This is a genomic window from Flavobacterium sp. 28YEA47A (assembly GCF_041262125.1).
Lineage (GTDB): Bacteria > Bacteroidota > Bacteroidia > Flavobacteriales > Flavobacteriaceae > Flavobacterium.
On record NZ_JBGCCI010000004.1, the window covers coordinates 1 to 427,263 of the forward strand.

General features: G+C 36.8%; 354 protein-coding genes, 7 tRNA genes, 1 pseudogene and 1 riboswitch. Of the genes and pseudogenes, 184 read left to right on the forward strand and 178 right to left on the reverse strand.

Annotation, left to right across the window (positions count from 1 at the left end):
• Positions 1 to 272: 272 nt before the first annotated feature.
• The gene (locus ABH942_RS06370; RefSeq protein ID WP_370030277.1) at positions 273 to 1,526 is read right to left on the reverse strand and encodes an ABC transporter permease; all 1,254 of its coding nucleotides are present in this window, start codon (positions 1,524 to 1,526) and stop codon (positions 273 to 275) included.
• 6 nt (positions 1,527 to 1,532) lie between these two features.
• Here ABH942_RS06370 and ABH942_RS06375 point away from each other — a divergent pair, with 6 nt between their 5' ends.
• On the forward strand, positions 1,533 to 2,819 hold the full coding sequence (locus ABH942_RS06375) for an exo-beta-N-acetylmuramidase NamZ domain-containing protein (protein ID WP_370030279.1): 1,287 nt from the start codon (positions 1,533 to 1,535) through the stop codon (positions 2,817 to 2,819).
• A gap of 82 nt (positions 2,820 to 2,901) precedes the next feature.
• Entirely contained in the window at positions 2,902 to 3,126 is a 225-nt protein-coding gene (locus ABH942_RS06380) for a hypothetical protein (RefSeq protein WP_370030280.1), read from the forward strand.
• A gap of 10 nt (positions 3,127 to 3,136) precedes the next feature.
• Here the strand turns inward: ABH942_RS06380 and ABH942_RS06385 are convergent, their stop codons facing one another.
• Both ABH942_RS06385 and ABH942_RS06390 read right to left on the reverse strand, forming a co-directional pair.
• On the reverse strand, positions 3,137 to 3,373 hold the full coding sequence (locus ABH942_RS06385) for a hypothetical protein (protein WP_370030282.1): 237 nt from the start codon (positions 3,371 to 3,373) through the stop codon (positions 3,137 to 3,139).
• An 11-nt stretch (positions 3,374 to 3,384) separates the two neighbouring features.
• Positions 3,385 to 3,879, reverse strand: a complete 495-nt coding sequence (locus ABH942_RS06390; RefSeq protein WP_370030284.1) for a YkgJ family cysteine cluster protein — start codon at positions 3,877 to 3,879, stop codon at positions 3,385 to 3,387.
• 63 nt (positions 3,880 to 3,942) lie between these two features.
• On the opposite strand from ABH942_RS06390, the gene ABH942_RS06395 reads away from it, so the two are divergent.
• Complete coding sequence (locus ABH942_RS06395) at positions 3,943 to 4,662, forward strand: class I SAM-dependent methyltransferase (RefSeq protein WP_370030286.1); 720 nt, start codon at positions 3,943 to 3,945, stop codon at positions 4,660 to 4,662.
• Here ABH942_RS06395 and ABH942_RS06400 read toward each other — a convergent pair.
• The 9 genes from ABH942_RS06400 to ABH942_RS06440 all read right to left on the reverse strand — a co-directional run bounded on the left by ABH942_RS06400 (position 4,659) and on the right by ABH942_RS06440 (position 12,974).
• On the reverse strand, positions 4,659 to 5,816 hold the full coding sequence (locus ABH942_RS06400; RefSeq protein ID WP_370030288.1) for an aminotransferase class V-fold PLP-dependent enzyme: 1,158 nt from the start codon (positions 5,814 to 5,816) through the stop codon (positions 4,659 to 4,661). The two genes, ABH942_RS06395 and ABH942_RS06400, sit on opposite strands and share 4 nt — an antisense overlap.
• A gap of 63 nt (positions 5,817 to 5,879) precedes the next feature.
• Positions 5,880 to 6,284 carry a DUF2059 domain-containing protein gene (locus ABH942_RS06405; protein ID WP_370030290.1) on the reverse strand — a complete coding sequence of 135 codons (405 nt, stop codon included), beginning with the start codon at positions 6,282 to 6,284 and terminating at the stop codon, positions 5,880 to 5,882.
• A 54-nt stretch (positions 6,285 to 6,338) separates the two neighbouring features.
• Entirely contained in the window at positions 6,339 to 6,971 is a 633-nt protein-coding gene (locus tag ABH942_RS06410) for a 7-carboxy-7-deazaguanine synthase QueE (protein ID WP_370030903.1), read from the reverse strand.
• 144 nt (positions 6,972 to 7,115) lie between these two features.
• A complete protein-coding gene (locus ABH942_RS06415; protein ID WP_370030292.1) occupies positions 7,116 to 8,819 on the reverse strand; it encodes a hypothetical protein in 1,704 nt (567 codons plus the stop codon).
• 20 nt (positions 8,820 to 8,839) lie between these two features.
• Positions 8,840 to 9,757, reverse strand: a complete 918-nt coding sequence (locus ABH942_RS06420) for a PstS family phosphate ABC transporter substrate-binding protein (protein ID WP_370030293.1) — start codon at positions 9,755 to 9,757, stop codon at positions 8,840 to 8,842.
• A gap of 246 nt (positions 9,758 to 10,003) precedes the next feature.
• Complete coding sequence (locus tag ABH942_RS06425; RefSeq protein WP_370030295.1) at positions 10,004 to 10,822, reverse strand: energy transducer TonB; 819 nt, start codon at positions 10,820 to 10,822, stop codon at positions 10,004 to 10,006.
• A gap of 33 nt (positions 10,823 to 10,855) precedes the next feature.
• Complete coding sequence (locus ABH942_RS06430) at positions 10,856 to 11,425, reverse strand: ExbD/TolR family protein (protein ID WP_370030297.1); 570 nt, start codon at positions 11,423 to 11,425, stop codon at positions 10,856 to 10,858.
• A gap of 22 nt (positions 11,426 to 11,447) precedes the next feature.
• Positions 11,448 to 12,062 (reverse strand): ExbD/TolR family protein, encoded by a 615-nt coding sequence (locus ABH942_RS06435; protein ID WP_370030299.1) that lies wholly within the window; start codon positions 12,060 to 12,062, stop codon positions 11,448 to 11,450.
• Positions 12,063 to 12,143: 81 nt separating this feature from the next.
• Positions 12,144 to 12,974: a MotA/TolQ/ExbB proton channel family protein gene (locus tag ABH942_RS06440; protein WP_370030301.1), complete on the reverse strand. Its 831-nt coding sequence runs from the start codon at positions 12,972 to 12,974 to the stop codon at positions 12,144 to 12,146.
• Between the two features lie 452 nt (positions 12,975 to 13,426).
• Between ABH942_RS06440 and ABH942_RS06445 the strand changes: the two genes are divergently transcribed.
• The 4 genes from ABH942_RS06445 to ABH942_RS06460 are packed head-to-tail and all read left to right on the forward strand — an operon-like array spanning position 13,427 to position 16,991.
• The gene (locus tag ABH942_RS06445; protein ID WP_370030303.1) at positions 13,427 to 14,950 is read left to right on the forward strand and encodes a helicase HerA-like domain-containing protein; all 1,524 of its coding nucleotides are present in this window, start codon (positions 13,427 to 13,429) and stop codon (positions 14,948 to 14,950) included.
• Positions 14,951 to 15,319 carry a DMT family protein gene (locus ABH942_RS06450; RefSeq protein ID WP_370030304.1) on the forward strand — a complete coding sequence of 123 codons (369 nt, stop codon included), beginning with the start codon at positions 14,951 to 14,953 and terminating at the stop codon, positions 15,317 to 15,319.
• Positions 15,319 to 15,681: a cupin domain-containing protein gene (locus tag ABH942_RS06455; protein ID WP_370030306.1), complete on the forward strand. Its 363-nt coding sequence runs from the start codon at positions 15,319 to 15,321 to the stop codon at positions 15,679 to 15,681. The genes ABH942_RS06450 and ABH942_RS06455 overlap by 1 nt, the downstream gene beginning before the upstream one ends.
• A gap of 41 nt (positions 15,682 to 15,722) precedes the next feature.
• Positions 15,723 to 16,991, forward strand: coding sequence for an NAD(P)/FAD-dependent oxidoreductase (locus ABH942_RS06460; protein WP_370030308.1), 1,269 nt, complete (start codon positions 15,723 to 15,725; stop codon positions 16,989 to 16,991).
• 84 nt (positions 16,992 to 17,075) lie between these two features.
• Here the strand turns inward: ABH942_RS06460 and ABH942_RS06465 are convergent, their stop codons facing one another.
• Positions 17,076 to 18,425, reverse strand: coding sequence for an FAD-dependent oxidoreductase (locus ABH942_RS06465; RefSeq protein WP_370030310.1), 1,350 nt, complete (start codon positions 18,423 to 18,425; stop codon positions 17,076 to 17,078).
• Between the two features lie 303 nt (positions 18,426 to 18,728).
• On the opposite strand from ABH942_RS06465, the gene ABH942_RS06470 reads away from it, so the two are divergent.
• Complete coding sequence (locus ABH942_RS06470; protein ID WP_370030312.1) at positions 18,729 to 19,607, forward strand: proprotein convertase P-domain-containing protein; 879 nt, start codon at positions 18,729 to 18,731, stop codon at positions 19,605 to 19,607.
• 55 nt (positions 19,608 to 19,662) lie between these two features.
• Here the strand turns inward: ABH942_RS06470 and ABH942_RS06475 are convergent, their stop codons facing one another.
• From ABH942_RS06475 to ABH942_RS06520, 10 genes are all read right to left on the reverse strand, one after another.
• Entirely contained in the window at positions 19,663 to 19,845 is a 183-nt protein-coding gene (locus ABH942_RS06475; RefSeq protein WP_370030314.1) for a hypothetical protein, read from the reverse strand.
• Between the two features lie 102 nt (positions 19,846 to 19,947).
• Positions 19,948 to 20,328 (reverse strand): hypothetical protein, encoded by a 381-nt coding sequence (locus tag ABH942_RS06480; protein ID WP_370030316.1) that lies wholly within the window; start codon positions 20,326 to 20,328, stop codon positions 19,948 to 19,950.
• Positions 20,329 to 20,415: 87 nt separating this feature from the next.
• The gene (locus tag ABH942_RS06485; RefSeq protein WP_370030317.1) at positions 20,416 to 21,915 is read right to left on the reverse strand and encodes a serine hydrolase domain-containing protein; all 1,500 of its coding nucleotides are present in this window, start codon (positions 21,913 to 21,915) and stop codon (positions 20,416 to 20,418) included.
• Positions 21,916 to 22,004: 89 nt separating this feature from the next.
• On the reverse strand, positions 22,005 to 22,574 hold the full coding sequence (locus tag ABH942_RS06490; RefSeq protein WP_370030319.1) for a helix-turn-helix domain-containing protein: 570 nt from the start codon (positions 22,572 to 22,574) through the stop codon (positions 22,005 to 22,007).
• Positions 22,575 to 22,696: 122 nt separating this feature from the next.
• Entirely contained in the window at positions 22,697 to 23,134 is a 438-nt protein-coding gene (locus tag ABH942_RS06495) for a hypothetical protein (RefSeq protein WP_370030321.1), read from the reverse strand.
• An 82-nt stretch (positions 23,135 to 23,216) separates the two neighbouring features.
• Positions 23,217 to 23,903 (reverse strand): nuclease-related domain-containing protein, encoded by a 687-nt coding sequence (locus ABH942_RS06500; RefSeq protein WP_370030323.1) that lies wholly within the window; start codon positions 23,901 to 23,903, stop codon positions 23,217 to 23,219.
• A gap of 229 nt (positions 23,904 to 24,132) precedes the next feature.
• Entirely contained in the window at positions 24,133 to 24,825 is a 693-nt protein-coding gene (locus ABH942_RS06505) for a DUF4377 domain-containing protein (RefSeq protein ID WP_370030325.1), read from the reverse strand.
• Positions 24,826 to 24,974: 149 nt separating this feature from the next.
• Positions 24,975 to 25,529 (reverse strand): DinB family protein, encoded by a 555-nt coding sequence (locus tag ABH942_RS06510; protein ID WP_370030327.1) that lies wholly within the window; start codon positions 25,527 to 25,529, stop codon positions 24,975 to 24,977.
• Positions 25,530 to 25,579: 50 nt separating this feature from the next.
• Positions 25,580 to 26,113 carry a Crp/Fnr family transcriptional regulator gene (locus ABH942_RS06515; protein ID WP_370030329.1) on the reverse strand — a complete coding sequence of 178 codons (534 nt, stop codon included), beginning with the start codon at positions 26,111 to 26,113 and terminating at the stop codon, positions 25,580 to 25,582.
• A gap of 23 nt (positions 26,114 to 26,136) precedes the next feature.
• On the reverse strand, positions 26,137 to 26,538 hold the full coding sequence (locus ABH942_RS06520) for a GNAT family N-acetyltransferase (RefSeq protein ID WP_370030331.1): 402 nt from the start codon (positions 26,536 to 26,538) through the stop codon (positions 26,137 to 26,139).
• Positions 26,539 to 26,732: 194 nt separating this feature from the next.
• Between ABH942_RS06520 and ABH942_RS06525 the strand changes: the two genes are divergently transcribed.
• Positions 26,733 to 27,380: an NAD(P)-dependent oxidoreductase gene (locus tag ABH942_RS06525; protein ID WP_370030333.1), complete on the forward strand. Its 648-nt coding sequence runs from the start codon at positions 26,733 to 26,735 to the stop codon at positions 27,378 to 27,380.
• Positions 27,381 to 27,416: 36 nt separating this feature from the next.
• On the opposite strand, the gene ABH942_RS06530 is transcribed toward ABH942_RS06525, so the two are convergent.
• From ABH942_RS06530 to ABH942_RS06585, 12 genes are all read right to left on the reverse strand, one after another.
• Positions 27,417 to 28,505, reverse strand: a complete 1,089-nt coding sequence (locus ABH942_RS06530) for an agmatinase family protein (protein WP_370030335.1) — start codon at positions 28,503 to 28,505, stop codon at positions 27,417 to 27,419.
• A gap of 43 nt (positions 28,506 to 28,548) precedes the next feature.
• Positions 28,549 to 29,829 carry a kynureninase gene (gene kynU / locus ABH942_RS06535; protein WP_370030337.1) on the reverse strand — a complete coding sequence of 427 codons (1,281 nt, stop codon included), beginning with the start codon at positions 29,827 to 29,829 and terminating at the stop codon, positions 28,549 to 28,551.
• 312 nt (positions 29,830 to 30,141) lie between these two features.
• Positions 30,142 to 31,191 carry a tRNA preQ1(34) S-adenosylmethionine ribosyltransferase-isomerase QueA gene (gene queA, locus ABH942_RS06540; protein WP_140000678.1) on the reverse strand — a complete coding sequence of 350 codons (1,050 nt, stop codon included), beginning with the start codon at positions 31,189 to 31,191 and terminating at the stop codon, positions 30,142 to 30,144.
• Positions 31,192 to 31,365: 174 nt separating this feature from the next.
• The gene (gene aroA / locus ABH942_RS06545; protein WP_370030339.1) at positions 31,366 to 32,592 is read right to left on the reverse strand and encodes a 3-phosphoshikimate 1-carboxyvinyltransferase; all 1,227 of its coding nucleotides are present in this window, start codon (positions 32,590 to 32,592) and stop codon (positions 31,366 to 31,368) included.
• A 9-nt stretch (positions 32,593 to 32,601) separates the two neighbouring features.
• On the reverse strand, positions 32,602 to 32,928 hold the full coding sequence (locus ABH942_RS06550) for a nucleotide pyrophosphohydrolase (RefSeq protein ID WP_056072385.1): 327 nt from the start codon (positions 32,926 to 32,928) through the stop codon (positions 32,602 to 32,604).
• Between the two features lie 3 nt (positions 32,929 to 32,931).
• A complete protein-coding gene (locus ABH942_RS06555) occupies positions 32,932 to 34,881 on the reverse strand; it encodes a DUF3858 domain-containing protein (protein ID WP_370030341.1) in 1,950 nt (649 codons plus the stop codon).
• 13 nt (positions 34,882 to 34,894) lie between these two features.
• Entirely contained in the window at positions 34,895 to 36,802 is a 1,908-nt protein-coding gene (locus ABH942_RS06560; protein ID WP_370030343.1) for a DUF3857 domain-containing protein, read from the reverse strand.
• 49 nt (positions 36,803 to 36,851) lie between these two features.
• Positions 36,852 to 37,304 carry a D-aminoacyl-tRNA deacylase gene (gene dtd / locus ABH942_RS06565; RefSeq protein WP_370030345.1) on the reverse strand — a complete coding sequence of 151 codons (453 nt, stop codon included), beginning with the start codon at positions 37,302 to 37,304 and terminating at the stop codon, positions 36,852 to 36,854.
• A 324-nt stretch (positions 37,305 to 37,628) separates the two neighbouring features.
• Positions 37,629 to 38,591: a ribosome small subunit-dependent GTPase A gene (gene rsgA / locus ABH942_RS06570; RefSeq protein ID WP_370030347.1), complete on the reverse strand. Its 963-nt coding sequence runs from the start codon at positions 38,589 to 38,591 to the stop codon at positions 37,629 to 37,631.
• Positions 38,592 to 38,688: 97 nt separating this feature from the next.
• Entirely contained in the window at positions 38,689 to 39,771 is a 1,083-nt protein-coding gene (locus ABH942_RS06575) for a chorismate mutase (protein ID WP_370030349.1), read from the reverse strand.
• Positions 39,772 to 39,825: 54 nt separating this feature from the next.
• A complete protein-coding gene (locus tag ABH942_RS06580) occupies positions 39,826 to 41,010 on the reverse strand; it encodes a pyridoxal phosphate-dependent aminotransferase (RefSeq protein WP_370030351.1) in 1,185 nt (394 codons plus the stop codon).
• A gap of 11 nt (positions 41,011 to 41,021) precedes the next feature.
• Positions 41,022 to 41,852 (reverse strand): prephenate dehydratase, encoded by an 831-nt coding sequence (locus tag ABH942_RS06585; protein ID WP_370030353.1) that lies wholly within the window; start codon positions 41,850 to 41,852, stop codon positions 41,022 to 41,024.
• A 344-nt stretch (positions 41,853 to 42,196) separates the two neighbouring features.
• Here ABH942_RS06585 and gldA point away from each other — a divergent pair, with 344 nt between their 5' ends.
• Complete coding sequence (gldA, locus tag ABH942_RS06590) at positions 42,197 to 43,093, forward strand: gliding motility-associated ABC transporter ATP-binding subunit GldA (protein ID WP_370030355.1); 897 nt, start codon at positions 42,197 to 42,199, stop codon at positions 43,091 to 43,093.
• Positions 43,094 to 43,098: 5 nt separating this feature from the next.
• On the opposite strand, the gene ABH942_RS06595 is transcribed toward gldA, so the two are convergent.
• From ABH942_RS06595 to ABH942_RS06640, 10 genes are all read right to left on the reverse strand, one after another.
• Positions 43,099 to 43,851, reverse strand: a complete 753-nt coding sequence (locus ABH942_RS06595) for a head GIN domain-containing protein (RefSeq protein WP_370030357.1) — start codon at positions 43,849 to 43,851, stop codon at positions 43,099 to 43,101.
• Between the two features lie 20 nt (positions 43,852 to 43,871).
• The gene (locus tag ABH942_RS06600; protein WP_370030359.1) at positions 43,872 to 44,963 is read right to left on the reverse strand and encodes an acyloxyacyl hydrolase; all 1,092 of its coding nucleotides are present in this window, start codon (positions 44,961 to 44,963) and stop codon (positions 43,872 to 43,874) included.
• A 17-nt stretch (positions 44,964 to 44,980) separates the two neighbouring features.
• Positions 44,981 to 46,081, reverse strand: coding sequence for an acyloxyacyl hydrolase (locus ABH942_RS06605; protein WP_370030361.1), 1,101 nt, complete (start codon positions 46,079 to 46,081; stop codon positions 44,981 to 44,983).
• A complete protein-coding gene (locus ABH942_RS06610) occupies positions 46,082 to 47,863 on the reverse strand; it encodes an RDD family protein (protein ID WP_370030363.1) in 1,782 nt (593 codons plus the stop codon).
• Positions 47,864 to 47,921: 58 nt separating this feature from the next.
• Positions 47,922 to 48,878 (reverse strand): methylenetetrahydrofolate reductase [NAD(P)H], encoded by a 957-nt coding sequence (metF, locus tag ABH942_RS06615; RefSeq protein WP_370030365.1) that lies wholly within the window; start codon positions 48,876 to 48,878, stop codon positions 47,922 to 47,924.
• A 103-nt stretch (positions 48,879 to 48,981) separates the two neighbouring features.
• Entirely contained in the window at positions 48,982 to 51,666 is a 2,685-nt protein-coding gene (metH, locus tag ABH942_RS06620; protein WP_370030367.1) for a methionine synthase, read from the reverse strand.
• A 20-nt stretch (positions 51,667 to 51,686) separates the two neighbouring features.
• Complete coding sequence (locus ABH942_RS06625) at positions 51,687 to 52,685, reverse strand: homocysteine S-methyltransferase family protein (RefSeq protein ID WP_370030369.1); 999 nt, start codon at positions 52,683 to 52,685, stop codon at positions 51,687 to 51,689.
• A 164-nt stretch (positions 52,686 to 52,849) separates the two neighbouring features.
• Positions 52,850 to 52,953, reverse strand: a riboswitch (SAM riboswitch).
• 65 nt (positions 52,954 to 53,018) lie between these two features.
• On the reverse strand, positions 53,019 to 53,543 hold the full coding sequence (locus ABH942_RS06630) for a hypothetical protein (protein WP_370030371.1): 525 nt from the start codon (positions 53,541 to 53,543) through the stop codon (positions 53,019 to 53,021).
• Between the two features lie 99 nt (positions 53,544 to 53,642).
• Positions 53,643 to 54,065 carry an OsmC family protein gene (locus ABH942_RS06635; protein WP_370030373.1) on the reverse strand — a complete coding sequence of 141 codons (423 nt, stop codon included), beginning with the start codon at positions 54,063 to 54,065 and terminating at the stop codon, positions 53,643 to 53,645.
• 492 nt (positions 54,066 to 54,557) lie between these two features.
• Entirely contained in the window at positions 54,558 to 55,475 is a 918-nt protein-coding gene (locus tag ABH942_RS06640) for a choice-of-anchor J domain-containing protein (protein ID WP_370030375.1), read from the reverse strand.
• A gap of 451 nt (positions 55,476 to 55,926) precedes the next feature.
• Here ABH942_RS06640 and metK point away from each other — a divergent pair, with 451 nt between their 5' ends.
• Positions 55,927 to 57,177 carry a methionine adenosyltransferase gene (metK, locus tag ABH942_RS06645; RefSeq protein WP_370030377.1) on the forward strand — a complete coding sequence of 417 codons (1,251 nt, stop codon included), beginning with the start codon at positions 55,927 to 55,929 and terminating at the stop codon, positions 57,175 to 57,177.
• A 51-nt stretch (positions 57,178 to 57,228) separates the two neighbouring features.
• Here metK and ABH942_RS06650 read toward each other — a convergent pair whose 3' ends face one another.
• The 3 genes from ABH942_RS06650 to ABH942_RS06660 all read right to left on the reverse strand — a co-directional run bounded on the left by ABH942_RS06650 (position 57,229) and on the right by ABH942_RS06660 (position 63,221).
• A complete protein-coding gene (locus tag ABH942_RS06650; protein WP_370030379.1) occupies positions 57,229 to 59,481 on the reverse strand; it encodes a hypothetical protein in 2,253 nt (750 codons plus the stop codon).
• Between the two features lie 172 nt (positions 59,482 to 59,653).
• The gene (locus tag ABH942_RS06655) at positions 59,654 to 62,338 is read right to left on the reverse strand and encodes a carboxypeptidase-like regulatory domain-containing protein (protein WP_370030381.1); all 2,685 of its coding nucleotides are present in this window, start codon (positions 62,336 to 62,338) and stop codon (positions 59,654 to 59,656) included.
• A gap of 34 nt (positions 62,339 to 62,372) precedes the next feature.
• Positions 62,373 to 63,221: a GLPGLI family protein gene (locus ABH942_RS06660; RefSeq protein WP_370030383.1), complete on the reverse strand. Its 849-nt coding sequence runs from the start codon at positions 63,219 to 63,221 to the stop codon at positions 62,373 to 62,375.
• 121 nt (positions 63,222 to 63,342) lie between these two features.
• Between ABH942_RS06660 and ABH942_RS06665 the strand changes: the two genes are divergently transcribed.
• Positions 63,343 to 64,935, forward strand: coding sequence for a sensor histidine kinase (locus ABH942_RS06665; protein ID WP_370030385.1), 1,593 nt, complete (start codon positions 63,343 to 63,345; stop codon positions 64,933 to 64,935).
• A complete protein-coding gene (locus tag ABH942_RS06670) occupies positions 64,928 to 65,608 on the forward strand; it encodes a response regulator transcription factor (RefSeq protein WP_370030387.1) in 681 nt (226 codons plus the stop codon). Before ABH942_RS06665 ends, ABH942_RS06670 begins: the two co-directional genes overlap by 8 nt.
• A gap of 65 nt (positions 65,609 to 65,673) precedes the next feature.
• Here the strand turns inward: ABH942_RS06670 and ABH942_RS06675 are convergent, their stop codons facing one another.
• On the reverse strand, positions 65,674 to 66,603 hold the full coding sequence (locus ABH942_RS06675; protein WP_370030389.1) for a GLPGLI family protein: 930 nt from the start codon (positions 66,601 to 66,603) through the stop codon (positions 65,674 to 65,676).
• Between the two features lie 333 nt (positions 66,604 to 66,936).
• Between ABH942_RS06675 and ABH942_RS06680 the strand changes: the two genes are divergently transcribed.
• Together ABH942_RS06680 and ABH942_RS06685 are read left to right on the forward strand one after the other, a co-directional pair.
• Positions 66,937 to 67,728: a hypothetical protein gene (locus tag ABH942_RS06680; protein WP_370030391.1), complete on the forward strand. Its 792-nt coding sequence runs from the start codon at positions 66,937 to 66,939 to the stop codon at positions 67,726 to 67,728.
• A complete protein-coding gene (locus ABH942_RS06685; RefSeq protein ID WP_140000708.1) occupies positions 67,728 to 68,342 on the forward strand; it encodes a deoxynucleoside kinase in 615 nt (204 codons plus the stop codon). The genes ABH942_RS06680 and ABH942_RS06685 overlap by 1 nt, the downstream gene beginning before the upstream one ends.
• Before the next feature lie 54 nt (positions 68,343 to 68,396).
• On the opposite strand, the gene ABH942_RS06690 is transcribed toward ABH942_RS06685, so the two are convergent.
• The 5 genes from ABH942_RS06690 to ABH942_RS06710 form a co-directional block, all read right to left on the reverse strand.
• Positions 68,397 to 70,841 carry a sodium-translocating pyrophosphatase gene (locus ABH942_RS06690; RefSeq protein ID WP_370030394.1) on the reverse strand — a complete coding sequence of 815 codons (2,445 nt, stop codon included), beginning with the start codon at positions 70,839 to 70,841 and terminating at the stop codon, positions 68,397 to 68,399.
• A 113-nt stretch (positions 70,842 to 70,954) separates the two neighbouring features.
• Complete coding sequence (locus tag ABH942_RS06695) at positions 70,955 to 71,485, reverse strand: inorganic diphosphatase (protein ID WP_370030396.1); 531 nt, start codon at positions 71,483 to 71,485, stop codon at positions 70,955 to 70,957.
• A gap of 104 nt (positions 71,486 to 71,589) precedes the next feature.
• Entirely contained in the window at positions 71,590 to 74,097 is a 2,508-nt protein-coding gene (locus ABH942_RS06700; protein WP_370030398.1) for a DUF5686 family protein, read from the reverse strand.
• 135 nt (positions 74,098 to 74,232) lie between these two features.
• Positions 74,233 to 75,210: a pyruvate dehydrogenase complex E1 component subunit beta gene (locus ABH942_RS06705; RefSeq protein WP_370030400.1), complete on the reverse strand. Its 978-nt coding sequence runs from the start codon at positions 75,208 to 75,210 to the stop codon at positions 74,233 to 74,235.
• 142 nt (positions 75,211 to 75,352) lie between these two features.
• Positions 75,353 to 76,549, reverse strand: coding sequence for an MFS transporter (locus tag ABH942_RS06710; protein ID WP_370030402.1), 1,197 nt, complete (start codon positions 76,547 to 76,549; stop codon positions 75,353 to 75,355).
• 209 nt (positions 76,550 to 76,758) lie between these two features.
• Here ABH942_RS06710 and ABH942_RS06715 point away from each other — a divergent pair, with 209 nt between their 5' ends.
• The 9 genes from ABH942_RS06715 to ABH942_RS06755 all read left to right on the forward strand — a co-directional run bounded on the left by ABH942_RS06715 (position 76,759) and on the right by ABH942_RS06755 (position 84,103).
• A complete protein-coding gene (locus ABH942_RS06715; RefSeq protein WP_370030404.1) occupies positions 76,759 to 77,505 on the forward strand; it encodes an electron transfer flavoprotein beta subunit/FixA family protein in 747 nt (248 codons plus the stop codon).
• A gap of 93 nt (positions 77,506 to 77,598) precedes the next feature.
• Positions 77,599 to 78,567: an electron transfer flavoprotein subunit alpha/FixB family protein gene (locus ABH942_RS06720; RefSeq protein ID WP_370030406.1), complete on the forward strand. Its 969-nt coding sequence runs from the start codon at positions 77,599 to 77,601 to the stop codon at positions 78,565 to 78,567.
• A 157-nt stretch (positions 78,568 to 78,724) separates the two neighbouring features.
• A complete protein-coding gene (locus ABH942_RS06725) occupies positions 78,725 to 79,348 on the forward strand; it encodes a bifunctional nuclease domain-containing protein (RefSeq protein ID WP_370030408.1) in 624 nt (207 codons plus the stop codon).
• A gap of 45 nt (positions 79,349 to 79,393) precedes the next feature.
• Positions 79,394 to 80,218: a thymidylate synthase gene (locus tag ABH942_RS06730; protein ID WP_370030410.1), complete on the forward strand. Its 825-nt coding sequence runs from the start codon at positions 79,394 to 79,396 to the stop codon at positions 80,216 to 80,218.
• 15 nt (positions 80,219 to 80,233) lie between these two features.
• Entirely contained in the window at positions 80,234 to 81,172 is a 939-nt protein-coding gene (locus ABH942_RS06735) for an energy transducer TonB (protein WP_370030412.1), read from the forward strand.
• Between the two features lie 72 nt (positions 81,173 to 81,244).
• Entirely contained in the window at positions 81,245 to 81,583 is a 339-nt protein-coding gene (locus ABH942_RS06740; RefSeq protein ID WP_370030413.1) for a 2TM domain-containing protein, read from the forward strand.
• 13 nt (positions 81,584 to 81,596) lie between these two features.
• The gene (locus ABH942_RS06745; protein ID WP_370030415.1) at positions 81,597 to 82,079 is read left to right on the forward strand and encodes a dihydrofolate reductase; all 483 of its coding nucleotides are present in this window, start codon (positions 81,597 to 81,599) and stop codon (positions 82,077 to 82,079) included.
• A gap of 585 nt (positions 82,080 to 82,664) precedes the next feature.
• Positions 82,665 to 83,396 (forward strand): bifunctional demethylmenaquinone methyltransferase/2-methoxy-6-polyprenyl-1,4-benzoquinol methylase UbiE, encoded by a 732-nt coding sequence (ubiE, locus tag ABH942_RS06750; protein WP_370030417.1) that lies wholly within the window; start codon positions 82,665 to 82,667, stop codon positions 83,394 to 83,396.
• 2 nt (positions 83,397 to 83,398) lie between these two features.
• On the forward strand, positions 83,399 to 84,103 hold the full coding sequence (locus tag ABH942_RS06755; protein WP_370030419.1) for a porin family protein: 705 nt from the start codon (positions 83,399 to 83,401) through the stop codon (positions 84,101 to 84,103).
• Between the two features lie 2 nt (positions 84,104 to 84,105).
• On the opposite strand, the gene ABH942_RS06760 is transcribed toward ABH942_RS06755, so the two are convergent.
• Positions 84,106 to 84,831: a TrmH family RNA methyltransferase gene (locus tag ABH942_RS06760; protein ID WP_370030421.1), complete on the reverse strand. Its 726-nt coding sequence runs from the start codon at positions 84,829 to 84,831 to the stop codon at positions 84,106 to 84,108.
• A gap of 35 nt (positions 84,832 to 84,866) precedes the next feature.
• On the opposite strand from ABH942_RS06760, the gene ABH942_RS06765 reads away from it, so the two are divergent.
• From ABH942_RS06765 to accD, 3 genes are all read left to right on the forward strand, one after another.
• The gene (locus ABH942_RS06765; protein ID WP_370030423.1) at positions 84,867 to 87,434 is read left to right on the forward strand and encodes a BamA/TamA family outer membrane protein; all 2,568 of its coding nucleotides are present in this window, start codon (positions 84,867 to 84,869) and stop codon (positions 87,432 to 87,434) included.
• A gap of 48 nt (positions 87,435 to 87,482) precedes the next feature.
• Positions 87,483 to 88,550: a class II fructose-bisphosphate aldolase gene (fbaA, locus tag ABH942_RS06770; protein WP_370030425.1), complete on the forward strand. Its 1,068-nt coding sequence runs from the start codon at positions 87,483 to 87,485 to the stop codon at positions 88,548 to 88,550.
• A 70-nt stretch (positions 88,551 to 88,620) separates the two neighbouring features.
• Positions 88,621 to 89,475, forward strand: a complete 855-nt coding sequence (gene accD / locus ABH942_RS06775) for an acetyl-CoA carboxylase, carboxyltransferase subunit beta (RefSeq protein ID WP_140000728.1) — start codon at positions 88,621 to 88,623, stop codon at positions 89,473 to 89,475.
• 62 nt (positions 89,476 to 89,537) lie between these two features.
• Here the strand turns inward: accD and ABH942_RS06780 are convergent, their stop codons facing one another.
• Entirely contained in the window at positions 89,538 to 90,788 is a 1,251-nt protein-coding gene (locus ABH942_RS06780) for an ABC transporter permease (RefSeq protein ID WP_370030427.1), read from the reverse strand.
• Between the two features lie 276 nt (positions 90,789 to 91,064).
• Between ABH942_RS06780 and purH the strand changes: the two genes are divergently transcribed.
• The 6 genes from purH to rodA are packed head-to-tail and all read left to right on the forward strand — an operon-like array spanning position 91,065 to position 98,136.
• Positions 91,065 to 92,591, forward strand: a complete 1,527-nt coding sequence (gene purH / locus ABH942_RS06785) for a bifunctional phosphoribosylaminoimidazolecarboxamide formyltransferase/IMP cyclohydrolase (RefSeq protein ID WP_370030429.1) — start codon at positions 91,065 to 91,067, stop codon at positions 92,589 to 92,591.
• A gap of 57 nt (positions 92,592 to 92,648) precedes the next feature.
• The gene (locus ABH942_RS06790; protein ID WP_056072239.1) at positions 92,649 to 93,677 is read left to right on the forward strand and encodes a rod shape-determining protein; all 1,029 of its coding nucleotides are present in this window, start codon (positions 92,649 to 92,651) and stop codon (positions 93,675 to 93,677) included.
• Between the two features lie 12 nt (positions 93,678 to 93,689).
• Positions 93,690 to 94,520 (forward strand): rod shape-determining protein MreC, encoded by an 831-nt coding sequence (gene mreC, locus ABH942_RS06795; protein WP_370030431.1) that lies wholly within the window; start codon positions 93,690 to 93,692, stop codon positions 94,518 to 94,520.
• Positions 94,513 to 95,022 (forward strand): rod shape-determining protein MreD, encoded by a 510-nt coding sequence (locus ABH942_RS06800; protein ID WP_370030433.1) that lies wholly within the window; start codon positions 94,513 to 94,515, stop codon positions 95,020 to 95,022. Before mreC ends, ABH942_RS06800 begins: the two co-directional genes overlap by 8 nt.
• Entirely contained in the window at positions 95,019 to 96,875 is a 1,857-nt protein-coding gene (gene mrdA, locus ABH942_RS06805) for a penicillin-binding protein 2 (protein ID WP_370030435.1), read from the forward strand. The genes ABH942_RS06800 and mrdA overlap by 4 nt, the downstream gene beginning before the upstream one ends.
• Positions 96,876 to 96,882: 7 nt before the next feature.
• The gene (rodA, locus tag ABH942_RS06810; RefSeq protein ID WP_370030437.1) at positions 96,883 to 98,136 is read left to right on the forward strand and encodes a rod shape-determining protein RodA; all 1,254 of its coding nucleotides are present in this window, start codon (positions 96,883 to 96,885) and stop codon (positions 98,134 to 98,136) included.
• A gap of 3 nt (positions 98,137 to 98,139) precedes the next feature.
• On the opposite strand, the gene ABH942_RS06815 is transcribed toward rodA, so the two are convergent.
• A complete protein-coding gene (locus ABH942_RS06815; RefSeq protein WP_370030439.1) occupies positions 98,140 to 98,976 on the reverse strand; it encodes a DNA/RNA non-specific endonuclease in 837 nt (278 codons plus the stop codon).
• Between the two features lie 91 nt (positions 98,977 to 99,067).
• Here ABH942_RS06815 and ABH942_RS06820 point away from each other — a divergent pair, with 91 nt between their 5' ends.
• The gene (locus ABH942_RS06820) at positions 99,068 to 99,589 is read left to right on the forward strand and encodes a hypothetical protein (protein ID WP_370030441.1); all 522 of its coding nucleotides are present in this window, start codon (positions 99,068 to 99,070) and stop codon (positions 99,587 to 99,589) included.
• Positions 99,590 to 99,619: 30 nt separating this feature from the next.
• Here the strand turns inward: ABH942_RS06820 and ABH942_RS06825 are convergent, their stop codons facing one another.
• From ABH942_RS06825 to ABH942_RS06845, 5 genes are all read right to left on the reverse strand, one after another.
• On the reverse strand, positions 99,620 to 101,668 hold the full coding sequence (locus ABH942_RS06825) for an OmpA family protein (protein WP_370030443.1): 2,049 nt from the start codon (positions 101,666 to 101,668) through the stop codon (positions 99,620 to 99,622).
• A 10-nt stretch (positions 101,669 to 101,678) separates the two neighbouring features.
• Complete coding sequence (locus ABH942_RS06830; RefSeq protein ID WP_370030444.1) at positions 101,679 to 102,614, reverse strand: type IX secretion system membrane protein PorP/SprF; 936 nt, start codon at positions 102,612 to 102,614, stop codon at positions 101,679 to 101,681.
• 29 nt (positions 102,615 to 102,643) lie between these two features.
• Positions 102,644 to 105,202 carry a gliding motility-associated C-terminal domain-containing protein gene (locus ABH942_RS06835; RefSeq protein WP_370030446.1) on the reverse strand — a complete coding sequence of 853 codons (2,559 nt, stop codon included), beginning with the start codon at positions 105,200 to 105,202 and terminating at the stop codon, positions 102,644 to 102,646.
• 178 nt (positions 105,203 to 105,380) lie between these two features.
• Complete coding sequence (locus tag ABH942_RS06840) at positions 105,381 to 106,487, reverse strand: ABC transporter permease (protein WP_370030448.1); 1,107 nt, start codon at positions 106,485 to 106,487, stop codon at positions 105,381 to 105,383.
• Positions 106,488 to 106,506: 19 nt separating this feature from the next.
• Positions 106,507 to 108,747, reverse strand: coding sequence for a carboxy terminal-processing peptidase (locus ABH942_RS06845; RefSeq protein WP_370030450.1), 2,241 nt, complete (start codon positions 108,745 to 108,747; stop codon positions 106,507 to 106,509).
• A 271-nt stretch (positions 108,748 to 109,018) separates the two neighbouring features.
• Here ABH942_RS06845 and surE point away from each other — a divergent pair, with 271 nt between their 5' ends.
• The 4 genes from surE (at position 109,019) to ABH942_RS06865 (ending at position 113,980) form a co-directional block, all read left to right on the forward strand.
• On the forward strand, positions 109,019 to 109,801 hold the full coding sequence (gene surE, locus ABH942_RS06850; RefSeq protein ID WP_370030452.1) for a 5'/3'-nucleotidase SurE: 783 nt from the start codon (positions 109,019 to 109,021) through the stop codon (positions 109,799 to 109,801).
• A gap of 27 nt (positions 109,802 to 109,828) precedes the next feature.
• On the forward strand, positions 109,829 to 110,944 hold the full coding sequence (gene lpxB / locus ABH942_RS06855; RefSeq protein ID WP_370030454.1) for a lipid-A-disaccharide synthase: 1,116 nt from the start codon (positions 109,829 to 109,831) through the stop codon (positions 110,942 to 110,944).
• A 282-nt stretch (positions 110,945 to 111,226) separates the two neighbouring features.
• Positions 111,227 to 111,913, forward strand: a complete 687-nt coding sequence (locus tag ABH942_RS06860) for a C40 family peptidase (RefSeq protein ID WP_370030456.1) — start codon at positions 111,227 to 111,229, stop codon at positions 111,911 to 111,913.
• A 36-nt stretch (positions 111,914 to 111,949) separates the two neighbouring features.
• Positions 111,950 to 113,980, forward strand: a complete 2,031-nt coding sequence (locus ABH942_RS06865) for a ComEC/Rec2 family competence protein (RefSeq protein ID WP_370030459.1) — start codon at positions 111,950 to 111,952, stop codon at positions 113,978 to 113,980.
• Between the two features lies 1 nt (position 113,981).
• On the opposite strand, the gene ABH942_RS06870 is transcribed toward ABH942_RS06865, so the two are convergent.
• Genes ABH942_RS06870 through ABH942_RS06890 form a run of 5 tightly spaced genes read right to left on the reverse strand, consistent with a single transcriptional unit; the run spans position 113,982 to position 122,279 of the window.
• Positions 113,982 to 114,443, reverse strand: a complete 462-nt coding sequence (locus ABH942_RS06870; protein WP_370030461.1) for a thioredoxin family protein — start codon at positions 114,441 to 114,443, stop codon at positions 113,982 to 113,984.
• A gap of 43 nt (positions 114,444 to 114,486) precedes the next feature.
• The gene (locus ABH942_RS06875) at positions 114,487 to 116,202 is read right to left on the reverse strand and encodes a peptide MFS transporter (RefSeq protein WP_370030463.1); all 1,716 of its coding nucleotides are present in this window, start codon (positions 116,200 to 116,202) and stop codon (positions 114,487 to 114,489) included.
• A 28-nt stretch (positions 116,203 to 116,230) separates the two neighbouring features.
• Positions 116,231 to 118,375 carry a peptide MFS transporter gene (locus ABH942_RS06880; RefSeq protein WP_370030465.1) on the reverse strand — a complete coding sequence of 715 codons (2,145 nt, stop codon included), beginning with the start codon at positions 118,373 to 118,375 and terminating at the stop codon, positions 116,231 to 116,233.
• A 24-nt stretch (positions 118,376 to 118,399) separates the two neighbouring features.
• A complete protein-coding gene (locus ABH942_RS06885; RefSeq protein ID WP_370030467.1) occupies positions 118,400 to 120,100 on the reverse strand; it encodes a peptide MFS transporter in 1,701 nt (566 codons plus the stop codon).
• 7 nt (positions 120,101 to 120,107) lie between these two features.
• Positions 120,108 to 122,279 carry a S9 family peptidase gene (locus ABH942_RS06890; protein ID WP_370030469.1) on the reverse strand — a complete coding sequence of 724 codons (2,172 nt, stop codon included), beginning with the start codon at positions 122,277 to 122,279 and terminating at the stop codon, positions 120,108 to 120,110.
• Between the two features lie 198 nt (positions 122,280 to 122,477).
• Between ABH942_RS06890 and ABH942_RS06895 the strand changes: the two genes are divergently transcribed.
• The 3 genes from ABH942_RS06895 (at position 122,478) to ABH942_RS06905 (ending at position 125,882) form a co-directional block, all read left to right on the forward strand.
• Positions 122,478 to 123,431 carry a YARHG domain-containing protein gene (locus ABH942_RS06895; protein WP_370030471.1) on the forward strand — a complete coding sequence of 318 codons (954 nt, stop codon included), beginning with the start codon at positions 122,478 to 122,480 and terminating at the stop codon, positions 123,429 to 123,431.
• A 207-nt stretch (positions 123,432 to 123,638) separates the two neighbouring features.
• Positions 123,639 to 124,961, forward strand: a complete 1,323-nt coding sequence (locus ABH942_RS06900; RefSeq protein WP_370030473.1) for a hydroxymethylglutaryl-CoA reductase, degradative — start codon at positions 123,639 to 123,641, stop codon at positions 124,959 to 124,961.
• A gap of 6 nt (positions 124,962 to 124,967) precedes the next feature.
• Complete coding sequence (locus ABH942_RS06905) at positions 124,968 to 125,882, forward strand: GYDIA family GHMP kinase (protein WP_370030475.1); 915 nt, start codon at positions 124,968 to 124,970, stop codon at positions 125,880 to 125,882.
• A gap of 47 nt (positions 125,883 to 125,929) precedes the next feature.
• On the opposite strand, the gene ABH942_RS06910 is transcribed toward ABH942_RS06905, so the two are convergent.
• The 6 genes from ABH942_RS06910 to ABH942_RS06935 all read right to left on the reverse strand — a co-directional run bounded on the left by ABH942_RS06910 (position 125,930) and on the right by ABH942_RS06935 (position 132,300).
• Complete coding sequence (locus ABH942_RS06910; RefSeq protein ID WP_370030476.1) at positions 125,930 to 128,023, reverse strand: peptidylprolyl isomerase; 2,094 nt, start codon at positions 128,021 to 128,023, stop codon at positions 125,930 to 125,932.
• Positions 128,024 to 128,176: 153 nt separating this feature from the next.
• Positions 128,177 to 128,371, reverse strand: a complete 195-nt coding sequence (locus ABH942_RS06915; protein WP_370030479.1) for a hypothetical protein — start codon at positions 128,369 to 128,371, stop codon at positions 128,177 to 128,179.
• A gap of 17 nt (positions 128,372 to 128,388) precedes the next feature.
• On the reverse strand, positions 128,389 to 128,946 hold the full coding sequence (gene lptC, locus ABH942_RS06920) for an LPS export ABC transporter periplasmic protein LptC (protein WP_370030481.1): 558 nt from the start codon (positions 128,944 to 128,946) through the stop codon (positions 128,389 to 128,391).
• A gap of 1 nt (position 128,947) precedes the next feature.
• Entirely contained in the window at positions 128,948 to 130,339 is a 1,392-nt protein-coding gene (locus tag ABH942_RS06925) for a hypothetical protein (RefSeq protein ID WP_370030484.1), read from the reverse strand.
• Complete coding sequence (locus ABH942_RS06930) at positions 130,332 to 131,573, reverse strand: hypothetical protein (protein ID WP_370030486.1); 1,242 nt, start codon at positions 131,571 to 131,573, stop codon at positions 130,332 to 130,334. The genes ABH942_RS06925 and ABH942_RS06930 overlap by 8 nt, the downstream gene beginning before the upstream one ends.
• Complete coding sequence (locus tag ABH942_RS06935; RefSeq protein ID WP_370030488.1) at positions 131,566 to 132,300, reverse strand: type III pantothenate kinase; 735 nt, start codon at positions 132,298 to 132,300, stop codon at positions 131,566 to 131,568. The genes ABH942_RS06930 and ABH942_RS06935 overlap by 8 nt, the downstream gene beginning before the upstream one ends.
• 99 nt (positions 132,301 to 132,399) lie before the next feature.
• Here ABH942_RS06935 and ABH942_RS06940 point away from each other — a divergent pair.
• The 4 genes from ABH942_RS06940 to ABH942_RS06955 all read left to right on the forward strand — a co-directional run bounded on the left by ABH942_RS06940 (position 132,400) and on the right by ABH942_RS06955 (position 133,921).
• Positions 132,400 to 132,472, forward strand: a tRNA-Phe gene (locus tag ABH942_RS06940).
• A 183-nt stretch (positions 132,473 to 132,655) separates the two neighbouring features.
• The gene (locus ABH942_RS06945; RefSeq protein WP_370030490.1) at positions 132,656 to 132,886 is read left to right on the forward strand and encodes a thioredoxin family protein; all 231 of its coding nucleotides are present in this window, start codon (positions 132,656 to 132,658) and stop codon (positions 132,884 to 132,886) included.
• Between the two features lie 11 nt (positions 132,887 to 132,897).
• Positions 132,898 to 133,158 (forward strand): DUF2024 family protein, encoded by a 261-nt coding sequence (locus ABH942_RS06950; protein ID WP_370030492.1) that lies wholly within the window; start codon positions 132,898 to 132,900, stop codon positions 133,156 to 133,158.
• 214 nt (positions 133,159 to 133,372) lie between these two features.
• Positions 133,373 to 133,921 (forward strand): MarR family winged helix-turn-helix transcriptional regulator, encoded by a 549-nt coding sequence (locus tag ABH942_RS06955; protein WP_370030494.1) that lies wholly within the window; start codon positions 133,373 to 133,375, stop codon positions 133,919 to 133,921.
• 105 nt (positions 133,922 to 134,026) lie between these two features.
• Here ABH942_RS06955 and ABH942_RS06960 read toward each other — a convergent pair whose 3' ends face one another.
• On the reverse strand, positions 134,027 to 134,758 hold the full coding sequence (locus ABH942_RS06960; protein ID WP_370030496.1) for a hypothetical protein: 732 nt from the start codon (positions 134,756 to 134,758) through the stop codon (positions 134,027 to 134,029).
• A gap of 266 nt (positions 134,759 to 135,024) precedes the next feature.
• Here ABH942_RS06960 and ABH942_RS06965 point away from each other — a divergent pair, with 266 nt between their 5' ends.
• The 4 genes from ABH942_RS06965 to ABH942_RS06980 all read left to right on the forward strand — a co-directional run bounded on the left by ABH942_RS06965 (position 135,025) and on the right by ABH942_RS06980 (position 139,723).
• Positions 135,025 to 136,029, forward strand: coding sequence for a hypothetical protein (locus ABH942_RS06965; RefSeq protein WP_370030498.1), 1,005 nt, complete (start codon positions 135,025 to 135,027; stop codon positions 136,027 to 136,029).
• Positions 136,030 to 136,032: 3 nt separating this feature from the next.
• Positions 136,033 to 137,133, forward strand: a complete 1,101-nt coding sequence (locus ABH942_RS06970) for an RNA polymerase sigma factor (RefSeq protein ID WP_370030500.1) — start codon at positions 136,033 to 136,035, stop codon at positions 137,131 to 137,133.
• On the forward strand, positions 137,120 to 138,025 hold the full coding sequence (locus ABH942_RS06975; protein ID WP_370030502.1) for a hypothetical protein: 906 nt from the start codon (positions 137,120 to 137,122) through the stop codon (positions 138,023 to 138,025). Before ABH942_RS06970 ends, ABH942_RS06975 begins: the two co-directional genes overlap by 14 nt.
• 135 nt (positions 138,026 to 138,160) lie before the next feature.
• Positions 138,161 to 139,723, forward strand: a complete 1,563-nt coding sequence (locus ABH942_RS06980; protein WP_370030504.1) for a hypothetical protein — start codon at positions 138,161 to 138,163, stop codon at positions 139,721 to 139,723.
• A 113-nt stretch (positions 139,724 to 139,836) separates the two neighbouring features.
• Here ABH942_RS06980 and ABH942_RS06985 read toward each other — a convergent pair whose 3' ends face one another.
• From ABH942_RS06985 to ABH942_RS07005, 5 genes are all read right to left on the reverse strand, one after another.
• Positions 139,837 to 142,593 (reverse strand): AsmA-like C-terminal region-containing protein, encoded by a 2,757-nt coding sequence (locus tag ABH942_RS06985; RefSeq protein ID WP_370030505.1) that lies wholly within the window; start codon positions 142,591 to 142,593, stop codon positions 139,837 to 139,839.
• A gap of 126 nt (positions 142,594 to 142,719) precedes the next feature.
• Entirely contained in the window at positions 142,720 to 145,623 is a 2,904-nt protein-coding gene (locus ABH942_RS06990; RefSeq protein ID WP_370030507.1) for an alpha-amylase family glycosyl hydrolase, read from the reverse strand.
• Positions 145,624 to 145,679: 56 nt separating this feature from the next.
• A complete protein-coding gene (locus tag ABH942_RS06995) occupies positions 145,680 to 146,798 on the reverse strand; it encodes a SusE domain-containing protein (protein ID WP_370030509.1) in 1,119 nt (372 codons plus the stop codon).
• A 23-nt stretch (positions 146,799 to 146,821) separates the two neighbouring features.
• The gene (locus tag ABH942_RS07000; protein WP_370030511.1) at positions 146,822 to 148,423 is read right to left on the reverse strand and encodes a RagB/SusD family nutrient uptake outer membrane protein; all 1,602 of its coding nucleotides are present in this window, start codon (positions 148,421 to 148,423) and stop codon (positions 146,822 to 146,824) included.
• Between the two features lie 13 nt (positions 148,424 to 148,436).
• Entirely contained in the window at positions 148,437 to 151,385 is a 2,949-nt protein-coding gene (locus ABH942_RS07005) for a SusC/RagA family TonB-linked outer membrane protein (protein ID WP_370030513.1), read from the reverse strand.
• A gap of 226 nt (positions 151,386 to 151,611) precedes the next feature.
• Between ABH942_RS07005 and ABH942_RS07010 the strand changes: the two genes are divergently transcribed.
• The 10 genes from ABH942_RS07010 (at position 151,612) to ABH942_RS07055 (ending at position 164,221) form a co-directional block, all read left to right on the forward strand.
• Positions 151,612 to 152,637 (forward strand): LacI family DNA-binding transcriptional regulator, encoded by a 1,026-nt coding sequence (locus ABH942_RS07010; RefSeq protein ID WP_370030515.1) that lies wholly within the window; start codon positions 151,612 to 151,614, stop codon positions 152,635 to 152,637.
• A gap of 204 nt (positions 152,638 to 152,841) precedes the next feature.
• Positions 152,842 to 154,188: an MFS transporter gene (locus tag ABH942_RS07015; RefSeq protein WP_370030517.1), complete on the forward strand. Its 1,347-nt coding sequence runs from the start codon at positions 152,842 to 152,844 to the stop codon at positions 154,186 to 154,188.
• Between the two features lie 4 nt (positions 154,189 to 154,192).
• Positions 154,193 to 154,849, forward strand: coding sequence for a beta-phosphoglucomutase (pgmB, locus tag ABH942_RS07020; protein WP_370030519.1), 657 nt, complete (start codon positions 154,193 to 154,195; stop codon positions 154,847 to 154,849).
• 1 nt (position 154,850) lies between these two features.
• Complete coding sequence (locus ABH942_RS07025) at positions 154,851 to 157,160, forward strand: glycoside hydrolase family 65 protein (RefSeq protein ID WP_370030521.1); 2,310 nt, start codon at positions 154,851 to 154,853, stop codon at positions 157,158 to 157,160.
• A 60-nt stretch (positions 157,161 to 157,220) separates the two neighbouring features.
• Positions 157,221 to 159,065, forward strand: a complete 1,845-nt coding sequence (locus ABH942_RS07030; RefSeq protein ID WP_370030523.1) for a glycoside hydrolase family 13 protein — start codon at positions 157,221 to 157,223, stop codon at positions 159,063 to 159,065.
• A gap of 184 nt (positions 159,066 to 159,249) precedes the next feature.
• Positions 159,250 to 159,627 (forward strand): GxxExxY protein, encoded by a 378-nt coding sequence (locus tag ABH942_RS07035; RefSeq protein ID WP_370030525.1) that lies wholly within the window; start codon positions 159,250 to 159,252, stop codon positions 159,625 to 159,627.
• Positions 159,628 to 159,670: 43 nt separating this feature from the next.
• The gene (locus ABH942_RS07040; protein ID WP_370030527.1) at positions 159,671 to 161,107 is read left to right on the forward strand and encodes an alpha-amylase family glycosyl hydrolase; all 1,437 of its coding nucleotides are present in this window, start codon (positions 159,671 to 159,673) and stop codon (positions 161,105 to 161,107) included.
• A 78-nt stretch (positions 161,108 to 161,185) separates the two neighbouring features.
• Positions 161,186 to 162,052, forward strand: a complete 867-nt coding sequence (locus ABH942_RS07045) for a cupin-like domain-containing protein (protein WP_370030529.1) — start codon at positions 161,186 to 161,188, stop codon at positions 162,050 to 162,052.
• 259 nt (positions 162,053 to 162,311) lie between these two features.
• A complete protein-coding gene (locus ABH942_RS07050) occupies positions 162,312 to 162,998 on the forward strand; it encodes a glycerophosphodiester phosphodiesterase (RefSeq protein ID WP_370030531.1) in 687 nt (228 codons plus the stop codon).
• Positions 162,995 to 164,221: an NAD(P)/FAD-dependent oxidoreductase gene (locus ABH942_RS07055; RefSeq protein ID WP_370030533.1), complete on the forward strand. Its 1,227-nt coding sequence runs from the start codon at positions 162,995 to 162,997 to the stop codon at positions 164,219 to 164,221. Before ABH942_RS07050 ends, ABH942_RS07055 begins: the two co-directional genes overlap by 4 nt.
• Positions 164,222 to 164,237: 16 nt before the next feature.
• Here ABH942_RS07055 and ABH942_RS07060 read toward each other — a convergent pair whose 3' ends face one another.
• A complete protein-coding gene (locus tag ABH942_RS07060; protein ID WP_370030535.1) occupies positions 164,238 to 164,717 on the reverse strand; it encodes a TspO/MBR family protein in 480 nt (159 codons plus the stop codon).
• A 97-nt stretch (positions 164,718 to 164,814) separates the two neighbouring features.
• Here ABH942_RS07060 and ABH942_RS07065 point away from each other — a divergent pair, with 97 nt between their 5' ends.
• The 5 genes from ABH942_RS07065 (at position 164,815) to ABH942_RS07085 (ending at position 169,302) form a co-directional block, all read left to right on the forward strand.
• Positions 164,815 to 165,897 (forward strand): diphosphomevalonate/mevalonate 3,5-bisphosphate decarboxylase family protein, encoded by a 1,083-nt coding sequence (locus ABH942_RS07065; protein WP_370030537.1) that lies wholly within the window; start codon positions 164,815 to 164,817, stop codon positions 165,895 to 165,897.
• A 24-nt stretch (positions 165,898 to 165,921) separates the two neighbouring features.
• Positions 165,922 to 166,860, forward strand: a complete 939-nt coding sequence (locus ABH942_RS07070; RefSeq protein ID WP_370030539.1) for a mevalonate kinase — start codon at positions 165,922 to 165,924, stop codon at positions 166,858 to 166,860.
• An 86-nt stretch (positions 166,861 to 166,946) separates the two neighbouring features.
• On the forward strand, positions 166,947 to 167,906 hold the full coding sequence (locus ABH942_RS07075) for a geranylgeranylglycerol-phosphate geranylgeranyltransferase (protein WP_370030542.1): 960 nt from the start codon (positions 166,947 to 166,949) through the stop codon (positions 167,904 to 167,906).
• 62 nt (positions 167,907 to 167,968) lie between these two features.
• A complete protein-coding gene (locus ABH942_RS07080) occupies positions 167,969 to 168,868 on the forward strand; it encodes a pseudouridine synthase (protein WP_370030544.1) in 900 nt (299 codons plus the stop codon).
• 71 nt (positions 168,869 to 168,939) lie between these two features.
• On the forward strand, positions 168,940 to 169,302 hold the full coding sequence (locus tag ABH942_RS07085; RefSeq protein ID WP_140000784.1) for a nuclear transport factor 2 family protein: 363 nt from the start codon (positions 168,940 to 168,942) through the stop codon (positions 169,300 to 169,302).
• A 37-nt stretch (positions 169,303 to 169,339) separates the two neighbouring features.
• On the opposite strand, the gene ABH942_RS07090 is transcribed toward ABH942_RS07085, so the two are convergent.
• Positions 169,340 to 171,481 (reverse strand): M3 family metallopeptidase, encoded by a 2,142-nt coding sequence (locus tag ABH942_RS07090; RefSeq protein ID WP_370030546.1) that lies wholly within the window; start codon positions 171,479 to 171,481, stop codon positions 169,340 to 169,342.
• 193 nt (positions 171,482 to 171,674) lie between these two features.
• Positions 171,675 to 171,756: transfer RNA gene (locus ABH942_RS07095), tRNA-Leu, on the reverse strand.
• A gap of 139 nt (positions 171,757 to 171,895) precedes the next feature.
• On the opposite strand from ABH942_RS07095, the gene ABH942_RS07100 reads away from it, so the two are divergent.
• The 6 genes from ABH942_RS07100 to ABH942_RS07125 all read left to right on the forward strand — a co-directional run bounded on the left by ABH942_RS07100 (position 171,896) and on the right by ABH942_RS07125 (position 177,761).
• On the forward strand, positions 171,896 to 173,284 hold the full coding sequence (locus tag ABH942_RS07100; RefSeq protein WP_370030548.1) for a dipeptidase: 1,389 nt from the start codon (positions 171,896 to 171,898) through the stop codon (positions 173,282 to 173,284).
• A 4-nt stretch (positions 173,285 to 173,288) separates the two neighbouring features.
• A complete protein-coding gene (locus ABH942_RS07105; protein ID WP_370030550.1) occupies positions 173,289 to 173,699 on the forward strand; it encodes an energy transducer TonB in 411 nt (136 codons plus the stop codon).
• A gap of 203 nt (positions 173,700 to 173,902) precedes the next feature.
• Positions 173,903 to 174,280, forward strand: a complete 378-nt coding sequence (locus ABH942_RS07110; RefSeq protein WP_370030553.1) for a hypothetical protein — start codon at positions 173,903 to 173,905, stop codon at positions 174,278 to 174,280.
• A 5-nt stretch (positions 174,281 to 174,285) separates the two neighbouring features.
• Positions 174,286 to 174,657: a BlaI/MecI/CopY family transcriptional regulator gene (locus ABH942_RS07115; protein WP_370030555.1), complete on the forward strand. Its 372-nt coding sequence runs from the start codon at positions 174,286 to 174,288 to the stop codon at positions 174,655 to 174,657.
• Positions 174,654 to 176,360, forward strand: a complete 1,707-nt coding sequence (locus ABH942_RS07120; RefSeq protein ID WP_370030557.1) for a M56 family metallopeptidase — start codon at positions 174,654 to 174,656, stop codon at positions 176,358 to 176,360. Before ABH942_RS07115 ends, ABH942_RS07120 begins: the two co-directional genes overlap by 4 nt.
• Before the next feature lie 300 nt (positions 176,361 to 176,660).
• Complete coding sequence (locus ABH942_RS07125) at positions 176,661 to 177,761, forward strand: DUF4407 domain-containing protein (protein WP_370030559.1); 1,101 nt, start codon at positions 176,661 to 176,663, stop codon at positions 177,759 to 177,761.
• 75 nt (positions 177,762 to 177,836) lie between these two features.
• Here the strand turns inward: ABH942_RS07125 and ABH942_RS07130 are convergent, their stop codons facing one another.
• Genes ABH942_RS07130 through ruvC form a run of 7 tightly spaced genes read right to left on the reverse strand, consistent with a single transcriptional unit; the run spans position 177,837 to position 182,356 of the window.
• Positions 177,837 to 178,259 carry a 3-hydroxyacyl-ACP dehydratase FabZ family protein gene (locus tag ABH942_RS07130; RefSeq protein WP_370030560.1) on the reverse strand — a complete coding sequence of 141 codons (423 nt, stop codon included), beginning with the start codon at positions 178,257 to 178,259 and terminating at the stop codon, positions 177,837 to 177,839.
• A gap of 6 nt (positions 178,260 to 178,265) precedes the next feature.
• Positions 178,266 to 179,012 carry a PH domain-containing protein gene (locus ABH942_RS07135; protein WP_370030562.1) on the reverse strand — a complete coding sequence of 249 codons (747 nt, stop codon included), beginning with the start codon at positions 179,010 to 179,012 and terminating at the stop codon, positions 178,266 to 178,268.
• A 45-nt stretch (positions 179,013 to 179,057) separates the two neighbouring features.
• Positions 179,058 to 179,429: an MmcQ/YjbR family DNA-binding protein gene (locus ABH942_RS07140; RefSeq protein ID WP_056072056.1), complete on the reverse strand. Its 372-nt coding sequence runs from the start codon at positions 179,427 to 179,429 to the stop codon at positions 179,058 to 179,060.
• Positions 179,426 to 179,830: a GNAT family N-acetyltransferase gene (locus tag ABH942_RS07145; RefSeq protein ID WP_370030565.1), complete on the reverse strand. Its 405-nt coding sequence runs from the start codon at positions 179,828 to 179,830 to the stop codon at positions 179,426 to 179,428. Before ABH942_RS07145 ends, ABH942_RS07140 begins: the two co-directional genes overlap by 4 nt.
• On the reverse strand, positions 179,827 to 180,591 hold the full coding sequence (locus ABH942_RS07150; protein WP_370030567.1) for a cyclase family protein: 765 nt from the start codon (positions 180,589 to 180,591) through the stop codon (positions 179,827 to 179,829). Before ABH942_RS07150 ends, ABH942_RS07145 begins: the two co-directional genes overlap by 4 nt.
• A 48-nt stretch (positions 180,592 to 180,639) precedes the next feature.
• Entirely contained in the window at positions 180,640 to 181,776 is a 1,137-nt protein-coding gene (gene hemW, locus ABH942_RS07155) for a radical SAM family heme chaperone HemW (RefSeq protein WP_370030569.1), read from the reverse strand.
• A 25-nt stretch (positions 181,777 to 181,801) separates the two neighbouring features.
• On the reverse strand, positions 181,802 to 182,356 hold the full coding sequence (gene ruvC / locus ABH942_RS07160; RefSeq protein WP_370030571.1) for a crossover junction endodeoxyribonuclease RuvC: 555 nt from the start codon (positions 182,354 to 182,356) through the stop codon (positions 181,802 to 181,804).
• A 22-nt stretch (positions 182,357 to 182,378) separates the two neighbouring features.
• Between ruvC and ABH942_RS07165 the strand changes: the two genes are divergently transcribed.
• Both ABH942_RS07165 and ABH942_RS07170 read left to right on the forward strand, forming a co-directional pair.
• Positions 182,379 to 183,323: a lysylphosphatidylglycerol synthase domain-containing protein gene (locus ABH942_RS07165; protein WP_370030573.1), complete on the forward strand. Its 945-nt coding sequence runs from the start codon at positions 182,379 to 182,381 to the stop codon at positions 183,321 to 183,323.
• A complete protein-coding gene (locus tag ABH942_RS07170; protein ID WP_370030575.1) occupies positions 183,311 to 184,432 on the forward strand; it encodes a glycosyltransferase in 1,122 nt (373 codons plus the stop codon). The genes ABH942_RS07165 and ABH942_RS07170 overlap by 13 nt, the downstream gene beginning before the upstream one ends.
• Positions 184,433 to 184,437: 5 nt before the next feature.
• Here the strand turns inward: ABH942_RS07170 and ABH942_RS07175 are convergent, their stop codons facing one another.
• Positions 184,438 to 184,914 (reverse strand): hypothetical protein, encoded by a 477-nt coding sequence (locus tag ABH942_RS07175; protein WP_056072527.1) that lies wholly within the window; start codon positions 184,912 to 184,914, stop codon positions 184,438 to 184,440.
• A 58-nt stretch (positions 184,915 to 184,972) separates the two neighbouring features.
• Between ABH942_RS07175 and ABH942_RS07180 the strand changes: the two genes are divergently transcribed.
• Positions 184,973 to 185,473, forward strand: a complete 501-nt coding sequence (locus tag ABH942_RS07180; RefSeq protein WP_370030577.1) for a DUF456 domain-containing protein — start codon at positions 184,973 to 184,975, stop codon at positions 185,471 to 185,473.
• Between the two features lie 168 nt (positions 185,474 to 185,641).
• Here ABH942_RS07180 and ABH942_RS07185 read toward each other — a convergent pair.
• The 4 genes from ABH942_RS07185 to ABH942_RS07200 form a co-directional block, all read right to left on the reverse strand.
• Positions 185,642 to 185,715 (reverse strand) — tRNA-Asp (locus ABH942_RS07185).
• Between the two features lie 86 nt (positions 185,716 to 185,801).
• The gene (locus ABH942_RS07190) at positions 185,802 to 186,728 is read right to left on the reverse strand and encodes a DUF58 domain-containing protein (RefSeq protein ID WP_370030579.1); all 927 of its coding nucleotides are present in this window, start codon (positions 186,726 to 186,728) and stop codon (positions 185,802 to 185,804) included.
• 125 nt (positions 186,729 to 186,853) lie between these two features.
• A complete protein-coding gene (locus ABH942_RS07195; RefSeq protein WP_370030581.1) occupies positions 186,854 to 187,528 on the reverse strand; it encodes a proprotein convertase P-domain-containing protein in 675 nt (224 codons plus the stop codon).
• A 226-nt stretch (positions 187,529 to 187,754) separates the two neighbouring features.
• The gene (locus tag ABH942_RS07200) at positions 187,755 to 188,327 is read right to left on the reverse strand and encodes a hypothetical protein (RefSeq protein WP_370030583.1); all 573 of its coding nucleotides are present in this window, start codon (positions 188,325 to 188,327) and stop codon (positions 187,755 to 187,757) included.
• Positions 188,328 to 188,499: 172 nt separating this feature from the next.
• Here ABH942_RS07200 and ABH942_RS07205 point away from each other — a divergent pair, with 172 nt between their 5' ends.
• A complete protein-coding gene (locus ABH942_RS07205) occupies positions 188,500 to 189,207 on the forward strand; it encodes a LytR/AlgR family response regulator transcription factor (RefSeq protein WP_370030585.1) in 708 nt (235 codons plus the stop codon).
• Positions 189,204 to 191,192 (forward strand): tetratricopeptide repeat protein, encoded by a 1,989-nt coding sequence (locus ABH942_RS07210; RefSeq protein WP_370030587.1) that lies wholly within the window; start codon positions 189,204 to 189,206, stop codon positions 191,190 to 191,192. The genes ABH942_RS07205 and ABH942_RS07210 overlap by 4 nt, the downstream gene beginning before the upstream one ends.
• Positions 191,193 to 191,248: 56 nt before the next feature.
• On the opposite strand, the gene trxA is transcribed toward ABH942_RS07210, so the two are convergent.
• From trxA to ABH942_RS07225, 3 genes are all read right to left on the reverse strand, one after another.
• Complete coding sequence (gene trxA / locus ABH942_RS07215; RefSeq protein WP_056072021.1) at positions 191,249 to 191,566, reverse strand: thioredoxin; 318 nt, start codon at positions 191,564 to 191,566, stop codon at positions 191,249 to 191,251.
• A gap of 115 nt (positions 191,567 to 191,681) precedes the next feature.
• On the reverse strand, positions 191,682 to 196,181 hold the full coding sequence (dnaE, locus tag ABH942_RS07220) for a DNA polymerase III subunit alpha (RefSeq protein WP_370030589.1): 4,500 nt from the start codon (positions 196,179 to 196,181) through the stop codon (positions 191,682 to 191,684).
• Between the two features lie 171 nt (positions 196,182 to 196,352).
• The gene (locus tag ABH942_RS07225; protein WP_370030590.1) at positions 196,353 to 196,820 is read right to left on the reverse strand and encodes a DUF6252 family protein; all 468 of its coding nucleotides are present in this window, start codon (positions 196,818 to 196,820) and stop codon (positions 196,353 to 196,355) included.
• Between the two features lie 229 nt (positions 196,821 to 197,049).
• On the opposite strand from ABH942_RS07225, the gene ABH942_RS07230 reads away from it, so the two are divergent.
• The 3 genes from ABH942_RS07230 (at position 197,050) to ABH942_RS07240 (ending at position 198,907) form a co-directional block, all read left to right on the forward strand.
• Entirely contained in the window at positions 197,050 to 197,622 is a 573-nt protein-coding gene (locus ABH942_RS07230) for a 30S ribosomal protein S16 (protein ID WP_140000817.1), read from the forward strand.
• 13 nt (positions 197,623 to 197,635) lie between these two features.
• Positions 197,636 to 198,160, forward strand: a complete 525-nt coding sequence (rimM, locus tag ABH942_RS07235) for a ribosome maturation factor RimM (protein ID WP_370030592.1) — start codon at positions 197,636 to 197,638, stop codon at positions 198,158 to 198,160.
• Positions 198,161 to 198,244: 84 nt separating this feature from the next.
• On the forward strand, positions 198,245 to 198,907 hold the full coding sequence (locus tag ABH942_RS07240; protein ID WP_370030594.1) for a tRNA1(Val) (adenine(37)-N6)-methyltransferase: 663 nt from the start codon (positions 198,245 to 198,247) through the stop codon (positions 198,905 to 198,907).
• Between the two features lie 89 nt (positions 198,908 to 198,996).
• Here ABH942_RS07240 and ABH942_RS07245 read toward each other — a convergent pair whose 3' ends face one another.
• Positions 198,997 to 199,197, reverse strand: a complete 201-nt coding sequence (locus ABH942_RS07245) for a hypothetical protein (RefSeq protein WP_370030595.1) — start codon at positions 199,195 to 199,197, stop codon at positions 198,997 to 198,999.
• A 339-nt stretch (positions 199,198 to 199,536) separates the two neighbouring features.
• Here ABH942_RS07245 and ABH942_RS07250 point away from each other — a divergent pair, with 339 nt between their 5' ends.
• The 3 genes from ABH942_RS07250 to ABH942_RS07260 all read left to right on the forward strand — a co-directional run bounded on the left by ABH942_RS07250 (position 199,537) and on the right by ABH942_RS07260 (position 203,194).
• Positions 199,537 to 200,715, forward strand: a complete 1,179-nt coding sequence (locus tag ABH942_RS07250) for an acyl-CoA dehydrogenase family protein (protein ID WP_370030596.1) — start codon at positions 199,537 to 199,539, stop codon at positions 200,713 to 200,715.
• Between the two features lie 75 nt (positions 200,716 to 200,790).
• Positions 200,791 to 201,573, forward strand: a complete 783-nt coding sequence (locus tag ABH942_RS07255) for a DUF3050 domain-containing protein (RefSeq protein ID WP_370030597.1) — start codon at positions 200,791 to 200,793, stop codon at positions 201,571 to 201,573.
• Positions 201,574 to 201,808: 235 nt separating this feature from the next.
• Entirely contained in the window at positions 201,809 to 203,194 is a 1,386-nt protein-coding gene (locus ABH942_RS07260; RefSeq protein WP_370030598.1) for a T9SS type A sorting domain-containing protein, read from the forward strand.
• A gap of 51 nt (positions 203,195 to 203,245) precedes the next feature.
• Here the strand turns inward: ABH942_RS07260 and ABH942_RS07265 are convergent, their stop codons facing one another.
• The 10 genes from ABH942_RS07265 to ABH942_RS07310 all read right to left on the reverse strand — a co-directional run bounded on the left by ABH942_RS07265 (position 203,246) and on the right by ABH942_RS07310 (position 215,117).
• The gene (locus ABH942_RS07265; protein WP_370030599.1) at positions 203,246 to 203,572 is read right to left on the reverse strand and encodes a ferredoxin; all 327 of its coding nucleotides are present in this window, start codon (positions 203,570 to 203,572) and stop codon (positions 203,246 to 203,248) included.
• 23 nt (positions 203,573 to 203,595) lie between these two features.
• On the reverse strand, positions 203,596 to 204,648 hold the full coding sequence (locus ABH942_RS07270; protein WP_370030601.1) for an NAD(P)/FAD-dependent oxidoreductase: 1,053 nt from the start codon (positions 204,646 to 204,648) through the stop codon (positions 203,596 to 203,598).
• 203 nt (positions 204,649 to 204,851) lie between these two features.
• Positions 204,852 to 205,091, reverse strand: coding sequence for a NifU family protein (locus ABH942_RS07275; RefSeq protein WP_056071984.1), 240 nt, complete (start codon positions 205,089 to 205,091; stop codon positions 204,852 to 204,854).
• Between the two features lie 78 nt (positions 205,092 to 205,169).
• Positions 205,170 to 206,297 (reverse strand): Mrp/NBP35 family ATP-binding protein, encoded by a 1,128-nt coding sequence (locus tag ABH942_RS07280; protein WP_140000827.1) that lies wholly within the window; start codon positions 206,295 to 206,297, stop codon positions 205,170 to 205,172.
• Positions 206,298 to 206,451: 154 nt separating this feature from the next.
• A complete protein-coding gene (locus ABH942_RS07285; protein ID WP_370030603.1) occupies positions 206,452 to 207,756 on the reverse strand; it encodes a TolC family protein in 1,305 nt (434 codons plus the stop codon).
• Positions 207,749 to 210,181 carry an ABC transporter permease gene (locus ABH942_RS07290; protein ID WP_370030605.1) on the reverse strand — a complete coding sequence of 811 codons (2,433 nt, stop codon included), beginning with the start codon at positions 210,179 to 210,181 and terminating at the stop codon, positions 207,749 to 207,751. Before ABH942_RS07290 ends, ABH942_RS07285 begins: the two co-directional genes overlap by 8 nt.
• A gap of 34 nt (positions 210,182 to 210,215) precedes the next feature.
• Positions 210,216 to 212,639 carry an ABC transporter permease gene (locus tag ABH942_RS07295; protein WP_370030607.1) on the reverse strand — a complete coding sequence of 808 codons (2,424 nt, stop codon included), beginning with the start codon at positions 212,637 to 212,639 and terminating at the stop codon, positions 210,216 to 210,218.
• Between the two features lie 38 nt (positions 212,640 to 212,677).
• Entirely contained in the window at positions 212,678 to 213,376 is a 699-nt protein-coding gene (locus tag ABH942_RS07300) for an ABC transporter ATP-binding protein (RefSeq protein ID WP_370030609.1), read from the reverse strand.
• A 56-nt stretch (positions 213,377 to 213,432) separates the two neighbouring features.
• Complete coding sequence (locus ABH942_RS07305) at positions 213,433 to 213,876, reverse strand: hypothetical protein (protein ID WP_370030611.1); 444 nt, start codon at positions 213,874 to 213,876, stop codon at positions 213,433 to 213,435.
• A gap of 5 nt (positions 213,877 to 213,881) precedes the next feature.
• The gene (locus tag ABH942_RS07310) at positions 213,882 to 215,117 is read right to left on the reverse strand and encodes an efflux RND transporter periplasmic adaptor subunit (protein ID WP_370030613.1); all 1,236 of its coding nucleotides are present in this window, start codon (positions 215,115 to 215,117) and stop codon (positions 213,882 to 213,884) included.
• Between the two features lie 143 nt (positions 215,118 to 215,260).
• Between ABH942_RS07310 and ABH942_RS07315 the strand changes: the two genes are divergently transcribed.
• The 3 genes from ABH942_RS07315 to aqpZ all read left to right on the forward strand — a co-directional run bounded on the left by ABH942_RS07315 (position 215,261) and on the right by aqpZ (position 218,733).
• The gene (locus tag ABH942_RS07315; protein ID WP_370030615.1) at positions 215,261 to 216,619 is read left to right on the forward strand and encodes a sigma-54-dependent transcriptional regulator; all 1,359 of its coding nucleotides are present in this window, start codon (positions 215,261 to 215,263) and stop codon (positions 216,617 to 216,619) included.
• The gene (locus ABH942_RS07320; RefSeq protein ID WP_370030617.1) at positions 216,606 to 217,928 is read left to right on the forward strand and encodes a PAS domain-containing sensor histidine kinase; all 1,323 of its coding nucleotides are present in this window, start codon (positions 216,606 to 216,608) and stop codon (positions 217,926 to 217,928) included. The genes ABH942_RS07315 and ABH942_RS07320 overlap by 14 nt, the downstream gene beginning before the upstream one ends.
• Before the next feature lie 97 nt (positions 217,929 to 218,025).
• Positions 218,026 to 218,733 carry an aquaporin Z gene (gene aqpZ / locus ABH942_RS07325; protein WP_370030619.1) on the forward strand — a complete coding sequence of 236 codons (708 nt, stop codon included), beginning with the start codon at positions 218,026 to 218,028 and terminating at the stop codon, positions 218,731 to 218,733.
• Between the two features lie 35 nt (positions 218,734 to 218,768).
• Here the strand turns inward: aqpZ and ABH942_RS07330 are convergent, their stop codons facing one another.
• The 3 genes from ABH942_RS07330 to trmB are packed head-to-tail and all read right to left on the reverse strand — an operon-like array spanning position 218,769 to position 220,411.
• A complete protein-coding gene (locus ABH942_RS07330) occupies positions 218,769 to 219,098 on the reverse strand; it encodes an MGMT family protein (protein WP_140000837.1) in 330 nt (109 codons plus the stop codon).
• A 10-nt stretch (positions 219,099 to 219,108) separates the two neighbouring features.
• Positions 219,109 to 219,735: a LysE family transporter gene (locus ABH942_RS07335; RefSeq protein ID WP_370030621.1), complete on the reverse strand. Its 627-nt coding sequence runs from the start codon at positions 219,733 to 219,735 to the stop codon at positions 219,109 to 219,111.
• Between the two features lies 1 nt (position 219,736).
• Positions 219,737 to 220,411, reverse strand: a complete 675-nt coding sequence (gene trmB / locus ABH942_RS07340; protein WP_370030623.1) for a tRNA (guanosine(46)-N7)-methyltransferase TrmB — start codon at positions 220,409 to 220,411, stop codon at positions 219,737 to 219,739.
• A gap of 225 nt (positions 220,412 to 220,636) precedes the next feature.
• On the opposite strand from trmB, the gene ABH942_RS07345 reads away from it, so the two are divergent.
• Positions 220,637 to 221,695 (forward strand): glycosyltransferase, encoded by a 1,059-nt coding sequence (locus ABH942_RS07345; RefSeq protein WP_370030625.1) that lies wholly within the window; start codon positions 220,637 to 220,639, stop codon positions 221,693 to 221,695.
• Here ABH942_RS07345 and ABH942_RS07350 read toward each other — a convergent pair.
• Entirely contained in the window at positions 221,669 to 222,712 is a 1,044-nt protein-coding gene (locus ABH942_RS07350) for a sensor histidine kinase (RefSeq protein ID WP_370030626.1), read from the reverse strand. The genes ABH942_RS07345 and ABH942_RS07350 overlap by 27 nt on opposite strands.
• Positions 222,712 to 223,395, reverse strand: coding sequence for a response regulator transcription factor (locus ABH942_RS07355; RefSeq protein ID WP_121375988.1), 684 nt, complete (start codon positions 223,393 to 223,395; stop codon positions 222,712 to 222,714). The genes ABH942_RS07350 and ABH942_RS07355 overlap by 1 nt, the downstream gene beginning before the upstream one ends.
• 184 nt (positions 223,396 to 223,579) lie before the next feature.
• On the opposite strand from ABH942_RS07355, the gene ABH942_RS07360 reads away from it, so the two are divergent.
• The 11 genes from ABH942_RS07360 to ABH942_RS07410 all read left to right on the forward strand — a co-directional run bounded on the left by ABH942_RS07360 (position 223,580) and on the right by ABH942_RS07410 (position 239,081).
• Complete coding sequence (locus ABH942_RS07360; protein ID WP_370030628.1) at positions 223,580 to 226,324, forward strand: TonB-dependent receptor domain-containing protein; 2,745 nt, start codon at positions 223,580 to 223,582, stop codon at positions 226,322 to 226,324.
• A gap of 205 nt (positions 226,325 to 226,529) precedes the next feature.
• Positions 226,530 to 227,663, forward strand: a complete 1,134-nt coding sequence (locus ABH942_RS07365; RefSeq protein ID WP_370030630.1) for a hypothetical protein — start codon at positions 226,530 to 226,532, stop codon at positions 227,661 to 227,663.
• Between the two features lie 105 nt (positions 227,664 to 227,768).
• A complete protein-coding gene (locus ABH942_RS07370) occupies positions 227,769 to 228,110 on the forward strand; it encodes a T9SS type A sorting domain-containing protein (protein ID WP_370030631.1) in 342 nt (113 codons plus the stop codon).
• A 145-nt stretch (positions 228,111 to 228,255) separates the two neighbouring features.
• Positions 228,256 to 229,146: a T9SS type A sorting domain-containing protein gene (locus ABH942_RS07375; RefSeq protein ID WP_370030633.1), complete on the forward strand. Its 891-nt coding sequence runs from the start codon at positions 228,256 to 228,258 to the stop codon at positions 229,144 to 229,146.
• Between the two features lie 88 nt (positions 229,147 to 229,234).
• Entirely contained in the window at positions 229,235 to 230,044 is an 810-nt protein-coding gene (locus ABH942_RS07380; protein WP_370030635.1) for a T9SS type A sorting domain-containing protein, read from the forward strand.
• Positions 230,045 to 230,184: 140 nt separating this feature from the next.
• The gene (locus tag ABH942_RS07385) at positions 230,185 to 231,072 is read left to right on the forward strand and encodes a hypothetical protein (RefSeq protein WP_370030637.1); all 888 of its coding nucleotides are present in this window, start codon (positions 230,185 to 230,187) and stop codon (positions 231,070 to 231,072) included.
• A 32-nt stretch (positions 231,073 to 231,104) separates the two neighbouring features.
• Entirely contained in the window at positions 231,105 to 232,055 is a 951-nt protein-coding gene (locus ABH942_RS07390) for a hypothetical protein (RefSeq protein WP_370030639.1), read from the forward strand.
• 1 nt (position 232,056) lies between these two features.
• On the forward strand, positions 232,057 to 235,518 hold the full coding sequence (locus tag ABH942_RS07395) for a M43 family zinc metalloprotease (RefSeq protein WP_370030640.1): 3,462 nt from the start codon (positions 232,057 to 232,059) through the stop codon (positions 235,516 to 235,518).
• Between the two features lie 265 nt (positions 235,519 to 235,783).
• Positions 235,784 to 236,713, forward strand: a complete 930-nt coding sequence (locus tag ABH942_RS07400; RefSeq protein ID WP_370030641.1) for a hypothetical protein — start codon at positions 235,784 to 235,786, stop codon at positions 236,711 to 236,713.
• Between the two features lie 2 nt (positions 236,714 to 236,715).
• Entirely contained in the window at positions 236,716 to 238,008 is a 1,293-nt protein-coding gene (locus ABH942_RS07405; protein WP_370030642.1) for a T9SS type A sorting domain-containing protein, read from the forward strand.
• Positions 238,009 to 238,100: 92 nt separating this feature from the next.
• Positions 238,101 to 239,081 carry an acyl transferase gene (locus tag ABH942_RS07410; protein WP_370030644.1) on the forward strand — a complete coding sequence of 327 codons (981 nt, stop codon included), beginning with the start codon at positions 238,101 to 238,103 and terminating at the stop codon, positions 239,079 to 239,081.
• A gap of 4 nt (positions 239,082 to 239,085) precedes the next feature.
• Here ABH942_RS07410 and ABH942_RS07415 read toward each other — a convergent pair whose 3' ends face one another.
• The 3 genes from ABH942_RS07415 to tyrS form a co-directional block, all read right to left on the reverse strand.
• Positions 239,086 to 240,516: an anion permease gene (locus ABH942_RS07415; RefSeq protein WP_370030646.1), complete on the reverse strand. Its 1,431-nt coding sequence runs from the start codon at positions 240,514 to 240,516 to the stop codon at positions 239,086 to 239,088.
• 16 nt (positions 240,517 to 240,532) lie between these two features.
• Complete coding sequence (locus ABH942_RS07420; RefSeq protein ID WP_370030647.1) at positions 240,533 to 241,699, reverse strand: porin; 1,167 nt, start codon at positions 241,697 to 241,699, stop codon at positions 240,533 to 240,535.
• A 186-nt stretch (positions 241,700 to 241,885) separates the two neighbouring features.
• A complete protein-coding gene (gene tyrS, locus ABH942_RS07425) occupies positions 241,886 to 243,181 on the reverse strand; it encodes a tyrosine--tRNA ligase (protein WP_370030648.1) in 1,296 nt (431 codons plus the stop codon).
• 150 nt (positions 243,182 to 243,331) lie between these two features.
• On the opposite strand from tyrS, the gene ABH942_RS07430 reads away from it, so the two are divergent.
• Positions 243,332 to 244,324: an NAD-dependent epimerase/dehydratase family protein gene (locus ABH942_RS07430; protein ID WP_370030650.1), complete on the forward strand. Its 993-nt coding sequence runs from the start codon at positions 243,332 to 243,334 to the stop codon at positions 244,322 to 244,324.
• On the opposite strand, the gene ABH942_RS07435 is transcribed toward ABH942_RS07430, so the two are convergent.
• From ABH942_RS07435 to ABH942_RS07445, 3 genes are read right to left on the reverse strand one after another with little or no spacing between them, the layout of a single operon-like run.
• Positions 244,314 to 244,730 (reverse strand): DUF4296 domain-containing protein, encoded by a 417-nt coding sequence (locus ABH942_RS07435; protein WP_370030651.1) that lies wholly within the window; start codon positions 244,728 to 244,730, stop codon positions 244,314 to 244,316. The two genes, ABH942_RS07430 and ABH942_RS07435, sit on opposite strands and share 11 nt — an antisense overlap.
• A 9-nt stretch (positions 244,731 to 244,739) precedes the next feature.
• Positions 244,740 to 246,080: a dihydroorotase gene (locus ABH942_RS07440; RefSeq protein WP_370030653.1), complete on the reverse strand. Its 1,341-nt coding sequence runs from the start codon at positions 246,078 to 246,080 to the stop codon at positions 244,740 to 244,742.
• Between the two features lie 48 nt (positions 246,081 to 246,128).
• On the reverse strand, positions 246,129 to 246,854 hold the full coding sequence (locus ABH942_RS07445; RefSeq protein WP_370030654.1) for a polyprenol monophosphomannose synthase: 726 nt from the start codon (positions 246,852 to 246,854) through the stop codon (positions 246,129 to 246,131).
• Positions 246,855 to 247,070: 216 nt separating this feature from the next.
• Here ABH942_RS07445 and ABH942_RS07450 point away from each other — a divergent pair, with 216 nt between their 5' ends.
• A complete protein-coding gene (locus tag ABH942_RS07450; RefSeq protein ID WP_370030655.1) occupies positions 247,071 to 247,736 on the forward strand; it encodes a DUF4271 domain-containing protein in 666 nt (221 codons plus the stop codon).
• 20 nt (positions 247,737 to 247,756) lie between these two features.
• Positions 247,757 to 248,515, forward strand: a complete 759-nt coding sequence (locus ABH942_RS07455) for a uroporphyrinogen-III synthase (RefSeq protein ID WP_101470806.1) — start codon at positions 247,757 to 247,759, stop codon at positions 248,513 to 248,515.
• A 69-nt stretch (positions 248,516 to 248,584) separates the two neighbouring features.
• On the opposite strand, the gene pckA is transcribed toward ABH942_RS07455, so the two are convergent.
• Both pckA and ABH942_RS07465 read right to left on the reverse strand, forming a co-directional pair.
• Positions 248,585 to 250,213 (reverse strand): phosphoenolpyruvate carboxykinase (ATP), encoded by a 1,629-nt coding sequence (gene pckA, locus ABH942_RS07460; RefSeq protein ID WP_370030657.1) that lies wholly within the window; start codon positions 250,211 to 250,213, stop codon positions 248,585 to 248,587.
• 80 nt (positions 250,214 to 250,293) lie between these two features.
• Entirely contained in the window at positions 250,294 to 250,680 is a 387-nt protein-coding gene (locus ABH942_RS07465; RefSeq protein ID WP_370030659.1) for a DUF423 domain-containing protein, read from the reverse strand.
• 125 nt (positions 250,681 to 250,805) lie between these two features.
• On the opposite strand from ABH942_RS07465, the gene ABH942_RS07470 reads away from it, so the two are divergent.
• On the forward strand, positions 250,806 to 252,176 hold the full coding sequence (locus ABH942_RS07470) for a saccharopine dehydrogenase family protein (protein WP_370030661.1): 1,371 nt from the start codon (positions 250,806 to 250,808) through the stop codon (positions 252,174 to 252,176).
• A 159-nt stretch (positions 252,177 to 252,335) separates the two neighbouring features.
• Positions 252,336 to 252,806: an Lrp/AsnC ligand binding domain-containing protein gene (locus tag ABH942_RS07475; protein ID WP_140000862.1), complete on the forward strand. Its 471-nt coding sequence runs from the start codon at positions 252,336 to 252,338 to the stop codon at positions 252,804 to 252,806.
• A 222-nt stretch (positions 252,807 to 253,028) separates the two neighbouring features.
• Here the strand turns inward: ABH942_RS07475 and ABH942_RS07480 are convergent, their stop codons facing one another.
• Positions 253,029 to 253,727 carry a zinc metallopeptidase gene (locus ABH942_RS07480; protein ID WP_370030663.1) on the reverse strand — a complete coding sequence of 233 codons (699 nt, stop codon included), beginning with the start codon at positions 253,725 to 253,727 and terminating at the stop codon, positions 253,029 to 253,031.
• A 101-nt stretch (positions 253,728 to 253,828) separates the two neighbouring features.
• Positions 253,829 to 256,693 carry a leucine--tRNA ligase gene (leuS, locus tag ABH942_RS07485; protein ID WP_370030665.1) on the reverse strand — a complete coding sequence of 955 codons (2,865 nt, stop codon included), beginning with the start codon at positions 256,691 to 256,693 and terminating at the stop codon, positions 253,829 to 253,831.
• A 188-nt stretch (positions 256,694 to 256,881) separates the two neighbouring features.
• Between leuS and ABH942_RS07490 the strand changes: the two genes are divergently transcribed.
• The 5 genes from ABH942_RS07490 (at position 256,882) to ABH942_RS07510 (ending at position 260,316) form a co-directional block, all read left to right on the forward strand.
• On the forward strand, positions 256,882 to 257,757 hold the full coding sequence (locus ABH942_RS07490; RefSeq protein ID WP_370030667.1) for a cell division protein FtsX: 876 nt from the start codon (positions 256,882 to 256,884) through the stop codon (positions 257,755 to 257,757).
• Positions 257,758 to 257,852: 95 nt separating this feature from the next.
• On the forward strand, positions 257,853 to 258,101 hold the full coding sequence (locus ABH942_RS07495; protein ID WP_140000866.1) for a DUF3098 domain-containing protein: 249 nt from the start codon (positions 257,853 to 257,855) through the stop codon (positions 258,099 to 258,101).
• A 62-nt stretch (positions 258,102 to 258,163) separates the two neighbouring features.
• Positions 258,164 to 258,973 (forward strand): undecaprenyl-diphosphate phosphatase, encoded by an 810-nt coding sequence (locus ABH942_RS07500; RefSeq protein ID WP_370030670.1) that lies wholly within the window; start codon positions 258,164 to 258,166, stop codon positions 258,971 to 258,973.
• A 6-nt stretch (positions 258,974 to 258,979) separates the two neighbouring features.
• Positions 258,980 to 259,678 (forward strand): tRNA pseudouridine(55) synthase TruB, encoded by a 699-nt coding sequence (truB, locus tag ABH942_RS07505; RefSeq protein WP_370030672.1) that lies wholly within the window; start codon positions 258,980 to 258,982, stop codon positions 259,676 to 259,678.
• A 2-nt stretch (positions 259,679 to 259,680) separates the two neighbouring features.
• Complete coding sequence (locus ABH942_RS07510) at positions 259,681 to 260,316, forward strand: YiiX/YebB-like N1pC/P60 family cysteine hydrolase (protein ID WP_370030674.1); 636 nt, start codon at positions 259,681 to 259,683, stop codon at positions 260,314 to 260,316.
• Here the strand turns inward: ABH942_RS07510 and ABH942_RS07515 are convergent.
• On the reverse strand, positions 260,313 to 261,050 hold the full coding sequence (locus ABH942_RS07515) for a phytanoyl-CoA dioxygenase family protein (RefSeq protein WP_370030676.1): 738 nt from the start codon (positions 261,048 to 261,050) through the stop codon (positions 260,313 to 260,315). The genes ABH942_RS07510 and ABH942_RS07515 overlap by 4 nt on opposite strands.
• Positions 261,050 to 261,661, reverse strand: coding sequence for a thioredoxin family protein (locus tag ABH942_RS07520; RefSeq protein ID WP_370030678.1), 612 nt, complete (start codon positions 261,659 to 261,661; stop codon positions 261,050 to 261,052). The genes ABH942_RS07515 and ABH942_RS07520 overlap by 1 nt, the downstream gene beginning before the upstream one ends.
• Before the next feature lie 123 nt (positions 261,662 to 261,784).
• On the opposite strand from ABH942_RS07520, the gene pyrH reads away from it, so the two are divergent.
• The 3 genes from pyrH to ABH942_RS07535 all read left to right on the forward strand — a co-directional run bounded on the left by pyrH (position 261,785) and on the right by ABH942_RS07535 (position 265,751).
• Positions 261,785 to 262,492, forward strand: coding sequence for a UMP kinase (gene pyrH / locus ABH942_RS07525; protein ID WP_370030680.1), 708 nt, complete (start codon positions 261,785 to 261,787; stop codon positions 262,490 to 262,492).
• A gap of 70 nt (positions 262,493 to 262,562) precedes the next feature.
• Positions 262,563 to 263,126, forward strand: coding sequence for a ribosome recycling factor (frr, locus tag ABH942_RS07530; protein ID WP_370030682.1), 564 nt, complete (start codon positions 262,563 to 262,565; stop codon positions 263,124 to 263,126).
• 126 nt (positions 263,127 to 263,252) lie between these two features.
• On the forward strand, positions 263,253 to 265,751 hold the full coding sequence (locus ABH942_RS07535) for a DUF5686 family protein (protein WP_370030684.1): 2,499 nt from the start codon (positions 263,253 to 263,255) through the stop codon (positions 265,749 to 265,751).
• Positions 265,752 to 265,865: 114 nt separating this feature from the next.
• On the opposite strand, the gene ABH942_RS07540 is transcribed toward ABH942_RS07535, so the two are convergent.
• The 3 genes from ABH942_RS07540 to ABH942_RS07550 form a co-directional block, all read right to left on the reverse strand.
• On the reverse strand, positions 265,866 to 268,136 hold the full coding sequence (locus ABH942_RS07540; protein ID WP_370030686.1) for a cation:proton antiporter: 2,271 nt from the start codon (positions 268,134 to 268,136) through the stop codon (positions 265,866 to 265,868).
• 111 nt (positions 268,137 to 268,247) lie between these two features.
• Positions 268,248 to 268,967: a LytR/AlgR family response regulator transcription factor gene (locus ABH942_RS07545; protein WP_370030688.1), complete on the reverse strand. Its 720-nt coding sequence runs from the start codon at positions 268,965 to 268,967 to the stop codon at positions 268,248 to 268,250.
• Positions 268,930 to 269,703, reverse strand: a complete 774-nt coding sequence (locus ABH942_RS07550) for a sensor histidine kinase (protein WP_370030690.1) — start codon at positions 269,701 to 269,703, stop codon at positions 268,930 to 268,932. The genes ABH942_RS07545 and ABH942_RS07550 overlap by 38 nt, the downstream gene beginning before the upstream one ends.
• A gap of 165 nt (positions 269,704 to 269,868) precedes the next feature.
• Between ABH942_RS07550 and asnS the strand changes: the two genes are divergently transcribed.
• The 3 genes from asnS (at position 269,869) to ABH942_RS07565 (ending at position 273,491) form a co-directional block, all read left to right on the forward strand.
• On the forward strand, positions 269,869 to 271,302 hold the full coding sequence (gene asnS, locus ABH942_RS07555) for an asparagine--tRNA ligase (protein ID WP_370030692.1): 1,434 nt from the start codon (positions 269,869 to 269,871) through the stop codon (positions 271,300 to 271,302).
• Positions 271,303 to 271,415: 113 nt separating this feature from the next.
• Positions 271,416 to 272,882 (forward strand): RNA polymerase factor sigma-54, encoded by a 1,467-nt coding sequence (gene rpoN / locus ABH942_RS07560; RefSeq protein WP_370030694.1) that lies wholly within the window; start codon positions 271,416 to 271,418, stop codon positions 272,880 to 272,882.
• A 3-nt stretch (positions 272,883 to 272,885) separates the two neighbouring features.
• Positions 272,886 to 273,491 carry a hypothetical protein gene (locus ABH942_RS07565; RefSeq protein ID WP_370030696.1) on the forward strand — a complete coding sequence of 202 codons (606 nt, stop codon included), beginning with the start codon at positions 272,886 to 272,888 and terminating at the stop codon, positions 273,489 to 273,491.
• Here the strand turns inward: ABH942_RS07565 and ABH942_RS07570 are convergent.
• Both ABH942_RS07570 and ABH942_RS07575 read right to left on the reverse strand, forming a co-directional pair.
• Positions 273,486 to 274,310, reverse strand: coding sequence for a porin family protein (locus tag ABH942_RS07570; protein ID WP_370030698.1), 825 nt, complete (start codon positions 274,308 to 274,310; stop codon positions 273,486 to 273,488). The genes ABH942_RS07565 and ABH942_RS07570 overlap by 6 nt on opposite strands.
• A 180-nt stretch (positions 274,311 to 274,490) precedes the next feature.
• Entirely contained in the window at positions 274,491 to 275,807 is a 1,317-nt protein-coding gene (locus ABH942_RS07575) for a DUF389 domain-containing protein (protein WP_370030699.1), read from the reverse strand.
• A 195-nt stretch (positions 275,808 to 276,002) separates the two neighbouring features.
• Between ABH942_RS07575 and ABH942_RS07580 the strand changes: the two genes are divergently transcribed.
• Both ABH942_RS07580 and ABH942_RS07585 read left to right on the forward strand, forming a co-directional pair.
• A complete protein-coding gene (locus ABH942_RS07580) occupies positions 276,003 to 276,536 on the forward strand; it encodes a hypothetical protein (RefSeq protein WP_370030701.1) in 534 nt (177 codons plus the stop codon).
• A gap of 187 nt (positions 276,537 to 276,723) precedes the next feature.
• Positions 276,724 to 277,389 carry a hypothetical protein gene (locus tag ABH942_RS07585; protein WP_370030703.1) on the forward strand — a complete coding sequence of 222 codons (666 nt, stop codon included), beginning with the start codon at positions 276,724 to 276,726 and terminating at the stop codon, positions 277,387 to 277,389.
• A gap of 264 nt (positions 277,390 to 277,653) precedes the next feature.
• On the opposite strand, the gene ABH942_RS07590 is transcribed toward ABH942_RS07585, so the two are convergent.
• From ABH942_RS07590 to ABH942_RS07610, 5 genes are all read right to left on the reverse strand, one after another.
• Positions 277,654 to 278,079, reverse strand: a complete 426-nt coding sequence (locus ABH942_RS07590) for a lipocalin family protein (protein WP_370030705.1) — start codon at positions 278,077 to 278,079, stop codon at positions 277,654 to 277,656.
• A gap of 179 nt (positions 278,080 to 278,258) precedes the next feature.
• Positions 278,259 to 278,345: transfer RNA gene (locus ABH942_RS07595), tRNA-Ser, on the reverse strand.
• Positions 278,346 to 278,407: 62 nt separating this feature from the next.
• A complete protein-coding gene (locus ABH942_RS07600) occupies positions 278,408 to 279,436 on the reverse strand; it encodes an asparaginase (protein WP_370030707.1) in 1,029 nt (342 codons plus the stop codon).
• Positions 279,426 to 280,562 carry a 1-acyl-sn-glycerol-3-phosphate acyltransferase gene (locus ABH942_RS07605; RefSeq protein ID WP_370030709.1) on the reverse strand — a complete coding sequence of 379 codons (1,137 nt, stop codon included), beginning with the start codon at positions 280,560 to 280,562 and terminating at the stop codon, positions 279,426 to 279,428. The genes ABH942_RS07600 and ABH942_RS07605 overlap by 11 nt, the downstream gene beginning before the upstream one ends.
• A 65-nt stretch (positions 280,563 to 280,627) precedes the next feature.
• On the reverse strand, positions 280,628 to 281,395 hold the full coding sequence (locus ABH942_RS07610; RefSeq protein WP_370030711.1) for a TatD family hydrolase: 768 nt from the start codon (positions 281,393 to 281,395) through the stop codon (positions 280,628 to 280,630).
• Between the two features lie 123 nt (positions 281,396 to 281,518).
• On the opposite strand from ABH942_RS07610, the gene ABH942_RS07615 reads away from it, so the two are divergent.
• Positions 281,519 to 281,959 carry a retropepsin-like aspartic protease gene (locus tag ABH942_RS07615; RefSeq protein ID WP_370030713.1) on the forward strand — a complete coding sequence of 147 codons (441 nt, stop codon included), beginning with the start codon at positions 281,519 to 281,521 and terminating at the stop codon, positions 281,957 to 281,959.
• A 66-nt stretch (positions 281,960 to 282,025) separates the two neighbouring features.
• Here ABH942_RS07615 and odhB read toward each other — a convergent pair whose 3' ends face one another.
• Positions 282,026 to 283,264, reverse strand: coding sequence for a 2-oxoglutarate dehydrogenase complex dihydrolipoyllysine-residue succinyltransferase (gene odhB, locus ABH942_RS07620; RefSeq protein WP_370030715.1), 1,239 nt, complete (start codon positions 283,262 to 283,264; stop codon positions 282,026 to 282,028).
• Between the two features lie 89 nt (positions 283,265 to 283,353).
• Positions 283,354 to 286,137 carry a 2-oxoglutarate dehydrogenase E1 component gene (locus tag ABH942_RS07625; RefSeq protein WP_370030718.1) on the reverse strand — a complete coding sequence of 928 codons (2,784 nt, stop codon included), beginning with the start codon at positions 286,135 to 286,137 and terminating at the stop codon, positions 283,354 to 283,356.
• A 114-nt stretch (positions 286,138 to 286,251) separates the two neighbouring features.
• On the opposite strand from ABH942_RS07625, the gene ABH942_RS07630 reads away from it, so the two are divergent.
• Positions 286,252 to 286,785, forward strand: coding sequence for a hypothetical protein (locus ABH942_RS07630; RefSeq protein WP_370030719.1), 534 nt, complete (start codon positions 286,252 to 286,254; stop codon positions 286,783 to 286,785).
• Positions 286,786 to 286,972: 187 nt separating this feature from the next.
• Here ABH942_RS07630 and ABH942_RS07635 read toward each other — a convergent pair whose 3' ends face one another.
• Complete coding sequence (locus ABH942_RS07635) at positions 286,973 to 287,326, reverse strand: hypothetical protein (protein ID WP_370030721.1); 354 nt, start codon at positions 287,324 to 287,326, stop codon at positions 286,973 to 286,975.
• Positions 287,327 to 287,334: 8 nt separating this feature from the next.
• Positions 287,335 to 288,309: a polyprenyl synthetase family protein gene (locus ABH942_RS07640; protein WP_370030723.1), complete on the reverse strand. Its 975-nt coding sequence runs from the start codon at positions 288,307 to 288,309 to the stop codon at positions 287,335 to 287,337.
• Between the two features lie 172 nt (positions 288,310 to 288,481).
• On the opposite strand from ABH942_RS07640, the gene ABH942_RS07645 reads away from it, so the two are divergent.
• The 5 genes from ABH942_RS07645 to ABH942_RS07665 all read left to right on the forward strand — a co-directional run bounded on the left by ABH942_RS07645 (position 288,482) and on the right by ABH942_RS07665 (position 295,578).
• Positions 288,482 to 289,102: a TetR/AcrR family transcriptional regulator gene (locus tag ABH942_RS07645; RefSeq protein WP_370030725.1), complete on the forward strand. Its 621-nt coding sequence runs from the start codon at positions 288,482 to 288,484 to the stop codon at positions 289,100 to 289,102.
• Between the two features lie 9 nt (positions 289,103 to 289,111).
• Positions 289,112 to 290,458 (forward strand): TolC family protein, encoded by a 1,347-nt coding sequence (locus tag ABH942_RS07650; protein ID WP_370030726.1) that lies wholly within the window; start codon positions 289,112 to 289,114, stop codon positions 290,456 to 290,458.
• 18 nt (positions 290,459 to 290,476) lie between these two features.
• Positions 290,477 to 291,538, forward strand: a complete 1,062-nt coding sequence (locus tag ABH942_RS07655; RefSeq protein ID WP_370030728.1) for an efflux RND transporter periplasmic adaptor subunit — start codon at positions 290,477 to 290,479, stop codon at positions 291,536 to 291,538.
• A gap of 160 nt (positions 291,539 to 291,698) precedes the next feature.
• Positions 291,699 to 294,872: an efflux RND transporter permease subunit gene (locus tag ABH942_RS07660; protein ID WP_370030730.1), complete on the forward strand. Its 3,174-nt coding sequence runs from the start codon at positions 291,699 to 291,701 to the stop codon at positions 294,870 to 294,872.
• Positions 294,873 to 295,020: 148 nt separating this feature from the next.
• Positions 295,021 to 295,578 carry a hypothetical protein gene (locus ABH942_RS07665; RefSeq protein ID WP_370030732.1) on the forward strand — a complete coding sequence of 186 codons (558 nt, stop codon included), beginning with the start codon at positions 295,021 to 295,023 and terminating at the stop codon, positions 295,576 to 295,578.
• Between the two features lie 58 nt (positions 295,579 to 295,636).
• On the opposite strand, the gene ABH942_RS07670 is transcribed toward ABH942_RS07665, so the two are convergent.
• Positions 295,637 to 295,984, reverse strand: a complete 348-nt coding sequence (locus ABH942_RS07670; RefSeq protein WP_370030734.1) for a toxin-antitoxin system YwqK family antitoxin — start codon at positions 295,982 to 295,984, stop codon at positions 295,637 to 295,639.
• 317 nt (positions 295,985 to 296,301) lie between these two features.
• Between ABH942_RS07670 and aspS the strand changes: the two genes are divergently transcribed.
• The 18 genes from aspS (at position 296,302) to ABH942_RS07760 (ending at position 314,048) form a co-directional block, all read left to right on the forward strand.
• Entirely contained in the window at positions 296,302 to 298,047 is a 1,746-nt protein-coding gene (gene aspS, locus ABH942_RS07675) for an aspartate--tRNA ligase (protein WP_370030736.1), read from the forward strand.
• Positions 298,048 to 298,499: 452 nt separating this feature from the next.
• Entirely contained in the window at positions 298,500 to 298,700 is a 201-nt protein-coding gene (locus ABH942_RS07680; RefSeq protein ID WP_056071739.1) for a cold-shock protein, read from the forward strand.
• 304 nt (positions 298,701 to 299,004) lie between these two features.
• Positions 299,005 to 299,370: an NADH-quinone oxidoreductase subunit A gene (locus ABH942_RS07685; RefSeq protein ID WP_140000909.1), complete on the forward strand. Its 366-nt coding sequence runs from the start codon at positions 299,005 to 299,007 to the stop codon at positions 299,368 to 299,370.
• Positions 299,371 to 299,490: 120 nt separating this feature from the next.
• Positions 299,491 to 300,039: an NADH-quinone oxidoreductase subunit B gene (locus tag ABH942_RS07690; RefSeq protein ID WP_140000910.1), complete on the forward strand. Its 549-nt coding sequence runs from the start codon at positions 299,491 to 299,493 to the stop codon at positions 300,037 to 300,039.
• A 2-nt stretch (positions 300,040 to 300,041) separates the two neighbouring features.
• Positions 300,042 to 300,563: an NADH-quinone oxidoreductase subunit C gene (locus ABH942_RS07695; RefSeq protein WP_370030739.1), complete on the forward strand. Its 522-nt coding sequence runs from the start codon at positions 300,042 to 300,044 to the stop codon at positions 300,561 to 300,563.
• A gap of 22 nt (positions 300,564 to 300,585) precedes the next feature.
• Positions 300,586 to 301,821: an NADH-quinone oxidoreductase subunit D gene (locus ABH942_RS07700; protein WP_140000912.1), complete on the forward strand. Its 1,236-nt coding sequence runs from the start codon at positions 300,586 to 300,588 to the stop codon at positions 301,819 to 301,821.
• A 140-nt stretch (positions 301,822 to 301,961) separates the two neighbouring features.
• Entirely contained in the window at positions 301,962 to 302,492 is a 531-nt protein-coding gene (locus tag ABH942_RS07705) for an NAD(P)H-dependent oxidoreductase subunit E (RefSeq protein WP_370030741.1), read from the forward strand.
• Between the two features lies 1 nt (position 302,493).
• A complete protein-coding gene (gene nuoF, locus ABH942_RS07710; protein ID WP_370030743.1) occupies positions 302,494 to 303,861 on the forward strand; it encodes an NADH-quinone oxidoreductase subunit NuoF in 1,368 nt (455 codons plus the stop codon).
• Positions 303,862 to 303,938: 77 nt separating this feature from the next.
• Positions 303,939 to 304,982 carry a 2Fe-2S iron-sulfur cluster-binding protein gene (locus tag ABH942_RS07715; RefSeq protein WP_140000915.1) on the forward strand — a complete coding sequence of 348 codons (1,044 nt, stop codon included), beginning with the start codon at positions 303,939 to 303,941 and terminating at the stop codon, positions 304,980 to 304,982.
• Between the two features lie 5 nt (positions 304,983 to 304,987).
• On the forward strand, positions 304,988 to 306,019 hold the full coding sequence (gene nuoH / locus ABH942_RS07720) for an NADH-quinone oxidoreductase subunit NuoH (RefSeq protein WP_370030745.1): 1,032 nt from the start codon (positions 304,988 to 304,990) through the stop codon (positions 306,017 to 306,019).
• 64 nt (positions 306,020 to 306,083) lie between these two features.
• Positions 306,084 to 306,629, forward strand: coding sequence for an NADH-quinone oxidoreductase subunit NuoI (nuoI, locus tag ABH942_RS07725; protein ID WP_199758380.1), 546 nt, complete (start codon positions 306,084 to 306,086; stop codon positions 306,627 to 306,629).
• A gap of 1 nt (position 306,630) precedes the next feature.
• Positions 306,631 to 307,155, forward strand: coding sequence for an NADH-quinone oxidoreductase subunit J (locus tag ABH942_RS07730; RefSeq protein WP_140000918.1), 525 nt, complete (start codon positions 306,631 to 306,633; stop codon positions 307,153 to 307,155).
• Positions 307,156 to 307,157: 2 nt separating this feature from the next.
• Entirely contained in the window at positions 307,158 to 307,478 is a 321-nt protein-coding gene (nuoK, locus tag ABH942_RS07735) for an NADH-quinone oxidoreductase subunit NuoK (protein WP_140000919.1), read from the forward strand.
• A 6-nt stretch (positions 307,479 to 307,484) separates the two neighbouring features.
• On the forward strand, positions 307,485 to 309,365 hold the full coding sequence (gene nuoL, locus ABH942_RS07740; RefSeq protein ID WP_370030748.1) for an NADH-quinone oxidoreductase subunit L: 1,881 nt from the start codon (positions 307,485 to 307,487) through the stop codon (positions 309,363 to 309,365).
• 10 nt (positions 309,366 to 309,375) lie between these two features.
• Positions 309,376 to 310,815: a NuoM family protein gene (locus ABH942_RS07745; RefSeq protein WP_370030750.1), complete on the forward strand. Its 1,440-nt coding sequence runs from the start codon at positions 309,376 to 309,378 to the stop codon at positions 310,813 to 310,815.
• 16 nt (positions 310,816 to 310,831) lie between these two features.
• Positions 310,832 to 312,202, forward strand: coding sequence for an NADH-quinone oxidoreductase subunit N (locus ABH942_RS07750; RefSeq protein ID WP_370030752.1), 1,371 nt, complete (start codon positions 310,832 to 310,834; stop codon positions 312,200 to 312,202).
• Positions 312,203 to 312,339: 137 nt separating this feature from the next.
• Positions 312,340 to 313,608: a Y-family DNA polymerase gene (locus tag ABH942_RS07755; protein WP_370030754.1), complete on the forward strand. Its 1,269-nt coding sequence runs from the start codon at positions 312,340 to 312,342 to the stop codon at positions 313,606 to 313,608.
• Entirely contained in the window at positions 313,599 to 314,048 is a 450-nt protein-coding gene (locus tag ABH942_RS07760) for a LexA family protein (RefSeq protein WP_370030756.1), read from the forward strand. Before ABH942_RS07755 ends, ABH942_RS07760 begins: the two co-directional genes overlap by 10 nt.
• A gap of 50 nt (positions 314,049 to 314,098) precedes the next feature.
• On the opposite strand, the gene ABH942_RS07765 is transcribed toward ABH942_RS07760, so the two are convergent.
• Positions 314,099 to 314,178: transfer RNA gene (locus tag ABH942_RS07765), tRNA-Leu, on the reverse strand.
• Positions 314,179 to 314,336: 158 nt separating this feature from the next.
• Here ABH942_RS07765 and ABH942_RS07770 point away from each other — a divergent pair.
• The 4 genes from ABH942_RS07770 to ABH942_RS07785 all read left to right on the forward strand — a co-directional run bounded on the left by ABH942_RS07770 (position 314,337) and on the right by ABH942_RS07785 (position 317,228).
• Entirely contained in the window at positions 314,337 to 315,278 is a 942-nt protein-coding gene (locus ABH942_RS07770; protein ID WP_370030758.1) for a ribose-phosphate pyrophosphokinase, read from the forward strand.
• 29 nt (positions 315,279 to 315,307) lie between these two features.
• Positions 315,308 to 315,919: a 50S ribosomal protein L25/general stress protein Ctc gene (locus ABH942_RS07775; protein ID WP_370030760.1), complete on the forward strand. Its 612-nt coding sequence runs from the start codon at positions 315,308 to 315,310 to the stop codon at positions 315,917 to 315,919.
• Between the two features lie 121 nt (positions 315,920 to 316,040).
• Positions 316,041 to 316,667 (forward strand): aminoacyl-tRNA hydrolase, encoded by a 627-nt coding sequence (gene pth / locus ABH942_RS07780; protein WP_370030761.1) that lies wholly within the window; start codon positions 316,041 to 316,043, stop codon positions 316,665 to 316,667.
• A gap of 45 nt (positions 316,668 to 316,712) precedes the next feature.
• The gene (locus tag ABH942_RS07785; RefSeq protein ID WP_370030763.1) at positions 316,713 to 317,228 is read left to right on the forward strand and encodes a hypothetical protein; all 516 of its coding nucleotides are present in this window, start codon (positions 316,713 to 316,715) and stop codon (positions 317,226 to 317,228) included.
• A gap of 52 nt (positions 317,229 to 317,280) precedes the next feature.
• On the opposite strand, the gene ABH942_RS07790 is transcribed toward ABH942_RS07785, so the two are convergent.
• A complete protein-coding gene (locus ABH942_RS07790; RefSeq protein WP_370030765.1) occupies positions 317,281 to 319,965 on the reverse strand; it encodes a reprolysin-like metallopeptidase in 2,685 nt (894 codons plus the stop codon).
• 220 nt (positions 319,966 to 320,185) lie between these two features.
• Between ABH942_RS07790 and ABH942_RS07795 the strand changes: the two genes are divergently transcribed.
• The 7 genes from ABH942_RS07795 (at position 320,186) to ABH942_RS07825 (ending at position 329,528) form a co-directional block, all read left to right on the forward strand.
• A complete protein-coding gene (locus tag ABH942_RS07795; protein WP_370030767.1) occupies positions 320,186 to 321,118 on the forward strand; it encodes a bifunctional riboflavin kinase/FAD synthetase in 933 nt (310 codons plus the stop codon).
• Positions 321,115 to 322,437, forward strand: a complete 1,323-nt coding sequence (locus ABH942_RS07800) for an HTTM domain-containing protein (protein ID WP_370030769.1) — start codon at positions 321,115 to 321,117, stop codon at positions 322,435 to 322,437. Before ABH942_RS07795 ends, ABH942_RS07800 begins: the two co-directional genes overlap by 4 nt.
• A 179-nt stretch (positions 322,438 to 322,616) precedes the next feature.
• Positions 322,617 to 323,069 carry a hypothetical protein gene (locus tag ABH942_RS07805; protein WP_370030771.1) on the forward strand — a complete coding sequence of 151 codons (453 nt, stop codon included), beginning with the start codon at positions 322,617 to 322,619 and terminating at the stop codon, positions 323,067 to 323,069.
• A gap of 155 nt (positions 323,070 to 323,224) precedes the next feature.
• On the forward strand, positions 323,225 to 324,310 hold the full coding sequence (gene bioB / locus ABH942_RS07810) for a biotin synthase BioB (RefSeq protein WP_370030773.1): 1,086 nt from the start codon (positions 323,225 to 323,227) through the stop codon (positions 324,308 to 324,310).
• A gap of 124 nt (positions 324,311 to 324,434) precedes the next feature.
• The gene (locus ABH942_RS07815) at positions 324,435 to 326,099 is read left to right on the forward strand and encodes a tetratricopeptide repeat protein (protein ID WP_370030775.1); all 1,665 of its coding nucleotides are present in this window, start codon (positions 324,435 to 324,437) and stop codon (positions 326,097 to 326,099) included.
• 106 nt (positions 326,100 to 326,205) lie between these two features.
• On the forward strand, positions 326,206 to 328,509 hold the full coding sequence (locus ABH942_RS07820; protein ID WP_370030777.1) for a T9SS type A sorting domain-containing protein: 2,304 nt from the start codon (positions 326,206 to 326,208) through the stop codon (positions 328,507 to 328,509).
• Between the two features lie 146 nt (positions 328,510 to 328,655).
• Entirely contained in the window at positions 328,656 to 329,528 is an 873-nt protein-coding gene (locus ABH942_RS07825; protein ID WP_370030779.1) for a cupin-like domain-containing protein, read from the forward strand.
• 102 nt (positions 329,529 to 329,630) lie between these two features.
• On the opposite strand, the gene ABH942_RS07830 is transcribed toward ABH942_RS07825, so the two are convergent.
• Together ABH942_RS07830 and ABH942_RS07835 are read right to left on the reverse strand one after the other, a co-directional pair.
• Positions 329,631 to 330,020, reverse strand: a complete 390-nt coding sequence (locus tag ABH942_RS07830) for a hypothetical protein (RefSeq protein WP_370030781.1) — start codon at positions 330,018 to 330,020, stop codon at positions 329,631 to 329,633.
• A gap of 93 nt (positions 330,021 to 330,113) precedes the next feature.
• Entirely contained in the window at positions 330,114 to 331,673 is a 1,560-nt protein-coding gene (locus ABH942_RS07835; protein WP_370030782.1) for a T9SS type A sorting domain-containing protein, read from the reverse strand.
• A gap of 224 nt (positions 331,674 to 331,897) precedes the next feature.
• Between ABH942_RS07835 and ABH942_RS07840 the strand changes: the two genes are divergently transcribed.
• Both ABH942_RS07840 and ABH942_RS07845 read left to right on the forward strand, forming a co-directional pair.
• Complete coding sequence (locus ABH942_RS07840; protein WP_370030784.1) at positions 331,898 to 332,383, forward strand: regulatory protein RecX; 486 nt, start codon at positions 331,898 to 331,900, stop codon at positions 332,381 to 332,383.
• A gap of 210 nt (positions 332,384 to 332,593) precedes the next feature.
• Positions 332,594 to 336,346 (forward strand): hypothetical protein, encoded by a 3,753-nt coding sequence (locus ABH942_RS07845; protein WP_370030786.1) that lies wholly within the window; start codon positions 332,594 to 332,596, stop codon positions 336,344 to 336,346.
• Positions 336,347 to 336,406: 60 nt separating this feature from the next.
• Here ABH942_RS07845 and ABH942_RS07850 read toward each other — a convergent pair whose 3' ends face one another.
• From ABH942_RS07850 to bioD, 3 genes are read right to left on the reverse strand one after another with little or no spacing between them, the layout of a single operon-like run.
• Complete coding sequence (locus ABH942_RS07850) at positions 336,407 to 337,564, reverse strand: beta-ketoacyl synthase N-terminal-like domain-containing protein (RefSeq protein ID WP_370030788.1); 1,158 nt, start codon at positions 337,562 to 337,564, stop codon at positions 336,407 to 336,409.
• 60 nt (positions 337,565 to 337,624) lie between these two features.
• Entirely contained in the window at positions 337,625 to 338,896 is a 1,272-nt protein-coding gene (bioA, locus tag ABH942_RS07855) for an adenosylmethionine--8-amino-7-oxononanoate transaminase (RefSeq protein ID WP_370030790.1), read from the reverse strand.
• An 11-nt stretch (positions 338,897 to 338,907) separates the two neighbouring features.
• Positions 338,908 to 339,525: a dethiobiotin synthase gene (gene bioD / locus ABH942_RS07860; RefSeq protein WP_370030792.1), complete on the reverse strand. Its 618-nt coding sequence runs from the start codon at positions 339,523 to 339,525 to the stop codon at positions 338,908 to 338,910.
• Between the two features lie 206 nt (positions 339,526 to 339,731).
• On the opposite strand from bioD, the gene ABH942_RS07865 reads away from it, so the two are divergent.
• The gene (locus tag ABH942_RS07865) at positions 339,732 to 340,823 is read left to right on the forward strand and encodes an AI-2E family transporter (protein WP_370030794.1); all 1,092 of its coding nucleotides are present in this window, start codon (positions 339,732 to 339,734) and stop codon (positions 340,821 to 340,823) included.
• Here ABH942_RS07865 and ABH942_RS07870 read toward each other — a convergent pair.
• The 8 genes from ABH942_RS07870 to ABH942_RS07905 form a co-directional block, all read right to left on the reverse strand.
• Positions 340,807 to 341,952 (reverse strand): aminotransferase class I/II-fold pyridoxal phosphate-dependent enzyme, encoded by a 1,146-nt coding sequence (locus tag ABH942_RS07870; RefSeq protein WP_370030796.1) that lies wholly within the window; start codon positions 341,950 to 341,952, stop codon positions 340,807 to 340,809. The two genes, ABH942_RS07865 and ABH942_RS07870, sit on opposite strands and share 17 nt — an antisense overlap.
• A 225-nt stretch (positions 341,953 to 342,177) precedes the next feature.
• Positions 342,178 to 342,459, reverse strand: coding sequence for a F0F1 ATP synthase subunit epsilon (locus tag ABH942_RS07875; RefSeq protein WP_370030798.1), 282 nt, complete (start codon positions 342,457 to 342,459; stop codon positions 342,178 to 342,180).
• Positions 342,460 to 342,541: 82 nt separating this feature from the next.
• The gene (atpD, locus tag ABH942_RS07880; RefSeq protein WP_370030800.1) at positions 342,542 to 344,053 is read right to left on the reverse strand and encodes a F0F1 ATP synthase subunit beta; all 1,512 of its coding nucleotides are present in this window, start codon (positions 344,051 to 344,053) and stop codon (positions 342,542 to 342,544) included.
• A 229-nt stretch (positions 344,054 to 344,282) separates the two neighbouring features.
• Positions 344,283 to 345,887 carry a G-D-S-L family lipolytic protein gene (locus ABH942_RS07885; RefSeq protein WP_370030802.1) on the reverse strand — a complete coding sequence of 535 codons (1,605 nt, stop codon included), beginning with the start codon at positions 345,885 to 345,887 and terminating at the stop codon, positions 344,283 to 344,285.
• Between the two features lie 33 nt (positions 345,888 to 345,920).
• Positions 345,921 to 348,725 carry a carboxypeptidase-like regulatory domain-containing protein gene (locus ABH942_RS07890; RefSeq protein WP_370030804.1) on the reverse strand — a complete coding sequence of 935 codons (2,805 nt, stop codon included), beginning with the start codon at positions 348,723 to 348,725 and terminating at the stop codon, positions 345,921 to 345,923.
• A gap of 119 nt (positions 348,726 to 348,844) precedes the next feature.
• Entirely contained in the window at positions 348,845 to 350,689 is a 1,845-nt protein-coding gene (gene glmS / locus ABH942_RS07895) for a glutamine--fructose-6-phosphate transaminase (isomerizing) (protein WP_370030806.1), read from the reverse strand.
• 12 nt (positions 350,690 to 350,701) lie between these two features.
• Positions 350,702 to 352,309, reverse strand: coding sequence for a DUF4270 domain-containing protein (locus ABH942_RS07900; RefSeq protein ID WP_370030808.1), 1,608 nt, complete (start codon positions 352,307 to 352,309; stop codon positions 350,702 to 350,704).
• Between the two features lie 19 nt (positions 352,310 to 352,328).
• Entirely contained in the window at positions 352,329 to 353,135 is an 807-nt protein-coding gene (locus ABH942_RS07905) for a glycogen/starch synthase (protein WP_370030810.1), read from the reverse strand.
• A 107-nt stretch (positions 353,136 to 353,242) separates the two neighbouring features.
• Between ABH942_RS07905 and panC the strand changes: the two genes are divergently transcribed.
• The 8 genes from panC (at position 353,243) to ABH942_RS07945 (ending at position 363,646) form a co-directional block, all read left to right on the forward strand.
• The gene (gene panC, locus ABH942_RS07910; protein ID WP_370030812.1) at positions 353,243 to 354,091 is read left to right on the forward strand and encodes a pantoate--beta-alanine ligase; all 849 of its coding nucleotides are present in this window, start codon (positions 353,243 to 353,245) and stop codon (positions 354,089 to 354,091) included.
• 20 nt (positions 354,092 to 354,111) lie between these two features.
• Positions 354,112 to 354,462: an aspartate 1-decarboxylase gene (gene panD / locus ABH942_RS07915; RefSeq protein ID WP_370030814.1), complete on the forward strand. Its 351-nt coding sequence runs from the start codon at positions 354,112 to 354,114 to the stop codon at positions 354,460 to 354,462.
• 7 nt (positions 354,463 to 354,469) lie between these two features.
• Entirely contained in the window at positions 354,470 to 355,432 is a 963-nt protein-coding gene (locus ABH942_RS07920) for a YbhN family protein (protein WP_370030816.1), read from the forward strand.
• A gap of 67 nt (positions 355,433 to 355,499) precedes the next feature.
• Positions 355,500 to 356,642, forward strand: a complete 1,143-nt coding sequence (locus tag ABH942_RS07925; protein WP_370030818.1) for an alpha/beta hydrolase — start codon at positions 355,500 to 355,502, stop codon at positions 356,640 to 356,642.
• 4 nt (positions 356,643 to 356,646) lie between these two features.
• Positions 356,647 to 358,011, forward strand: coding sequence for a DNA repair protein RadA (radA, locus tag ABH942_RS07930; protein ID WP_140000961.1), 1,365 nt, complete (start codon positions 356,647 to 356,649; stop codon positions 358,009 to 358,011).
• Positions 358,012 to 358,064: 53 nt separating this feature from the next.
• A complete protein-coding gene (locus tag ABH942_RS07935; protein ID WP_370030820.1) occupies positions 358,065 to 360,356 on the forward strand; it encodes a DUF2339 domain-containing protein in 2,292 nt (763 codons plus the stop codon).
• Positions 360,340 to 361,557: a DUF3999 family protein gene (locus ABH942_RS07940; RefSeq protein WP_370030821.1), complete on the forward strand. Its 1,218-nt coding sequence runs from the start codon at positions 360,340 to 360,342 to the stop codon at positions 361,555 to 361,557. Before ABH942_RS07935 ends, ABH942_RS07940 begins: the two co-directional genes overlap by 17 nt.
• Positions 361,558 to 361,675: 118 nt before the next feature.
• Positions 361,676 to 363,646 (forward strand): transglycosylase domain-containing protein, encoded by a 1,971-nt coding sequence (locus ABH942_RS07945; protein ID WP_370030823.1) that lies wholly within the window; start codon positions 361,676 to 361,678, stop codon positions 363,644 to 363,646.
• Between the two features lie 42 nt (positions 363,647 to 363,688).
• Here the strand turns inward: ABH942_RS07945 and ABH942_RS07950 are convergent, their stop codons facing one another.
• Both ABH942_RS07950 and ABH942_RS07955 read right to left on the reverse strand, forming a co-directional pair.
• Positions 363,689 to 364,441 carry a LytR/AlgR family response regulator transcription factor gene (locus tag ABH942_RS07950; protein WP_370030825.1) on the reverse strand — a complete coding sequence of 251 codons (753 nt, stop codon included), beginning with the start codon at positions 364,439 to 364,441 and terminating at the stop codon, positions 363,689 to 363,691.
• On the reverse strand, positions 364,441 to 366,258 hold the full coding sequence (locus ABH942_RS07955; protein ID WP_370030826.1) for a histidine kinase: 1,818 nt from the start codon (positions 366,256 to 366,258) through the stop codon (positions 364,441 to 364,443). Before ABH942_RS07955 ends, ABH942_RS07950 begins: the two co-directional genes overlap by 1 nt.
• Before the next feature lie 186 nt (positions 366,259 to 366,444).
• Between ABH942_RS07955 and ABH942_RS07960 the strand changes: the two genes are divergently transcribed.
• The 4 genes from ABH942_RS07960 to ABH942_RS07975 all read left to right on the forward strand — a co-directional run bounded on the left by ABH942_RS07960 (position 366,445) and on the right by ABH942_RS07975 (position 372,223).
• Positions 366,445 to 367,776: a hypothetical protein gene (locus ABH942_RS07960; protein ID WP_370030828.1), complete on the forward strand. Its 1,332-nt coding sequence runs from the start codon at positions 366,445 to 366,447 to the stop codon at positions 367,774 to 367,776.
• Positions 367,777 to 367,793: 17 nt separating this feature from the next.
• Positions 367,794 to 368,987 (forward strand): VWA domain-containing protein, encoded by a 1,194-nt coding sequence (locus tag ABH942_RS07965; protein ID WP_370030829.1) that lies wholly within the window; start codon positions 367,794 to 367,796, stop codon positions 368,985 to 368,987.
• Between the two features lie 120 nt (positions 368,988 to 369,107).
• Positions 369,108 to 370,718, forward strand: a complete 1,611-nt coding sequence (locus ABH942_RS07970) for a DUF4139 domain-containing protein (RefSeq protein WP_370030830.1) — start codon at positions 369,108 to 369,110, stop codon at positions 370,716 to 370,718.
• Between the two features lie 134 nt (positions 370,719 to 370,852).
• Positions 370,853 to 372,223 (forward strand): PQQ-dependent sugar dehydrogenase, encoded by a 1,371-nt coding sequence (locus ABH942_RS07975; RefSeq protein WP_370030831.1) that lies wholly within the window; start codon positions 370,853 to 370,855, stop codon positions 372,221 to 372,223.
• A gap of 49 nt (positions 372,224 to 372,272) precedes the next feature.
• Here the strand turns inward: ABH942_RS07975 and ABH942_RS07980 are convergent, their stop codons facing one another.
• The 3 genes from ABH942_RS07980 to ABH942_RS07990 all read right to left on the reverse strand — a co-directional run bounded on the left by ABH942_RS07980 (position 372,273) and on the right by ABH942_RS07990 (position 375,311).
• A complete protein-coding gene (locus ABH942_RS07980; RefSeq protein ID WP_370030833.1) occupies positions 372,273 to 373,310 on the reverse strand; it encodes an NADP(H)-dependent aldo-keto reductase in 1,038 nt (345 codons plus the stop codon).
• A 246-nt stretch (positions 373,311 to 373,556) separates the two neighbouring features.
• Positions 373,557 to 374,516, reverse strand: coding sequence for an OmpA family protein (locus ABH942_RS07985; protein ID WP_370030835.1), 960 nt, complete (start codon positions 374,514 to 374,516; stop codon positions 373,557 to 373,559).
• A 30-nt stretch (positions 374,517 to 374,546) separates the two neighbouring features.
• On the reverse strand, positions 374,547 to 375,311 hold the full coding sequence (locus ABH942_RS07990; RefSeq protein ID WP_370030837.1) for an exodeoxyribonuclease III: 765 nt from the start codon (positions 375,309 to 375,311) through the stop codon (positions 374,547 to 374,549).
• A 145-nt stretch (positions 375,312 to 375,456) separates the two neighbouring features.
• Between ABH942_RS07990 and ABH942_RS07995 the strand changes: the two genes are divergently transcribed.
• On the forward strand, positions 375,457 to 377,265 hold the full coding sequence (locus tag ABH942_RS07995) for a GNAT family N-acyltransferase (protein WP_370030839.1): 1,809 nt from the start codon (positions 375,457 to 375,459) through the stop codon (positions 377,263 to 377,265).
• Positions 377,266 to 377,397: 132 nt separating this feature from the next.
• Here the strand turns inward: ABH942_RS07995 and ABH942_RS08000 are convergent, their stop codons facing one another.
• From ABH942_RS08000 to serS, 8 genes and pseudogenes are all read right to left on the reverse strand, one after another.
• Positions 377,398 to 377,766 (reverse strand): DUF2752 domain-containing protein, encoded by a 369-nt coding sequence (locus ABH942_RS08000; RefSeq protein ID WP_370030841.1) that lies wholly within the window; start codon positions 377,764 to 377,766, stop codon positions 377,398 to 377,400.
• A gap of 70 nt (positions 377,767 to 377,836) precedes the next feature.
• A complete protein-coding gene (locus tag ABH942_RS08005; protein WP_370030843.1) occupies positions 377,837 to 378,208 on the reverse strand; it encodes a DUF4234 domain-containing protein in 372 nt (123 codons plus the stop codon).
• 485 nt (positions 378,209 to 378,693) lie between these two features.
• A pseudogene (locus tag ABH942_RS08010) lies at positions 378,694 to 379,653 on the reverse strand (2-hydroxyacid dehydrogenase); the annotation flags it as partial.
• A 59-nt stretch (positions 379,654 to 379,712) separates the two neighbouring features.
• Positions 379,713 to 381,065, reverse strand: coding sequence for a magnesium transporter (gene mgtE / locus ABH942_RS08015; RefSeq protein ID WP_370030845.1), 1,353 nt, complete (start codon positions 381,063 to 381,065; stop codon positions 379,713 to 379,715).
• A complete protein-coding gene (gene rsmA, locus ABH942_RS08020) occupies positions 381,055 to 381,834 on the reverse strand; it encodes a 16S rRNA (adenine(1518)-N(6)/adenine(1519)-N(6))-dimethyltransferase RsmA (protein ID WP_370030847.1) in 780 nt (259 codons plus the stop codon). The genes mgtE and rsmA overlap by 11 nt, the downstream gene beginning before the upstream one ends.
• Positions 381,835 to 382,034: 200 nt before the next feature.
• Entirely contained in the window at positions 382,035 to 382,352 is a 318-nt protein-coding gene (locus ABH942_RS08025) for a DUF4286 family protein (RefSeq protein ID WP_370030849.1), read from the reverse strand.
• Between the two features lie 106 nt (positions 382,353 to 382,458).
• Complete coding sequence (locus tag ABH942_RS08030; protein ID WP_370030851.1) at positions 382,459 to 384,237, reverse strand: tetratricopeptide repeat protein; 1,779 nt, start codon at positions 384,235 to 384,237, stop codon at positions 382,459 to 382,461.
• An 87-nt stretch (positions 384,238 to 384,324) separates the two neighbouring features.
• On the reverse strand, positions 384,325 to 385,596 hold the full coding sequence (gene serS, locus ABH942_RS08035; protein WP_370030853.1) for a serine--tRNA ligase: 1,272 nt from the start codon (positions 385,594 to 385,596) through the stop codon (positions 384,325 to 384,327).
• A 158-nt stretch (positions 385,597 to 385,754) separates the two neighbouring features.
• Here serS and ABH942_RS08040 point away from each other — a divergent pair, with 158 nt between their 5' ends.
• Complete coding sequence (locus tag ABH942_RS08040) at positions 385,755 to 387,674, forward strand: M1 family aminopeptidase (protein ID WP_370030855.1); 1,920 nt, start codon at positions 385,755 to 385,757, stop codon at positions 387,672 to 387,674.
• 64 nt (positions 387,675 to 387,738) lie between these two features.
• Here the strand turns inward: ABH942_RS08040 and ABH942_RS08045 are convergent, their stop codons facing one another.
• Together ABH942_RS08045 and ABH942_RS08050 are read right to left on the reverse strand one after the other, a co-directional pair.
• Positions 387,739 to 388,947, reverse strand: a complete 1,209-nt coding sequence (locus tag ABH942_RS08045) for an MFS transporter (protein ID WP_370030857.1) — start codon at positions 388,945 to 388,947, stop codon at positions 387,739 to 387,741.
• A gap of 34 nt (positions 388,948 to 388,981) precedes the next feature.
• Positions 388,982 to 389,938: an aldo/keto reductase gene (locus ABH942_RS08050; RefSeq protein WP_370030859.1), complete on the reverse strand. Its 957-nt coding sequence runs from the start codon at positions 389,936 to 389,938 to the stop codon at positions 388,982 to 388,984.
• A 232-nt stretch (positions 389,939 to 390,170) separates the two neighbouring features.
• Between ABH942_RS08050 and rseP the strand changes: the two genes are divergently transcribed.
• From rseP to ABH942_RS08070, 4 genes are all read left to right on the forward strand, one after another.
• On the forward strand, positions 390,171 to 391,508 hold the full coding sequence (rseP, locus tag ABH942_RS08055) for an RIP metalloprotease RseP (RefSeq protein ID WP_370030861.1): 1,338 nt from the start codon (positions 390,171 to 390,173) through the stop codon (positions 391,506 to 391,508).
• A gap of 86 nt (positions 391,509 to 391,594) precedes the next feature.
• Positions 391,595 to 391,668, forward strand: a tRNA-Asn gene (locus ABH942_RS08060).
• A gap of 228 nt (positions 391,669 to 391,896) precedes the next feature.
• A complete protein-coding gene (locus ABH942_RS08065; RefSeq protein WP_370030863.1) occupies positions 391,897 to 394,569 on the forward strand; it encodes a T9SS type A sorting domain-containing protein in 2,673 nt (890 codons plus the stop codon).
• 267 nt (positions 394,570 to 394,836) lie between these two features.
• Positions 394,837 to 394,977: a hypothetical protein gene (locus tag ABH942_RS08070; RefSeq protein ID WP_370030865.1), complete on the forward strand. Its 141-nt coding sequence runs from the start codon at positions 394,837 to 394,839 to the stop codon at positions 394,975 to 394,977.
• Positions 394,978 to 395,043: 66 nt separating this feature from the next.
• Here the strand turns inward: ABH942_RS08070 and ABH942_RS08075 are convergent, their stop codons facing one another.
• The 4 genes from ABH942_RS08075 to ABH942_RS08090 all read right to left on the reverse strand — a co-directional run bounded on the left by ABH942_RS08075 (position 395,044) and on the right by ABH942_RS08090 (position 397,874).
• A complete protein-coding gene (locus ABH942_RS08075) occupies positions 395,044 to 395,955 on the reverse strand; it encodes a hypothetical protein (RefSeq protein WP_370030867.1) in 912 nt (303 codons plus the stop codon).
• Positions 395,956 to 396,112: 157 nt separating this feature from the next.
• Positions 396,113 to 396,484 carry a hypothetical protein gene (locus ABH942_RS08080; protein WP_370030869.1) on the reverse strand — a complete coding sequence of 124 codons (372 nt, stop codon included), beginning with the start codon at positions 396,482 to 396,484 and terminating at the stop codon, positions 396,113 to 396,115.
• Between the two features lie 470 nt (positions 396,485 to 396,954).
• Positions 396,955 to 397,662, reverse strand: a complete 708-nt coding sequence (locus tag ABH942_RS08085; protein WP_370030871.1) for a hypothetical protein — start codon at positions 397,660 to 397,662, stop codon at positions 396,955 to 396,957.
• A gap of 17 nt (positions 397,663 to 397,679) precedes the next feature.
• Positions 397,680 to 397,874 (reverse strand): hypothetical protein, encoded by a 195-nt coding sequence (locus ABH942_RS08090; protein WP_370030872.1) that lies wholly within the window; start codon positions 397,872 to 397,874, stop codon positions 397,680 to 397,682.
• 101 nt (positions 397,875 to 397,975) lie between these two features.
• On the opposite strand from ABH942_RS08090, the gene ABH942_RS08095 reads away from it, so the two are divergent.
• The 5 genes from ABH942_RS08095 (at position 397,976) to ABH942_RS08115 (ending at position 400,510) form a co-directional block, all read left to right on the forward strand.
• Complete coding sequence (locus ABH942_RS08095) at positions 397,976 to 398,209, forward strand: helix-turn-helix domain-containing protein (protein WP_370030874.1); 234 nt, start codon at positions 397,976 to 397,978, stop codon at positions 398,207 to 398,209.
• Positions 398,210 to 398,328: 119 nt separating this feature from the next.
• Positions 398,329 to 398,688, forward strand: a complete 360-nt coding sequence (locus ABH942_RS08100; protein ID WP_370030876.1) for a hypothetical protein — start codon at positions 398,329 to 398,331, stop codon at positions 398,686 to 398,688.
• A gap of 232 nt (positions 398,689 to 398,920) precedes the next feature.
• A complete protein-coding gene (locus ABH942_RS08105) occupies positions 398,921 to 399,652 on the forward strand; it encodes a TIGR04255 family protein (RefSeq protein WP_370030878.1) in 732 nt (243 codons plus the stop codon).
• A gap of 10 nt (positions 399,653 to 399,662) precedes the next feature.
• Positions 399,663 to 400,079 carry a hypothetical protein gene (locus ABH942_RS08110; protein WP_370030880.1) on the forward strand — a complete coding sequence of 139 codons (417 nt, stop codon included), beginning with the start codon at positions 399,663 to 399,665 and terminating at the stop codon, positions 400,077 to 400,079.
• Positions 400,079 to 400,510 carry a hypothetical protein gene (locus tag ABH942_RS08115; RefSeq protein WP_370030881.1) on the forward strand — a complete coding sequence of 144 codons (432 nt, stop codon included), beginning with the start codon at positions 400,079 to 400,081 and terminating at the stop codon, positions 400,508 to 400,510. The genes ABH942_RS08110 and ABH942_RS08115 overlap by 1 nt, the downstream gene beginning before the upstream one ends.
• Before the next feature lie 97 nt (positions 400,511 to 400,607).
• Here ABH942_RS08115 and ABH942_RS08120 read toward each other — a convergent pair whose 3' ends face one another.
• On the reverse strand, positions 400,608 to 401,843 hold the full coding sequence (locus ABH942_RS08120; RefSeq protein ID WP_370030883.1) for an IS1595 family transposase: 1,236 nt from the start codon (positions 401,841 to 401,843) through the stop codon (positions 400,608 to 400,610).
• A gap of 508 nt (positions 401,844 to 402,351) precedes the next feature.
• Between ABH942_RS08120 and ABH942_RS08125 the strand changes: the two genes are divergently transcribed.
• From ABH942_RS08125 to ABH942_RS08140, 4 genes are all read left to right on the forward strand, one after another.
• The gene (locus ABH942_RS08125) at positions 402,352 to 403,053 is read left to right on the forward strand and encodes a hypothetical protein (protein WP_370030885.1); all 702 of its coding nucleotides are present in this window, start codon (positions 402,352 to 402,354) and stop codon (positions 403,051 to 403,053) included.
• A gap of 55 nt (positions 403,054 to 403,108) precedes the next feature.
• Positions 403,109 to 403,819: a hypothetical protein gene (locus ABH942_RS08130; RefSeq protein WP_370030887.1), complete on the forward strand. Its 711-nt coding sequence runs from the start codon at positions 403,109 to 403,111 to the stop codon at positions 403,817 to 403,819.
• Complete coding sequence (locus ABH942_RS08135; RefSeq protein WP_370030888.1) at positions 403,819 to 404,316, forward strand: hypothetical protein; 498 nt, start codon at positions 403,819 to 403,821, stop codon at positions 404,314 to 404,316. Before ABH942_RS08130 ends, ABH942_RS08135 begins: the two co-directional genes overlap by 1 nt.
• Positions 404,317 to 404,392: 76 nt before the next feature.
• The gene (locus ABH942_RS08140; protein WP_370030890.1) at positions 404,393 to 404,617 is read left to right on the forward strand and encodes a hypothetical protein; all 225 of its coding nucleotides are present in this window, start codon (positions 404,393 to 404,395) and stop codon (positions 404,615 to 404,617) included.
• 221 nt (positions 404,618 to 404,838) lie between these two features.
• Here the strand turns inward: ABH942_RS08140 and ABH942_RS08145 are convergent, their stop codons facing one another.
• The 3 genes from ABH942_RS08145 to ABH942_RS08155 form a co-directional block, all read right to left on the reverse strand.
• Positions 404,839 to 406,815: a histidine kinase gene (locus tag ABH942_RS08145; RefSeq protein ID WP_370030892.1), complete on the reverse strand. Its 1,977-nt coding sequence runs from the start codon at positions 406,813 to 406,815 to the stop codon at positions 404,839 to 404,841.
• A 222-nt stretch (positions 406,816 to 407,037) separates the two neighbouring features.
• Complete coding sequence (locus ABH942_RS08150; protein ID WP_370030894.1) at positions 407,038 to 407,490, reverse strand: response regulator; 453 nt, start codon at positions 407,488 to 407,490, stop codon at positions 407,038 to 407,040.
• 14 nt (positions 407,491 to 407,504) lie between these two features.
• Positions 407,505 to 408,062 (reverse strand): helix-turn-helix domain-containing protein, encoded by a 558-nt coding sequence (locus ABH942_RS08155; RefSeq protein ID WP_370030895.1) that lies wholly within the window; start codon positions 408,060 to 408,062, stop codon positions 407,505 to 407,507.
• 172 nt (positions 408,063 to 408,234) lie between these two features.
• Between ABH942_RS08155 and ABH942_RS08160 the strand changes: the two genes are divergently transcribed.
• From ABH942_RS08160 to ABH942_RS08175, 4 genes are all read left to right on the forward strand, one after another.
• Positions 408,235 to 408,306: transfer RNA gene (locus ABH942_RS08160), tRNA-Arg, on the forward strand.
• A 1,105-nt stretch (positions 408,307 to 409,411) separates the two neighbouring features.
• Entirely contained in the window at positions 409,412 to 415,447 is a 6,036-nt protein-coding gene (locus ABH942_RS08165; RefSeq protein WP_370030897.1) for a gliding motility-associated C-terminal domain-containing protein, read from the forward strand.
• A 4-nt stretch (positions 415,448 to 415,451) separates the two neighbouring features.
• Positions 415,452 to 417,368: a PorP/SprF family type IX secretion system membrane protein gene (locus ABH942_RS08170; RefSeq protein ID WP_370030899.1), complete on the forward strand. Its 1,917-nt coding sequence runs from the start codon at positions 415,452 to 415,454 to the stop codon at positions 417,366 to 417,368.
• 29 nt (positions 417,369 to 417,397) lie between these two features.
• Positions 417,398 to 427,263: hypothetical protein (locus ABH942_RS08175; RefSeq protein ID WP_370030901.1), on the forward strand; the 9,866-nt coding region annotated here is incomplete at its 3' end.

Genomic DNA, 427,263 nt, shown 5'->3' on the forward strand with positions numbered 1-427,263 from the left:
TAGCACCTTTTTCCGCTTTCGCAAACTTTATCCTAACTTTTTTTAAACTTTTTCGCAACACTCTGGTAAACAGAACTCTGCAAAATCGCTTTTTTTGATCCCTTTGCAAGCACAAAGCATAAACCCTCAAAAAATAAAGGAAGTGAATTGTAAAGTGTATGAAATAACTGCTAAAGTATCTTAGAAACACAGCTAGAAAAAGACATTATATAAGGTAGGAGGCAGAAAATCTTTCAGAAACCTACCGAAAAACACCTTCTGCTTATATAAACCTATTCGAAACGGATCGCTTTTACCGGAGAAATCTTCGTTATTATATAGGAAGGAATCAAAAGAACAACCAAACAGATAACCAATGTTCCAATGTTTAGCAATAAAATATACAACCAGTCCAAATGAGCAGGCGCCACATTTACATAATAACTATCCGGATTTAGTTTTATAATACCAAATTGCTGTTGAATAATAATAAGACCAATCCCAATACAATTCCCCCAAAGCAATCCACGAACTATTAAATAGAAGGCATTGTATAAAAATATCTTGCGTACTGACCAATTGTTTGCTCCTATTGCTTTGAGTATTCCTATCATTTGAGTTCTCTCCAGGATTAGAACCAGCAATGCAACTACCATATTAATGGTGGCCACGATAATCATTATTACTATAATGACTATTATATTAAAGTCGAACAGCTGTAACCATTCAAATATATTATAGTACTTTTCTGAAATTGTTTGGGTATCGAGCGTTTTTGATGCGTCTTCCTTATTCTGGGTATTGTTATAAACCTGTTGGCCTTTCTGTTCAATCTGATTAAAGTCATCAATAAAAACTTCAAAGGCACCCACCTGATCCGGTTTCCATTTATTGATTCGTTGTAAATGTCGAATGTCTCCTATTATATAGGTAGCATCAAATTCCTGAAATCCGGAATTGTAAATACCTGCCACAACAAATACTCTCAGATTAGGCAATTGATTACTATTATCTTTCATAAAGAAAGTATTGAACTTATCGCCCACTTTCAAATTGAGTCTGTCCGCAAGATATTTTGATATCAAAACATCCGGAGTCAATTTATGTTCTACATCCGGCAGTTTCCCCTGGACAAGATATTCTTCCAGATTCTTCCATTGGTAATCCTTTCCTACTCCTTTATATATAATACCTTCAAAAGAAGTTTCTGTTCTGATGATTCCTGCTTTTGTGGCTACAGCCTGAATATGACTTATGCCCTCTACATTTTTAAACTTTGGATAAAAATCCTGATTGGTAGAAATAGGACTGATGCTTACTTGCGATTGGTTATCATCATAATTGGTTATAATAATATGTCCGTTAAAAGCCGCAACCTTTTCACGTATTTTTTGTTGCAAACCGATTCCTGTCGCTACAGACACAATCATCATGATCATACCTATTGCAATGGCAGCGATGGCAATTTTTATAATTGGTGCAGATATACTACTTTTATGATTTTTAGCAGCAATCAGTCTTTTGGCTATAAAATATTCTAAATTCAATTTTGTATGATATCAAATATGGTTTTCAAAAATACAGCTTTATTCTTTGTTTTGTCAATTCTTTCCTGTGGAAATTCATTTAATACAAAAGCAAGAACCGAAAAACCGAAAGCTCAGGATACTGTCAGAAGTTCTAAATCTTCTACGGCGATTGCTGAAATAAAAACTGGCGCAGATGATTGGATAACTTATTTGCCCGTTCTAAAAAAATATAAAAACATTGGCGTTGTTGCGAACCAAACCAGTATTGTTAATTACAACCCTGATGCAAAAAACAGAGATGAACTTCGTACGGGACCTGCAACTAAATCGATGCATTTGGTAGATTGGTTAATCGAGTACAAGCTAAATGTTACAAAAATCTACGCTCCTGAGCATGGATTCAGGGGAACAGCTGATGCAGGAGAACTAATAAAAGATGGAAAAGACACCAAAACCGGAATTCCTATAATCTCTCTTTATGGTGATAATAAAAAACCAAAACCGGAACAATTGGCTGGCATAGACATTTTGGTTTTTGACCTTCAGGATGTAGGTGCTCGTTTTTATACCTACATATCTTCTCTACATTATATAATGGAGGCTTGTGCCGAAAACAAAATAAAGCTATTGATTTTAGATCGACCAAATCCAAAGGGCAGTACTGTGGATGGTCCTGTCCTGGAAAAAGAAAATTCAAGTTTTATAGGAATGCATCCTATTCCGGTACTCCACGGTATGACTATTGGCGAATATGGAAAAATGATCAATGGCGAAAAATGGCTTAAAAACGGCATTCAATGTGAATTGAGCGTAGTTCCTTGCGTAAATTACAATAAGGACATGAGCTATTCACTTCCTGTAAGACCTTCACCCAACTTGCCGAATGACCAATCCATAAATCTATATGCCAGTTTGTGTTTTTTTGAAGGTACAAATGTGAGCCTGGGAAGAGGAACAGATAAACAATTTCAGATATATGGCTCTCCTTTTTTACCCAAAACTGATTTCAGTTTTATTCCTAAACCAAATCTAGGTTCAAAAGATCCGCTACACAATGGTAAAGTCTGTTATGGTGAAGATCTTTCGGATGCTCCAAAAGTAAAGGGTATTGAACTAAAATGGCTTTTGAAAGCCTATGCAACCACAACCGACAAATCGAAGTTTTTTATTCCGTTCTTTACAAAATTGGCGGGAACTAAAAAGCTACAGGAACAGATTGAGGCCGGAATGTCTGAAGCAGACATTAAAAAAAGCTGGGAAAAAGGAATTGAAGATTTCAAAAAAATAAGAAAAAAATATGAAATTTATTAATTGGAATTTTCCTGAAAATATGTATTTTTAGGTGCGGCTATTTTTTAACGGTCGTATTTAAATCTTAATAAAATAGCTACAAATGGATACATCGCAACTACTTTTGGATTATATGGACAAACTACAGGAATTTTTCGAATGGATTGATTCTTATGTAGAGAAAGCAATTGAATTATTTCATAACGCAAAGGAATGGGTTGAGAAAATATTAGAATATATCAAAAGAGGGATTGATTATGTTGTTGATGCCATAGGCGGCCGATTCGATGAATCAATCGAACTCCCGGAAGATTATATCTTTGTTTAATAAAACGGCCTTACTTTGTAAGGTCTTTTTTTTGCTTTCTTGCCATTTTATTGGCACCAGACTTTGCAATAAACATCAAAAAATAAAGCACTACCAAAACGATATAGAAAAGAGCTGTCATAATCACAGCTTCCATGACTTTATCGAAAAGGCTCCTGACAACTATATCCTGGTTGACAAAAACCAACAAAACTGAGATAATGGCAGACGCCAAGAAGATGTACAATAAGTTTCTTTTATGTTTCATACAGCAATTGTTTATAATGGCATTCTTTTTTTCATTTCTTCTACAATATTATAAGCAGCCGGACAAATTGCTACATTCTGTAACGTCAGATTAGAAATTTGCTGGAATTTTTTTCGATCTGTATGCGGATATTCTCTACACGCTTTAGGTCTCACATCATAAATCATACAATAATTTTCTGCATCAAGAAAAGTACACGGAACACTTTGCAGTACATAATCATTTTCTTCATCGATTCGAAGGTATTGGTCAATGAATTGTTGTGGCTTTTGACGAAAATGTTTGGAAATTCTCTCAATGTCTGCAAGAGTAAAAAGCGGTCCTGTTGTCTTACAACAATTGGCACATTTCAGGCAATCCGTTCTTTTAAATTCCTGATCGTGCAATTCCTGCATGACATAATCGATATTCTTCGGCGCTTTCTTTTTAAGCTTATCGAAATACTTCTTGTTTTCGTTATGCTTATCTTTGGCCAGTTTTGGAAGATTTTTGATTACTTGTTCCAACTTTATTTATTTGCGGACAAAGTTACACTTTCTTCTTTATCTTTTTAAAATATACCATAAATCATGAAAGACCTTTTTGGAAAAGCCATATTGGATTATCAGACAAACAATTCGTCGGAAAACCTCATTACCGAAACTTCAATTTCCGAAGCCGATGAAATGAGCGTTGCTTATTTGTTCCGTAACTATTCAGCCATGCCTAAAATTGAAAAAAAAGCAATGGCTCTGGCAAAAGGAAAGGTTCTGGATGTAGGCTGCGGAGCTGGAAGCCATAGCTTATACCTTCGGGATGTAAAAAAATTAGAGGTTGTTCCTATTGATATTTCTTCAAATGCTATTGAAGCCTGCCAATTAAGAGGTCTTGACAATGCAAAAGTTCAGGATGTAATGGAGTTGGATTCCACTAATGCTGAAAACAAATTTGATACACTATTGCTTCTGATGAATGGCACCGGTATTTGTGGTAAGTTGAAAAATCTTTCTTCTTTCCTGCAACAGCTTAAATCTTTGCTGACACCAACAGGCCAAATCCTTATTGATTCTTCCGATATCATTTATATGTTTGACGAAGATGAAGATGGCGGAAAATGGATTCCAACGGATAGGGACTATTATGGAGAGATTACCTTTACGATCTATTATAAAAACGAAGAAGAAGAACCGTTTGATTGGCTGTATGTTGATTATAATACATTACAAAATGCGGCTATAGCCAATGGTTTGCAATGCAAACTGGTTTCAGAAGGCGACCATTATGACTATCTCGCCAGATTGACTCTTTAGATTTTGATCAAATTGGTTGTAGCTATGATTTCTTTCAGGACTTCATAAAGCCTGTCCAATTCCTTTTGAGAATTATAGGCGTTGATGGAATATCGTATATAAAAGTTCCCATTTAGAGGCATAACCGGTATTTCTATCTGATATTTTTCAAAAAGCAATTCTTTTAATTTTTGTGGTTCGTCCGTTCTTACCGGAATACTTGCCATTTGTCCTAAAAATTCCTTTGTAACCGGGCATATAGGTGTTGTATTTAGCAAATCGCAAAAACGCTGGTAATTGTCCAAAACTATCTGTTTGCAATTTTCTGCTATTTCGCTCCAATTATTTTCTTCCAGAAAATCAATAACTTTTGGTGTACATAAAAAAGACGAAATATCTCTTGTGCCCTGGTATTCGTGATAATCCAAGAATTGTGTTTGGGCAATAGTCTCGTTGTCGTAGCCCCAACTTACAACAAGCGGGTCCAAGTCTTCCTGAAATTCTTTTTTAACATATAAGAAAGAACTCCCTTTTGGTGCTAGCATCCATTTATGTAAGGTTCCTGTATAAAAATCAGCATTCATTTCTTCAATGTTTAAAGAAATATGTCCGGGAACGTGTGCTCCATCAACAATTGTTACTAATCCTAGCTCCTGTGCTTTCTTGCAAATTTCTTTAACCGGAAATATCAATGCCGTTGCGCTCGAAATTTGGTTTATAAAAACAACTTTGGTGTTTGAGTTATAGCCTTTCCAAAAATCTTCGAGTATCTGTTCTTTTGAAATTACAGGTAAAGAGATTGTCTGTCTGATATATTTTACACCTGTTTTTCTACAGAAATAAGCCCATGTTTTATCCATCGCTCCATATTCATGATTTGTTGACAGGATTTCATCGCCCGGCTGAAGGTTCAGACTTCTCATAACGGTATTAATGGCAACCGTAGGATTAGGTGTAAAAAAGAAGTCTTCCGGTTGGCAACCTATATATTTTGACAGCTTTTCTTTTGCCTCTTTCAAATAGACCGCTGCTTTTTTCTGGATAAAATAGACCGGTTCATTTTCCAATTCCAATTGGAGTCTTTGATATTCGTCAAATATTGGTTTTGGGCATGCACCAAAGGAACCATGGTTTAAAAAAGTTATGGATGTATCCAGAAGGAAAAGCTCTTTCATGATTAAAAGGTATAAAAAAACCCAAATTTACAATTTGGGTTTCGTATTATAAAAGATAATTTATTATTGCATGTATTTCATCATGATACCTTGCAATTCTGCTCCCCAAGCCTGAGCTGCTTCCATTGTTTTTTCAGTCAGAACTCCTGCTTTAGAAGTTATTTTTTTACCTACCGGACTTTCGTAGAATTTAATCATTTCTTTGATGTCGGCATGTGTATATTCTTTCATATAAACATCAGCAACTTTATCAAAATAAGAAGGCATTGTTGCTTCAAAATCTTTTAAGAATGCTGCTTGCTTTGCTTCAGGAATCATCCCTATGATTTGTTTTTTTGCAACATCAATCTGAGCCGAGGCACCGGTCATTTCAATTACTTTTTTTACATCATTTTTGAAAGCCGCATCTTGTGCAAATCCAATTTGAGTTGCTAATACGAATGCGAATGTTACTATTAACTTTTTCATTTGTTATATTGGTTTTTATGTTGATTTTAATTATTAGCAAATATAATTCCAAATTTATGGAATATTTAAATATTTATGAGTTTGTAACGATACTCTCCATTTTGGATTGTTCATCACATAATCAACGATCAGCGGAGTCATTGCTTCTTTTTTACTCCATTCCGGCTGTAAAAACAGTATCGCATCTTTATTGACTTTTTCTGCCTGTTCTTCTGCAAAGATAAAATCGTGCTTATTGTAGACAATTACCTTTAATTCATTTGCATTGTCATAAACTGTTTGGGTAGGAAGCTTATTCTTTTTTGGCGAAAGCGTAATCCAATCCCAGGTTCCGGAAAGCGGATAGGCTCCAGAAGTTTCAATATGTACTTTTAAATCTTTTTCTTTTAGTTTTTGCGTAAGCGGCCCCATATCCCAAGTCAACGGTTCGCCACCAGTCACAACAACCGTATTGGCATTTTTTTTTGCATTTTCTACTATTGCCTCGATTGCTGTTGGCGGATGCAATTCTGCATTCCAACTTTCTTTGACATCACACCAATGGCATCCTACATCGCATCCGCCTACACGGATAAAGTACGCTGCTGTTCCTGTGTGATATCCTTCACCCTGAATAGTATAAAATTCTTCCATCAACGGAAGCATTATTCCTTTTTCAACAGCGATTTGTAATTCTTTCTTCAACATCATCTTTAAAAATAGTCTGCAAAGATAAGGATTTGATTTTGGATTGCGGTTTTTTAAAATAAGGCTTTAAATAAAGTTTATGATTATTCCAATTAGGGTATAAAAAAACCGGCATATAATGCCGGTTTATAAAACTTTTGTTTTTTATTTTTTCAATACATCAAGAGATTCTTTAATGTATTGGCTAGTTGGATCTAACACCAACGCTTTTTCAAAATATTCTCTTGCTTTTACTTTGTCAGATATTGCATAGTGTGAACCAATGTAAGAATAAGCTCCAATCAATCCTGATTTCACGTTTTCTTTAGCTAATTCTGCCTCACCTTTTGCATGTACAACATCAATATATTTTTGGTAGGCTGCTACAGCAGCTTCTTTAGCTTCTGGCCCAAGGATAAATCTGTTGATTTTTGCTCTGTTTAAATGTGCGTCTTGAGTTGTTGGCGAACCTGTTACAACAGCTTCAAAAGCTGCATCTGCTTTTTTAAGCAATTCCTGTACTTCAGGCTTGTTTCTTTCCGCATCCGTTTTTAGGTCGTTTGCCACATAAAACAAGACTGCATTTCCAAGATAGAAATTATCAAGAAGCGCATTTTTAGAGTTTGGTGCCTTTGTTGCAGCTTCAAAAACTTTAGTTGACTCCAAATACAGCTTTTGCTTATATAATGATACTCCCAAGTCGCTAAATTCTGATCCGATTGTCGGGTCAATTTCTGTAGCCTTTGTTAAGTCAGTCATTGCACTGTCAAATTGAGCTTTATCAGTAATTGCTCCTTCAGCAGAAATCGCTTTACCTAATTTTGCTTTTGCCAAGAAAAGATAATCTCTTGCGCTGATTCTTTTTGGATCTACTTTTACTAAGAAGTCATTTAATGCTTTGATACTTTCATCATAGTTTTTGTTCTCATAAGCCGCATATCCTAAATATCTGAAGATTCTAGGATTTACTTTATCCAATTGTTGCATTGCCTGTGCTTCTTTTTGCAAAGCCTCATAGTCTTTAGCAAGAATCAAGAAGTCAGCATGGCGCATTCTCGAATCAAGAGAATAATCAGTCAGGCTCATGTATTTTTCATAATACTCTAACGCTTTCTTGATATATTCTGCACGTTTTGATGTGTCGCTTGTACTCCAGAAATAATACGTTTCTGCCAACTCACGATAAACAGGACCATAGTTTGCATTTAATTTGATTACTTCGTTAAAAGCTGAAATCGCCTCAGGGAAAGCTTTTGCATTTTTGGTAATAACTCCTAATTGCATTTTTGCACGCAATAATGAGTTATCTAAATCATAAGCTGTTCTGTAAGAACTGTAAGCGCTGTTAACATCAGCATCACCAAATTGAGCATCACCCAAGCTCAAAAAAGCCTGTGCATATTTTGCATCAACAGCGATTGCTTTTTTAATAGAAGTTATCGCTTTTTTATAATCATGCTTTTCTGAATTTATATAGGCTCTACCTATGTACAGGAATTCTTCTGCATCTTTCTTTTTCAGATTGGCAATCGCTTTGTTGAAATTAGCTTCTGCCTCTGATGTGTTCCCATTATCCAGGCTAATTTCACCTAATCCTATATAATTGAAATTGCCATTGTCTTTGGCAACAATTCCTTTGTCAAAATAAATCTTCGCAGAATCTGCATTATCCAAAGCAAGATAAACCTCTCCTAAATGAAAATAATTCTTCCCTTTATCAGGACTTGATGCAATTAATGATTTAAGGATTGTTTTGGCTTTTTGATATTGTTCGGCATCGATTGCTTTTTTGGCCTGCTCTAGGTCTTGGGCAAAAACAGCAGTTCCAAAAAACAATAGCGACAAACTGATAAACTTAATTTTTTTCATTTCTTCGTTATTTATAATTTCTATTTATTTTCGATGTCTTTCCTAACTTTTACTTCTCGTAAAGATAGCCTAACTGGAGCAAGTCCGGATTTTAAAACTATTCTCTGTCCAACGTCTCCTGCTACAAAAGTGGCAAAACCCATACCCAAACCAACAGATCCTTCATAATTTAACATATAGATTTTACGTGTTAAAGGATATAAGCCCTCTGCCAGATTGGTTTGACTAGGTTTATAATATTCGGTTGAATTAGGTTCACTTTTAACATTTTTGACAGCCAAAACCTTGACCTTACTTGTGGAATTCAACATGTCTGGCATAGGTTGTGTCATCCAATTGACCCCAACTACACCAATATAACCGTCGTTTTCACTAATGTATTTGATAACGTCATTGCTTGATTTCAAAGCAAAGATATTTTTGCTATCGACTTTTGTTACGGATGCTTTTTTGCTTATAAAATCAATTGTACTTGAGCTAGCGTTATCGAAAACCAGTCCTTTGATGGTTGCTACAGATTTTTCGTTCATAAAATCAATTATGTCCTGTAAGTCAATAACCGTATCCCTTGCTTTAGTATTTGCAACAAGAGCAACGCCATCAATGGCAATTTGGGTTATTCTTGGGACAATACCTTTATCTGTAAAACTTTTCTCTTCACTTTTTGACAAAGTTCTTGACATTACGACCAATCTTGTCGAATCATTTTTTAACATATCCAGAATAGCACCTTCGGTTTTAGGAACCAAATTTACTTTTTCCGGTCTTTGGCTATGGAAAACGGCAAGCTGATCTTCCATCATAGGCATGACCGTTTCATCTACATAAAACGTTGCCGTTTCGTCTTCCTTTTTCTTTTTGTCTGCACAAGAATCAACAAAGAAAATTGTCATGACAAAGGCAAAAGAGAATAATAAGAATCTTAGGTATTTTGGCATTTCTCTAATAATTTTATTGTTAGTCCTTTTTTAAAAAGCGTATGAATCTAAAAAAAGAATATACGATAAGCAGCAATCCGAAAGCTATTCTGTATGATTGAGGCATTTCGATTGGTATGTCTTTCCAAAAGATAATAGCCATACCCAAAACAAAATACATCAAAAAAAACAACATTCCTAAAATAAGAAGAAATCGCCCGAGGAGCGATTTCTGATCTTTATTGGTCCTATACTTACTACCGTTCATTAATTAGATTTAATCACTAATTTGATTGGAAGGTTGTATGAAACACGTACAGCTTTACCATTTTGAATACCAGGCTTCCACTTTGGAGCTGATTTTAACATCCTGATTGCTTCCTTACCTGTTCCGTAACCTAAGTCTCTTACAACTTTGATATCGGTAAGACTTCCATCTTTTTCAACAACGAAGTTTACGATTACGTTACCGCTCACGTCGTCATCTACTTCAGGGATTCTATAATTCTTTTTTACATAAGCGTAGAAACCAGCGATTCCTCCAGGAAATTCCGGTAAAACTTGTACAGATGTATAAATTTTATTTGGATCTTCTTCAATTACTTGAGAATCAACTTTGATTTCACTTTGCGTTCCGTCAAGAACTACTTCCCCACCTTCTTTAGCCTTTACTGTTTCAGAACCTGTTTTTTTAAGTTCTTCTACAACGGCAACTTCTTCTCTTACGACTTGCTTGTCTACAATAACCGGCGGTACGTATTTTTGAATATCTACATTACTCTGAGTCTGTTTTTGAACAACCGGCTCAACAATAATCTCTTCCTTCTTCAAAGGCTCCTGTACATTTACCAGAGTAACCTGCTGATCCAATTTTTCCACTTCTTTGGACATATTATCCGAGATGAATTTGGAGATTATTGGAATGCAAACCAGGAACAAAAATATAACTGCACCAATAGCTAATGCTTTTAAGGTTCTCTTTCCGCTGTTGGTACGTAATTCATAAGCACCGTAGCTTTTGTTTCTACCTTCAAAAACATTTTCAATCCAGCTTTGTTCGAATAAGTCTAATTTTGAATTTGACATATTTTAATATTTTATAAATTTTAATGAATCAGACTAATAAATTTTATTGTCTTCTAAAAACTTAATGTCTGCATCTGTTATGTCAACAATTGCGTATTTTTTCACCTTCGTGATAGCCATCTCATCCAAAATATCAACCAAATTTTTATAATTTGATTTCTTACTTGGCTTTATGATAACGGTAATACCGCTTTTTTCAAGATCGGCGCCTTCTGCTTTGTTTCTTGCATCAACACCTGCCTTTTTGTTAAGGATCAAATCTCTTACACCAGTTTTTCCATATGTGGTTACAACTGGCCCGTCCAATGGCGGTCCGTCAGCTCTTCCGCTATACCAAACTAATTTATCACCTGTCCCTAAAACCAGAGTTAAAGTTCTCCATGCTGGTGTTTCAGTTGGAGTATCTTCGATTTTTTGTTTATCTGGCATTGCCAAATTCATCGATTGAGGCTTTGACAACGTAGTCGTTAATATAAAGAAGGTAATCAATAAGAATGCCAAATCCACCATGGCTGTTAAGTCAACCGAAGGATTTGATTTTTTACTTCTTACTTTGCCACCGCCTTTTTTACCACCGCCGTCGCCAGTATTTAATTCTGCCATTTCTTACGAATATATTATTTTATTAAAAATCATCACTTCTTAGACCAGTAACCAAGAAAAAGTTATTCTTATTTTGCTTTTGCAGAATATCTAAAACTTTCTTTACTGTAGGGTATTCTTCTTTAGCATCACCTTTAATAGCGATATCTAAATCTTTACCATCCATGTCCTTAGCTACTTCTCTTGCTGTTTTTACCCAGTCAGCTAATTGATTGTTGATAGAATCGTAAGGAATTCCTGGTTGAACTCCTTCTTTCATTCTCTGCTCATTTGGCATTTCAATCAGTTTTTTCATATTTCTGATATCTACACCGAAGCCATCAATAAGAGAGAATTTCTTTTGTTCAGCATCAGAGAATTCGATTTTGTATTTTTCTCCCATCCTTTTTAGAGTTTCTGCTCTAGCTTCTCTTCCAGTCACACCAAAAAACACTTTTTCTTTACCAATTGTTAGGGTGGCAAGATTTTCTTCTGGCAATTTTGTCTGAACCGTTGAGGCTGGAGTATCTACTGGCAAAGCTTCAGGGACTTTTGCTGTAGCTGTCATAATGAAAAAGGACAGAAGAAGGAATGCCATGTCACACATCGCAGTCATGTCAATTCTGGAACTTTTCTTTGACAATTTTATTTTAGCCATTGTTTTTATTTTTTTAATCAAAGCCGAGAAGGAGAAACATTCCTTCTCATAGCTTTAATATATTTATGAAACTTATTTTAATTAGTCACGGTTTGTAGCTCTTCTGTAAGCCTGAGTGATAGTAAAACCAGCCTCATCAATAAAATAAGTCAATGTATCAATCTTAGAAGTAAAGTAGTTGTAAACAACAACCGCAAGAGCTGAAGTTGTAATACCTGTCAACGTGTTGATAAGTGCTTCAGAGATACCGTTTGCCAATTCAGCCTGATCCGGAGTTCCAGAAGTTGCTAATCCAGCGAACGCTTTAATCATCCCCGATACAGTTCCCATCAATCCTAATAATGTACCTAAAGATACCAATGTAGAAAGGATAGTTAAGTTTTTCTCAAGCATTGGCATTTCTAATGAAGTAGCCTGCTCTATTTCTTTTTGGATTACTTCAGATGCTTTTTCAGTATCGAAGTTCTCTCTTTTAACCTCTTGGTATTTAATCAAACCTGCTTTCACAACGTTTGCAACAGAACCTTGTTGTTTATCACATGCGTCTAATGCACCTTGGATATCTCCAGATGAAATCTGACCTTGAACGCTTTTTACAAATTTCTCAACATCCCCTTTTCCTGCAGCCTTAGAAATAACAAAAAATCTTTCGAATGAGAATACGATTGTCATTAATAGCAATCCCATCAATACAGGAACGATATATCCTCCTTTGTAAACCATTCCTAGGTAGTTTCCTTGTAAAGGTTGACCTGCTGGGTTATCATGTTGGAAGTTTGATGGAGATCCCATTACGAATTCCCATACAAGGTATCCGATAAGGATACAAATTAAAATCGTCAATCCTGCAAATACGTTAGAGCTTTTGCTTCCTCCATTGTTTTGAACCTTTGCGTTTGATGCCTGTGCCATTTTTTTTAATTTTAGTTTTTTAATTTTTAGAATTTAATTTTGGTAATAGATAATATTTATTTACCCTAGATATTTTATAAGAACGACAAATTTATATTTTTAGTGGATAAAAAAAAATAAATTGCAGTTTTTTATTCCGCATTAACTATATATTATTACAATCTTAACGAATAAATAATAAGAAATTTAAAATAATTAGTTTCAAAAAAGAAGATATTTCTCTGGTTTAAAACTACTTAAGTTGATTTCATTAAAAAAACACCGTGTTTTATCTATAACAAAGTCTATTTTATCGAGCTGAATTATAACTCAATAATGATAATTTTATTACACTCCCTAATATTAAAATTATATGCCAATTATTTAAGGTATAATTTGTGTCAATAAATAAAAACAATCCTAAATTTGTAAATATATGTTCATTTCTAATCATCCTAAACATTTTTTTGCTCATGGCTTCTAAAGAAGACTTCGTCAATCATATTAACACGGGTTATGCTACAAAAGGAGAAAGCATCACGCTAGGTGGCGCTATTTTTAACGGTGAAGCGCTTCCGGATGCGCACATTAAAATTCCTTTAAAAACCTTGAATCGCCATGGTCTTATTGCCGGGGCAACAGGAACAGGAAAGACAAAAACCATACAGGTTTTTTCTGAACAGCTTTCTTTATTAGGCATACCGGTATTGATGATGGATATCAAAGGAGATTTTAGTGGTATCGCCAAACCAGGTGTGGAACAACCTTTTATTACAGAGCGCCAGGCCAAGATAAATATTCCTTATCAGGTATCAGGGTTTCCTGTTGAATTAATGACGTTATCAAAACAGAATGGTGTTCGTTTACGCGCGACTGTTTCTGAATTCGGGCCAGTACTCTTTTCAAGGATATTGGACCTGAACGATACACAGGCCAGTGTGGTTTCCGTAATCTTTAAATATTGCGACGATAAACAGATGCCACTTCTTGACCTAAAAGACATCAAAAAGGTAATCAATTATATCACTGAGGAAGGCAAAGCCGAAATCGAAGAGCATTATGGCAAGATTTCAACTGCAACCACCGGTACTATTCTTAGAAAAATCATCGAGCTTGAGCAACAAGGAGCCGATATCTTTTTTGGTGAAATATCGTTTGATGTAAACGACCTGATGCGAATTGATGAAAATGGGAAAGGTTATGTAAACATAATCCGCTTAACAGATATTCAGGACAAGCCGAAGCTTTTCTCAACTTTTATGCTGAGTCTTTTGGCCGAAATTTACAATGTCATGCCAGAACAAGGCGATTCCGGACAGCCAGAGCTGGTTATTTTTATTGATGAAGCTCACTTAATTTTTAATCAGGCTAGCAAAGCTCTGCTTGACCAGATTGAAACCATCGTAAAATTGATACGTTCCAAAGGGATTGGGATTTACTTTGTTACTCAGAATCCAATGGATGTTCCAAGTTCTGTTTTGGCACAACTTGGATTGAAAATTCAACATGCTTTGAGAGCTTTTACTGCTAATGACAGAAAGGCGATTAAAATGACATCTGAAAACTATCCTATTTCTGAATATTACAAAACCGACGAATTATTGACTTCTCTTGGAACTGGAGAGGCTCTGGTTACAGCATTAAATGAAAAGGGAATTCCGACACCGCTGGCAGCTACTATGATGAGAGCGCCTATGAGTAGGATGGATGTGTTGACAGACAGCGAAATTGGAGAAATCAACAGCAATTCTAAACTAGTCAGGAAATATGACGAAGTGGTTGACCGAGAAAGTGCTTATGAAATCCTGACTAAAAAGATACAGGACATTCAACAGGAAACAGCTGATAATGAACAAAAAGCGCAAGAGGCTAAACAAGAAAAGAAAGCAGCAAATGAACCGATGAGCCAGACGACAAAAAGCATTATTAAAGTAGTAACCAGCGCAACTTTTATCAGAGGTTTCTTTGGCGTACTGACCAAAATATTTAAAAAATAAATGAAAAGCTTTATCACGATAGGACTGTTGGTTCTATCTAACATTTTTATGACTTTAGCCTGGTATGGGCATTTAAAATTTAAGGAATTGAAATGGTTCGAGAACGCAGGGCTGATTACAATCGTATTGGTGAGCTGGGGATTGGCTTTTTTTGAGTATTGCTTTCAGGTTCCCGCCAACAAAATAGGCTTTAATGGAAATGGCGGTCCATTTTCTTTAATGCAGCTCAAAGTCATACAGGAAGTTATTACTTTGGTAATTTTTGTGATTTTCTCACTACTGTTTTTCAAAAACGAGACTTTCAGATGGAATCATGCCATAGGTTTTGTTTTTCTGATTCTGGCTGTTTATTTTATATTTAAGAAATAATGAAAAGATACACTTTACAAAAAACTCCTTTTGTTGTCCCTACAACAGACGGCAAACTGATTGAAGAGCATTTTGGGAATGCTACCAATAACAATTCTGATGTTTCAATCGCACATATGGTTGCACCGCCAAAATGGAGCGAACCGTTTCAGGTTCCAGAATTTGATGAGTATACCTATATAATAAAAGGTAAAAAACAATTTATCATTGAAGGAGAAACTATAATTCTGGAAGCAGGACAATCGATCAAGATCGAAAAAAAGGCAAGAGTGCAGTATTCCAATCCTTTTGACGAGGCTTGTGAATATCTCTCGGTTTGTCTGCCTGCTTTTTCTTTAGAAAAAGTTAATAGAGAGGACTAGACCCTTTAAATTTGGTAACTTTACATACAAATGAAACCTGTATGGAAACCCAAAAAAGAATCATTATTGTAGGAGCCGGATTTGCAGGACTTACCCTTGCAGAAGACCTTGAAAATACCGGCTACGAAGTTTACCTAATCGATCGAAATAATTATCACCAATTCCAGCCATTGTTATATCAGGTGGCTACAGCAAGGCTTGAGCCGGCAAGTATTTCTTTCCCGCTCCGAAAAGTTTTCCAGCGTTCTAAAAACGTAAAAATCAGAATTGCAGATGTTTTATCTGTTGAGGCCGATAAAAAGTGTTTAAAAACTTCTATTGGAGACTTTTCTTATGATTATCTGGTATTGGCTTATGGTTGCCGAACCAATTATTTTGGAAATAAAGATTTAGAGCACTGTGCTTTTCCAATGAAGTCAGTTCCTGAAGCTATCCAGCTCCGAAACCGCATACTTCAGACATTTGAAGATGCTGTTATCACAAAAAATCCTGAAGAACTCCAATACATACTCAATTTTGTAATTGTTGGCGGTGGACCAACAGGAGTTGAATTGTCCGGAGCTTTGGCAGAGATGAAAAAGAATATTTTACCAAAAGATTATCCTGATAAGGATTTTTCAAAACTTACGGTATATCTATTGGAAGGTTCTCCCAATGTTTTAAATGCCATGAGTGACGATTCTAAAAAAGCATCCCGAAAATATCTGGAACAGCTTGGCGTCATCGTGAAAACCGGAACCGTTGTTGAAAATTATGACGGACGAACCGTTCGATTGAAAAATGGTGAAACAATAGAGGCTAAAAACGTCATCTGGGCAGCAGGAGTAACCGGCAACCAGATTGAAGGTATTCCGGAAACCTGTATTACGAGAGGCAACCGACTTATCGTAAATCGTTTTAATGAAATAGAAAACCTCAAAGATGTTTTTGCTATTGGAGATATCGCTTATATGACTACTCCTAAATATGTAAATGGTCATCCGCAATTGGCTGCCGTAGCAAACGAACAGGCAAAAGTCCTCGCGAAAAATTTCAAGCTCCTGGCAAAAAACAAACCTTTAAAAGAATATGAATATCATGATAAAGGCTCTATGGCCACTATTGGAAAAAGAAAAGCGGTAGTCGATCTGCCAAGTTTTAGCTTCCAAGGCCGATTCGCCTGGTTTACATGGATGTTTGTACACCTTATGTTGATATTGAGCGTTAAAAACAAGCTGACAATTTTTGTGAATTGGGCTTTTAGTTATTTCAACAACGATTCGACACTTAGGGTACTTATTAAGCCCGTTACTAAAAAAGTAGACAATTGATTTATTTGTTATGTATAAAACAAAACAGGGATTAATCATTACGACTTAATCCCTGTTTTTTATTTATAGTAAGATACTAACGTATTATTTTCTTTTTCTGTTTAGTAGTTCTAAAATTTTTTCATCGATTTCTGGGCTGTCCCATTTTGTCTCGATATTGTCCATTTTCAAAATTTCTTCCATAATCTGATTTTGAAAATCACCCACATCCAAGGCTTGAGAATAAGGGTCCAGACTAAATGTTACTCTGCTATACAATGGCAGCCATTTTTCAGGGTATTTATCTGAAAATCTTTTTTCTATTTTTTTCTGAAGCAGGAATTTTTCGTCAGCAGTTTTAGAACTCATTTCCATGAAATTCCTATAAGACAATTCGGCTATAGCATCTGCATTAGGTTTTCTGCTTTTTTCATATTCTTTAAAAATTCGCTCCCAATCATTTCCAAATTGCTCCATAAAATCATTCAATACGGTAATATCTTCAAAACCTGCATTCATTCCTTGTCCGTAAAACGGAACAATGGCATGGCAGGCATCTCCAATCAGCGCTACTTTGTCATCATAAGTCCACGGATAACATTTCATAGTTACCAGCGTACTCGTCGGATTCTTGAAAAAATCTTCTGCCAGATTAGGTATTACATCAACAGTATCCGGCAAATGCTTTTCAAAAAAGTCTTCTACTTTTTTCCTGTCCGTAAGCGATGCAAAAGAATTTTCTCCTTCAAACGGCATAAAAAGCGTACAGGTAAAGCTTCCATCTAAATTAGGAAGTGCTATAAGCATATAATCGCCTCGTGGCCAAATATGAAAAGAGTTTTTATCCAATCTATGTGTGCCATCAGGATTTGCCGGTATGTTTAATTCTTTATATCCCGTCTGAAGAAATTCCTGAGAATAATCAAACATACTTTGACGTTGCATTCTGTGACGGATTCTGGAAAAAGCACCATCAGCACCAAAAACCACATCATATTTTATAGCTTCCCACTCACCTCTTTCAGTTTCTCCAATGTGCAATGTGGCATCTGCAAGCGTAACGTCCCAGATTTTCTTTTCAAAGAAAAATTCTGTACCAGCTTCTTCAGCCAGATCGATCATTTTCCTGTTCAGGGTTCCTCTTGAAATGGAATAAATACTTTCGCCTTCTTTTCCATAAGGTTGAAAATTGAGCTTGTCCGTTAAATGAATCGCTCTTTTATCCATTGGAATTGAGATAGCTCGTACAGCATCTCCAACACCAACTCTATCGAGAGCATTCCATCCTCTATGAGACATGGCAAGATTTATGGAACGTCCGGAAAATTGGATTTTTCTGATATCGGGACTTCTGTCATATACATGAACAGAATGACCTGCTTTTTTAAGGTATATTGCCAAAAGCGAACCCACAAGACCAGAGCCTACAATTGCAATATTTAAAGGATTTTGCATTAAGTGTAGAATGAATTTAAAGATTTCAAATTTAAGGAAATAAGATCATTATTATCATAAAAGCAGGCATTTATTTCCAACTTGCAAATTATATTGAATAAAATGCACTAAATATATAATAATCAAACACTTAGATTATTTAATTTGTTAATTAACAGCAAATTGAGTTATCTTTGCCTTAATTTCCTAAAAACAAATATTTAAACACAGAAAATACCACCTATCTGTGGGATACTAAGATTCTCCCTATTATTACATAACTACCGATGTGATGAGTTTTATTATTAATTAAATATTCTATCTATGAAAACAAAACTACTTCTTTTCTTTCTGATGTTATGCGGGCTAACCAACGCACAGACCTATTCCTTTAACACAGTAACGCCCATCCCCGATGGAGTTGGGACAAGCTGTGCTGCCGGTGCAACCAGCATTGGTATGGTAGTAACAACTATCAACGTTCCTATTACTGCAACAATTACTGATCCTACAAAAGTGACAATCAATTTGGATTTGGTACATACTTGGCTTGGCGACGTTGTGGCAAAATTAGGCACTCCGGGCGGCACTTCTTGTGCATTGATTAAAAGAATGGGTGCCACTAGCGATACTAGCTGTGGAGATAGTTCAGATTTTGCCTCAGGAAATATCCTGAGCTTTAATGCTGCCAATACGACAACTATCAACTTTGCCACTCCTGGTTCTACTCAAAGTATTCCTGCAGGCTCTTATGCTCCAACAGGCGGCACCGCCTCCTCTTTTCCAACTGACATTCCTTTATGCAACCTCACTACTTTTTTGAATGGTGCAGCTGTGAATGGCAACTGGACAATGACCTTATATGACAATGGTGAAGAAGATACGGGGAGTTTGAATTCCTGGCAGATTATTTTTAGCACAGGCTTTGATCTTGACACCAAAGATTTCCTTTTTACTAAAAGAATTTCTGTGCTAGGAAATCCGTTTACAGAGACTTTGACTTTAAAACTGAACGAACCGGGCGATACTGTATTGCATATTTATTCTATTGATGGCAGGGAAGTTTTCACAAAATCGTATGTAGCCAATGATGTTTCCCAAAATATCACTATCGATGCTTCTTCATGGCAGCAAGGGATTTATCTTTTAGTTCCTGAAGTTGAAGGACGTAAATTAAACGCAATCAAATTAGCAAAAAAATAACACCCTGTTTTTCCCTAAAAAAGAAATCCTGCAGCACAAATTGCTGCAGGATTTCTCATTTTTTAATTTCTATTTTTTTTGATTGGGTTGAATCGTCTTTTACATCAACCATTTCAATGTCTATTTCGTTGTGTTCTTCTCTTCTACCTCTTATTGGAACTGGAGCTCCGCCAATTCCTGCTGCCAGGGAGGCTAAAACTATCAATATGACATAACCGAGAAGTTTCAACTTTTTCATGAAACTTTTCATAATTTACTGCATGTTTTACGCCATTGGATATAAAAACAACGGCTTAATAAATTAAATCTTTAAGAAATACAGGCGGTAAAGCCCGGCAGTTTATGAAATAGGAATGTCTTCTGCGTGGGCAGAAATTGTTTTTGTTCTAAAAAATTGAATGTCTGATTTGAAGGAACAGTATTCTTTGTGTTTTTGAGTAGTTTTTACTTTGGCTTGGATAGTATGGGCTATACTAAAGTTTGTGGTGAGACCATTTGTCACGGATTTGGCATCTAAAAAACCAAATTGTACAGCTCTTTTATAAGAAATTATCTTACGCCCGGAATTTTTGTTACTTTTCGAATAGAGCGTTTCAGATTGGAAGGTCTGGCTAACTGTGTTTGTATAGCTATGACTAAAGGAAACCGTAAACAATAACAGTATTGCCAATGTGGTTCTCAGCAGCCTATTCTTTTGATATTTAATTTGTTTCCGTTTCATTTCAAAACAAAGATATATTTTACCGGAGATTATTATTGTCTTTTCTCTCAAAAACAATATCTTTTTTTCTAATCTCCTCTATCATTCTTACTTCGTCTCAATATCTACAATTTTTTCTCCATCTTTGCCCAGATAATGTTTTATCAAAGCTTCATAAAGATTACCACCTATATCGGAATTGGTAAAAATTAAAAGTCCTTGTTTTGTTTTTGGAAGAATGAATACCATAGCCCGAACACCAACATCTGATCCACCATGTGACAAAGCATATTTTTCATTTTCCAAAGTATAGATTTCAAATCCCAGTCCAAAATGCTTGCCTCTTACGCTTGCTATTTGCGGTCTAGTCATTTCTTTAAAAACTGATTCCTGTAGTAATTCACCATTCATTATAGCTACCAGAAATTTTCCATAATCTTCAATAGTCGTCAGCAAATTATCTGCTGCATTGGGTGTGTTGTTCTTTTCAACTTCGTAGGGTTTTAAATCCTTATCATAGCCTATAGCATATCTTGAAACATCAATATTTTTATTCCAGACATAGCTAGTCTCGTTCATCTTCAGCGGTTGGAAAATCAATTCAGAGGCAAGCTGCTGTAAACTTTTATGGAACTTATTTTCTAAGGCTTTTCTCAGGTATTCAAATCCTTCGCCAGAATACTCATAAGCAGTTCCCGGATCAAACTGAAAGCTAAGTTTTTTATCTGCATTCATCCATCTCCAGTTCGGGAAACCTGTTTGGTGGCTTAAAATCTGCCGGGTCGTGATTTTTTTATTTCTTGGATCTTTAGCAATATCAGGGTCTGTCCAATAATTGTAAACAGGCTTATCCATATCCCATTTTCCTAAACTGACCAATTTTAATGCTACCATTGCTGTTATCGGCTTAGTTAATGACGCAACATTAAAAATCGTATTGTAAGGCGCTGAAACACCCGGTTTGATTTCTCCAAAAACCTTTACTTGTTGTAGCTTCCCGTTTTCGATTATTCCGACACCGAGTGCCGGCACTTTGTTTTCTTTTAACCATTTTTCAATAGCCATATCATTGTCGAATACCGGAGCAGTAACCAATTCCAATTGCTTATTGACATGTTCATAGCTATAGGATTTTACCAACTTCCATTTCCCTTTTTCCAAAAGCCAGAGGTGGCTAAATCGGGCGGAGCTGCCAAACTTTTCAGGTTGTCCGGTTTGTTTTTCAAAAAACTGATGTATTCCTATCTGAAGCGCCCCATATAGTTTTTCTCCGTTAGATTTGTCATACAGGGCGTAAATTTCTGTACTCTCCGGAAGCAGCTCTCTTCTCGCCTGATAATTTTTTGAATCGCGGCATAAGCCGCCTTTAAAATCTTTTAGGAATTTCTTTTTGTCGGACACGCCATCGATATCGTGAAAGAATTCGAGGTTTTCACTCATTAGGTTTTCAAATTGCGAAATATCGCAAGTATTAAACCCTACATTAAACAGCAGACTGTCTTTCGACATGATAGTCTTATACAGCTCATTGTTTTTTTCAACCTGCGCCTGTCCTTTTTGCAAAAAGACACATAGAAATAAGAATACAAAATAAATGGATCTGGTCATTGGGAAAATTTTTTGACAAAGATTGGGTTTTGTTGCTTTACGCTTCTAAAAAACAACCCGTCAAAAACCCGACAATGTACCTGACAGAATTATATTATACTGAATTTCAGATGATAGAAAAGTTTTTTATTCCTGTCAATTTCCGCTGCATTGCGTAGTATGATAAATACATTTGACAACACGATGAATATCATCAGCACGAAAGTAAACTTGCCGCCGAGTTTTAGAAATACGCCAAGCATAAAAACGATAGGCGCCAAAATAGTCCAAAGAATCTGGACGGAAACGATTTGTTTAACAAGTGGATTTTTCTGCTTTAAAAGACCTGATAAAATTAAAGGCACCAAAATATTCAAAGGCGGGAGTACAACAAACAGTATGGAAGAAAGATTTATTAATTTGATTTTGGAGTAGTCAATAGTAAGTTCTTCCTGAACTGTTGTTTTTTCATTTTCTCCTGTTATCTCTGTTTTTATGTTTTTATCTGCTAGTTGGCTTTCCCTGACATCTAAAACTTTTGCCAGCGTTTTAAGCGTATAACCTTTAGGTGAAGTTCCTGCTTCAATACGTTGTATGGTTCTGACTGAGATTCCCGACTTTCCAGAAAGTTCTTCCTGGGTTAGGTTTTGCTGTTCTCGTATGAGTTTTAGGTTTGGCATATCATTTAGTAATTATATAAGCGCTGATAAATATAATTAACTTTCAGACATGACAAGCGATCAGAGAAATTGAAAATAGGAGATTTGGGATTTCACGGAAAGTTTTTTCTAATAAAATTTCTTTAATCTTCTTTTTTACGTTTTTCTATTTCGTCATACATTTTATTCAAAAATTTATTTAGGCTCCTCTCATCCATTTTAGACAATGAAAACTCTATTTCACCAAAATAACTAACAATTTTTAAATATCTATTTTGAATCACAAATAACAAACAAGCCGAAATCACACTTAAAGCTATCAGAATAAGCACCACAATAAACACTTTTTCATCATATCTCGGATCTAAATTTTGATAGGTTATAAATGTCATTATTAGAAAAAAAACGGTAAGAAGTTTGTAGTATAATTTTCTACGCTTAATAACCTGATGAGTAATAATATGTTTAAGAAGTAAATCTTTATTTGCATCCGCATTTCTTTGAAATATTCGATGCGTAGTAAGCGTAATGGAATTATCATCTGAAGTCATCAGGATCTCTTCACTTGGAAATGTTTGCATAGTAGGTTTTTTAATCAATGGTTAGACAAACTTATATGTAATCTATAATTCTTTACGGTTTACCATAAAGAGAAGTCTCCTTTTACTCAAATACCCTATCCTTACCCAACATGTCCCTGAGATTTTCAATATGCTGCCATTGAACTTCCGGGCTTTCTCCATTTTGTACCGCTTCTTGCAATGCTCTTACAACTTCGTGTTTATCGGTATAGCATGCCGGCTCATTGTTTGCAATGATAATTCTCATGGCTTCGATTACCCGTTCTGGCTTTACTAAAAATGTTCCTTTGGGTACAAAATTGATATCTTTTAATTCACAGTCACCGTAAAATACAATTATGGAATAAAAGGGAATATTTTCAAATTGCCTGAGCGTTTTTCTTAAATCGGAAATATGTTTATTGTTTTGCAGGATAGGATTATAGAATCGATATTTCCGTTGCCCGTAAGCCAATACCTGAGTCCATTGTGACTGGTAACCCGTGCCGAAAATCCAGCCACTGTAGTCTTTTACTTCAAAGACAATAATTCCCGCTTTGGTCGCCACAACCAAATCAATCTGAGAAAAATTGCCATTGTATTTTTTTACATATAAATCATGAAAAATAGTTTGTTCCGGTATTCCCGAGTGTTTGAGTATGGAGACTAAATTTCTTTCTGCTCTTGTACCTCTTTTGGGTTCCGACCTGATTTCAAATGTGTTACTGCTTTTTCTTATAAAAGCGATAAAAAAGACAATGATGAAAAATACAACTATAAGAATTTCCATAAAGCATTCCATTTCCACTTACAAACATTTATAATCATTTGTAAGCATTTGTTTCATAACAAACATATAAGTAATTCATTCCAGTTCATTACGGCTTTCCACAAAAGCAATTAATTCTAGAATTTAGGATAGATGTACAGGATCATACAATAAAATTTTCCAACAAAAAACCTCCTAGAACTGTTGTAAGCTCTAGGAGGTTTTGTTGTATTTGTGCAAAAAGGGTATGTTATTCTAGCGGTGACAATCCAAACATCAATACCAGTTTATCACCTTGGTATAAGTTTAGGGTTTGGTCTGCTATATCGTATCTGAAAGTACCATCCGTCAGCATATTCAGCAAAGTTCCTTCTAATTTGTTTTTGTTTTCATCCGGGCATGCCATCAATGTGCTTACAATTTTTGAGAAAGAGATTTTGTCTTTGGTCAATTCAAATCCGCCTCCTATTCGGTTACAACCTCCAGAACCACTCATTCTTTTACCATCTGCCTGAAAAATAAGGTAGGCTGACGAAGCTGGTGGCATAGTTCCGTTCATTTGGATCAGATTCCACTTGTATTTTGTGATAAAAGCCAATTCAGTAGCTGCTTCGTTAGCTATTTTTTCTTTTTTGATGATTCTTTTTAGTTTGTAGGTATAGGCACTGGCATCAGCCGGAATATTTTTTCTTTTGGTTCTTTTAACGTCAATTACATATCGGTAACCAGGAATATATTCAAATCCCTCAATCTGACTGTAGAAAAATTCCCAGTCTTTACTCTTTTTATATTTTACCTGATAGCAATTTTGTGGGGCAACACCTGTACAGCTAGCCAACTCTTCTTTTATCGTCATTCGTACCGTGTCTGCGTTCGCTTGCACTGAAAAGAAAGTAAATCCTAGTAATAGCATAAGTGCTTTTAGAGAAAAAATTTGTTTCATTTTGTTTGAGCTTTTAAATGTTTTCATAACTGTTTATATTATTTTGCAACACAATAGACAAACTTCATGCCGTAATTTCACAACAAGGTAAAAAATATTGTTTTTAACTTTTCTTTATACTTTTTTATAACTTTTCCAAAAATCAAAACTTAGAACCATACTTCTTTTAAAACTCTTTGCGCCTGTTGGATATGTCTTTCGTTATGATAAATAAGGAATCGAAACGTATCACCTAATTTTAACTTAATCAAAGTCGAGATACTGATACTGGTTTTAGTTTTGTTAAGGCTAACTTTTTCCGCATTTTCAAGCAATGTAAGCAGTTTCTTTTGTTGGCTGATAAACGTTTGGATCACACTCTTGTCTAACTTACTATAAATGGGATTCATGTTTTTAAAAGTCTTCATCTTGTTCAGTTTGGTTTTTGGGAGCATGCTTTCTGCAAAATAATTACCTAGCAGACCGCTTTTAAATTGCGCTTCAGGTTTAGAATGAGATGAATTGATTTGTTTTTCAATTTCAGGCAGGTAGAAATTGCCATAACGATTAAGATGTTCGATGCATTCTAAGATGCTCCAACTATCTGGTGTTATTCTGGCATTAAGCGGTTTTTCCGTTTGTTTTTCAAGTGATATTGCATATTCAATATGACTTTTTACTTGTGTGGTAAGTTCTTGCAGTAACCGATGTGTTCCAGTCTTCATTTTTTTCTTGCAAAGTTCTTACGAATCAGAGAAAAAATCCTTGATTGAACTCAAGATTTTTTGAGTCGGGATAAAGTCTCAGGTGTCATGCGGAGGTAGTTTGCGATATGCTTATTGGGAATTTCCTGAAAGAGTTGCGGACTTCTTTTAAGAACCCTTTCATAGCGTTCTCGTGGTGATTGAATCAAAAGATCTTTTTCCCTTTCGATTTGCTGCAGCACCAAATCTTCCAATATCTCAAGCCAGATTTTAAGGTTTTCCTGACTGCTATTAATATAGGCCATGAACGTTTCTTTAGAAATAACTTTGACTGTGGATTTTTTAATCGCCTGTATGTAAAAATCTGATGGCTTTTGCGTAAAGAAGGAATCGAGGGCAACGATAATATTATTTTGGTATCCGAAACGAATAATTCGTTCTTCGTGACCATCTGTGATAAAAATTCTTAGGCTTCCGTTTTCGACAAAGTAGATGTTGCTATCAATACTATCGCCTGTTTTTAAAAATTGATTTCTTTCTACTGTTACCGTTTTTTCAAACAGGCTGCCTATATCGAACTTATGTATTATTATTGCTTTACTCACGCTATACTGCAAAAAAGGTATTACTACACAACTTTTAGAGCCATGCCTCTGGAATGTGGCAAGGTATCCTTAAAACCAAATTTTTCATACAAATGGTTGGCATCACCATCGGCTAATAGACTTACATAGCATGATTTTGGCAATTGGGTTTGTATGAAATTGGATATCTGCTGCATGATTACTTTTCCGATGCCCTGTCCCTGATTTTCCGGAAGTACGCAAATGTCAACAACCTGGCAGAAGCATCCTCCATCGCCAATAATGCGCCCCATCCCTACAATTACTTCTCCTTTTTTTATCATTACTGAATAAACCGAATTTTTGAGCCCTATTGTGGCGGCTTCTATGTCTTTACTGGAAAGGCCGGATTTTGTACGAAGTTCTCGGTAAATTTCTAATGGGATATTGTTCTCTATGATTTCCATTTTATTGAGTATTAGGGCAAAAGTTTTTAATTTACTTGTATAAGTTATCGCTACCTTCTATATTTGACTTATTAAAATCTCTTTATAAAAATATTGATTTTTTGCAAAAGCCTCGAGCTTCTGCCGGTTCTATTTGCTTGCATCAAGTAAATCAGGACTAAGATACTATTTTCAATAATTTTATAAAGAACAAAATGAAACAAGATATAAAAATTGCCGTCATTGGCGGTACCGGAAAATCTGGCCAATACCTCGTCAGAGAATTAATCAACCAAGGTTTTACATTCAAGCTTTTGGTAAGAAATCCTAAAAATTTCCAATCGGATTATCCAAACGTAGAAGTTATTATTGGCGATGCTTCTGATTATGGTTCAATAGCAAAACTAGTAGAAGGTTGCCATGCAGTAATCAGCACTTTGGGCTTGGGTATTCCTCCCAGCGAACCCACATTGTTCAGTAAAGCGGCGACTAACATCCTCCAAGCTATGCAACAATGGAATGTGCAACGCTATATTGTAACGACCGGACTTAATGTCAACACTCCTCAAGATCAAAAAGGACCAAAAGCGATTTTTGCTACCAATTGGATGTATGAAAACTTCCCGGTCTCGACAGCAAACCAGCAACTGGAGCATGATATTTTAACCCAAAGCACCGCCGACTGGACTTTGGTACGGCTTCCTCTGATTGAACTCGTTGATGAAAAATGTCCTATTGCTATAAGCCTTGAAGATTGTCCGGGTGACAAAATCAGCGCTACGAGTCTGGCACATTTTCTTATCAAACAGCTTAACGACCAGTCGTTTATTAAAAAATCACCTTTTATTGCGAATTTATCTTAAATAAAAAAGCGGGCTTAATAGCCCGCTTTTCAATTATTATCTGTTGAATTTAATCTTTTCTCCTACCGGAAGACCATTATTTTTTGCCAAAACTCCACACATGTGGAAAAGCATTCTGGCTCCTACGTTTCCGTCCCAATCATCATCACCGGGAGCTACTTCTACTAAATCAAATCCGATGATTTCCTTGCCGCTTTCACCTAACTTACTTAAAAGATAAGCCGCCTGTTCAAAAGAGAATCCGCCAGGAACCGGTGTACCCGTATTTGGGCAATACCAAGGATACATGCCGTCAATATCAAAACTGATGGCTACTTTTTGTGGAAGTGCCGCAATAATCGTTTCACATTGCTGTTCCCATGTTTTTCCTGTATAGGTTTCTGCTTTTAAATCCATATCTGTATGTACCAACACGCGATTTCCGTGTTCAAAAGCAGTTTCGACTTCCTGCTGGCAGAAGTCACGAATTCCTACCTGTACGATTTTTGTAATTTGAGGAATCTGTAACGCATTGTACATAATTGAGGCATGAGAATAGGTAAAACCTTCATACGCAATTCTCAAATCCATGTGAGCATCCAGATGCAACAAACCAAATTCGTTATGTTGTGAAGCCAATGCTTCATAATATCCTAACGGTGTAGAGTGGTCGCCACCTAAAAGGGCAACTTTTTTGCCTTTTTTAGCCCAGTACAATACTCTTTCTTTTACTTCTTCTTTTAGGTTTTTGCAAACTTTGTTGATTTTGTCCAAATCAGATTGCAATCCCGGAAGGCTTTCAATAACTTCTCCATTTTCCAAAGCCTCAATAATAGGCTGTGCCAAGCTCTTATATTTTTCGCTTTCTTTTGCCCATTTTTCAGTCTGCTCGTTATTGTCGAGATAGATTCCTAACTTCCACAATTCCGGAAATTCCTGATGGTGCAAATCTACCTGGAACGAAGCATCTAAAATGGCATCAGGGCCTTCTGAAGCTCCAGAACCATAACTTACGGTTACTTCCCAAGGTACAGGAATGATAATGATTTCGCTGTCTTCGGCAGAAAAAGGAAGTCCAAAGATGCTGGCATCTGCCAAACCTGGCTGGCTTGGATCAAAGTTTTTTATAATTTGTTCTTTTGTCATAATTTATTTTTTAGAACCGAAACAAATCGATTTCTTTTCTTTATTATTTGTGTGATAGTATTCCTTGTTTCAATATCTGCCCGAATTCATACATATCTTCAAAAGAGCAATATAACGGAACCGGAGCTAGTCGGATTACGTTTGGCTCTCTCCAATCGGTTATAACACCATTTTTCATAAGATATTCAAACAAAGTACGTCCTTCACCATGTAGGAACACCGATAATTGCGAGGCTCTTTCTTCCGGGTTTTCCGGAGTGATTATTTCAAATGTACTGTCGACTTCTTTGTCTATTTCGTGTAAGATAAATTCCAAATAGGAAGTAATTTTATCTCGTTTTTCAATCAGGGCATCCATTCCAACTTCGGCAAACATTTCTACTGAAGCCAAATAGGGTGCTAGAGACAATATAGGAAGGTTGCTTATCTGCCAACCGTTTGCTCCTGTTTCCGGAGAAAATTTTGGTTCCATCAGGAAACGTCTTTCTTTGTTATGTCCCCACCATCCTGCAAAACGATTCAGCTCATAATTATCATGATGCATTTCATGTACAAAACATCCGGAAGCATTTCCAGGTCCTGAGTTCATGTATTTATAGCTACACCAGGCAGCAAAATCTACATCCCAGTCGTGCAATTCCAGTTTTATGTTTCCGGCTGCATGGGCTAAGTCCCAGCCTACATAGGCTCCAACTTTATGCCCAGCTTCGGTTATGGTCTTGATATCGAAAACTTGTCCGGTATAGTAGTTTACACCACCAATCAATACCAAGGCAATTTCATCACCCAATTCTTCAATTTTAGCAAGCACGTCTTCCAAACGGATGTTGTGTTCTCCTTCTCTTCTTTGCAATTCTACAATAGCGTCCTCTGGATCATATCCGTGAAAGCGTACCTGGCTTTGCAGCATGTATTGGTCACTTGGAAAGGCTTTTGCTTCACAAAGAATTTTATATTTTTTTTCGGTTGGACGATAGAAAGAAACCATCAATAAGTGAAGGTTTACCGTCAAGGTATTCATTACGGATATTTCAGACGGGAGTGCTCCTACAATTTTGCTTAGAGGCGCGGCAAATCTTTCATGGTAATCCCACCAAGGTTTTTCTGCATAGAAATGGCCTTCGACAGCCAGCTTAGCCCAATCATCCATCACTTCATCTACATAGGCTTTGGTTCTTTTAGGCTGCAACCCTAACGAGTTTCCTGTAAAATAAATTACTTTTCTTCCATTTACTTGTGGGAAAAGAAATTCATTTCTATAGTGGTGCAGCTTGTCTTGTGAATCCAGTTCTTGCGCAAATTCGCGGGTATTTTGAAAGGTCATTGGTTGTTTTTTAGATGGCCGTAAAAATAGGAAAAAAGATTGATTTTGGAAAGAGCTTGGAGAGAACGTGGATTTCTTTGGATGTGAATTGAAGTGTTTTTTTAACCGCAGATTAGGGTGATTATGCGGATTTATTGAACATGGATTTATTTGAACATGGATTGGAATGGATTTCGCGGGTTAACGCGGATTTTGAGAAAACTTGTGTGGAGCAGTTTTTAGTCACAGACTGGAATGATTGTGCTGATTTGTTGAAAATAAAAAATCTCGCCATTGCTGACGAGATTTTGATTTGTTATGATATAACTCTGATTACAAAATCAGCATGGCATCACCATAAGAATAGAATTTGTATCCTTCTTTGATAGCTTCTTCGTATGCTTTTTTCATAAGGTCGTGTCCTGTAAAGGCCGAAATCATCATCAACAGTGTTGATTTTGGTGTATGGAAGTTTGTAATCATGCAATCTGCAATACTAAAATCATGTGGTGGGAAGATGAATTTATTCGTCCAGCCATCGTATGGGTTTAATGTTTTTGCAGAAGAAACTGAACTTTCGATGGCACGCATAGAAGTAGTTCCAACAGCACATATTTTTTTCTTGTTTACTTTTGCCTTATTAACAATATCGCAAGCTTCCTGAGTAATTTTCAATTCTTCAGAATCCATTTTGTGCTTGGATAAATCTTCTACCTCAACCGGGTTGAAAGTTCCTAATCCAACATGCAATGTTACTTCAGCAAAATCGATTCCTTTAATTTCTAATCTTTTCAATAGATGTCTTGAAAAGTGCAAACCTGCTGTTGGTGCAGCTACTGCTCCTTCTTCTTTAGCATAAATTGTCTGGTAACGTTCTGCATCTTCCGGAGTTACCTCACGGTTGATGTATTTCGGGATTGGAGTTTCTCCAAGTTCTGTCAGTTTGTTTCTGAATTCTTCGTAAGAACCATCATAAAGGAAACGTAACGTTCTTCCACGTGATGTTGTATTATCGATAACCTCAGCAACTAATGAGTCATCGTCACCAAAATATAGTTTATTTCCAATTCTTATCTTACGTGCTGGATCAACCAAAACATCCCATAATCTTTGCTCTGCATTTAGTTCTCTTAATAAGAAAACCTCAATTCTGGCTCCTGTTTTTTCTTTATTTCCATATAGTCTTGCAGGAAAAACCTTGGTATTGTTCAACACCATTACGTCACCTTCTTCGAAATAATCGATTATGTCTTTGAACATCTTGTGTTCAATAGTTTTAGTCTTTCTGTTTACAACCATCAGACGAGATTCGTCTCTATTTTCTGCTGGATATTCCGCTAGAAGCTCTTTCGGTAAATTGAAATTGAAGTGTGATAATTTCATAATAGAATTTTGATTTGAGGTAAAAACCCGGCTTTCCGGTAAGCCCTAAATTTTAAACCGGCTGCAAATATACGATGGTGCGATAGGCGTTGTCAAGTGTTTTGGCTTTTATTTAGTCAGAAATTTTTATGTTGGCTATAACGCAAAGTGTTGAAGCCTATAAACATTGGGTTTTTAGATTTTGTCTATCTGGAAACCGATGCTCTTTATGTCTTCCCAAAAATCAGGATAGGATTTTGATACAACTCCAGCATCTTTTATGATTATTGGAACTTTCAAAGCTAAAGGAGCAAAAGCCATCGCCATTCTATGATCGTCATAAGTGGCTATTGAAATGTCTGGTTTTATTTCTTCTGACACTCCTAATTCTAAGGTGTCTCCGGTTACTTTTATTGCTGCTCCCAGTTTTTCGAGTTCGGTCTTTAGAGCTTCCAAACGGTCTGTTTCCTTGATTTTAAGCGTATGCAGTCCCGATAAATGACATGCTATTCCCAATCCAAAACAGGTTACCGCAATTGTCTGGGCAATATCTGGCGAATCATTCAAATTCAAGACTAAATTTCCATTAATCGTGTCTGAGTTTTTTCTAAGAATGATAGCGTTTCCGTCAAAAATTGTGACTACACCCAATGCTTTATAAATTTCAGCCAATATTGAATCGCCCTGAAGGCTGTGCTGTTTATAACTGGAAAGCTTTATTTCGGTTCCAGTTTTTGACAAAGCAGTTATCGAATAAAAATAAGATGCTGAACTCCAATCAGACTCTACAGTGAGTTGGTGTGACTGAACTTCTTGCTTTGGCTGAATATTGATTGTGTTTTCTTTAAAGTCTGTTTTAACTCCAATCTCCTCCAGCAGTGCCAAAGTCATTTTGATATAGGGCACTGATGTTATTTTTCCTTGCAATTGTATCTCCAGTCCATTTTGAAGTTTTGGAGCGATTAACAGCAAAGCCGAAATATATTGACTGCTGATAGTAGCCGGAAGTGAGACTTTATTTTTGGAAAGTTGTTGTCCCTTGATTTTTATTGGCGGAAACCCTTCTTTTTCTTCATAGGTAATGGAAGCTCCCAGTTGGTTTAAGGCGTCAACCAAAATCTTAATGGGACGTTCTTTCATTCTTGATGAACCCGTCAGGACAACTTCTCTGCCTTCTCTCGTTGCAAAATAGGCTGTAAGAAATCGCATTGCCGTTCCGGCATGATGTACATCTATTACTGAATCTTTAGCCTTGAGTGCTTTGTCCATTACTTCAGAGTCATCAGAATTTGAAGTGTTTTTGAGGACAATGTCCGGATATAAAGCCTGTAGCAGCAGTAACCTATTGGTTTCTGATTTAGATCCTGTTATCGAAATTTCAGATTTGACATTGCAGGTTGCAGGCTTTAAACTTAGATTCATTTTATTTTGCTATTTGAGTTTTTCGTTATTCTTGTGTCGGTCCTTATCTCTGTTTGATTTTAGATCCATTTTTTTATCAAAGGCTTCCTGAAGATTGATTCCTGTTTGGTTTGCCAAACACAAAACCACAAAAACCACATCGGCTAATTCTTCGCCCAGGTCTTTGTTCTTGTCTGATTCTTTTTCTGATTGTTCACCATAGCGACGAGCTATGATACGGGCTACTTCTCCAACTTCTTCCGTAAGCTGTGCCATATTTGTAAGTTCGTTGAAATAACGAACTCCGTGTTCTTTTATCCAGTTGTCAACCTGAAGCTGTGCGTTTTTTATTTCCATAGGTTATACTTTTTTAAGTACTACTTTTTCATTTTGCTTGTCTAACATTTTTTTGTAGAAATCTCTCAGCGTATGGTAAAAATCTGGTGGTATAATAGGATAATTCATATCCAACTGTGTTGTCACCTGAATCTGGTTTGCCGATTTCACGATATTATATTTGAAAGTTCCGATATTGCCTTCCATAGCAACCGCAACAGGCTCAGGCATCGATTCTACTTCATATCCTTTAGGAATTGTAATGGTATAAGAATATTTATCCTGATAAGGATACATAAAGTCTACCGGATATTCTCTTACTTCATCCTTAAACGGGTTTTCATGTTTTGCATACTGAAGCATTGGTGAAAAATAGATTTTATTGCCTATACGCTCTATGACATTATTATTGACAAAACTAAAAGTTTCTACAATTGGTTTTGATAAATCATTGTCATTAGTGGTAGTATACTCTCCTACTTCAACTCCGCTGTATCTCTTTTCCATTTCTTCAAGATACTTGTCTTTTGATTTTTTTAAGTGAACTTCTCTAAAACCATACGCATTATAGTCGAAATATTGGGCTCTGATTTTTCCGTCAACTTTGCCTTCTTCATCAATAGATGCTATTACATTGACTATTTCTTTAGAATTGCTTTTAGGCATCAGGTCTATTTCTACAGACGTTTTATCGTTCCTAATCATCCTACCTATCCAATTCAGTGTTCGGAATGGCAAAATATTAGGCAAAGCATTTTTTGAAGTAGCATCTAACAAAAGTATTTGTTTGTTATCGAGTTCAACTCCTGCAATAACATAATTATAGGCTGTTCTATTTGGAGATACGGCAATACCATTTGAGCGTGTACTGACTAAAACAGGATTGGCTTTTAGTTCTGCATATCTCAACATAGCAACCAGCATCAGGTTAATTTCAGCTACATTTCCTACTTTTTCAGCATATGCTTTTTTAACTCCTGTTTTACAATAGTAGCCATACTTTTCATTCCAATTCATTCGGGTTTTTACGTAGTCGAAAATCAATTTAATCTTTTCTTCTCTTGATGTAACACCTTTTATTAGTGGCTCAATATCTTTTTCAAAATACGATTTATAGTTTAGCTCGTCGCCAAAATCTTTATCTTCATAAATAGTTTTTACTACCGATTCCCAGTCTGCGGCATAATGCTTCACTCCTTGATTTGGAAAATCTGTAGAGGCAAGTTCAATTTGCAACATGGAAGTATAGTTTTCCATATTATTGACATATGATTCTTCTTTTAATGCTTTTACATTTTCAACAGAATAAAGCGTTACCAGCTCATTGAACTTCTTCGATGGTCCGGCTAAGATTGTTGACGGCTTCCTTGAAACTGCCAGATTACCTTTCATAAAAACGTTATAGTTAAAGTATTGCGGTATTGCAATTTTATATTCTACAAAATTTGCAGGAATACGATATTGGAAATACCAGTCATTAAGAGAAGTCAGGTAAGGAGTCCTGATTGTATACTTATATTCTATTATACTTCCTTCCTTGACATTCGGCATCACTATTTTTTTCAAACTGAAGTTTTCATTGACTTTTTCTGTAAACTCTCCTTCACTCTTGAGTTTTGTCTTTTCGATTTTATCTCCAACCAGATTATAGGTTACGGCATCATCAAAAAACAGTTTTATTTGCTTACCTCCAGTATAGTATGGTATTTGCTCGGTTGCAAAGCCGTCACCTTCTTTTTTATATATCTTGATTTTTGTTACAACTTCTGTGATAACCGCCCAACTTCCATCTGAATCATAATCAAAATAGGTGTTCCCTTTTTTAAACAGGATCGCTGCTACTGCTGATGAATCTTTTGGATGTACTTTCTCTTTTAATTCTTCTATAGTTACTTTTCCTAATTCGTATTTTTTTTGAGCATATAGGCTTAACGCAAAGAGGAAGAAATAAATGGTTAAAAGGTTTTTTTTCATGGCTGAAGGTCTATTATTTTTTTACTAGTGCTATTTTTGAGTTATCGTTTTTTGCTATTTGTTCTTTAAATTTTCGGAAATTTTCATAATCTTTTTTGTCATACGAACCTGGGTTTGACTGGAATGTTCTTTTATAAACAATCTGACTTTCATTAATCACAACCAATTCTGTTTTATATTCACCAAAATCGGTTTTGATAGTTGCGTTTTCAGGTTTTGCTTCAACAACAAATCCTTTTGGAAGGTCGATTGTAATTTCGTCATAATCATAAATTCCTCTTGAAATTTCAAATGGGTTCGTTCTGTTTCGATAACGTTGCGGAATATAAGAGGACGGATTGTATGCATTTAATGCAAAAATCAACCTTCCATTGGCCAACTTAGCATATTCTGATGCTTCTATGGCAATATCTTCAGAAAACTCAATATCTTCTTTATTATTAAGCATATTGATTTTCTTTATTTTAAGATTGTTGATATTCCAGAAATATTTTTTGTAAAATTTAATGAGATCATCATTTGAACTTCCTTCATAGATATATTTATTATCATATTGGATGCCTTTTGACTTAATCTGAATGTTTCCCGAAATATTCCCGTTTTCATCTATGGCATAATTCCCTTTTGATATTTGAGTATTTTCTTGGGCTACATATTCTTTTGTTTTTATAATTTCTCCACCTTCCGGTTTTATGGCAAGAGCTAGTCTGTTATCCGTAAAATCACCTTGAAAACCAAAAGGTGACTTTTGACTTGTACATTCAAGCCAATACATTTTATTATCTACAGGTAATCCTAAAATGACATGATTTCCCTGGATAGAAACGAAGTCCTGATTAAGATTTCTTTTCTGTGTATCTCCATATATGACAGTATAATAGGAAGGTACATTTACAACTTCTAATAACGCTTTTGTATAATTAGTTAGTGCTTTACAATCACCATAGCCTAAACGGTCAACATCTTTTGCCAGCATAGGCTTCCATCCACCAATACCTAATTGAATACTGATATATCTGGTTTTGTCCTGAACATACTTATAGACAATTTTTGCTTTTTTTATCGGATCTTTTTCATCTCCAACCAATGCTTTGATTTTATTTTGTGTTTCCAGCGGAATCTCTTCCGTTCCTTTTAAAAGATTGGTATACATCCATCCACCAAAATCTTTCCAATTAGTCGCGACACCATCAACTCCTTCCAAATTGAAAAAATCTAATCCCATCATTACATTAGGCGCATACGAATCAAATGAAGGTGAATAATCTTCTGCTTTGTAACTCCCCAAGTTATTCGCTGTGAAAGAAACTCCATCTGCCTTAACTTCCTTTGTAATATTTGGATTATCAAGTATATTGAACTCTTTGTATTTGAAACCTAAATCGGAGGGTACTTTTATAGTTATATTTGATTTTTCTACACTTACAGAAAAACCCGGCATTGGAAACCATCTAGGTATAAAAGCGGTATTAGAGGTTTCTATTTCACTTGAAAAAACAACAGTGAAAGGGTATTCTGTAGGAGTATAATCATAATAAAGTACTTTACCTTCTGAAACAATTGAATTTCCGGAAACTGAGTTCTCCTTAAAATCTTTTCTTTTGACTTTTTTTATTTCTTTTCCAAAAGCGTTGTAGAATTGGGCCTCAATAGATTTGATACGCGTTTTACCAGAAAAATACTCGGAAAGATCCATATAGGACAATCCGTTTTCATTAAGGACCGTTACTATGCTTTTAGTCGTTGTTATCATTGACTTTCTGGAAGCAACCACAATGTTTTTTTGATCTAAACGTACAACTGCGTTTGCGTTTTCTTTAAGTTCAGCAGGAATGTTTGCAACAGTATACTCGATGTCCTGTGCAGTAGCTATTGTTGAGAAGAATAAAACAACAACCAGGGGGAACAACAAATTTTTCATCAAATGTTAAATTTTTCCAAAAATAAAATAATAAAACTGATTTTCTAGCTTATTCTTTATTTTTTGTGTCAATCATAATAGTTACCGGGCCATCGTTCAATAATGCGACTTTCATGTCTGCGCCAAATCTTCCGGTCTGGACTTTTTTGCCCAAATCTATTTCCATCTGACTTATAAAATTCTCATATAAAGGAATAGCTATATCCGGTTTGGATGCCTTTATATAAGAAGGTCGATTTCCTTTTTTAGTTGAGGCATGAAGTGTGAATTGGCTAACAACAATAACATCTCCATCCACATCTTTTACAGAAAGATTCATGACGTCATTCTCATCTCCAAAAATCCGAAGGTTGGCAATTTTAGCCGAAAGCCATTGAATATCTTCTTGAGTATCGGAATCCTCAAACCCAACCAAGATCAGCAATCCTGATTGTATTTCGCTTATTTTTTCTCCCTCAATAGTTACTGAGGCATGGGAAACTCTTTGAATAACAGACTTCATTATAGTTTATAGTTGATAATGGATAGTTTATATAGTTGAAAGTTGATAATGGGTAGTTTATAGTTGGAAGTAGATAGCTTGTATAGTTGAAAGTTGATAGTGGGTAGTTTATAGTTTTTAGTAGATAGCTTATATGGTTGAAATTTTACCTTCATGACAAGTAACTCTTTGAATTTTTATGACTTATGTTCAATCAATGTCATAACTATCGACTATCCACTACTAACTATCCACTAATTTAGTAAATGTGCTTTTTTGACTTCATGACTTATGTTCAATCAACGTCATAACTATCGACTAAAAACTATCAACTATCCACTAATTTTAGTTTCCTGTTTTCTCGTCGGCGTAGTCATCAGTGCGATAATGCTCGTCATCGCCCTCTAATATTTGAAGGTAGCTTCTATAACGCGACCAGGCAATTTCATCTTTTTCCAGAGCTTCTTTGACAGCACAATGTGGTTCTTCTTTATGCAGGCAATTATTGAATTTGCATTGATCCTGCAACGCAAAAAACTCAGGAAAGTAGCCACTTACTTCCGATTTCTCCATATCTACAATTCCAAAGCCTTTGATTCCCGGCGTATCGATAATCCTGGCTCCAAACGACAAATCATACATTTCTGCAAATGTGGTGGTATGTTGCCCTTGCCTGCTCTGTTCCGAAATTATAGATATCTTAAGATGTAGCGATGGTTCTAAGGCATTGGCAAGAGTCGATTTTCCAACTCCTGAATGTCCTGAAAACATCGAAACCTTGCCTATCATCATCTCTTTCAGTTTTTCGACTCCTTTTCCTTCTGTTGAAGATACTCTCAGACACTGATATCCTATATTTGAATATACATATTGCAGATACAATTGCTCATCAAGCATGGCATCGTCATAGGTGTCAATTTTATTAAAAACTAAAACCGTTTCTATACCATAGGCTTCTGCAGTGACTAAAAACCGGTCTATAAAACTTGTTGTCGTTGGAGGATTATTTATCGTTATCAGCAAAAAAACCTGGTCGATATTGGATGCGATAATATGAACTTGCTTTGAAAGGTTAACCGATTTTCGGACTATATAATTCTTTCGTTCCCGTATAGTGTGAATCGTTCCTGTAATTTTATCTGAACTTTTATCGAGTTCATAATCTACAATATCGCCTACTGCAATAGGATTGGTGCTTTTGATTCCTTTCATGCGGAATTTGCCCTTGATCCTGCATTCGATAAACTCTCCGCTTTCGGATTTTACGGTGTACCAACTTCCAGTAGATTTATAAACGGTTCCTGTCATTCACTTCAGATTTCCTGATTTTATTAAATTTAGATGACAAAATTACTGTTTTACAACGGAACAATGTAATTTCCTCATCTAAATTTAGAGCTCTCACTTATCCGTTAATAATTTTTTCCTGATGGCTGATACTTTCCTGGTGGATTGCCTTGAATATCTTTAAAATAAACTCTTCGCTCAATCCTTTTTCTTCACCTTCCAATATCATTTTGCCCAAAATCTCATTCCATCTTTTGTTCTGCAACACGGCCACGTTTTTTTCTTTTTTCAATACGCCAATCTTATCGGCAACTTTCATTCTCTTTCCTAAAATCTCGATGATTTTTGCATCATATTCGTCTATTTCTACACGAAGCCTGTCTAGTTTCTGGTTATAATCTGAGCCGTCTTCTGTTTCTTTCCTTACTTTTAAGTTCTTGAAAATTTCCTTTAACTGTTCTGGAGTTACTTGTTGTGCGGCATCACTCCATGCATTGTCGGGATCTGTATGAGTTTCAATAATCAGCCCATCATAATTTAAATCTAATGCTTGCTGTGAAACTTCCTGAATCATTTCACGTTTGCCCGTGATATGAGAAGGATCGCAGATTAAAGGCAAATCCGGAAAACGATTCTGCAATTCGATTGCCAGCTGCCATTCCGGTATGTTTCTATATTTTGTTTTTTCGTAAGTAGAAAAACCTCTGTGAATAACTCCCAGTTTTTTAATTCCTGCATTGTAAAGGCGTTCAATTCCTCCAAGCCACAAGGCCAAATCTGGGTTTACTGGATTTTTCACCAAAACAATCTTGTCAGTATCTTTTAAAGCATCTGCTATTTCTTGTACGGCAAAAGGATTTACGGTGGTTCTTGCTCCAATCCATAAAACATCTATATCGTGTTCTAAAGCTAATTGGACATGAGCTGCATTTGCCACTTCAGTCGCCATCAAAAGCCCTGTTTCAGCCTTGGCTTTCTGCATCCATTTTAAACCTATTGTACCCACACCTTCAAAACTTCCCGGACGTGTTCTGGGTTTCCATATTCCTGCTCTATAAATACTGACATCAGAATCTTTTAATTCATGAGCTATTTTCAACACCTGTTCTTCCGTTTCTGCACTACAAGGCCCAGCAATTACTAATGGATGTGACAATTTTAAATCATCCAACCACGTCCTTAATTCTTTTGAATTTTTCATTTTTATTGAGTTTTTCGGCTCATGCCAAAATTAGTTATTTTATTTTTTAAGCTATCAGTCCAGCCTATCAATTGCTTCCTGAATTTTTTCTTCTTTGATACATAATGAAAATCGTATGTAGCCTTCTCCATTTCTTCCAAAGATGGTTCCTGGTGTAAGGAAAATGTTTTTTTCAATTAAAAACGCATCGATAAATTCTTCAGATGATACAATTTCAAATGGCAATTTTGCCCATACAAACATTCCGACAGCATCTTTATTAAATGTACAGTTTAGCTTTTCAGCCAATTGGAAAATCAGTTCTCTTCTTCTTTTGTATATCTTATTTTGAGAATCAAACCATTCCTGCCCCATTTGTAAGGCTTCTATTGCTCCTTTCTGTATTCCATAAAACATACCGCTATCCATATTGCTTTTTATTTTCAAAATGGCTTCGATGAATTCCTGTTTTCCGGAAACCATTCCTATTCGCCAGCCAGACATATTAAAAGTTTTGCTTAAAGAGTTTAGTTCTAAAGCAATCTCTTTGGCTCCTTCTATCTGGAAAATTGAAATCGGGTTATCATTCAGCACAAAACTGTATGGATTATCATTAACCAAAATAATCTGGTGTCTTTTTGCAAAAGCAACCAATCTTTCAAACAGCTCCAGATTTCCATTCGTTCCTGTAGGCATATGAGGATAGTTAATCCACATCAGCTTGACTTTAGACAAGTCTTTTTTTTCTAATGCTTCAAAATCCGGCATCCATTCATTCTTTTCCTTAAGGTTATAAAAAACAGGTTGCGCTCCAACCAGATTTGTAACCGAAACATAAGTTGGATAGCCTGGGTCCGGTATCAATACCTCATCTCCTTCATTTAAAAAAGCTAACGAGATATGCATTATTCCTTCCTTTGAACCCATTAAAGGCAAGATTTCAGAATTTATGTCCAGTGCAACATCAAACTGAGATTTATAAAAATCCGCAATTCCTTTTCTTAATTCCGGCAATCCCTGATAGCTTTGATATTCGTGTGCTTTTTCATCTCCAAGGGCTTGCACCATTGCTTCGATTGCTCTTTTAGGAGGTGCTAAATCCGGGCTGCCAATTCCCATATTGAGTACCGGTTTTCCTTCAGAAATCATCTGGCGGACTTGTCGCAATTTTGTAGAAAAATAATATTCTTCAACCGTTGTCAATCGGTTAGCGAATCCTTTATTTTCTACTTTCTCTAAGGTTAAAATCTCTTCTATCATTTTTTTGCGATTTAAATTGTATCTCCTCTCCTATATTCTCCTAGAACTTTAAAATCTGTGGTCATCAATTCTACAATCGATTTTGCTTTTTCATAATGTTTGTACTTTTCAAAGGTTACATCAACAAAAAAGGAGTATTGAAATGGCGTTTCTATAATGGGCATCGATTGGATTTTTGTCAGGTTCAATTTGCAATTATTCATTACGTTTAAAATTGTTGCCAGACTGCCTGGCGTATCGTCCAGTTCAAATTTTATCGAGGCTTTATTGATTTCTGATTTTGGCAAAACTTTGTTCTGTGTTTTTAAGATCACAAATCGGGTCTTATTACTTTTTATGGTATGGATCCCCGAAGCCAAAATATCCAGTCCAAACATTTCTGCGGCAATCGGACTTGCTACAGCAGCAATTTTCTTCAATTGATTTTCTTGAATTCGATGTGCAGTTTCTGCCGTATCTGCACTTTCTACTAACTTTATATGAGGATATTTTTTAAAAAATTCTCTACACTGCAACAAAGCGATTGGGTGCGAATGAACTTCTTTTATATCTTCTATTTTCTGGCCTTTTAATACCATCAGATTCATATTGATATTCAGATAGTGTTCACCTATAATGTGAAGATCATTTCTGTCAATCAAAGCATAATTAGGTATGATTGAGCCTGCAATCGAGTTTTCTAAAGCCATGACGGCTTGCTGGGTTTTGTTTTCTACCAGGCTGTTTACCAAAGCATCAAACGACATACATTCATCCAGTTCGAAATTTTCACTGAAATATTCTTTAGCCACTTGATGGTGGAATGAGCCACGGATTCCCTGGATTGCAATTTTTGTTTCCATAAGTTTAGGCAAAAAAAAATCCCGATTTGCATCGGGATTACTATATATTGATTTTAAATAATTTCTATTTACATAACAACACAACAATCCCGTTTCTGTTTCCAGAAATAAAAAGAATTGCTAAAATAAAAACGGTTGTTTTGCATTTTTTTTGTTTTGCTATTCGGCTAAAGTAGAAAATTTTGTCTTACGATTTTATAAACCGATACTTTTTTTAAGAAAAATTTCAGCTATAACGTTTTCGTAATCCGATAATAGGAGATTAATTTTCTTGTTATGCAATTCGAATACCATATATGCGTTTTAATTATTCATTTTATTACTTTTGTTCAAAATCAAGAACCATGTCAATCGAAGTCACTTCCATTTCAAAAAATTACGGAGATCAAAAAGCTTTGGATAGTATTTCCTTTTCTATCCAAAAAGGTGAGATTGTAGGCTTTCTGGGACCAAACGGTGCCGGAAAATCAACATTGATGAAAATCCTTACCACTTTTATTACTGCCGATGAAGGCAAAGCTTCCGTAAATGGAAATGATGTTGCTACAGCTCAAAAGGAAGTACAAAAATCTGTGGGTTACCTTCCGGAGCACAATCCTTTGTATCTTGATTTATATGTTAGGGAATACCTGGCTTTTAACGCTGATGTATATAAAGTAGCCAAATCAAGAATTGAAGAGGTTATTACGATGACCGGACTGACTCCTGAAAGCCACAAAAAAATAGGACAGCTGTCAAAAGGATACCGCCAACGTGTTGGACTGGCCACAGCCTTGCTTCACAATCCCGATGTTTTGATTTTAGACGAACCAACTACAGGACTTGATCCAAACCAATTGGTAGAAATCAGGGAGCTGATTAAAAACATAGGAAAAGACAAAACTGTTTTCTTGTCTACACATATTATGCAGGAAGTGGAAGCAATCTGCGACCGCGTGATAATCATCAACCACGGAAAAATTGTTACCGATAAAAAACTGACGAATCTTAAAAATGAAGAAGAGCAGGTTATTGAGGTTGAATTTGACCATCCGGTAGAAGAGCTGCTTTTGAAATCGTTGCCAAACTTAACCGCTTTAACCAATACGCACGATACTACCTGGGAACTTACATTTTCGACTTCAAAAGATATGCGTCCAGCAATTTTTGATTTCGCTCATGATAACGGATTAAAAACGTTACAACTTAACCTAAAGAGCAAAAATCTGGAAACTATTTTCAGAGACGTTACTAAGAAATAATATTCTTACGGATATACTAAACGCCCTCGATAGAGTTGCGTAACTTCAATTACAGATGGTACATTTTTTAAAACGACATTGCCAGTACTGTATATTGTGCCTGAAATTTTATCTGTAGGTTTTACGATGATGTCGTTGGAGCTTCGCTGGAACACATTGACTTCTTTTATCGTCAGATTTGAACCTTCAAACCTGGCATTGCCATTATAAAAGCCAACATATAAAGCCTGAGCGGTCCCTGAAACAGCAAAATAGGAAGCCTTATTGTCTTCTATTGTTAGTTGGTTACAATTTACCTGAAGCTCAAAAGTGCCGGAAGCCGTATCATTAAACATTCCGGATTGCAAACTGAGGGAAGGAAAATTCAAAACACCATCGGATTTTACTCCAAACTGTGACGAAGAATATACATTTATCAATGTGGGTGTTGTCACATAGACCTGAGTCGTATTATAATCGCGAATCCAATTACAGCCGTTGGAATTTCGAAGGAAAAGTTCTCCTCCCTGTACGTCAGCCGTAATTCCATCAATGAGATTTTTTCCTGTTTTTACAACTATTTTTTTTTCAGAGCCTTGTTTTATAATTAATTCAATCCCTTCAGATATGTTGATTTTCTTAAAATCATCAACACTAAATTCTTTGGTAGTTGGAGTGCCAGAAGTCTGAAAACAATCATTTGCATTTTCTGAATCGCATGACAATAAAGCTATCGAAAACAGGATAATTATTCTTTTGATCATTTTTGCTTCCATCATGATTGTATTTGTTTTTCATTTTACAAGCGAACTCCGAGTGCAAATTCCAACGCTTCTGCTTTTGCAGCATGTGTTTTTAAAGCGACACCCATGAAAATTTCATCTGCAAAATAGTATTTAAGTCCCAATCTCTGATAAATTGGAGGTAAATAATCCAACGGAGCATAGGCATAATATCCAAACTGCGTTTCAAGAGAGAGCCTGTTGACAAAAAGTTCATGTCCTACAAATATTCCTGCCTTTTTATAATCTGTATCGGGGCTAACGTTCTGATTTGGATCTGCAGCAATCCGTTTTACAGTTTCTTTTAAATATTTATAGATAAAAAGTTCCGCTCCTATATGGATGGCACTTTTTCTGTTTAGTCTCTTATCAGCGTAGGCAGAAAACACATAAAACGGATATTGGCCGCTTCCTACCAGATCGCTTTCATTAAAACCGGTTCTGAAAACCAAATTATAGCGTATGGGTTCCGTGAATCTGACAGAATCTTTATGTTCAATATAGTGAAGTGGTTCTTTACTTTCAAAATCATAAATCGCGCCAACGTTAAAAGCCAAGGTATTCGTACTCTTATTGGGACTTCGCAAATTTGCATTGGAATGGTGAAAAAAAGACATACCTGCCTGGACACCAAATCCATTCCAGATATTTTCCTTTTTGTAGTTCAGCATAAGATAGGTGGCAGGCATCCAGTGCGTTCCGTAAGCCTGATTTTCAGGATTGGTCTTTGCATCAAACGGATTCGTATTATAAGCAACACCCTGTGCAATTCTGAACATCAGATTTCTTTTAAAAAAATAGAAATTATAATGACCATACAAACCATAAAAGTGTCCCAAAGCATCATATTTCATATTTTGATATTGGAACGTAAGACCATAATCCGGATAATTATAGAGCGATTGCCATTGTTTTTCTCCATAGGTTTTCCTGTTAAGACTTAAAAAAATACCATCCGGATTTCTGTGTGTGAATTGCGAGATTTCTTCTGAATGTTTTAAAATTCTGCCATAAAAACTATTGACATCAAGTGAATATCTGCTGTTTTGCTCTTGTGAGAAACATAGTATTGGCAATAGGCAAAGCAGGTAAAAAAAATTGTTCTTCATGTAGTTGTAAAAATGTATCATAGCCTTATACCGACACCTATTTCCATAGCTTCTGCCTTTGCAGCGTGAGTTTTTAATGTCAATGACGTAAAAATAGTTTTGCTAAAATAATATTTCATACCGATTCTTTGGTAAAACGGACCTAAAAAACCAAACGGAGCATATACATAATATCCTGCCTGTGCTTCGAGAGAAAGTTTATTGATAAAAAGTTCGTGTCCTATAAAAACACCTATTCTTCGATAATCTGTATCAGGATCAACATGTTCGTTTGGATAGGCAACAGATTTATATCTGATATATTCTTCGAGGTATTTCATCATAAAAAAATCGGCTCCAAACTGGACCGCACTTTTTCTTGAAAGGCGTTTGTCAGCATATGCCGATACAACATAAAACGGAAACTTCCCGCTTCCAATAATATCACTTTCATTGAATCCGGAACGAAACGCAATATTATATCGGATAGGCTCTTTATAATTTGGAATCGTATCAAATATTTTGGCCTGTCGCTGCAATTTTTCGCTTTTTTCAAAAGAATAATTAACACCAAGGTTTACTGCCAATGTATTTGTACTGGTATTTGGCGAGGCCATGTTGGAGTTGGAATGATGAAAAAAACTGATACCCGCCTGCAAACCTATGTTTTTATAAATATTTTCTTTGTGGTAATTCAGCATCAGATAAGTAGACGTCATCCATCGGGTTCCATAAGCCAGGTTCCTGAAATTGGTCTCCTTATCATAGGGATTAGTAATATAGGCAATTCCTTCTCCAACTCGAAACATCAGGTTCCTATTCAAAAAATAAAAATTGTAGTGTGCATATAGCCCATACAAATCTCCTAAAATGGGATTTTTTGTGTTTTCATAATGAAAAGAAGCTCCATAATCCGGGAAATTATATTCCGACTCCCATTCTTTATCGCCAAATGTCTTTCTGTTAAAGCTTATCAGAATACCTTCGGGATGTTCCGTAATCAGGTGTTTAATAGTATTATTATGTGGTAAAATGTTTCCATAAAAATAATTGGCGTCAACAGTGTATTTTCCATTTATTTCCTGGGAAAAAACGGCGACAGGAATAAAAAGAATAAAAAAATATAATCTCTTAAGCACTTACTCTGTTCTTTTAATTATGGCTTCTAGTTCTTTTTCTTTGGATATTTCATAAGAAAACATTCTGCCTAAGGTATCTTTTATTTTGACCTGAAATTTAAAATTTTCATTTGGAACACTAATCATGGCCTGTGCCTGTTTGTATAAAGGCATTGGCAATTGCTGTCCGGAATATAATTGTGCGTTTGTAACCTTTATCAATTCTGCTTTCCAGCCATCGTTTGCCAATATAACATTTTTCATTTTGTCGTCGGTTGAATAGCCGTCAAGGACAACTAATCGTGGCATAAAATAGGTCTCAATATCTTTTATAGAATATTTTTGCCAATCGCCAATATTTAAAGCACCAGTTGTATCCTGATTGGAATAGTTATATGTTGAATTTAATTCCATTGCCTTTTGGAGCCGGCTTCTGGAAATTGTAACTCTTTTTGCACTTTCTTTTTCAATAGCGTATATCTTTTCCAGAAAGTTTGGCACGTTATATTCATTGAGAATTTTGCCATTTATTTTTATATGCGAATAATCTTTTTTGGCATCCAAAATAGCGAATACTATCCCGTCTGGTTTTATTTCTTCCGTTTTCAAGTAAATATCTGAATACGAATATTCCAACGATTCCAGATGTATAAAATCATTTGTGGATAGGTTTTTCAGCTTGTCAGCAAAAATCTCTTTATTTTGTTGGGCAACAGCTTGCGCTTTTCTTTCGGCCTGTATGGAATCATATTTATAAATTCCAAAGGCTATCAGCAATCCTACTATAATTGTAATAGGAACGATTAAGAGATACCATGCTCCGTTAACTCCTGTTCTCTTTTCTTTAATCACATAGGTTTCCGACCATCTGTCATGAAGTCCTAAAGACGTAAAAAAAGTAAGTGCTTCAAATGGAACCAATCTTAAAAATGTTCTTTTTAGTATTGAACTCACTGGTGGTTTATTTCCTTCTTCATCTGTAACTCTGGTTTCTGAAAGTGTTTTTGCAACTGTCACTCCTAAAACTGACTCAAAAATGGCATAATAGAATACCCTAAAAACAGCAACGATTACAATAAAGGCTCCTCTCTCACCCAATCCATTCTCTAAAGCAGCTACAAAAGGTTGTATTTTTGCAGTTCTTGCAATGAATTCGAATGAGGCTGAAAAGACAAGAATCATGATAAAATCATCCATAATCAGGTGGAAAAATCTTCTCCAACGTCCTGACTCAACCAAATTAACACTGGTATGCGTTTCATAGGTTCTTTCAATGGTTTCTAGTGTTTTTCCCTTTTCAATGTATTTGAGTATAGAAAAAGAAAGATAGATATATAATGCCAAAAAAACATAATTCAAGAACCATAATATATATAAGAAAACGCCCACAGGATACCCATCACTTTTCATAAAAATGATAGAAAAAACACCAATGATAAAAGTAGTGACTTTCAATATGAATATTATGGAATAAACAAAACGGAGGAGTCGTGTTTCTTTCTTTTTGCTTCTCAGATAGAATACTGCTCCTAAAATCAGCAGAACATAAAAAAATGAATTCAGTACATTGTAATATGTATACATGTTTCCTCCGGTTCCTAGACGGAACGTATACCAATCTTCCAGATTAAAAACTGTAAGATGTATTGACTGAAAAATATGTTGTATAAAACCTATTGTATATACAGCTTCTTTTGGCAAGGTATGAATATCAACTGTAAGCAGTGGAAGAAGAATTCCCAAGAGAGCAATTACAATAGAAAAATAAGCAATTTTTGTTTCTGATAGGTATTTTTGTAGCATACAATACTTTTTATAAGACTCAAAAATAACCAATTAAAACAATCTTGCAAGACCTGGCTTAGAATACTTCTCTTGCAATTGCTTTGATATTTTCAGATTTTCCCATAGAATAATAGTGTAAGACCGGTATGCCTTGTTTGATTAATTCTTTGCTTTGACTGATGCACCACTCTATCCCGATTTGTTTTACGGCTTCTGTATCTTTAGCGCGAACGATAGCCATAATAAGCTCATCAGGAATATCCACTTTAAAACGATGTGGTACCAGATTCAATTGTTTTTTTGTTGAAATGGGTTTTAGTCCCGGAATGATCGGAACCGTGATTCCTTCTTTTCTGCATTTGGCAACAAAGTCGAAGAATTTTTTGTTGTCAAAAAACATCTGGGTAATAATATAAGAAGCTCCGTTTTTTATTTTCTGTTTCAGGAAATAGATATCACTATCCAAACTTGGCGCTTCCATATGTTTTTCAGGATAACCGGCTACACCTATGCAAAAATTTGTAGCCGCAGAATTTTGCAATTCGTCATCCAGATAAATACCTTTATTGAGGTTCGTAATCTGTGTTACAAGTTCTGAAGCATAGTGGTTCCCTTCTTTTTCCGGCTTGAAATAGGTTTCATTTTTTACAGCATCACCACGTAAGGCTACCACATTTTGGATTCCGAGGAAATCCAAATCAATTAAGAAATTTTCCGTATCTTCTTTTGTAAATCCGCCACAAAGAATATGAGGAATTGCATCAACCTGATATTTGTTTTGTATCGCCGAACAAATACCGACTGTTCCCGGACGTTTCTTTACGATCTTTTTTTCCAGTAGGCCGCTAGGCAATTCTTTGTATTCATATTCTTCGCGATGATACGTCACGTCAATAAAAGGCGGCTTGAATTCCATTAGCGGATCGATACTATCAAAAATTGACTGTATGTTTTGTCCTTTTAACGGTGGCAATATTTCAAAGGAAAAAAGCGATTTGCCATTGGCTTTTTCTATATGTTCGGTTACTTTCATTTGTTTTTGATTTTTGATTTCCGATCTATGATTTATGATCTTGGATTTCAGATTTTTGACTTGACGACTTTGCGACTTGATGACTTGATGACTTTACGACTAATTAATCTGCAATGTTTGGGTTCAACCATTTTTCGGCATATTCGTATGGGACATTCCTGCGTTTTGCATAGTCTTCGACCTGATCTTTTTTAATTTTTCCCAGTCCGAAATATTTACTTTCAGGGTGTCCGAAATAATATCCGGAAACAGAAGAAGCCGGCCACATCGCCATACTTTCCGTTAAGGTTACGCCTATATTTTGCTCTACATTTAATAATTTCCAGATTGTCGGTTTTTCCAAATGATCCGGGCAAGCAGGGTAACCAGGTGCCGGGCGGATTCCTTTATATTCTTCTTTAATCAGGGCTTCATTGCTTAACACTTCATCAGAAGCATATCCCCAGATTTCTTTTCTGATTTTTTCATGTAAATATTCGGCAAACGCTTCAGCAAAACGATCACCCAGAGCTTTAACCATAATGGAATTATAATCATCGAGATTTTTTTCAAATTCAGCTGCTTTTTCATCCACTCCAAAACCAGTTGTTACGCAAAAAGCACCCATATAATCTATAATTCCCGAATCTTTTGGAGCTATAAAATCAGACAACGCAATATTTGGCGCTCCTTTTGTCTTGGCAGACTGTTGCCTCAAAGTCAGGAAAGTTTGCAGATATTCACCGTTTTCATTTCGCAATTCAATATCATCGTCATTGATTTGGTTCGCTGGAAAAATTCCATAAATTCCTTTTGCTTCCAGCCAGTTTTCCTGTATAATCTGCCGTAGCATGTCCTGAGCATCGGCAAATAAGACTTTCGCCTGTTCGCCAACAATTTCATCTTTTAGTATGTCGGGAAATTTGCCATGCAAGTCCCATGTTCTGAAAAATGGCGTCCAATCGATATAATCGACCAATTCATTTAGTTTTACGTTGATAACTTTTGTTCCAATCCTATTTGGCTTTTTCGGATTAAAATTAGTCCAGTCCAGTTGCAGTTTGTTTTTTCTCGCTTCTGTTATGTTTAAGAAATTTTTATCTCGGCTTCTGCTCAGATAACCTTCACGAAGCTCGTCATATTCTGTCCGAAGACTTTTGAAATATTCCTGGTTGGTATTTTTATTTATAAGATTTCCTGCAACGGTAACAGCACGCGAAGCATCGTTTACATGCACGACTGTTTCACTGTATTCTGGGGCAATCTTAACAGCTGTATGTGCTCTTGAAGTTGTTGCTCCACCAATCATTATCGGAATTTTGACATTTTGCTTATCCATCTGTTTTGCCAGATAGACCATTTCATCAAGAGAAGGCGTAATCAATCCGCTTAGCCCGATAATGTCTACTTTTTCCTCAATTGCTGTTTGAATAATTTTTTCAGGCGGAACCATAACGCCCAAGTCGATAATCTCGTAATTATTGCAAGCCAAAACTACTGCCACGATATTTTTACCAATATCATGTACATCGCCTTTCACGGTTGCCATCAAAACTTTTCCGGCAGAACTGGAAGCTCCATCTTTTTCGGCTTCAATATATGGCAGCAGATAGGCAACTGCTTTTTTCATGACACGCGCTGATTTTACTACTTGTGGCAGAAACATTTTTCCGCTTCCAAATAAATCTCCTACTACATTCATTCCTGTCATCAGGTTGATTTCTATAACCTCAATAGGCTTTGTTGCCAATTGTCTGGCTTCTTCTATATCAGCATCGATAAATTCATCTACTCCTCTCACTAAAGCATGTGTCAGCCTATCTTGAAGCGGAAGCAAACGCCATTCTTGTGATTGTTTTTCTGAGACTTCTTTGGTATCTCCTTTTATATTTTCAGCAAATGCCAAAAGTCTTTCTGTGGCATCTTCTCTTCTATCAAGCAGCACGTCTTCAACATGCTCCAGCAAATCTTTAGGAATCTGGTCGTAGATTTCCAGCATTTCCGGATTTACAATTCCCATAGTCATACCATGATTGACAGCATGGTATAAAAATGCGGAATGCATAGCTTCACGAACCCTGTCGTTACCTCGGAAAGAGAACGAAACATTGCTTACACCACCGCTGACACTTGCGTATGGAAGATTTTCCTTAATCCATTTAGTAGCCCTGAAGAAATCAACTGCATTTTGACGATGTTCTTCCATTCCTGTCGCAACGGGAAAAATATTCGGGTCAAAAATGATATCCTCTGCCGGAAAACCAACCTTATCGACTAAAACATCATAGGAACGTTTGCAGATTTCTATTCTTCTTTCATAAGTATCTGCCTGCCCTATTTCATCAAAAGCCATGACAATAATCGCAGCGCCATATTTCTTTATCAGTTTTGCCTGGCGGATAAAATTCTCTTCTCCTTCTTTTAAGCTGATGGAATTGACAACACTTTTTCCTTGTGCTACTTTTAAGCCAGCTTCAATAATTTCCCATTTTGAGCTGTCAATCATAACCGGAACTCGAGAAATATCAGGTTCGGAAGCGATCAAATTCAGAAAAATGGTCATCGCACGAACGCCGTCAAGCATTCCTTCGTCCATATTAATATCAATGATCTGCGCTCCTCCTTCTACCTGTGCTCTGGCGATATCCAGTGCTTCTTCATATTTTTCTTCTTTTATAAGGCGTAGAAATTTTCGGGAACCGGTAACATTGGTGCGTTCTCCTACATTTACAAAAATGCTTTCGGGCGTTATAATTAAAGGTTCAAGACCTGATAATTTTAAATATTTTTTACAATCGACATCTGCCATTTTTCTCTTTTTACTACAGTCTAAACCGGTTCTACAATTCTGGGTGAATACTCTTTTGCCACTTCTGCAATGAGGCGAATATGTTCAGGTGTTGTTCCGCAACATCCTCCAATTATATTAATAAGATTATCTTCAAGATATTCCCGAATCAGATTCTGCATCTCTCCCGCAGTCTGGTCATATTGTCCAAAAGCGTTTGGCAGGCCTGCATTAGGATGTGCTGAAACATTAAATGTGGTATTATGTGAAAGTCGTTGCAGATAAGGCTTCAATTGGTCTGCTCCCAAAGCACAATTAAATCCTACGCTCAACAACGGAATATGAGAAATCGAGATAAGGAATGCTTCCACAGTCTGCCCAGACAGCGTTCTGCCCGAAGCATCTGTTATAGTACCCGAAACCATGACCGGAATATCCAATTTTCTTTCTTCTTTGACTTCTTCGATTGCAAACAATGCTGCTTTTGCATTCAGTGTGTCAAATATGGTCTCAACCAATAGTATATCCGAACCGCCATCAATCAGGGCTTCGACCTGCTGCTTATAGGCAATGCGCAATTCATCAAAGGTTACTGCACGGAAACCAGGATCATTAACATCTGGCGACATGCTTGCAGTTCTGTTCGTCGGGCCTATAGAACCTGCTACAAAACGTGGCTTATCAGGATTTTTTGCTGTGAATTCATCTGCAACTTCCTTAGCCAGCCTAGCCGATTCAAAGTTTAATTCATAAACCAGTTCTTCCAGATGATAATCGGACATACCAATTGTAGTTCCTGAAAATGTATTGGTTTCAACAATATCAGCACCGGCTTCAAAATATTGGCGGTGGACTTCTTGTATTGCTTTTGGCTGTGTTAATGAAAGGAGATCATTATTTCCTTTTAATGGATGAGGAAAATCTTTAAATCTTTCACCTCGGAAATCTTCTTCTGAAAAATTATACCGTTGGAGCATGGTTCCCATTGCTCCGTCAAGGATGAGAATTCTTTCTTTGATAGCTTTGTGTATGCCTGACATTTTTTAATACTATTAGATTGTTCAAGATTCTGATGAATCTAAAAGTCCAGAGTATTTTTCAAAAATGCATGGTATAGGAAAAACAATTCCTGGCCATGAATGGTTGAAAAATACTATCGAGATGTTGTCAGAGGAAAAGAGAGGAAAAATTGAGGTTTTTCCGTGTGTTATCTATCCATTTATATGGTAGAATGTAGCACCTTCTTTAAATTTTAAAGGGTTGCTAAGGCTTCGCCGGGTCTAATCCCTCCGCCTTTCGTGATAACAATCAATATTTTTAAGAACACTGCAAAGTAATGCAATATGTTTGGTTTTTGCAATAGCTTATGGAAATTATACCGCTATGCGGAAATTTTGCTTGGCTGCAATCCTTAGGATTTGTTCAACTAATTTTTGGGAAAGGTTCTTCTCATTTGAGTTTATAAAGACAAAATCTTTTTCGGTTTTTTTTATGCTATTATTTAGCGCCATTTTGAAATCTGCCGAAAACTCTTGCACTCCCGGATTGGCACTAATGATGTCAAAATCGTTCTGGAGCAGATCGAAATAGTCTGGAAGAATATCTTCTGTGTTTGACGTATCAACAGCGATAAGATTTTCGAATTCATTTTCCTGGACAAAACTGATGATGTCTTCCACTCTGAAAGGAACAGCAAATTGAATGAAATTGGCCTCCCAGGAATTTCTTACTGTTGGCTTTTCAAAAAAAGCGACAGTGGCGTTTGTAATTACGGGCAATCTCAAATCGAGATTCCTGTTTTCAAGAAGCTGTTCCTGATTGGAAAGTATTTCATTTATCAGGGAACTTCCTATCTCTTCTATTCCAAAGAGTATGATATTTATTTTTTTAACGGACATGGTTCTGAAGATTTTTAATTAAAAGAACTGCTTTTGACTGGCAATCAAAAGCAGTCTTTCAACAAACAAACAAATAAAACAAACTAAACAAATATGGCTTTATGCCGCATAATTATATTCTTTGTATAAAATCAGCTCGACCGGCGTGGAATTGACCAGATTGTCATAAACCGGACTTTTTTGCTGTACTAATTGTAACCATTTCTGCAGCACTTGAAGTGAAGCATCTGTTGTGGGCTTCAGTACGATTTCGATTTTATTGAAACCTACTCTTTCTTCAAGGCTTGCTTCTCCTGTTATTTCTACTTGTAACGATTTCAGGTTTATGCCTAATTCAGCAGCTACTTGTTGGCTGACAGCATTTACGCATCCTGCAAATCCTGCAAGGATATATTCGAATGGGCTTGGCCCTTCCAATTCAGGAAATTTTTCGTTCCTGCTTATTCTGACATCAGAATTCTGTGTCTTTACTACGAATTGCTCATTATTTCTTGAGTATCCTAAAACATTTATTGCTTTCATATTTTTATTTTTTTTTGATTTATAATTGAGATTTAAATAAAAAAGTCCTTTTGGACGGCTTACCAAAAGGACTTATCACTTGAATATATAAAGAGATTATGTCGTTCGCTTTTGGCAATGGAGTTTAAGGCGGCAATACATCCACATATGCTTTTTACAGAAAATCGTTGTTATTGTATTCATTTTTTTATTTTGTATTTCTCGAAAGATTTTTTTTCAAAAAAAAAGCCCCTGTATTCAACAGAGGCTTTTTGCTATATATTTTAAATAAACTTAAAATTTGGCAATGGTACCCTCTGCGGAAATTTTCCACATCTTACAGTACGTATGACAAATAATAGTTCTCATTTTTATTTCTTTTTGATGGTACAAACTTCAGAACTATTTTTGAATTGACAATACCTAAAATAAAAATTTAACATTTATTTTATTTTGGAACAAAAAAAATCCGCTTTTAAAAGCGGATTTTTTAACAATATAAACTACTGTAAATTAGTTTTTTATAATTTTAGAAGATCCAGAACCGGAATCTGTCTGAACATTTAAGAAATACATTCCGGTTGTTAGGTCAGCAATATTAACCTGAGTTTCAAGAGCACCATCCGTAGCCAGAGTTTTTACTACTCTTCCATTTAAATCGGTAACTTGAATCGAATTGATAGCTGTATTATTCTTGCTAGTCACATTAACAATTCCTGTTGTTGGATTTGGATAGATTGAGAAGTTATTTGCTAAGAAGTCATTTGTTGACAATGTTGTTGCAGTAACCTTGTAATCATCTATCAATAAAGCGAACTGGTCGTTGGATATACAATTAATCGATAGATATACATTCTGTCCTGCATATGCATCCAAATTATAAGTGTATTGTGTCCATGTTGCAGTAGTTTGCACATAGTTTCCTGTTGAAATAACCGTGAAATTTGCAGCAGCTGTTCCTGTTGTTGAAACTCCTACTTTGAAACGTTCATTTGGATAATTTGCAGCAGCTGATTTTGCCCAAAAAGTCAAAATATTTCCTGTAGCTCCAAGTTGAATTCGTGGAGAAATCAACCAATCATTATTAGGTCCCTGGAATTCTAACTGAGGATCGACTATAGCATTAAAACAGGCTATTACTTTTTCACCGGTACGAGCTGCCCATGCTTCATTAACAACAGGATTTGTAGCATTTCTATTAAAAATAATAAAAGAACCTGTGTATCCGGAATTGGCAAATTCTACAGAAACTGGAGGTGTACCTACTTCAATCCCATAGGTTGGAGCCTGATCAACATCTATCTGTGTCCAGGAACCAATATTTGCAATGGCAAAGTTAGTATAAGATTCAAAACCATCTTCAAAAATTGTGACTTGGGCACTTAAACCCATTGAAGATAAAAACAAAAAAGAAAGTAACGTTTTTTTCATAAATGTATTAATTAAAATTAAATTAAAGTTCACTTTAAGCATTGGAAATAAAAAAGCCCACTTAAAAAAGCAGACTTTTTTTAAGTATAAATTTCCATTGTTTAGCCTCTTGCAAGCAAAAGATTCTCTATAAAAGTTTAGTTAATACCTGTGCAATATAACAAAAAAATGTTCATTTCACAACATTTAGTTATTATACACAAAAATAAATTCCTGTATTAAACTCAGAGATTTAAATCATTATGAAAAAATTAGCTTATTGTTTACTGCTTAACTGTTTTGTCAATTAAATATGCTTTTATACCTTTGCAATCAAAATCGAGAAGAGGAAAAATTTGTACTGATTGCAACCTCTGATGCTTAACGATTAAGCATCATAAAAATGCTAAAGCAGAAGCCCTTCTTTAGCCTTTCCCTGCAATTTTTCCGATTCCTAAAAACATAAAAAAATATGGCTTATTTATTTACGTCAGAATCTGTGAGTGAGGGACATCCAGATAAAATTGCTGACCAAATTTCAGACGCACTAATCGATAATTTTTTGGCTTTTGATGCCGATTCAAAAGTTGCTTGTGAAACTTTGGTTACTACTGGACAGGTTATTCTGGCGGGAGAAGTTAAATCAAAAACATACTTAGATGTACAGCAAATAGCCCGTGATGTCATCAAAAAAATTGGATACACAAAAAGCGAGTATATGTTTGAAGCAAATTCTTGCGGTGTATTGTCTGCTATTCACGAGCAATCTCAAGATATTAATCAAGGTGTTGACCGCGCCAGCAAAGAAGATCAAGGTGCTGGTGATCAAGGAATGATGTTTGGTTATGCAACAAATGAAACAGATGATTTTATGCCTCTGGCCTTGAATCTTTCTCACAAATTATTGCAAGAACTAGCCGTTCTGCGTCGCGAAAATAACGAAATCAAATACCTTCGCCCGGATGCCAAGTCGCAAGTTACTTTGGAATATGATGACAACAACAAGCCTGTCCGTATTGATGCTATTGTAATTTCTACTCAGCATGATGATTTTGATAACGAGGCAAATATGCTTGCTAAAATCAAAAAAGACCTGATCGAAATCTTAATCCCAAGAATTATCAAAAACAACCCGCATTATGCGCATTTGTTCAATGATACAATTCAATACCATATCAATCCAACCGGAAAGTTTGTGATTGGTGGTCCACACGGTGATACAGGATTGACAGGAAGAAAAATTATTGTTGATACTTACGGTGGAAAAGGCGCTCACGGTGGTGGTGCTTTTTCTGGAAAAGACCCGAGTAAAGTAGACCGAAGTGCTGCTTATGCAACACGTCATATTGCTAAAAACTTAGTAGCGGCAGGAGTGGCAGAAGAAATTTTAGTACAAGTTTCTTATGCTATTGGTGTAGCTAAGCCAATGGGTATCTATATCAATACTTACGGCACTTCAAAGCTAAATCTTTCAGATGGAGAGATTGCTAAAAAAGTAGAAGAGCTTTTTGACATGAGACCATATTTCATCGAACAAAGATTAAAGTTGAGAAATCCTATTTATAGTGAAACTGCCGCTTACGGACACATGGGAAGAAAACCAGAAACCGTAACTAAAACTTTCAAAACTCCAAACGGAGAAGAGAAAACAGTTACAGTGGAACTATTTACATGGGAAAAACTTGACTTTGTTGATAAAGTAAAAGCCGCTTTTGGAATATAACCATTAGCCCAGGTATAAAAAAACCATCCTTTTCAGGATGGTTTTTTATTTTTAATAGGTTCCGTTTTTCATTTTTTCAAGAACAGCTTCCATTTCGGCTTTGGATTCTTCTCCTGTTATATCAGAAAATTTCAGTGCCTGTTCCTGTGTTTTTATTGCTTTTTGCTTCTCGCCATTTTTATAATATAACTGCGCCAGAGTGTCTAAGTAATACGGACTGTTTTTTTCAATCCTTAAACTGGATTCAGACCATTGGATTGCCTTTTTAATGGATTCCGGATCTTTCCCTTTTTGAACCACAAACCAAGCTGCTTCGTTAGAAGCATTAGAAAAAGAATTTTTAAAAGACGTCCAATCGTTATACGAATAATCCGTTTTAATCTGGGCAGTATATAGATCATCTAAAATTTCAATTTCGTTTTTACCTCCTTTAAATGCTTCCTTGAAGAAGACATCATATTCAGCCACAAATGGATTTTCTTTATCTTGAGCTTCAGCAATACCTTGTAAAATTCTTAAATATTCGATGTTAGTAGTATAATCCTGAGGTTTTTTCGCCATTACTTTTTTATAAATATCCATTATCCTGTTTCTGTATCTCTCATCGGTATTTTCTCCAATCTGAGAAATACCACTGGAAATAGCTAATGGTAATTGGCTTTCTATGGTTGGGATATAATCACCATACGCAGTATCACCTTGTTCAGATGTCTTTTTTTGCTCTTCGAGAATCGCGTCATAATGTTTCAACAGATAATCAATCGCTTTAAAGTTGGCTTCATCAAATGGCCTCCCCTCGTTATAAATTTTATAATAAAACCCTCTGTTTTGTACTTCGGCCAATGCAATTTTTACAAAATCCATATCTGGTGTTTTATCTTTTGCATGACTATTGACAATCCTATCCCAAACAGAAAGCAGTTTCTTTTTATCAAAATTTACTTTGGTATAGGCTGTTTGATTTTCGTAATTCGGATATTCCTGTATTGTATCTGCCTCTACCTGCTCAACCATAGATGATTCCGCTAAACTAACAGCCACTTTTACCGGCGGTTCAATAGACCAGCTATACAGATTATCATCTGAAAGCGGCAACAATTTCTTTACGATTTCAGAATCTTTCGTTTTTTTGGAGCTCAAAGCCTTGTTCAGATCTACCATTGCTTTTACATACTGCAGCCTTTCCCCGATTGAGCTATAATAGACATCAAACATACCCGCATTTTCCGACAAATTCCTTTCGGTCTGGCTCAAGATGTTTCCATCCCCATCCATAACTATGGTTGCTGATTTAAACATTACATTTTTTGTAGCCCAGGACTCATCTTTTGCAGTTGCTAAATAATAATTATACTTGTCATAATCCGCAATCTGTCCATAAGAACTATAGCTTCCTATATTGTATTCCTGATTTTGTATGAATACATCAAAAAAGTTCTTCGCACTTTTATTATCCGGGTCATACGAAACCACCAAGTATTTCTGAGGCGTTTTTTTAGTTGCCTCTAATGCTTTTTGCATATTATCATGCACTACTAATTTAAAGTCAGATGCTGGCGCAACAGCTGCACTGTCTGCCACTCCATAACCAAACATATCCGTTTTGCCAGGATAAGTCCAGTTTTTTTTCTTTGTAGTCTCTATTGGGTTTTCTTTAACGTCAACTACTTTTGATTTTTGGTTTTCACGCACAAAAGTCAACGGATTTTTTTTATTCTCAGAAATTACCAATTCATTTTTTTCATTGTAATAACCCTGAAGATCCATTTTTCCTAAGTAATTAGGAGTGTATTCAATTTTGATTTCATTAGCACTTCTTGGCAGAGCATATTTGTATAGTGTTGTTTCTCCGTTATAATCTTCTCTTGCCAGATAAAGATATTCTGCCCGATTGATTTCAAAATTTGCTTCTGTCTCGTCAAGACCCAATTCTCCTGTCAAATCATAAACAGCCTTATAATCAGGTTCTGACTTGCCTGACTGAGTTCCGATATATATACCTGAAAAATAACCTGAAGTCCCTTTTATATTTACCCTGATTTTCCCTGCACCTGGATTGGCATCATAAGAAAAAGCAACAGCAAAATCAGATTCTCTGGAATAATTGTTATTGAAAAATAAGGTATCATTCTTAACTTCATAATCTCCATACAGGAGAACAAGTTCGTATTTGTTATTATCAAGAAGGTTCAGTTTGACATCCTGTCCTAAGGAGTTGGAGATATAGGTCCCTTTTTCATTTTTATTCTGTGAATAGCAAACCGCAGAAAGGAACAATAATAATCCCAGAGTGTAATTCTTCATATTTGGCTTTTTAGTGATTTGTCCTACAAATTTAATTTATTTTTTCAGCAAAAATAAATCTTATCCAAAATAGAAGGTTATATTTCAGTCGGGCTATATATATGGAATAGGAGCAACTAACTCAAAACTCCCTACTCTATCTTAAGCCAATAGCCTGACTGAAATTATATTTTTATAAATTATATTTTAATGTCAATATCAAATACCTTGGCTGAACCCTATACTGTGATGTAGTTGTACGGTATTGGTTAAAGCTGTCATCGTTCAGCGTTTTCGTGTTCAACAAGTTTGTCGCTCCAATTTTATATTCAAACTTGCTGTTTTTCTTTTGATAAATCAAGCTGGCATTTAAAAAATCATATTCATTTTCCACTGTCTTGCTACTGTTATAATAATGATAGAATTCATATTCTGCCACAAAAGAAAAACTATCCAAGAAATAATAATCTAATTTGGCAAACGGCTTGTCAGTAAAAAATTTTGACCCTGCATAATCATTAACTACAAAATTATACCCTACTTCAAGGTTAGGCAGGTCTCTATAGTTTGTTGAAGCTCTCATGGTATAATTCTGTATGAAACTTTCCTGTGTCGTTACATTCCCATTCTGGATATTATTGAATTTCGACCAGTTCAATCCAATACTTGCCGATACTTTATAAAATCTTAGAAAAGATCGCCCATAAGCACCATTAGCACTAATCGTTTCGTCTGCCAGATTTGAATTGTAAGGAGTCAGGGTCTGATTTACATTATCGAAAACAATTCTGCTTTTAACGGCATCAGTCACTTTGCTGTATGAGATATTGGCAAATATATTTTCCAGATTATACATACTGTATTTGAAATATCTCAAAGAGTGCAATTGCGTTGTTGAATTTTCAAGGTATCTGTTTCCATTATATAAGCTACTGTATCCGGAAAGCACATTTCCCATTACCAGGTTGTTGATATCTGTAAAATTATTGTTCAGCGCAAAAGTATATGTCAGCGTTTCTGATTTCTTAATCTGATACAGGGCGTAGAAATCCGGCAATAGCTTAGAAAAGTTTTGTTTATAGTTTGTTCCTAACTGTGCATTATCCATGTTGTAATAGTGTGCGCTGAATCCCGGAGTGAAAGTAAATTTCCCTGTCAGGAATTTATAATGCAATCCAACAAAAACATCATTAAAATCATAGCTTACTTTATTGTTATTTTCCGGTGCTACAAGATCATTCCTGTTACCATTGTCTAAAATCTGGAAAATGCTTGAGTTGAAATTCTGATGCGAATTGGTATTTCCTAAAGTCACATTGATATTACTTTTTGGTGTAACCATATAGTAATAATCCAGCTTAGCATCGAGCTTATTGGTTTTTACAAAACGACTTTGGTTCAAATTATTTCGGTTCTGATTTTCTACATAACCCGACAAAGCAAAAGGTTGTGTCATTAAATTGGCATTATAAAAAGGATCTTCATCCTGATAAAGATGCTGCATTTCAAAAGCAAAAACATTTTTATCGTTAGCCGTATAATACAGGCTTGCATTTTGATTTATTGATGTCGGATTCTGTTTTTTGGTAGTATAGATGTCTTCTGCAGAAGTAACATTATTGACAGTAAATTCTCTTAGCAAGTTATTATTTTCATCCTGCTTCGATTGTTTCATCAATACGTCATAATCAAATTGCAATTTTGTATTGGGCTTATAGCTGGAACTAAACTTGAACAGTCCTAGATTACTTTTCTGGTGCGTGATTTCTTCGTTTTTCTGTCTTACTCCGGTTTCAAGAATGGTACTTCTTGAACGGGTTTCCAAATCAGTTTCAGAGGAAGAAAGAATTGCAAAGCCGCTTAAACTCCATTTTTTTGTGACATTATAAGAAAAGTTTGTCGCTCCAAATTTGGTTTCAATTTCTTTGGCTCTGTTATTTCTAAGCATGGCAATGCCCAAATCATTTGAGGAAACATTAAAAGAGCTTCCTCCTTTTTGCATCATACCTCTAAAACCACCAGTAAATTTAAAATAATCCTGTATGGTTAGTGGCAGCTCTCCTATATTATTGAAATTTGAGATAAGATTGATACTGTATTTTGGATTATAGTAAAACAGTTTAGGGTTTACTATATAACGACTGTCTTTATGCCCAATACCTATTCCTGCACTCATGTCACCAAACCAAAAATTCTTTTTGCCATCTTTTAGCTTGATGTTCATTGCCACATTTTCCTCATTATTTTCAAGACCTTTCAGCGCTCCAATTTCATTGTAATTTCGCAATACCTGAACCTTATCTATAGCATCGGCAGGAATATTTTTCACTCCTAACTTCGTATCGCCATCAAAAAAGTCTTTGCCTTCCACCATTAGTTTCTGAACTTTTTTCCCTTCTACTTCAATCTGCCCATCTGCATTTACTTCAACTCCAGGGAGTTTTTTCAAAACATCTTCTAGCTTCCTTTCCGTTCCTGTTTTAAAAGAATCAGCATTATAAACAATAGTGTCTCCTTTTATGGAAACCGGCATTTCCTGTACAATTTCTACCTGATCCAAATCAACTCCCTGTTCCAGTACAAGTGTCTGAACCATGTTTTCTGCTTGTGTCTGGACATCAATTTCTTTAGCTTGATAACCGATATAACTCACCTTTATCTTGTAGGCGGTATTGGCTTTGAGCGATAATTGGAACCTTCCCTTATCATCTGTAATGGCATAGGAATCCATGGCTTTTGTAGACTGGTTTACAGCCATGACATTAGCCATTTCCAAACCAACAGCATTCGCATCAGCTACAATACCTGAAAAACGTATGTTCTGGGAATATCCTGAAATGGAAAGGAATAGAAATGTAAGGAAAAGTACTTTTTTCATTTTGTAAGAGAAATTGGATGTGTAAAACTAATGATTAATTGCCTAAATTAATATGGATGTTGCCCTTCGAATCCTTCATACTTTCCATCTGCTTTTCAATTAGTGCTTCATATTCCTTTTTTGTTACTTTTTTTCCTTTTTTTGGCATTTTAATAACCACCTTATCTTTTGGATTCAATACAATTTTAGAGCATAGTATTACTGTTTTCGCATCGTTTACTTCCATGATTAGGCCAGGCAATCCCCAATATTCTCCGGGACCATGGCTCACTGGAATTTCCGGCGTATACCAAACTGTTATCGTTCTATCTTTAGGTTCACTTGGAGTAAACAACACTGTCTTTTTTTCGCTTTTTTTATTTTTCATTTTTTCAAAATTCTCTATATCTTCTTTAGAAACAGGAATTACGCCAATGGCCTTATAGCAGGTAAAGTTCCCTATTTTTTTAGTCTCGTCCACCAACTTCCAATCCCATTTTCGTAAAGAATCTGACACTAGAAATTCTTTTCCGAAAAAGTCCTCCTCGGAAAGCATGGTCTTATCTTTTATATTTTTATACGATTTACCATCACCTGATGAAGTAGTATTAAAGACTATGGTTTTGGCTCCTGACGAACCGCTCGGAGATTCCAGTTTTGGTGGCTCTTCGTAAACGGATTCCGTTTTATTAAAACTCAATTCATAGGTTTTTTCAAAACCTTTTTTCATTTTTTCTTCAATTGATGCTTGCAAATCAGGAGTCATATTTGAGCCACTTATCTGTATATCATTCATTATTGTTTTTGTCTGATATGTTGCGCGTCCGGTAAACTCCTGTGCCTGCATCAGTTGGAAAGAAAAAAGAGTTGCTACTATTGCTGCGGTAACTGCTGATTTTATCATGTTTGTTGGTTTTTTAAATTAATGACACAAAGTAAACCACATGAAATATCATTTTCAGTTAACCAACGTTAACGATTGTTAACGGCATTTTTTCAATGCTTTTTGTTTATACTTTTGAAAAATGAAATCCAAGAATTATAAATACATCTTATTTTTTATTTCCGTAACTATCATTGCAACAATCAGTTTGCAGATTTACTGGAATATAAAAAACTATGCAGAAAACAAGCAGCGGCTAATCAATGACGTACAGATTGCTTTTGACAACAGCATAGAGCATTATTATGCAGAAGATGTAAAAACTGATTTCATGACATTTATCGGAAATGACACTATCAAAGACCCTAATTTTGTGCAGAATATCATTTCCGACTCCGTTTTTATCAATGCAATTACAAAAAGAAAAGTAAAAGCAGCGAAAAAATATATGGCAACAAGCACTTTCACTGAAGATAATTCACCAAAGACAACTACAGTCATAAAAATCAACAATTCTAAAAATACTCCCAAACAAGTAATTGACTTTATAGATTCTCCAAAACCTGAAAGCCCTAAAACTATAAAAGGCAAAAGCGCTGAAATACATGGGAAAACTTATGCGATAGCGCCTGCAAAAATTTCTGAAGTAAAGGTTCTTACCGGGAAACGCGCCATGGATAGCGTCTCTAAAATCCAAACCTTTACCAATAAAATCCTTATTTCGCTGACCCGAGATTCTATCGAATTTGAAAAAGTAAGTATAACCCTGGACAAAGAATTGGCACGAAAGGACATTACTATCCAATACGGAATGCGGCTTTTTAAAATGGATTCGGTACTTCAAAATTACCATCTGGATAAAAACATCCATTTCCCTTTAAGCACAACCTCTAATTCTACATTTCTTCCCCCGGGACAGAAGTTGAAGCTACTATTTTCAAATCCGGTAGTAGTGATTTTAAAACGAAGTATGGTAGAGATCATTCTATCTTTTCTTCTTTCGCTGTCCATAATTGGCTGCTTGTTTTATTTACTAAAAACAATTAATAAGCAGAAAAAGGTAGATGAAATCAAAAATGATCTTATCAGCAATATCACTCATGAATTCAAAACACCAATTACAACGGTTGCTACAGCTATTGAGGGTATCCGAAATTTTAATGCAGTAAACGATACTGAAAAGACCAACCGCTATCTTGACATTTCCAACCAGCAGCTAAAAAAGCTGGAAATTATGGTCGAAAAACTTTTAGAAACTGCCACTTTAGATACAGATAAACTTTTGCTTCATAAAGAGCCAACAAACATCGTTTCAACGATACGGAATCTTGTAGAAAAGCATAAGGTAATTGATCCTGAAAAAAATATTTTCTTCCACTCTAATATGGAACAGCTTATTGCCGAGATTGATCCTTTCTATTTTGAAAATACGCTTTCCAATCTGATTGATAATGCCATCAAATATGGTGGTAACATCATCGATATTTATTTAAAATATGCTGCCAATACTCTTGAAATTACCGTACAGGACAATGGTTCAGGAATCGAAAAAGACCAAAGAGAAAAGATTTTTGACAAGTTTTACCGAATTCCTAAAGGGAACAGGCATGATGTAAAAGGATTTGGAATAGGGCTATATTATTCTAAAAGGATCATAGAAAAACATGGTGGCACACTGGAATTGCTTCCTAGCCAGGAACTGACTATTTTTAAAATAAAATTATCTGATGTCTAGCAAAATAAAAATCATACTGGCAGAAGATGAACCTGCCCTTGCCCAAATTATAAAGGAGAGCCTGGAAACACGGAATTTCGAGGTCTTTTCATGTAAAAATGGAGAAGAAGCCTTTGAAACTTTTTCAAAAGAGAAACCGGAACTTTTGGTACTGGATGTTATGATGCCCAAAAAAGATGGTTTTACGTTGGCAAAGGAAATCCGAAAACTGGACAAAAAAACACCTATTATTTTTCTTACTGCAAAATCGCAGACACAGGATGTTGTTGATGGTTTTCAGCTAGGAGGTAACGATTATTTGAAAAAACCGTTTAGTATGGAGGAATTAATTGTCCGTATCCATGCCCTTTTAGGTCGAATCCAACTGGAAAAAAATGATGAAAGTATCATTATAGGCAATTATATTTTTAACCTGACCAAACAAACACTTGATTATTCAGGAAGCATACAATTTCTCACACATCGGGAAGCTTCACTGCTTCATCTTTTAATCGAAAACAGGAACGACATATTAGACCGTTCTCTTGTTTTAAAAAAAATCTGGGGAGATGATGATTTTTTTAATGGCAGGAGTATGGATGTTTTTATCACAAAATTGAGAAAAAAACTTAGCCTTGACCCAAACATCCAAATTATAAATGTCCGAAGCCAAGGCTATAAATTGATTACATAATTTCTATCCATAAAAAACGACATAGAGTGCAAGCAACCTATGTCGTTTTAATCTTTTTTATATAATTAATTCCCCATTCTGATTCCTGGTCTGCCGCCGCCTCTCTTGAACTGCTCTTGCATTTCTTCCATTTTTGTGGTTACAATTTCATCATATTCTTTTTGTGTAACGACTTTGCCTTTTGAAGGTGCTTTAATGGCTGCTTTTTCTTTTGAATTGAGTACAATTTTCGAGCATAAGATTACCGTTTTGTCATCGCTGACTTCGAGAATCAATCCAGGCAATCCCCAATAGCCTTCCGGCCCTTGGTTTACAGGAATTTCTGGCGCATACCAAGCCGTAACGTTCACTTCGCTCGGCATTTCAAAGTCATCCATGAAATTGGTTTTCTTTTCTTCGGTTTTTTCCTGCTTTTTGTCTTTTGCTTCTTTTGTCTCCTCTTGTTTTTTCGGTCTGAAATTTCTAAAATCCGAACGGGCTACTTTTTTTACCGCTGTAGCTTTATAACAGGTATAACCTCCAATCTGTTTGGTTTCTCCTTCTAGTTTCCATTGCAGTTTTGGTAATGTATCTTTTACCAGAAATTCTTTGCCCATAAATTCCTTATCAACGGCAAATGTTCTTTCTTTTACATTTTTATAGTAAGTGCCTCCGCCTCCCATCATGGAAGACATCATTCGGAATCCTCCATTATTTTGGCCTGGTGCATCTAGTTTTTCATCTTCCTTATAGATTGAAGCAGCCTTATCAAAATTGAGAATAAAAGTTTTCTCCAGCATTTTTTTCATCCTTTCTTCAATAGACTTCTGCATTTCCGGTGTTATTTCTCTATTCCCAGAAAATCTTGATTTCATATCAGGCGTGCTCGTTTTAGATTCATAGACCGCCATTCCTTGAAATTCCTGGGTTCCCATAGCAGAAGTTCCTTGCTGTTTTTGAGCATATGAGTTGGAAATCGAAACCAACATCATTAAAAAAATCAGGTGTTTTTTCATAAAACAAAATTTAGTATACAAATATGACGGATTTGGACAATATTTGCTACAAAGCTTTTGTTAAATAATTTTAACCTTGCCATTTGAACACAATATTAAATGATTATCAGAAAGTTTGTACCTGACAGTTGACGTTCAATAGTTCTATTATTAGGAGCTTTGCGGCTCTGCGCCTTTGCGTGAAATGATTGCTCGCAAAGGCGCAGAGCCACAAAGCAAGAAAAATATAAGCTTACTTGGAATTTGTTTTTGGTATATGGTTTCAGATATTCAATATTAAATATTTGCTTTGCTTCCAACATCTGAAAGGATATTCGTAAATTGGCACCTACTATGAGAAAAATCATTTTTATAGCCCTGAGTCTTATTCCCGTATTGGCATTCTCACAACAGCCAAGCATTATTCCTTTTTTTTCCAACGCAGAAAAATGGGAAACAGGACAGTATATCGGGAAAGATAATTTTGGAAATTTCTATTCTATCAACCAGAATGAATTTAGGAAAACAAGTCCGAATCAGGTCTATTTTTACAAAAATGTTTCCTTAGGCAAAATTCATCAGGTCGATCTGCAAAATCCTTTACAGCTGGTTCTGTTTTACAAACAGTTCACAACAGTTGTTTTACTGGACAATCAGCTGAATGAAACTGCAAGGATTAATTTTTCGGAACTACAAACACCTTTAAACCCAGAAGCTGTAAGCCTGGCGTCACAAAACAGATTATGGGTATATGATATGCTGAGCCAGAAATTAGGATTGTTTGATATTCAGAAAAGCACTTTTCAACCCATAACGCCTTCTTTTAAAGAAAACGTAAAATTTTACCAATCTGATTACAATTATTTTTACTGGATCGACACCAAACAAAATTTATATGTTTCGAATCTGTTCGGGAAAGTTAATTTTCTTGGGCATGTTCCTGATTACAATCAATTGCAGGTTGTTTCTCCAAAACAAATTTTGATGAAAATCGATAATGGATTGTTTCTCTATAATTTAGAAGACGAGTCGTTATCACCTATCCAATTAAAAGAAAAAAGCTTCGGTCATTTTTCTTTTAAAGACCAAATTTTATCTATTTTTACCGAAAACGAAATCAGTCAATATAAAATCACATTACCGTAATGCACATAGCAGTAGCAGGAAATATTGGAGCCGGAAAAACAACACTAACACGATTGTTAGCAAAACATTTTAAATGGGAACCGCACTTTGAAGACGTAGTAGACAATCCTTATCTTGATGATTTTTACCATCAGATGGAACGTTGGTCGTTCAACCTTCAGATTTATTTCTTGAATAGCCGTTTCAGACAAGTCCTTCAGATACGCGAAAGTGGCAAAAATATCATTCAGGACAGAACGATTTATGAAGACGCACATATTTTCGCTCCCAACCTGCATGCCATGGGATTGATGACCAATCGTGATTTTAATAATTATAAATCGCTTTTTGAATTGATGGAATCATTGGTAGAAGGACCAGATTTACTAATCTATTTGAGAAGTTCTATTCCGAATCTGGTTAATCAAATCCATAAGCGAGGAAGAGAATACGAAAACTCTATTTCTATCGATTATCTTAGCCGCCTGAATGAAAGATACGAAGCCTGGATACAAAGCTATACCAATGGAAAACTCCTGATTATCGATGTTGATAATATCAATTTTGTAGACAACCCGGAAGACTTAGGAGGTATCATTAACCGAATCAATGCAGAAATTAACGGATTGTTTTAATCTTGAAAATATAAAAAAAGCCTTCCAATTGGAAGGCTTTTTTATTTTAAATGCTTATTTGTTTCTATAGGCTTCAATCTTTGCAGCCACTTCTGCTTCGGTTCCTTCAAAAACCTCAACGGCTTCTGCCGAATCAGTAACAGTCGTGACAGTAGCTTTTACTTTTCCGTCAGCGTCTTTTACGGATTCAATCCTGATTTCCTTTGTCGATTGTTTTACTTCAGGTGCTGGTGTTGTTTCATCAAGAACGATTTCAATTCCTTCAAGATTGTCGATTACAGGTTTTGCATCATGGCTACCCAAAATAGGAGCAATTACCAAACCGATCAAACACGTAAGCTTAATCAGGATGTTCATAGAAGGTCCGGATGTATCTTTAAACGGATCTCCAACCGTATCACCAGTTACCGCTGCTTTATGGGCATCAGACCCTTTGTATGTCATTTCTCCGTTAATCATTACGCCAGCCTCAAACGATTTTTTAGCATTATCCCAGGCACCTCCTGCATTGTTTTGGAAAACAGCCCATAGTACTCCTGAAACGGTAACTCCCGCCATATAACCTCCAAGCATTTCTGCAATTAGTTGATTGTTTTCAGGATAAACCAATTTTCCTAAAAGGACAATCGCAATTGGAAATCCTATAGTCAATATTCCCGGAAGCATCATTTCTCTTAAGGCAGCCTTTGTCGAAATGTCCACACATTTTGCATATTCCGGTTTTCCTGTTCCTTCCATAATTCCCGGAATCTCACGAAACTGTCTTCTTACTTCATATACCATATCCATCGCCGCTTTTCCAACTGAGTTCATTGCCAATGCTGAGAACACAACCGGAATCATTCCTCCAACAAAAAGCATTGCCAGAACCGGCGCTTTAAAGATGTTGATACCGTCAATTCCTGTAAAGGTTACGTAAGCTGCAAATAAAGCCAATGATGTCAGGGCTGCCGATGCAATGGCAAAACCTTTTCCGGTAGCCGCAGTCGTATTTCCTACTGAGTCCAAAATATCGGTACGCTGACGCACTTCTTTTGGCAATTCGCTCATTTCTGCTATTCCTCCGGCGTTATCTGAAATTGGACCGAAAGCATCAATTGCCAGCTGCATTGCTGTTGTTGCCATCATAGCAGAAGCCGCCAAAGCAACTCCGTAGAATCCTGCAAAAGCATAAGAAGCCCAAATTGCAGAAGCAAACAACAATACGGTTGGGAATGTAGAAACCATACCTGTTGCCAAACCGGCAATAATATTGGTTCCTGCTCCTGTACTTGATTTTTGTACGATAGCCAAGATTGGTTTTTTACCCAATCCAGTATAATATTCCGTAACGGAAGAAATTACTGCTCCTACAAACAATCCAACCAAAGTCGCATAAAAAACTCTCATGGAAGAAATTTCATGGTAACCTTCACCATAGAATTTCATTTTCATTGTTGCTGGAAGCATCCATGTAACCAAAAAGAAACATGCTACTGCAATCAATCCAATAGAAACCCAGTTGCCGACGTTTAGTGCCCCTTGAACCTGAGCTTCTTTTGCATCATTGCTTTTAATCTTAACCAGCATTGTACCGATGATTGAGATAATGATTCCCACACCGGCTATTGCCATTGGCAGAAGTATAGGGCCTATTCCTCCGAATTTATCACCCGTAATGATTCCGCCCATATCTTTGATTACGTAATTTCCTAAAACCATTGCCGCCAAAACGGTTGCTACATACGACCCGAACAAGTCGGCTCCCATACCCGCAACGTCTCCTACGTTATCTCCTACGTTATCGGCAATTGTGGCTGGATTTCTTGGATCATCTTCCGGAATTCCGGCTTCTACCTTTCCTACCAAATCAGCTCCAACGTCGGCAGCTTTTGTATAGATTCCACCGCCCACACGAGCAAATAAGGCAATCGATTCTGCTCCAAGAGAGAATCCTGCCAACGTTTCGAGCAAGACAGTCATTAATTCATTTGCAGTTCTTGTTTCTCCTTCATAGATTCCCTCAACCCATTGACCATTCATAAAGAAATGGAAAAAGAAAATGAAAAAAGCGGTAAGACCTAAAACAGCAAGACCTGCAACCCCAAGTCCCATTACCGTTCCACCGCCAAAAGATATTTTTAATGCTTGTGGCAAACTCGTACGAGCTGCCTGTGTCGTTCTGACATTTGTTTTTGTAGCAATCTTCATTCCCATATTACCTGCCAAAGCAGAAAATACTGCCCCGAAGACAAAAGCTATCACTATTGATAAGTGCGTAGTAGCTCCAGGTAAAAAAGTGATTGCTGCTAATGCGATACTAGCGCCAATAACGAAAAAAGTTAATAATTTGTATTCTGCTTTAAGAAAGGCTAAAGCTCCCTCGTAGATGTATTCTGAAATTTCTTTCATCTTTCCATCTCCAGGATCTTGTTTTAAAACCCAAGATCTTTTAATCGCCATAAAAAGAAGTCCGACTACAGCGAGTATTGCCGGCACATAAATCATTATTGACTCCATATTAAAGTTTGTTGGTTTTGGTTAATAAGTGTAAATGTAACGAAACCAACATAAATAAAAAAGCAATATTCTTTATTGAATATTGCTTTTTTAATAATTTTTTAGGATTTCAATTATCTAATGCTAAATAATTCTTCCGGTCTGTTTTCTATAGATTCAAAACGATCAACGCATTTTTCGATGATTTCTTTTGCTTCATTTACATCACCCCATCCTTCTACATCAACTTTTTTCTGTTCCAAATCTTTATATACCTGGAAGAAATGTTCGATTTCTTTCAACATATGCGGATTCATATCGCTTAAGTCATTCAATTTATTCCAAATCGGATCAGAAATTGGAACACAGATAATTTTTTCGTCTGGTCCTTTTTCATCTGCCATGTGGAAAACACCGATTGGCTTTACTTCCATTACACAACCAGGAAAAGTAGGCTCTGTAACCAACACTAATACATCAAGTGGATCTCCATCTAATGCTAAAGTTTCTGGAATAAATCCGTAATCTGCCGGATACATCATCGAAGAAAATAGCATTCTGTCGTAACGTATTTTTTTCAGTTTGAAATCGTATTCGTATTTATTTCTGCTTCCTTTTGGTATTTCGATCAATACATCAAAAGATTTTTGCTTAGCTGCACTCATATTCTAAATTTGTTTCTCTATATATTTTAGCGGGTGCAAAAATAAGCATTAAGATACATTGAAACAATAAAAACGCATACAAACAATTTAAAAATAAGGATTTCTTAAAAATAGAATCCAAAAGATGCCTTTACGGTAAATTTATTGGCATCTGGTAGGTTCAAATAGTTTCCTCTCCAAGCAAAATCAACACGTAACACTTTGAAAATGTTTCCGATTCCTGCATGGTATTCCCAATACACATCTTCCGGCGCTCTGTAAGGTATAGCTGTCTGAGCATTTATTGCCCTGTTTTCATCTGAAATCGTTCCATAAACACCTTTGACTCCGATAATTTCTCTCCAATTCAATTTGCGAAGGAAAGGAACTCTGGCAAATAGTCTTCCATTAAAATTATGTTCAAAATGGAGCGAAACATATTCATCGGCCATAAACTCATAATAATTCATAAGATTATAGGTATTGTCAATTATAAAGAACGACTGGTTACCTGGCACAACACCCATCAATCCAAGAGGAACTGTTCCAAAAATCTTTCCTGCCTCCAAAGTGGTAAAAAGTCTTCCAAAACCTCCTACCAATAACGGCTGTCTGTAATAAAACTGCACTTTTTCATAATCGAAATCACTTCCGAAAATCCCTTTTATCCCCTGACTGAAACTCAGATACAGTCTCGCGAAATTTGAATCCACGTTAGTACGTTCCACACCAAACCCTATAGGTCTTCTGCCCGGCATATAATCAATCGAGGCATTGAATTCGTATTGCTTGACTTCACTTTCTATGACGCCCTGCGGATTTTGTAAATCCGGCATAACTTTATAATAATCCAAGCTGAATGTGCTTGGCGAAGCCGATTTTAAGGTTCTATAAGACATTCCTGCCTGGAACACCAGGTTTTTCAACGGTTCTACTTCCGCAGAAAAATTAGTCAGGTTCACCGAAGTCAGCTTGCTGTTATCTCCAGTTGCAAATAAAGAAGACGAGGCAAAACTCCTGCCTAAAAGATCGTTAGAAGTCGTAAGGCTAACGCCAATCTGTTCTATATCACGCCGGTTTCCTCCTGAAATTATAAATCGGTTTTGCTTATCTAGCAACACTTTTCCGGAAATACCATATTTGAACTGATTGTCTTTAAATCCATAAGCTGTATATCCCTGAATACGCCATCTATCGTTTGGCCCAAAATAGGTCCTACCACCTGTCCTGACGCGAATTCCTTCTACGTCATTATATCCAAATGTGGAGAAAATAGGCCCATAATCAAAATGATCCATTTCGATATAACCACTTCCGAGTATGGAGACGAGATTGTAAAGCCGCTTGAATTTCTTGACGGTCTTAAGCGTATCTAACATCTTATAGACACCTTTTTCATCCTTATTCAGGCTTTCAAAACGGTTTTCATTCCAGAAATCATCTGATTTGGCATAGATTTCAGGGTCGTAGAAGTTGACATCTTCTTTATAGAATTTGTCCTCTTTTTTGATATCGAATTTATGATTTCTGAAAAGCGTGGTTCTTTTTCCATATACTCCTCTGGATTTATCTTTCTTAGAGAAAGCAAAATCAGACATCATATGGTCTCTTGTCAGTAAGAAAACTGAGTCATTCAGTACTTCGAACTCCTGTTCGATATAGATTTCCTTAACCCAGTTGATATTGGCGCCGCGGCTTGCCGTAAGGTTAATTTTCTTGATGGCAAATGTCGTATCATTTACCCAGAAATCACCTTTAAATGTAAGTTCGTTTTTTCTTCTAGGATAAAATACGATGTTATAGCACCATTTGTTATCGATGTAGGTACTGTCATGCAGTACATAATTGTAGACATTGATTCCGGTTCTTGACAGCGGACTCACGAAATCTTTATCAAAAAATTTCAGGTAGTTATCATAGATATCGTATTCCGCATACAAATCTTTTATAAAAGCGATCAGCTGCTGATTGTTGCTAAATCCGGAGTTTTTATTGGCTTTAGTAATTTCTTTTAGCTTTCCGTTAGTATTGTCGCCATATACCTGGCTTAAGGCTTCATTAATAAAAATAGGCAGATATGATTTTCCTGTCACATCAGAAGTATCGACCTGTTCAAAAACAAACTCCATTCCTCTAAACAGTTTGCTTTTCATCAAGGCGCTGTCAATTGTATTCAGGTCAAATTCAACTTTTTCGTATTTATCATACTGATATTGTTTGAATTGGCGCAATCCGTTTTTTTTCTTGCGTGCCCATATTTTCCTCAGGATATCGATAGCCGGATTATTCTTTTTTGAAGTTTTTCCGGTATAAATAACAACTTCATTCAGCATTTTCCCTGCACCCAGATTGATTTCCAAATTGTAGGTTACCGCTTTTTCAATCGGAACTTCTTTCGGTTCCATCCCAACAAAAGTTACCACTATGGCACTTTGAGTTGATTTGGATTCCAAATAGAACTTTCCTTCCTCATTAGTAATAATTCCTTCTGTGGTTCCTTTGAAAACTACGTTCGCATAAGGAAGCGGTTGCTTGAACTCGTCATAAACAACACCGCTTACTTTTGTTTGGGCGGTCAGAAAGTTTATACAGAAAAAGAAAAAGCTTAGGCTTACAAATATTTTATTCGTCATATTGTGTTGCAAAAAAAAACTTCATCAGAATCAGTCTGATGAAGTTCCAAATATAATCAATTTGATTATTTGATTTCTTGATATTCCTATTTTTTGATTATTCGGAAAATCCGGTATCAAAAAGGATACTAAAATCTATCTATACATTACTTTTTTTACCGCTTTAACAACATCGTCTGCATTTGGCAACCATTCTTTAAGCAATGTTGGAGAATATGGAGCCGGCGTATCCGCAGTTGTGATTCTCTGGATTGGTGCATCCAGGTAATCAAAAGCTCTTTCCTGAACGATATAAGTAATTTCAGAAGCCACACTTGCAAAAGGCCAGGCTTCTTCCAACACTACCAATCTGTTTGTTTTTTTAACCGATTTTAAAATCGTATCGTGATCCATTGGACGAACGGTTCTTAAGTCGATGATTTCGCAAGAGATTCCATCTTTCTGCAATTCTTCTGCAGCAGCATAAGCTTCTTTGATGATTTTTCCGAAAGAAACGATAGTTACATCCGTTCCTTCTCTTTTAATCTCAGCAACACCTAGCGGAATTGTGTATTCTCCTTCTGGAACTTCTCCTTTATCACCGTACATCTGCTCAGACTCCATGAAAATTACCGGGTCATTATCACGAATTGCCGATTTCAACAATCCTTTAGCATCATACGGGTTTGATGGAACTACCACTTTCAATCCCGGAGTGTTTGCAAACCAGTTTTCAAAAGCCTGTGAGTGCGTTGCAGCCAACTGTCCGGCAGAAGCCGTAGGCCCTCTGAAAACCATCGGCATTGGAAATTGTCCTGCAGACATCTGACGCATTTTCGCTGCATTATTGATGATCTGGTCAATTCCAACCAACGAAAAGTTAAATGTCATGAACTCTACAATCGGACGGTTACCATTCATTGCAGAACCTACTGCAATACCTGCAAAACCAAGCTCAGCAATCGGAGTGTCGATTACTCTTTTTGGTCCAAACTCGTCCAACATTCCTTTTGAGGCCTTGTAAGCACCGTTGTATTCGGCAACTTCTTCACCCATTAAATATATAGATTCATCACGACGCATTTCTTCACTCATCGCCTCGCAGATTGCTTCTCTAAACTGGATTGTTCTCATATTATGTTTTATTATCTTCTTAAAATTGAAAGGCAAAAATAATTATTTTAAACTACTAAATCGAATAATTTATAATAATCAATTACTAATTGTTCTTTTCTTGGTAGACGATTTTTCCACGAAAACGATATAGTCTTCTTCATTAATGGCTACCTTTAAGCAGTAGCTTCATCTTTTTAACCCGAAATGCAACGTAAACCAACGCCAAAAACGTCATTCCACCACTCAAATACATAATAAGCGGAATTTTAGCAATCACATCCTGATAAATCCATCCTGCAAACAAAGCTCCTAAACCAATACCGGCTTCAAGAGCGATATACATAGTAGCCATTGCTTTACCTCGATGTTCCGGAAAACTCATATCGACAGTCCAGGCATTTAGCGCCGGAGAAACAATTCCTGTTGCGATTCCGTATAATGCAGCCCCTACAAGCAGTCCGGTAACTGACTCCGTAAAAGCGATAACACCTAAAGAAACAATCAGTATTGCTAAACCAATCCCCATAGGTTTTAGACGTCCGTATTTATCCGAGGCCTTTCCAGCACCAAAACGGATCAGCAACGAAGTGATTGTAAAAACCATAAAAAACAAGCCTTTATTGGCAATTCCTAAATGATGGCTCCAATCCGGAATCAGCGTTAGAATTACTCCATAGGCCATATAGGAAAGAAAAGTCACTACCGCTGCCGGCAGTACTTCTATTGCAATGATATCTTTTCTGGAGATTTTCAAAATGTGCAGGCTGAAACGATGCTTGTGTTTCAAGGTCTCTTTCATGTTCATCAAGATAACAATAGACAAAAGCGCAAATACTGAAGACGCATAAAAGAGCATATCCATTGAAAAATGCAGCTTGATCGTACTTCCAATCGCCGGTCCTATCGCCATACCCGTACTGAAACATAATCCGTGAATTCCAAGCGCTTCTCCCCAACGTTCTCTCGGAATAATATCAGCCACATAAGCAGCAGTTGCCGTAGGCTTAAACCCTGTAGAAAAGCCATGGATCAGACGTAAAAACAAAAAACCGGAAACCGTTGTCAAAACTGGATATAAAATACCACAAACGAAACAAACTATCGAGCCTACTGCCATTACAGGAACTCTACCTAATGTATCTGTTAGCCTACCGCTAAACGGACGGGAAATACCGGCAGTCAGTGTAAAAAGCGCAACGATAAGTCCTTTGTATTCAGCGCCTCCCATACTGCTCAGATAGTCCGGTAATTCCGGAATCAGCATATTAAAACTTGCCGAAAACAGCAAAGAACTCAGGCAGACTAATCCAAAATGAACATTATATATAGAATTGGGCTTATTTACAGAAGTATCCATCAGGCATTTTTAAGGATGCAAAGATACCAAACATAACGGGAGCTATCTGTTAAAGATTTTCTCAATTTTTCATTAAAATCACCCAAACTGCAACGAAAACGAAATAGTTGAGGAAAAATTATTAAAATATTATGCGTGCATAGTTTTTTATTTGAATTATAATCCTTAATTTCGGAGCCTTAAATATCAACACTATAATTTTACATAAAATGAAAATATTAGTTTGCATCAGTCACGTTCCTGATACTACTTCAAAAATCAACTTTACGAATGGCGATTCAGAATTTGACACAAACGGAGTACAATTTGTAATCAACCCAAATGATGAATTTGGTTTGACAAGAGCTATATGGTTCCAAGAACAGCAAGGTGCTAACGTTACCGTAGTAAACGTTGGCGGACCTGAAACCGAAGCAACCCTTAGAAAAGCATTAGCAATCGGAGCAAACGAAGCTATCCGAGTAAATGCAAATCCAACAGACGGTTTCTTCGTAGCAAAACAATTGGCAGAAGTAATTAAAAACGGAGGCTATGACCTGGTAATCGCTGGAAGAGAATCTTTGGATTTCAACGGAGGTATGGTTCCGGGAATGATTGCCGGATTGACAAACTCAAATTTTGTAAACTCTTGCATCGGCTTAACAGTTGAAGGAAACAATGCAAAAGCTGTACGTGAAATTGATGGCGGTAAAGAAACTGTGGCGACTACATTGCCATTGATTATTGGTGCACAAAAAGGACTTGTTGAAGAAAAAGACCTTCGTATTCCTAACATGAGAGGAATTATGACAGCCAGAACAAAGGCATTGACAATACTTGAGCCAGTTGCAGCTGATTCTACTACTAAAGCAGTAAAATTTGAAAAGCCAGCTCCAAAATCAGCGGTAAAACTAATCAGCCCTGACAATTTGGACGAATTGATCAACCTATTACACAACGAAGCAAAAGTTATATAATTTGAGATTTTAGATTTCAGATTTTAATAAAATTAAAAATAACGTTTTAGGATTTGTCTTTCACAAATCATAAATCACAAATCATAAATTATCATGTCAATATTAATATACGCAGAATCTGCAGAAGGAAAATTCAAGAAAGTAGCTTTCGAATTAGCTTCTTACGGTAAAAAAGTTGCAGAATCTTTAGGCACAACCGTTACAGCTGTAACTATCAATGCCGGAGACGTTTCCGAATTATCAAAATACGGAGTCGACAAGGTACTGAAAGTAAACGACGATAAATTATCAAAATTCACAGCTAAGGCCTACGCTGATGTTATCAAACAGGCTGCTCAAAAAGAAAGCACAAAAGTAATTTTGCTTTCTTCTACAACAGACAGCCTATACTTGGCTCCTCTTGTTGCTGTTTCTCTAAACGCAGGATATGCTTCAAATGTAGTAGGATTGCCAGTTAGCACTTCTCCTTTCCAGGTTAGAAGAAATGCATTCTCTAACAAAGCCTTCAACATCACAGAAATCAATACGGACGTAAAAGTTCTAGGATTGGCTAAAAACTCTTATGGAGTTTTCGAAAATGCTGTTTCTCTTGCTCAGGAAGATTTCGCTCCATCAATAGGTGATGCAGATTTTGGAGTAAAAGTGGAAAATGTAGAAAAAGTAACCGGAAAAGTAACTATTGCTGATGCAGAAGTTGTTGTTTCTGGAGGTAGAGGATTAAAAGGTCCTGAAAACTGGGGAATGATCGAAGATTTGGCTGCCGTTTTGGGAGCTGCTACAGCTTGTTCAAAACCAGTTTCAGATTTAGGCTGGAGACCTCACAGTGAACACGTTGGACAAACAGGAAAACCTGTTGCCACGAACTTATATATTGCAATTGGTATCTCTGGAGCTATCCAGCATATTGCGGGAATCAACTCTTCTAAAGTGAAAGTTGTTATCAACCAGGATCCAGATGCACCATTCTTCAAGGTAGCCGATTACGGTGTAGTTGGAGATGCTTTTGAAATAGTTCCGAAACTCACGGAAAAATTAAAAGAATTCAAGGCAAATAATTCGTAAATAATTTTTTAAATTGTGCCCATATTAGGGCTATCTAAATTTAGATAGGAATATCCAAATTTAGATAGCCCTTTTTTTTATTATTTTTGCCCTTTGAATATCGAAAGATTTAGTTCAAGCCTTTTTAAAAAACAACAAACAAACATAGACCTTATAAATGAGTTTAGTAAAACTAACCATAAAAGGAATTTCATACAGCCAAACACAAAATGGCGCCTATGCGCTGATTTTAAATGAAGTGGACGGAGAGCGAAAATTGCCAATTGTAATTGGCGCTTTTGAGGCTCAATCAATTGCTATTGCTTTAGAAAAAGAGATAAAGCCGCCAAGGCCGTTAACTCATGACTTGTTTAAAAATTTCGCCGAGAGGTTCGATATTATAGTAAAACAGGTCATTATCCATAAGCTTGTCGATGGTGTTTTTTATTCAAGTATTATCTGCGAAAGAGATAAAATTGAGGAAATTATAGACGCAAGAACATCCGATGCCATCGCATTGGCACTACGTTTTAGCGCTCCTATATTTACGTATAAAAACATTTTAGACAAAGCCGGGATATTCTTAAAAACAAATCCGCAAGAAAGCGAAAACCAAGACACAATAGAAGATGTCCTTTCCAATCCAGAAACATTTGGTATGGAAGAATCTAACGAAGCAAGTGACACTTATACTAAACTCAGTCTGTCTGAATTGCACGAACAGCTGGAAACAGCAGTCCAGAACGAAGATTATGAAAAAGCCGCTAAGATTCGAGATGAAATCAGCAAAAGAGAATCATAATTGAGTTTCGTTACAACGTATTAAAACCGCCTAAAGCCTAGAAAGATGCAACAATATTTAGATTTAGTAAAGCATGTTCTTGAAACAGGGACGCAAAAAGGAGATAGAACCGGAACCGGAACAAAAAGTGTTTTTGGTTATCAGATGCGCTTTGACCTGTCTGAAGGTTTTCCTATGGTCACCACCAAAAAACTGCACCTTAAATCTATCATCTACGAACTATTATGGTTCCTGAAAGGCGACACCAATATTGGCTATTTAAACGAAAATGGCGTAAAAATCTGGGATGAATGGGCCGATGAAAATGGCGAACTTGGTCCGGTTTACGGTCATCAATGGAGAAACTGGAACAGTGAGGAAATTGACCAGATTACAGAACTGATTGAGATTTTAAAAACCAACCCGAACAGCAGAAGGATGCTGGTTTCTGCATGGAATCCATCCGTTTTGCCAGACACTTCAAAGTCTTTTGCTGAAAATGTTGCCAATGGAAAAGTAGCACTTCCACCCTGTCATGCTTTCTTCCAATTTTATGTAGCAGACGGTAAATTATCCTGCCAACTCTACCAAAGGAGCGCCGATATCTTTTTAGGAGTACCTTTTAACATTGCTTCTTATGCGCTATTGACACTGATGATTGCTCAGGTCTGTGACTTAAAACCGGGAGATTTTATCCATACTTTTGGTGACGCACATATCTACAACAATCACATGGAACAATTGGAATTGCAACTTTCCCGCGATCCAAAACCGTTACCAAAAATGATCCTGAATCCGGAAGTCAAAAACATTTTCGATTTCAAATTCGAGGACTTTACTTTAGAAGGCTATGAGCCACATCCTCATATTAAAGGAGCGGTTGCAGTTTAAATTAATTTGCACTTTATGAAATCAGTTCTACTTTCGGCGTTATTTTTAATGATGCCTATATTTCTATTGGCTCAAGACGCAAAAGACAAAAAGACATTTTTAGATTCACTGGAAAACCCAACGGTTAAGGATGATTATAAATACTACAGGATTGTAAAAAACTATACTATTCCGAGCAAGTCCTATGAAATAAGAAATTATTATCGATCCGGAAAGTTATATGGAGAAGGAACAACTACCGATAGCCTTGGCTTTAACCTAACCGGAAAACTTATAACATACCACGAAAACGGCAATAAAAAGAGTGAAGGAAACTATATGGATTCAAACCCCGTAGGTCCTCACAAAACATGGTATGAAAATGGAAAACTTCAAATGGATGCCCTGTATTTTGAAAAAGAAAAAACAGTCGGGAATTTAAAAATCAATCAGTTTTATGATGCCGCAGGAAAACAGACTGTCAAGAACGGAAATGGCACCTATGAAGAGGAAATGTATGGCGGAAAATCGAGTGGAAAAATAAAAAACGGCCTCAAGGAAGGCGAATGGAAAGGCAGCAACATTAAAACCAAAGCTACTTTTATAGAAATTTATAAAGAAGGAACTCTTGTCTCTGGCGAAAGTACAGATTCTGATTCCCAAAAATACACATATAGTGAAATCTTTGAAGATCCGGAACCCAATAAAGGAATGGCAAACTTCTATAAATTTGTGTCAACAAATTTTCATATCGAGGATGACATCACCCCTATCAACGACAGAATCATAGTGAGTTTTATCGTTGAAAAAGACGGATCGGTTACCAGCATAAAAATACTAAAAGGTTTAGGCGGACAATTAGATAGGGAAGCCAAACGAATTATAAAAAAGTATAACGAATGGAAACCGGGGAAAATTAGAGGCATGTTCACCAGAGCCTCTTTAGCACTCCCGATAGCTATTCACGTTGAGTAATAAAAACATTCTCCTGCAGCTTTTTTTAAATTTTAAAAATAAATCTTATCTTTAAAATCAAATTTCTATCGTATGGAAAATAACCAACACGAACTCTACGAATATGCCCGTCGCAGGATGAAACAGAAAAAACGTCTGTATTTCCACTTTATCCTGTTCTTTGTTGGAAGTATTTTTTTCCTCATCATTCACAGAGTATTAGACCTTGATATTTATCCTGGCTCCAATTGGGATTTATGGGCCATAATTATTTGGGCATTTATCTTTGTTCTTCATTTTATACGGGTATTTATTACCGATAGCTTCATGAACAAAAATTGGGAAAGATCCCAAATCGACAAGCTGGTCGCAAAACAAGAACGAAAAATACAGCAATTGCAGTCAAAAGTCGACAACAATCCACAATCTTAAAAAACACTCCCTGATGATTACCCTAATTGCTGCAGCTGCAGAAAATAATGCCCTTGGAAAAGATAATGCAATGCTTTGGCACTTACCGGATGACTTTAAACGGTTTAAGGAAATCACTACCGGACATCATATCATTATGGGAAGAAAAACATTTGAAAGCTTTCCAAAGCCTTTACCTAAGCGTACTCATGTAATTATTACCCGCCAGAAAGAATACGCCCCGGAAGGATGTATTGTTGTTGACAGCATGGAGAATGCTATCGCTGCTTGTCCAAAAGAAGAAGATATTTTTATTATTGGCGGAGGCGAGATCTACAAGCTCGGAATGCCGTTTGCAGATGTAATCGAACTCACAAGAGTTCATGAGTCATTCGAAGCTGATGCTTTTTTTCCCGAAATAGACCGTAACGAATGGGAATTGATTTCTGAGGAATACCATCCGACAGATGAAAAACACAAGGTTGATTTCAGTTTTCAGACTTTCGCAAGGAAATAAAAAAAACATCCTGAAAAATTTCAGGATGTTCATAGTTAAACTTTTCAATACTATTTTCTCAGAAAACAACTACTCTATAGACAGTATCTGATAACTTAAAATAAATATTAGTGCCGCCATCAAGACTCCAGAGATGAAGATAATGACATTGGCAAATTTTCGAGAATACATCTCAAAAAAGCCTTTAATACCAAATACCACAAAGGTACTAAAAACGAAAAAAACTAAAATTTCCAAAAACAAATTTAACCCTAAGAACGTTTGTGGCACCCCAATTTCAGCGTCGCTTCGAAAAACGCCGCCGTCGATACTGTTCACAAGAAAAAATGAGATAGCTAGTGCCAGTAGTACCCATTTCAGTTCTGCTATTAATAACCTTGAAAACATGTGATTGAACTATTTTGTTTAACAATGTAAAATTGCACAATATACAAATGCAGCGCAATCGCCTAATTTTGGTAAATTTTTTTCTAACCTAATTTAGTGACCTTTTGTTTACCTCTACCTAAAATAACTTGAACGCATATTAAATTGATGTTTTTTGTTATCAACTATAATAGCTTATCTTTGCGCAAACTATTGAAAATGTCAGAGAATGTCACTCCATATAAAGGTTCGTCTTTAGGAAAGAAAGAGCAGGTTGAACAAATGTTTGATACTATTTCCGGAAAATACGACGGATTAAATCGCATCATCTCATTTGGTATCGATATCAAATGGAGAAAAAAAGTACTGAAGATTGTAGCCTCAAAAAAACCTGAAACTATTTTAGATATTGCTACCGGAACAGGAGATTTAGCTATATTGATGTCGCAAACCAATGCTTCAAAAATAATCGGTCTTGATATTTCTGCAGGAATGCTTGAAGTTGGAAGAAAAAAAATTGAAGCCAAAAACCTTTCAGACCGAATCGAAATGATTCAGGCAGATTCAGAAAATATGCCTTTTGAGGACAATTCTTTTGATGCTATCACCGTTGCCTTTGGCGTCCGAAATTTTGAGCATCTGGAAAAAGGACTTTCCGAAATTCTTCGCGTTCTTAAACCGGGTGGTGTTTTTGTCATTTTAGAAACCTCCAACCCAACAAAATCACCTTACAAACAATTCTATAGTTTTTACACAAAAAACATTCTTCCACTTATAGGAAAGGTGTTTTCAAAAGACAATGCCGCGTATGGCTATCTATCCGAATCGGCTTCAGTTTTCCCTTTTGGCGAAGCGTTAAACAATATTTTGAGAAAAATTGGGTTTATAGAAGTTGCAGATCAACCACAAACTTTTGGAGTTGCAACAATTTATTCTGCATCTAAGAAATAAATATGAAAAAAATATTTGCGATTCTTCTTTTAGCTTTTTCTCTGAATAGTCAGGCGCAATTTGGCACCAACCTATTCAGCAAAGACCCTATTATCAATTTAGAAAACTGGGACAAACAGCGCGTTTATTGGGGCTACTTCCTTGGATTTAACGCCTATGATTTTAGATTGGACTACAAGCAGCCCGGCAAAGACATTCAGGTAAAAGGAACCACCGGATTTAACGTAGGACTTATTGGAAATTTAAGACTGCATGAATATATTGACCTTCGTTTTGAACCGGGACTATATTACACGCAGAGAGACCTGCGATTTACTGGTTTTGAGGATGAGAGCGATGCATTAAGACAGGTAAAGTCAACTTATATTCACTTCCCTTTATTATTAAAGTTTTCTTCTTTGAGAACCGGAAACATCCGTCCTTTTTTGGTTGGAGGTGTTTCAACTTCCTTAAACCTGGGAAGTAATTCAAAATCGAAAGAAGATAACTTAAACAACCGTTTCAGAATGAAACAATGGACGAATAACTACGAATTAGGATTTGGTGTCGATTTATATTTAGAATATTTCAAATTTTCTCCTTCAATTCGAGGCGTATTTGGATTGGACGATGAGTTAATCCGTGATAACGATCCAAACAGTCCGTGGACAGGCAATGTCTCCTCAATGAAAACACGAGGAGTCTTTATCAATTTTACTTTCCAATAAATTTAACCTCTTTTAAATTCGCTTAGGATAATAGCGGTAGCGGTAGCCACATTTAGGCTTTCTGTCTGTTGCAGATTTCCGAATCTTGGAATAGCAATCCTATGATTGACCGTTTTTTCAATTTGAGATGAAATTCCATTAGCTTCATTACCCATAACAATAATACCTTCTTTTGGAAGATCGGACTTATAAATGTTATCACCATCCATAAACGTACCAAAAACAGGCAAAGTGGTTTCAGATATAAACTTTTCAAGATTTACATACGTAACGTTAACTCTTGCAATTGAACCCATAGTAGCCTGCACGACTTTAGGATTATAAATATCAACCGTTTCCTCAGAACAGACCAATTCGGAAATGCCAAACCAATCACATAAACGTATAATAGTCCCTAAATTTCCAGGGTCACGAATATCATCCAACGCCACAATTAATCCCGTTTCATTTATACTTTTAGCTTCTGGCATCCTAAAAACAGCAAGGCAGTCATTAGGTGTAGTAAGGGCACTAATCTTTTTCAGTTCGCTTTCAGAAACGGGTAGTATCTTTTTTGGATTTACCTCCGGAAAGACTGCAGTAGTTGAAAATAAATTTTCCAGAAAAAAATCAGAATGGATCAGTTCTTGAATCACTTTTTTCCCTTCGGCAAAAAATAACTGATGTTCTTTTCTAAATTTTTTCTGCTGTAAGCTCGTTATTAATTTTATTTGGTTTTTGCTAACCATAAAAAATGTATTTTTGAATTAAATATGCCCGACACTTGAAAAAGATAAGTACAAAAATATCACTATTTATTCTAATAGGAATCATATTTGCCGCCTGTAACACTGTAAAAAGAGTTCCGGAAGGAAAAAGACTTTTAACAAAGAATGAAATTCTTGTAAATGACCAGATCACAAAAGATGAGGCCATCAACAATCTTCTGTATCAAAAACCCAACAGTACCATTTTGGGATATAATTTACGATTGAATTTATACAATCTTGCAAAACAAAATCCGGATTCTTCTTTTAAGGCAAAAATGAAAGCCAACCCTAAAAAGTACGAACGCCTCTCTAAATTGCTCTCCAAGAAACAAGTAGAACGTTTAGGAAACTCCTTTTTTTATTCCGGCATTCACAACTTTTTAAAAAGAACCGGCGAACCTCCTGTGATTATTGATGAAGCTAGAGCCAAGAAATCAACTGCCCGATTACGCGCCTATTATTTCAATAACGGTTTTTTTAATGCAAAGACATCATATAAAATCGATACACTTCCTAATAAAAAAGGACAGATACACTATACCGTAACCACTGGACATCCCTACATTATTGATTCCCTTTCCAGAGAAATAGGAACACCTGCATTGGATTCGCTATATGAAAAAAACAAAAACAAAACGCTTATCATACCCGGACAACAGTTCAAATCGGTAAACTTTGAGGCCGAACGTGAACGTATTACTACAAACTTCAGAAATAATGGAGCTTATTATTTTCAGCCTACAAATATTAATTTTATTTGCGACTCCATTGACACGAATCATAAAACCAATGTAAACCTGAAGATATCTGACCGAAATGTACGTGTTGGAGATACAACCATTACAAAACCTTTCAAGCTTTATAAAATAAGCGAAGTAAATATTTTTACAGATAGTCCTTCCAACAGCAATAGAATTAAAGTTGCTGACAGTGCTACTTACAATAATTTCAATATTTACAGCAAAGACAAGTTACGTTACAGACCAAAAGCATTGACCGATGCTATTTTTATTTCGAAAGGAAGTACTTATGCCGATTTCCGAAGAACAGCAACTTCAAGGTCATTAAACAACCTACGCGTTTTCAATTACCCAAACATTCAATTCGTAGAAGATTCGACAGATGTTAATGAATCTTCGCTTATCGCAAATATCTACCTGACGCCCCGAAAGAAATTTAGCTTTGGTGCATCTGCCGACGTGACGCATTCCAATATCCAGAACTTTGGTATTTCAGGCAGTATGACAGGAACATTCCGTAATCTTTTCCGAGGTGCGGAAACATTGGAACTTTCGCTTAGGGGAAATATTGGTTCGTCAACAGATTTAGGAATTGCAAATCCCAACAATGTATTTTTCAACTTATCAGAATATGGTGCCGATGTTAAGTTAAATATTCCGCGATTCTTTTCTCCTTTTAATACGGACAAGATTATTGCAAAAAACATGATTCCCAACACTATTTTCAGCCTTGGTTTTGCAAAACAGCAGAACATAGGTCTGGACAAGGAGAATCTGACTGCTTCGATGTATTATACCTGGACTCCAAAACGAAACACAACTTCCCGTTTTGACCTGTTCAACATCCAATATGTAAAAAACATCAATAAGGCGAACTACTTTAATGTGTATCGTTCCTCTTACGGAAGATTGAATGATGTAGCAAAAGATTATGCAAGCCAGGTCAATCCTCTATATTTCAATACTAGCGGAAACCTGATTATTGAATCCGGAACAAATGGATTCCTTCAAGATGTCATTGGCCCAAACCCTACTATCACAACAAGTCCGGAAGACTTAAGAGTTATTGAAAGTATTTCTGAAAGAAAAGACCGATTGACCGAAAACAACCTGATTTTTGCTTCCAGTTATACGTTTACCAAAAACACAAAAACTGACCTTCTTGACAATAATTTCTGGATTTTCAAGACAAAAATAGAGTCGGCAGGAAACTTTTTAGGACTAATTTCAGATATTGCCAAGCAGCCAAAAAACGCGTTGGGCAATAAAACCATACTCGAAATTGAATATTCGCAATATATTAAAGGAGAACTCGATTTTATAAAACACTGGGGATTGTCCGGCAACAGAGTATTGGCGATGAGAGCCTTTTTCGGAATAGCCATTCCTTACGGAAATTCAGATAACATTCCTTTTTCCCGAAGTTATTTTGCCGGTGGCTCCAATGACAACAGAGCTTGGCAATCTTATGGTTTAGGGCCGGGCAGCAGTGGAAGTATAAACGACTTTAACGAAGCCAACTTAAAGATTTTATATAGTGCCGAACTCCGATTCAAAATGCTAGGAAAGCTAAACGGAGCTATTTTTGGTGATGCCGGAAACATCTGGAACGTGCTGGACAATGTGAAAGATCCAAAATCTACTTTCACAGGAATACGCTCTTTAGAAAATATTGCGGTAGGTTCCGGCTTTGGATTCCGATATGATTTTAACTTCTTCGTCATCCGTCTGGACATAGGCTTCAAGACCTACGACCCTGCCAAAGAAGTTGGAAACCGATGGTTTAAAGATTACAATTTAGGACACTCCGTATTAAATATTGGAATTAATTACCCATTCTAATTTCAGAAATTATTATTTTTGTATCCTTTAACTATAAACAAAAACACAATGGCTCATAATATAAAACCAGGAGTTGCAACCGGTGATCAGGTACAAGAGATTTTTAAATACGCAAAAGAAAAAGGTTTTGCATTGCCTGCCGTTAACGTAACTGGCTCAAGCACAATCAATGGCGTTTTAGAAACTGCTGCAAAGTTAAAGGCTCCGGTTATCATTCAGTTCTCTAATGGAGGTGCTATTTTCAATGCTGGAAAAGGCTTATCTAACGAAAACGAAAAAGCAGCCATTGCAGGTGCCATTGCAGGTGCAAAACACATTCATACTTTAGCAGAAGCATATGGAGCAACTGTTATTTTGCATACAGATCACTGCGCAAAAAAATTATTGCCATGGATCGACGGACTTTTGGATGCTTCTGAAAAACATTTTGCCGAAACAGGAAAATCCCTTTTCAGCTCTCACATGATTGATTTATCAGAAGAACCGATTGAAGAAAACATCGAAATCTGCAAAGAATACCTAAAAAGAATGTCTAAATTAGGAATGACTCTTGAAATCGAGCTTGGAATCACAGGTGGAGAAGAAGACGGAGTTGACAATTCTGACGTAGACAGTTCAAAACTATATACACAGCCTGAGGAAGTAGCTTATGCTTATGAAGAACTTCTAAAAATCAGCCCACGTTTTACCATAGCAGCTGCTTTCGGAAACGTACACGGCGTTTACAAGCCAGGAAATGTAAAGCTTACACCAAAAATTCTTAGAAATTCACAAGAATACGTACAAAACAAATTCAATACAGGACACAATCCTGTAGATTTCGTATTCCACGGAGGTTCAGGATCAACTTTGGAAGAAATTAGAGAAGCTATCGGGTATGGCGTTATCAAGATGAATATCGATACAGATCTACAGTTTGCTTTTACAGAAGGAATCAGAGATTATATCGTTAAACATATTGACTATTTAAAAACTCAAATCGGAAATCCGGAAGGACCTGAAGCTCCAAATAAGAAATATTATGATCCAAGAAAATGGATTCGTGAAGGAGAAGTTACTTTCAATACCCGTTTAGAGCAGGCTTTTAAAGACCTGAACAACGTAAATACATTATAAATTCAAAATTACAAATTACGAATTGCATTATCCCTAATTCATAATTTATAATTCATAATTAAAAAATATTATGGCTTGGTTTAAAAGAACAGAAAAAGGAATTACAACCGCTACAGAAGACAAGAAAGATGTTCCTAAGGGACTTTGGTATAAGTCGCCTACAGGAAAAATCGTAGATGCAGATGAATTAGCACGAAATTTATATGTGAGCCCGGAAGATGGTTTTCACGTTAGAATCGGAAGCAAGGAATATTTCGAGATTTTGTTCGACAATAACGAATTCAAAGAACTGGATGCTAAGATGACATCAAAAGATCCGCTACATTTCGTGGATACTAAAAAATATTCAGACCGACTAAAAGACGCTATGGAGAAAACCAAGCTCAAAGACGCGGTAAGAACAGCAGTAGGAAAATCAAAAGGAAAAGACCTGGTAGTTTGCTGTATGGATTTTGCTTTTATTGGTGGTTCTATGGGAGCTGTAGTTGGTGAAAAAATCGCAAGAGGAATTGACCATTCTATCAAAAACAACATTCCTTTCCTAATGATTTCAAAATCAGGAGGAGCCAGAATGATGGAAGCTGCTTATTCTTTGATGCAGCTGGCAAAAACTTCTGCTAAATTGGCTCAATTGGCCGAAGCTAAAATTCCATACATCTCGTTATGTACAGATCCTACTACAGGAGGAACAACAGCTTCTTATGCCATGTTGGGTGACGTGAACATTTCTGAACCTGGAGCATTAATTGGATTTGCCGGACCTCGTGTTGTAAAAGACACTACCGGAAAAGATCTTCCTGAAGGTTTCCAAACAGCAGAATTCGTATTAGAGCACGGATTCCTGGATTTTATCACGCCAAGAAAAGAGCTGAAAAACAAGATAAACCTCTATTTGGATTTGATTCTTAACAATCCTATCCGATAAGAAATAAAACAAAAAAATCCCGATGAAAACATCGGGATTTTTTTATATCTATTTTTTTGTTTTTACATTCCTGTCCTGATGGCTTCAACCGGATCCAATCGGGAAGCTGAAATAGCCGGTAATATTCCGGATACCAAACCTATAAAGGCCGCCAAACCCGTCCCCAGCATGATATTCCTAAATCCAAGTACAAACTTGAATTCCAATATATTAGTCAAGAGAGCCGCAATTCCCCAAACCATCAACAAACCTATTACTCCACCAATAAGACACAATATAATAGCCTCAAACAAGAATTGCAATAAGATAAATCTATTTTTTGCCCCTAAAGATTTCTGAATCCCAATCAGGTTGGTACGTTCCTTTACCGATACAAACATAATGTTGGCAACACCAAATCCTCCTACTAAAAGAGAAAAGAAACTTATAGCCCATCCAATCAGGTTCATTGTCCCTACAATTCCATCAATCAGATCCGTAAAACCCGACAAGACGTCAATGAAAAAGTTATCGTCGTCACCAACTTTCAATCCTCTCTTGTTTCGTAACTTTTGAATAATTTCACCTTTAAACGCATCCATATCAACACCCGGATTAGGTTTGATAATAATAATAGGCGTCATGGAATCATTATGGTCACCAAACTTATTTCTTAAAAAATTAACCGGAATAAAGGCAGAAACATCATTGTTCGCGCCAAACATTCCCTGCCCTTGTTTTTCCAACACTCCTATTACGGTAAACCGCTGGCCGTAAAGTCTGATTTTCTTTCCTATAGGGTCACTATTTCCAAAAAGGCTATTCGCAACCTCATAACCAACCAAAACGACTGCTGTTCCGGAATTGGATTCGGATTCATTAAAAAAACGGCCTTCTTTTATTTTCTGTGGCTGGATTTCAACAAATTCATAGGTAGCAGGAACTATATTGACATCACTAACCGTCTTGTCTTCATATTTTATAATCTCGCGTTTTGTAAACAGCTGATAAGTAGATTTATCCATCCCATTGACTGCGTTCTTGAGATACTCAAATTCTTCATAAGTAACATTCGGATATTGCTCTCTTTTCCAACGGGGCACATCAGAAGGTCCAAAAGAAAAACGTTTCAGATACATAGTGTTTTTATCCAACGTACTCATATCCTCTTTAATTTTCCTATCCAAAGAATCAACTGCCGTCAGTACGGCAATGATTGAAAAAATCCCTATGGTTACACCAAGAAGCGAAAGAATGGTTCGCAATTTATTATTGCGTAACGCATTCAGGGCAAAGCCAAAACTTTCTCGCAACAAGCGCAGATATAGAACCATAAAGCTGAATTTGAGTCTCTGTAAAATTCAGTAATTTTAATACAATTTCCTAAAAAACTTCCATATTTCTTGTTAAAAGAAAAACAGTAACGGGGATGTTCCCAAACAACATCTTAAACAAAACTCTCCAAACATAAATTGAAGCATCAAAACGGCTTCAAAAAACCTAAACTGCCACTCGAAATAAATCTTGAAAAAAACCTAAAAAACATGTATTTATTGTTTTATAGTTAAAGTTACAATAGCTACTTTTGCACCTTTAAACACAACAACACAATGAGTACTTCAAAAACTATCAAATCTGCCTTGATTTCAGTCTTTTCGAAAGACGGACTGGAACCAATCGTAAGAAAACTGCATGAGCAAAATGTAACCTTTTATTCTACCGGCGGAACAGAAGATTTTATCAAAAATCTTGGAATTCCTGTAGTTCCTGTAGAAGATGTAACTTCTTATCCTTCAATCCTAGGAGGTAGGGTAAAAACATTACATCCGAAAATTTTTGGCGGTATCTTAAATCGTCAGGATCATGAAGGTGATGTTCAGCAGATGGAAGAATACCAGATTCCACAAATCGATTTAGTAATTGTTGACTTATATCCTTTTGAAAAAACTGTAGCTTCAGGAGCTTCGGAAGCCGATATCATCGAGAAAATTGACATTGGTGGTATTTCCTTAATCCGTGCTGCAGCAAAAAACTTCAAAGACACTGTAATTGTAGCTTCAGTAGATCAATATGGCGATTTCCTTGATGTAATCACTAAACAAAATGGTACACTGACATTAGAAGACAGAAAACTTTTCGCTACAAAGGCATTCCACGTTTCGTCTCATTACGATACTGCTATTTTTAATTATTTCAATACAGACGATACGGTTTATAAAGAAAGCGTTGCAAACGGCCAGATCTTGCGTTACGGAGAAAACCCACACCAGAAAGGATTTTTCTTTGGAGATTTTGACGCCATATTTAAAAAATTGCACGGAAAAGAATTATCATACAACAACCTTTTAGATGTTGATGCAGCCGTAAACCTTATCCTGGAATTTAAAAATGACAATCCAACTTTTGCTATCTTAAAGCATAACAATGCTTGCGGATTGGCAACAAGAAATACGATGAAAGAAGCATATCTTGATGCATTGGCAGGAGATCCTACTTCTGCATTTGGTGGTGTTCTTATTGCCAATGGAAAAATCGATACGGATACGGCAAAAGAAATCAACCAACTTTTCTGCGAAGTTGTCATTGCTCCAGGCTATGATGAAGCTGCGATTGAAATATTATCTGAAAAGAAAAACCGAATTATTTTAGTCCAAAACGACATCGAACTACCACAGAAACAGGTTCGTACCTGTCTGAACGGATTATTAGTTCAAGATAAAGACAATGTAACAGACAATAAAGAGCACTTAAAGACCGTTACTACAACTCCCCCATCTTCTGGAGAGACTGAAGATTTGTTGTTTGCGTCAAAAATCTGCAAAAACACAAAGTCGAATACAATCGTATTGGCAAAAAACAAACAGCTTATCGCATCAGGAACAGGACAAACGTCACGTATTGATGCTTTAAAACAAGCAATAGAAAAAGCAAATAGTTTTAATTTTGATTTGAAAGGTGCCGTAATGGCAAGTGATGCATTTTTCCCTTTCCCGGATTGTGTGGAAATTGCTCATAACGCCGGAATTACAGCTGTAATTCAGCCAGGAGGCTCCATAAAAGACGAGTTAAGTATCAATTATTGTAACGAAAATAAAGTTGCAATGGTATTTACAGGAACTCGTCATTTCAAACATTAAATTATGTAACTTTGCATGTTAAAATTTTATAAACATTTTTAAACCCTAAAATTACTTATGGGATTTTTTGATTTCATGACCGAGGACATCGCAATAGACCTTGGTACAGCCAACACCCTGATTATTCACAACGACAAAGTTGTGATAGACAGCCCATCAATTGTAGCTCGCGACAGAGTATCCGGCAAAATTATTGCCGTTGGTAAAGAAGCGAGTATGATGCAAGGTAAAACCCATGAAAACATAAAAACGATAAGGCCCTTGAAAGATGGGGTTATTGCTGATTTTGATGCATCTGAAAAGATGATCAGTATGTTTATAAAAAGCATTCCTGCATTAAAGAAAAGATTATTTACGCCTGCTTTGAGAATGGTAATCTGTATTCCATCCGGAATTACAGAAGTGGAAATGAGAGCAGTAAAAGAATCGGCAGAACGTGTTAACGGTAAAGAAGTCTATCTGATTCACGAACCAATGGCTGCGGCTATCGGTATTGGAGTAGACATCATGCAACCAAAAGGAAACATGATTGTTGATATAGGTGGTGGTACAACCGAAATTGCGGTTATTGCTCTTGGAGGAATCGTCTGTGATAAATCGGTAAAAATTGCGGGTGACGTTTTCACAAATGACATCGTTTATTACATGAGAACTCAGCACAACCTTTTCGTTGGAGAAAGTACCGCTGAAAAAATCAAAATTGAAATCGGTGCTGCCATTGAAGATTTGGAAAGCCCGCCAGACGATATGTCGGTTCAAGGTCGTGATTTGCTGACCGGAAAACCAAAACAGGTAGAGGTTTCTTTCAGAGAAATTGCCAAAGCCTTAGACAAATCCATTCAAAGAATTGAGGATGCCGTTATGGAGACTTTGTCCCAGACACCGCCGGAATTGGCAGCCGATATTTACAACACAGGGATTTATCTTGCAGGAGGAGGTTCAATGCTGAGAGGATTAGACAAGCGAATTTCGCAAAAAACCGACCTTCCGGTATACATCGCAGAAGATCCATTGAGAGCGGTAGTCCGAGGAACGGGAATGGCACTTAAAAACATCCCAAAATTCAGAAGCATATTAATAAAATAACAAGCATAGTTCATGCAGCAAATATTTAATTTTATACTTAAAAACAGCAACAGGTTGCTGTTTTTGCTGCTTTTGGGCATTTCGTTAGTGCTTACCATTCAATCTCATTCCTATCATCGAAGCAAGGCGGTAACTTCTGCTAATTTTATCACCGGTGGAGTTTATGAAAGAATCCATAATGTTCAGGAATATCTGAATCTGAAAACACAGAACGAACAGCTTGCCAAAGAGAATGCTATTCTCAAAAAAATGCTTTTTAATGCTAAGGATTCTTCTGGAATAGTAGTCAGAGATAGCTTAAAAGGTTACGGAAAAATCAATATCGTACAGGCCAAAGTCATTAAAAATTCCTATAACGTAAAAGAGAACTACCTGACATTGGATGCCGGTACCAAAGCCGGGATCAAACCTGACATGGGAGTAGTCAACAGTTTAGGAATTATTGGAATTGTAGAGCATACCTCAAAAAATTACGCTACGGTTATCAGCATTTTGAATGTCAAATCAGAAATTAATGCGCGTATCAAAAAATCCAACCATTTTGGAACCTTGCGTTGGGATGGAAAAAGTACCGGTTATGTGCAGTTGATTGATGTGCCTCGATTGGCCAATGTCAGAAAAGGCGATACGATTGTAACCGGAAATGAATCTGTGACTTTCCCTCCAAATATAAATATTGGTGTAATCGACAAGATATATACCGATAAGGAGACGAATTATTTTACCTTGAACATACGACTTTTCAACGACATGACTAATCTTGGCCATGTGTATGTTCTTGAAAACTATGAGCGAAAAGAAATTGAAGAACTAGAGGCAAAAACGCAGGCAGAAAATGAATAGTACTTTATTAATAAATATTGCTCGGTTTATACTTTTGCTTGCCGCACAGGTGTTGGTTTTTAATGAAATTGACTTCTGGGGTTATGTAAATCCATATCCATATATCTTATTTATTCTTCTTTATCCTGTAAATGGAAACAGGGCTGGATTGTTGCTAGCAAGTTTTTTACTGGGTATTATTATGGATATGTTTTGCGATTCCGGAGGCGTGCATGCAACCGCCTGCGTCATCCTGGCGTACGTAAGGCCAACTTTCTTCAAGTTTTCTTTTGGAGTGAGTTATGAGTACCAAACCGTAAAGATTAACGACAAGCTGACTCCTGAACGTTTTTCATTCCTTTTGATTTCGGTATTTACGCACCATATTATACTGTTCTTATTAGAAATTTTTAAACTGAGCTTTATATTCAATATTTTATTGCGAACCCTATTCAGTTCAATTTTCACATTAATACTCTGTATAGTAATTATTTATATATTTAAGCCTAACGCCAAGAGATGAGAAAAATTCTTCTTCCTACTTTAATAATTGTATCTGCAGTTGTCATTGTGGCCAGGCTTTTTTATCTTCAAATTATTGACGACTCCTTTATCAAAAAGTCTGATAACAATGCGATTAAGATAAAATACGACTATCCTGAACGCGGCTATATGTTTGACAGGAATGGTGTTCTTTTGGTTGCCAACCAACCATCCTATGACGTCATGGTCATTCCAAAAGATGTCAAGGAAATTGATACTTTAGAGTTCTGCAAGCTTTTAAAGATTACAAAAGAAGAATTCATTACCAAAATGAATAAAGCGACTGTCTATAGTCCAAGACTTCCTTCTGTATTCTTACCTCAGCTAAACAAAAAAGAATATGCCGGATTTCAGGAAAAAATCAGGAAATATCAGGGATTTTATATACAGAAACGTTCGCTTAGGGACTATCAGGTCAATGCAGCCGCTAATGTTTTTGGGTATATCGCACAAGTAAACGATGCCATTATCAAGAAGAATCCGTACTACAAAAGCGGCGATTTGATTGGAAAACAAGGTGTTGAAGAAGTTTATGAAGAATTTCTTCGTGGAACCAAAGGAGTAAAATACATCCAAAAAGACCGTTTCAATCGTGATATCGGTTCGTATAAAGAAGGTATTTATGACACTATTGCCGTTCAAGGCGAAGATGTTACGCTCTCATTAGACATTGAGCTTCAAAAATACGGCGAGTCGCTGATGATAAACAAACGTGGAGGAATTGTTGCCCTGGAGCCAAAAACAGGAGAGATTCTTGCCTTGGTTTCAGCACCATCTTACGACCCTGCTATTTTGGTTGGAAGAGACCGTTCTAAAAATTATTTAAAACTTAGTCAGGATTCAATTGCCAAACCTCTGTATGACAGAGGACTTTTAGCAGAGTATCCTCCCGGATCTCCTTTTAAAATCATGACCGGATTGATTGGTTTACAAGAAGAAGTGATTGACGAAAACACAAAATTCCACTGCAGTCATGGATTTTCTTATGGCCGTGGTGCCTTTATGAAATGCCACGATGTAGGTGATAATAATCTACATACCGGAATCGCTCATTCCTGCAACACTTATTTTGCGAATGTTTTCATGAGAACGATTAACAAATATCCAAAACCTACTTATGGTGTTGATGCATGGAGTAACCACCTCAAAAGTTTCGGACTAGGAAGTTTTATGGGCTATGACCTGCCGGCTGGAAGAAAAGGACATATTCCTGATTCAAGATATTATAAACGATGGTATCCAAACGGTGGCTGGAGAAGCACGACCATTATTTCAAATTCTATCGGTCAGGGAGAAGTTACTACTACTCCGATACAATTAGCGAATATGATGGCTGCCGTGGCGAATGAAGGCTATTACTATACGCCTCATATCATCAAGAAGATCAAGAACCATACGATTGACAAGAAATATACGACCAAGCATGTCACTACGGTAGACAAGCAGTATTTCAAGCCTGTAATCGAAGGTCTTTTTGCTGTTTACAATGAAGGAACCGCACGTTCTCTAAGAGTAGAAGGAATCGATATTTGTGGAAAAACGGGTACAGCAGAAAATAAAACAAAAATTAATGGTGTAACGACACAGCTTACTGACCACTCTATTTTTGTTGCCTTTGCACCAAAAGACGATCCAAAAATTGCCATTGCAGTATTCGTAGAAAACGGATATTGGGGTGCACGTTGGGCCGGGCCAATTGCCAGTTTAATGTTGGAAAAATACCTTCGTGGGAAAATTACGCGTACTGACTTAGAGAAACGAATGTTGGAAGGAAGCCTTCAAAGTGAATATGCAAAAGTAACCAGCGGCCAGCCATTCCGAATAAATCAATAGATAGTAAATGAAAAACCAAAGCGTAACAAGTAATATCGACTGGATTACCATACTCCTGTTTATCACCTTGGTGATCATGGGGTGGCTTAACATTTACTCTGCTTCGTTGCCATTGGAGCAGACTTCTATTTTTGATATCAGTCAGATTTACGGAAAGCAGATTCTTTTTATCTGCCTAACCATTCCTTTGGTTTTGGTCGTCCTGACGGTAGATGCCAAGATTTATGAGAAATACGCTTTTGTATTTTATATCATAGGATTAGTGTCCTTGCTTGGGCTTTTTGTTTTTGGAAAAACCATCAAAGGACAGACCAACTGGTATAGTATTGGCGGTTTTACTTTACAGCCTTCAGAATTCGTCAAGACTTCTACAGCATTGCTTTTAGCAAAATACTTAAGTGACGTTCAGGTTAACCTGAAAAATTTTAACGACCAGATAAAGGCTTTTGCAATTATGGGTGTTCCGTTATTGCTTATTTTGCTTCATGATACAGGAACAGCAATGATTTTCGTTGCCCTGATTTTTGTACTGTACCGCGAAGGACTGCCTGCTTGGTATTTATGGACAGGGTTTCTAGCCGTACTTCTGTTTTTTATGTCATTGCTTATTGAGCCGCACTTTGTCTTGCTTATCGCTTTGGTCGTTATATTCATCCAATTTATACTCTCGAAAAGGATTAACCGTAATCCATTAGCGTCGGCAGTTATTTTTGTGCTGATTGCCGGTTTTACCTACTCCGTAGATTTTGTATACGACAATGTGCTCGAAGCGCACCAGAAAGACAGGATTAATGTATTATTCGGGCAAAATGTAGATTTGAAAAATGAGGGATATAACCTCAACCAATCTATGATTGCTATTGGTTCAGGCGGATGGTTTGGAAAAGGCTTTTTAGAAGGTACTCAAACCAAAGGTGGCTTTGTTCCTGAACAGCACACTGATTATATTTTTACAACGGTTGGAGAAGAATGGGGATTTATAGGTGCTGTTACCGTAATAACCCTGTTTGTATTTCTTTTCTTGCGGATTATTTATTTAGCCGAAAATCAAAAGACTAAATTCAGTCGGGTTTATGGCTATTGTGTGGCTACTTTTCTGTTTGCGCACTTCTTTGTAAATATTACGATGTTGATTCGATTATTCCCAACAATTGGAGTGCCATTACCTTTCTTTTCCTATGGTGGATCCAGCCTTTTTGCCTTCAGTATCCTGTTATTTATTTTTATTAAGATGGATGCTAATAAGGTAAATGAATGGTAAGAATTAGAAGCTCCAGGCTTTGTAATCGCTGCTTTTCTCTAATTTATCTTCTATAGCATCAGGCAATACCGGAAAGAAATCAATACCTGTCATACGTTCAATTTCATCAACAGGTACGACAAACTCATATAATGGTTTTGAACTGTTTTCATGCGGTACTAAAAACCCAATCATTCGGTATTGCCCGTTATCAACATCCAGCAGGACTTTATAAAAATAGTTTGGCACGGCTACTTTTTCATTTCCAATAGTTTTTAATCCATCAGAGAGTACACCTCCGGTTACTACATAAATCCCGTCGTATTTATCAGCCCAGTAACGTACCTTCTGTTCCAACCTATTCCAGACTCCGGCATTAAAATCTTTTTTCTGCGGAGAGATATTAGAGGTATAAAAAGTATCATCAAAAGCCTGCTTTGAAAATTTCATATCGCCAGCCGGACATAAATGTCCTTTATCATAACCTGAATTCTTATAGTTTTTCCAATCTGCAGAACCCGTTTTTACCAAAGGGTCTTGTATAAAAAAGGGTCTTTTGTAATCGGATTTTCTTGCATTAAAGGCTTTGGCTTCATAGAATACCCATTCTGCCTGTTCATATTTTTCATAATATGACAATGTAAAATTGGGATGTACTACCAGTTGCTTCGTAGTGGATGTGGGCAAGTATTCATCTTTTACTGCCTGATCTTCAGCTACGGTTATATCTTCTTTTGGTTGAGGAATTGGAATTTCTGTTGGCTGCTTTTCATTTGTTGCATTAAAATTGCTTTTTCTCAAAAAGTATGCAATCGCAACAACCACTGATAATATTGTATATAAAACGGTTTTTTTAGTCATTTATCGAAATCTGTGTTATATTTTTATTTTTAGGAATGGTGTTTGTTATATTTACCAGCAAACGTAATCGTTAACTAAAATACAACTATTTATGAAAGCCAAAATTATTTTAACTTCAATTTTATGTGCGGCAATTCAATCATTATCTGCCCAAGAAAATCACGAAACTCCAGCGGTATCAAAAGATTCTGCAACTATAATGGCAACGACGCAAGAGCCAATAGTAACACAAGCTCAACTTGAAGAAAAGGCAAAAGCTGAAGAAGCAGCAAGAGAAGCTGAAAAGAAAGCCAAAGAATTCGAGAAAGAACAGCGCAAGCTTGAAAAAGCCAAAAAAGAAATGGAGCGCGAAAAGAATGAGTTTGAAAAAAGACAGAAAAAAATCCTTTCGGCAGAAAAAGACGTTTTAAAAGCAAAGACAAAACTTGCCAATGAAAAAAAATCCTTAGAAAAAAACAAAAACAAATTGGATAAAAAGAAAGGCAAAGGCAAACTTACTTCTATTGAAATCCAGGAAGAAGAAATCAAGATCAGCAAACAGGAAGTAAAAATCAAAGAACTGGAACTAAAAGTTCAGAATGAAGAAGCTGACCTCATCAAAGTAAGATCCTAAAAATAAAAAAACCGCCAATTGGCGGTTTTTTTATATCCCTTTAATGACAAACTCACTGCGTCTATTTAATTCGTGCTGTTCTTCCGTACAGGATTCTTCAGGTACGCATTTTACTATCTGCACTGTTTCGCCATAGCCGCGTGAAAAAATCCTGCTATTTGGTATGCCCTGCTCGATAAAATATAGTCTTGTAGAAGCAGCCCTCTTTTCGGATAAATCAAGGTTGTATTTATTGTTACCACGCACATCGGTATGCGAACCTATTTCTACAACCATATCCGGATATTTTTTCATCAGGGCGATTACTTTATTTAATATCGGCTTGGACTCTTTTCGGATATACCATAAGTCATAATCAAAATAAATAGGTTCTGTTTTGATCAGCAGCCTATCTTTATCTCTTACTACGTCTTTCTCATCAGCCAGGAGCTTTTCGATGCGTTTCTTTTTATCGGCTTCAGCCAATTCCTTTTCTTTCTGTTTTGCTATTTCATCTTCTTTTTTCTTTTGCAGCAAGGCAATTTCCTGTTCCTGCCTGATTGTTGCTACCGACTTTAAAGCCATAGAAGCATCATTGTTTTTATTTCTTTCTTTAGACAATTTCAAGCTTCTGGAATTATCGGTATACTTTTCTTTTGATGCCAAAACCGTATAAGCGGACTCACAAGCAGCATCAAAAAGAAACTTACCATCTGCGGCAGTAATTTTTCTTTGGATTTCTGCTTTTTCTGAATTTTGCAGAACAACCAAAGCTCCTTCTAAAGGCAATTTTGTAATTTCATCGGTAATAACTCCTGATATCAGCTGTTTGCAATCTTCAATAACCAATGGTTTAATTTCATTGATTTGGTATATATCGTCATTTCCTTTTCCTCCTATTCGGTTTGAAGAAAAATAACCTTCTTTTGTCTCCGGGTCTATGGTATAGGCAAAATCATCATATTCTGAATTGACCGGAAAACCAATATTTATCGCTTTGGAAAATTGCCCATTATCATTAGTCGAAACAAATACATCCAAAGATCCAAATCCTAAAAGGCCATCAGACGAAAAATAAAGCTGCCCGTCTTTTGAAATAAAAGGAAATTGTTCTTTGTGTATCGTATTTATATTAGAACCTAGATTTATAGGCTTGCCAAATTTCCCTTCATTAATATCTACAGAAAAGATATCAAAAGAACCCATACTTCCCGGCATATCCGAAGCAAAATAAAGTGTCTGTTCGTCCGGACTTAAAGCCGGATGTTCTGTGGAATAATCATCGCTGTTGAATGGTAATGATTTGATATTTTTCCATTCCCCATCTTCAAAATCGGCGCTGAAAATCTGCAGGTGTGAAACCTTTTTCTTATCCTTTCCTTTTTTTCCGTTATTAAAATTGTTCCTGGTGAAATACATTTTCTTACCATCTTTAGTAAAGACAGCATTTGATTCATGCATTTTGGTATTTATCGAATTGGAAAAGTCTTTTGCTATCGAATCACCCTTTTTGACATTCTCAATTGGAATTACATATAAATCCAGATAGTTTTCATTATTCCATTTATAGACTTTGCTATTTTTTCTAGGCGAAGCATAAATCAAATCCGCACCTCTTTTTACTGCTCCAAAATCTGAGCTTTTGGTATTGATTTCCAGATTTCTGATTTCAAAACGGTTACCCAATGCTGCAATATTTTCCAGAATGGCAACCTGCTTATCAAATGCTGCGACATCCTCCGTTTTCCCATTAAATTCCATTCTGCTTCTTGATAAAGCATTAGCTTCTTCATGCTTCCCTATTGCTTTTAGCGAATGCATGTATCGGAAATAATAGTCGTCTCCAAAATCTGCACTATAGTTTTTCAAAAGAAAACGGTACCATCTTTCCGCATTTTTAAGATCGTTGGTATAATAATAGGCATTTGCCAGATTGCTCACGACTTCAAAACTATGATTGTCCTTAATGATGTTTTCATACAACGGAATAGCTTCGCTATAGAAAGTCCGTTCAAAATAAGCATTTGCTTTTTTTAAATCCTGCGCATTCCCGTTCTGAAGACTAAGAATGACAATGAGCGTATACACTATTTTTTTCATGGTTCCCATTTTAAAAAAATCTTGGAGACTTGTCATATCCTTTTTTCATAAAATTCAGGTCAAATAACAAAAACACTTCATGAGTTCCTGAATTGAATTGCCCTAAATTGGTTGTGGTATAATCATACGCATATCCGATTCTTAAATCTGGCGTGACTTTTATATTAAGCAATCCACAGACAGCATCATCAAGCCTGTAGGAAACACCTAGTTCAAATTTATCATACAATAAAACATTTGCAGAAACATCAACCACACCCGGAGCTCCTTTAACTGCTTTTGCCATAAAAGACGGTTTTAATTTCAAATCCTGATTGATCTGAAAAACATAACCTCCGGTAAAAAAAACATGTACATTTTCAGACCCAAAACGATTTATTCCCTGTCGTTCTTCAAGATGTTTTGTATTCAGAAGGTTGGGTGCTGATAATCCGATATAGCAATTATCTGTAAAATAAAACGCGCCCACTCCAAGATTTGGGAAAACGCTATTGATATTTTGGGCAAAAGCCGGATCGGTCCCATTCGAACCGCTTTCCAATACAAAACCATTAAAGTTGGTTTCAAAAATGGTTACTCCTGCTTTTAGTCCTAAGGAAAGTCTGTGATTGTTATTCAATTGCAGCACATAGGCAAAATCCCCGAATATGTTGTTTTCTTTCTTTGCTCCGTCACCAATATCATCTGAAATAAAAGAAAGCCCGAGTTCAACGTTTTTACTTGCCGGCATATGTCCAAAAAAGGTAAATGTTTTGGGAGCTCCAACAGCACCTACCCATTGCGTTCTGTATAATCCGCCTAAATTCAACACCTCTGGCGTTGCTGTTGCATAGGCCGGATTCACTACACTTAAATTATACATATAATGAGTGTATTGAGGGTCCTGCTGGGCTACTGCTTTATTTAAAAAGCCTGTAAAAAGTATAAGGAGTAGTATTTTTTTCATCTGGTTCCGATTAAATATTGATTGGACTATTATCGATTCAAATAAAGCCTTCCCTGTTTTGCAGGTTTTTTGCCTTTATTGAAATTAACGATATAGAAGTAGACTCCATTTGGAGCTACCCCATCAATTATAGTCGACTGATTACTTCTTCCGTCCCAATCAGGCGTATTGCGGTTTCCTTTATACATCACGTTTCCATAACGGTTGTATATTTCGAGTGTAAAATCCGGAAATAAAAATTCAATATTTGGAATATTAAACGTGTCATTGATACCGTCACCGTTGGGTGAAAACCCATCCGGAATCATCAGTTCATATTCATCTTCGCCACAATGAGACAAAGAAACCGTTACCACCAGCGCATTTTCTGAAATACAGCCGGAAACAGCTGAAGAATCAAATCCATAATAGGTCATGCTGTCTTGCAAAACCTGCGAATTTGGCAATAGATTTCCATTGTGCAAGGCATCATACCAAACTATAGTCCCTGTTCCATTCACATTGGCTGAAAGATCAGCAAGTGTTGGAGCGGGCGAATCCAAACCGCAGAAATTCTGTCCATCAGTTTCTAATGTAGGTGCCGGCAAATTAGTAATCGTGACCGCAACCCTTCCCTTTTGCGACACACAGCCAAATGGAGAAACGGCCGCAACATAATAATTGCCCGACACCAGTGCCGTATCGTTACTTAAAGGCGAAGTGCCGCTTTCTGTCGCATACCATATATAGGATGCTCCGTTTGGCAATAAGTCTGCAACGGTAGCATTTTCGCTTTGGCAAAATTCCATATTGTTTACGATAGGAATCTCAGGAAGTTTATGGATTGTAAAACTGTCGGTTATGGACAGATTTGATACTCCGCAAGAAGTTTCATTATTGACAATTTCTGAAACCGTAAAAGTTGTAGTTCCGGTATTCAAAAGCTGGTTTGCAGGTATCGTAAATGTAGCCAAACCATTAACTGCTGCTATAGTCACAATTCCTGAAGCTGTATTTGCTCCGGTTAGCGAATAAGTGATCTGTATGCTAGTCAGAATTCCAAATCCTGAGAAATTTGCAATTACAGGCTGGTTTTCACAAACATCATTAATAGTTACTCTCACATTGGACACGTCAGGTTTTGGAAATATAGTAAAGGATTGTGATAAGGAAGCCAAATTCTCACATAGTGTCTGCAAGTTAATAATATGCGTTATGACAATCGTTGTGCTGCCTTGATTATGGAGAAGATTCCCCGGAATAATAAAAGTACCTATGCCACCCACAACAGTCATAACGACTTGACGGGATGGTGCGGTATTGCTACCGCTTAAATTGTACGTAATCCTGTAATCTCCATCAGTTAGGTTTGTATTTCCCGACAATCGTACTTCAACATCAGTATCCTGGCAGGCATTATCTATTGTCAGGGTTCCGGCATTAATCTTTGGCAAAGGATATACATTCAGGACATCTGAAATATCACCAATAATATGTTCGCAGGCATTATATCCTGTAGTTTCGTGAATATTTATGATACGCACGGTATAAGCTCCAACCAAAGGAAAGGAAATTGCCGGAATTGGAAAAGTTGTAACTCCGTTTTCAAACCGAACTACTATAGTATTCCCGGAAGGAATCGGGCCAGTAATCTGGTATTGCAAATTGTAGCTCCCGTTAGGTATATTTTCTAAACCCTGGGTGAGCGTTGCAACAAAAGTCGCCCTTCCTATCTCATCTTCGCAAATATCTGACGCTACTACCAATGTAGAACCGGTGAAATCCAACTGCTTTTCGATGATTACTTTGATTGTTGCCGATTTTTGATTGCATACCGGATGGGATGGTTGAACGGTGTATGTAAATCCGTATTCTCCCGGGCCAAAAGTATTGTAGATATTCTGTACGTTAATAAAAGTATCTTGCGGGCTCGATAATTCAGAGGTACCGGATTCTGACCATTTTCCACCTGGGTCCTGACCGAAAAGATAGTCCAGTAAATTTACATTTGTATAGATAGACATATCATCTGAATCACATAAAATCAGATCTGATGGTTCTCCAGGCTCCGGAGCCGGATGCACAGTTACATCAACAGTTGCAGAAACTGCAGAGCACGAACCAATGGCCGGCATGGTATATGTAAACGAAAAAGTTCCCAATCCGGAAACTGTAGCGTCAAGGAAATTACCTCTCAAAGCACCACTACCACTATCATCGTTCCAGGAACCATTCAATTGCGGATTTGGAAAGTTCCCTAAAAACTGGAAAAGATTGACACTGCTATTATCGTCGCAGGCAGAAGCGTTTGGGTTGCTTATCCCGGCATAACCGCCAATAGTAACTGTAACCGTTGCCACATTATCTGCACAGGACGCGTTATTTACTGTGTATATAAAAACATAGGTATCGCTTTCGTTAACACCCCAAACGTTAAGAACTCCTGTTGAGAGATTTAGTGCGCGGGATTCCTGAAGGTCTGTCCAGGTCCCACCGGGCGTAGGCGTGCCTCCAAGCAGATTAAAAAGATTGATATTTCGATTGGCCGGATCTGGAATATTGCATATTGTAATGGATGCATCTTCACCGGCACATTGGGCATTGGCCAAATTAGAGGATAAGAGTAAAAATATAAAAAGGAGTAACTGAAAAAATCCAGCCTTTCGGGGGAGGCAAGTAATTTTTAAGTACATATGATCAAGTTTAGTTAAAGTAAAAATATACTATTTTTTTTCACTAAGACCTAATAACATGAAAAAACCGACGAACGGTCAGGTTAAGTTTTCTTTAATTCTTAACATCGAGGGCATCTCGCAAGGCATTACCCATCATCATAAATGCTAAGGTCAGCAACATTATCGCCGTTCCGGGAACCATAGCCAAATAAGGCTTATCGAGAATAATATCGCCGTAGTAATCTTTTATCATTCCTCCCCAACTAGGAACCGGTGGCTGTGCTCCCAAGCCTAAAAAACTGAGTCCACTTTCTACCAAAATAGCTGAAGCAAAGTTTGCCGCAGAAATAACAATAACAGGTGCCATAATATTAGGAAGGATATGGTGAAGTATTATTCTCCAGTTAGTATATCCCAAAGCTCTGGCAGCCGTAACATATTGCATTTCTTTTACAGAAATAATCTGTCCGCGAACGACTCTGGCTACTTCAACCCACATGGTAAGTCCAACAGCTACAAAGACCTGCCAAAATCCTTTTCCAAGACTTAAAGTAATAGCAATAACCAGCAATAAGGTAGGAATTGACCATATTATATTGACAAGCCACATAACAAATGCGTCTACTTTTCCTCCATAAAAGCCACCCAACGCACCAAAAAAGAGTCCTACAACAAGAGAGATAAAAACAGCTACAAAACCAATAGCAATGGAAACTCTTGATCCTACCAGCATTCGGCTTAAATAATCCCTGCCAGCTTTATCAGTTCCTAAATAAAACTTTTGGTTTTTTATGTGTTCTTTTGCCGCATCTTCCAGATTGTTATATCCCGGAAAATCATTTAAGGTTGCTTCTTTTTGTATGATGACTTTAGGATCATCATTATATAAGGTGTAAACAATTTTGTCTTTTTCTATCTTAAAATCTGAAATTGGTTCTTTTGAAAATTTCTGTTCATGTCCCAAAAAGAAATCCCAAAAACTTGATTCCGTCTGTTCTTTCAGGGGAATAGAAAGAATTTTCACTTCAAAACCCGGCTTTTCTGATCGAATAGTCAGATCGCCCCAATTGGCATTTTCAGAATTATCGGGCGCTAAAACATAAGCAAAGATTGAAAGCAGCATCAGCAGTACTATAAATCCAAAACTGAAAACGCCCCAGAAATTCTTTTTGAATTTCTGGAGCGCTATTCCTGTTAATGATTGTGTGGATTTATTCATCAAAATGCCTTTAAGCCAATTATGACTTCACCAACTTATCTTTCTTTTTAACGTTTACAGTTCCTTTTATTGTCGCATTTGGCTGCAAATCATCTAAAACATTCAATGCTTCTTCTACATACACATCTTTTGAAAGACTTTCATGCCAACGATCTCTTTTTTCTTTTAAAAGATTATCATTCTTTACCATCTCATCTTCATAAGGCAACGAAGTAAATTTCAGTGTGTTTTTATAGTTAGAAATAGCTTTGTATTTTTTTGCTTTTTCTTCAAGCTGAGCCTGTTCTTGCTTGAATTTATCAATATTCAAACTAAATTCTTTCTCATCTTGTCTTTGTTTAAGCCACTTCGCATTTTCTTCAATCAGCTTGAACTGCTCATTTTTCTCCATTCTTCTCTTACTGTTTTCAACAGCCAGGTCAAAATTACCTTGTTTGTCCCAAACTTTATAATCGGCTGCATCAATTTTGTCCCAAGGCATTGCATTGTCAATATCACGCTCACCCATCTTGATATAGGAATACCTGTCTGGTAAGGCTACATCACTGGAAACTCCATTCAACTGAGTAGAACCTCCGTTAATTCTATAGAATTTCTGAGTTGTTGTTTTTAAGGCTCCAAGGTCGCCCATAGAGTTACTTCTCAGGAACTGATTCAGGTCAATTACGTTTTGTACGGTTCCTTTTCCATAGGTCTGAGTACTTCCTATAATTACGCCTCGTTTATAATCCTGAATAGCTGCTGCCAATATCTCTGATGCCGAAGCTGAGAAACTGTTAACCATAACTACCAACGGTCCGTCCCATTGTATTTTTGAATCTTTATCATACAGGATTTCTTTCTTTTTACCTGCTGATTTAATCTGAACAATCGGCCCTTTTTCAATAAACAATCCTGCAATATCTACAACTGTTTTCAAAGAACCTCCACCATTATCGCGAACGTCCATAACAATTCCCTGTACTCCGGCTTGTTTTAGTCTTTCAACCTCCAAAGCAATGTCTTTTCCGGCATCACGACTGTCAGCATTTTCAAAATCAATATAGAATTTAGGAAGGTAAATAATTCCGTATTTTTTACCGTTCTTTTCAACAATACTTGATTTTGCGTAGGTTTCTTCAATCTCTACTTCATCACGAATGATTGAAATTATCTTGATTGTACCGTCTGTTTTTTTAACGGTAAGTCTTACTTCTGTTCCTTTTGGCCCTTTGATTTTCTTTACTACATCGTCAATTCTCATTCCAACCACATCTACTGGCTCTTTATCGCCTTGTCCTACTTTTAGAACAACATCACCCGGCTCCAATTGTTTTCCTCTCCATGCCGGACCTCCTGAAATCAGTTCTGTGATTTCGGTAAAGTCATTTTTCTTTTGCAGACGTGCACCAATTCCTTCCAGTTTACCACTCATGCTCACATCAAAACGCTCTTTGTCGTCTGGTGCGAAATAAGAAGTATGCGGATCAAAACGGGTAGCAATAGAATTGATGTATACTGAAAACCAATCATCCCTATCCAAGTCCTTAATAAATCCGAAATATTCGTTCAAGGATTTCAACTGGCTTTCTCTGGTTTCTTTTTCAAGAACATCAAAAGGTTTTTTCTCGATTTCTTTTTTCTCTTTTTTCTGTTCTTCCTCTTTTTTAGCTTTTTCTGTAGCTGTCAAGTCAGAAAGATCATCATTATCGGCAACATTTTTACCTTCCTGAATTTCCAGTTTATTAGTAAGAGAAGCTAAAGTCGAAAGTTTAATCTGCTTGTACCATCTTTCTCTTAATTCATCTGAATTTTTAGCATAGGAATGCTCCGCATAATCGGTATTGAAGGTCTCATTCTTTTTATAATCAAAAGGTTTTGCTAAAATATCTTTATAATATTTTTTGCTCTCTTCAATTCTTTGTAGCAGACGGTTGTATGTCAAATCAAAGAATGTCAAATCTCTGTTTAAAATCTGATCATCAATCTTAGTCTCATATTTTGAGAATTCATCAATATCAGACTGAAGGAAAAATCTTTTCGAAGGATCTATCGCCTCCAAATAGCTTTTATATACTCCTTTTGAAAAAGTATCATCAATTTTTGCAGGATCATAATGTCCGCGCTCAATAACAAATGTCAAAAGCTCAAGAAGTAATTTATCTTTTTCAGGGTCATTTTTTAATTCTCTAGGAACGAAACTCCATAAGGCTGCAGAAAGTGCTACTACAACCAGTACTATCTTATAATTTCTTTTCATAAACTCCATTATAGCATTCATCAAATTTTGTTCTAAATTACTGAAAAAATTATGCCACGATTTTTTAAACCGCATAATTTTTTGTTAAAGATGATTTTAATTGAGGAATAAGGTTAAATCATTGCTGACATTGCTATTTTTATAAATTCAAAGTTATACAATTTTGTAACATTGAAAAACTTTAAAAAAGGTTATTTTTGTAATCTGTGCGGCCTATTTTACAGTAAAATTCCACAGCAAAAACAAACACATCTTACTCATTTTCAATAGCAAATGAGACAATAAATCACCTATGAAAAAGAAACCTTTAATTTTAGTTACAAACGACGACGGAATTTCGGCTCCCGGAATACGAACTTTAATTAGCGTCATGAAAGAAATTGGCGAAGTTGTTGTCGTTGCGCCAGACAGTCCACAATCAGGCACAGGACACGCAATTACTATCAACAGTACTTTATTCCTTAATAAGATAAGTCAGGGAGATGACACTCTGGTTGAATATTCTTGTTCCGGAACTCCGGTAGATTGCGTAAAATTTGCCGTTAATGAAGTATTGGGAAGAAAACCGGATCTTTGCGTTTCTGGAATTAACCACGGTTCCAATTCGTCCATAAATGTAATCTACTCCGGAACGATGAGTGCCGCAGTTGAGGCTGGAATTGAAGGAATTCCTGCAATCGGATTTTCTTTATTGGATTATGACTGGAATGCCGATTTCGAACCGGTTAAAAAATTCGTCAAAAAAATTGCGATGGAAGTTTTGGAAAATGGTCTTCCGGAAGGCGTAATCCTGAATGTCAATTTCCCGAAATTATCTGAAAAAGAAATCAAGGGAATCAAAGTATGCCGACAAGCAAAAGCCATGTGGTCTGAAAAATTTGACAAAAGGACATCGCCAATGGGACGTGACTATTACTGGCTAACCGGAAAGTTTGTCAACCAGGATAATGGCGAAGATACTGATGAATGGGCACTAAAACACGGCTATATATCGTTGGTTCCTGTTCAATTTGACCTGACAGCCCATCATGCCATACAGAATCTGAATACATGGAAACTCAATGACAATAGTTGATTTGTATCCATTTAAATTGTTAACAATATGAAATACTATATTATTGCCGGAGAAGCTTCGGGCGACCTGCACGGCTCCAATTTGATGAAAGCTATTTTTAAGAAGGACACTCATGCCGAAATCCGGTTTTGGGGCGGCGACTTAATGCAAGAAGCAGGCGGTACTTTAGTAAAACATTACCGAGATTTAGCTTTCATGGGATTTGCAGAAGTGGTCATGAACCTTAAGACTATCCTTAATAATATTAAATTGTGCAAAGCCGATATTCTGAAATTCAAGCCGGATGCCATCATTTTTATTGACTATCCGGGATTCAATATGAGAATTGCCAAATGGGCAAAAGAAATAGGCATTCCTACACATTATTATATCTCTCCTCAAATTTGGGCATGGAAAGAAAACCGCATCAAGGCCATCAAACGCGATGTTGATTTTATGTATGTGATTCTTCCATTCGAAAAAGATTTTTACGAGAAAAAGCATGGTTTTCCGGTTGAATTTGTAGGTCATCCGTTAATTGATGCCATCCATAATAGGACACATATAGACGAAACGTCTTTCCGAAAAGAATTTGATCTGGACGATAAGCCAATTATCGCCTTGCTTCCCGGAAGTCGAAAACAGGAAATTTCCAAAATGCTTTCTGAGATGCTAGCTGTAGTAAAAGATTTTCCAGCTTACCAATTTGTTATTGCCGGTGCTCCAAGTCAGGAATATGACTTTTACAAGCAATTTTTAAAGAACGAGAATGTTCATTTTATTTCCAACAGAACGTATGATTTATTGAGTATTGCTTCAGCAGCTTTGGTAACATCAGGAACGGCAACATTAGAGACGGCATTATTTAAAGTACCTGAAGTAGTTTGTTATAAAGGAAATTGGATTTCCTATCAGATTGCCAAGCGCATTATTACCTTAAAATACATATCGTTAGTAAATCTTATCATGGACAAAGAAGTCGTGACAGAATTAATACAAGGCGAATGCAATCCGAAAAGAATCAAGAAAGAACTACACAAAATTTTAGAAACCAGTCAACGGGAAAGACTTTTACAAGACTATGAAATCCTTGAAAAAAAACTGGGAGGCATTGGTGCGAGTGCAAAAACAGCTGGTTTGATTGTTGATAAGCCTAAAAAATAACAGTTATTTAACATCAAAAATAATCCGCTCGATTTCAATTCGTTACAATCCAAAAATTCTTTTAAAAATTTACTTATCAACAATTTCTTGATAAGATTTTTGCTGATTTTACGAATTTTCTATTATATTTGAAATCTGTTATATAATAATCAGATTATTAAACCGTTGTTTATCTAAACATATAGCATTTGAAAAACGAATAATTCTCCGGAATTTTTATTAATAAATCTAAAGCAAATTCGCCCCTAAGTTTTTGTTTTTGCTGAAAAATAAAAAATAAATATGTCTGCAAAAAAAATCTTTTTACTGTTCTTCCCAATATTTTTATTGGTATCGACATCAGGCCACTCGCAAATTATTACCACAAAAAAAGAAGCTCTTAAAAAAGGAGTTTACGAAAAACCTGTAGAAAAGAAAACTACTGTTGTTGCAGACAAAACTGTTTCGGCTCCTGTTGCTGTTGCAGATAAAACAAAAGCTACCGCTACTAAAAACACTAAGACTGTCAAAAATAAAAAGAATGTTATCGTAGAGCAGGAAGATCCGGAACTTATCGCATCTGCCGCTCCAACTGAAAGCTATATTTCTCTTCAATTAATTAATAATGCCATGAATTTCCTTGGTGTCAGATATCGTGGTGGTGGAACTACTACTGCCGGTATGGATTGCTCAGGAATGGTTACCGCTGTCTTTAATCTTTTTGATATCAAATTGCCAAGAAGTTCACATGACATGGCTTTGATTGGTGAAAAAGTTGATACAAACGATATCAAAAAAGGAGACTTAATTTTCTTCAGAACCAACGGAAGAAGAGTTATCAACCACGTTGGCGTTGTTGTTGAGAAAATTGGAGATGAGATAAAATTCATCCACTCTTCAACAAGCAAAGGTGTTGTGGTTTCATCCACTAGTGAGCCTTACTACAAAAGAACATTTGCTCAGGTCAACAGGATTATCCAACAGCAATAATTTCACTTTTTGTTAAATTTTCAGTATTTTCGGTTTATGAAAATATTGAAATTCCCTTTAGCTAGAATTACCATTTGGTTTGTTCTAGGAGTACTCGCCGCATTTTATTTTGAACCGAATCCACTACTCTCCCTGATTAGTTGTGGAGTTGCTGTTCTTCTTTTTGGAGTAGCTTATTATTTTTCCAAAAAAGATTTTATTCAGAAAACCTATTTCGGATATGCGACCTATCTCGTCTTTTTCTGTGTGGGCATTATTACTCATGCTTTACATAATGAAAAAAATTCCAGGGTTCATTATACGCATATAATAGACGGAGGCAAACACTCCGTAGAAGTTATTCTTCTTGAAAAACTAAAAAGCAATCCCTATAGCCATCGCTATATTGCAAAAGTTACTGCAATCGATTCAGTAATTGTCAAAGGGAAAATTTTGCTGAATATCAAAAAAGAAAGTCTAAAAGAAGAGTTTCAAATTGGAAGCCGGCTTTTGATATCTGGCACTATCTACGAACCAAAAGAACCAGGCAATCCCCATCAATTTGATTATAAAAAGTATTTAACTTATAAATCTGTTTATGGACAAATGTATGCTGACGCTCCAGCAATACAGATGAGCTCTAAAACTGAAAAAAGCATCTGGTATTATGCCGCGCGTTTTCGCAGCAACATTATCCAAAATCTTAAAAAATCAGGTTTTAGAAACGAAGAATTGAATGTGGCTGTGGCATTGATTTTAGGTCAGCAGCAAGATATTTCACCAGAGTTATTGAAAGATTACCAGTTTGCCGGTGCCGTACACATTTTATCCGTATCCGGACTCCATGTGGGATGTCTGATGCTTTTTATTGGATTTCTTCTCAGTCCTTTACCAAAAACCAGAACAGGTAATATTCTAAAACTGACTATCCTATTAACTTTTCTTTGGATTTTTGCACTTATTGCCAACTTTTCGCCATCGGTTACACGTTCGGTTGTTATGTTCAGTTTTGTCGCTATAGGAAAATATGCCCTCAGAAAGACCAATATTTACCATACGCTTCTTGTTTCCGTATTTATCATATTGCTTTTTGAGCCTTCTTTTATCTTTGATATTGGGTTTCAGCTTAGTTATTGTGCTTTGTTTTTTATTGTCTGGTTACAACCGTTGTTCAGTTCCTTATGGAAACCCAAAAACATAGCGGTAAACTATTTCTGGGATATACTTACCGTCTCTTTTGCTGCCCAAATTGGCACCTTTCCTTTAAGCCTTTATTATTTCCACCAATTCCCGGGATTGTTCTTTATTACCAACCTGCTTGTTCTGCCTTTATTGGGAATTATCATGGCGCTAGGCGTTTTTGTGATGTTGTGGGCTTCTTTTAGCATTGTTCCGTCGTTCCTTATCAAATGCCTTGAATGGAGTCTTTATATCTTAAATAAAACAATCAACCGGATTGCTTCTTTTGAAACTTTTGTATTCCAAGATATTTCTTTCAATTGGCAGATGTTATTGTCCTGCTATCTCCTGTTGTTTGCCACCATACTTTGGTTCAAAAAGCCCAATTTTCAAAAACTTTCTTTAGCATTAGTTGGTTTAATTTTATTCCAATTGGCTTATCTGGGAAATGAATTTACTTCAAAAAATCAAGAGGAGTTGATTGTGTTTAATGCCAAAAGAAATACGATTATTGCTCAAAAAAAGGGGACGAGAATAACAGTTTTCAGTAATCAAAAATTAGCTGATCCGACAATGGATTTTATTATGAAGCCTTATTTGACAGGAAGTTTTGGTCGTATTGCTGCAGCAGAAAGAATCGGGAATTTAATGTATTTCAAAGAGAATAAAATCCTGATTATTGACAGTCTTGGCATTTCTCCTAAAAACCAGCAGCCGGATATTATCATTTTGTCTCAATCTCCAAAAATAAATCTTGAAAGGACAATTCAGAATGCAAAACCAAAAATGGTTATTGCTGATGCTTCAAATTATCGGACAGATGTTGAGCGGTGGAAAACAACCTGTATAAAAGAAAAAATCCCTTTTCACTCAACTGTTGAAAAGGGATTTTATAGCTTATCTAAATAATTTAGATCTTAATCAGTGGCATTAGCTGCTCTGGAGTATGGTATCCAACAATAGGATTTTTTACTTCTCCTTTGCTGTCAAAAATATACATTGACGGATATCCTTGTACTCTTAAGAACATAGTGAAATCGTGAACTGCATTACGTCCTTTTCTTTCAGCGTCAAATTTTGGGTTTGTATATTTTTTCCCTTTATAATTTACTTCAGAATCACCTTCAGCATTAAACTTCACAGCATAATAGTTTGCATTGATGTAATCTGCTATTTCTTTTGCCTGAAAAGTATTTTTATCTAACATCTTACATGGACCACACCAATCAGTGTATACGTCCATAAAAATTGGTTTTGGTTTTTTCTTTTGTGCCGCCAAAGCCTGATCTAATGTCATCCATTTGACTTCTTGGGCATGAACTGCAGCCATAGAGCCTACGGCTAAAAATAGTGCTAAAAGTAATTTTTTCATTTTTTTATAGTTTTTAATATTGGATTCAAAAATAGTGCCGTTTTTAAGCTACATTATTCTCTTTCATAACACTGTTCAGCCATTTCAGCATCAACAACAATACGATTGCCGCTGCCAAAACCAAACCAAAGTTAAGGAAGAAGAAGTTTTCTTTCTGTGGCATTTCTTCCCAAAGAGAAGACAGCATTCCTGAAAGTTTGTTTCCAACAGAAATCGCCAGGAAGAATCCACCCATCATCAAGGCAGTAATCCTTGGAGGTGATAATTTAGATACTAAAGAAAGTCCCATTGGAGATAAACATAGCTCACCAATTGTGATTACGCCATAAGAAGCAATTAACCACCAAGAACTTGCTTTCATAGTCAGGTCGTTTGTTGCAAAAACAGCTCCTACCATAACCAAAGCTGATAAGGCAGTGATTAATAATCCGATAAAGATTTTTGTTGGCGTGCTCGGTTCTTTCTTTTTTCTTCTTAACCAGCTAAATACTCCTACTACCAATGGCGTCAAAACCACTACCCAGAACGGGTTGATAGATTGGTATAGCTCTGTTGAATATAATTTTAAATCTGTTCCTTTTGCCGGAACCTGATCGCCTGGCAAAGTCGCGAAATATTTTCTTGATTTTTCTAACTGACCTATTTCGCTTGAATATTTTCCTTTTGCGATTAGTTCTTCTTTAGAAACTGCAGGCATAGCAGCTTCTTTAGCACGCATTTCTTCTATTGTCTTGTCAAATGTAGCCTGATCTGCAGAAACGATATCATTGTTTACAACAACCTGTGCCATTCCTAATTTGTCAGCTACGTTAGAAACTGCTGTTGGCATATTTCTGTCTGTATGGTCTTCTGCCCAAACGGTCAAGGCATCTCCATTTTGGTGGAAAATTGCAAAGAACAAAATAACGCAGGTAAATACTGCCAATAATGCCTTAATTGCTCTACTTTCTTTAGCTTCAGCTTTGAATGCCAAATAAATAAAGAATCCTATTACCGGAATACATCCAATGATGAAGGCATCATTTGTATCTGAACCCAAGAAATTTCCTGGTATCATGTATCCTATTATACCAAAGATAAACATTGGAAGAACTGTTAAGCCTAAGATTTTTCCAGTTGACATATCCCCTTCTTGTACAGGCTTGATTACGTCAACATGTTTGATATGTTTTGTTCCGATTAAGAATACAACCACACCAATCAACATTCCTACTCCAGCTGCTGCAAAAGCATATCCCCAGCCATAGTTGATTCTCATATAAGCTGCAACGAAATTACAGATAAATGCACCTACGTTGATTCCCATATAAAAGATGTTGTAACCCGCATCTTTTTTATCTTTCATATCATCACCGCTGTATAAATTACCTACAAGCGTAGAGATATTTGGTTTAAAGAATCCGTTTCCTAAAATAATACAGAATAAGGCGATGTAGAAAGTAGTTGTACTATGGATTGACAACAAGAAGTAACCTGTTGCCATCATCAATCCACCCATGATGATTGATTTTCTGTATCCTAATACTCTGTCAGCAAGCAATCCTCCAATAAAAGGAGTCAAGTACACCAGACCTAAATATGTTCCATAAATGTCAGATTTTTTAGCTGGATCAAATCCCATACCTCCATTATTCCATCCATCTAGCATATAGAGGGAGAATATCCCAAGCATCAAATAATATCCAAATCTTTCCCACATTTCTGTTCCAAACAAGAACCAAAGTCCTTTAGGGTGTGATCGCTTTACTGTTGTTTCCATTTATTATAGTTTAAAGTTAGTGTTATATTTATCTTACTCCGTGCATTAGTTTTTTCAGCACAGGATTTAAGGCTACTACGATGAATCCCGCGACAATAGGGACTATCGTAAAGATCAGGAAGAAGGTACTCATGTCGTATTCTTTCGTAATACCTTCAATCATTCCACCCAGCGAACCTGCCAATTTATTCCCGATTGCAATCGCAAGATACCACATCCCGAACATAAATGCAATCATTCTTGAAGGCACCAATTTACTCACATAAGAAAGACCAACCGGCGACAGACATAATTCTCCCCAGGTATGGAACAGATAAGCTAATATAAGCCAAATCATGCTTACTCTTACAGCACCCGCTTCAGCTCCGGAAGGAATAACTCTTGCTCCGTAAGCTAAAATTGCGAATCCTAAGCCCATGATAATTAATCCGAGTCCGTATTTTACAGCGGCACTTGGATTATATTTGCTGTCCCACCATTTAGAGAACATCGACGCAAAAGCAATAATAAAGAAGGAATTCAATATACTAAACCATGAAACTGTGACTTCTACCTGGTTTTCTTTTAACTGAACTACTTCTGCTTTTATAATTTTCGAATCTTTTGTCGCGCTCTTATAATCATTCCTGATTTTTGTTTCCAGGTCTTTTGTCAGATATACAAAATTTCCAATCTCGTTATGCAATACTACCTTATCATTTACTTTCAATGCATCTTTGCTTGAAATTGTAACCGTCTGGTCGACTACTACATCCGTTGGTTTTAAAACGGTAGTTTCTGTAACAGCGTTGAAATCAAAAAGCAGTTCTCCATTTTCATCGAGGGCCTGTTTTTTAGTTTTTTTGTCAATCTGTACCGTTTTGATAGCCTGATATTTCAGTTCATAGGCTTTTGAATTATAATCATTATTCAACATCCAGACTACAATTCCCCATACTCCCAAAAAGCTCAATGCCAATACAATATTCGATGTAGCAATTTTTTTAGAGGTCTGTTTGAACAACAGAAACAATACCCATGAAACTAATGCAAGCGGTATAATGGTAAGCAGCGTGTTGATAATATTGAAAATAACAGCTTGATTTCCCATTAAAGTCCTGTCTGTAAAATCTCTAGCAAAAAGCACAAGTGATGTCGCTCCCTGTTCAAAAGATAACCAAAAGAATACGGTAAAGAAGGCAAAAATAATTACGGCAATCATTCTATGACGCACTACTTTCGTATAACGTGCAATCCTAGAAATTACCAAAAATAAAAACAACACCAAACCGATAATCGTAATTACAAGTGATCCCGGCAAAATATCTTTTGATACTAAAAATTCCTGTGGCAATAAATGAATGTTTCCAATTTTTGATGCCGGATCATCAATCAGGTACAATAATCCTATAATTGAAGTAATAACAATCAGTATCTTATCAAGCATCGTAAAAGGATTACGCTTGTCTTCCGGTTTTTCCTCAGCTTTTGGTTTCGTAATATCAATCTGTCCGTCTGGCGAGATTACTTCTACAACTTTATTCTTTTTTGGAACATCGCCAATTGAACCGAACAATGGTTTTGCCAACCAAAACTGTAAAGATCCAAGAAGCATAAAAATCCCAGCCAGTCCGAAGCCCCAGCTCCATCCGATTTTTTCTGCAAGATAACCGCAAAGCATCATTCCGAAGAAAGCGCCGGCATTTACTCCCATATAGAAAATGGTATAGGCTCCGTCTTTTTTCTCCGGCAAATCCTTATACATTTCAGAAATAATAGAAGTCATATTCGGTTTAAAAAAACCAGTACCAATTACCAGCAATCCCAATCCAAAATACATTGAAAATTCTGTTTCAAGTGCCAATGAAGCGTGCCCTAAGGTCATGATAAGCGCTCCAATGACAACCGCCCAGCGGTAGCCTGTAAATTTATCGGCAATAATTCCTCCGGCAATCGGAGTTAGATATAGAAGTCCGGCATACGTTCCAAACAAGGCACCTGCATTTTCTGACGACCATTCCCAGCCCGGATTGGTTCCTATAGCTGCCATGGTCAAGAAGTTAATTAACAAAACTCTCATTCCGTAGAAAGAGAATCGTTCCCACATTTCAGTAAAAAACAATACGAATAATCCTGATGGATGGCCTAAAACTTTTGATTTGAAAAAATCGTTATTGGATGTGATTTCTGACATTATAAATTTTTATTCTTATTATTCTTAAGCAACTTTAGCGTCTGCCATTAATTTTTTCAACAATGGAGATATCAATAGCAGGACAATTCCAGCTCCGACAGCAATATAACCGATACTTGCATAACCATTTGTATATTGAACCAATTTATCAACATTGGTCGGGTTTTCTATAGAAGTATCAACTTTAGCCAAAGCCGAACCAATTAATCCTGCTCCATATTGACCGTATGCACTCGCTAAAAACCATGTTCCCATCATAACACCGTGTAATCTGCTTGGAGTTAATTTTGTAATCATTGACAAACCGATTGGAGAAAGGCAAAGTTCCCCTAATGTTATTACAAGATAGGCTCCTACAAACATCCAAAGCGGAGTCAATCCTGTTGGAGTAGCAAAAAACTTACTCACAAAGAACACTAAAAATCCTAATCCTAAGAATATAAATCCTAATCCGAATTTAACAACTGTATTGGGTTCCGCTTTTTTCTTGTTTAGAAAAATCCAGAACATACCAATAATCGGTGCAATCAAAACAACCCAAAGTGCATTTGCCGAGTTGTTAACCTGCGTCATGTTAAAGCCTTTGTTATCGACATTACCATTGGCAAAAAAGTTTAATGATCCGCCACCTTGCTCAAAAAACGACCAAAACAAAACTGAGAATAAAATCAAAATAATAGCAACAGCCATTTTCCCGAATTCTTCTTTTGTTACATCAAATAAGGTCTTAATTAAGTAGATCAGAATCAAAACCGCAATGGTAATCATAAACACATCGCTAAACTGTACATAATTTGGAACCGCTTTTCCTTCAGCGTTTATTACTTCTCCTAACAAAAATGTCAGGTTTACATCAAATGGATAATACACCAATACAAAGAAAAAAGGTATGAATAATAGTGATCCTATGTAAACCAAAAGGTTTTTGCTGATTCCAAACTTTTTTTCCTGTAATTTTTCAGGCTCAGGCGGCAATCCGATTGGCCCTAAAGTTTTTTGCGTGAAGACAAACAAAATCAAACCACATATCATACAAACTCCTGCCAATGCAAAACCTAAAGACCAGCTTACAGAAGTACCTATATAAGCAATGGTCAAGCCGCTTAACAACGCTCCAATATTGATTCCTGAATAGAATAATGAAAATCCTGCGTCTCTTCTGGAATCGTCTTTCCTATACAGCGAACCTACCATTGTGGATATGTTAGGTTTGAAAAAACCATTTCCGACAATCAAAATACTAATTCCCAAATAAAAAGGAAATGCGCCCGGAACAGCCATAATAAACGTCCCGATTGCCATCAAAATACCTCCCCAAAAAACGGATTTTCTAAATCCAAAAATCTTGTCAGCAAATAATCCTCCAACAAACGCCATTGCATAGATAAAGGCCTGAATTAGTCCGTATTGCTTATTCGATTTGCTTTCTGCATCATCTTTAACCTTTTGCTGTGAAGTCTCAATGTAATATCTTGGATGGCTTTTATCTAAGACTTCTTTGTTTTTTTCCAAAAACTCAGTTTTCTTCGCTTCTAATTCTGCAGGAGCCAAAGGTTTATAATCAGCTGAAAGTACCAAGTGGGAAATATACAACGCCAAAAGCGCCCTCATTCCGTAAAACGTAAACCGCTCCCACATTTCTACTAAAAACAGATACCATAATTGTTTTGGATATTTTCCTTTGAAATTTTGAATTTCTTCTAAGGTAGGAGCTGTTGTATTCATCTAATTATTATAAGTTTTCTTTAATAAAGTTTGTCATTTTTGTATATAGTTGCAATCTGGTTTTTCCACCATAAATTCCATGATTTTTATCCGGATAAATTGCCCAATCAAATTGCTTGTTAGCTTGAACCAATGCTTCAATCATCAGCATGGTATTTTGTACGTGAACGTTATCATCAGCAGTTCCGTGCACAAGCAGGTATTTTCCTTTTAGTTTGCCAACATGATTGATTGGAGAGTTTTCGTCATATCCAGATGCATTTTCTTGTGGAGTCTGCATGTATCTTTCCGTATATACTGAATCATAGAATCGCCAGTTGGTTACCGGAGCAACAGCTATAGCCATTTTAAAGACATCATTTCCTTTAAGAATACAGTTTGAAGACATGAAACCTCCATAGCTCCAGCCCCAGATTCCAATTCTGCTGCTGTCAACATAATTGTATTTTCCAATCACTTTTGCAGCATCAATCTGGTCTTCGACTTCATATTTACCTAATTCTTTGTAAGTAACTTTTTTGAAATCTGCACCTTTATAACCGGTTCCTCTTCCGTCAACACAAGCAACGATATAGCCTTGCTGTGAAAGCATCATATACCAAAAATCATTGGTGTTCAGCCAACTATTCTTAACCTCCTGTGAGCCTGGACCGGAATATTGGAACAATAAAACAGGATATTTTTTAGAAGCGTCGAAATCTTTCGGTTTAATCATCCAGGCATTCAGTTTGTGCCCTTTTTCTGTTGTCAGTTCAAAAAATTCTTTCGACGGCAAATCGTAAGCCTTTACCTTAGAAATCAGCGATTCGTTCTTTTTAATTGATTGTACTTCTTTACCAGTTTTGGCATCGTTTAGTGAATATTGTGCCGGAGTCGACACATTTGAAAAGGTATTGATATAGAACTGGAAGTTCGGGCTGAAAGTAGCCGAGTTGGTTCCGGTAGCAGAAGAAAGTCTTTTCTTCTCTTTCCCGTTTAGTTTTATAGAGTAAATATCTCTGTTGATTGAACCGTTTTCTACAGATTGGTAAAAAATAGTTCCTGATTTTTCATCAAGACCGTAATAGGCTGTAACTTCCCATGGTCCTTTAGTGATTTGATTTTTTAGCTTTCCGGCCTTATCATAGTGATAGATATGGTTGAATCCGTCTATTTCACTGGTCCAGATAAAACTATTATCTTTTAGGAAGGTAATATTATCTGTGATATCGACATAGGCTTTATCTTTTTCATTCAGTACTACCTTAGCAGTTCCTGTAGTTCCGTCAACAAAAAGCAAATCTAAATTGTTCTGATGTCTGTTGATTACCTGGGCACTCAGGACATTTGCTTCGTTTGTCCATTTGATTCTTGGAATATAGAAATCATGATAATTGCCCAAATTAATCTGTTTAGAAGAATTGGCATTCAAGTCATAAACATGTAATGAAGCTATTGCGTTTTTTTCTCCTGCTTTTGGATATTTAAAAACCTGCTGTGTTGGATAAAGTCCTTCATTGTATAAATCCATCGAGAATTCTGGCACTTCAGTCTCATCAAAACGGATAAAAGCTATTTTATCGCTTGCTGCATTCCAGTCGTAAGCCCTTACAAAAGAAAATTCTTCTTCATATACCCAATCCGTTATACCGTTGATAATGGCATTTTTCTTTCCATCGGTCGTAATCTGTTTGGTAGTTTTTGATTGCAGGTTGTAGACGTATAAGTTGTTGTCTTTGGCATAAGCAATCTGATTTCCATCAGGAGAAAAGGTAGGCTCCTGTATTTTGAAATCGAACAATTTGGTCAATTGTTTGGTTTGGATGTCATATAAATAATAATCGGCTACAAAAGAATGGCGGTAAATCTGCTCCGATTTGCAGGCAATCAACATTTTATTTTCTTTGGAGTTGAAAATATAACTGTCGATCATTGGAAGGTCTTTGTGATTTTTAGTGTCAATCAGCGTGGAAACCTTTTTCAGGGTAGCGTAGTCATAAAGATCAATCTGCATACTCCTGGACGGCCTATCAAAATTTAATACAGTATATTGGTTGGTATTTTTTAAGGATTGTAATTCGTCCATTCCTTCGGCCCTAAATGCACCTCCCCATATTTCTTCGAGAGTTATTTTTTGCTGGCCAAAAACCGACATACTTATCAATAAAAGCAGTACGGTAATCTTTCGTGAATTTATCATATTTTGCTAAGGTAAAAAAACTGTCAATTTTAGTGAAAAAATCGGAATAAACCTTGATTTTTTCTGTTAAATGCAATTTTTGTAATTTTGATTAATCTCTAAATTTCAAATGCTTCCGGTTTAAAACTTATAAAAAAATTTCCGGCTGCCTGTTTCTATTGTTATTTTACCGTTATGTTTGAACAAATCTCATCCCAAATGAAAAATTTTTTAGTGTACTTTTTGCTAATTTCCCTTACAATCAATGCACAAAACCTTAAGGATTGTTCTAAATGCTCGTCCGAAACAATCAAAGAAGGCAGTATTGCAAATCTGGACGTTTCTTCCCTAAGGCTTCTCAAAAATGAAATCTATGCGCGCAAAGGCTATACTTTTTCCAATGAAGAATATGCCAATCATTTTAAACAATTTTCATGGTATATGCCTTCCGGCAATAATAATGCTATCACATTTTCAGATAGTGAACAGAAAAACATAGCAATTTTGGCTAAAAAAATCAGTGAAATTTCACAGTCTAATCAAAACAACGAGCCAAACAGCAAATACAAAACACTGTCGGAAGAAAAAATAAAGGAAATTTTTACTGCTGTAAAGCGAAAAGAATTGGGTATTAATTTTTCTATTTGGAAAGTTTACGATTATCAGGACAAATCCGGAAAATATTATCTTGTCCTGACCGAAGACAAAATTAATCCGCCAAAAGAAGGCAATTTTAACAACGCTGTAAAAGCGCTTAATTTTAAGGTAGAAAATAACATCTGGACTAAAACATTTGAAACCAACGATTACAAACAAGAGCAGGAAGACAGTATTTGGTTCTGGACAAAGTATGTATATGTCGAAGATTTTGACCATGATGGGATAATCGAGCCTATGCTTTTTTATGGAACGAATGGTTATAATGGTTATGATGACGGAAGGATCAAAATCCTGACCTATTATAAAGGACAAAAAATAGCAATCCGTATCCAGAATGGAGTGTTAGACAACGAACGGAATTTTAGTGTTGATGCCGGTTTTTACAACCTACCAAAAACCATACAAGACAAGATTGTTGAGCAGATGAACAAGATGGTCGAAAATGGCCATTCAATACTGCCGTATGGCTGGCAGAAAAAAATGGCAAAAAAGATGACTTTTATTAAGGAGTAATTGACCTGTGGCAATTTCGTTTTTGCGGCTCTGCGTCTTTGCGAGCAACTATTTCACGCAAAGACGCAGAGCCGCAAACCAAACTTATTAGAAATATTTCGGTGCAAAGTTTCAAACACCTTGTATAAAATCATACTTTAAACCGTTAAAAAGAACTGTCTGAAACAGTATCTTTGCAGGACTATTTAAAGACATAACCGTTAGATAATGAACAAAACCATTTCGGGATTTTCAAAACTATCCAAAGAGGAAAAAATAAGCTGGATTGCCGGAGAATATTTTTCGAATCCGGAAGAAGCTACAGCTATTATACGGAATTACTGGAATTCTGATGCCAAACTTCAAAAATTGCATGATGATTTTATTGAAAATACGATCACCAACTTTTATTTGCCTCTGGGAATTGCGCCTAATTTTCTAATCAACGGAAAATCGTATACCGTTCCAATGGCAATTGAAGAAAGCTCAGTAGTTGCAGCAGCAGCAAAAGCAGCAAAATTCTGGTCAGAAAGAGGAGGATTTAAGGCTACCGTTATCAATACCGAAAAAATAGGTCAGGTTCATTTTCTTTACAAAGGTGATGGTGCAAAACTGGAACGGTTTTTTGATGAAACCAAAACCCGTTTTTTTGAAGAGACGGAAAGCATGACTAAAAATATGCAAAAACGCGGCGGCGGTATCTTAGATATTGTGCTCAAAGACAAAACCGACCTGCTTCCGAATTATTTTCAGCTCCATGCTACTTTTGAAACAAAAGATTCTATGGGTGCCAATTTTATAAATTCTTGTCTGGAACAGTTTGCCAAGACTTTAAAAAAAGAGGCCCAATCGTTTGAACTTTTTTCTGAAGAAGAAAAAAACATTCAGGTTGTGATGAGTATTTTGTCGAATTATGTTCCCAACTGCCTTGTCCGTGCCGAAGTTTCCTGCAAAGTAGAAGACTTAAAAGAAAAGAATAGCAATCCGATAGATTTTGCAGAAAAATTTGTCCAGGCTGTCCAGATAGCTGAAGTTGAGCCTTATCGTGCCGTTACCCATAACAAAGGAATCATGAACGGAATTGACGCTGTGGTTTTGGCTACCGGAAATGACTTCCGCGCTGTAGAAGCCGGAGTACATGCCTATGCCTCAAAATCGGGTCGTTATCAAAGCCTTTCTCATGCTAAAATCGAAAATGGTATTTTTCATTTCTGGCTGGAAGTTCCTCTTGCTTTAGGAACCGTGGGCGGATTGACTTCTTTGCATCCTCTGGTAAAACTCGCTTTGGAAATGCTTGAAAAACCTTCTGCACAAGAATTAATGCAGATTGTAGCCGTTGTTGGATTGGCCCAGAACTTTGCCGCATTGCGCTCGCTCACCACAACAGGAATACAGGAAGGACATATGAAAATGCACCTTGGCAACATCATCAACCAATTAGAAGCTACAGATGAAGAAAGAATTAAGATTGTGAATCATTTTGAGCACCATCCTGTTTCTCATGCAGCTGTCGTGGAATATGTAAATGATTTGAGAAAAGTTAAATCCTAAATACTCTTGAAAAAGACATTTTATAGTAACGGAAAACTTCTTATTACTGCTGAATATGTTGTATTGGATGGCGCTAAGGCTTTAGCGCTACCAACAAAATTTGGCCAGAATCTTACTATCGAAAAAAGCAAAAACAATCAGATGGATTGGAAAAGCTTTGATAAGGACGGAAGCATCTGGTTTGAAGACAGCATCACTTTTGAAAGCATTATCAATAAAGAATCATTTGGTTCTGATAAGATAAAGACAACATTAGTTGAAATCCTGCACGAGGCTTATATTTTGAATCCAGAATTTATTGATGCCTCTGAAGGCTATACGATTTCAACCGAACTTACCTTTCCTAAACTTTGGGGACTTGGTACCTCTTCGACTTTGATTAACAATATTGCCCAATGGCTCGACATAGACGCTTTTGAATTACTTCGCAGAAGTTTTGGAGGAAGTGGTTATGATATTGCCTGTGCCCAAAAAGACACTCCTATTTTGTATTGGCTGCAAGATGGTAAACCAAGGATTGAAAAAACCGTTTTTAATCCACCTTTTGCTTCTAACATGTATTTCGTTTACCTAAACAAGAAACAAAGCAGTAAAGCAGCAATTGCTTCTTACTATAACAAGCAGAATAACATTGCTGAAGCATCCAAAAAAATAGATCAGATTACCGAATCTCTTCTTAAAGCCGAAGACCTAAAAACCTTTGCCTATCTGATTGAAAAGCATGAAATGATTATGAGCGATGTTCTGGAAATGCAAACCATACAGGAAACCTATTTCAGCGACTTTAAAGGCGTAGTAAAAAGCCTTGGTGCTTGGGGAGGTGATTTTGTATTGGCACTGTCTAAAAACGATCCATCAGATTACTTTAAAGAGAAAGGATTCCCAACCATTCTTACTTACGAAGAAATGATTCTAAAATAAAAAATCCCGACTAAAAGTCGGGATTTTTTATTCTTCTAAATCAATTACTAGAATCCGAAATCTAATCGGTTGTCTTTGATTTTAGCTTTATCTTTTAGTGCAGGAATGATTCTTCCTATTGAAGCTCCACTCATTGCTTTAAGTCTTGCAGTGTAAGCATCGTAGTTTTTAATTGCCGGTGCTTTAGCTACGCTCTTTGTTTTCAATTTAAAAACTCCAGCTCTTCCTTCAATCAGTTCAGAAACTTTGTTTGGCGCAGTTGCAAAAGCAGTACCAACAACTTTTGGTTCAAATCCAAAACCTAATAGGTTTGGACTTTGCAACGTCAAATCAGTAGCAGTAGCAACAGAAACGTTAGCTGCCTTAGCTGCTTCTTCCAAAGTAGCTCCTTTCATGATTTGTTTTATCTTTTCAGTCTTTTTCTGATTTTTCAAGATTGGCTCAACAATTGCTTTTGCATCAGAAATAGGCATTAATCCTTCTTCATTGATTTTTTTAAGTTTTACGATCAGGTTTCCGTTTGGAACGTTGAAACGCTTCACATCACCTTCAGAAGTTTTCTTATCATAAGCCCATCTTACTGCTTGTCTTTGGTTTGTGAAACCTCCAAAGTTTTCGTCAAGAGCTTTTACGTTAGCTGATGCTGCTGTCAATCCAAGAGGTTTAACTACTACAGCAAAATCTTTGTCTTTAGCTTCCATTTCAATCTTGGTTGCTTTTTTGAAGATATCATCGCTAGTTGCTTCAGATGGCTCAATTCTTTGTGCAATAGTTGCTAAACGGATAGCATCACGCTTATCTAGTACTTTAACAATGTGGAAACCGAACTCAGTTTCAACAAGACCAACTTTTCCAATCGGGCTATTGAAAACAAAATCATTGAATGGCTTCACCATCTGTCCCGGAGTGATATTATCATATTCTCCTCTGTTTTGAACAGAACCCTGGTCATCAGAATTTGTTGCAACTAATGATTCTAAAATAGCCGGATTTGCTTGGATTTGCTTGAATAAGTCATCCGCTTTAGCTTTAGCTTCTTCTTTTGTTCTTGTTATAGCCGGGTTAGGAATTTTACTTCCTGCATAGCTAATCAGGATGTGACTTGCTTTAGCACTAGCTCCAGCCTTTTTCCCTAACGACTTGCTTATAGCATAGTGTCCGTTATAAATGTATGGACCAAAAACTTCTCCTGTTGGCAAGTTATACAACTGTTCTGCAAATTCTACAGGCAGGTTATTTTTAGTTACGTAAGTCGAATCGTATTTAACGTCTGAATTAGCATCAACAAATTCCTGGTTGTTTGTTATCTCTCTGAAACCTTTAACAGTATCATTTTTACCTGTAGTTTCATTGAAAACAACTCTAGGAGAAAGTAAAGCAGTGATGTTTTTCTTCACTTCTTCTTCGTCTTCTTTAGAAGGCTTGTCTTCAATTACAACAAATTGCAATTCACGACTTTCATCCGCTTTGAATTTTTTCTCGTTCTTTCTCATGTATGCCACGATTTCATCGTTAGAAACCGTAACATCACTATCTTTTATGTTAGAGAATGGAAAAGCAACATAATCAAAAGTTACTTTATCAGACTCCATTTCATATTGTAGTTTTCCTTCCGCCTCAGTAGTTCCCAAACCAGCTTTTATCATAGTACTGTAGATTTGATATCTGGCAGTAAGAGCCGCTTGAGTTTCTCTTTGTTGTAATTGAGGTGCTAATTCAGGATTAGCCTGGAAAAATTCTTTGAATTTTTGATAATCAAACTGGCCAGCTCCATTTTGGAATTGAGGATTTTGACCAATATCTTGGCTTTGTTTTAGGATATCCAAAATTTGGCTCTCACCTACTCTGATTCCTAATTTCTCAAACTGTTCTGTCAGCAAAGCTATAGAAACTTCCTGCTCCCAAACTTGATTTGCTGCCTGAGACGAGGAGATTCCTTGACCGCCTTTTTCAACTGCATCGACTTTACTTCTAAAATCTTCAAATGAAATGTCTTCTCCGTTGATACTTCCAACGTATTTTGATGTTTGCTTGAAACCACCACTGTTGATAAGGTCACCAACAACAAATGCTAATAAACAAAAACCAATAACAAATATAAGAAGTAATGATCGTTGTCTAATTTTTGATAAAACTGCCATTTTTTATTGTTAATTTTTAAATTCAGAGGGCGAAAATACAATTATCTATTTAATAATAAAAGGAGTAAACCCATATTTTCTGATAAAGATGAAGTTTTTTTTGAATGACTTGTAAAAGATCCTCAAAAAGTCAAGAAAATAAGGAAACTGCTACTATTTGTTTTTATTTGGGTTTTCATATTTCTTTGCAAATCTTCTACGGAAGAAAAACATAAAAAGCGCAATTCCTGCAAAGAAAAAACTTAGCCACGGATTTCTTTCAGCTGCATTAAGCTGCACAAAACCATCAACTGTAAAAAGAATTGCTGCAATAAGGTAGAAATACTGAATGTATTTTAAGTAGACCATTATAATTAATTTGAAATTTAAAAATCGTTTGCTTGCCCTTCTCCGAAGAATACCTGACCGTTGATGTCTTTGAAATCACGGCTGGCATCAAATCCTTTTGTATAAAACTCATTGCCTGGGCCTAACGTAAGTTTACATTTTTTCTCTGTAAAGAACCATTCTCTTTTCTGGTCATAATATAGCTGGGTAGTTTCGAGAATCTTGCCATCTTCAGATGTAATCTTCACGTTTCCTTGCAAGTCAATGATATCGGTTCCTTTATAGGTTATGGCATAATCTGAAGAAACATAGCTCTTTTTCCCGTTAGTGTCGTACAACGTCACATCAACTCCTTTCGGGAATTCAGTATACGGAAAGGATACATTTGAAAAATCCAGCATTTTTGGACTGACCAATATGGCTTTTATTTTTCCGGAATCTGTATATTTCAAATTTATGGTATCTGCCTCACCAACAGGAGCAAAAGTAGAAACATTGATTTTCTGCACATCCTTGAAATTACTTTCACAGGAAAACAAAAAACCAGCCAGAATAATGAAAACGGCAGGGAATAGTATCTTGCTCGTAGAAATCATATTATAATTTTGGAATGCTTACCGAGTCGCCAATCCAGCATTTAAAAGAAATTTGCTCTCCCGCCTTTCTTTTGGCCAGGGAAATTTCCTGTTTGGATGGTGCTTTTTTTGTATAATCAGCCACAAGCTCGTCGGCTGTTTTTTTCATAGTTGGATCAACAGCTCCCGCTTTTTTAGCCGTTTCTGCCGCAAGCCAATAGAGTGCCTTATTTTCAAAAGCATTGTCGGCTGCGCAATCTCTTGTGCTGTTGATATAAAGTCGGGCAATAAAAATGTAGGACTTTCCAAAATCAGGCTTTACTTCCAATGCTTTTTTAGCAAATTCTCTCGCTTTTTCTTTTTCAGGATAGCCATAAGTTGTCGCTAGTATATAGTACAGCTCTGCTTTTTTGTTTACATCGGTCTGCAATTCTGCCGATTTAGTAAAATATTCAATTATCTGCGGTTTGTTTTTTGCATCTCTAGCAATCATCCCCATTGTGTAGGCTGATTTTGCTGTTGGGCTCAGCGTATATAATTTTTCAGAAACTTTGATAAAGAAATCCGATTTGCACTTTTTAGCATCTAAACGATCGGAAGCTCTTTCAAGCCATAATGCATTTTCAGAATTTTTATCAAAATTTTTCTGGTAGAATGAAAGCAATATTTCGCAATTTGCAAGTTTGTCTATTCTCGCATTTACATTTTCTGCAACAATCGTCAATTCACTAACACTTAATTTTGACTGCTGTAAGCTATTTTGCTCTGAAGCCGTCAATTTTTCTGTTTGCGACTTTAACGTCAGATTGTCTTTAACCTGACTTGATTTTTTAAATTCCGATTGTACTTTTTCAGCAATCTGATCCAGTTTGGTTAAAAGCTGATCTAAAGTAAGCTCTATTTCTTTTTTTTCGTATTGAGACACAAGCAATTCCGAATAAAGATTCAGAACTTCAGAATTTGTAAATTCAGAGTTGTCTAACTGAAAAGCCTTGTCCAGAAAGGTATAAATTTCACGAGAGTCGCCAGCTTTGTTACCATAAAGCAGAAGTGCTTTATTAATCCTGTTGCCGCGTTTATTATTTGGGAAAACTTTATCGTGCTCATCATACAGATTCAAAAGCTCTGTAATCAGCGGGCTTTTTTCTTCTGCGGTATTGGCTTGATCAACTTTCTGATTAAGTATTTTTTCGCCTAACAAGTAAATTGTTTCACTTTCTGTTGGGCATTGTTGTTTTAATTCTTTCCAGCGTTTGTAAATTGTCTGGTCATAGCTATTTTCGCGAATGAATTCTTCAAATGCGACTAGCTTGTTCTTACAGTCTGAATTTTGAGCTTTTGCAGCAAAATTAAAACTCAGAATAGCAAAAATAAATGCTCCGGACCTAATACTACGCAAGATTTTTTTATTCATACTTTCTCTTTATAAACCATCTATCATTCAAAGATAAGCTTAAAAATATATTGGCGTATGTTTCTTTAACAAGACCCAAATGGGTTGTTCCTCTTCTTCCATATTCAAAGCCAATATTCAAGTTTGAGATCGTTCCGCCTACTGGCAATCCCAATCCTAATGTCATTCCATAATCCTTGATTGGAGTATCACTTACAACCAGCCCGGTATTTTCATATTTAAGCCCGGCTCTGTAGGTAACTCTTTTCCAATAGCTCGTAAAAGAATCAAAATTTGGAACAAAATAACCTCCAACACTGTATTTTGTAGCATTTTCATAGCTAACATTTGTTATATCGTTGTATCTGTTTCCAAATTTGCTGCTTTCCTGAAATGTTACTTCTGCTCCAACAAACCATTGTGTTTTTTTTCCAAAACCTGCTCCAAATGCAAGTTTGCTTGGTAACTTCAAATTAGAATCCGCCACCTCAATTTCTTTTTCCTCAACTACAATTTCAGATTGACTGGTACCTACCAGCGTAGCAATCTTTCTCTCATTTTCTGATTTCAGATTGGCTTGCGGACTATAAGTTACACTTGAAACGAAATCATATTTTTTAATTTTTGTGGCATACACCAATCCGGTATTAAAAGAAACACCGCTCAAATCAGACACATTCATTTCTCGTGTACCATATTGTACATTCTGTGAAAGAAGGCTCTTGGTTTCGATACTTCCAAAATTATAATTGAAATCAGCGCCCAAACTCAATTTGGATGTTATTTTATATCCTGCTCCCAAAAAGACTCTGTTCATCCCTCCTTTTCCGCTATAAGATCTGCTAGGTTGTCCTTCAACATCAGAGATTGAATTTATTTTATATCCAACAGATGTATAAGGCATCAAACCAAATCCAACTCCTAATTTTCCTGCCGGAAAAGCAACTGCCAAATAATCAATCGTACTTCTTTGCGCTTTTGCCGTAGCTTCATTTGTTTTTAGATTGCTTACACTAAAACTACCTCCAGCGGTAAAGCTCGTCAGTTTTAATGAAGCAAATGTTGCCGGATTCTGCAAATTTATGTGGATACTATCAGGCAGGATTCCTAAGCCACCCATCGACCTGTTTTCGGTTGTACCCTTAAATCTTGCATCTCCAATTCCATAAAACGAATATGGCGATGCCGATCCTTCTTGTGCTACAGACGCTAATGAAAAAAGCAAACCTAAGCTTACTATAATTTTTTTAATCATTTTTGATTTTGTATTGAAATAAATGGCTCAAGCTCTCCAAAAGGAAATTTGAATTGGCAAATATGGTATTTTTTAATCGTTTAGCCAAAAAATCTGCGTCACCGCCCGTTAAAATTATCGTAAATTTTGAATAATGCTGTTTATAGTCATTTATAAAACCATCTATTTCATTAACGGCTCCATTTACAACTCCGGAATGTATCGATTGACTGGTCGAATTTCCGATGATGTTTTTTGGACTATCCAACTCTAATAACGGAAGCCTGGCCGTAAAATTATGCAATGCTTCATAGCGTAGACGCAAGCCCGGAGAAATTGCGCCACCCAGATAGTTGTCATTTTCATCAACAAAATCATAAGTGATACAAGTTCCCGCATCAATAACCAGCCTATTTTGCCCGGGAAATTGCAGCACTGCTCCGGCAGCGAGTACCATCCTGTCCATACCAAGCGTTTTTGGTGTTTCGTATAAATTAATAAACGGGAAAGAATCTTCATGGGATATAAAATGAACTTTCAGCCTTTCTCCAAAGCCCAAAAAATCTTTTTTATCCAGACTTCCTACCGAAGCAACGGTCAAAAAGGCCACGCTTTGAAATTTTTTTAAAATATTTTCAATATTTTTTTTAAAATCTTTTTTGAGAAAAATAAATTGCTCCAAAATAGTATCATTCTCAAAGACAGCACCTTTAATACGAGTATTGCCAACATCAATTGCTAAAAGCATATCCTTTTGTTTGTTTTTGCGAAGTTACGAATTGATTTTTTTTAAAATTTGTTTTGGATAAATTAAAAATCGTTCTATATTTGCACCCGCATTAGCAACGGTACCTTAGCTCAGTTGGTAGAGCAATGGACTGAAAATCCATGTGTCCCTGGTTCGATTCCTGGAGGTACCACAGAAAGCCTAAACATCAATTTGTTTAGGCTTTTTTTATTGCTATAACTCTCTGTATTTTCTATTCCATCCTCTTTTATTAACCTTGCCTATTTCCCAATAAAAAGTTAATTCATATTTATTAGTTAGGATTCCTTACTAATTTTGTTCTCGCAATAATGCATTAATTTTAAATAGTTTAAAAATGAAAAAATCAGTTTTTTACCATGCAGGTTGTCCAGTTTGTGTGACAGCAGAACAAGAAATCCTATCGTTAATGGACAATTCAAATTTAGAGATTGTCAATTTAGGTGAAGCAAAAGACCGACTGGCTGAAGCAGAAAAAGCAGGCTTAAAATCAGTTCCAGCATTGGTAACACCAACAGGAAACATACTGCATATTAATTTTGGTGCGGCTTTATCTGACCTAAAATAACCTGAAATCGTATGAAAGTAGCAGTTTGGGATACTTATGTAACCAAAAAAGATGGAAGTATCATGCATTTTGACATTCTTGCTCCTGATGAAATTTCTGATTTAGAAACGATTTATGCTTTTGGAAAAGACTACCTAAAATCCAAAAAGGAAGAGAACTCACCTCTGACAGCCAAAGAATGTAATTTTTGCCATATAGAAAATGTAACAGAAGAAATCGCAGCCGGCGTAGAACAAAAAGGATATTTCATAATCGAAATAGAAGGATGTTAAACAATTTCACAATTGAATCAAAAAGTTTCACATTCAATATTCTGGATGTGAAACTTTAATCTTTTATTGCCTAATCAAGTTTATATGCTCTACCTTATCAAAAATAATTAATTTTGGCAGAGGCGAATATTGCAAACTATTTTGAACATACAATATGTCAATTTTTAATCTTAACACACAAAATGAAAATCTTGACAACAAAATAGTTGCAGGCATGGAAAGACTATCGCAGGTTTTTAAGGTACTCTTATGGGAAAAAGCCAAGGAACATTCGTTAAGTCCTATCCAAATCCAGCTGCTTATCTTTATCCACAACCATACACAGGAAAAATCAACAGTAAGTTATCTGGCGAAAGAGTTTAACGTCACCAAACCGACCATAAGCGATGCCGTTAAGATTCTGGAAGCCAAAAAAATGATTGAAAAATCAACTGATCTGAATGATTCCAGAAGCTATACGATCCTGCTTACCGAAATTGGGAAGAAAATAGTAGCCGAAACAGAAGATTTTCCAAATCCTGTTACTAAAATCATTTCTCAGGCCAGTGATGATGATAAGGAAATTATCTGGAAAAACATTTCCGATCTTATTATCGGGCTGAATCGACTGAATGTTATAGATGTTCAGAGGACTTGCTATAACTGCAAATATTATTCCCAAGTAGGCTCTGAACACTTTTGCGACTTGCTCGTAATGAAATTAGAAAATAGGGACATCCGTATTGATTGTCCTGAATTTCATGATAAGTCTATGGCTTATTAGCGTGAAAAGCCATCTTTTAAATACTGTAAAATTTTATGTGTCCCAGGTTCGATTTCTGGAGGTACCACTTACAAGTTGACACAACAAGACCACTGTTGGCTCAGTCTATTTTCTAATTAATTTGTTGTCTTTATAGAAATATTTTCTGTTTTTCATTTTCACATAGTTTTCCTTAAATTCTATTTTAAAATTTTCGAAATTCTGAAAAAACATTAATTGTTGTGCTAAACTTGTATTATGAAAATTTATCAACTTTAAAAGTTGTAATTTATCAAAATCAAATAGTATATATCCATTTGTTGTGCTAGCCTGACTTTGATTACAATCAAGGCAACCTATATACTGGTATGAAAATTTTATTATTAATTCTTCACTTTTAGATTTATCGAGTTTAACTCTTTTTATTTCTTTAATTGCCGGTGCAGACATTCTTAAAAAGCCAAATTTATCCTTCTCCCTATCAAAATATAAAGTATCATTGGGATTTTTATTTGCTGGAAATAGCTCATACACTTTAAATTCATCATTATTTTTTATTGCTATTGAAATTGTTCCAATTCTGTTATTAAAATCTCGAATCAAATAGGTTTCGGGTTTATTTAAATCCTGAATTAAATAGGCTATCGGTTTGTTTATAGTATCAAATTCTTTAGAATTTATTTCTCTTATTTTGTAATTATCTATTTCATTTGCTTTCATTAGTTTCATTGATTTTTCAACACTTTGAAATTCTAATTCCTGTTCATTAGAAATGTCTGTAAGGTTTCCAACAAAACCTTGACTATACATAAGGTTGGCTATTAAAATAAATAATACTCCAAAGTGATTTTTTTTCATGATACCCTTTTTAGTTAAATTACTGCTGATTTGTATGTGACTGATTTATACTTTTGACCTATACTAGTAAATATAAATCAACTGATTTACTCTTTTTAAGATAGAACTAAAACCTTGCCAACAAGTTGCTGACTTGGTATTACAACCACATTATAGGCAACAACTTTATCCTTTCTACATTTATTTTGCTTTTTTACTGCAACCATTTCATTTTTTTTACTCTTATCATAAAATTAAAGTATATTAACTCCAATTTATTTTTACTTATGAAAAAGATTTTACTTATTCTGACTCTATGTACTGGCTTGTTACAAATTTCCTGTAGTGAGGATTCGGTTACAGATTCAAATTCAACTAATGTACCGACTAACAACTCTGTAGATGTTTATGTCGCAGGCCAGAAAGACAACCAGGCTTGTTATTGGAAAAACAACCAGCCTGTAGTATTAGAGTCTGGAGGAATAACAGCTCCTACTGCTAACAAAATTACAGTAGTAAATAATGATGTATATGTTCTTGGGATGGGCGCCGGTACAACTACTTTAGAAGTTTTCCCAATGTTTTGGAAAAATGGTGTATTGACTAATTTAAAAACAAGTCTCAGCACAGCAGACGAGGAAGTCATGACTATTACCGATTTTGAAGTAGTTGGCAGCGATGTTTATTTTGTTGGTTACACCAAGAGAAGGATTATCACTTTTGAGGATTACAGTCTCGCTTATTGGAAAAATGGCGTCAAGACGGTAGTTCGTGATTATGGTGCTTACGTTCAGAACTATCCTAAAATAAAAGCAGTAAACAATACTGTTTATATAGCTGCTTCCAGTACTGGCGCCTTAACCTTAAATGGTTATTTTACAAATAATGTTTTTACCGAGATTCCATTCACTACAGTAGCTGGCCTAGCTAAAAACAATAACGAAGTATATGCCTACGGAACAGCAAACGGTGGTGGCTATTATAAAAATATAGCTACTGGTTCAGAAACTTCTTTTTCAACCGTAGCAGCAATTTCATCAATGTATTTTGACAGTAACAACCTGTATCTTACAGACGGAGCCAGCATTTATAAAAATGGCGTGTTGCATGATGCAGGACAATCACAATTTGGCGGAATTATGGATTTTAAAATTCTAAATAACAATACCTACAAAGCCACTCAGGAAGGAGTTACCAGCTATATTAGCTACCTGACTATAAACGGAGTTGAGACAGCACAAATACCAGATTCTGAAGGCACATTCTTATCGCTTTTTGTAGTCCAAAACTAAATTATGAATAGCATCAACTGGAATGATATTTATACAAAGACATCCCCAAAACTCTTGGGGATTTGTCGCAGATATATAAAAGATGTTGCTACAGCCGAGGATATCGTTCAGGATTCTTTTATTGTGGCTATCCAAAAAGAAGACACTTTAAAAGATAAAAGTGCTTTGCATGGCTGGTTGAGCAGAATTGTTATAAACATGGCCATTCATCATTTAAAAGAGGTAAAAAAAATAAACTTTTCAACGCATCAGGATTATGAAATTGTTGATTCAAATACCGTTATGAGTACTATCGAAATAGATGCTAAAAGCATACTTCTGTCTGCCGATTTAGAAAGAGACGATATATTAGAAGCCATAGACCGCTTGCCAGAGCATCATAAGTCCGTTTTTAATATGTATGTTATTGATCAGTTTTCACATAGCGAAATCAGCAAGATACTTCATATATCGGCAGGCACTTCAAAATCGCATTTATCAAGAGCCCGAAAGGCAATTCAGCTTTTTCTATTGGACAGAATAAAAGAAAAACCGGTTGATGAGAAAAAGAAACGCCGTATTGCGCTCTTGATTTTTTTAGGTTTTGGAAATCAAATGTTTGCTAATTTTTACAAAAAACAGTTTCAAGATTTTGAAATAGAACCATTGAAAACCTTTGAATCTGCTTCAGATAAAGCAACCATTCCAAGCCAATTTATTGGACTGACTAAAATAAATTCTGCGCCTAAATTTATAACTATGGGCATTTGTTTCTTAGGTGTACTAGGAATTGCTTTTTATGCCTACAACTTTGATGTAAAAGATATTCCGCAAAAAAGTCATCCTAAATTGGATTCCGAATCGGCTGACAATACTCCTGAAAACCAATTGGTTGTAAACACGGAAGATGCAGCAAAAAATGAAGATTATACAAGTGAATCAAAGGACATCAATAAACCCTCTTTTACACAAGAAAAAACAGCGCTTTCAAAGAACAGTTCTCAAAATATTACAGAAGTAGCAGCTACTATTTCACAGAAAGATTCTGTGAAGAACGAGCCTCAGAAAGTGGTGATCATCAAAAGGCAAATCGTAAAAAAAGACACTATTTATGTTTCAGAATAAAATCTTAATCCTTTTTTTGGTCTTTTCTACTTTTGCTTTTTCGCAAGAAAAAAAGGTAGATACTATTTATGTCTATGAAGAAGTTATCGTGTATGATACTATTTTTATTGAAAAGCCTCTGATTAAAATAGACAAGGCTATCTTTACTTCAGAAAATGATAAAAAAGACAAATTAGAGCTGTCACAAAATGGAAAAAAGTTCCAAATTGCTGTGGATACACTTGTTCTTATTACCAATAAAAAAAGGATTGAAAAAGACAAAAAACAAAGTTGGTTTTTTGGCGGAAAATTGCATCTTGGTTTGGTGAGCAATAGCCTGTTTAAAAAGGTCGATGCTCCCAATCCTATCGGATTAGGTTTGGGAATTTGGACTCGAAAGGAATTATTCAATTCTAATTTTTCTGTAGGAATCGGGATAGATGCCTTTTATTGGACAAGTCCGTTTTCGTTTAACGCCTCCAAAAAAGACAGTGAACTCAATGGTTATTATTTTACACAAAACAATGAACCCAAATTATTCCAATCTATTGAAAGCAAGCATTTTCAGCTGCAAATACCAATTCAATTTTATTATAGAATAAATAAGTTTATGCCTTCCATTGGCGGGTTTGTTAGCACAAGCAGCTATAAGTCGCAATTTTTAGGCTCATCCGGAAGACTGCCACGATCCTTAGATGAAACGCAAACATTTAGAGCCGAGGCTTTCCAAATAGGATATTTGGCCGAAGTGCAGTATGCTATTTCAAAACAGTTATCTGTTGCCGTTCATTTTAGTTCCGGAAAAGCAAATAATCTGCTTTTTACCAATAAGCAAGATAAGGATCAGTCTTTTAAAACGAAGAATGAGTTTTCTGAAAAGAAGTTTATGGTACAATTAGTGTATAGCCTATAGTGGATAGTTTTTAGTGGATAGTGGATAGTTGGGAGTCGTTTAGACAAATCATAATTTTCTTATAATAAATCATTTGAGGTTTCTGAACCCGCTTTTTTATGTTTATATTTAAGTGCAGAACAGAAAGAAAACCCTATGGTTTGGTGGAAAAAGACATTGATTGGAATTGGGATTCTTCTAGTCCTGGCCTTGATTTTAAATATTGGCCTGAACTATTGGATACGAAAGCAGCTGCCTGTTATTATCAACGAAAATAACAATTCGCCTTACCAGATTACCTACAAAACTCTCGAGGTTGCCTTGTTTGACGGAAATGCCACTGCTAAGGAAATTACCATCGTTCCGAAATCGTCTTTAAAGAAAACAGACGTCAAGGCCGGAATCTACACCACCATACAAAGTATAAAAGTAGAAGGAATCAGTGCCTGGTCAATTTTGTTTGGCAAAAAGATTGTTGCAGACAAGATCATCATCAACAAGCCTGAAATTATACTTTTTAAAGACAATGACAGGGCTTTAAACAATCCGAATAGTATTCGGGACAAAGTGGTTGCTCCGTTTAAAAATACCATCTCCGTATCTGATATTTATCTTTTAAATTCCAGCCTTCAGATCATTTCCACAACTGATAATAAAGCATCTTTGATTGTCCACAATTTGTCTATGCAACTTGATGGCATTTTGCTGGATGATACTACATTAAAAGAAAAAATCCCTTTTACCTATAAAAATTTCGAAATCGACTGTGATAGTATTTATTATCGTGCAAACGAGTTTTACCATCTGACGGCAAAACAAATACATAGTGATAAATCTGATTTAAAAATAGCCGATTTCCGCATGATTCCGGAATATGACCGCCATGAATTTGTCAAGAGGATTCCTAAAGAAAAAGATATTTATACCATCAATGCCAGTGAAATAAAAATAAACGATATGGACTGGGGATTTAAAGACAGTGTTTTTTATTTCAACAGTACCAATATCTTTTTTGAAAAGGTTTTTGCCAATATCTATCGTCCGAAAATGCCGCCAGATGATCTTTCAAAAAAACCTCTGTATAATAAACTTCTGCGCGACATCAAATTCCCTCTTCATGTGGACACGCTTGCCATTCGGGAATCTACTTTGGAATATGAAGAAGAAAAAACTTTTGAAAAAGGAGCCGGATTGCTTTCTTTTAATAAGTTCAACATGTTTGTAACTGATATCAATAGCGGCTATGGACATAAAAAACTTCCCGATGTAAAAATTACTGTCAATTGCAAGTTTATGAATGTTTCGCCAATGAAAGTAAACTGGCGTTTTAATGTGTTGGACGCATCAGACGGATTCAACATCAAAGGAACCATATTTCAGTTTCCTGCCGATAAGCTGAAGCCTTTTACAAAACCTTATATGAATGCCTCTGTTGAAGGAAAACTCAACGAAGTATATTTTAACTTCACTGGGAATGACACAAGATCCAAAGGAGATTTTGCCATTAAATATGACGATATAAAAGTCACTCTCTATCAGAAAAAAAATCCGGAGAAAAAGAACAAACTGCTTTCTGCCGTAGGTAACTTATTCGTAAAAAATGATTCTAACGAAAAAGTCGTGGAGGCAGAAGTCGAAGTCGAGAGAATCCAGGAAAAATCATTCTATAATTTCTTCTGGAGAAATATAGGCGAAGGACTGAAAAAGACTCTTTTATAGTTTTATTTTTTGCTATAATGCTTTGCGCCTTAGCGTCTTTGCGAGCAGTTATTTTCTCGCAAAGACGCTAAGGCACAAAGTTATTTGATGTAAATCAATAATTATTTTAAATCTTATTGACCTTCTGGCTTGGTTTCTTCAATAGCCTCTCCCGTCTTGCTGAACACCTTGATTTTAGGATTATCTTGTGTTCCGGCTACTACAACAGGAATACCGATTAATCCGAATGGCGGCAAGCCTACGCGTATTTTAAGGTTTAGCCTTCCATCAAAACTCGTTTCTCCTTGCAGTCGCAATCTGAAAAGAGCTACCTTCATTTTGGTCTGTTCGATTTTTATAATATTATTTTTAATCGTTGATTTGATGTCTACCTGACTTAAATCAGGATTGTCAATACTCTCAAAATCAGTCTTGCTGCTTAGCTGGTTAAATAGTTTCAATCCGTTGACTTTTACTTTGCTCAGCGAAACAACTCCTTTTCCTACCAACGTAGGATAAATCGGTTTCATTTCTTCATTTAACTGCCCTTTTACGCTATAATCCAAAGAAATAATACCTTCAGCCTTTTCAGCCGATGAAGCCAGTTTCCGGAACATTTCGATTTCGTTATACGCTTTTTTGACATTGAAGTTTTTAGCTACGAAGTGGATATCGAAATTTGCTTTTTTAGCATTGATGTCGTCGTAAAAACCATCAATCCCAACTCGACATCCAATAATTCCGAAACCTATTTTTTGGAAAAGTAACTTTCCTCTGTCTAAAGAAGTACTTCCGGTAACGTTATCCAAAACAAGTCCGTCGTATTCCAGCTTTTTCACATTCGCCAATAAGGATACTTTTAGGTTTTCCGGCAAGAGAATCACTCCCGTAGCTTCTGCAGTTTTAGAATCCGGAACAGATTTTTTCTCAATTTCTTTTCCTTTTTCAGCAATCGGTTCCTGAGCCATAAATTCATCGGCCGCAATATATCCTGAGTTTACCTCAAAATGACCTTTGAGTATTGCTTTTTTCTCAAAAAAGAAATTGATAGCATTTTCAAGACGGCCTTTCATCGCAAAATCAGATTTCCCATAATTGGCACTGAATTTATCAAAATTCAGCTTGTCCTGATGGAAAGTAAAAAGTCCTTCCTGAATAAAAAATGGTTTTGGAAACAGCTCTGATGTTGCTTTTATATCGCGTAACAGCAAGCTGCCTTTGTTGTTTAGTTTATTATATTGTCCGGTTGTTGCGTAGCTCTGTTTCCCTTTCAAAGACAGGTCTGCTTTTGCATAACCGCTAATGTCAATTCCTTTTTGCCTGAAAACTTTGTAGATTTTTGCAATATCAAGCGTTCCTTTTGCTTCTACATCATAATTGACATCGTCAAAATCAGACAAGATTGCTTTTACATAAATCGGGTTTTGCTCAAATACGAAAGAAGCAGGAGTCACATTGATTTTAAGGTCTTTATATTGTCCTGTTGTGTTTTTGACAGCTGCTACAAACTTAATATCAGTGATTGGATTTGGATAATATTCTGTTTTCAGGAAACCGTTTTGGAGATTAATTGTTCCATCTGTAATCGGGAAAAGTCTTTTCTCGCTATTGTATTGTCCTTTTGAATTGATGTCGGCCAAAAGCACACCTTTCAGTTCCAGATTGCCGATTCCCATTGCGCCAATTGCTTTGGCAAGATCCAACTTGGATTTTATATTGGCAGTCAGGTCAATGTTTTTTATCCCTTTTGAATTTATTTTCGCACTCAGGTAATCGTTTCCAACATTAAAATGCAACGTATCCAATTTTACTTCCAGTTCTTCTGTTTCTAATGAAGGTAATTTGGTATAAAATTTCAAGGAAATATTCGAGGTTTCGAATGGAGCATCTTTATAAGAAATATTCCCTTCTCTGATGTTCATTCCAAATGCCAGGTCTGGTTTTCTATTAAGCGAAGCATTATAATTTCCTTTAAAGGTAAGCAAGAGGTCTGTTTGTCCTTTTACTTTTGTCTTTTCCAGCCAGGTAACATATTTAGGTGGTAATGCTGTGAAAAGATCATTTAGCCTGCTGTCTTTGGATTCAATTTTTATGTCGATATCATAACCGTCTTTCAGGAAATTCATCTTTCCGATAAAACTTACCGGCAACTTATTAATCCGCAAATCATTTTGCTGAAAAACAAACGACAGCGAGTTCGTATTGATCTTGGTAATAAGATCGGCATCAATTTTTTTGTTTTCCAGGTATTTTTCGCCATCAAATGCAAAATCCAACGATTCTATTTTTGCTTCAGTATAGAGATCAAAAATCGATTTGTCGAGATTACCTTTCCCTAAATAATTAAATCCTTTGGCTTCCAGATTTACTTTTGCAGAAATATCGCGATATTTAAGCGCTACATTTCTGATATCGATTCTTTCAAGACGAATTGATGTTCCTGTAGTATCTTTTGAAGTTTCTTCTTTATCTGAAATATAAACGTTGTAATTAGCCTGTCCTTTTTCATTGACTTCGACATTAATCAGACCTTTAGAAACATATATTTCATCAATGTTTATGTTTCCGTCAAAAATCAGGTTTTTGAGGTTGATACCAAACGATACATCTTTTGCCGCTACCAGCGTATCATTTTTATAAGGAGCTGAACCTTTCAGCGAAAAGTCATTCAATGTCACTGTCAACGAAGGAAAGTGCTTAAAGAAAGACAGCTTCGATTCTGAAAAGCTCAATTCGCCATCCAGCTTTTTATTGGCAAATGCTTTTACCTGTTCTGCAATCCTCCCGGGAAAAAGCAGGGGCAAAAGAAACATCAGCAGCAGTATGCTTCCAATAGTTATCCCTGTTATTTTGAGGACTTTAACTCCTATTTTTTTAAACGACGTTTTCATACTACAAAAATACGGGTATCAAACTTCATTTCCTAACAAGAATTTTCCTGTTTCAAACAAAAATGCCTTTTCAATTTCTCGAAAAGGCATTTTTTAAAATCTAATTTTAAAACTAACTCAAAAATTTTATTGTTTCATCAGTTTTAGCGTAGACTCCTGTCCTTCAGAATCTAACACTTTTACAATGTACATTCCCTGATTCAGATTTTCTACTGAATATTGGTAGTCGTTGCTAAAATCTCCTTTGAATTCTTTTACCAACTGGCCGGTAATTGAATAAACGGAGACTTGTTTTGTATCCTTACTAATATTGAAAATTCCTTTAGCCGGATTTGGATACAAGGCTATAGCCGTTGTATTGAACTCATTTCTCTCCAACAATGCCTGCTTGTTTCCAAAAATCCTGAAACCGTCAACTTCAATAGGAATAATCATATTTGCATCTGTAACTGTTATTGGCGTACCGTCCATCAAATTATACCAGGTTCCTGTATATGGGAAACCTGCGGGAGCGTTATAAGCCGTGTTAGTAGCATTGGTTAATACAAAAACATAACTCAAATCTGCTGTTTGCGATGTGCTTGTCCAGATGTCCAGTCTTGGTCTTCCTGTTTGTGAAAAATTCCAGGCATGGGTTCCGTTTTCAAAAACATTCTCACGTTTTTTAAAATCGATCATTTTTGCCCAATCATCATATATTTTTTTTCTAGCAACATCTCCAAGCCAGTTATTTGTCCATTGCGGCTGTGGTTTTGTATCTAACTTACAGTCGCCGGAAATAGCATCTGACGGTGTATTAACGGTTCCGTTGCTACAAGTAAAGATAGAGCTGTTGTAACCTAAATCTCCAAAATGATAAATCATTTTTGGTCCAGGAACTAATAAATGCAAGGCTCCCATTGCCGACATTCTTGCCAATACTTTTGGAAGATTACCGTTAGTTTGTCCTGACTCGGTAAGCGCCTTATAGATTACTCTTTCTTCATCATGGCTTTCTGCATATCCAATAAATCGGTCAGTTGCATCAGCAACTCCTGTTAAATTGGTGCTATTTCCCTTTAAGAAATTAGCATAAGGATCGGTCATTTTTCTCCATTGCATGATTCCTTTAGAAATTCCGTCAGCATCACCTGTTTTTCTGTAATTTGCCCATTCTACTTCTTCATTATAAGAACCACCTGTTCCTAAATGTTCAAAAATTACATAGAAATTAGGATCAATTGTCCATTGCAAATCGGCATAGTATTTTAGCTTAGCCACACGATCTGCCTGATAATTATTGGTACATGCATCCTGTGCAGAGCCACTTCCTGTGTATGGGCAATTTTGTGTAAAACCTTTGGTTAAATCCCAACGGAAACCATCGATTTTAAAATCGTTCATCCAACGTTGTATTGTTCTTTGCACATAATAGCCGGTAAGATTATTTGGTTCGTTGAAATGGTTAAGATCTCTACCTACACTATAAGAGTGCATTGCATTTTGATTGCAGTATGGGTTTTCCGAAGTAACACCATTTGCCCAGCCATCGTTATCAGTATCGATCATCCACATTCTTTCTAATGGCGAGCGACCATAAACGTGGTTTAATGCTATGTCAAAAATAACAGCAATTCCATTCTGATGGCATAAATCGATAAATTCTTTCAGTTTGGCCTCTGTTCCGTATCTTTTGTCTAAAGCCAAATGATATACGGTATTATAGCCCCAGCTTTCATTACCTTCAAATTCCATAACCGGCATCAGCTGAATCGCATTTATTTTAAGATTTTTAAAATAATCTATACGGTCAATCAGATTCTGGTAAGTTCTGTTAGCATCAAAATCTCTTACGAGAACTTCATAAATTACCAGGTCTTTTTTGCTTGGCTTTACAAAGTTAGTTGTCGCCGCACTCCAGTTATAATTGTAAAATGCATTGGGTCCGGTTTGAAGTACTGATACTTCTCTTTCCTGACCTGCCGGATAAGCTGACAAATTAGGATAAACACCCAATGAAGCAATTTCCGGATCATCAAACGGGCTTAGAACCAATGTTGAGAACGGATCTGCTGTTTTAACTAAAGCAGGCGAATTAGCAGGAAGGTTAGTCTGATCGCCTACCCAATATTGGTAAGTATAAACAGTACCTGAGGTCAATCCTGATAATTCAATCCAAAATTTTCCTGTAGCCGGATCTTTTTTCATTGCATACGCTCCTGTAGGCTGCCAATTATTGAAACTTCCTGCAACGTATACAAAATCCTTATTTGGCACATTTAATACCAATGTTGCTTTTGTTGGGTCTGATGGATTATAATTGATACCGTCGCCCATTCCAGCTGGTAAAGCTCCACTAATACTACCCGGATTTACAATGACTGCAAAGTTTTTAGTAATTGTAGTTGTTCCCTGAGTCACTTCAAGCGAATAATTTTGGTTTGAGGTAATTCCTGTATGGATATAAGAATAGCTTGCAGTACTGGCATTCGTATTGATGGTCGAGCCGTTAGATTTTAAAACATAGCTTGCATTTCCACCTGTATTGTTAGCCGTTATAGTAAAGTTCGATCCGGAAGCAATCATTGTACTACTGTTTTGAGCAGGTGCTGTCAGGTTTACCTGAAAAGTCCCAACTCTGAGCAGAATATCCTGAGATTTCTTGTCTCCGTTTCCATTCTTTGCCTTAATCAAAAATCCTATTCTCCCGATTCCTGTTCTCGCATAAAAAGTAGTTGGAACAAAAGTTATCGAATAGGTATCATTAGCAGAATTATACGTCAGGCGGTTGGCTTCATTAGAGTTCCCCCAATCACCATTTGTAGGACAATCGGCATTATTTTGGTCATTCAGATCTAAAGACCATGCCCAAATATAAAGAGCATTGCCCGTAACTCCCCACGTAGCTTCATTAATGCTGCTTCCGTTAAAAGTCAGGGTAATGGATTGGTTCTCTTCGAAAGTCGTAGGAGCAACCGAATAAGTTACCGTTTGCTGCTGTGACCATGCATAGGAAGCAATCAATAAAAATAATAGTGTAATTTTTTTCATATAGTATTATTAAAAAAAGCTACCTGAAAATTCCGGTAGCTTTTTTATTGTTCAAATTATCTCGGGATAAAAATATAACGTCTGTCAAGATCATTAAACCAAACAGAGTATGTTCCTTCAGCAGCAACACCAATAAAGTCTCCTCCATTAATGCTTAGCTGACCTGAAACAGGTGTTCCTCCACCCCAGTTTCCTGGTGTATCCCAGCTATGATTAGCTCTAAATTTTAGTGCATTCTGAGTAATAACAATCTCATTTAATTTCCATAAATGAGGATTTGCAGTACTATTTGTCATATCAGTATCAGCATCCCAACCACCTGGCGTACCAGCACCAATAATTCCTACACTTCCAAAAACTGGCATAGTAGCAGGGTCATAGGTAAATGGCAGTAATGAATATGTCATTTCTTGAATATCGATTGTTAGCTCATAATATCCTGAAGATGGAACAGATATAGGACCTGGCTCATTGCTTCCATCAGCACCGCTTACTGCTAAGATTCCAGCTCCTGCTGAACCATATTGTGGGTGCCAGCTTCCAAGAGCCGACAAAATTTTTATTCCGTTTCCTCCTGTAAAATAACCCGTGTAATAAAATTTATATTGATTTCCAGGGTCTCTAAACAAAGGTGAATTTCCTGCATTATTGTTATATCCATATTCTGTAGCATCTCCAACAAGATATAAATTTTGTAAAGGAACAAAAGCCTGATATGGAGTTATTGTAATCGTAACAGGGTTGCTATAAGTTGGCTCAAAAGTGCCATTTACACTAGCTTTAACTCTAACTACATATTGTTTTTCTTCTAATGGGACACCTCCCAAAGCAATAGCCGCCGTATTTAAAGTTACAACTGAAACTGCCAGCTGATTTGCTCCAATTACAGAACCTAATGAACGTGGCTCTGCAAACTCGTCTACTCCATCAGCAACATCAAGCTGTACTTCATAGTTTATTGCAACACTTTGCCCAAAATTAGCGGAAGTCCAAACGAATCGTTCTGCCAAATTATTAGCACTCTCAATATTCAATACATAAGATCCTCCATCTGGCGCAATCAAAGCTGGCCCATCAATGGCTTTAATTACCGGTCTGTCTTCAACATCGTCTGAGCTACATGAAACAGCCAAGACTGCGAATAATGCAATTAATGATTTTGCTATATTTTTCATATCTATATGATTTTTTACTTTAATTAATAACCTGTGTTTTGTTGTAAAGTTGGGTTTGCAGCCTTTGCTCTATCCGGAATTGGGAACAATTTCAAATGATCTGAAATTGGCGCTCCGTTGACAGAGTTGCCTTTCCATTGCCATAAGTAAGAACCGCCGGTGAATTTTCCAAAACGGATCAAATCTTGACGTCTGTGGCATTCCCAGTATAATTCCCTGGATCTTTCAGCCAAGATAAAATCCAAGGTAAGATCTCCTTGAGATATAGTACCTGCATTTGCTCTGGTTCTTAAAGCATTTACATAAATTACCGCTTGCGAAAGTGAACCTTGTCCTCTTACAGCTAATTCAGCATACATCAAATAAGCATCAGCCAAACGGAATAATGGGAAATCTGTATCAACAAAAGCTCCTGAAGGATTTGAACCGTTAGATCCATCCGATTTTTTGTTAGTCCATTTAGTTATTCCATATCCTTGTGTTTCGTCAGCAATACTGGCAATATCTAAAGTTTGTCCGGTTGTATGGAACATTGCCCTGTTGTCAGAAGCTCCTGTTACATCTGCAAACTTGTTTACAAATTCTCTTCTGGTTCTTAATCCTTTCCAACCACCGTCAACTCCAAAATCGCTCGCGTTCATTGAACTTAAGATAGAAGCGTGTACTAAATAATTTGTTCCTCCACTGGTAGTATACTGACCATCAAAACGCACTGGGAAGATGAACTCATTCTGAGCACCATTCACATCGTTATCAGCCATAAACAAATATTTGTAAGGAACGTTTGCAATTTGATACGTTGAGTTTACAACAGCATCTAAAGCAGCGGCAGCTTCAGCATATTTTGGCTGATTGATGTATACCTCTGCATTTAAATACAGTTTTGCCAATAGCATTTTTGCTGCAATCTTGTCTACTCTTCCGTACTCATTTGTTCTTGATTCTTTCAAGTCGGCGTCGATAGCTATCAATTCATCTTTTATGTAGTTGAAAACATCGATTTTCTCTCTCTGTTGTGGAAAAAAGAATCCAACAGGATCATTTTCTGTAACAATTGGCACACGTCCGAACAAATCCATAGCATGATACAATGACAATGCTCTCAAAAATCTGGCTTCTGCTCTGTAGGACTTCATATCGCTCGAAATAGCCGGATCAACATTTCTGCTCCCTACTTTGTCAGGAGTAGATTGTCTTAAGAACTCATTCGCCAAACTTATCTGGTAAAAAGTTCTGGAATACATTACATAGATGAACTCATTATTGCTTGTCCATGTGTGTGTATTCATTGATGGTAAGTTACCATCTTGCCAGGCTATTACCGACTCATCTGTTGGTAACTGCTGCAATGTATAGAAGGCTCTCAAATATGGACTGAAGTCATTTCTGATTCCTTGCAAATCTTCACCACCATCTCCTTCTCCATTTCCTGCTTTTGCCAACCCAAGGTACAGCTTAGCCAGGAACATTCTATAAGCTTGAGGATTTTCGTAGAATTTTTCAGCTGTAAAGTCATCATCATCCTGTGGCATTACATCTAAATCGTCCGTACAAGAAACGCCTATTGCCATAATAATAAGCAACAGCAGCGCTTTCTTCCCTAGTATGTCTAACATTTTTTTCATTTTCATATTTTTTTTAAAAATCTATATTAAATCCTAGCATGAACATTCTTGGTCTTGGATAGATAGTCTTATCAATACCACCATAAATTTCAGGATCTATTCCGTCATAGTCCGTGATTGTAAATACGTTCTGAACGGCTCCATAAACTCTAAATTTGGATTTCTTAGTAGCAAAAGGATTTTGGATTGTGTATCCTAAGGTGATGTTATCCAATTTGAACCATGATGCATTTTGAATATAATAATCAGAGAAAAGTCTGTTGTTTCCTTCAAATTGGAAACCTGAATTCAAATAATCTGAATTGATGTTACTGATTACGTCATTGTAACGGATACCAGCCTGTAATACTCCTTTGTTAGAAGCAACGTTATTATACATATAGTTTCCTAAGCTGGCTCTCCAGGCAAATGAAAGATCAAATTGCTTGTAAGTCATATTGTTCATCATACCAAATGTATAATCTGCATTTGGCTTTTTGTATCTGTATTGATCAGCTGTCGAAATAATCCCGTCTTGGTTTCTGTCAACATACACGCCTTCAACTGGTTTTCCGTTTGCATCATACACCTGTTCGTATACATAAAATGCATTCGGGCTGTATCCAACAGAGTTGATCTGGATTTTGTTTCCACCACCACCGTCAATGTCACCTACAGGGTTGTCAGATGGAATATCTGTAATTTCCTGCTTATTAAAGGTCGCATTAAATGTTGTAGTCCAATTAAATCCTTCTCCGCGAAAGATATCATAGCTTACGCTGAATTCAACACCTTTAGACGTAAAGTTTCCAAAGTTTCTGAATCCCTGGTTAGACAAGTTTGCTCCATCAGGAAAAGGAACAATTGCTAACAAATCAGATGATTTTTTCTCATATAAATCCAAAGATCCTCTCAAACTGTTATTAAAAAAGCCATAATCGATACCAATGTTTCTGGTTTCTGTTTCTTCCCATTTCAGTCCTTTGTTATAACCTTCTGGTCTTCCTACTGGAACGAAAACATTTCCAAATTGGTATTGTGCCTGAGTTGTTCCTGTAGTATATCTTTCGATATAAGCAAAACCGTCATTAATATCCTGCTGTCCTGTAATACCCCATCCTAATCTTAATTTAAGGTCAGAAACAAAGCTTAGGTTTTTCATAAAGCTTTCTTGTGATATTTTCCATGCGAAAGCAGCTCCCGGGAAGTTACCCCATCTGTTTTCTTTAGAGAATCGAGAAGTACCGTCTCTTCTGTAGTTTAAGGTAAGTAAATACTTGTCATTATATCCTAAATTCATTCTTCCGAAGTAAGACTGCAAGTTTACAGTAGGTCTTGTAAATACGTCCGGTTGCGCATTCGGGTCGTAAACGTTTCCTGTAGAGAAACCTACCCATTTGAAATTCTGGTACGAATAACCTCCTGTAACATCCAAATTGAATTTTCCAATTTCCTTAGAATATACAAGGTATGCATCTAATAATTTGTTTTCCTTATTCTCATTAAAATAGCTAAAAGCTCCATAATTATGATAAGTACCTCCACTGTAACTTCCTGTTTGGAAACCAGCTGGGCTAAAAGGAGCTAATGTATTAGTTCCGTTACCGTCCTGCTTATCAAAACCAACATTTACTACGGCTCTGATGTCTTCAAAGAAATGCAGCTTATAGTCAACCTGGAAATTACCATACATTTTACGGTTGTCTGTAACATTTCTTCTTTGGTTCAATAGTGATACCGGGTTTTGTTGTGCTCCGGTAACAACCCTGTCTCCGTCTGGCTCAAGCCATTCGAAATAACCTCCAAAATAAGAAGCCGGATCATAAACAGACTGAGTTGGGTCAAAGCTCAAAGCATTACCTATAGCTCCTTCTTCTGCAAAACGGTTATCTTGCCAAGAAATATTAGCATTCAAGTTAATTTTCAAATGGTCATCAAAGAATGATGGGTTTAATGCCAAAGAAGTTGTTGTTCTTTTGAATTCTCCCGTCTTTAAAAGTCCAGGAATTTGAGTATAACCAATCGATAATCTGGCTGGCATTACTCCAAATAAGTTTCCTCTCATAGAAAGGTTATTATCAACCGACATGCTTGTCTGGAAAATTTGATCTTGCCAATCTGTTTTTGCGTTACCAAGCAAACCTATTTGTGTTGGCGATCCTACCTGATTTACTAATGCTCTGAATTGGTCAGCAGACAATACATCTACTTTTTTAGCCAGGGTATTTACGGTAGTTACAGAATTGAAACTAACCTGCATATCTCCCTGACTTCCTTTTTTAGTAGTAATGATGATGACACCATTAGAAGCTCTGGAACCGTAGATTGCCGTAGCAGAAGCATCTTTCAAGATAGAGAAAGATTCAATATCATTTGGGTTTATAGAAGCTAACACGCTTGTAGAACCTCCACTTGCTTCATTATCTAAAGGAAGACCGTCGATTACGATTAACGGATCATTTTTTGCATTCAAGGAAGATCCTCCACGAATCCTGATTGTAGATCCTGATCCTGGTGCTCCACTAGTTGTAATGTTCAAACCTGCTACTCTACCATTTAATAGGTTTTCTGCGGTCGCATTCATGCCTCGGTTAAAATCTTTTGAAGAAATTACCTCTACAGCTCCTGTAGCATCCTTCTTTTTTACAGATCCATATCCTACTACTACAACCTCATCCAATTGCGAAGCATCTTCTTGTAAAATAACACTTATAGTATTTTGTGAAGAATAGGTGATAGTGGTCGGTTTATAGCCCAAAAAAGTGAAGGAAATTACATCTCCCGATTTTACTCCGGAAAGTGAGAAATTTCCATCAAAATCGGTTGAGGATCCATTTGTGGTGCCTTGAACAGTCACACTGACTCCCGGTAAGGGCAATCCTGAAACCTCATCTCTGACATTTCCATTTAACGTGTTCTGTGCCAGCACACTAAACGGAAGCATCAGTAATAAAAGCAACAACTTTTTGTAAATTGTTTTCATACATTTTGTTTAGGTTAAAAATGAGTTTGTTTACCTTATATTTTTACTTCGAATGTTAAATCTATGTAAATATTTTAGAGAAAAAAATCGTTTTCGTAAAAGCACCAACCGAAAACGTTTGCGTGTTGAAAACTTTAGTAAATACGCAGATTTTTTACCCGAAAATCGCTATTAATAAAAATTAAATTTATCTTTATTCAGAAATATTTACCTGACATTAAATACTATGCGAAAAAAAGTCACGCTAAAACAAATTGCCAAAGAATTAGACGTATCGATTTCAACCGTTTCAAAATCACTAAGAGACAGTCCTGAAATTAGTGAAGATACGCGCCAAAAAGTGCAGGCTTTTGCCAAATTATATAACTACAGACCCAACCTGATTGCCTTAAGTTTAAAAAACAAAAAAACAAAAACAATTGGTGTTATCATTCCTGAAATCGTACACCACTTTTTTGCAACAGTTATTAGCGGAATTGAGCATGTAGCCAACGAACATGGCTACAATGTTATCGTAACGTTATCTGACGAATCTTTTGATAAGGAAGTCATCAACATGGAAATGCTTGCCAACGGAAGTATTGATGGATTTATCATGTCGCTTTCTAAAGAAACCCAACATAAAAAAGACTTCCACCATATTACTGAAGTTATTAATCAGGGAATGCCTGTCGTTATGTTTGACCGCGTGACAAATGATATTTTATGTGACAAGGTTATTATTGACGATAACCTGGCTGCCTATGAAGCGGTTCAGGATTTAATCGATAAAGGATTCAAAAAAATTGCACTGATTACTACCGTTGATTATGTCAGCGTTGGAAAACTACGCACAGACGGATACATCAAGGCACTGAAAACAAACAATATTGCCGTAGATCCTAAACTGATACTAAAAATCGAAGACATCGACATCTGCGAACATCAGATTGAAGAACTGGTCAATACTAATGAAATAGATGCTGTGTTTGCTGTAAACGAATTATTTGCCGTAACTGCAATTAAAGCGGCTAAGAAAATAAACCTTAAAGTTCCGGAAGATATATCGGTCATCGGATTTACGGATGGTATAATTTCTAAATATTCTTCGCCAAGCATCACCACGGTAAGCCAGAACGGAATAAAAATGGGCGGAAAAGCAGCCAAAATGCTTATTGAAAGATTAGAATCAGAACAGGAAGAAGACGAACATTACAAAACAGAAGTTATAGAAACTCACCTCGTGGTTCGAGAATCTACGCCAACGTTGTAGTTCAATTCAAAACCTTGAAAATCAAATATATAAAAATGGATTTTCCCATTTTTACCGAGTGTTAAATATTCAAATTTTAATTTCGGGTATAAAAAAATTATATATTTGTAACAATTATCAATGCTTATATTTTTACTTCGAACGAAAGATTAAGTCTTGATAAGCTGCTAACGCTTATCGTATATCAATCAACAAATTACGATAATGAAAAAGCGTAAATTAAGTTTTCTCGATATCTGGAACATGAGTTTTGGCTATCTGGGAATACAAATGGGATTTGCCTTGCAAAATGCAAATGCCAGTAGAATTCTGCAAATCTTCGGAGCCGACGTACACAGTCTGTCATGGTTTTGGATTGTTGCCCCATTAATGGGATTGATTGTCCAGCCAATTATAGGCCACTACAGCGACAGAACCTGGACACGTTTTGGCAGAAGAAAACCTTACTTTTTAATCGGATCAATTTTAGCGGCACTGGGATTAATATTCATGCCGCAATCTGCGATGCTGACTGCTTTTATGCCTGCTCTTTGGGTAGGTGCCGGAATGCTCATGATTATGGACGCCTCGTTTAATATTGCGATGGAACCTTTTAGAGCTTTAGTAGCCGACTTGCTTCCTGCCGATCAGAGAACCTTGGGTTTTAGCGTACAAACTGCTCTCATAGGATTTGGTGCTGTAATAGGTTCCTGGCTTCCTTATGCTTTAAGTAATTGGTTTGGCGTTTCTAGCGAAGCCGCACCTGGCGAGGTTCCTTACCACTTGATCTTATCCTTTATTATTGGCGCCGCCGTTTTGGTAGGAGCCGTATTATGGACCATTTCTACTACTAAAGAATATTCGCCGGAAGAACTGGAAGCATTCGATAAAGCAGAAGGAATTGTCCATGAGGAAGAAGAAAAAGCAAGCCTAATGAATATTTTCAAGGACTTCGAAAACATGCCTCAGACCATGAGACAGCTGGGTTGGGTACAATTCTTTTCCTGGTTTGCCTTATTCGGAATGTGGGTTTTTACAACTCCTGCCATAGCACACCACATCTATGGACTTCCGCTAGAAGACACACACAGCAAAACCTATCAGGAAGCTGGCGACTGGGTTGGAATCATCTTTGGAGTCTATAATGCCGTTTCAGCTGTCTTTGCTTTCTTTTTACCGGCAATTGCTAAAAAAATAGGTCGAAAATCTACACATGCTTTTTCATTAATCGTAGGAGGAATCGGGCTGATCTCAGTCTATTTTGCTCCAAGTCCTAATTGGTTAATTGTTTCGATGATTGGTGTTGGTATTGCTTGGGCGAGTATCCTTGCCATGCCTTATGCCATCCTTTCAGGTTCTATTCCTGCTAAAAAAATGGGAGTCTATATGGGAATTTTTAACTTCTTCATTGTAGTTCCCCAAATCATCAACGCCATCATTGGCGGACCTATCGTTAAATACATCTATGGCGGTAACCCTATCTATGCCATTGTAACCAGCGGAGTTGCTTTCCTTATCGCTTCCCTTTTTGTGATGCGAGTTAAAGATCAGGACGACACCGTAAAACAATAAAACTTTGAAAACAAAAGCATTTATATTCGATTTAGACGGAGTAATCGTCGATACCGCTAAATACCATTATCTGGCATGGCAAAAAATAGCCAACCAGCTGGGCATAGAATTTACTCCGGAACACAACGAAGAATTAAAAGGCGTAAGCCGTGTACGTTCGTTAGAGCTAATCCTTCAATTAGGAAAAATAGAAGCCGGCCAGGAAGATAAAGACAAATGGCTTACACAAAAAAATGAGGACTACCTCTCCTATTTAGTTGACATGGACGAAAGCGAACTGCTTGCAGGAATTCTGCCTGTCCTACGTTACCTAAAAGAAAAAAAACAACTGATTGCTTTGGGTTCTGCCAGCAAAAATGCGAGGCCAATCTTGGAAAAAACAGGCATCATCCACTATTTTGATGCTATAGTCGACGGCAATGATGTTTCAAATGCCAAACCCGATCCTGAAGTTTTCCTAAGAGCAGCAGAATTATTAAACACTGCTCCTGAAAACGCTATTGTTTTTGAAGACTCTGTAGCCGGCATACAAGCCGCAAATAGTGCCAACATGACAAGTATAGGAATTGGAGAAGCAAAAATTCTGCATGAAGCCGATTATATTTTCCCTGACTTTACCCATATAGAAACAAATTTCATAGAAACTTTAGTGAACAGATAAAATGAACCAAGATTATATAGTACCAAATAATTGGTCAATCATAGAAGAAGGATTTGATGCAGAAAGAATAAAATCTTCCGAAAGTTTATTCAGTATTGGAAACGGTGCCATGGGACAACGTGCCAATTTCGAAGAAAGCTATTCCGGAGAAACTTTCCAGGGAAGCTATATTGCCGGAATCTACTATCCGGACAAAACAAAAGTGGGCTGGTGGAAAAATGGTTATCCGGAATATTTTGCCAAAGTACTGAACGCACCCAATTGGATCGGGATCAATGTTGAAATTAATGGAGAAAATCTCGATTTGAATACGTGCTCAGAAGTAAAAAACTTCGAGCGCGAATTAAACATGAAAGAAGGATGGTACCACCGTTCTTTTGAAGCTACCCTAAAAAACGGAACTCAGATAAAAGTTGATGTTCGTCGTTTTCTTTCGCTGGATTCAGATGAATTAGGTGTTATTAATTATGAGATTACGCCTTTAAACAAAGACGCAAAAATCGTTTACAAGCCTTATATTGATGCTGGAGTAAAAAATGAAGACGCCAACTGGGAAGAAAAATTCTGGGAACCGCTGGAAACAAAACATTCCGGTAATGAAGCCTTTGTTGTTGCCAGAACATTTAAGACCCATTTTAACGTGGCAACTTATATGTCAAACAACATCTTTTTAAATGGCAAAAACCTGAATATCGCTCCTGTTACCGTTGAAGCTACTTCAGAAAAAATTCTTTTTGCTTATGAAACAGAAGCTGCACAAGGAGAAAAATCATCCATCCAGAAATTTGGTGGCTATACCGTGTCGCTAAACCATGAGAACTCGCAATTAATCTCCGCAGCCCAAAACATCATTGTAAAGGCAAAAGCAAAAGGCTATGAAACCTTATTGCAAGAACAGATTGAAGCCTGGTCAAAAATTTGGGAAATGTCGGATATTACTATCGATGGTGACGTTAAGGCACAACAGGGAATCCGTTTTAATATTTTCCAACTGAACCAAACTTATTTGGGTAAAGATTCTCGACTGAACATTGGCCCAAAAGGTTTTACAGGAGAAAAATATGGTGGTTCTACCTACTGGGATACCGAAGCGTATTGCATTCCGTTTTACATGGCGACAAAAGACCAGCAGGTTGCCCGAAATTTGCTGACCTACCGATACAACCAATTGGATAAGGCAATCGAAAATGGTGAAAAATTAGGCTTTACAAACGGCGCCGCTCTTTTCCCGATGGTAACAATGAACGGAGAAGAATGTCACAATGAATGGGAAATTACCTTTGAAGAAATTCACAGAAACGGAGCCATTGCTTTTGCCATCTACAACTATCATCGATTTACTGGCGATTACAGCTATATTCCTGAAAAAGGTCTGGAAGTATTAATTGCTATTGCCCGTTTTTGGCATCAGAGAGCAACATTGTCTACGCTTAAAAACCAATTTGTAATCTTAGGCGTTACCGGCCCGAACGAATACGAAAACAACGTAAACAATAATTTCTATACCAATTATCTGGCAAAATGGTGTATCGACTATGCCGTTGAGCAAATTGAAAAAGTAGAGAAAGAATATGCTGCTGATTATTCCAGAATCATTTCAAAAACAAAACTGGAAGCAGCAGAAATAACCAATTGGAAAAAAGTAGCAGATAAAATGTATCTTCCTTATTCTGAAGAGCACGATGTTTATTTGCAACAAGACGGATTTTTAGACAAAGAACTGGTTAAAGTCCACGATTTGGATAAAAGCCAGAGACCAATCAACCAAAAATGGTCATGGGACAGAATCCTACGTTCTCCATACATCAAACAAGCCGACGTATTACAAGGATTTTACTTTTTTGAAGACCATTTCTCAAAAGAGCAATTGGAAAGACATTTCGATTTTTATGAGCCTTTTACGGTACATGAATCTTCGCTTTCTCCATGTGTGCACTCTATCCAGGCTGCAACTCTAGGTCGTATGGAACAAGCGTATACTTTCTACTTAAGAACTTCGCGTTTGGATCTTGACGATTATAACAAAGAAGTGGAAGAAGGCTGCCATATTACAAGTATGGCCGGAACCTGGATGAGCATCGTTGAAGGTTTTGGAGGCTTGCGTGTCAAAAATGACAGCTTACATTTTGAACCAAAAATTCCGGAGCAGTGGCAAGGCTATTCATTCAAAATCAATTTCAGAAACCAAATATTGCAAGTTTTCGTAAATGCAAACGAAACTAAATTTACCTTAGAAGGAACTCAGGAACTGACCGTTTATGTCAACGGAAAAGCAGTACTTGTAGAGCCAAATACTCTGGTAACCGTATAAATACCACCACCCTTCCCTTTCGGAGTTTTTAACTCCGAAAGGGTTTTTAAAAACAAAACAATGAATTTTACAAAAAAAATAAACCTGTTAGTGCTGCTTTTATCTATTTCTGCTTTCGCCCAAATCGATAAGATCGAGCCTCCTTTCTGGTACGCCGGAATGCATAACCCTGAACTTCAGATTATGTTTTACGGGAAAAATATAGCACAGTATGAAACCTCCGTTTCCAACAATGTGGTTATCAAAAACGTGGTAAAAACTGAAAACCCTAACTACATTTTCATTACAATCGACACAAAAAATATTCCTGCTTCTGATTTTGTCTTTTCATTCAAAAACAAAAACAAGGTAGCCTTTACAAAAAAATATTCACTGAAAGCAAGACGTAAAAATTCAGCTGAACGAAAAAGCTTCGATTCATCTGATTTAATGTATCTCATCATGCCGGATCGTTTCGCTAATGGAAATCCAGACAACGATACCGACAAATCGCTGAATGAAAAAGCAGACCGAAGCCTTCCTGGTGGACGTCATGGCGGAGATATTGAAGGAATCATAAAACACCTCGACTATTTAGAAGAATTAGGCGTAACAGCACTTTGGAGTACGCCGCTTTGTGAAGATAATGATAAAGTTCATTCGTACCATACCTACGGACAATCTGATGTTTACAAGATTGATCCCCGTTATGGAACCAATGAAGAATATGTACGCCTTTCTGCGGAATTGAAAAAGCGTAACATGAAACTCATCAAGGATTATGTTACCAACCATTGGGGCGCAGAACACTGGATGTATAAAGACCTTCCTACGTATGATTGGATTCACCAATTCCCAGGATTTTCACAATCTAATTATAGAATGACAACGCAATTTGATACCAATGCTTCTGCTATTGATACCAAAAATTGTATGGACGGCTGGTTTGTTCCTTCCATGCCCGATTTGAACCAATCCAATCCTTTAGTACTGAATTACCTTATACAAAATGCTATCTGGTGGATTGAATATGCCGATTTGGATGGATTCAGAGTCGACACCTATTCTTATAATGACAAAATTGGGATTGCAAAATGGACCAAAGCCATTACTGACGAATATCCTTATTTCAATATTGTAGGCGAAGTCTGGATGCACGACCAGGCACAAATGTCGTATTGGCAAAAAGACAGCCCAATCAGTGCGATACAGAGCTATAACTCCTACCTGCCAAGCGTTATGGATTTTACATTACATGATGCTTTCGGGAATGTGTTCAACGAAGACAAAGCCACATGGAATGATGGAATGATTAAGGTTTACGATAATTTTGCAAATGATTTCTTATATCCTAACGTAAACAATCTTCTGACTTTTGTAGAAAATCACGATACCGGAAGGTTTAACCATATCTACAAAAACGATTTTAAGAAATACCAGATGGCAATGACAATAATTGCTACCGTGCGTGGAATTCCGCAAATCTATTACGGATCAGAAATTGGAATGGCAGGTGACAAGGCAAAAGGTGATGCCGATATCCGTCAGGATTTTCCAGGAGGATGGGCAGGCGACAAAAACAATGCCTTTACCAAAGCAGGAAGAACAGAAGAGCAAGCCAAGTTTTTCGATTTTTCTTCAAAATTATTCCAATGGAGAAAAGGAAAATCTGTTATCCATTCTGGTAAGATGACACATTATATCCCGGAAGACAACGTATATGTTTATTTCAGATATGACGACAATGAAACCGTAATGGTAATCATCAACAATGCTGCTCAGGCAAAAACATTCAAAACGGGCCGTTTTCAGGAAAACATCAAAAATTTTACATCAGGAAAAGATGTACTGACAGGAAAATCGATTAACATAAAAGAAGATGTGACTATCGATAGTAAATCAGTGTTGATCTTAGAATTAAAATAATCTCACAAAGACGCAGAGACGCAAAGTTTTTTCTCTCTTTGCCACTAAGCGCCTATTGTAAGAAACAGTGAGAATCTTATCAAAATGCAGAAGAACAAAATTTCATAAATTGCATAAGATTCCTTGTAACTCAAGTCTCTTGCATAAAAAATTAAACGCCATAAAATAATTAATATCCGCCAAAATGAAAGAAAACGAATTATCTCGAATCATAGTTAATTTATGTTTCGAAATCCATACAAAGTTAGGACCTGGACTTCTAGAAAGTGTCTATGAAACAATTTTAGTCTATGAACTTACTGAAATGGGATTGAGAGTTGAAAGACAAAAATCGCTACCCGTAATCTGGAATGATATAACGATGAACATCGGTTTCAGAGCAGATATAATTGTAGAAAATTTAGTCCTCATAGAAATAAAATCTGTTACAGAGATTGCGCAGGTACATTTAAAACAAGTACTGACCTATCTAAAGATAACAGGATTAAAATTGGGATTGCTAATCAACTTTAACGAGCCCTTAATTAAAAACGGAATTAAAAGAATAGTAAACGACTTATAATCTTTGCGTCTCTGCGACTTTGCGAGAACAAAAAACAATGTCTATGAAAAAAACAATCTTACTGGCACTAACGCTAACAGCCTTTATCAGCTGCAAAGACGATAAAAAAACAGACAATACAACAACTGCAAAAACAGAAACTCTTGCCCCAATAACGGATGCAACAGCAGAAAATGCGGTTATTTATGAAGCCAATATTCGTCAATATTCACCTGAAGGAACTTTTAATGCTTTTACGAAAGATATTCCTGAATTGAAAAAATTGGGTGTAAAAATCATCTGGCTGATGCCTATCTATCCTATTTCGATGAAAAACAGGAAAGCTACCGGAGAACTTTCCGTAGAAGACATTAAAGACCCAAAAGAAAAGGCCAAATATTTAGGAAGTGCTTATGCTATATCAGACTATACAGCGATCAATCCAGATTACGGGACCAAAGAAGATTTCAGAAATCTTGTAAAAACAGCCCATGAAAACGGTATGTATGTTATCCTTGATTGGGTAGCCAACCACACCGGATGGGATCATAAATGGATTACGGAACATCCGGAATACTACCAAAAAAATGCAAAAGGGGAAGTAACTGATCCGCTTAATCCGGAAACAGGAAAATCATGGGGATGGACTGATGTTGCTCATTTGGATTACGCCAATAAGGAACTTCACAAAGCCATGGAAAACGAAATGTTATACTGGATAAAAGAAGAAAACATAGACGGTTTCCGTTGTGATGTTGCCGATAATGTTCCTGCCGAATTCTGGCAAAAAGCAATTCCTGAGCTACGAAAAGCCAAACCGATTTTTATGTTGATGGAATCAAACAAAAATTATCTTTTAAAAGACGGACTTTTTGATATGGGATATGGCTGGGAAGCACACCACGTAATGAACGCCATTAACAAAGGAACAAAAACAGTTAAAGACCTGGACAACGTATTTGATAAAATCGCGAAAGAATACGAGAAGAATGATATTTTCATGAACTTTACGTCAAATCATGATGAAAATTCATGGAACGGAACCGAATATGAAAGAATGGGCGATGGTGTAGAAGCTTTTACAGCACTTACCTACTTAATGCCAGGAATGCCACTTATTTATACAGGTCAAGAATATGACCTTAAACACCGATTGAAATTCTTCGAAAAAGATTCAATTCCGAAAGCTAAGGCAAAAATGTTCCCTATTTATGAAAAACTAGGCGAATTGAAAAACAACAATATTGCTCTGAATGGTGGGAAAAACGCGGCTTCTTTCAAACGTTTGGCAACTTCAAACGATACCAATGTACTTGCTTTTGAAAGAGAAAAAGAAAATCAAAAAGTTTTATTTATCGGAAACCTTTCCAAAAAAGATCAGCAATTCACAGCTCCAATCGAAGGTACATTTACCAATTATATGACTGGCGAAAAAATAACATTGGCAAAAGACCAGAAGTTCAGCTTCAAGCCTTGGCAATATTATATTTTGGTTAAATAAAAAAACGATAATTATTATTTAGAATGTTTAAAAATGCTAATTTAGTAGTTCCTTAGAAACAACTTAGCATTTTTAAACATGGCCTTTGAATATATAGAAATAGAAAGGGTTGAAAGACTTACAAAGAAAGAGTTTATCGAAAACTATTATAAGCCTCAAAAACCAGTAGTAATTACCAATCAGATTGAAGACTGGCCTGCTTTTTCCAAGTGGAATTTCAAATTTCTGAGAGAAGTAGCCGGCGATAAGACAGTCCCTCTTTATGACAGCAGGAAAACGGATTATACAAAAAAAGTAAACGAGCCGGATTTCAAAATGACGATGTCGGAATATATCGACATTCTTGAAAAAGGCCCGACTGACCTGCGTATTTTTCTGTACAACCTGATGAAAGATGTGCCTTCAATGAAATCTGACATGAGATGGCCTCAATTAGGACTTCGATTGATAAAAAGCCTGCCATTGGTTTTCTTTGGCGGACAAGATGCCAAAGTTTTTATGCATTATGATATTGACTTCCCTAATATTTTCCATATCCATTTTGAAGGAAAAAAACAATGTGTTCTCGTTGATCCAAAAGAAACGAAATACATGTACCGTCTTCCCTATTCCTGGATTTGCAATGAAGATATAGATTTCGACAATCCCGATTTTGAAAAATTCCCGGCACTCAAAATGGTAAAGCCTTACATAACCAATCTGCAACATGGCGAAATGCTTTATATGCCTGAAGGTTGGTGGCATTATATGAAATACCTAACACCTGGTTTTTCATTAAGTTTGCGTTCCTTAGCCGGAAGGCCAAGCAACCTGCTCAAAGGTTTGGCGAACGTTGCAGTCATCCGTTATTATGACAACTGGATGCGAAAACGCAAAGGACAAGCCTGGCTGGATTATAAAGATGCCGAAGCCATTCGCAGAACCAATGCACTGCTGAAAAAATAATAAAATGCCCTGTATCACGCAGGGCATTTCTTTTTTAAGCTACAGATAATTTAGATTGTCAAAAAATCATTATCAATCAGCACAAAACACGAAATTTCCTTTATGAACTTTGCGGCTCCGCCTTTGCGAGCAATTATTTTCACCCAAAGGCGCAGAGCTGCAAAGCATGGAATATAGATTAGCGTAAAATTCCCTATAATAGCCTAAACTTTTGTCAGGCAGAGCCAAAAACTTTACTTTTACCAATTAAAAGTCAGTCTTGAAAAAAATACTCAATATAGGACATCGCGGTGCCAAAGGCCACGAACCTGAAAATACGCTTCCTTCATTCCAAAAAGCATTAGATCTGCATGCTGACGGAATCGAATTGGATGTCCATATCTGCAAGACGGGCGAGCTGGTCGTTATCCATGATTTTACGGCAGACAGGACTACTAATGGCACTGGTGCTATTTCTGAGTTGACACTTTCTGAAATAAAAGCATTGCGTATCAACGAACATATTGAAATCCCTACGTTAGAAGAAGTGATAGAATTGGCTGGCAAAAACTGCCTTATCAATATTGAGCTAAAAGGCCAGCATACAGCAAAATCTGTATCGCATCTTATTGAAAAGTATATTCTTGAAAAAGACTACAGCTACGAAAACTTTATTGTTTCCAGCTTTCAAAGAGAAGAACTTGAAATGATGTACACCATCAATCCTAAAGTACATTTAGGTGTACTATCTCAGGCAAGCGTGGCACAAGCCTTAGAATGGGCATCCGCTTTTTCTGCAAAAGCAATACATCCCCATTTCAGCCTTCTGACAGAAGAAAACGTACAGCAGGCACAAAAATCAGGTCTTAAAGTTTATACCTGGACAGTCAATGAAATTGATGATATTGAGAGAATAAAAATGTATAATGTTGATGGAATCATTACCGATTTCCCTGAAAGAATATGAACCCTAATTTCGACATAATCATCGTTGGCGGAGGAGCCGGAGGTTTTTTTACTGCCATAAATTGTGCTGAAAAAAATCCGAAACTGAAAATCGCCATATTGGAACGAGGCAAAGAAGTCCTGACAAAAGTGCGTATTTCTGGCGGCGGACGATGCAATGTAACACACGCTTGTTTTGTACCAAATGAATTGGTAAAATTTTATCCCCGTGGTGAAAAGGAACTTCGCGGTCCGTTTCATCAGTTCTGCTCAGGCGACACTATTGAATGGTTTGAAAAACACGGCGTCGAATTAAAAATTGAAGATGACGGACGCATGTTTCCCGTTTCCAATTCATCACAAACCATTATCGACTGCTTTACGACTGCAACAAAAAAATTAGGAATACAGGTATTGACCGGACAAAGCGTACAATCCATCTATAAATCAGAAACATCTGAAGAAAGTTTCTGGAAAATAGAAACCCAAAATCAGCAGTATTACTGCGAAAAATTAGTGCTGGCTACAGGAAGCAATCCAAAAATGTGGGATACGCTTCAAGAATTTGGGCATTCCATCGTAAGCCCGGTGCCATCCTTATTTACATTTAATATAAAAGATCCCCGCATCAAAGAACTGCCTGGCGTTTCGGCACAAGTTTCTGTAAAAGTCAAAGACACCAAACTGACCTCAACCGGACCTTTACTGGTAACGCATTGGGGAATGAGCGGCCCGGCAATCTTGAAACTATCCGCTTGGGGAGCACGAATTTTATTTGAGAAAAACTACCAGTTTACCATTTTCGTCAATTGGCTCAATGATATCGATACGGAAGAAGCCGAATCTACTTTAAAGGAATTGAAACTGGATCATTCCAAAAAAGCAGTATCGAAAAAATCTCCATTTGATTTTCCAAACCGTTTATGGGAAAGCCTGGTTTTGGCTTCAGGAATTTCAGAAGAAACAAAATGGGCCGATTTATCCAAAAACCAATTGCAGAATTTGGCAAACCAATTGACAAAGGCACAATTCCAGGTCAATGGAAAAAGTACTTTTAAGGAAGAATTTGTTACCGCTGGAGGAATTGAATTAAAAGAAATCAATTTCAAGACAATGGAAAGCAAAATACATCCAAATTTATTTTTTGCAGGAGAAATTACCAATATCGACGCGATTACTGGTGGATTTAATTTCCAAAATGCATGGACTAGCGGATTTATCGTAGCAAACGCTATTACCCAATAGCATTAAAAGCAACCTTTTATTGATTCAGCCACCATATACTGGCATTCAACACCATAGCAAAGCCTACCCAAAACAGATACGGAATAAATAAATATCCTGAGAATCGGTTTATTTTGGCGAATTTGATATAGGTTTCATAAATCATCAGCCAAAGTAAGACAATCTCAAACAAGGCAAGCAATGGGTTTTTGAGCCCAAAAAACAAATACGACCATAAAGCATTCAACGCTAATTGGATGGCAAAAAACAGCATGCCCTTTTTGACTTCTTCTTTTCTTGGAGAATCAATTTCATGCCAAACCAATCCGCCCGCTATTCCCATCATAACATAAAGAATAGTCCAGACCGGAGCAAAAATCCAATTTGGCGGGTTAAAGCTTGGCTTTTCAATCAACGGATACCAGCTTTCTACTGCTGGTCGGGTAACCAGACTTGAAAAATAACCTATCGCCAGGCATGTTGCTGTTAAAACTAAAATTCGCTTGTATCTGTTCATTTTTGCTTTTTTAACAAAATTAGTTATTTTCACAGATTAGCCCTAATGCAGACTGCGATTTGGGCAAAAAAAGTATCTTTGCACAAATTCATAAACTATGATTTCGGAAAAGGATTTTATTCCGTCGGGATATACCCATTCGATAGAAAAAGGAGATTTCAAATGGAGCGCACCAAGCAATATCGCTCTGGTAAAATATTGGGGAAAAAAGGACAATCAGATTCCTGCTAACCCGTCGATAAGTTTTACGCTCAACCAATGCAAAACCATTACTTCCTTGTCGTTTGAGAAAAAAAATCCGGATGGAAATTTTTCATTTGACCTGCTATTTGAAGGAAAACCAAAAGACGATTTTAAACCAAAAATCCAGAAATTCTTTGAAAGAATCGAGACTTATCTTCCGTTTCTAAAAGAATATCATTTTACTATAAATACCGAAAATACGTTTCCTCATAGTTCCGGAATTGCCTCTTCTGCTTCAGGAATGGCAGCTCTTGCCGTAAACCTGATGAGTATTGAAAAGGAATTGAATCCTGAAATGACCGAAGATTACTTCAATCAAAAGGCTTCTTTCTTGGCAAGATTAGGTTCGGGCAGTGCTTGTCGAAGCGTAAAAGGAAACATTGTTACTTGGGGAAATCATAAAGAAACCGAAGGAAGTTCAGACTTATTCGGAATAGAATTCTCTGGTTCCGTCCATACTAATTTCAAGAACTATCAAGATACTATTTTACTGGTCGATAAAGGCGAAAAGCAAGTCTCAAGTACCGTTGGGCATGACCTGATGCATAATCACCCGTATGCCGAAAAACGATTTGAGCAGGCTCATGTAAACCTATCCAAAATAAAAACCATACTGGAATCAGGCGATTTGCAGGAATTCATCAAGATTGTAGAAAGTGAAGCCTTAACCCTGCACGCCATGATGCTGACTTCTATGCCGTATTATATACTGATGAAACCTAATACGCTGGAAATCATTAACCGTATATGGAAATTTAGAAACGAAACCAATATTCCGGTATGTTTCACGTTAGATGCTGGAGCCAATGTCCATATCTTATATCCCGAAAACGTTAGAGATAAAGTTTTAGAATTAATTAAGAATGAATTAGTTGGCTTTTGCCAAAACTCGCAATATATTTGCGATGAAATTGGATTTGGCGCAAAAAAATTGTAATTTTAACAAAATTCAAGAGCAGACATGAAAGGACCATTATTTTACTCAAAAATATTACTCTTCGGTGAACACGCTATTAATAAAGGTTCCCGAGGTTTGTCCATTCCCTATAATTTTTTCAATGGCGGATTGAAAGTAGATAACAATCATACTGATGAAGCCCAAAAATCCAATGCCAGCCTGAAACGCTTTGTGGCTTATCTTGAGACCATGCAGCAGGAAAATCCGGAATTGGTAACTTTTAATATTGAGCTGCTAAAACGAAATGTTGAAGCCGGAATGTATTTTGATTCCAGTATCCCACAAGGATACGGAATTGGAAGCAGCGGCGCTTTAGTTGCTGCCGTTTATGACCAGTATGCCGAAAACAAAATCACGGTTCTCGAAAACCTGACACGTGAAAAGCTGCTGAAACTGAAACAGATTTTCTCAAAAATGGAATCTTTTTTCCATGGAACAAGCTCCGGATTAGATCCGCTAAACAGCTATCTGAGCATTCCTATACTTATCAATTCGCACGATAATATTGAGGCTACCGGAATTCCTACCCAAAGTCTGGAAGGAAAAGGAGCCGTATTTTTATTGGATTCCGGAATGGTAAAAGAAACTGCCCCAATGGTAAGCATTTTCATGGAAAGCCTAAAAGACAAAGGCTTTAGAGCCATGGTCAAAAACCAGTTCGTGAAATATACAGACGCCAGCATTGATGATTTCCTTCATGGCGACGTCAAATCATTGCTTTCCAACACTAAAAAACTTTCCAAAGTTGTCCTAAACAATTTCAAGCCTATGATTCCGGAACAATTCCATGGAATATGGCAAAAAGGATTGGATTCGAATGACTATTACCTGAAACTATGTGGTTCAGGAGGAGGAGGCTATATTCTTGGGTTTACGCATGATTATGACAAGGCGAAAGAAGCTCTGAAAGATTACAAATTAGAAGTAGTCTATCAGTTTTAGCCAAAACACCCACTCCATTCATAAAAGCGAGCCGTTAGGATATGGCATAGTATTTTTTACCTCAAACTCAAAATAGTATACCTGACATGTTAAGCAGAAAAAACAAACTTCTAGTAATGAAAATTATCAGTTTGTTTTCTGTAGTACGCGGCTATAACATTCCTGTTATTGTTCTTGCGCAGTACCTTTCAGCAATATTCATATTGGCTCCGGAAAACACAAGAGCATTAGATGTTATTTTAGATATCAATCTTTTTATTCTTGTCTTGGTTTCCAGTTTTTGTATTGCCTCAGGCTATATTATCAACAACTTTTATGATGCTCAGAAAGATTTAATCAATAGGCCAAATAAATCGATGTTGGATAGGCTCGTAAGCCAAAAAACCAAACTATATGTCTATTTCGGCTTAAACTTTCTGGCTGTTTTCCTTGCTTATTTTGTTTCATGGAGAGTCAGCATTTTTTATTCGGCTTATATTTTCCTTATCTGGTTCTATTCCCATAAACTTAAAAAATATCCTATAATTGGAAACCTAACCGCTTCACTATTGGCCATCTTCCCATTCTTTGGAATCCTTTTGTATTTTTTCAAAGGACAATATCAAGAATACGACTGGCAGAAAATAGGAATTATCTTTGGCCATGCAAGCTTCTTGTTTTTACTCATCCTGATTCGGGAAATGGTTAAGGATCTTGAAAATATGAAAGGAGATTTTGTCAGCGATTACAAAACAATTCCTGTGGTATATGGTGAATCCGTATCAAAGAAAGTCATTACAGTATTGACCATCCTTACCGTCATTCCAGTCTATGTTTTAGTAGACATTTATGAAGTAGGCTATATGGTTATCTATTTCTATATCTGTCTGATGACACTGATTTTTTTCCTATTGAAGCTATGGAAATCAAATACCCGTAATGAATTCCTAAAACTTCACAATCTATTAAAATTCATTATCGTAGCAGGTGTTTTCTGTATCGTATTAATAGAACCGGCCGTACTTTGGCACGGAAAGAAAATCCTTTTGGCTATCAATTTTTGCTAACTTTCACTTCCATGGGCTTTTAAAGCCGCCAATTCGCTATCTTTGCACAAATTTAGACGCGAATGAACAAGAATGAAGGAGGCAACAGACGCAATGCCTCAAACAGACCAGGAGGAAAAAGCAGTTTTGGAAAATCAAAACCGCCATTGCCAAAAAGAGCCCAAGGACCTAAAAAAAACAAGCCTGCTGTTGAGTCAGCTGCTGAAAAAACTGAGAAAAAACCAAACCAGGCTCCAAAAAGACAAAAAGCAGCAGATGAAATGCGCTTGAACAAATACATCTCAAATTCGGGAGTATGTTCTCGTCGTGATGCTGATATTTATATACAATCCGGAAATGTAAAAGTAAACGGAGTTACCGTTACTGAAATGGGATATCTTGTCAAAGCTACCGATGTAGTAAATTTTGACGGTTCTTTACTGACACCTGAAAAGAAAGAATACATTTTGCTAAACAAGCCGAAAAACTTCACCACCTCTTTAGATGAAGGTTTTGAACACAGAAATGTTTCGGAATTAGTTAAAGGTGCTACAAAAGCTGTTTTGTCGCCTGTAGGCCGTATGGATAAAAACACAACAGGTTTGTTATTGTTTACAAACGATACAGACATGATTAGAAAATTCACTATCCCGAATCAAAAATCTTCAAAAATCTATCAGGTATCATTAGATAAAAACCTGAAGTTTGAAGATTTGGAAAAAATCGAAAAAGGCATGACGATAGATAATCATCGTGTTAATGTTGAGGAAATCAGCTATATTGACGATGAACCAAAAAGCGAAATCGGATTGAAATTACGTACGGCTAACGTAAAAGTAGTTCGTCATATTTTTGAGCATCTTGGCTACGATGTGCTTAGAATTGACCGTGTAGTTTTTGCCGGTCTTACCAAGAAAAATCTCCCAAGAGGAAATTGGAGGTTCCTGACAGAACAGGAAATTATCAATTTGAAAAATATATAATACAACTAAATCCCAAAATCAAGTTTGGGATTTTTTGTTTTTGTAGCTTTGCCTCTATCAAAAAAAATACTATGACTCCCGAAATATTGCAATCTATCGCATTTAAATGGTTTGATGCATTCAACTCACACCAACTCGAAAAACTTTTAGACCTATATGACGACGAAGCAAAACATTTCAGTCCGAAGTTAAAAATCAGGAAACCTGAAACCAACGGATACGTAACAGGAAAACAAGCCCTTCGCGAATGGTGGAAAGATGCTTTTGAGCGCCTTCCTTCTTTGCATTATAAGGTCACTTCTCTGACACCCAACAACGATCGTGTTTTTATGGAATATGTAAGAACCGTTGACGGTGAAGACGATATGTTAGTTGCGGAAGTATTAGAAGTAAAAAACGGAAAGATTATCGCTTCGCGAGTCTATCACGGATAAAAAAAAGCCCTTGTTGTCAAGGGCTTTTTCTTTTTTATTAACCTCTAATCTTTTTAGAAGGTTCTTCTTTCTTATCGAGTCCACGTTTTCTTAATAGTGGTTCCACACTTGGTTCGGCTCCACGGAATCGCTTATACAAAACCATAGGGTCTTCAGTTCCTCCTTTTTCAAGTACATTTTTTCGGAACAATTGTGCTTTCTCCGGATTGAAAAGATCTGTCGTTTTAAAAGCCTCAAAAGCATCCGTATCCAAAACTCCCGACCAGATATAGCTGTAATAACCAGAAGAATAGCCTCCAGAAAAAATATGGCTGAAATACGTACTTCTATATCTTGGAATAATCGCATCGATCAGCCCAATTTTTTTCATGGAATTTTTCTCAAATGAATTGGCATCCAATTGAATTGGAGCCGTCTGTGTATGGTAATCCATATCCAGAAAAGAAGCTGCAAGATATTCTACTGTTGCAAAGCCCTGGTCAAAAGTTCCTGATTTCTGTAATTTTTGGATCAGCGCATCCGGAATAACTTCACCTGTCTTATAATGTTTCGCATACATTTTTAAAACTTCAGGTTCGGCAGCCCAGTTTTCCATAATCTGTGATGGCAGTTCAACAAAATCTCTTGGCACGCTAGTACCTGCAAGACTTTTATAAGTAACATTCGAAAGTAATCCGTGCAATGCATGGCCAAATTCGTGGAAGAAAGTAGTAACCTCATCAAATGTCAACAACGCTGGCATATCGCCTGTTGGTTTTGTAAAATTACATACAATAGAAATCACCGGAGCTTTTCTTTTCCCGTCAACTGTTTTCTGACTTCTGTAAGATGTCATCCAGGCACCGCCTCTTTTAGAAGCTCTTGGAAAGAAATCCATATACAAGATCCCTACATGCGATCCGTCTGCTTCCGTAACTTCCCAAACCGTAACCTCATCATTGTATTTTGGCACATCATTCAGTTGTTTAAATTTCAAACCGTATAACTTTTCAGTCACCTGAAAAATACCATTTCTAGCGTTATCAAGACTAAAATAAGGTTTCAATTCCTGTTCATCCAAATCAAAACGTTGCTTCCTGATTTTTTCAGTATAGTATCTCCAATCGTAAGGCTTCACTTTATCTTTGACTCCATCTTTAGCCATCATTTTCTGAATATCTGATGCTTCTGTCTTAGCAATCGCCAAAGCAGGCTTCCATAAATCATTCAAAAGTTTGGCAACATTCTCAGGATTTTTAGCCATCGATTCTTCCAATACATAAGCCGCATGGGATTTGTAACCTAACAACCTTGCCTTTTCTCCTCGAAGGTTGGCCAGCTTGATTGCGTTTTCTTTGTTATCCAACGCATCATCATGATTGCCGCGTGTTTGGTAAGCATTCCAGATTTCCTGGCGTAGTTTTCTGTTCGAACTGTATTGAAGAAACGGCATCACGCTTGAATTTGAAAGCGTAAAAACCCACTTCCCTTCTTTTCCTTTTGCTTTTGCATCGTCGGCCGCAGTATTTATCAATTCCTGAGGCAATCCGGCCAAATCTTTTTTGTCTGTGATTACCAACTCATATTTGTTGGTTTCAGCCAATATATTCTGTCCATATTTTAAAGAAGTCATCGAAAGTTCTGCGTTTATCTTGCGGAGCTTATCTTTATCAGCAGTGGCTAAATTTGCACCACTTCTCACAAATGCTTTATGCAGGTTTTCAAGAATTTTTGCCTGCTCAAGATTCAATCCTAAAGATTCTTTTTTGTCCCAGATCGCTTTTACTCTTGCGAATAATTTTTCATTCAGGTAAATATTATCGCTGTGAGCCGCCAGGTTTGGAGAAACCTCTTTGGCTATTTTTTGCATTTCCTCGTTCGTATTGGCTCCGTTCAGGTTGGAGAATACAATATTCACATTCGACAACAGTTCTCCTGCATTTTCCATAGCTAATATGGTATTTTCAAAAGTAGGAGCTACCGTATTGTTTGCAATAGCATTGATTTCGGCTTCGTGTCTTTTTATTCCTTCTAAAATAGCCGGCTTAAAATGTTCATTTTTAATCTTATCAAACGGTGGGACTTCGTATGGCGTACTATACGGTTGAAAAAACGGATTCATATTTTGCTTGTTTTCTTGCGCTTCAATTGTCAGCATATTTCCAATAGCCAACAAAATGAAAAAGGATTTTTTTCTCATCTAAAAAATTTATTGAAGCGTAAATTTAGCACAAAATGGCTTTTTAAGCAGTCTCATGAATGTTAATTAAACCAAAAAGTGTCTTTGCCTTTACAATAGGTTTTTAGAAAGACAATTCTCAAAAAAGAGTCTTGAACAACAATTTGAAGAAAACAAAAAAGCCTGTTTGCTTTGCAAACAGGCTATCTTTTTGTGCGGGTAATAGGACTCGAACCTACACACCTTGCGGCACCAGATCCTAAGTCTGGCGTGTCTACCAATTTCACCATACCCGCAGTAGACAGTTGATTTCGACTATTGTCTCAATCGAGGTGCAAATATAATCATAGTTTTGAACTTTCAAATAAAAAATTAAAAAAAAATAAAAATTCTTTTTTTGTATTTTTGGCAAACAACATATCAATTTTACCTTTCATGGATACTTTAAAAGATTACGTTCAGAAAAACAAAGAACGTTTCCTCAACGAACTTATTGATTTACTGAAGATTCCATCTGTGAGTGCAGATTCTGCCTATTCACAAGATGTTATCGATACTGCTAATGCTGTCAAAGCAAGCCTGGAAAAAGCAGGCTGCGATTTTGTTGAAATTTGCGACACACCAGGATATCCTATTGTTTACGGAGAAAAAATAATCGATAAAAACCTTCCAACGGTGCTGGTTTACGGACATTATGACGTACAGCCGCCAGATCCTTTGGATTTATGGACTTCGCCTCCTTTTGAACCTGTTATCAAAAAAACAGAGCTACATCCTGAAGGCGCCATTTTTGCCAGAGGTGCCTGCGACGACAAAGGACAGATGTACATGCACGTTAAGGCATTGGAATATATGGTACAGACCAACAACCTGCCATGTAATGTAAAATTCATGATTGAAGGCGAAGAAGAAGTAGGTTCGGCAAGCCTAAGCTGGTTTGTAGAAAGAAACCAGGAAAAACTTAAAAATGACGTAATTCTGATTTCGGATACGGGAATGATTTCCAATACACAGCCATCGATTACGACAGGATTACGAGGATTGAGCTATGTAGAAGTTGAAGTTACAGGACCAAATCGCGATTTACATTCAGGTTTATATGGCGGAGCTGTAGCGAATCCGATTAACGTACTGGCAAAAATGATTGCCTCGCTTCATGATGAAAACAACCACATCACGATTCCGGGATTCTATGACAAGGTAGAAGAACTTTCGGATGCTGAAAGAGCTGAAATGGCGAAAGCGCCTTTCTCTTTGGAGGCTTATAAAAAAGCGCTTGATCTTAACGACATCTATGGCGAAAAAGGCTATACGACAAACGAAAGAAACTCTATCCGCCCTACTCTGGATGTCAATGGAATCTGGGGAGGTTATACCGGAGAAGGTGCAAAAACAGTTATTGCAAGCAAAGCCTATGCTAAAATTTCAATGCGTTTGGTTCCAAACCAGGATTGGCATGAAATTACGGAATTGTTTACAAAACACTTTGAAAGTATTGCTCCAAGCGGCGTAACAGTAAAAGTAAAGCCACATCACGGCGGACAAGGTTATGTAACTCCAATTGACAGTATAGGTTACCAGGCTGCTGCAAAAGCCTATAACGAAAGTTTTGGCGTACAGCCAATCCCTGTTCGTTCCGGAGGAAGTATTCCGATTGTAGCCTTGTTTGAAAAAGAATTAAAAAGCAAGACCATTTTAATGGGATTCGGTTTGGATAGCGATGCCATCCACTCGCCTAATGAACATTTTGGTGTATTCAATTATCTAAAAGGAATTGAGACTATTCCTTTGTTTTACAAGTATTTTGTGGAATTGTCGAAATAAATATATGCTTAAAAAAATTCTATTTAGTGTAGTTTTATCAATGACCTTTTCAATGGCTTGTATTGCTCAGGAAACTAAAGCAGTTCAAAATCCTACATCTATTCCCGAAAACAAAGTAGCTATTTTTCCTAAATTTCAAGGAGGTGATCATAAAATGTCTATGTATCAATATGCACAGAAAAACTATGTAATACCTAAAAATTTCAAAGGAAACGGAGTAATGCTAGTAGATTTTATAATTGATACACAAGGTAATGTAACTAGCATTAACGTTATAAATGATCTTGGTTATGGATCTGCCGAAGCGGCAGTCAAACTTTTAAAAAATATGCCCAAATGGACTCCTGCTTATGATGTTAATGGAAATCCTATAGAATTTGCACACCAACTAAAAATTAGTTTGAATTCTAATTAAGGACAAAAAATTAGCCTGATAGTTCATTATAAATCCAATAAAAATCCGTTCAGAAATGAGCGGATTTTTTTATTTCAAAAAAAATCTGCTCTACACTTGTAGAATTGAATTTTATTTCTACATTTGTAGAGTATTTACAAAAATCGAGAATGAGGATTATAAAAATAGCGCCCAAAATTTTAGTACTGGTATTCTTTTTGACAATGATAGGTTGTAAGACCAATCGAATTCGAAATAATGAACGTGTTGGGAGATGGGTTGAATTTGATACGATAGACGGTAAAATATATAAAAGCGTTGGACGATTTAGAAATGGAATTGGAAAAGGTGTTCATCGGCAGTTTTCTGATAAGAAGTTAGTCCGAAAAGAAAAGTATAAAGATGAAATCTGTCATACTATTTATTATTATGAAAACGGCAAGGTAATGACAGAAGGAGACACAAAAATGGCTCTAACCGAAAAGCTAGTCCATTGGTATTATACTGGTGATTGGAAATTTTATGATGATAATGGCCAACTATTAGGAATCAGAACTTACGAAAACGGCAGTGTAATTAACGAAATAGAAATACAACAATAAAAACCATGCAATTATCCAACTCAGAAGAACAATTGATGCAGCATCTTTGGAAACTAGAAAAAGGCTTTATGAAAGACCTGCTTGAATGTTATCCGGATCCAAAACCAGCTACAACAACCATAGCCACTTTATTAAAGAGAATGGCCGATAAAAAATTTGTAGCTTATAATGAAATTGGCAACTCAAGGGAATATTATCCTTTGGTAGAAAAATCTGATTATTTTTCTAAACACGTAAACGGGCTGATTAAAAATTTCTTTAACAATTCAGCCTCACAATTTGCTTCTTTCTTTACGAAAGAAACGAATCTGACACAAACAGAATTGGAGGAACTCCAGAAGATTATTGACAAAGAACTTCAAAAAAAGAAAAAATGACAGACTTCATCATAAAATCGACCGTCAGCCTGACCGTACTATTAGGCATCTATTATCTTTTTTTAGAAAAAGAAAAAATGCACACATTCAATAGGTTTTATCTTTTATTCAGCCTAGTCCTTTCTTTTGCAATTCCTTTTATTACAATTGAAGTAGCGGTTGAATCCTTACCAAAACCTTTAGTATCCCAATTGGCTCCGGCTCCAACTCCGGTTCCGGCTCCGGCTCCAATTTTGATACCATCTCAAGATCAAGCCATCGCCTCCAGAGTCGCTACAGTCCAAGAAGCTGAAACGAATTATTTGCCGGTTGTTCTTTGGAGTTTATACGCACTGGCTACGACATTTCTGGTCATCCGATTTGGAAAAAACATTTACAGCCTTATCCTGAAAGCTAAGAAAAGCCGAAGGGTTGCCTTTAATTGTTCCACATTGGTCTTATCCAAAGAAGAACAGCTGCCACATACGTTCTTAAAATACATTTTCATAAACGAAGATGATTTTAACAGCCATAAGATACAGGAAGAATTATATACACACGAATTGGCACACGTAAAACAGAAACATACTTACGATGTGCTATTCATTGAAATATTGAAGACCTTATTTTGGTTCAATCCGATATTGGTCTTTTACAAAAAAGCAATACAACTCAACCACGAATTTCTAGCAGACGAAAACGTGGTAGAATCTCATAAAAATGTTCCATTTTACCAAAATCTGCTTATCGAAAAGGCATCTTGGAACAGCAACTTTTACTTGGCCAGTAATTTAAATTTTTCAGTAACAAAAAAACGATTAATTATGATGACTAAAACCACATCAAAATCAAGAGCGCTGCTCAAAAAAATAGCCTTAGCGCCAATTTTATCAGGACTATTATTGGTTTCGTGTATAGAAAATACTCCTGCTAATGCTCAGACTGCAATGTCTGCTACTTGTACAGCAGATCCTTCTTCCAGTGACAAAGAAACAGAAGTTTGGATTAATGGAGAACGTGTCAAAGACAGTGAAATGAATCTGCCTCTTTCTAATTGGAAGAATAAAAACAACCAAACTAATGAAGTTGCCTCTATAGAAAATACTTCTGCTAATGCTCAGACAACAATGTCTGCTACTTGTACAGCAGGCCCTTCTTCTGGCGACAAAGAAACAGAAGTTTGGATTAATGGAGAACGCGTCAAAGACAGCGAAATGAATCTGCCTATTTCCCATTGGAAAAATAAAAACAACCAGACCAATGAAGCAGCTTACTTTAAAGGAGTACGGTTTATTATTTATAAAACCGGAACATGGACAAAAGACAGACTGCAAGGCAAAGACATTATTTTAGACAAAACTTACGATGAATTAACAGCAAAAGAAAAAGAACGCTTTAAACCACACCTGAGGATCCCTCAAGGAACTGTGAAGAAATCTCCAACTGCAGCAGAACTTGAAGAATATAAGAATTCGAAAAAATATGCCATTTGGATTAATGAAGTATATGTCCCAAACAGCGAACTGAATAAATACAGCCCGTCTGATATTGCCTTTTTCTCTGGAAGTTCTGTTGCAAAAAATGCAAGAACTCAAAAGCATCCGCAGCCTTACCAATTCACTTTTTATACACATGCCTATTTTGATAAAAAACAAATGGATAAGGCTCCAGCTAAATATCCATTGGATAAGATTGAGATTTTCGATAAAATAATCAAGAAATAAAAGCCATAAAGAAACGGAATCAATTCTAACACTTCAGTTTCTGAAAATAAAAGATGCTGTCAAAAGCGGATAAAAAGTATTTGACAGATGGGGAGTCTCATAAATACAAAAGGGAAAAATTTGTAGTTAGTTAAAATTATAGTCTCCATCATAAATCCGCCTTATAGGCGGATTTTTTTATCCCTAAGCCAAAACATATCAACATTTTATAACATTCTTTAAAAATTGGCGTTACTTTTGCAGACATCATCATCAATCATACTATTGGACACGTTTCCAATATTCTAATCATCAATCATTATGTTAAAAGACTTCTTTATTGTCTGCTCCGGAGTTGACAAAAAAATCATCGAAAGCTGTTCCAATGGCGAACAAAATAAATATGCGGGAATTGGAGCCACCGTATTTTTCACAGCAGTAATGGCATTTATCGCCAGTAGTTATGCCCTTTATACCGTTTTTGACAATGTCTATGCAGCCGTATTTTTTGGATTTGTATGGGGATTGCTGATTTTTAATCTGGATCGTTTTATAGTTTCAACAATTCGAAAAAGAGACAGCTTTTCAAACGAATTCATACAGGCAACACCAAGGATTGCATTGGCTATAATTATTGCCATTGTAATCTCAAAACCACTGGAAATTAAAATCTTCGAAAAGGAAATCGACACTGTGCTTTTGAAAGAAAAGAACGCAATGGCGCTAAATAATAAAAAAGAAGTTGCCAATTATTTTAAATCGGATCTTGAAAAAAACAAAGCCAAAATCGACAGTCTTAAATCCGAAATCGGAAAAAAAGAAAAAGAAGTCAATACTTTGTACCAAACTTATATTGCAGAGGCTGAAGGAACAGCCGGAACTAAAAAATTGGGCAAAGGACCTGTTTTTAAAGAAAAGATTGCAAAGCATGATTTGGCTAAATCTGAATTGGATACCTTAAGAAAAAACAATCTGGCTAAAATTGCCGAAACAGAAAAACTATCCAAAAAACTTGAGGCCGATCAGGATAAGAAAGTAACCGAAACCCAACCTATTATTGATGGATTTGACGGACTTATGGCACGGATCAATGCTCTAAACAAATTACCTTCGCTGCCGTCCTTCTTTATCATGCTGTTGTTTCTGGCAATAGAAACTTCTCCAATTATTGCAAAACTATTGTCCCCAAAAGGAGAATACGACTTTAAACTGGAAGATATAGAAACCGCACTAAAAGCAACAATCAGCCAAGACAAATACCAGAGAGAGCTACTTGTAAAAACCAGCGCTCAGATGCACGATAAAGTTTATGAAGACATCGCTACTGATAAAGGATTATATGACCTTCAGCGCAAAAAGGCAAAAGAACTTTTGGAACTACAGGCCCATAATTTTGTAGAAAAGCAAAAACGTACTTTATAAAACGGTATAACCAAAAATAAAAAGGCGAAAAGTATCGGATACTTTTCGCCTTTTTTATATCAAAGTTTTTTATTGCTAAATTCCTTCTTCAATTCGGATACTCATCCAGGCTGCTTCCATGATGATATCATCACCTACATACGCTTTTCCGGACTGCTTGATTATCTTTTCGCTTAGTCGCAAATTCTGGATAACAAACTTCACTTGATCGCCAAATAAGACGCCTTTTAAAAATTCTGCCGTTTCAATATAAGCCAAAGCGAAGATTCCATTGGTGACTCCCAATAACCGAACACCTGCTCCGCCACATTGAGCCATCGATTCCAACAAGATAGTTCCGGGAACATAATTAAATTCCGGAAAACTGCCTTTTAAAATAAAATTCGTATCATCAAATGTCTTAATGGCGACTATCTGCTCTTTATCTACAGATACAATTTCATCTACAAATAAAAAAGGCGCCCTATGCGGTATCAGGTTTTCTATATCCTTGCTCATCGTATATTACATATGACTTAAAATTTCTTTTTTCAAAGCATCGTATTCACCTTGCATGATGAGTCCGTTGTCCAACAATTTTTTATAGTTCTGCAGTTTTTCGAACAGCTCGTCCTGTGACAATTCTCCTAAAGTTTTTTCCTTTGCAACTTCAGGCTTTTCGTCCGGATATTGCTTTTCATCGCGATAGCCTGATTGAGAAACAGGAATGATTTCAGCAAAATCGGTCACTTCTTCAGTTTCTACTTCTTCAATAACTTCCGGCTCTTCTACCTCAGCGAACGTTTCTGCAACGATTTCTTTTTCCTGGAATTCTTCTACCACTGGCTCCTCAACAAATGCTTCCACAACCGGGCCATTCTTTAAAACATCCAATTGTTCTTTAGCAAAAGTATAAATCTTTCTTGCCTGCGTTTTTGGAAGATAATCGATAGAAATAGTCAGATCGGTTTTAGTTGTAAATGAAAATTCGGAACCTAAAATATTCTCTTTTACAAAAGTTCCGGCAATATCATCCCATGTATAATCTGTGAAATCCATCGACAGTCCTAAATTTTTAGGCTTGCAGATAATGATTCTTTTGTTTGTAAGCACAATACTATCTGGAAAAACCGTGATAGCCGGTTTTTTTTGCACTCCTATATAGCCTATTTCCTCATTCTTCATGAGTAGATCGGTCAGTTTTGAAGTAATCTTTTCGATTGCTTTTGGATCTTGTTCTTCGTTTAAAAACTTTTTAATTTGTTCTTTCATCTTTCAGTTGCTGAATTTGTAGACTTATATCCACAAAAGTAATACCTAATTTTTTAATTCAATAATTTCAGTTTGGATTTTCTTTGTTAAGCTTTTGAAAACCAAATCATAGGAATGGTCAATAAGTTCTCTTACCATTTTATCCGTAACATCGCCATGCAAAGAAACCGTATTCCAATGGACTTTGCTCATATGGTAGCCTGGTTTTATATCATCAAACTCGGCACGGAGTTCTTCTGCTCGTTCCGGATCACATTTTAAATTGATAGACGGTGTCCCTTTTTCCCAACCGCTAAGTGAAGAAAGTGCGAACATTTTTCCGCCAACTTTAAAAACCAGCGTGTCTTCATCAAAAGGAAAATGTTCTGTTACTCCTTTTTTAGAAAGGCAATACTCAAAATAGGCTTGTATGTTCATTCTCTTATTATTTTTTCCATTTGTTTCTCCGGATTGGCTAATGCTCCAAATCCAAATTTCTCATATAAAAAGTGAGCATCTGCTGTAGCCAGTCGCCATGTCTTGACTTTTTTAAAAGCCGGCTCATTTAATAATTTGTCCATTAGCAGTGATGAATATCCTTTTCTTTGCTGTTCTTCCACTATAAAAACATCCATAATATACGCAAAAACAACATAATCTGTCACCACTCTTGCAAATCCTATCTGCTTTCCATTGTTATAAATTCCAAAACAAAAAGAATTCTCAATAGTTGTCTTGACTTCTTCAATGGTTCTTCCTTTTGCCCAATAGGTGTTGGTCAGGAATTTGTGGATAAACGGAATATCCAACTTGTCTTTATCTGTAGAAATTCTAATCATATCTTATATAAAACGGGTTTGCTTGGACTTGCGTCATTTTCAAAAGAAGCTATTTGCAGGTTTAGCAGATAACTGCCGTCTTCTACTTCATCAGCTACAAAAATCAGCTCAGTAATCGTCGCATCAAATCGGGCATCATCGTTCAGGTCGTGGGTATTTTTTACATTCCAAAATGCCTTATGAGCCAATAGCTTTCCCTGATCCTTTTCTTTGTCAACACTTGGCAGATCAATCAACAGGTGTTTGATTCCTCTTTCTCTGATAAAAACTGCCGCTTTTTCTTCCATATAGGGCGGATTGGTATCCGAATATTTCCTGGAAAGCTTTTCTTCTACATTTGGCAAGGTTCTGATTACAATGGCTTCGGGAAATTTTCCATCCAATGCTTTTTCTATCTGGTTTTTGGTTATTACCAGATCTTCTCCCCGGATTTCCGGTTCGACAGAAACTAATTCTGCCGTAAAGAAAAAGGTTTTCAGGTACTGGTTAATGCTGTAGAATTCTTTTGTAATATGCCCTAAACATTCTGTGTGCGTTCCGTGTCCGTGTGGATTGAAAAAGATATTATTGAAATTGGTAGATGAGCTTCCTTCAGAAACCTTCCCTACCCAATGTCCAAAGCGAACAGGTTCTATGACGGGTTTTTCTATATACCAGGCGATAGGATTCTGATCTGTATTTGTCAATAAGATGGAAATATCAATCGGCTTCGAAAGATCAACTTCAAAATTTTGGTTATTATGCTGGATTTTGGCAATCATTGTTGAATGTTTTAATTCCTTTGGCAAAAACCCGCGTGGCTTTTACATTTAATCATCCAAATTTATCAAAAACAAATCACTTGCAATTCCATCTGCCAAAAACTTTCCTTTGGGTGTTGTTTTCAAGATATTATTTTCAATGGCAAGCAATCCGTCAGCGATAAACTTTTCTGATTGCCTTTGAAGATATTTCAATACTTCTTCACCAAATTCTTTTTGAATACGTTCAAGCGAAACGCCCCAAATAGTGCGAAGACCTGTCATGATATATTCATTATAGCGGTCATTTGCTGACAATATCTCGACTTCGCTAGGCAATTTTCCGGCTTCAATTTCTTTTAGGTAAATCGGGTTGTTGGCAATATTCCAACTTCTGGAAATCCCATCATAGCTATGTGCAGAAGGACCAATTCCTATATATTTTTTCCCTAACCAATAGGCTGAATTGTTTTTGGAGAAATAATCCGGCTTGCCAAAATTAGATAGTTCATAGTGTATGAATCCGTGTTCCTGAAGCAATTCTACCAAAATCATAAAATGTTCCTGAGCCACCTCATCTTTGGGCTCGGAAACTTTTCCTGTCTGTATCAGTTTCTTTAAGGCTGTTTTGGGCTCTACAGTCAAGGCATAGCTTGAAATGTGCGGGATATTAAATCGCAGTGCTGTTTCTATATTCTGTTTCCACATTTCATTAGTCATTCCGGGAATGCCATAAATCAGGTCGATAGAAATATTATCAAAATAACGTGTTGCTGTTTCTAAGGATTTTTTGGCTTCTTCTGCATTATGAGCACGATTCATCATTTTCAAATCATCTTCAAAAAAGGACTGAATACCAATACTCAAACGGTTAATTCGACTGTCTGCTAATCCGATAATACGGTCATCTGAGAGATCATCAGGATTGGCTTCCAGAGTAATTTCCGGGTTTTCTGCCACTTTAAAATTGGCGTATACGGCATCAATCAAAAAAGCCAGTTCAGCATCTGACAATACCGAAGGCGTGCCGCCTCCAAAATAAATGGTTTCTACGATTTCGTTTTCAAATTCCGATTTTCGCATTTGCATTTCTTTCACCAAAGCCTGTACCATTTCTTCTTTCTTTTTCATGGAAGTCGAAAAATGAAAGTCGCAATAATGGCAAGCCTGTTTGCAAAAGGGAATATGGATGTAAATACCGCTCATTTTATCTAGTACAGCACAGAAATCATTATTTCTTTACCCTGTCTTCATTTTGTTTTACAAAAGCATCCCAACCGGAATAGCTTTTTGTGCCTGTTGTTTTTCCTGAGTTAAAAAAGTGGCATACCGCCGCAGCAAGACCATCTGTACTGTCCAAATTTTTAGGCAGTTCTTTTAATCCCAAAAGCTGCTGTAGCATTTTAGCTACCTGTTCTTTGGATGCATTACCATTGCCGGTGATGGCCATTTTTATTTTTTTGGGTTCGTATTCCGTAATTGGAATCTGTCTCGAAAGACCGGCTGCCATAGCAACGCCCTGAGCCCGACCCAATTTCAGCATTGATTGTACGTTTTTCCCAAAAAAAGGCGCTTCGATGGCAATTTCATCCGGATGGTGTGTTTCAATCAATTCGATAGTTCTTTCAAAAATGACCTTCAGCTTGGTGTAATGATCGTCATATTTGCTCAATATAAGCTCATTCAATTGCAAGAACTCCATTTTTTTATTGATAACTCTTATCAATCCGAAACCCATGATTGTAGTCCCGGGATCAATTCCTAATATGATACGTTCGTTTGCCAATTTTAATTTGTTATTTTGCCGAATGATTGCAATTCCTCACAAAGCTAAACAATTCCTAGTGTTTCTGGTCAAACTTTTGATTGTTGGCGGTGCATTTTATTTTATCTGGAATCAATTGGCTCATAACGAACAATTGAATTGGCAAAAATTTATTGATTTGTTGGATCGAAAGAAATCTTTCTGGGGCATTCTTTTCTTGCTATCATTCAGTTTTTTTAATCGCTATTTTGAAATATTAAAATGGCAGAATCTTGCTCAGGTCGTTGAAAAAATTTCTGTCGGCAAGGCAACAGCACAAGTTTTAGGAGCTTTGACGGCTTCTGTTTTCACTCCTAACGGAATTGGCGAATATGGCGCTAAGGCATTGTACTTCCAAAAGAGCGAAGCCAAAAGAATCGTATTTCTAAACCTGATTTGCAATGGAATTCAGATGATATTGACCATCATTTTCGGTACAGTCGGACTGCTTTATTTCAACTATAAATTCCCAATCGTATCCAACGAAACCCTCTTGCTTGTTTTCGGAATAGTATTACTGATATGCGGCCTGTTGTTTGGTTTGAAAAAAATCACAATAAGAGGTTATTCTCTTAACAAGCTCTTTGAAAAGATAAACGAGATTCCTAAACAGGTCCATCAAAAAAACATACTCCTGGCTGTTGGCCGCTATCTTATTTTTTCGCATCAGTATTATTTCCTGTTTCTTGCTTTTGATGTACAGCTGCCTTATTTGCTGCTTATGGCAACGATCACAAGCGTTTATTTCCTGGCTTCTTCCTTACCCACATTCCAGTTTTTGGATTTTGCTGTCAAAGGAAGTGTTGCGGTATTCTTTTTCGGAATGCTTGGCGTAAACGAATGGGTTGTCGTTTTTATCAGTACCTTGATGTGGTTTTTAAATGTGGTGCTTCCTGTAATTATCGGAAGTTATTATGTCTTTAATTTTAAGTCGGTATGGAAATCATAACCTATCTGTTTTTTGGAATCATCGGAATTTATTCCGTTTTTATCGTATGGCTTGCCTACGGCTTCCGTCAGCTACCTGTTTTTAACAATAATCTTCCGGAAACGAAATCTATTTTTTCGATTATTGTTCCTTTCCGGAATGAAGCGCAGCATCTTCCCCAATTGCTATATTCTTTCTCGCAAATGGATTACCCGAGGTCAAATTTTGAAATTGTCTTTGTAAATGATGCTTCAACAGACGATTCTGTCAGTGTCATCAAAGAATTTCAAGCTTTGAGTTTTAACTTCCGGATACTAGATTCTGCTCGAAAATCGGGCTCTCCAAAAAAAGACGCCATTACAACGGCGATAAACAGCATCCAAAACGAATGGATCATTACTACCGATGCCGATTGTTTTGCAAGCCCTGAATGGCTTAAAACGATTGACAGCTACATACAGAGCCATAATCCTTCAATGATTGCAGGGGCGGTTTCTTTTTCTGCCGGAGACACTTTTCTCCAACAGTTTCAACAACTGGATATGATAAGCCTGCAAGGAGCAACAATGGGAAGTTTCGGATTACGTAAAGCCTTTATGTGCAACGGAGCTAACCTCGCCTATAAAAAAGAATTATTTCTTGAACTCAACGGTTTTGAAGGAAACGATAGTATTGCCAGTGGCGACGATGTTTTTCTATTGCAAAAAGCCGTAGCGAAATATCCTGAAAAAGTACAGTATTTAAAATCTGAAAACAATATTATCCTGACCGAACCTTTGGATAACTGGAATGCCGTTTTTAATCAACGGGTGCGATGGGCTTCAAAAACGAAATCCTACCAAAATTCTTTTGGAAAAATTCTTGCCCTTGCTGTTTTTGGAGGAAATCTGGCCATTGTAATTGGATTGCTTTTGACATTTGCAGGCCGGTTTTCTTTTTGGAGTTGGTATCTGCTGTTTGCCGTAAAAATCTTTGCGGATTTCCTGTTATTAAATCCAACAGGAAAATTCCTAAAACCGGAACAGGTCAAATTTTTCCTTCTCAGCAATCTGTTTTATCCTTTTTTCAGTACGGCTGTGGCGTTGTATTCTCTTTTTGGGAAATACGAATGGAAGGGCAGAAAATTCTAGATTTCTTATTCTACGTTCAGAATTACCGGCAAGATAAATTGCGTCTTTACCGGTATCCCTCTTTTTAGGGCAGGATTAATTTTTGGGAAATCGGTCAAACGGCTATGGAGTATGCTGTCAATTTTCACTTTATCATACGCCAGGCTATCGGATGGGAACTGCGGTTCGAACTCAATTCTTGAATCCGGATATACAGTAACTTTAACCTGTATTGTATCAATCTGTGGGTATAATATAGACAACGTATCCAAATCTAGCTTTTGCTGGATTGTAACGGTCAGGAAATCAAAAAAACACTGTTTTCTGGTGGTTTCATCCTTGATTGAATCACAAGTCGCCACCGAAGGAAATTCATCCACCTGATTCCAATTTACTTTTTGGAGCTCCTGTTTGAGCAGTTCTTCCTCGGAAATCTTCTGATTCTGAAGATTCTGGCACGAACACAAAAGTCCTAAAAAAAGAATTGCTGTGAGTTTTCTCATGTGATGATTGGCAGGCATTTTGTAATATTACATAATTCAAAAATAATAAATTTAATTTATGGAATATTTTTTATTGGTTCTTGGATTTTTATGCGTGATTGGAGGAATCCTTGGCAGCTTCCTCCCTGTACTTCCAGATGCTCCGCTATCCTGGATTGGATTGCTCCTGCTTTACTTCTGCGACGGAATCAAAACCGAATACTGGGTATTAGGCATTACGTTGTTAGTGGCTATCGTTTCCGGCGTTTTAGATTATATCATTCCGGCAAAAGGAACGAAACACTTTGGCGGAAGTTCTTATGGAATTTGGGGAACCAACATAGGGTTAGTTATCGGACCGATTGCACCAATTCCTTTTGGATTTATTATAGGCCCGTTTTTAGGCGCTTTTATTGGAGAAATGTTATACGATTCCAAAGATCATTCCCGTGCGCTAAAAGCAGCAACAGGATCTTTTATTGGCCTTCTGGCTTCAACCTTTATAAAATTTGTTGTGTGTATGGGATTCCTGGGGCTTTTTCTGTATAAAGTATGGGAATTTAGGGAAGTCTGGTTTTGATAACCAAAAGCAATGCTGTTTAAATCAAAAAAGCCCTCCAAGTAAATGGAAAGCTTTTCATTGGTCTAACTACTAAACCTGGTACTTTCGTACCTAAACAACACAACTAATCTTAAAAACCTTTTTGGGCAAAAAAGCCTTTCTTTCGAAAGGCTTCCCCCAATTTAGCGGTCTGGACGGGACTCGAACCCGCGACCCCATGCGTGACAGGCATGTATTCTAACCAACTGAACTACCAAACCAGCGCTTAATTGCGAGTGCAAATATACCACAGTTTTTTACTTCTGCAAGCGTTTTCGCAAAAAAATTCAAACTTTTTTTTGTCGTTTTACCCAAACATTTGTTTTTCAACCAAATATGTAGTGAGTATTTTTTCAAAATTTTTGCCCGCTGCAACAGGAACGTACTTGATTTTATTCTGTGCGCAGGTCAATGACAAACGCTTGAAATAGTTTTCAGCGCGTTTTTCATACTCTTCTTTTATGTTATCCGCAAAAAGATTGACTTCTTCTCCCGACTCAAGGTCTATAAATTTCCTCGGTGTATTGTCAAAATCGAAGCTCAACTCTGTTTTTTTGTCGATCACATGAAACAATACGACTTTATGTTTATTGTGCTTTAAATGCTGTAATGCATTCAGCAATGCTTCTTCATTTTCGGGCTGAAACATGTCCGTAAACAGGATAATCATGGAACGGCGGTGCATTTTCTCTGCAATCTGATGCAAAAAAGTAACCGTATCTGTGTTTTTAGATTGTTTTGGCTCTGCCAGTAATTGTTCCAGTTTGTTGAGAAGCATCCTGTGATGGCGCTCACTTCCTTTTTCCGGTGCATAATATTCATAATTGTCCGAATAGATACTCAACCCGACAGCATCTCTTTGTTTCTTGAGCAAATTCATCAAAACTGCCGATGCCAGAACAGAAAATCCAATCTTGCTTTCAAAAAATTGCTGCCCGTCATGTAACTTCGGATAATGCATTGAAGAAGAATTATCAATAATCAGATGGCAACGGAGGTTTGTTTCTTCCTCAAAACGTTTGGTATACAGCCTATCCGTTTTTGCAAAGAGCTTCCAATCGATATGCTTTGTGCTTTCACCAGCATTATACACCTTATGTTCTGCAAATTCAGCAGAAAACCCATGAAATGGGCTCTTGTGCATTCCCGAAATAAAACCTTCGACAACCTGATTGGCCAACAGCTCCAAATGTTGGAAACTGGAAATTTTTTCTATTTGCGATTCAATCTTCATTCTTCAAATATATTGAAAGATTGACTGATTTAAAAATTTATGCCAAGACTTTGAAAACAAAAAAAGACCTGAATCATTATTCTCCAGGCCTTTCTCAACTAATCCTAAAAACATCTATATATTTATTATTGTAATGCTCCTGTATCAAACTTCAACTTCCATGAGTTTAGCTTTCCGGTATCATCCACACCACAATCATACATCTTCATCCTCCAAACTCCTTTGATGTTTTTGCCTGTCAAAAATGTTGCCAAAGGCGTCATCATAACTGTGGTAGGAAAAGTACCCATTCCACTTGTAGGCGCATAATTTCCTGAAACAAAAGGAGCTGCCAGTAATGTTGTATTAGCCGAATTAAACACCAGCTTATTTCCCGCAATGAAATCCGCATCAGTACCGCAGACCGTATTATTAGCTGCACCTATTCTTTTTATCAATCCAACCGAATCTCCGGAAGGTGTAAATAATTCTAAAACCACATCACTGCCAAAAGTATGGCTTATGTCTACTTCAATACTTACTTTGGACGGATTGGCTATGATTCCATCTGCAGTAATCTCTATAGAGTTTTCTGCACTACCCGGAGTTGCATTGCTACCACATGCACCTGTTAGATTTGTAGCATCTGGTATTGGTAGCGGCGTATTATTTTCTAAAGTCGCAGGCAGTGCCAGACGAGTATCTTCAGGCGGTTTTTCTGAGTTATCGTCTTTGCTACAATTTACCAACATAAGAGCCAGCAGAAACATCAGGTTCATTTTTAAATCGCTTTTCTTAAATCTTAAAAAATCTGTTTTCATGGTCATTTTCATTAGTTAGGTTATTAAGTCATCATTTCATAGTTGGGGCTTGTGTGCTGAAAAAAACTCTCCGCTTTTCTCATGTAAAATTGCATTAGTATTTTGCAACTAAAAACAGCTAATAGACAAGTGCCGTTTTAAATAGACCAACAACATATCAAACTGGCCTAAATAAAAAAGACCTGACTATAAATGCCAGGTCTTTTTTCTAACTAACCGCAAAATGTTACTCTGTCCTTTTGAAGTCAAAACTTAAGTCTCCTCCATTATAATCTAAAGACACATTGGTTGGGAATGTTTGTGTAGCCCCACCTACCCATCTGTATTCTAAAAACTTGATATTTCCTGCTGTGATAGGATAAGTTGCATTTGTGTTATCCGCTTTATGTCTTTTATACCAATCGTTAGAATTCATCGTAATCATATATTTTTTGTCTTTTTCTAATACGAAGTCAGTGATAGGATGTGAAACAAGAGTATTTGCACTTGCTACATTTACAGTTTCCGTTTTTAAAACTTCTTTGGTTGTATAATCCCAAATCGTAACCTTCAAGGCCGGGTTTGCATCTGGCAGTTTAACCGTTATCGCTTTCATAACTCCTTTGACATTTGGAGAAAATGCCAGACCAAATTCATAGCTTCCTGAATTAATAAAATTGTCCGTAGTTGTAAATCCTGCCTGTGTATAGTAAGATTCCAATGGATTTTCGACCGGGTAAGATGGCTTGCTATCATCACTGCTACAAGAAATTGCCATAATTGCTAATAAAACTCCCGATAAGATTTTAATCGTTTTCATTTCTTTAATTTTTTGTTATTGTTTTTAATCATTTGGTTATTACAAAACAAAGGTGCTGACATCCATAAACTAAAAAAACCACTAATAGACCAATAACATTTTAAATAGACCAATAACATTTTTCTTAATAAATGTTAAATTTTTTATTTACATTTGAGTAAATCCTTCTGGAATGGAAAAGCTAAAATGTATTATTGTTGATGATGACGAAATAGACAGGCTTACGGTACTTTCGTTTGCGAAACGGTTTGAAAACCTCTCCATTTTGGGCGTGTTTGAGTCTGCAGATGAGGCTCTTTCTTTTATGGAAAATAACCCGCCCGATATTTTGTTTCTGGATATCGATATGCCTGGTACGAACGGCGTTGAATTGCGAAAAAATGCTTTGGCAGTTCCGGCTTGTATTTTTATTACTTCACATCCGGAATTTGCCGTAGAAAGTTTTGAACTCGATACTTTAGACTTTATCGTAAAGCCACTAAAATTTGACCGTTTTTCACAGACTATGCGCCGTATTGAAGAATTCATGGAAATAAAACATAAGGCATCCTTATTTGAATCAAGCATAGGTGGTGATGTAATTTATATAAAAGAAGGACATGATCAAACCAAAGTCAAGCTGCACGACATCCTATATCTTGAAGCCTTAAAGGATTATACCCTGATTATTACTTCTAAAAAAAGACACTGCGTTCTTTCCAGCCTGGGGATGTTATTAAAAGAAACCCATTTTCAATCCTTTATAAGAATCCACAGAAGTTTTGCCGTACAGAAACAGTTTATAGAAAAGATCAACACCCAGGAAATACTGCTCAATAATGGCGCCATGATTCCTGTGGGAAGGAGCTTTAAAGAAAATATCAACATCTTGCTATCATGAAAAAAGCATTCTTCTTTTTAATCTTCTGTCTGTTTTCAACAGTATTGACAGCCCAAAAACAGGGGCAAATGCTGATTGATTCGTTGGAAACATCACTAAAAAATACCAAAGACAAAAAGACCATTGTCATTATCAAAAATAAGCTGAGTCAGGAATATTCCCGAGTAGATCCTGAGAAAGGAAAACAATTGGCAAAAAGTGCTATTGAAATGGCAGAAACTATTGATTTTAAAAATGGATTGGCCGAAGGTTATCGCTGTCTGGGAATTAATACAACCGATTCTACTGCAATTAATTTTTACCGAAAAGGTCTTGAATATGCAAAAGAGACTAAAGACAAGCAGGTTTTGAGTGTTTTGTACCGGAATATAGCCGTTTATTATATTTACAGGAATGATTACAAAAACGGACTCGACTACAGCTTTAAATCCCTTAAATTAAGTGAGGAATTAGACAAACACGAAGAAATTGCCGGAACCTATATCAACATAGGGTTTATATACAATGACCTGAAAGACCGAAAAAAGGCGTTGGAATATTTCAAAAAAGCATTGGATATAAACAAGAAATTCAACAATCCAACGATGAAAGCCGTGATTCTTGAAAACATAGGCGTGCTTTACAATAATGAGGGCAAAAACGAATTGGCCGTTTCTTATCTCAATCAGGCGCTGGAAATCAATAGAAAAAACAATAATCTAAATTTTGTAGCTACGAATCTGGGAACATTAGGAAGCGCCTATCTGGAATTGAAAAAATATGACATGGCGGAAGAGCATATCAAAGAAGCGCTAAAAATCAGTAAGGATTTAAAAATCCGCAGGATTATGTCTTACAACCTGCAGAACCTTTCCATGATTTATATGCAAAAGTATAGCGATCCGAAAAACAATTCTTTTTACAAAAACAGGCCAATAGCAGATACTTCTTTATTAATGTTGAAAGAAGCAGTAATTTATGACCAGGAGAGCAATGACATCAAGTCTCTCTCTACAGATTTTAAGGAGATGGCATCGCTTTATGAAATCCTGGGCGACTCTAAAAACGCGCTTCTTTATTTCAAAAAATTCAATACATCTAAGGACTCTATCTATCAGAGTGCAACAAAAGAAACCGTAAAAAATCTGGAAGACCAACGAACAATAGAGCTAAAAAACAAAGAAATCCAGTTCAATAAGCTGAAAATAGAAAGCAAGGAAAAACAAAAATGGTATTTTATCCTTGGTCTTATCATGTTGGCCGTTATCGGAATATTGCTATTCTACCAAAGCAGGAACCGAAAAAGGAGTAACGAAAAACTACAGCTTTTAAATAATGAGCTGGATCTAGCCAACAAAACAAAATCGCGCTTTTTTAGCATCCTAAATCATGATTTGAGAAGTCCGGTATCCAGCCTGATTCATTTTCTTCATCTTCAAAAAGAAAGTCCTGAAATGTTGGATGATGAAAGCAAAAAAAGGATGGAAGACAAAACAATTATTTCTGCTGAAAATCTGCTCAATTCTATGGAAGATCTTCTGCTATGGAGCAAAGGCCAAATGGAAAACTTTAAACCTCAGCCCAAAGCCGTCAAAGCAAGTTCCTTATTTGAAGATACCCGAAAACATTTTTCCGGACAAGAAAATGTCAGCATCTTATTTGAAGATTCTCAAGGTTTAATATTAAATACTGACGAAAATTATCTGAAAACAATTATCCGCAATCTAACCGGAAATGCTATCAAAGCTCTGGAAAAAACCAAAGATGCTCAAATAACATGGAAGGCGTGGGAGAAAAACGGAATGAAACACCTTTCTATTTCAGACAATGGTCCGGGTGGCAGTCAGGAACAATTCAGGGCCTTATATGATGACAAAGAAGTTGTAGGCATCAAAACCGGTTTGGGATTGCATTTGATACGTGACCTGGCTAAAGCTATTAATTGTAAGATTGATATCCAGACAGAGCCTAACCAAGGAACTACTTTTATACTAACTCTAAATTAAAAAACCCTTCCAAAGCCTAAGGTTTTGGAAGGGCATATTAAGATATAATCTCTCGATTATAACAATGCGTCAATTGCGTCTGTGTAGCTTTGTTTTGGTGCTACGCCAACTTGTCTTCCTACTACTTCTCCATTTTGGAAAACCAATACTGTTGGAATGTTTCTTACGCCATACTTTGCAGCAAACTCCTGGTTTGCATCTACATCAACTTTTCCAACAACAGCTTTTCCGTCATATTCAGTACTGATTTGGTCAATGATTGGACCAACCATTCTACAAGGTCCACACCATGCTGCCCAAAAATCTACTAAAACGGGTTTATCTGATTTTAATACAATTTCTTCGAAAGTTGCATCTGTTATTGCTTGTGCCATATTTTTTTGTTCTTTGAATTTTACATTACAAAATTAGTTATTTTATCTGTAATGTTTTGTTAATTGAAAATTAGTTTTAGCTATAAAGATATTGTCAATTTCTATCCTAGAAAAGTTAATTTAATTTGAAATTGACTTGTAATTTTTCTAATTCACGAAGTAATTCGCCACAAATATTCACTTTTAGTTTCCTGCTTGGCATGGAAAGGTAAGTAATCACTTTGGTTTCTTCTACAACAGCCGGAACGTTCAATTCCATCTCTTCAACATTTTCCATATCCGGAATGGCTTCGGCTTCATCAATATTGGATTCTATGGCAACAGGCACTTCTTTAGTGATCTTTTCCGTTTCCATTACTTCAAAAGTTACATTATTATCTCCTCGATTCGCCTGGAAAATATGGCTCAGTTTTGTAATCATTTCTGAGTGGAGTTCTCTGATATTCATTTGGATAATTAATTTTTTCGCAAATGTGGTCAGTACATCCTGAAGATATTGGATTCCTATAAATTGAATTCTCGGCTCACCTTTTTTCCCGGTTTCTGCATTAGCCCAACCTTCGCGTACCAGAATTTTCATATAGGTAAAATTATTCTGGATCAGGAAATGGCGGAATTTTAGATATTCTTCTCCAAATATCCTGAATTCTGCCGATTCATCATAGCCTTCTAATGTAAATGAAGCCCAGCCTTTGCCGTTTTTGGCAACCCTGTGCTGCACATCGGTTATGATGCCTCCAATTGTCAGGTTCTTGTTTACATGAGCTTCAAGATTCTTCAAGGCTTCCAATTTTGCATTACAGAAGTACTTCATCTCGAAACGGTAATCATCTAAAGGATGTCCGGAAATATAGATCCCTACAACTTCTTTTTCTTTTGCGAGCTTTTCCATCGTACTCCAATCTTCACATGGCGGAATAACCGGTTCCGGAATCTGCACATCGCTTGCTTCTCCAAAAAGGCTTACTTGTGAAGAATTTTCATTTTCCTGAAACTTTGAACCATAACGCACGGCCTTTTCCAGAAATGTAATTCCATCGCCTTCGTCATGAAAATATTGGGCGCGATGTGCTGCAAACGAATCAAATCCGCCAGCAAGCGCCAGGTTTTCAAATGCTTTTTTATTGGCAGCACGCAGATCAATTCGTTTTGCCAAATCAAAAATCGACTTGTATTTCCCTTCTTTTCTATTTTCTACAATGGTCTGTACGGCACCCATTCCTACTCCTTTGATGGCACCCATTCCAAAACGGACGGCATAATTTTCGTTTACCGTAAATTTATAGAAGGATTCATTCACGTCAGGACCAAGAACCTGCAATCCCATACGCTTACATTCTTCCATGAAAAATGAAACCTGTTTGATATCGTTCATGTTGTTGGAAAGAACCGCCGCCATATATTCTGCCGGATAATGCGCTTTCAAATAAGCCGTTTGGTAAGCAATCCATGCATAGCAGGTCGAGTGCGACTTATTAAATGCATACTGTGCAAAAGCTTCCCAGTCCTTCCATATTTTTTCGAGCTTATCAGCCGCATGTCCATTGGCAACAGCCTGATCGATAAATTTGGATTTCATCTTATCCAGGACATCTTTCTGCTTCTTACCCATCGCCTTACGCAAAACGTCGGCATCACCTTTGGAAAAACTTGCCAGCTTTTGTGACAGAAGCATTACCTGTTCCTGATATACCGTAATTCCATAGGTATCTTTCAGGTATTCTTCACAGGCCTCAAGGTCATAGACGATTTCTTCTTCACCATTTTTTCTTCGGACGAAACTCGGGATATATTCCAACGGCCCTGGACGGTATAATGCGTTCATCGCAATCAAATCTCCAAAAACTGTCGGTTTCAGGTCTTTCATGTATTTCTGCATCCCTACCGATTCGTATTGGAAAATCCCTACCGTTTCACCTCTTTGGAAAAGCTCATACGTCTTGACATCATCAATAGGAAAGGCATCCGGATCTAATTGAATTCCTGTCCTATATTTTACCAGTTTTACGGTATCTTTAATAAGTGTCAGGGTCTTAAGACCCAAGAAGTCCATCTTTAGCAAGCCTGCGCTTTCTACTACCGAGTTATCGAATTGCGTTACATACAAATCCGAATCTTTTGCAGTAGAAACCGGAACGAAATTCGTGATATCATCTGGCGTGATGATTACTCCGCAGGCATGAATTCCTGTATTTCGGAGATTTCCTTCCAATAATTTTGCCTGCGTAATTGCTTCTCCACCTAAATCTCCTGCATTTGCAAGCGCAATCAACTCTTGTACTTTATCAAATTCTTCGGCACGGAGCGCTTTTTTCAGCTGCTCATTGTCGAAAGTAAAAATCTTAGCCAGATTCAGGTTCATCGGGATGAGCTTGGCTATCTTATCCGCTTCAAACAAAGGCAAATCCAGAACACGGGCGGTATCCCTGATTGAAGATTTAGCCGCCATGGTTCCATAAGTAATAATCTGCGCTACCTGATTAGAGCCATATTTATTAATAACATAATCCATTACGCGACCACGTCCTTCGTCATCAAAATCGATATCAATATCGGGCATGGATACACGGTCCGGATTTAAGAAACGCTCAAAAAGCAAATCATAAAGCATCGGGTCGATATTGGTAATCCCTAAACAGTACGCCACAACAGACCCTGCTGCCGATCCACGACCCGGGCCTACTGAAACATCCAGTTTTCTGGCTTCGGCAATGAAATCCTGTACGATTAGGAAATATCCCGGATAACCTGTTTTTTCAATCGTTTGCAATTCAAAATCCAAACGTTCCTGGATTTCAGGCGTGATGTCCGTATATCGTCTCTTGGCTCCTTCATAAGTAAGATGTTTCAGGTATAAGTTTTCACCTCTTTTACCTCCATCAACATCATCTTCCGAAACGATGAATTGCTCCGGAATGTCAAATTTTGGAAGTAAGACTTCGCGTGCCAAATCGTAGATTTCTATTTTTTCTACGATTTCCTGAATATTGTATATTGCCTCTGGAAGATCAGAAAAAAGCGCTTTCATCTCGTCTCCCGACTTAAAATAGTATTCTTTATTTGGCATTCCATATCGGTAGCCGCGACCACGACCAACCGGAGTGGATTGTTTTTCACCGTCGCGGACACAAAGAAGAATATCATGTGCATTCGCATCTTCTTTGTCGATATAGAAAATATTATTCGTTGCCACTAATTTCAGGTCGTGTTTTCTTGCCAAAGAAATCAGAGTGGTATTTACACGATTTTCATCTTCCTGATTGTGGCGCATTAATTCGATATAGCAATCTTCTCCAAATTCCTGTTTCCACCAAAGCAACGCTTCTTCCGCCTGATGCTCTCCAATATTCAGAATCTTGCTCGGTATTTCCCCATAAAGGTTTCCCGACAAGACGAGTATGTCTTCTTTGTATTGTTTTATGACTTCCTTATCAATCCTAGGCACATAGTAAAAACCTTTGGTATAAGCTATGGAAGACATTTTGGCCAAATTATGATAGCCGTTTTTATTTTTTGCAATCAGTACGACCTGATAACCGTTGTCTTTTCGGGTACGATCCAGATGGTCTTCACAGACAAAAAACTCACAGCCAACAATAGGTTTCATTAAAACCTCTGTCGGTTCTTCACCATTATCAATAAGTGATTGGTTTTTTGCTTTTGCCCCTTTATTATGGTTCAGCACATCACGCACAAAATGGAAAGCTCCCATTAAGTTCGCATGATCCGTCATTGCAACAGCAGGCATTTTCTGCTTTACGGCAGCCTTGACCAAATCACCGATGCTAATTGTGGATTGCAGTACCGAGAACTGCGTATGATTATGAAGATGTACGAAATCAACATCTGTTATAGAAACAGCGTTTTCTGCCGTTTGTTTTTGCTGGGCTTCATTGGCCGCTTTTTGCAAACGGGCGCGCACTTCATCAGAAGCCTGTTTCAGGTTGATATGTTTTAATCCGATGAGCTGAATCTCTTTCGGATTATTTTCATTGAATCGTGTAAAATAATCAGCCGGTACATCTAGCTGTTCTTTAGTAAAATCTTCTCTTCTGATTAGCTCTAAAAAACAACGTGTTGTCGCCTCAACGTCGGCAGTTGCGTTATGCGCTTCGGCAAATGGCTGGTTGAACAAAAACTGATGCAGTTCCGTCAATGTAGGCAGCTTGAATTTTCCTCCTCTACCGCCCGGCAATTTTAAAAGTTCGGCTGTATATTCTGTACAGGTATCCAAAACGGGCATTTCGGCCATTTTTGAATCAACTCCAAAGCGGAAAAACTCACAACCCATGATGTTGACATCAAAGCCTACGTTCTGTCCGACAATAAATTTCGATTTTGAAAGTGCAATATTAAACTTCTCCAGAACTTCAGAAAGTCCGATTCCTCTTTCTGCGGCTAATTCTGTAGAAATTCCGTGAATTCTTTCTGCATCGTAGGGAATATTAAAACCTTCCGGCTTAACAAGGTAGTCCTGGCTTTCAATCAGATTTCCCATTTCATCATGTAACTGCCAGGCAATCTGAATACAGCGAGGCCAGTTATTTGTATCTGTTATGGGTGCATCCCAACGCTTTGGCAATCCGGTTGTTTCTGTATCGAAAATTAAGTACATCGCTAATTTATAAGGTTTTATATTTTTGAAAAATCCAAAAAACGTAGATTACAAAAATAAGCTATTTTAGGCTTTGAACAATATCACTTATCTATGAATCTTTTTCCTAAAACTTTCCTTAAAACAAAAAATCCCGGCCGAGGCCAGGATTTATATTTGTAAATTATTTTTTTATGGTGCTCCTTGAATTGGCACTCTGTAGAAATGACCTTCTTGGTAATTAACCACTGCTGCGCCAACAGGATTTGGAATTGTAGATGGTGCGTTAAAATAGAAAGTTCCTGTTACAGTTCCATCAGGGCTTTGCTCAATTTTGATTTGGCCATCTCCCACGCCTGTTCCCGTAGCATAAGTAGAAGTAACACCATCTGCTTCAAAAGTATAGGCCGCTTTATTTGCACTGTTTACTCCTAAAGTGTATGTTCCTGGTACAGTAGACGATGTTGTAAGAGTCAACGTTTCAAATGGCGTGTTGCCATAAACGGTCATCACTCCTCCTGTAATAGTTGCATAAGAACTTGATGCCCTCCATCGAACATTATCTTTTTTGCCCTGAACAGACGGATTATTAAAGGTAACATCATTTTCACATGAAGTAAAAACAGCTACAAGCATTAAAAGCGATAAAATCTTTTTCATATTTATAATTGATAGATATGTATAATCATTTTTACATCGACAAAAATAGTTTTTTATAGCATATATGCTAATTAAAATTAAAAAAATAACATCAAAATCGTAAAACGTCAGGATTTCAAAATGTAAAAAATAACAAAATTTGCACACGGAATAATTTGTATTACAAACTTTTGTATATTTGCACCCTTAATTAACAGAGGTCGTGTACCTCACTTTAATCATTTAGATTATGTCTGTAAAAATTAGATTACAAAGACACGGTAAAAAAGGGAAACCTTTTTACTGGGTAGTAGCGGCAGATGCTCGCTCAAAAAGAGATGGTAAATTCCTAGAAAAAATCGGAACTTACAATCCAAACACTAACCCTGCAACTATCGACTTGAACCTTGATAGCGCTGTTAAATGGTTGCACAATGGTGCTCAACCAACTGACACTGCTAGAGCTATCCTTTCTTACAAAGGAGCTTTATTGAAGCACCACCTAGACGGAGGAATCCGTAAAGGAGCTTTAACTCAAGAGCAGGCTGATGAGAAACTAGCTAAATGGCTAGATGAAAAAGCTGGAAAAGTAAACGCGAAAAAAGACAACCTTTCTACTTCTAAAGCAGATGCAAAAGCTAAAGCTCTTGCTGCTGAGAAAAAAGTAAACGAGGATCGTATCGCTGCTGCTAAGCAAGCTGAACTTGAAGCTGCTAAAGCTGAAGAGGAAGCTGCTGTTGTTGAAGAAGAAGTTACTGAAGTTGAAGCATCAACTGAAGAAGCTCCTGCTGCAGAAGAAAACAACGAAGAAACTCAAGCTTAATTTTGATGCGATAATGCGTAAAGAAGAGTGTTTCTATTTAGGTAAAATCGCTAAAAAATTCAGTTTTAAAGGTGAAGTCCTTGTTTATTTGGACACTGACGAGCCTGAGTTATACGAAAATCTGGAATCAGTGTTTGTCGAGTGCGACAAACACTTGGTTCCTTTTTTTATTGAAAACAGTTCGCTTCATAAAAACGACCTGCTTCGGGTGCGTTTTGAAGATGTCGACACTGAATCCGATGCCGATGAGCTTATCGGAAACGCGATTTACCTTCCTTTAGAAATGTTGCCAAAACTGGAAGGCAACAAATTTTACTTCCACGAAGTGATTGGTTTTGAAATTGAAGACAAACGTTTAGGTGTTGTCGGAAAAATTCAATCCATTAACGATTCAACAGCCCAACCGCTATTTGAAGTCCTTGATGGCGATAAAGAAATTCTGATCCCGATGATTGACCATTTTTTGGTTTCAATTGACCGGGACAATAGAAAAGTAATTATGGACCTTCCGGAAGGACTGATTGAAATGTATCTCTAATCATTTCTATTTAATTTACAATTTTATATTCTTACAATGTCTTTTCAATTTAAGCAATTTTCAGTAGAACAAGATCGCTGTGCCATGAAAATAGGAACCGATGGCGTATTGTTAGGCGCCTGGGCTCCCATTGAACATAATCCATATAACGTTTTGGATATTGGAACAGGTACCGGAATCATTTCCCTGATGATTGCCCAAAGAAGCCATGCTAAACATATTGATGCTTTTGACATTGATGAAGATGCCTACGAACAGGCTGTAGACAATTTCGAAAATTCTTCCTGGAACGACCGATTGTTTTGCTTTCATGCCGCATTGGATGAATTCGTGGAGGAAACTGGTGACCAATACGACCTGATTGTTTCAAATCCTCCTTTTTACACAGAAGATTATTCTTCAGGAAATGAACAGCGTGATTTGGCACGATTTGCCGACGCCCTTCCCTTTGAAGATTTAGCAGAAGCTGGCGGTTTTTTACTTTCCCAGAATGGAATTTTTGCCGTTATCTTACCTTATAAGGAAGAAGAAAGATTTATTGCTTTGGTAAGGGATTTTGACTTATTCCCTGTAAAAATTACCCGTGTAAAAGGAACACCAACCTCAGAAATCAAAAGAAGCCTGTTGGCTTTTAGCAAGCATCATGTAGAAAATTTTCCAATTGACGAATTGGTTATTGAAATCTCTCGTCACAACTACACTCCGGAATATATCAATTTGACAAAGGATTTTTATCTGAAGATGTAATTCTTTTTATTTGCAAAAACTACCGCAAACAAAAAAGTCTATTACCCGAAAGCAATAGACACTAATTTTTCATGCCATGGGATTCTTTACTATGAATCTTGAGCGCAAAGAAGTTTTGTCAAAATTTCGCAGCTATCAGCATGCCCAACAACGACATTACCTGTTCCCGGACAAATGCATGCGATAATATCATTACCACCGCCTCTAATTATTCCGTTTCCTTTAATGGTTTTTTGCTCACCATTGCTTAGCTTGTGAACGCCTTCTAATTTCAAAATGTTTTCTAACATAACCTGTAGGTTTAAAATTATGATAATAGGGCCCAATCATTTAAAGACACTTAGGCAGTGTGTCTATTATCTTAAAATACTCATTCTCTGTATATTCAAAATGAAACTGTAAGATAAATTTACCAAAAAATAATTTACCAGAGATGGATTCTTTTAAATTTATCTAAGATTTTTTATCAAAAATGCAATGATCAGATGCTTTCTTAAAAATTACAACAATACTTTCTAACATTCGCTGATTGTTTTGTTGCAATTCTTTATGTAAGTTTGCAAACGTTTTCGGATAAAACAAAAAACAGTTAAAAACAGATAGCCCGACTATCGAAATCATAAAAAATAATGAAACCTGATCTTTTCCAAGCTCCAGATTATTACCTTTTAGATGAATTATTGTCTGACGAACACAAAATGGTACGCGACGCTGCCCGCGAATGGGTAAAACGTGAAGTATCTCCAATCATCGAAGAATATGCACAAAAAGCTGAATTCCCGAACCAAATTATTAATGGTCTGGCAGAAATTGGTGCTTTTGGCCCTTACATTCCAGAAGAATACGGAGGTGCTGGCCTAGACCAAATTTCGTATGGCTTGATTATGCAAGAAATCGAAAGAGGTGATTCCGGTGTTCGCTCAACCGCTTCAGTACAATCTTCATTGGTTATGTATCCTATCTGGAAATACGGAAATGAAGAGCAAAGAATGAAATATTTGCCAAAACTGGCTTCTGGTGAATTTATCGGATGTTTTGGTCTTACCGAGCCTGATTACGGTTCAAACCCTTCCGGAATGGTAACCAATTTTAAAGATAAAGGCGACCATTACTTATTAAACGGTGCTAAAATGTGGATTTCTAATGCTCCTTTTGCCGATATCGCAGTAGTTTGGGCAAAAGATGAGACTGGAAGAATACATGGCTTGATTGTTGAAAGAGGCATGGAAGGATTCACAACTCCTGAAACACATAACAAATGGTCACTTCGTGCTTCAGCTACAGGTGAATTGATTTTTGACAATGTAAAAGTTCCTAAAGAAAATTTATTACCAAACAAAAGCGGACTTGGAGCTCCACTAGGATGCTTGGATTCTGCACGTTATGGAATTGCTTGGGGTGCTATTGGTGCTGCAATGGATTGTTACGATACGGCTCTTCGTTATGCAAAAGAAAGAGTTCAATTTGATAAGCCGATTGCCGGTACTCAGTTACAGCAAAAAAAATTAGCTGAAATGATTACCGAAATCACCAAAGCACAATTATTGACATGGAGATTGGGTGTTTTGAGAAATGAAGGTAAGGCAACATCTGCTCAAATTTCGATGGCTAAGAGAAATAATGTGGATATGGCAATCAATATTGCGAGAGAAGCAAGACAAATCCTTGGTGGTATGGGTATTACAGGAGAATATTCAATTATGAGACACATGATGAATTTAGAATCTGTTATTACATACGAAGGAACACACGATATTCACTTATTAATTACTGGATTGGACATTACCGGAATTCCTGCATTTAAGTAATAAACAAATATTAAAGTATCTTAAAAAGCTTCTCTATAATGAGAAGCTTTTTTACATTTGTAAAAATCCCTCATCATGAAAATTGACACTATTAACGCCAGCATACAGCCACAAAAAGACATTTTATTAAATCACCCATTGTATAAAAAAATACAAAATCTGGAAGACTTGCGAAAGTTTCTGGAAAGTCATGTATACGCCGTATGGGATTTTATGTCACTTTTAAAAGCATTGCAGTCTAAATTGACTTCTACGACTACGCCATGGCTTCCGGTAGGAAATCCAGAAATCCGTTATCTGATTAATGAGATTGTTTTGGCTGAAGAAACAGACCTGACTCTTGATGGCAAAAGGCAAAGTCATTACGAAATGTATATTGATGCGATGAAAGATTGCGGGGCAGACATTTCGGAAATTCAGAGTTTTTTAGAAAATGTCATTACAACTCAGAATATCTTTGTATCGATTAAAAAAAGCGAGCTGCATCCAAAAATAAAAGATTTTCTTGACTTTACCTTCCGAGTTATTGACGAAGGCAAGCCGCACGAAATTGCAGCTGCTTTTACTTTTGGAAGAGAAGACCTTATCCCTTCTATGTTTACTGAAATATTGCGAAATTTCCAGGAAAACTTCCCAAATGCTGATTTGCGAAAACTAATTTATTATTTCGAAAGACATATCGAACTAGACGCAGACGAACACGGGCCAATGGCTATGCAAATGATTGAAGAATTGTGCAGCAACGATGAACTTCGTTGGCAAGAAGTAAAAGAAGTATCTGTACAGGCATTGGAAAGAAGAATTGGTCTTTGGGATGCTATTGAAGAACAGATTTCTATGAAAGCCGAAATGGCTTAATTCTCTTTTAGGAAACTGTATTTTAAATTCCATTCGTGTCAATTTGCAGTAAATTCTTATAACCCTTTAAAAGTCAAGATAGTCTTTAAAGATTATTTAGATTTATTTTAGATTATTTCAAAATTTTAACTTTTAAATTCTAAGATATTTATACCTTAGCGCGCTTGTTTTTTTGTGCAGACAGACAAGCATACAAAATATCACATAATTATTAATTTCCAATTTTCATATCTCCATGAAAAAAATTACACTTGTTTTGTGCCTTGGCCTTGCCGGTTTTTCCGCTTTGGCACAAAATACACCAAATGTCTTTGGAAGAAAAGTCCAAAACATCAACCCTAAAACAAGAATAATTCGATGTGTTTCTTCAGAATACGAATCATTTTTGCAAGAAAAAGAAACTAAAAGAGCAACAACTCAGGAATTTGAAGAGTGGCTAGCTCCAAAAACAGAAGCCATCAAGTCAAAACTAATGGCAAAGAGAGGCGTTGAGGGTACAAATGCCGTAATAACTATTCCTGTTGTAGTCCACGTTATACACAGCGGACAAAGCGTAGGCGTCGGGATGAATATTTCAAATGCTAGGGTTCTTTCTCAAATTAGCGTTTTAAACCAGGATTTCCGAAAAATGCTTGGAACACCTGGATACAATACCAATCCAGTTGGTGCCGATGTTGAAATCGAATTCTGTATGGCCAAAACTGACCCAAGTGGAAATGCCACAACAGGAATTGACAGGATTGACCTTGGAGTTTCGGAATGGGACGAAAACAGTATTGAAACCATATTAAAACCACAAACCATATGGGACTCTTCGAAATATTATAATATTTGGGTATGTCAATTTGGGCTTGATTTAGATGGTGTCTTAGGTTATGCTCAATTCCCAGGTAGTTCAGGCTTGCAGGGATTACAAGGGCCATATACAGCCAACACCGACGGTGTAATTATTGATTGGAGGGCTTTTGGCTCATCAGATTTTGCTGGAGCTGGAGGAAGTTATTATCCAGACATTAACAAAGGTAGAACTACCACACATGAAACAGGACATTTTTTAGGGCTAAGACATATCTGGGGTGATGGCGGAAGCCGTCAACTAGGACAAATAGTCTGTGGACCTACCGACTATTGTAACGATACACCACAGGCTGGTTGGGAAAATTATGATTGTGCAGATGCTTATGATTCATGTCCTTCATCGCCAGGAATCGATATGACAGAAAACTATATGGATTACAGTAATGACACCTGCATGAATATCTTTACCGTGGATCAAAAGGCAAGGATGATGGCTGTAATGCAAAATTCTCCAAGAAGAAGATCCTTAGGTACTTCAACCGCTTGTCAGCCACCATTAAGCAATCCATCGTTTGAATTATTACAAGGAATAAAACTATATCCAAACCCTGCTAGCGACGTATTAAACATTGCAGTATCAGACAGCTCTAAAACTCCTGATAGTTATACTATTTATAACAGTCTTGGACAAGTTATCAAACAAGCTGCAAATGTTAGCGAAGGAAACTTAAAAGTAGACACTTCTAATTATGCTACCGGAATCTACATGTTTCGATTTACTAAAGGTAATGAAACAAAGACTTTACAGTTTGTAAAAAACTAAACTGAGTCACCACATAAACAAAAAAGCCTTCTTTCGAAGGCTTTTTTTATTTTAGTATTCCGGAGCTAATTCTATTTCCAATCCATCCAGTTCTTCAGTGATATGAATCTGACAGCCAAGACGACTGTTAGACTTGACAAAGAACGCCTCTGAGAGCATCGCTTCTTCATCATCTCCCATTTCAGGAAGGGCAACATCATTAAGAACATAACACTGGCAGGAAGCACACATAGCCATGCCTCCGCAAACACCAATAGTTCCTTCCGGCGCCAATTCGTAGGCCCGAACCAGTTCCATAATATTCATATTCATATCCGTCGGAGCCTGAACTTCATGCAAAGCTCCTTCTCTATCGGTTATTTTTATAGTAACATCCATTTGTGTATGGTAATTCAGCCTGATTAATCTATCGATTTCACGACTGCTTTTTCAGCTTCTTTTCTTGTTCCGTCAAATCCGTCAACGCCTGAAACAGTAGTATATTTCAATACGTATTTTTTACCCGGATTTAATTTATTGTATACGCTCTGGCACATCAATGTAGCTTCGTGGAAACCGCAAAGAATCAACTTTAATTTGCCAGGATAGGTATTGACATCGCCAATAGCATAAATCCCTTCAATATTGGTCTGATAATCCAATGAGTTGTCTACTTTGATCGCATTTTTTTCAATCTCAAGTCCCCAGTTAGCTATCGCTCCTAATTTAGGCGATAATCCAAAAAGCGGAATAAAATAATCTGTCTTGATATTTCTATGGGCTCCGTTTTCATCGATATCGATTGATTCCAGATGTTCCGCTCCGTTTAATCCGGTAACTTCTGCCGGAGTTATCAAACGGATTTTGCCGGCATGTTTTAGTTCCTGTACTTTTTCTACAGAATCCAGTGCTCCGCGGAATTCATTTCTTCTATGGATAAGTGTAACTTCTGAAGCCACATTAGAAAGAAATATACTCCAATCCAAAGCAGAGTCACCTCCACCGGCAATTACTATTCTTTTGTCTCTGAACAATTCCGGATCTTTTACGAAATATTCAACTCCTTTATCTTCGTAGAATTCAATATCTTCAATCAGCGGTTTTCTTGGCTCAAAACTTCCCAAACCACCGGCAATTGCAACGGCTTTGCAATGATGCGCAGTTCCTTTATCAGTAGTTACTATAAAAGTTCCGTCTTCTTGCTTTTGAATAGTTTCTGCCTTTTCATTTAATGTAAATCCTGGCTGAAACTGTTTGATCTGTTCCATAAGGTTATCAACAAGGTCACCTGCCAATACAGATGGATAGCCTGGAATATCGAAAATAGGTTTTTTAGGGTAAAGTTCTGACAGCTGTCCGCCCGGCTGAGGCAAGGCATCAATGATATGGCATTTTAGTTTTAGCAGTCCTGCTTCAAAAACGGTAAACAGACCTGTTGGTCCGGCACCGATTATTAGTATATCTGTTTCAATCATTTTAAAAAAATTCTGAGGGTTCTAAGTTTCTGATACAAAATTCAGGAAACCAAGAGTGATTTTGTATGATAAATATCATGTCATCGCATGCTTAAGCGCTATTACGAAAACATTTTTGTCCCGAAAACGCAGCACAACTGAGCAATCTTATAAGATTACAGCAAAAAAATCAGGCAACAGTGTTGCCTGACGCATGCTTATTTTTAAGCTACATTTACCACAGTCTCGATCTGCGGTGCATATTTTTTTATGGTAGTTTCAACGCCGGCTTTCAATGTCATCTGATTGACGCTGCAACCTACGCAGGCACCTTCAAGACGCACTTTGACATGTTTGTCGTCTTCAATTTCGATAAGCGAAATGTTTCCTCCATCCGACTCAAGAAATGGACGGATTTCATCCAATGCCTTCTCTACGTTTAATTTGATTTCTTCTGTTGTCATAATGTTGTTTTTTGAACAAACTTTAGATTTTTAGTTTGCCTATGGGCTAATTAATATAACCTATGGCATACTAACATCTTATTTTTTTACTGCTGAGCATCCAGCCATAGTCGTAATTTTTACAGCTTCTGAAGGCGGCAGGTTTTCATTTCTATATACAGTTTCCTGAACTACGTTTCTGGCAATATCTTCAAAAACTTTTTCTAATGGAGAAGCAGTCTGCAAAGCAGCCGGGCGACCGTAATCTCCCGCTTCACGAATTGACTGTACAATTGGAACTTCTCCCAAGAATGGAACTTCAAGATCTTGCGCAAGGTTCTTAGCTCCTTCTTTTCCAAAGATATAATATTTATTTTCAGGTAATTCTTCAGGTGTAAAATAAGCCATATTTTCAACAATCCCTAAAACTGGAACATTGATTGAATCCGACTGGAACATAGCTACTCCTTTTTTCGCATCAGCTAATGCAACAGCCTGTGGTGTGCTCACTACAACGGCTCCTGTGATTGGCAATGATTGAACTATTGACAAATGAATATCACCTGTTCCTGGTGGCAAATCGATTAGCATGAAATCCAATTCTCCCCAGTCTGCATCAAAAATCATCTGGTTTAGCGCTTTTGATGCCATAGGTCCTCTCCAGATTACAGCCTGGCTTGGTGCCGTAAAAAACCCGATCGAAAGAATTTTAACTTCATAGCTTTCGATTGGTTTCATTTTAGATTTTCCGTCAACAGTAACTGAAATTGGTTTTTCAGATTCTACGTCGAACATAATTGGCATTGACGGACCGTAAATATCCGCATCCAATACGCCTACATTAAAGCCCATTTTTGCCAATGTTACTGCCAGGTTTGCAGTAACAGTTGATTTACCAACGCCTCCTTTACCGGAAGCTACAGCAATAATGTTTTTGATTCCCGGAATGGATTTTCCTTTGATCTCGGTTTTTTCAGGAGTTTCAACTTTTATGTTGACTTTTACTTTGGCTTCTGCTGAAATGTTTTCGTGTATTGTTTTGATAACATCAGCTTCTGCACGTTTTTTAATATGCAGCGCTGGTGTTGTAAGCGTAAGTTCTACGACTACTTCGTCTCCAAAAGTAAGTACATTCTGAACTGCACCGCTTTCTACCATATTTTTACCTTCTCCAGCAATGGTAATAGTTTCCAATGCTTTAAGAACTTCTTTCCTATCTATTTTCATTTTTGTATAGCTCTCTTTTTCAAGCCTTTAAATTAGACTGATTTTAAATTGCAAAGATAGCATGAAAACTTTGTAATGTAAAGTTAATAGATTGAAAAAGTTTATGGTTAGATAGACGAATTTGGACTAAACCGATTATCGCCTTAAAAAGAAATTACAATTCGTTTTTTTGGATCAGGTTAATCTTCAGAGAAGCATACTGTACCAGTAGATTATTCTTCAAAAAATCATATTCAGAAGACAGCAATTGGTTTTTTACCGAAGTATAAATTACAGCATCTACTTTTCCGCTGGTAAATTTTGCTTGGGTAGTCCTGAATGATTCTTTGGCATATAACAGCGTATTTTGCAAGTTTGAAGTCAATTGGACGTATTGCTTTTTTCGGGTAGTTTCCAATTCAACTTGCTGCTGTATCTTGATTTTTTCCTGTTCTGAAACCAATTTGACTTTCTCAGCTTCAATTTTTGATGCTGTAATCTGCCTGTTTCTTTTAAATCCGTTAAATACAGGAATATTGAGTCTTAGTCCTATTTCATGATTCTTATTATCGTCAAATTGAGATTTAAAACTTGGCATATTATCGTTAGGCTGATTTATTGGCGAAGAATAAAATGTCGAAAGACTATAATATCCTATAATAGAAGGTAGATTCTCCGATCTTAAAATTGAAATTTGTTTTTTGGAACTTTTATACGACAGTTCAGCATATTCGATTTTTGGGTTTTTAAAAAGCGGCTCGTTTATAGGTTCTGTTTCTTCTGCCAGATAAACTTCAAAAGTTATGGTTTCAAGGTTCTCTACCTGAAAATTCATTAATTGAAAAAGCTGCAATTTTTGGGTTTCAAACAATTGCTGCGCTTCAAGCAAACGTTTTTCATCTTGCGAGAAACTTAGTTTGATATCATACAAATCACTTTCTGGTTTATTGCCAATTTCTACTTCTTTCTTGATTCGCTCTAAGTTAAAGGTTGTATTTTGGATCTGCTCCTTTTGGATTTTGACCAATTCCTGCGAAAACAAGACATCAAAATATTTTTCCAATAACTGCAACTTGTATTCATACTCTATGACTTCTTTATCTGCCTGAGCCAGTTCAATGTTGACCTTGTCTCTTTGAGCAACAGCAAGGTTTCCAAAATTTAAAAGACTCATATTGGCTCCCAAACTCATATTGTCATATTGGATATCAGAACTCACCCTGTTGTTTGTACTGGGATCAATGGTCGAACCAAAGTTATAACTGTGATTGCCTGTCAAATTTACTGTTGGAAATAACTCTAAAAGCGGATGGGTGTACAGCTTTTTGGCTCTATTGATTTCGAGCTGTTTGATTTTTATATCAATATTACTTTGCAAAGCCGTAGTGAAACACTTTTGCAATGACCAGGAATTCTCCTGGCCATTAACAAAAATGCTCGAAGTAATTAGGAGCAAGCTCAAAATTAATTTCTTATTCATATTTCAGATATTTCAAGACGTTAACCCGCGTAGCCTGATAGGCTCTCGACAACACTACAATCAGCATCAACAACAAAAGCGCAACAAAGCCTATAGCAAACGGAGCAATCGTAATATCGATGCGGTAGGCAAAATTCTCCAGCCATTTGCTTAGCAGAAAATAAACCGGGAATAAAGCTATTAGAAAACCAACTACACAGAAAACCACATATTGCTTGGAAAGTTCTTTTAGCAGCGTTTTCGTTTCTGCTCCCAAAGTTTTTCGAATGGCTATTTCTTTCATCCTACGTTGGATAGAATACGAAGCCAAGGCAAACAAACCGGAAAGTGCTATAAAAATCACAACCATGTTTAGCAATGAAAATAAATTCCTCTGATTCACATAGGCCTGATAAGATCTTGCATAACTCTTATTTACAAAATCATATTTAAATGGATATTCTGCATCGACTTTCTTTATCCAGAAATTTTCAATTTCCTTCATCGCACTTTCCATATGTTCCGCATCTATTTTCACAAAAATCTGATGTGCATTCTGAATCATCCACGGAATGGTTTTATAGTGGAAAATGGTCATTGGAGGAATTTCTTCCTGAGGGCCACTGACATGAAAATCTTTTGCAACACCCACAATTTTTAGTTTTTTATCATTCCAGTTGATTTCTTTACCTATCGGATCTTTTTCGTTCATCAAACGTAAAGCGGCCTCATTGATAAGAATATTTTGCATCGTATCTGTTGAAAGCGAAGGAGAAAGGTCTCTGCCTTTTGCCAGTTTTATATTCATCATGCTTAGCAAATCGAAATCAATTGCCATATTTCTTCCTTGGATTGCTTTCTTATTATATTCATACCCTGAAGAAGCCTGAGCGCCACCTCCAAAATCAAAAGACCCAATTGAAACCTGTTTTACTCCTTTAATTTTTAGTAGTTCTTGACGGATAGTTTCATAGCGCAGTACTATTTTTTCCAGATAGCCTTTTTCTTTAAAATCATACGGATTTCTGTAGTTAACCTGAACGACCTGATCTCCTTTGAAACCTAAATCTTTAGAACTCATATAGGAAACCTGTTCGTAAACGATATACGACCCAACAATAAAGAAAGAGGCAATGGCAAATTGCAGGATTAGCATACCATTTCTAAGCCAGATTCCGTTCTTGCTTCTGCCAAAATTGCCCTTCAGTACTTTCAAAGTTTCGAAATTTGATACATATACTGCTGGGAAGATACCTGCAAGTAATACCACCAAACCAAATATCAGCACAATTTGAAGATAGAACTGTCCGCTATGGATAATCAGGTCTTTTCCTAAAAATTCATTATAATAGGGCAATGAAAGCTCTACAATTACCAATGAAATTAGGATCGCAAAACCTGCCATCAAAGCTGTTTCAAAAATAAATTGCTTGACAATATTCCCTCTCGTAGCCCCAATTATTTTTCGAACTCCTACTTCTTTTGCTCTTTTTATAGCATTTGCTGTTGCCAGATTTACATAGTTTACAATTGAAAGCGTCAAAATTAAAAGAGACAATCCCATCATTATTAACAAGAATTGATAACTTCCCCTTCCTTCTCCATAATTTGACGTCACAGAATGCAATCTTGCCGCTGTCAATGGTTCTAAAATAATTTTAGAGACTTGGCCTTCGCTATTTCTCTTCCTCCATTGTTCTGGTGTAATCCCTTCTTCTCTTGCCCATTTCAGCTCTCTGTTTTCATGCATCAGTCTTTCTAATTTCAATTTTACCGACTCTGTCTGTTCCGGATTTTTTAATTTGAGCATCAACCCATAATTAAAATTTCCCCATTGTGTCCTATCTCCTTCCAATCTTCTATCAATTGTGCTAATAACAACCTCTGGTGCCATAGAAGATTTGCCTGGAACTTTATATAATGCTCTTACAACATACTTTTTTTCGGAATAGGTAACTTCTTTCCCTATTGGATCTTCATTCCCGAATAATTTTTGGGCTGCTGCTTCTGATAATGCCATACTGTTATTATCAGCCAGAGCATTTTTTGCGCTTCCTTTTATAAATTCAAATGGAAAAAATTCGAAAAAAGTTTTCTGAGCATCTGTGATTTTCAAAGTTTCCTTTTTTCTCTTGTAGCTTACCATATCTTCCTCATAATCTGCATCAAAATAGCAGTAGGATTCCAGTTCATCATAATCTTTAAGATAAGGCTCATAACCTGCCAGATTGGTAGCCCAAAGCATGTTTTCGCCAAGATCAGAAATAGAAAGGAATATTCTTTCCTTATCAGGATTCCATTCATTATACGAATGTTCATCATTCCAATAGAGGATGGCAAAAACCAATCCTGCAATTCCCATACTCAATCCCAAGATATTTAGAGCTGTAAAAATCTTATTGTCTTTAATCTGATATAAAAATATTTTTAGCCAATTCTTCAGCATAATCTCTTTTATTAATTAATTATCCCATTCGGGTTTATTCGTATTTTAAATAGTTCAGGACATTCATCCTTGTGGCCTGATATGCCTTTGAAATCACTACTGCTAGTGTCAGTGCCATCAGGAAGAAAAGGCCTGTGATGAATGGAATTGGAGAAATATCAATTCGATAAGCAAAATTCTCCAGCCATTTGTTCAATAGCAGGTAAGCCGGAGCCAAAGCAATTACAAAACCTATGACACAGAACACCACATATTGTTTTGAAAGTGTTGCAAGCAGCGTTTTGGTTTCTGCTCCCAGTACTTTTCTGATAGCAATTTCTTTCATCCGGTTTTGGATGGAGTAAGAAGCCAGGGCAAACAATCCAAAAAGAGCAATCAGGATAACAACAAAATTCAATACTGAAAACAGGTTCCTTTGGCTGACATAGCCTTGATATGTTCTTGCAAAACTCTTATCAACAAAATCGTATCGGAAAGGATATCTTGTATCTAGTTTTGTCGACCAGAATTTTTCTATTTCAGAAATCGTTTGCTCCATGTTTTCAGGCGAAATTTTTACATAAATCCTGCTCAAATAGCTACTTTCAGAAACCGTTTTCAGATGATAAAAAAGCATTGGAGGAATTTCTCTTTGCGGGCCATAGGAATTAAAGTCCTCAACAACACCCACAACTTTCAATCTTCTAATACCTGGCTTATCACCGTCATCTCTAAAATCAAACTCTTTTCCTATCGGGTCTTTTTCACCCATCAAAGCAGCAGTCGTTTTATTGATAATTACAGAATTGATCGTATCCGAAGCGTATTTTTCAGAAAGTTCTCTTCCTTTAGCCATTTGGATTCCCATCAGATCAAACAGGCCAAATTCCATTGACATATTTTCGACTTCAATATCTTTTCCTTTATAATCGAAAACTGTAGTAAAATAGCCTCCACCTCCAAAGGAAAAGTTCCCGGTTGAAACTCCTTCTACTCCTTTTATTCTAAGCAATTCATTACGGATCATTTCATAATCGGCCGGATTTTTCGCTTCGTTAAAAGGAACATCGATTACCTGATTACCGTTAAATCCAAGATCTTTGTCCATCATAAAATTCACCTGTTGATAGACAATGTAGGAACCTATGATAAAGAATGAAGCTATCGCAAATTGAAAAATCAACATTCCGTTTCGAAGCCAGATACCTCGTTTGCTTCGGCTGTAATTCCCTTTTAGCACCTTTAGTACATCAAAATTGGCTATATAGAGTGCCGGAAAAACTCCTGCGGCAATAACTGTCAGAAGAAAAACTCCAATTAGTTGGATATAAAACTGACCGCTACTCAGAATCATGTTCTTCGACAAGAATTCGTTATAATACGGAAGCAGCAACTCTACTATTACCAGAGCAAAAAGAATTGAAAAGGAAGTGGTGATTACTGTTTCAAATAAAAACTGCCAGACAATCTGTCTTTTTGCAGCTCCGATAATTTTACGGACACCAACTTCCTTGGCACGCTTTATTGCATTTGCCGTTGCCAGATTTATATAGTTTACAATCGAAAGGACTAAAATCAATACCGAAAGTCCGAGCATAATCAGAAGAAACTGATAATTGCCGCTTCCTTCCTGATAGCCATTGTTTACTTTTGAATGCAGTCTTGCCGTTTTTAGTTGTTCCAGATATGGGACGTCCAATCCGTAGTTTTTGATAAATGCTTCCGTAGAAATTCCTTTTTCTTTAGCATCTTTTGTCGCTTGTTTGTCAACATAAATCTGGCGAATCTGTTTTTCAACCATTTCTTTGTTTGCCGGATTCTTTAATTTGACAACTAAAAAAACGGTATGAGCTCCCCAACTTTCAGCGTTCTTTTTGATATCCGCTTCAAATTCCTCACGTATTACGATTGCTGGTTCTACGGAAGACTTTCCCGAAATCTTATACACACCACCAACGACACAATGGGTTTCACCTACTTTTATGGATTTGCCTATAGGATCTTCATCACCAAATAATTTCTGGGCTGTTTCTTCTGAAATTGCCGCATTATTTTTTTCTTTAAGAGCTGTTTTGGCATTTGATCTGATAAATTCAAAAGGGAAAAAAGAGAAAAAACTTCCTTCCGATTTTAGCACTTTTGATACCAGTTCTTTTTTGTCCGCATATTCAACAAGCGCTCCGGTATAGGCTGGATAAAAATTGCAATATTCTTCTACTTCTGGCGAGACTTCTTTTAAACGGGTTCCCAAAGGCATCACGTTATAGGCCAGAAATCCGGACCTTGGCTGGTCGTTAACCACCTGAAACACATTTTCATTTTCAGGATTCCATGCGTTATACGACTGCTCGTCATTCCAATATAAAATGGAAAATACCAATCCTGCAATACCTATACTTAACCCTAAAATATTCAGGGCCGTAAACAGCTTGTTTTTTCGGATTTGGTACAAAAATATTTTTAGCCAGTTTGAAAGCATACGATTTACTTTTTGAGATTTGTAATTCTTATACTGCCTTACGCTAAAACGTTCACATTTCTGCTGTTCAATTTCTCTGAAAGAACGATACCGTCTTTCATCAGTATTGTTTTTTGAGAAAAAGAAGCATCGTAGTCAGAGTGGGTAACCATCAAAATTGTGGCTCCATTAGCATGCAGATCTGTCAAAAGCTCCATCACTTCATTTCCATTTTTACTGTCCAGGTTACCTGTAGGTTCATCAGCCAATATAATTTTAGGATCATTGATTAATGCTCTTGCTACTGCAACTCTTTGCTGCTGTCCTCCTGAAAGCTGTTGTGGAAAATGTCTTAATCGGTGAGAAATAGCAAGACGCTCTGCCATAGCTTCTACTTTTTTCTTTCTTTCAGAAGCACTTACATTGTTATAAATCAGAGGCAATTCGATATTGTCATAGACAGAAAGTTCGTCAATCAGGTTAAAATTTTGGAAAACGAAACCAATATTCTGTTTTCTTATTTTTGATTTTTCGCTCTCTTTTAGTCCACGGATTTCTTGACCCAATAATTGATAACTGCCAGAAGTAACATCGTCTAAAAGACCGATAATGTTTAGCAATGTAGATTTTCCACAGCCGGAAGCACCCATAATGGTTACAAATTCGCCCTGTTTTACTTCTAATGAAATTTCATTAAGTGCTTTGGTTTCTACTTCTTCTGTTCTAAATACTTTTGAAAGGTTCTGAATTTTGATCATGATGTTGTTTTTTTTAAGTGTTCGTTTTTTAATTGATGATTGAAACTGATGATGATTTATTTTTCTATCCATTGGCAGAAATACGATCCCGCAGTCTGTTGTCCAATAAATTTAATTTTATATTCCTGGTTTTCCTGAAACAGTACTTCCGTTTCGCCTTTTTCGTCCTTAGAAAATGATTTCTGAAACAGCACTTCATTCCGGCTATCTACTACAATCATTTCTAAGGTTCCTTTTTTTACTTTGATAGCATACTTCAGTAAAGTATTGATCTCTTTTGAAGTGGTGATTTTTACAAAAGTTTCGCCTTCATATTCTGAATATTTTGCTTTTGTAAAAGAGCTACCATTTTCATTTGCCCATTTTTTATCTTTGACAGGCTCCGTAAAATGTGTCCCATAAGCTCTGATATATTTATTTGTAACCGATTCTGTTTTTTGAGCATAAAGCTGAAAAAAGCTCAGAATCAAGAATGCTAATGCTATTAAAAATTTCTGCATAATTATTAAAAGTTTAAAATTTCAATTTCTTTATAATCTTTATAGGATGAAGTCACCACTTTGTCTCCTGCTTTTAACCCGCCCAAAACCTCATAATATAAAGGATTTTCTCTACCCAGACTAATTTCTTTGCGGACTGCCTTATCTCCCTCAACAATAAAAATCCATTTGCCGGAAGTATCTTCATAAAAACTTCCTTTTGGAAGCACAATACTTTTTGACTTTTCAGAAAGCATCAATCTTACTCCAAAACTCAAACCTTGTCTGAGGTCAAGTTTTTCTGTATTCACAAAATTAAGCTCCACCTGAAATCTGCCATTTTTCACTTCCGGTATTACTTTTGAAACCGTTACCGGAATCATTTCTCCTTTGTATTCAATTTCTCCTTTTTGACCCTGGGAAACTTTTTCAAGATAAAATTCATCTACATCTGCCAGCAACTTATATCCTTTCATCACATCAATTTTTCCGATGCTTTCTCCTGCAATGTAGTTTTTACCCAAAACAGGCTCAAAAGAGGACAATCTTCCCGCAAGTGGTGCCGTAACCAAAAAATTCTTCTTGTTATTTCTCAAAATATGCAGGCTTTTCTGCATGATTGCCTGTGATTGGTTGATCTGGGCAATCTGAATCTGGTTAGCCTGTTTTTCTTTTTGGATGCTTTGCTGGATTATATTTTTTCGTTCTTTTTGGAATCTGAAATTTTCCTGTGTCTTTTCCCATTCGTTTTTAGAAAGGATTTGTTCCTTGAATAATTTCTCATTCAGTTCATACAGGCTTTTGGCATCCAGATAATCGTGCTCTATTGCAACCAAATCTTTAGCCAGGTTCAGTTCCTGGTTTCTCAAGTCCAGCTTTACCTTATTCAGGTTGTTAATCTGTTCGATCATGGAAGTTTCCTGTGTCATGTAGCCTAATTCCGTATTCGGATTATACAATCTTGCCAAAGGTTGTCCTTTTTGGACAAAGTCACCATTACCGACAAAAATTTCCTGAATAGAACCGCCTTCAATAACATTCAGCAACATCGAATTCAGAGGTTCTACTTTGGCCTGAAAAACAATAAAATCTTCAAAATAAGTATTCTCCACTGTTTTAATTGTGATTTCTCCTTTTTTGACCTCCAAACCTCTTTTTTTAGTTACAGATGAAAACACAACATAAGCTGCCAATAAAAAAAGAGGCAAACCAATTAACAGGTATTTATTTTTTCTACTTTTACGAGGAACGATAGTGTCCATAATTAAATTATTTGTGAAACTATATAACAATTTTGTGCCACGATTTTAAAAATTGCAAAACCTTATGTTATAAGGCTTTTCATTTTTAATCAAAACCTCAAGTGTCCGATAATGAACACTATTTGTCCAAAAACGAACAGCCGATGAAAAAAACGCAAGCAACAATTTTAGTCATTGATGACCAGGAAGATATTTTATTTGCTTCCAAGATGTTTCTTAAGAAACATTTTGAGACAATTTATACGCTGAATAATCCTAAAAATATACTTGACACGCTATCTCAAAATCAAATTGATGTTGTTCTTTTAGACATGAATTACAGAATAGGCTTTGAAGACGGAAGAGAAGGAATCTATCTTTTAAAAGAAATCAAGACTTTTTCGCCACAAACTACAGTAATTTTAATGACCGCTTTTGGGAAAGTAGAAACAGCTGTTGAAGGACTTAAAGCCGGCGCTTTCGATTATATCCTGAAACCTTGGGACAATGAAAGGTTATTGGAAGTTGTAAAAGCCGCTGTTGAAGAAAACCGGAAAGAAAAGAAAAAAACAGCTAAAACACCTAAAAAGGATTCTTTCTTTATTGGGAGTTCTTCCGGTATACAAAAGGCCTATTCTCTGGCAGAAAAAGTAGCAAAAACAGATGCCAACGTTTTGATTCTTGGAGAAAATGGAACCGGAAAATATGTATTGGCAAATCATATTCACCAAAATTCCAACCGAAATACCCATCCGTTTGTTCACGTAGATTTAGGTTCCTTAAATGACAATATTTTTGAAAGCGAACTTTTTGGTTATGCCAAAGGCGCTTTTACTGACGCTAAAAATGATACGCCGGGAAGATTCGAACTGGCTCAAAAAGGAACTATCTTTTTAGATGAAATTGGGAATGTTCCGCTACAATTGCAGGCTAAATTATTACAGGTTATACAAAACAAATCGGTGACACGTTTGGGCGAGGCAAAACCCAGACAATTGGACGTTCGCATAATCACGGCTACCAACATGGATCTCAAACAGGAAGTCAGTCAAAAGAATTTCAGAGAAGATCTTTACTACAGGATCAATACGATGGAAATCACTTTGCCACCACTTCGCGAACAAAAAGACGATATTGTTCCATTGGCCAATTTTCTGCTTGGCAGGACAATTGAAAAATATGACCGCGGAGAAATTGTTTTCGACAACAATGCCTTGGCTCAAATGGAAAAGCATTCCTGGAACGGAAATGTCCGTGAAATGGAAAATCGCATTGAACGGGCCGTTATCTTATGCGAAAACAATACGATTACCGTTTCTGATCTTGATTTAGATACGATCTCCAAAACAGAAGGTAATGATGACGTGCAACTTTCCGATGTTGAAAAATCTGCCATTGAAAAAACCCTGCAAAAGAACAATTTCAACATTAGCAAATCTGCCGAAGAACTTGGCCTTTCAAGGGCTGCACTCTACAGAAGAATGGAAAAATACAAAATAGATAATCCAAATGGCACCGAATAGAAATACCGTATTATTAGTTCGATTCTGCGCTATTCTGGCAGGCATCATCATTTGTTTTTTCTTATTTCAGAAAGGGCTTTTTTATACTTCTATCTTCGTATTTTTTATTATATTTATTCTTATACTGGAATTGTTTTCTGCCATAAGGAATATCTTTTTATTTTATGACAAGACCATACAGGCTATATTAAACAATGATTTTTCTGCCGATTTTTCAAAACATGCCTCCTTCGAAAATTACAAAACGCTTTTCAAACTATATGACAGCCTGAAAGTTAAACAAAACGAACATGTTTCTAAAGATTTGGTTTATCGTTCTATCCTGAACAATATAGAAACCGGAGTATTGATTTTAGAAAAAGAAAACGAAGACTGGAACATTTTTTTAATGAACGATTATTTCTCGAATCATTTTCAGGTGCCAAAAGTTTCAAAATGGCATTATTTGAAAAACCAGCTGCCTTCGCTATGTACGATTATTGAAGAAAGAGATTTTCAGGAAATAAAAACATCATTACAGATTAGCGTAAACAAGCAGACTTCGCAGACCTTCATCCTTCAAGCCTCCAAAACAAAAACCTTCGATAGAGAATATTATATCATATTGCTGGATTCTATACAAAAGGTAATCGAGAAAAAAGAAAAAGAAGCCTGGATCAACCTGATGAAAGTTATCTCTCACGAATTGATGAATTCCATCACGCCAATCCGGTCACTTACACAAAACCTGAACGAACTGATGCAGCAGGAATCTTTGTCTAAAGAAGATCTGGAAGATATCAGGCAGAGCGTCACAACCATCATTCACAGAAGCGACCATTTGCAAAATTTTGTAGAAAGTTACCGCAAACTCGCCATGCTTCCTACTCCAGACAAAGAAGCAATAGACTTAAAACCTTTGCTTGAAAACACGCTACAGGTCATGGCTCCGCTTTTTAAGAAAGGAAACGTTACCGTAAAAAATAGAATTGAATCAAACAGGCGAATAAAGGCCGATAAACTTCAAATCGAACAAGTTTTAATTAATTTGCTGACCAATAGTATTTACGCTCTTGAAGACAGAGAAGAAAAAGAAATCGAAATTGTCTGTGAAGAAAAAAACGCCCGAACTTTTATTACTATATCCGATTCCGGAACAGGTGTAGATCCCGCTATAGAAGAAAAAATTTTCCTGCCTTTTTTCACCACCCGTAAAGAAGGAGCAGGTATCGGGCTTACTTTATCAAAAAACATAATCGAGGCTCATGGTGGTTACCTTAGCCATAGTAACGATAATGGGCGAACGAGTTTTACGATTTGCTTATTGTAAAATTCTTACAATAATTTTATCAAATAATTCACAATAATTAACAGCACTTTGTTTTTTATCCTAAATTTGTGTTAATTAACTTAATAATTTACAACATATGAAAAAATTATTTGCTGAGTTTTTTGGAACATTTTGGTTGGTTTTTGGAGGATGCGGAAGCGCTTTGTATGCTGCTGGAATTCCAAACCTAGGAATTGGTTTTGCCGGAGTCGCATTGGCTTTCGGACTTACAGTACTGACAATGGCTTATGCTGTTGGACATATCTCTGGAGGGCATTTTAATCCGGCTGTTTCTTTTGGACTTTGGGCTGGCGGAAGATTTTCAGGGAAAGATCTGATTCCGTATATTCTTTCACAAGTTGTTGGAGGAATCGCAGCGGCAGCAGTTTTATATCTAATTGCTTCCGGAAAAGAAGGTTTTGCAATTGACCCAACAAAGGCCGGAGCTTTTGCAGCAAATGGTTTTGGAACTCTATCTCCCGAAGGCTATTCCTTAGAAGCGGCTTTCATAGCGGAACTACTCCTGACCTTTTTCTTTCTGATTATAATTCTTGGTGCGACAGATAGATTTGCAAACGGAAAATTTGCCGGAGTTGCAATCGGACTTGGACTGACCTTGATTCACCTTATCAGTATTCCAATTACGAATACTTCTGTAAACCCTGCAAGATCAACTTCTCAGGCACTTTTTGTGGGAGGTGAATATATTTCACAATTATGGTTGTTTTGGGCTGCTCCTATTCTGGGCGCCATTCTTGCCGGATTTGCATATAAATTCTTGTTACAGAATAATGATGAAGCATAAAATATAAAAAGGCGGGGAGTTCCCCGCCTTTTTTCTTATCTTAATTCAATTGCCGGGTCCCAGAAATGTTTCTCAAAATCTACAACCTGATTGTCTATAACTTCAATACCTTCGTTTTCCAAAAGCTGCTGCATCAGGTTCGTCCCATCAAAATGATGCTTCCCTGATAAAAGACCAACACGATTTACCACTCTATGTGCTGGAATATCATCATTGTTATGCGATGCATTCATTGCCCAGCCAACCATTCTCGCTGATCCGGAAGAAGCCAAATACTTTGCTATTGCTCCGTAGGAAGTAACTCTTCCGTAAGGAATTTGCTTTGCGACTTCATAAACTCTCTGGAAAAAATTTTCTTCTTTCATACCGGAAAGTTTAATTTCTAAAAATCTTGATCAGGTTGATAATCGCTACCAATCCTGTAACCGATCCCAAAAAGTAATTCATGTTTTCCATCATCCAATTCGTCTTATGTTCAATTTTCTTAAAGAAAACGATATAGAGGTAAAAAATTGAAAAAGAACCCAGGACAACTCCCATAACAAACATCCAAATCAGAATAGGTATAAATTGCAGATAACCATTATTCGCCAGAGTAATGCTTACAAAAACATAATATGGTATTGGGAAAAAATTTAGTGCAGACAATAGCATCCCGAGAAAAAACCTTCCAGTTTTTGTCCTGATTTTGCTATCTTCTTCTTTAAGTTTTGGCTTTTTTGCAATAAAAAAGAAATAAATCGTAAGCAATGCAAACAAAACCAGTCCGATTTCCTGAAGCAGGTAAATAATATCCGGTCTGCTATTTATAAATTTTGCAAATGCAACCGCTATATACGTCTGAAAAAACACGACAACCGTTGCACCTGTCGCAAAATAAACAGCACGCGTACGGCCATCACGAACACTAATCTTAGCAGCCGTCATGTTTATCAGCCCCGGAAGAGCAATTCCAACAGCCGATAGAAAAATTCCCCACAACAGCGCCATTGCAATTGCCATATTATTTTATTTTAAATCTAATATAGGTAATTGCCTTATTAATCTCCAAATATTGTTTTTCATAAAATGTCTGGATGCTTGTCACTTCCTCCGGGCTACCTTCATTTTTGTAGACGTTATGATTTGCATACAAAACTTCATGTCCTTCTCCATGTAGCAATCCAAGCGTGTAACCGTGCATGAACTCGCTATCCGTTTTCAGATTTACGACACCATCCGGCTTTAATATTTTTTTATAGAGTTGCAGGAATTCCGAATTGGTCATCCTGTGTTTTGTTCTCTTGTATTTGATTTGCGGATCTGGAAAAGTAATCCAGATTTCATCCACTTCATTTTCTCCAAAAATATAGTCGATCAATTCAATCTGCGTTCTTACAAAAGCAACATTGTGCATCCCCTCTTCAACGGCGGTCTTTGCACCACGCCAGAAACGGGCACCTTTGATATCGATTCCTACAAAGTTTTTATTTGGATATTTTTCGGCTAATCCTACGGAATATTCTCCTTTTCCACAGCCTAATTCCAGAACAAGCGGATTATCATTTTTAAAAAAAGAGGCATTCCATTTTCCTTTCAAAGGAAACTCTCCGCCCACTACTTCTTCTCTGGTCGGCTGAAAAACATTGCCAAAAGTGGCGTTCTCTTTAAATCGTTTTAGCTTATTTTTACTTCCCACGGCTTAATTTAAAATTTTGGTAAAATTAAGGAAATATATAAGAACTGAATTACTTTTATCTTGCTTCAAATTTAATTCAGGATTTGAAGCTGCAAATTGGGCTTTTATCATCAATTGCAACCCGTTCTTTTTTGCCAACTTTACGAAAATGAATTGGCAAAAAACTAAACAGAAGCCAGACAGTATTGACTATTTTTAAACTTTTAACAGCAGGATCGAAAAGCCATGTCTTCAAAAAAAATATTAGTGGCTCCATTAAATTGGGGCTTGGGCCATGCCACAAGATGCATCCCTATTATAGAAGCTCTTGAAAATAACGGCTATATTCCAATTATAGCTTCCGATGGAGTTGCGCTGCAAATGCTCCAAAAAGAATTTCCGCACCTGCAAAGTCTGGAATTACCATCTTACCACATCGAATATGCCAAAAATGGTGCTTTTTTTAAATGGAAAATGATCAAGAATTCCCCAAAAATGATTGATGCTATTCTTCAGGAGAAAAAAACCATCCGCCAATGGATAGATGAATATGATATTGCCGGAATTATTTCTGATAACAGACTTGGCGTATATTCCAAAAAAATACCTTCTGTTTTTATTACGCATCAGCTTAATGTTTTGACCGGGAACACAACATGGATTTCCAGTAAAGTACATCAGCATATCATTAAAAAATTCAATCAGTGTTGGATTCCTGATGTTGAAACCAAACCAAATCTTTCAGGAAAACTGGGTCATCTTGAAAATCCGGAAGAGAATATAAAATATATTGGCCCATTAAGCCGACTTCACAGAAAGCCAACCGATAAGAAATACGACCTGATGGTCATCTTATCCGGTCCTGAGCCGCAACGCGGTATGCTTGAAGCTCAACTGACTCAGGAAATGGGACAATTCAAAGGGAAAGTAGTTTTTATTAAAGGAAAAATTGAACCTGAACAAAAAATTGAGCAGGCAGGCAATGTGACGTATTACAACTTCATGAATACGGAGCAGCTGGAAAACACATTCAACGAAAGCGAAATTGTTCTATGCCGTTCCGGTTACACTACAATTATGGACTTGGCACAGCTTGGAAAAAAAGCATTTTTTATTCCTACTCCCGGACAATACGAACAAGAATATCTTGCCAAAAAATTAAAGAAAGAAGGATTGGTTCCTTTTGCCAAACAAGAAGATTTTAAGATTGAAAATCTTCTGGAAATCGACCTGTTTAAAGGATTGAAAAACTTTGGAACAGCAATAACCTGGAATAAGTTATTTTGTCTTTTCGAGGGTAAATGAAAATTCTGATCCTTTGCCTACCTGGCTCTCAACATAGATTTTTTCGTCGTGGGCCTCAATAATATGCTTTACGATAGAAAGACCCAATCCTGAACCGCCTTCACTCCTGGCTCCACTTTTGTCTATCCTGTAGAAGCGTTCAAAAAGTCTTGGGATGTGCTGTTTTTCGATACCGTCGCCATTATCCATAATCCGGACAATGACTTTGTTATTGACCAAATCTTCAACACTAACTTCGGTAGTACCGTCTTCTTTTCCATATTTTATGGAATTGACGACAAGGTTTGTAACTACTTGTTGTATCTTTTCCTTGTCGCCATATACATAAATCGGTTTTACATATTTCAAATCAAACATCAGCAATATGTTTTTCTCCGATGCTTTCATTTCCAGCAAATCGAAAACATTTTGGATGACTTCCAAAATATCGAACCGTGTATTCACCAGATTCAGTTCACCGGCTTCCAGTTTCGTAATCATATCCAAATCCTGTACGATATAGATTAGTCTTTCGACTCCTTTCTCAGCACGCTGAAGGTATTTTTTACGAATGGTTTTGTCTTTCATTCCGCCATCCAAAAGCGTTGAAAGGTAACCTTGCACGGTAAATAATGGTGTTTTTAACTCATGGGATACATTCCCGATAAATTCTCTTCGGTATTCTTCACGGACTTTCAGAGTTTCGATTTCGAGTTTTTTATCGGTGGCGAATTTTTTCACCTGCTTGGTAAGCGTAGCCATATCGGTAGTAATAGGCTGCGACCTGAAATTAGTAGATTCGAGGAGCGAAACATCATCGTAAATCTTTTTCACTCTTCTGTAAATAAATCTTTCTACGCGGTATTGCAAAACGAAGAAAGAGAAAATAGCGATGCACAGGGCAAAAATAAGACAGAATTTCCAAGAAAAATCATAAAACAGGCTAGTAAGGATTCCCACCATTCCGGTAGAGAAAAAAGTAATATACAACGATGATTTTACCGCAAAACGGTATGTTTTCTTGAAACTTACGGACATTAAACTTCTAATTTATAGCCAACTCCTTTTATGGTTTTGAACAATTCTTCTCCGATTTTTTCTCTTAACTTACGGATATGGACGTCTATTGTTCTTCCGCCAACGATTACTTCGTTGCCCCAAACCTTATCCAGAATTTCTTCTCTTTTAAATACTTTTCCAGGTTTAGATGCCAATAGATAGAAAAGTTCAAATTCTTTTCTTGGCAGTATGATTTCTTTTCCGTCCTGGATAATCTTGTATTCTTCTCTATTGATTTCGATACCACCCACGTTTAGGGTTTCCGAATTTTGTTCTTCCTCTTTTAACCTTCTTAACAGCGATTTTACTTTGCTTACCAATAATTTTGGCTTGATTGGTTTAGAGATATAGTCATCAGCTCCAGCATCTAATCCGGCAACTTGCGAATAATCTTCGCTTCTTGCCGTCAGAAACGTAATAATTACGTTGCTTAGCTCAGGCAGCTTTCTGATGTTTTCACAAGCTTCCATTCCATCCATTTCAGGCATCATCACATCCATGATAATTAGGTGAGGCAACTCCTTTTTAGCCTTGAGTATCGCCTCTTTCCCATTGCTGGCTGTTACAATTTGATAGCCTTCTTGTGAAAGATTGTATCCTACGATTTCGAGGATATCCTGCTCATCATCAACCAATAAAATCTTAATGTCTTTCTTTTTCATCTTTAGGAAAAAATTTGCGTTTAGCGGTTGTAAATGTAAATATAAAACAAAAGGATTACATGTGTTAACTGTAATTTAATATCGTAACAATTTAGTAAAGTTAGTGAAACCTAAAAGTAACAAGTTTCTAACATCAGCTTTACAAAACGACCGTTCCTTTGCGCAAATTTAAACAACACACACAATGAAAATTAAACTATTATTCATCACTTTACTGCTTAGCACTCTTGGTTTTGCACAAAGCAAAAGTACGATTTCAGGAGTAATTACTGATAAGGATTTGAATAACGAAACATTGCCGTTTGCAACAGTCACAATTAAAGGTACAACTACTTCAGCCCAAACGGATATTGACGGAAAATACACTTTAACCGTAAAACCGGGAACTCATGTACTGGTTTTTGCCTTTTTAGGTTATGAATCGCAAGAAGAAACTGTAACGATCAAGGCTGGAGAAACAAAAACAGTAAACAAAGCATTAAGTTCCGGAAGTGTAACGCTTGAAGACGTTGTAATTGAGTCGGTACAAAGCAGGGAAAAAGAAACTGCTTTGCTTATGGAGCAGCAAAAGGCGGTAAATATCACGCAAAGTATCGGAGCGCAAGAACTAGCCCGTAAAGGTGTAAGCAATGCGGCGGCGGCTGTAACTAAAGTTACGGGTATTTCTAAACAAGAAGGAAGCAGCGGTATTTTTGTTCGTGGATTAGGAGACAGATACAACAGTACTACCCTAAACGGACTTCCATTGCCTTCAAACGAGCCTACAAATAAAAACGTTGCATTGGATCTTTTCTCTACTGACGTAATCCAGTCGGTAGGAGTAAGCAAAACATATTATCCAGATTCTTATGGTGATGTTGGTGGAGCTAATATCAATATCGTTTCTAAAGAACATAATGGAAAAGGAAAATTAAACATTGAAATTGGAAGTGGTTTAAACAATAATGCATTTAACACCAATTTTAAAGTTGCGGACGGAATTCAAAAATCTGGTTTTTACAATGTAAAAAAACCAAACAGTGTCACAACATACCAATTCCAAAACAGATGGGCTCCTAATTTAGAAAACCACCCTGTTGATATCAACTTTGGAATTAATGGAGGAACCAGTTTTAACATTGGAGAAGAAAGTAAATTGAACATTTTTGCAACAGCTTCTTTTGAAAATGGATATAACCTTAAAAAAGGATCTCAAAGAAACATTGGAAATACAAATGACAACATCATTGAAGATTTCTATAATGTAAATAAGTACGAGTATGTTACAAAAACGACAGGAATGGTCAATCTTGCTTATAAAATAAACTCTGATCACTCTTTAAAATTAAACAGTGTTTTTGTAAACTCATCTAAAAGTGACGTTAATGAATATGACTTTTTTAATGAAAACGGTACAAACAGTTTCACAAGACAGACTATCACTGAGCAAAACAAATTATTCGTAAATCAGCTTTTAGGAAAAGACGTCCTAAGCGATAGATTAGAACTTAACTGGGGCGGATCTTACGGAATCGTAAAATCTGATATGCCGGATAGAATCACGAGCACTTTGCTTGAAGGAATTAATGGATTTACGTTCAATACCAACTCACAGTCTACAAACAACAGATATTTCCAATCACTTAAAGAAAATGAAGTAGCTGCAAAAGCTGTTTTCTCATACAAACTTTTCAAAGGTGAAGGACAAGACTATAAAGGAAAACTTTCTTTTGGATACAATGGAAAAATGAAGACAAGAGATTTTGAAGCAACACAATTCAACTTCAGAATCAACGGAAGTGTTAATACATCAGAAAGCACAATCGATGATTTCTTGAATGCAACCAATCAGTCAAATTCAACAAACATTGATAATACGTTCAAAATCCTAACTTCAAGAAATGCCGGAAGCCTTAAACCGTTTACTTATTCAGCAGATTTAGACGTACATTCTGGATTGGTTAATTTTGAATATTCTCCATCAGAAAAATTGACGTACACTGTTGGTGTTAGAGCAGAAAAAGTATTACAAACAATGAAATGGGATACGAATATTTCATTACCAAATGTAAACTTCAATGATGCAAAAATTGATGAATTGTATATTCTTCCAGTAGCTACTTTAAAATACAGCTTAAACGACAAACAAAATCTTCGTGCAGCTGTTAGTAAAACATATACATTGCCTCAGTTCATTGAAAAAGCACCTTTCAGATTTGAAGTAGTTGGAGAAAGCACTGTTGGTAATGCCTTTTTGAATCCATCAGACAATTATAATGTTGACATCAAATGGGAAATGTTCCCTAACAAGGAAGAATTAATTTCTATTACCGGTTTCGGAAAATACATAGTTGACCCAATCAGTAAAGCGCGTTTAAACTCTGCTTTGAACGATAATACTTTTGTAAATGCAGGAGATAATGCTTTTGTTGTTGGAGCTGAATTTGAAGTTCGTAAAAACATTTGGAATATTGAAGACAAGCAAAATTTATCAGCAGGTTTCAACTTTACTTATATGTATTCTGAGCAAAAGCTAGATTCTGAGAAAGTTGCAGCAGAAACTAACAACACTGTCAGCGTTAGCTTTAATGACAAGAAAGACGGATTACAAGGAGCATCTCCTCTTTTAGTAAATGCCGATATTACTTATAGAATTGAAAGCGGATCATTTAAGCCAACCATCTCATTAGTTGGAAACTATTTTCACGACAGAATCTACTCTCTTGGTAACATACAAACAGGTGGAAACGTAATGGAAAAAGGAATCCCTACTCTTAACCTTATATCAAGCGCTGCAATTGGAGATCGCTTAAACATCAGTTTTAATGTTAAGAACCTTTTGGATAGTAAAATTGAAAGATACCAGGAAAATGCACAGGGAGATGCTACTACTTATTCCTTTAAAACAGGACTTGATTTTAGCTTGGGAATCAAATACAATCTATTTTAAAAAATACACATTGCAACTAAAAAAGGCTGTCTTATTACAAGGCAGCCTTTTTTGATTTAAACACTCTAAACACCTAACGCAGAGTAACATTAAATTTACAATTATTCTATTTTAAAATAAAGATTAGATAATACTTGCTTAACTGCATTAACAATCCCTCTCGCCATATTTGCACAACTAAATAAACAACATAATATTTTAGAAAATGAAAAAACTAGTATTTAGCCTAGCTATCTTAGGTACACTTTTTACAAGTTGTTCAAGCGACAACAGCAACGACGGTCCAACTGCTCCAGAAACAGGAATTTTGAGTGGTAACATCACACAAGATATGACGCTTAATGCCGGGACACTTTACACTTTGAGAGGTTCTACTTATGTTAAGCCAGGAGTTACATTAACAATACCAGCAGGAACAAAAATTGAAGCTGATGCTTCATTCCAGGAAGTTGCTTTCTTAGCAATTGAAAAAGGAGCTAAAATTATTGCTCAGGGAACTGCTGCAAATCCAATCGTATTTACTTCTAACAGCCCAAACCCAGCACCACAAGATTGGGGAGGAATTGTAATTTGCGGTAATGCGATAACAAATTTAGGAACAAACGTAACTGCAGAAGTTACAGGACTGACTTATGGAGGAACTAATCCAGCTGATAACTCAGGTATACTTTCTCACATCATCGTAAAATATTCTGGTAACCTAATCAATGAGGATGCAGAATTCAACGGAGTTACTTTCTACGCTGTTGGTTCAGGAACAACTGTAAACAACATTTTAGTTTATCAAGGTTCTGATGACGGTTTTGAATGGTTTGGTGGTTCTGTAAACGCTACTAACTTAGCTGCCATAGGATGTCAAGATGATTCTTTTGACTGGACTGAAGGATGGAACGGAACTGTTTCTTACTTATATTCTGATCAATCATCTGCAACAGGTTTTTCTGCTGACAGCCGTGGTATAGAAGCTGATAACAACCAAACCAACCCACTTTTGACTCCAATTTCTAACCCAACATTGAGCAACGTAACTCTTATTGGAAGAGGACTTGCAAATGTTCCTAAAGAAGGTGGAATGTGGTTGAGAAGAGGAACTTATGCTACTATCTCTAATGTTTATATTGCTAACTTCAGCAGTACTGCTTCTGGATCTGGTTTTGGAATTAACTTTGATGGAATTGATTCTCAAAATTACTTCACAGCACATCCATTAAGCAACATCACAATCACTGGTGTAACATCAGCAAGTAATATGGCTGCTGGATTCAACGCAACAACTACAGCTACAGGAGCTGGAAATGGAGCTGCTAAGCCAAGCTGGATGAACTGGATGGGTCTATAATATAAAAGATTAAACATGACAAAAATGCCTTTCAAATTGAAAGGCATTTTTTTTGGTATAATTATTGAAATATCTTTTATATATTTACAATACCAAATCTAGGCGATGGCTAAAAAATACTTTTATACTATCTTTTTCTTTCTGTTCCTTTTCTCTGCAAGAGTCTCTGCTCAAGAGTCAAGGCCGGCTACTAACGGAAAAACGCAGGAAACTACCATTGAAGGATTGAGTTTTTATCCAAATCCTGTCAGCAATGGTAAGATTTATATTACTTCAAAATCAACTTTAGACAAAGAGATTGCCATTTATGACGTACTTGGCAAAAAGGTTTTGCAGTCTGTTGTGACCTCAAAAGAACTTAATGTTTCTTCTCTTTCTCCAGGTGTTTATATCATAAAAATCAAGGAAGGCGATGCAACTGCCACTAGAAAGCTAATAGTCAAATAGTTGCAGTGCAACTAAAATTTTACATTTAACCATAAATTTACACAGATATTTTTGTCCCTGACAAATTGTTCCTATCTTTGCAATACATTTTTATAACAAAAAACAAGTTAACATGAAAAAACTTTACGCTTTATCATTAATTCTATTGGCTGGAACTTTCTCATATGGTCAGGCATTTACTGCTACTTATGATTTCGCTGGTATTACAGCTAACGCAACAAACGGAATAACTGACCCAACTCCTGTTCCAACTGCAGCAGGCTTGACCTTTGGTAGTTTTCATGTTGTAAACCCTAATTTAGGTCCATCTGTTACAGGTTCATCAGGAGCAGGACGTTTTTCCTATCCAAATCAACCAGAGGGAGCGACAAATGGTAATGACACATACTCTTCTTTAACTGGCGCAATTGACCCTGGAGTTTATTATGAAGTTGTTCTTACACCAGCTGCAGGACAAACTTTAAGCTTAAGTTCTGTTACTTTTAGATCTCAAAGATCTGGTACAGGAGTAAGGACTTACGCAGTAAGATCTAGTGTAGATAATTATGGTGCAAACCTACCTGCTTCAATTGCTACAAATGCAAATGTCAATGTACAAACTGGAAATGTTTTCTTTTGGATACTTGATTCATATACAGCAGGCGTAAATGGCAATACTATCACTTTAGGAAGTACATATAGCAACCTAACTACTCCAGTAACTTTTAGATTCTACGGCTTCAACGCAGAAGGTGCTGGTGGTAACTTCAGTATTGATGATGTAGCTTTCACAGGAACGACTGCATCTTTAGGAGTTAAAGAAAATGCAATCGCTGGACTTAAAGTTTATCCAAACCCTGTAACAAACGGAAAATTATTCATCACTTCAGATGCTAACGTTGAAAAAACTGTTGCTATCTATGATGTTTTAGGAAAACAAGTAGCAAATACTACTGCTACAGATTTTGTAAACGTTTCTAACCTAAAAGGTGGTGTTTATATCGTTAAAATCACTGAAGAAGGAAAAACTGCTACTAGAAAATTAGTTATCAAGTAATTAGTTTTTTCAAAAGAATATAAAGCATCCCAATTGGGATGCTTTTTTTTTGTATTATTGCCTTATAATCTAAAAATATAACAAAAATATGAGGAAATTTTACATTTTATTGTTGGCAATTTCTTTTGGAAATAGTTTTTCCCAGACTGTCATTTTTTCAGAGAATATGGGAACTCCACCTACAAATCCTGCACAGACTCCTATTGCCAGTCACACCTTTCAAAATAGCAGTCCCGTTATTTTCTCTGGAGATGCCGTTATGGTATTACCAAACAATCCAGATATCGCAATGCCATCCTCGGGTTATGAAGGAGCCTCAGGCGGTGGTTGTACTGCTATTTTCGCAACAGACAAGACCTTTATGATTGAAGGTATAAATACTTCTAATTATTCAAACATTACGCTTTCATTCGGGCAATTAAAAGGAAATTCTCAAAATTCAAATACAGTAACAATTGAAACAAGTCCTGATGGTACCGCATGGACCCCACTAACTTACACAGGAGTTGTTGGTAGCTTAACCACATGGTCATTGATTACCACAACCGGACAGATTCCATCTACTCAAAACCTAAGAATCCGTTTTAAAAATCCTCCTTCGACCGTTTCGGCTTTCAGGATTGACGATATCAAGCTAACAGGAAATGCTTTAGGAGTTAAAGAAAATGCTATTGCTGGTCTTAAAATTTATCCTAATCCGGTAACAAACGGAAAACTATTCATCGCTTCAGATGCTAACATTGAAAAAACAGTTGCTATCTACGATGTTTTAGGAAAACAAGTAGTAAATACTAGTGCTACAGATTTTGTAAACGTTTCTAACCTAAAAGGTGGTGTTTATATCGTTAAAATCACTGAAGAAGGAAAAACTGCTACAAGAAAACTCGTCATTAAATAAATCTAAAAAACATACTTTAAAAAAGCCTCAATAATATTGAGGCTTTTTTTATTACACTTATTATCAAATAAATAAAAACATTTATGATGTAAAATCTTATAATTTTATATATTTATGAGGTAACTTATAAATCAAATTTTATGAAAACAAAACAACTTTTCTTAACTGTATCATTAGTGGCTAGTTTTTTTTCAGCTGAAGCACAAAACGTACAATCTAATTCTCTTGCTACCAGTGGAGGATTAAATGCTGGCACAACAACTACAGCTCCCGGTGGAAATACTTTTTATGGATATTATGCTGGCTCTGCAAGCTCTGGAAATCGTAATACTTATATTGGAGAGCGAACAGGAAATTTTAGCGGAGGAAATGACAATATTCATTTAGGATGGAAAGCCGGAACAGGAGGAACAGGAAGTAGAAATATTTTGATTGGCAATAATAGTGGTAATGAAGAAAGAGGCCATATGGGGTCAGGTAATATTTTCATTGGCAATGATTCTGGTTTTTCTGAATCAGAATCGAGTAATAAATTAATTATTGGTAATGACGAAACTGCACAATTAATCTGGGGAGATTTTGCTCAAAATCTACTAAAATTTAATGGAAAAGTAGGCATTGGATATGGTTTCGGGAACTTCCCTACAACGGCAGGCTCTGTAAATGTTGCCGCTTATAATCTTTTTGTAAAAGGTGGCATATTAACTGAAGAAGTACGTGTGAATCTTCAGTCAGCTTGGGCTGATTATGTTTTTGATAAAAACTATAACCTAAAATCTCTTGAAGAAGTTGAGACATTCATCAACCAAAATAAACATTTGCCAAATATGCCTTCTGCAAAACAGGTAAAAGAAGAAGGAATTGAATTAGGAGAAATGATTAAAATGCAACAGGAAAAAATAGAAGAACTGACTTTATATCTTTTGCAACTCAACAAAGAAAATCAAAAAGAAAAAGAACAGAACAAAGTTCTGCTAAAAAAGCTTTCAGACCTTGAAGAAAAGGTAAATCTGCTCCTTAACAAATAATCACAACCTTATAACAAACAAAACTTAACAACATGAAATTAGCACACATCGTAATTACCGGATTACTTTTATCCGTATTCCCTGGATATTCTCAAAACGTAGCTTCAACCGCTACTCTAACAAGTGGAGGATTAAATGCTGGAACTAATGGAACTGCAAATACCTTTTATGGGTATCAAGCTGGAAGATATACGAGCACAGGCATTAACAATACATTCATTGGGAATGAATCAGGTATGGAAAACACAACAGGAAAATTCAATGTTTTTATGGGTTATCAGGCAGGATTAAGTAATATAACTGGAGCAAATAATACTTTTGTTGGTTCGCATTCTGGACAAAGCAACTTTAATGGCTCTTACAATGTCTATTTAGGTCAGTTTGCAGGTGGTGAAAACAATGGCAGTTATAACACTTTTATAGGAATGCAAGCAGGAGGAGACTCACAAGGCTCAAACAATGTATTAATAGGGAATAATGTCGGATATTCAATGTCTGGAAATGACAAATTATTTATTGATAATACAGATACAGCCCACCCACTAATCTGGGGTGATTTTGCTCAAGATCAATTAAAATTTAATGGAAAAGTAGGCATTGGAAATGGGTTTGGAAACTTTCCTACAACAGCAGGCTCAGTAAACGTTTCTAATTATAATCTTTTTGTAAAAGGCGGTATACTGACAGAAGAAGTTCGCGTTAATCTTCAATCTTCTTGGGCTGATTATGTTTTTGATGAAAACTACAAATTGAAACCTCTTGAAGAAGTAGAAATTTTTATCAAGGAAAATGGCCATTTAGAAAATGTTCCTTCTGCAAAGCAAGTAAAGGAAGAAGGTATTGAATTGGGACAAATGTTAAAAATCCAACAGGAAAAAATTGAAGAACTGACTCTTTATATTATTGAGCAAAATAAAATTAACGAGAGACAAAACAAAGAACTTCAAGAATTAAAAGAAGCTCTAAAAAGCATAATAAAGTAATATGAAAAATTTATATAAAATTCTTTTTATGCTTTTTATCAGCATAAATTGTTTTGGGCAAAAAGGGGAAGATAAACATATCTGTGCCACAGATAAATTAATTCAAGAGGCATTAGAAAAAAACCCTCAACTCCAAGAAATCATGGAGATGAATGAAAAAATGATTCGAGACGTAAAAGCTGACAATGCAGCCCAAAGAAATACTAATCAATCATTAATTACTATACCCGTAATAGTATATGTAGTACATGATGGTACTTCAACAACAAATATCTCCGATGCCCAGGTCCAGAGCCAGATTTCGGCATTAAACAACTATTTTAACCCTTATGCAATGAAATTCTGTCTTGCAACCAAGACAGTTACCTCATCGTCAGTCCCTATGCCTTCAGGAGCTATACAAACCACTCCGGGTATAATACATGTAAACAATGGTACTCTTTCTAATCATGCGATGACTGTTACCTCGCAAATGCAACTTGAGACTGCCACTAGTGGGATATATGATTCCGGTATCAGCTCAGATACTTTTTTAAGGATATGGGTCGTGAAAAGTATTGATGGGACTTCTTCAAATATTCTAGGTTATGGCACTTTTCCAGGAATTCCAATGGGAATTGATGGGATTGTCGTTCGTTATGACGCCTTTGGCGATGCCAATACTTGCTCTAGCTGCAACCTACTTCCAGGCTATGATCAAGGAAAAGTATTGGTTCATGAAGTAGGTCATCATTTTGGACTATATCATACGTTTGAAAATGGATGTAGTGGAAACACACCTGCTACTTGTGAAACAAGTGGTGACCATGTATGTGATACTCCTCAAGTAGCCGTTCCTAATTCCGGCTGTCCTGGAACTGTTAATAGTTGTCAGGGAGAAAGCCCTACAGAGCTACCTGACCTTATCAACAACCATATGGATTACACCAATGATATGTGCAGGAACGAGTTTACCCAAGGCCAGAAAGAAAGGATGCAAGCCATTCTTAGTATTCATAGAAGCTCCCTTTATACTGCTGAAAATCTTATCAATGCTGGTGTAACATGTACTCCAAACCTAATCTCAGCAAATTTTACTGCCAGCAGCTATACAGCATGCATAGGCAGTGCCAATGCAATAACATTTACCGCCGTCAATGCTCAGGGAGTAAGTTATTCATGGAATTTTGGTGATTCGGGGTCTTCTTCAAATACAGCCAATACACAAATAGCCTCCCACACTTTCAGCTCAACAGCAAATTCTCCATATACTGTAACATTGACAGTTACCCGGATTTCCGATGGTATAACGGCCAGCTCTACTGCCCAAATCTTTGTTGAAAATTGTTCTCCTATCCTTAATTCAGGCTCTAATTGGTATACAAGCTGGAGCAATATGTTAAAATTTCATACTGGCACTCCCTCATTTGATTTGTCTTTCCCGGAAACTGCTCCAACTGCTTATGCCTTAACAACGCAGAGCGACAGTTCGGGTAACTTGCTTTTCTATGCCGGAAAAGATTATGTATGGAATGCAAACTATCAACAACTAAATACACAGAGTATGGCTCCCGACAGCAATGTAGCAAGGGTAAACTCTGTAATCAGTTTACCAAATCCGGGGTCTACCTCAAAATATACTATCTTTACCAACAATTCTGATTCATATAATGACCAGGGCTTTAGATTCCATACCGTAAATGCTACTTCTACAACTTTAGCGACGATAGGCTCTATCCGACAGCCAGTCACAATACCGTCAAACCAGGGATTCTTAACAAGTTCTACTGACGGTGCATTAATAGGAGGTGAAGGTGTTACAGCAATAAAGAAATGTTCCGGTGATGATTATTGGGTAATCACAGAACTTAAAAAAAATAATGGATATTTTTTGGTTGTATACTCCTTTACCAATACACCAACCAATGGCGGACTTACATATGTGAGCCAATTCCAGATTAATTCTTATAATTTCGATTATAACTCAATTGAAGCATCTCCTAATGGAGACAAACTATTTTTATTTCTACATGGAGGCAGTACAAAATCCTTTATATATGATTTTAATAAAATTTCTGGAACAATAAGCAATGAAAAGGAGATAACAGTACGGAGGTCGGTTGTAGGCGCTGCTTTTAGTCCTGATTCAAAATTATTATATATAACTGACTACCAAAGAGTAATAAATCAATATGATTTAAGCAGCCCAAACATTAACAACACTAAGATTGATGTTTACAGGCTACCTTCAGAAAAATTCTTTCACTCAATGCAATTGGGCCCTGATGGCAAAATATATATGAATATATATCCCTCAAAACAGCTTGCCGTAATCCATTCTCCTAATACCCGAAGCACTTCTGGCAATCCTAATGCCTGTAATCTTTCAACCAATGGCCCTTTACGCCCTGGAGGGAATTACGTCAGCCTAGGAGGCGGATTGCCAAACATGATCGACGCCAAACATGCAACCGTATACCCAGGAACACCAACCTCAATCAGCAGCTATATTACAGCTTGCAATACCTACAAGTTTTTCCCAGATTTTTGTGGCACCTCTTTTAGCTGGGATTTTGGAGATCCGGCTTCTGGAAGCAATAACACTTCTACGGAAGCCAATCCTACACATGTTTTTAGCGCAGGCTCGTTGCCTTTATATACCTATACTGTAAAGCTAAAAAATAGCAGCAATACAGTTATCGCCCAGACAACCATAACAATACATAACGATCCGATACAAATCTCTGGAAGTACGAAAGCATGTGTAGCAACTTCTCCTGTTACAAATAATTACACAACCCTTCAGGAAGGAGATATTGCCGTATGGTCAATAACACAAGGGACCGGAACTTTTACGGGTCCTAACAATCTCTCTAATTTTAGCGTGAACTGGACTTCATTACCTGGTGTAATAACCTTGACGATAACTAATTCAGCAGGCTGTGTTAAAACTATAAGCCAGAATATAGAATCTAATTGCAGCACTCAACCAACTTGCGATGCAAATTTGATTTTTAACAATGTACAAACCGCTACCGCTCAACATCAGGCATCACAAACCATAACTACCAATACAAATTATATTGTAAATAACGGTATCGACATCGATTTAAAAGCGGGACAAACGGTTGTAATAAGTCCAAATGCACATATAAAAAATGGCTCTGTGTTTCTTGCTCATATCGGGCCATGTACTCAGGCAAAGGCACAAAAGCAAAGTGACACAAAATCGATTATAAATACAATTGATCAGGTTTTAATTTATCCAAACCCAACTCCTGATTTTGTAAACATTGAACTTTCAGATTCCTTAATGACAGAAATAACTGTGAATTCTATTGAAGGCAGACTAATTCATTATAAAAAGACTTCAAACGTTAATTATTATTCGCTTGATCTAAGTCCTTATGAAAAGGGAGTTTACTTATTGAATTTAAAAACTTCCACAGGAAAGTCTGTTACTAAAAAAATAGTAAAACAATAACACTTCTCAAATTTTAAAAAGCCCCAATTTAAATTGGGGCTTTGTTTATTATAAAAATCGCAAAATGAAATCATCAATCTCATTTTCAATGACTTTTTGCACAAATACAACTATCCGTTAAAATTCCTTTCTCAAAACTTTCCAATATTATTTAAAGTCAATTTTTCAAATTAAAATAACAAATTATCTCATTTTCAGCATATTAATAATTTTTTCATAATACAAATAGTGTTAATTTTAGTTTAAACCTTAAACTATTAATATTATGAACTTAACAAAAACCCTATGTGCAGGATTACTGCTTGGCAGTATTTTTACTGCAAATTCGCAAAATGTCGCTTCGACTAACTTATTAACCAGCGGAGGCCTTAGCGCCGGAACCTATGAAAAAGAAAATGCTTTTTATGGCTATCAGGCTGGTCGCTTTACAGAAAATGCTTATAACTCATTTTTTGGACATGTTGCCGGTGCTAAAAATGTTTCCGGTAGAGGCAATTCATTTTTTGGACATCAGGCCGGAAACAATAATGGCGAAGGAAACTTTAATACCTTTATAGGAGCGAGTGCCGGATCTTATAATTATGACGGAAAAGATAATGTTTATGTAGGATATGCCAGCGGAACGTCAAATCAAGGAAATACCAATACTTTCATTGGGGCCTACTCGGGCGCAAAAGCGACAGGACAAGGTAATGTGCTGATTGGAAGCTATGCGGGCTATGGTGAAACGGACAGTAATAAACTCCATATCAATAATGCTTATAATGTAACACCATTAATTTGGGGTGATTTCTCAAAATACCTCATCAAGTTAAATGGAAAAGTAGGTATTGGCGATGACTTTGGAGCATTTCCTAATTATTCGGGGGGCTTGGATATTTCACATTACAGACTGATTGTAAAGGGTGGCATTCTTACAGAAGAAGTGAGAATCAACCTGCAGGCCGATTGGGCTGATTATGTTTTCGCTGAAGACTATAAGCTGAAACCATTAGAAGAAGTAGAAAAATATATTGAAGAAAATGGCCACTTGCCAAACGTTCCTTCGGCAAAACAAGTAAAAGAAGAAGGAATTGAATTGGGTGAAATCACAAAAATTCAACAGGAAAAGATTGAAGAACTGACACTGTATCTGATCCAGCAGAATAAAGAAATTCAGGAATTAAAAGATATGGTGAAAAACTTAAAACAATAAATGTGGAAAATCTATACAGAAAACCAAAAATATGGCAGATTATCCTCTTTTGTTTTTTAGCAGGCTCTTCTCATTCGGAGTTATATTCTCAAGAACAGATTATATGGGATAATGTGCCGGTAAATACGACGGGTATTACCGCAGCGTATTCTGGCGGAACATTAAATGTAATGGCTACAGGCTCAGGATTAAATATGGTATTCTATAGCATACCTACTAATCCTACCGTGTTTCAGACTACAGGAGCGTGGAATAATGCTCCATCCAAAGATTTGACATTTACCTTTCCGGAAAAAGTCGTAATAACCCGATTCCGGGTATATGATATCAATTACGGGACATGGAACGATTCCTTTAGCTTTTCAAATATCACATTCAGCGGAGTGACTGCATCTATCGGATGCTGTGCCACTACAAGCGGTGTTACAGTAACTGACGGAATTCCTCCAAACACGGATGTTCATTGGTTGTGTTCTAATCCGATAGACAGCTTTACGATAAATTATGCCAACACCAACGGGACGACGCATGCTTATCTATTCTATACGATGGAAATCCTACGACTGCCATCAATAGAAAAATTGTGCTATAACAGCATTCCCCCTACGCTACCGGCAACTTTAGGAAATAACATTCAAGGCAGTTGGAGTCCAGCTACAATCAATACCAGTGTAACCGGAACAACACAATATGTTTTCACACCAAACAGCGGTCAAGCTATTCAATGTCCTGTATCTATAGATGTTGTTGTATTGCCTCCCGGGCAACCAAACTGTTGTATTCCTGACCTGACATTAACATCACCTGGTGATGATGTCGCTTCCGGTAATCAGGACAATCGGGAAACCTCAAATACAATTACAGCCCACAATACAATTAATTCGGGTGCCGTCGGAATATATCATGCCAAAAATGCCATTACTCTTAAAAAAGGGTTTTATTCCGCAAACGGCTCAAGATTTAGAGGCTATATAGAAGGTTGTTCCGGTACATTTGTGGGAAGACAACCGGCACCGACAGAGACCAAAGATTTCCAAAAGCTAATAACAGACACCAAAGTCCCACAAAAACTGCTTCTGTATCCAAACCCTGCAACGCAAAAAGCAACTATAGAATATGACCAACCTATCCGAAACATTCTGGTTACTTCTATTGATGGAAAAACCATACTATCAAAAGAGCTTGATGCAAACTCTTATGACATTGACCTTTCCAATTACAAAAACGGAATGTATATCGTAACTGTACAAACCGGAGACGGAAGAACAATTACTTCCAAACTGGTCAAAAAATAATTTGTATAACAGTATTTTTTTACCCCGACATGGAATAAAAACCTGTCGGGGTTTGTTTTTAAAATAATTACCTTTGCCAAAAACAATTCCCATTGATTCCAGCGTCAGACATATTCAGTATTTCCAACAATAAGCAGTTTGAAAAAATAGCCCTGAAAGTATTCCGTTTCCAATACGACAATAACAGCATATATCATAAATTCTGCCAGTTTTTGAATGTAGAAAAACAGCAGGTAAAATCATTACAGCAGATCCCGTTTCTGCCAATACAATTTTTTAAAAGTCACGAAATTTTATCTTCACAGGAAAAAATCCAAGAAACATTTACAAGTTCCGGAACAACCGGAATGTCGACAAGCAGACACTTAGTTACTGATATAACCTTATACGAAGAAAGCTATCGAAAAGGGTTTTCGCAATTTTATGGGAATATTGAAAATTATGCTGTGCTTGCCCTGCTTCCATCCTACTTGGAAAGAGAAGGTTCCTCACTTATTTATATGGTTGACGATCTGATTAAGCTATCTAACCATCCTGAAAGTGGCTTTTACCTCAACAATTATGATGATCTGATTCAAAAACTAATTCAGCTTGATACTGCCGGCGAAAATATAATCTTAATTGGCGTGACCTACGCCCTGCTTGACCTGATTGAAAAACAGCATTTCCAATTGAAAAATACAATCATTATGGAAACCGGAGGCATGAAAGGAAAACGCAAGGAAATGATTCGGGAAGAACTCCATGAACTGCTTTGCAAAGGATTTGGAGTAGATGCCATTCATTCTGAATATGGAATGACAGAACTGCTATCACAAGCCTATTCTCTTGGTAACGGAATCTTTGAATGCCCAAACTGGATGCAAGTACTTATCCGAGATACCGAAGACGCACTATCGTATATCGAAAACGGTAAAACCGGAGGAATAAACGTAATAGACCTTGCCAATATCAACTCATGCTCTTTTATTGCCACGCAAGATCTGGGCAAAAAACAACCCAACAATTCATTTGAAGTATTGGGTCGTTTTGATAATTCTGATATTCGTGGATGCAACCTAATGGTACTATAGCGGCTTAATAATAACCGATAACTTTCATCCACAGGCCACCAACAACCATATAAATCACAAGCATGATTACGCCCGTAATCAGACCTTTTGTCCACCAATTTTTAATATCCACAAAGCCACTTCCGAAGAAAACCGGCGCCGGGCCATGTCCGTAATGCGTTAGCGTACCGTAAAACGATCCGCAGAATCCTAACATAAACGCCAATAGCAGCCCCGGAATTCCTATAGAAATTCCAACACCTAATAATGCGGCATACATCGCCGCAACATGGGCCGTAGCACTCGCAAAAAGATAATGGCTCAGGAAATAAACGATCATAATAACAGGAAAGGCAATCTGCCAACTCAGGTCTCCAATTTTAGTCTTTATCAATTCGCTAAACCAGCCTATAAAACCCAGTTCATTAAGAGAACTGGCCATCATTACCAAAACCGCAAACCACACAATGGTATCCCAGGCTCCTTTTTCTGCTTTGACATCTTCCCATGTAAGCACAGAAGTCAATAGCAAAAGCACCAACCCAAGAAAAGCCGTGGTAGTGGCATCAATACCGAATAAATCTCCTGTAATCCATAAAAAGAGTAGTACTGCAAAAGCCAAAAGCATCAGCCATTCGTTTCTTGTAATGGGCCCCATTTCTGCCAATTTTTGTTTCGCAAGCGCAGGCGCATCGCCTGTTTTTTTCAACTCCGGAGGATAAACTTTATATAAAACCAAAGGAATCACAAAAAAAGCAACAAGGCCTGGTACAATTCCGGCAATTGCCCAGGACATCCATGTAATACGAATGCCCAAATCTGCGGCAAACTTTTGACACATCGGATTACTTGCCGTTCCGGTCAGGAACATAGAAGAAGCAATCAGGTTCATGTTATAACTGTTCAATGTAAGAAACGAACCCAGTTTTCTATGCGTTTCAGGCTTATCAGGAACCGAATCAAAACTTATGGACATAGATTTCATAATCGGATAAATAATTCCGCCACCACGCGCCGTATTGCTTGGAATTGCAGGAGCCAAAGCCAAATCTGCCAAACCTAATCCGTAGGCCAGTCCTAAGGAACTTTTTCCAAAAACCCTTATGAAAAGATATGCAATCCTGTTGCCGAGTCCTGTTTTGATAAATCCTCTTGCAATAAAAAATGAAATTCCGATCAACCAAATTACTTTGTCACCAAAGCTCCTAAGTGCGAGCGAAATTGATTTTGAAGGATTGCCGGGAGCCAGAACACCGCTCAAGGCAACCGCAGCTATAGCCATCATGCACATCGTTCCCATACTCGCAGCTTTGAGAATTATTCCCAAAATTGTCGCAAGGAAAATTGCCAGTAAATGCCATGCTTCCGGTTTTACTCCTTCCGGAACCGGAGAAAACCAAATTGCCGCACCAAACAGCACGGTAATGGCCAAACGGGAGAGTTTTATTTCTTTCATGATAAATATATTTTAGCTAAAAACGACTTTGGACTTGAAGAATAAACAACTTGTTATCATAGGTAGGACTATCTGGAACATTCCTTTTATAATCGTCTATCTGCATGGCCAGCTGTATTCGGGCATTATAGCTTTTTAAAAATTCAAAGCTCAGCATAGGCAGCCATGTTTGCCTTAAGTTGGAATTGACCCGATAGCTGGAATCAAGATATTCATAGCGACAGGAAAATTCTATGGAACTTAGCCTTCTGTATTGGATTTCATATCTCAAATTTGGAAGAAAATAAAATCCTCTGGTCTGATATCTATTCAAATTATAGAGCCTTTCTGCAGGTTGTAAATTAAAAAACAGGTTATGGTTTGTACCCTGTTTTGCCTCAAGTTGTAACTCCAGTAAAAATTTCTCTGATAATTGAAAATTGGAAGTTATATCAAATCCTGCTGCAAAAACATCTTTATGGAAAACCTGACCCAGTCCACCGTTTAATCCCAGATTGACATTGTTTTTTTCTGATAGTCGAAGAAGAACTCGCCCAGTATATTGCTTGCCGTTGTCTTTATCATTGCTTTGGTTTCTCCCATTTCCGTTAAATACGGTAAGGCCATATTGAATAGGCATTCTGCCAATAGAATCTCTTACTGAAACAGAAGCTCCAATCTGGAAACTCTCCCAACCGTTGTTCCCGAATTCATAATATTGGTTTGAAAAATCGATGGATTTGACAATATCGATCGGGTAGGTATTTTCAAGTCCGAAAAAGGGTCTGAACTGGCCAGCCGTCAAGCTTATCTTATCCGTCAGCTTATACGATATATAAGCATTCTCTAACACCTTGTTTTTTGGATCTGATTTGAAGTCTGCCAGATTTACCGACATTGTTACATCTGTACGGTCACTGATAATTGCCTTTACCTGTAAACGGCCTCGTTTGACAAGAAACGAATTACTGACTTCTTCTCCGTCGGAATGATGCAGTCCATTAATATCCACGTCCTTATTCATACTTGCATCATATTGTCCTTGAAAAAGTCCCTTAACTGAGAATTTGGGATAGGTTGTGGCCTCTTTTTTTTCGTTTTCGTCCGCTTGAGAAGTTTGCGAGAAAACACCGTCCGATGATAGCAGACAAAAAAGAAAACTAGCTTTCAAAACAGTATTTTGAAAATGTCTAAATATATCCATAGTCTTTGAATTAGCTGAAACAAGATAATTTTTGGGGATCTCTTTGAAATCCAACTATTGACTATTGCATTACAAATATCGTTTGTAATCCTTTTCTCAAATTTAAGAAATATTCTGATATATTTAACATTTATAAATAAAAAAAGGAGACTTCACGGTCTCCTTTTTTTAAGTTATATAAAAATCTTAGACAGCTCTTATCACAAAATAATTTTTCTTTCCTCGCTGTAAAAGGATAAATTGTCCGTTAATCAGATCTTTTGATGAAACCTGAGATTCTTCGGTTACTTTTTCTCTATTTACAGAAATCGAGTTTTCTGACAAGGCTCTTCTTGCTTCACCATTCGACTTTAAAAATCCTGTCTTTTCATTCAACAACGAAACTATATCAATTCCGTTTTCGATGTCTCCTTTTGCAACTTCTGCCTGTGGAACTCCATCAAAAACTTCAAGGAAAGTTACTCCATCCAATTGCTTTAAATCTTCTGAAGTTGCATTTCCAAACAAAATATTTGATGCCTGGATTGCCTTTTCCAATTCTTCTCTGCTATGGACAAAAACCGTGATTTCTTCTGCTAGTTTTTTCTGAAGAATACGCAAATGTGGTGCTTGTCTGTGTTCTTCAATCAGGGCTTCAATAGTATCTTTATCAAGGAATGTAAAAATCTTGATGTATTTTTCAGCATCAACATCAGTAGTATTCACCCAGAATTGGTAAAATTTGTATACCGAAGTTTTGTCAGCATCCAACCAGATATTACCGCCTTCTGATTTACCAAACTTTGAACCGTCGGATTTTGTAATCAGCGGAGTCGTCAAGGCATACGCTTTTGCATTTTCACCACCCATTCTTCGTACCAATTCTGTCCCGGTCGTAATATTGCCCCATTGGTCAGAACCTCCCATCTGCAACAGACAGTTGTAATTTTTATATAAATGATAGAAATCGTATCCCTGGATCAATTGATAGGTAAATTCTGTAAACGACATACCTTCTCCTTCTCCACTGAATCTCTTTTTTACAGAATCTTTTGCCATCATGTAGTTTACCGTGATACGTTTTCCTACTTCGCGGGCAAAATCAATAAATGAAAACTCTTTCATCCAGTCATAGTTATTAACCATGAATGGCGCATTTTTACCTTCAATACTAAAATCTAAAAAACGCGACAATACGCTCTTGATTCCGGCTACATTTTTGGCCAATGCTTCTTCATTTAACAGGTTTCTTTCATCAGATTTTCCAGATGGATCTCCAATCATTCCTGTAGCACCGCCTACCAAAGCAATTGGCTGGTGCCCGAAATTCTTTAGATGAACAAGGAGAATGATCTGAACCATGCTTCCAATATGCAATGAATCTGCTGTAGGATCAAATCCGATATAGGCAGTCGTTGCTTCTTTAAGCAATTGTTCTTCTGTTCCGGGCATGCTATCATGATACAGCCCCCTCCACTTTAATTCTTCAACTAAATTTTTCATTTTTCTATTAATTTGCGCAAAGATAAGGGTATTGGAGTAATTAGAAAATCCGAATGACTCTCATTTCTAATTTATTTGCATACAATCTAAAAGAAATTGTAGCTTTATCATTCTGGCACATTATTCAACAATCTCCTTATATTTGCAACTATGGTTTTAGTAACAGGCGCTACCGGATTAGTAGGTTCACATCTTTTGCTCCTTCTTCTTGAGAATGGAGAAGAAGTAAAAGCACTCTATAGGAACGAGAAAAACATACAACAAACAAAAGCACTTTTTGAATGGAAAGACCAGTTGGCTCTTTTTGAGAAAATAAACTGGATACAGGGCTGTCTTACTGATATTCCTTCACTTGAAAAAGCATTTGAAAACATAGATTATGTATACCATTGTGCCGCATTTATTTCTTTTGATCCGGACGATGAAGAGCAGCTACGCAAGACAAATATTGAAGGCACAGCAAATATCGTTAATCTGTGTCTGGCGTATCACGTCAAAAAACTTTGCTATGTGAGTTCTATTGCAGCATTAGGCGACCTTCAGGGGCGCGAGACGGTGATCACAGAAGAAACTGAATGGAACCCGGAAATAGCCCGAAGTGATTATGCTATATCCAAATTCGGAGCTGAAATGGAAGTATGGCGTGGCCAGCAAGAAGGGCTTCCTGTTGCTATCGTGAATCCAGGCATTATACTCGGGCCAGGCTTTTGGAACAGCGGAAGCAGCGAAATTTTCCAGCGAATAAAAAAAGGGTTGAAATATTATACAGAAGGCAGCACGGGATTTGTAACCGTAGAAGATGTGACAAGATCCATGTACCAGCTTATGAAAAGCAACATTCAGAAAGAACGTTTTATTCTCGTTACGCAAAGCATCACTTACCACAGGTTGGCAGACCTTATTGCAACAGCATTGGACAAACAAAAGCCTTCCGTATATCTAAAACCTTGGGTAACCGGACTGGCATGGAGGATCGATTGGCTGATTTCTACACTTTTTTTCAAGAAAAGAATGTTATCTAAAGCAACCGCTATTTCATTGCATACCCAATCTGAGTTTGACAATTCTAAAATAAAAAATGCCCTCAATTTTGAATTTGAGGACATTGCTAATTATATCTCTAAAGTTGCGGTTACTGTTTAACGCTATCTTTTTTCACCTTAACCTTATCATTCTTTTCAAGAGTTTTGGTTGCATCAGCTTCTTTGTTTAGTTGGCCGTCTATGCGCATCTTTTCTTTCCCTACCCTCTCACTAATTTCTTCATACATTTTTTCGTAATCCTTGATATTTTCTATGGCATAATACTGATCACTTTTCGCAAATTGAAGGCTATCTACTTTATATTTTTTATAAACATAAGTAGACGGATTAATACCATTCGAGTCCAAAAGTGCCTGGTTAACTCCTTTTATTCCCTGAAGCAAGGAAAGATCGTAGATGATATTTTTCATCTTGTCTTTCGGAATGAGATTAGCAGGCTTTTCAACTACTTTCTCCTGACAGGATGCCATACTTAGCAAAACCAACAATAGGAAACATTTTTTCATACTCTTCTATTAACGGTCAAATTCCAATCGCATTCCCGGGTGTACATCTTTCACCTTGAAATTATTATAGACCAGTTCTCCATTTACAAATGTATGGGTTATTCTCGACTTAAAGGTATATCCTTCAAATGGCGACCAACCGCATTTGTATAGAATGTTTTCTTTTTTAACGCTCCATGGCAAACCAGCATTGACAATTGCCAAATCTGCATAATAACCTACTTTAACAAAACCTCTTTTTTCGATTTTGAAAATTTTTGCAGGGTTATGAGCCATTTTTTCTACGATTTTCTCAACAGAAATTTTTCCCTGATGGAAAGCTTCAAACATGGCAACAACAGCATGCTGTACAAGAGGACCTCCAGAAGGCGCAGAAGTATATGGGTTTTTCTTTTCTTCTAATGTATGCGGAGCGTGGTCAGTAGCTATGACATCAATTCTGTCATCAAGCAGAGCTTCCCAAAGCGCATCTTTATCCGCTTGTGTCTTTACCGCAGGATTCCATTTAATCAGGCTGCCTTTTTTGTCATAATCCTCATTGGTAAACCAAAGATGATGTATGCAGGCTTCGGCAGTAATCTTTTTCTCTTCTAAAGGAATCTTATTGGTAAAGAGCTTCATTTCTTTCGCAGTCGAAAGATGAAAGACATGCAATCTCGCTCCTGTCTTTTTAGCCAATTCAATTGCTTTTGAAGAAGATAAATAACATGCTTCTTCACTTCGAATCAGATGATGAAATTTCATAGGAATATCATCACCGTACTCTTCTTTATATTTTGCAAGATTATTTTTAATGGTAGTTTCATCTTCACAATGTACAGCAATCAGTAAAGGAGTACTAGCAAAGATTTTCTCCAAAACTTCTTCGTTATCCACAAGCATATTTCCAGTGGAAGATCCTAAAAATAATTTTAGCCCTGCTACCGTTTTAGGGTTCACTTTCAGAATTTCATCCAAATTATCATTAGTTCCGCCAAACATAAAAGAATAGTTTGCTACGGATTTTTCAGAAGCAATTTTAAACTTATCTTCAAGCAGCTCTATAGTTGTTGCCTGAGGATTTGTATTAGGCATTTCGATAAAAGAAGTGATACCTCCTGCAACAGCTGCACGGGATTCTGATCCAATATCTCCTTTATGTGTCAGTCCTGGTTCACGAAAATGTACCTGGTCGTCAATAGCTCCGGGAATCAAATAATTGCCTTCGGCATTAATGATCTTTGTTGATGATGATTTTGCGCTGATAGTCTCCGCAATTTCAACAATAAATTCGTTTTCAATTAAAACGTCTCCTTCAAAAATAGTTCCTTCGTTTACTATTTTGGCATTCTTAATCAAAACACTTTTCATCTTTTCTTTTCTTTGTTTTTTGCACATTAAAACTGTCCGGGAAATTCCTTACAGATTGTTGAACATTTTCTTTATCCTTAAGACAACAACACCAAAAATGGCTTCTTTAATAATCGAATTACTCATTTTTGATTGTCCTTTAGTCCTGTCAGTGAAAATAATCGGCACTTCAACAATTTTAAATTTTTTGGCATACGCCCTATATTTCATTTCAATCTGGAAAGCATAACCTATAAATTTTATCTTATCTAAGTTAATGCTTTTCAGTACATTTTTTTTGTAACATACAAATCCGGCTGTTGTATCGCGAATTTCCATTCCGGTAATCAACCTAACGTATACTGAAGCAAAATAGGAAAGCAAAACGCGGCTTAGAGGCCAATTCACAACATTTACTCCTGTAACATATCGGGAACCAATAGCAACATCATAAATACCAAAACGGCAGGAATCGTATAGTTTTTCTAAATCGTGTGGATTGTGCGAGAAATCGGCATCCATTTCAAAAATGTATTCGTAATCGCGCTCAATTGCCCATTTAAAGCCATGCACATAAGCAGTACCCAAGCCTGATTTTTTACTTCGCTGCTCTAAAAAAAGCCGTTCGGGATATTCTTCCTGAAGTGCAATTACCTTTTGGGCGGTATGATCTGGAGAATTATCATCAATAATTAATACATGAAATGGCTTCTGCAAAGAAAATACAGTCCTGATGATACTTTCGATATTTTCAATTTCGTTATAAGTAGGGATTATAACAATGCCGTCATTCATATTTGCATAATTTCATGACAAAAGTAAACTTTTTATGGTAGCTGATTCATAATAAAATTATAATAATCTCTGTATTTCTTAAATTTCATAGGGTTTATCTGCTTTTGGAGTATTGCTTTTTTTCACTTCATACAACCCAATTTATTGGCAATAATCAATGTACTAACTCCGAAAAAAAATAAAAAAGAAAGTAATAAAAATCACTAATTTTACGCCATGTTAGAAATCGTTTTACAGCCGAGGATTTTGGAAAGCAAAGATTGGGCAACTGTCCTATTTGTGCTTTGCTTCGTACTTATTGCTGCCACAAAAGGCGTTTTTGAAGGCCGTTTTTCTGATTTTTCAAGACTGGCATACAGCGACAAATACATCAAGATTTACAGAGACAGTGGTAATCTTATGAACTGGTTTACGATTTCGCTGTTTGTAGTACAAGTCATTTCCTTTGCGTTTTTTATTCAGATTATACTGAGCTATTTTGGATATACTTCAAAAACAGATTGGATAACCTATGTCCAGATTGTTACGTTATTGAGTATTTTCATACTCTCTAAATACCTTATAGAGAAGATTATAGCCACATCTTTTAATATTGAAGAATTTAGCGAACAGTTTAATTTGCAAAAAGTTAGTTATAGAACTTATATCGGACTTTGCATCCTTCCCTTAAATGTAGTTTTGTTCTATAACGATACACCAATAGATTTATTAATATATTTCCTTATTGCTATCATTTTGTTAATAAACATACTTACTTATCTTCTTTCTTTAAAAATTTATCAAAATTTGATTATCGGCAAGTTGTTTTATTTTATTTTGTATCTTTGCGCACTTGAAATAGCACCTTATTATTTCATGTATTATTGGTTTACAAAAAGGTAGTACACAAGAAAACGTCAACTATGAAAGTGAAAACAATTTTGGTTTCGCAGCCAGAGCCTAAAGTAGAAAACTCTCCATATTTTGAGTTGCAACAAAAGCACAAAGTCAAAATTGATTTCAGGCCTTTTATCCACGTTGAGGGCGTTAGCGCAAAAGACGTGAGACAACAAAAAATTGACTTGAACAATTTTACAGCCATCATCTTAACTAGCAAAAATTCCATCGATCATTTTTTCAGAGTAGCAGAAGAAATGAGATATAAGATTCCAGAAGATTTGAAATATTTTTGCCAATCAGAGGCCATTGCTTTTTATCTTCAAAAATATGTAATCTACAGAAAGCGAAAGATTTATGTAGGACAGAAAGATTTCGCAGATTTATCTCCGCTAATTAAGAAATACAAAGACGAGAAATTTCTTTTGCCAGCTTCAGATCAGCTGAATGCAGATGCACCACAAACACTAAACAATTTAAAAGTTAACTGGACACAGGCTACTTTTTACAAAACGGTGATGAGCGACCTGTCTGACTTAGCCGATGTTTATTATGATGTACTGGCCTTTTTCAGCCCAACAGGAATCAAGTCTTTATTCATGAACTTCCCTGATTTCGAACAAAACAACACCAGGATTGCTGTTTTTGGAAGCACTACACAAAAAGAAGCTTTAGATCATGGACTAAGAGTCGATATCATGGCTCCATCTCCTGAAGCTCCATCTATGACTATGGCTTTAGAAAAATACATTGCAAAAGCAAACAAAGAAGACAAAGGAAAATAATTTTCCTTTTCTTTTTAAACATAAAAAACCCTGCATTTGCAGGGTTTTTTAGTATCTTATAATCTAGGATTAGTCAACCTGAGGACCGGCTTTTACTAGATTTTGACCTTCTTCATTAGTAGCGTATTGTGCAAAGTTCTTCACGAACAGCTTTCCTAAATCAAGAGCTTTAGTTTCCCATTCTGACGCATCAGCATACGTTTTTCTTGGATCAAGAATATCAGAATCTACACCTTCTAAAGCAGTTGGGATTTCAAAATTAAAAATCGGCAACGTAGTAGTTTCTGCATTTTCAAGTGAACCATCTAAAATTCTGTCAATGATCGCTCTTGTATTTTTGATAGAAATTCTTTTTCCGGTACCATTCCAGCCCGTATTTACTATATATGCTGTAGCATTATGCTCTTCCATCTTTTTTACCAATTCCTGACCGTATTGTGTAGGGTGAAGCGAAAGGAATGCTTTTCCAAAACAAGCCGAGAAAGTAGGTTGCGGCTCAGTTACTCCTCTTTCAGTTCCTGCTAATTTTGCAGTAAATCCAGAAAGGAAGTGATATTTGGTCTGCTCAGGCGAAAGTTTAGCAACCGGAGGCATAACTCCAAACGCATCTGCCGTAAGGAAAATTACTTTTGAAGCGTGTCCTGCTTTAGAAACCGGCTTCACAATATTATCAATATGGTAAATAGGGTATGAAACTCTTGTATTTTGAGTTACAGAACCATCTTTAAAGTCAATTTTGCCGTCTGCATCAACTGTTACGTTTTCAAGCAATGCATCTTTTTTGATAGCATTATAAATGTCCGGCTCGTTTTCTTTACTTAAGTCGATTGTTTTTGCATAACATCCTCCTTCAAAATTGAAAACTCCATCATTATCCCATCCATGCTCATCATCACCAATCAATTCGCGTTTTGGATCTGTTGAAAGTGTTGTTTTTCCAGTTCCGGACAATCCGAAGAAAACAGCAACATCACCATCTTTTCCTTTGTTAGCTGAACAGTGCATTGAAGCAATTCCTTGCAACGGAAGGTAATAATTCATCATACCAAAAAGGCCTTTTTTCATCTCACCACCGTACCATGTACCTCCAATAATCTGAACTTTTTCAGTAAGATTGAATGCGATGTATACTTCTGAGTTCAAACCATGTGCCTTATAATCTGAAAATTCAGTTTTTGAAGCATTCATTACCACGAAATCAGGCTCTCCATAATTTTCAAGCTCTTCTTCTGTTGGGCGGATAAACATGTTTTTCACAAAATGTGCCTGCCATGCTACCTCAACAATAAATCTTACTTTTAGTCTTGTATTTTCATTGGCTCCGCAAAATGCATCAACCACATATAGTTTTTTGCCTGAAAGTTGGTCTACAGTTGTCTTTTTTAAAGCCTCCCAAGTTTGTTGGCTAATTGGCTTGTTATCATTAACTGCCTTATCTGATGTCCACCAGATGGTATCTTTAGTAACATCATCCTGAACAATATATTTATCTTTTGGAGAACGTCCTGTAAAATCACCCGTCATTACATTTACTGCTCCCAGTTCTGTTAACTGTCCTTTTTCAAACCCTTTAAGATTTGGATTTAACTCTTCCGCATACAGCATTTCATAAGAAGGATTGTAAATCACTTCTTCAACATTCTTGATTCCATATTTCTCTAACGAAATCGTTTTCGTAAACTGGGTGTAATTATCCATAGAATTCTAATTGAGTTGTGTTTAAAATTATTTGGCAAAAGTAAAAATTAAATTTCAGATTGAATATATTTGATAAAACTTTATGCTTTTCCCTTCAGGATATTTAAAAAAAGTAAAGCCCAAGCTATAATCATCAGCAATCCGCCAATTGGTGTTATAAATCCTATAACGCTAAAATCTACGTTTGTTATATTTCTGGTAGCCAAAAGATAAATAGAGCCTGAAAACAACAAAACGCCCGATAGGACTAAGTAGTAAATATTTTTTTTGGTCTTGTCAGACACAAATTTTGTACTTCCAAGAAATAATAAAAATAAGGCGTGGTACATTTGATATCGTACTCCGGTTTCAAAAGAAACCAATTGCTCAACATCCAGAACTTTTTTCAAAGCATGTGCACCAAATGCACCCAATATGATAGCAACAAAACCTAAAATTGCTGCTGTAGAAATAATCTTCCTATCCATTGTTGATTTAATTTACCACAAAGTTAAGCATCTTGAAAACTTTATGACAATCAAACCGATATTAAGTTTTTTAAAATATAACAAATACTTACTTTTGTGTTATTATTAAAATTTTACGGTTTTTTATGAGACATATCCTAATTATTGGCGCCGGAAGGTCTGCTTCTTCACTAATACAGTATCTTCTAAACAAATCAGAAGAAGAAAACCTACACCTCACCATCGGTGATCTTTCACTGGAACTGGCTCAGAGAAAAACCAAAAACCATAAAAATGCTACTGCCATTGCTTTCGATATCTTTAACGAAAGCCAGAGAAAAGAAGAAATCCAAAAAGCAGATATCGTCATTTCGATGCTTCCGGCACATATGCATATTGAAGTAGCAAAAGACTGCATCACTTATAAAAAGCATATGGTTACCGCTTCCTATATCAGTGAAGCCATGCAAAATCTGGATGCTCAAGCCAAAGAGAACAATTTGGTTTTTATGAACGAAATAGGACTTGATCCGGGGATAGACCACATGAGTGCTATGAAAGTGATTGATGAAATTCGTGATAAAGGAGGCAAAATCATTCTTTTTGAATCTTTTTGTGGCGGACTTGTAGCTCCAGAATCAGACAATAATCTTTGGAATTATAAATTCACCTGGAATCCGAGAAACGTGGTATTGGCCGGACAAGGCGGTGCTGCAAAATTCATCCAAGAAGGTACTTATAAGTATATTCCATACCACAAATTATTTAGGAGAACTGAATTTATGGAAGTTGAAGGTTATGGTCGATTTGAAGGTTATGCCAATCGCGATTCCCTAAAATACAGAACTGTTTACGGACTGGATGATGCCCTGACTCTATATAGAGGAACTATTCGTCGTGTAGGCTTTTCAAAAGCCTGGAATATGTTTGTACAGCTTGGAATGACCGACGATAGTTATGTTATGGAAAATTCCGAAAACATGACCTATCGTGAGTTCACAAATTCCTTTTTGCCTTATCACCCAACAGATTCAGTAGAAATCAAATTGCGCTTGATCCTAAAAATAGATCAGGACGATATCAAATGGGACAAATTATTGGAGTTAGATTTATTCAATAACAAGAAAATTGTAGGCTTGAAAAATGCCACGCCGGCACAGATTCTTGAAAAAATATTAAGTGAAAGTTGGTCGTTGGAAGAGCACGACAAAGACATGATTGTGATGTATCACAAATTTGGCTATGTACTTAATGGAAAAGAAAAACAGATTGATTCTACAATGGTCTGCATAGGCGATGATCAGACTTATACCGCAATGGCAAAAACTGTAGGTCTTCCTGTAGCTATTGCCACTTTGCAGATTTTGAACGGAAACATCAAAACTCCAGGTGTTCAGCTACCGATACGCAAAGAAGTTTATCTTCCGATTTTGAAAGAGCTGGAAAACTACGGCGTTACTTTCAATGAAAAAGAAGTTCCTTATATGGGTTATAATCCGATGCATGTAGCAGGATAAAAAATATTTAGCCTCTGATTACACAGATTCCAGATGATTAACCAACATCTGTGAGAATCTGTGTAATCTGCGGCATTAACCCTCAAAATCCAAACATAAATTCATATTTTTGATTTAAACTAAAACTGAAAGCCTCAATTCAGTTACAAATCAAAAGTTATGAAGATTAATTCCTTACAAATAGAAATTGACGGCATTGATAAAGAAATCCTTCGTGACTTGATGGAAGATGCCCGAAAACCAATACTTCAAATTGCAAATAAAATAGGTATTTCTGGAGCTGCTATCCATCAGCGTCTCCGAAAATTGGAACAGTCGGGTGTTATTTCAGGATCAAAATTTGTTGTCAATGCAAAAGTCCTGGGTTATAGCACTATGGCTTTTGTTGGAATCTATCTGGACAAAGCAGCCCGAAATCCGGAAGCTGTTCGTGAATTACGAAAAATCCCTGAAGTTTTGGAATGTCATTACACAACAGGAAATTGGTCAATTCTTATCAAAATTATCTGTCGTGATAACGAACACTTAATGCAATTACTAAATACTAAAATACAGGTTATAGAAGGCGTTTCCAGAACAGAAACTTTTATTTCTTTAGACCAGCAGATAGAAAGGCAGATTCAGTTGTAGATTTTTGATTTATGATTTTAGATTTTAGATTTTTGGCGGGTAATTATAAGATGGTGGATGTATAAACTTAGATATCATTTTAGATTCCTAGTCCGGCATACCTTTAATTTTGCAGGACATGAGAACTACTAACAAAAAAATCCGTGCTTTATAAAACACGGATCATTTCAATTATTCTACGATTTTAAGACCTTAAATCAAAAATCTTAAATCCTAAATTTATTAGTCTCTTCTACCTCCAAAAACCTGCAACGCCCAATACAATAGCGAAGCTAATGAACCAATCGCAGCTACAAGATAGGTACGAGCAGCCCATTTTAAAGAGTCTTCTGCACCTGCATATTCTTGCTGGCTCAACATATTTTTATTTTTTAACCAGGCCAAAGCTCTGTTACTCGCATCATATTCAACCGGAAGTGTAATAAAACTGAAAAGAGTAGCAAACGCCATCATAACCAGACCCGCCACTGCAATATAGAAGCCTCCTACAAAACCAGTAGCTGCTCCGAGAATCAATCCACCAATCACTACCCATTGCGACATTCCCGAAGTTACGCTCACAACCGGAACTAACTTAGAACGCATATTCAGCCATTCATAGGCTTGAGCATGCTGTACGGCATGTCCTACTTCATGGGCAGCAACAGCCGCAGCCGCAGCGTTTCTTTGATTATATACTGCTTCGCTCAGGTTTACCGTTTTGTCTGACGGATTATAATGGTCTGTCAATCGGCCCGGAGTTGAAATTACCCGTACTCCTGTGATGCCATGATCTTGCAGCATTTTTTCGGCAATTTCTGCACCGCTCATTCCGTTGCGTAAATGTACTTTCGAATAAAATTCAAATTTGCTTTGCAGTTTGGCGCTAACAGCCCAACTGACCAATGCGATAACACCTATTAAGATATAATATCCAATCATTTTTTTTGTTTTTTGATTGTATAATACTAAACAAAAACCTCGCCAATATAGCGAGGTTTTGTCAATACTGAAACTTTGTCAGTGCTAATATTCTCTTAAAATCAACCTACCAGATTGATGATTTTCCCTGGAACAATGATAATTTTATTAGGCGTTTTGCCATCCAATTGTTTGATTGTCCTTTCATCAGCCATCACAATATTTTCAATTTCCTTTACGGTCAGATTCAACGGAAGATTGATTGTAAAACGCATTTTTCCGTTAAACGATACCGGATATTCTTTATTATTCTCTATAAGGTATTCCGGATTGAATCGAGGAAAAGGAACCGCAGAAATACTTTCTTTGTGTCCTAATCTTTCCCATAATTCTTCAGCGATATGAGGTGCATAAGGCGAAATCACAACAGCTAACGGCTCCAAGATAGAACGCTCATGGCAATTCATTGCCGTCAATTCATTTACAGCAATCATAAAAGAACTTACCGAAGTGTTGAACGAGAAGTTCTCGATATCTTCCTGTACTTTTTTGATTGTCTTATGCAAAGTTTTCAACGCTTCCGGTGAAGCAGGATTTGAATTTACAATCAAACCATTATCATCAAAATACAACTTCCAAAGCTTTTTCAAGAATCCGAAAACACCTGTAATTCCGGCAGTGTTCCATGGCTTAGCTTGCTCTAACGGCCCCAAGAACATTTCATACAAACGCAATGTATCAGCTCCGTATTCATTACAAATATCATCCGGATTGACAACATTATACCAACGCTTGGACATTTTCTCTACTTCCCTGCCTACAAAAAATCTTCCGTTTTCTGTTACGAATTCAGCATCATTAAATTGCGGCTGCCATTGTCTCAACTTCTCAATATCAATTTCATCAGAAGCATTCACAAGACTTACATCTATGTGAAGTCCTTCTGTTTCGTAATTATTTTTGATGTTTTTAGAAACATAAGTATTGGTTCCTGAAATTCTGTAAACCAAGGCACTCATTCCCAAAATCATTCCTTGATTGATTAATTTTTTGAACGGTTCTTCCTGGTTAACAAAACCTCTGTCTTTCAAAAATTTGTTCCAGAAACGGGAGTACAACAAGTGGCCTGTGGCATGTTCGCTTCCTCCTATATATAAATCAACATTTTGCCAATAATTTTGAGCTTCTTCAGAAACAAACTCCTCTTCATTATGTGCATCCATATAACGAAGCCAGTACCAAGAGCTTCCCGCCCAACCCGGCATTGTATTCAATTCTAAAGGAAAAACAGTAACATCGTCTATCAACTCATTACTAACAACTGTAGCATTTTTTGTATCCCACGCCCATTCTGATGCATTTCCTAAAGGCGGTTGCCCATCTTCAGTTGGCAAATATTTTTCTACTTCCGGAAGACGAATCGGCAAATGTTGTGCTTCAATCATCTGTGGCAATCCATTCACATAATAAACCGGGAAAGGCTCGCCCCAATATCTCTGGCGTGAAAAAACCGCATCGCGCAAACGATAGTTGACTTTTCCTTTTCCTTGTCCTAATTCTTCCAATGCTTCAATTGCTTTTTTAGTAGCCTTTTTGTAATCCAGTCCGTTTAGGAAATCTGAATTGCCAATCACTACATTGTCTTTTGAAGTATAGGCTTCTTCTGAAATATCAGCTCCTGCAAAAATATTTTTAATCGGAATATTAAAATGTTTGGCAAACGCATAATCACGCTCATCACCGCAAGGAACAGCCATAACAGCTCCGGTTCCATATCCTGCCAATACATAATCACCAATCCAAACCGGAACGGCTTCTTTTGTAAATGGATGTTCCGCATAGGCTCCTGTAAAAACACCTGAAATAGTTTTTACATCTGCCATTCTATCACGTTCACTTCGCTTGGAAGTCGCTTCAACATACGCTTCAACAGCTTTCTTTTGTTCTGGCGTAGTGATTTTTGCTACCAAATCATGTTCCGGAGCCAAAGTCATAAAGGTTACGCCAAAAATCGTATCAGGACGGGTTGTAAAAACTTCAATCGTATGATTATTTGTTTCGTCACCGCTCAAAATATAGTCTACTGCATTTCTTTCGAATTGAGAGTCTTTCACTTTAAAAGTTACAGAAGCTCCAACTGATTTTCCTATCCAGTTCCTTTGGCTTTCCTTTAAAGATTCTGTCCAATCTATAGTTTCCAAACCTGAAAGCAAACGTTCTGCATAAGCTGAAATTCTCATGCTCCATTGCGTCATTTTTTTACGGATAACCGGATGTCCTCCTCTTTCGGAAACGCCATTTATAATTTCGTCATTTGCCAAAACAGTCCCCAATGCCGGGCACCAGTTTACTTCTGTTTCAGCCAAAAACGTAAGACGGTATTTTAATAAAATTCTTTCCTGATCTTCTTTGGAATAGGATTTCCATTCTTTGGCAGAAAAAGTAGGAATAGCATCATCGGCAACTGCATTGACTTTTTGGTTTCCGTTTTCCTCAAATTCAAGAATAAGAGTTCTTATATCTCTTGCCTCATTCGCATCTTTATCATACCATGAATTGAACAGCTGGATAAAAATCCACTGTGTCCATTTGTAATATTCCGGACTGGATGTTCTTACTTCTCTGCTCCAGTCAAAAGAAAAACCAATTTTATCTAGCTGCTCTCTATAACGGGCAATGTTTTCTTTGGTTGTTTTGTCCGGATGCTGCCCGGTTTGGATAGCATACTGCTCAGCCGGAAGGCCAAAACTATCATAACCTTGCGGGTGTAGAACATTAAATCCCTGGTGTCTTTTAAATCTTGCATAAATATCAGATGCAATATATCCGAGCGGATGTCCTACGTGGAGGCCTGCTCCTGAAGGATAAGGAAACATATCCAAAACATAGTATTTTGGTTTTTCAGAGTGATTCTCTGCATGGAAAGTTCCGTTTTCTGCCCAGTATTTTTGCCATCTGGCTTCAATTTCGTTAGGATTGTATTTCATCGTATCAGATTCTAAGTCGCTAAGATCTTTAGGTTTAAGGTTAATGTTCTGAATGTTATTTTGCTATATACAAAAAAAATCAATTCAAGGTAGCAAATTTACGTTTATTGTACGAAAGTCAAAACTTTGAGCGTTATAAACTGTGTTTAAAGAAATCTTTATTATTTTTACAGCATTAAATCAAAACTATGGCTTCATCATTTGAAAAATTTCAAAAACGACGACTTATTTCTTCTTATTTTTCCGTGGTATTGAGCGTTTTCCTGGTGCTCTTTTTGCTAGGAATTTTAGGGTTATTTGTAATCAATTCAAAGAAATTGTCAGATGACTTTAAGGAAGAAATCGCAATGTCAGTTTATTTCAAAAATGAGGCTAACGACAGTATTATCAATGCATTTGATACTCAATTAAAGACATCAAAATTTGTAAAATCCTACGAGTTTGTAACCAAAGAAAAAGCAGCCAAACAGCATACGGATATTATAGGTGAGGATTTTATGGCATTTTTGGGAGAAAATCCTTTGGAAAATTCATTTGACATTCACTTAAAAGCAGATTACATAGTAACAGACAGTATCAAGAAATTTGAATCAAAGATTGTCAACAATCCGATGGTTTCTGATATTGTTTATGATAAGGTGCTGGTAAATTTGGTAAATGACAACATCCAAAGAATCAGTTTTTGGATTTTGATTGCTAGTGGATTTTTGGCTTTGGTAGCGGTTTTGCTAATTAACAGCTCAATGCGTTTGTCAATTTATTCAAACCGTTTCATCATCAAGACAATGCAAATGGTTGGTGCAACAAAATCATTTATCCGCAAACCTTTTATCTGGCGAAGCATCAAGTTAGGAATTATAGGCTCTCTTTTGGCAATTTTCGCTTTAATTGGAGTATTATATTATGTAGAAAATAATTTCCCAAATCTGAAAATCATGGAAGACCAGATGATGGTTGGTTTGGTTTTGGTTGGCGTTTTGATTGTAGGAATCCTTATTACATGGTTTAGTACTTTCTTTGCAACACAACGATTCTTGAATTTGCGCACAGACGATTTGTATTAATTTTTGATTTGAGATTTTGGATTTTTGATCTTTGATTTTGGATTTTTTCAGCATAAAAATTTTGGCTTCTGGCTATTAACTTTTGACTTAAAATTATGAGTACTAAAGAAACAAATACACAAAAAAACGAGTTCCTTTTTGATAAGGTAAACTATAAATTTTTATTGATAGGGATTGGTGTTATTGCACTTGGATTTATCCTGATGTCTGGAGGCGGATCCCATGACCCGGCTGTTTTTAGCGATAAGATTTTTGATTTCAGAAGAATTCGTCTGGCTCCTACAACGGTACTGATTGGTTTCGGAATCACAATTTACGCCATTTTAAAAAATCCTAAAAAATAGATTGGACTGTTATTTCGTCTGGCGAAATAACAATCTGATAATTTACAATCTTACCTAACAGAATGGATTTAATCGAAGCAATTTTAATCGCCATCGTTGAAGGCCTAACAGAATACCTGCCTGTTTCTTCTACCGGACACATGATTTTCACAAGTTCCTATTTTGGAATCCAAGAAGACGACTTTACTAAATTATTTCAGGTTTCTATACAATTTGGTGCCATCCTGGCTGTTGTAGTTTTATACTGGAGAAAATTTTTCAATTTCAGCAAATTCAACTTTTATATCAAACTAGCCTTGGCGGTAGTTCCTGCTCTGATTTTAGGCTATCTTTTTGACGACTATATTGATGCCGTATTGGGTAACCCTATCCCAATTGCAATTGTATTAATTGTTGGAGGTTTTATCCTTCTTTTCATTGATAACTATTTCAAGAATCCTGTTGTTACCATAGAAGAAGATATTTCGATAAAAAAAGCAGTAACCATAGGTTTTTGGCAATGCCTGGCAATGATGCCGGGAACGAGCCGTTCAGCCGCATCAATTATTGGCGGTATGCAGCAAGGACTAACACGTCAGGTTGCAGCAGAGTTTTCATTCTTTTTAGCGGTTCCAACAATGCTTGCTGTGACCTGCTATTCCGTATTTTTGAAAACTTATAAGGTTTCAGGATTAAAAGGTTATGAGTTGTTGACACAATCAGGCGACAATATGAAACTATTTGTTATTGGAAATATCATCGCCTTTATCGTTGCGATTATTGCCATCAAATTCTTTATTGGCGTTATCAAAAAATATGGTTTCAAACCGTGGGGCTATTATAGAATAGTAGCTGGAACATTGCTTCTAATCTATTTCATTTACATAAAATAATTCGCAGTGACAGCACAAGATTTTCAAGACGGACAGGTTTTACAGATTGACAAGCCTTTGAACTGGACTTCTTTTCAAGCGGTTAACAAGTTAAAATGGGCCTTGAAAAGCAAACTGGGATTAAAAAAAATCAAAATCGGCCATGCCGGAACTCTTGATCCGCTCGCTACCGGACTGCTTTTGGTCTGTACCGGAAAATTCACAAAAAGGATTTCCGAGTTACAAGGACAGGAAAAAGAATACACCGGAACCATTACGGTTGGTGCGACAACACCTTCTTATGATCTGGAAACGGAAATCAACGAAACATTCCCAACAGAACATATTACAGACGAGCTGATCCATGAAACCGTAAAACAGTTTCTTGGCGAAATCGATCAGCGCCCTCCTATTTTTTCTGCCCTGAAAAAAGATGGTGTGCGTTTATATGAGCATGCCCGAAACGGCGAAGAAGTTGAAATTCCAACACGAAAAACCGTTATCCACGAATTTGAAATTACCCGAATTGCACTTCCTGAAATTGATTTCAGGGTAGTTTGCAGTAAAGGAACCTATATCCGTTCACTGGCTTTTGATTTTGGGAAAGCCTTAAACTCCGGAGGGCATCTTACCGCTTTACGCAGGACAAAAATCGGCAATTACGATGTAAAAGACGGCTATGACCTCGAAGCTTTTGTAGATTCTCTTCCTAAAAAAACAGAATAATGATGAAAAAAACAATCCTCTTACTGCTATTCTTTTGTTCCTGTTTTTCATATGCTCAGATAAAACCGTCTGATTTAAAAACCGGTGATTTTATTTTTCAGGATATGGATTGCGGGCCTTTATGTGATGCGATAGAAGCCGTAACTGAAGGTTACCAAGGTCATGATTTCAGCCATATGGGATTGGTTTACATAAAAGACAAAACAATTTATATTATTGAAGCCGCCGGAACGAAAGTGCGATTGAACACCTTGAAGAAATTTTCAAAAAACACTTCCAAACCAATGTATATAGGGCGTATCAAAAAGAAACATGTTGGTTTGATTCCCGAAGCGATTTCTTTTTCTTTAGAACAAATTGGCGTTCCTTACGACGATGAGTATGTGTATGATAACGGAAAATACTATTGTTCGGAATTGATTTATGATGCTTTTAAAAAAGCCAACAACGACAAGCCTTTTTTCGAATTATCCCCAATGACTTACAAAGAACCGGGAACTAATGAATTTTTCCCTGCCTGGGTAGAATATTACAAGCAAATCGGCAGTGAAATACCTGAAGGAAAACCGGGATGCAATCCAGGCGGAATGTCAACATCGGATAAGATTTATATTCTGGGTACTTTAAATAAACTCTAAAGTCCGAACAATTCGGTATTATCCAGATTTTCTAAAATTTCTTTTGACGGATAATTATTGGAGTCGATAAAATTTCTCATTTGAGGAATATTATCACAAAAAAGCACATCTAGTGAAAATCGGTTTTGTCCATAAATTCCTCTATGAATCATATTGGCAGAAAAAACCAATACATCGCCCCGATCTAATTCGATAACTTTGCCTCGTTGCAGACCATCACTTGGAACAGCACCATTCAGAGAGTTTCTTACCTCAAATTCTTCCGACAAATCCCATTCGCGGTGTGTTTTAGGAATAAGCTCGATTCCTGATTCTTTTCTCATTGGAATCCTGAAATGGACAACATCTTGATTACAGATAGCGATTTTTTGTTCTTCAACCGACATCCCTGTATATTGGATATCCCGATGCCAATAGTTTTTCTGCTCGCTATTTTTAGGATCAAAGAAAAGCTGCGTATTCAGGAAAATTGGAGTTTCTGAAAAAACCGTCCTAATAATTTCCTGTAGTTTATCCTGACTGATAAACTGAAAAAGCACCGTCTTTTCTTCTTCATTAAGATAATTGCCGGAAGTAAGACCATGGCTGTTCAACAATCCTTTTTCATAATAAGATGCGTTGTCTTTCAACCACTTCTCATGAAATTTATTCAGAATTTTTTCAATCGTCACAATTTCAGCCTCAGAAAAGAAGTTTTCAAGATATAAATATCCCTGTTCTTCGTAGCCTGTCATTATTCTTGAATTTCGATTAGCCGCATCATTTCCAAAAGCTCATTTTGGGTACTTATTCCTTTATCATGAAGATACCACATTTGTAATTCCGTTTTGATAGTTTCGTCTATAACTCCATGTTTTTCTTTATAGTTCTTAACCAGATCAAATGCTTCTTTTGGTCTTGGTCCCCAATCAGCCAAAACTTCCAGAGTTTCTTTATCCAGAACAATTAATTTCGGAATTGATTTTCCGCCATTGGTCAGAAACTTATTCATCAGGAATTCATTTTCATCACGAAATACAATCTTAAAATCAATATGGTCTGTTAGTACTGCCATTTTATGCATAATCGGAAGTAGCTGTGCCGCATCACCACACCAACCTTCAGAAATTACCAACCAGATATATTGTTTTCTTAAAAGTTTCAGCCTTTCTTCTATTTCAGCAAAAACGGTAATCGTTTTTTCCAAACGGTTCATTCTTGTTTCATTCAATTTGCTGTAATGCAACAAATCATCCGATTGGATATCACCGGTTGATTTTCCTTCTAAAAGCAAGTTGGTAACTAATTTTCTATATTCTAAATAAGTATTGCTTTTTTCTAAACTGTTCTTAATAATTTCTTCCATAATCTCAATTTAACGGCACGAAAATAAGTCTAAAATTACGAATTACTTTTTTTTCGCCAACTTATTCCAAAAAAACAGATTATGACTATATTTGCACAACTTAAGCGAAAACAAAATCAACGGATGAAATACAAAAGAATACTCCTGAAATTGAGCGGAGAAGCCTTGATGGGCGACAGACAGTACGGCATCGATCCAAAAAGATTGGCTGAATATGCAGATGAAATCAAGGAAATTCATGACAAAGGCGTTGAAATTGCAATTGTAATTGGAGGAGGAAATATTTTTCGCGGTGTTGCCGGAGCCAGCAACGGAATGGACAGAGTTCAGGGTGATTATATGGGAATGTTAGCAACCGTAATTAACGGAATGGCACTTCAGGGAGCTCTTGAAGACAAAGGAATGCTGACACGTTTGCAAACAGCTTTAAAAATTGAGGCGATAGCGGAACCATATATCAAAAGAAGAGCAGTTCGTCACCTTGAAAAAGGAAGGATTGTAATTTTTGGAGCAGGAACCGGAAATCCTTATTTCACGACGGATACAGCAGCTGTATTGCGAGGTGTTGAAGTTAATGCTGACGTTATCCTTAAAGGAACCCGAGTAGATGGTGTTTATACATCAGATCCGGAAAAAAATGCAGATGCTGTGAAATTTGACACGATTTCATTTGACGATGTCTTGAAAAAAGGCCTGAATGTGATGGATACAACAGCATTCACACTAAGCCAGGAAAATGCCTTGCCAATTGTTGTTTTCGACATGAATAAAAAAGGAAATCTTTTGAAAATCTGCGAAGGCGAAAACGTAGGAACTGTAGTTAATGTATAATTAGAAATCAGAATCAAGATAGCAGTCGGAAGGCTGAAATCTGAATCTGAAATCTGAAATTCTAGATAAAATGACTGAAGAAATTGATTTTATATTAGATAGTGCTGAAGAATCGATGTCAGGTTCAATTGCGCACCTTGAAAAAGAATTTTTAAATATCCGTGCCGGAAAAGCAAGTCCTGCCATGTTAGGCAGCGTATTTGTTGATTATTATGGTGCAGCTACACCACTGGGCCAGGTATCAAATATCAACGTGCCAGATGCAAGGACTATTACCATTCAGCCTTACGAAAAAAGTATGCTTCAACCGATTGAAAAAGCTATCCAGATAGCAAATATCGGATTTAACCCAATGAACAATGGTGATGTAATCATCATCAGCGTACCGCCATTAACTGAAGAGCGTCGCCGTGACTTGGTTAAACAGGCTAAATCAGAAGCGGAAGATGCTAAAATCGGAATCAGAAATGTCCGTAAAGATGCCAATACTGATATTAAAAAATTAGAAAAAGAAGGAACTTCAGAAGACATTTGCAAAAGTGCTGAAGATGAAGTTCAAAACCTGACTAATTCTTTTATCAAAAAAATAGACGATCTTTTGGCTGCTAAAGAAGCTGAAATCATGAAAGTTTAATACAATATAACCCTATTTGTATTACTAAATATTAAAATCCACTTAAATAGTGGATTTTTTTATGGAAGTCGATTACTTTTGCATAGTGTAACAAAACTACCATCTATTCGTCTGTTACATAACTTTATGAAGCACCTGACGTTTTTATTTTTTCTTCTTTCGGTTTCGGTACAGGCACAATTTCAGATTTCTGGAATCGTGCGGGATGAAAACACAAAAAATCCGCTCCCTTTTGCTACTATATCCGGCAACACTATTTCAACAGTGACAGATGTAGACGGAAAATTCCTGTTCCAGAACGAGAACCAGACAAATTCTTTTACCATATCCTATATCGGTTATAGTCAAAAAACCATAGCTGTTGATGGGCATAAAAAATATTATGATGTACTGTTGACGCCAAAAGCAGAAAACTTAAATGAAATACTGCTTACTTCAGATGAAAATCCGGCTAATGACATCATAAGGAAAGCCATCAAAAACAAAAAAAAGAACGATCCTCAACAAAAACTGCTGAGTTTCCAATTCAAGTCTTATAACAAACTGATTGTTTCAGCGAATCCTGACTCAATTGACGGGAGCATTGATTCTGTATTTGTAGAACGCTATTCAGGAAAAGAATTCAAGAATGTCGATTCTGCAAGTTATAAATTCAAGAAAATAATCGACCGCCAGCATTTGTTCCAGACGGAAAAAGTATCGCAGTTCCAATTCAACGGCAAAAAACTGAAGGAGACAATTCTGGGCACAAAAATGGCCGGATTTAAAAATCCCATCTACGAGATTATTGCTTTTAACTTGCAGTCTTTTTCAGTATACGATTCTAAATATGAACTTTTTGAAACAAAATACAACAGCCCTATAGCACCCGATGCTTTTAAAGATTACCGTTTCCGGATATTAGATACGGTAAAACTCGACAATCGGGAAACGTATATGATTTATTTCAAACCCAAGAAAAAACGAAAATCTTCGGGATTGGAAGGTGTTGTTTATATCGACAAGGAAAATTATGCCATCGCAAAAGCTATTATGCGAATCCGAGGTGTTTTGGACATTTCTGCTACACACGAATTTGAATATCTTGAAGGCCAGGACATCTGGTTTCCGACGCAAAAAGAATTTAAAATTGTCAAAGGAAAAAATGACGATGACATTCGAATCTTAGGCGGTACCATCAAATTTGAAGGTGATTTCGACAATAACAACACGCATCGAAAAAAAGATGCTTCCGATTTTACCTACCTCCTTTCGAAATCATACAACTTTGAAAGGGAACTTAATGCTCCTGTAAAAATAAGACATGCTGCTATTGCAATCGAAATTAAGGACGATGCTATCAAAAAAGACGACAATTTTTGGAACAGTTATCGAAAAGATAGTCTGGATGTCCGTAGCGAAAGAACTTATTTTGCTTTAGACAGTATTGCCCAAAAAGAACGACTTGAAAAAAAGCTACGTCTGGGAAGAAAAATACTTAATGGCTATGTACCTATTGGACCAGTAGATATGGATCTGCGATATCTATTAAGCTATAATAATTACGAAGGTTTCCGAGTAGGTTTGGGAGGCATTACAAATGAAAAGTTTTCCAATAAATACCGTTTGGACGGCTATACGGCTTACGGAACCAAAGATGGCGATTTCAAATACAGTATTGGCGGTGCGGTGCGTGTTGGTATTTTTTCAAATTCCTGGATTGGCGGAGGCTATACGGATGATGTACGAGAGATTGCGAGTACTTCCTTTGCCATTGACAAAAGGGTTTTTAAAATTTATGATCCGCGGCCAATCAACTTGAGTACCTTCTATAACCATAAGACATGGCGAACTTATATTGAAACGAAAATCCTTCCTAAAACAGAAAGCATCTGGCAGCTTACCCACAGTAGGATTGAGCCAAAGTTCAATTATATCTACACGGTTGATGGCAAATCCTATACAAACTACGATCTGACAACCGCAATGGTTTCCTTGCAATGGAATCCGTTTAGTGATTATATGCAGACTCCTACCGGAAAATTAGAGATTGAAAAGCGCTATCCAAAATTCACATTCCAGTTTACGCAATCCTTGCCAAAAGTTTTTGAGAACGATTTTGGTTTCTCTAAAATTGATTTAAGGGCAGAATATGAAAAGCGCTACCTAAACGGCCAAAGAACAGCATTGTTAATGGAAGCAGGCTATGCGATAGGCGACGTTCCTATTTCGCATCTTTATAACACTTCTCCGAACAGCCTTACAAAGGAAAATCTGATTGAGAGAATTACGATTGCCGGAAAAAACAGTTTTGAGACCATGTATTTTAATGAGTTTTTCTCCAGCAAATATGTGATGTTCCAATTAAAGCATGGCTTTAAAAGAGTAACCGTTTTTAAAGGTATCAAACCTTCGTTGGTACTGGTTTCCCGAATGGCCTGGGGAGATATGGAAAAACCGGAGCAACACATCGGACTTAACTACAAAACTTTACGCGACGGATATTTTGAATCGGGGATAGAACTAAACCAGATTTATAAAGCATTTGGTTTGTCCGGATTTTACAGATATGGGCCTAACCAGTTGGCAAAATTTGAAGACAACCTTTCTATCAAACTTACCGTAATATTGAATCTGGGACTTTAAAGACCGTTTTAAAATATAAAACCTGCTATGAATAAACATAGCAGGTTTTTAGAATTAATAATAACGTAATCTTTATAAGTATAATCCAAACGCAAAAATAAAACTTTAAAACTTTTATGGCTTAATAATTAACACAGAAGGTGTATTATTTAACCAAACACTCTGAGAGTCAACCAGTTTTTTCCAACTGTCAAGACTAATAATCATCAGGTCTTGTTTCTCTAAAAATTCTTTTGTCATGGTTTTTTCACCTGACATGGTGATATGGTTCGGAGCAATTTGCTCTATAGCACGTATGCTCTCCTTTATTTCTGAATTGTTTTTTATTTCTCCTGTCGGATCCAATACTGTTACCTGCGAACCGTTATTGTGAATCAATTTTTGCGCATATTCAATCAGGAATCTGTCTTCTACAGAAAAAAGCGGCATAAAAACCTGATCGATTTCATCTAAATTTTTATCAACCAGAATACCAACCGGCATCTTACTATAAGCAATAATATGGCGTGTTCTCTCATCAAAAGGAGAATTTTCAAACAATCCTTCTTTTCCGGTAAATTTATCAATAAGCCTGTCTGGGTTTATGATTCTTGTGGTATATCCCAATACTCTTCCCAACAAGGTTCCTTCAAAAATAGACTGTCCCAAACCTATTAACAGCAGGTCAAATTCGCCCTGGTTTGCAATCTCGGTTATATCCGAATCAATATCTACCGATGCTTTAAAAAGTGTAATGATTTTTTGATCCAGATTTTCTGCTTCATTTACAATTGGTTTGAAAACTTCCTGCTCATAATGGCTGGCGTCAAATCCGTGCAATTCGTTACTGGAAGACAAGTGCATTGCCGTAACTATCGCATTGCCATTTTGTTTTCTTACCAAACTGTTGGCAACTTTCAATAAAGAGATTCCTCTATCCGGAATAGCAAAAGAAAGCAATATCTTATATTTTATCTTGTTGCTTATCGTTTCCGGAATAATTGAGTTTTTAGTCTTGAAAATAAAGTTAATCAAATCTAAGGCCGGGCCTGTCATAAAAGTCGTTACCAAGGCCATGATTACCATCATCGTAAAAATCATAGGAGAAAGTACGCCTAGTTCATAACCGATGTTAAGAACGATTAATTCCATTAATCCTCGGGTATTCATCAGTGCACCTATATATAAACTGTCTCTCCAGTTTTGTCCCACAAATTTTGCAGCCAACGTACTTCCCAAAAATTTTCCGGCTACCGCCACAGCTATAATCAGTCCTGTAATTTTCCATAAATACGGATCATCCAAAAGACCGATTTCTGTTCTTAATCCCGTAAATACGAAGAATAACGGAAGTAATACAATCAAGGCGACATCTTCTACTTTTTCGATAAAGATGCTTCTGAATTTGGCACTTTCCGGCATGATTACACCTGCCATAAAAGCTCCAAACAATGCATGGATTCCGATAACTTCTGTCACATAAGCCGAGATAATCAAAGTCAAAAAGAAAATCGCAACTACCGGTTTACTTAATGTCTTTCTGGAAGAATACAGGTCACCTACTCTTTTTAAGAATGGTTTTACTACTATAATCATCAGAAAAACATAAGCAACAGCCATCGCAATAATATACAAGGAACTCACAAAAGATCCCGCTTTTACAATTGCAATAACAGCAGCCAGAATACACCAGGCCGTGATATCGTCAGCAGCCGCACAGGTGATTACGATGCTTCCCAGTTTTGTTTTGTGGATGCCTCGTTCCTGAACGATTCTTGCCAAAACCGGAAATGCCGTGATACTCATCGCAATACCGCAGAAAAGTGCAAACGACAAAAATTCGATACCTTCAGGAGCAAAAGAGTCATACATAAAATAAGCCAACCCGATTCCCAACGTAAAAGGGAAAATAATACTGGCGTGGCTAATTACTACAGCATCATGTGCCTTATTTCTTAGAACTTTCAAATCCAGTTCCATCCCGATAACAAACATGAAGAAAATCAATCCGATCTGGCTTAGGAACTGCAAATTTCCAAGAGAAGCTACTGGGAAAATCGTTTCTTTAAACTCCGGAAAGTACAATCCTAGCAAAGAAGGCCCTAAAACAATACCGGCAATAATTTCACCAACAACTGATGGTTGTCCAATCTTTCTGCAAATCCACCCAAAAAATCGGGCCACTAAAATGATGGTAAGTATCTGGGCCAATAAAATTGCCAGGGGATGCTGCAAACTGTGCTGCATAGAAAGAATAAATTCTTCCCACTGCGTTTTATCTGAAGTTTTTTCAATTATTGTTCTTCCATGTTCCAGATGTTTTCCTTTATCCAGAAACCAATAGATTATTGCGGAAAAAACAGCTATCAGAAGAACATAAAAAATTGAATTTTTGTGCTTTTGCATGAGGTAAGTAATTTGTTGTTGCAAATATCTGTATTGAAAATCTCTTACAAATTGATTTTGTAAAATACTTTGGGGCTATTGTAACAAGAAGGAAAAATTTTGTAATAAAACTCAAATATTGACTTTACACAGGAAGTCCGAACGGTAAATATCGCTTAAAAACAACACCAGATTCTTTCCGTTTTTATCCAGAATTGTAGCCGTAATTTCGTCATGTGCAAAGAATTTTACCACCTTCATGGCAATAATTTCTTTCTTATTGATTCTGCAAAAATCGGCTTTAGGCAAATGAGAAAGCAATTTGGCAAAAGTGATGTTCTTCAACAAAATCACATTCCCATCCTTCATCAATACTTCTTTGTCACGACTATCTGTTTCCGAAGGCTGTATGTATAAGATCTGGTCAAAAAACAACAATGCTTTTCCTTTATCAGTATTTAACTGAACAAATTTCTTGTTTGTCGCTTTTTTATTAATTTTTTCCAAAGCCTTAGCTACTGCTTTCTGCAATCGTTCTTTCTTTACCGGTTTGGTAATATAGTCGATGGCTTCTATATCAAAAGCATCGGCAGCATATTCTTTGTAGGCTGTCGTAAAAATCACCATCTTATCTTTCAACAAGTTGGCAACGCTGAGGCCGTCAATTCCGGGCATTTCGATATCTGTGATGCACAGGTCAAAATCAAGGCTTCCCATTTCGGCAAGCAATTTTTCAGGATTGTCAAAAGCTTTCACAACTTCCAGTTCCGGAATCTGTTCGCAAAGCATTTTGAGATATGTCAATCCCGGCAATTCATCGTCCAGCAGCAAGCATTTGAGCTTTGTATTCAAGTAAGTCTATTTTTAGGTGAGCAATATAAACATCATCCTCGATAAATTTATCGAGCTTGTAATTATTATTGTAAATTATTCTAAGACGCTGATCTAAAGTATTTGAACCTAATCCACTGTTATCTTTTTTTAAGGATCTGTGGTCTGATATCTTATTGGAAACGGTAAGGTAAAAACAGCTATCGCGAAATTCAAATACGATAGAAATAAAAGCATCCGGACTTTTTAAATCAGCATGTTTAAACGCATTTTCAATCAAATCGATAGAAATCATAGGCGCTAAAATTGGCTGTTCATAAAGCAGTTCACCTTCTTTTATTTTAGTTTTCACTTTCAATTCAAAAAGCGGACTGACCTTAATTTTGTTGATTTCAATCAGGTTTAACGCAAATTCGATTTCTTCTCTTGGTGAGACAAATTTTTTCTGGCTTTCATACAAAATATAATCCAGGACATTTGCCAGTTTGTCAAGCGCATGATACGTCTGATAAGCATGCGATTGGATCGAATTCAATATATTTTTAAAAAGATGCGGATTTAGTTTCGATTCCAAAGTTTCCAATTTCAGCCCATTGACTTTCACCTCCAGCGTATTGTATTTTTCTTCAAATTCTCTTCTTTGGGCTTTAGCCTTTTTTAATTTGTAAACAAGAAAAAATACGAGAGCCACGAGAATTATGATAAACACAATCCCGATGACATACAGCGTATCTGAGACCAAAATATTGGTTTTCATTTTTATTTTTTTGTAAAATTAGATAAAAAAACGGGATACAGACTTGGTAACGTAATAGGCATCTGTGGACTAAATTTTTTACTATCTTTGCGTTCTGTTTTTCAGAGCGAAAAGCCTATCTTTTGGCTCGCAGAAATAAATCAAAACTATTTTATAACATTAAAAATGAAACACACAAAAGTTAAGGAGCTATTGAATAGTGCTCAAACATTGCAGGAAGTTTATGTAAAAGGCTGGGTAAGAACATTCAGAAATAATCAATTTATTGCTTTGAATGATGGCTCGACTATAAATAATATCCAATGTGTGGTTGATTTTGAAAATACTCCGGCTGATACGCTAAAACGTATCACTACTGGTGCTGCTGTAGCTTTAAAAGGTTCTTTGACAGAAAGCAAAGGTGCTGGTCAGAAATATGAAATTCAGGTTCGTAGCCTGGAAATTTTAGGTGATTCTGATCCTGAAAAATTCCCGATGCAGCCTAAAAAACATACGCTTGAATTTTTGCGTGCCAATGCTCACTTACGTGTAAGAACCAATGCTTTTGGCGCTATTATGAGAGTGCGTTCGGTATTGTCTTTTGCCGTACACCAATATTTCCAGGAAAAAGGATTTGTATATGTAAACACTCCGGTTATTACGGGAGCTGATGCAGAAGGTGCTGGTGAAATGTTCCAGGTGACCTCATTGCCGTTAGACAATCTGCCAAGAACAGAAGAAGGCCATATCGATTATAAAAAAGATTTCTTCGGTAAGCATACCAACCTAACCGTTTCCGGACAGTTAGAAGGTGAAACTTTTGCGATGGCTTTAGGGCAGATTTATACTTTTGGACCTACATTCAGAGCTGAAAACTCCAACACTTCCCGTCACTTGGCGGAATTTTGGATGATTGAGCCAGAAGTAGCATTCAATGATTTGGATGACAACATGGATTTGGCCGAAGATTTTATCCAATATGTAATCAAATACACAATGGATAAATGTGCTGATGATTTGAAATTCCTGGAAGGCCGTTTATTGGAAGAAGAAAAATCAAAGCCGCAGGCAGAAAGAAGCGAAATGACTTTGCTTGAAAAATTGAACTTCGTTTTAGAAAACAATTTCAAACGCGTTTCTTATACAGAAGCTATCGATATTTTAAAGAACTCAACTCCAAACAAAAAGAAAAAGTTCCAATACATTATTGAGGAATGGGGAGCTGACTTACAATCCGAACATGAGCGTTTCTTAGTTGAAAAGCACTTCAAATGTCCGGTAATCCTTTACGATTATCCAGCAAACATCAAGGCGTTTTACATGCGCTTGAACGAAGATGGAAAAACAGTTCGCGCAATGGACATCCTTTTCCCAGGCATTGGAGAAATTGTAGGAGGATCGCAGAGAGAAGAACGCTACGATGTTTTGGTTGAAAAAATGAAAGTATTAGGCATAGACGAAGAAGAACTTTGGTGGTATTTAGACACCAGACGTTTTGGAACAGCAGTTCATAGCGGTTTTGGTCTTGGTTTTGAAAGACTAGTACTGTTTGTAACCGGAATGACAAATATCAGAGACGTAATTCCTTTTCCTAGAACTCCTGGAAACGCGGAATTTTAAGAATCTCCTCAATATCACAACCCTACCAAAAATGGCACAAGTTTATCTTAACGTGTGCCATTTTTAGTTGAAAATGTTTAAATTTGAACTATAAATACCAAATAACTCAATAGATGCTTAAGCAGTTTTTACAACTTAAATTGTCCCAGAAATTATCTCCACAGCAAATCCAGCTGATGAAGCTAATCCAATTGCCTACGCAAGCTTTTGAACAACGATTAAAAGAAGAAATGGTTGAAAATCCGGCATTGGAAGCTGGGAAAGAAGAGGATGAATACGAAAGAGACGAATTCGAAAATGATGATTATGACGATTATGATGAATTCGAAAATGACAGAATAGATGCTGAAGACATCAATATCGATGAATATTTAAGTAATGACGAAACGCCTGATTATAAACTACAGGCAAATAATTATAGCGATGATGATGAAGACCGTAGCATGCCTTTTGCAGCACCAGTGAGTTTCCATCAGGACCTTATCAATCAGTTGAATACTTTTATACTGAATGATGAGGAGCGTGAAATCGCAGAATTTTTAGTGGGAAGTATTGATGATATGGGTTACATTCGAAGAAGCGTTCCTGATATTGTTGACGATATGGCATTTACTCAAGGAATTTATACCGATGAGAAAAATGTGGAAAGAATCCTGCATATCATCCACGAATTAGAGCCTTCCGGAGTGGGCGCGCGTGACCTGCAAGAATGTCTTTTACTGCAACTAAAGCATAAAACACCTACCGAATCTGTTGATTTGGCTATTGATATTTTGGAAAATCAGTTCGAATCTTTTACCAAAAAGCATTACGACAAATTGCTCCAAAAATATGGCGTTTCTCAAGACCAACTGAAAAAAGCAATTGATGAGATAGAAAAGCTGAACCCAAAACCGGGCGGGGCTTTTACCGGAAACAATAAGATGATTGAACACATTGTTCCTGATTTTACTATCCGTATTGTTGATGGCGAACTGGAATTGACTTTAAACGGACGAAATGCTCCAGAGCTACACGTTTCTAAAGATTATCAGGAAATGATGCAGACATACAAAGCATCACGTGACAAATCAAACCAACAGAAAGAAGCCGTGCAGTTCATCAAGCAGAAATTGGATTCTGCCAAATGGTTTATTGATGCTATTCGTCAGCGTCAGGAAACTTTATTTGTGACGATGAATGCCATCATGCATTATCAGGAAGAATATTTCCTTGACGGTGATGAAACCAAGTTGAAACCGATGATCCTAAAAGATATTGCAGACATGATTGGTCTTGATATTTCTACGGTTTCGCGTGTGGCAAACAGCAAGTATGTAGAAACTCCCTATGGCACAAAACTGATTAAGGAATTCTTTTCTGAAGCCATGAAAAATGACCAGGGCGAAGATGTCTCTACATTGGAAATCAAGAAAATATTGCAGAACGTCATTGAAGAAGAAGACAAGCAGAAACCGCTTCCTGACGATCAATTGGCCGAAATATTAAAAGAAAAAGGTTATCCGATTGCCAGAAGGACGATTGCAAAATACAGAGAGCAATTGGATATTCCCGTAGCACGAATGAGGAAGAAAATATAGCTAGTGAAAAAACTGCTTTCTATAGTTTCCTATGTTTTCCATCCGATGTTTATTTCGGTATATGCAGTCCTGCTCTATTTTTTCCTGACCGACCGATACCATCCCTATCAGGAAATCTTTTTGGTTACAATCCAGGTCATCATCCTGACTATCCTGATTCCGGTTTCGATATTTTATTTTCTGATGACCTTGGGCAAAGCCAATTCATTTATGCTTTCGGAGATTTCACAACGAAGAATTCCATTGGTTGTAAATGTGATACTGCTTTATATCCTGATTACGAAAAGCATCCGGATTGAGCTTATTCCTGAGCTTTATTACTTTTTCTTTGGAGCTTTGGTCAGTACGATTCTTGCTTTCCTTTTTATTTTTATCAACCTGAAAGCAAGCATACACATGATTGCAATTAGCGCGATAACTGTTTTTGTAATCGGATTTAGCCTACACACCCAAACCAACCATCTTTATCTGGTTGCATTTTTCGTGTTGCTCAACGGAATAGTGGCAACATCAAGATTGTCGATGAAGGCTCATGACACCAAAGAGTTGATTGCGGGCTTTTTGTCGGGAGTACTGCCTCAGATAGCGCTTCTTTATTTCTGGCTATAGGATATAAAACATCAGTCCAATATTCACGGTATTCATATCGATTGATTTTCCATCAATTTTTGCTTCTGATTTGAACAGTGAATTTAAGCCATAATAGGCATGGAAGTTCCATGTATTATAACCGAAAGAAATATAGGCTCCGTATTGTAGCTTATTAAAATCGTCATTGCCAAAAATCCTGATTTTCTCATTTCCCTGGACATATTTTGATTTGTTAAGCACTAAATAACTTAGCTTAAATCCTGTATAAATTCTCCAAAAACGGTGGCTTTGGATTGTTGAAGTTCTCCATCTGAATTCGATTGGCAGGTCTATGTAATGAAGTGCAAATTTATTCTTATCAAAATTTACTTCATTTTCATTGACTACCTCATAAAAAGGCTTTCCATCAACTTCAGTGATTTTTATATTCTGTCTGTAATCATTCATCGAATAACCTAAACCAATTGCTACAGCAACATTCCTTCTTTTGTTCAACGGAAAATCTCTTAAAAAACCGATATGAAGTCCCGAGGAGAATGAGTTTTGGCTTACGCCGTCTGGTCTCTTCTGCAACAAATCATACGTCAGCCCAATATAAAACTGATCTTCCCTGTATAAGGAGTCGATTACTGTTACCGTAGCGTTTATAGAATCTTTTTTTCTTTTTTCATCTTCCACTACACGGATATCGGTAGTTTTATCATTGCTTAAAACTTCCTTGATGCGTTCTTGTTCTTCTTTTTCCTGTGCCTCTTTAATCTGCTTGTCTTTCACAGGATCCTGGGCAAAAGCGCTTAAAGAAATCAAGAATATAAGGATGCTAAAGTACTTTTTCATAGATAGGACTGTTGTGCAAATAAAAGTAGTAAAAAAAGACAACTTTTAGGTTAGCATTTTTGAAGGCAAAAAAGAATTTGAACATTTATATAATCCACCAATATACAGCCATTTATATTTCCCTTTTTAAATACCTATACGACTTTCAATAAAGTATTGCGTTGCGCAAATACACTCAAATTAATTACCATCTTTACTATAGAGGCTCAAATTATTCGCCGAAAGCCTTTCTTCCAGCCATTTCCTAAACCTCTCTTTATCTTTCTTGTCCAGTTTTGCAGAAGTTTCATAAACAACCGCCGTTATTGGGATGATACTGTCTTTTTGAATAGCAATGTTGTTTTTGTAAATGCCTATGGAAGTAACCGAAGGAAAAAGCGCATTGGTTTCTTTTAAGATTTGGACATTATCAAAACGCATATCTGCGAGTTCTTTTTCAAGTTTCATAATTTTAGCATCCTTGCCATCCACTTCATTTTCACTGCTTCGTATTTGGTTAAGTATATCACCTTTGAGGGCCGAGAGCCTGTCTGTGCTGTCCTGCCGAATAAGAAGTTTGCCATCTTGCAAATATTTATTCTTTACAAATTCTTTTTGAAGTTCGTTAAGTTCAGCCTTGTCAAATTTTTTAGACAAAAAAGCCAGTTCAAGTTGTTTTCTTCTGGAATTATATTCGGTCTTTTTATAGATAACCGTATAACCCTTGTTTGTGAATTTATTTTCAATAAATATATCGGCATTTTTCTTGAATTGTTGTTCTCTGTATAGCGTATAGGCAAGGTAGCTGCTTGGAATAATCATAATCGCGATCAGAAAAGAAATAGTATACTTGACCTGACGCTGTTGTTTTTCATCTACCTGTTTTACCGCAGGATAGTTAAGATATTTTATAATCAAAAAGGTAGCAAGTCCTATAAAGACGCAATTAATGCAATACAGATAAAAAGCTCCTAAAAAGAAAGACCATTGTCCGGTTGCTATACCATAACCCGCTGTACAAAGAGGCGGCATCAATGCCGTTGCAATTGCAACACCAGGTATTGGATTACCTTTCTCGACACGGGTTACCGCAATAACACCTACGAGTCCACCAAAAAATGCAATGAGTATGTCATAAATATTAGGTGCCGTCCTTGCCAAAAGTTCTGACTGAACATCTTTAAACGGACTTAAAAAGAAATAGAGCGTAGAAACCGTAAGGCTAACCACAGTAGCGATTAACAGGTTTTTCAGCGATCTTTTTAGAAGTCCAAAATCATAAATTCCCAATGCAAAACCCGCACCAACAATTGGTCCCATAAGAGGCGATATAAGCATGGCTCCTATTATGACAGCGGTCGAATTCACATTCAGCCCAACCGATGCAATGATTATGGCACAAGCCAAAATCCAAAGATTGGCTCCTTTAAAAGAAATATTTTTCTTTATACTTTCGAGTGTCTTTTCCCGATTATCTTCTCCATCACTCAGGTTAAACAGGGTCGTAATATTCTTCATATCCCTTATTTTTAGCATAAGGTACTCAATTTAATTTTAAAGTCAAAATAGAGTAAAAAGGGAAGAACCGGTGAAAATTATGGTACGGCTTTTGCTCCTCTTGATTAAATTTTCAAAATTTGAAATTTACAGCATTGGTTAAAAACCAAAAAACACTTATTTATTAGGCAGTATTACTCAAAAAAAGTAAAATAGATGATGGAATACAATTATTTTCACGGAGCAATTATGATTGATAGAGATTATGAAAATTCAAAGAATTTTATTTCTCAAAAAATGATTGAAAAAAAATACTTCTACTTTTACCCAAATATATTTTCATTAGGAGAACACGAACATCCTTACTATTATGAAAACATATTAATTTCATTTGGAAGAACAGCAAAATATTTAGTTGATAACGAAGAAGAGCTTAAAGATTTTTTAAAAGAATTTGAGGATATTTTATGCCATTTAGATTTTGAAACTGCACAAATTAAAGTTGAAGCTAGTTATGCTGATTTTAAATTATTTTGGATTAATAAAAAAAAGCTATTAAATAATATTGGAAGTAATACAGAAACCATATTACAATATTTTGAAGACAATCAAATTAGGTATTATGAAACTGAGGACTTCTATTTTGGTTTCGGAGAAATTAATTTATTTACTGGATATGTTTTAGAAAAATACAACGATGAAAAATTATTGAGTTTTGACAGAAAATATCCGGATTTTGTTTACCCTTAGAATGCCCCGCAGTAGCAAAATCACTGCATGCTTTATGCTTCATAAAGCATGGTATTGGTAAAATTGTACTTTTGCTCTCTAATTATTTCTTATAGAATCAAAGCCATATATACCCATAATTTTATTTGTTTTTCTCATTCATATAAAACAAGTTAGCCCTTATTTTAAACAATCAAAATGGAAGATTATGTATAGCAGAGACATTGACTATTTCGTTCAGAGAAACTTATTAAATTTTAAACTAAACGGAAAAGGATGGCATGATTTAATCAAAAAAATGCTTTTTGAATTTTGTATTGCAGGCTGGGATATAAATAACGACGTTTCTGGAAAAGAAAAATACGGCACTTTACGCTGTTATATTGTTTTAGACAATAAAGATTTAGAACAAAAAATAAAAACCATAGTCCAAGCCTATGCTCATTTATCTGGAAAAACTTGTGAAAAATGTGGAGCAAATGGAAAAGAAAGAAATACAAATGGATGGACATCTATCCTATGTAAAAACTGTTATTTAGAAGAAACGAAAAGCATATCCCTAAAGAAAGAAAATAATCTTGAAGAGTGTAAAATCTGTGGCTATTTTTCTTTAGAAGAAGGGAAATGCAAATTTTGCGGAAATGTTGATTACAACACAAATGATACTATTTATAGTCCGAAAAAATATTTTAAAAGTGAAATTGAATACATTAAGGAATGTCAGATTGAAATTTTCCTCGATAAAGAGGATGAAATAGAAGTTAGTAAAAGAACAAAAGGATATTCAAAATCTCAATCGCATCAGATCCTATTTACATTTGAAGAACTTGACACGTACAGAAAATCGAATCAAGACGAATTAAATAGCGAATAGAAATAACAACCATCAGCATTTAGATTGTGCCAGTTTATTGTAAAAGAAAAACCATGTAAATCAATTGATTTACATGGTTTTTCTTTTTGAGCAGAGACGATAGGATTTGTCCCCTACCTAATCCGTTAATATACTGTTTTTATATAAATATCCTTTTTAGGATCTCTCTTCCTTCTTAATTGGACTTTCAAAATTTGAAATGTTATTTAGGACAAATAACCATTGCGCCAAGGACTGCTGCCCAATCAATTTTAAATTAAAAATTTATGGAATCCTTGTTAATATTTCTATATCTGTTATATCAGGCTGTATAAATTTTGTCTTTAGAGTTGTACTTGTAAGTTCTAAAATTTCACCGGGAATAGCTGGCTGATCAGGATATCTCACCGTTATAGAATTATTGCTTCTAGTCCATGTTCCTGTACTAATTGTTTCTTGACAATTTGGATTATTAAATTCATGATTTTTAATAATTCCTCCTGGAAGTATTTCTATGTAATCTTTACTACAACCTGGCGTGTGTTGGTAATCCATAAGTATTTCTTGATTATCAGTAAAGGTTCCAATTCTTGTGTATTGCCATTTACCTTCTAAAGTAACAGTTGCTGAAGTTGAATCATCACTACTGCAAGAATACAAGCTAAAGATTATTACAGGTAGAATTAGGAAAAGCTTTTTAAATTTAGTCATAGTTTTAAATGTTTTTTTGTTTTTACGATTGTAAAATTAATAATTTTAGTTATTATTTTTTATTTCTTAATAATATTTCAATTTTGTCCTTATAGCAAAAGATTTGATGATAAATTTTAAAAATAGATAAAAACAAAAACCCTGTAAATCTGATGACTCACAGGGTTTGGATTTTTTAGCAGAGAGGATGGGATTCGAACCCACGATACAGTTACCCATATACAAACTTTCCAGGCTTGCTCCTTCAACCACTCGGACACCTCTCTATTAATTTGCGGTTGCAAAGAACTGCAAAAATTCCGACTAAAGAAAATTTATAGCTAAAAAATTATGACAATTCGCCTCGCAAAGCGGTTTCATAAATAGTCTTGAAAACATTTGGAGAAACTTTCTGCCCAATGAGGTACATCAGCTTTGTTATTGCCGATTCTGTAGTAATATCTTTTCCGGATATGACGCCTATTTTTTTCAATGATGTGCTCGTTTCATAATGCCCCATACTTACGCTTCCGGCAGTACATTGTGTTACATTAATGACATGCAGCCCGTTTTTAATGGCTTTCTTTAATAACGAAATAAACCACTCATCTGTTGGCGCATTTCCGGCACCATAGGTCTCTATAACAACACCTTTCAGGTTGGGAATATTAAAAATAGCAGTCAATACATTTTCGCTAATTCCAGGAAACATTTTTACGACAGCCACATTGTTGTCGAGTTCTTTATGTACCTGGAGTTTTTTGTTTCCGGATTTTGGCAACAGCAAGTCATTGTTTACTTTTAAATGTACACCCGATTCTGCCAATGGCGGATAATTAGGCGACATAAAAGCATTAAAATGCTCTGCGTTTATTTTTGTAGTACGATTTCCTCTGTATAGCTTGTATTCAAAATAAAGGCATACTTCGTTAATAACCGGTTTATTTTTATGTTGCAATGAAGCAATTTGAATTGCTGTAATCAGATTTTCTTTGGCATCTGTCCTCAGATCACCTATTGGCAATTGAGAACCCGTAAACACGACTGGCTTGGCGAGATTTTCCAGCATAAAGCTTAAAGCGGAAGCTGAATACGACATCGTATCTGAACCGTGAAGCACGACAAAACCGTCAAAAGCAGTGTAATTTTCTTCGATGATCGTTGCAATCCTAACCCATTTATCAGGATTCATGTTAGAAGAATCTATGGGAGTATCAAAAGAAACCGTTTCAATCTCACAATCTAGTTGCTTTAATTCAGGTATTCTTTGGAGCAATTTGCTAAAGTTGAACGCTTTTAAAGCACCCGTCTCAAAGTCTTTCACCATACCGATAGTTCCGCCGGTATAAACCAAAAGTATTTTTGCTTTAGACAGCATTCTCATATTTTGATTTATTGACTACCGGATTGGCATACATCGCCAGGAATCCTTGCAGTTCTACTGGATTACTTTCATCAATTCTTATTTCCAATCTTCTTTCAAAAAGCGATTTTTCTTTTTCGGTATACAGGTGAGAATATTTATCAGTATTATTCAGCAAATCGTAGGCAATATAATTGGTTGGCCATAACTTGTAGTTCGCCAGCACAGCATCATCTATAGTCTGAGCCAAAGCCTGAATCTGTCTATTTGAATTGTCGAATTTCGAAGCGATTTCATCCAATTCAGCTTCTAAAACATCTCCAACATGAATATGGATTCTTTTTTTCTGTCCCATAATTCCGCTTAGGAGCGTCATGAAATCTTCATTTTTTTCTTTTATATAAACCTCATCATTTGCTTCTGCCATTAGTTGTGGCATTTTTAGCGCATCTGTAGGGTCGTATTCATAGGAAATAGATACCGGAACAATTTTTAATTTCTTAAAATAGTCCATCAGGTTGTCTTCGTCAGAACCCATCGAAAGCATTTTCAATACTCCCGGATGTGTTGCATCATTACCGTCTTTTGTTCTTCCTTCACGTTGGGCAATCCAAACAGAACGGTTTTCTCTTAGAATAAGCTGGCAGATATATTCTGACATCAATTTTGAGCTTTGAAGCAGCTCTCTAGGCGACAGGCCTCTCTGAACCAGAAAATTCCGATTCAGTTTAGATAAAATATGCAGGAACGTTTTACGTACTAAATTATCGCCAATTGCCGAAGCTGTCATTACCAAACCGTGGTCAAAAAGACAGGTATTTAGCAGCGATGTATCTAAAATGATATCCCTGTGATTGGAAATAAAAAGATAAGGCGTATGTTTTTCTAATTTTTCAAAACCAGAAGTAGTCAATCCGTCCGAACTTTTTTCGAGCACCTTCATGACGGCATGATAGATAAAATTGCATTGGAAATCTCTAATGGAATGCGTCCTTTTTAACTGCTCTATCCAATCTTTTTCTTCGACATCCGGATACGTGAAGCTCATCATGGCTTTCATCATCGGATGATCGGCAACTTTGCATAAGGCTTCGTTTACTTCGCTATCATAAAACGGTCGAATCTTATCGAATTTTGACATTACTTACGTTTTTTTAACAATCTACAAATGAACAAAAATTTTATGAATTTGATGTGTTTTCTTTGTTAAATACCGAAAACCTCTTTGGCATTTTCAGTCGTGATTTTAGCAATCTCTTCAAGAGAAACTCCATATATCAAGGCTAGTTTTTCTGCCACCAGCTTTGTATAGCTACTTTCATTTCGCTTGCCTCTAAAAGGCACCGGAGCCAGATAAGGAGAATCGGTTTCCAAAACGATGTGTTTCAGATCAATCTGATTCAGGAACTGGTCTATTTTGCCATTCTTGAAAGTCGCAACACCGCCAATCCCCAGTTTCATATTACATGAGATTGCCCGTAGCGCCTGTCCATAATCACCCGTAAAGCAATGGAAAATCCCGAATAGTTTTTCGTCTTTTTCTGATTCAAGAACTTCAAAAACCTCATCAAAGGCATCTCTGCAATGGATATTTATAGGAAGGCTGTATTTTTTTGCAAGCTGTATCTGTCTTTTAAAGGCAATTTTCTGTTCTTCCAATCGGGTTTTATCCCAAAAAAGATCAATTCCTATTTCGCCAACAGCGTAGAACTTTCTTTTAGACAATTCAGATTCCACAAAAGCCAATTCTTCTTCATAGTTTTCTTTGACATAGGTAGGATGCAGACCCATCATCAGAAATACATTTTCCGGATATTGCTTTTCCAAATCATACATTTTTTGGGTATAACCGGAATCGATTGACGGTACAAAAATTCTTTGAACACCGGCGTCAAAAGCACGCTGCATCATTTCATTCCTGTCCTGGTCAAATTCTTCGCTATAAATATGCGAATGTGTATCTATTAAAATCATGTTGCAAAAATAGGAACAATACGAGCAAATCCCAAAATCAAGAAAATCTTAGCAAAATATTATGTTTTAGATGAGATGGGTTTGTTCGTAAATCGTTATTTTTGATTTACTCATAGCTTACAAATGGATACTATTTTCGACGCCTTAAAAAAGAAAGGTTACAAAAAAATCAAGTTAAAAATCTCAAAGACAAACCATCTTGTCATTAAGGCAAAAATTAATGGCATTAGCGGTAATTTCATATTAGACACTGGGGCTTCCAATAGTTGCGTTGACTTTGGCGATATTGAGCATTTTAGGCTATTTGCTGAAGAATCTTCTACAAAAGCTGCCGGAGCCGGAGCTGTGGGAATGGAAACTCAAATGTCGACCAATAATACGCTCCAATTGGGACGTTGGAAAACCGATGATTTTTCATTGGTTATCTTTAATATGTCGCATGTCAACCTGGCTTTAGAACAATACAAGGCAAAGCCTGTTCACGGAATTATTGGCGCTGACATTTTGATGAAAGGCCACGGAATTATCGATTATAATGGAGAGTATTTTTATTTAAAACAATAAATAAATCCGATAAATAAAAAATCCCGTTCTTTCGAACGGGATTTTTTTATATTCTAAAGCCTGAAATTATAGTTCCAAGGCTTTTTTAGGATTGTTATCCATCAATAATTCTACCGGATTCTCCAAACCTTCTTTTACTGCAACCAAGAAACCAACTGACTCACGTCCATCAATAATTCTGTGGTCATAAGAAAGCGCTACATACATCATCGGGTGGATTTCCACTTTACCGTTTACGGCAATCGGACGCTCAATAATGTTGTGCATTCCTAAGATTCCAGATTGTGGAGGGTTGATGATTGGTGTTGAAAGCATACTTCCAAAAACACCTCCGTTAGAGATTGTAAAAGTTCCTCCGGTCATATCGTCTACAGTAATTTGTCCGTCACGAGCTCTTATCGCCAATCTTTTGATTTCAGACTCGATACCGCGGAAAGTCAGGTTTTCAGCATTTCTAACCACAGGAACCATAAGTCCTTTTGGCCCTGAAACTGCTACTGAAATATCGCAGAAATCGTATGAAATTTTTTCTTGTCCGTCAATCATTGAGTTTACATCCGGATAAAGTTGTAAAGCTCTTGTCACTGCTTTTGTAAAGAATGACATATAGCCCAAACCTAACCCGCCGTGTTTTGCCTTGAAGGCATCTTTATATTCATTACGAACCAAATTGATTGGCGTCATGTTTACTTCGTTAAAAGTCGTAAGCATAGCCGTTTCATTTTTGGCTGCAACCAAACGCTCTGCAACTTTTCTGCGAAGCATTGATAATTTTGTTCTTTCAGAACCGCGGTTTCCTCCTGTTGGAGTTCCCATAGAAGGTTTTGCATTTACAGCATCGTCTTTAGTGATTCTTCCGCCTTTTCCGGTTCCTTCAACAGATGATGGTTCGATATTTTTTTCATCCAAGATTTTTCTCGCAGCTGGTGAAGGAGTTCCTGTAGCATACGTTTTTTCTGCAGCAGGTGCTGGTTTTGCTTCTGCTTTAGGCTCTTCTTTTTTAACTTCAGCTTTTGGAGCTTCCTCTTTCTTTTCTTCTTTTGCCGGAGCGCTTCCTTCAGGTTTAGCAGCACTTGTATCAATCAAGCAAACTACCTGACCAACAGCTACAGCATCACCTTCTTCAGCTTTTAGCGTGATAATTCCGCTAGCTTCAGCCGGTAATTCCAAAGTTGCTTTATCTGAATCTACTTCAGCAATCGCTTGATCTTTTTCTACGTAATCTCCGTCTTTTACTAACCAAGTTGCGATTTCAACTTCGGTGATTGATTCCCCCGGTGAAGGAACTTTCATTTCTAAAATCATCTGTATATAATTTTATGGTGTTGTTATTTGTATACTACTTATTATTTCAAAATTACGTTTTTTAGCCTTGATAGGCATCAAAATCTTAATTAGCTGAAAAGATTTTTATCAAAAACCATCGCTATTGCAGCTGCATGACGCTTTTTAGAACGCGCATAGCTTCCTGCAGCAGGCGCACTATACGCTTTTAAAGAAGCCACTCTCAATTTCACTAAATCAAAATTCATCAGCATATACCCGTAAGCACCCATATTTTTAGGTTCTTCTTGTGCCCAAACATAGTCGTCAACATTTGGATATTTTTCAATAATGGCTTTCAATTGTTCAACTGGCAATGGGAAAAGCTGTTCGATTCTTACAAAAGCTACATCTTTTCTTCCGTTTGCTTCTCTTTCCGCAACCAAATCATAATAGAATTTTCCGGTACAGAATACTAATGTCTTAATATCTTTAGCATTTGCAATTGGATCGTCTAAAACTTCCTGGAAACTTCCGTTTGCAAATTCATCTACAGTAGAAACTACGGCAGGATGACGCAATAAACTTTTTGGAGTAAACACAATCAATGGCTTTCTGAAGGCCGTTTTCATCTGTCTTCTCAACAAGTGGAAGAAGTTTGCCGGAGTCGTACAGTCAGCCACAAACATATTGTGGTTAGCACAAAGCTGCAAGTATCTTTCCATTCTTGCAGAAGAGTGCTCAGCCCCCTGCCCTTCATAACCGTGCGGAAGCAACATTACAAGTCCGTTTTGGTTGTTCCATTTATCTTCTGCAGCAGAAATATATTGGTCAATCATAATTTGGGCACCGTTAGAGAAATCTCCAAACTGAGCTTCCCAAATCGTTAATGTTTTTGGGCTTGCCAAAGCATATCCGTAATCAAAACCAACCACACCATACTCAGACAAAAGTGAGTTATAGATATGGAATTTACCTTTTTGGTTTTTCAAATGCTGCAACAAGATTACTTCTTCTTCAGAATCTTCAACTTTCACAACTGCATGACGGTGAGAGAATGTTCCTCTTTCCACATCTTGTCCAGAAATACGAACATCATAACCTTCAGTCGTCAAAGAGCCATATGCCAATAATTCAGCCATTGCCCAATCCAACTTGTTTGTTTCATACATGACTTTTCTGTCATTGATTAGCTTCTGAATCTTGCTGATAAATTTCTTATCGCTTGGCAATGTCGTAATTGTCTGCGCAATTTCTCCCAATGTTTCTTTTGAGAAAGTCGTATCGACTTTCTGAAGCATTTCTTTTTCATCTGCCTGAACAAAACCGTTCCATTCGTTTTGCATGAACGGAGTAATAATTGTCAGGTCTTTTTTACGCGATGCTTCCAGATTTTCATCCAACATCGCTTTGTATTCTTTTTCCAGCTTGCCAACATACTTATCATCAATCACACCTTCTGCTATCAATCTTTCAGCATAGATATCTCTTGGGTTTTGATGCTTAGCAATAAGCTTGTATAATTTTGGTTGGGTAAAACGAGGTTCGTCACCTTCATTATGCCCATATTTTCTATATCCTAGCAAGTCGATGAAAACATCGCTTCCAAACTGCATTCTGTAATCCAGAGCAAAAAGCATGGCGTGAACAACTGCTTCTGCATCATCCGCATTTACGTGTAAAACTGGCGAAAGCGTCACTTTTGCAACATCTGTACAATACGTAGAAGAACGGGCATCCAGATAGTTGGTTGTAAATCCAACCTGGTTATTGATTACCAAGTGAATTGTCCCTCCTGTCTTATATCCATCCAATTGTGCCATCTGAACGATTTCATAAACAATTCCTTGCCCAGCAATAGCCGCGTCTCCGTGAAGTGCAATTGGCAGTACTTTTGAGAAATCATCCGCAAAATGGCGATCTTGTTTTGCTCTTGTGATTCCTTCAATTACAGCTCCAACTGTCTCCAAGTGCGAAGGGTTTGGCGCTAAATTGATGTTGATATTTTTCCCTGATTTAGTCTTTTTATCAGCGGTCAATCCTAAGTGGTATTTTACGTCACCATCGAAAAGTGCGTCATCGTCATAATCTTTTCCGTCAAATTCAGAGAAGATATCTTGTGTGTTTTTTCCAAAAACGTTTGCCAAAACATTCAAACGGCCTCTGTGTGCCATTCCCATAACAAATTGCTCTACACCTTTTTCTGCAGCTGCTTCAATCAAAGCATCAAGAGCAGGAATTAATGTTTCACCTCCTTCAAGAGAGAAACGTTTTTGTCCAACGTATTTAGTATGAAGGAAGTTTTCAAAAGAAACTGCTTCATTTAATTTATTAAGAATATTTTTCTTTTGGTCATCAGAAAATCTAGGATGATTGTCATTGTATCCGATTCTATCCTGAATCCATTGGATAACTTCCGGCTTACGGATATACATATATTCTACACCAATATGTTGGCAGTAGATTTTGTCTAAGTGACCAATGATTTCCTGCAAAGAGCATGGTGCAATTTTGATGGCTTTCGCTGCATCAAAAACAGTATTTAAATCGGCTTGTGAAAGTCCGAAGTTTTCAAGATCCAGGTTTGGGCTGAAAATTCTTCTTTCTCGTACCGGATTGGTTTTCGTAAACAAGTGACCGCGCGTTCTATATGCATCGATCAACTTCAGCACATTAAATTCTTTTTGTAGTTTTTCTGAAATCTGGCTTACATCGACATTGCTTGATGTTGCATAATTTGCAAGCTGCTGTGCCGGAGCCTCGTGTTCTTCATTATAAGTCTGCATCCCGAAATCAAAGCCCTGAAAGAAACTTCTCCAGCTTGGCTCTACGCTATCCGGATTTTCAAGATATTCATCGTATAATTGAGCAAAAAATTCAGTATGTGCCGCGTTTAAAAAGGAAAACCTATCCATAATTTAATTGAATGTCCTAATTTGTTAAAAATATTTTTGCAAAAGTACGACAATTAGAACAATCTAATAAATATTTCATACTTTTATGTCTTAAACTTAACTTAAAATTTGGCCATGAAAATACTTAATCTTAACCATATAACAAAAACCTTGATGGCAGTTATTTTCTTAGCTGTTTCATCAAATGCTACAGCACAGCAAAATACGAACAATGATTTCCAAAGCAGGATACGTTTTGGCGGTGGATTAGGACTTGGTTTCGGTTCGGGCTACACAAATATTTCAGTAGCTCCAAGCGCAATATATGACTTCAATCAATATTTTTCAGCCGGCTTGGCCTTACAGGTGAGTTATGTAAGGGATAAAGATTTTTACGAGTCCTATATCTATGGCCCAAGCCTTATCCTGTTAGCAAATCCGATTCCTGAAATCCAACTTTCTGCAGAATTGGAACAGTTAAGAGTTAACCTGGATTATGATGATAAAGTTGGAGGCGGTTCTGATAATTTTTGGAACACAGCACTTTTCCTTGGAGCCGGTTATCGCATGGATAATGTTACAGTTGGCGTACGATATAATGTCCTGTTCGACAGCGACAAAAATGTTTACAATGATGCTTTGATGCCGTTTGTGAGGATTTATTTTTAAGGTACTAAGCTGCTAAGGTCGTGTATCTTGAGTATAAAAGTAAACCTTATTGAAAGTAACTTTTTGTGTGTTTTTATTTAGGATTAGCTTCTAAATTCTGTCGCTAAAATTCGAAATCAAATTAATCCGAAATCATCTGGCTATAAGAGAACTAAAAACCTTAGTACCTCAGAACCTTAGAACCTTTTTAAAGCCTATTTCTAAACCAAACTTTTTGCCATTCTCTTTTCAGAATAAGAAAAACGATTTGCTCGGAAAGCTCTACTAAATCAGAGCCATCTAATTTTTTGACCTCAGCTTCAGGAACGTCAATAATATAAAGTAGGTTCAAATATTCCGCAAACTTATGCTGAATCAGCCTATACACTTTTTCATGCAGTTGGATTTTCAATTCTACAGGCTTGGTGCTTAATGGAAAATCAATAGGCTCATTCGCAAAATTAAAGTCCTTATTGACTTGTTCCAGCAATTTCAAATACAGATTTTCTTTCTCGGCTTCAGAAAGTAAATTATCAGTATTTATAGGTGCAATAAAATTCATAGTGTTTTTTAAACTTTTCGACTCATCAAATTTTCTCCAAAAGCCTTTAGTACTGCTTTTTTATCCTGGCCAATATTTAATTTTTCCAATGTTTCAAAAGCCTTAAACGTATATTCCCTGATGGCTTCCTGAGTTGCTTTTGATGCTCCGGTATGATTAAAAATTTCTTTTACAGAATTTATCTTTTCAGAATTGTCCGTAGGCTGTATAGAGTATAAGTGCAGCAGCTGTTCTTTTTCTTCCGGTGTTGCAAACTGCAGTGTCTTTAAATAAAGATAGGTCTTTTTATTTTCAATTATATCACCACCTACCTGCTTCCCGAATGTTTCCGGATTTCCGAATGCATCAAGATAATCATCCTGCAACTGGAAAGCGATACCAAGATTTAATCCGAAATCATAAATCGCTTCACCGTTTTCAACAGAAGTCTCCGCTATAATTGCACCCATCTTCATTGCAGCTCCAACGAGCACAGCGGTTTTATATTCAATCATTTTTAGATACTCCGGAATCGTAACATCATCACGGGTTTCAAAATCCACATCCCATTGCTGTCCTTCGCATACTTCAAGTGCTGTTTTGCTAAAAAGTTTTGCCAAAGACTGGAAGATTACCGGCTCATACTTTTCAAAATATTGGTACGCCAGAATTAGCATAGCATCACCTGAAAGGATACCCGTATTGATATTCCATTTTTCATGAACTGTCTCTTTGCCCCGGCGAAGCGGCGCATCATCCATTATATCATCATGAACAAGGGAGAAATTATGAAACACTTCAACTGCCAAAGCTGCCGGCAATGCTTTCTTATATTCTTGATCAAAAATCTCGGCTGCCATCAATGTCAGAATAGGACGAATCCTTTTTCCTCCTAACGACAATATATACTGAATAGGTTCGTATAGTGATTTTGGCTCTTTGACAATCTTTTGGCTTTCAAGATAATTTAAAAAGCCATCCTGATATTCACTGATGGAATGCATAAAAATAATTTTGGCTAAATTACGGTATTCTTTATACCACAACAAACTTTCCCCATTCTAAAATTCACACCGTCTCGAAAACGTTTTATGTTAAAGAAAAGTTAAATTAAGTTTGACAAATTTGTCAAAATAAATTATTTAATAATTTTGTTTAACAAAAATGTTAAACACTATGTATGTTAAAAATAAAGATGAAGCTACTGAGGATTTGATTAAAAAAACTGCCAAGAAATTATTTTTTGGTGAAGGAAAATTTAATGCAACCACTCAGGAAATAGCTGATGCCGCGGGAGTTAACAGGACTTTGATAAATTACTATTTCCGCTCCAGAGATAAATTGTTTGAAATCGTTTTTGCCGATGCGCAAGAAAAAGAACAACAAAGAACCGAGTCAATTGTTTTTTCAGAATTGCCTTTTAAAGCGAAAATTGAAGAATTTATAGACGATTCTTTTGTAATGGCGAAAGAATATCCTTACATGGAAATCTACCTCGTAACTCAATTTAACCAGGGCTGCTATTTTAAGGATGAAGAAGGAATGGAACGAATGCTTAAAAAATTCTATGAAGAAGTGCTTATCGAAATGGAAAATGGAACCATCGAAAAAATGGAACCAATACAGTTTATAATTAATATGGTTTCGCTAATCTCTTTTCCTATTTCTATGCGTCCTCTTTTTCAAAAAACCATGCGCCTGACGGATGAAGAATATGAAAAAATCCTTGATGACAGAAAAGAAATTATCATGAATACCTTATTTGGGAAACAATCAAAATCAATCAATAATAAATAATTAAATCAGATGAAGAGTATGAACAAACTCGCTATCCTGCTGATCGGATTCATTTTTTCGCAAGGCATTCAGGCACAGACCCGAAAGCTAACGCTAAAAGACGCCATCCAATATGCTTTGGAAAACAAATCCGATGCTAAAAAAGCCAAGCTTAAAGTAGAGAATAGCGAATACCAAATCCAAGAAGTACGCTCCAGAGCTTTGCCACAAATCTCGGCTCATGGAAATGTGACTTACAATCCAATATTACAGTTAAATGCCTTACCGGGTGATTTTTTCGGACAACCGGGCACTACCATCTTAGCTCCTTTAGGACAAAAATGGAGTTCGGTAGGCGGCGTTTCCTTAACGCAAAACATTTTTGACCAGGCCGTATTTACCGGTTTAAAAGCAGCCAGAACAACCCGTGAGTTTTACCAAATCAATCAGCAGCTTACAGAAGAACAGGTAATTGAACGAGTTGCCAACAATTACTATCAGGTTTTTGTACAAAGACAAAAACTTTCTGTGATCGACAGTAACTTTGTAAACACTACAAAAGTGAAAGAAATTATCAAAGGCCAGCTTGATAACGGGCTTGCGAAAAAAATTGACTTGGATCGTATTACCGTAAAGTTGCACAACATCAACACGCAACGTCAGCAGTTAATCAATGATGTACAGTTACAGGAAAACTCTTTGAAATTCTATATGGGAATGCCTATAGAAACGATTATCGAGATTCCGCAGACAGAATTTCAAATAACGCCTCAGGCGCTTTCAGAGCAACCTGATTCGACCCAAAGAACAGAATATGCATTGTTGAAAAAGCAAGAGCAGCTTTTGGATTATCAGAAAAAATCTATAGTTGCCGAGTATTACCCAACCTTAGCTATTTCTGGAAGCTATAATTATATTGGGCAGGGGCCTAAATTGCCTTTGGGAGCTTCTTCATCAGAAGGTGTTTACTGGTCAGATTATTCCATCATAGGATTGGATTTGAAAATCCCAATCTTTACCGGATTTGGAACAAGAGCGAAAGTTCGTCAGGCTGATATCGAATTGAAGCAGGTTAAGGAAGATATGTTAGAAACAAAACTTTCTCTTGATTTGGCCTATGAGAATTCGAAAACGCAGATAAACAATAGTATTATCACAATCAATAATCAGAAAGAGAACGTAAGGCTGGCCGAAGAAGTGTTAAGCGATACAAAAAACAATTATTATAACGGACTGGCTACACTGACCGATCTGCTTGATGCGGAGAACTCACTGGTTGAAGCGCAAAACAATTATAACTCAGCTTTATTGGATTACAAACTGGCTGAAGTACAGCTGATCAAAGCTAAAGGAGAACTAAAAACTTTAATCAATTAAAAATCAATCATACAAAAGATGAAAAAATTAATATATATAGGTATTGGAGTAGCCGTCCTTGGACTGATCGGCTTCACTTTAATGAACAATAAAAAGAAGAATGAAGCAGAAACGGCAATCGTTTCGGAAAAAAACACTACCGTTGCTGTACGAATTGCAACAGTAAAGACAGAAGCTATCAACTCTGATTTCGTAGCAAACGGTAACTTCATTCCTTCACAGGAATTGAAATTCTCTGCAGAAAATTCAGGAAGAGTTATCAAAGTTTTGGTAGAAGAAGGAAGCCAGGTGAGAATTGGCCAGACATTGGCTATCATAAAAGGCGACCAACTGTCTATTGACGTGCAGAATGCTAATGCAGCCTACCAAAATGCTTTAACAGACAGCAGACGTTATGAAAACGCATATAAAACCGGTGGTGTTACGCAACAACAGCTAGACCAGGCAAAACTGACTCTTGTAAATGCTAAAGCAAAACTTGATCAAGCTAAAATTACATACGGAGATGCAACAATCAAATCTTCCATTAATGGAATCGTAAACAAGAAGAGCATCGAACCGGGTTCTGTTGTAGCACCTGGAACAGAATTGTTTGAATTGGTAAACGTTTCAAAATTAAAATTGAAAGTAGCTGTTAGCGAAAACCAGATTCCTGATTTAAAAGTTGGATCTGCTGTTAAAGTTAAGGTTAGCGTATATCCAGATAAAGAATTCGCGGGTAAAATTACTTTCATCGCACCTAAAGCAGACGAATCATTAAACTTCCCTGTAGAAATCGAGATCACAAACAATCCTAACAATGAAATCAAGGCAGGAATGTACGGAACAGCTGAATTTACATCAAAAGCTACACAACAAAAACCACTTAAGATTATCCCTAGAAATGCTTTCGTAGGAAGTGTGAGCAGTAATCAGGTATTTGTTGTAGAAAACAATGTTGCAAAACTGAAAAAGATCGTTGCCGGACGCATTTTTGGCGATAAAGTGGAAGTATTAGACGGCTTGAATGACGGTGAAATTGTTGTCACTAGTGGACAAATCAACCTTGCTAACGGAACAAAAGTAAATCCAATAAAATAGTTGACAGTTTAGCTCATAATTGATAATGGATAGTTAATAGTGGATAACGGATAGTTGGCAAAAAAGAGGCTTTTAGCTTTACAACTTCCAACTTTACAACTTTCGACTTTCCGACTTTCAACTTTATGATCTTTGACTTTAAAGACTTTAAACTTATAAAATGAAAATAGCAGAAATATCAATCAAACGACCAACCCTTGTGATTGTGTTGTTTATCATTCTTACGCTCGGCGGTCTGTTTAGCTACAGCCAATTGAGCTATGAATTGATCCCGAAGTTTGAAATAAACGTGGTTACGATTTCTACTGTATATCCGGGAGCTTCTCCGGGGGAAGTAGAAAACACGGTAACCAAAAAAATTGAAGACGCCGTTTCCTCTCTGGAAAACGTAAAGAAAGTAGAATCGAAATCTATCGAGAGTTTATCTATCGTTATGGTAACTCTGGAACCGGAAGCCGATGCGGATTATTCTCTTAACGATGCCCAAAGGAAAATCAACGCTATCGAAAAAGATTTACCGGAAGATGTTGATCCGCCTTCCCTGACTAAATTCTCTTTGAGCGACTTGCCGGTAATTACTATCGGAGCAACCGCAAAAATGGATGAAGTGGCTTTTTATGACTTGTTAGACAAGAAAATCCAACCGATACTTTCGCGTGTAAAAGGTGTGGCTCAGGTTAACCTAGTTGGTGGTGAAGAAAGGGAAATCCAGGTTAGCCTTGATCAAAACAAGCTAAAAGGTTATGGAATCTCTGTTCCTCAGGTACAGCAGATGATATTGTCTTCGAACCTTGACTTCCCTACCGGAAATATTCAGACAAGAGAAACTACGATGTTGGTTCGTCTTGCCGGAAAATACAAGAATGTAGAAGAAATGAGGAACCTTGTAATTTCCTCTAAAAACGGAATTCAAATACGTCTTGGCGATGTAGCCGATGTTCAGGATTCGCAAAAAGAAGTTGAGAAAATCGCGCGTGTCAATTCCAACAATGCAATCGTATTGCAGGTCATCAAACAGACCGATGCGAATGCAGTAACAGTGAGTGAGGAAATCTACGCTGCCATTGCTAAAATAGAAAAAGATTATTCCAAGCAAGAATTGAAACTTAAAGTAGCCAACGATACTTCTGAATTTACATTGGCAGCAGCAGACTCGGTAATTCATGACTTGTTCCTGGCCGTATTCCTGGTAGCATTCGTAATGCTTTTCTTCCTGCACAGTATCAGAAACGCCTTTATCGTAATGGTTTCCATTCCGGCTTCCCTGATTGCTACATTTATTGGAATATATATGATGGGTTATACCCTGAACTTAATGAGTTTACTCGGGCTTTCATTAGTGGTTGGTATTCTTGTGGATGATGCGATTGTGGTATTGGAAAACATTTACCGTCATATGGAAATGGGTAAAAACAAAGTACGTGCAGCCTTTGACGGAACGGCAGAAATCGGATTTACCGTAACCGCAATTACATTGGTTATCGTGGTCGTATTCTTGCCTATCGCAATGAGTACAGGTCTGGTGGCTAACATCATTACTCAATTCTGTGTTACCGTTATTATCGCCACGTTGTTATCCTTACTATCGTCATTTACAATCGTGCCTTGGCTTTCTTCTCGATATGGAAAATTAGAGCACGTAACAAACAAAAACTTTTTCGGAAGAATTATCCTGGCATTTGAAAGAGGTCTTGATAAGTTTACACATAAGGTAACAGACATTTTAAAATGGTCTTTGAAATATAAGAAATCAACCCTAGCAATTGTTGTTGTATTATTTTTCAGTTCGCTTGCATTGGTTGGTGCCGGTTTCATTGGAGGTGAATTCTTCCCGAAAATTGACCGTGGACAATTCCTTGTTCAGATTGAATTGCCAAAAGATGCTTCTATCGAGCAATCCAACTTTATAGCCCAGAAAGCAGAAGACTACCTGAGACATAAAAAAGAAATTGAAGAAATTGTAACCACTGTAGGACAGACCAGTGAAGGTTTTGGTGCTACCCAAGCTACCGTTTACAAGGCAGAAATCGACGTGAAACTGGTTGACAAATCGCTTCGTGAAGACGGAACTTATATCTATGCAGCTAAAATGAAACGTGAATTGGAAAAAATTCTCGTAGGTGCCAAAATCAAAACCGTACCTGTAAGTATCATGGGTGGTGCCGATGAAGCTCCAATTTTCTTAACTGTTACCGGACCGGATTTAGAAAGTGCGACAGCCTTTGCAAAAAAAGCAGAAGCACAGCTGATGAAAATCAAAGGAGCTACAGAAATCAAACTTTCAGTAGAAGAAGGTAGTCCTGAAATTGCCGTTCAGGTTGACAGAGACAAGATGGCTGCTTTAGGACTGACGCTACAAACCGTTGGAACAACAATGCAGACTGCATTTAATGGAAATACGGATGCTAAATTCCGTGCTGGAGAATATGAATACGACATCAATATCCGTTTTAATGAATACGACCGTTCCAACATTAATAATGTTAGTGACCTGGTATTCATCAACGATGCCGGACAGCAAATTAAATTATCTCAATTTGCAAGCGTTAAAGAAAGTTCAGGACCAAGCTTACTGGAGCGTCGTGATAAGGCAACTGCCGTGTCAATTAAAGCACAGACTATTGGTAGACCTTCCGGAGACGTTGCCGCAGAATGGGAAGCACAGTTTTCAAAATTAGAAAAACCAACCGGAGTAAGTTATGTTTGGGGTGGTGATATGGAAAACCAGGCAGAAGGTTTCGGTACATTAGGAATTGCTTTATTAGCCGCTATTATTTTGGTTTACCTGGTAATGGTAGCCTTGTATAACAGTTTTGTTTATCCATTTGTGGTTTTATTCTCAATACCACTATCCTTTATCGGAGCTTTGATGGCGTTGGCCTTGACCAACAACTCGCTGAATATCTTTACGATTTTAGGGGTAATCATGCTTATTGGTTTGGTTTGTAAAAACGCGATTCTTCTAGTCGATTTCGCGAACCATAGAAAAGCTGAAGGCGAAACGACTTATATGGCATTAATCCAAGCGAACCATGCCCGACTTCGTCCGATTTTGATGACGACGATTGCGATGGTTTTCGGTATGGTGCCGATTGCATTGGCTTCCGGAGCTGCTGCCGAGATGAATAACGGTTTGGCTTGGGTAATTATTGGAGGATTAATCAGTTCGTTATTCCTTACCTTGATTATCGTTCCTGTGGTGTATGCTATTTTCGATAGCCTGATTGCAAGATTCAACAAAGGCAAAGAGCCTACAAAATATGAGGAATTAATGGTAGCCGATTATGAGCACAAAGAATTGAGCGACGACGGATTTACTGCAAAACACTCTTAAAAAAATCGTTCCAAAAACGAATTACCTTGAAATTTCCCGACTGAAGGTGTTCAGTCGGGATTTTTTTTGAGGCATCCAAAGTTTATTTTCTTGTCAGACAAGAATAAATCTCGGCCGCATTTTTTATATTGCAGTAAAATTCCATGCTATGAAAAAAATAATTACACTCTGTCTTTTTGTCTCCTTGTTTTCTTGTACATCCGACAAGACCGAAACCATAACAGTTAAAAACAAATATTCTGTAGAATTACCTTCGTTTCTTTCAAAAGCGAAAGGTCTCCATGACATGGCTTCTTTGCAATATCAAAATGCTTTTAAAGAATTTTATATCGTTATCATAGATGAACCTAGAGAGGAATTCGCCAATGCGGCAAAAGCCACAACTGAATTTACTCCCGATTTCAACGGTTATTATCAAATTTTAAGGGGAAGCTTGGAAGCATCTATCAAAAATGGTGTTTTTACAGACACAAAAGACACTCAAATCAACGGACTGAAAGCCAAGACATTTACACTGACCGGAACAGTTGATGAAATCCCTATTTTTTACGATATCGCTTATGTCGAAGGAAATGACAGATTTTACCAAATTGTAATCTGGACTGTAGAAAGCAGCAAAGAAAAATTCAGGGAACCGATGGATAAGATTATTGCTTCCTTCAAGGAAATTGGTTCTGGAAAAAGCAGCGACAGGAGTTTAAAATAAGAACAAAAAAATCCATTAGCATTTACTAATGGATTTTTCTTTTGAAAGATAATCAGATTTAATTTCTGTTTGCAAGAGCATCCTGCTTCCAGTTTTTAACTGCAGCAACTCTGCTATCAGAATAATCAACTTCACTTAAATTATTATCTGTCCAAAAAAACCATTTTCCGGTTTTCGCACCGTTATTATATTCTCCTAAAGATTTTTTGTTTCCTTCCACATCATAAGAAATCCATTTTCCGTGAACTTTCCCATCTTTATAGAATCCTTCTTGCATTACTTTTCCATTATCATAAAAATAGGTAGCCTTTACCATATTGTCTACAACTTCATATTTATGATCCGCTTTTTGCGCAAAAACAACTCCAGAAATCAGCATCACTGCCATAATCAAACACTTTTTCATAATTCTGTCTTTTTTGGTTATTTACAATTCTCTAACAAATATAATTATTTCTTTACAATTAAAAGACTTTAACTTAACAATTTGGTAACATTAAATAAAAACTTAACATTGGAATTCCCTTAAGCCTTATAAACACAGGCATTCCCAAAATTCCAAAAAAAACATATAATACTGTCCAAAACTGAATTAGGAAGCAAAAAGTGCTAAGAACTACGGTTACAGCCTATATAAATTTTACTTTTTCCTCTCTTTATAATTTGAAAATCATAATTCATAATTGACAATTATCACTAAATTTGCCATCTAAAATTTTGAGAATGTATAGAAGTCATAATTGTGGAGAATTAAATGCTTCACATATTAATACAGAAGTTACGCTTGCGGGCTGGGTTCAAAAAACACGTGATAAGGGTTTTATGATCTGGGTTGACCTGCGCGATCGCTACGGAATTACACAATTGATTTTTGATTCAGAAAGAACCGATGCAGCTGTTTTTGAAATGGCCAAAACATTGGGCAGGGAATTTGTTATTCAGGTAAAAGGAACTGTTATAGAGCGGGAATCAAAAAACAAAAACATGTCAACTGGCGATATTGAAATTTTAGTTTCAGAATTAAGCCTTTTGAATGCCGCATTAACTCCCCCATTTACGATTGAAGACGAAACAGACGGTGGTGAAGATATCAGAATGAAATACCGTTATCTGGATATCAGAAGAAATCCAGTGAAAAACAGCTTGCTTTTCCGTCATAAAGTGTCTATGGAGGTTAGAAAATATCTTTCAGACCTAGATTTCTGTGAAATTGAGACACCTTACCTTATCAAATCCACTCCTGAAGGAGCTCGTGATTTTGTCGTACCGTCAAGAATGAATGAAGGGCAATTTTATGCTTTGCCTCAATCGCCTCAGACTTTTAAACAACTTCTGATGGTTGGAGGTATGGATAAATATTTCCAAATTGTGAAATGTTTCCGTGATGAGGATTTAAGAGCCGACAGGCAACCTGAATTTACACAGATTGACTGTGAAATGGCTTTTGTAGAACAAGAAGACATTTTGAATGTTTTTGAAGGACTAACTCGCCACCTGTTAAAAGAAATCAAAGGAATCGAAGTGGATAAATTCCCAAGGATTACTTATGATTATGCCATGAAAACGTATGGTAATGACAAACCGGATATTCGTTTCGGTATGGAATTTGGCGAATTGAACAAAGTGGCGCAACATAAAGAGTTTGCCGTTTTTAACAGCGCTGAACTTGTAGTAGGAATTGCAGCTCCTGGCTGTGCTTCTTATACCAGAAAAGAAATCGACAACCTTATTGATTGGGTAAAACGACCACAAATAGGTGCTACCGGAATGGTATATGCCAAATACGAACTTGACGGAAGTATTAAATCATCTGTAGATAAATTCTACGACCAGGATGATTTGCAAAACTGGGCAAAAGTTACCGGTGCAAAACCAGGTGACTTAATCTTGGTTCTTTCCGGCCCTGCAAATAAAACAAGAACGCAATTAAGCGCCTTGAGAATGGAATTGGCAACACGTTTGGGGCTAAGAAATCCGGAAGTTTTCGCTCCGCTTTGGGTAGTAGATTTCCCATTGTTGGAATTTGACGAAGAAAGCGGCAGATATCATGCGATGCACCACCCTTTTACGTCTCCAAAACCAGAAGACATTGCCTTGCTTGAAACCGAACCGGGCAACGTAAGAGCTAATGCTTACGATATGGTTTTAAACGGAAACGAAATTGGAGGTGGCTCAATCAGAATTCATGATAAGGCAACACAACAGCTGATGTTCAAATATCTTGGTTTTACCGAAGAAGAAGCCCGAAACCAATTCGGCTTTTTGATGGATGCTTTCCAGTTTGGAGCGCCACCACACGGAGGTTTGGCCTTTGGGTTAGACCGACTGGTTGCTATTTTAGGAGGACAAGAAACCATCCGCGATTTTATTGCTTTCCCTAAAAACAATTCGGGACGCGACGTGATGATTGATGCTCCTGCGGCAATTGACGACAAACAATTGGAAGAACTTCATATCCGACTTAAATAATTAAAAGCCCCGAATTCGGGGCTTTTTTTATGCTAATTACCTAAATCTTTATTAAATCCTTTCAAAAAGCAACGCATTATAACGGTTTTATTGCACTACAAAAAAAACGAGAAATAATGCAAGACGAAAACATCCGATTGGAATACAAAAAACCAAAGAAAGACACCCTTAAACCATAAATAAATTTAACATGACATATCATCAAAAAGATGATTTTTTACAGAATTAATGAGTTTGAATAATTCTTATAATATTTAGATTATCTTTATAATAAATTATCAAAAAAACGAGGTATTTCGCTTAAAAATTGAAAAACAAACGATTGAATTTTGGGAAAAATCACAAAAAGATTTTTTATTCAATAATTTTTTTTCAATTTATTAACATAAAATTATACTTCGTATCATATTAAATACTACATTTGTTCATTATTAATTATTTTTATTATTACAATGCGTACAGGTACAGTTAAATTTTTTAATGAATCCAAAGGATATGGGTTCATTGTAGACGAAGAAACAGGAAAAGACATTTTCGTTCATGCTTCAGGAATCAAAGCGGAAGAACTTCGCGAGGGAGATAGAGTATCTTACGAAGAAGAAGAAGGAAGAAAAGGTAAAGTAGCTGCACAAGTTGCAGTACTTCAAAACTAATATATAGCATACTATTTTTAGTTTCCTAAAAACTTAACCGCTCCAGAAATGGGGCGGTTTTTTTATATTCTCTAATTTAACACAAAATTAAATTATATTCATTTTTTTAATAGTAAAAATGAATTTTTCATTTGTTTTGATTTAAACATTTAAAAAACGAATAATGTAAACAAATCTCTTTATTTGTTATTTTTATTCATTCTAAATTAAAATTAAGGACAATACTATATAGTATTGAAACCCTAAGGCTGTGAATTCAATATTGGCTCGTATATTTGTAACTATTTTATAAAATAAATTCATTATGAGTACGGATCAGACTAGTTATTTCCCTATATTAATGCAATTTTTGCTTGCTACCGGGTTTGTAGTTATGACAATTATTGGCTCTAGTTTTTTAGGCCCGAGAAGAAAATCGGTCAACAAAGACAAAAACTTCGAGTGTGGGATCGAATCTGTAGGAAACGCCCGTATCCCTTTTTCTGTAAAGTACTTTTTGGTTGCCATCTTATTCGTTTTATTCGACGTCGAGGTTATTTTCATGTACCCTTGGGCTGTGAATTTTAAAGAAATGGGCTGGGCAGGATTAGGTAAAATGGCAATCTTTATGTCTCTTCTTGTAGTAGGTTTTTACTACGTTATGAAGAAAAAAGGGTTAGAGTGGGAATAATTAATTTTTTGATTTGAGAATTTCGATTTAAGATCTTTTCAATTTTATAAAAATGAGAAAACAGATTCGTGTTTTTAGATTTATCAGAAATCTAAAACCTAAAATCTAAAATCTAAAAAAATGAGTGATTCAAAAATAAATATGGTAGATGTTCCCGAAGGATATGAGGGAACAGGATTTTTCGCTACAAAGTTAGACACCGTAGTCGGACTTGCCCGTGCTAATTCTCTTTGGCCTTTACCATTTGCCACTTCTTGTTGCGGTATTGAATTTATGGCAACAATGGGTTCGCATTATGACGTTGCACGCTTTGGATCAGAGCGTATGAGCTTTTCACCACGCCAGGCTGATATGCTTTTGGTTATGGGAACGATTGCTAAAAAAATGGCGCCAATCTTACGCCAGGTTTATGAACAGATGGCAGAACCAAAATGGGTTATTGCCGTTGGGGCTTGTGCTTCTTCAGGAGGAATTTTCGACACGTATTCAGTATTGCAAGGCATTGACAAAATAATTCCTGTAGACGTTTATGTACCTGGATGTCCTCCAAGACCGGAACAGATTCTTGATGGTGTAATGCGCCTTCAGGATTTAGTAAAATCTGAATCCGTAAGGAGAAGAAGTTCTCCAGAATATCAAGAATTACTAGCTTCTTATAACATTTCTTAAAAATGGCTTTAGAAACTTCCGACATACAAAATAAGCTCGTTGATAATTTCGAATTAACAGTAAGCGATTTTACGCAACAGCACGATATTTTTTCTTTTGAAGTAGATTCAACATCAATTCTCGAAGTAATGCAATTCCTGAGAGACGATAAAACATTGCGTTTTAACTTTCTTACGGACTTATGCGGCATTCATTATCCGGATGCTGAAACAGACAGACAATTTGCCGTAGTGTATCACATGCATAACTGGGTAGACAATGTTAGAATCCGAATCAAATGCTTTTTGAATGGTGAAAATCCGGAAATTGATTCGGTTACCAGCCTGTTTCTTGGAGCTAACTGGCAAGAAAGAGAAACCTATGACTTTTTCGGGATTATTTTCAAAGGCCATCCGCAGTTGAAAAGAATCTTGAACATGGATGAAATGGTTTCCTTCCCAATGCGAAAAGAATTCCCGTTGGAAGATGGCGGAAGAACCGACAAAGACGACCGTTTCTTCGGAAGAACAACAGATAATTGCTAATAGTACTGAAATAATATCTATAATGTCAGACTTATTATTACCACCAGAATTACGATATGCCGATATCATCAAACAAAGACAGAATGAAGACGGAAGCGAGCTATCCATTCTGAACTTAGGCCCTACGCATCCTGCTACGCACGGAATTTTCCAGAACATTCTTTTAATGGACGGAGAACGAATCGTGGAAGGTGAAGGTACCGTGGGTTACATCCATCGTGCATTTGAAAAAATTGCTGAAAACAGACCTTTTTACCAAATAACACCTTTGACCGACAGGATGAATTACTGTTCGTCTCCTATAAACAATATGGGATGGTGGATGACTCTGGAAAAAGCGCTAAATATAGAAGTCCCTAAAAGAGTACAATACCTTCGAGTAATCATAATGGAATTGGCGCGTATTGCCGACCATATTATTTGCAACTCGGTACTTGGTGTGGATACTGGAGCCTTAACAGGCTTTTTGTATGTATTCCAATTCAGGGAAAAAATCTACGAAATCTACGAGGAAATCTGTGGTGCGAGACTTACGACCAACATGGGAAGAATTGGAGGTTTTGAAAGAGAATGGAGCCCTGCTGCATTCCAAAAAATCAACGAATTCCTTGAAGAATTCCCTCCTGTTTGGGAACAATTCGAAAATTTGCTGTCACGTAACAGAATTTTCATGGACAGAACTATTGACGTAGGTCCTATTTCTGCTGAACGTGCCATGAGTTACGGTTTTACAGGTCCTAATTTAAGAGCTACCGGCGTTGATTATGACATCCGTGTTATGCAGCCGTACAGTTCTTATGAAGATTTCGAATTCAACATACCTGTTGGAAAATCTGGTGATACCTATGACCGTTTCTGTGTTAGAAATGCAGAAGTTTGGGAAAGTATCAGCATCATCAAGCAAGCCTTGGCAAAAATGCCGGAAGGACCTTATCATGCAAATGTTCCGGATTATTATCTTCCGCCAAAAGAAGACGTTTATACTACAATGGAAGCATTGATTTACCACTTCAAAATTGTTATGGGAGAAATTCCTGTTCCGGTAACAGAAGTATACCATCCCGTTGAAGGTGGTAATGGTGAATTAGGATTCTATCTGATAACCGATGGAAGCAGAACACCTTACAGACTGCATTTCAGAAGACCATGCTTTATTTACTATCAAGCATTTAATGAAATGGTAAAAGGTCAAATGCTTTCAGATGCAATTGCCACGCTGTCAAGTCTGAACGTAATTGCAGGAGAATTAGACGCATAGAGATTTTAGATTTGGGGATTTAAGATTTAAGATTTGAAACAGCAAAAATCATAAATCATAAATCATAAATCACAACATATTTAGGAGTATAAATTTTGAATGTCAGATTCGAATCTGAAATCAAAAATCTGAAATAGAAAATGGAACGTTTACATATCAAACAAGAAATAAATATCACAGAAGCATTGATGGAACGCATCAACGAGCTTTTGAGCCATTATCCGGCAGACAAGAAAAAGTCAGCCCTGTTGCCTGTTTTGCATGATGTTCAAGATGCACATGACAACTGGTTGAGCATTGAACTGATGGATAAGGTTGCTGAAATACTCGAAATAAAACCAATTGAGGTTTATGAAGTCGTATCTTTCTATACGATGTTCAACCAAAGACCAATTGGAAAATATATGTTCGAGTTCTGTCAGACTTCACCTTGCTGTTTGAGAGGTGTTGAAAATCTGATGGATTATACCTGTGACAAACTAGGCGTTAACGTTGGCGAGCCAACGGCAGACGGAATGTTTGAAGTACGAGGAGTTGAATGTCTTGGAGCTTGCGGTTATGCACCTATGATGCAGCTTGGCGACTTTTTCCAAGAAAATCTGACGAAAGACAAAATCGACCAGCTGATTGCTGATTGCAGAGATAACAAGGTTATATTACACGATAAATAATATGTCAAAGAAAATATTATTAGAGAAAGCGAGTATTCCTGGGATTAAGACGTATGAAGTCTATCGCCAAAATGGCGGCTATGCTTCTGTAGAAAAAGCCCTGAAGTCAATGACACCGGACGAAGTTGTAGAAGAAGTGAAAACTTCTGGATTGAGAGGTCGTGGTGGTGCTGGTTTCCCTACCGGAATGAAATGGAGTTTCATCGATAAAAAATCTGGAAAACCGAGACATTTGGTTTGTAATGCCGATGAATCAGAACCGGGAACTTTTAAAGACCGTTTCCTGATGGAATACATTCCACATCTTCTCATTGAAGGAATGATTACTTCCAGCTATGCCTTAGAAGCAAACTTATCTTATATATACATCCGCGGTGAATATATGTGGGTGTACAAAATTCTTGAAAGAGCCATCAAAGAAGCTTATGCTGCCGGATGGCTTGGAAAAAACATTTTAGGAACCGGCTACAATTTAGATTTATATGTTCATTGTGGTGCTGGTGCCTATATCTGCGGTGAAGAAACTGCCTTGATTGAATCATTGGAAGGAAAAAGAGGAAATCCTCGAATCAAACCACCGTTTCCTGCTGTTTCTGGTCTTTGGGCCAACCCTACAGTAGTAAATAACGTAGAATCGATTGCAGCAGTGCCTTGGATTGTCAATAATACTGGTGCTGAATATGCAAAAATAGGTATTGGAAGATCAACTGGAACCAAACTGATTTCTGCTTCAGGACATATCAAAAACCCGGGTGTTTATGAAATCGAATTGGGACTTAGCGTTGATGAGTTCATGAATTCTGACGAATATTTGGGCGGAATGATTGACGACAGACCTTTAAAAGCATTTGTTCCGGGAGGATCATCTGTTCCTGTACTTCCTGCCAACTTGATTTATAAGACTGCAAACGGTGAAGACCGTCTGATGTCATACGAGTCATTAAGCGATGGTGGATTTGCAACAGGATCGATGTTAGGTTCCGGCGGATTTATCGTGTATAACGACACTGCTTGTATTGTTAGAAACACTTGGAATTTCGCCAGATTCTACCACCACGAAAGTTGTGGACAATGTTCGCCTTGCCGTGAAGGAACAGGCTGGCTTGAAAAAGTATTGCACAGAATTGAAAACGGCCATGGCCGCGAAGAAGATATTGACCTGCTTTGGAGCATCCAAAGCAAAATTGAAGGAAACACAATTTGTCCATTAGGTGATGCTGCTGCCTGGCCAGTTGCCGCTGCAATCCGTCACTTTAGAGATGAATTTGAATATCATGTCCGTTTCCCGGAAAAAATAAAAAACAGAGACCATTTTGTAAACGAACCTTTTGAAAAGGTAAGACATTTGGTTGGAAAGCAAACAGTTTAAATTTAGTCAGAAGTTAAAAGGTCATAAAGTCGAAAGACTTGAAACTTTGAAACTCAAAAGACATCAAGAATAAAAAAATGAAAGTAACAATAGACGGTCAAACCATAGAAGTAGAACCAGGAACCACTATCCTGCAGGCTGCTCGAATGATCGGTGGCGAATCGGTTCCGCCAACGATGTGCTATTATTCAAAACTGAAAGGTTCTGGCGGAAAATGCCGTGCCTGTCTGGTTGAAGTTTCCAAAGGAAGCGATGCAAATCCAACGCCAATGCCAAAATTAATGGCATCATGCGTCACAGGAGTGATGGACGGTATGGAAGTAAACAGTATCAAATCTGACCGAGTTACGGAAGCCAGAAAATCAGTTACAGAGTTTTTGCTGATCAACCACCCTTTAGACTGTCCGGTTTGTGACCAGGCTGGAGAATGTGATCTTCAAAACTTGAGTTTCAAACATGGAAAATCGCAGACCCGTTATATTGAAGAAAAAAGAACTTTCGAGCCGGAAGATATAGGCCCGAACATTCAATTGCACATGAACCGTTGTATTTTGTGCTACAGATGCGTAATGGTTGCAGACCAGCTTACAGACAACCGTGTTCACGGAGTTATGGACAGAGGCGATCATTCTAACATTTCTACCTGTATTTCAAAAGCAATCGACAATGAATTCTCAGGAAACATGATTGATGTTTGTCCTGTGGGTGCATTAACAGATAAAACATTCCGTTTCAAATCAAGAGTATGGTTCAACAAACCATTCAATGCACATAGAAACTGTGACAAATGTTGTGGTAAGACAACCGTATGGATGTTTGGAAACGAAATCCAAAGGGTAACCGGAAGAAAAGACGAATTCCACGAAGTAGAAGAATTTATCTGCAACGAATGTCGTTTTGACCATAAAAATGTAGAAGACTGGGTAATTGAAGGTCCAAGAAAATTCGAAAAAGACTCCGTTATCAACCAAAATAATTACACAAGAAAATTAGACACGGTTGTTATCGAAACAGAAAGCGGAATCTTGAAAGGCCGTGAACAGGACAGAAGAAAAATCAGTATGTCGGCGGTTCCTTTGACAAAAGAAGAGGAGCAGGAATTTAAGGAAGGTAATATTTAGATAAGATGGACAGTACTATAATCATAGAAAAAGGAATTTTTATTGTCATAATCTTTGCTATCACTATGTTGATGGCGATGTATTCTACGCTTGCCGAAAGAAAAATTGCTGCCTGGCTTCAAGACCGTATTGGACCAAACAGAGCCGGAAAAGGGGGAATATTACAACCACTTGCTGACGGACTTAAATTATTTTCAAAAGAAGAATTCCTTCCTGATACGCCTAACAAATTCTTATTCGTAGTAGGACCTGCAATCTCCATGAGCGTTGCCTTGATGACAAGTGCCGTTATTCCGTGGGGAGACAAATTGCATTTATTTGGAAGAGATATTATTTTACAAGCTACAGATATCGACGTTGCTATCTTATATGTATTCGGAGTATTATCTGTTGGAGTATATGGAATCATGATCGGAGGTTGGGCATCCAACAACAAATTCTCTCTGATGTCTGCCATGCGTGCGGCTTCTCAGATGATTTCTTATGAAATCGCAATGGGACTTTCAATCATTGCTTTGTTGATGATGGAAGGAACACTGAGCTTGCGCGAAATTTCAGCCAACCAAAGCGGAATGCACTGGAATGTTTTCTATCAGCCTATCGGGTTTATTATTTTCCTGGTATGTTCTTTTGCTGAAACAAACAGAACGCCATTTGACCTTGCAGAATGTGAAGCCGAATTGATTGGTGGTTACCATACAGAATACTCTTCGATGAGAATGGGATTCTATCTGTTTGCTGAATACGCAAGTATGTTCATCTCATCCACTATTTTGGCTGTCCTTTATTTTGGAGGTTACAACTATCCTGGAATGGAATGGGCAACACAAAATTGGGGTGTAAATCCGGCAAATATTATTGGAATAGTCGTATTGTTTATAAAAATCTGTTTCTTCATCTTCTTCTTTATGTGGGTAAGATGGACGATACCAAGATTCCGTTACGACCAGCTAATGCGATTGGGATGGAAAATTCTGATTCCGCTGGCGATAGCAAATATTTTAGTAACTGCAGTCGTAATGCTGCTGCTTCAATAACAGGATTAATAAAAAGATTTAGAAAAGGAAACTTCCGCTTCAAAATCTTAAATCATATATCAAAATGAGTATAGAAACTATATCATTATCGGGAAGAAAGAAAGAGGTTTCAAACAAAAAGATGAGCTTTTTGGAGAGCCTTTATCTTGTGGCAATCGTAAAAGGATTGTTTATCACGATCAAGCACTTATTTACCAGAAAAGTAACGATCAAATATCCGGAACAGGTTCGTCCAATGAGCCCAGTTTACCGCGGACAGCATATGCTGATGCGTGATGAAGAAGGTCGTGAGCGTTGTACGGCTTGCGGATTATGTGCCTTATCATGTCCTGCTGAAGCCATTACGATGAAAGCAGAAGAAAGAAAACCAGACGAAAAACACCTGTATAGAGAAGAAAAATATGCTTCTATCTATGAAATTAATATGTTACGTTGCATTTTCTGCGGTTTGTGTGAAGAAGCTTGCCCTAAACAGGCAATCTATTTGACTACATCTAAAAAGATTGTAAAGGCAAATTATGAAAGAGACGAATTTATTTATGGAAAAGATAAATTGGTTATGCCTTTAGAACAGGCTTTGAATAATACTAAATTGAAAACGGCTAATTAATATGTTGACAACTGTATTTTATATCTTATCTGCAATTACTTTGGCTTCTGCGTTCCTGACGATTTTCACAAAAAATCCGATTCATAGCGCAATCTATTTGGTAATCTGTTTCTTTTCAATAGCCGGACACTATTTGCTGTTCAATGCGCAATTTCTGGCTGTTGTTCATATCATAGTATATTCCGGAGCGATTATGATTCTCTTGCTCTTTACGATAATGTTGATGAACCTCAACAAAGAAGACGAAAAGCACAAAAGCGGGCTTACGATACTCGCAGCAGTGGCTTCTTTCTGTTTGGTGGCTTACGTGCTTTTGGCTGCTTTTATAAAATCAATGCCAATTCTTGAAAAAGGAGATTATTATGTTTCTGGTGAAGATTACCAGTCGATTAAAGTTCTTGGACAAGTATTGCTTGATGAGAAAAACGGCTTTATGATTCCTTTCGAATTTGCTTCAGTATTGTTGCTAGTATCTATGATTGGAGCGGTCCTATTGTCTAAAAAAGAAGAAAAAATAAGCTTATAGTTATGCAGAGTGTTTTACAGGAAATAGGCATCAACAACTACATTTATCTTTCAACGATATTATTTTGTATCGGGATATTTGGTGTTTTGTTCAGAAGAAATGCCATCATAATGTTTATGTCAATCGAGATTATGTTGAATGCAGTAAATCTTTTGCTGGTTGTCTTTTCGACCTATCATCAGGATGCCGCAGGACAAGTATTCGTATTCTTCTCAATGGCCGTTGCTGCCGCAGAAGTTGCGGTTGGTTTGGCTATTCTGGTTGGAATTTACAGAAACATTCATTCGATTGATATTGATAAATTAAAAAATTTAAAAGGATAATCCCTAATGGAGACAAGCTTACTCTTATTTTTATTATTGGCGCCATTTGCAGGCTTTTTATTCAACGTATTCTTTGGAAAGAAAGTCAGCCGCAATGTTTCCGGAACCATCGGGACAATTGCAGTTGCTATTTCCTTTGGAATCGCATTAAACTTTTTCTTTCAAATAAACAGTACGAAACAGCCTATATTGATTGAGCTGTTTCACTGGATGACACTTGGAAATTTTAACGTAGGCTTCAGCTTCCTGTTAGACCAATTGTCTATTCTTTGGCTTCTTTTTGTAACAGGAATCGGTACTCTGATCCATATCTATTCTATAAGCTATATGCATGATGATGAAAATCTGCATAAGTTTTTCGCTTATCTGAACCTGTTTATCTTCTTTATGATAACATTGGTTACCGGTTCTAACCTGTTGATCATGTTCATAGGCTGGGAAGGTGTTGGACTTTGCTCCTACTTGCTTATCGGATTCTGGTATAAAAACCAGGAGTATAACGATGCTGCAAAAAAAGCATTCATCATGAACAGAATCGGAGATCTTGGATTCCTTATCGGAATTTTCACATTGGGTTATCTCTTCAGCTCTGTTGATTTTACAACAATTAAAACCGCAGTAGCATCAGGGCAAACTGTTGACTTAGGATGGCTTGGTTTCGGAACCTTCTGTCTTTTCATTGGTGCTTCTGGTAAATCAGCTCAGATTCCTTTATATACCTGGCTTCCGGATGCAATGGCAGGACCTACACCGGTTTCTGCATTAATCCACGCAGCAACAATGGTTACTGCCGGAATCTTTATGATCACCCGATTGAACTTTTTGTTTGATTTGACACCAAATATCCAGATGATAATCGCCGTGATAGGTGCTATAACTTCTCTGGTTGCAGCATTTATCGCCTTAGTACAAAATGATATCAAAAAAGTTTTGGCTTATTCTACAGTTTCCCAACTAGGTTTGATGTTCTTAGCTTTAGGATTGGGTGCTTATGAAATTGCCGTTTTCCACGTAATCACGCACGCATTCTTCAAAGCTTGTTTATTCTTAGGTTCAGGTTCGGTAATCCACGCTATGCACGGAGAACAGGACATGAGAAAAATGGGTGGATTGAGAAAATATATGAAAGTTACTTATATCACTTTCTTAATCGCAACATTAGCCATTTCAGGTATTCCGATTTTTGCCGGTTTCTTCTCTAAAGACGAAATCCTGATGGTCGCTTTCCATGAAAACAAACCATTGTGGATTATCGCATCTTTGGCTTCAATTATGACAGCTTTCTATATGTTCCGTTTATTATACCTTACATTCTTCAAAGAATTCAGAGGAACAGACGAGCAGAAACACCATTTGCATGAATCACCAAGTTTGATTACTTTCCCATTAATTGTATTGGCAATACTTTCAACTGTTGGAGGTTTTATCAGCTTCCCTGGACATAGCTGGCTGAACGAATACCTGAAACCAATCTTTATTGGAGTAAGAGAAGAACACCATTTAGACAGTACAACGTTTATGCTAATGGGAGTTGCAGTTGTGGGTGCCTTGATTGGTATTGGGATTGCTTATTCCAATTATATCAAAAAATCTCAGGTACCTGGTGAAGACAGTGAAATTACAGGATTTTCAAAAGTTTTATATAATAAGTTTTATGTAGATGAAATTTATATGGCGGTAATCGTGAGGCCAATCTATGCAATAGCCAGCTTCTCGAAAAACTTTATCGAAACAGCCTTATCAGGATTTATTTTCGGATTAGGCAAGGTCACAAATATGGTTGGGACGCAAGGAAGAGCACTTCAAAACGGAAGCGTAGGATTCTATCTTTTTGTTTTTGTTATCGGAACTGCTTCAATTATCGCTTATTTATTTTTAGCTCAATAATTCATCACTAATGGACGTATCTTTATTATTAATTATTTTATTAGTCGGAGCAATTGCTACTTTTCTATCCGGAGACAAATGGGCTTCAAAAACAGCTTTGCTATTTAGCCTTGCTGCGTTTGGCACATCGATTTATCTTTTGAACTTATATAATGCCGGACAGAATATTAACCTGATCAAGCAGTGGGTAACAATTCCGAAAATTTATATAGCTCTTGGAGCGGACGGTCTGACTATGGCTATGGTTCTTCTTACAACTGCCTTGACACCTTTGATTATATTCTCGTCTTTTGGAAATTCTTACGCTAAATCCAAAAACTTCTACGCCTTAATTCTTTTCATGGTTTTTGCCATGGTTGGAACATTTTTAAGTGCTGACGGTTTCTTATATTATATTTTCTGGGAACTTTCATTAATTCCTATCTATTTTATTGCACTAATCTGGGGTAACGGAAATCCTCAAAGCAGAAAAAAAGCTGTCGTAAAGTTCTTTATTTACACTTTCGCCGGTTCTTTATTCATGCTGGTTTCTTTTATCTACCTATACCAAAAAACAGGAAGCTTCCTTTTGAGTGACCTGATCAAGGCTCAATTGTCTACACAAGAACAATTCTGGATATTCCTAGGGTTTTTCTTAGCGTATGCTATTAAGATTCCGCTTATTCCTTTCCACACCTGGCAGGCAAAAGTATATCAAAAAGCACCGGCTGTGGGCACAATGCTATTATCAGGTATCATGTTGAAAATGGCGCTTTATAGCATTATCAGATGGCAATTGCCTATTGCTCCGCAGGCAGCAAAAGAATACTTGTTCTATTTTGTAGGACTAAGCGTTGCAGGAGTAATTTACGGATCTATCGTAGCCTTGAAACAGAAAGACATAAAAAAACTATTGGCATATTCTTCGTTAGCCCACGTTGGACTAATTGCAGCAGGTTGTTATACTATGACTTTAGATGGTCTGAGAGGAGCTACTCTGCAGATGATTGCCCACGGTTTTGGAGTAGTAGGTTTGTTCTTCGCCGCTGAAATCATTTCCAGAAGATATGCTACTGGAAAAATTTCAGAAATGGGTGGTATCAGAATACAATCGCCTAAATTCACTTCCATGTTCATGATCTTGGTTTTGGCTTCTGTAGCCTTACCAGGAACATTCAACTTCGTAGGAGAATTTGAATTGCTTTACAGCTTAGCACAAAAAAGTGTTACCGTTTGTATTATTGGAGGAACGACAATTATCTTAGGAGCTTTCTATATGTTAAGAATGTTCCAGAAAGTAATGCTTGGAGAGAAAAACGAGAAATTTTTTGCAGATGTCAACTTCAACGAAGGCCTTGTAATGGTTATAATTATTGGTGTATTGTTATTTTTTGGACTATATCCAAAACCAATCATCGATTTGATTACGCCAAGCCTAGAAGAAGCGATAAAAGTTATAAACAGAATTTAATTTAGTCAGATATAAAATGTATACATTAATAGCTATTGCCGTATTAGGGGTTTTATGCCTTTTGGCTGAAATTTTTAACGTAAGGAAAGCAATTGTCCCTGTAACAATTATTGGCTTGCTTGCAATCTTGGGATTGACAGCGACTGGATTAAATGATTCTGCTGACACTTACAACAATATGATTGTCAGCGATAATTTTTCAACGCCGTTCTCTTGTTTGTTTATCTTATTGACAGTGTTCTTAATTGCATTGACACCTAGCTTTCACCAAAAAGAAGTACACAAAATATCCGATTTTGTTTCTATCAAGTTATTTCTCCTGACAGGAGCCGTAGCTATGGTAGCTTTCGGAAACTTAGCCATGTTTTTCTTAGGAATTGAAATCCTTTCCATTTCATTATATATTTTAGCTGCCAGCAATCGTCTGAGCCTGAAAAGTAATGAAGCGGGTATGAAATATTTCTTGATGGGAGCTTTTGCATCAGGATTTATCTTATTTGGAATTGCCTTGATTTATGGTGCTATTGGTTCTTTTGACATGGCAGTAATCCAGGAAGCCGGAACTTCTGCAGACGTAGAAGACTGGTTCTATATAGGAGCTATCCTTCTTAGTATTGGTATGCTTTTCAAAATAGCAGCAGCTCCGTTCCATTTTTGGGCGCCTGATGTTTATGAAGGATCTCCTGCCCTTACAACTGCCTTGATGAGTACTTTGGCTAAAGTTGTAGCTATGGCAGCTTTCTTTAAATTGGTAAGCGCAATGAACGTGAATCTTCCTGATTCATCACAAACAGCCTTAATGGTGATTTCTATCCTTTCGATGACGATTGGAAACATCATGGCCTTGAAACAAAATAATGTAAAAAGAATGCTCGCTTTCTCTGGTATTTCCCATGCCGGATTTATGCTTATGACACTTTTGGCGGTTTCAACTTCTGCCGGAATTCTTCTTTATTATGCTTCTGCCTATGCATTGGCGGGAATTGCAGCTTTTTCTGTATTGCTGTATGTTACCAAAGACAAAGACAACGAAGATATTTACAATTTCAACGGATTAGGAAAGACAAATCCTTTATTAGCCGCTATACTAACAGGAGCTTTACTTTCAATGGCCGGGATTCCGATATTCTCAGGTTTCTTTGCTAAGGTTTTCTTATTCGGACAAATGTTAAATGCCGGACATATTATCTTGGTAATTGTTGCTGTTATAAACTCTATCATCAGCGTTGGCTACTATTTCAAATTGATTTTGGCCATGTACACTAAAGATGCTACAGAAGCAGCAAAGCCAGTTCCTTTTGTATACAGTGCAGTAGCAACAATTGCTATAGTGCTTAATATTGCAATAGGACTTTATCCTTCTTTCTTGTTGGATTTGCTAGTATAAAAACAAAAAACATCCTATATAAAAAAGCCATCACACGTACTGATGGCTTTTTTTATATATAATTTTCTTACGATAATATTTTCAACATTAACTTTTGGCGAAGACTAATTTTTAAGGGTTTGCCTTAATTTTGTAGTATGTATGCTTTAGTCGATTGCAATAATTTCTACGCGTCCTGCGAAAGGGTTTTCCAGCCACAATATAACGGAAAGCCTGTTGTTGTATTGTCTAATAATGACGGATGTATTATTTCCAGAAGTGATGAAGCAAAAGCACTAGGCGTTCCTATGGGAGCTCCAGAATTCAAGGCACGCGAAATGCTTCGGCAAAACAATATTAAAGTTTTTTCTTCTAACTACGCCTTATATGGTGACATGAGCCGCCGTGCCATGAATGTTCTCAACAAGTTTACTCCGTATGTAGAAGTATACAGTATAGACGAAGCCTTTCTTAATTTTGAAGGAATGAATATTTCCGATTATGATAGCTATGGAAAGCAGATTAAAAACACACTCCTCAAAGGATTAAGCCTTCCGGTGTGCATTGGTTTTGCACCAACGAAAGCACTGTCTAAAGTTGCCAATAAAATTGCGCGGAAATATCCGGAACGTACCAATGGCGTCTATGTCATCGATACCGAAGAAAAGCGTGTCAAGGCATTACGATGGACTAAAATAGAAGATGTTTGGGGTATCGGATATCGGATGAAGAAAAAGATGAAGGCCAAAAACATACTGACAGCTTATGATTTCACGGAACCCTATCACGAAAGTTGGATAAAAAAGGAAATGGGAGTTACTGGCCTTCGGCTTAGAAAAGAATTGTTAGGAGAATCGATTCTGGGAATTGAAGAGCCTGGCAATAAGAAAAGCATTGCTATTACCCGAAGTTTTCCGAAACAATTAACCGAGTTTGATGCCTTGAGAGAACGTGTTTCTACTTTTGCTTCCGTTTGTGCTGAAAAGCTCAGGCTGCAAAATTCTTGCTGCCATACCGTAGTTGTAATGTTGGCAACCTCCGAACATAAAACTCCTACTACCAAACACTATTACCATAACGCCGTTACGCTGCCATTTGGCACAGATTCTACACTTACGATAAACCAGGCTGCCATACGGATATTGGAAAAATTATATGAGGAACATAAAGGACAACGGTTTCAAAAAGCGGGTGTTATCGTTACTCAACTTATCAATACCAATGAAAAACAGCTTCATTTGTTCGAAGAAGAAAATCCGAAACACCATCAGTTGATGAAAGCCATTGACAAAATCAATACTAAAATAGGAGACCGAAAAGTCAAATTGGGCTCTCAGGATTCCAAAACATGGAACATGAAACAGAATATGCTTTCACCAAAATACACAACCCGATTGGATCAAATCCTAGTAGTCAAATGCCATTAGACCGCAAACATAAAGCCCAAAAACTGACCTTTTTCAAGCCCGATTTACAAAGCGAGCTTAAAATCCCGTATGTCTCACAAGGTGTTTCTGCCGGATTCCCCTCGCCTGCTCTTGATTTTCTGGAAACCACAATCGACCTCAACAAGGCACTGACCGAAAACCCGGATATGACTTTTTATATAAAAGTAGAAGGACATTCCATGACAGATGCCGGAATTAATGACAAAGATATTCTAATTGTTGACCGGAGTATTGAACCGGCAGATACGAAAATAGCAATCTGCTTTATTGATGGAGAGTTCACGGTAAAAAGATTAAAGCTCGAAAAAGACGGATTGTATCTTATGCCGGAAAACAAAGCCTATAAACCCATAAAAGTTTCTGAGGAAAACAATTTTATGATTTGGGGTATTGTCACTTATGTAATCAAGAAGATTTAGAAAACATTCATAAAAAAACCTCTGATTTCTCAGAGGTTTTTGTTCTTAAGTACCTGGAGTGGGAATCGAACCCACACACCTAAGTACACGAGTTTGAGTCGTGCGCGTCTACCAATTCCGCCATCCAGGCAATTGATGTGTTTCAATTGTGGGTGCAAATGTAAAAAAAATAATTTCATTTAAAAGAAAAAATAGTGAAAAATATTCTTTCAGAGTTGGATTTTATTCCTAAATTTGCACCTCGTTTACAACACACAACACTAACTAACTACTAAACAACAAATTAAAATGTCGCACCAAGAACCGGAAGCAAAAATATTTGCATGTTCTCAAAGCGTATATTTAGCCGAGCAGATAGCTAAAAGCTATGGTGTGGAGCTAGGTAAAGTAACGTTCTCAAAATATAGTGATGGCGAATTCCAGCCGTCTTTCGAAGAATCAATCAGAGGATTGAGAGTCTTTTTGGTTTGCTCCACTTTTCCAAGTGCAGACAACCTTATGGAACTTTTGCTGATGATTGATGCTGCCAAAAGAGCTTCGGCTCGCCATATTACGGCTGTAATACCGTATTTTGGTTGGGCTCGTCAAGACAGAAAAGATAAGCCACGTGTGCCGATAGGAGCGAAATTGGTTGCAAAATTGCTAGAAGCTGCAGGAGCTACGCGAATCATGACAATGGATTTGCATGCTGATCAGATTCAGGGCTTTTTTGAAAAACCGGTGGATCACTTGTTTGCATCGACGATTTTCTTGCCTTATGTAAAGAGCTTGAGCTTGGAAAATCTTACAATCGCGTCTCCGGATATGGGAGGTTCAAAAAGAGCCTATGCGTATTCTAAATTCTTAGAATCGGATGTGGTTATTTGCTACAAGCAAAGAAAAGCAGCCAATGTGATTGAAAGTATGGAATTAATCGGTGAAGTAAAAGGAAGAAATATCATTCTTGTTGATGATATGATTGATACAGGAGGAACTTTGGCTAAAGCCGCAGACCTGATGATCGAAAAAGGAGCGTTGAGCGTAAGAGCTATTTGTACGCATGCCATTTTATCAGGCAATGCTTATGAAAAAATTGAGAATTCACAACTAAGTGAATTAATCGTTACCGATTCTATTCCGTTGAAGAAAGAATCGAAAAAAATCCGCGTGGTGAGCTGTGCACCACTTTTTGCAGAGGTAATGCAAATGGTACAGCACAACAACTCTATCAGCGGTAAATTCTTGATGTAGAATTTTTTATTAATTATATATATTTACAAATGAAATCGATTACAATTAAAGGATCAGAAAGAGAAAGCGTGGGCAAGTCAGCGACTAAAGCGATACGTAATGCTGGAATGGTTCCTTGCGTTTTATACGGAGGAAATCAACCGGTGCATTTCTCAGCAGAAGAAAAAGCATTCAAAAACTTGATTTACACTCCAAACGCTCACACTGTTGTGATCGAACTTGAAGGTGGTAAAACATTCAATGCAGTATTGCAAGACACTCAAGTGCACCCTGTTTCAGACAAAATTTTGCACTTAGACTTCTTCCAATTGCATGATGACAAAGAAATCACTATGGAAGTTCCAGTAAAAGTTACTGGTGTTTCTCCAGGTGTATTGTTAGGGGGAGTTTTACGTTTAAACCAACGTAGATTGAAAGTAAAAGCACTTCCTAAAAACCTTCCTGACTTTATCGATGCTGATATTTCAGGTCTTGAAATGGGTAACAAATTATATGTTACTAAATTAATTGCTGACAACTATAAATTGCTTCACCCAGACAACACTGTTGTTGCTCAGGTAAGAATTTCACGTGCTGCAATGAAAGCTGCTCAAGAAGCTGCAAAAGCTGCAAAAGCTCCAGCAAAAGGAAAGAAAAAATAATTTTCACCTTGAATTATACCAAAAGCATCAGCCTAAAACTGATGCTTTTTTTTATTTTACATGCCTATAAAAGATTATAAAACAACAAAGCTATTCCGTAGAGAAAAACTATTTTTACGAAATGAAAAACTGGATTTTCAATATTTTTAGCAAAAAACAAATAACAACAGATTCAGACCCGATGAAAAAATTTTTAATCGTTGGCCTCGGAAATATTGGCGCAGAATATGTAAACACCCGGCATAATATCGGCTTTAAGGTAGTCGACCATTTAGCACGAAAAGAAAGCCTTGATTTCCAAACCGTAAAGCTTGGCGCTATGGCAGAATACAAATTAAAAGGCCGAACTCTTTTTCTTTTAAAGCCCAACACCTATATGAACCTCAGCGGTAAAGCGATAAAATATTGGATGGACAAGGAAAACATTCCAGCTTCCAATATCCTCGTAATTACTGATGACCTGAATCTTTCTTTTGGAACCATCCGAATCAAACCAAAAGGAAGCGATGGCGGCCATAATGGATTAAAAAGCATACAGCAGACATTAAATTCTTCTGATTATCCAAGGTTCCGATTTGGAATTAGCGATGATTTCAAAAAGGGGAAACAGGTTGATTATGTATTAGGTGAATGGACCGAAGAAGAAACAGCCAGGCTTTCTGAAAGATTAGACCTTTCCGCAGAAATTATCCGTTCGTTTGCATTAGCAGGGCTTGACACTACCATGAATACTTTTAACGGAAAATAAATTGGCTTTCTTTTTGCTATCTTTAACATAAGAAAAACAAATGTCATGAAAAAATACATACTATTACCAATAATTGGATTGATTGCCTCATGTTGCAGCACCAAAACTTCGCAAGCCACGGCAAGCAATAGCAAAAAAACCAAGATAGAAAGCTCTTGCCCAGAGAAAGGAATTTGCAGTTTTGAAATTCTCCACAACAAAAGCATGAATGTAAAAATAGACGATACCGGCAAACCCTATTACGAACTTGAAGAAAATCCGGACAAGGTTGTTTTTCTTTATAACTATCAGGAAAAAATAGCAGACAAGACTTTAAAAGACGCCGGTTATAGAGAAGAAATTGTTTTTGAAGTGGATAAGAATTATACTGACTTTTCTTTTTCGGATAAAGGAATCCAAAGCACCAAAATGCTTTTTGGAGTTTTTTGTTATTGCAAAGGAAAAGCCGGAAATTATAAAGTAACCAAAGGCAGCCTGATCAAAAAAGGTTCCGACTTACAAATTGACATCCCTCCTATTGTTGACAATCAGATAATCACCCATATAAAAATAAGCCTATAAAAAAAAGGAACTCTTTCGAGTTCCTTTTTTTTTATGATTCAGATTTTAATGATTATTCAACCACTATCTTCTTAACTTCTTTCTTATCTCCATCCTGAACAGTAACAAGATAGATTCCCGACTGTGCATTGCCTAATTGAAGGCTTTGAGAAAACAGTCCTGTATTTTGATAAGACTGGCTGAAAATTTGTCTTCCTCTAATATCATGTACTCTTATCTGGATTTCGTTGCTTGAGTTCGAGTTGAACTGAACATTAAAACTTCCGTTATTAGGGTTTGGATAAATCTTAAAGTCTGCAAGTCCAAAGCTTTCAGTGCTCAAAACTGCTGTCTGAGAACAAATCGTTATCGAAAATGAATTTACAGTTCCCGTATCTCCGTTCCCTAAATCTCTAAAACCTAATAACCAGTTTCCTTGTGGATTTGTTCCATTATAAACAGATAAAGGCTGTACTGGCAAAATATTACCTGTAACAGTAGCAACACAATTTGCACTAACTCCTTGATCATCAAAGGTCGCATTTAAATTCTTAGTTACTCCATTATTACTACATCCCTGATCAAACAGGTTAATCTGTGTTCCATTAGCACCAGGATTAACTAATGCAATATTTATATCAGCAAGCCATGTGTGAGTTATATTAACAGCAACATTTACATCAGATACCAGAGCAGTAGTAGGGATATTAAGTGCTCTTACTGTATAATTAGCATTTGCATCTGGTATAGCAAAAGCCGTGTTAGAAGTATAGGTATTACAAGTATTGGTTACAGTATATCCAATTGCAAAAGTTTTTGAGTTAAGTGCATAAAAGATATTTCCTGCCGCTTCTACCATAATTCTGCATGATGGAGCTGCAACGTTTGGAACTGTTATTGTTTCTGTACCATCATTTGGTGTATTCATTGCCAAAGGAGTAGTAAAAGTCAGACCTCCATCAGTAGAAAGCCAAATATTTACATTAGCCGTATTAACAGGTGCTGCTGTAGTATTTGCAACATTCCATGTGATTGTTTGTGATTGATTTTGTACCCAAGAAATTCCCTCTACATTTTGCGATGTTACCGTAAATGGACCGGCGGCTGCGTTAGTTGTAACCGTCATGTTTTGTCTGGATGTCTGTCCTCCATTAGGAGTTCTGTTATCTCTTACTGTAAGAGCAAAATTGAATGTTCTTGCTACAGAAGGTATCATTTCCCAAGTGGAAGTAAGGCTACCATTAACAACGCTCGCCAAAGCAGGAACATATCTATTTGGAGAACTAGTAGGAGCTACAGATCTAAAGTTCGGGTTTGAACTTGTTGACGTGGCACTAGGCACGTTTGTATTAACTCCTGAGTTAGTTTGTTCCCAGCAATATGTTAAAGCGTCTCCGTTCACATCTGTTGCACTGCCTCTTAAAACAAATGCTGTTCCAACAGGAATTGTATAACTTGTCAAAGCAGGAACCGTAGGAGGTGTATTTCCATTCGCTACTCCGGCAACGCAATTACCAAAATTTCCTGTAATATGAGAAACCATCTGTGCGATGCTTATAGCATGAAAGTAAGAATCTGAACTGTTTTGTACGTTAGGAGGACAGATTCCTGCATATCCCATAATTGTAGATCCACTACCTGGTTCTACCGCAGAACCTGTCTGTCTGTTATTCCCGCAAGAATTATTAAATGTATGTGCCGCTCCAAATTGATGTCCCATTTCGTGAGCTACATAATCAATATCAAACGGATCACCTACCGGAGAAGGAGAACCTGTGATACCTTTAGCTTTTCCTGATGATATACATACTGCCGGAGATTGTGCCAATCCGCCGCCGCCTGTACTCACAGTGTGTCCTATGTCATAATTTGCATTACCAATCCCGGCATCGATTACTACCTGGCTTTCATCAATCAGGGCATCAGCATTATCATTTGTAAAGTTATCAGAATCAACAAAAATTATGTTTTCATTGGTAGCAACTAATTGCATTCTCAATGACATATCTCTTTCATACACGCTGTTTACACGTGCAACCGTTACGTTCATTGCCGCCAAAACAGCCGATTTCTTCTGAGCAAGTGTAGCTGTTTGAGCTAATGTTCCGGCAGCAATTGCTGCATTTACATGAAATGCCGCATATTCAATAGTACAAGCCATAGCCAAACGATACGTTCTGAATCTACCATCACTTGCCGGTGGTGGCAACGGAACATCCATAGATTCTACCGTATTCTCCTGAACCTTACATTCGAAATTACGAGATGCTGTCAAGTCAGACTTGTCATAAACAATGTAATTCTGTACATCTTTTGTGTAAGGATCGATATAAAAAGTTCCTCTTCCAGACAATGTCATTGTATGAAGACCAAAAATTGTAGTTGTAAAATGGATTTTAGCAGTAGGATCATCAATTCCCTGACCAATATAGGATTGGATTTCAGGATGTGCTTTTGCTAATTCAGGCGCCATTACTGACGATTCATAGATTTTATATTTTTCTAATTTCCCTTCGGCATTTGGGAAAGCAATGATCACATTTGAAACCTCATTAGCCTCTCTTGAAGGAGCTAATCGCAATTGTGATTTTAATCCAGAAAAATCCAAATGATAAATCTGATATTTTTGTGGCATAGAGCTACGGTCTGCTTTTTCTAAAACACCTAGCTTCTCTGCAGATGTCTTTGTCCATAATGACTGCGAATATCCCGCAGAAAAAATAAGCACAAAAACAATTAAAGGTAAAAGTTTTTTCATAATAGTTATAGTTTACGAAACCAAAATTAATCATTTCTATGCATATTCTAATTATTTAACATTAAAAATGAAAGAGATATTTAACAACGTCAGACATGTATTACTTTTTTATAACAGCTTTTTTTGCCAAAGCCCATTCAAGACTCCAACAAGATATATCTAAGAAGTTTTTTTTATTGTACATATAGCTTAATTTTGCCAAAAAAGATAATCCACCATTTTGAATATTTTCCACAACATACAGGACTTTAAACCCAACAGACCTACTGTCGCTACGCTTGGAACATTTGACGGCGTTCATCTTGGGCACAAAAAAATAATCGAACGTCTGACACAAGAAGTCGAAAAGAGCAATACAGAAAGTCTGGTACTTACTTTTTTCCCACATCCGAGAATGGTATTGCAGGGCAATTCTGATATACAGCTTCTGAATACTATTCAGGAAAAAGCTGAGTTACTGGAGAATATTGGCTTACAGAATCTCATCATACATCCGTTCGACCAAAGTTTTTCGCAATTGGGTGCGGAAGAGTTTGTCAAGACAATACTTGTTGACCGATTTAATATCAAAAAGATAATAATAGGCCATGATCATCGCTTTGGCAAAAACCGATCTGCTGACATCAATGATCTGATTGCCTACGGAAAAATATACGATTTTGAAGTAGAACAAATTTCTGCTGAAGAAATCGATGAAGTTTCTATAAGCTCCACAAAAATCCGTAAGGCTCTTTTGAGCGGTGATATACAATTAGCAAACGAATATCTGGGTTACAATTATTTTATTACCGGAACAGTCGTAAAAGGGAGACAGTTGGGCAGAACGATTGGTTTCCCAACAGCCAATTTAAAAATTGAAGAAGATTACAAACTGATTCCTTTAAACGGTGTTTATATTGTCAAAAGCTATTGGGACGGAAAAGAGGTTTATGGCATGATGAATATAGGCACCAATCCTACCGTTGACGGAAAAGAAAGAACTATCGAAACAAATTTCTTAGATTTCGAAGAAGATTTATATGACAAAGAAATGCGTATCTATTTTCTGCAACGAATTCGTTCTGAAGAAAAATTTGACTCTATCGACACTTTGAAAGCTGAAATTGAAAACGACAAAATCGTAACTCAAAATTTTATAAAAAATTTGAAATGAAAAAGTTATTTCTGCCTGTAGACAATTCACCGTTGATTATTTTTCGAATTTTTTTCGGTTTCCTTCTTGCAGCAGAAACTTTTGGGGCTATTTTGACCGGCTGGGTAAAAGAAAATTTTATAAAGCCAAAATTTACATTTAGCCATATCGGAATGGAATGGCTGCAACCACTTCCCGGCGATGGAATGTATTATTATTTTGCCACGATGGGAGTCTTGGGAATTTTAGTAATGCTTGGCTGGAAATACAAATGGAGTCTATCTGCTTTTACTGTTTTATGGACACTCACTTATTGGATGCAAAAAACATCCTACAACAATCATTATTATATGCTTGTTCTGGTGTGCCTGATAATGATTTTCCTTCCTGCAAACCGATACGCCTCACTTGATGCCAGGCAAAATCCCGAAATTAAAAGCCTCACCATGCCTAAATGGTGTTCGTTAGTAATGATTTCTCAAGTTGCCATTGTTTACTTTTTCGCAACAGTATCAAAGTTTTATCCGGATTGGCTTGACGGAACTTTTACTAAAAATCTTCTCGCACATAAATCACCCAATCCTTTTATTCAGGACATCTTTAGCCAAAAATGGTTTTATCTTTTTATCGCTTATTCCGGCATCCTGTTCGACATGCTAATTATCCCGATGCTACTTTGGAAAAAAACAAGAACCATCGCTTTTATAGCTTCCTTGATATTTCATCTCTTTAATGCGATAACATTGCAAATCGGCATTTTCCCGTTTTTTGCTTTGAGTTTTGCCGTATTCTTTTATCCACCTGAAAAAATAAGGGCATTATTTTTCAAAAAGAAGCCCAAACCAGAAGGAAACGAACCTATATATCAGAACAAATCGGTTTTGCTCTACTTTTTCATTCCTTATTTTTTAATCCAGATAGTGCTTCCGGTTCGCCATTGGTTCATCAAAGGTGATGTACTCTGGACGGAAGAAGCCCATCGTTTGAGCTGGAGAATGATGCTCAGGTCAAGAGCCGGTTATTCCACATATAAAGTAATTGACAAAAAAACCGGAGAACGGCTTCCTTATAGCTTATACTCTGTTCTTACAGACAAGCAGATAGCAATGGCTGCCGACAAACCTGATGCCATCTGGCAAATGGCGCAGAGAATAAAAAAAGTATTTGCCAAGCAAGGCAAGGATGTCAGTGTTTTTGTTGACTGCCATGTTTCAATCAATGGTAGACCTTACCGACAGCTTATTGACCCAACAGTAGATATGGCCGCTGCTAAATGGAATTATTTTGGCCATAATGATTGGATCATGCTTTATGATACCGATAACAAGCTCACAAACTAATCTTTATCCAATTAATCAGAAAAAACTTAATTTATTAAAATTTTACTAAATATTCAAAGACTATACAAATAGAGCGCTAAAAACAAAATAATATTCGTAATTTTAATATATAAATTGAAAGGCTCCCTTAGCCAAATCATTTATAACTTAAATAGTATAACCAACAAAAACCGAATATTATGAAAGTTTCCAGATTACTGACCAACGGTGTGATTATTTTTATAGGATTAGGATTATACTTCTTGCTCATCGAAGCACTAGACCTAAAAGATCATATTTATCTCAGGCTCGTGAATTTTATTTTTGTAATTTATGGCGTAAACAAAACCATAAAATCAAATTATCATGATGGCACTAACGGCTATCTGACAAATCTTCTTGCGGGCTTCATAACAGCAATGATCGGGCTCATCTTAGGGCTTATTGCTTTCATGATTTATGTAGAGTATCGTGGCGGAAATACCTATCTGGATTCTTTTGCAGACAGCTATATCTTTGGAGGAGGCGACCCATCCTTATATCAATTCTGTTTTGGACTATTAATAGAAGGGTCCGCAGCATCTATGATTGTTTCATTTGCGATGATGCAGTATTGGAAAGATAAAGTAGAGAAAATCAATAAAGTAGATTAAACTACAAAGGCTCATATTTTCCAGCAAGGGATTGTCAGATTTGACAATCCCTTGCTTTATTTAATCAACAATTCTATGTTTTTAACTTTAGGGAAAAGATTTTTTTACTTATAGTGGAATTACCTACTTTTGGAGCAAACAAAAGACTAACCATTATGAGTACAATACGACACAATTGGACCAAGGAAGAAATCATAGCGGTATACAACAAGCCGATGATGGATTTGCTATATGAAGCTGCTACTATTCACAGGATGAATCATGATCCAAATGTGGTCCAAGTTTCTACTCTCCTATCCATAAAAACTGGCGGATGCCCGGAAGATTGCGGCTATTGTCCGCAGGCTGCCCGTTATCATACTGGAGTGGAAGGCAATGACCTAATGTCTGTACAGCAGGTTAAGGCACAAGCTTTGAGAGCCAAATCAAGCGGATCATCAAGAGTATGTATGGGTGCTGCATGGAGAAATGTCAAAGACGGGCCGGAATTCGATCAGGTTTTAGAAATGGTAAGAACCATTAACAAACTTGACATGGAAGTATGCTGTACGTTGGGAATGATTACCGAAAATCAGGCACAACGTTTGGCTGAAGCAGGACTTTATGCTTACAACCATAACTTAGACACATCTGAAGAATATTATAAAGAAGTTATTTCTACACGCGGTTATGAAGACCGTTTGCAAACCATTGAGAATGTCCGCAAGACAAACGTAACAGTATGCAGCGGCGGTATTATTGGAATGGGAGAAAGTGTTGAAGACAGAGCCGGAATGCTTGTTGCTCTTGCCTCATTAAGTCCGCAACCGGAATCTGTGCCTATTAATGCTCTTGTTGCTGTAGAAGGAACACCACTAGAAGAAGAAAAGCCTGTTGAAATCTGGGAAATGATCCGAATGGTAGCCACCACAAGAATCGTCATGCCTAATACTCAGGTACGCCTTTCTGCAGGAAGAACAAACATGAGCCGCGAAGGCCAGGCATTATGCTTTTTCGCCGGTGCGAACTCTATCTTTGCAGGTGATAAACTGCTGACTACTCCAAACCCGGATGTAAACGAAGATATGAAGATGTTTGAAATGCTGGGATTAATTCCGCAGAAACCATTTACAAAAATCTCACAACCTAAAACAGTAGAAGCCGAAGACTCGCAGTATGAAGCCATGGGAGAAAAACCAAAATGGACCCGACCTGCACACAAAATTGAAAGAAACCTTGCCGCTTCTGGTAAAAAGGCATAATCAGAAATCAAGATAAAAAACCAAAGCTTTTCCATTAGGAAAAGCTTTTTTTATAAATTTTAGGCCCATTGCCACGCAACCATTTGTGCAATACTTATTCTTATATTTGAATAAAAATATCCCAATGCATAGAAAAGCCCGCCACATCAAGTCAGCCTGTTTCTTGTTCTTGCTATGCCTTCTTTTCATGCCCAAAATCCATGCTCAGGCTACTACCCACTGCGATTCGCTTATTGTTACCGGAATCGACCATATGTGGAAAAAAGACCATGTCAAGTCGCTTGAATTACTAACCCAGGCAAAAAACCTCGCAGAAAAAAACCGATGGTACAAACAGCTATTCTTGGCAACAAATAATATTGGCGCCAATTATTATACAATGCTTGATTATGGTGAGGCGCTTAACTATTACCTGGAAAGCTATACCATCGCCGTAAAACATCTGGATCCAAAATCTGAAATGGTTGTCCTGAACAACATCGCTATTCTTTATTCTAAAGAAAAGAATTATGAAAAAGCGAATGAATATTTCAAGAAGGCCTATAATATTGCCCAGGAAAATAAAGACCTGCTTAAAGTTGGACTCTATGCCATGAACCTGGGAAATGTTGCCAATGAAACAAACGAACTAAAAAAAGCCCGCGCTTATTTCAATGAATCTTTGCCATTGTTGGAATCACAACCACAGCTGCAAATTTTGGCCAAAGTCGCAATAGCCGAAAATGAAAACCTTCAGGGGAATTCAAAACAGGCACGCACTATAGCCGAAGAGTTATACAAAACAACCAAAGACCTGGAATATAATGATATTGGCATTTCACTGCTTATGATCATATCCAGAAGCTATCTGCATGAAAACAACCTTGATTTGGCCAGTCATTACACTAATAAAATTTTTGAAAGAAAGCCTAATCTCGAAACCAAAATCAACATTTTTAAGCTCTTATCCGATATTAATTTTAAGAAGGAAAAATATGCTCTGGCTTTAAGCTATAAGGACTCTGTTATAAAAACAGAGAGTGAGCTCAATGAAATCAAAAATGGAAAAGTCTTCGAAAACAGCCGTGTCAAGTTCGAAATTGAGAATTATAAAAAAGAAATCGCTAATAATGAATCAAAAATAGCAGAAGAGCGGAAACTTTTTTACTCTATCATTGCCGTCATATTTATAGTCGTGGCTTTTTTGGTGTGGACACTGCGAAATATTTCCATCAAGCATAAGCAGAAAAAGCTGATTGCCGAGCGGAATGAACAGATCATGCTCTTAGAACTCGAAAAAGAAAAAAGCGATAATTTGCTACTTGAAAAAATGTTCAAGGAAAAGGAAACAAGCGCACTGCTGGAACAGGAAAAGCTAAAAAATGAAATTGAGTTAAAAAACAGGAAACTCTCTGCAAAGGCTCTTTACCTATCCGGACGAAACGAACTGATTGAAGAAACGCTTCAGTCTCTATCAAAACTGCCGGAAATTTCTAAAGATCCCGCATTGGTAAACCATATCCAAAATTTAAAAGGGCATTTGAAAACCGATGATGAATGGGACAGCTTTATCACCCATTTTGAAGAAGTCAACCAAACGTTCCTTACCAACCTGAAAGAGAAACATCCAAAACTGAATTCAAACGACATTCGTTTCATAACCTACATCTACATGAACCTCAGCACCAAGGAAATTTCCTCTATGCTGAATATTACAGCTGATGCCTGTAGGAAAAGAAAGGAGCGAATTGCTGCCCGAATGGAACTTCCGCACGATATTAACTTATATGATTATCTTTCAACACTTTAAAATATTAAATCACATTTTGTCCTGTTGGATGTCACACTATGTCCGCCCATTTTTTTTGAAATAGCTATTGTTTTTTTGAAAATTTAGAAAACAAAAAATGTCTATTATGAAAAAAATTACCATTGCTTTACTATTGCTATTGAGCTATGCAAGTCAGGCTCAAATCAGTTATGAAGCCTCAACCAATTTCGGAAAACTGGAAGACCTTACGTATGATGCAACTGTTGAAAACAAAATGTATGCCCGAACACAAGGAAACCACATTATCGTTTCTGTTGACAACGGATTGACCTGGAACTTAAAATTTTCCTTCCCAAATCCGACAGCACAAATGAAGGACTTAAGACAATACGGTCAAAGCGGACTTAGTTTCTCGGTCGTTAACAGTGGCACACAAGACGGTGTTTATCTTTTTGATCTTGCTACCAATACCATTACTCATTATTATGCTATTCCTAATCCGCAGGATTATGCCTATGTTTCTTCGTACTCATTCTATGACACAACAGGAAACGATCTGGTTATCCATACCTCATATAGTGAAGGATTAACTGCCAGAACGAAAGTTTTCCACACAAAAAATGCAGGTACTACCTGGAACCTGATTTATTTTAGTGTTGACCATGATGATGTGCACATTGACAATGTTGCGTTTAGCCCGGTCAATAACGCTAAAATTTACATGGGAAGATCGTTAGGCCCTAACGGAATCAATGGCGGGTTGTTGATTTCTGAAGATTTTGGAATGACATGGACTGAAAAACTGCCTGGATACACATTTAGTGCTATTACTTTTAATCCGCTAAACAGCAATGACATCCTGATTGGAACCAGTATCGGATTTGGAATTCATCAGGAACGCGTCTATCGCTCGACAGACGGAGGAGACACATGGACCAATGTGCCTATTACATGGACAGACCAGACATTGAATAATATCACCAAAATTACTTTCCATCCGGTCAATCCAAACCATATCATCATTCTTGAAGAAAACGAAATCGTAAAAAGTAATGACGGCGGATTAACATGGAACAATACCGTTTATCCTGATGGTTCTACATCCTATTATTACGGATTGGGTGCTTCCTACAATCCATTCAACCAAAACCAAGTAGCCATTGCTACCGATTTATTCCCTCAATTCTCAAATGACGGAGGTACAACATTAACGCAGATTAAGGCTCCTTTTTATAATGTCATTAGCGTTTCTCATGCCAAATATCAATCTACAAAACACTTATATTATGGCAGCCAGGGAGGCCGTCTGCATAAAAACCTTACATCAGGAGTTACTTCAATCCATGACATTGAACCGCCAACTTCTTTCAATCCGAAAAGAAATTATATGGTTGCAGATCCTGTAGTTGCAGGACGTCTTTTTACGTATGCATCAATGGGCTTTTTTGGAAGTAGCCTGAACATGAGTACAGATTATGGAGCAACAACAACTGTCTTGATGAGTGCTTTTGCAGACGATATGCAGGAATTGATTGTAGATCCAAGCAACACAAACATTATTTATGTCTCTTTGAGATCTGGCGAAGGTGGCAATCTTTACAAAATCAACATTGCCAATCCGGAAGAAATCATCACAGATGAAATCATAACTCCTGAAACAAGTGAATTCGGTTATGGTGTGGTAACAGGAATTTCGGTTTCAGCAGCGAATCCGAATGAAATTTTCATTGCAAAAGGAGCTAAATTTTTCAAATCTATAGATGGTGGCGTTAACTGGGTAGAAAAAATAAATGGCCTTACCATTAGCCAAGATGCTGACCTGATATGGGATATGGCTAGAAATCCGCTAGATGTTAATCATTTCACGGCAGTAACCAGCTCTGGTATTTTTGCTACATCAGATGCCGGTGAAAACTGGACAGCAATTTTACAAGGCGTTGATGCGAAAAGAATCAAATATTCTCCTGTTGACAATGGCGTTATGCTAGCGTCTGTCCACAGTGCTTTGGGAATTGATGCTGCAATCTATTACACTATAGATGGCGGTGCAAACTGGACTTATGTTTCTCCACAACAGTTAAACTATATACAATCCTATTCAATGGACTATGATTTTGATGGCACAACAATCAATGCTTACCTGGCTACAACTGATTTGGGCGTCATGAAATACCAAATCCTAAATCTACCACTGGGAATTAATAATCCGGGAATTGCCCATAATCCTATTTTCATTTATCCTAACCCGGCAAATGATATTTTGAATGTTGGTGTTACAGAAAACCAGTTCGAAATAAAAAATACGGCCATATATTCCATTACAGGTCAAAAAGTTATGGAAAGCACCAACAACAGTATCAATATTTCAAAATTAAGCAGCGGAATCTATATCGTAAATGTTACGACTCAAAATGATAAGCAGTTTTCTCAAAAGTTGATCAAAAATTAGTTTTTCAGTTTTTTAAATTTGAAGATACCGCATGTCAGATTTTGATATGCGGTATTTTTTGTGGGAAAATTTAAGGTATTGCTCTTTACGGTTTGATAATCCTTTATTAACTTTGTTATAAACCATTATCTCAAACTATCTATTGTATGCCATTACATTTGACTGAAATTGAGCGTGTAAAGACTATCTCAAAAGAGGATTTCTATACTAATTATGTAAAAAAACAAAAACCATTGGTCATCGAAAAGCTGACAGAAGACTGGCCGGCATACGAAAAATGGAAACTCAATTATATCAGGGAAATAGCTGGAGATAAAACGGTTCCTTTATATGATGACCGCCCGGTAACACACAAGGATGGTTTTAATGAAGCTCATGCCAAAATGAAAATGGCAGACTATATTGACCTTCTACAAACCAAGCCTACCAATTATAGAATTTTTCTGTATAACCTCATGAAGGAAGTGCCTTCGTTAAAATCAGACTTTAAATGGCCCGATATTGGGCTTAAACTAGTCAAGCAACTTCCTATGCTTTTCTTTGGAGGAGAAAACTCAAAAGTCTTTATACATTACGACATCGACTATTCGAATATTCTTCATTTCCACTTTCATGGAAAAAAGCAATGCATCCTTTTTGCTCCAGACCAAACACCTTATCTGTATAAAGTACCGCATGCTTTAATCTCAAGAGAAGATATCGATTTTGACAATCCGGATTTAGAAAAATGGCCGGCATTAAAAAAAGCCAATGGACTGATATGCAACCTGGAACATGGCGAAATGCTCTATATGCCTGAAGGTTATTGGCACTATATGAAATATTTGACTCCCGGATTCTCAATGAGTCTTCGTGCCTTTCCAAGAAAAATAACCAATTTAGGAAAGGCTGCCTACAACATCTTTATCATGAGAAACTTTGACAACCTGATGCGAAAATGGAAAGGACAATCCTGGATTGATTATAAAAATGAACAGGCAATTGTGAGGACACATAAAAATTTGAATATTTCAAACTAACCAGCAAACAGCTGGTTTTTTATCCTTTTTTAGAAACCCAACCAAATAAGAGCCATTTTATGATTGTTTATTATAAACCATAGTCATTCACACGAATTATTCCTATTTACTTAAATGTTCCAAAATTTGTATTATCTCAACGGCATAATTAATTTCTAAATTCAGGCTGTTATTTCCTTTACATTTAATTTCTATGACATCTTCAGTATCGTTATATTTTAATAGAAGTTGTGAATCTTCAATTTCCCAACAATATTCGTTTTCAGTTTTCTTATGAAGTTGGTTTGTATACGGTTTTCTTTCATAATCAGGATCTTCCCAAATCTGTTTTGAAATGTTCGTCAATAATTCAATTATTTCATGTGTATCAGAAGACGTTAGCAAACAACAGTCACCATTCTCGTAATTCAATTTCAGAGCAATACAATCTCCGTTTTTTTGAATTAAGATATTTCCTTTTTTCACCAACCAATTATAAACCTTATCTTCCATTTTTACTTAATTAGGACGAATTGCAAATCCGTTACAATAATGAATCAACTACTTTACTTTTGGTAATCCTTTTCTAATTTAGGTTCCAACTATTTATTCCACCACAATCTTTTTGGTAACCTCCCCTTTGTCTGTCTTTACCTGAAGGAAATAAACACCTTTAGGAAGTTCGGAAACTGAAATTGAATTTTCTTTTGTTGTGCGTATAAGTTGTCCAAGCAGGCCGTAAAGCGACAATTGCCCTAGTTGGGAATTTGCTCCTGTGCTTACGAAAACACGTTCTGAAGCGGGATTGGGATAGACACTGACACTTTCAGATAAAAAATTGTCTGTACCCAAAGGATTTGCAAGTTTTACTATCCAGTAATCAAAGCCGCCGTGATTTCCGGAAACATCACCATCATTCGATTTTGAATATCCTGCCAATATATATCCCAAATCTGTTGTTTGCTGGATAGAATGAGCACCATCTACTGCATAGGGAATAGCGTTAAATCCTTCTTGACCGCTGCCTCCTAAGGCTTTTTGCCACTGGATCACTCCCTGACTGCTGAGTTTTACAACCCAATAATTCATATATCCGTTGTTTCCAGAAACATCACCATCGTTACTCGTGACATATCCAAACACTATGTAACCTCCATCTGCTGTCTGCTGTACAGATTGGGCAAGATCATTGCCGTAGCCTCCCAATGCTTTCTTCCACTGTATTGCACCTGTACTGCTTAGTTTCACTACCCAATAATCATCAAAAAGAGGACCGTGGAAACCCGAACCTGCAATATCTCCATCCTGGGAATACACATGCCCGGCAACGATATAGCCTCCATCAGTGGTCTGAACAATTGAAGTAAGTATATCCGAACCAGTTCCTCCGTATGTTTTTTTCCATTGGACTTCCTGTATATTATCTAGTTTCACTACCCAATAATCAATACTCCCATGATTTCCCGAAACATCTCCATCTACAGACGAAGTATAACCGCCCATCACATAACCTCCATCTGCCGTTGGTTGTACAGCACGAGCAAATTCTTCACTTCGTCCTCCCAAACACAGGCTCCAATCTATGTTGCCGGTTGAAGTCAGCTTCACTATCCAACAATCGGTTCCTCCTTTGTTTCCGATAACATCGCCAGTATTTTCAGATATCGTATAACATCCTACAATATAGCCTCCATCGGCCTCTTGTCGGACAGAAGTGGCAACATCAATATGATATCCGCCAAATGTTTTCTGCCATTGAATAGCACCTGCATTATCAAGTTTTATTACCCAGGCATCACTATTTCCTTGGTTTCTTGTAACGTCTCCATCATTAGAAAAGGTGGTTCCGGCAATGACATAACCGCCATCCGCCGTTTGCTGAACATAATTGGCTACCTCGTTTCCGGAGCCGCCTAATGTTCTGCTCCAGGCTACTGCACCTGTTGCGGTCAGTTTTACGACCCAGATATCGTCTCCACCGTGATTACCGGAAACATCACCATCATTGGAAGAAGTATATCCAGCAACAATATAACCTCCATCTGCTGTTTGTTGGACAGAGTTGGCAAAATCATTACCGGAGCCGCCTAATGATTTTTGCCACTCGATAACAGGCGCTTGTGCCATGCACAAAAAAGGGAAGAATAAAAAATAGAAATGTTTCATACGCATAGTGTTTTTAAAAAGGGTCCAGGTATATTTCTTTACTTGATATATCACTGTATATCAAAACTTTATATGTAAAATTTTTGTTAAATATAAACAAATATTTTTTCTGTTGTATTTCGTATTAGAATAAAGTATCCCAGATAATCCGAATTATTTATGTCCCAAAAACTTTACGTCAGAACAATATCTTTTATACTTTTATAACCGTTAAACAATTTCTCATGCGCCAAAAACCCGAACAGAAAAGTTATACTCCGGAAGAAATTATCAAAAAGGCTGAGATCTATTGTGCCTACCAGGAGCGTTGCCACGAGGAAATTCTACAAAAACTAAAAACACTAACCACTTCACAATCAGTAATCGACTCCGCAATTGTTCATCTGATTGAAAATAATTTTCTTAATGAAGAACGTTTTGCCTGTAGTTTTGCACGCGGCAAACATAGAATCAAACATTGGGGAAAGATTAGAATCGTTAATGAGTTGAAATTTAGAAACATATCTAAATACAATATTGAAACTGCCCTAAAAGAAATTGCGGACGAATATCTCGACACTTTTCATTTTTCTACTGAAAAATTCTGGGATACAATTCTTGAAAAAAACACTTTAAAAAAACGAAAAAAATTCTGCGATTTTTTTCTCCGAAAAGGATTCGAAAGCAACCTCGTTTATGAAAAAGCAATCGAATTGGAAAAATTAGACTAAGCCTTATTCCTTCATTTTCACACCATTTTTTTTAAAAATAAAGTTTTTTCTTACGTTTTTTACGAAAACGTTTTCGTTGATTTCTGCATTTCGCCGATGAAAGAATACACGTCATCGAAAACCTGAAAAATAGGCCTTTGAAAGCTTCTTTTGATAGATAACCTGGACATACATTTGCCTCACCCTATCAGAATAAACACTGCTTGACCTATGAAAAAAATGTTTTTGTTATTCGTTTTATTACTACCTGTTTTTGGTTTTTCACAAACAACTTTAGTACGTTGGGATGGAGCTAATCTGCAAGCTAGCCCTTATGTAATAGCTTCAAATATTTCTGCAGGAAATATTACAGGATCAAACGTAAATTTTTCAGTTGACAACTGGAACAACAACGGAAATGCTTTCCTTACCTCTACATGGCCTTATTCAACTACGCCAGATTATTCAAAATACATACAAGTATCAATTTCTGCTAATAGCGGTAACAAGATCGATTTGAATCAATTTAATTTTGAATACCAAAATTATGATTCAAATGGTATGTCAAGAATGCAGGTATATTACTCAAAAGATGCAAGCTTTCCATCAAACGGAACTCTAGTTTACACAAACAACAGTTTAAATACATCTAATAAAACCTTCAATGCTATTTCTGTTCCATTGACAGGAATAACTGTACAGTCTGGTGAAACAGTTTACATTAGAATCGCATTTTTCGGAAGACTTGACCAATGGTGGGATGGCCCAAGAATTAGAATAAAACACGGTTATAACGACAGTGCACCATCTTCACACAATGCTTCAGGTCCGGCAATAACTGGAACTGTTACAGCAGCTTGTACGCCACAAGGAAATCCTTCAGTTTCACCTAACGGTTCTTGGAATGGTTATGTTTACTCTTACTCTGGAACTCCTGCAGCTACAACTTATTTAGGATATGTTACTGAAAACGAAACTTTCGATAGAAATGTAGGTTCAGGTGCAGTAGCTGGATTGACAACAGTTCTTTGCCAACAGCCAACTGATAATTTCTATACCATATACAAAATGACTAAAACCTTCCCAGCTGGAACTTATACTTTTACAGTTGGTGGAGATGACGGATACAGATTAAAAATCAACGGAGAATCAGGATATTCAATCAGTGACTGGGCTGACCATGGATATACTTCTGGCTCAGTTACAAAAACATTTTCAAGTGCGACAACAGTAAATTTTGTTTTGGAGTATTATGAAAAAAACGGAGATTCTCAAGTATCTTTCAATTATACTTGTGCTAATTCACCAACAGCTCCAACAACATTAACTTCAAACGCAACCAGCAATACTATCTGTTCTGGTAACTCAGTTACTTTGACAGCTGGTGGTGGAAGTGTAAATACAAGTACTTATGAGTGGGGAACAGGAACAACAATAGGTTCAAATGTTATTTCTGGTACAGGTGCTTCAATCACTGTTTCTCCAACAGCAACGACAACATACTGGGTTAGAAGAAAAGGTGCTGCTCCATGTAATTTTACAACTACAGGATTGACATTGCAAATTACTGTGGCTACAGGAACTGCAGTAGCTCCTACATCTATCACAGGAGTTCTTACATTGTGTGCTGGCGGATCAACTACATTGACTGCTAACGGAGGTTCAGGTTCAACATACCAATGGGGAACAGGATCTGCAATAGGTTCTAACATTATTTCTGGTTCAGGAGCTTCAATCACTGTTTCTCCTAGCGCTACAACAACATACTGGGTTAGAAGAATCAACTCTACGCCATGTTCTACACCAACAAGTGGTGTGACTGTAGCTGTAACAATAACAACGCCATCTGGAGATCCAACAGCATTTGGAAACAATGCATGGAATGTATATGGTTATAATGTTGGAAGCATGACTCCTACATTAGCTGATTATGCAGGATATTATACTCAGAATACTTTGGGATTGAACACTCAAGACATGGCTAATAATGGTTGGAATAAAGAAACCTCTCCTTCTTATTCAGCTGGATGGGTTGGATGTCCTGTTCGTGTAGACGATTTTACAATGATTCATAAAAGAAAAGGATTCGCTTGCGGAAAATACCAACTTACTATGGACAATTGGGATGATGAAACAAGAGTTTATGTTAATGGAACAGTTGTATTTTACAACAGCGGATGGAGCGGTGAAAATCCTACACCAACTGTAGTAGGAACTTATGCTCTTAACAGCAACTCTACTATTGAAGTAGTCACAAGAGAAGTTGCCGGTTCTGCTAACGTGAAACTATCTTTAACTCCAATCAATGCTGTTTATAACGGAACTTCATGGAGTACTTCTCCTGACGGAGCTGCAATCGTAGTAGATGGTGATTTGCAATTGAACAGTAATCTTGATGTTTGTTCTTGTAAAGTAAACACTAACAAAACTCTAAAAGTAAATTCTGGTGTAAACCTGATTGTACAAAATGAATTAGTTGTTGCTCCAACTGCGAATGTTATAGTAGAAAATAATGCAAGCCTTATACAGGTTAATGACAACGCTGCAAACAGCGGAAAAATAACAGTAAGAAGAAATACAACTCCGGTTACTCGTTACGACTTTACATACTGGTCGTCTCCTGTAGCTGCTGCAGACTGGACATTGCGTGATTTGTCTCCAAACACATTAGCTGACAAATACCTAAGCTACAATGCTGCCGGAAACGGGTGGGTTACTGAAATGAACGGAACAACAGCAATGGAAACCGGTAAAGGATATATTGTGAGAGCTCCTCAACAATATTCACTTACAGCTCCGGTTATTTTTGAAACAAAATTCATTGGAGCTCCAAATAACGGAGTGAAAAAAATCGATACGAAGATAGGTACAACATTAAAATCAAACCTAATCGGAAATCCATATCCATCAGCTATCAGCGCAGATAAATTCTATGAAGCAAACAAAGGTATTATTAAAGGAACATTCTATTTCTGGACACATAATATTGCCGTAAGCTCAACTCCTGATACTAACGGAATATACAACTACAATCCTGCAAGCTACATTTCTTACAATGCTACAGGAGCTACAGGTAGTGGTGAAACAAACAACTGTACGACTTGCGGAAATACTCCTTCAAATAAATTCAAAGGAAATATTGCTTCTGGTCAAGGATTTTTCGTAGAAGGAAAAACTAGCGGTAGCATCGTTTTCAACAACGCTATGAGAGTAACTCAAACTGCTGGTAATGGACAATTCTACAGAAACAGCAATTCTAACGCTACTCAAAGCAGCGAAAATGGAAGTGAAAATGGAGAAGAAGTTACTATTGAGAAAAATAGATTGTGGTTGAATATCACAAATGCAGCAGGAGCTTACAATGAAATTCTTGTAGGTTATGTTACCGGGGCAACAAATGCTATGGACGATGCTTATGATGGAATAACATACGCTTCTGGAACTGCTCTTTATTCTTTGCTTGATACGAACAAATTGGTTATCCAAGGTAGATCATTACCATTCAGCACTGCAGATGTTGTTCCATTAGGATTTATGGCTGCTACTGCTGGTGATTACAGCATCGGAATTGAAAGTGTTGACGGTTTATTTGAAGATCAAAAAGTTTTCTTAGTAGACAGATTGACAAATACTGTACACAACATCAAGAATGACAGATATTATTTTTCAACTACTGCTGGAACTTTCAATTCAAGATTTGAAATCCGTTATGTAAATGAGGCTCTTGGAATTGACACTCCTAAAGTAAATGCAAACGACATCATCGTGTACAAAAAAGGAGATCAGATTGCCATCAAAGCAGATAACTTCACAATTGATAGCGTTCAGGTTCTTGATTTGACAGGTAAAGAAATCTTCTTCAAGAAAGGAGTTAACAATAATGAATTCACAACTACAGGAATCAATGTAGGAACTCAAGTAGTTGTAGCAAAAATAACTTTGGATGACAACCAGACGGTTTCCAAAAAAATCATCATGAATTAAGACTAGATAATTCACATCAGAATCCCATAAGCAACGATCTTGTTTATGGGATTTTTTCGTTTAAGGCCTTGAGAGCAATATGCTGACAGCATTACCTCCAAAACCAACAGCATTAATTAATACTTTATTGATTGGTTTTTTTTCTTTTTGGTTTTCTGCAAACGGCACCTCAATAAATTTTTGGTGCTGCATCATCAGCAGAGCCATTTCAATGCTCAACATTCCTGAAGCTCCAAAAGTATGTCCGATTTTCCATTTGTTTGTCGTTAGCATTGGCAGATTATTTCCAAATAACAGTTCAATTGCTTTTAGCTCTGAAGAATCTCCTTTTATAGTTCCCGGCGCATGCATAACTATCGCATCCACATCTTTACTATCTGTTGTACCTAAAGCCATTGCCATCGACTTTTGGAAACATTGGGCTTCTGCAGAAATAGAAATACTGTGTTCTAAAACTTCAGTCGCATAGCCAATTCCTTCAATATACGCCAGGGCATTTTGCTTTACTCCTATTTCAAGACAAGCAACAGATGCTCCTTCTCCTAAAACCATAGAATTTTGATTCTTTGCCATATCAAACGCCCGGCAAGGAAATTGATCCTGACTTTTAGAATAGATTTTCAAGGCATTCATTTGAGCAATAGTAAATGCCGTAAGTGGTGCCTCGCTGCCTCCTACCAAAAACTTTTCTGCCATACCGGAGCGCAGCCAGGCTACACCATTAAGCACAGCATGCAAAGCCGTTGAACACGTTATGGAATGTGAAATTTCTGGTCCGCGACTGTTAAGATCATGGGCTATCCAAGAAGAAATATTGCCCAAAGTGGTGGTTGGCGAAGCCAAAGTATGTGTTTTTCCAGTTTCCAGAAATTCCTGAAAATGCTTTTCAAATAATTGGGTAGATCCTCGGGAAGAACCTATGTTGATACCGAAATCATCACCTTGCTTCCATCCTGAATTTTCAATAGCTTTTCGGGAAGCCAGAATGGCGTATAAAACAGAATCATCCAGGTTTTTATATTTACTCTCAGAGTCTTTCAGCCTTGCAATTTCCTCTTTAAGATAGTCGGGAAGTACCGCCGCCAAAGCCTTACTATTTCCTACCGGATGTTCTGCAATTAGAGTTTCTCCGTTTAGATAATTCTGCCAGATCAGCTCAGGAGAATTTCCCAGAGGCGAAATGGAAGATAAGGACGTGATGGCTATTTTTTGAGACAAAACAGAATCATTTTGTTCTGACAAGATAAAAACCTTGCCAGAATTGTTTTCAGGACAAATTTAAACTATTTCTAAGGCTTCTTCCACAACGGAATATACTTTTTCCAATTGCTTATCCGAAATGATATAAGGCGGCAGTATATAGACAATATTCCCAACAGGACGCAGCACGATGCCCTGATTTATAAAAAAATCATACAGCTTGTTCCTGAAATCGCCATAATAGCTCTCTGAAGTTTCCGTTTCAATTTCCAAAGCAAAAATCACTCCCAGAGTTCTTGTTTCCTTTACTCTTGGATGGCTGCTGATTTTTTCCTGAAACTCCTTATGTTTTTGGTGTACTCTCTGAATATTATGTTGCATTTCTTTGCTTTGAAGCAACTCCAAACTCGCTAAAGCAGCGGCACAACCTGTAGGATTTGCAGTAAAGGTATGTCCGTGAAATAATGCTTTATTGACATCATCACTGTAAAATCCATCGAATAATTCTTGGGTAAATGTTGTAATCGCCATTGGGATTGTCCCGCCAGTCAAGGCTTTTGAAAGACACATCATGTCGGGCGCATTTTCAAGATAATCACAGGCAAAATTCTGTCCGGTTTTGCCAAAACCAGTCATGACTTCATCCGCAATGGTAAAAACTTCATTTTCTTTACAGATAGTCATTAGCTTATCCAAAGCAAAAGTTTCATACATCACCATTCCAGCCGCACCTTGTACTAACGGTTCAAAAATGAAAGCTGCAAATTCATTTGTTTTGGCGAGTTTTTCTAAAGTTTCAAAAGATTCTTGCTCGTTACCTTTTACGGGAACGGGAATGCGAACCACCTCAATCAGCGAACCTCGGAAAGCTTCTGTGAAAAAAGAAATTCCGCTTGCCGCCATAGCAGCAAATGTATCTCCGTGGAAAGCATTTTCAAAAGCAATAATCTTAGTCCGTTTTTCACCTCTATTATAAAAATATTGCAAAGCTACTTTCAAAGCCACTTCAACAGCAGTCGAGCCATTGTCTGAATAAAATATTTTTTTCTGGTTGTCCGGTAAGATTCCCATAAGCTTTTCTGAAAGCAGTACAGCCGGTTCATGTGTAAATCCGCCAAATAAAACGTGTTCGAGCGAAGTAAGTTGTTTATAAATCGCATCGGCTATAAATCGGTTACTATGTCCGTAAGGATTTACCCACCAGGAAGCAATCGCATCTATATATTCTTTTCCATTTTCATCCCACAATAAAGCGCCTTCGCCTTTTGTGATTGCAATGGCTGGCTTTGTTAGCTTATGTTGTGTATACGGATGCCAATTATACTGCTGGTCTCTTTCTGAAAGTGTCATTTGTTATTCTTTTATAAGGCTTTCAAATTATCGAAAAACAGATCCGCATAGTCACGAATTACGTTTTTATCAAAATAAGGCTCGTCCTCAATTCTGCCGATACATTTTAATCCTGTTTTGCTTAGTATGATTTCTTCAGTGGCTTTATTTTCATTACCATTGAATACAATTCCTGCAATATCAAGTTTTTTGTCTCTTAGTGCTGCAACAGTCAGGAGCGTATGATTGATACTTCCCAAATAATGCCTTGAAACGATTATAACTTTGTATTCTTTCTGAATCAGATCCATGACAGTATCTTTTTCATTCAAAGGCACAAAAACGCCACCAGCTCCTTCAATTACAAGATTTTTTTTTGTTTTGGGTTCCTTTATGTTTTTTAATTCAATGGTTATGCCTTCCTTATCTGCTGCAAAATGCGGACTTGCCGGCGTCTGTAACAAATAGCTGTTGGGATGGATTTTGGTTTTTGAATTAGTAAGCAGCCTTTCTAATTTATGACTGTCTGAATTATCGGCATCACCGGCTTGAATTGGTTTCCAATAATCAGCCTCCAGGCTTTCAGTAATAATTGCAGAAGCAATTGTCTTGCCTACATCGGTTCCTATTCCTGTGACAAAAATTTTCATATTATAGTATATATTCCTAATGCAGATTGAATAGTTTCAAAGGTACGACATGAGATTAATTTCCCCGACAAACCTACAATTTATAATTTCTCCTCTTATAATAGCCTCAAAACATGTGAATTCCGTAAGATTTTATTATAGTTTTTGAAAGTAACCGCTTTTTTAATTGCTAAATTTGAAAGAAATAACTTCATAACCTGAACAGTATGCCCGTAGCAAAAGTCCCGTCTTACATAAAAACCGTCTATATTTCCTTACTGATTATCATAATTATTTTTTTTATGATAATGGCCAAGGCAATACTGGTTCCTTTACTTGTTTCAGGCTATATAGCCATGCTCATGACTTCATTTTGCAATCGTCTCGAAGGATGGAAAATTCCAAGGTCACTGAGTGCATTTATCGCGCTGCTTGTTATTATACTTTTAGCTTCAGGATTAATTTTCTTTATTGTTTCTCAATTGCAGAGTTTTACAAATGACGTGGAAACAAATATGGAAGAAAGTCTGAATAATTTCGCTATAAAAATAAATACAAGTGTTCAAGAATTCATTGGTTATGATATTGGGATGGGAAATGGTTTTCAGATGAAAAAAGTCATGGATTTTATCCAGTCCGGAAACACAAACTTATCTGAGCTACTTTTCACCACAATCGGAACCTTGTCCAACATTATCCTTTTGCCGGTTTTTATCTTTTTCTTACTGATTTACAGAGATCACCTTGCGGTTTTTGTTACGAAGGTATTTGATAAACAGCGTAACAAAGTACTCATGGAGCATATGGTTTCTATGCGGAAAATTGTCCATGCTTATATTATAGGCGCCGGAAAAGTAATGATTATTCTAGGAATCGTAAATACGGCTGTTTTATTTGCTTTAGGAATCAAGCATGCCATCTTTTTTGGAATGATTGCCGGACTGCTGAACATTATTCCTTATGTAGGGCCATTTATGGGTGCCTTAATGCCGTTTGTTTATGCATTGCTAACCAAGGACAGCTTATTCTATCCTTTTGCAGTTATAGTGGCTTTTACAATAATCCAACTTATGGAAGGTAGTTTCCTGACACCTAAAATTACAGGCGCCAATGTAAATTTGAATGCATTTGTCACGTTTTTAGGGTTGTTGATTGGAGGAGCAATTTGGGGAGTAGTAGGAATGATCCTGATTATACCTACAATTGCTATATTAAAAAAGCTGTTTGAATTGAGTCCGGACACAGAACCGTATGCCTATCTGTTTGGAGAAGAAGACGCACAATGGTTTAAGCGCCAAAAGCCTAAAACAAGCAGTTAGCTAGCGTTTCCAAAACTTTCGTAATTTCTTCTCCGGTATTAAAACTGTGGAGGCAAAACCGGAGCCTTTCCTGATTTTCTGGTACTGTAGGCGAAAGAATTGCTTTGACATCAAATCCGTTCTCCTGCAATTTTCTTGCAATCATTTTTACTTTTTCATTGCCTGGTATTATGGCTGATTGTATGGCTGATTTGTTCCGGACAAACACCGGTTTCAAACCTATGCGCTGTTTCTCCTGATTGAAATGCAGTATATTATTTCGCAATTTTTCGATTTCTGCTTTTTGGGTTTCCAGATTTTTATAGGCGATTAAAATTCCGGCTACAGAATGAGCCGGCAAGGCAGTTGTATAAATAAAGCTCCGTGCAAAATTTATAAGGAAATCTTTTAGCTCTTTAGAGCCTAAAACTGCAGCTCCGTGTGCACCCAATCCTTTTCCAAAAGTCATGATTCTGGCAAAAATCTTATCCTGCACGCCCAAATCTTGTATCAATCCGCGGCCGGCTTCTCCAAAAACACCTAAAGCATGGGCTTCATCAATAACCAAAAAGCAGCCGTGTTGCTCTGAAATCCGAGCAAGTTTTTCTATATCTGGCGAGTCACCATCCATAGAAAAAACAGATTCCGTAACAATATAAATCTCTGAATTTTCTGATTTATATTTTAAAATCAAAGTTTCTAATTCATCCAGATCATTATGTCCGAATTTAAACGATCGGGCATTAGAAAGCCGAATCCCATCCCGTATCGAGGCATGGCTATACTCATCATACAGAATAAAATCATTACGTTGCGGAACAGAACTGAAAAAACCCAAATTAGCATCATAGCCTGAATTAAAGACTAATGCAGTTTCAGAGTTATGGAAACGGGCAATATGTTCTTCTAACACTTTATAAAGAGCATGGTTGCCTGATAAAAGTCTCGAACCCGTAGCACCATTTTGAATTATTCCGTGATCCAGAAGATATTGGTGTGTCTGCTTGAAGATTATTTCAGACTTTGAAAATCCCAGGTAATCATTAGAAGCAAAATCCAACAAATTGTTTGGCTCAGGCAAGACCCTAAACGAATTGCTCTGTTTCCTTTGCTCAATTTTTTGTTGTAATGATTTTGAGAAGCGTTTCATATTGGCAAATGTAAGCAACTTTTATGCTGTTTGAAAGTCATGTGCTTAGGCATTTCCGCGTATAAGAAATTTACATCAAATAGTATAAAACATGAAGAATACCTACTCCAAAAAATCTATTTGTGTCTCTGCGCCTTTGCGAGCAATTATTTTCACGCAAAGGCGCAGAGACGCAAAACAAAAAGCCCGGCAATTGCCGGGCTTTTATATTGGAATAAAATCAGATTATTCTACTAGAATATTGATCTTATTGTCGTTCATTTCTAATGTTCCTGATTCGATCGACAAATGATATCTTTTATCGTTTCCTAAAAAGAACTTGCCTTCTGCTTCTTTTGGAAAATTAAAGCTGTCAGCAGCAATTTTAATATCTCCTTTTGCAAGGATAGAGATAATTGCAGCGTGATGATTCAGCATTTGGAATTCTCCATCAACACCCGGAACCGTAACTGAAGTCACTGTTCCTGAAAATAATTTTGCTTCTGGCGATATAATTTCTAAATACATAGTTTTCTTTCTAATTATGAATTTCAAATTACGAATTACGATTAGAAATTCCTAATCCATAATTCGTAATTCATAATTTTTATTAAGCTTCAGCTAACATTTTTTGTCCAGCTTCGATAACGTCTTCGATAGTTCCTTTCAAGTTGAAAGCTGCTTCTGGAAGGTGGTCTAATTCACCATCAATGATCATGTTGAATCCTTTGATAGTATCTTTAATATCAACCAAAACTCCTGGAATACCTGTAAACTGTTCTGCTACGTGGAAAGGCTGAGACAAGAAACGTTGAACACGACGAGCTCTTGATACTGATAGCTTATCTTCTTCAGAAAGCTCTTCCATACCAAGAATCGCGATAATATCTTGCAACTGCTTGTATTTTTGAAGAATCTCTTTTACTCTTTGTGCACAGTCGTAGTGCTCATCACCTAAAATGTGTGGTGTCAAGATTCTTGAAGTAGAATCCAACGGATCCACAGCTGGGTAGATCCCTAGCTCGGCAATTTTACGAGACAATACTGTTGTTGCATCCAAGTGGGCAAACGTTGTTGCCGGAGCCGGATCTGTTAAGTCATCCGCAGGAACGTAAACCGCCTGTACAGATGTAATAGATCCTTTATTTGTAGATGTGATACGCTCTTGCATCGCACCCATTTCTGTTGCTAATGTTGGTTGGTAACCTACCGCAGAAGGCATACGTCCTAAAAGAGCTGATACCTCAGAACCTGCTTGTGTAAAACGGAAGATGTTGTCAACGAAGAAAAGAACGTCTTTTCCTTGATCTGAACCAGCTCCGTCACGGAAATACTCAGCGATTGAAAGACCAGAAAGTGCTACACGAGCACGAGCTCCTGGTGGCTCATTCATCTGACCGAAAACGAAAGTTGCTTTAGATTCTCTCATTCCTACTTTATCAACTTTAGACAAGTCCCATCCTCCATTTTCCATAGAATGCATGAACTCCTCACCATATTTGATAATTCCTGACTCCAACATCTCACGAAGTAAGTCATTTCCTTCACGTGTTCTTTCACCTACTCCTGCGAATACTGAAAGTCCACCGTGACCTTTTGCAATATTGTTAATCAACTCCTGAATCAATACTGTTTTACCAACACCGGCACCACCAAATAATCCAATTTTTCCTCCTTTTGCATAAGGCTCAATCAAATCGATTACTTTAATACCTGTGAATAAAACTTCAGAAGATGTAGATAAATCTTCAAATTTTGGTGCCTGACGGTGAATAGACAATCCGTTATCACCATCTTTTGGCAAATCTCCCAAACCATCGATAGCATCTCCGATTACGTTGAATAAACGACCGTAAACATCTGGACCTACCGGCATTTTGATTGGGTTTCCTGTACCAACAACTTCATAGCCTCTGCTTAAACCATCTGTAGAGTCCATAGAGATTGTACGAACAGTGTTTTCTCCAATGTGAGACTGTACTTCAAGTACTAGTAGTGTACCGTCTTTTTTAGTGATTTCTAACGAATCATAAATTTTTGGAAGTTCAACATCCTTTCCGTTGAAAACTACGTCAACTACCGGACCAATGATTTGAGCAACTTTTCCTATTACTTTTGACATTACTTATGTATTTATTAAATAGCTATTTAGGTTTATGAAAAACACCTCTTTTTTCAGAGCGCAAAGATAGTTTTAAAAATGAAAATTTAATAATCTTTTTATAAAAAAATACGAAAAAAATATAGGATTGTCTGTTTAATGAATATTACGACAACAAGTATGCAGAATTCCGAAAACAAAAAAGCCATTGTACTTTCGCACAATGGCTTTTATATTCTACAAATTTATTTTAGTTCAGCGATTGCGGATATTGGATCTGGTAATTTCCAGGATTAACTTCCGGAATCGAAGAGCCGTATGTCGCTCCTATAGCCTTAAGAAACTGGTTTGCCAGGTATGCATAACCTCTTGCTGATGGATGAATCCCGTCTAAAGAAAACGTTCCTCCGGTGATATAGCTGGCCGTCATATGATAGTTTCCAAAACGAATTCCGCCATTAAGCAGTTGCGTCATTATCGCTTTTGTATCTACAAGCGCCAGGCCTTTGGTACTAGCTGCGTTTTGGATAGTAGTATTGTATGCATCAGTAGCCGTCCTTACCTCTGCTACTTCAGCATTGGTCAATACGGCACCATCCTGAAGCGGATATGTCACACCTACCGTATTGAAAGGAGCCGGCACACCAGCCTGGATTGTTCCTATAAGAGCTCTTGTTGGCAAGAGTACATAATCAACAAAAGGCACTACATCAGGATTCTGTGGTGTAGGCACCACCTTTTTCGCATGGCGTGCTCTTCCATATAAATTCCCCACGAAAGTTGCCGTTTGCGCTCCCAATACCGGAGTCAGCGCACTTGCTATTGGCGTAGCCAGGTTTTGCAAAGTCTCATCAATAATAAGTAGCGGATTAGTCGCTTCTACAGTTGCAGGATTACCATCATCAGCTGTTAGGACACTAAATCTGGCAGGCATATTGCCCGCAGCAGCAATCTGATTGATTGCCCCAAAAATCTGATTTAGCTGCGCCGCATTAGCCGGCGGCAAAGCCGGAACCGGATTATAAGGAACTGTCGTAAAATAAGGAAGCGTATTGATATAAGGAAGATTTGCCACTACTCCTTTTGCACCATTTGCAGTTAATGTATTTACTAAATTATTGTAAGCATTTTCAAAAACCGTAGGATCTGTAATATCATTTGAGCCGTAAGTTGCGGGATTTAGATTTCCGGTTTGATTAACTCCAACTCCTCCTGAACTTGCATAGCCCAATACGTCATTTCCTCCAATCCATAGAGAGAAGAAGGTCGGACTTTGAGCAACAGCATCGGCAATAACCGATGTACCCGGTGCAGATGCAAATCTCACAAAATATGGATTTGAAGTAGGCGGGTTCGTTGCCAAACCTGCCGGATTTCCATAACCAGGAATTAACAAGTGATAACTTTTTGCTCCTGGAAGACCAAGATTATTGAACGATCCTGTCAAATGTGAAAAAACCTCTGTTGTTGGAGGTCCAGTCACCGGCTGCACATTTGGTGTTGAAGCATTTAAAAACCCTTGAAGATAAATTCTTGGTCCAAAGGAAGGATTTGGAGTTCCACCAAATAACAATCCACCAATGTTATCATTCATATAAGGAACCGCAAATGCACCTCCACCAACTAATTGAAATTGCTGTGCCAATATGGTAGTATATGCATTTTCCTGACCTTTTTTAAACAGTGCATTATCACTATATCCAGCCGCAAAAGAATCACCTAAAGCAATATATTTTGAAAAATCGGCTGATCCCGGCGAAACAGGAACTTGTCCTGTAGAATCCGAGTCGTCATCTGAGCAGGCAATGCTTAAGCTCAACGAAGCTAAAAGCAGCCATTTGAAATTTTTTATCATAATTGTATTTTTATAACGTTAGCCTTGATTTTTTTAAGGATTGATAATCCAAGAAACTAAATACTGCTGTCCGATTCGTCCAGCTCCAATCACCTGAAGATAATCGTTTCCAAAAAGATTCGATGCACTTATTTTAAATATCGATTTCATAGACGGAACTGCATAATTCATTTGAGCATCAAAAACCGTCACCGCCGGAATCATACCGTCAGCAAAAGAAGACTGCCATAAATATTCATCACTCCATCTTGCATTAAGGTTAAATCCGAAATTCTTGAATAGATTCTGGTTCCCAAGAGAGGCTTTTACTCTATGCTTAGGCGTGTTGAAACCAGCTATAAAAGAAGGATCCTTTGCCTGGTCAAAATCAAACTGAGCGTAATTGTAATTGATTCCAAATTCAAAATCTTTATAGATTTTTTTAGACAATCCTGCACCAAAACCTAAAGAAGTTACATTTTCTGTAGTATTAGTGTATACCTGGTATACTCTGCGGTCACCATTCAATAAAGCCTGAACCACATTTGAGTCAGAAGCCGGATTCGCTGTTACTACTCCATAATAAGGAACAATTACACGGGAGGTACTCATGAAATCATTGTAAATATTATAGTAAGCATTCAAATCAATAGCAATACCATTATCAGTAACTGATTTGTAACCTACTTCAAATGCTTTTACTTGTTCCGGCTTTACCAATTTGATATTTACAACCTCTAAATCGGCCGGGTTTTGCGATAATGCAAACGCCTGTACTGACGGCACTGAATACACGTCAGAATTATAGGCTTTAGCACCCGAAAAATTTACTGTAGGCCCAACACCAGGGATAAGCTGCCCAGCCGGACTTACATTTAAAGTTTCGACAAAACGGTCTAAGTTATCTTTAGCAGAACCCACCAATGCAAACGGTCCTAAATCCAAACCAATGTATTGATCCTGAGTTGTAGGGTTTCTGAAACCTGTCTGGAATGACACTCTGAAATTGTGATTTTTTCTTTCTCCGGCAGAATATACGAAAGAGACTCTTGGAGAATACTGTCCGTCAAAATTCTGAGATTTGTCATAACGAATCGAACCTGTAAATTTCAGGCGGTCGTCCATGAATTTCTTCTGAACCTGAGTATAAATACCATATTCATCATATCTGATTGGCCCGTCAAAATCTGTAAAGATTGTCCCTTGAGAATCTAATTTATAGCTTCTAAATGAACCTCCCAATTGGATCTCAGCAAACTGTATGATTTCTTTGAAGTTGTAGTTTCCATCTACATGGTATAATTGTGACTGGTCGATAAATTTTGCCCCTTTAGTAAGATCCGGATTTTGTATTACCGTTGCCAATGCGTTCTTAAACTCTGGCGATCCCGGCATAAATCTCGGTCCTCCGGTTGGTGGTGTAGCAAATTGAGGCAGTCCGACTAATGCCGCAGGTAGTTGATTATAATCTGCATATTGTCTTGCAATTCCGGCAGCTTGCGTTGTGTTTGCTCCCATAACAGCACTTGAAAGCTGATAAGCTGTTGCATAATTAGTAAACCACTCCTGATCTGACTTCCATGCTCTGTTAACATTCCATGCCGCAAAACGCATATCGTAAGAATCTCCGGCATCTTCTGTAGTCATATATGCCCTAACAAAGAAATTTCTGTTTTTAACTTCCAGCTTGCTTTGTTGCATGATGAAATTCTCCAATCTATATCTGTTAGCTCCTTGATAAATTGTGCTTCCGATACCTACTTTGTGCTGCAGGATTATCTCGAAATCATCTTTCATTGGCTTTACATGTAATGAAAAATCCGCTTTTACGCTTTCGATTGAATTGTCATTGATATCTTCTTCAAAATAACCTGTCCGACTCACTTGCCCTACATTTGGAATAAACGTAGTTACCTCATCTCCATAAATATTCAAACCGTCATAGTTTTGGTTGACTGCATGGCCAATACCTCCATTTGTCATACTTCTTTCATCACCCGCAATCCACTCTGTAGCTCTCAGGTAGGTAAAATTTGCTTTGGCTGCAAAATAATCAGAAAACTTATGAGCCGCACGAATACCAAAATCATAATAATCATTGGTTCCAGCCAATTTCTGATTCGTTTTACCATATCTGGCATAAACGCTTATTCCTTCATAATCAAACGGGCTTTTACTGTTCATGAACAAGATTCCGTTAAATGCATTCGCTCCATACAATGCAGAAGATGCTCCCGGAAGCAATTCAACACTTTGTACATCAAGTTCGGAAAGACCAATCAGGTTTCCTAAAACAAAGTTCAAAGCCGGCGAAGAGTTATCCATCCCATCAACTAACTGCATGAAACGGGTGTTAGCAACAGTAGCAAACCCTCTGGTGTTGATAGATTTGAACGATAAGCTACTAGTGTTAAAATGCACCTCTTTCAGGTTTTCCAAACCATCATAGAAAGTTGCCGAAGAAGTATTTTTGACATCCTTGATTCCCATTCTTTCAATGGTTACCGGGGATTCCAAAATTCTTTCGGGTGTTCTAGAAGCCGATACTACTATCTCATCAAGATTAATTTCCTGATTCAAAAGCTGCACTTCTAATTTTTGTCCTGACGTCTTAACTTCGATAGCTTGCGTAGCATAACCAACGCTCGAAATCTCGACCATGTACGGGGGTTGTTTTGTTGGCCTAAGAAGGAATTTCCCTTCAACATCCGTCACCGTGGATGTTGACTCTCCAACTACCTTAACGCTTACTCCGGGAAGCGGCTGATTGGTCTCATCAGTAACGACTCCTGAAATTGAATTCTGGGCAAAGGCTGCTCCACAGAAAAGCAATGACAAAATAATAAGATACACTCTCATGGTTTGAATTTGTTAGTTTATATAGCCAAATTACAAATAAATTTAATATGCATGCATGGTATCAATAAAAAAAGCGAGAAAATTTCTCGCTTTTGATAATATTTTATATAAAAATTTAACTATTCCACAGTTACAGATTTTGCCAGATTTCGTGGCTGATCAACATTACAGCCCCTCATCACAGCTATATGATACGACAATAACTGCAAAGGAATTGTTGTTAACAAAGGCGTCAATGCTTCTGCTGTATCAGGAATTTCGATAACGTGGTCAGCTAATTCTTTAACCTGAGTATCTCCTTTTGTCACTATTGCTATAATCTTTCCGCTTCGCGATTTGATTTCCTGAATATTGCTCACTACTTTATCGTAATGTCCTTGCCTTGGAGCCACAACAATAACCGGCATTTTTTCATCAATCAAAGCGATTGGACCATGTTTCATTTCCGCAGCTGGATACCCTTCTGCATGGATATAAGATATCTCTTTTAGTTTTAGAGCACCTTCTAATGCTACCGGGAAATTATAACCTCTTCCCAGGTAAAGACAATTCGGAGCATCTTTATAAATAGAAGCTATCATCTTGGCAATATCGTTTGTAGTCAATGCTTCTGCTACTTTTTCAGGAATAACCTCCAATTCTTGAAGATATCTATGGAAATCTGAGTTAGACATCGTTCCTTTTGCTTTAGCAAGGCGAAGCGATATCAATGTCAGGATCGTAATCTGGGTTGTAAATGCTTTAGTAGAAGCTACTCCAATTTCAGGACCGGCATGAGTGTAGGCACCGGCATGTGTTTCGCGTGAAATTGACGAACCTACTACATTACAAACTCCAAAAACAAAGGCTCCTTTTTCTTTTGCCAGTTTAATTGCCGCAAGCGTATCTGCCGTTTCCCCAGATTGAGAAATCGCAATAACCACATCTTTCGGATTGATAATTGGGTTTCTATATCTGAATTCAGATGCATATTCCACTTCAACAGGAATTCTTGCAAATTCTTCAAAAATATATTCGGCAACTAATCCGGCATGCCATGAAGTTCCACAAGCTACAATAATGATTCTTTCTGCATTGAGGAATTTTTCAATATTATCTTCAACACCAGCCATTTGAACAATTCCTTTATTTGCCAAAAGCCTTCCTCTGTATGTATCTTTGATTACATTTGGCTGCTCATAGATTTCCTTCAGCATAAAATGCTCATAGCCTCCTTTTTCAATCTGTTCAAGATTCATCTGCAATTCCTGAACATAAGGATCCACCAATGAATCATCTTTGATTTTTCGTACCTTGATAGATTTATTTTTTCTAACAATAGCCATTTCTTCATCTTCAAGATAAATGGCATTGGATGTATATTCTATAAATGGGGAAGCATCTGAAGCAATAAAAAATTCTTCTTCGCCAATTCCTATTGCCAAAGGACTTCCTAAACGGGCAACAACAATTTCGTCAGGCTTCTTTACATCAAAAACAGCAATAGCATAAGCTCCTACTACCTGATTCAAGGCAATCTGAACTGCTTTTCCTAATTTTAGATTATCTTTTTTCTGTACGTCTTCAATAAGATTTACCAATACCTCAGTATCCGTATCTGATTTAAAAACATACCCTCTTTTGATTAGCTCTTTTTTTAGCGGTTCATAATTTTCTATGATTCCGTTATGGATAATTACCAGATCTCCAGAATTAGAAAGATGCGGGTGAGAGTTCACATCGTTTGGAACACCGTGAGTAGCCCAACGTGTATGTCCAATTCCTATATTCCCGTTTTGGGTAATTTCTTTTGCTTTTTCTTCAAGATCAGAAACCTTGCCTTTGGTTTTAGCTACTTTCATGGATTCACCATCATAAAGCATGATTCCAGCGCTATCGTAACCTCTATATTCTAATCTTTTTAATCCTTTGATAATTATAGGATAGGCATCCCTATGACCTATGTATCCAACAATTCCACACATAATTCTTTCGTATTAGTTAGGCTTAGTATAATAAATTTCAAGCTTAAGGCGCTTGTTTTCGTTTGCTGGCACCGGAACAGTTCCGTAAAGCACCGTGCCCAGCGGATTTATCACTGAAGAAAGAGGTACTTTAGTAAAAGCCGGCTGTGGCGTTTTTAGCGACAGGCTGGTTGATTTTGAAATATCTTCTGTAACAGCAACACCTAGTCGCACATTTGTAGAATCTTTAAACAGGACGTTTTTAATATGCTCTGTAATCCTTACTTTATATTGAATCACCCTTCTATTGGTATCATCAGAATTGCCTGTTAATTTTGCCATTCCATCAAAGATTCTTTTTGCATACTTAGGTTTCGCTCCATTAGTCGTAACATCAAAAAGATAATCGGTTAACGGACGGTTATCTTTTGCATTATATACATAAATCCTTTTTGGCTCAAAATTATTTTGCATTACAGGCTGGTCAGCATAAAACACCAAATTAGCCTCATTAATAAGCCAATTCCCTGAAATTGCCTGCGCTCGCAATGTTTCCAACTCTTGAGAGTTTCCTCCTCCAAATAAATCAATCATCGCAACAGAGCCATTGCCTCCTTTTAGATAAAGCTTCTGATCTCCCGTAACAGGATTCCCTACCAAATTATCATAAGACTGGCTTGTTGCAGTTGGACTATAATCCAACAGACTTACGGAATTCCCTTTTAAATTAAGAATGAGTGTCTTTTCTTGAACACCATCATCTACTTCTTCACCGTTTACGATTTTTATTTTCTTATCTTCATAAGTCATAGTTATCGTTCCTTTTGAAAAATCGAGCAGAGCCAATGAACTTCCGGAAATCTCTTCCACTTGGAAATAAAGACCTCTGAAATGATTTTTAAAGACGTTATTATTAACCAAATTACTACTTCCAGCAATAATCTTATTATAAAAAAACTGTTTGTTCAAATCAAGCCTCATTCCAGGAATTTCTCTCGTAGTCTTCCCATCTACCCTAGTCACAAGCTCATCAGGACTAAAAACAAAAAGATCATTTTGCTCAGCAAAATCAGAATCATTTAATTGTTGTCCTTTAGCATTATTAAAAAGTGCATTCTGATCAGAATAAAATTTCTGAGCATCGGTAAAACCGCCACTAGGATCAAAATCTCTCAAATAATACCCATTCTCATAAACTCTAAGTTTTAATTTGTTTTCTATGTTTCCATATACTGAATCCAACTCAAAGGTATTACTCCCATCACTTTTAGTCTCGATATGGGTAGAATAATATGGAATATTTAAGACCACAGATTTTATCTTATCTACCGTAGGCACTTCTCTAAAAGTAGGGTTCTCTGTCTTTAATTCCACTTGTGTGACAAAATTGGCTGTAGTTTTTCCAAAAATGCCGTTATCAAACACTCCCAATGGATTTATTGGAAGGTTATTTGATTGCACCGCATTCGTTTTCTGGCTAAAAGCTACTATTGACGCCCCATCATTCTTTATAAATCCAAAATGATCATTGTCGTCTACAATATCAGCACCTATAGAATTGTATTCGCTATCACACGAAATCAGGAACCCGGTACCCACGATAAGAAAAAGAAGCTTCTTAAAAGTCGAATTATTAAGCATATTTTTTTTTGAATGTTTTTTATAAAACTTGATTTCTATAGAAATTAGTATAAGCTTCTGCAAACTTATCTTTCGTGGCGAAAGGTAAAAAAGGTTTTCCCGATGATTCTATAAATTTTGTTAAACTTGAAGAAAGGTCTTCTGAAGCGATTATGACTGCATCTGAATGCATTACAGAAGCTTTGATTACATTTTCGTAGTTAGGTTCTGCCAGATATTCTATAGACTCATTTGGAATTCCATCAAAGGCTACTTTTTTCATCATCTCCATATCAAGATTCCCTTCAAAGCCCTGACTGTAAACAGAAGTTACTATTTTCGTCTCAGAGAACAAGGCCTCATCTTTATAATAGTGCTTCATATAGATAGGAAGCATTCCGGCCAACCAACCGTGCACATGGATGATATCAGGCACCCAATTCAGTTTTTTTACTGTTTCCACGACTCCTTTTGCAAAAAAGATGGCTCTTTCATCATTATCCGGATACAATACTCCTTCTTCGTCTGTAAAAGTTGCCTTGCGTTTAAAATATTCATCATTGTCGATGAAATAAACCTGGATTCTTTCTTTTGGTATAGAGGCTACTTTAATAATTAGCGGCATGTCCAAATCGTTCACCACTAAATTCATCCCCGAAAGCCTTATAACTTCGTGTAGCTGATGTCTTCTTTCGTTTATGTTTCCATAACGAGGCATAAAAATCCTAATCTGCCCTCCCTGATCATTGATCATTTTTGGAACGTCATACGACATTATAGACACTTCATTTTCAGCCAAATAAGGCACTACCTCAGATGATACATACAATATCCTCTTATCCTCCATATTGTTTTGAACTTTTATTTATTGCATATAAAAACATGCAAAATTACAAAAATTTATGGAGTTATTAACAAAAATGGTAAGTTTGCACTCAATTTAATCTTAAGCTGATGCTCATTTTCAACAGACAAGAAGACCTTAAAAAACATTTAATGTCGGTTACTAAAGAAAATACGACTATTGGGTTTGTCCCAACAATGGGCGCTCTACACCAAGGACACTTGTCACTGATTGAAAAATCACTTAAAGAAAATCAGGTAACTGTAGTCAGTATTTTTGTAAATCCGACACAGTTTAACAACCCTGAAGATCTTGAAAAATATCCTCGAACTCTTGAAAAAGACACTCAAAAAATTGGAACTGTCAATAATGATGTCATCATTTTTGCTCCAAGCGTAGACGATATCTATGAAGGAAAGACCATAGCAAAGGCTTTTGACTTTGGCGGACTCGAAAATCAGATGGAAGGCAAGCACAGACCCGGACATTTTGACGGTGTAGGCACTATTGTCAAGCGGCTTTTCGAAATCGTAAATCCTACCAATGCCTATTTCGGAGAAAAAGATTTTCAACAGTTGCAGATCGTAAAAAAAATGGTCGAGAAGCATCAAATGCCTGTAAATGTAATAGGTTGTCCAATATATAGAGAAGGTAACGGACTTGCCATGAGTTCCCGAAACGAAAGACTTACTCCGCAGCAAAAAGAAGATTCTTCCCTGATATACAAAACATTAAAGACTGCCAAAGAAAAGTTTGGCACGGAAAGTGCAAAAGATATTACTGACTGGGTAGAAAGCGTTTTTGAAAAAAATCCTGAATTCAAACTGGAATATTTCCAAATTGCTGACGAGGATCAATTATTGCCTATAGATAAAAAAGACAATGATAAAAAGTACCGCGCTTTCATAGCTGTTTTTATTAACAGTATCCGACTGATAGATAATATTTCATTGAATTAAAAAATAATTACCTTTGCATCATGCAAATTCAAGTTGTTAAGTCCAAGATTCACCGCGTTACGGTAACTGGAGCAGATTTAAACTACATCGGAAGCATCACAATCGACGAAGCGTTGATGGAGGCTTCTAATATTATTGAAGGAGAAAAAGTTTCTATTGTCAATATCAATAATGGTGCGCGATTAGAAACATACGCTATCAAAGGAAACAGAAACAGCGGCGAGATTACACTAAACGGTCCTGCTGCGAGAATGGTTCAAAAAGGCGACATCATCATCATCATTTCCTATGGAATTTTAGATTTTGAAGAAGCAAAGTCCTTTAAACCAACTCTTGTTTTCCCAAATGAGAAGGACAACTCCTTAACTTAGAAAATTTTTGAAGAAAAAAATCAGTAAGACACTATCCATACTCCTCCCAATTTTATTGGGAGTTTTTTTGACTATATATACCTATAATTCATTTACTCCTGAACAACTGGAAGAAATGAAAAGTTATTTCAGAAATGCAGACTATACTTATATTCTTATAGCCTTAGTTTTTGGATTCATAAGCCATGCCGCAAGAGCCTATCGATGGAGATTCATGCTGGAACACATGGGATATCATTCTCCGTTTAAAAATAATTTCATGGCCGTTTGGATTGCTTATTTTATGAATATGACAATCCCAAGATCAGGTGAAGTTTCACGGGCTTTGGTACTAAAAAAATACGAAGACATTCCTTTTGACAAAGCTTTCGGAAGTATTATTGCTGAAAGAGTTGTTGATTTTATAATCCTTTTACTATTCATCGCAACCGCTGTCTTATTACAGTTTGATGTTTTAAAAACCTTTCTTCTAAACACCATACCCGTAGAAAAATTATTGGTCTACGGCATTATCGCTTTTGTGATTTTCCTTTCTGCAATTCTTCTTTTTATCTACTCAAAATCAAAATGGATTCTGATGATTAAAGGAAAGATTTCCGGACTAACAGAAGGTCTTCTTAGCGTTTGGAGAATGGAAAAAAAATGGCCTTTCTTGTTTTACACTGCTATAATCTGGCTTGGTTACGTTTTGACTTTCTACACTGCTATTTTTGCATTGGATGAAACCAGCGGCATTAGTTTTGGTGTGGTTGTAACCGCATTTGTAATTGGCAGTCTTGCAATTTCCTTTTCTAATGGAGGATTTGGTGTTTTTCCGGTTCTAATTGCCGGGATTTTATCTTTATACGGAATTTCAAAAGAAGCCGGAACTGCTTTCGGCTGGATTATCTGGACTTCACAAACTGTTCAGATAATTATTTTAGGAGGGCTCTCGTTTTTGCTTTTGCCGATTCTGAATAGGAAAAAATAAATTACTATCTTGCTTTCCTATTAGAGGCCTTCCGTCTCAGCTAACGTAAACCCTAAAACTCTTACTAATGAAGAATTTCATTACTGCTGCTTTTTGCATTTTTTCTTTTAGTTTGTTTGCCCAAAAAAGTGTTGAAGAAGTAAAATCAGAAAAACTTAACGGCACACGCCAGATTACGATTTCACTTCCTTCTAATTATGAAAAAGAACCTGACAGAAAATTTCCGCTTTTGATTCTTTTGGACGGCGAATATCTTTTTGATGCTTTTTCAGGAACTTTATCCTACGCTAATTATTGGGATGACCTGCCTCCTGCTATTATTGTAGGTATCAGCCAAAATAGAAAAGGAGAACGATTCATCGACAGCCAATTTGACAAAGAAAGCGGACTTCCGGAAGAAGGCGGTTCCCGTTTCTATGAATTTATTGGCTCAGAACTGATTCCTGCCCTTGAGAAAAAATACCGAATTGCTCCTTTTAGAGTAATTGCAGGACATGACACTACCGCAGGGTTTTTAAATTTTTATCTTTATAAAGACCAGCCTTTGTTTAACGCCTATATTTCGCTTAGCCCGGAATTTGCTCCGGAAATGGAAACCCGAATTGCAGAAAGACTGGCAGTTTTAAAACAACCTATCTTCTATTATCAGGCTACTGCTGACGGCGATTTGAAAAAAATGCAGAAAAGAATTAAAGATCTGGATGAAAACATAAAGAAGGTCAGCAACCCAAACCTGAATTACCGTTTTGACGAGTTTAAAAATGCAACTCACTACTCTTTAGTACCGTATGCAATTCCTAATGCGCTTTATCAGATTTTCTCAGCATACCAGCCTATTTCAACGATAGAATTTCAAGAAAAAATTGCAACGCTTCCTAGCGGTTATGTAGATTATCTGGCAAACAAATATGAAATTATTGAAAAATCATTAGGAATAAAAATGCCTATCCGTGTCAATGATTTCAAAGCCATCGAAGCAGCAATCTTAAAGAACAAGGCATATACCGAATTTGAAAAATTATCAGGACTTGCCAAAAAAAGCTACCCAAAAGCCATGTTGGCAGATTACGAATTAGGCATGATGTATGAACACACGGGCGAGTATAAAAAGGCTTTCAAATCCTACCAAAATGCCTATACTAAAAATGAGATTGGCGACCTGACAAAAGATATGATGCTTGAAAAAGCAGACGAAATGAAGAGCAAATAATTGTATGTCAAAAACAAAAACGTCTTTTTTCTGCCAAAACTGCGGTGCCCAATATTCAAAATGGCAAGGCCAGTGTAATTCCTGTAAGGAATGGAATACTATTGCTGAAGAAATAATCCAGAAAGAAGACAAAAAGGATTGGAGAAGTGCCGTTTCACCCGATTCAAAAAGAGTTTCAAAGCCTTTACGAATCCATGAAATTGACAGCGCAGAAGAAATCCGTCTTGATACCAGAGATGGCGAACTAAACCGCGTATTGGGCGGCGGTATTGTTCCCGGATCACTGATTCTTTTGGGTGGTGAGCCCGGTATAGGAAAAAGTACATTATTACTCCAAATTTCCTTAAAATTACCTTACCGTACCCTATATGTTTCCGGAGAAGAAAGCCAGAAGCAGATAAAAATGAGGGCCGAAAGAATCAATCCCCTAAATGACAACTGCTATATTCTTACGGAAACAAAAACGCAGAATATCTTTAAGCAGATTGAAGCCATTGAACCGGAAATCGTAATCATCGATTCCATACAAACGCTTCACACTGATTATATTGAATCTTCAGCTGGAAGCATTTCTCAAATTCGGGAGACTACGGCGGAACTGATAAAATTTGCCAAAGAATCCAACGTTCCTGTAATCCTGATTGGGCATATTACAAAGGATGGAAATATTGCCGGCCCAAAAATACTGGAGCACATGGTGGATACGGTATTGCAGTTTGAAGGCGATAGGAATCATATTTACAGAATATTACGTTCACTCAAAAACCGCTTTGGCTCAACTGCCGAATTGGGAATTTATGAAATGCAAGGTTCAGGATTGAGAGAAGTCTCGAATCCTTCCGAAATTTTAATTTCTCATAAAGAAGAAGAGCTTTCCGGAACTGCAATTGCAACCACTCTGGAAGGAATGCGTCCTTTAATGATTGAAATACAGGCACTGGTAAGTACTGCCGTTTACGGAACTCCGCAGCGCAGCACCACAGGATATAATGCCAAGCGACTCAATATGATTTTGGCCGTATTGGAAAAAAGGGCAGGCTTCCGACTAGGTGCCAAAGATGTTTTTTTGAATGTCACCGGTGGTATTTCTGTAGACGATCCTGCTATTGACCTGGCTGTTGTCGCTTCCATACTTTCGTCTAATGAAGACATTCCTGTAGGCAAAGATTTCTGTTTTGCAGGCGAGGTAGGGCTTTCTGGCGAAATACGTCCTGTCAATCGGGTAGATCAGAGAATCCAGGAAGCAGAAAAACTAGGATTTTCAACCATTTTTGTTTCAAAATACAACAAAATCACCCTTAAAAATACTTTTATAAAAGTCCGTCTGGTTTCAAAAATTGAAGATGTAGTAAGTGAATTGTTTGGATAATAACAAACTGTTATCGTTTTTTATATATCTTTAAAATAAATAATCTGAAACTTATGGCTGACAATCAAGATAGAATCAACCTGCTTCATCAGAAACTAGATTTCCTAATCCAAAGGCAAGACAGCTTTCAAAAGGAAATCTCAGACCTGAGAAAAGAAATAGAATCATTACAGCGTGAAACTTCTCCTGTTCCTAAAGTCGAAAGTGTTTCATTTACGCAGGAACAGCCAGTTCCTGAAAAACCAAGGGTATATCAGCAAACCCGAGTTGCTCCAAAACCTATTGCCGCAAGACCAGAGCCAAAAATTAAAAAGCCATCCAACTGGGAGAAATTTATTGGTGAAAATCTGATTAACAAAATAGGTGTTCTTGTCCTGATAATAGGAGTTGGAATTGGTGCGAAATATGCCATTGACAACGAATTGATAAGTCCGTTAACCCGAATCATTTTAGGTTATTTAATGGGACTTGGATTATTAGGCTTTGCTTTAAAATTAAAAAAGAAATTTGAAAGCTTTAGTGCTGTTTTGCTCAGCGGTTCTATGGCAATTATGTATTTTATTACGTTTCTTGCCTACAGTTTATATGGCTTAATGCCCCAATCGCTGGCTTTTATAATCATGGTAATTTTTACTGTTTTTACAGTCTTTGCCGCATTAAAATACGACCAGCAGGTCATTGCCATCATCGGATTAGTGGGCGCTTATTCCGTGCCATTCTTATTAAGTGACGGTTCCGGAAAAGTACTGATACTGTTTTCCTATATGACGCTAATCAATATTGGAATCCTGATTATAGCTTTCAAAAAATATTGGCGATTGCTCAACCTGACTTCCTTTTTCGCGACCTGGCTGATTTTTGCAAGTTGGTATTTTTCCAGTTTCCAAGTCAATTTACACTTCAATATAGGGTTGACTTTCTTATTTATTTTCTTTGCCATTTTCTATACTGCATTCTTATCTTACAAACTAATCAAAAAAGAAAACTACGAAGCAAAAGATATCTTTTCTGTTCTTTCAAACTCTTTTATCTTTTACGGAATCGGAATTGGGATTTTAAACGCCCATCCGGTTGCCACAAATTATTTAGGTCTTTTCACGTTACTAAATGCAATCATTCATTTTGGAGTGAGCACGCTTATTTATAAGAAAAAACTAGGCGATAAAAGTCTGTTTTATTTGATACTAGGCCTTGTTTTGACATTCATCACCATAGCAATCCCAATTCAATTAAATGGACAATGGGTAACCTTGTCTTGGGCTTTCCAAGCTACTTTGCTCTTCTGGTTAGGAAGAAACAAAAAAGTACCGCTCTACGAAAACCTCTCTTATGTTGTAATGCTTCTGGCTTTCTTTAGCCTGATTGAAGATTGGTGGAATTATAGGGATACTACTCCTTTTTTCAATCCGGACTTCTTGAACGCCTTGTTATTTGTCATAGCATTCGGATTTATTTTTCACTTACAAAGAAAATTCAGGGAAGAAGAAAATACTAAGATAAAGTTCCATGTATTGTTAATGAATTACTTCGTACCGGGTGTTTTCTTATTTGTTTTGTATAAGGCAATCCAAATGGAAATCAGCAATTATTGGGATTTGAAATACCTGGCTTCAAAAGTCGACACGACAGGGAATGGCTATGCAGAAAGATATACCCTCTATAATGAGAAATTCATGGATTATGAGACCGTTTGGATATTAAATTTCACACTTTTATATCTTTCCGCCATCTTCTTTATAATTGAAAAGAAAATCAAGGATACTGCTTTAGAAATCACAGCATTAGTTATTTCGGGACTTACATTATTTCTTTTTATCACTACCGGATTATATGCCCAAGCCAGCCTGATACATAGTTATATGAATCCAACAAATTATGCGTCAGCAGGGTTCTTTGGTGTGATAGTTCATTACATTTCATTAATAATTCTGGCAATTTTTGTCTATAGAATCTATATCTATTTCATTAACCGACAAGAAAAAAACAGAAAGTTATTTGACATCTTCTTTTCGATCTTAATAATCTGGATCTTAAGTGCTGAAATGCTGATTTGGCTAAATGCTTTCAATATTTACGAAAACAACAAACTCGGATTAAGTATTTTATGGGGATGTTATTCGCTGCTTCTTATTAGCTACGGAATCTGGAAAGGCAAAAAGCATCTTCGAATTGTAGCCATCGTTCTTTTTGGAGTTACATTGTTGAAATTGTTCTTCTACGATATCGTGCATTTAAATACCATTCGAAAAACAATTGTTTTTGTATCGCTTGGTATACTGCTTTTGGTAATCTCATTCTTATATAACAAATACAAACATCTGATTCTTGATGATGACAAAAAATAAAATAGGATTAGTCCTGATGCTTTTTTTATGCCTGAAATCTTTTTCACAAACAGAAGATTTCCAATACAAGAGAACGTTGGAAAATGTTTCAGATACCTGGCATAAAATCATCCTACCGGAAGAATCTTTTGGTAAATTCAACGGTGATTTTTCCGATCTGAGAATATTCGGAAATAATAAAATTGAAACACCTTACATTTTAAAAACATCAGCAGACCGAATTTCGGAAGTCGCGGTTCCATTTAAGATGATTAATGTTTCCAATAAAAATTCTGACTATTTCTATACGTTTGAATTGTCCCAAAACAAAGAAATCAATCAGATTAAACTGGCTTTTGAGCAAGAAAATTTTGACTGGAAATTGGATTTGGAAGCAAGTAATAACCAAACCGAATGGTTTTTAATCCAAAAAGACTATCGGATACTTTCTATAAAAAACAGCCAAACCGATTATAAATTTACACAGGTTGATTTTTCAGATTCAAAATATAAATTCTATCGGATAAAAATCAAGGCGTCTGAACAGCCAAAACTGACAGAAGCAAAAATCTGGGAACAGAAAAAAGATGAAGGCAGCTTTAAAATTGCTACTATTAAATCCCTGAAAAAATCCATAGACGAAAAGAAAAAGACATCCATAATCGAAGTAGAATTAGCCTATAAAGTTCCTGTATCTTCGATTAAGATCGATATTGGGACTACTTTTGATTATTATAGACCTGTAACGGTTGAGATTTTACGTGACAGTGTAAAAATCGAAGACCGCTGGCACTACAATTACGACATCCTTACTCAGGGAACTCTAAGTTCTTTAGAGAAAAAAGGCTTTTCTGTAGGAAACAGCCTTGCAAAAAAACTAAGAATCACAATTGAAAACAATAGCAACCAACCTTTAGATATTAAAGGAGTCGAAGTCAAAAATGCCATTTATTTCCTGATTGCCCGTTTTACAGAAAAAGCAGACTACAGTCTGTTTTACGGAAATAAAAAGGCAGGAAAACCATCCTATGATATTGAAAATTTTGAAGAAAATATTCCAAAAAATCCATCCCTAATTTCCATTTCAAAAGAAGAACTAAATCCGGAATTCCAAACAGAAACAAAATCACCGCTGTTTGAAAACAAAATATGGCTGTGGGTATTAATGGGAATTATTATTGTTGTGTTGGCCTTTTTCACTTTTAAGATGCTCAAAGAATAATACATTCTTGCCAAATGACACAATTGGATTGGGTTTAACTGTTAATTAGTCTTTATCTGACTTTCGGTTTTCCATTAATCCGCTATATTTGTTTTTTAAATAAACCAAGAAATCTTAAATGAGATCCAGAAAACAAAAAGCAATACTTGCCGCAAAAATAATCGGCGTGCTTTTTGTGCTTTTCATAGGCACATTCTTTATTTTCAGAAACTCCATATTGCAAAAGGCAATTGCTAAGGTTTCTGATAAGATGGAAAACGAATACGACAGTAATTTTTCTATAAAAAAAGCTTCTTTCCAAGGCTTTTCAGGTGTTGCCTTAGAACATGTCCTGCTGGTTCCAAAACATGCCGACACGCTTCTTAATGTGGAAAGCATCAAAACCAATATTAATTTCTGGAAGTTGCTTACGGGCGACGTACAATTAGGAACACTTCATGTAAAAAATGGCTTCATACAACTGGTGAAAGATGAAAATGGCCGCAACTTTGATGCGTTTTTGAAAAGAAAATCCAACGAAGACACGACAAACATTGAAACGAATTATGCCAAAAGAGCCTATCGTTTGCTGAACCAGGCTTTGAATTTGGTTCCGACCGATATGAATCTGGAAAACATTTCTCTTCGTATGGACGATATGGGAAGGAAAGTAAATCTGGATTTGAAAAAACTCCGATTGGAAGACAAAGAACTCGAAACTTCGATTGGCGTTACGGCCGATAACTTTCAGCAAAATTGGAAAATCAAAGGTTTTGCTGATCCTAGACATAAAAAAACAGACCTGCGCTTTTTTAATCTCGATACCGGAAAAATCCGCATTCCCTATATTGATGAACGATTCAATATGAAAGCGGGATTTGATTCCATTCGCCTGAATGTTTCCAATATTGAAATGGATGGTGGCAAGCTCCATATAGACGGCTTTACTTCTATCGTTAATTTCACCGTAAACCATCCAAAAATTGCAACCAAAGACGTAGTCATAAAAAAGGCTAAATTCGATTATAACCTGCTTTTTGGTGAAGACTTTATTGCAATTGACAGTACATCTTCAGTTACCCTAAACAAGATGAAATTTTCTCCTTATGTTTTTTATCAAAAGACCAAGGAAGATAAAAATCAGATTTATGCGCTAAAAGTTAAGATCCCGAAAATGAAAGCTCAGGATTTTATCGTTTCGCTTCCTGAAGGGCTTTTCACCAATTTTGAAGGTATGGAAGCTGAAGGAAACTTTAGCTATGATCTGGATTTTCTGTACAACAAAAACAAACCGAGCGAATTGGTTTTTGACAGCAAACTAGATAAAGAAAATCTAAAAATCACGAAATACGGCGAAGCCAACCTCAGCAAGCTCAACGGCGATTTTGCTTATAGGGCAATCATAAACGGTGTCCGACAGCGACAAATAGAAGTCGGCATGTCAAATCCGAACTATACTCCGCTGGATCAGATTTCTCCTTATATCCGAAAATCAGTACTGACTTCTGAAGATCCGTCTTTCTTCTCGCATCGTGGTTTTATCAATGAGGCATTCAAGCAATCTATTATCAAAAACATTAAAACCAAACGTTTTTCACGTGGTGCCAGTACCATCAGCATGCAATTAATCAAAAACGTTTTCCTGACAAGAGAAAAAACACTTTCGCGCAAGCTGGAAGAAATTCTTCTGGTTTATATTCTGGAAAACAACCGTATTGCCAGCAAGGAAAGAATGCTGGAAGTCTATTTCAACATCATAGAATGGGGACCTAATGTTTATGGAATTGGAGAAGCAGCCCATTTTTATTTTGGAAAACATCCGTCACAGCTGAACCTAAACGAATCGTTATTCTTGGCAAGTATCGTTCCAAGGCCACGTGGTTTTATGTGGCAGTTTGACAATCAGGGAAAGTTAAAATCTTTTGCGGAAAAGCGAAATGAATACATGACCAATCTGATGATCCGTCGTGGATTACTCACTCCTGATGATACGCTACAAAAACATTTCCCTGTAGAAATTACAGGACCCGCCCGTTCCTTTTTAAGAATAAAAGTTCCGGATTCTACTGCGGTAGATTCAATTGGGATTGATGAAGAGTTTGATTTTTAAATAACCTCTGGGCTTGAAATCCTGAAAGTGTATGTAGAAAAACTATTTAAATACTTTCAAGAACTCTTCTTTATAACTCGGAGAAATTTCTATTTCAGAACCATCTGTCAATGTCACATAACCGCCCGCTCCTTTATGGTAGGATTTTACGGAATTGACATTGATAATATGCGACTTGTGGACGCGAACAAACGGAAAGGGAAGGATTTCTGTAAAATGCTTTAAAAATCGGCAGACCATCTTTTTCTGCCCATCGGCCAGATATAAATCCGTAAAATTCCCATTTCCCCGTAGCCTGACAATATCTTCCATTTTTACGACTTCAAAACCTTCTAAAGTTGGTAGGATTACCTGTTGTTTTTCCGGTTTCGTTTCTCTGAAATTTTCGACAATGATTCTATTCCTGTTAAAAATTTCATGGTTCAGTATGTGTTGCTGTACTTTGTTTACAGCTGTAATCAATTCTTCGATACTAATTGGCTTTAGCAGATAATAAGCCGCACTCTGATTCAATGCTTTTAGCGAATACTCAGAAAAAGCCGTTGCAAAAATGGTCTCAAACCGCAAATCCTTGCACGCTTCCAGAACATCGAAAGCATTCCCAAAAGGCATTTCTACATCCAGAAAAACCAATTGCGGCTGCAATTCTTGAAGCAGCGGAACGGCTTCCTTAAAATTCTGTGCTTCGCCTATGATTTCAATCTGCGGACAATATTTCTGCACATAATTTTTCAGGACTTCGCGGGCAGCCGTTTCATCCTCAACGATAACACTTCGTATTTTTTGCATCATCATCAGATCCTATCAATTAATGGAAAACTAATTTCAACCCGTGTTCCTGTTTCATGGCTTTCTTTTTCTGAGATTTCAAGAGAAATATTCTTTTTATAAAGCTCATTCAAAAGACTTATCCTTTCGCGTGTATTAGTCATTCCCCGTGATTCATGTACTTTTTGATTGGTCGTTTTTAATTCCTGACTTTTGGTAAGCCCTATTCCATTATCGTCAATGGTTACTTTTATTTGGTTGTTTTTGAGTTTGAAATCCAATTTCAAAAACCCTTTGCCTTCTTTGTAACGAAGTCCGTGCCAGATTGCGTTTTCAAGATGCGGCTGTAAAAGCATATTCGGCACAAAAACAGCATCACCGTCCAACGCTTCATCTATGGTAATTTCATAATCGAATTTTTCATTGAAACGCAGATGTTCCAAATCCAGGTATTTTTTGAGTTGTTCTACTTCGTTATTCAGCGATACAAAATCTTTATTGGAATTTTCCATCATGTTTCGCATCAGGTTAGAATAGGAAGTCAGATATTTATTGGCTTCCAGCTCTTTATTTTCTGAAATAAACTGGTTTACAGAATTCAGGCTGTTAAAAATAAAATGCGGATTCATTTCTCTCCTTAACGACTGCAAAGCAATTTTTTTATTCTTGGTTTTAATAGAATACAATGCTTTCACGATAAAGACAAAAAGCAGAATCATTAATACCACTGAACCCAGAAGAAAATAATTAAAAGTATTTTTTTTGCTAATCAGCTCGTCTTTCAAGGCACGTTCTTTTTCCAAATGCTTGATCCGGTCCTCCGTTACCTGAAACACTTTTGAGTCTACCAGAGAATTATCAGACTTAATCAGGCTTTCAAAATTCTCAAAGAAATTTTCATACAGCTCAATGCTTTTTTCACCATTTCCTTTCGCATTATATTCTTTAATAAGCTGATCCAGACTGTTTTTTGCCAGAATGGTCTTTCCGTTCTGGATGGCAAGTTCGTAGGCTTTTTTCAAAACAGAGATTCCTTTTTCAGCTTCCTGCTGCTTAAAATAAATTGTCGCTAATTCCTGCATTTGTACAATTTGGGCTTCCGTATTGTTCTTCTCTTTCGCTTCGTTAATCAGCTTTTTGTTAATCTCGATGGCCTTGTCGAATTCATTTTCTGAAGCATAGACTTTTGCTATCTCATTTTTAATCTTAATAGCTTCCTCAGGTTTGTGTATTACATTTTCTAATGCCTTTTTATAATTCTCAACGGCCGCTTTAGCATCATTCCTATCAATATTGGCTTTAGCCATTTGCTGATAGGCATCCGCCGTTTCTTCTTTTTTACCTTCTTTTTCCAGAATTTGAATATTAGAAGAAATATAATCCTTCTTTTGTTCCGGTGCGCTGTTTTTCAATCGCTCGGCATCATTGAAATTAATTTTTTCTGCTACCTTATCCGTTGCAGTCTGGCTCGCCATTTCATAACTCACAATGGCATCTTGCGTTTTATTTTGCGATTCCTGTGCTTTGGCAATCCCGCGATTCGTAATAGCAGCTTCTTTTTTCTTGTTGCGTTTTGCATAAATATCACGGGCTTTCTTCAAATATTCTTCAGCTTTAGCATACTGTCCTTTTGCCGAAAGCTGTTTTGCTAATGCTTCATATTTTTGGGCTGTCTGTAAGTCATTTTCATCTTCCGACAATGATTTTTTTAGTTCAGATGCTGCCTGATTCAAATTATATTCTTTTAGGCTCTGCTTACTTTTTTTCTTAATAGTATCCTGTGCCATAACGGATTTCATACCGAACAGCAAAAGAAAAAAGAAGAATGTCCACTTTATTTTCATCCTATAAATATTCTATTACAGAATCACTTACGACTACTGCCTGTTTTCTGCAATGTAAAGTAAAATAATTCTGGTCTCTTATCCTATTCCTTTCACCAATTGAAAAAGGCGTTTCACCATTTGTAGAAAATTCCAATCCAAACGAAAGATAATTTTACCCTAGAAATCAATTAAAACCTAATAATCATGAAAACAAGAATTATTTCCGCAGCAGTATTCCTGGCAGCATGTTACATATCTATAGGAATCATAAACAATCGTTCTATACTGCAAGACAAAGAGGTTTCAAAAGAAAAAGACTTAGCTTCTTTGCCAGAAGTAAAAATTGAAGAAGAAGAAAAACCATGTGTTTTTATGACGGTCATGGGAGAACAACCTTCTGACGGATTTGCAGCAGCTAAAAGAGATGCAAAGATTGACGACAAGATTGTCCAAGGTGAACTTTGGCTCATTAAAGCCCAAAACAAAGACGGTGGATGGGGAGCCGGTTCACATGCCAGACAAAATGTTATGGACCCACATGCCGTTAGTTCTGATCCTGCTACTACCGCAATGACCGCAATGTCGTTATACCGCTGTGGTTACAATCTGGAATCGGGAAAATATAGTGACGTCTTGAAAAAAAGCCTGGACTATCTTTTATTGGAAATTGAAAAGACAAAAAACAATCCGAATTTTATTACTGAAGTCCGCGGCACACAAATACAGAGGAAATTAGGCGAAAACATTGATGCCGTCCTGACACTTCAATTTCTGAATCAAGTTTATCCAACGTTGAAAGACACCTCTTTAAAAACAAAAGTGCAGAAAGCAATACAGATCTGTGTCAACAAAATCGAAAAGTCGTATGATGAAACCGGAAAAGTAAAAGGAGCCGGTTGGGCCGGAGTATTGCAATCTTCCTTTGCCAACTCAAGTTTAGAAACTGCCGCAAAAAACAAGGATGTTAAGGTCAATACTGAAAAGCTCCAAAAATCTCGCGAATACCAAAAAAATAACTACAACGCAGAAAGCGAAAGCGTAAAAACAGAAGACGGTGCCGGAATCGTATTATATGCCGTGAGCAGTTCTGTGCGTGGCAGCGCAAAAGAATCTCAGGAGGCAAAAGCCATTATCAATCAGGCAAAACGTGAAGGGAAATTGGATAAAAATGCCAAGCTGAATAAAGAAAACCTGAAAAAAGCAGGTGTTTCAGAAGAACAAGCTGAAGTTTATGATGTTGCTGACAAGGTATATAATTCTGCAAAGGCAAAAGCCATGAATAAAGACGTAATCAGCGGTTTTGGAAATAACGGCGGCGAAGAGTTTTTAAGCTTTCTGCAAACCGGAGAATCCATGATTGTCAATCAGGACGATGAATGGAAAAAATGGTATGATGACGTCAGCGGCAGAATTATCAGCATCCAGAACAACGACGGAAGCTGGAACGGACACCATTGCATTACAAGTCCTGTGTTTTGCACCGCAACCTGCCTGATGATTTTATCAATTGAAAACGACATTAAAAAACTACAATAATCTAAAAAACACAAATCATGAAAACTAAAATCATTTTTGCATCCTTACTATTAGGCACAACCTTTTGCTTTGCCAGTTGCGATTTCTTTAAAAAAGAACCGAAACAAAATCCCGATCCGGAAAACAATCCCGGGCCTGAACTGGCGATGGCCACTACTCCTGATGATGATAACACAAAAATTCAGGTGGCATTGCTATTAGACACTTCCAACAGCATGGACGGATTGATTGACCAGGCAAAATCAAGACTTTGGAACATTGTAAACACTTTGACAACCTTAAAATACGAAGGGAAAAATCCAAAAATAGAAATTGCACTTTATGAGTATGGAAATGACGGCTTGTCTGCATCTTCAAATTATATCCGCCAGGTAGCACCGCTAACAACCGATTTAGATCTGATTTCTGAAAAGTTATTTTCACTCAGAACCAACGGAGGTTCGGAATATTGCGGCGCTGTAATCCAGGATGCTACAAAACAGCTTTCCTGGGGAAAAAGCAAAACAAATATGAAATTGCTTTACATAGCCGGCAATGAACCTTTTAATCAGGGAAGCATCAACTACAAAGAAGCTATAAGTGATGCTTTGAAAAACGATATTTATGTCAATACGATCTTTTGTGGCGGGTCAATAGAAGGAATCGATACTTTCTGGAAAGATGGTGCTGACAAAGGCCAGGGAAAATATTTCAACATCAATTCTGACGAAAAGGTACGCTATATTGTGACGCCTTATGATGAAAGAATTAGCAAATGCAACGACCGGTTAAATTCTACCTATATGGGCTATGGAGCGCAAGGTTATGAGAAGAAAGCAATGCAGGCAGCGCAGGACAAGAATGCGGAATCCGTTTCTTCTTCTAATTATGCAGAACGTGCCGTGAGCAAATCAAAAGCCGTATATAAAAACGAATCCTGGGATTTAGTAGACCGGGTAAAAGAAGACAAATCAGCCTTACAGAAAATCAAAAAAGAAGAGCTTCCAAAAGAGTTGCAGAATAAATCTCCTCAAGAAATCAAAGCCATTGTAGACCAAAAAACACAGGAAAGAGAAACAATACAGAAAGAAATGGCACAGTTAGCAAAACAGCGTCAGGATTATATCGATACTGAAAATAAAAAAGGCAAAAAGCAGGACGATTTAGGAAATGCTATTGCTTCTTCGATTTTAAGTTTCGCAAAAATAAAAGGCTATACTGCTGAGAAATAGACCTTAACTCAAAATATGCCTCATAAAAAAATGTATGAGGCATATTTATTTTTCTTTCGTCCCAACCTTTTGCATCTTTTTGTCCTCTTACTAAGAAAGACTAATCTTTAAAATTCAATTATGAAAAAGTTACTTATACTATTCTTGTTATTTCAGGCTACATTATATGCCCAAAAACCTGTTTTTACGACAGCTAAAGTAAAAGCTGCAACTGTTTATTTCAATGCAGCTGAAATTTCCCAAACGGCCAACATAAATCTTCCTGCCGGTACCCATGAAATTGTGGTGAAAAATGTAGCCAATTGGGTTAATGAAAATTCGATACAAATTGGAACATCGCCTACATTAACGGTACTGTCTGTACAGTTCACAGATAATTATATTTCTGAATATGAAATTGACACCAATTCTCCTTTGGTAAAAAAAGTGAAAGACAGTATCGTTATTGTTCAAAAAGAAATAGCAAAGCTTGTCAATTCCAGAATTTCTGAAGGTAAGACTATCGATTTATTGGATAAAAACCAGCAGGTTTCCGGACAAAATTCCGGATTGAATGTGACCGAATTGATGAAAATGGTAGACTACTACAAGGCAAAAAGGGCAGAATTAAGCAACAATATAAATGCCTTGGCCGAAAAAGAACAGAAACTAGCCGAGGTACTTAAAAAATTGAATGACCGATTGGAAGTCAACAACAAAAACGAAGAAAAAATCTCTTCCGGAAAACTGATCCTACAGGTTATGAATGAAGTTGCAGGAAATGTGCCGTTGGAAATTTCGTATCTGACTAACAATGCAACCTGGGCGCCATTCTATGATTTGAGAGCCAATAGCGTTGCATCGCCAATTGAAATGATGTACAAGGCTCAAGTCACACAAAGCACAGGAATTGACTGGAAAAATGTAAAACTGACCTTATCATCCGGAGTTCCTAACCAAAACAATCAGGCTCCATTGTTGCAGGCTTGGTTTTTAAGATATGGATACGTGCCGGATTATAGTCGAAATGAGGATGCAAAAAGCAATGAACTATCAGAAGTTGTGGTTCAAGGCTATACTACCAAAAAAAATAATGTAATGATCAGAGGATCTGTTTCCAACTTTACGACTATTGCAGAAAACCAATTAAACATTTCGTTTGATATCGATATTCCTTATGATGTTTTATCTAACGGCAAAAAGCATAGTGTTGCCTTAAAAGAAATAAAATTGCCTGCGACTTATAAATATTATGCCGCACCAACAGCTGACAAGGAAGCATTTCTTCTGGCAGAAATCAGCGATTATTCTAAATACAACCTGCTAAAAGGCGAAGCCAATATTATTTTTGAAGGAATGTATGTAGGCAAAACGTTTGTTGACCCAAACCAAACATCTGATACGTTAAACTTAAGCATGGGAAGAGACAAGAAAATTTCTATCAAACGCGAAAAACTAGTAGACAAATCGGGTACAAAATTCCTGTCTGCATACAAAGTACAGACATTTACTTTTGAAACCACGGTAAGAAACAACAAGAAAGAGGCTGTACAACTAACGCTCAAAGACCAATATCCGTTGAGCACCGATAAAGAAATTGAAATCGAATTGAAGCAGAGTGACAATGCAAAAGTCAATGCGGAAACAGGAATACTAACCTGGGATTTGAATCTGAAACCAAATGAAACTAAGAAAATCCGAATCAGTTATACGGTCAAATATCCTAAAAACAAGATTATCGACAATCTTTAAAACAAGAGAGCCTCATTATAATAATGAGGCTTTTTTATTAAAAAAATACTTATATTTTAAAAATGTAAACATTTCATTATGAATAATTTCAAATTTTATTTTATAAATTTACTTCCTAACCTAATTGCTATAAAATGAAAACAACACTACGATTATTAGTACTACTATTCTCAACTTTTGCGTTTTCGCAGACGATAGGAATAGTTCCTTTTGCAACGGGATTCAGTAATCCAATTGAAATTGCCCATGCAGGTGACTCGAGATTGTTTATTGTGGAACAAGGCGGAGCCATCAAAATCCTGAACTCCAATGGCACGACAAATGCTACGCCTTTTCTCAATCTTTCAAGCATCATAAGCTGTTGTGGTGAAAGAGGACTTTTAGGTCTTGCTTTCCATCCAAATTATGCTACCAACGGCTTTTTTTATGTCAATTACACAAATACAGCAGGAAATACCGTAATCGCACGTTATTCTGTTAGTGCCAATCCGGACATTGCCAACACCACAGGTACTATTCTGATGACCGTCAACCAGCCTTTTTCCAACCATAACGGAGGAACCATAAAATTTGGCCCTGACGGCTATCTGTATATCGGAATGGGAGATGGCGGAAGCGGTAATGATCCAGGAAACAGAGCGCAAAATATCAATGAACTTTTGGGAAAAATGCTGCGTATTGATGTCAATTCGGGTTCTCCTTATGGAATTCCACCTACTAATCCTTATGCCGGTGCTATACCTGGCGCTGATGAAATCTGGGCTATCGGTTTGCGAAATCCGTGGAAATTTTCTTTTAACAGGCTTAATGGCGATTTATGGATTGCAGACGTCGGCCAAGATTGGATTGAAGAAATCAACAAGGTTAGCTCAACTGCTGCCGGACTAAACTATGGTTGGAGATGTTATGAAGGTAATGCCGCAAACATTACAACCGGCTGTCCCGCTATGTCGACCATGACTTTTCCAATTGCACAATATACGCATACTTCAACTGGCGGTTGTTCCATTACCGGAGGTTACGTCTATACGGGCAACACCTACCCTGCTATGCAGAACAAATATTTCTTCGCTGATTATTGCGTCAACCGTATAGGAATGGTTGATACTTCTGGCAACATTACCTATTCTGCTAATTTTTCCGGCAGTAACTCCTTTACTTCTTTCGGAGAAAATTCCAGCGGCGAACTGTTCATAACAGGAACTGGCCAGAATATCGTCTACAGGGTTATCGATACCGCATTAAGCAATGATGATTTTACAAAAAATGGATTTTCCATGTATCCTAATCCGGCAGATTCTCAACTTTTCCTTTCCAATTCTAACGGAACTGTTCTTCAAAAGATTTCTATTGTTGATTTATCCGGAAAACTCCTGATAGACCAAAGGTTGGAAAACACGCCTGTAAACACCATCAACATCGGTTCGTTGCAAACGGGAATTTATGTTGTTACTGTAGAAGATACATCCGGTAATACGTTTACATCAAAACTGGCAAAAAAATAATAACCAGATAATATAAAAAAGAAAGCCTGTTTAACAACAGGCTTTCTTTTTATGGAGCGGGATTAGGACGTATGGCCTGAATTTCATCAATGGCTTTTAGCACTTCTTCTGAAAGAACCGTATGCCTTGAATTGATATTTTCTTCGAGCTGTTTCAGGTTTGTTGCTCCTATTATTGTTGCCGTCACAAACTGTTGCTGACGGATAAATGCCAAAGACATTTCTGTTAGCGTAAGTCCGAATCTGGTTGCTGTTTCCTGATATAAGGCTGTCGCTTCTTTAGTCTGTTGCGAATTGTATCTTATAAAATTAGTGAACAGGTTCAATCGCGCCTCAGGATGGCTTTCTCCTGTCAGGAATTTTCCCGACAATACGCCAAACGCCAATGGTGAATAGGCCAGCAATCCTACATTTTCACGATAGGCCGTTTCTGAAAGTCCAACCTCAAATGTACGGTTTAGCAAAGAATATGGGTTTTGGATTGTAGATATCCTAGGCAGGTTGTGCTTTTTGCTTTCTTCCAAAAAACGCATTACGCCCCAAGGTGTTTCATTGGAAACGCCTATGGCTCGAATTTTTCCTTCCTGAATCAATTCCTGGAATACTTCCAGAATATCTTTCATGTTGTCTTCCCAGGCATCTTCCTGAATTTTGAATCCACGTTGCCCGAACATATTTGATTTTCGTTCCGGCCAATGCAATTGGTATAAATCAATATAATCTGTCTGGAGTCGTTTCAGGCTTTTTTCTACAGATGCTTTTATGGTCTCTTTATTGAATGTCAGGTCTTCTCTAATATATTGCATTCCGCGGTTAGGCCCTGCAATTTTGGAAGCAAGAATGATATCGTTTCTTTTTCCTGATTTATGAAGCCAGCTTCCTATAATTCTTTCGGTTTCACCTGTTGTTTTTTCACGTGCCGGCACTGGATACATTTCTGCCGTATCGATAAAATTGATTCCTTTATCCAACGCAAAGTCAATCTGTGCATGTCCTTCTGCTTCGGTATTTTGCTGTCCGAAGGTCATGGTTCCAAGACATATTTCGCTGACTTTTAGATTGGTGTGTGGAAGTGTATTGTAGATCATTTTTTATTTAAGGTACTAAGTTGCTAAGGCGCTAAGGTTCTAAGTTCTTTTTGAGATGCAAAGGTACTAAGTTTTTTTAGGGATTGAGCTATTAAGGTTCTGAGGTGCTAAGGTTTTGGGATGTCTGTTTAAATAAAAAAGACCCAGGACATTTGTCTTGGGTCTTTATATTATAAACAAAAAACTTTATCGCTTAAATACTTAAAGCCTTAGTGTCTTAGTACTTCAGCAACATAGCCTCTTTTCCTATAATTCATTCAACATCTTAGATATCTCATCCAATTTAGGAGTTAAGATAATCTCGATTCTTCTGTTTTTGGCTTTTCCTTCTGCTGTTTCGTTAGGTGCTAATGGAGCATATTCTCCACGTCCTGCAGCTGTAAGGTTCTTTTTGTCGATGGATTTGTTTTCTGCCAGAATGTTTACGATAGCCGTAGCACGTTTTGTAGATAAATCCCAGTTGTCTGTGATTTGTCCTGTTCCGCCATAAGGCACATTGTCTGTATGTCCTTCAATAAGTACAGCAATGTCCGGATTAACACCCAAAACTTTACCTACTTCTACTACTGCTCTTCTTCCTTCTGTTCCTACTGACCAGCTACCTGAACCAAAAAGTAGTTTGTTTTCCATAGAAACATATACTTTCCCATTTTTTTGCTCTACTGTCAGACCTTTTCCTTCAAAACTGTTTAGTGCTTTAGAAAGTGTTTCTTTCAACTTTCTCATGCTTTCTTCTTTTGCAGCAATCATTCCTTCTAATTCATCAACTCTTGAAGAACGTTCTTTTAATTCTGCTTGCAATTTGTTCAGTCTTTCCTGTTCTGCTGCCAATGCTTTTTCTTTTGCTTCAAGCTGGGCTAACAGTTCGCGGTTTTTCTTCATATTGGTATCCAATGCATCGCCACTGTTTTTTTCCAGTGCAGAATAGGATGATTTTAACGTGTTCAGGTTAGCACTTGCTGCTGCATAATCTGCTGCAAGCTTATCTCTTTCCGCTTTTAGTTTTTCCAATTGCGATTTCAAATCCTTGCCTTCAAGATCCAGCTGGTTTTTCGCTTTTGTCAGGTTCTGGTTTTCGTCAGAAAGACTCCTGTTTTCTTTTTTTAGGTTAGCATATTTGTCTTCAAGTTCTTTATAAACTTTGGACGAAACACACGAAGTAGTTAATGCCAGGGCTAATACTCCAAGCGATACTTTTTTAATCATGATTTTGAATTGGTTTTTATTTATTTCTTACTAGTTATCAATTTCTACTAAAACCGGACAGTGGTCAGAATGTTTGGCATCCGGCAATATTACGGCTCTTTTCAATCTGTTTTCGATAGGACGGCTTGCCAATATATAATCAATCCTCCAACCCTTATTGTTGTTTCTGGCGTTGGCTCTATAGCTCCACCAGGTATAATTATGCGGGTCTTTATTAAAATGCCTGAACGAATCTACAAAACCACTTTTCATGAAAAGATCCAGCCAGCTTCTTTCTTCCGGAAGGAACCCTGATACTTTCGCATTTCTGATTGGGTCGTGGATATCGATAGCTTCGTGGCAGATGTTATAGTCTCCGCAAATTAAAAGATTTGGAATTTCTTTTTTGAGATTGTTGATGTAATTTTGGAAATCATCCATATACATAAACTTATGGTCTAATCTCAAGATGTTCGTTCCCGACGGAAGATAGAGACTCATAACCGAAAAATCATCATAATCCACACGAAGGTTTCTTCCTTCTGCATCCATGTGTTCTATTCCGGTACCGAAAACTACATTATTGGGTTTTGTCTTGCATAAAATAGCGACTCCGCTATAGCCTTTCTTTTGAGCCGGAAACCAATAATTATACGGATAACCCGCCTTTTCAAATTCCTCTAACGGAATCTGGTCTGGCGTTGCTTTGATTTCCTGAAGACAGATAATATCCGGATCAGCATGTTGTAGCCATTCCAAGAAGCCTTTCGTAATGGCGGCTCTTATTCCATTGACATTGTAGGAGATAATTCTCATAGTTGCTGTAGATTTTGACTTTTTCAAAAGTAAGTAAAAAAAGATTATTTCTGCAGTCAAAATCTCTGGTCTGATAGGGCGAAAAAAATGGATGTGTTAACTCAATTTTGCTATCTTTGTTTTTTTCGCACAAAACAGATGATAGATGGGGTTAGTTACCGCTAAAGAAGTTGCAAAAGCAATAAACACAGATAAATACGGAGTTTTGGGAACTTTTTCAGGCTGGCTGTTAATGAAGATACTCAAGATTTCCACACTAAATAAAATCTACGACCGGAACAAACATCTACAAAATGTCGAATTCCTTAATGCCATATTGGACGAATTCCAGATTAAATTCGAAATCCCGGAAGAAGATTTGAAGCGCCTTCCAAAAGACGGTGCCTATATTACTATTTCAAACCATCCGCTAGGCGGAATTGACGGTATCCTGCTTTTAAAGCTTATGCTGGACAGGGAACCTAACTTCAAGATTATTGCTAATTTCCTTTTGCATAGGATTGATCCTATGAAACCGTATATTATGCCCGTAAATCCTTTTGAAAATCATAGGGATGCCAAATCGAGCGTAATCGGAATCAAAGAAACGCTGCGCCATTTAAGTGATGGAAAGCCATTGGGAATGTTTCCTGCCGGTGAAGTTTCTACCTACAAAGATGGAAAATTGGTTGTAGATAAACCTTGGGAAGAAGGTGCCATCAAACTGATTAAAAAAGCTAAAGTTCCTGTTGTGCCGATTTATTTCCACGCTAAAAACAGCAAACTTTTTTATTTTCTTTCTAAACTTGATGATACTTTAAGGACTGCAAAGCTGCCTTCGGAATTACTAACGCAGAAAGACCGTGTAATCAAGGTAAGGATTGGCAAGCCGATTTCTGTCAACGAACAGAACGAATACGATAAAATCGAAGAGTACTCTGAATTCCTCAGAAAAAAGACTTACATGTTAGCTAATCCTTTTGAAAAGGAGACCAAGTTGATTGATACCTCAAACCTAAAAATTCCGAGAAGTCCAAAACAGATTGCAATGCCTGCCAATCATGAGCAGATTGTCAACGAAGTCAATGCTTTGAGACAGACAGACTGCCGATTGCTTCAAAGCAAGAACTATGAAGTGTTTTTTACTGAAGCGAATCATATTCCAAATATCCTACATGAACTGGGACGTCTCAGAGAGATAACATTCAGAGAAGTGGGCGAAGGAACCAACCAGTCATTGGATTTGGATCAATTTGACCAATATTACCACCATATGTTTTTATGGGACGATGATACCAAAGAAATTGCAGGTGCTTACCGAATGGGTCTTGGTGCAGAAATCTTCCCTAAATATGGAATCGACGGATTTTACCTTCAAGAGCTTTTCCGATTTGAACCGGAATTGTATGATATGATGAACAAGTCCATTGAAATGGGGCGTGCTTTTATCACAAAAGAATACCAGCAAAAACCTATGCCATTGTTCCTGCTTTGGAAAGGAATCGTGCATACGACCCTGCGCTATCCGGAGCATAAATTCCTGATTGGCGGCGTAAGTATCAGTAATCAGTTTTCTGATTTTACAAAATCGCTGATGATTGAGTTTATGAAATCACATTATTATGATCCTTATATTGCGCAATATGTGCATCCTAAAAAGGAATTCAAGGTAAAACTTAAAGATGCGGATAAGGATTTTATATTTGATGAAGCCGAAGCCGATCTTGTCAAATTTGATAAGCTTATCGATGAGTTGGAACCAGGTAACCTGCGCCTTCCGGTATTGATTAAAAAATACATCAAGCAGAACGCCAAAGTTGTGGCATTTAATGTGGACCCGCTGTTTAACAATGCTGTTGACGGATTGATGTATATTCGAATTGCCGACATTCCGGAAAGTACCATGAAACCGGTAATGGAAGAATTTCAAGCGGAATTGGAAAGAAAACTGGCCGAAAAAGGAGAGAAATTATAGTTCAGAAACAAAGCAAATAAAAGAACTTTGCTACTCTGCGCCTTTGCGTGAAAAATAGCTCGCAAAGATGCTGAGCCGCAAAGTATGGAACATAAAAAAGCCTGAGAAATTCTCAGGCTTTTTTATTGGTATCTACATCCAGATAGACTGTCTTAAAATGTCATGAAAGGTATTTTCGCGTACGAAGTATACCAATCTGCCTAAATGGTATAGGATTAGAATTGCACCTAAAAAATAGGCTATTTTTTTACTGTAAAAAACAGAATTGAAATATTCTTTTTGGTTTTTCAGCTCCAATGTCAATACGATTATGACAACGATGCAGAAAACAAAAGCAAAAGGCCCAAAAAGATGATAGGATAAGCTTTTCTGCAAATCACCTTCATACAAATAGACCAATGACTTGGTAATGCCGCATCCCGGACACGGAAAACCCGTCAACATCTTAAACGGACACAAAGACTGGTCTGTTTCCAGATGGTTGTCGTGATTGTGCAGCATTAAAAAAAATGGAATTATCAGAGTCAAAAGCGCCCCGATAATTCCAAATATTTTCAATTGAACTTTTCTATTACTTATATAGCTTGTTGATATCACCTTGAACAATCATTGCGGCTACCATTGGGAACAAGAAACCAAGAATCAACAATAATGTTGACTGGTCTTTTTCCGTTTCGCCAGTTCTTTCATAAACTTTAGGCAAACCTTCTTTTCCTGCTAAATAGTAGAAATATAGATTTACCGGCATACAGCATCCTGAAAAAATGGCAATAGGTTGAGAAATAACTTCTTTCCCGGCTACAGCATTAAGTACTTGCGCTACTTTAATATTCCAATAAATCAAATACAGCCCACAGGTAATAAATCCTAAAAGCAAAACTACTATCGGGTCAACCCTAAATTCAGGGATAGTACCATAGTTTTCTGGTCTTTCTAATTCCATTTTATTTTTGTTTTTGATGTTTATAATTGCTAAAATTAACAAAAATATCCAATAAGCAATTGTTTTACTTTGATTTTATATTTCTATCATAAAAACACTTTGTCTACAGGCTCCCACAGTTCAATCTTGTTTCCTTCAAGATCCAGTATCCATCCAAATTTTCCATAATCGTAGCTTTCCATTTCTCCAATTACCTGTACGCCTTCTCTTGTTAACGCCACCAACAGTTCTTCGAGGTTTTGTACCCTGAAATTCTGCATGAATTGTTTTTCAGAAGGACTGAAATAATTGGTATCGCTTTTAAACGGCGACCATTGGGTAGCGCAATCATATCCTTCCTTATCTTTCCACCAGAATGTACAGCCATAGTCGTCTGTATTTAATCCTAAATGTTTTTTATACCAATCTCTTAGCGCTTTCGGGTCATTCGATTTAAAGAAAAATCCGCCTATTCCCGTAACACGGTTTGGTACTTTTTCTTCTTCATTTTTACCAAAATACAATCCTTTGATTTTATCAACGATAGTTTGCGCTAATTTCTCATGACTTTCAAAAGTCCAGCCTGCAATATGCGGTGACAATAGAACTTTGTCTGATTCTAAAAGATATTGGAAAGCTTGCGGAATTTTATCTTCTTCAAACAGGGTTTCAAAAGACAGTTTTTCATATTCCAATACATCCAATCCGGCACCTAAAACTTTACCCGTTTCTAAAGCCTGAACCAAATCTGCAGTTACTACATTTTTACCTCTTGACGTATTAATCAGCCAGAACGGTTTTGCAAAAGCATTGATATAGTCTGCATTCACCAGCTTGTCCGTTTCCGGAGCCCATGGAATGTGCAGGCTCAATACATCTGATTTTTGTTGAAGTTCTTCTAACGATACTTGTTTAGCATTAACATCGCCTACATTATCGAGAATATCATAACATAACACCTCAATTTCAAATCCGCGTAGTTTTTTGGCAAATGATTTTCCCATATTGCCATATCCGATAATCCCTACCGTTTTACCATCCAGTTCATGTCCACGGTTTTTTTCTCGATTCCAATGTCCTAAACGGATTTCCTTGTCGGCTTGGTTTAGTTTATTGAAAAGTGACAGCAGCATCCCTAAAGCGTGTTCTCCAACAGCATTTCGATTGCCTTCCGGAGCAGCGATCAGGCTTATGTTTTTGGCAAGTGCGTAATCACAATCAATGCTTTCAAGGCCTGCGCCTACTCTGGCAATAAATTGCAGGTTGGTTGCCTTATCTAAAAAGGTTTTGTCGATTTTAAAACGGCTGCGAATCACAATTCCGTTATAGTCCTTGATTTTGGCTTCTATTTCTTCTTTTGAAGATTTGAAATCTTCGTGGTTTGTAAAGCCAGCTTCCTGTAACTGACTTAGCAATAAAGGATGATTGCTGTCAATGTGTAGTATTTTAATTTCTTTAGGCACCATTCTTCGATAGAATTTTTACGGTTAAATAATGCGCAATCCTATACCGAAGCGATTTTGCTTTAAAAGCCGAGGATAAGCTTTGCGATAGAAAAATAGATTAATATTCCGCAGATGTCGTTGCTGGTCGTAATAAAAGGTCCTGTTGCCAAAGCCGGGTCGATTCCAAACTTATTCAGCAAAAGAGGAACAAATGTCCCGATAAGTGATGCTATGATAATTACGGAAATCAATGCACTGGTTACGATAACTCCGATGATAAGTTCTACATTCAATAAGAAATGGCTTCCTAAAAATAATATCGAAGCCAGAATGACACCGTTCAAAAGGCTTAAGGAAATCTCTTTAATCAATCGGCTAAAAAGCGAACCGCTTAATGTATTGTTTGCAAGACCTTGAACAATGATTGCAGAAGATTGAACTCCAACGTTTCCTGCCATCGCAGCAATTAGCGGCGTAAAGAAAAACAGGTTGCCGTGGTCTGTCATTGCTCCTTCAAAAAGTCCAAGAACGCGTACAGATACAAAACCTCCTAAAAGCGCCAGTACAAGCCATGGCAAGCGGGCTTTTGTAAGTTCCAAAATACTGTCATCTGCCTCAACATCCTGAGAGATACCCGCAGCTAATTGGTAATCTTTGTCGGCTTCGTCCTTGATAACGTCTACGATATCATCAATAGTAATCCTTCCTACCAGTCTTCCAAGTTCATCAACAACAGGAATGGCTTCCAGGTCATACTTTTGCATGATACGGGCTACTTCTACATCTTCTGTATCAACACGTACATAATCTACTTTCGGGATATATACTTCACTGATAGGCGTTTTGGTAGAAGTCGTCAAAAGATCTTTTAGCGAAAGTCTTCCTTTCAACCTGTTTTCGTCATCGACCACATAAATAGAGTGTACTCTGGAAACATTTTCCGCCTGTATTCTCATTTCTTTTACGCAGGTCAATACGTTCCAGTTTTCGTTTACTTTTACGAGCTCTTTTCCCATAAGACCTCCGGCAGTATCTTCGTCATAACGCAAAAGATCAACAATGTCTTTGGCGTGCTCAACGTCAATAAGCTCAGAGATTACCTCATTCTTGATGTCAGTAGAAAGCTCAGCTATAATATCGGCTGCGTCATCCGTATCCAACTCATCAAGCTCTTCCGCAATTTCTTTTGGCGAAAGTCTGCTTAAGATATTTTCACGAAGGTCGTCTTCTAATTCAAGAAGAATCTCTGCCGTTTTTTCGCTATCAAGAATTTTGAAAATATAGGTTGCCTCGTCAAAATCCAATTCATCAAGGATTTCGGCAATATCAGCGTGGTGCATATCGTTAAGCAAGGCTTCCAGTTGTTGGTCTTTTTTGCTTAAGATTAATTCTTCAATCTGAAGAATTAGCTCCTTACTGATTTTAAATTGCATCGGCTTCTATTTTTTGGGTTATTGCTATAAATTGCTCTACATCCAGCTGTTCCGGACGGAGGTCAAAGATAGTATCTTCTCTTAAATTTTCCGAAAGATTTAGGGATTTTAAGCTGTTACGCAATGTTTTTCTTCGCTGTTGGAAACCCGTCTTTACAACCGTAAAAAACAGCCTTTCATTACAAGGAAGTGCGTAGTTTTCTTTTCTTTTGAGTCTTAGCACTCCTGATTTTACTTTAGGCGGCGGGTTGAATACATTTTCATGCACGGTAAAAAGGTACTCCGCATCATAAAATGCCTGTACCAATACAGACAGTATGCCGTAGGTTTTAGAACCTTTCTTCTCGCAGATTCTTTCGGCTACTTCTTTCTGGAACATTCCTGAGAATTCTGCCACCTGGTTTCGCAGTTCCAAAGCCCTGAAAACAATTTGTGAGGAGATGTTATATGGAAAGTTGCCAATGATGGCAAACTGTTTTCCTTCAAATGTTTTATTGATATCGTATTTCAGAAAATCTTGCGAGATAATATGTCCATGAAGCTTTGGATAGTTCGCATTCAGGTAGTCTACCGATTCCGTATCGATTTCAATGACATATGTATTTACCGGTTTTTCAAGCAGGTATTTTGTCAACACACCCATTCCTGGTCCTATTTCCAAAACATTATCGTAGCCTTCAAAATGGAGCGTATCTGCGATTTTCTTTGCTATGTTTTCGTCCGTAAGGAAATGCTGTCCAAGATGTTTCTTGGCTTTTACTTTATCCATTTTGATTTGTGATCTTTGATTTGTGATTTCTGATTTTGGATTTTAGATTTAAGGATTTGCGATCTTTGATTTTAGATTTATGGTTTTAGATGTTGGATTTATGATTTGTTATTTTAGATTACCTAAACTGTCTATCTTCTTCCAACTATCAACCCTATCAACTATCGACTATCCCCTATCAACTATTATCTATCCTCTGTTTAAGATTTATGGTCACTGACGAATTCCAGCTCTGTTCTGAAAGCAAGCATCTTGTCGCCAAACAATCTATGACCTTCTTCTCTAAATCCTGGTGCGTCTTCCAGATAGTATCTTTCTAAATTTTCTCTGGAATCTGCCCAGTATTGAACCGAATAAGTTGTACCGCCCATTTCTTCTTCAACCAGCACTTTTACAAGGCGTGCCGAAGAGAATTTTCCTGTTGCCAAAATTTCCGGAATATGCTTATGTTGCATCCAATGAAGCCATTCGTCATGTACTGATTCGTGGATATTTATGGTTACGTTATATATTATCATTTTTTTAATTTTTAGATTTTTAGACTTCATCTAGTGAAGCAGTCTTATTTGAAAAATTCGTAATTCGTAATTCGTAATTCGTAATTCGTAATTCGTAATTCTATAATTATAAATTCGTATCGCCTCGCAACTGCCTGAATTTTTTCCTCGCTTCTACAAAATAAATACTGTCTTCGTGGTTGAATAAGATCTGTTCATAAAGCGCTTTGGCCTTGTCCGTGTCTTTCAGTTTCTTATTGTAAATCTCTGCTGAAAAATAAAGTGCTTCATCAATATAAATTCCGTCTTTATGGTTATCGATTATTGCCTGATATTGCGTCAGGGCAGCATTAAAATCGCCCAGTTTCTCATAAATTTCCCCAATTCGCAATAGTGTTTCGTCTTCGATTTCCTGTCCTTTATATTCTTTAAGGATTGACTGAAATTGTTCCAATGCTTCCTTATTTTTATTCTGATACAACAAGTAATCGCCTCTGGCAAATTTCTTCAATCCTACCTGTGTTGAATCTGCTACTGTATTGTCATTGATTAAAAGAAACAATTCTAAAGCATCGTTTGCTATCAGCTGAGTCGAAGCGGATTTTAATTCTTTAAATTGTTTCAGTGCCCATTCAAAATCAGTCTTGAAGTAGCTTGTTTTTGCAGCTTTCAAACTGGCTTCATGTCCTATGGCATCATTTTTTAAATCTTCTTCAATCTGGGAATAATAGATCAGTGCCTGGTTGAATTTTTCTTCATAAAGCAGAATGTCGGCCAATTCCATTTTTACATCTGCCGTTTGATATTTATTCAAAGGTAATTCTAACGTACGTTTTAATATGGTCTTTCCTTCTTCTGGATTTTTAAGATTGAAAGTCGCAAAATGGGCTTGTAATATCTGTAATGATAAAGTGTATGGGCTGATTCCGTATTTTTTTACCAATAGATCCAGTTCGCTTTTGATTGCAGGATATTCTTTTTCAGGTGCTTTTTTAATTTTCGCTTCCATTAAAAAATAATGTGCCCTGATTTGCAAATCCAAATCTTGTGTATTTTCCAAAACAAACGCAAAAATTTCCCTTGCTGTTTCTTCTTCGTTTTCTTCCATAGCCAATTCAGCCAGGTTTACTATGTTTGAAAAAGATTCCGGGTCACGTCTGTAGATTGCTTTTTCTTGGATAAAGGCTTTGGAATAATCTTTCTGTTGTACAAAAAACCAACTTAGGAACTGATTCCAGAATATGTCCTGATTTTTTTGGGCGCGCACCAATAGTGCCTTGCGTAATGCCGTATTGAATGTTTCCTCCGCTTCATCTGTCATAAAACGCGAAAGTTGATTTTGGATCATGATCGTATTATTCTGGTTTGTATAGGCCTCTTCCAGAAAAGTATCTATCATAAGATCCATTTTGCCCTGCTGTCCGTAAATGACAGCCATCTGGTAATTAAACTTGAATTTAGGTTCCAGCTTTATGGCCAGCTTATAGGATTCTAAAGCATAATCCAGTAATACTTTTTTCTCAAAAGTATTGGCAATAGAATATACGTTAGATGGATTTTCATTGATCTTGTCTACAGCCTGATCGTAGAATTTTTTAGCTTTTCCGGCTTCTTTCTGCAATTGATAATTGTATCCAATCTCAACCAAAAGTGATGGCTGCTTGTATTTTGCATAACGTTCCTGCAGGCGCTTATCAGCCTGATCGTATTGCTGTAATTGCTGATAGGATTCTACAATTTTCTGGAAGTAGAAACTATTGCCCTGCTGATTTTTCAGCAATTCGTCAAAACTGATGATGGCTTTTTCAAATTCTCCTTTGTCAAAATAATTCAAAGCCAACTGTTCGTTTTGCGCAAAAGCAAACAGCGACACAAATAGGCTTAAGAGTAGGAAAATTTTTCTCATTGTAGTTTAATGCAAAAAAGGATATAACAATGTACTAATATAACAATTTTAAGGCTGAATTAGTACATTGCTACATTAAACTATTGGTTAATTTATGATATCGAATCCGGTGTATGGACGTAGCACTTCCGGAATCACGATACCTTCCGGTGTCTGATAATTTTCCAGAATACCTGCCAATACTCTTGGCAATGCCAATGAGCTTCCGTTCAAGGTATGTGCCAATTGGTTTTTACCGTCTTTATCTTTATAACGCAACTTCAATCGGTGGGACTGGAACGTTTCGAAGTTAGATACGGAACTGATTTCTAACCAACGGTCTTGTGCCGTTGAAAACACTTCAAAATCATAGGTCATAGCAGACGCAAAGCCCATATCGCCTCCACAAAGACGAAGAATCCTGTATGGAAGTTTTAATTCGTTCAATATGGTTCTTACGTGTTCCACCATACCTTCTAATGCTTCGTATGATTTTTCCGGATGTTCTACTCTTACAATTTCTACCTTGTCAAATTGGTGTAAACGATTCAAGCCTCGCACATGAGCACCATAAGAACCTGCTTCTCTTCTAAAGCAAGGCGTATATGCCGTAGCCAAAACCGGAAGTTCGTTTTCATGCAAAAGAACGTCACGGAACAAATTCGTTACCGGGACTTCAGCTGTTGGAATCAAATAAAGATTATCGGTCGCATCATGATACATCTGTCCTTCTTTATCAGGAAGTTGTCCTGTTCCATAAGCCGATGCTTCGTTTACAAAATGCGGCACCTGAAACTCCTGGTAGCCTGCTGCAGTGTTTTTATCTAAAAAGTAGGTAATTAAGGCACGTTGCAATTTGGCTCCTTTTCCTTTATAGACAGGAAATCCTGCACCTGTGATTTTATTTCCTAATTCAAAATCAATAATGTCATATTTTTTTACCAATTCCCAGTGAGGCAAAGCTTCTCCATGCAAATCCGGAATATCGCCTTCCTGCAAAACTGTCACATTGTCTTCCGGAGTTTTTCCTTCCGGAACAATATCCGCAGGAAGATTTGGCAGCAAATACAATTGTTCTGTCAGCTCGTTTGTGTATTCATCTAGCTTTTCAGCCAATTCCTTGCTTTTTTCTTTTAGCGAAACGGTTTTGGTTTTTAGCAATTCTGCTTTTGCCTTCTCGCCGCTTTTCATCAACTCGCCTATGTCTTTGGATAGCTTATTTGATTCCGACAAAATATTGTCCATTTCAGCCTGTGTTGCTCTTCTTTTTTCATCGAGCTGCACGGCTAGTTCAACAATACTTTTGGCATCCATGTTTCTTTTTGCCAAAGCTTTGAGGACTTTCTCCTGGTTTTCTCTAATAAATGCTATCTGTAACATTGTTTAATTTTTATAAGGAAGCAAATTTAAGGAAAAAAGGTTGACAGTTGCAAAGTTAACGGCTAACATAGTGTAAAGTTTTAAATATGGTCTCTGCTGTAATAAATTAACATATTGTGTGTTATTTATTAATTACATTTGGGAAATTTTTCCCGATTATGAAAAAAACATACCTGCTATTCGCTTTAGTTCTGTCAAGCGTTAGCTTTGCTCAAAATTTCTCTTCTCAAAACAACCAAATAGCTGAAGCAGAACGAAAATCAGCAATAAAAAAAATCAACTTCAGGAATAATCCGAATACCGAAAATTATGACGTGACCTACCATAGGCTCCGATTTGAGGTAAATCCTAGTAATTATTATGTCAAGGGTAATGTGACTACTTATTACAAGGCAAAATCAAATATGAGTACTGTCACTTTTGATCTTGCTGACGAAATGGAAGTGAGCTCTGTAAAACAAAGGAATACGGCACTCAATTTTACACAAAACGGCACAAATGAGTTGGTTATTACGCTGCCTGCCGTACAAAATACCAACGTACTGGATTCGTTAACGATTATATATGAGGGAGCTCCTCCTGCCAGCAGTGACGGATTCAACACCTATACACATGCCGGAAACCCGGGACTTTATACACTTTCGGAGCCTTTTGGTGCCAAAGACTGGTGGCCGTGCAAACAAGACCTTAATGACAAGATTGAAAAACTTGATGTATTTATAAAAACCGGATCACAATATGTGAGTGTCTCCAACGGACTTCAAATAAGTGCTGTCAACAATGGCGATGGTACAAAGACTACACATTTTCGACATAACTACCCTATTCCGGCCTATCTTGTAGCTATTGCTGTTACCAACTATGCAATATACACACAGCAGGCAGGAACTGCTCCACATACATTCCCAATTGTGAATTACATCTATCCGGAAAACCAGAGCGTAACCCAAAACGCCCTGGACGTAACATTGCCTATTATGGATTTGTTTGAACAGTTATTCGAGACCTATCCTTTTTCCAATGAAAAATATGGACACGCACAATGTTCTTTAGGCGGCGGAATGGAGCATACTACAGTTTCGTTTATGGGCGGATTTAGCAGAGAACTAATAGCCCATGAATTAGCCCACCAATGGTTTGGAGATAAAATTACCTGCGGCAGCTGGAAAGACATCTGGCTTAACGAAGGTTTTGCAAGTTATCTGGCCGGTCTTGTTATTGAAGATATGGATGGTGCTGCCAACTTTAATTCATGGAAAAGCAGTTTGATTGACAATATTACTTCCCAGCCTGGCGGAGCCGTTTATTTGACAGATGCGGAAGCTTTAGATGGCGGAAGAATTTTCAGCAGCAGATTATCGTATGACAAAGGCGCTATGGTGGTACATATGCTTCGTTTTAAATTAGGCGATACCAACTTCTTCCAGGGTGTTAAAAACTATCTTGCCGATCCGAATCTGGCTTATGGCTATGCTATAACTGAAAATCTAAAAACACATTTGGAAGCCGCATCGGGAATGGATTTGGACGAATTCTTTAATGACTGGGTATACGGTCAAGGCTATCCAAGATATACCATAACAGCGCGAAACTTTTCTCCCGGTGTAGCTCGTTTTACGGTAAGCCAGACACAATCTCATGCATCAGTTTCCTTTTTTGAGATGCCCGTTCCGGTACGAGTAACCGGTGCAGGAGGCCAATCATTGGATTTGATTTTGGACAACACAACTAATAACCAGACTATCGATAAAAATGTTCCATTTGTGATTACAGGCATTACTTTTAATCCAAAAAGCGATATCATAGCAAGAAACAGTACCGCTACATTAGGAAATGGAAGTTTTGTTTTGGATGAAAGTGTAAAACTTTATCCTAATCCAGCTTCTCATTCTTTACAATTACAGCTTCCTGACAATGTTATACTTGAAAAAGCCATATTCTACAATGCATTAGGACAGGTTATCAAGGAAACGACTTCTCAGACTTCATGGGATGTTTCTGCCTTGCCTGTGGGTGTAAACTTTGTAAAAATAATTACAGATGCCGGCACAAAACAGATGAAGTTTATCAAAGCCTAGTCTTTTAAAATAGATAACAAAAGGGCTTCCATTTTGGAAGCCCTTTTGTATTAAAAAAGTTTCTTTATTGTATTGCTTTGATACGGCTTGCCATTATGGCAATCATTACTCCAAAGATTCCGATAAAAGCAAAAGAAAATTGCAGTCCGGCAGCTTCAGCAATAAAACCGATAACCGGTGGCCCCATCAGGAAGCCGAGAAAACTTACGCTGGAAACAATAGTTAATGCTTCACCCGGAGCTACTGTCGTATTTTTTCCTGCAATGCTGTATACCGTTGGCACTATGGTCGAAACACCAAGACCTACCAGCATAAATGCTAAAGTGGACGGAACAAGATAAGGCAAAAAGACAGATGTAAACAATCCGATTGAAATTAGCAGTCCGCTAATCTGCAATACTCTTTTTCTTCCATATTTATGGATTAGTCGGTCACCCAAAAATCTTCCACTAGCCATCATAATCATAAAAGAGGTATATCCTAAAATCACCAATGGGCCTGGCGCTTTCACTATTTCCTTGAAATAAACACCACTCCAGTCAAACATAACGCCTTCGCTTGCCATACAGCAAAAACCGATAATACCCAGCCAGATCAAAACGCCATCCGGTTTGGTGAAAAATTTCTTTTTCTTCTCTGTAGATTTTTTCTCTTTGGCTTTGATAAGGTATTTATAATTGGCTGCCATCAGTATAAAAACAATTATAGCAGCAATCACAAAGTGTTCAAAAGGTGAAAGTTTTAAAGCCAACATCGCAATTCCGATTAAAGCACCGGAAAAACCAGCCGTGCTCCAAGCTCCGTGAAAAGACGACATAATGGTTCTTTTAAAAAGTCCTTCGGTGTAGACTCCTTGTGTATTTACAGCAATATTGCTTAGGTTTCCAAAAATCCCAAACAGAAACAATCCTGCGGAAAGCTGCCACGGTTTTTCTGCAAGACCTAGATTGGTAAGTGCAAGGGCATAGAATGCCAATGCAAGAACCAGGATTCTGTGGCTTCCGTATTTTGTGACCAGTTTTCCCGAAAAAGGCATGACTATAAGCTGCCCGAAAGGCAGCGCAAAAAGGATGGAACCCAAATCGCTTTCGCTCAAATGAAGCGAGGCCTTGATATCCGGAATACGGCTTGCCCAAGTAGCAAAGCACAAGCCCATCGCAAAATAAAAAAGGGAAACCGCCCAGCGTATTCGCTTTAAATAAGATTCTTTGGCATGTTTATAGCCTTTTAATTTGGGGCGGGTATTGAAGGTGTTGATAAATCTGAATTCCATCAATAATTAACAAGTTTGTTTGTTGTGAATTGTTTTATAATTGCCATGCGCTGGCTTTGTCCAAAAAGCGAATGGCTTCTGCATCCAGATTTAGTTCCGGCGCCTGAATGATACTTCCCAGTTGGCTTTTACTGGTTGCACTCACAATTGGAGCCGTAACCGAAGGTCTTTGGATGAGCCATGCTAGCGACACCGCTGCCGGAGTTGATTTGTACTGGCTTGAGATTTCATCCAGAGCAGCGAGGATTTTCAGACCTCTCTCGTCAAAATATTTGTCCATATCTCCACCTCTTGGGCTTTTCCACAAATCTTCTTTTGTCCTGTATTTCCCGGTCAGAAATCCGCTTTCTAGTGAAAAATAGGTGATTACTCCTAAGCCATTTTCTAAGGCCAACGATTCATATTCGGTTTCGAATTTTTCACGGGCATATAGGTTATAATGCGGCTGTAAAGTTTCATAACGCGGCAATCCTTTAGCTGCACTTGCCTCTAAAGATGCAAGGATTCGTTCCGGAGACATATTTGAAGTTCCGATCCAACGGATTTTGCCGTCTTTTTGCAGTTGCGCATAGGCTTCCAATGTTTCTTCAACCGGAGTTTCTACATCATCAAAATGGGTTTGGTACAAATCGAGGTAATCAGTCTTAAGACGCTGTAGCGAATCTTCAATTGCTTTAAGTATGTATTGCTTTTTCAGTCCTTTTTTGCCATCGCCCATATCAGAGCCCACTTTGGTTGTCAGGACAATGTTATGGCGGTTTTTCTTTTCTTTCATCCATTTGCCAATGATTCGTTCTGATTCGCCACCCACATTTCCGGGTGCCCAGCGTGAATATACATCGGCTGTATCGATAAAATTAAAACCCGCCTCGGTAAAAGCGTCTAAAATTTCAAAGGATTTCTTTTCGTCAAGAGTCCATCCAAAAACGTTTCCTCCAAACGCCACAGGATAAATATGCAGGTCTGTATTGCCTAATTTTCTTTTTTCCATGATTGTATCAGTTTAGTATAGTTAGCGAGATGCCGGTAATGGCATGAGGCAGAAATAAAGCGAAACCAACACCGATTCCGTTTAAAAAGTAAAATTACTCTACATCGCCTAAACTAAAAATTCCGATTTCAAAGATTAACAAACATTTAAAATATTGAAAAATGAATAATCCCACCGTAAGTAAATAGAAAACACTATTTTTGTTCGCAATTATCGAATCTAAAATTAAAAAATGGAAATAGTTATTAAGCTCTCTCAGTTTTTGTTGAGTTTATCATTGCTGATTGTGCTACATGAGTTGGGGCACTTTATCCCGGCCAAATTATTTAAGACCCGAGTTGAAAAATTCTATCTTTTCTTTGATGTCAAATTCTCGCTTGTCAAGAAAAAAATCGGCGAAACAGTTTACGGAATCGGATGGCTGCCATTAGGTGGTTATGTGAAGATTGCGGGAATGATTGACGAAAGTATGGACAAGGAGCAGATGGCACTTCCACCTCAACCTTGGGAATTCCGTTCCAAGCCGGCCTGGCAGCGTCTTATCATTATGTTAGGTGGTGTTACAGTCAATTTTGTTCTGGCAATCATTATCTACATAGGTATGGCTTATGTGTATGGCAATACGTATATCTCCAATTCTGAAGTAAAAGACGGCATCTGGGTAGCCAGTCCTCTTGGAGAAAAAATCGGATTCAAGACCGGAGACAAGATTATTGCTGTTGATGGCAAGAAAGTAGAAAAATTTGACGATATACAATACAATGTCAATTTTGCTAAAACGGCTACTATTGAAAGAAATGGTGCTGTGCAGGAAATTAAGCTCCCGGTAGATTTACTGTCTAAAATTGTGGAAGAAGACAGACGTTATCTGAAACTGCGTATTCCATTTACGGTAAGTGATATTTCTGAAGATTCGCCAAATATAAATACGCTTAAAAAAGGAGATGTTATCCTAAGCATCGACGGCAAGAAAATGAGATATGCTGATGAAATATTAGCTTTCAATGAAGCGAATGCCGGCAAGACGTTTGACGCAGTCGTTTTTAGAGATGAAAAAGAAGAGCCTATAAAAGTAACCGTAAATAAAGAAGGAAAATTGGGTGTAGTCCAAGGTGGGCTTAAGCCTGAAAACCTTGAAAAATTAGGTTACTATAAAATCAGCCGTGAAACTTTCTCCTTTGCAGAATCATTTCCTGCCGGAATTCAAAGAAGTAAAGATGAGCTAGGCCGTTATTTTACACAGCTAAAAGCCATTGTTAACCCAGATACGGGTGCTTACAAAGGCGTAGGAGGCTTCTATGCAATCTTTAATGTTTTTCCGAGTGTTTGGAGCTGGGAATACTTTTGGACGATTACAGCTTTCCTATCGATCATGCTAGGCGTAATGAACCTTTTACCGATTCCGGCACTAGATGGTGGACATGTTATGTTTTTATTGTTTGAAATCATCACAAAAAAGAAACCGAGCGAAAAATTCCTAGAGCGAGCGCAAGTTATTGGTTTCTTTATACTTATAGCACTGGTACTCTTTGCCAATGGCAATGACATTTATAAAGCCATCGTGAAATAGAAAAAAAATTGAAAAATTTCTTCAATTTTATTTGCAAGAAATAAATTTCGCCTTATATTTGCACCGCTTTAAAAGGCAATACGCCTTCCTCCTTAGCTCAGTTGGTTAGAGCATCTGACTGTTAATCAGAGGGTCCTTGGTTCGAGCCCAAGAGGGGGAGCAGAAAAAAATCCTGATAGAAATATCAGGATTTTTTGTTTTTATACTCTTCGACAATTTTTCTTATCAACTTAGGTATTCACCTCTTCTAAAAACCTTCGCTTAGATTCAGGTTTACATTTTTGTAATCAAAATTTAGCCTTTTCATTTTTTAACCAAGTTTTTCTTCTTAATTCTTTGTTCTCTTTTTCCATATCTTTATAACAAACTTAACTTCAAAAACTACATTATGAAAAAAAACATTCTCTTTTGTACTGTATTTCTAGCTTCATTTTTAGGGTTTGCCCGAAGCCCATTACCACCAACCAGCCCTGTTGTAGATGAAAAATTTGAAACTACGGATGTTACTCCATCTAATTCTACAGAATTAACCGTAATCTATCTAAGTGATTATGCCACATTAGAAAGCGCTATTGATTTTTTAAACGCCTCTACCACCTTCCATACATTAGTTATAGATAAGAGTGTCACTCTGGTTAGCGACAAAACAGTTAGCGAAAAGAAAGCCCTTAAATTCCTGAAAGGAAATATAATAACAATCCCTAATTCAAAAACCCTTTTTATTAATAGCTCAATTGATGCTGGAATTTATCAAATATTCAATTGTTTGGGAACGGGTAAAACAGATGGATTCCCTCAAATTGACCAAACCTATCCTCAATGGTGGCAAACTTATGATGAAAATCCTCAGGCAGATTGGTCAGATTCAATCCAAAGAGCTATAAATTTTTACCCTAAAGTTTATTTTCCTGCTAGGGTTCAGAATAGCACTTCTTATAGCGTTGGATATCCTGTTTTTAAAACCGTTTATCTTGATTTAAATAAAAGAAATCTAAATCATGACAGGACCAGCTACCATCTTTATAGCTCAGGCGGCATTCATCTTGAAACTGCTGGTAGCAGCCCAGAATTTACAGGCTTTGTATTCAAATGCATTAACATTCCTCAATATGGATTTGATAAAGCCATAATATTTGAAAATCTTATTTTCTACTGCACAAATGGCCTTGAATTCGTTGGAGGATCAATTAATAACACTCCGCCTTACAATGCTGTTGACAACTTCGGAGACGAATATTATGCAATAACAAAAGTCAAAATAATAAACTGCAACTTTATCGGTAAGACAACTGCCGCTGGCAATAATGATACGGGAATTGCACTCTCGTTTAAGAAAGCTTATGATTGTGAAGTTGCAAACAATAAAATAGAAAATTTTAACATCGGGATTAAATTGGAGGGATCAGACCTAAATACCATTAGCAATAACCGATTTATAGGTTTTTGGAAATATGCAATCCTGGATTTAAGTAGAATACACGATCCCCAAGGTGTGAACTTTCAGATCGGTTCTCAAAACTTAATATTCCATAACGATATTTTAGATTATAGGGGGCCTTCAGGAGCAGGCGCCTTTATAAAAAGTAATTCACACCATGTTATCATTCGGGATAATTTTCTTGAGAACAATCCTTTTCTTGGACCTGATAATATACGAGCCTTTATTGACTGTACAAACGTAGATCTGACCAATTTAAATGTACCGCTAGTTATGGATATTACTGGGAATCGTTTAAGTAAAGGAGGACAGTATTCTTATTTGATAAATGAAGATTTCAAAAGCTTAAATCTCATCGAAGCACCTCTTGCATTGGGAATAGACGAAGTACCAAAATCAAGTTTTGCCCTCAATTCCAATTCATTTACTCCAACACGTGACATCCCCATAACATTTAGTGGCAGACCTAAAAATATCAACTTTGGCAACGCTTTCTCTTTTTGGGAATGGCAATCGTTCAAAACTTCCAACATAATTGAAAATTCGTTTGACGGCTCAATGATCATAAATCCGTCTAATATTTCAGACCTAGGAGAAACTTTCAGTAATGCAAGTAAATTTAATCCAAAAAGCATCAAATTAAAAGCAGGAACCTCTAATTATAGTGTAATCCAGATAAGCCAAAAAATTACTGGAGAATCGAATGACACCAATCTATTGCCAAAAAATCTAAAAATAAAAATTGTTACGCGCAATGGGCGTGCCTCCGATGTTGAAGATTTTTATTTTAAAATCCAAAAAGGCAAACATGCAAATACTGACGATTGGAAAGGAAGAGGCAGATATTTAAGCACCAACACATCAAATACTAATTACAACAATTTCAATATTTATGAAATAGTTCCTGATATTTCGTTTGATTCGAATTCAGATTATTATATGACAATTGATGCAAAATATGATTCTGAAATAAAATCAATTATTATTGAGCCTATAATTAACACCATTATGCTTCATGACGCATCAGTTGCAGAGGGCGGATTATTGGTATTTCCTATCACACTTAGCAATCCGTTGCCAAATGATGTGACACTCACATTTGCTTATACTAACATTTCCGCTGCTACAAACGATTATACCGTTCTGGCAAGCAAAACAATAACTGCCGGCACAACATCAGATGTTGTTAAAATACAAACTATTAATGATACAACTATTGAATCAGACGAAACTTTTAAATTGGGTATCGCATCAGCAACTAATTTTACAGGAGACATTAGTGATACTGCAATTGGAACAATTCTAAACAATGATTTTTCTCTTAAAAGTGCAGAAAATGATACTGTAAAAGACATAATCAAAACTGAAGAATTGTATAAGATCAATATTGATAGTGAAATAAAAGTCTATCCAAATCCGGTTAAAGACATCCTTAATTTCGAAATTAAAAGAACTGATTCTTTGACAAACGTTGAAATATATGACGAGACAGGCAAATTCATAGACGATTTAACCAAGAAAATAAACAACAATTCTGTTGATATCTCTTCCCTTCCTAACGGAAGCTATATTGTAAAAATCATAACGATAAATAACCAATCTGAGATTATTATAAAGAAATAGATCTCTTGCAAGAAATTGCTTTTAAGAAAACAATAAAAAATCCTGACAATATTGTCAGGATTTTTTATTGTTTAATTTTTTTTGAAATTTTTATTACAAAATTGAACAATAAATATTTTTATATAACATAAATTCAATGATTGCAATTTATTAATATTAAAATAAGACACCTATATACTTCAATGTACCAACTAAAATGATTCTCAATAATGTTTCATGTGAATATTGTTCAATTATACATACTATATAATTCAAAAACATATCAACATGAAAAACCTTTCAAACCATATCCTAGAAAGTTTTAAGGAAAACAAAGAAGACGTTCAACAGACTATTGTAGAAAGTCAAGAGAACGAAGAAACTGTAGCAGAAGATGCTTCTGCTGAAAATGAAAAACCGTCTGAATAGTCAGACGGTTTTTCATTCGACAAATCTGTTTGGAATATAAAATAGAAACGTGAATAAGCCTAAGACTTATTCACGTATATTATTTAAATTCAAAGCTGGATAATGTTTCTTAGCATAGGCTAAAAACTGCTCCAAGGAACCGTTGTAACGCAAAACAAAATCAATGAGTTCATTCTTGGGCTTTTTATATACTCGGTTTATCTCTTTAATGATTGCTTTCCTTGTACCATCTTTTAGCTTAACAATCATTTTATTGTCAATCGAGTTTTTACGTTTCATCAACTCAACCGCAATATAATTGCTTGACATAAACCAATTATAAAGACTTGAATATGCTCGAGAATTACTTACTATTTTCTTGGGAATCAAAATGATTCTTTGACCTTTGTATTCAGGCAAATTGTATTTTCTCATTGACCATTTTTCTGTAGCAACATCATAATATTCTACAGGTGTTGGATAAGTTTTAATGGAGTGCTTTGCACACTGCTCTTCTGTAAATTTACCAAAAACATTTCTGCATACATTAGATATTATGTCTGACATAATATCTTGACCAATACCCTCAACCAATAATAAGACATTATGTGCTTCATTAGTAATAGAAAGTCCTTGTTTTGCAAATTGATTATTGTTCAATGAGTCGAATACTGTCTCTGATTTTTCTTTTGCCATTGCTTTACCTTTGTTGCTACTAGAATAGCCCAAATGATATTCATTTGGTTCGTGAAGATGAGATAAGAATAACAGTCCATTAGATTTATCATTTTTCATTATAAAGCTCCTGTTCAGCTTCTTTAAAAATGATTCTAATTGCTCATAGATTTCATTAACAAATGAATCGTCTCTATTATTAGCTATTAGAAAAGGGCAAATAAAAGCTAATAAATCTTCATCAAGCGGTATATTGATGAATTCTATTGGCTCTTGCTGTTTTATGCCAAAATGTTTCGTAAATGTTTTCTTTGTTTTTTTCATAATATTACGTGTTTAATTTTCTCCTGTTGATTCGGTGGAGAATTTACCCGATAAGGAAATTTGATTTATCAGATTTAAAAACGTAATTTTGTTTTGCAAGACAGATTACATTTTTAATCTGATGGGTCAAGAACTTCCTTAGTGAATCTTGACCCTTTTATTTTTTATTTCTCCTCTCAAGTCTGTATAGTAATTTTCCATTTTGTTCAATCTCATCAATTTCATAACTCACACTCTCATTTTTATAATCAATTTTGCGTTCTCTTAAAATATTCTTAATATGAATGTAATAGTACTCTCCTGCCTTAATAACTTTGAATGACTTCTCATTAGGCTCATTAACAGGTAGTAAATATAAATTTGTATCATTTGCATCGGCTTTGTTGAAACCTATATTAAAATGTTTGCCAGCTTCTAATTTTAGAAGTTTACTTGCTCCTGAATTAAAACCCAATTTACCAGTTTTATGAACTGTAGCTTTTATTACTCCTGTGTTACCAGAAGAATCGAAAAATTCTAAATCAATCATGTTAGGGATTTTTATGATTTCAAAAATATAAAGTTTAATTTAAAAATCAAAATTAAATGATTTAAAATTGTGTTTAAAATTGGAAAGAAGTGAGATAGAAATGAGATTGAAATTAAAACGAAGCGTTGTTTAAAATGAAAAATATCGATGAAATGATTCATAATGTCGATAAACGACAAAAAAACGCTTCCTTGGAAGCGTTTTGAATATTATAATAAAGTGTTGATAACTTTTTATCGATTTCTACATTATACAAAGAAATCTTATGAATTTTAATAAATTATTATGCCATAAGCAGTCTTTTTCTAGTATTGAAAAAATATCTATATCTCCAAAACCCCTTTCGAAGCAGATTATCCAAAAAGACATCTAACGTGTTCGATTTGTTCATTAATGTGAACTAATAGTTGTTTTCATATTTCTCTGTTGGCTTGTAAATCTGATTGTTAGTTTCTGTGGTTCAAACCCAATTAAAAAGTATATTTAATTGGGTTCTGACTTCCTTGTATTATGTAATTTTCCAAAGATTGATTTAGATATTTATTTCTTATTTCATCTTTTGCAATTTTTCCTGTAAAATACCATCTTTTGCCATCACCCGTTTTATTCCATTTCTCAATTTCATAAATTTCTCTTACAATTCCACGATATGATGCTATCGCAAATTTTATAGTTTTCGTTCGTCTATCAGAAATTTTCCATGAACTACGAGTAACATTATAAAGTTCTTCATCAGACATAAATCTTTTATAATGACGATTTATTGTTATTATAATTGCAGGTTCGATCACTGTTATAGGTTTTGCATCATAATGCTGAATAACTTCATCCACAGTTTTCATACCTCTTTCCCAACTATAATGACCCTTGACAAAATTTGTTAAGTTGTCAATCCCAAACAAATCGATACATGCACTCTCAATTTCAAAAGATAGTTCTTCTGTTAAACCATGCCTCAAAATATAATGTTCTACTTTAAATCCTTCATTATGAATTTGCCTAATCAAATATAACTTATCACTAATTGTTGGATTTGACAAAGCACCATAAACATGCTGAAAGACTCTATTACGCGTACCCTTACCAATATAAAAAGTGGTTGAAGTTCTAGGGTCTTTAAGTATGTAAACATAATACCCTATCTTTTCACATACTGCTTGACTAAATTCTTTATTCATTTGAGAATCTCTTGTGATTAAAGAGTTTTCTTGAAGATTCCTTTTCGATCGTATAACTTTGTTTTACCATTTTTATAAGTAATAGTTATGCTACCACTTTGAACCCTTGCGTCTACAGCATCAGAATCGCCAATAGTTTTGATAAACTTACCTTTAGCATCAAGTGCTTTTGCTCTACCATTTTCAATTTTGAACATCGATATTTCTGCCATTGTTAAAATTTTATTTGTTTATTAATTTTTAAAATGTTGCCATATATGGCATTACAAGAAGCGAATATAAACAATTTCTTGGCTTGTCAAATATGTCAAGTATGGAAAAGTTAGATTTGTTGAAATTATTCGGAAAAAGAATTAAAGAATTACGATTAGAAAAAGGGATGTCGCAAGTAGATTTAGTATCGAAAATGCAAGGAAACATTGATACTACAAACATTTCAAGAATTGAATCAGGCAGAACCAATCCAACTATTTACAGTCTTTATAGACTGAGTGAAGCATTGGAAATTCCAATGAATGAGTTAATGAATTTCAAAATTGAAGAATAGAGTATGAATTAAGTAAATGCCAGAATATTGTTAAATTATTCTTTAATAATATGACAATGAAAAAAATCTGGCGACGATTCTGCTTATTTTTGGGGAAGTTTATCCCATACTTTAAAAACATGACTAAGAAAGAAACAATTGTAAATGATATTGAACAATCAACTGAATCTCATCTTTTGAAGTATGACTTTATTGAATTGTTTGATAAGAGATATTATTCGTTGAAGTTGTATGATAAAGCTACTCAAACTTATGAGATTAAGATAGAATCTCGATATGAAGATGCATTGTTTAGTATATTGATAAAAAGTGATCTGAATCAAAAAGTTGTAAATATTGATATTGAACTTGGAGAAATAAATAATGCTAAAAGTGGTAAGCAAGTATCTGAAATTGGAAATTTAATTCAACATTTAGAGAAGATTTCAAGACAAACTCTGCATAAATGGTTTATCCATTTCAAAGATGTTCAAGATTAAAACCTGTTTGTTGAAAAAAGAAGTTTATAAACATTGTATATTTTTGGCAAATTAGGAAACTTCATATTAGTTTCTTTTTATTCAGGTATCACCAAGTATATTAGTTTCTATATATAATATATAAGCACAATGAATAAGAATTCTTTTCGATTATGAATAATATGTATTATTATATGAATTAATATTTTATTAAAAATATTTTCACTAATACCTTTAATCACTATATTTGAATATGAAATACCCAAAAGCTCCAATAAGAGAAGCTATTTTTGATATTTATATAGAGAGTCTTGACCGCTTAGAGGTGAAGGATATGGAGATGTTTTATTCTGTATTAAAGGATAAATATCCTAATAAAAGAGTCTTGTCTAGATTGCATGGAAAAATAGCTATAGATGCAAAAACAGAGAATGATGAAATTACTGGTCATTCTAAATCTAGTTTTAGAGGATTTATTTTTGCAAATGAGAAAGGAAATCGACAAGTCCAGTTTAGAGTTGACGGATTCACATTAAATTTTTTAGCTCCTTATTCAGATTGGGAAGATTTTTATATGGAAGCGAAATATTTATGGGATATATTTTCCAAAAATATATCTGATTTGAAAATTAAAAGAATTGGATTACGTTACATAAATAGAATAAATATCCCAATGCCTTTTGATAGTTTTGAAGAGTATATAGAAAATATGCCTACAATACCAAAAGTACTTCCTCAGTTATATAAAAATTTCTTTTTTCAAATAGAAGTACCTTGCCCTGATTTTAAATATAGTACTATAATAACTCAGACTTTAGAAACAGCAACTGAAACAGAATTACCTTTTATATTAGATATTGATGTGTATAAAAACATAGATGAGGAGGATTTTGATATAGAGGAGTTTAATTACATGAGAGAGGTTAAAAATCAAATATTTGAAGATTTTATTACTGATAAAACAAGACTACTGTTTAATTCATAAAATATAATATATGAGAACGTATTATCCAAGTGAATTAAGAACTTCAATTACATCTGAAGCAAATGTTTTAGCAACTAATTTCTCCAATGCTATCAATACTTTTAGAGGAACAAGTATTCTTGTTTCTGACAGAATGGAGAACAAAATGTTTAAGAATTTTTTAAAACTAAAAGATTCTTGGGTGTTAGAAACAATGTTTGCGTCAAATTCTAATGAAATATTTAATAATCACGCATATCAAGAAATTATATGTATGGGACAAAAATCTGTGCCTTGGATTATAAGAGAGTTAAAAAAAAGTAATGATCATTGGTTTTTTGCATTAAGGGAAATAACAGGTGTAGATCCTATTTTACCTGAACACTATGGGAAAATTAACGACATGAAAAACGACTGGATAAATTGGTATGAACAAAATAACTATTAATGGAATTAAGAACCCCCATATTCCCTAATACATATAAAATAGAACCTTTTAGAATAACAAGCCCAGCTACACAGGCTTATAATTGTATAGCTTGGGCTTTTGGAGACGATACAAAATGGTATTGGCCCACCCCTAACAATATGTACTATTGGCCCAAAAACATCCCTGCAGTTGAAGAAGCAGACTCTTTTATACGCTTATATTCTTTAATTGGTTACCAGGTTTGTGACACTCCACAATTTGAAGAGGGAATTGAAAAAATAACAATCTTTTTGAAAAATAACATTCCAACTCATGCTGCAAGACAATTAGCGGATGGTACATGGACAAGTAAATTGGGATCATCCAATGACGTCAGTCATATACTTGAGTCAATGAATGGAGGTGTCTATGGAGACGCATTAATTTTTATGTCAAGACCTAGAACATAAAAAACTTCTCTCAAACAGTAAATTTCTACAAGATAATATTTAAATAAAAAGGGTAATTTATTTTGGCATCACCAAGTATACTAAATTCATTTTCCTTTTAAGCAATCAACTCCCTGTACATCAATTTTTCATCTGCATTTATCAGCGATAAATTAAACCTTTCGCCATCTGTCATGTGTCTTGTGTTGTATCTATAAGCAAATTCATCGCAGTATCTATGCAGATGTTTTGGACTAGCAACATGATAAATGCCATTAATTCCTCGTTTAAGATGGCTCCAAAATCCTTCGATGCCATTTGTATGATAAGGCCCCATTTTGTATATCCCTTTGTTGTGAAGAATAACACGATGCCTAAACTCTTTTGAGAGTCCACTATATGCACGCCAGCCATCTGAAACTATTATGCTGCCACATTTTACTTTATCCTCTATTATTGGCTTCAACGTGCGACCACTAGTATTCTTAACGACCACAGTGTAAACCATGCCGTTACAGAGCATTCCAAATACTGGGACTTTAGACTTTAAGCTTCTACCTTGGCTATTCTTAGTTCTCTTATCCAAGTTCCTATTTAGGTTCTTACCGCCAACATACGTTTCATCTACTTGCGTAATTCCATCAAACTTGAATTCAACATTGTTTTTAAATGAATTACGTATTCTGCTTAACATGAACCAAGCAGTTTTCTGCGTTACATTTAAGTCCCTATGTAACTGTAAACTGCTTATTCCTTTCTTGTGTGATGAAAAAAGATAGATTGCAATAAACCACTTCCTTAATGAAACATTTGAACCGTCAAACATTGTTCCGACTGTAACAGTAAACCTACTTCTACAATCCTTGCATTTATAAAGACCTTTAAAGATTCCCTTATTTTTTAATCTGTAATGATTTTCTCGTTTGCTTCCACAATGTGGACATATAGGTTCTCCATTCCATCTTAACTGTTCAAGATGTTCACGACAAGCATTATCGTTATTCAGAACATCAATCATGTGAACCATTGACTTAAATATAGAGGCCGTATCTAGTTCTATGTTAGGATGTTTTGCCATTATTGATTTATTAAATATAATACTTTTAGGCGAAACAGGTAAGGTTTTACTTACTTTTTTATTGCGAGTTGTTAACAGTTTTAGAGGTTCAGGAAACCTAATCTCCTTGATTTTTAAAGGCTTTACGTGAGATGTCTTTTTAAAGATCACACGTAGCATATCCTCACACGTTTCTTCCAGCGGAGTAGGTTCTCTTTTAGGAATGTAAGGTTTGCAGTCGAACTGGGTATCGTTGTACTCGTAGCAAGAAGTGAAGTCAAATTTAATAGCAGCCATAATTTTTAATGTTTAGAATTATGGCGGTATGTAACAACATTGAAAAAAGTTTTGCACCAATTTTAAAAACAATGAAAAGGCCAGCATTTGCTGACCTTTTCGTGTAATGTTGTTAAGTTATAAATATTAAGTAAAATGAAAAAATCACTCAAAAACGCAAGGCGAAGGTCTAATTTCAGTTATCGACTGATTTTGTCTTAAATTAGCTTCTCAATTTTTGGTACATTGAAGTATATAGGTGTCATAAAAAATTAATTAATAATAATTTGGAATATGCTGCACTTTTATTTCATGAATACAGGCACGCCTGGCAATATAACAGTGGAAAATACGATAAATGGTCTAATTTATATAAAATGACACCCTATTCGAATGGATATGAAGATTTAATGGAAAGAGACGCATATTGGTTTCAAATACAAATGGGTGCTGGATCTTTTTTTGAAGCTTATTCAAGATATGAAGATTTTAGAAAGAAAACCGGCTACATAAAATTACCTTATTAATTATGAAAAAAAGATTATATATTATTCCTTGTTTATTTGCTTTTTTTTCTTGTAAAAAAAATACTACTGATAAATTAGAATTAAAGATTCTAAACGATACACTTATTGCGTATGATTTTGATTTAAAAAAAGACACTATAAATCTTTTACAGTTTGAAGTACAAAATAACTCAGAAATTATATATTATTTCAACCCTTTAATTAATACAAACAGTCTTTTTAATCAGTCTGTCAGTAAAAATGATGTTTCATTAAAAATTTATAACAAAAAAGATAGTCATGAGGTTAGCTATAAAGAGCTTCCTTCTAATTTTGGATCTGATAAATCTTTTCGTGATTCAGCCATTAGATACAATTTCGAACATTTAACATTAGATCTGGAAAGACTAAAAGCTTCTGACAAGTTTAGATATTACGCTAACAAAGAACAGAGCAACTATTTCTTTATTCATCCGAAAGAAAAATTATTCTTTGAAATTTATATAAATTTAACTGACACACTAAATTCTGAATATGGTCGCAGTAGATTTGCCTATTTAAAGAAAGGAAATGATTATTTTGCAAAAATGTATTTAACAAGTGATTCGACTATGATAAAATCGGAACTACCAAGGAATATTCTAAAAACTATAAAAGAAAATAATGTAAAAGTCTATCATGGTATTCTTGAAAGCAAAAACAACATACCTGTAAAAGTTTTTTAAATTTTTAGTTCAATCAAAATTAACAATAGATTGACTGATATTAATTAAAATCATATTGAGATCGAAGGTTTTTGGCGCGCGCAAATATGAAACCCGTAAAATTTCCTCTCCTCAGTTTTCAAATTTTCAGGCTTCTGAAGGATGGCAAAATAACGGATTTCAAAGTGTGGGATATAAGGTTGATCATGGTAGCATCACTATGCCAACTCAACACCATTTCTTGGGAATAAACATGACCGCTCTTTCTCAAGGAAATTTTCTCGAAAGATTCGCATACGAAACTGCCAACGCAATTAATATTCCTATACAATATCTGATGTTTAGAAGTGTCAACGATGGCAGTATGAGAAATTTAGACGGTACATCTACAACCTCTGATCAATTTGTTATAACCATAGGCACTATGCCTTTATCAGCTGCTGGCGGTGCTAGAACTGCTGCTGCACTTGAAAATCCGTTTTCTTTAAATGGCGGATATGGTATTTTTGGCAAGAATGGACTAAATGTAGGTAATTATCGTGTAGAAATGATGTATGCCAATCCCTCAATTAATAGTCCTAAAGCAGGCACTTTCTTTTCTTTAAAACAAATGAAACCCGGAGGAGCTCTGTGGAGATTGGATAACGGAATTATTCATGGAACAGACCAAATGCGATTACATTCAACAATTAGATTCTATTGGAAGGGAATTAAGTACGGGAGTACAACTCAAAGATATTGGTATCCATCATCATTTAAACCTCCATTTTTTAAACCTTTAAAGTAATGAGAGAACTAATCATATACAGTAAGCATGACAACAATTTGTGTTCAATAAAATCTGTCGATAATACTCATTCAGGTGAATACTACTTACGAGCTATTATTAATACACTATTAAATTTAACTGGAGGAAAATTTTATGTTGAAGTAAGCAGACCAAATTATGGCACAACGCACTTAAAAGAAAACTTAAAACAGATCATGGTTGATAATAATAGTTTTAAGTCCTCAAGTTTTGAGGTTTCGTTTTTTAGCGATGGTATTAGTGAAGAATTAATGGAAATTCTACCCCAACTTTGGTTTGCATACGAACATACTGCCTTTTGTTTTTTTATGGAAAATGAAATTGAAGTTGATGTCAAAAGAAGACCTTGGCATGAAATTACTACAAATACAAAATCATATGTTTTATTCAAATGGGTAGAAGAAGATGTTCTTTGGATTGGGAAAAGTAATGAGTTAGAGTTTGATTTAGTGCGAAAAATAAACAATATTTTTTAGTTTTTTGGTAACAATGGAAAAAATTAAAAACATAGAGAAAATAACAACTATTTATGATTCCTAGAAACCGTCTGACATGGCTTTCATAAAATCAATTGAATTATCAATGGATAATTTGACTATAGCTTTTTATTGCCAACTGAGAAATAGTGTTATTGGCTGGCCTGACATTTCAAAGGATTTTTTCGAAATAGTATTAACATTTAAAAATGCAACTAATTTGAAGCTCGATTTTGTTAACCAAGGCCCCCAACAAATTTCCGGTTTTGATATTCAGGACATATCGGATAATGGTTTATAAAAAATAAATTTTCAGATTGAAGACTATGAAAATGGAATAATTAACTTTAGTTGTCAAGACATTGAAGTAAATAATCTTTCGGAAGAAAAGCCTATATTTTTTTTTAATTCATGAAATGTCTGATTGCTAAAACACCCAAGTGGAAACAAATAAATCCTGATATTTCTATCAGGATTTTTTTATACAATATTCTCAATGTCATAACTTTCAAACAAAACACCTTAACTCTCATAAATATAAGGTATTTCAAAAACGACCTTAGCTCCCAAAACCTTCTCGTCTTTATCTTTTATCGTATCGGTCTGTACGACAAAATCCTGGTTTTTGGTGTAGCTAATCAAACGTTCCTTGGTAATAGTCATTGCCAGTGACTTGTGGTTGCTTATGGTTTTTGGGGCATCAAATCCTTTTCCGTTATCGAAAATTTCAAAAAACAGCTTATTTTCTTTAAGGTAAAAGCGGATATCGATCTTGCCATTTTGATCTTTATCTGCCAGACCATGTTTTATGGCATTTTCGATAAAGGGCTGTGTCAGCATCGGTGGCAAAAACAGGGATTCCTGATCGATTGCTTCATCAACAACAAGTGTAAAGCTGAATTTGTTGCTGTATAAAAGCTGTTGGATGGATAAGTAATTTTCCATCATGCCTACTTCTTCCTCTAACGAAATATAATTTTCATTTGAATTCTCCAGAATCTGTCGGGTCAATACTGAAAATTTATTCAGGTAGCTTATGGATTCTTCCTCTTTTTTCTCACGGATTAGTCCTTGGATGTTACTAATCGAATTAAAAATAAAATGGGGATTCATCTGCGTAATCAGCAGTTTTTGCTTTATCTGATTTTTCTCAAGTTTTGTAATTTCTTGCTTTTGCTTCGTATTTCTGTAATAAAAATAACCGCCAATCAGCAATAAGAAAAGCGCTCCGGAAAGCCCCATAAGCCAATTGTTTTTGACCTCAGCTTTCTTTTGAGCCGCCAACTTATAATTTAATTCCTTTTTCTCGAAATTGTATTTGAGAAGCTGTTGTTCCAACTCATTCTTTGAAGCCTGGATTTGGCTGGAATCTACTATTTTCTCGTGAAACTGATACATTTCAAGGGCTTTTTCAAAATTTTTGGTCGCTTTGCTGATATCATAAATAAGCTTTGCTCCGTGATCCTGCAGGTCAATACTTCCCGTTTTTTTGCTTAACTGAAAGCCTTTCTCTGCGTACAACTCCGCTTTATTTAAATTATCTTTTTTGAAATACAAAGCAGCCAGTCCATAATGAGCAGAAGTCAAAGCCGCATCGTTTGTGGCGGCTGCGAGTTCTTTTATAGTCAAGATCTCATTAAATATTTTTTCTGCTTCGTCCAACTTACCGAGATTCATTTTTGCATTTCCTAATCGGGATAAAACAAGACCAGTGATGGTATAGTTTTTTATTTTTCTGGTTATCTGTAATGCCTTGTTACAATATTCTATTGCTTCTTCATATTTATGAAGGGATGAATAGGAATAGGCTATATTGGAGTAAGCCAGAGATTTAAGATAACTTGTATGGTCATTGGGCTCCTGTGCATACGAATCCTCATAAAAGCGAATTGCTTTTTGATTATAGCTTATTGCTTTTTGATGCTGCTTCTGCCCGATATAGATCTGTCCCAGACCAGAATAGGCATAAGCTAAATCATCTACATAATATTCTTTGTCCTTTTCAAAATATTTGACGGCGTCAAATATCAGCGGAATAGCCTTATCATCCTGATTCATTCGGACATATAGCGCTGCTTTTACCAGCTTTTGCCTGTACATCTCGTCGTAATATTTTATCGACTTAAAAAGAGCTATACTTTTATCATGATACACCAATCCTTTTTCGCGTTCTTTTGTAAAAGAATATTCTGTTCCTACCGTAGAATAGTAACTTGCCAGCCATAATGTGTACTTCTCTTTAAGTTCGGGAGTATTGCTTTTTTTATAGTTTTCCAGAGCAATTTTACCCATCATGTTATTCAACACATAATAATTCTTGTCCTGTTCCATATAATGATAATCCATAGCATCACTAATAGCTCTCAATTTTGTTGTATCGTGGAGCTTGGGATTTTTTATTAGGATTTTTATCGAATCGATGACTCTGTCTTGCGAATAGGAAACAGAAAAAGTAAATAAAAGCAGTAGGAATAAAGCTGATTTTGTAATTCTAGACATAGGCCAAAATAGATATAGTCATTAATTAAAGTTTCAAATGTAACTAATTAATAAGAATATTTTTAAGGCATGGTATTAGGTTTGTTTTAAGCCTGTTTTCGGCTAAATGGCAAAAGGTTCGAAAATTTTACTTTCAAGAAATTCTCCTTTATAAACTTTGCGGCTCTGCGGCTTTGCGAGAGATTGTTTCACGCAAAGCCGCAGAGCCGCAAAACAAAACCTTCAAATCCTAAAAAGAAAAGTACTCTTATCCAATCCCGAAGTATGAAACTGCCAGTTGATTTTTAATACGTCATGTAATGACTGTTTCAGTATTCCAAAATCATTTGGCTTTTTGATATAAATATTGGCACCGCCCACAAAAGTCTTATGAATGTCCTTTTCAGCGCTCGAAGTAGAATAGATCGCTATAGAAAGGTCTTTAAACTTGGAATGCCTACGTATTTCAGTCAAACAATCATCATATTTAGTACACAACATATTCAAGTCTAAAAACAAAATATGTGGCCGTTTTTTATTGTGTGCATCATGCAGATAATCCAGTAACTCATCTCCATTACTAAAAAGGGTCAATTCTACATCCAATCCCAGTTCTTCAATAGCGTCCCGAAACAATTCACGATCTTCCAAATCATCGTCTGCAAGTGCAATATACATTTTCTCTGCTTTTTCCATAGAAAACCATATTTTTAGTTAGTATGTGCATTTTTTTTACGTTCACTGATAATTTTCTTGAATGCTGAAGGAGAAAGTCCTGTTACTTTTTTAAACTGTCCGGAAAGATGCGCAACACTGCTATAACTTAACAGACAAGAAACTTCTGTTAACGACAACTCTTGTAGCAAAAGTTTTTTGGCTCGCTCAATTTTTTGCAATATGATATAGTTCTCAATTGAGGTGTGCGTATACTCTGAAAAAACAGCCGAAATATAATTGTAGTTCATCTGCAGCCTTTCCGCCAAATAACAAGAAATTTTAGACATCGGGAGCTTATCTCGTCCTACCATTTCAATAATCGTATTTTTAATCCTTTGGATAAGCTGTCCTTTTTGATCGTTCAGTACGTCTATGCCATAACGCTGCAGGTTATTTTTTAAGGTTAAGAAAAGAGCCATTGGTACATTTTTCTGGATTATTACCTCACCCAGATCCTGCGTTTCATAAGCAATACCCAGCTCTTCTAACTGTTCTTGTAATATTACCTGGCAAGCCCTATTCACATCATATTTGATGTAAGTCTTCTTCATGATTCTCTTAGTTTACGATCATCATAAATATAGCAAATAAACAATCTACTAGGAAAAATTTTAGCAATCCATTAGCAAAGGTTCAAGGTTTTATAAAAATTCAAAAACATAAACATCATAAAAACTTCAAGAGTTTTAATAAATCATGTTTTGTTTTTTATTTTTGCATTATGGCCTCGTAGTTCAATGGATAGAATGGGAGTTTCCTAAACTTTTGATGCAGGTTCGATCCCCGCCGAGGCTACTCTAAAACCCTAATTTGTTACCTGAACAGATTAGGGTTTTTTATTTTGAAAAATACAGTATAAAAACGTACTCTTTGTATATTTAGATTCTCATTAATCCTATTTATGAAGAAAGTATTTTTTCCTTTTCTATTCTATTGGCTTTATTCTAGGCACATTCAGCTGTAAAAACCAACCAGCTTATAACTTGCATCAAAAATCGAAAAGTATATAGAAAAAGTTGTCTTGCTACTAAAAACAAATTCTGTAAACAGGAACAAGATTGATTAGGATGTTTCTCAAAATGAGGACTACAATTCGCGCAAGGAAGTCAATAGGTTGAAGACACTTATCCGACTATTAGTTGTGCCTTATTTCTCTTAACTCGCTTTAAATCTCCAATATAAAAAACCAGTTATTCTGATATACAGCCAGTTATTCTTAATATCATACCAGTTATTACTTTATGATTGTCAATACCATAGTAAATACACAACTTTGTTACTATAAAAATGTATGCGGTCTAAGGAAAAGATCCGGACAGCGTTAGATAGGCTCATGAATGACTTCATCTAAAGAAAAGTGTCTCTCGCTTCGTTCTGCAAGTGATTAGGGATTAGTACGACACGAGCAAAGGAGACACTTTTTATCTGTCAATATTTTAAAAATATTCTTTTATAAAAGAAGCAATTAAAGGAAGCGTGCTCTGAATAATTCATTGGTTATTTTGATTGGTAATAGTAATTAATATGAAAAACAATAAAGAGCCGCTTTCTTTTTATATATAATCCATTTGGATTTTGAAAATAGCCGAGAAAAAAACATATCAGAAAACCAAACAAAACCGTTCAATTTTATATTATTAAAATTTTAATTAAAAAAATTTAGTCGATTAAGTGTATATTTTTATCGACCAAATACATTTTTTTACTATTTTTGAAACCAATCAAGATGTAAGAAAGAATTGTAGGAATTCAAATTTTGGTAAAATTTAAGAAGTGTTAAATTTTAATGAGGAAGTGATTATAAGACAAAAGGGAAACATAAATAGTTATTGATATACAATTTGGGGGAACTGTATAATTCAATAGCATTACTAAAGTATTGATAACTTTAAGGTTTGCCATGAAAATATATAATCTGCGGAAAAAACTATGTTTGCTTTACTGCTTCCTTTTTGGGTTGTGTTTTGTGGGCTCCGGCTATGCGCAGATTACTATCTCAACGCCTTCAATAGCCTTCACGCAAGCCTGCGCATCGGCAAGTTTCAATACTTATAACTTTTCATTTTCATTTTTTCCGGTTCAAAACCTAGGTGCTTCCAACCAATTTATTGTAGAACTGTCAGACAGGAACGGAAGTTTTACAAATCCGGTCATAGTCAAAACACTCACCAATACAACCTCCCCGGTTTCGAGCAATTTTAATCTGCCAACAGACACTTATGGCGAAGGTTATCGAATTCGCGTTAGGAGTACCAATCCAGTAAAAGTAAGTCCAAACAGCAATGCTTTTGCTGCCTATTATGCCGTACACAATCAGGCTTTCTCAATAAACGGAAACAACAGCACCGTAACGCTCTGTGGAGCAGAAGACTTTCTTTTGCAAATCGATAACAATGGAACATCTGCATCACCTCTCTACTATCCGGCATTAAATTACAAATGGTATAAAAATTTTATCGAAGTACCGGGTGAACGTGGTCCGTCGCTGCTCGTATCCCAACCTGGCTCCTATTATGTAATTGTTGACTACGGAACCTGCGTCATGAACTCTTATTCCAATATTGTTCAGGTACAGGCACAAAGTCCTATCAGCCCTGTTATTCAAGCCGAAAACAATTCAACCGCAATTTGTCCGAATAGCACCCGCACACTCACGAGCGTACTGCAAAATGCCGGTTATACCTATAAATGGTATAAAAACAATAATCTTATTCCCGGTGCTACAAATCCAACCTATGCAGCTACCGAAGAAGGTATTTATCACCTGGAAATTACAGTAGCAGGTTGTACTTTCGAGTCGAATCCTATCGCATTGGAAGTTATCGACTTTAACCTGTCTCTCAGCACACCTTCTCAGATTGTAATGATACCGGGCGAGACCATTACTGTCAACACTATAACCGATGCCCAGAATCCGCAATTCCAATGGCATAAAAATAACTCCGTCTTGCCTGGCGCAACACAAGCAGCCTTAAATATAACACAGGCCGGAGACTATACCGTCTCCGTAACCGAAGCACAGCCCTGCAACATAACAAAAGAAAGTTCAGTATCGGTCGTCTATCCTTTAGACTTTGATTTGGAAGTTCAAACCGGAGCAGGATATGTCTCTTGTGCCAGCACTGCTACAACATTATCGATTGCCCAATTTGACGCGATTACCCAAAATAACACCATAAGTCTTATGGGTAATAGCTATAATTATAGTTACCAATGGTATAAAAATGGCAGCACTGTAGCTGGTGCAACTACTTCTTCCCTAACTATAAATAGCCCGGCCGACAACGGAAATTATGTGTTAAAAATTACAATTCCTGATTTTGGTGTTATTACTTCCAACATCCTAGCTGTAAATCTCGCCCTTGAAAATATTGCCATAACCACTAACGGCCCTTTCTGTGAAAACGGAACCGTTTTACTCTCATCAAACGTTACCAATACGGCCTATAGCTACCAATGGTTTAAAAATGACATCGCAATAGCAGGAGCTGTTTCCAGTACCCATACTGCTACAGAAGAAGGAAATTACTACCTCATTGCTACAAGCGGAACTTGTACAAAACAATCAAACACTGTCGGATTGCAGATTCCTACTTTCACAGTTACTGCAACTTCACCAGCCATTGACATACTAATACCGGGAGAACAGAAAACACTATCTGTTGCTACAGATGCTGTTGCGCCTCAATTTGCCTGGTTCCGAAACAATGATCCAATTCCGGGCGCCAACCAAAGCAGTTATATTGCCACACAAAACGGTACCTACAAAGTTGTAGTCACGCAAAACCAAGGCTGTCTTGTCCAAAAAGAAAAAGTATTCGTATTGGAATATCCTACCGGGTTTGAAGTAACCATTGCTCCTCAAGCAGGCTATATGGCTTGCGGCAACGGACCTGCTGTACTATCGATTACCCGCTTTATCGCCAATACTTCACAAGGAATAATCGATCTGACTAACAGGGCGAATAGCTATGCTTATCAATGGCTTAAAAACACTTCGCCTGTTACAGGAGCCACGGGCACAAGCCATACCATAACCGGCGCAGCAGAAAACGGAAGCTATACGCTAAGCATAACCCTACCAGATTTTGCACCCGTAGTTTCTAATGCCATAGATGTAAAGCTATCGCCAGAAAACACAACAATCAGCAGTTCGGGAGCACTTTGCGAAGGAAGCAGCGTCACCCTTTCCTCAACTGTTACAAACCCGGCCTATAGTTACCAGTGGTATAAAAACGACAATCCAATTCCGGGAGCGAATTCCGGCAATTACATTGCAAATTCCGAAGGAAACTATTACCTTATAATCAGTCACAGCGGATGTACAAGGCAGTCAAATGCCATTACACTGACAATACAACCAATTAACATAGCCAGTACTTCGCCGGCAACAGATATCATTCTGCCGGGAGAAACCAAAACCCTTTCGGTAACGACGGATGCGGCAGCACCGCAGTTTGCCTGGTTCCGAAACGACGATCCAATTCCAGGAGCTAACCAAAGCAGCTATACCGCCACACAAAACGGCACCTATAAAGTCATCGTTACACAAACCCAAGGCTGTAATGCTACTGCCGAAAAAATATTCGTCTTGGAATATCCTACCGGATTTGATGTAACTATTGCTCCTGAAACGGGTTATACCGACTGTGGTAATGGTCCCGTAACGTTATCCATCACCCGTTTTATCGCGAATACTTCACAAGGAATAATCGACCTGACCAATAGGCCAAATAACTATGCTTACCAATGGCTTAAAAACACTTCGCCTGTTACAGGAGCCATGGGCACAAGCCATACTATAACCGGCGCAGCAGAAAACGGAAGCTATACCCTAAGCATAACATTACCTGATTTTGCGCCTGTAATTTCTAATGCTATAGACATAAAGCTATCGCCAGAAAACACCACAATTAGCAGTTCGGGAGCTCTTTGCGAAGGAAGCAACGTCACACTTTCGTCAACTGTTACAAACCCGGCCTATAGCTACCAATGGTATAAAAACGACAATCCGATTCCGGGAGCGACTTCCGACAATCATATCGCAGATACGGAAGGAAATTATTACCTTATAATCAGTCACAGCAGCTGTACAAGGCAGTCAAATACCACTACCTTGACAATAGGGCAGATTAATGTGTCCAGCACTTCACCGGCAACAGACATTATCCTTCCTGGAGAAACCAAAACACTTTCAGTAACGACAGATGCAGCTTCTCCACAGTTTGCCTGGTTCCGAAACGATGATCCGATTCCGGGAGCCAACCAAAGCAGTTATACCGCCACACAAAACGGCACTTATAAAGTCATAGTTACACAAACCCAAGGCTGTAATGCTACTGCCGAAAAAATATTCGTCTTGGAATATCCTACCGGATTTGATGTAACTATTGCTCCTGAAACGGGTTATACCGACTGTGGTAATGGTCCTGTAACGTTGTCCATCACCCGTTTTATTGCCAATACTTCCCAAGGAATAATCGACCTGACCAATAGGGCAAACAGCTATATTTATCAATGGCATAAAAACACTTCGTCTGTTACTGGAGCCACGGGCACAAGCCATATCATAACCAGTGCAGCAGAAAACGGAAGCTATACCCTAAGCATAACCTTGCCAGATTTTGCGCCTGTAGTTTCAAATGCTATAGACATAAAACTTTCACCCGAAGACACTATAATCAGCAGTTCGGGAGCACTTTGCGAAGGAAGCAGCGTCACACTTTCGTCAACTGTTACAAACCCGGCCTATAGTTACCAATGGTATAAAAACAATAATGCGATTCCGGGAGCAATTTCCGACAGTTATATTGCAGATGCTGAAGGAAATTATTACCTTATAATCAGTCATAGCGGATGTACAAAACAGTCGAATGCCATTGCCTTGACAATAGGACAGATTAGTATCGCCAGCACTTCTCCTGCTACAGACATCATCCTTCCGGGAGAAACCAAAATACTTTCAGTAACGACAGATGCAGCTTCTCCGCAGTTTGCCTGGTTTAGAAACGGTGACCCTATTCCGGGAGCCAATCAGAGCAGTTACTCGGCTACACAAAACGGTACTTACAAAGTCGTAGTCACCCAGACACAAGGTTGTAATGCAACCGCTGAAAAAGTTTTTGTATTGGAATATCCGACAGGATTTGACAGCACCATCAGTGCCAATTCAGATTATCAGCAATGTTCCAGCACATCTATCACATTGAGCCTTTCCAGTCTTATTGCAATCATTCCTACAGGAAATATTCCTGTAACCAATACTTCCGGATATGCTTTCCAGTGGTTTAAGAATGGTGATCCTGTAGTTGGAGCCATTGTTTCATCATTAACGCTTAACAATCCGTCAGAAAATGGTACTTACAAACTCCAAATTACTTTGCCGGATTTTGCCCCGATTGTCTCCAACGATATAACGGTGAATCTTTTCTCAGGCCAGCCATTGTTTATTACAGCCGTTGGACAATTATGCCCTGAAAATCCACAGATCACAATTAGCAGTAATTTTTCAGATAGTTCCTATACTTATACCTGGTTCAAAAACGGAGATGAAATTGGCACAGGAAATAACACCAACTTTACTGCTACAGAAATAGGCACTTATAAACTTACTGTAAATACGGGAAGCTGTACATTCGAATCGAACACTCTGCAAATACAGGAAAGTGATTTTAACCTTACGCCAAACAGTCCATTAACCGATACGATTATTCCTGGCCAGGTAAAGACCTTATCCATAACAACAGATGCTTTACAACCTACTATCGACTGGTTCCGATATGATATACAGATAAGCAACTCCAACAGCAGCTCTTTTGCCGTAAACCGAGACGGAGACTATAAAGCCGTTGTAAGACAAACACAAGGATGCGACATTACCAAAGAAACTGTTTTTAACCTGCGCTATCCGAATGAAATGAATGTCACAATAGCTGTTGTTGGCGATTTCCAACAATGCAACAGTACTACAGCCACATTAAGTATTGCTTCATTCAACGCTATAGCCCCAGGCGGTTCAGTAAGCGTTTTAAACAACACATACAATTATCAATACCAATGGCTCAAAAGCGGACAACCAGTACCAGGAGCTACAGCGACATCTTTAACACTGAACAATCCTAATGATATTGGCAGCTATACATTACAGGTCACAATTCCTGACTATACTGTCATTCTTTCAAATGCCATTACTGTCAATTTGAGTTTTGCCAGCGAAGTAGTCATTTCTACAAACGACATACTTTGTTCTTCCGAATCTGCCGTTACGATGAGAAGCAATGTCAACAATCCGGAATACACTTACAAATGGTATAAACAAGGAAATACAACCGTGATTGGAACTGAAAGCTCACTTACCGTAAACACTGCGGGAAATTACTTTCTGGTTGTAAGCTATCTGGATTGTACTGTTACCTCTAATACTCTTGAAGTCGTTCCATTTGATATGTCACAGATAACAGTAGACTCTCCTAGAGATATCACACTCATTATAGGCACTTCAATCACGCTGACAGCAAGTGGTGCTCATAGTTACGAATGGTATTTTAATGACGCAGTCGTTTCCAACAGTCCTTCCGTAACAATAGAAGAACCCGGAACTTACAAACTCATTGCTAAAGTGGGCGGATGTCAGGTAACTAAAGAATTTATAGTTACCGGAATGGAAAACAATATGATGGCTATCCCGAACGTCGTGACTCCAAATGGAGACGGAATCAACGATACCTGGAACCTGCCTACTAAATATGTAAATAACCAAAATGTTGAAGTAGTCATTTATGGCCCTGATGGTGCCATTGTTTTCAGATCGACAAGATACTTAAACAACTGGCCGGAAAGTTCCTTTACCTATTCCCTAAAGAATCCTGTATACTATTATACAATTATGGAAGGCAATAAGATTACCGAACGAGGTTCAATAACAATTGTAAAATAATTAAATGATAAAAAACTACCTCGCCTTATCTTTTTTTATTTTCCTCTTCGCCTTTACCACCGTAAGCGCGCAGGATGCTCCTGTGCTTACATTTAACCTTCCGTCACAGAATAACTTAAAATACAATCGCTTCCTGCAGAACCCGGCGTTCTCTTTTGTAGGCGAGGATAATACTTATGTTTCGCTATACCACAGAAACCAATGGATACAATTTAACGACTCCCCTAAAGTATACATGCTTGCTTATACCGGGAAATTTTCTGAAAGATCCGGATTAGGCTTCGGGCTCTACCAACATAATCTGGGCGTAATTGTAAGCTTTGGCGGAATTGCAAATTATGCCTACAACGTGAAGCTAACTGAAAAGATGGACCTGACCTTTGGATTTAATTTTGCCTATTACAACAGCGGTATCGATCGAAACAGAACGGTGACCGAAGAACCAGACCCTATATTGTTAGCGATGCGAAACAACTCTTTGTTAAGTATTAAGCCTGGATTTAGCCTCAGCTATGGTGATCTCAACTTTGGTGTATATGCCGAAAACTTTATCGATTATGATTTCAAATCCAGTAAACTGGCAAAAGATTATTCTGATAAGACTTTTTCAGCCCACATCATGTATTCTCATGAAATGAGTTCGCTTACAGATATGTTCGAGGGAAGCAGCTTCAGACTGATGGCTCGCGGAAAAGTAAATCAGGAAAGTGATTTGGGATTGAGCGGATCTCTGTTGGTAGACTTTCCGAAATTCGGATGGTTCCAAACCGGAATCGATGACTTTTACGGTGTAGGTGTTGGATTGGGATTCCATTTTACAAAAAAACTTTCTTTAGGTTATACTTATGAAAGAACCATTAAGGAAGGACTTGTTAATCTGGGACCTACACATGAAATTACTATGGTTTTTTCTTTCAAAGACAGGGTTCTCGCTAAGAAAAAAACGCTGACGGCTAAAGATACTCTGGAACAAATCGAAGCAATCGACAAAAAAATAGCTACAAAGAAATCAAAAGCCGGAAAACCTGAATTTGACAAAGACCTGGAATTAGAAAAACTGCGCCTACAGATGGACGACAGTAATATGCACCTTTTAGATATGCTTATGCAGGAAGACTCGCTGGAAAACGTTCGCAAGGCAGAATTTGAACAGAAGGTAAAAAACCTGATGGACTACGTCAAAAGAGAAAACAGTGCCAAAGAAGACAATGCCAGGCCAATTACACTCCGAAAATCAAAAGCGGGCAAAAAAATAGTCCCAAAAACTATGGAGGATCTGAAAGATGCTGAAAACGGATATTATGTCGTATCAAAATCGGCTGATGGAAAAGATGATTCAGTCATTATAGAACGACATGAATCGTTGCCGGAAGCCTTAAAATCCCATGCAAAGAAAAAAGCATCAGGTAAAGAAAAAGACCTCTATATCATACATGTAGACAATCCCGAAGAACTCGGGTTAGACGAGAACCACAAGAACGTTGATAATAATTCCAAAAACAAAAATGATGAAACACAGAGCAGCCAGGAAAGTTCCGTAGAACAGTTCCTTAATGACGAAAAAGCGCAACGAGAGATAAGCGCCAAGACAGAAGAAGAAATCAAGGAATTCTATTCCAAGAAGACAACGAAACCTCGAGAAGCTCCTAAAAAAGGCAACAAACTATCGGTAGCAGGACTGGAAACAGGCTATTATATTATCGCTAATGTTTTTGCCGCTCAGGAAAATACTGAAAAATTCATGGAGAAAATGAAAAATAGAGGTGTTGAGACAAGCTATTTTATAAACCCTAAAAACAATTTCAGATATGTCTACTTGAAAAAGCACTCATCCTGGAGAGAAGCCTTAATTTCTTATTATTCAAATGTGGACAACTCCTACTTTGACCCCATTTGGATAATGAGCATTAACACCAATTAAAAAAAAATACCACACTAAAAACAAAAACAATGCACCAGCTCCCAAATCATGTTCATAAGGCAATCATTCTGCTTGGATGCCTTATTCTATCCTGTTTTAGCGCTCAGGCACAAGTCGCCGTCCCTTTTTCGCCCAGGCTCCAAAATGGAAACTTAAAAGTAAAAGGAGACATCCTCTTCGTTGGAAACAATATTGTTAACAGAGCTTCCGCAAGTAATCCTAGCGAAGCAAACACACCTTATGACGGGCCACTTGCCAATGACAGATTCAATATGGAATATATTGATATCGATGGCGATCCCTCCACATTCAGTTCAAGTTCGGCAGATTTGGCCCTTACCGGAACTTGTTCTAAAATAGTTTATGCGGGTTTATATTGGGCCTCAGCCTATCCGTTTGAAAGAAGTACAAATCAAAATTCCGCATGGCAGGGAACGCCAAGATTTAACGATTGGAATCAGGTCAAGTTCAAACTGCCAGGTGGTTCCTATATAAATTTGACAGCAGACAACAATCCTGATCCTGCCGGAGATGAAGATGCCATCATATTTGACGGCTACAATGCTTCAAATATTCCTGCTTCATTTGACAATGCCCCTATTATATGTTATAAAAACGTAACCAATCTCGTCAGAGGATTGGCAAATCCAAACGGAACATACACACTAGCAAATCTACGTGCAGCAAAAGGCCGTAGAATAGGAGGTTGTTCTGCGGGCTGGGTAATGGTTATCATTTATGAAAATCCTACTATGCCGGCAAAATTCATCTCTACTTTTGACGGATATGTCGGAGTACAAGGAAATGTAACTGCTGACATTAATGTAAACGGATTCGTTACGTTACCACCTCCTTTTCCGGTTCGTGCAAAACTAGGTGTAGGAGCTTTAGAAGGAGATTTCGAAATTACTGGAGATAGACTTAGAATTAAAGCCAATTCAGTTGCCACTTTTACCGATGTTTCCAACACGCTGAATCCGGCAAATAACTTTTTTAATTCTTCGATCACCAACAATAATGCACAGGTTCCAAACAGGAATCCCTACGGAACCAATACGCTGGGGCTCGACCTGGATATGCTCAACCTGTCCAACCCGCTAAACGGAATATTGCCCAATAATGAAACAGGAGCTACCCTGAGGATGGTAACTTCTGGAGACACCTACGGAACCTTCTTGGCTTCCTTTGCTGTTGAAGTTATTGAGCCCGAAATAAAACTAGTCAAGACCGTAAGAGATATTAGTGGTAACAATATTGGCGGAGCCGATGTTACTCTCGGCCAGGTTTTGGACTATGTATTGACTTTCCAAAACATCGGAAACGATGATGCACAAAATCTTACTATCAGGGATATCCTTCCTGAAAACACCTTTTTTAACTCCATAGACTTAAGCGGAGCTCCGGGAGTCACTTATGTTTATAACCCGACTACAAGGCAGGTAACTTTTACTGTACCCAACAATCTTGTCGAAATTGGCGATCCCGTTTATACTATCAAAATTCGTGTTCAGGTAGTAAATACTTGTAGCGAGCTGACAAATGCCTGTTCTAACATCATACAGAACCAGGCCTATACAACATATCGTGGTGTCTTGAACGCCAATGTCATCTCAGACGATCCCAGCGTTGCCGGATTGGATTCTTGCGGATTAGGAGTTCCTGGCCCTGCGAATTTCCTTGTTGATATTGACGAATGTTCTTTCAGAAGAAGCGAAATTCTTTGTGGTACTTCAGTAGTACTGACTGCCGGTTCTGGTTATGCTTCTTATCAATGGCATAACGCCAGCGGTGCAATTATCGGAAATACCCAAAGTATTACAGTAACCACTCCGGGAGAATATTATGTAATCAACACTCCTACTCCACCTTGTATCGGAATTACAGAATACATCACAGTAACCCGTTTTGGTACAACCCAGACCAACCCGGTACTGCCTTTTGCAGATGAAATCGCAATGTGTCCAAATAACGGTGAAGAACTTCCGAATATATTCTTATGCGGATTAAATGACAGCCGATTCATCCAGACTAACATTACCGATGCCGTGAGTATTATTTGGGAGAAGCTCGACGAGGCCAGCTGTGCAGCTGTAGGCATCGATAATTGTCCTAATAAAAACCCTGCTTGCGTTTGGAATCAAGTAGGAACGGGAACCAATTTTAATGCAACACTTGCAGGACAATATCGTGTAGTCATCAATTATCAGAACGGATGTTTCAACAGGTATTATTTCAACGTATATACCAACCTTTTAGATGCACATCACATTGTCCAAAATATAACCTGTAACACTGCAGGAAAAATTACAATAACCAATGTGCCTTCAACCTATGAATTCCAATTGGTCAACCAAAACACGGGAGCTGTTTTGGTACCATACCAAAGCAGTCCTATTTTCCCGATTGCTGTGGCTGGTTCTTATTTGGTGCAGATTAGGCAACAAGGTGTTACAGACGGTTGCGTATTTACTATTCCGAACATAGGTGTATCTAACTTAGACTTCCAGGTAAATATCATCACAAAAAATACATCGTGTAACGGTTTTGGAAGCATCAGACTACAGGCTTTAAATGTAAGACCGCAATATTATTACTCTATCACAGGTCCGAGTACTCTAAATGTGGGACCTTTGGCAGACAATGATTATGTTTTCCAAAATCTAAATCCGGGAACCTATACCGTTACTGTAAGAACTGACGACGGCTGTACTTTTACAAGCACGACAACTATTCTGGACAACAGTAACCTGAACCTGAATGCAACAATTCTTCAGAACATTTCCTGTACGCCGGGTAGCATCAAGTTGACACCTTCGGGTGGTGAAGCACCTTATGTATATGCTATTTACAGCATTAATGGAGCGTTGCAAAATCCAACACCAGGCGATTATACGGATATCGATATTTTTGAAATTCCTATCGGTCAGCAAGGAACCTATGTCTTCATTATGGTAGACAACAATAACTGTACGGCATTGTCAAATCCGGTAACGATCCAAAATCTTCCGGATGTAGTATTTACTACAAGTTTTCAAAATATTAAATGTAACGGTGCTAACAACGGAAGCATAACCTATACCGTAACAAATGCCAATGGTTTTTCTTATTCTTTTGAATTGCTGGATGCTTCGGGAACTGTAATCCGCACCAACACATCTGGTGTTTTTAACGGACTTGCTCCGGGAAATTATACAGTTAACTTTATCCAGAACAATGCAACAGGAAGCTGTTCTTTTCCTGCCAATTTCACATTGACACAACCATTGCCACTTACCGGAGCTGTAACCCAAACACAACCTTACAACTGTATCACTAATGGTGCCACCATAAGCATTACAGCTGGAAGCGTAACTGGCGGAACACTGCCTTATCAATACAGTATAGATGGTATTAATTTTGGAGCTGCAACTTCATTTGGAGGATTAACAACAGGAACCTATACTGTTACTGTTAGAGATGCTAACAATTGTACATTCAGTACAAACGCAATAACGATCAATCCACTTTCACCACCTACGAATATTCAGTTTTCGGCAACAGCACCAACTTGTCCTGCTTTGACTTCCAACGTAACTCTTACCGTTACCGGAGGAACAGGACCATTTGTTTATGAAATCACAGCACCGGCCGCGGCAGTAGCCAACAATGGAAATAATGCTGTGTTTTCCGGACTGGCTCCTGGAACTTATACTTTCAAGGTAACGGATGCCAACGGATGTTCTTTCAATAAAAACTACACCATTAGCCAAGTAACACCGATTGCTGTAACAGGACAACCTGTAAGCAATGTTGTTTGTTTTGGTGCAGCAAACGGTTCTGCAAGCTATACTGTAAGCGGATTCGGAACAACCTATAACTATATTATCAGAAACGGCTCGGGAACAACTGTTACTTCAGGAACAAATACCTCGACAGCTACCATTTCTGCGGGTAGCCTTCCCGCTGGAACCTATACAATTACAGTAACCGATAATGCAACAAACTGTACGGCTACAGCAAATGTTACAATCAACGCTCCGACTGCACCACTTGACTTAACGCCTACAGTGAGCCCTATTACTTGTATTGGAACTGGAAGTGTGAGCGCTCCGGCAACAGGCGGCTGGGGAACCTATCAGTACCAATTGGTATTGCCAAACGGAACTACAGTAGGACCTCAATCCAGTGCCATTTTCAATAACCTGACATTATCCGGAACTTACTCCATTTCTGTAAAAGATGCCAATAACTGTACGGTTACAAAAACATTCACGTTAAGCACTGTAACACCTCCTGTACTTTCTATAAATACCTCCTCAGACCTGTGCTATGACACGACAAACAGTGCTACAATAACCGTAGCCGTAACCGGAGGATTAGCTCCTTTTTCATATACGATTAATGGATCTGGCAATCAGACTTCAGGCACATTTGCCAATCTTACACCGGGAACCTATATTATTGAAGTAACCGATGCAAACGGATGTACCGCTTCTATTACCCAAATAATCGGACAACAACTTACAGCTGTTGCAGTATTGGAGAAAGGTCTGGATTGTACCTCTAGTCCGCATGCAAAAATTGATATTACAATTAATGGTGGACGAGCTCCTTATTCCTATCAGGCTTCTATTAATGGAGGCCCATATGCAGCCATTATTCCAGTTACCGGATCAGTTGTAAATTATGTTGTTGGTGCACCGGGAACCTATCAATTTCAGATTAGGGACAATATTGGCTGTATTGTACAAACAAACGTTATAACAATAGTACCATTAACAAATCCGTCCATACTTTCAGTAACTCAAACACAGAATATTTTATGTAACGGAGATAATAGCGGTGCCATTGCTATAGCAATAGACAATACTGTTGGAATAGCACCTATAGCAATTTCTGTAGTAAATACAACAACAGGTACAAATTTTGGTTCACAAACCTCTGGCTTGCCAGCTGGAAATTATACGATTACTATTACCGATAGCAATTCGTGTACCGATACCGAAACGATTACCTTATCGCAACCAAATCCTATTACTTACAACGTTGCCACCGTTGACATTACTTGTAATAATCCGGGAGGAACTTCTTATGGTGAGATTATCGTACAAAATGTATTAGGAGGAACCGGACCTTTCACTTACCACGTAAGCAATAACTTTGGCTATTCTGACATTTATAATGCTACAGCCAGAGAGAACCATTCTTTCCAAATCTTAGCTTTTGGTATCTATCAGGTTGATGTAATCGATGCTAATGGTTGTTCAGTTGTAAGAAGAAATATTATTATTGCTTCACCGCCAGACGATTTAGTAATAGATGTTTCCGCTGTAACAACAGACTGTCTGAATGGCGGAACCGCTAAAATTACAGTAACTTCAGCAGTAAGTAGCGGTAACTTTCAGTTTGCATTATTAGAATACAACACCATTCCGTATTCTAACAATTATCAGCCTGCCGACCCGGGAACACCGGAAACGACAACTTTCACAGGATTAACTCCTGGTGTAACCTATACCTTTGTTGTGTATGATGTGGTAACACAATGTTACTATTTTAAATCTGCAAACCTTCCAATCGATTCTCCTTCCAACCTGACAGCTACACTTGACGTTGTAAGCAATGTTTCTTGTACAGGAAGCGGAAACGGAAATGTTTCGTTCACATTCAGCAATTATGATACTGGAGCAACTCGGGTAGATTATGAAATCTTCAATGCACAATCCAATACGACAACAGGAATAACCGGAAGTTCTTCCGCACTTCCGGGTGGGCCTGTTACAGTAAATAATTTTGGTACGCTTCCTCCAGGAAACTATTATATCTTATTTACAGAAGTTGGTGGTGCTTTTGCCGGATGTACGAATGCCTCTGCTATATTTAGCATAAGCCAATCTACAAACTTATTGCAAGTAACAGCAACCGTAACCAAAAACGACAACTGTAGTACCAATGCAGGACAAATTACGGCAACAGGACAATACGGAACAGCTCCTTACCAATACCAATTAGTAGCTGCAGGAGATCCGGCACCTACTGTGGCTACCTGGACAGGAACATCAGTAAATGTTTTCAATACAGAGGGAGGTAATTACACTGTATATATCAAAGATGCAAACAATTGTATCCAATCTGCTCCAATTGCATTGCCAACTGACACTGCCCCTGTTATTACTGCGGCTATTACAAATCAATGTAGCACTGCCGAAGGCAGTTTTACAATCCAAGTAGACAGAACGGTAAACGGAGTAGCTCCTTATACTTATAGCATAAACGGAGCTGCATTCCAAACTCAGGCGGCTGCATCTTTCACCTATGATAACCTTTCTTCAGGAAGTTATACAATTCAAATAAAAGATGCTAACGGTTGCGGGAATACGGTAACCTTACAAATTTTTGCTCCGGTAAACCTTACTCCGGTAGCAACATTACAGCCTAGCTGCGCTAATAACGATGGAGAAATTACTGTAACTCCATTTGGAGGTTCCGGTAATTATGAATACGAACTTCAGGACGGAACGGGTACGACCATTGTTGCTTCCCAGGTATTAGGCAATTTTACAGGTCTGGCTGCAGGAAATTATATCATAGTAATTCACGATACGACATCAAGCTGTAACGAACAGGCAGCAATTTCACTAGAAGTTCCTACACCGGTAACTTTTTCCACTACCTCTGGAAACGTTAGCTGTAATGGTGGCTCTAATGGAATAATTACGATAACCTTGCCAACTTCAAATGACAATCCGCCTTATACCTATTCGGTTAATGATGGAGTTAATCCGGTTATAACGCAGAACACTCCGGTATTTACTGACCTGCCAGCGGGAACTTATACAGTCACTGTAAAATCAGGCAAAAATTGCTCTGATACTAAAACTGTAATTATCACTGAACCATCACTTTTAGACATCAACGCTTCGGCAACAGTCTTTACCTGCAATGCTTCTAATACAGTGACTATTTCAACTCTTACGGTGACCGTTGAAAATGACGGAACAGGAAATCCTTCGGGAACAGCTCCTTATTCGTATAGCATAGACGGTACAAATTTCTTCCCAACTCCAACATTTGATATTGTTGACAATGGAAGCACACAGAATATAACCGTAACGGTAAAAGACAGCAATAACTGTACGAAAACCACAACAGTAACTATTAATCCATTACCGGAAATAACAGCAGTTGCAGCAGTTCGTGGAACAGCAATTACCTGTACCAATGACGAAACTGTACAGATAACCGTAACTGGCGGTTCAGGAGATTTCACTTTTGATGTCTTGCCATTAGGATCACAGACTTCTGTTACTCCGGGACCAGGAAATAATACCGCAACATTGACACTGACGCAACCTGGAAGCTATACCTTCCAAATAACAGACAATGTAACAGGATGTTATATGCTTTCCGTTCCTTACGAAATCCTGCCATTTGATACGATAGAAGTAATAGCATCAAATCCTACTCCGGTAACTTGCTTTGGAGATTCAGACGGAAGCCTGACAATTAATGTGACAGGATATACCGGTGCTTATTCGTATGATGTTGTTAATGCTGCCGGAACAACCGTAGCAACAGGAAATGGAAGTACTGCTGTAAATCCATTTACGATAACTGGTTTATCAGCAGGAAATCTTCATGTCGTAATTACAGCTACAGGTACACCTTTTTGTTCAGACGACTCAAATACGGTAACTGTTACTTCTCCTGATAGTCCTTTACAATTGACTGCAAATCAGACAGCCAATGTAACATGCGACAACAATCAGGGAGAAATCATAGCTTCTGCCACTGGCGGATGGGGAACTTATGTATATCAATTGGTAAATACTACAACATCTACTACAATTCAGGCCTATGCAGCTAATAGCACTTTTACAGGCCTGGCTGCAGGAAACTATACCGTATCAGTAAGAGATTCTGGAGGCTGTATTGTAAATCAAACAGTTGTTTTGATACAACCGGCCCTTATTTCGGCTACTATAAATTCTTCCGTTACTCAAGTACTCTGTCATGGTGACAATACAGCCATGATTGAAGCCATAACTGTAACAGGAGGACAAGGAAGTTATCAATTTATCTTGAATCAATATGATGCTGCAGGAACAACAATAGTATTGAGTTCCGGGCCGCAAACAAGTCCGCAATTCCCAGGACTTGGAGCTGGAATCTACAGCATCACAATTACAGACGGCTGGAATTGTGACCTCACAACACCGACGCTGACCATCACTGAACCAACTCCGGTTCAAGGATTCTTATCTGCAAACAGCAACATGACTTGCTTGACACAGGCAGAAATCAGCGTATCCGGTTCAGGCGGCACACCGCCTTACCAATTCAGTGCTGACGGAATATCTTATTCCAATACTTCCATATACACTGTAGGACCTGGTACGTATCAATATTATGTGAGAGATGCTAACGGATGTCAGGCAGTATTGACAAACCAGGTAACCATATTGCCGGTTCCGGCCTTGCAGTTAAATCTTGATCTTAGCAGTGCTTCAATAAACTGTTCGGGAGAATCTACAGCGGCTATTACAGCCAACGCAACCGGAGGATTAGGCAATTATATGTATGAATTGTTAGACGGATCATCCAATGTTTTGGCCGGACCTCAAGCAACAAACAGTTTTACCGAACTTCCGGCAGGAAACTATTATGTTCGTGTAGTAAGCCTTGATTGTAGAGAAACATCGTCCGTTATCAACATCGCAGATCCTGCCCGATTAAATGTAGGCCATATTAAAAAGGACGTCCTTTGTTTTGGAGATGCCAACGGAAGCATTGAAATCCACACTACAGGAGGAACAGGAATTATTCAATATGCAATATCTCCTAATCTCAACCAATTTGTTACAGACAATCTATTCGATGCACTTCCTCCAGGAAACTATGACGTTATTGTTCAAGACCAAAAAGGTTGCTTCGAATTGTTAAATATCAACATTTTAGAACCGGCTCCATTGATTGCAACAGTAGATGCAGTAAATCCAGAACTTTGCCTTAATGATGCTGACGGTTCAATCTCAATCAGCATTACCGGAGGAACAGGAGATTATCTTGTAAGTCTTGACAACATTACATTCGTGCCTGTTGTGGGTAACCTGCATACTTTCACGAATCTGGTTGGCGATACCTTATATCTGATTTATGTAAGAGATTCTAACGGATGTAATGTAAATCCGCCAGTAGAACAATATATGGATCCTGCAGTAGAAGTAATTCCAGATGTATCAATACAGACAAATTGTACCAATAATGTACCTGGAAATATAGTAACTGTAACCGTAAATGTTGAAGTTGTAAATGATGTACAATATTCTTTAGACGGAATCAATTATGTTGCTTCTAACACATTTACAAACCTTGCGCCTGGAAACCATATTGCTTATGTACAGCACCAGAACGGATGTACAAAACAGTTTCCATTTACAATTGACAATTTGTTACCTATCACTGCAACTCCAAATGTAACAGCTAACGTGTTATGCTTTGGAGATGCCACAGGAAGTATTGAAGTAACCGCTACCGGAGGAACAGGAACTATAGAATACGCCATATCGCCTGCCTTTGCTTACGGAACTTCAAACACGTTTAGCAATCTTCCGGCGGGAACCTATACCGTCAAGGTAAAAGACAATATCGGTTGCGAGGTCGAACTGACAAACATCACGGTAACCCAGCCTGCAGCAGTGCTTTCGGCAACAGTCGGAGGAACGCATGAAATCTGCTTGGGAGACAATAACGGTACGATAACCATAACGCCAGCGGGTGGAACGGCGCCTTACTATACAAGCCTGGATTCTAACAACCCGACCGACTTTGTACTAGGACAGCTGAACTACACGAACCTGAACGGCGGACAGACATATACCATCTATGTAAAAGATGCCAACGGTTGCCAGATCAC

Bases quoted from the DNA above. Each gene is read 5' to 3' on its own strand.
- ABH942_RS06375 (WP_370030279.1), top strand. From the start codon at position 1,533: ATGATATCAAATATGGTTTTCAAAAATACAGCTTTATTCTTTGTTTTG.
- ABH942_RS06380 (WP_370030280.1), top strand. From the start codon at position 2,902: ATGGATACATCGCAACTACTTTTGGATTATATGGACAAACTACAGGAA.
- ABH942_RS06385 (WP_370030282.1), bottom strand. From the start codon at position 3,373: ATGAAACATAAAAGAAACTTATTGTACATCTTCTTGGCGTCTGCCATT.
- ABH942_RS06395 (WP_370030286.1), top strand. From the start codon at position 3,943: ATGAAAGACCTTTTTGGAAAAGCCATATTGGATTATCAGACAAACAAT.
- ABH942_RS06400 (WP_370030288.1), bottom strand. From the start codon at position 5,816: ATGAAAGAGCTTTTCCTTCTGGATACATCCATAACTTTTTTAAACCAT.
- ABH942_RS06405 (WP_370030290.1), bottom strand. From the start codon at position 6,284: ATGAAAAAGTTAATAGTAACATTCGCATTCGTATTAGCAACTCAAATT.
- ABH942_RS06410 (WP_370030903.1), bottom strand. From the start codon at position 6,971: ATGTTGAAGAAAGAATTACAAATCGCTGTTGAAAAAGGAATAATGCTT.
- ABH942_RS06415 (WP_370030292.1), bottom strand. From the start codon at position 8,819: ATGAAAAAAATTAAGTTTATCAGTTTGTCGCTATTGTTTTTTGGAACT.
- ABH942_RS06420 (WP_370030293.1), bottom strand. From the start codon at position 9,757: ATGCCAAAATACCTAAGATTCTTATTATTCTCTTTTGCCTTTGTCATG.
- ABH942_RS06425 (WP_370030295.1), bottom strand. From the start codon at position 10,822: ATGTCAAATTCAAAATTAGACTTATTCGAACAAAGCTGGATTGAAAAT.
- ABH942_RS06430 (WP_370030297.1), bottom strand. From the start codon at position 11,425: ATGGCAGAATTAAATACTGGCGACGGCGGTGGTAAAAAAGGCGGTGGC.
- ABH942_RS06435 (WP_370030299.1), bottom strand. From the start codon at position 12,062: ATGGCTAAAATAAAATTGTCAAAGAAAAGTTCCAGAATTGACATGACT.
- ABH942_RS06440 (WP_370030301.1), bottom strand. From the start codon at position 12,974: ATGGCACAGGCATCAAACGCAAAGGTTCAAAACAATGGAGGAAGCAAA.
- ABH942_RS06445 (WP_370030303.1), top strand. From the start codon at position 13,427: ATGGCTTCTAAAGAAGACTTCGTCAATCATATTAACACGGGTTATGCT.
- ABH942_RS06450 (WP_370030304.1), top strand. From the start codon at position 14,951: ATGAAAAGCTTTATCACGATAGGACTGTTGGTTCTATCTAACATTTTT.
- ABH942_RS06455 (WP_370030306.1), top strand. From the start codon at position 15,319: ATGAAAAGATACACTTTACAAAAAACTCCTTTTGTTGTCCCTACAACA.
- ABH942_RS06460 (WP_370030308.1), top strand. From the start codon at position 15,723: ATGGAAACCCAAAAAAGAATCATTATTGTAGGAGCCGGATTTGCAGGA.
- ABH942_RS06465 (WP_370030310.1), bottom strand. From the start codon at position 18,425: ATGCAAAATCCTTTAAATATTGCAATTGTAGGCTCTGGTCTTGTGGGT.
- ABH942_RS06470 (WP_370030312.1), top strand. From the start codon at position 18,729: ATGAAAACAAAACTACTTCTTTTCTTTCTGATGTTATGCGGGCTAACC.
- ABH942_RS06475 (WP_370030314.1), bottom strand. From the start codon at position 19,845: ATGAAAAAGTTGAAACTTCTCGGTTATGTCATATTGATAGTTTTAGCC.
- ABH942_RS06480 (WP_370030316.1), bottom strand. From the start codon at position 20,328: ATGAAACGGAAACAAATTAAATATCAAAAGAATAGGCTGCTGAGAACC.
- ABH942_RS06485 (WP_370030317.1), bottom strand. From the start codon at position 21,915: ATGACCAGATCCATTTATTTTGTATTCTTATTTCTATGTGTCTTTTTG.
- ABH942_RS06490 (WP_370030319.1), bottom strand. From the start codon at position 22,574: ATGCCAAACCTAAAACTCATACGAGAACAGCAAAACCTAACCCAGGAA.
- ABH942_RS06495 (WP_370030321.1), bottom strand. From the start codon at position 23,134: ATGCAAACATTTCCAAGTGAAGAGATCCTGATGACTTCAGATGATAAT.
- ABH942_RS06500 (WP_370030323.1), bottom strand. From the start codon at position 23,903: ATGGAAATTCTTATAGTTGTATTTTTCATCATTGTCTTTTTTATCGCT.
- ABH942_RS06505 (WP_370030325.1), bottom strand. From the start codon at position 24,825: ATGAAACAAATTTTTTCTCTAAAAGCACTTATGCTATTACTAGGATTT.
- ABH942_RS06510 (WP_370030327.1), bottom strand. From the start codon at position 25,529: ATGAAGACTGGAACACATCGGTTACTGCAAGAACTTACCACACAAGTA.
- ABH942_RS06520 (WP_370030331.1), bottom strand. From the start codon at position 26,538: ATGGAAATCATAGAGAACAATATCCCATTAGAAATTTACCGAGAACTT.
- ABH942_RS06525 (WP_370030333.1), top strand. From the start codon at position 26,733: ATGAAACAAGATATAAAAATTGCCGTCATTGGCGGTACCGGAAAATCT.
- ABH942_RS06530 (WP_370030335.1), bottom strand. From the start codon at position 28,505: ATGACAAAAGAACAAATTATAAAAAACTTTGATCCAAGCCAGCCAGGT.
- kynU (WP_370030337.1), bottom strand. From the start codon at position 29,829: ATGACCTTTCAAAATACCCGCGAATTTGCGCAAGAACTGGATTCACAA.
- queA (WP_140000678.1), bottom strand. From the start codon at position 31,191: ATGAAATTATCACACTTCAATTTCAATTTACCGAAAGAGCTTCTAGCG.
- aroA (WP_370030339.1), bottom strand. From the start codon at position 32,592: ATGAATCTAAGTTTAAAGCCTGCAACCTGCAATGTCAAATCTGAAATT.
- ABH942_RS06550 (WP_056072385.1), bottom strand. From the start codon at position 32,928: ATGGAAATAAAAAACGCACAGCTTCAGGTTGACAACTGGATAAAAGAA.
- ABH942_RS06555 (WP_370030341.1), bottom strand. From the start codon at position 34,881: ATGAAAAAAAACCTTTTAACCATTTATTTCTTCCTCTTTGCGTTAAGC.
- ABH942_RS06560 (WP_370030343.1), bottom strand. From the start codon at position 36,802: ATGAAAAATTTGTTGTTCCCCCTGGTTGTTGTTTTATTCTTCTCAACA.
- dtd (WP_370030345.1), bottom strand. From the start codon at position 37,304: ATGAAGTCTGTTATTCAAAGAGTTTCCCATGCCTCAGTAACTATTGAG.
- rsgA (WP_370030347.1), bottom strand. From the start codon at position 38,591: ATGACAGGAACCGTTTATAAATCTACTGGAAGTTGGTACACCGTAAAA.
- ABH942_RS06575 (WP_370030349.1), bottom strand. From the start codon at position 39,771: ATGAAAAATTCAAAAGAATTAAGGACGTGGTTGGATGATTTAAAATTG.
- ABH942_RS06580 (WP_370030351.1), bottom strand. From the start codon at position 41,010: ATGATAGAAGAGATTTTAACCTTAGAGAAAGTAGAAAATAAAGGATTC.
- ABH942_RS06585 (WP_370030353.1), bottom strand. From the start codon at position 41,852: ATGGAAACAAAAATTGCAATCCAGGGAATCCGTGGCTCATTCCACCAT.
- gldA (WP_370030355.1), top strand. From the start codon at position 42,197: ATGTCAATCGAAGTCACTTCCATTTCAAAAAATTACGGAGATCAAAAA.
- ABH942_RS06595 (WP_370030357.1), bottom strand. From the start codon at position 43,851: ATGATGGAAGCAAAAATGATCAAAAGAATAATTATCCTGTTTTCGATA.
- ABH942_RS06600 (WP_370030359.1), bottom strand. From the start codon at position 44,963: ATGAAGAACAATTTTTTTTACCTGCTTTGCCTATTGCCAATACTATGT.
- ABH942_RS06610 (WP_370030363.1), bottom strand. From the start codon at position 47,863: ATGCTACAAAAATACCTATCAGAAACAAAAATTGCTTATTTTTCTATT.
- metF (WP_370030365.1), bottom strand. From the start codon at position 48,878: ATGAAAGTAACCGAACATATAGAAAAAGCCAATGGCAAATCGCTTTTT.
- metH (WP_370030367.1), bottom strand. From the start codon at position 51,666: ATGGCAGATGTCGATTGTAAAAAATATTTAAAATTATCAGGTCTTGAA.
- ABH942_RS06625 (WP_370030369.1), bottom strand. From the start codon at position 52,685: ATGTCAGGCATACACAAAGCTATCAAAGAAAGAATTCTCATCCTTGAC.
- ABH942_RS06630 (WP_370030371.1), bottom strand. From the start codon at position 53,543: ATGTCCGTTAAAAAAATAAATATCATACTCTTTGGAATAGAAGAGATA.
- ABH942_RS06635 (WP_370030373.1), bottom strand. From the start codon at position 54,065: ATGAAAGCAATAAATGTTTTAGGATACTCAAGAAATAATGAGCAATTC.
- ABH942_RS06640 (WP_370030375.1), bottom strand. From the start codon at position 55,475: ATGAAAAAAACGTTACTTTCTTTTTTGTTTTTATCTTCAATGGGTTTA.
- metK (WP_370030377.1), top strand. From the start codon at position 55,927: ATGGCTTATTTATTTACGTCAGAATCTGTGAGTGAGGGACATCCAGAT.
- ABH942_RS06650 (WP_370030379.1), bottom strand. From the start codon at position 59,481: ATGAAGAATTACACTCTGGGATTATTATTGTTCCTTTCTGCGGTTTGC.
- ABH942_RS06655 (WP_370030381.1), bottom strand. From the start codon at position 62,338: ATGAAAAAAGTACTTTTCCTTACATTTCTATTCCTTTCCATTTCAGGA.
- ABH942_RS06660 (WP_370030383.1), bottom strand. From the start codon at position 63,221: ATGATAAAATCAGCAGTTACCGCAGCAATAGTAGCAACTCTTTTTTCT.
- ABH942_RS06665 (WP_370030385.1), top strand. From the start codon at position 63,343: ATGAAATCCAAGAATTATAAATACATCTTATTTTTTATTTCCGTAACT.
- ABH942_RS06670 (WP_370030387.1), top strand. From the start codon at position 64,928: ATGTCTAGCAAAATAAAAATCATACTGGCAGAAGATGAACCTGCCCTT.
- ABH942_RS06675 (WP_370030389.1), bottom strand. From the start codon at position 66,603: ATGAAAAAACACCTGATTTTTTTAATGATGTTGGTTTCGATTTCCAAC.
- ABH942_RS06680 (WP_370030391.1), top strand. From the start codon at position 66,937: ATGAGAAAAATCATTTTTATAGCCCTGAGTCTTATTCCCGTATTGGCA.
- ABH942_RS06685 (WP_140000708.1), top strand. From the start codon at position 67,728: ATGCACATAGCAGTAGCAGGAAATATTGGAGCCGGAAAAACAACACTA.
- ABH942_RS06690 (WP_370030394.1), bottom strand. From the start codon at position 70,841: ATGGAGTCAATAATGATTTATGTGCCGGCAATACTCGCTGTAGTCGGA.
- ABH942_RS06695 (WP_370030396.1), bottom strand. From the start codon at position 71,485: ATGAGTGCAGCTAAGCAAAAATCTTTTGATGTATTGATCGAAATACCA.
- ABH942_RS06700 (WP_370030398.1), bottom strand. From the start codon at position 74,097: ATGACGAATAAAATATTTGTAAGCCTAAGCTTTTTCTTTTTCTGTATA.
- ABH942_RS06705 (WP_370030400.1), bottom strand. From the start codon at position 75,210: ATGAGAACAATCCAGTTTAGAGAAGCAATCTGCGAGGCGATGAGTGAA.
- ABH942_RS06710 (WP_370030402.1), bottom strand. From the start codon at position 76,549: ATGGATACTTCTGTAAATAAGCCCAATTCTATATATAATGTTCATTTT.
- ABH942_RS06715 (WP_370030404.1), top strand. From the start codon at position 76,759: ATGAAAATATTAGTTTGCATCAGTCACGTTCCTGATACTACTTCAAAA.
- ABH942_RS06720 (WP_370030406.1), top strand. From the start codon at position 77,599: ATGTCAATATTAATATACGCAGAATCTGCAGAAGGAAAATTCAAGAAA.
- ABH942_RS06725 (WP_370030408.1), top strand. From the start codon at position 78,725: ATGAGTTTAGTAAAACTAACCATAAAAGGAATTTCATACAGCCAAACA.
- ABH942_RS06730 (WP_370030410.1), top strand. From the start codon at position 79,394: ATGCAACAATATTTAGATTTAGTAAAGCATGTTCTTGAAACAGGGACG.
- ABH942_RS06735 (WP_370030412.1), top strand. From the start codon at position 80,234: ATGAAATCAGTTCTACTTTCGGCGTTATTTTTAATGATGCCTATATTT.
- ABH942_RS06740 (WP_370030413.1), top strand. From the start codon at position 81,245: ATGGAAAATAACCAACACGAACTCTACGAATATGCCCGTCGCAGGATG.
- ABH942_RS06745 (WP_370030415.1), top strand. From the start codon at position 81,597: ATGATTACCCTAATTGCTGCAGCTGCAGAAAATAATGCCCTTGGAAAA.
- ubiE (WP_370030417.1), top strand. From the start codon at position 82,665: ATGTCAGAGAATGTCACTCCATATAAAGGTTCGTCTTTAGGAAAGAAA.
- ABH942_RS06755 (WP_370030419.1), top strand. From the start codon at position 83,399: ATGAAAAAAATATTTGCGATTCTTCTTTTAGCTTTTTCTCTGAATAGT.
- ABH942_RS06760 (WP_370030421.1), bottom strand. From the start codon at position 84,831: ATGGTTAGCAAAAACCAAATAAAATTAATAACGAGCTTACAGCAGAAA.
- fbaA (WP_370030425.1), top strand. From the start codon at position 87,483: ATGGCTCATAATATAAAACCAGGAGTTGCAACCGGTGATCAGGTACAA.
- accD (WP_140000728.1), top strand. From the start codon at position 88,621: ATGGCTTGGTTTAAAAGAACAGAAAAAGGAATTACAACCGCTACAGAA.
- ABH942_RS06780 (WP_370030427.1), bottom strand. From the start codon at position 90,788: ATGGTTCTATATCTGCGCTTGTTGCGAGAAAGTTTTGGCTTTGCCCTG.
- purH (WP_370030429.1), top strand. From the start codon at position 91,065: ATGAGTACTTCAAAAACTATCAAATCTGCCTTGATTTCAGTCTTTTCG.
- ABH942_RS06790 (WP_056072239.1), top strand. From the start codon at position 92,649: ATGGGATTTTTTGATTTCATGACCGAGGACATCGCAATAGACCTTGGT.
- mreC (WP_370030431.1), top strand. From the start codon at position 93,690: ATGCAGCAAATATTTAATTTTATACTTAAAAACAGCAACAGGTTGCTG.
- ABH942_RS06800 (WP_370030433.1), top strand. From the start codon at position 94,513: ATGAATAGTACTTTATTAATAAATATTGCTCGGTTTATACTTTTGCTT.
- mrdA (WP_370030435.1), top strand. From the start codon at position 95,019: ATGAGAAAAATTCTTCTTCCTACTTTAATAATTGTATCTGCAGTTGTC.
- rodA (WP_370030437.1), top strand. From the start codon at position 96,883: ATGAAAAACCAAAGCGTAACAAGTAATATCGACTGGATTACCATACTC.
- ABH942_RS06815 (WP_370030439.1), bottom strand. From the start codon at position 98,976: ATGACTAAAAAAACCGTTTTATATACAATATTATCAGTGGTTGTTGCG.
- ABH942_RS06820 (WP_370030441.1), top strand. From the start codon at position 99,068: ATGAAAGCCAAAATTATTTTAACTTCAATTTTATGTGCGGCAATTCAA.
- ABH942_RS06825 (WP_370030443.1), bottom strand. From the start codon at position 101,668: ATGAAAAAAATAGTGTATACGCTCATTGTCATTCTTAGTCTTCAGAAC.
- ABH942_RS06830 (WP_370030444.1), bottom strand. From the start codon at position 102,614: ATGAAAAAAATACTACTCCTTATACTTTTTACAGGCTTTTTAAATAAA.
- ABH942_RS06840 (WP_370030448.1), bottom strand. From the start codon at position 106,487: ATGAATAAATCCACACAATCATTAACAGGAATAGCGCTCCAGAAATTC.
- ABH942_RS06845 (WP_370030450.1), bottom strand. From the start codon at position 108,747: ATGAATGCTATAATGGAGTTTATGAAAAGAAATTATAAGATAGTACTG.
- surE (WP_370030452.1), top strand. From the start codon at position 109,019: ATGAAAAAGAAACCTTTAATTTTAGTTACAAACGACGACGGAATTTCG.
- lpxB (WP_370030454.1), top strand. From the start codon at position 109,829: ATGAAATACTATATTATTGCCGGAGAAGCTTCGGGCGACCTGCACGGC.
- ABH942_RS06860 (WP_370030456.1), top strand. From the start codon at position 111,227: ATGTCTGCAAAAAAAATCTTTTTACTGTTCTTCCCAATATTTTTATTG.
- ABH942_RS06865 (WP_370030459.1), top strand. From the start codon at position 111,950: ATGAAAATATTGAAATTCCCTTTAGCTAGAATTACCATTTGGTTTGTT.
- ABH942_RS06870 (WP_370030461.1), bottom strand. From the start codon at position 114,443: ATGAAAAAATTACTTTTAGCACTATTTTTAGCCGTAGGCTCTATGGCT.
- ABH942_RS06875 (WP_370030463.1), bottom strand. From the start codon at position 116,202: ATGGAAACAACAGTAAAGCGATCACACCCTAAAGGACTTTGGTTCTTG.
- ABH942_RS06880 (WP_370030465.1), bottom strand. From the start codon at position 118,375: ATGTCAGAAATCACATCCAATAACGATTTTTTCAAATCAAAAGTTTTA.
- ABH942_RS06885 (WP_370030467.1), bottom strand. From the start codon at position 120,100: ATGAATACAACAGCTCCTACCTTAGAAGAAATTCAAAATTTCAAAGGA.
- ABH942_RS06890 (WP_370030469.1), bottom strand. From the start codon at position 122,279: ATGATAAATTCACGAAAGATTACCGTACTGCTTTTATTGATAAGTATG.
- ABH942_RS06895 (WP_370030471.1), top strand. From the start codon at position 122,478: ATGAAAAATTTTTTAGTGTACTTTTTGCTAATTTCCCTTACAATCAAT.
- ABH942_RS06900 (WP_370030473.1), top strand. From the start codon at position 123,639: ATGAACAAAACCATTTCGGGATTTTCAAAACTATCCAAAGAGGAAAAA.
- ABH942_RS06910 (WP_370030476.1), bottom strand. From the start codon at position 128,023: ATGGCAGTTTTATCAAAAATTAGACAACGATCATTACTTCTTATATTT.
- ABH942_RS06915 (WP_370030479.1), bottom strand. From the start codon at position 128,371: ATGGTCTACTTAAAATACATTCAGTATTTCTACCTTATTGCAGCAATT.
- lptC (WP_370030481.1), bottom strand. From the start codon at position 128,946: ATGATTTCTACGAGCAAGATACTATTCCCTGCCGTTTTCATTATTCTG.
- ABH942_RS06925 (WP_370030484.1), bottom strand. From the start codon at position 130,339: ATGAATAAAAAAATCTTGCGTAGTATTAGGTCCGGAGCATTTATTTTT.
- ABH942_RS06930 (WP_370030486.1), bottom strand. From the start codon at position 131,573: ATGATTAAAAAAATTATAGTAAGCTTAGGTTTGCTTTTTTCATTAGCG.
- ABH942_RS06935 (WP_370030488.1), bottom strand. From the start codon at position 132,300: ATGCTTTTAGCAATTGATGTTGGCAATACTCGTATTAAAGGTGCTGTC.
- ABH942_RS06945 (WP_370030490.1), top strand. From the start codon at position 132,656: ATGAAAAAATCAGTTTTTTACCATGCAGGTTGTCCAGTTTGTGTGACA.
- ABH942_RS06950 (WP_370030492.1), top strand. From the start codon at position 132,898: ATGAAAGTAGCAGTTTGGGATACTTATGTAACCAAAAAAGATGGAAGT.
- ABH942_RS06955 (WP_370030494.1), top strand. From the start codon at position 133,373: ATGGAAAGACTATCGCAGGTTTTTAAGGTACTCTTATGGGAAAAAGCC.
- ABH942_RS06960 (WP_370030496.1), bottom strand. From the start codon at position 134,758: ATGAAAAAAAATCACTTTGGAGTATTATTTATTTTAATAGCCAACCTT.
- ABH942_RS06965 (WP_370030498.1), top strand. From the start codon at position 135,025: ATGAAAAAGATTTTACTTATTCTGACTCTATGTACTGGCTTGTTACAA.
- ABH942_RS06970 (WP_370030500.1), top strand. From the start codon at position 136,033: ATGAATAGCATCAACTGGAATGATATTTATACAAAGACATCCCCAAAA.
- ABH942_RS06975 (WP_370030502.1), top strand. From the start codon at position 137,120: ATGTTTCAGAATAAAATCTTAATCCTTTTTTTGGTCTTTTCTACTTTT.
- ABH942_RS06980 (WP_370030504.1), top strand. From the start codon at position 138,161: ATGGTTTGGTGGAAAAAGACATTGATTGGAATTGGGATTCTTCTAGTC.
- ABH942_RS06985 (WP_370030505.1), bottom strand. From the start codon at position 142,593: ATGAAAACGTCGTTTAAAAAAATAGGAGTTAAAGTCCTCAAAATAACA.
- ABH942_RS06990 (WP_370030507.1), bottom strand. From the start codon at position 145,623: ATGAAAAAAATTACACTATTATTTTTATTGATTGCTTCCTATGCATGG.
- ABH942_RS06995 (WP_370030509.1), bottom strand. From the start codon at position 146,798: ATGAAAAATATAGCAAAATCATTAATTGCATTATTCGCAGTCTTGGCT.
- ABH942_RS07000 (WP_370030511.1), bottom strand. From the start codon at position 148,423: ATGAAAAAAATGTTAGACATACTAGGGAAGAAAGCGCTGCTGTTGCTT.
- ABH942_RS07005 (WP_370030513.1), bottom strand. From the start codon at position 151,385: ATGAAAACAATTTACAAAAAGTTGTTGCTTTTATTACTGATGCTTCCG.
- ABH942_RS07010 (WP_370030515.1), top strand. From the start codon at position 151,612: ATGCGAAAAAAAGTCACGCTAAAACAAATTGCCAAAGAATTAGACGTA.
- ABH942_RS07015 (WP_370030517.1), top strand. From the start codon at position 152,842: ATGAAAAAGCGTAAATTAAGTTTTCTCGATATCTGGAACATGAGTTTT.
- ABH942_RS07025 (WP_370030521.1), top strand. From the start codon at position 154,851: ATGAACCAAGATTATATAGTACCAAATAATTGGTCAATCATAGAAGAA.
- ABH942_RS07030 (WP_370030523.1), top strand. From the start codon at position 157,221: ATGAATTTTACAAAAAAAATAAACCTGTTAGTGCTGCTTTTATCTATT.
- ABH942_RS07035 (WP_370030525.1), top strand. From the start codon at position 159,250: ATGAAAGAAAACGAATTATCTCGAATCATAGTTAATTTATGTTTCGAA.
- ABH942_RS07040 (WP_370030527.1), top strand. From the start codon at position 159,671: ATGAAAAAAACAATCTTACTGGCACTAACGCTAACAGCCTTTATCAGC.
- ABH942_RS07045 (WP_370030529.1), top strand. From the start codon at position 161,186: ATGGCCTTTGAATATATAGAAATAGAAAGGGTTGAAAGACTTACAAAG.
- ABH942_RS07055 (WP_370030533.1), top strand. From the start codon at position 162,995: ATGAACCCTAATTTCGACATAATCATCGTTGGCGGAGGAGCCGGAGGT.
- ABH942_RS07060 (WP_370030535.1), bottom strand. From the start codon at position 164,717: ATGAACAGATACAAGCGAATTTTAGTTTTAACAGCAACATGCCTGGCG.
- ABH942_RS07065 (WP_370030537.1), top strand. From the start codon at position 164,815: ATGATTTCGGAAAAGGATTTTATTCCGTCGGGATATACCCATTCGATA.
- ABH942_RS07070 (WP_370030539.1), top strand. From the start codon at position 165,922: ATGAAAGGACCATTATTTTACTCAAAAATATTACTCTTCGGTGAACAC.
- ABH942_RS07075 (WP_370030542.1), top strand. From the start codon at position 166,947: ATGTTAAGCAGAAAAAACAAACTTCTAGTAATGAAAATTATCAGTTTG.
- ABH942_RS07080 (WP_370030544.1), top strand. From the start codon at position 167,969: ATGAACAAGAATGAAGGAGGCAACAGACGCAATGCCTCAAACAGACCA.
- ABH942_RS07085 (WP_140000784.1), top strand. From the start codon at position 168,940: ATGACTCCCGAAATATTGCAATCTATCGCATTTAAATGGTTTGATGCA.
- ABH942_RS07090 (WP_370030546.1), bottom strand. From the start codon at position 171,481: ATGAGAAAAAAATCCTTTTTCATTTTGTTGGCTATTGGAAATATGCTG.
- ABH942_RS07100 (WP_370030548.1), top strand. From the start codon at position 171,896: ATGGATACTTTAAAAGATTACGTTCAGAAAAACAAAGAACGTTTCCTC.
- ABH942_RS07105 (WP_370030550.1), top strand. From the start codon at position 173,289: ATGCTTAAAAAAATTCTATTTAGTGTAGTTTTATCAATGACCTTTTCA.
- ABH942_RS07110 (WP_370030553.1), top strand. From the start codon at position 173,903: ATGATAGGTTGTAAGACCAATCGAATTCGAAATAATGAACGTGTTGGG.
- ABH942_RS07115 (WP_370030555.1), top strand. From the start codon at position 174,286: ATGCAATTATCCAACTCAGAAGAACAATTGATGCAGCATCTTTGGAAA.
- ABH942_RS07120 (WP_370030557.1), top strand. From the start codon at position 174,654: ATGACAGACTTCATCATAAAATCGACCGTCAGCCTGACCGTACTATTA.
- ABH942_RS07125 (WP_370030559.1), top strand. From the start codon at position 176,661: ATGTTAAAAGACTTCTTTATTGTCTGCTCCGGAGTTGACAAAAAAATC.
- ABH942_RS07130 (WP_370030560.1), bottom strand. From the start codon at position 178,259: ATGAGCAAGGATATAGAAAACCTGATACCGCATAGGGCGCCTTTTTTA.
- ABH942_RS07135 (WP_370030562.1), bottom strand. From the start codon at position 179,012: ATGAAAGAACAAATTAAAAAGTTTTTAAACGAAGAACAAGATCCAAAA.
- ABH942_RS07140 (WP_056072056.1), bottom strand. From the start codon at position 179,429: ATGAACATACAAGCCTATTTTGAGTATTGCCTTTCTAAAAAAGGAGTA.
- ABH942_RS07145 (WP_370030565.1), bottom strand. From the start codon at position 179,830: ATGATTAGAATTTCTACAGATAAAGACAAGTTGGATATTCCGTTTATC.
- ABH942_RS07150 (WP_370030567.1), bottom strand. From the start codon at position 180,591: ATGATTGCCAAAATCCAGCATAATAACCAAAATTTTGAAGTTGATCTT.
- hemW (WP_370030569.1), bottom strand. From the start codon at position 181,776: ATGAGCGGTATTTACATCCATATTCCCTTTTGCAAACAGGCTTGCCAT.
- ABH942_RS07165 (WP_370030573.1), top strand. From the start codon at position 182,379: ATGATTGCAATTCCTCACAAAGCTAAACAATTCCTAGTGTTTCTGGTC.
- ABH942_RS07170 (WP_370030575.1), top strand. From the start codon at position 183,311: ATGGAAATCATAACCTATCTGTTTTTTGGAATCATCGGAATTTATTCC.
- ABH942_RS07175 (WP_056072527.1), bottom strand. From the start codon at position 184,914: ATGAGAAAACTCACAGCAATTCTTTTTTTAGGACTTTTGTGTTCGTGC.
- ABH942_RS07180 (WP_370030577.1), top strand. From the start codon at position 184,973: ATGGAATATTTTTTATTGGTTCTTGGATTTTTATGCGTGATTGGAGGA.
- ABH942_RS07190 (WP_370030579.1), bottom strand. From the start codon at position 186,728: ATGAAGATTGAATCGCAAATAGAAAAAATTTCCAGTTTCCAACATTTG.
- ABH942_RS07195 (WP_370030581.1), bottom strand. From the start codon at position 187,528: ATGAAAACAGATTTTTTAAGATTTAAGAAAAGCGATTTAAAAATGAAC.
- ABH942_RS07200 (WP_370030583.1), bottom strand. From the start codon at position 188,327: ATGAAAACGATTAAAATCTTATCGGGAGTTTTATTAGCAATTATGGCA.
- ABH942_RS07205 (WP_370030585.1), top strand. From the start codon at position 188,500: ATGGAAAAGCTAAAATGTATTATTGTTGATGATGACGAAATAGACAGG.
- ABH942_RS07210 (WP_370030587.1), top strand. From the start codon at position 189,204: ATGAAAAAAGCATTCTTCTTTTTAATCTTCTGTCTGTTTTCAACAGTA.
- trxA (WP_056072021.1), bottom strand. From the start codon at position 191,566: ATGGCACAAGCAATAACAGATGCAACTTTCGAAGAAATTGTATTAAAA.
- dnaE (WP_370030589.1), bottom strand. From the start codon at position 196,181: ATGTACTTAATTTTCGATACAGAAACAACCGGATTGCCAAAGCGTTGG.
- ABH942_RS07225 (WP_370030590.1), bottom strand. From the start codon at position 196,820: ATGAAAAAGATTTTATCGCTTTTAATGCTTGTAGCTGTTTTTACTTCA.
- ABH942_RS07230 (WP_140000817.1), top strand. From the start codon at position 197,050: ATGTCTGTAAAAATTAGATTACAAAGACACGGTAAAAAAGGGAAACCT.
- rimM (WP_370030592.1), top strand. From the start codon at position 197,636: ATGCGTAAAGAAGAGTGTTTCTATTTAGGTAAAATCGCTAAAAAATTC.
- ABH942_RS07240 (WP_370030594.1), top strand. From the start codon at position 198,245: ATGAAAATAGGAACCGATGGCGTATTGTTAGGCGCCTGGGCTCCCATT.
- ABH942_RS07245 (WP_370030595.1), bottom strand. From the start codon at position 199,197: ATGTTAGAAAACATTTTGAAATTAGAAGGCGTTCACAAGCTAAGCAAT.
- ABH942_RS07250 (WP_370030596.1), top strand. From the start codon at position 199,537: ATGAAACCTGATCTTTTCCAAGCTCCAGATTATTACCTTTTAGATGAA.
- ABH942_RS07255 (WP_370030597.1), top strand. From the start codon at position 200,791: ATGAAAATTGACACTATTAACGCCAGCATACAGCCACAAAAAGACATT.
- ABH942_RS07260 (WP_370030598.1), top strand. From the start codon at position 201,809: ATGAAAAAAATTACACTTGTTTTGTGCCTTGGCCTTGCCGGTTTTTCC.
- ABH942_RS07265 (WP_370030599.1), bottom strand. From the start codon at position 203,572: ATGGATGTTACTATAAAAATAACCGATAGAGAAGGAGCTTTGCATGAA.
- ABH942_RS07270 (WP_370030601.1), bottom strand. From the start codon at position 204,648: ATGATTGAAACAGATATACTAATAATCGGTGCCGGACCAACAGGTCTG.
- ABH942_RS07275 (WP_056071984.1), bottom strand. From the start codon at position 205,091: ATGACAACAGAAGAAATCAAATTAAACGTAGAGAAGGCATTGGATGAA.
- ABH942_RS07280 (WP_140000827.1), bottom strand. From the start codon at position 206,297: ATGAAAATAGATAGGAAAGAAGTTCTTAAAGCATTGGAAACTATTACC.
- ABH942_RS07285 (WP_370030603.1), bottom strand. From the start codon at position 207,756: ATGAATAAGAAATTAATTTTGAGCTTGCTCCTAATTACTTCGAGCATT.
- ABH942_RS07290 (WP_370030605.1), bottom strand. From the start codon at position 210,181: ATGCTGAAGAATTGGCTAAAAATATTTTTATATCAGATTAAAGACAAT.
- ABH942_RS07295 (WP_370030607.1), bottom strand. From the start codon at position 212,639: ATGCTTTCAAACTGGCTAAAAATATTTTTGTACCAAATCCGAAAAAAC.
- ABH942_RS07300 (WP_370030609.1), bottom strand. From the start codon at position 213,376: ATGATCAAAATTCAGAACCTTTCAAAAGTATTTAGAACAGAAGAAGTA.
- ABH942_RS07305 (WP_370030611.1), bottom strand. From the start codon at position 213,876: ATGCAGAAATTTTTAATAGCATTAGCATTCTTGATTCTGAGCTTTTTT.
- ABH942_RS07310 (WP_370030613.1), bottom strand. From the start codon at position 215,117: ATGGACACTATCGTTCCTCGTAAAAGTAGAAAAAATAAATACCTGTTA.
- ABH942_RS07315 (WP_370030615.1), top strand. From the start codon at position 215,261: ATGAAAAAAACGCAAGCAACAATTTTAGTCATTGATGACCAGGAAGAT.
- ABH942_RS07320 (WP_370030617.1), top strand. From the start codon at position 216,606: ATGGCACCGAATAGAAATACCGTATTATTAGTTCGATTCTGCGCTATT.
- aqpZ (WP_370030619.1), top strand. From the start codon at position 218,026: ATGAAAAAATTATTTGCTGAGTTTTTTGGAACATTTTGGTTGGTTTTT.
- ABH942_RS07330 (WP_140000837.1), bottom strand. From the start codon at position 219,098: ATGAAAGAAGAAAATTTTTTCCAGAGAGTTTATGAAGTCGCAAAGCAA.
- ABH942_RS07335 (WP_370030621.1), bottom strand. From the start codon at position 219,735: ATGGCAATTGCAATGGCGCTGTTGTGGGGAATTTTTCTATCGGCTGTT.
- ABH942_RS07345 (WP_370030625.1), top strand. From the start codon at position 220,637: ATGTCTTCAAAAAAAATATTAGTGGCTCCATTAAATTGGGGCTTGGGC.
- ABH942_RS07350 (WP_370030626.1), bottom strand. From the start codon at position 222,712: ATGTCCGTAAGTTTCAAGAAAACATACCGTTTTGCGGTAAAATCATCG.
- ABH942_RS07355 (WP_121375988.1), bottom strand. From the start codon at position 223,395: ATGAAAAAGAAAGACATTAAGATTTTATTGGTTGATGATGAGCAGGAT.
- ABH942_RS07360 (WP_370030628.1), top strand. From the start codon at position 223,580: ATGAAAATTAAACTATTATTCATCACTTTACTGCTTAGCACTCTTGGT.
- ABH942_RS07365 (WP_370030630.1), top strand. From the start codon at position 226,530: ATGAAAAAACTAGTATTTAGCCTAGCTATCTTAGGTACACTTTTTACA.
- ABH942_RS07370 (WP_370030631.1), top strand. From the start codon at position 227,769: ATGGCTAAAAAATACTTTTATACTATCTTTTTCTTTCTGTTCCTTTTC.
- ABH942_RS07380 (WP_370030635.1), top strand. From the start codon at position 229,235: ATGAGGAAATTTTACATTTTATTGTTGGCAATTTCTTTTGGAAATAGT.
- ABH942_RS07385 (WP_370030637.1), top strand. From the start codon at position 230,185: ATGAAAACAAAACAACTTTTCTTAACTGTATCATTAGTGGCTAGTTTT.
- ABH942_RS07390 (WP_370030639.1), top strand. From the start codon at position 231,105: ATGAAATTAGCACACATCGTAATTACCGGATTACTTTTATCCGTATTC.
- ABH942_RS07395 (WP_370030640.1), top strand. From the start codon at position 232,057: ATGAAAAATTTATATAAAATTCTTTTTATGCTTTTTATCAGCATAAAT.
- ABH942_RS07400 (WP_370030641.1), top strand. From the start codon at position 235,784: ATGAACTTAACAAAAACCCTATGTGCAGGATTACTGCTTGGCAGTATT.
- ABH942_RS07415 (WP_370030646.1), bottom strand. From the start codon at position 240,516: ATGAAAGAAATAAAACTCTCCCGTTTGGCCATTACCGTGCTGTTTGGT.
- ABH942_RS07420 (WP_370030647.1), bottom strand. From the start codon at position 241,699: ATGGATATATTTAGACATTTTCAAAATACTGTTTTGAAAGCTAGTTTT.
- tyrS (WP_370030648.1), bottom strand. From the start codon at position 243,181: ATGAAAAATTTAGTTGAAGAATTAAAGTGGAGGGGGCTGTATCATGAT.
- ABH942_RS07430 (WP_370030650.1), top strand. From the start codon at position 243,332: ATGGTTTTAGTAACAGGCGCTACCGGATTAGTAGGTTCACATCTTTTG.
- ABH942_RS07435 (WP_370030651.1), bottom strand. From the start codon at position 244,730: ATGAAAAAATGTTTCCTATTGTTGGTTTTGCTAAGTATGGCATCCTGT.
- ABH942_RS07440 (WP_370030653.1), bottom strand. From the start codon at position 246,080: ATGAAAAGTGTTTTGATTAAGAATGCCAAAATAGTAAACGAAGGAACT.
- ABH942_RS07445 (WP_370030654.1), bottom strand. From the start codon at position 246,854: ATGAATGACGGCATTGTTATAATCCCTACTTATAACGAAATTGAAAAT.
- ABH942_RS07450 (WP_370030655.1), top strand. From the start codon at position 247,071: ATGTTAGAAATCGTTTTACAGCCGAGGATTTTGGAAAGCAAAGATTGG.
- ABH942_RS07455 (WP_101470806.1), top strand. From the start codon at position 247,757: ATGAAAGTGAAAACAATTTTGGTTTCGCAGCCAGAGCCTAAAGTAGAA.
- pckA (WP_370030657.1), bottom strand. From the start codon at position 250,213: ATGGATAATTACACCCAGTTTACGAAAACGATTTCGTTAGAGAAATAT.
- ABH942_RS07465 (WP_370030659.1), bottom strand. From the start codon at position 250,680: ATGGATAGGAAGATTATTTCTACAGCAGCAATTTTAGGTTTTGTTGCT.
- ABH942_RS07470 (WP_370030661.1), top strand. From the start codon at position 250,806: ATGAGACATATCCTAATTATTGGCGCCGGAAGGTCTGCTTCTTCACTA.
- ABH942_RS07475 (WP_140000862.1), top strand. From the start codon at position 252,336: ATGAAGATTAATTCCTTACAAATAGAAATTGACGGCATTGATAAAGAA.
- ABH942_RS07480 (WP_370030663.1), bottom strand. From the start codon at position 253,727: ATGATTGGATATTATATCTTAATAGGTGTTATCGCATTGGTCAGTTGG.
- leuS (WP_370030665.1), bottom strand. From the start codon at position 256,693: ATGAAATACAATCCTAACGAAATTGAAGCCAGATGGCAAAAATACTGG.
- ABH942_RS07490 (WP_370030667.1), top strand. From the start codon at position 256,882: ATGGCTTCATCATTTGAAAAATTTCAAAAACGACGACTTATTTCTTCT.
- ABH942_RS07495 (WP_140000866.1), top strand. From the start codon at position 257,853: ATGAGTACTAAAGAAACAAATACACAAAAAAACGAGTTCCTTTTTGAT.
- ABH942_RS07500 (WP_370030670.1), top strand. From the start codon at position 258,164: ATGGATTTAATCGAAGCAATTTTAATCGCCATCGTTGAAGGCCTAACA.
- ABH942_RS07510 (WP_370030674.1), top strand. From the start codon at position 259,681: ATGAAAAAAACAATCCTCTTACTGCTATTCTTTTGTTCCTGTTTTTCA.
- ABH942_RS07515 (WP_370030676.1), bottom strand. From the start codon at position 261,050: ATGACAGGCTACGAAGAACAGGGATATTTATATCTTGAAAACTTCTTT.
- ABH942_RS07520 (WP_370030678.1), bottom strand. From the start codon at position 261,661: ATGGAAGAAATTATTAAGAACAGTTTAGAAAAAAGCAATACTTATTTA.
- pyrH (WP_370030680.1), top strand. From the start codon at position 261,785: ATGAAATACAAAAGAATACTCCTGAAATTGAGCGGAGAAGCCTTGATG.
- frr (WP_370030682.1), top strand. From the start codon at position 262,563: ATGACTGAAGAAATTGATTTTATATTAGATAGTGCTGAAGAATCGATG.
- ABH942_RS07535 (WP_370030684.1), top strand. From the start codon at position 263,253: ATGAAGCACCTGACGTTTTTATTTTTTCTTCTTTCGGTTTCGGTACAG.
- ABH942_RS07540 (WP_370030686.1), bottom strand. From the start codon at position 268,136: ATGCAAAAGCACAAAAATTCAATTTTTTATGTTCTTCTGATAGCTGTT.
- ABH942_RS07550 (WP_370030690.1), bottom strand. From the start codon at position 269,703: ATGAAAACCAATATTTTGGTCTCAGATACGCTGTATGTCATCGGGATT.
- asnS (WP_370030692.1), top strand. From the start codon at position 269,869: ATGAAACACACAAAAGTTAAGGAGCTATTGAATAGTGCTCAAACATTG.
- rpoN (WP_370030694.1), top strand. From the start codon at position 271,416: ATGCTTAAGCAGTTTTTACAACTTAAATTGTCCCAGAAATTATCTCCA.
- ABH942_RS07570 (WP_370030698.1), bottom strand. From the start codon at position 274,310: ATGAAAAAGTACTTTAGCATCCTTATATTCTTGATTTCTTTAAGCGCT.
- ABH942_RS07575 (WP_370030699.1), bottom strand. From the start codon at position 275,807: ATGAAGAATATTACGACCCTGTTTAACCTGAGTGATGGAGAAGATAAT.
- ABH942_RS07580 (WP_370030701.1), top strand. From the start codon at position 276,003: ATGATGGAATACAATTATTTTCACGGAGCAATTATGATTGATAGAGAT.
- ABH942_RS07585 (WP_370030703.1), top strand. From the start codon at position 276,724: ATGTATAGCAGAGACATTGACTATTTCGTTCAGAGAAACTTATTAAAT.
- ABH942_RS07590 (WP_370030705.1), bottom strand. From the start codon at position 278,079: ATGACTAAATTTAAAAAGCTTTTCCTAATTCTACCTGTAATAATCTTT.
- ABH942_RS07600 (WP_370030707.1), bottom strand. From the start codon at position 279,436: ATGCTGTCTAAAGCAAAAATACTTTTGGTTTATACCGGCGGAACTATC.
- ABH942_RS07605 (WP_370030709.1), bottom strand. From the start codon at position 280,562: ATGTCAAAATTCGATAAGATTCGACCGTTTTATGATAGCGAAGTAAAC.
- ABH942_RS07610 (WP_370030711.1), bottom strand. From the start codon at position 281,395: ATGATTTTAATAGATACACATTCGCATATTTATAGCGAAGAATTTGAC.
- ABH942_RS07615 (WP_370030713.1), top strand. From the start codon at position 281,519: ATGGATACTATTTTCGACGCCTTAAAAAAGAAAGGTTACAAAAAAATC.
- odhB (WP_370030715.1), bottom strand. From the start codon at position 283,264: ATGATTTTAGAAATGAAAGTTCCTTCACCGGGGGAATCAATCACCGAA.
- ABH942_RS07625 (WP_370030718.1), bottom strand. From the start codon at position 286,137: ATGGATAGGTTTTCCTTTTTAAACGCGGCACATACTGAATTTTTTGCT.
- ABH942_RS07630 (WP_370030719.1), top strand. From the start codon at position 286,252: ATGAAAATACTTAATCTTAACCATATAACAAAAACCTTGATGGCAGTT.
- ABH942_RS07635 (WP_370030721.1), bottom strand. From the start codon at position 287,326: ATGAATTTTATTGCACCTATAAATACTGATAATTTACTTTCTGAAGCC.
- ABH942_RS07640 (WP_370030723.1), bottom strand. From the start codon at position 288,309: ATGCATTCCATCAGTGAATATCAGGATGGCTTTTTAAATTATCTTGAA.
- ABH942_RS07645 (WP_370030725.1), top strand. From the start codon at position 288,482: ATGTATGTTAAAAATAAAGATGAAGCTACTGAGGATTTGATTAAAAAA.
- ABH942_RS07650 (WP_370030726.1), top strand. From the start codon at position 289,112: ATGAAGAGTATGAACAAACTCGCTATCCTGCTGATCGGATTCATTTTT.
- ABH942_RS07655 (WP_370030728.1), top strand. From the start codon at position 290,477: ATGAAAAAATTAATATATATAGGTATTGGAGTAGCCGTCCTTGGACTG.
- ABH942_RS07660 (WP_370030730.1), top strand. From the start codon at position 291,699: ATGAAAATAGCAGAAATATCAATCAAACGACCAACCCTTGTGATTGTG.
- ABH942_RS07665 (WP_370030732.1), top strand. From the start codon at position 295,021: ATGAAAAAAATAATTACACTCTGTCTTTTTGTCTCCTTGTTTTCTTGT.
- ABH942_RS07670 (WP_370030734.1), bottom strand. From the start codon at position 295,984: ATGAAAAAGTGTTTGATTATGGCAGTGATGCTGATTTCTGGAGTTGTT.
- aspS (WP_370030736.1), top strand. From the start codon at position 296,302: ATGTATAGAAGTCATAATTGTGGAGAATTAAATGCTTCACATATTAAT.
- ABH942_RS07680 (WP_056071739.1), top strand. From the start codon at position 298,500: ATGCGTACAGGTACAGTTAAATTTTTTAATGAATCCAAAGGATATGGG.
- ABH942_RS07685 (WP_140000909.1), top strand. From the start codon at position 299,005: ATGAGTACGGATCAGACTAGTTATTTCCCTATATTAATGCAATTTTTG.
- ABH942_RS07690 (WP_140000910.1), top strand. From the start codon at position 299,491: ATGAGTGATTCAAAAATAAATATGGTAGATGTTCCCGAAGGATATGAG.
- ABH942_RS07695 (WP_370030739.1), top strand. From the start codon at position 300,042: ATGGCTTTAGAAACTTCCGACATACAAAATAAGCTCGTTGATAATTTC.
- ABH942_RS07700 (WP_140000912.1), top strand. From the start codon at position 300,586: ATGTCAGACTTATTATTACCACCAGAATTACGATATGCCGATATCATC.
- ABH942_RS07705 (WP_370030741.1), top strand. From the start codon at position 301,962: ATGGAACGTTTACATATCAAACAAGAAATAAATATCACAGAAGCATTG.
- nuoF (WP_370030743.1), top strand. From the start codon at position 302,494: ATGTCAAAGAAAATATTATTAGAGAAAGCGAGTATTCCTGGGATTAAG.
- ABH942_RS07715 (WP_140000915.1), top strand. From the start codon at position 303,939: ATGAAAGTAACAATAGACGGTCAAACCATAGAAGTAGAACCAGGAACC.
- nuoH (WP_370030745.1), top strand. From the start codon at position 304,988: ATGGACAGTACTATAATCATAGAAAAAGGAATTTTTATTGTCATAATC.
- nuoI (WP_199758380.1), top strand. From the start codon at position 306,084: ATGAGTATAGAAACTATATCATTATCGGGAAGAAAGAAAGAGGTTTCA.
- ABH942_RS07730 (WP_140000918.1), top strand. From the start codon at position 306,631: ATGTTGACAACTGTATTTTATATCTTATCTGCAATTACTTTGGCTTCT.
- nuoK (WP_140000919.1), top strand. From the start codon at position 307,158: ATGCAGAGTGTTTTACAGGAAATAGGCATCAACAACTACATTTATCTT.
- nuoL (WP_370030748.1), top strand. From the start codon at position 307,485: ATGGAGACAAGCTTACTCTTATTTTTATTATTGGCGCCATTTGCAGGC.
- ABH942_RS07745 (WP_370030750.1), top strand. From the start codon at position 309,376: ATGGACGTATCTTTATTATTAATTATTTTATTAGTCGGAGCAATTGCT.
- ABH942_RS07750 (WP_370030752.1), top strand. From the start codon at position 310,832: ATGTATACATTAATAGCTATTGCCGTATTAGGGGTTTTATGCCTTTTG.
- ABH942_RS07755 (WP_370030754.1), top strand. From the start codon at position 312,340: ATGTATGCTTTAGTCGATTGCAATAATTTCTACGCGTCCTGCGAAAGG.
- ABH942_RS07760 (WP_370030756.1), top strand. From the start codon at position 313,599: ATGCCATTAGACCGCAAACATAAAGCCCAAAAACTGACCTTTTTCAAG.
- ABH942_RS07770 (WP_370030758.1), top strand. From the start codon at position 314,337: ATGTCGCACCAAGAACCGGAAGCAAAAATATTTGCATGTTCTCAAAGC.
- ABH942_RS07775 (WP_370030760.1), top strand. From the start codon at position 315,308: ATGAAATCGATTACAATTAAAGGATCAGAAAGAGAAAGCGTGGGCAAG.
- pth (WP_370030761.1), top strand. From the start codon at position 316,041: ATGAAAAACTGGATTTTCAATATTTTTAGCAAAAAACAAATAACAACA.
- ABH942_RS07785 (WP_370030763.1), top strand. From the start codon at position 316,713: ATGAAAAAATACATACTATTACCAATAATTGGATTGATTGCCTCATGT.
- ABH942_RS07790 (WP_370030765.1), bottom strand. From the start codon at position 319,965: ATGAAAAAACTTTTACCTTTAATTGTTTTTGTGCTTATTTTTTCTGCG.
- ABH942_RS07800 (WP_370030769.1), top strand. From the start codon at position 321,115: ATGAAAAAGTTATTTCTGCCTGTAGACAATTCACCGTTGATTATTTTT.
- ABH942_RS07805 (WP_370030771.1), top strand. From the start codon at position 322,617: ATGAAAGTTTCCAGATTACTGACCAACGGTGTGATTATTTTTATAGGA.
- bioB (WP_370030773.1), top strand. From the start codon at position 323,225: ATGAGTACAATACGACACAATTGGACCAAGGAAGAAATCATAGCGGTA.
- ABH942_RS07815 (WP_370030775.1), top strand. From the start codon at position 324,435: ATGCATAGAAAAGCCCGCCACATCAAGTCAGCCTGTTTCTTGTTCTTG.
- ABH942_RS07820 (WP_370030777.1), top strand. From the start codon at position 326,206: ATGAAAAAAATTACCATTGCTTTACTATTGCTATTGAGCTATGCAAGT.
- ABH942_RS07825 (WP_370030779.1), top strand. From the start codon at position 328,656: ATGCCATTACATTTGACTGAAATTGAGCGTGTAAAGACTATCTCAAAA.
- ABH942_RS07830 (WP_370030781.1), bottom strand. From the start codon at position 330,020: ATGGAAGATAAGGTTTATAATTGGTTGGTGAAAAAAGGAAATATCTTA.
- ABH942_RS07835 (WP_370030782.1), bottom strand. From the start codon at position 331,673: ATGAAACATTTCTATTTTTTATTCTTCCCTTTTTTGTGCATGGCACAA.
- ABH942_RS07840 (WP_370030784.1), top strand. From the start codon at position 331,898: ATGCGCCAAAAACCCGAACAGAAAAGTTATACTCCGGAAGAAATTATC.
- ABH942_RS07845 (WP_370030786.1), top strand. From the start codon at position 332,594: ATGAAAAAAATGTTTTTGTTATTCGTTTTATTACTACCTGTTTTTGGT.
- bioA (WP_370030790.1), bottom strand. From the start codon at position 338,896: ATGACACTTTCAGAAAGAGACCAGCAGTATAATTGGCATCCGTATACA.
- bioD (WP_370030792.1), bottom strand. From the start codon at position 339,525: ATGAAAATTTTTGTCACAGGAATAGGAACCGATGTAGGCAAGACAATT.
- ABH942_RS07865 (WP_370030794.1), top strand. From the start codon at position 339,732: ATGCCCGTAGCAAAAGTCCCGTCTTACATAAAAACCGTCTATATTTCC.
- ABH942_RS07870 (WP_370030796.1), bottom strand. From the start codon at position 341,952: ATGAAACGCTTCTCAAAATCATTACAACAAAAAATTGAGCAAAGGAAA.
- ABH942_RS07875 (WP_370030798.1), bottom strand. From the start codon at position 342,459: ATGTATTTAGAAATTATATCGCCAGAAGCAAAATTATTTTCAGGAACA.
- atpD (WP_370030800.1), bottom strand. From the start codon at position 344,053: ATGTCAAAAGTAATAGGAAAAGTTGCTCAAATCATTGGTCCGGTAGTT.
- ABH942_RS07885 (WP_370030802.1), bottom strand. From the start codon at position 345,887: ATGATAAAAAATTTCAAATGGCTGCTTTTAGCTTCGTTGAGCTTAAGC.
- ABH942_RS07890 (WP_370030804.1), bottom strand. From the start codon at position 348,725: ATGAGAGTGTATCTTATTATTTTGTCATTGCTTTTCTGTGGAGCAGCC.
- glmS (WP_370030806.1), bottom strand. From the start codon at position 350,689: ATGTGTGGAATTGTTGGATACATAGGTCATAGGGATGCCTATCCTATA.
- ABH942_RS07900 (WP_370030808.1), bottom strand. From the start codon at position 352,309: ATGCTTAATAATTCGACTTTTAAGAAGCTTCTTTTTCTTATCGTGGGT.
- ABH942_RS07905 (WP_370030810.1), bottom strand. From the start codon at position 353,135: ATGGAGGATAAGAGGATATTGTATGTATCATCTGAGGTAGTGCCTTAT.
- panC (WP_370030812.1), top strand. From the start codon at position 353,243: ATGCTCATTTTCAACAGACAAGAAGACCTTAAAAAACATTTAATGTCG.
- panD (WP_370030814.1), top strand. From the start codon at position 354,112: ATGCAAATTCAAGTTGTTAAGTCCAAGATTCACCGCGTTACGGTAACT.
- ABH942_RS07925 (WP_370030818.1), top strand. From the start codon at position 355,500: ATGAAGAATTTCATTACTGCTGCTTTTTGCATTTTTTCTTTTAGTTTG.
- radA (WP_140000961.1), top strand. From the start codon at position 356,647: ATGTCAAAAACAAAAACGTCTTTTTTCTGCCAAAACTGCGGTGCCCAA.
- ABH942_RS07935 (WP_370030820.1), top strand. From the start codon at position 358,065: ATGGCTGACAATCAAGATAGAATCAACCTGCTTCATCAGAAACTAGAT.
- ABH942_RS07940 (WP_370030821.1), top strand. From the start codon at position 360,340: ATGATGACAAAAAATAAAATAGGATTAGTCCTGATGCTTTTTTTATGC.
- ABH942_RS07945 (WP_370030823.1), top strand. From the start codon at position 361,676: ATGAGATCCAGAAAACAAAAAGCAATACTTGCCGCAAAAATAATCGGC.
- ABH942_RS07950 (WP_370030825.1), bottom strand. From the start codon at position 364,441: ATGATGATGCAAAAAATACGAAGTGTTATCGTTGAGGATGAAACGGCT.
- ABH942_RS07955 (WP_370030826.1), bottom strand. From the start codon at position 366,258: ATGAAAATAAAGTGGACATTCTTCTTTTTTCTTTTGCTGTTCGGTATG.
- ABH942_RS07960 (WP_370030828.1), top strand. From the start codon at position 366,445: ATGAAAACAAGAATTATTTCCGCAGCAGTATTCCTGGCAGCATGTTAC.
- ABH942_RS07965 (WP_370030829.1), top strand. From the start codon at position 367,794: ATGAAAACTAAAATCATTTTTGCATCCTTACTATTAGGCACAACCTTT.
- ABH942_RS07970 (WP_370030830.1), top strand. From the start codon at position 369,108: ATGAAAAAGTTACTTATACTATTCTTGTTATTTCAGGCTACATTATAT.
- ABH942_RS07975 (WP_370030831.1), top strand. From the start codon at position 370,853: ATGAAAACAACACTACGATTATTAGTACTACTATTCTCAACTTTTGCG.
- ABH942_RS07980 (WP_370030833.1), bottom strand. From the start codon at position 373,310: ATGATCTACAATACACTTCCACACACCAATCTAAAAGTCAGCGAAATA.
- ABH942_RS07985 (WP_370030835.1), bottom strand. From the start codon at position 374,516: ATGATTAAAAAAGTATCGCTTGGAGTATTAGCCCTGGCATTAACTACT.
- ABH942_RS07990 (WP_370030837.1), bottom strand. From the start codon at position 375,311: ATGAGAATTATCTCCTACAATGTCAATGGAATAAGAGCCGCCATTACG.
- ABH942_RS07995 (WP_370030839.1), top strand. From the start codon at position 375,457: ATGGGGTTAGTTACCGCTAAAGAAGTTGCAAAAGCAATAAACACAGAT.
- ABH942_RS08000 (WP_370030841.1), bottom strand. From the start codon at position 377,766: ATGCTGCACAATCACGACAACCATCTGGAAACAGACCAGTCTTTGTGT.
- ABH942_RS08005 (WP_370030843.1), bottom strand. From the start codon at position 378,208: ATGGAATTAGAAAGACCAGAAAACTATGGTACTATCCCTGAATTTAGG.
- mgtE (WP_370030845.1), bottom strand. From the start codon at position 381,065: ATGCAATTTAAAATCAGTAAGGAGCTAATTCTTCAGATTGAAGAATTA.
- rsmA (WP_370030847.1), bottom strand. From the start codon at position 381,834: ATGGATAAAGTAAAAGCCAAGAAACATCTTGGACAGCATTTCCTTACG.
- ABH942_RS08025 (WP_370030849.1), bottom strand. From the start codon at position 382,352: ATGATAATATATAACGTAACCATAAATATCCACGAATCAGTACATGAC.
- ABH942_RS08030 (WP_370030851.1), bottom strand. From the start codon at position 384,237: ATGAGAAAAATTTTCCTACTCTTAAGCCTATTTGTGTCGCTGTTTGCT.
- serS (WP_370030853.1), bottom strand. From the start codon at position 385,596: ATGTTACAGATAGCATTTATTAGAGAAAACCAGGAGAAAGTCCTCAAA.
- ABH942_RS08040 (WP_370030855.1), top strand. From the start codon at position 385,755: ATGAAAAAAACATACCTGCTATTCGCTTTAGTTCTGTCAAGCGTTAGC.
- ABH942_RS08045 (WP_370030857.1), bottom strand. From the start codon at position 388,947: ATGGAATTCAGATTTATCAACACCTTCAATACCCGCCCCAAATTAAAA.
- ABH942_RS08050 (WP_370030859.1), bottom strand. From the start codon at position 389,938: ATGGAAAAAAGAAAATTAGGCAATACAGACCTGCATATTTATCCTGTG.
- rseP (WP_370030861.1), top strand. From the start codon at position 390,171: ATGGAAATAGTTATTAAGCTCTCTCAGTTTTTGTTGAGTTTATCATTG.
- ABH942_RS08065 (WP_370030863.1), top strand. From the start codon at position 391,897: ATGAAAAAAAACATTCTCTTTTGTACTGTATTTCTAGCTTCATTTTTA.
- ABH942_RS08070 (WP_370030865.1), top strand. From the start codon at position 394,837: ATGAAAAACCTTTCAAACCATATCCTAGAAAGTTTTAAGGAAAACAAA.
- ABH942_RS08075 (WP_370030867.1), bottom strand. From the start codon at position 395,955: ATGAAAAAAACAAAGAAAACATTTACGAAACATTTTGGCATAAAACAG.
- ABH942_RS08080 (WP_370030869.1), bottom strand. From the start codon at position 396,484: ATGATTGATTTAGAATTTTTCGATTCTTCTGGTAACACAGGAGTAATA.
- ABH942_RS08085 (WP_370030871.1), bottom strand. From the start codon at position 397,662: ATGAATAAAGAATTTAGTCAAGCAGTATGTGAAAAGATAGGGTATTAT.
- ABH942_RS08090 (WP_370030872.1), bottom strand. From the start codon at position 397,874: ATGGCAGAAATATCGATGTTCAAAATTGAAAATGGTAGAGCAAAAGCA.
- ABH942_RS08095 (WP_370030874.1), top strand. From the start codon at position 397,976: ATGGAAAAGTTAGATTTGTTGAAATTATTCGGAAAAAGAATTAAAGAA.
- ABH942_RS08100 (WP_370030876.1), top strand. From the start codon at position 398,329: ATGACTAAGAAAGAAACAATTGTAAATGATATTGAACAATCAACTGAA.
- ABH942_RS08105 (WP_370030878.1), top strand. From the start codon at position 398,921: ATGAAATACCCAAAAGCTCCAATAAGAGAAGCTATTTTTGATATTTAT.
- ABH942_RS08110 (WP_370030880.1), top strand. From the start codon at position 399,663: ATGAGAACGTATTATCCAAGTGAATTAAGAACTTCAATTACATCTGAA.
- ABH942_RS08115 (WP_370030881.1), top strand. From the start codon at position 400,079: ATGGAATTAAGAACCCCCATATTCCCTAATACATATAAAATAGAACCT.
- ABH942_RS08120 (WP_370030883.1), bottom strand. From the start codon at position 401,843: ATGGCTGCTATTAAATTTGACTTCACTTCTTGCTACGAGTACAACGAT.
- ABH942_RS08125 (WP_370030885.1), top strand. From the start codon at position 402,352: ATGAAAAAAAGATTATATATTATTCCTTGTTTATTTGCTTTTTTTTCT.
- ABH942_RS08135 (WP_370030888.1), top strand. From the start codon at position 403,819: ATGAGAGAACTAATCATATACAGTAAGCATGACAACAATTTGTGTTCA.
- ABH942_RS08140 (WP_370030890.1), top strand. From the start codon at position 404,393: ATGGCTTTCATAAAATCAATTGAATTATCAATGGATAATTTGACTATA.
- ABH942_RS08145 (WP_370030892.1), bottom strand. From the start codon at position 406,815: ATGTCTAGAATTACAAAATCAGCTTTATTCCTACTGCTTTTATTTACT.
- ABH942_RS08150 (WP_370030894.1), bottom strand. From the start codon at position 407,490: ATGGAAAAAGCAGAGAAAATGTATATTGCACTTGCAGACGATGATTTG.
- ABH942_RS08155 (WP_370030895.1), bottom strand. From the start codon at position 408,062: ATGAAGAAGACTTACATCAAATATGATGTGAATAGGGCTTGCCAGGTA.
- ABH942_RS08165 (WP_370030897.1), top strand. From the start codon at position 409,412: ATGAAAATATATAATCTGCGGAAAAAACTATGTTTGCTTTACTGCTTC.
- ABH942_RS08170 (WP_370030899.1), top strand. From the start codon at position 415,452: ATGATAAAAAACTACCTCGCCTTATCTTTTTTTATTTTCCTCTTCGCC.